Annotated in this window: 422 protein-coding genes, 7 tRNA genes, 1 other RNA gene, 5 pseudogenes and 1 riboswitch (2 of these 436 only partly in view); of the genes and pseudogenes, 197 read left to right on the plus strand and 238 right to left on the minus strand. The window is 60.2% G+C overall.

All coding sequences use genetic code 11. From position 1 onward, the window contains the following. Nucleotides 1–494 carry the beginning of an amino acid permease gene (locus tag JFT85_RS10345; RefSeq protein WP_053254610.1) on the minus strand. The gene continues 919 nt to the left of window position 1, outside the view, so the window shows 494 of its 1,413 coding nt (coding positions 1–494); it begins with the start codon at nt 492–494; its stop codon lies off the left edge, out of view. Nucleotides 495–917: 423 nt separating this feature from the next. On the opposite strand from JFT85_RS10345, the gene JFT85_RS10350 reads away from it, so the two are divergent. Continuing rightward, entirely contained in the window at nt 918–4,007 is a 3,090-nt protein-coding gene (locus JFT85_RS10350; RefSeq protein WP_069552766.1) for a biosynthetic peptidoglycan transglycosylase, read from the plus strand. Nucleotides 4,008–4,034: 27 nt separating this feature from the next. Here JFT85_RS10350 and JFT85_RS10355 read toward each other — a convergent pair whose 3' ends face one another. The 11 genes from JFT85_RS10355 to JFT85_RS10405 form a co-directional block, all read right to left on the minus strand. Further along, nucleotides 4,035–5,006 (minus strand): fimbrial protein, encoded by a 972-nt coding sequence (locus JFT85_RS10355; RefSeq protein WP_069552765.1) that lies wholly within the window; start codon nt 5,004–5,006, stop codon nt 4,035–4,037. Continuing rightward, nucleotides 5,007–5,978, minus strand: a complete 972-nt coding sequence (locus JFT85_RS10360) for a fimbrial protein (RefSeq protein ID WP_053254607.1) — start codon at nt 5,976–5,978, stop codon at nt 5,007–5,009. Next, nucleotides 5,979–6,947 (minus strand): fimbrial protein, encoded by a 969-nt coding sequence (locus JFT85_RS10365; protein WP_078827801.1) that lies wholly within the window; start codon nt 6,945–6,947, stop codon nt 5,979–5,981. A 127-nt stretch (nt 6,948–7,074) separates the two neighbouring features. Beyond that, entirely contained in the window at nt 7,075–7,623 is a 549-nt protein-coding gene (locus JFT85_RS10370) for a fimbrial protein (RefSeq protein WP_053254605.1), read from the minus strand. An 11-nt stretch (nt 7,624–7,634) separates the two neighbouring features. After that, nucleotides 7,635–8,114, minus strand: coding sequence for a fimbrial protein (locus JFT85_RS10375; RefSeq protein WP_201229813.1), 480 nt, complete (start codon nt 8,112–8,114; stop codon nt 7,635–7,637). A 29-nt stretch (nt 8,115–8,143) separates the two neighbouring features. Next, nucleotides 8,144–8,638 (minus strand): fimbrial protein, encoded by a 495-nt coding sequence (locus tag JFT85_RS10380; RefSeq protein WP_053254603.1) that lies wholly within the window; start codon nt 8,636–8,638, stop codon nt 8,144–8,146. A 10-nt stretch (nt 8,639–8,648) separates the two neighbouring features. Then, the gene (locus JFT85_RS10385; RefSeq protein WP_053254602.1) at nt 8,649–9,233 is read right to left on the minus strand and encodes a fimbrial protein; all 585 of its coding nucleotides are present in this window, start codon (nt 9,231–9,233) and stop codon (nt 8,649–8,651) included. Nucleotides 9,234–9,254: 21 nt separating this feature from the next. Beyond that, a complete protein-coding gene (locus JFT85_RS10390) occupies nt 9,255–10,016 on the minus strand; it encodes a fimbria/pilus periplasmic chaperone (protein WP_201229815.1) in 762 nt (253 codons plus the stop codon). Then, the gene (locus JFT85_RS10395) at nt 10,013–12,628 is read right to left on the minus strand and encodes an outer membrane usher protein (RefSeq protein ID WP_155512277.1); all 2,616 of its coding nucleotides are present in this window, start codon (nt 12,626–12,628) and stop codon (nt 10,013–10,015) included. The genes JFT85_RS10390 and JFT85_RS10395 overlap by 4 nt, the downstream gene beginning before the upstream one ends. A gap of 15 nt (nt 12,629–12,643) precedes the next feature. Further along, on the minus strand, nt 12,644–13,204 hold the full coding sequence (locus JFT85_RS10400) for a fimbrial protein (protein WP_053254599.1): 561 nt from the start codon (nt 13,202–13,204) through the stop codon (nt 12,644–12,646). A 52-nt stretch (nt 13,205–13,256) separates the two neighbouring features. Next, nucleotides 13,257–13,766, minus strand: a complete 510-nt coding sequence (locus tag JFT85_RS10405; protein WP_053254598.1) for a fimbrial protein — start codon at nt 13,764–13,766, stop codon at nt 13,257–13,259. Between the two features lie 467 nt (nt 13,767–14,233). On the opposite strand from JFT85_RS10405, the gene JFT85_RS10410 reads away from it, so the two are divergent. After that, nucleotides 14,234–14,755 carry a PadR family transcriptional regulator gene (locus tag JFT85_RS10410; protein WP_053254597.1) on the plus strand — a complete coding sequence of 174 codons (522 nt, stop codon included), beginning with the start codon at nt 14,234–14,236 and terminating at the stop codon, nt 14,753–14,755. Continuing rightward, entirely contained in the window at nt 14,752–15,519 is a 768-nt protein-coding gene (locus JFT85_RS10415) for a siderophore-interacting protein (RefSeq protein WP_069552764.1), read from the plus strand. Before JFT85_RS10410 ends, JFT85_RS10415 begins: the two co-directional genes overlap by 4 nt. Nucleotides 15,520–15,626: 107 nt before the next feature. Here JFT85_RS10415 and JFT85_RS10420 read toward each other — a convergent pair whose 3' ends face one another. Then, on the minus strand, nt 15,627–16,253 hold the full coding sequence (locus JFT85_RS10420; protein ID WP_053254595.1) for a Pr6Pr family membrane protein: 627 nt from the start codon (nt 16,251–16,253) through the stop codon (nt 15,627–15,629). A 4-nt stretch (nt 16,254–16,257) separates the two neighbouring features. Then, a complete protein-coding gene (locus JFT85_RS10425; RefSeq protein ID WP_043048686.1) occupies nt 16,258–16,491 on the minus strand; it encodes a VF530 family protein in 234 nt (77 codons plus the stop codon). A gap of 213 nt (nt 16,492–16,704) precedes the next feature. Here JFT85_RS10425 and JFT85_RS10430 point away from each other — a divergent pair, with 213 nt between their 5' ends. Together JFT85_RS10430 and JFT85_RS10435 are read left to right on the plus strand one after the other, a co-directional pair. Continuing rightward, entirely contained in the window at nt 16,705–18,723 is a 2,019-nt protein-coding gene (locus JFT85_RS10430; RefSeq protein WP_201229817.1) for a TonB-dependent receptor, read from the plus strand. 439 nt (nt 18,724–19,162) lie between these two features. Further along, nucleotides 19,163–21,580 carry a glucose/quinate/shikimate family membrane-bound PQQ-dependent dehydrogenase gene (locus JFT85_RS10435; protein WP_069552763.1) on the plus strand — a complete coding sequence of 806 codons (2,418 nt, stop codon included), beginning with the start codon at nt 19,163–19,165 and terminating at the stop codon, nt 21,578–21,580. Nucleotides 21,581–21,771: 191 nt separating this feature from the next. Here JFT85_RS10435 and JFT85_RS10440 read toward each other — a convergent pair whose 3' ends face one another. The 9 genes from JFT85_RS10440 to JFT85_RS10480 form a co-directional block, all read right to left on the minus strand. Beyond that, a complete protein-coding gene (locus JFT85_RS10440; protein ID WP_201230889.1) occupies nt 21,772–24,108 on the minus strand; it encodes a putative bifunctional diguanylate cyclase/phosphodiesterase in 2,337 nt (778 codons plus the stop codon). A 207-nt stretch (nt 24,109–24,315) separates the two neighbouring features. Further along, the gene (locus tag JFT85_RS10445) at nt 24,316–25,491 is read right to left on the minus strand and encodes an ABC transporter substrate-binding protein (protein ID WP_201229819.1); all 1,176 of its coding nucleotides are present in this window, start codon (nt 25,489–25,491) and stop codon (nt 24,316–24,318) included. Then, a complete protein-coding gene (locus tag JFT85_RS10450; protein WP_053254590.1) occupies nt 25,488–26,462 on the minus strand; it encodes a CobW family GTP-binding protein in 975 nt (324 codons plus the stop codon). The genes JFT85_RS10445 and JFT85_RS10450 overlap by 4 nt, the downstream gene beginning before the upstream one ends. Next, the gene (locus JFT85_RS10455; RefSeq protein WP_053254589.1) at nt 26,459–26,755 is read right to left on the minus strand and encodes a hypothetical protein; all 297 of its coding nucleotides are present in this window, start codon (nt 26,753–26,755) and stop codon (nt 26,459–26,461) included. Before JFT85_RS10455 ends, JFT85_RS10450 begins: the two co-directional genes overlap by 4 nt. A 13-nt stretch (nt 26,756–26,768) precedes the next feature. Further along, entirely contained in the window at nt 26,769–27,518 is a 750-nt protein-coding gene (locus JFT85_RS10460) for an SDR family NAD(P)-dependent oxidoreductase (protein WP_201229821.1), read from the minus strand. A gap of 139 nt (nt 27,519–27,657) precedes the next feature. Then, entirely contained in the window at nt 27,658–28,419 is a 762-nt protein-coding gene (locus tag JFT85_RS10465; protein ID WP_053254587.1) for an SDR family NAD(P)-dependent oxidoreductase, read from the minus strand. A 10-nt stretch (nt 28,420–28,429) separates the two neighbouring features. After that, nucleotides 28,430–29,770, minus strand: a complete 1,341-nt coding sequence (locus JFT85_RS10470; protein WP_053254586.1) for an MFS transporter — start codon at nt 29,768–29,770, stop codon at nt 28,430–28,432. A 41-nt stretch (nt 29,771–29,811) separates the two neighbouring features. Continuing rightward, nucleotides 29,812–30,690, minus strand: coding sequence for a polysaccharide deacetylase family protein (locus JFT85_RS10475; RefSeq protein ID WP_053254585.1), 879 nt, complete (start codon nt 30,688–30,690; stop codon nt 29,812–29,814). 11 nt (nt 30,691–30,701) lie between these two features. Then, nucleotides 30,702–32,033 carry an amidase gene (locus JFT85_RS10480; RefSeq protein ID WP_053255345.1) on the minus strand — a complete coding sequence of 444 codons (1,332 nt, stop codon included), beginning with the start codon at nt 32,031–32,033 and terminating at the stop codon, nt 30,702–30,704. 336 nt (nt 32,034–32,369) lie between these two features. On the opposite strand from JFT85_RS10480, the gene JFT85_RS10485 reads away from it, so the two are divergent. From JFT85_RS10485 to cmoB, 6 genes are all read left to right on the plus strand, one after another. Further along, nucleotides 32,370–33,359, plus strand: a complete 990-nt coding sequence (locus tag JFT85_RS10485) for a GntR family transcriptional regulator (RefSeq protein ID WP_069552761.1) — start codon at nt 32,370–32,372, stop codon at nt 33,357–33,359. A 196-nt stretch (nt 33,360–33,555) separates the two neighbouring features. Further along, nucleotides 33,556–35,979: an endopeptidase La gene (gene lon, locus JFT85_RS10490; protein ID WP_053254583.1), complete on the plus strand. Its 2,424-nt coding sequence runs from the start codon at nt 33,556–33,558 to the stop codon at nt 35,977–35,979. 202 nt (nt 35,980–36,181) lie between these two features. Further along, nucleotides 36,182–36,571: a protease inhibitor I42 family protein gene (locus JFT85_RS10495; protein WP_053254582.1), complete on the plus strand. Its 390-nt coding sequence runs from the start codon at nt 36,182–36,184 to the stop codon at nt 36,569–36,571. A 1-nt stretch (nt 36,572) separates the two neighbouring features. After that, nucleotides 36,573–37,229, plus strand: a complete 657-nt coding sequence (locus JFT85_RS10500; RefSeq protein ID WP_053254581.1) for a lysoplasmalogenase — start codon at nt 36,573–36,575, stop codon at nt 37,227–37,229. Nucleotides 37,230–37,265: 36 nt separating this feature from the next. Then, the gene (cmoA, locus tag JFT85_RS10505; RefSeq protein WP_053254580.1) at nt 37,266–38,009 is read left to right on the plus strand and encodes a carboxy-S-adenosyl-L-methionine synthase CmoA; all 744 of its coding nucleotides are present in this window, start codon (nt 37,266–37,268) and stop codon (nt 38,007–38,009) included. Beyond that, complete coding sequence (cmoB, locus tag JFT85_RS10510) at nt 38,006–38,962, plus strand: tRNA 5-methoxyuridine(34)/uridine 5-oxyacetic acid(34) synthase CmoB (RefSeq protein ID WP_053254579.1); 957 nt, start codon at nt 38,006–38,008, stop codon at nt 38,960–38,962. Before cmoA ends, cmoB begins: the two co-directional genes overlap by 4 nt. Before the next feature lie 138 nt (nt 38,963–39,100). Here the strand turns inward: cmoB and tadA are convergent, their stop codons facing one another. The 10 genes from tadA to lptF form a co-directional block, all read right to left on the minus strand. After that, nucleotides 39,101–39,598, minus strand: a complete 498-nt coding sequence (tadA, locus tag JFT85_RS10515; protein ID WP_053254578.1) for a tRNA adenosine(34) deaminase TadA — start codon at nt 39,596–39,598, stop codon at nt 39,101–39,103. Beyond that, nucleotides 39,598–40,974 (minus strand): multicopper oxidase family protein, encoded by a 1,377-nt coding sequence (locus JFT85_RS10520; RefSeq protein ID WP_104814078.1) that lies wholly within the window; start codon nt 40,972–40,974, stop codon nt 39,598–39,600. Before JFT85_RS10520 ends, tadA begins: the two co-directional genes overlap by 1 nt. A gap of 259 nt (nt 40,975–41,233) precedes the next feature. Beyond that, on the minus strand, nt 41,234–41,977 hold the full coding sequence (gene pdxJ / locus JFT85_RS10525; protein WP_053254576.1) for a pyridoxine 5'-phosphate synthase: 744 nt from the start codon (nt 41,975–41,977) through the stop codon (nt 41,234–41,236). A gap of 51 nt (nt 41,978–42,028) precedes the next feature. Continuing rightward, on the minus strand, nt 42,029–42,718 hold the full coding sequence (recO, locus tag JFT85_RS10530; RefSeq protein ID WP_053254575.1) for a DNA repair protein RecO: 690 nt from the start codon (nt 42,716–42,718) through the stop codon (nt 42,029–42,031). 154 nt (nt 42,719–42,872) lie between these two features. Continuing rightward, complete coding sequence (gene era / locus JFT85_RS10535; protein WP_038851274.1) at nt 42,873–43,775, minus strand: GTPase Era; 903 nt, start codon at nt 43,773–43,775, stop codon at nt 42,873–42,875. Next, on the minus strand, nt 43,768–44,457 hold the full coding sequence (gene rnc, locus JFT85_RS10540) for a ribonuclease III (RefSeq protein WP_017136295.1): 690 nt from the start codon (nt 44,455–44,457) through the stop codon (nt 43,768–43,770). The genes era and rnc overlap by 8 nt, the downstream gene beginning before the upstream one ends. Before the next feature lie 152 nt (nt 44,458–44,609). Beyond that, the gene (lepB, locus tag JFT85_RS10545) at nt 44,610–45,464 is read right to left on the minus strand and encodes a signal peptidase I (RefSeq protein ID WP_053254574.1); all 855 of its coding nucleotides are present in this window, start codon (nt 45,462–45,464) and stop codon (nt 44,610–44,612) included. 5 nt (nt 45,465–45,469) lie between these two features. Continuing rightward, nucleotides 45,470–47,269 carry a translation elongation factor 4 gene (lepA, locus tag JFT85_RS10550; RefSeq protein WP_003210439.1) on the minus strand — a complete coding sequence of 600 codons (1,800 nt, stop codon included), beginning with the start codon at nt 47,267–47,269 and terminating at the stop codon, nt 45,470–45,472. Between the two features lie 151 nt (nt 47,270–47,420). Beyond that, a complete protein-coding gene (lptG, locus tag JFT85_RS10555) occupies nt 47,421–48,500 on the minus strand; it encodes an LPS export ABC transporter permease LptG (protein ID WP_069552757.1) in 1,080 nt (359 codons plus the stop codon). After that, nucleotides 48,493–49,611 carry an LPS export ABC transporter permease LptF gene (gene lptF / locus JFT85_RS10560; RefSeq protein WP_053254572.1) on the minus strand — a complete coding sequence of 373 codons (1,119 nt, stop codon included), beginning with the start codon at nt 49,609–49,611 and terminating at the stop codon, nt 48,493–48,495. The genes lptG and lptF overlap by 8 nt, the downstream gene beginning before the upstream one ends. Before the next feature lie 285 nt (nt 49,612–49,896). On the opposite strand from lptF, the gene JFT85_RS10565 reads away from it, so the two are divergent. From JFT85_RS10565 to JFT85_RS10590, 6 genes are all read left to right on the plus strand, one after another. Further along, entirely contained in the window at nt 49,897–51,387 is a 1,491-nt protein-coding gene (locus tag JFT85_RS10565) for a leucyl aminopeptidase (protein ID WP_053254571.1), read from the plus strand. Between the two features lie 51 nt (nt 51,388–51,438). Further along, nucleotides 51,439–51,867, plus strand: a complete 429-nt coding sequence (locus JFT85_RS10570) for a DNA polymerase III subunit chi (protein WP_053254570.1) — start codon at nt 51,439–51,441, stop codon at nt 51,865–51,867. Nucleotides 51,868–51,874: 7 nt separating this feature from the next. Beyond that, on the plus strand, nt 51,875–52,261 hold the full coding sequence (locus tag JFT85_RS10575) for a hypothetical protein (protein ID WP_053254569.1): 387 nt from the start codon (nt 51,875–51,877) through the stop codon (nt 52,259–52,261). A 775-nt stretch (nt 52,262–53,036) separates the two neighbouring features. Next, the gene (locus tag JFT85_RS10580) at nt 53,037–55,406 is read left to right on the plus strand and encodes a hypothetical protein (protein ID WP_201229823.1); all 2,370 of its coding nucleotides are present in this window, start codon (nt 53,037–53,039) and stop codon (nt 55,404–55,406) included. A gap of 302 nt (nt 55,407–55,708) precedes the next feature. Then, the gene (locus tag JFT85_RS10585) at nt 55,709–58,555 is read left to right on the plus strand and encodes a valine--tRNA ligase (protein WP_053254567.1); all 2,847 of its coding nucleotides are present in this window, start codon (nt 55,709–55,711) and stop codon (nt 58,553–58,555) included. 104 nt (nt 58,556–58,659) lie between these two features. Further along, a complete protein-coding gene (locus JFT85_RS10590; protein WP_201229825.1) occupies nt 58,660–63,927 on the plus strand; it encodes an RHS repeat-associated core domain-containing protein in 5,268 nt (1,755 codons plus the stop codon). A 261-nt stretch (nt 63,928–64,188) separates the two neighbouring features. Here JFT85_RS10590 and JFT85_RS10595 read toward each other — a convergent pair. Continuing rightward, a pseudogene (locus tag JFT85_RS10595) lies at nt 64,189–64,452 on the minus strand (transposase); the annotation flags it as partial. On the opposite strand from JFT85_RS10595, the pseudogene JFT85_RS10600 reads away from it, so the two are divergent. Continuing rightward, nucleotides 64,443–64,591, plus strand: a pseudogene (locus JFT85_RS10600) (hypothetical protein); the annotation flags it as partial. The pseudogenes JFT85_RS10595 and JFT85_RS10600 overlap by 10 nt on opposite strands. A 112-nt stretch (nt 64,592–64,703) precedes the next feature. Here the strand turns inward: JFT85_RS10600 and JFT85_RS10605 are convergent. Next, nucleotides 64,704–65,129, minus strand: a complete 426-nt coding sequence (locus JFT85_RS10605; protein WP_069551851.1) for a hypothetical protein — start codon at nt 65,127–65,129, stop codon at nt 64,704–64,706. 240 nt (nt 65,130–65,369) lie between these two features. Between JFT85_RS10605 and rlmF the strand changes: the two genes are divergently transcribed. Next, a complete protein-coding gene (rlmF, locus tag JFT85_RS10610; RefSeq protein ID WP_053254564.1) occupies nt 65,370–66,389 on the plus strand; it encodes a 23S rRNA (adenine(1618)-N(6))-methyltransferase RlmF in 1,020 nt (339 codons plus the stop codon). Between the two features lie 72 nt (nt 66,390–66,461). Here rlmF and JFT85_RS10615 read toward each other — a convergent pair whose 3' ends face one another. Then, nucleotides 66,462–66,743 carry an HU family DNA-binding protein gene (locus tag JFT85_RS10615; RefSeq protein ID WP_003188840.1) on the minus strand — a complete coding sequence of 94 codons (282 nt, stop codon included), beginning with the start codon at nt 66,741–66,743 and terminating at the stop codon, nt 66,462–66,464. A 396-nt stretch (nt 66,744–67,139) separates the two neighbouring features. Between JFT85_RS10615 and yejK the strand changes: the two genes are divergently transcribed. Together yejK and JFT85_RS10625 are read left to right on the plus strand one after the other, a co-directional pair. After that, a complete protein-coding gene (yejK, locus tag JFT85_RS10620) occupies nt 67,140–68,144 on the plus strand; it encodes a nucleoid-associated protein YejK (protein ID WP_003171997.1) in 1,005 nt (334 codons plus the stop codon). Further along, nucleotides 68,144–68,506: a glutaredoxin family protein gene (locus JFT85_RS10625; protein WP_073637254.1), complete on the plus strand. Its 363-nt coding sequence runs from the start codon at nt 68,144–68,146 to the stop codon at nt 68,504–68,506. Before yejK ends, JFT85_RS10625 begins: the two co-directional genes overlap by 1 nt. A 127-nt stretch (nt 68,507–68,633) precedes the next feature. Here JFT85_RS10625 and JFT85_RS10630 read toward each other — a convergent pair whose 3' ends face one another. The 6 genes from JFT85_RS10630 to JFT85_RS10655 all read right to left on the minus strand — a co-directional run bounded on the left by JFT85_RS10630 (nt 68,634) and on the right by JFT85_RS10655 (nt 74,911). Further along, the gene (locus JFT85_RS10630) at nt 68,634–70,874 is read right to left on the minus strand and encodes a TonB-dependent receptor (protein ID WP_053254562.1); all 2,241 of its coding nucleotides are present in this window, start codon (nt 70,872–70,874) and stop codon (nt 68,634–68,636) included. Between the two features lie 276 nt (nt 70,875–71,150). Next, a complete protein-coding gene (locus JFT85_RS10635) occupies nt 71,151–72,128 on the minus strand; it encodes a FecR domain-containing protein (protein WP_201229827.1) in 978 nt (325 codons plus the stop codon). Continuing rightward, nucleotides 72,125–72,703 carry an RNA polymerase sigma factor gene (locus JFT85_RS10640; RefSeq protein ID WP_053254560.1) on the minus strand — a complete coding sequence of 193 codons (579 nt, stop codon included), beginning with the start codon at nt 72,701–72,703 and terminating at the stop codon, nt 72,125–72,127. The genes JFT85_RS10635 and JFT85_RS10640 overlap by 4 nt, the downstream gene beginning before the upstream one ends. Before the next feature lie 7 nt (nt 72,704–72,710). Beyond that, on the minus strand, nt 72,711–73,037 hold the full coding sequence (locus JFT85_RS10645) for a DUF3325 domain-containing protein (RefSeq protein WP_187601989.1): 327 nt from the start codon (nt 73,035–73,037) through the stop codon (nt 72,711–72,713). After that, nucleotides 73,038–74,612, minus strand: coding sequence for a PepSY-associated TM helix domain-containing protein (locus tag JFT85_RS10650; RefSeq protein WP_201229829.1), 1,575 nt, complete (start codon nt 74,610–74,612; stop codon nt 73,038–73,040). After that, a complete protein-coding gene (locus JFT85_RS10655; protein WP_053254557.1) occupies nt 74,609–74,911 on the minus strand; it encodes a DUF3649 domain-containing protein in 303 nt (100 codons plus the stop codon). The genes JFT85_RS10650 and JFT85_RS10655 overlap by 4 nt, the downstream gene beginning before the upstream one ends. 170 nt (nt 74,912–75,081) lie before the next feature. Here JFT85_RS10655 and JFT85_RS10660 point away from each other — a divergent pair, with 170 nt between their 5' ends. From JFT85_RS10660 to fecA, 3 genes are all read left to right on the plus strand, one after another. Continuing rightward, complete coding sequence (locus JFT85_RS10660; RefSeq protein ID WP_053255344.1) at nt 75,082–75,570, plus strand: sigma-70 family RNA polymerase sigma factor; 489 nt, start codon at nt 75,082–75,084, stop codon at nt 75,568–75,570. Further along, nucleotides 75,567–76,508: a FecR domain-containing protein gene (locus JFT85_RS10665; RefSeq protein WP_053254556.1), complete on the plus strand. Its 942-nt coding sequence runs from the start codon at nt 75,567–75,569 to the stop codon at nt 76,506–76,508. Before JFT85_RS10660 ends, JFT85_RS10665 begins: the two co-directional genes overlap by 4 nt. Nucleotides 76,509–76,610: 102 nt before the next feature. Further along, nucleotides 76,611–78,947: a TonB-dependent Fe(3+) dicitrate receptor FecA gene (gene fecA, locus JFT85_RS10670; RefSeq protein ID WP_201229830.1), complete on the plus strand. Its 2,337-nt coding sequence runs from the start codon at nt 76,611–76,613 to the stop codon at nt 78,945–78,947. Here fecA and JFT85_RS10675 read toward each other — a convergent pair. Continuing rightward, the gene (locus JFT85_RS10675; RefSeq protein ID WP_078827784.1) at nt 78,944–79,816 is read right to left on the minus strand and encodes a LysR family transcriptional regulator; all 873 of its coding nucleotides are present in this window, start codon (nt 79,814–79,816) and stop codon (nt 78,944–78,946) included. The genes fecA and JFT85_RS10675 overlap by 4 nt on opposite strands. A gap of 106 nt (nt 79,817–79,922) precedes the next feature. On the opposite strand from JFT85_RS10675, the gene JFT85_RS10680 reads away from it, so the two are divergent. After that, complete coding sequence (locus JFT85_RS10680; RefSeq protein WP_201229831.1) at nt 79,923–81,434, plus strand: MFS transporter; 1,512 nt, start codon at nt 79,923–79,925, stop codon at nt 81,432–81,434. A gap of 59 nt (nt 81,435–81,493) precedes the next feature. Here the strand turns inward: JFT85_RS10680 and JFT85_RS10685 are convergent, their stop codons facing one another. Both JFT85_RS10685 and JFT85_RS10690 read right to left on the minus strand, forming a co-directional pair. Next, nucleotides 81,494–81,904: an HPF/RaiA family ribosome-associated protein gene (locus JFT85_RS10685; RefSeq protein ID WP_053254552.1), complete on the minus strand. Its 411-nt coding sequence runs from the start codon at nt 81,902–81,904 to the stop codon at nt 81,494–81,496. A 213-nt stretch (nt 81,905–82,117) separates the two neighbouring features. Next, on the minus strand, nt 82,118–83,065 hold the full coding sequence (locus JFT85_RS10690) for a LysR substrate-binding domain-containing protein (RefSeq protein ID WP_053254551.1): 948 nt from the start codon (nt 83,063–83,065) through the stop codon (nt 82,118–82,120). Between the two features lie 137 nt (nt 83,066–83,202). Here JFT85_RS10690 and JFT85_RS10695 point away from each other — a divergent pair, with 137 nt between their 5' ends. The 3 genes from JFT85_RS10695 (at nt 83,203) to JFT85_RS10705 (ending at nt 86,544) form a co-directional block, all read left to right on the plus strand. Next, the gene (locus tag JFT85_RS10695) at nt 83,203–84,579 is read left to right on the plus strand and encodes an L-serine ammonia-lyase (RefSeq protein WP_053254550.1); all 1,377 of its coding nucleotides are present in this window, start codon (nt 83,203–83,205) and stop codon (nt 84,577–84,579) included. 62 nt (nt 84,580–84,641) lie between these two features. Continuing rightward, nucleotides 84,642–85,928, plus strand: a complete 1,287-nt coding sequence (locus JFT85_RS10700) for a serine/threonine transporter (RefSeq protein WP_201229832.1) — start codon at nt 84,642–84,644, stop codon at nt 85,926–85,928. Between the two features lie 298 nt (nt 85,929–86,226). After that, complete coding sequence (locus JFT85_RS10705; RefSeq protein WP_053254548.1) at nt 86,227–86,544, plus strand: DUF3509 domain-containing protein; 318 nt, start codon at nt 86,227–86,229, stop codon at nt 86,542–86,544. On the opposite strand, the gene JFT85_RS10710 is transcribed toward JFT85_RS10705, so the two are convergent. Next, the gene (locus JFT85_RS10710) at nt 86,541–87,029 is read right to left on the minus strand and encodes a phosphate-starvation-inducible protein PsiE (protein ID WP_017135172.1); all 489 of its coding nucleotides are present in this window, start codon (nt 87,027–87,029) and stop codon (nt 86,541–86,543) included. The two genes, JFT85_RS10705 and JFT85_RS10710, sit on opposite strands and share 4 nt — an antisense overlap. 248 nt (nt 87,030–87,277) lie before the next feature. Between JFT85_RS10710 and JFT85_RS10715 the strand changes: the two genes are divergently transcribed. Next, nucleotides 87,278–87,538, plus strand: a complete 261-nt coding sequence (locus JFT85_RS10715; protein WP_016974596.1) for a YebG family protein — start codon at nt 87,278–87,280, stop codon at nt 87,536–87,538. Between the two features lie 55 nt (nt 87,539–87,593). Here the strand turns inward: JFT85_RS10715 and JFT85_RS10720 are convergent, their stop codons facing one another. Continuing rightward, nucleotides 87,594–88,613: a Glu/Leu/Phe/Val dehydrogenase family protein gene (locus JFT85_RS10720; protein WP_053254547.1), complete on the minus strand. Its 1,020-nt coding sequence runs from the start codon at nt 88,611–88,613 to the stop codon at nt 87,594–87,596. A gap of 186 nt (nt 88,614–88,799) precedes the next feature. On the opposite strand from JFT85_RS10720, the gene JFT85_RS10725 reads away from it, so the two are divergent. Then, the gene (locus JFT85_RS10725; RefSeq protein WP_069551845.1) at nt 88,800–89,603 is read left to right on the plus strand and encodes a SirB1 family protein; all 804 of its coding nucleotides are present in this window, start codon (nt 88,800–88,802) and stop codon (nt 89,601–89,603) included. 21 nt (nt 89,604–89,624) lie between these two features. Here the strand turns inward: JFT85_RS10725 and JFT85_RS10730 are convergent, their stop codons facing one another. The 4 genes from JFT85_RS10730 to hmgA all read right to left on the minus strand — a co-directional run bounded on the left by JFT85_RS10730 (nt 89,625) and on the right by hmgA (nt 94,359). Continuing rightward, the gene (locus JFT85_RS10730) at nt 89,625–90,995 is read right to left on the minus strand and encodes an MFS transporter (protein ID WP_053254545.1); all 1,371 of its coding nucleotides are present in this window, start codon (nt 90,993–90,995) and stop codon (nt 89,625–89,627) included. A gap of 133 nt (nt 90,996–91,128) precedes the next feature. Continuing rightward, nucleotides 91,129–91,773: a maleylacetoacetate isomerase gene (gene maiA, locus JFT85_RS10735; RefSeq protein WP_069551844.1), complete on the minus strand. Its 645-nt coding sequence runs from the start codon at nt 91,771–91,773 to the stop codon at nt 91,129–91,131. 12 nt (nt 91,774–91,785) lie between these two features. Further along, on the minus strand, nt 91,786–93,072 hold the full coding sequence (gene fahA, locus JFT85_RS10740) for a fumarylacetoacetase (RefSeq protein ID WP_078827780.1): 1,287 nt from the start codon (nt 93,070–93,072) through the stop codon (nt 91,786–91,788). Between the two features lie 3 nt (nt 93,073–93,075). Further along, complete coding sequence (hmgA, locus tag JFT85_RS10745; RefSeq protein ID WP_053254542.1) at nt 93,076–94,359, minus strand: homogentisate 1,2-dioxygenase; 1,284 nt, start codon at nt 94,357–94,359, stop codon at nt 93,076–93,078. A gap of 120 nt (nt 94,360–94,479) precedes the next feature. Here hmgA and JFT85_RS10750 point away from each other — a divergent pair, with 120 nt between their 5' ends. Beyond that, nucleotides 94,480–95,259 carry an IclR family transcriptional regulator gene (locus JFT85_RS10750; protein ID WP_053254541.1) on the plus strand — a complete coding sequence of 260 codons (780 nt, stop codon included), beginning with the start codon at nt 94,480–94,482 and terminating at the stop codon, nt 95,257–95,259. Nucleotide 95,260: 1 nt separating this feature from the next. Here the strand turns inward: JFT85_RS10750 and dacB are convergent, their stop codons facing one another. The 8 genes from dacB to JFT85_RS10790 all read right to left on the minus strand — a co-directional run bounded on the left by dacB (nt 95,261) and on the right by JFT85_RS10790 (nt 103,870). Then, entirely contained in the window at nt 95,261–96,718 is a 1,458-nt protein-coding gene (gene dacB, locus JFT85_RS10755; protein WP_053254540.1) for a D-alanyl-D-alanine carboxypeptidase/D-alanyl-D-alanine endopeptidase, read from the minus strand. Nucleotides 96,719–96,991: 273 nt separating this feature from the next. Continuing rightward, on the minus strand, nt 96,992–99,406 hold the full coding sequence (locus JFT85_RS10760) for a TonB-dependent siderophore receptor (protein ID WP_053254539.1): 2,415 nt from the start codon (nt 99,404–99,406) through the stop codon (nt 96,992–96,994). Between the two features lie 108 nt (nt 99,407–99,514). Further along, entirely contained in the window at nt 99,515–100,450 is a 936-nt protein-coding gene (locus tag JFT85_RS10765) for a glutathione S-transferase family protein (RefSeq protein WP_069551841.1), read from the minus strand. A gap of 75 nt (nt 100,451–100,525) precedes the next feature. Beyond that, nucleotides 100,526–100,801 carry a GIY-YIG nuclease family protein gene (locus tag JFT85_RS10770; RefSeq protein ID WP_053254537.1) on the minus strand — a complete coding sequence of 92 codons (276 nt, stop codon included), beginning with the start codon at nt 100,799–100,801 and terminating at the stop codon, nt 100,526–100,528. A 36-nt stretch (nt 100,802–100,837) separates the two neighbouring features. Next, nucleotides 100,838–101,308 (minus strand): nuclear transport factor 2 family protein, encoded by a 471-nt coding sequence (locus tag JFT85_RS10775; RefSeq protein ID WP_069551856.1) that lies wholly within the window; start codon nt 101,306–101,308, stop codon nt 100,838–100,840. 99 nt (nt 101,309–101,407) lie between these two features. After that, nucleotides 101,408–102,088 (minus strand): DUF1120 domain-containing protein, encoded by a 681-nt coding sequence (locus JFT85_RS10780; protein ID WP_232005374.1) that lies wholly within the window; start codon nt 102,086–102,088, stop codon nt 101,408–101,410. A 216-nt stretch (nt 102,089–102,304) separates the two neighbouring features. Beyond that, nucleotides 102,305–102,940, minus strand: coding sequence for a response regulator transcription factor (locus JFT85_RS10785; RefSeq protein ID WP_053254534.1), 636 nt, complete (start codon nt 102,938–102,940; stop codon nt 102,305–102,307). Nucleotides 102,941–103,147: 207 nt separating this feature from the next. Then, nucleotides 103,148–103,870 (minus strand): response regulator, encoded by a 723-nt coding sequence (locus tag JFT85_RS10790; RefSeq protein WP_232005372.1) that lies wholly within the window; start codon nt 103,868–103,870, stop codon nt 103,148–103,150. 481 nt (nt 103,871–104,351) lie between these two features. Here JFT85_RS10790 and JFT85_RS10795 point away from each other — a divergent pair, with 481 nt between their 5' ends. From JFT85_RS10795 to JFT85_RS10835, 9 genes are all read left to right on the plus strand, one after another. Next, nucleotides 104,352–105,023 (plus strand): DUF1120 domain-containing protein, encoded by a 672-nt coding sequence (locus tag JFT85_RS10795; protein WP_232005370.1) that lies wholly within the window; start codon nt 104,352–104,354, stop codon nt 105,021–105,023. Nucleotides 105,024–105,051: 28 nt separating this feature from the next. Further along, nucleotides 105,052–105,675, plus strand: a complete 624-nt coding sequence (locus tag JFT85_RS10800; RefSeq protein ID WP_053254531.1) for a DUF1120 domain-containing protein — start codon at nt 105,052–105,054, stop codon at nt 105,673–105,675. 33 nt (nt 105,676–105,708) lie between these two features. Continuing rightward, nucleotides 105,709–106,332: a DUF1120 domain-containing protein gene (locus JFT85_RS10805; RefSeq protein WP_053254530.1), complete on the plus strand. Its 624-nt coding sequence runs from the start codon at nt 105,709–105,711 to the stop codon at nt 106,330–106,332. A gap of 85 nt (nt 106,333–106,417) precedes the next feature. Continuing rightward, nucleotides 106,418–107,047, plus strand: coding sequence for a DUF1120 domain-containing protein (locus tag JFT85_RS10810; RefSeq protein WP_053254529.1), 630 nt, complete (start codon nt 106,418–106,420; stop codon nt 107,045–107,047). A gap of 2 nt (nt 107,048–107,049) precedes the next feature. Further along, a complete protein-coding gene (locus tag JFT85_RS10815; protein WP_078827776.1) occupies nt 107,050–107,787 on the plus strand; it encodes a fimbria/pilus chaperone family protein in 738 nt (245 codons plus the stop codon). Between the two features lie 57 nt (nt 107,788–107,844). Beyond that, nucleotides 107,845–110,298 (plus strand): fimbria/pilus outer membrane usher protein, encoded by a 2,454-nt coding sequence (locus JFT85_RS10820; protein ID WP_081006331.1) that lies wholly within the window; start codon nt 107,845–107,847, stop codon nt 110,296–110,298. 11 nt (nt 110,299–110,309) lie between these two features. Beyond that, entirely contained in the window at nt 110,310–111,440 is a 1,131-nt protein-coding gene (locus tag JFT85_RS10825) for a DUF1120 domain-containing protein (protein WP_201229833.1), read from the plus strand. A gap of 9 nt (nt 111,441–111,449) precedes the next feature. Then, nucleotides 111,450–112,100 (plus strand): DUF1120 domain-containing protein, encoded by a 651-nt coding sequence (locus JFT85_RS10830; RefSeq protein ID WP_053254526.1) that lies wholly within the window; start codon nt 111,450–111,452, stop codon nt 112,098–112,100. Between the two features lie 28 nt (nt 112,101–112,128). Beyond that, a complete protein-coding gene (locus JFT85_RS10835; protein WP_078827773.1) occupies nt 112,129–112,755 on the plus strand; it encodes a DUF1120 domain-containing protein in 627 nt (208 codons plus the stop codon). A 2-nt stretch (nt 112,756–112,757) separates the two neighbouring features. Here JFT85_RS10835 and JFT85_RS10840 read toward each other — a convergent pair whose 3' ends face one another. Both JFT85_RS10840 and JFT85_RS10845 read right to left on the minus strand, forming a co-directional pair. Next, entirely contained in the window at nt 112,758–114,023 is a 1,266-nt protein-coding gene (locus JFT85_RS10840) for a CynX/NimT family MFS transporter (protein ID WP_053254524.1), read from the minus strand. Beyond that, entirely contained in the window at nt 114,013–114,672 is a 660-nt protein-coding gene (locus JFT85_RS10845) for a FadR/GntR family transcriptional regulator (protein ID WP_053254523.1), read from the minus strand. Before JFT85_RS10845 ends, JFT85_RS10840 begins: the two co-directional genes overlap by 11 nt. Before the next feature lie 101 nt (nt 114,673–114,773). On the opposite strand from JFT85_RS10845, the pseudogene JFT85_RS28465 reads away from it, so the two are divergent. Next, nucleotides 114,774–115,081: pseudogene (locus tag JFT85_RS28465) on the plus strand (type II TA system antitoxin MqsA family protein); the annotation flags it as partial. Between the two features lie 55 nt (nt 115,082–115,136). Here the strand turns inward: JFT85_RS28465 and JFT85_RS10855 are convergent. The 4 genes from JFT85_RS10855 to JFT85_RS10870 all read right to left on the minus strand — a co-directional run bounded on the left by JFT85_RS10855 (nt 115,137) and on the right by JFT85_RS10870 (nt 119,306). Then, nucleotides 115,137–115,901 (minus strand): amino acid ABC transporter ATP-binding protein, encoded by a 765-nt coding sequence (locus JFT85_RS10855; RefSeq protein WP_003171943.1) that lies wholly within the window; start codon nt 115,899–115,901, stop codon nt 115,137–115,139. 11 nt (nt 115,902–115,912) lie between these two features. Next, the gene (locus JFT85_RS10860) at nt 115,913–117,010 is read right to left on the minus strand and encodes an amino acid ABC transporter permease (protein ID WP_053254522.1); all 1,098 of its coding nucleotides are present in this window, start codon (nt 117,008–117,010) and stop codon (nt 115,913–115,915) included. Nucleotides 117,011–117,020: 10 nt separating this feature from the next. Next, nucleotides 117,021–118,202 carry an amino acid ABC transporter permease gene (locus JFT85_RS10865; RefSeq protein WP_053254521.1) on the minus strand — a complete coding sequence of 394 codons (1,182 nt, stop codon included), beginning with the start codon at nt 118,200–118,202 and terminating at the stop codon, nt 117,021–117,023. A 72-nt stretch (nt 118,203–118,274) separates the two neighbouring features. Further along, complete coding sequence (locus JFT85_RS10870) at nt 118,275–119,306, minus strand: amino acid ABC transporter substrate-binding protein (RefSeq protein WP_053254520.1); 1,032 nt, start codon at nt 119,304–119,306, stop codon at nt 118,275–118,277. Between the two features lie 345 nt (nt 119,307–119,651). On the opposite strand from JFT85_RS10870, the gene JFT85_RS10875 reads away from it, so the two are divergent. After that, a complete protein-coding gene (locus JFT85_RS10875) occupies nt 119,652–120,308 on the plus strand; it encodes an alpha/beta hydrolase (RefSeq protein WP_053254519.1) in 657 nt (218 codons plus the stop codon). Nucleotides 120,309–120,404: 96 nt separating this feature from the next. Beyond that, nucleotides 120,405–121,880 (plus strand): ATP-dependent RNA helicase RhlB, encoded by a 1,476-nt coding sequence (rhlB, locus tag JFT85_RS10880; RefSeq protein WP_073637269.1) that lies wholly within the window; start codon nt 120,405–120,407, stop codon nt 121,878–121,880. Between the two features lie 139 nt (nt 121,881–122,019). Here the strand turns inward: rhlB and moaE are convergent, their stop codons facing one another. From moaE to JFT85_RS10910, 6 genes are all read right to left on the minus strand, one after another. Continuing rightward, nucleotides 122,020–122,469, minus strand: a complete 450-nt coding sequence (gene moaE, locus JFT85_RS10885) for a molybdopterin synthase catalytic subunit MoaE (RefSeq protein ID WP_053254517.1) — start codon at nt 122,467–122,469, stop codon at nt 122,020–122,022. Nucleotides 122,470–122,471: 2 nt separating this feature from the next. Further along, nucleotides 122,472–122,714, minus strand: a complete 243-nt coding sequence (gene moaD / locus JFT85_RS10890; RefSeq protein ID WP_201229834.1) for a molybdopterin converting factor subunit 1 — start codon at nt 122,712–122,714, stop codon at nt 122,472–122,474. Then, on the minus strand, nt 122,711–123,184 hold the full coding sequence (gene moaC, locus JFT85_RS10895; RefSeq protein WP_053254515.1) for a cyclic pyranopterin monophosphate synthase MoaC: 474 nt from the start codon (nt 123,182–123,184) through the stop codon (nt 122,711–122,713). The genes moaD and moaC overlap by 4 nt, the downstream gene beginning before the upstream one ends. A 126-nt stretch (nt 123,185–123,310) precedes the next feature. Then, on the minus strand, nt 123,311–127,042 hold the full coding sequence (locus JFT85_RS10900; RefSeq protein ID WP_201229835.1) for an autotransporter domain-containing protein: 3,732 nt from the start codon (nt 127,040–127,042) through the stop codon (nt 123,311–123,313). A gap of 313 nt (nt 127,043–127,355) precedes the next feature. Beyond that, nucleotides 127,356–128,750, minus strand: a complete 1,395-nt coding sequence (locus JFT85_RS10905) for a PhoH family protein (RefSeq protein ID WP_053254513.1) — start codon at nt 128,748–128,750, stop codon at nt 127,356–127,358. A 348-nt stretch (nt 128,751–129,098) separates the two neighbouring features. Next, complete coding sequence (locus tag JFT85_RS10910; protein WP_069551835.1) at nt 129,099–130,223, minus strand: polysaccharide deacetylase family protein; 1,125 nt, start codon at nt 130,221–130,223, stop codon at nt 129,099–129,101. Nucleotides 130,224–131,153: 930 nt separating this feature from the next. Here JFT85_RS10910 and yaaA point away from each other — a divergent pair. The 16 genes from yaaA to JFT85_RS10990 all read left to right on the plus strand — a co-directional run bounded on the left by yaaA (nt 131,154) and on the right by JFT85_RS10990 (nt 151,492). Further along, complete coding sequence (gene yaaA, locus JFT85_RS10915; RefSeq protein WP_069551834.1) at nt 131,154–131,933, plus strand: peroxide stress protein YaaA; 780 nt, start codon at nt 131,154–131,156, stop codon at nt 131,931–131,933. Nucleotides 131,934–132,818: 885 nt separating this feature from the next. Next, a complete protein-coding gene (locus JFT85_RS10920) occupies nt 132,819–134,135 on the plus strand; it encodes a nucleotide sugar dehydrogenase (protein WP_053254510.1) in 1,317 nt (438 codons plus the stop codon). 83 nt (nt 134,136–134,218) lie between these two features. Beyond that, nucleotides 134,219–135,700 carry a mannuronan synthase gene (alg8, locus tag JFT85_RS10925; RefSeq protein ID WP_162232016.1) on the plus strand — a complete coding sequence of 494 codons (1,482 nt, stop codon included), beginning with the start codon at nt 134,219–134,221 and terminating at the stop codon, nt 135,698–135,700. A gap of 36 nt (nt 135,701–135,736) precedes the next feature. Further along, on the plus strand, nt 135,737–136,903 hold the full coding sequence (locus JFT85_RS10930; protein WP_053254508.1) for a PilZ domain-containing protein: 1,167 nt from the start codon (nt 135,737–135,739) through the stop codon (nt 136,901–136,903). 9 nt (nt 136,904–136,912) lie between these two features. Continuing rightward, nucleotides 136,913–138,436, plus strand: a complete 1,524-nt coding sequence (gene algK / locus JFT85_RS10935) for an alginate biosynthesis TPR repeat lipoprotein AlgK (protein WP_242486528.1) — start codon at nt 136,913–136,915, stop codon at nt 138,434–138,436. Further along, nucleotides 138,433–139,920, plus strand: a complete 1,488-nt coding sequence (locus JFT85_RS10940) for an alginate export family protein (RefSeq protein ID WP_053254506.1) — start codon at nt 138,433–138,435, stop codon at nt 139,918–139,920. Before algK ends, JFT85_RS10940 begins: the two co-directional genes overlap by 4 nt. Beyond that, a complete protein-coding gene (gene algG / locus JFT85_RS10945; RefSeq protein ID WP_053254505.1) occupies nt 139,920–141,509 on the plus strand; it encodes a mannuronan 5-epimerase AlgG in 1,590 nt (529 codons plus the stop codon). The genes JFT85_RS10940 and algG overlap by 1 nt, the downstream gene beginning before the upstream one ends. 11 nt (nt 141,510–141,520) lie before the next feature. Then, nucleotides 141,521–142,969: an alginate O-acetyltransferase gene (locus tag JFT85_RS10950; protein WP_169876052.1), complete on the plus strand. Its 1,449-nt coding sequence runs from the start codon at nt 141,521–141,523 to the stop codon at nt 142,967–142,969. A gap of 8 nt (nt 142,970–142,977) precedes the next feature. Further along, on the plus strand, nt 142,978–144,087 hold the full coding sequence (locus tag JFT85_RS10955) for a mannuronate-specific alginate lyase (RefSeq protein WP_096236825.1): 1,110 nt from the start codon (nt 142,978–142,980) through the stop codon (nt 144,085–144,087). A gap of 228 nt (nt 144,088–144,315) precedes the next feature. Beyond that, nucleotides 144,316–145,848: an MBOAT family O-acyltransferase gene (locus JFT85_RS10960; protein WP_053254503.1), complete on the plus strand. Its 1,533-nt coding sequence runs from the start codon at nt 144,316–144,318 to the stop codon at nt 145,846–145,848. An 11-nt stretch (nt 145,849–145,859) separates the two neighbouring features. Then, on the plus strand, nt 145,860–147,044 hold the full coding sequence (locus tag JFT85_RS10965) for an alginate O-acetyltransferase (protein WP_201229837.1): 1,185 nt from the start codon (nt 145,860–145,862) through the stop codon (nt 147,042–147,044). Nucleotides 147,045–147,060: 16 nt separating this feature from the next. Continuing rightward, a complete protein-coding gene (locus JFT85_RS10970) occupies nt 147,061–147,717 on the plus strand; it encodes an alginate O-acetyltransferase AlgF (RefSeq protein WP_053254501.1) in 657 nt (218 codons plus the stop codon). Nucleotides 147,718–147,866: 149 nt separating this feature from the next. Further along, the gene (locus JFT85_RS10975; RefSeq protein ID WP_053254500.1) at nt 147,867–149,318 is read left to right on the plus strand and encodes a mannose-1-phosphate guanylyltransferase/mannose-6-phosphate isomerase; all 1,452 of its coding nucleotides are present in this window, start codon (nt 147,867–147,869) and stop codon (nt 149,316–149,318) included. Between the two features lie 424 nt (nt 149,319–149,742). Continuing rightward, nucleotides 149,743–150,018 (plus strand): DUF3077 domain-containing protein, encoded by a 276-nt coding sequence (locus JFT85_RS10980; protein WP_201229838.1) that lies wholly within the window; start codon nt 149,743–149,745, stop codon nt 150,016–150,018. Between the two features lie 182 nt (nt 150,019–150,200). Beyond that, nucleotides 150,201–150,665 (plus strand): hypothetical protein, encoded by a 465-nt coding sequence (locus JFT85_RS10985; RefSeq protein ID WP_053254498.1) that lies wholly within the window; start codon nt 150,201–150,203, stop codon nt 150,663–150,665. A 14-nt stretch (nt 150,666–150,679) separates the two neighbouring features. Further along, nucleotides 150,680–151,492, plus strand: a complete 813-nt coding sequence (locus JFT85_RS10990; RefSeq protein ID WP_053254497.1) for an SDR family oxidoreductase — start codon at nt 150,680–150,682, stop codon at nt 151,490–151,492. Here the strand turns inward: JFT85_RS10990 and JFT85_RS10995 are convergent. Further along, entirely contained in the window at nt 151,489–152,346 is an 858-nt protein-coding gene (locus tag JFT85_RS10995; protein WP_201229840.1) for a LysR family transcriptional regulator, read from the minus strand. The two genes, JFT85_RS10990 and JFT85_RS10995, sit on opposite strands and share 4 nt — an antisense overlap. Before the next feature lie 111 nt (nt 152,347–152,457). Between JFT85_RS10995 and JFT85_RS11000 the strand changes: the two genes are divergently transcribed. Both JFT85_RS11000 and JFT85_RS11005 read left to right on the plus strand, forming a co-directional pair. Beyond that, nucleotides 152,458–153,648, plus strand: coding sequence for an MFS transporter (locus JFT85_RS11000; RefSeq protein WP_201229842.1), 1,191 nt, complete (start codon nt 152,458–152,460; stop codon nt 153,646–153,648). After that, nucleotides 153,645–154,046, plus strand: coding sequence for a hypothetical protein (locus JFT85_RS11005; RefSeq protein ID WP_053254494.1), 402 nt, complete (start codon nt 153,645–153,647; stop codon nt 154,044–154,046). The genes JFT85_RS11000 and JFT85_RS11005 overlap by 4 nt, the downstream gene beginning before the upstream one ends. A 118-nt stretch (nt 154,047–154,164) precedes the next feature. Here the strand turns inward: JFT85_RS11005 and JFT85_RS11010 are convergent, their stop codons facing one another. Genes JFT85_RS11010 through JFT85_RS11025 form a run of 4 tightly spaced genes read right to left on the minus strand, consistent with a single transcriptional unit; the run spans nt 154,165 to nt 158,925 of the window. Further along, nucleotides 154,165–155,025 (minus strand): efflux RND transporter periplasmic adaptor subunit, encoded by an 861-nt coding sequence (locus JFT85_RS11010; RefSeq protein WP_053254493.1) that lies wholly within the window; start codon nt 155,023–155,025, stop codon nt 154,165–154,167. Nucleotides 155,026–155,035: 10 nt separating this feature from the next. Beyond that, nucleotides 155,036–155,236: a DUF1656 domain-containing protein gene (locus JFT85_RS11015; RefSeq protein WP_053254492.1), complete on the minus strand. Its 201-nt coding sequence runs from the start codon at nt 155,234–155,236 to the stop codon at nt 155,036–155,038. Continuing rightward, nucleotides 155,226–157,403 (minus strand): FUSC family protein, encoded by a 2,178-nt coding sequence (locus tag JFT85_RS11020; protein ID WP_053254491.1) that lies wholly within the window; start codon nt 157,401–157,403, stop codon nt 155,226–155,228. The genes JFT85_RS11015 and JFT85_RS11020 overlap by 11 nt, the downstream gene beginning before the upstream one ends. Nucleotides 157,404–157,413: 10 nt before the next feature. Continuing rightward, nucleotides 157,414–158,925 (minus strand): efflux transporter outer membrane subunit, encoded by a 1,512-nt coding sequence (locus JFT85_RS11025; RefSeq protein ID WP_053254490.1) that lies wholly within the window; start codon nt 158,923–158,925, stop codon nt 157,414–157,416. A 182-nt stretch (nt 158,926–159,107) separates the two neighbouring features. Here JFT85_RS11025 and JFT85_RS11030 point away from each other — a divergent pair, with 182 nt between their 5' ends. The 5 genes from JFT85_RS11030 (at nt 159,108) to JFT85_RS11050 (ending at nt 163,979) form a co-directional block, all read left to right on the plus strand. Beyond that, the gene (locus JFT85_RS11030) at nt 159,108–160,076 is read left to right on the plus strand and encodes a LysR family transcriptional regulator (RefSeq protein WP_053254489.1); all 969 of its coding nucleotides are present in this window, start codon (nt 159,108–159,110) and stop codon (nt 160,074–160,076) included. 471 nt (nt 160,077–160,547) lie between these two features. After that, a complete protein-coding gene (locus JFT85_RS11035) occupies nt 160,548–161,522 on the plus strand; it encodes a 2-hydroxyacid dehydrogenase (RefSeq protein ID WP_053254488.1) in 975 nt (324 codons plus the stop codon). 216 nt (nt 161,523–161,738) lie between these two features. After that, on the plus strand, nt 161,739–162,641 hold the full coding sequence (locus JFT85_RS11040; RefSeq protein ID WP_053254487.1) for a chemotaxis protein CheV: 903 nt from the start codon (nt 161,739–161,741) through the stop codon (nt 162,639–162,641). 3 nt (nt 162,642–162,644) lie between these two features. After that, the gene (locus tag JFT85_RS11045) at nt 162,645–163,127 is read left to right on the plus strand and encodes a GNAT family N-acetyltransferase (protein WP_187602006.1); all 483 of its coding nucleotides are present in this window, start codon (nt 162,645–162,647) and stop codon (nt 163,125–163,127) included. 108 nt (nt 163,128–163,235) lie between these two features. Further along, complete coding sequence (locus tag JFT85_RS11050; protein WP_169876057.1) at nt 163,236–163,979, plus strand: YkgJ family cysteine cluster protein; 744 nt, start codon at nt 163,236–163,238, stop codon at nt 163,977–163,979. A gap of 93 nt (nt 163,980–164,072) precedes the next feature. Here JFT85_RS11050 and JFT85_RS11055 read toward each other — a convergent pair whose 3' ends face one another. Together JFT85_RS11055 and JFT85_RS11060 are read right to left on the minus strand one after the other, a co-directional pair. Beyond that, nucleotides 164,073–164,837: a transporter substrate-binding domain-containing protein gene (locus JFT85_RS11055; protein WP_371850825.1), complete on the minus strand. Its 765-nt coding sequence runs from the start codon at nt 164,835–164,837 to the stop codon at nt 164,073–164,075. Between the two features lie 175 nt (nt 164,838–165,012). Then, nucleotides 165,013–165,246: a hypothetical protein gene (locus tag JFT85_RS11060; RefSeq protein WP_053254483.1), complete on the minus strand. Its 234-nt coding sequence runs from the start codon at nt 165,244–165,246 to the stop codon at nt 165,013–165,015. 214 nt (nt 165,247–165,460) lie between these two features. On the opposite strand from JFT85_RS11060, the gene JFT85_RS11065 reads away from it, so the two are divergent. From JFT85_RS11065 to JFT85_RS11095, 7 genes are all read left to right on the plus strand, one after another. Beyond that, entirely contained in the window at nt 165,461–166,627 is a 1,167-nt protein-coding gene (locus tag JFT85_RS11065) for an efflux RND transporter periplasmic adaptor subunit (protein ID WP_201229844.1), read from the plus strand. Further along, on the plus strand, nt 166,624–169,719 hold the full coding sequence (locus tag JFT85_RS11070; RefSeq protein ID WP_201229846.1) for a multidrug efflux RND transporter permease subunit: 3,096 nt from the start codon (nt 166,624–166,626) through the stop codon (nt 169,717–169,719). Before JFT85_RS11065 ends, JFT85_RS11070 begins: the two co-directional genes overlap by 4 nt. Nucleotides 169,720–169,750: 31 nt before the next feature. Next, nucleotides 169,751–170,428: a heavy metal response regulator transcription factor gene (locus JFT85_RS11075; RefSeq protein WP_053254480.1), complete on the plus strand. Its 678-nt coding sequence runs from the start codon at nt 169,751–169,753 to the stop codon at nt 170,426–170,428. Next, nucleotides 170,418–171,782: a heavy metal sensor histidine kinase gene (locus JFT85_RS11080; RefSeq protein ID WP_069551822.1), complete on the plus strand. Its 1,365-nt coding sequence runs from the start codon at nt 170,418–170,420 to the stop codon at nt 171,780–171,782. Before JFT85_RS11075 ends, JFT85_RS11080 begins: the two co-directional genes overlap by 11 nt. A gap of 403 nt (nt 171,783–172,185) precedes the next feature. Beyond that, the gene (locus tag JFT85_RS11085) at nt 172,186–173,508 is read left to right on the plus strand and encodes an OprD family porin (RefSeq protein WP_069551821.1); all 1,323 of its coding nucleotides are present in this window, start codon (nt 172,186–172,188) and stop codon (nt 173,506–173,508) included. Nucleotides 173,509–173,594: 86 nt separating this feature from the next. Further along, nucleotides 173,595–175,094 carry a sensor domain-containing diguanylate cyclase gene (locus JFT85_RS11090; RefSeq protein WP_201229857.1) on the plus strand — a complete coding sequence of 500 codons (1,500 nt, stop codon included), beginning with the start codon at nt 173,595–173,597 and terminating at the stop codon, nt 175,092–175,094. Between the two features lie 63 nt (nt 175,095–175,157). After that, nucleotides 175,158–176,657, plus strand: a complete 1,500-nt coding sequence (locus JFT85_RS11095) for a sensor domain-containing diguanylate cyclase (protein WP_201229859.1) — start codon at nt 175,158–175,160, stop codon at nt 176,655–176,657. Nucleotides 176,658–176,853: 196 nt separating this feature from the next. Here the strand turns inward: JFT85_RS11095 and lpxC are convergent, their stop codons facing one another. The 18 genes from lpxC to rsmI all read right to left on the minus strand — a co-directional run bounded on the left by lpxC (nt 176,854) and on the right by rsmI (nt 196,390). Continuing rightward, entirely contained in the window at nt 176,854–177,765 is a 912-nt protein-coding gene (gene lpxC, locus JFT85_RS11100; RefSeq protein WP_003216227.1) for a UDP-3-O-acyl-N-acetylglucosamine deacetylase, read from the minus strand. Between the two features lie 112 nt (nt 177,766–177,877). After that, nucleotides 177,878–179,083, minus strand: a complete 1,206-nt coding sequence (ftsZ, locus tag JFT85_RS11105; protein WP_053254475.1) for a cell division protein FtsZ — start codon at nt 179,081–179,083, stop codon at nt 177,878–177,880. 87 nt (nt 179,084–179,170) lie between these two features. After that, the gene (ftsA, locus tag JFT85_RS11110) at nt 179,171–180,433 is read right to left on the minus strand and encodes a cell division protein FtsA (protein WP_017738691.1); all 1,263 of its coding nucleotides are present in this window, start codon (nt 180,431–180,433) and stop codon (nt 179,171–179,173) included. Between the two features lie 15 nt (nt 180,434–180,448). Further along, complete coding sequence (locus tag JFT85_RS11115) at nt 180,449–181,318, minus strand: cell division protein FtsQ/DivIB (RefSeq protein WP_053254474.1); 870 nt, start codon at nt 181,316–181,318, stop codon at nt 180,449–180,451. A 4-nt stretch (nt 181,319–181,322) separates the two neighbouring features. Then, nucleotides 181,323–182,279: a D-alanine--D-alanine ligase gene (locus JFT85_RS11120; protein WP_069553328.1), complete on the minus strand. Its 957-nt coding sequence runs from the start codon at nt 182,277–182,279 to the stop codon at nt 181,323–181,325. Then, nucleotides 182,276–183,721, minus strand: coding sequence for a UDP-N-acetylmuramate--L-alanine ligase (murC, locus tag JFT85_RS11125; RefSeq protein ID WP_053254472.1), 1,446 nt, complete (start codon nt 183,719–183,721; stop codon nt 182,276–182,278). The genes JFT85_RS11120 and murC overlap by 4 nt, the downstream gene beginning before the upstream one ends. Further along, nucleotides 183,714–184,784, minus strand: coding sequence for an undecaprenyldiphospho-muramoylpentapeptide beta-N-acetylglucosaminyltransferase (gene murG, locus JFT85_RS11130; RefSeq protein WP_053254471.1), 1,071 nt, complete (start codon nt 184,782–184,784; stop codon nt 183,714–183,716). Before murG ends, murC begins: the two co-directional genes overlap by 8 nt. Further along, a complete protein-coding gene (gene ftsW / locus JFT85_RS11135) occupies nt 184,774–185,991 on the minus strand; it encodes a putative lipid II flippase FtsW (protein ID WP_053254470.1) in 1,218 nt (405 codons plus the stop codon). The genes murG and ftsW overlap by 11 nt, the downstream gene beginning before the upstream one ends. Next, complete coding sequence (gene murD / locus JFT85_RS11140) at nt 185,988–187,334, minus strand: UDP-N-acetylmuramoyl-L-alanine--D-glutamate ligase (RefSeq protein WP_053254469.1); 1,347 nt, start codon at nt 187,332–187,334, stop codon at nt 185,988–185,990. The genes ftsW and murD overlap by 4 nt, the downstream gene beginning before the upstream one ends. A 6-nt stretch (nt 187,335–187,340) precedes the next feature. Then, nucleotides 187,341–188,423 carry a phospho-N-acetylmuramoyl-pentapeptide-transferase gene (mraY, locus tag JFT85_RS11145; protein ID WP_053254468.1) on the minus strand — a complete coding sequence of 361 codons (1,083 nt, stop codon included), beginning with the start codon at nt 188,421–188,423 and terminating at the stop codon, nt 187,341–187,343. Next, on the minus strand, nt 188,423–189,793 hold the full coding sequence (locus tag JFT85_RS11150; RefSeq protein WP_201229860.1) for a UDP-N-acetylmuramoyl-tripeptide--D-alanyl-D-alanine ligase: 1,371 nt from the start codon (nt 189,791–189,793) through the stop codon (nt 188,423–188,425). Before JFT85_RS11150 ends, mraY begins: the two co-directional genes overlap by 1 nt. After that, nucleotides 189,786–191,249 (minus strand): UDP-N-acetylmuramoyl-L-alanyl-D-glutamate--2,6-diaminopimelate ligase, encoded by a 1,464-nt coding sequence (locus tag JFT85_RS11155; protein WP_201229861.1) that lies wholly within the window; start codon nt 191,247–191,249, stop codon nt 189,786–189,788. The genes JFT85_RS11150 and JFT85_RS11155 overlap by 8 nt, the downstream gene beginning before the upstream one ends. Beyond that, on the minus strand, nt 191,249–192,991 hold the full coding sequence (locus JFT85_RS11160) for a peptidoglycan D,D-transpeptidase FtsI family protein (RefSeq protein ID WP_169876072.1): 1,743 nt from the start codon (nt 192,989–192,991) through the stop codon (nt 191,249–191,251). Before JFT85_RS11160 ends, JFT85_RS11155 begins: the two co-directional genes overlap by 1 nt. Beyond that, on the minus strand, nt 192,991–193,284 hold the full coding sequence (ftsL, locus tag JFT85_RS11165; RefSeq protein ID WP_003216203.1) for a cell division protein FtsL: 294 nt from the start codon (nt 193,282–193,284) through the stop codon (nt 192,991–192,993). Before ftsL ends, JFT85_RS11160 begins: the two co-directional genes overlap by 1 nt. Beyond that, the gene (gene rsmH, locus JFT85_RS11170; protein ID WP_069553324.1) at nt 193,281–194,228 is read right to left on the minus strand and encodes a 16S rRNA (cytosine(1402)-N(4))-methyltransferase RsmH; all 948 of its coding nucleotides are present in this window, start codon (nt 194,226–194,228) and stop codon (nt 193,281–193,283) included. Before rsmH ends, ftsL begins: the two co-directional genes overlap by 4 nt. Further along, nucleotides 194,225–194,680 (minus strand): division/cell wall cluster transcriptional repressor MraZ, encoded by a 456-nt coding sequence (gene mraZ / locus JFT85_RS11175; protein WP_003171868.1) that lies wholly within the window; start codon nt 194,678–194,680, stop codon nt 194,225–194,227. The genes rsmH and mraZ overlap by 4 nt, the downstream gene beginning before the upstream one ends. Nucleotides 194,681–195,035: 355 nt before the next feature. Beyond that, an RNA gene (rnpB, locus tag JFT85_RS11180) (RNase P RNA component class A) lies at nt 195,036–195,389 on the minus strand. A gap of 95 nt (nt 195,390–195,484) precedes the next feature. Then, nucleotides 195,485–196,390 carry a 16S rRNA (cytidine(1402)-2'-O)-methyltransferase gene (gene rsmI / locus JFT85_RS11185; protein WP_139372189.1) on the minus strand — a complete coding sequence of 302 codons (906 nt, stop codon included), beginning with the start codon at nt 196,388–196,390 and terminating at the stop codon, nt 195,485–195,487. Between the two features lie 176 nt (nt 196,391–196,566). Between rsmI and JFT85_RS11190 the strand changes: the two genes are divergently transcribed. The 4 genes from JFT85_RS11190 (at nt 196,567) to JFT85_RS11205 (ending at nt 200,013) form a co-directional block, all read left to right on the plus strand. Beyond that, nucleotides 196,567–198,378, plus strand: coding sequence for a penicillin-binding protein activator (locus JFT85_RS11190; protein WP_078827758.1), 1,812 nt, complete (start codon nt 196,567–196,569; stop codon nt 198,376–198,378). Then, nucleotides 198,378–198,749 (plus strand): YraN family protein, encoded by a 372-nt coding sequence (locus JFT85_RS11195; RefSeq protein WP_053254462.1) that lies wholly within the window; start codon nt 198,378–198,380, stop codon nt 198,747–198,749. Before JFT85_RS11190 ends, JFT85_RS11195 begins: the two co-directional genes overlap by 1 nt. A gap of 92 nt (nt 198,750–198,841) precedes the next feature. Further along, nucleotides 198,842–199,435, plus strand: coding sequence for a phosphoheptose isomerase (locus JFT85_RS11200; RefSeq protein WP_007904374.1), 594 nt, complete (start codon nt 198,842–198,844; stop codon nt 199,433–199,435). Next, a complete protein-coding gene (locus tag JFT85_RS11205; protein ID WP_073637286.1) occupies nt 199,432–200,013 on the plus strand; it encodes a BON domain-containing protein in 582 nt (193 codons plus the stop codon). Before JFT85_RS11200 ends, JFT85_RS11205 begins: the two co-directional genes overlap by 4 nt. Before the next feature lie 69 nt (nt 200,014–200,082). On the opposite strand, the gene JFT85_RS11210 is transcribed toward JFT85_RS11205, so the two are convergent. Beyond that, entirely contained in the window at nt 200,083–200,859 is a 777-nt protein-coding gene (locus JFT85_RS11210; RefSeq protein ID WP_053254460.1) for an OmpA family protein, read from the minus strand. Between the two features lie 221 nt (nt 200,860–201,080). Further along, nucleotides 201,081–201,725, minus strand: a complete 645-nt coding sequence (locus tag JFT85_RS11215; protein WP_064450752.1) for an MBL fold metallo-hydrolase — start codon at nt 201,723–201,725, stop codon at nt 201,081–201,083. Nucleotides 201,726–201,889: 164 nt separating this feature from the next. Between JFT85_RS11215 and JFT85_RS11220 the strand changes: the two genes are divergently transcribed. Genes JFT85_RS11220 through JFT85_RS11235 form a run of 4 tightly spaced genes read left to right on the plus strand, consistent with a single transcriptional unit; the run spans nt 201,890 to nt 205,326 of the window. Next, on the plus strand, nt 201,890–202,480 hold the full coding sequence (locus JFT85_RS11220) for a paraquat-inducible protein A (RefSeq protein WP_053254458.1): 591 nt from the start codon (nt 201,890–201,892) through the stop codon (nt 202,478–202,480). Next, the gene (locus tag JFT85_RS11225; protein WP_053254457.1) at nt 202,477–203,121 is read left to right on the plus strand and encodes a paraquat-inducible protein A; all 645 of its coding nucleotides are present in this window, start codon (nt 202,477–202,479) and stop codon (nt 203,119–203,121) included. The genes JFT85_RS11220 and JFT85_RS11225 overlap by 4 nt, the downstream gene beginning before the upstream one ends. Continuing rightward, on the plus strand, nt 203,102–204,751 hold the full coding sequence (locus JFT85_RS11230; RefSeq protein WP_053254456.1) for a PqiB family protein: 1,650 nt from the start codon (nt 203,102–203,104) through the stop codon (nt 204,749–204,751). The genes JFT85_RS11225 and JFT85_RS11230 overlap by 20 nt, the downstream gene beginning before the upstream one ends. 14 nt (nt 204,752–204,765) lie before the next feature. Then, complete coding sequence (locus tag JFT85_RS11235; RefSeq protein WP_053254455.1) at nt 204,766–205,326, plus strand: PqiC family protein; 561 nt, start codon at nt 204,766–204,768, stop codon at nt 205,324–205,326. Nucleotides 205,327–205,328: 2 nt separating this feature from the next. On the opposite strand, the gene JFT85_RS11240 is transcribed toward JFT85_RS11235, so the two are convergent. The 5 genes from JFT85_RS11240 to JFT85_RS11260 all read right to left on the minus strand — a co-directional run bounded on the left by JFT85_RS11240 (nt 205,329) and on the right by JFT85_RS11260 (nt 215,502). Further along, nucleotides 205,329–208,058, minus strand: a complete 2,730-nt coding sequence (locus tag JFT85_RS11240) for a helix-turn-helix transcriptional regulator (RefSeq protein WP_201229862.1) — start codon at nt 208,056–208,058, stop codon at nt 205,329–205,331. A 252-nt stretch (nt 208,059–208,310) separates the two neighbouring features. Beyond that, the gene (locus tag JFT85_RS11245) at nt 208,311–209,675 is read right to left on the minus strand and encodes a DUF1329 domain-containing protein (protein WP_053254453.1); all 1,365 of its coding nucleotides are present in this window, start codon (nt 209,673–209,675) and stop codon (nt 208,311–208,313) included. Nucleotides 209,676–209,718: 43 nt separating this feature from the next. Beyond that, nucleotides 209,719–211,578: a DUF1302 domain-containing protein gene (locus tag JFT85_RS11250; protein WP_053254452.1), complete on the minus strand. Its 1,860-nt coding sequence runs from the start codon at nt 211,576–211,578 to the stop codon at nt 209,719–209,721. Between the two features lie 332 nt (nt 211,579–211,910). Further along, entirely contained in the window at nt 211,911–213,593 is a 1,683-nt protein-coding gene (locus tag JFT85_RS11255) for a fatty acid--CoA ligase (RefSeq protein ID WP_073637288.1), read from the minus strand. A 1,276-nt stretch (nt 213,594–214,869) separates the two neighbouring features. Continuing rightward, nucleotides 214,870–215,502, minus strand: coding sequence for a LysE family translocator (locus JFT85_RS11260; protein WP_053254450.1), 633 nt, complete (start codon nt 215,500–215,502; stop codon nt 214,870–214,872). 84 nt (nt 215,503–215,586) lie between these two features. On the opposite strand from JFT85_RS11260, the gene JFT85_RS11265 reads away from it, so the two are divergent. The 3 genes from JFT85_RS11265 (at nt 215,587) to JFT85_RS11275 (ending at nt 218,426) form a co-directional block, all read left to right on the plus strand. Continuing rightward, nucleotides 215,587–216,552 carry a 2-hydroxyacid dehydrogenase gene (locus JFT85_RS11265; protein ID WP_053254449.1) on the plus strand — a complete coding sequence of 322 codons (966 nt, stop codon included), beginning with the start codon at nt 215,587–215,589 and terminating at the stop codon, nt 216,550–216,552. 30 nt (nt 216,553–216,582) lie between these two features. Continuing rightward, nucleotides 216,583–217,581, plus strand: a complete 999-nt coding sequence (locus JFT85_RS11270; protein ID WP_053254448.1) for a class I SAM-dependent methyltransferase — start codon at nt 216,583–216,585, stop codon at nt 217,579–217,581. A gap of 50 nt (nt 217,582–217,631) precedes the next feature. Then, nucleotides 217,632–217,753, plus strand: a riboswitch (yybP-ykoY riboswitch). An 88-nt stretch (nt 217,754–217,841) separates the two neighbouring features. After that, nucleotides 217,842–218,426, plus strand: a complete 585-nt coding sequence (locus JFT85_RS11275) for a TMEM165/GDT1 family protein (protein ID WP_053254447.1) — start codon at nt 217,842–217,844, stop codon at nt 218,424–218,426. Between the two features lie 126 nt (nt 218,427–218,552). On the opposite strand, the gene JFT85_RS11280 is transcribed toward JFT85_RS11275, so the two are convergent. The 4 genes from JFT85_RS11280 to JFT85_RS11295 all read right to left on the minus strand — a co-directional run bounded on the left by JFT85_RS11280 (nt 218,553) and on the right by JFT85_RS11295 (nt 220,660). Then, complete coding sequence (locus tag JFT85_RS11280; RefSeq protein ID WP_053254446.1) at nt 218,553–219,371, minus strand: M48 family metallopeptidase; 819 nt, start codon at nt 219,369–219,371, stop codon at nt 218,553–218,555. Between the two features lie 180 nt (nt 219,372–219,551). Next, nucleotides 219,552–220,172: an SOS response-associated peptidase gene (locus JFT85_RS11285; protein WP_201229863.1), complete on the minus strand. Its 621-nt coding sequence runs from the start codon at nt 220,170–220,172 to the stop codon at nt 219,552–219,554. Nucleotides 220,173–220,208: 36 nt separating this feature from the next. Next, complete coding sequence (locus JFT85_RS11290; protein WP_032893538.1) at nt 220,209–220,469, minus strand: putative signal transducing protein; 261 nt, start codon at nt 220,467–220,469, stop codon at nt 220,209–220,211. A gap of 11 nt (nt 220,470–220,480) precedes the next feature. Continuing rightward, nucleotides 220,481–220,660 carry a CPXCG motif-containing cysteine-rich protein gene (locus JFT85_RS11295; protein ID WP_053254444.1) on the minus strand — a complete coding sequence of 60 codons (180 nt, stop codon included), beginning with the start codon at nt 220,658–220,660 and terminating at the stop codon, nt 220,481–220,483. A 131-nt stretch (nt 220,661–220,791) separates the two neighbouring features. On the opposite strand from JFT85_RS11295, the gene JFT85_RS11300 reads away from it, so the two are divergent. Then, nucleotides 220,792–221,955: a 1-acyl-sn-glycerol-3-phosphate acyltransferase gene (locus JFT85_RS11300; protein WP_169875865.1), complete on the plus strand. Its 1,164-nt coding sequence runs from the start codon at nt 220,792–220,794 to the stop codon at nt 221,953–221,955. A gap of 123 nt (nt 221,956–222,078) precedes the next feature. Here JFT85_RS11300 and JFT85_RS11305 read toward each other — a convergent pair whose 3' ends face one another. Next, a complete protein-coding gene (locus JFT85_RS11305) occupies nt 222,079–222,336 on the minus strand; it encodes a hypothetical protein (RefSeq protein WP_053254442.1) in 258 nt (85 codons plus the stop codon). 182 nt (nt 222,337–222,518) lie between these two features. On the opposite strand from JFT85_RS11305, the gene JFT85_RS11310 reads away from it, so the two are divergent. Next, nucleotides 222,519–222,728: a hypothetical protein gene (locus JFT85_RS11310; RefSeq protein WP_053254441.1), complete on the plus strand. Its 210-nt coding sequence runs from the start codon at nt 222,519–222,521 to the stop codon at nt 222,726–222,728. A gap of 67 nt (nt 222,729–222,795) precedes the next feature. Here JFT85_RS11310 and JFT85_RS11315 read toward each other — a convergent pair whose 3' ends face one another. After that, nucleotides 222,796–223,380 carry a YajG family lipoprotein gene (locus JFT85_RS11315; protein WP_053254440.1) on the minus strand — a complete coding sequence of 195 codons (585 nt, stop codon included), beginning with the start codon at nt 223,378–223,380 and terminating at the stop codon, nt 222,796–222,798. 182 nt (nt 223,381–223,562) lie between these two features. Between JFT85_RS11315 and JFT85_RS11320 the strand changes: the two genes are divergently transcribed. Then, on the plus strand, nt 223,563–223,796 hold the full coding sequence (locus JFT85_RS11320) for a hypothetical protein (protein WP_069552871.1): 234 nt from the start codon (nt 223,563–223,565) through the stop codon (nt 223,794–223,796). 731 nt (nt 223,797–224,527) lie between these two features. Further along, complete coding sequence (mqo, locus tag JFT85_RS11325) at nt 224,528–226,036, plus strand: malate dehydrogenase (quinone) (protein ID WP_069552870.1); 1,509 nt, start codon at nt 224,528–224,530, stop codon at nt 226,034–226,036. Between the two features lie 69 nt (nt 226,037–226,105). Here the strand turns inward: mqo and JFT85_RS11330 are convergent, their stop codons facing one another. The 4 genes from JFT85_RS11330 to JFT85_RS11345 form a co-directional block, all read right to left on the minus strand. Continuing rightward, nucleotides 226,106–226,393, minus strand: coding sequence for a PA4642 family protein (locus JFT85_RS11330; RefSeq protein WP_053254437.1), 288 nt, complete (start codon nt 226,391–226,393; stop codon nt 226,106–226,108). 208 nt (nt 226,394–226,601) lie between these two features. Next, nucleotides 226,602–227,087, minus strand: coding sequence for a hypothetical protein (locus JFT85_RS11335; protein ID WP_053254436.1), 486 nt, complete (start codon nt 227,085–227,087; stop codon nt 226,602–226,604). 35 nt (nt 227,088–227,122) lie between these two features. Further along, the gene (locus JFT85_RS11340; RefSeq protein WP_073637291.1) at nt 227,123–227,590 is read right to left on the minus strand and encodes a WbuC family cupin fold metalloprotein; all 468 of its coding nucleotides are present in this window, start codon (nt 227,588–227,590) and stop codon (nt 227,123–227,125) included. 3 nt (nt 227,591–227,593) lie between these two features. Beyond that, nucleotides 227,594–228,151 (minus strand): hypoxanthine-guanine phosphoribosyltransferase, encoded by a 558-nt coding sequence (locus tag JFT85_RS11345; protein ID WP_053254434.1) that lies wholly within the window; start codon nt 228,149–228,151, stop codon nt 227,594–227,596. A 164-nt stretch (nt 228,152–228,315) separates the two neighbouring features. On the opposite strand from JFT85_RS11345, the gene upp reads away from it, so the two are divergent. Then, a complete protein-coding gene (gene upp, locus JFT85_RS11350) occupies nt 228,316–228,954 on the plus strand; it encodes a uracil phosphoribosyltransferase (RefSeq protein WP_017138223.1) in 639 nt (212 codons plus the stop codon). A 2-nt stretch (nt 228,955–228,956) separates the two neighbouring features. Next, the gene (locus JFT85_RS11355) at nt 228,957–230,231 is read left to right on the plus strand and encodes a uracil-xanthine permease family protein (RefSeq protein WP_053254433.1); all 1,275 of its coding nucleotides are present in this window, start codon (nt 228,957–228,959) and stop codon (nt 230,229–230,231) included. 125 nt (nt 230,232–230,356) lie between these two features. Here JFT85_RS11355 and hisC read toward each other — a convergent pair whose 3' ends face one another. From hisC to JFT85_RS11405, 10 genes are all read right to left on the minus strand, one after another. Then, on the minus strand, nt 230,357–231,409 hold the full coding sequence (gene hisC / locus JFT85_RS11360) for a histidinol-phosphate transaminase (RefSeq protein ID WP_053254432.1): 1,053 nt from the start codon (nt 231,407–231,409) through the stop codon (nt 230,357–230,359). A gap of 3 nt (nt 231,410–231,412) precedes the next feature. Further along, entirely contained in the window at nt 231,413–232,732 is a 1,320-nt protein-coding gene (hisD, locus tag JFT85_RS11365) for a histidinol dehydrogenase (protein WP_069552868.1), read from the minus strand. A gap of 378 nt (nt 232,733–233,110) precedes the next feature. Further along, nucleotides 233,111–233,746 (minus strand): ATP phosphoribosyltransferase, encoded by a 636-nt coding sequence (gene hisG, locus JFT85_RS11370; protein ID WP_003188599.1) that lies wholly within the window; start codon nt 233,744–233,746, stop codon nt 233,111–233,113. Between the two features lie 168 nt (nt 233,747–233,914). Beyond that, on the minus strand, nt 233,915–235,180 hold the full coding sequence (murA, locus tag JFT85_RS11375; protein ID WP_069552867.1) for a UDP-N-acetylglucosamine 1-carboxyvinyltransferase: 1,266 nt from the start codon (nt 235,178–235,180) through the stop codon (nt 233,915–233,917). A gap of 23 nt (nt 235,181–235,203) precedes the next feature. Continuing rightward, the gene (locus JFT85_RS11380) at nt 235,204–235,443 is read right to left on the minus strand and encodes a BolA family protein (protein ID WP_008434291.1); all 240 of its coding nucleotides are present in this window, start codon (nt 235,441–235,443) and stop codon (nt 235,204–235,206) included. 114 nt (nt 235,444–235,557) lie between these two features. Beyond that, nucleotides 235,558–235,863 (minus strand): STAS domain-containing protein, encoded by a 306-nt coding sequence (locus tag JFT85_RS11385; RefSeq protein WP_053254429.1) that lies wholly within the window; start codon nt 235,861–235,863, stop codon nt 235,558–235,560. Further along, nucleotides 235,860–236,510, minus strand: a complete 651-nt coding sequence (locus tag JFT85_RS11390; RefSeq protein WP_053254428.1) for an MlaC/ttg2D family ABC transporter substrate-binding protein — start codon at nt 236,508–236,510, stop codon at nt 235,860–235,862. The genes JFT85_RS11385 and JFT85_RS11390 overlap by 4 nt, the downstream gene beginning before the upstream one ends. Before the next feature lie 11 nt (nt 236,511–236,521). Continuing rightward, entirely contained in the window at nt 236,522–236,989 is a 468-nt protein-coding gene (mlaD, locus tag JFT85_RS11395; protein ID WP_005784855.1) for an outer membrane lipid asymmetry maintenance protein MlaD, read from the minus strand. Next, nucleotides 236,989–237,786: a lipid asymmetry maintenance ABC transporter permease subunit MlaE gene (mlaE, locus tag JFT85_RS11400; RefSeq protein ID WP_053254427.1), complete on the minus strand. Its 798-nt coding sequence runs from the start codon at nt 237,784–237,786 to the stop codon at nt 236,989–236,991. Before mlaE ends, mlaD begins: the two co-directional genes overlap by 1 nt. Continuing rightward, nucleotides 237,786–238,595, minus strand: coding sequence for an ATP-binding cassette domain-containing protein (locus JFT85_RS11405; protein ID WP_053254426.1), 810 nt, complete (start codon nt 238,593–238,595; stop codon nt 237,786–237,788). The genes mlaE and JFT85_RS11405 overlap by 1 nt, the downstream gene beginning before the upstream one ends. 299 nt (nt 238,596–238,894) lie before the next feature. On the opposite strand from JFT85_RS11405, the gene JFT85_RS11410 reads away from it, so the two are divergent. The 10 genes from JFT85_RS11410 (at nt 238,895) to JFT85_RS11455 (ending at nt 245,947) form a co-directional block, all read left to right on the plus strand. Beyond that, nucleotides 238,895–239,869 (plus strand): KpsF/GutQ family sugar-phosphate isomerase, encoded by a 975-nt coding sequence (locus tag JFT85_RS11410; protein WP_053254425.1) that lies wholly within the window; start codon nt 238,895–238,897, stop codon nt 239,867–239,869. Continuing rightward, nucleotides 239,870–240,394, plus strand: coding sequence for a KdsC family phosphatase (locus tag JFT85_RS11415; protein ID WP_069552865.1), 525 nt, complete (start codon nt 239,870–239,872; stop codon nt 240,392–240,394). It begins immediately after the preceding gene. 8 nt (nt 240,395–240,402) lie between these two features. Next, nucleotides 240,403–240,975, plus strand: a complete 573-nt coding sequence (lptC, locus tag JFT85_RS11420) for an LPS export ABC transporter periplasmic protein LptC (RefSeq protein WP_069552864.1) — start codon at nt 240,403–240,405, stop codon at nt 240,973–240,975. Then, the gene (gene lptA / locus JFT85_RS11425; RefSeq protein ID WP_053254422.1) at nt 240,962–241,537 is read left to right on the plus strand and encodes a lipopolysaccharide transport periplasmic protein LptA; all 576 of its coding nucleotides are present in this window, start codon (nt 240,962–240,964) and stop codon (nt 241,535–241,537) included. Before lptC ends, lptA begins: the two co-directional genes overlap by 14 nt. Beyond that, the gene (lptB, locus tag JFT85_RS11430; RefSeq protein ID WP_053254421.1) at nt 241,537–242,262 is read left to right on the plus strand and encodes an LPS export ABC transporter ATP-binding protein; all 726 of its coding nucleotides are present in this window, start codon (nt 241,537–241,539) and stop codon (nt 242,260–242,262) included. The genes lptA and lptB overlap by 1 nt, the downstream gene beginning before the upstream one ends. 184 nt (nt 242,263–242,446) lie before the next feature. Continuing rightward, entirely contained in the window at nt 242,447–243,940 is a 1,494-nt protein-coding gene (locus JFT85_RS11435; protein ID WP_053254420.1) for an RNA polymerase factor sigma-54, read from the plus strand. Nucleotides 243,941–244,015: 75 nt separating this feature from the next. Beyond that, complete coding sequence (gene hpf / locus JFT85_RS11440; protein WP_017138237.1) at nt 244,016–244,321, plus strand: ribosome hibernation-promoting factor, HPF/YfiA family; 306 nt, start codon at nt 244,016–244,018, stop codon at nt 244,319–244,321. 12 nt (nt 244,322–244,333) lie between these two features. Then, nucleotides 244,334–244,798, plus strand: coding sequence for a PTS IIA-like nitrogen regulatory protein PtsN (ptsN, locus tag JFT85_RS11445; protein ID WP_201229864.1), 465 nt, complete (start codon nt 244,334–244,336; stop codon nt 244,796–244,798). A gap of 2 nt (nt 244,799–244,800) precedes the next feature. Further along, nucleotides 244,801–245,658 carry an RNase adapter RapZ gene (gene rapZ / locus JFT85_RS11450; protein ID WP_201229866.1) on the plus strand — a complete coding sequence of 286 codons (858 nt, stop codon included), beginning with the start codon at nt 244,801–244,803 and terminating at the stop codon, nt 245,656–245,658. A 16-nt stretch (nt 245,659–245,674) separates the two neighbouring features. Further along, entirely contained in the window at nt 245,675–245,947 is a 273-nt protein-coding gene (locus tag JFT85_RS11455) for an HPr family phosphocarrier protein (protein ID WP_049709983.1), read from the plus strand. A 37-nt stretch (nt 245,948–245,984) separates the two neighbouring features. On the opposite strand, the gene JFT85_RS11460 is transcribed toward JFT85_RS11455, so the two are convergent. From JFT85_RS11460 to pmbA, 6 genes are all read right to left on the minus strand, one after another. Then, nucleotides 245,985–246,878: a ZIP family metal transporter gene (locus JFT85_RS11460; RefSeq protein WP_053254417.1), complete on the minus strand. Its 894-nt coding sequence runs from the start codon at nt 246,876–246,878 to the stop codon at nt 245,985–245,987. A 31-nt stretch (nt 246,879–246,909) separates the two neighbouring features. Continuing rightward, entirely contained in the window at nt 246,910–247,521 is a 612-nt protein-coding gene (locus JFT85_RS11465) for a superoxide dismutase (protein WP_053254416.1), read from the minus strand. A gap of 1 nt (nt 247,522) precedes the next feature. Then, nucleotides 247,523–247,951, minus strand: coding sequence for a hypothetical protein (locus JFT85_RS11470; protein ID WP_053254415.1), 429 nt, complete (start codon nt 247,949–247,951; stop codon nt 247,523–247,525). 27 nt (nt 247,952–247,978) lie between these two features. Then, entirely contained in the window at nt 247,979–249,355 is a 1,377-nt protein-coding gene (locus tag JFT85_RS11475) for a class II fumarate hydratase (RefSeq protein WP_053254414.1), read from the minus strand. Beyond that, the gene (locus JFT85_RS11480) at nt 249,348–249,743 is read right to left on the minus strand and encodes a hypothetical protein (protein WP_053254413.1); all 396 of its coding nucleotides are present in this window, start codon (nt 249,741–249,743) and stop codon (nt 249,348–249,350) included. Before JFT85_RS11480 ends, JFT85_RS11475 begins: the two co-directional genes overlap by 8 nt. 148 nt (nt 249,744–249,891) lie before the next feature. After that, nucleotides 249,892–251,238 (minus strand): metalloprotease PmbA, encoded by a 1,347-nt coding sequence (gene pmbA, locus JFT85_RS11485; RefSeq protein WP_078827749.1) that lies wholly within the window; start codon nt 251,236–251,238, stop codon nt 249,892–249,894. 108 nt (nt 251,239–251,346) lie between these two features. Here pmbA and yjgA point away from each other — a divergent pair, with 108 nt between their 5' ends. Next, nucleotides 251,347–251,868 (plus strand): ribosome biogenesis factor YjgA, encoded by a 522-nt coding sequence (gene yjgA, locus JFT85_RS11490; protein ID WP_053254411.1) that lies wholly within the window; start codon nt 251,347–251,349, stop codon nt 251,866–251,868. A gap of 45 nt (nt 251,869–251,913) precedes the next feature. Here yjgA and tldD read toward each other — a convergent pair whose 3' ends face one another. From tldD to mreB, 8 genes are all read right to left on the minus strand, one after another. Then, nucleotides 251,914–253,356, minus strand: coding sequence for a metalloprotease TldD (tldD, locus tag JFT85_RS11495; protein ID WP_064450712.1), 1,443 nt, complete (start codon nt 253,354–253,356; stop codon nt 251,914–251,916). Between the two features lie 16 nt (nt 253,357–253,372). Next, entirely contained in the window at nt 253,373–254,221 is an 849-nt protein-coding gene (locus tag JFT85_RS11500) for a carbon-nitrogen hydrolase family protein (protein ID WP_069552861.1), read from the minus strand. Nucleotides 254,222–254,269: 48 nt separating this feature from the next. Further along, nucleotides 254,270–258,085 carry a YhdP family protein gene (locus JFT85_RS11505; protein ID WP_201229868.1) on the minus strand — a complete coding sequence of 1,272 codons (3,816 nt, stop codon included), beginning with the start codon at nt 258,083–258,085 and terminating at the stop codon, nt 254,270–254,272. Nucleotides 258,086–258,161: 76 nt separating this feature from the next. Continuing rightward, nucleotides 258,162–259,619, minus strand: coding sequence for a ribonuclease G (rng, locus tag JFT85_RS11510; RefSeq protein ID WP_053254407.1), 1,458 nt, complete (start codon nt 259,617–259,619; stop codon nt 258,162–258,164). A 70-nt stretch (nt 259,620–259,689) separates the two neighbouring features. Beyond that, on the minus strand, nt 259,690–260,286 hold the full coding sequence (locus tag JFT85_RS11515) for a Maf family protein (RefSeq protein WP_078827747.1): 597 nt from the start codon (nt 260,284–260,286) through the stop codon (nt 259,690–259,692). A gap of 51 nt (nt 260,287–260,337) precedes the next feature. Further along, nucleotides 260,338–260,826, minus strand: a complete 489-nt coding sequence (mreD, locus tag JFT85_RS11520; protein WP_017138250.1) for a rod shape-determining protein MreD — start codon at nt 260,824–260,826, stop codon at nt 260,338–260,340. Then, complete coding sequence (mreC, locus tag JFT85_RS11525; RefSeq protein ID WP_078827746.1) at nt 260,826–261,971, minus strand: rod shape-determining protein MreC; 1,146 nt, start codon at nt 261,969–261,971, stop codon at nt 260,826–260,828. Before mreC ends, mreD begins: the two co-directional genes overlap by 1 nt. Nucleotides 261,972–262,110: 139 nt before the next feature. Further along, on the minus strand, nt 262,111–263,148 hold the full coding sequence (mreB, locus tag JFT85_RS11530) for a rod shape-determining protein MreB (protein ID WP_002555108.1): 1,038 nt from the start codon (nt 263,146–263,148) through the stop codon (nt 262,111–262,113). Between the two features lie 210 nt (nt 263,149–263,358). Here mreB and gatC point away from each other — a divergent pair, with 210 nt between their 5' ends. From gatC to JFT85_RS11560, 6 genes are all read left to right on the plus strand, one after another. Further along, nucleotides 263,359–263,646: an Asp-tRNA(Asn)/Glu-tRNA(Gln) amidotransferase subunit GatC gene (gene gatC, locus JFT85_RS11535; protein WP_053254404.1), complete on the plus strand. Its 288-nt coding sequence runs from the start codon at nt 263,359–263,361 to the stop codon at nt 263,644–263,646. A gap of 16 nt (nt 263,647–263,662) precedes the next feature. Continuing rightward, nucleotides 263,663–265,114, plus strand: a complete 1,452-nt coding sequence (gene gatA, locus JFT85_RS11540) for an Asp-tRNA(Asn)/Glu-tRNA(Gln) amidotransferase subunit GatA (RefSeq protein ID WP_053254403.1) — start codon at nt 263,663–263,665, stop codon at nt 265,112–265,114. Between the two features lie 10 nt (nt 265,115–265,124). Then, on the plus strand, nt 265,125–266,570 hold the full coding sequence (gene gatB, locus JFT85_RS11545) for an Asp-tRNA(Asn)/Glu-tRNA(Gln) amidotransferase subunit GatB (RefSeq protein ID WP_053254402.1): 1,446 nt from the start codon (nt 265,125–265,127) through the stop codon (nt 266,568–266,570). A gap of 97 nt (nt 266,571–266,667) precedes the next feature. Further along, nucleotides 266,668–267,039, plus strand: coding sequence for a septal ring lytic transglycosylase RlpA family protein (locus JFT85_RS11550; protein ID WP_053255340.1), 372 nt, complete (start codon nt 266,668–266,670; stop codon nt 267,037–267,039). Between the two features lie 56 nt (nt 267,040–267,095). After that, entirely contained in the window at nt 267,096–268,142 is a 1,047-nt protein-coding gene (locus JFT85_RS11555; protein WP_081006330.1) for a calcium/sodium antiporter, read from the plus strand. Continuing rightward, nucleotides 268,139–268,522, plus strand: coding sequence for a carboxymuconolactone decarboxylase family protein (locus tag JFT85_RS11560; RefSeq protein WP_053254400.1), 384 nt, complete (start codon nt 268,139–268,141; stop codon nt 268,520–268,522). Before JFT85_RS11555 ends, JFT85_RS11560 begins: the two co-directional genes overlap by 4 nt. A gap of 119 nt (nt 268,523–268,641) precedes the next feature. Here the strand turns inward: JFT85_RS11560 and JFT85_RS11565 are convergent, their stop codons facing one another. The 5 genes from JFT85_RS11565 to kdgD form a co-directional block, all read right to left on the minus strand. Then, nucleotides 268,642–269,583, minus strand: coding sequence for an AEC family transporter (locus JFT85_RS11565; protein ID WP_053254399.1), 942 nt, complete (start codon nt 269,581–269,583; stop codon nt 268,642–268,644). A 175-nt stretch (nt 269,584–269,758) separates the two neighbouring features. Next, nucleotides 269,759–271,312: a galactarate dehydratase gene (garD, locus tag JFT85_RS11570; protein ID WP_201229870.1), complete on the minus strand. Its 1,554-nt coding sequence runs from the start codon at nt 271,310–271,312 to the stop codon at nt 269,759–269,761. 11 nt (nt 271,313–271,323) lie between these two features. Continuing rightward, a complete protein-coding gene (locus JFT85_RS11575; RefSeq protein WP_053254397.1) occupies nt 271,324–272,688 on the minus strand; it encodes an MFS transporter in 1,365 nt (454 codons plus the stop codon). Nucleotides 272,689–272,786: 98 nt separating this feature from the next. After that, nucleotides 272,787–274,232 carry an aldehyde dehydrogenase family protein gene (locus JFT85_RS11580; protein ID WP_053254396.1) on the minus strand — a complete coding sequence of 482 codons (1,446 nt, stop codon included), beginning with the start codon at nt 274,230–274,232 and terminating at the stop codon, nt 272,787–272,789. 54 nt (nt 274,233–274,286) lie between these two features. Further along, nucleotides 274,287–275,198 (minus strand): 5-dehydro-4-deoxyglucarate dehydratase, encoded by a 912-nt coding sequence (kdgD, locus tag JFT85_RS11585; RefSeq protein WP_053254395.1) that lies wholly within the window; start codon nt 275,196–275,198, stop codon nt 274,287–274,289. Nucleotides 275,199–275,433: 235 nt separating this feature from the next. On the opposite strand from kdgD, the gene JFT85_RS11590 reads away from it, so the two are divergent. Next, entirely contained in the window at nt 275,434–276,591 is a 1,158-nt protein-coding gene (locus JFT85_RS11590; protein ID WP_201229872.1) for a phospholipase, read from the plus strand. A 163-nt stretch (nt 276,592–276,754) separates the two neighbouring features. On the opposite strand, the gene JFT85_RS11595 is transcribed toward JFT85_RS11590, so the two are convergent. The 8 genes from JFT85_RS11595 to rplM all read right to left on the minus strand — a co-directional run bounded on the left by JFT85_RS11595 (nt 276,755) and on the right by rplM (nt 282,554). Beyond that, nucleotides 276,755–277,504 carry a FadR/GntR family transcriptional regulator gene (locus JFT85_RS11595; RefSeq protein ID WP_053254393.1) on the minus strand — a complete coding sequence of 250 codons (750 nt, stop codon included), beginning with the start codon at nt 277,502–277,504 and terminating at the stop codon, nt 276,755–276,757. Nucleotides 277,505–277,662: 158 nt separating this feature from the next. Beyond that, nucleotides 277,663–278,082, minus strand: coding sequence for a ClpXP protease specificity-enhancing factor (locus JFT85_RS11600; RefSeq protein ID WP_053254392.1), 420 nt, complete (start codon nt 278,080–278,082; stop codon nt 277,663–277,665). A 17-nt stretch (nt 278,083–278,099) separates the two neighbouring features. Beyond that, a complete protein-coding gene (locus JFT85_RS11605) occupies nt 278,100–278,717 on the minus strand; it encodes a glutathione S-transferase N-terminal domain-containing protein (protein ID WP_017138266.1) in 618 nt (205 codons plus the stop codon). A 149-nt stretch (nt 278,718–278,866) separates the two neighbouring features. Continuing rightward, complete coding sequence (locus JFT85_RS11610) at nt 278,867–279,646, minus strand: cytochrome c1 (protein ID WP_069553196.1); 780 nt, start codon at nt 279,644–279,646, stop codon at nt 278,867–278,869. Next, a complete protein-coding gene (locus tag JFT85_RS11615; RefSeq protein ID WP_053254390.1) occupies nt 279,646–280,857 on the minus strand; it encodes a cytochrome b in 1,212 nt (403 codons plus the stop codon). Before JFT85_RS11615 ends, JFT85_RS11610 begins: the two co-directional genes overlap by 1 nt. Beyond that, nucleotides 280,857–281,453, minus strand: coding sequence for a ubiquinol-cytochrome c reductase iron-sulfur subunit (petA, locus tag JFT85_RS11620; RefSeq protein WP_053254389.1), 597 nt, complete (start codon nt 281,451–281,453; stop codon nt 280,857–280,859). The genes JFT85_RS11615 and petA overlap by 1 nt, the downstream gene beginning before the upstream one ends. A 265-nt stretch (nt 281,454–281,718) precedes the next feature. After that, nucleotides 281,719–282,111 carry a 30S ribosomal protein S9 gene (gene rpsI / locus JFT85_RS11625; protein ID WP_003171743.1) on the minus strand — a complete coding sequence of 131 codons (393 nt, stop codon included), beginning with the start codon at nt 282,109–282,111 and terminating at the stop codon, nt 281,719–281,721. 14 nt (nt 282,112–282,125) lie between these two features. Next, the gene (gene rplM, locus JFT85_RS11630; RefSeq protein WP_003171742.1) at nt 282,126–282,554 is read right to left on the minus strand and encodes a 50S ribosomal protein L13; all 429 of its coding nucleotides are present in this window, start codon (nt 282,552–282,554) and stop codon (nt 282,126–282,128) included. A 248-nt stretch (nt 282,555–282,802) separates the two neighbouring features. Between rplM and JFT85_RS11635 the strand changes: the two genes are divergently transcribed. Continuing rightward, a complete protein-coding gene (locus tag JFT85_RS11635) occupies nt 282,803–283,843 on the plus strand; it encodes an NADP(H)-dependent aldo-keto reductase (RefSeq protein ID WP_053254388.1) in 1,041 nt (346 codons plus the stop codon). 127 nt (nt 283,844–283,970) lie between these two features. On the opposite strand, the gene JFT85_RS11640 is transcribed toward JFT85_RS11635, so the two are convergent. Further along, complete coding sequence (locus JFT85_RS11640) at nt 283,971–285,107, minus strand: acyl-CoA dehydrogenase family protein (RefSeq protein ID WP_053254387.1); 1,137 nt, start codon at nt 285,105–285,107, stop codon at nt 283,971–283,973. A 220-nt stretch (nt 285,108–285,327) separates the two neighbouring features. On the opposite strand from JFT85_RS11640, the gene JFT85_RS11645 reads away from it, so the two are divergent. Together JFT85_RS11645 and JFT85_RS11650 are read left to right on the plus strand one after the other, a co-directional pair. Continuing rightward, the gene (locus JFT85_RS11645; protein WP_169875909.1) at nt 285,328–286,248 is read left to right on the plus strand and encodes a GlxA family transcriptional regulator; all 921 of its coding nucleotides are present in this window, start codon (nt 285,328–285,330) and stop codon (nt 286,246–286,248) included. A 272-nt stretch (nt 286,249–286,520) separates the two neighbouring features. Beyond that, the gene (locus JFT85_RS11650) at nt 286,521–286,775 is read left to right on the plus strand and encodes a hypothetical protein (RefSeq protein WP_201229874.1); all 255 of its coding nucleotides are present in this window, start codon (nt 286,521–286,523) and stop codon (nt 286,773–286,775) included. Between the two features lie 61 nt (nt 286,776–286,836). Here JFT85_RS11650 and zapE read toward each other — a convergent pair whose 3' ends face one another. The 3 genes from zapE to JFT85_RS11665 form a co-directional block, all read right to left on the minus strand. Further along, nucleotides 286,837–287,931, minus strand: coding sequence for a cell division protein ZapE (zapE, locus tag JFT85_RS11655; protein WP_053254384.1), 1,095 nt, complete (start codon nt 287,929–287,931; stop codon nt 286,837–286,839). A 79-nt stretch (nt 287,932–288,010) separates the two neighbouring features. Next, the gene (locus JFT85_RS11660) at nt 288,011–289,366 is read right to left on the minus strand and encodes a tryptophan--tRNA ligase (RefSeq protein WP_069553194.1); all 1,356 of its coding nucleotides are present in this window, start codon (nt 289,364–289,366) and stop codon (nt 288,011–288,013) included. A gap of 24 nt (nt 289,367–289,390) precedes the next feature. Beyond that, on the minus strand, nt 289,391–290,020 hold the full coding sequence (locus tag JFT85_RS11665) for an alpha/beta hydrolase (RefSeq protein ID WP_201229876.1): 630 nt from the start codon (nt 290,018–290,020) through the stop codon (nt 289,391–289,393). Nucleotides 290,021–290,167: 147 nt separating this feature from the next. Here JFT85_RS11665 and JFT85_RS11670 point away from each other — a divergent pair, with 147 nt between their 5' ends. Further along, nucleotides 290,168–290,605, plus strand: a complete 438-nt coding sequence (locus JFT85_RS11670; protein WP_003171734.1) for a YhcB family protein — start codon at nt 290,168–290,170, stop codon at nt 290,603–290,605. Between the two features lie 196 nt (nt 290,606–290,801). Here the strand turns inward: JFT85_RS11670 and JFT85_RS11675 are convergent, their stop codons facing one another. The 3 genes from JFT85_RS11675 to JFT85_RS11685 all read right to left on the minus strand — a co-directional run bounded on the left by JFT85_RS11675 (nt 290,802) and on the right by JFT85_RS11685 (nt 294,441). After that, nucleotides 290,802–292,526, minus strand: a complete 1,725-nt coding sequence (locus JFT85_RS11675) for an ABC transporter ATP-binding protein/permease (protein WP_078827738.1) — start codon at nt 292,524–292,526, stop codon at nt 290,802–290,804. A 99-nt stretch (nt 292,527–292,625) separates the two neighbouring features. After that, a complete protein-coding gene (locus JFT85_RS11680) occupies nt 292,626–293,186 on the minus strand; it encodes a response regulator transcription factor (protein ID WP_004372278.1) in 561 nt (186 codons plus the stop codon). After that, nucleotides 293,179–294,441, minus strand: a complete 1,263-nt coding sequence (locus JFT85_RS11685; RefSeq protein WP_053254380.1) for an ATP-binding protein — start codon at nt 294,439–294,441, stop codon at nt 293,179–293,181. Before JFT85_RS11685 ends, JFT85_RS11680 begins: the two co-directional genes overlap by 8 nt. Before the next feature lie 204 nt (nt 294,442–294,645). Here JFT85_RS11685 and JFT85_RS11690 point away from each other — a divergent pair, with 204 nt between their 5' ends. The 11 genes from JFT85_RS11690 (at nt 294,646) to JFT85_RS11740 (ending at nt 311,232) form a co-directional block, all read left to right on the plus strand. After that, nucleotides 294,646–295,359, plus strand: coding sequence for an SIMPL domain-containing protein (locus tag JFT85_RS11690; protein ID WP_069553192.1), 714 nt, complete (start codon nt 294,646–294,648; stop codon nt 295,357–295,359). A 441-nt stretch (nt 295,360–295,800) separates the two neighbouring features. After that, nucleotides 295,801–298,530, plus strand: a complete 2,730-nt coding sequence (locus tag JFT85_RS11695) for a hypothetical protein (protein WP_242486530.1) — start codon at nt 295,801–295,803, stop codon at nt 298,528–298,530. A 101-nt stretch (nt 298,531–298,631) separates the two neighbouring features. Continuing rightward, nucleotides 298,632–300,233 carry an ABC transporter substrate-binding protein gene (locus tag JFT85_RS11700; RefSeq protein WP_201229878.1) on the plus strand — a complete coding sequence of 534 codons (1,602 nt, stop codon included), beginning with the start codon at nt 298,632–298,634 and terminating at the stop codon, nt 300,231–300,233. Nucleotides 300,234–300,491: 258 nt separating this feature from the next. Next, nucleotides 300,492–302,120, plus strand: coding sequence for an ABC transporter substrate-binding protein (locus JFT85_RS11705; protein ID WP_053254376.1), 1,629 nt, complete (start codon nt 300,492–300,494; stop codon nt 302,118–302,120). Between the two features lie 364 nt (nt 302,121–302,484). Further along, a complete protein-coding gene (locus tag JFT85_RS11710) occupies nt 302,485–304,029 on the plus strand; it encodes an ABC transporter substrate-binding protein (RefSeq protein WP_392397283.1) in 1,545 nt (514 codons plus the stop codon). A gap of 170 nt (nt 304,030–304,199) precedes the next feature. Beyond that, complete coding sequence (locus JFT85_RS11715; RefSeq protein ID WP_053254374.1) at nt 304,200–305,594, plus strand: OprD family porin; 1,395 nt, start codon at nt 304,200–304,202, stop codon at nt 305,592–305,594. A gap of 80 nt (nt 305,595–305,674) precedes the next feature. Further along, a complete protein-coding gene (locus tag JFT85_RS11720) occupies nt 305,675–307,273 on the plus strand; it encodes an ABC transporter substrate-binding protein (protein ID WP_053254373.1) in 1,599 nt (532 codons plus the stop codon). A gap of 76 nt (nt 307,274–307,349) precedes the next feature. Further along, complete coding sequence (locus JFT85_RS11725) at nt 307,350–308,360, plus strand: ABC transporter permease subunit (protein ID WP_010565541.1); 1,011 nt, start codon at nt 307,350–307,352, stop codon at nt 308,358–308,360. Nucleotides 308,361–308,370: 10 nt separating this feature from the next. Further along, entirely contained in the window at nt 308,371–309,282 is a 912-nt protein-coding gene (locus JFT85_RS11730; protein ID WP_053254372.1) for an ABC transporter permease subunit, read from the plus strand. 10 nt (nt 309,283–309,292) lie between these two features. After that, nucleotides 309,293–310,261, plus strand: coding sequence for an ABC transporter ATP-binding protein (locus tag JFT85_RS11735; protein ID WP_053254371.1), 969 nt, complete (start codon nt 309,293–309,295; stop codon nt 310,259–310,261). Then, nucleotides 310,261–311,232: a peptide ABC transporter ATP-binding protein gene (locus JFT85_RS11740; protein WP_053254370.1), complete on the plus strand. Its 972-nt coding sequence runs from the start codon at nt 310,261–310,263 to the stop codon at nt 311,230–311,232. Before JFT85_RS11735 ends, JFT85_RS11740 begins: the two co-directional genes overlap by 1 nt. Nucleotides 311,233–311,342: 110 nt before the next feature. Here JFT85_RS11740 and JFT85_RS11745 read toward each other — a convergent pair whose 3' ends face one another. From JFT85_RS11745 to JFT85_RS11755, 3 genes are all read right to left on the minus strand, one after another. Continuing rightward, entirely contained in the window at nt 311,343–311,600 is a 258-nt protein-coding gene (locus JFT85_RS11745; RefSeq protein ID WP_169875877.1) for a hypothetical protein, read from the minus strand. A gap of 97 nt (nt 311,601–311,697) precedes the next feature. Next, nucleotides 311,698–311,943 (minus strand): hypothetical protein, encoded by a 246-nt coding sequence (locus tag JFT85_RS11750; RefSeq protein WP_201229881.1) that lies wholly within the window; start codon nt 311,941–311,943, stop codon nt 311,698–311,700. Nucleotides 311,944–312,114: 171 nt separating this feature from the next. Continuing rightward, complete coding sequence (locus JFT85_RS11755) at nt 312,115–313,698, minus strand: peptide chain release factor 3 (protein WP_017138290.1); 1,584 nt, start codon at nt 313,696–313,698, stop codon at nt 312,115–312,117. 332 nt (nt 313,699–314,030) lie between these two features. Here JFT85_RS11755 and JFT85_RS11760 point away from each other — a divergent pair, with 332 nt between their 5' ends. The 5 genes from JFT85_RS11760 (at nt 314,031) to JFT85_RS11780 (ending at nt 319,118) form a co-directional block, all read left to right on the plus strand. Next, a complete protein-coding gene (locus JFT85_RS11760; protein ID WP_027604862.1) occupies nt 314,031–314,747 on the plus strand; it encodes an ABC transporter permease in 717 nt (238 codons plus the stop codon). Between the two features lie 20 nt (nt 314,748–314,767). Next, on the plus strand, nt 314,768–315,664 hold the full coding sequence (locus JFT85_RS11765) for a glycine betaine ABC transporter substrate-binding protein (protein ID WP_069553187.1): 897 nt from the start codon (nt 314,768–314,770) through the stop codon (nt 315,662–315,664). 11 nt (nt 315,665–315,675) lie between these two features. Then, the gene (locus tag JFT85_RS11770; RefSeq protein WP_027604864.1) at nt 315,676–316,329 is read left to right on the plus strand and encodes an ABC transporter permease; all 654 of its coding nucleotides are present in this window, start codon (nt 315,676–315,678) and stop codon (nt 316,327–316,329) included. Beyond that, nucleotides 316,326–317,483 carry an osmoprotectant ABC transporter ATP-binding protein OsmV gene (locus JFT85_RS11775; protein WP_017138294.1) on the plus strand — a complete coding sequence of 386 codons (1,158 nt, stop codon included), beginning with the start codon at nt 316,326–316,328 and terminating at the stop codon, nt 317,481–317,483. Before JFT85_RS11770 ends, JFT85_RS11775 begins: the two co-directional genes overlap by 4 nt. Before the next feature lie 471 nt (nt 317,484–317,954). Then, on the plus strand, nt 317,955–319,118 hold the full coding sequence (locus tag JFT85_RS11780) for a type III PLP-dependent enzyme (RefSeq protein ID WP_053254366.1): 1,164 nt from the start codon (nt 317,955–317,957) through the stop codon (nt 319,116–319,118). Between the two features lie 49 nt (nt 319,119–319,167). On the opposite strand, the gene JFT85_RS11785 is transcribed toward JFT85_RS11780, so the two are convergent. Continuing rightward, nucleotides 319,168–319,917 carry a tetratricopeptide repeat protein gene (locus tag JFT85_RS11785; protein ID WP_053254365.1) on the minus strand — a complete coding sequence of 250 codons (750 nt, stop codon included), beginning with the start codon at nt 319,915–319,917 and terminating at the stop codon, nt 319,168–319,170. A gap of 1 nt (nt 319,918) precedes the next feature. Beyond that, on the minus strand, nt 319,919–320,599 hold the full coding sequence (locus tag JFT85_RS11790) for a Fe2+-dependent dioxygenase (protein ID WP_053254364.1): 681 nt from the start codon (nt 320,597–320,599) through the stop codon (nt 319,919–319,921). A gap of 204 nt (nt 320,600–320,803) precedes the next feature. Between JFT85_RS11790 and JFT85_RS11795 the strand changes: the two genes are divergently transcribed. Continuing rightward, nucleotides 320,804–323,089: a TonB-dependent receptor gene (locus JFT85_RS11795; protein WP_053254363.1), complete on the plus strand. Its 2,286-nt coding sequence runs from the start codon at nt 320,804–320,806 to the stop codon at nt 323,087–323,089. Nucleotides 323,090–323,224: 135 nt separating this feature from the next. Beyond that, nucleotides 323,225–325,750: a PepSY domain-containing protein gene (locus JFT85_RS11800; protein ID WP_201229883.1), complete on the plus strand. Its 2,526-nt coding sequence runs from the start codon at nt 323,225–323,227 to the stop codon at nt 325,748–325,750. 131 nt (nt 325,751–325,881) lie between these two features. Here JFT85_RS11800 and JFT85_RS11805 read toward each other — a convergent pair whose 3' ends face one another. The 7 genes from JFT85_RS11805 to JFT85_RS11835 all read right to left on the minus strand — a co-directional run bounded on the left by JFT85_RS11805 (nt 325,882) and on the right by JFT85_RS11835 (nt 334,415). After that, nucleotides 325,882–327,423 carry an alkaline phosphatase D family protein gene (locus JFT85_RS11805; protein WP_053254361.1) on the minus strand — a complete coding sequence of 514 codons (1,542 nt, stop codon included), beginning with the start codon at nt 327,421–327,423 and terminating at the stop codon, nt 325,882–325,884. A 93-nt stretch (nt 327,424–327,516) separates the two neighbouring features. Then, entirely contained in the window at nt 327,517–328,503 is a 987-nt protein-coding gene (gntB, locus tag JFT85_RS11810) for a guanitoxin biosynthesis L-arginine gamma (S) hydroxylase (protein WP_073637308.1), read from the minus strand. A gap of 247 nt (nt 328,504–328,750) precedes the next feature. Continuing rightward, nucleotides 328,751–329,866: an aminotransferase class V-fold PLP-dependent enzyme gene (locus JFT85_RS11815; protein ID WP_053254359.1), complete on the minus strand. Its 1,116-nt coding sequence runs from the start codon at nt 329,864–329,866 to the stop codon at nt 328,751–328,753. After that, complete coding sequence (locus tag JFT85_RS11820) at nt 329,863–331,056, minus strand: MFS transporter (RefSeq protein ID WP_446739710.1); 1,194 nt, start codon at nt 331,054–331,056, stop codon at nt 329,863–329,865. The genes JFT85_RS11815 and JFT85_RS11820 overlap by 4 nt, the downstream gene beginning before the upstream one ends. Before the next feature lie 23 nt (nt 331,057–331,079). Next, nucleotides 331,080–332,384: a hypothetical protein gene (locus tag JFT85_RS11825; RefSeq protein ID WP_053254357.1), complete on the minus strand. Its 1,305-nt coding sequence runs from the start codon at nt 332,382–332,384 to the stop codon at nt 331,080–331,082. After that, complete coding sequence (locus JFT85_RS11830; protein ID WP_201229887.1) at nt 332,381–333,442, minus strand: threonine aldolase family protein; 1,062 nt, start codon at nt 333,440–333,442, stop codon at nt 332,381–332,383. Before JFT85_RS11830 ends, JFT85_RS11825 begins: the two co-directional genes overlap by 4 nt. 10 nt (nt 333,443–333,452) lie before the next feature. Next, entirely contained in the window at nt 333,453–334,415 is a 963-nt protein-coding gene (locus JFT85_RS11835) for a proline dehydrogenase family protein (RefSeq protein ID WP_201229889.1), read from the minus strand. A 560-nt stretch (nt 334,416–334,975) separates the two neighbouring features. Here JFT85_RS11835 and JFT85_RS11840 point away from each other — a divergent pair. Next, a complete protein-coding gene (locus JFT85_RS11840) occupies nt 334,976–335,917 on the plus strand; it encodes a LysR family transcriptional regulator (RefSeq protein WP_053254354.1) in 942 nt (313 codons plus the stop codon). A 108-nt stretch (nt 335,918–336,025) separates the two neighbouring features. Here the strand turns inward: JFT85_RS11840 and JFT85_RS11845 are convergent, their stop codons facing one another. Genes JFT85_RS11845 through ptsP form a run of 3 tightly spaced genes read right to left on the minus strand, consistent with a single transcriptional unit; the run spans nt 336,026 to nt 341,547 of the window. After that, nucleotides 336,026–337,735 carry a PTS fructose-like transporter subunit IIB gene (locus JFT85_RS11845; RefSeq protein WP_053254353.1) on the minus strand — a complete coding sequence of 570 codons (1,710 nt, stop codon included), beginning with the start codon at nt 337,733–337,735 and terminating at the stop codon, nt 336,026–336,028. A gap of 11 nt (nt 337,736–337,746) precedes the next feature. Next, nucleotides 337,747–338,688: a 1-phosphofructokinase gene (gene pfkB / locus JFT85_RS11850; protein ID WP_053254352.1), complete on the minus strand. Its 942-nt coding sequence runs from the start codon at nt 338,686–338,688 to the stop codon at nt 337,747–337,749. Beyond that, entirely contained in the window at nt 338,689–341,547 is a 2,859-nt protein-coding gene (ptsP, locus tag JFT85_RS11855) for a phosphoenolpyruvate--protein phosphotransferase (protein ID WP_169875882.1), read from the minus strand. Nucleotides 341,548–341,841: 294 nt separating this feature from the next. On the opposite strand from ptsP, the gene cra reads away from it, so the two are divergent. Next, nucleotides 341,842–342,837 carry a catabolite repressor/activator gene (gene cra, locus JFT85_RS11860; RefSeq protein WP_053254350.1) on the plus strand — a complete coding sequence of 332 codons (996 nt, stop codon included), beginning with the start codon at nt 341,842–341,844 and terminating at the stop codon, nt 342,835–342,837. A gap of 2 nt (nt 342,838–342,839) precedes the next feature. After that, entirely contained in the window at nt 342,840–343,616 is a 777-nt protein-coding gene (locus JFT85_RS11865) for a TatD family hydrolase (RefSeq protein WP_078827728.1), read from the plus strand. Here the strand turns inward: JFT85_RS11865 and JFT85_RS11870 are convergent. The 6 genes and pseudogenes from JFT85_RS11870 to JFT85_RS11890 all read right to left on the minus strand — a co-directional run bounded on the left by JFT85_RS11870 (nt 343,563) and on the right by JFT85_RS11890 (nt 349,930). Beyond that, nucleotides 343,563–343,991, minus strand: coding sequence for a hypothetical protein (locus JFT85_RS11870; protein WP_053254348.1), 429 nt, complete (start codon nt 343,989–343,991; stop codon nt 343,563–343,565). The two genes, JFT85_RS11865 and JFT85_RS11870, sit on opposite strands and share 54 nt — an antisense overlap. A 127-nt stretch (nt 343,992–344,118) precedes the next feature. Next, nucleotides 344,119–345,048 (minus strand): methyl-accepting chemotaxis protein, encoded by a 930-nt coding sequence (locus JFT85_RS28695; protein WP_372435878.1) that lies wholly within the window; start codon nt 345,046–345,048, stop codon nt 344,119–344,121. Further along, nucleotides 345,025–346,116: pseudogene (locus JFT85_RS28700) on the minus strand (methyl-accepting chemotaxis protein); the annotation flags it as partial. The pseudogene JFT85_RS28700 and the gene JFT85_RS28695, both read right to left, overlap by 24 nt. A 199-nt stretch (nt 346,117–346,315) precedes the next feature. After that, nucleotides 346,316–347,152, minus strand: coding sequence for a regulatory signaling modulator protein AmpE (gene ampE / locus JFT85_RS11880; protein ID WP_053254346.1), 837 nt, complete (start codon nt 347,150–347,152; stop codon nt 346,316–346,318). Continuing rightward, complete coding sequence (gene ampD / locus JFT85_RS11885) at nt 347,149–347,712, minus strand: 1,6-anhydro-N-acetylmuramyl-L-alanine amidase AmpD (RefSeq protein WP_201229894.1); 564 nt, start codon at nt 347,710–347,712, stop codon at nt 347,149–347,151. Before ampD ends, ampE begins: the two co-directional genes overlap by 4 nt. 43 nt (nt 347,713–347,755) lie before the next feature. Beyond that, nucleotides 347,756–349,930, minus strand: coding sequence for a DUF1631 domain-containing protein (locus JFT85_RS11890; protein ID WP_201229895.1), 2,175 nt, complete (start codon nt 349,928–349,930; stop codon nt 347,756–347,758). Between the two features lie 243 nt (nt 349,931–350,173). Between JFT85_RS11890 and nadC the strand changes: the two genes are divergently transcribed. After that, entirely contained in the window at nt 350,174–351,022 is an 849-nt protein-coding gene (gene nadC, locus JFT85_RS11895; protein WP_201229896.1) for a carboxylating nicotinate-nucleotide diphosphorylase, read from the plus strand. A gap of 46 nt (nt 351,023–351,068) precedes the next feature. Here the strand turns inward: nadC and JFT85_RS11900 are convergent, their stop codons facing one another. The 3 genes from JFT85_RS11900 to JFT85_RS11910 all read right to left on the minus strand — a co-directional run bounded on the left by JFT85_RS11900 (nt 351,069) and on the right by JFT85_RS11910 (nt 352,095). Beyond that, nucleotides 351,069–351,374, minus strand: a complete 306-nt coding sequence (locus JFT85_RS11900; RefSeq protein ID WP_053254342.1) for a DUF6388 family protein — start codon at nt 351,372–351,374, stop codon at nt 351,069–351,071. Between the two features lie 170 nt (nt 351,375–351,544). Then, nucleotides 351,545–351,617, minus strand: a tRNA-Thr gene (locus JFT85_RS11905). 64 nt (nt 351,618–351,681) lie between these two features. Further along, nucleotides 351,682–352,095 carry a pilin gene (locus tag JFT85_RS11910; protein ID WP_069553305.1) on the minus strand — a complete coding sequence of 138 codons (414 nt, stop codon included), beginning with the start codon at nt 352,093–352,095 and terminating at the stop codon, nt 351,682–351,684. Between the two features lie 202 nt (nt 352,096–352,297). Here JFT85_RS11910 and JFT85_RS11915 point away from each other — a divergent pair, with 202 nt between their 5' ends. The 4 genes from JFT85_RS11915 to yacG are packed head-to-tail and all read left to right on the plus strand — an operon-like array spanning nt 352,298 to nt 355,186. After that, nucleotides 352,298–353,506, plus strand: coding sequence for a type II secretion system F family protein (locus JFT85_RS11915; RefSeq protein ID WP_201229897.1), 1,209 nt, complete (start codon nt 352,298–352,300; stop codon nt 353,504–353,506). Further along, nucleotides 353,503–354,369: a prepilin peptidase gene (locus tag JFT85_RS11920; RefSeq protein ID WP_069553303.1), complete on the plus strand. Its 867-nt coding sequence runs from the start codon at nt 353,503–353,505 to the stop codon at nt 354,367–354,369. Before JFT85_RS11915 ends, JFT85_RS11920 begins: the two co-directional genes overlap by 4 nt. After that, nucleotides 354,366–354,989: a dephospho-CoA kinase gene (gene coaE / locus JFT85_RS11925; RefSeq protein ID WP_053254338.1), complete on the plus strand. Its 624-nt coding sequence runs from the start codon at nt 354,366–354,368 to the stop codon at nt 354,987–354,989. The genes JFT85_RS11920 and coaE overlap by 4 nt, the downstream gene beginning before the upstream one ends. Beyond that, nucleotides 354,986–355,186: a DNA gyrase inhibitor YacG gene (yacG, locus tag JFT85_RS11930; RefSeq protein ID WP_053254337.1), complete on the plus strand. Its 201-nt coding sequence runs from the start codon at nt 354,986–354,988 to the stop codon at nt 355,184–355,186. Before coaE ends, yacG begins: the two co-directional genes overlap by 4 nt. Here the strand turns inward: yacG and JFT85_RS11935 are convergent. The 3 genes from JFT85_RS11935 to JFT85_RS11945 form a co-directional block, all read right to left on the minus strand. Beyond that, a complete protein-coding gene (locus JFT85_RS11935; protein WP_003171680.1) occupies nt 355,183–355,398 on the minus strand; it encodes a hypothetical protein in 216 nt (71 codons plus the stop codon). The genes yacG and JFT85_RS11935 overlap by 4 nt on opposite strands. Nucleotides 355,399–355,462: 64 nt before the next feature. Then, nucleotides 355,463–356,152 carry an energy-coupling factor ABC transporter permease gene (locus tag JFT85_RS11940; RefSeq protein WP_169875886.1) on the minus strand — a complete coding sequence of 230 codons (690 nt, stop codon included), beginning with the start codon at nt 356,150–356,152 and terminating at the stop codon, nt 355,463–355,465. Beyond that, on the minus strand, nt 356,149–356,616 hold the full coding sequence (locus JFT85_RS11945; protein WP_069553301.1) for an FAD/FMN-containing dehydrogenase: 468 nt from the start codon (nt 356,614–356,616) through the stop codon (nt 356,149–356,151). The genes JFT85_RS11940 and JFT85_RS11945 overlap by 4 nt, the downstream gene beginning before the upstream one ends. A gap of 102 nt (nt 356,617–356,718) precedes the next feature. Between JFT85_RS11945 and JFT85_RS11950 the strand changes: the two genes are divergently transcribed. The 3 genes from JFT85_RS11950 to JFT85_RS11960 all read left to right on the plus strand — a co-directional run bounded on the left by JFT85_RS11950 (nt 356,719) and on the right by JFT85_RS11960 (nt 358,970). Next, nucleotides 356,719–357,348, plus strand: coding sequence for a DUF1780 domain-containing protein (locus JFT85_RS11950; RefSeq protein ID WP_053254334.1), 630 nt, complete (start codon nt 356,719–356,721; stop codon nt 357,346–357,348). An 89-nt stretch (nt 357,349–357,437) separates the two neighbouring features. Continuing rightward, a complete protein-coding gene (locus JFT85_RS11955) occupies nt 357,438–357,611 on the plus strand; it encodes a DUF3094 family protein (protein ID WP_016976295.1) in 174 nt (57 codons plus the stop codon). Between the two features lie 60 nt (nt 357,612–357,671). Further along, a complete protein-coding gene (locus JFT85_RS11960; protein ID WP_053254333.1) occupies nt 357,672–358,970 on the plus strand; it encodes an NAD(P)/FAD-dependent oxidoreductase in 1,299 nt (432 codons plus the stop codon). Between the two features lie 177 nt (nt 358,971–359,147). Here JFT85_RS11960 and JFT85_RS11965 read toward each other — a convergent pair. The 7 genes from JFT85_RS11965 to rluD all read right to left on the minus strand — a co-directional run bounded on the left by JFT85_RS11965 (nt 359,148) and on the right by rluD (nt 364,261). Continuing rightward, nucleotides 359,148–359,224: transfer RNA gene (locus JFT85_RS11965), tRNA-Pro, on the minus strand. 93 nt (nt 359,225–359,317) lie between these two features. Beyond that, nucleotides 359,318–359,393, minus strand: a tRNA-Lys gene (locus tag JFT85_RS11970). 5 nt (nt 359,394–359,398) lie between these two features. Continuing rightward, a tRNA-Pro gene (locus JFT85_RS11975) sits at nt 359,399–359,475 on the minus strand. Nucleotides 359,476–359,485: 10 nt separating this feature from the next. Further along, nucleotides 359,486–359,561: transfer RNA gene (locus JFT85_RS11980), tRNA-Asn, on the minus strand. Nucleotides 359,562–359,864: 303 nt separating this feature from the next. Then, a complete protein-coding gene (gene clpB / locus JFT85_RS11985; RefSeq protein ID WP_053254304.1) occupies nt 359,865–362,429 on the minus strand; it encodes an ATP-dependent chaperone ClpB in 2,565 nt (854 codons plus the stop codon). Between the two features lie 147 nt (nt 362,430–362,576). Then, entirely contained in the window at nt 362,577–363,302 is a 726-nt protein-coding gene (pgeF, locus tag JFT85_RS11990) for a peptidoglycan editing factor PgeF (RefSeq protein WP_053254303.1), read from the minus strand. Beyond that, nucleotides 363,299–364,261, minus strand: coding sequence for a 23S rRNA pseudouridine(1911/1915/1917) synthase RluD (rluD, locus tag JFT85_RS11995; protein ID WP_053254302.1), 963 nt, complete (start codon nt 364,259–364,261; stop codon nt 363,299–363,301). Before rluD ends, pgeF (JFT85_RS11990) begins: the two co-directional genes overlap by 4 nt. 149 nt (nt 364,262–364,410) lie before the next feature. Between rluD and JFT85_RS12000 the strand changes: the two genes are divergently transcribed. Both JFT85_RS12000 and JFT85_RS12005 read left to right on the plus strand, forming a co-directional pair. Then, nucleotides 364,411–365,436, plus strand: a complete 1,026-nt coding sequence (locus JFT85_RS12000; RefSeq protein WP_053254301.1) for an outer membrane protein assembly factor BamD — start codon at nt 364,411–364,413, stop codon at nt 365,434–365,436. A 125-nt stretch (nt 365,437–365,561) separates the two neighbouring features. Continuing rightward, entirely contained in the window at nt 365,562–365,795 is a 234-nt protein-coding gene (locus JFT85_RS12005; RefSeq protein ID WP_053254300.1) for a PP0621 family protein, read from the plus strand. Here JFT85_RS12005 and thiO read toward each other — a convergent pair. The 5 genes from thiO to pilV form a co-directional block, all read right to left on the minus strand. Continuing rightward, nucleotides 365,782–366,891, minus strand: a complete 1,110-nt coding sequence (thiO, locus tag JFT85_RS12010; protein WP_053255337.1) for a glycine oxidase ThiO — start codon at nt 366,889–366,891, stop codon at nt 365,782–365,784. The two genes, JFT85_RS12005 and thiO, sit on opposite strands and share 14 nt — an antisense overlap. 62 nt (nt 366,892–366,953) lie before the next feature. Beyond that, nucleotides 366,954–367,355 carry a type IV pilin protein gene (locus JFT85_RS12015; RefSeq protein WP_053254299.1) on the minus strand — a complete coding sequence of 134 codons (402 nt, stop codon included), beginning with the start codon at nt 367,353–367,355 and terminating at the stop codon, nt 366,954–366,956. 11 nt (nt 367,356–367,366) lie between these two features. After that, nucleotides 367,367–367,897 carry a pilus assembly PilX family protein gene (locus tag JFT85_RS12020; RefSeq protein WP_053254298.1) on the minus strand — a complete coding sequence of 177 codons (531 nt, stop codon included), beginning with the start codon at nt 367,895–367,897 and terminating at the stop codon, nt 367,367–367,369. A gap of 7 nt (nt 367,898–367,904) precedes the next feature. After that, entirely contained in the window at nt 367,905–368,612 is a 708-nt protein-coding gene (locus JFT85_RS12025; protein WP_053254297.1) for a PilW family protein, read from the minus strand. After that, on the minus strand, nt 368,609–369,094 hold the full coding sequence (gene pilV / locus JFT85_RS12030) for a type IV pilus modification protein PilV (protein ID WP_053254296.1): 486 nt from the start codon (nt 369,092–369,094) through the stop codon (nt 368,609–368,611). The genes JFT85_RS12025 and pilV overlap by 4 nt, the downstream gene beginning before the upstream one ends. Nucleotides 369,095–369,299: 205 nt before the next feature. Here pilV and JFT85_RS12035 point away from each other — a divergent pair, with 205 nt between their 5' ends. Further along, nucleotides 369,300–369,881, plus strand: a complete 582-nt coding sequence (locus tag JFT85_RS12035) for a GspH/FimT family pseudopilin (protein ID WP_053254295.1) — start codon at nt 369,300–369,302, stop codon at nt 369,879–369,881. On the opposite strand, the gene ispH is transcribed toward JFT85_RS12035, so the two are convergent. The 6 genes from ispH to murJ form a co-directional block, all read right to left on the minus strand. After that, entirely contained in the window at nt 369,835–370,782 is a 948-nt protein-coding gene (gene ispH / locus JFT85_RS12040) for a 4-hydroxy-3-methylbut-2-enyl diphosphate reductase (RefSeq protein WP_201229898.1), read from the minus strand. The genes JFT85_RS12035 and ispH overlap by 47 nt on opposite strands. A gap of 168 nt (nt 370,783–370,950) precedes the next feature. Continuing rightward, nucleotides 370,951–371,388, minus strand: a complete 438-nt coding sequence (gene fkpB / locus JFT85_RS12045) for an FKBP-type peptidyl-prolyl cis-trans isomerase (protein ID WP_169875912.1) — start codon at nt 371,386–371,388, stop codon at nt 370,951–370,953. Nucleotides 371,389–371,395: 7 nt separating this feature from the next. Beyond that, nucleotides 371,396–371,908 (minus strand): signal peptidase II, encoded by a 513-nt coding sequence (lspA, locus tag JFT85_RS12050; RefSeq protein ID WP_053254292.1) that lies wholly within the window; start codon nt 371,906–371,908, stop codon nt 371,396–371,398. After that, complete coding sequence (ileS, locus tag JFT85_RS12055) at nt 371,901–374,732, minus strand: isoleucine--tRNA ligase (RefSeq protein ID WP_069551956.1); 2,832 nt, start codon at nt 374,730–374,732, stop codon at nt 371,901–371,903. Before ileS ends, lspA begins: the two co-directional genes overlap by 8 nt. A 14-nt stretch (nt 374,733–374,746) precedes the next feature. Next, the gene (gene ribF / locus JFT85_RS12060; RefSeq protein WP_053254290.1) at nt 374,747–375,685 is read right to left on the minus strand and encodes a bifunctional riboflavin kinase/FAD synthetase; all 939 of its coding nucleotides are present in this window, start codon (nt 375,683–375,685) and stop codon (nt 374,747–374,749) included. Between the two features lie 119 nt (nt 375,686–375,804). After that, nucleotides 375,805–377,343: a murein biosynthesis integral membrane protein MurJ gene (gene murJ / locus JFT85_RS12065; RefSeq protein WP_069551955.1), complete on the minus strand. Its 1,539-nt coding sequence runs from the start codon at nt 377,341–377,343 to the stop codon at nt 375,805–375,807. Between the two features lie 253 nt (nt 377,344–377,596). Here murJ and rpsT point away from each other — a divergent pair, with 253 nt between their 5' ends. Beyond that, nucleotides 377,597–377,875: a 30S ribosomal protein S20 gene (rpsT, locus tag JFT85_RS12070; RefSeq protein ID WP_003171647.1), complete on the plus strand. Its 279-nt coding sequence runs from the start codon at nt 377,597–377,599 to the stop codon at nt 377,873–377,875. Nucleotides 377,876–378,047: 172 nt separating this feature from the next. On the opposite strand, the gene JFT85_RS12075 is transcribed toward rpsT, so the two are convergent. Beyond that, a complete protein-coding gene (locus JFT85_RS12075) occupies nt 378,048–378,533 on the minus strand; it encodes an FKBP-type peptidyl-prolyl cis-trans isomerase (RefSeq protein WP_003188398.1) in 486 nt (161 codons plus the stop codon). Between JFT85_RS12075 and JFT85_RS12080 the strand changes: the two genes are divergently transcribed. The 3 genes from JFT85_RS12080 (at nt 378,532) to JFT85_RS12090 (ending at nt 381,901) form a co-directional block, all read left to right on the plus strand. Further along, nucleotides 378,532–378,822: a DUF3565 domain-containing protein gene (locus JFT85_RS12080; RefSeq protein ID WP_053254288.1), complete on the plus strand. Its 291-nt coding sequence runs from the start codon at nt 378,532–378,534 to the stop codon at nt 378,820–378,822. The two genes, JFT85_RS12075 and JFT85_RS12080, sit on opposite strands and share 2 nt — an antisense overlap. Before the next feature lie 79 nt (nt 378,823–378,901). Continuing rightward, on the plus strand, nt 378,902–381,001 hold the full coding sequence (gene pta / locus JFT85_RS12085) for a phosphate acetyltransferase (protein WP_053254287.1): 2,100 nt from the start codon (nt 378,902–378,904) through the stop codon (nt 380,999–381,001). After that, on the plus strand, nt 381,002–381,901 hold the full coding sequence (locus tag JFT85_RS12090; protein WP_053254286.1) for an acyltransferase: 900 nt from the start codon (nt 381,002–381,004) through the stop codon (nt 381,899–381,901). It abuts the gene before it with no gap. A gap of 176 nt (nt 381,902–382,077) precedes the next feature. Here the strand turns inward: JFT85_RS12090 and cysN are convergent, their stop codons facing one another. From cysN to JFT85_RS12105, 3 genes are all read right to left on the minus strand, one after another. Beyond that, on the minus strand, nt 382,078–383,976 hold the full coding sequence (gene cysN / locus JFT85_RS12095; RefSeq protein WP_053254285.1) for a sulfate adenylyltransferase subunit CysN: 1,899 nt from the start codon (nt 383,974–383,976) through the stop codon (nt 382,078–382,080). A 13-nt stretch (nt 383,977–383,989) separates the two neighbouring features. Further along, the gene (gene cysD, locus JFT85_RS12100; RefSeq protein WP_012722132.1) at nt 383,990–384,907 is read right to left on the minus strand and encodes a sulfate adenylyltransferase subunit CysD; all 918 of its coding nucleotides are present in this window, start codon (nt 384,905–384,907) and stop codon (nt 383,990–383,992) included. Nucleotides 384,908–385,116: 209 nt separating this feature from the next. Beyond that, nucleotides 385,117–385,875, minus strand: a complete 759-nt coding sequence (locus JFT85_RS12105; RefSeq protein ID WP_053254284.1) for a Nif3-like dinuclear metal center hexameric protein — start codon at nt 385,873–385,875, stop codon at nt 385,117–385,119. Between the two features lie 102 nt (nt 385,876–385,977). Between JFT85_RS12105 and algW the strand changes: the two genes are divergently transcribed. The 3 genes from algW to JFT85_RS12120 all read left to right on the plus strand — a co-directional run bounded on the left by algW (nt 385,978) and on the right by JFT85_RS12120 (nt 390,069). Next, on the plus strand, nt 385,978–387,132 hold the full coding sequence (algW, locus tag JFT85_RS12110) for a Do family serine endopeptidase AlgW (protein WP_053254283.1): 1,155 nt from the start codon (nt 385,978–385,980) through the stop codon (nt 387,130–387,132). A 108-nt stretch (nt 387,133–387,240) separates the two neighbouring features. Next, the gene (locus JFT85_RS12115) at nt 387,241–389,337 is read left to right on the plus strand and encodes a TonB-dependent siderophore receptor (RefSeq protein ID WP_078827720.1); all 2,097 of its coding nucleotides are present in this window, start codon (nt 387,241–387,243) and stop codon (nt 389,335–389,337) included. Nucleotides 389,338–389,349: 12 nt separating this feature from the next. Beyond that, the gene (locus tag JFT85_RS12120) at nt 389,350–390,069 is read left to right on the plus strand and encodes a DUF4198 domain-containing protein (protein WP_053254281.1); all 720 of its coding nucleotides are present in this window, start codon (nt 389,350–389,352) and stop codon (nt 390,067–390,069) included. A 72-nt stretch (nt 390,070–390,141) separates the two neighbouring features. Here JFT85_RS12120 and hemH read toward each other — a convergent pair whose 3' ends face one another. After that, nucleotides 390,142–391,167: a ferrochelatase gene (gene hemH, locus JFT85_RS12125; RefSeq protein ID WP_053254280.1), complete on the minus strand. Its 1,026-nt coding sequence runs from the start codon at nt 391,165–391,167 to the stop codon at nt 390,142–390,144. A gap of 14 nt (nt 391,168–391,181) precedes the next feature. Then, complete coding sequence (locus JFT85_RS12130; protein ID WP_201229899.1) at nt 391,182–392,081, minus strand: TIGR01777 family oxidoreductase; 900 nt, start codon at nt 392,079–392,081, stop codon at nt 391,182–391,184. A gap of 210 nt (nt 392,082–392,291) precedes the next feature. Here JFT85_RS12130 and JFT85_RS12135 point away from each other — a divergent pair, with 210 nt between their 5' ends. The 12 genes from JFT85_RS12135 (at nt 392,292) to JFT85_RS12190 (ending at nt 402,301) form a co-directional block, all read left to right on the plus strand. Beyond that, a complete protein-coding gene (locus JFT85_RS12135; protein ID WP_201229900.1) occupies nt 392,292–393,278 on the plus strand; it encodes an NAD(P)/FAD-dependent oxidoreductase in 987 nt (328 codons plus the stop codon). Further along, nucleotides 393,275–393,490, plus strand: coding sequence for a TIGR02450 family Trp-rich protein (locus JFT85_RS12140; RefSeq protein WP_053254277.1), 216 nt, complete (start codon nt 393,275–393,277; stop codon nt 393,488–393,490). The genes JFT85_RS12135 and JFT85_RS12140 overlap by 4 nt, the downstream gene beginning before the upstream one ends. A gap of 112 nt (nt 393,491–393,602) precedes the next feature. Continuing rightward, complete coding sequence (locus JFT85_RS12145; protein WP_053254276.1) at nt 393,603–394,562, plus strand: YbgA family protein; 960 nt, start codon at nt 393,603–393,605, stop codon at nt 394,560–394,562. Between the two features lie 17 nt (nt 394,563–394,579). Next, nucleotides 394,580–395,509 carry a MerR family transcriptional regulator gene (locus JFT85_RS12150; protein WP_053254275.1) on the plus strand — a complete coding sequence of 310 codons (930 nt, stop codon included), beginning with the start codon at nt 394,580–394,582 and terminating at the stop codon, nt 395,507–395,509. Then, nucleotides 395,510–396,955, plus strand: coding sequence for a deoxyribodipyrimidine photo-lyase (gene phrB / locus JFT85_RS12155; protein ID WP_201229902.1), 1,446 nt, complete (start codon nt 395,510–395,512; stop codon nt 396,953–396,955). Then, nucleotides 396,948–397,370 (plus strand): nuclear transport factor 2 family protein, encoded by a 423-nt coding sequence (locus JFT85_RS12160; RefSeq protein ID WP_201229904.1) that lies wholly within the window; start codon nt 396,948–396,950, stop codon nt 397,368–397,370. The genes phrB and JFT85_RS12160 overlap by 8 nt, the downstream gene beginning before the upstream one ends. Next, a complete protein-coding gene (locus JFT85_RS12165; protein ID WP_053254272.1) occupies nt 397,367–398,149 on the plus strand; it encodes an SDR family NAD(P)-dependent oxidoreductase in 783 nt (260 codons plus the stop codon). The genes JFT85_RS12160 and JFT85_RS12165 overlap by 4 nt, the downstream gene beginning before the upstream one ends. Beyond that, complete coding sequence (locus JFT85_RS12170; protein ID WP_069551949.1) at nt 398,146–399,393, plus strand: NAD(P)/FAD-dependent oxidoreductase; 1,248 nt, start codon at nt 398,146–398,148, stop codon at nt 399,391–399,393. The genes JFT85_RS12165 and JFT85_RS12170 overlap by 4 nt, the downstream gene beginning before the upstream one ends. Continuing rightward, a complete protein-coding gene (locus JFT85_RS12175; RefSeq protein ID WP_053254270.1) occupies nt 399,390–400,199 on the plus strand; it encodes a DUF1365 domain-containing protein in 810 nt (269 codons plus the stop codon). The genes JFT85_RS12170 and JFT85_RS12175 overlap by 4 nt, the downstream gene beginning before the upstream one ends. Next, complete coding sequence (locus tag JFT85_RS12180; protein ID WP_053254269.1) at nt 400,186–401,457, plus strand: SAM-dependent methyltransferase; 1,272 nt, start codon at nt 400,186–400,188, stop codon at nt 401,455–401,457. Before JFT85_RS12175 ends, JFT85_RS12180 begins: the two co-directional genes overlap by 14 nt. Beyond that, on the plus strand, nt 401,450–401,941 hold the full coding sequence (locus JFT85_RS12185) for a DUF2878 domain-containing protein (protein ID WP_187601878.1): 492 nt from the start codon (nt 401,450–401,452) through the stop codon (nt 401,939–401,941). Before JFT85_RS12180 ends, JFT85_RS12185 begins: the two co-directional genes overlap by 8 nt. 54 nt (nt 401,942–401,995) lie before the next feature. Continuing rightward, the gene (locus tag JFT85_RS12190) at nt 401,996–402,301 is read left to right on the plus strand and encodes a YkgJ family cysteine cluster protein (protein ID WP_016977069.1); all 306 of its coding nucleotides are present in this window, start codon (nt 401,996–401,998) and stop codon (nt 402,299–402,301) included. Between the two features lie 136 nt (nt 402,302–402,437). Here the strand turns inward: JFT85_RS12190 and JFT85_RS12195 are convergent, their stop codons facing one another. The 6 genes from JFT85_RS12195 to hemA all read right to left on the minus strand — a co-directional run bounded on the left by JFT85_RS12195 (nt 402,438) and on the right by hemA (nt 407,803). Continuing rightward, on the minus strand, nt 402,438–402,956 hold the full coding sequence (locus JFT85_RS12195; RefSeq protein WP_053254267.1) for an acyloxyacyl hydrolase: 519 nt from the start codon (nt 402,954–402,956) through the stop codon (nt 402,438–402,440). Nucleotides 402,957–403,067: 111 nt separating this feature from the next. Further along, nucleotides 403,068–403,862 carry a glutamate racemase gene (murI, locus tag JFT85_RS12200; RefSeq protein WP_053254266.1) on the minus strand — a complete coding sequence of 265 codons (795 nt, stop codon included), beginning with the start codon at nt 403,860–403,862 and terminating at the stop codon, nt 403,068–403,070. Next, entirely contained in the window at nt 403,855–404,610 is a 756-nt protein-coding gene (locus JFT85_RS12205; protein WP_073637325.1) for a molybdopterin-synthase adenylyltransferase MoeB, read from the minus strand. Before JFT85_RS12205 ends, murI begins: the two co-directional genes overlap by 8 nt. Then, entirely contained in the window at nt 404,604–405,434 is an 831-nt protein-coding gene (gene prmC / locus JFT85_RS12210) for a peptide chain release factor N(5)-glutamine methyltransferase (RefSeq protein ID WP_073637326.1), read from the minus strand. Before prmC ends, JFT85_RS12205 begins: the two co-directional genes overlap by 7 nt. Next, a complete protein-coding gene (gene prfA, locus JFT85_RS12215; RefSeq protein WP_053254263.1) occupies nt 405,435–406,517 on the minus strand; it encodes a peptide chain release factor 1 in 1,083 nt (360 codons plus the stop codon). It lies immediately after the preceding gene. Then, complete coding sequence (hemA, locus tag JFT85_RS12220; RefSeq protein WP_053254262.1) at nt 406,514–407,803, minus strand: glutamyl-tRNA reductase; 1,290 nt, start codon at nt 407,801–407,803, stop codon at nt 406,514–406,516. The genes prfA and hemA overlap by 4 nt, the downstream gene beginning before the upstream one ends. Nucleotides 407,804–407,985: 182 nt before the next feature. Between hemA and JFT85_RS12225 the strand changes: the two genes are divergently transcribed. The 19 genes from JFT85_RS12225 (at nt 407,986) to JFT85_RS12315 (ending at nt 422,326) form a co-directional block, all read left to right on the plus strand. Continuing rightward, complete coding sequence (locus JFT85_RS12225) at nt 407,986–409,710, plus strand: tetratricopeptide repeat protein (RefSeq protein WP_053254261.1); 1,725 nt, start codon at nt 407,986–407,988, stop codon at nt 409,708–409,710. A 4-nt stretch (nt 409,711–409,714) separates the two neighbouring features. Then, nucleotides 409,715–410,332: a lipoprotein insertase outer membrane protein LolB gene (gene lolB / locus JFT85_RS12230; RefSeq protein WP_053254260.1), complete on the plus strand. Its 618-nt coding sequence runs from the start codon at nt 409,715–409,717 to the stop codon at nt 410,330–410,332. 49 nt (nt 410,333–410,381) lie between these two features. After that, nucleotides 410,382–411,185 (plus strand): 4-(cytidine 5'-diphospho)-2-C-methyl-D-erythritol kinase, encoded by an 804-nt coding sequence (ispE, locus tag JFT85_RS12235; RefSeq protein ID WP_207201168.1) that lies wholly within the window; start codon nt 410,382–410,384, stop codon nt 411,183–411,185. Nucleotides 411,186–411,222: 37 nt separating this feature from the next. After that, nucleotides 411,223–411,297, plus strand: a tRNA-Gln gene (locus JFT85_RS12240). A gap of 46 nt (nt 411,298–411,343) precedes the next feature. Then, nucleotides 411,344–412,285, plus strand: coding sequence for a ribose-phosphate pyrophosphokinase (locus JFT85_RS12245; protein WP_003208392.1), 942 nt, complete (start codon nt 411,344–411,346; stop codon nt 412,283–412,285). Between the two features lie 138 nt (nt 412,286–412,423). Further along, entirely contained in the window at nt 412,424–413,023 is a 600-nt protein-coding gene (locus tag JFT85_RS12250; RefSeq protein WP_053254258.1) for a 50S ribosomal protein L25/general stress protein Ctc, read from the plus strand. A 167-nt stretch (nt 413,024–413,190) separates the two neighbouring features. Further along, nucleotides 413,191–413,775 (plus strand): aminoacyl-tRNA hydrolase, encoded by a 585-nt coding sequence (gene pth, locus JFT85_RS12255; protein WP_053254257.1) that lies wholly within the window; start codon nt 413,191–413,193, stop codon nt 413,773–413,775. A 21-nt stretch (nt 413,776–413,796) separates the two neighbouring features. Further along, on the plus strand, nt 413,797–414,897 hold the full coding sequence (gene ychF / locus JFT85_RS12260) for a redox-regulated ATPase YchF (protein WP_053254256.1): 1,101 nt from the start codon (nt 413,797–413,799) through the stop codon (nt 414,895–414,897). A 337-nt stretch (nt 414,898–415,234) separates the two neighbouring features. Next, nucleotides 415,235–416,158: a sigma 54-interacting transcriptional regulator gene (locus JFT85_RS12265; protein WP_053254255.1), complete on the plus strand. Its 924-nt coding sequence runs from the start codon at nt 415,235–415,237 to the stop codon at nt 416,156–416,158. A 178-nt stretch (nt 416,159–416,336) separates the two neighbouring features. Beyond that, a complete protein-coding gene (locus JFT85_RS12270; RefSeq protein WP_053254254.1) occupies nt 416,337–416,522 on the plus strand; it encodes a hypothetical protein in 186 nt (61 codons plus the stop codon). 62 nt (nt 416,523–416,584) lie between these two features. Further along, nucleotides 416,585–416,953 carry a hypothetical protein gene (locus tag JFT85_RS28470; RefSeq protein ID WP_232005447.1) on the plus strand — a complete coding sequence of 123 codons (369 nt, stop codon included), beginning with the start codon at nt 416,585–416,587 and terminating at the stop codon, nt 416,951–416,953. 6 nt (nt 416,954–416,959) lie between these two features. After that, nucleotides 416,960–417,742, plus strand: a complete 783-nt coding sequence (gene sctJ / locus JFT85_RS12280) for a type III secretion system inner membrane ring lipoprotein SctJ (protein ID WP_053254253.1) — start codon at nt 416,960–416,962, stop codon at nt 417,740–417,742. Further along, nucleotides 417,717–418,274 (plus strand): type III secretion protein, encoded by a 558-nt coding sequence (locus JFT85_RS12285; protein WP_242486533.1) that lies wholly within the window; start codon nt 417,717–417,719, stop codon nt 418,272–418,274. The genes sctJ and JFT85_RS12285 overlap by 26 nt, the downstream gene beginning before the upstream one ends. A 16-nt stretch (nt 418,275–418,290) precedes the next feature. Beyond that, entirely contained in the window at nt 418,291–418,890 is a 600-nt protein-coding gene (gene sctL, locus JFT85_RS12290) for a type III secretion system stator protein SctL (RefSeq protein WP_169875894.1), read from the plus strand. 96 nt (nt 418,891–418,986) lie between these two features. Beyond that, nucleotides 418,987–419,202, plus strand: a complete 216-nt coding sequence (locus tag JFT85_RS12295) for a hypothetical protein (protein WP_053254251.1) — start codon at nt 418,987–418,989, stop codon at nt 419,200–419,202. A 1-nt stretch (nt 419,203) separates the two neighbouring features. Beyond that, a complete protein-coding gene (locus tag JFT85_RS12300; RefSeq protein ID WP_053254250.1) occupies nt 419,204–419,602 on the plus strand; it encodes a hypothetical protein in 399 nt (132 codons plus the stop codon). A 14-nt stretch (nt 419,603–419,616) separates the two neighbouring features. Beyond that, nucleotides 419,617–421,758 (plus strand): type III secretion system outer membrane ring subunit SctC, encoded by a 2,142-nt coding sequence (gene sctC / locus JFT85_RS12305; RefSeq protein ID WP_069551943.1) that lies wholly within the window; start codon nt 419,617–419,619, stop codon nt 421,756–421,758. Beyond that, nucleotides 421,755–421,958, plus strand: a complete 204-nt coding sequence (hrpT, locus tag JFT85_RS12310; protein WP_053254248.1) for an HrpT family type III secretion system protein — start codon at nt 421,755–421,757, stop codon at nt 421,956–421,958. Before sctC ends, hrpT begins: the two co-directional genes overlap by 4 nt. Continuing rightward, entirely contained in the window at nt 421,955–422,326 is a 372-nt protein-coding gene (locus JFT85_RS12315; protein WP_169875895.1) for a transcriptional regulator, read from the plus strand. Before hrpT ends, JFT85_RS12315 begins: the two co-directional genes overlap by 4 nt. Here the strand turns inward: JFT85_RS12315 and sctU are convergent, their stop codons facing one another. Genes sctU through sctW form a run of 11 tightly spaced genes read right to left on the minus strand, consistent with a single transcriptional unit; the run spans nt 422,327 to nt 432,491 of the window. Then, nucleotides 422,327–423,424, minus strand: coding sequence for a type III secretion system export apparatus subunit SctU (gene sctU / locus JFT85_RS12320; protein WP_201229906.1), 1,098 nt, complete (start codon nt 423,422–423,424; stop codon nt 422,327–422,329). Then, nucleotides 423,421–424,209 (minus strand): type III secretion system export apparatus subunit SctT, encoded by a 789-nt coding sequence (gene sctT, locus JFT85_RS12325; protein ID WP_053254245.1) that lies wholly within the window; start codon nt 424,207–424,209, stop codon nt 423,421–423,423. The genes sctU and sctT overlap by 4 nt, the downstream gene beginning before the upstream one ends. Before the next feature lie 10 nt (nt 424,210–424,219). Next, complete coding sequence (sctS, locus tag JFT85_RS12330) at nt 424,220–424,483, minus strand: type III secretion system export apparatus subunit SctS (RefSeq protein WP_201229912.1); 264 nt, start codon at nt 424,481–424,483, stop codon at nt 424,220–424,222. Between the two features lie 7 nt (nt 424,484–424,490). Next, entirely contained in the window at nt 424,491–425,144 is a 654-nt protein-coding gene (sctR, locus tag JFT85_RS12335; protein WP_053254243.1) for a type III secretion system export apparatus subunit SctR, read from the minus strand. After that, nucleotides 425,141–426,154 carry a FliM/FliN family flagellar motor switch protein gene (locus JFT85_RS12340; RefSeq protein ID WP_069551941.1) on the minus strand — a complete coding sequence of 338 codons (1,014 nt, stop codon included), beginning with the start codon at nt 426,152–426,154 and terminating at the stop codon, nt 425,141–425,143. The genes sctR and JFT85_RS12340 overlap by 4 nt, the downstream gene beginning before the upstream one ends. Then, the gene (locus JFT85_RS12345) at nt 426,151–426,609 is read right to left on the minus strand and encodes a type III secretion system HrpP C-terminal domain-containing protein (RefSeq protein ID WP_053254241.1); all 459 of its coding nucleotides are present in this window, start codon (nt 426,607–426,609) and stop codon (nt 426,151–426,153) included. The genes JFT85_RS12340 and JFT85_RS12345 overlap by 4 nt, the downstream gene beginning before the upstream one ends. Beyond that, nucleotides 426,606–427,049 carry a type III secretion system stalk subunit SctO gene (gene sctO / locus JFT85_RS12350; RefSeq protein WP_053254240.1) on the minus strand — a complete coding sequence of 148 codons (444 nt, stop codon included), beginning with the start codon at nt 427,047–427,049 and terminating at the stop codon, nt 426,606–426,608. The genes JFT85_RS12345 and sctO overlap by 4 nt, the downstream gene beginning before the upstream one ends. Then, complete coding sequence (locus tag JFT85_RS12355) at nt 427,036–428,394, minus strand: FliI/YscN family ATPase (protein ID WP_053254239.1); 1,359 nt, start codon at nt 428,392–428,394, stop codon at nt 427,036–427,038. The genes sctO and JFT85_RS12355 overlap by 14 nt, the downstream gene beginning before the upstream one ends. Next, nucleotides 428,391–429,290: an FHA domain-containing protein gene (locus tag JFT85_RS12360; protein WP_169875913.1), complete on the minus strand. Its 900-nt coding sequence runs from the start codon at nt 429,288–429,290 to the stop codon at nt 428,391–428,393. The genes JFT85_RS12355 and JFT85_RS12360 overlap by 4 nt, the downstream gene beginning before the upstream one ends. 37 nt (nt 429,291–429,327) lie before the next feature. Beyond that, nucleotides 429,328–431,421 carry a type III secretion system export apparatus subunit SctV gene (sctV, locus tag JFT85_RS12365; protein ID WP_201229919.1) on the minus strand — a complete coding sequence of 698 codons (2,094 nt, stop codon included), beginning with the start codon at nt 431,419–431,421 and terminating at the stop codon, nt 429,328–429,330. After that, nucleotides 431,418–432,491, minus strand: a complete 1,074-nt coding sequence (gene sctW, locus JFT85_RS12370; protein WP_053254237.1) for a type III secretion system gatekeeper subunit SctW — start codon at nt 432,489–432,491, stop codon at nt 431,418–431,420. Before sctW ends, sctV begins: the two co-directional genes overlap by 4 nt. A 262-nt stretch (nt 432,492–432,753) precedes the next feature. On the opposite strand from sctW, the gene JFT85_RS12375 reads away from it, so the two are divergent. The 8 genes from JFT85_RS12375 (at nt 432,754) to pgeF (JFT85_RS12410) (ending at nt 439,274) form a co-directional block, all read left to right on the plus strand. Then, a complete protein-coding gene (locus JFT85_RS12375; RefSeq protein WP_053254236.1) occupies nt 432,754–433,305 on the plus strand; it encodes an RNA polymerase sigma factor in 552 nt (183 codons plus the stop codon). Nucleotides 433,306–433,819: 514 nt separating this feature from the next. Next, the gene (locus JFT85_RS12380) at nt 433,820–434,077 is read left to right on the plus strand and encodes a hypothetical protein (protein ID WP_201229921.1); all 258 of its coding nucleotides are present in this window, start codon (nt 433,820–433,822) and stop codon (nt 434,075–434,077) included. Between the two features lie 114 nt (nt 434,078–434,191). Continuing rightward, nucleotides 434,192–434,268: transfer RNA gene (locus tag JFT85_RS12385), tRNA-Met, on the plus strand. A gap of 94 nt (nt 434,269–434,362) precedes the next feature. Then, entirely contained in the window at nt 434,363–434,929 is a 567-nt protein-coding gene (locus JFT85_RS12390) for a GNAT family N-acetyltransferase (RefSeq protein WP_053254235.1), read from the plus strand. Next, a complete protein-coding gene (locus tag JFT85_RS12395; protein WP_201229923.1) occupies nt 434,926–435,759 on the plus strand; it encodes an EamA family transporter in 834 nt (277 codons plus the stop codon). Before JFT85_RS12390 ends, JFT85_RS12395 begins: the two co-directional genes overlap by 4 nt. Before the next feature lie 120 nt (nt 435,760–435,879). Further along, entirely contained in the window at nt 435,880–436,659 is a 780-nt protein-coding gene (locus JFT85_RS12400; protein ID WP_073637338.1) for a PhzF family phenazine biosynthesis protein, read from the plus strand. Nucleotides 436,660–436,696: 37 nt separating this feature from the next. Beyond that, nucleotides 436,697–438,526 carry a gamma-glutamyltransferase gene (gene ggt / locus JFT85_RS12405; protein WP_201229925.1) on the plus strand — a complete coding sequence of 610 codons (1,830 nt, stop codon included), beginning with the start codon at nt 436,697–436,699 and terminating at the stop codon, nt 438,524–438,526. Nucleotides 438,527–438,551: 25 nt separating this feature from the next. Continuing rightward, complete coding sequence (gene pgeF, locus JFT85_RS12410; RefSeq protein ID WP_187601886.1) at nt 438,552–439,274, plus strand: peptidoglycan editing factor PgeF; 723 nt, start codon at nt 438,552–438,554, stop codon at nt 439,272–439,274. A gap of 22 nt (nt 439,275–439,296) precedes the next feature. On the opposite strand, the gene ddlA is transcribed toward pgeF (JFT85_RS12410), so the two are convergent. The 4 genes from ddlA to JFT85_RS12430 are packed head-to-tail and all read right to left on the minus strand — an operon-like array spanning nt 439,297 to nt 441,894. Further along, nucleotides 439,297–440,391, minus strand: a complete 1,095-nt coding sequence (gene ddlA, locus JFT85_RS12415) for a D-alanine--D-alanine ligase (protein WP_073637340.1) — start codon at nt 440,389–440,391, stop codon at nt 439,297–439,299. Between the two features lie 44 nt (nt 440,392–440,435). Further along, the gene (locus tag JFT85_RS12420; RefSeq protein ID WP_053254229.1) at nt 440,436–441,074 is read right to left on the minus strand and encodes a LysE family transporter; all 639 of its coding nucleotides are present in this window, start codon (nt 441,072–441,074) and stop codon (nt 440,436–440,438) included. Between the two features lie 24 nt (nt 441,075–441,098). Continuing rightward, nucleotides 441,099–441,323 carry a helix-turn-helix domain-containing protein gene (locus JFT85_RS12425; protein WP_053254228.1) on the minus strand — a complete coding sequence of 75 codons (225 nt, stop codon included), beginning with the start codon at nt 441,321–441,323 and terminating at the stop codon, nt 441,099–441,101. Nucleotides 441,324–441,330: 7 nt separating this feature from the next. Further along, the gene (locus tag JFT85_RS12430) at nt 441,331–441,894 is read right to left on the minus strand and encodes a DUF2975 domain-containing protein (RefSeq protein ID WP_053254227.1); all 564 of its coding nucleotides are present in this window, start codon (nt 441,892–441,894) and stop codon (nt 441,331–441,333) included. A 205-nt stretch (nt 441,895–442,099) separates the two neighbouring features. On the opposite strand from JFT85_RS12430, the gene JFT85_RS12435 reads away from it, so the two are divergent. Next, entirely contained in the window at nt 442,100–442,909 is an 810-nt protein-coding gene (locus JFT85_RS12435) for an AraC family transcriptional regulator (protein WP_053254226.1), read from the plus strand. A gap of 50 nt (nt 442,910–442,959) precedes the next feature. Here the strand turns inward: JFT85_RS12435 and JFT85_RS12440 are convergent, their stop codons facing one another. The 4 genes and pseudogenes from JFT85_RS12440 to JFT85_RS12450 all read right to left on the minus strand — a co-directional run bounded on the left by JFT85_RS12440 (nt 442,960) and on the right by JFT85_RS12450 (nt 445,349). Further along, nucleotides 442,960–443,535, minus strand: a complete 576-nt coding sequence (locus tag JFT85_RS12440) for a flavin reductase family protein (protein ID WP_053254225.1) — start codon at nt 443,533–443,535, stop codon at nt 442,960–442,962. A 59-nt stretch (nt 443,536–443,594) separates the two neighbouring features. Then, the gene (locus tag JFT85_RS28705; protein ID WP_375232754.1) at nt 443,595–444,026 is read right to left on the minus strand and encodes a methyl-accepting chemotaxis protein; all 432 of its coding nucleotides are present in this window, start codon (nt 444,024–444,026) and stop codon (nt 443,595–443,597) included. A gap of 108 nt (nt 444,027–444,134) precedes the next feature. Then, nucleotides 444,135–444,953: pseudogene (locus JFT85_RS28710) on the minus strand (PAS domain-containing protein); the annotation flags it as partial. Between the two features lie 63 nt (nt 444,954–445,016). Next, nucleotides 445,017–445,349: a DUF2790 domain-containing protein gene (locus JFT85_RS12450; RefSeq protein WP_053254223.1), complete on the minus strand. Its 333-nt coding sequence runs from the start codon at nt 445,347–445,349 to the stop codon at nt 445,017–445,019. 227 nt (nt 445,350–445,576) lie between these two features. Between JFT85_RS12450 and JFT85_RS12455 the strand changes: the two genes are divergently transcribed. The 3 genes from JFT85_RS12455 to JFT85_RS12465 all read left to right on the plus strand — a co-directional run bounded on the left by JFT85_RS12455 (nt 445,577) and on the right by JFT85_RS12465 (nt 449,348). Further along, on the plus strand, nt 445,577–446,896 hold the full coding sequence (locus JFT85_RS12455; protein ID WP_187601888.1) for an OprD family porin: 1,320 nt from the start codon (nt 445,577–445,579) through the stop codon (nt 446,894–446,896). A gap of 344 nt (nt 446,897–447,240) precedes the next feature. Then, nucleotides 447,241–447,915, plus strand: a complete 675-nt coding sequence (locus JFT85_RS12460) for a response regulator transcription factor PcoR (RefSeq protein WP_053254221.1) — start codon at nt 447,241–447,243, stop codon at nt 447,913–447,915. After that, the gene (locus JFT85_RS12465) at nt 447,912–449,348 is read left to right on the plus strand and encodes a heavy metal sensor histidine kinase (protein WP_201229927.1); all 1,437 of its coding nucleotides are present in this window, start codon (nt 447,912–447,914) and stop codon (nt 449,346–449,348) included. Before JFT85_RS12460 ends, JFT85_RS12465 begins: the two co-directional genes overlap by 4 nt. On the opposite strand, the gene JFT85_RS12470 is transcribed toward JFT85_RS12465, so the two are convergent. The 4 genes from JFT85_RS12470 to JFT85_RS12485 form a co-directional block, all read right to left on the minus strand. Then, a complete protein-coding gene (locus JFT85_RS12470; protein ID WP_201229929.1) occupies nt 449,263–452,418 on the minus strand; it encodes a CusA/CzcA family heavy metal efflux RND transporter in 3,156 nt (1,051 codons plus the stop codon). The two genes, JFT85_RS12465 and JFT85_RS12470, sit on opposite strands and share 86 nt — an antisense overlap. A gap of 18 nt (nt 452,419–452,436) precedes the next feature. After that, a complete protein-coding gene (locus tag JFT85_RS12475) occupies nt 452,437–453,543 on the minus strand; it encodes an efflux RND transporter periplasmic adaptor subunit (RefSeq protein WP_053254217.1) in 1,107 nt (368 codons plus the stop codon). An 18-nt stretch (nt 453,544–453,561) separates the two neighbouring features. Continuing rightward, nucleotides 453,562–454,782 carry a TolC family protein gene (locus JFT85_RS12480; protein ID WP_053254216.1) on the minus strand — a complete coding sequence of 407 codons (1,221 nt, stop codon included), beginning with the start codon at nt 454,780–454,782 and terminating at the stop codon, nt 453,562–453,564. A gap of 109 nt (nt 454,783–454,891) precedes the next feature. Beyond that, complete coding sequence (locus JFT85_RS12485) at nt 454,892–455,797, minus strand: cation diffusion facilitator family transporter (RefSeq protein ID WP_201229931.1); 906 nt, start codon at nt 455,795–455,797, stop codon at nt 454,892–454,894. Nucleotides 455,798–456,013: 216 nt separating this feature from the next. On the opposite strand from JFT85_RS12485, the gene JFT85_RS12490 reads away from it, so the two are divergent. Then, the gene (locus JFT85_RS12490) at nt 456,014–457,384 is read left to right on the plus strand and encodes a GntT/GntP/DsdX family permease (protein ID WP_069551925.1); all 1,371 of its coding nucleotides are present in this window, start codon (nt 456,014–456,016) and stop codon (nt 457,382–457,384) included. A 3-nt stretch (nt 457,385–457,387) separates the two neighbouring features. Here the strand turns inward: JFT85_RS12490 and JFT85_RS12495 are convergent, their stop codons facing one another. After that, nucleotides 457,388–458,677, minus strand: a complete 1,290-nt coding sequence (locus tag JFT85_RS12495; RefSeq protein WP_187601891.1) for an MFS transporter — start codon at nt 458,675–458,677, stop codon at nt 457,388–457,390. A 186-nt stretch (nt 458,678–458,863) separates the two neighbouring features. On the opposite strand from JFT85_RS12495, the gene JFT85_RS12500 reads away from it, so the two are divergent. Further along, nucleotides 458,864–460,282 carry a short-chain fatty acid transporter gene (locus JFT85_RS12500; RefSeq protein ID WP_053254212.1) on the plus strand — a complete coding sequence of 473 codons (1,419 nt, stop codon included), beginning with the start codon at nt 458,864–458,866 and terminating at the stop codon, nt 460,280–460,282. 262 nt (nt 460,283–460,544) lie between these two features. Then, on the plus strand, nt 460,545–461,373 hold the beginning of the coding sequence (gene acpA, locus JFT85_RS12505) for an acid phosphatase (RefSeq protein ID WP_053254211.1). Its footprint extends 872 nt past the window's final position; the window shows 829 of its 1,701 coding nt (coding positions 1–829); it begins with the start codon at nt 460,545–460,547; the stop codon falls past the right edge of the window.

Genomic DNA, 461,373 nt, shown 5'->3' on the forward strand with positions numbered 1-461,373 from the left:
AGCGCGAACCAGAATTCGAACTCACCGAAGGCCTTGACCGCAATCAGGTTGATGGTGCCCATGCTGATCAGCGCCGCCAGGGCCCAGATCCAGCGCGGGGTGTCGGGGAACCACACGCCCATGTAGACGGCGACGGCGGTAATTTCCGCGACGCAGGTGACCAACCACAGGAACCAGTAATTCCAGCCGGTGAGGAAGCCTGCCAACGGGCCGAGGTAATCCTGGGCATAGCGGCTGAACGAACCGGCGACGGGGTTGTGCACCGCCATTTCGCCGAGCGCACGCATGATCACCAGAATGGCCAGGCCGCCGATGATGTAGGACAGCATGATCGCTGGCCCGGCCATTTCAATGGCCTTGGCCGAACCCAGGAACAGGCCGACACCGATACAGGCACCAAGGGCCATCAGGCGAATATGCCGTTCACCGAGTTCGCGTTTGAGCGGGCCGCCTTGAGCGGTCTCGCCATGGGGCAGTGGGTTGCCGACTGGCATAAGGGTACAACCTCATTTTGTTATTGGTTTGTCCGTCGAGTTTCCAGGGGCTGGCCGGTAAGCCTGCGCCCTGGTCGAAACCGGGCCGTCTCATGGACGGGCCCTTCTTGCCAGGCAAGATCAGCGGGGCATGCAGTATAAAAAGCTCGGACCAGGGTCTTTCACTATAAAAACCATCTAATTTAGGGGATGCGCCGGTCAACAGGGCATTTTACAGGAGCATATGACCTGCAACGGGCGACAAAACGTCGCGGCGCGCCTCCCTGGAAAATGCCTTTGTGCGGCGAGCGGGCCCGCCCTTCACACCAACGCGGCTGACCACAACGCGCGCGCGTGCCACCGACACACAAATCCCTCACACCCCGCCCCCAGCGACTAAGCTTCAGGCAAGTCCGATCAATCTGCGTTAAGGATCAATCGACTATGGGCGCACTGTGGCAAACCGAATCGAGCAAGGCTGCGAAACTACACGGCAGTTCGGACCCAGCGCCTTTACCCAAAAATAAACCCAGGCCGCGCTATGTACGGCGCCTGTTCGGGTTGATCGGGTTGATGGCGCTGATTGCCCTGGGGTTTGCCGCCGCCAAAGAGATGCGCACCTCGCGCCTGCAGGCCCAGCAACTCAGCCGCCTGGCCCACGACCTCACCTATCAACTGCAGCCCGGCCCCAGCACGGCCATGGTTTATCCGGGCGCGGGCCCATTCGACCGGCGCCTGGGTTACAGCGACCTCAACACCTTCCTGCCGCGCCTGCTCAAGCGCGGGTATGTGATCCAGTCCCAGGTGCAGTTTTCCCCCGCGCTGATGAATTACGCCGAGCACGGCCTGTTCGTGCCTTACCCGGAAAAAATCCAGGCCGGCCTGACCCTCACCGACTGCCGCGCCTTGCCCCTGTACCAGTTCGAGTACCCACAGCAGTTGTACTCAAGTTTTGCCGCGATCCCGCCGTTGGTGGTCAACAGCCTGTTGTTCATCGAGAACCGCGACCTGCTCGACCCGGCACAGCCGCAGGCCAACCCGGCGGTGGACTGGCCGCGCTTTGCCAAGGCGGCCTGGTCACAAGCCGCGCGGGTACTGCACCTGCCCGGCCAGAGTGCCGGCGGCAGTACGTTGGCGACCCAGCTGGAAAAATACCGGCACTCGCCCGACGGCCTGACCTTGTCCGGCAGCGAGAAGCTGCGCCAGATGTTTTCCGCCGGCGTGCGGGCTTATCAGGCCGGGCCGGACACGTTGGTCGCGCGCCAGAACATCGTGCGCGACTACCTCAACAGCGTGCCGCTGTCCGCCGTGCCCGGGCATGGTGAAGTGCATGGCCTGGCTGAGGGGTTGCGCGTGTGGTACGGCGCCGACTTCAAGCAGGTCAATCAGGCCCTGAGCGGCAGCGAAACGGATGCGCCCCACCTGGCGCAACGTGGCCTGGCCCTGCGTCAGGTGTTGTCGCTGATGATCGCCCAGCGCCGCCCTTCGCATTACCTGGCCAATGGTCGCGCGGAGCTTGCCCAACTCACCGACAGCCATTTGCGCTTGTTGGGGCAGAGCGCGGTAATCGACTCGGCACTGCTCAACGCGGCCCTCGCCTCGCACGTCACGTATCGTGACTGGCAGCAACAGCCGACGCTCCAACCCATCGATACCAACAAAGGCATCAGCGTGGCCCGCAGCCGCGTCGCCGCCCTGCTTAACCGGCCGCTGTACGACCTCGACCGCCTGGACCTTTCGGCCACCAGCACCTTGCAAGCCAAGTTGCAAACTCAAGCCACCGACTACCTCAAGCAGCTGGCCGACCCTGTCTTCGCGGGCAGCATGGGCCTGCTCGGCGAGCGCCTGCTCACGCCCGCCAGCACGCCGCAAGTGCGCTACAGCTTCACCCTGTTCGAATTGACGCCGGATGGCTCGCGGGTGCGCGTGCAAACCGACAATACCGACCAGCCCTTCGACATCAATGAAGGCAGCAAACTGGAACTGGGCTCCACCGCCAAATTGCGCGTGCTCACCACTTACCTGCAGATCATCAGCGAACTGCATGACCGCTATGGCACGCAAACGCCGGCCGCACTGAAAAAAGTCGACATCGCCGACCAGGACCGCATCAGCCGTTGGGCCGTCGACTACCTGATTCAGACGCCGGATAAATCCCTTGCCCACATGCTCGATGCCGCCCTCGACCGCACGTATTCGGCCAGCCCCAACGAAGGTTTTTTTACCGGCGGCGGCCTGCATCACTTCCACAACTTTCGCAATGAAGACAACGGCCGCAGCCCGTCGCTGCGTGACGCGCTGCGCGAGTCGATCAACCTGCCGTTCATTCGCCTGATGCGTGACCTTGAGCGTTACGTCACCTATGCCGGCGCCAATAACAGCGCGCAGTTGCTCAAGGATGACGACGACCCACGTCGCCAGGAGTACCTGGCCAAATTTGCTGACCGCGAAGGCACCACCTTCCTGCTCAAGTTCTGGAAGAAGTACCAGAAAAAAGACACCCAGGCGCGCCTGGAAACCTTTCTCGACGGCCTGCACCCCACGGCTATCCGCCTGGCCGCCGTCCACCGCTACCTGTTTCCCGAAGCCAACCAGGACACCTTCAACCGCTTTGTGCGCTCACACCTGGTGAGCGCCAAAACCAGCGAAAAACTCACCGACGAGCGTTTGCAGCGCCTCTACAAAGACTACGGCCCCGGCACCTATGATTTGCCCGACCAGGGCTACATCGCCAAGGTGCACCCGCTGGACCTGTGGTTACTCGGCTACCTGCTCAACCACGCCGACGCGTCCTTGGCCGAGGTGGTCAAGGCCAGCCAGTTCGAGCGCCAGGAGGTGTACAGCTGGCTGTTCAAGAGCCGCCATCAACGTGCGCGCGACAGCCGCATCCGCACCATGCTGGAGATCGAAGCCTTTCTGGATATTCATCAGCGTTGGCAGGCGGTGGGCTACCCCTTCGACCATCTGGTGCCCTCGCTCGCCACCGCGATTGGCAGCTCTGGCGATCGCCCCGCCGCGCTCGCTGAACTGATGGGCATCATCCTTAACGACGGCGTGCGCGGCAAAGTGCTGCGCATCGACAGCCTGCATTTTGCCGCCGACACCCCCTATGAAACCCGCGTGGTCAACAACCCTGAGCCAGGCAAACGGGTGATGCCGTCCGAGGTTGCCACCGCGTTGCGCGGGGCGTTGTCGCAAGTCGTGGATGCAGGCACGGCCAAGCGTGTGTCGGGCAGTTTCAAATTGGCCGACGGCACGCCGCTGGCCATGGGCGGCAAAACCGGCACCGGGGACAACCGCATCGAAGCAATCGGCGCCGGTGGGCGGGTGATCAGTTCCAAAGCGATCAACCGCACCGCGACCTTTGTGTTCTATATCGGTGATCGGCACTTCGGCACGCTGACGGCGTTTGTACCGGGCAGCTCAGCGCAAAACTTCAAATTCACCTCCGCGCTGCCGGTGCAGGTACTCAAGGGCATGGCGCCGATTTTGCTGCCGTACCTGCAGCCGGGCAGCCAAACCCTGTGTCGATAGGCCGCTTTCGCGCACAGGCTGTCGGTGTCATGGCACGCCCATCACCAGCACGCCAGTGCCGGTGACGGCACCTGGGGTTGGCAGCGATCCCGCTCGCCGCACCAGAGTAAACGTCACATCGTCGCCGCCCGTGCTGTTGGTGATGTTGGTTCGGAACGCGCCACCGACTTGAACCGCTGCGCCGTTGCGCAGCATTGCGGTGCCCACGTCCGGGTTGGTCATCACGAGCAGGCGCGGGTCGAACGACGACGGGGTGCCTTTGTAGGTGATGGTGATCGGGGTGGTAATCCCACCGTCCGGGCAGGAGTACGTGAGCCTGCGGTCGCTGCGGACGGTGGTGGTCAACGGATCGGTGCCGATTGCCCTTTGGTTCACCGTACCGAAGTTGATCTCGATTGGGTTGTTATTGTTGATCGTGCACGTTGACGGGGTGAGGCCGAAGTTATTCGCGGCAGAGTACGTCAGTATGAGCCGCGTATTCGTCAGGTTGTAATTATTGGTCTGGCGCAGATTTAACGTACCCAATACGTCCCCTACTCGAATGTCGATCGGGTTGCTCGGATCGTTGCGTAACAAAATATAGGGGGTTGCTTCGATGGGGTATCCAACCCCGTTGTTGGGCATGCTCGCCAGCCGGATATCAAACGGAACCGGGGTGTTATAGAAGCTCCCGTTAATGCGTAGGCCGGTACCCTGATGGGTGAATTTCGGGCCGGGTGCCCAAGGGGTTCCGGCTTGCACCGCGGTTCCCCAATAGTCGGTAAAGTGAGGGGAGCCTGGCTGTCCGAGAGAGAATCGACAGTGCAGCGACGCCCCCTCCAGGATCAGCCGGGTTCTGTCCGAACCCACGCGGACCGTAACGGGCACATGCAGGTTTATCGTTTGGCCGTGACCGACGTATTGCCACCCTCCGCCATTCACACGGCAATCAGCGGCGTGCGCGTTCGTCGTCATACCTACCAGGCCAAGAAGCATCACGGCTACATAGCATCGTTTCATTTATGGCACTCCCATCACGAGCACACCGCTGCCAGTGACGGCCCCCGTGGTCGGCAGCGACCCCGCTCGCCGCACCAGAGTAAACGTCACATCGTCGCCGCCCGTGCTGTTGGTGATGTTGGTTCGGAACGCGCCACCGACTTGAACCGCTGCGCCGTTGCGCAGCATTGCGGTGCCCACGTCCGGGTTGGTCATCACCAAAAGGCGCGTGTCGAACGCCGACGGGCTGCCTTTGTAGGTGATGGTGATCGGCGTAGTAATCCCGCCGTCCGGGCACGAGTACGCGAGCCTGCGGTCGCTGCGGATGGTGGTGGTCAACGGATCGGTGCCGATTGCCCTTTGGTGCACGGTGCCGAAGTTGATCTCGAGCGGGTTGTTATTGTTGATCGTGCACGTTGACGGGGTGAGGCCGAAGTTATTCGCGGCGGAGTACGTCAGTATTAGCCGCGTATTCGTCAGGTTGTAATTATTGGTTTGGTGGAGATTTAACGTACCCAATACGTCCCCTATTCGAATGTCGATCGGGTTGCTCGGATCGTTGCGTAACAAAATATAGGGGGTTGCTTCGATGGGGTATCCGACACCGTTGTTGGGCATGCTCGCTAGCCGGATACCAAACGGAACCGGGGTGTTATAGAAGCTCCCGTTAATGCGTAAGCCGGTGCCTTGATTGTTGAATTTTGGGCCGGGTACCCAAGGGTTTCCGGCTTGCACCGCGGTTCCCCAATAGTCGGTATATTGAGGAGCGCCTGGCTGACCGAGAGAGAATCGACATTGCAGCGACGCCCCCTCCAGGAGCAGCCGGGTTCTGTCCGAACCCACGCGGACCGTAACGGGCACATGCAGATTTATCGTTTGGCCGTGACCGACGGATTGCCACCCTCCGCCATTCACACGGCAATCAGCGGCGTGCGCGTTCGTCGTCATACCTATCAGGCCAAGAAGCACCACGGCTACATAGCATCGTTTCATTTATGGCACTCCCATCACGAGCACACCGCTGCCAGTGACGGCCCCCGTGGTCGGCAGCGACCCCGCTCGCCGAACCAGAGCAAACGTCACATCGTCGCCGCCGGTGCTGTTGTTAATATTGGTGCGGAACGAGCCACCGACTTGAACCGCCGCGCCCCCACGCACCAGTGCTGTGCCCACGTCCGGGTTGGTCATCACCAAAAGGCGTGTGTCGAACGCCGACGGGCTGCCTTTGTAGGTGATGGTGATCGGCGTAGTAATCCCGCCGTCCGGGCATGAGTACGCGAGCCTGCGATCGCTGCGGATGGTGGTGGTCAACGGATCGGTGCCGATCGCCCTTTGGTGCACGGTGCCGAAGTTGATCTCGAGCGGGTTGTTATTGTTGATGGTGCAGGTGGACGGGGACACAGTGAAATTGTTGTTGGCGATGTAAGTGACCAAGAGCTGTGTGGAGCCCGTCCCGCCATTATTCGTCTGGGTCATACGCAATAGCCCGAGATTGTCCCCAATTCGAACGTCGATCGGATTCCCTGGGCTGTTACGCATCAAAATATAAGGGGTTACATCAATCGGATACCCTATTGCGTTATCGGGCATGGTGGCTACCCGGATCCCAGTGGGAACCGGGGTGTTCATGTTCGTCCCATTGACTCGCAAGCCCGTGCCTTCCGAGACGAACTTGGGGCCCGGTGTCCAAGGCGTGCCCGCTAAATTGCCCGTTGCCCAGTAGTCCTCACTCACCGATGGAGTCCAAGGGCCTGGCGTGTAGCGACATTCAAGCCTCGCCCCTTCGAGGAAAACCCGGTTTTGGCTGGTATCCAATCGGACATTGACGGGAACTTGCAGGTTTAAATTTCCGCCCCCGACCGTTGTCCACCCTGCACCATTCACACGGCAATCAACTGCCCTTACGGCCGGTGTAATACCCATAAAAACGAGAAGCACAATGGCTGTATATAGTCGTTTCATTTTGATCTCTCGTTACTCTTCTGCGCAGGCGCCGCCCCCGGGACGTTCCCGTACATAAGGTGGCTGCGCAGAAGAGAGTTGAGGTTTGAAGGAGGCGTTTTTTCAGCCTCCGAATAACCGCTCATCTTCACGGGTAGTCGAGCGTAAACGTCGAGGTCACGGTGTACGCTCCAGGCCCGATGGTCTGGTCCCGGATGGCTTGAGGCTCGCCCTTCACGTAGGCCTTGAGCTCAATCACATTGTTGCCATCCACCAAGCGCTGCTCGTCACTCACGGCGTTGATGGGCAACGGCTTGTCGCTCAGGGTCTCGATGCCAACGCCGATGCCCGTGGCGCCACTGCCACCGTCCAGTGCGAACAACCCGGGCAGCGCCGCGCTTTCCGTGCCGCCAAACGAGATGGTCACCGTGTTGCCGATCGTGGTGTCACAGTCTTCCAGGTGCAGTTCGAACCTGCGCCCCTGTGAGCGCGTGTTGATGTAGAGGTGCTTGCTGGTCACGTCCCAGAGTTCCATTTTGATCGCCTCGTCCCCCGGACGAATCGTGCAGGCTTCTTCCACCAGGTTGCCCTTGAAACTCAGGTTGTCAGCGGCATACGCCTCGGGGAGCAGGCCGAACACCAGCAGTACGGCCAGCCCTGCACCGGGCCAGGCCCTGTGAACCATTTGATCTCGCATAGACTCGACTCCTACTCGTATTCGGCCAACAGCGTGGCCACCGCCGTAAACCGCGCGGGCGTCAGCACGGCACCCAGCCGTTGGACGGGCACGGCTTCCAATACGGGCGGTGACGACAGGTTGATATCCAGTGGCGTGTTAAGCGCAAACGGCAGGTTGTTCTGGAACAGCCGGATGCCCAGCTCCGGCACGCTGGTCTGCAACGCCGAGCCGTCAAACGCCGTGGCGGTGCCGTTGACACTCAACTTCAACTCCCACGGCAGCGTGTCGGCGCCACAGGTGATGGTGTAGCCGACGCCCTTGCGGTACTTCACGCCATCGACGCGCTTGACCCCGACGTCGCCAAAGTCGACCTCAATGGTGTTGCCCGCATCAATCGTGCAGGGCGGCGGCTCGTTCAGCGTGCCGCTGAACGTGAGGTTGGCCGACGCACCGCTGCACAGGCCGATGGAACACAAGGCGAGCAATGCTCGCTGCTGCCAAAAGGTCATGGGGCGTTTCTCTTTATGGGTAAACGTCTTCATTGGTAATCGACCACAAGGGTGGCGGCCGCATCAAAGACGCCTCCTGTCAGGCGGCTGCCCGCACGTTTGACTGGCACCGCCTGCACGACCGGGAAGTTCGGGTGGGTAAAATTCACCGCCGTATTCAGCGGCCAGTCGGCCCCATTGATGAACAGCTTGACCCCAAGGTCCGCCTTGCGGGTCAAGAGCACGTCAGGATCAAACGCCGCCGCTGTGCCCTTGAGTTCCAGTTTCATCGCGTTGCTGAACGGCGAATCACAGACGACGGTGTAAGGCACCTCTCGACGGTAATTCACCCCATCCACCCGCGACGTCAGCAGGTCATTGCCGAACGGCACATCCAGCGTGCTGCCGCCGTTGATCACACACGGTGGCGGCGCGATGATCGTCGCGCGGATGGTCAGGTTGGTATCGGCCTGCACCACCTGGCCGGCGGCCCACAGCAGGCCGCCACCGATAAGCATGGCCCACGGGCCGGTTGGCTTAGCCATAGTTCTGCCCTCACTCATAGTTGAGCCTGAAATCCACCACGGCCTTGAATGCCCCGCTGCTCAACGGCGCAGACGTACGCGTGGGCTGGACATTCCAGGTCTGGGTGTCTTTGCCCAACGTCAAAAATAACGGTTGGCCCCTTGAGCCCAGCTGTACATCGCGCCCCAGGTCGTCGGTCAAGCGCAGGCCCATGCCGGTGATGCCTTGTACTTTGACCAGGCGTGGATCATCAGCATCGGCCGGCGCCATGAACGCGACCGACAGCACAGGCTGAAAAGCACTCCAGGTCAGGTTGCCCGTGCGTTCGTTGCGAATGCTGCCGGCGGTGCGGTTGCAATCGCTGAAACGCAGCTGAAACGCCACGGACGTCGCCTGGTCACCCGGCCGTTGCAACTGGCTGGTGGTGACGGCGCCCAACTCAACGGTTTGATGCAGTGATGTCATCTCCAGGCTGCAAGGGGTTTCATGCAGGGTCCCGAGTACGTTGAGCATGCCGTTCATGCCCTCCACATCCTCGCCGTCCTCGGCGGCGTATGCGCTTCCCATAAAGGCCAGTAGCAGGCCGCCCAAGACCTTCACGTTGTGCGAATTCATGGTTTTCTCCGGCAGCCAGCATTACTGGGTAGATGCTGACGCTTGCACATTCACCTGGCACGTTGTGCCTGTGCAGGTGAAGGGCATCAGCGGGCGTCCGCCGTAATCATTCACGTAGGCCAGGTAAGGCGTGTTGCCAAGTTCCCGGGCGGTTGGCCCCAGGGCCAGCGTGCCTTTGGGCGGAACCATCACCGGTACAAACCCGGCCACGGTTTTGCCGTCCTTGCTGCTGCGCGCATCCACCAGGGTCACGTAGTAAGGCGTCGGGTTGTTGACCTGGTAACGATCGCCGTCGCGGGTCAGCGTCAGCTTTTCCTGCCAGGGGGTGGACAGGTCTTGCTGGCTTGGCGTAATCGCCTGCGGGCGGTAGAACAATTTGATTCGGGTTTGCAGGGCAATCTGCAGGGTGTTGGACTTGTCACTGCGCGGCGGAATCTCCCGCAGGTTGAAGTAGTAGACCGTCTCTCGATCCTGCGGCAACGACTTGGCTGCCGGCAGCGCCTGGACTTTGACCTGGCTTTGCTTGCCCGGCTCCAGGCGTTGCACCGGCGGCAGTACGATCAGGGGCGAATTGATTTTTTTACCGTCTTCATCTTCGATCCAACCCTGGGCCAGGTACGGCAACTGGGTGTTGTTATTGGTGATGTTGACGCTGGTTGCATCCTTGCCACCATCAAAAATCACTCGGGTGCGGTCCAGGCCGACAGCGGCGTTGGCACTCTGGCTCAAGCCGAGCGCCAGCAACGCGAAGGTCGGTAAGGTAAGGCGTGTCGTGAGCATCATGAGGATGGGTTCTCCATAGGGGTGCGCTGGCCGGTCAGTGCTTCAGGCTCGGGCAGGGCTTGATCAGTGGCGGCTACCATTTGGCAGCGCAGTTTCAGGGCATGGGTCAGGCTATCTGGCGGTAACACCGTGGGCAGCGTGAAGATGCACCGCGCATCGCCGCCCCAACTGACACTCATCTGCCCGCCCGGCTGAATGCCGCTCAGGTAGACGCTGCCGCCGTCATTCACAATGCCGGTGTCTTGTTGTTTGAGGTTCTGCACCGTCGCGCCAAACGGCGGTGACGTGCCATCGGGCAGCCGCAGTTCAGCCATGGCTTTCTCGCCGGCAACCACGTCCAGCGCGCGATAACCGATGGCGCCTTCGGTGAGCGTCAGCTGCGTCATCGATTGCGTGGCTTCGACATTGCTCGGCAATTTCTCCAGATCAACGCTGGCTGCCGTGCGCTGGTAGCTGCTGATATCGGAGATCACCGCTTTGCCGAAGGCGTTGCTGCGCGTAGGGGTGCCATAACCGCGTACCGGCACATCGGCCACACCTGCGGTGTCGACCATCAGGCGGGTGCCGCCGGTGCTGCTGGTTCGATGCAGTGCGCCACCGTAAGGCGTGAGCGTGCCACCGCCGCGAACCGTCGCACCGAGGGTCCGGCCATTCCCCTGTTGCGTACTGACGCTGACGTCGATGTCGGCCTGGTCACCGATATGGCTGAGGTAACCACTGGCGGATTTGTCACTTGCACTGAGCTGGTAGCTATTACGCTCATCAAAGCGATCGGCGTAGCGCGTTGAAAAGGTGTTTTCGCCTGCGGCCCTGTTAGCATCCATCGACAATGTGCCGGTGCGCCCCAACGGTAAACTCACCGTCAGCGCCAAGCCGTTATCTTTGTAGCTGTATTCCTGAGTGCGGTAGGCATTCAGTGACAAGCTCATGTTCTTGACGCTGCCCACATTGAAGTAGCGGGACACTGTCAGGTTCCAACGCTGGGTGTCCGGCCGGTCCCAATACGTCTGTTTGTTGTAGCTTGCGTAGACGGTGGTGCCCATATCACGAAACTGTTTGTTCACCGTCACCGTGTACAGGGCTTTATTGCCGCCGATCGGCCGCCAGTCCTCGCTGTACTCACCGTTCTCGTTGAAGCGCCCACGCCCGCCGAGTTCGCCGCTCAAACCGTAATGCCGGGCATCCAGGTACTCAGCCATACTCAAGTAGTTCTTGTCGGAAAACCGGTAACCGGCAAAGGTCACCTGGCTGTCGTACTGTTCAAAGTTCTTGGAGTATTGAAGGCGATAGGATTTACCCGACAGTGACTCGTTCCACACATTGGCATGGGATTGGGTAACGTCCAGCGAGACAGCCCCGAACGCCAACAGGTCACGCCCCGCACCGACCGTGAGCGCGCGGTAGTTGTTGTCGGTCATGCCGCCGCCAAACAGCGACCAGCCGTTGCTGATGCCCCAGGAGAACTCGCCGGTGCCGAACGCGTTGCCTTCGGCGCCGTACTGCAGATTGGTCGGGCGCCCTGTCGCGACCTTGTAGCGAACCTGCCCGGGGCGCGTCAGGTAGGGAACGCCTGCCGTGTCCATCTGGAAGGTGTGCACCGAACCGTCTTGTTCTTCAACGCGCACATCGATCTTGCCGGTCACGGCGTCGTTGAGGTCCTGGATGCGAAACGGGCCTGCCGCCACCAGGGTTTCATGCAGTACACGCCCCTGCTGGCTGATAACGACTTTTGCATTAGTCTTGGCCACCCCGACCACTTCCGGGGCATAACCACGCAAGTTGGGCGGCAGTTGGCTTTCATCCGAATTGAGCGCCACGCCGGTAAAGCGAAAGCTATCAAACAGGTCGGAGTACAGGTAGTTTTCGCCCACCAGCAAGCGCGCTCTCAGCGCTGGAATGGCGCGATATGCGTAGTAGCGGCTCCACTCTATCTGGCGATCACCCGCCGGCCCTTCACGGCCTTTTTCCACACGCCCCTGCCAATCCGCACGCAGGCGCCAGGCCCCGGCATTGGCCCCGACGGTGCCATTGCCACTGAGGTTATTGCGGGTGCGCTCGTTCTTTTGGTAATTCGATTGCGCCGTCAGGTTGTAGTCCAGCAACAACCCCGGCACGCCTTCATCCCAACGCGAGGGCGGGTCCCAATTGATCGCGTTGTACTCAAGGTAGGCTTGGGGCAGGTTGATGTTCAGGGTGGACGTCGCCAGGTCACCACTGACTTCCATGCCCGGCAAACTTTGAATGTCCAGGCACTGCCCGCCCTTCCACCATTTAAGTGTGGCGGCACCGGACTCTTTCAGGCCCAACTGTTCCACCAGTTCCGCTGACAAACAGGCTTGACTGCCTTTCGGGTCGTCATCAGGGTGATAGAACGCTATTGAATGTTCAGCCATAGACTGGCTATTGATCTGTACCACCATCGAGTAAGTGCCGGGCAGGATAAAACCGCTGCGCGCAAACCGAGACAAATCAATATTAGAGCGATCGACAAGATCAAGAACATCGGTATTAAACTCGATATCAGCGGCGCCCATTGCTGTGCCTGCCAGTGACATCAACCCGCCAACGATACTCGGACGAAGTGTATTTTTGACCTTCAACGTATTTAACATTAAAGCAACCCGTGTTCAAAAGTATTCCAACTTGAACCGCACTGCGGCACCGTGGGCACCCGTCACCAATGGCAGTCCATTACCGACCAGGCGAAGCGTGTAATGAAGTGTCATGTCGCCATTGGCCAGGGGCATTAACGCCATCGGTACACCGGGAACGCTCTCCTGACCGGCCGCATCCTGAATGTGCAGGGCCACCCCCTGCGAACCGCCAAAGACCGCAAAGGACATCCCGCCTCGGTCGCGAGGCCCGTCAAACGTGACGCGCAGGTGTTCCCAATCAGGCAGGTTTACACCGGGGCGATTCGGGTCGGGGCGAGTCAGGGAGCAATTGACCAGGCGTAACTGGAACGGCTGCACAGCGCCGACGGCGTTGCGCAAAAGTCGGCCTATCGGTTCAGGAGGCATTTCGATGGTTTGATTGACGCTGGCCAGCTCCAACCCACAGGCGGAGTCAACTATCTCTCCACCCAGCGTGACGACCCCTTCGCCCTGCGACGCCGTGCGTGCAGCCACATCAGGGCTGAGGAGCATCATCAATGAAGAGGCAATAGCGACAGTTATGAGTGTCTTCACCTATTTATCTCCGGTCAGCGTCCCCCGCCACCCTTGGGTGGCGGGGGGAAACTTACTGATAAGCCAAGGTGAAGTTGGTGACCGCGCTGAAATCGCCAGGGATGATGTCGGCGGTAGCGGCGCCTTGCACATAGGCACCAAACTCCAGCGTGTTGTTGCCCGTGGTAATCGCTTGCGGCGTGGTAGGTGTGCCCAGCTCAATGACTTTGCCGCCATGGGTCATCATGATGCCGATGCCGCCAGCCCCACCGACGGTGCCGATCGCACCCGGCACAGCGTCGGATGGCGACGCGGTGAAGGAGGTGGTCACGGTTTTGTCGGTGAGGCCGGTCAGGTCGCAGCCTTCCAGCTCAATCTTCACACTGCGGGCTTCAGACTTGCCGCCAGCTTGCAGTTGATGCTTGGCGATCGCGCCAAGGCGGACGGTCTGGTCTACGGATTCAGGCTTGATAGAGCACGCACCCGAGTGGACCGACCCCAAGAAGGTAATGGTGCCATCCGACGCGTTAGCCACAGACATCGAACCCATCAACAGACCGACAGACAACAGCGCAGTTTTCATCTTAGTTTTCATTTGCAAACATCCAAATAAGAGTAATGACTCATCAAATAAATCCTGCCGCAGTCCTGCGTAGGAATTGCACAGCTTTCCAATAACTTGTATTGCAAATCAGTGTTCGCTCAAAGCCAGGCCAGTGTGCATTTCAAGTTTGAAAGAGTAAGCCGTCTGTTTCCCTGAATCGCGTAGCCTTGCAATACCAAGACACATCAGAAAATTATGGCCATTTGCCAAAACTTTAAAAACAGCTGTAAGACGCGGACTACGTCAGGACTAATGAGAATGCTTTACAACTTAACAAGTCTGTAAGAAGTGGATTACATCAACTAACATAAGCGCGCTGTGACGCGGGCATGGCAACTAACAGGTTTCACAATGAGGGCGCGACGAACAACCGTCTGTCGGGCGGCTTTGCGCAGGCCGTAAGATATATCTTAAGTTATATCTAGAAACACACAGAGGTTCCTGCCATGCGAGACCATTCCCACCAGCGTGACGGCTTTGACCCACGCGCCAGCCGCGGTCGCGGCCCCCGGGTGTTTGCACCCGGCGATTTGAAACTGCTGCTGCCAGCGTTGATCGCCGAGCAGCCCTGCCACGGCTACGACCTGATCCGCCAAATCGAAAGCCTGTTCGACGGCGCCTATACCCCAAGCCCCGGTGTGATTTACCCGACCCTGACTTTTCTGGAAGAAAGCGATCTGATCCAGGGCGACGCCGATGGCGGAAAAAAACGCTACACAATTACCGACGCCGGTCGTCTCTTCCTTAGCGAACAAGCCGTTGCGCTGGACGGTGTGCGCATGCGCATCGACGTCAGCAAACGCGCGTTACGCGGCCACGACCGCCCACCGGAAATTCACGAGGCGGTACACAACCTGCGTCACGCCTTGCATTCGCACCACGGGCGCTGGAGCCCGGAAGAAATCGTGCGTGTCGCGGCGCTGCTCAACCGCACCGCTCAAGCCATTGCCGACGGGAAAGACCAATGAATACGCAAGCTATCCACCGCGTCACCCACGAAATCAAACGTCGTCGCCTGCACGTGCTGCGGGTAGTCGATATCACCCCACGCATGCGCCGCATCACCTTGGGCGGGCCGGAACTGGCGGGCTTTGTCAGCCTGGGCAGCGACGACCACATCAAACTGCTGTTCCCGCAGAACGCCGCCGAACAGGCCGCGCTGGAAAGCCCGACCTTCACTATCAAGGGCGACGGCCCGCAACCGGCCATGCGCGACTACACACCGCGTCGCTTCGACCTGAGTATCGGCGAGCTGGATATCGACTTCGTGCTGCACGGCGACGGCCCTGCCTCCACGTGGGCCGAGCAGGCGCAGGTCGGCCAACACCTGTACATCGGCGGGCCACGCGGTTCGATGATCGTGCCGGATATCTTCGACAGCTACCTGCTGATCGGCGATGAAACCGCCCTGCCCGCCATCGCGCGCCGCCTGGAGGAATTACCGGCGGGCCGTAAAGTGCTGGCGGTGATTGAAATCGCCGATGCGGCGGAACAGCAAACACTGAACAGTGCTGCCGATGTGGACGTGATGTGGGTGGTGCGCGGCCAGGATGACCTGCTCGACACCGTGCGCTCACTGACGCTGCCGAGCGGCTCGCTTTACAGCTTCGTGGCGACTGAAACCAAGCTGTCGCGCCAGGTGCGGCGAGTGCTGCTGGACACGCACAAGGTCAATGAAGAGTATCTCAAAGCTGTGGGTTACTGGCGCGCCGAAGGCAGCACAGAAGACTGAGCCGGACGCAACTCAATTGTGGGAGCGGGCTGGCTGGCGAAAACGGTGGCTCAGTGTCAGATGCATTGACTGACCGTCCGCTTTCGCGAGCAAGCCCGCTCCCACCTTTATTCTCGGGGTGGCTTTAAGCATTTATCCAGCCCCACCACGGCCACCGCAATCAGCACAAACCCCGCCAGGAGCCCCCCGGCATTCACAAACACCTGTGGATAACCGAGGGTGGCCACATCAATGAACGGGTACTGATATTGCCCGAGCAAATGCCCGCGCAGCAGCACATAAGCGAAGTACACCAGCGGGTAGATCACCCAGGCGCCGATGTGTTTGAAACGCAAGCGGCCCTTCGGTACACAGCGCCACCAGTAGATTAAAAACAGCACCGGCATCACGTCGTGCAGCAATTCGTCGGCGATAAATTGAAAGCCCGTCGGGCTCCATAAATGCCGCAACAGCAGGTTGTAGGCCAGGCTGACCACGACGATGCTCGCGGCAACCCCACTGGTAACCGCCGGCGTCAGGAACCACCGTTTGGCCGTGGAATCGCGACTGACCAGCGCATAGCTCAACACCACCACGACCAAGGTGTTGGTGAGCACGGTGAAGAAACTGAAAAAGTTGATCAGCCCGCCCAACAGGCTGGCGTCGGTCGACCAGCGCGAATAGAAAATCAGGTATTGCTGAATCGCCAGCCCCACCCAGCCGGCCAGTGCCGCGACCGCGACAAAGCGTTTCATCGGCTCAGTCCAGCGGGCGTTTGGTACGCATCAGCTTGACGTACAAGCTTTCGACTTTCTCCCGCGCCCACGGGGTTTTGCGCAGGAACGTCAGGCTCGACTTGATGCTCGGGTCGCTCTTGAAGCAGCGGATATCGATGCGTTCGGCCAGACCACTCCATTCGTAATGTTCCACCAGGGTGGTGAGGACGTGCTGCAGGGTCACACCGTGGAGCGGGTCGTTGCTTGTCGCGGTCATGCCGGGCCTTTTGCAAAAAGAGGAAACACAGCCGCGCACCTTAGCCGACGGGGCGTACGGGTGGAAGCACCGCATTGAATATAGCCCCTGAAGAAAAGTTCCCCTTTTCAGCAAAAAAAGAGATGTTATATTGTAACGATACTTATCAAAAGTAACGCTTCCGATACCGTTTAAGCCTTCTCTTTTTTGTGCCGTTTTGCCAAGGAATGTCCGATGTCCCTCTCCTCTCTGTGGCGCTTGACCCCGCTTGCCGCCGCCCTGCTGATCTGCTCTGAAGCCCACGCCCTTGAGCTGCAACCCCAAGTGATTACCGGCAACCCGCTGGGCAGTGAACAACTCGCCTCGCCCACCACCGTGCTGGAAGGCGATGACCTCACGCTGCAACAAAAAGGCAGCCTCGGCGAGACCCTGAACAAGCAGCCAGGTGTGTCGTCTTCGTACTTTGGCCCAGGCGCCAGCCGGCCGATCATTCGAGGCCAGGATGGCGACCGCATTCGCATTCTGCGCAACGGCGTGGGCGCACTGGACGCGTCGTCACTGTCCTATGACCATGCGGTGCCGTTGGACCCGGTCAACGTCGAGCGCATTGAAATCGTGCGAGGCCCGGCCGCGCTGTTGTATGGCGGCAGCGCGATTGGCGGCGTGGTCAACACGTTCGATAACCGCATCCCCACCGAAGCCATCGAAGGCATCCACGGTGCAGGTGAATTGCGCTATGGCGGCGCCGACACCACCCGCAGCAGCGCCGGCAAACTGGAAGCCGGCAACGGCACCTTCGCGCTGCATCTGGACGCCAATGCGCGGCAATTCAACGACCTCAAAATCCCCGGTCAGGCCCGCAGCCGCCATGCCCCGCAAACCGAAGACGGGCCTGGCAAGAATGGCCGCCTGGGCAACAGCGACGGGCGCCAGGACGGCGGCGCGCTGGGCGGTTCCTACACCTGGGACGACGGTTATGCCGGGCTGTCCTACAGCAACTACGACGCCAACTACGGCTCAACCGCCGAACAGGACGTGCGCATCCGCATGAAGCAGGATCACTACGCCTTTGCGTCCGAGATCCGCAACCTGCAAGGCCCGTTTACCTCGGTAAAACTCGACGCGGGCTACACCGATTACGAGCACCGCGAAATCGAAGGCGGCGAAACCGGCACGATCTTCAAGAACAAGGGTTATGAGGCGCGCGTTGAAGCCCGCCACCAACCGCTGGGCCCGTTCGATGGCGTGGTGGGCGCACAAGTGACCCGTAACGAGTTCTCGGCACTGGGCGAAGAAGCCTTCGTGCCACAGACCGACACCAACGCCGGCGCGCTGTTCATCCTCGAAGAAATGCAGGCCACCGAGCGCCTGAAGCTCAGCCTCGGCGGGCGCCTGGAACACACCAACATCGACCCGAACGCCAAGGGCAATGCGCGCTTTGCCGGCGCCGACCACGCGAATGACTTCACCGCCGGCAGCCTGTCGTCCGGCGCGGTCTACACCCTTACGCCGATCTGGTCCCTGGCCGCAACCCTGGGCTACACCGAACGCGCGCCGACCTTTTACGAGCTGTATGCCAACGGCGCCCACGTCGCGACCGGCACTTACGAGCTGGGCGACGCCAAGCTGAAGAAAGAAAAAGCCGTGTCCAGCGACCTGGCGTTGCGCTTTGACAACGGCACCCACAAGGGCAGCTTTGGCGTGTTTTACAGCCGCTTCTCCAATTACATCGGCTTGCTGGGCACAGGTCGTACGCTTAACGATGAAGGTGAAGAAGACGCGGCGGGCATTCCTGAGTACACATACTCCGGCGTACGCGCACGTTTCGCCGGCTTCGAGGCCCAGGATCACTGGAAACTCGGCGAAGGCGCCTACGGCAAATTCGCCCTGGAACTGTCGGGGGACTACACCCGCGCCACCAACCTCGACACGGGCGAAGCCTTGCCACGCATTGCGCCCCTGCGCTTGAACAGCGGGTTGCTGTGGGAATTCGACCGCTGGCAGGCGCGCATCGATGTGGAACACGCGGCCGGTCAAGGGCGAGTGCCGGATAACGAGCGTGGCACCGATGGCTACACCACGCTGGGCGCAAGCGCGGGTTATCGCTTCAATGTGGGTGGCAGCCAATGGCTGGCGTTCGTTAATGGCGAAAACCTGACCAACCAGACCGTGCGCTACGCCAGCTCGATTCTGCGCGATATCGCGCCGGCACCGGGCAGAAGCGTGCAGTTCGGGGTGCGTACCACCTTCTAAAAAACACCGAAAATCCCCAGTGGGAGGGGGCTTGCTCCCGATGACAGTGTGTCAGTCGACCTGTTCATGGCTGACCCACTGCTATCGGGAGCAAGCCCCCTCCCACATTTGTTTTGCAGCGACACTTAGTCACTGTTACCAAAACTGAAATGATGCATCTTGCGATTTGCGCTTTCTCTTGGCGCATCAGCGCTTTATCCTTGTCGGCAACAAACTGAAACGTTTCACGCCCGCGGTCGATCCCATCTTGCCGAATTTACCCTTCATTGAAGACAGCGCTGTCTTACACCGACCTGCGCCTGGGAATAAATCGCCCGCCTGTGGATAACCCTCTTATCCCCAGAAAAACTCGAATTAACGCTGAACCTAGCCCGCGCCGAATCGTCATCTACAGTGAAGCACGGGGTTACATAATTCCAACGTCACGGAGAAACACACTATGAGCACTGATGGTGCTTCAAGCCCAAGCCGCCTGCTGCCCAGGTTGCTAGGCGTCTTGCTGCTGATCATGGGGCTGGCCTTGCTGGCCGGCGGCGTCAAGCTGAGCATGCTCGGCGGGTCGCTGTACTACCTGCTGGCCGGTATCGGCATCGCCCTCACCGGCGTTTTGCTGCTGGCTACCCGCCGCGCTGCGCTGGGCCTGTACGCACTGGTGCTGTTCGCCAGTACCGTGTGGGCACTGTGGGAAGTCGGCCTGGATTGGTGGCAGCTGGTGCCACGTCTGGCCCTGCTGTTCGCGCTGGGCATCGTCTTGCTGCTGCCGTGGTTTCGCCGTCCGTTGCTGCGTGGTCAAGCCGCGCCACTGGGCACGGGTGCGCTGAGTGTAGCCGTGGTGCTGGCCGGTGCTGCCGCCCTGGCCAGCCAATTCACCAACCCGGGTGAAATGGTCAAGACCGGCCAACTGGACCGTGACGCGGTGCCTGGCATGGCCAGCGCCGCACCGACCCAGGCCGATGGCGACTGGAACTCCTATGGCCGTTCGGCGTTCGGTGATCGTTACTCGCCCCTAGCGCAGATCACCCCGGAAAACGCCCACAAGCTGGTGCCGGCGTGGACCTTCCGTACCGGTGACATCCCTGGCCCAGGCGATCCCGGTGAAACCACCGCAGAAAACACCCCGCTGAAAGTCAACGGCATGCTCTATGTGTGCACGCCGCACAGCCAGGTGATTGCCCTGGACCCGGACACCGGCAAGGAAATCTGGCGTTTCGACCCGAAGATCAGCACCGAAGGTGCCGCGAACTTCAAAGGTTGGGCGCACATGACCTGCCGTGGCGTGTCGTATCACGATGACGCGGTATACGCTTCCGAGCAGAGCCCGACCGGCAGTGCCAGCGCTGCGCCGGTGAGTGCCGTCTGCCCGAAACGTATTTTCGTACCGACCGCCGATACCCGTCTGATCGCGCTGAACGCCGACACCGGCAAGATGTGCGAAGACTTCGGTGACAAAGGCCAGGTCGACCTGCGTGCCAATATCGGCAGCTTCGCCCCAGGCGGTTACTACTCCACGTCGCCACCGGCCGTAACCAAGAACCTGGTTGTGATCGGCGGTCACGTGACCGACAACGTCTCCACCGACGAGCCTAGCGGCGTCATCCGCGCGTTCGACGTGCACACCGGCAAGCTGGTGTGGAACTGGGACAGCGGCAACCCGGACGACACCACCCCGTTGGCCGAGGGCAAGACCTACACGCGCAACTCGCCGAACATGTGGTCCATGTTCAGCGTCGATGAAAAACTCGGCATGCTCTACCTGCCGATGGGCAACCAGATGCCTGACCAATACGGCGGCGACCGTACCGAAGATTCGGAAAAATACAGCGCCGGCCTGACGGCCCTGGACATCGACAGCGGCCATGTGAAGTGGACCTTCCAGTTCACTCACCACGACCTGTGGGACATGGACGTGGGCGGCCAGCCTAGCCTGATCGACATCAAGACCGCTGACGGCGTCAAGCAAGCGGTGATGGCGTCGACCAAGCAAGGCAGCATCTACGTGCTGGACCGCAGCAACGGCAAGCCGGTGGTGCCGATCAACGAAATCCCTGTACCGCAAGGCGCAGTGGCCGGCGATCACACCTCCCCGACCCAACCGAAGTCCGACCTGAACTTCATGCCGCCGCCGTTGAAAGAACGCGACATGTGGGGCGTGACGCCGTTCGACCAGATGCTGTGCCGGATCGATTTCAAATCGATGCGCTATGACGGTCCGTTCACTCCGCCATCGCTGCAAGGTTCGATCGTTTACCCGGGTAACTTCGGCGTGTTCGACTGGGGCGGCATTTCGGTTGACCCGGTGCGTCAGATTGCGTTCGTGAACCCGAGCTACATGGCGTTCAAATCGAAACTGATCCCGGCGGCCGATATCGCCAAGCAAGGTCCACGCGTCAGCGAGACCGAAGGCGTACAGCCAAACAAAGGCGCGCCATACGGCGTGATCCTCGAAGCCCTGCTGTCGCCTCTGGGCCTGCCGTGCCAGGCGCCGGCGTGGGGTTATGTGGCAGCGGTCGACCTGACCACCCACAAAACCATCTGGATGCACAAGAACGGCACCGTGCGCGACAGCTCGCCGGTTCCAATCCCACTGACCATGGGCGTGCCTAGCCTGGGTGGTACTTTCACCACCGCCGGTGGCGTGTCCTTCCTCAGCGGCACCCTCGACCAGTACCTGCGTGCTTATGACGTGAAAAACGGCAAGCAACTGTGGGAAGGCCGCCTGCCTGCAGGCGCGCAAACCACACCGATGACTTACACCGGCAAGGACGGCAAGCAGTACGTGCTGGTCATGGCCGGCGGTCACGGCTCGCTGGGCACCAAGCAGGGTGACTACGTGATGGCGTTCAAACTGCCGGATTAAGCATTACCGGTGGTAAACACAAGGCGGCTACCTGATGGGTAGCCGCCTTTTTTTGTGCCTGCTGCAAGCGATATTTGGGAGGGGGCTTGTTCCCGATGGCGGTGTACCCGTTGTCGATTCTTCCACTGACCCACCGCTTTCGGGAGCAAGCCCCCTCCCACCGGGTTCAGGTGGTGTGCTGGAGATCGGGTTTACAAGGCAACATGCTCACGCCGCATCCACCGTTCAAACGCCATGGCATTCAATGGCCGGCTGATCAGGTAACCCTGTGCGGTGTCGCACTTCCACTGTTTGAGCAGCATCAGGCTGGGCTCGAACTCCACCCCTTCCGCCACCACCTTGAGCCCCAGGTTGTGGCTCATTTCGATGGTTGACCGCACGATCACGCCATCGCCGCTGGTGCTGTCGAGGTTGCGGATGAAGGATTGGTCGATCTTCAATTCCTGCACCGGCAAGCGCTGCAATTGCGCGAGCGATGAATAGCCCGTGCCAAAGTCATCCACCGACAGGCTGATACCGCAGCCGCGCAGTTGCTCCAGCACGCTGAGGGCCTGCTGCGGGTTGTGCATGATCGCGCTTTCAGTGATTTCGAAAATCAAGTGCTCGGCCGATACGTTGTAGTGCATCAACAAGGCGGTGACACGAATAGCCAGGTCGTCATCCGCCAAGTCGTCCACCGAGATATTCACCGACAGCTGCAGGTGCAAACCGCGTTGTGCCCACTCGGCCATTTGGCGAATAGCCTCCTCGATCGCCCACAGGGTCAAGGCGCCCATGCTGCCGGTGCGCTCGGCGAGGGGAATGAATTCGGTCGGTGACACTTGGCCAAGGGTCGGATGCTGCCAGCGCAACAGGGCTTCGGCCTGACGCACACGGCCGTCAACCAGATCGAGTTTAGGCTGGTAACAGAGGAACAATTCGCCCTCCACCACCGCGCGACGCAAGTCGCGAATCAGCGTGATCTGGCGCTGATGCGCCAGGTCGCGGTCCTGCTGGTAGATCTGCAAATACCCGGACAAGCTCGCCGCATCATGCCGGGCAATCGCGGCGCGGCTGATCAGTTCATCCACCTGCTGGCCGTCGGCCGGGTAAGCCGCGATGCCGATACTCACTTCATGGCGCACTTCATCATGGCCGATACGCTGGGGTTCGGTGAGCAGCCCATACAGGCGGTCGACACGCGCCACGGCGCAGTCGATATCAGTATTTTCCAACAACAGTAAAAATTCACTGCCGGCGATGCGCGCGGCGGTGTCGCTGGCCTGCAGGCTCATCGACAGGCATCGGCTGGCTTCGCGGAGCATTTCTTCGACGCCCTGAGGGCCGAAGCCTTCGTTGATCACCCGGTAGTTTTCAATCCCCAGGTACACCAACACCACCGGCCGCCGGGCACTGATCGCGCTGCCCAGGCGCTCCATGGCCAGGGCGCGATTGGGCAACCCGGTGAGCGGGTCATGCAGGGCGTTATGGGCCAATTGACGCTCGCGCACGGCAATTCCGCTTTGCATGGCGTTGAATGCCCGGGCCAACACGCCGAACTCATCGTGGCTGCGCACCTGCACCGGCGTGTGGTAGTCACCGGCACCAATCCGTTCCGCCGCTTGCACCAGGGCGTTGAGCGGGCGTGACACGCGTCGCGCCAGGAACAACGCGCCCGCCAGCGACACGAGCAGCACCGCCAGGGCAATCCCCATAAACTGCTGGTCCAGCGGCGCAAAGGACTCCAGCGCATGGTCCAGCGGGCTTTGCAGCAACACGCGCACCTCGTCGCCCTCGCCGGTATTGGCCAGCGGCAGCACCTGGCTGAGCACCCGTTGCCCGTAAAACACAGTGATCCGCGCTGCAGGGTCCAGCGGCGCCTCGTGCATCATATGGATGATCGCAGCCTGGTAGGCCTCAGGCTGGGTACTGAACAACTGGCCGACGCGGCCGTCCTGCACGCCGAGGAACGACAGCTCAAGGTTGCTCATGGAGCGCAGTTCGTTGGCGAACAGCTTGTCCATCGCAAAGCCCATGACTACGCGGGCAATAGGCAGCGGGTCGAGCACTTCATCCTGCACCAGCAAATACGGCTGGCCGTCCATGGCAACGATGAGCATCTGCAAGCCACTGCGCCGCGCATGACGCAACGCCTCGGCATAGGGAAACGGCTGACCGCCGGTCAGTTCCGGCAAGGTGCTGACCATCACCTTGCCATCCAGGCTCAACACGAATACTTCCGTTGAGTGGATGCCGGGGCCATGCCGACGCAGCGCAGCCCGAATCGATTCGGCCTGGCCTTCAATCACTGCGTGTTTGAACGGAGCATCGACGGTGAGCCAGTCCAGCCCGTATTGCAGACGGCGCCCGCGCAGCTCCAGCAAGCGCTCGAACACCTGGATACCGGTAGTGAGCTGGACTTGGGCCTGGTTTTCCACGGCGCGGGTGGTGGCGACCTTGACCGCGAAGTAAGTCGCCGCCACGACCACCAGTAGCAATAGCGCCAACACCGCGGCGATGCGGGTCTGGAAGGTGTGGCGCCACGTCATTGCCGTGCCCTCCGGCAGGATTCGCCTCTCGGTGCCACTGCGTTGCTTGTTCATACGCATCCCTGGCGGCGGCTGGTCTGGCGTCAAAAAAATATCCAATTTTATTGGATATTTGGTTTAAGCAGATTAGCTGGGACTTGGGATAAGTACACTCAACAAACACTGGAACTTTTGCGTCACATTATTGACAGGTGCGCAACCACTGACCTAAGCGCTGCGCGCGCGCATGAAGTCCCCCCATCGGCGCACCAGGTAGTTGTGTTCATCCATCACTGAGTTCCACACCGCGATGTGCCCCATGCGTTGCTCATACGAGCCGCCATCCCGCACTTCACCGATGTCGATCAACGGCAAGCCATCGCTGCCCAGCAATTCTTCGCGTGCTGGCTTGCCGGCATACCAGTAATCCCACTCGGCGCGGCTCAAATGATCGCGCGTGCGCGCCGGGTTGCCGATGTAGTAACCCTGGCGCGCCATGACCGCCCCCGGCCAACCGGACAACCACCAATTCAGGTAAGCATACGCCGCATCCAGCACCGGCCCTTGGGCATGGCGCGACAACGACAACCCGCCAAACCAGGCGCGGTAGCCTTCGCGAGGCACCGCCAGCCGGTACTTGACCCCTGCCCGGTGCAGGCGCATCAAGGTCGGCGACCACAGGCTCTGGATATCAATGCTCGGGCTCAGCATCAGCTGCGCCGCCTCTTCATCATCCGACCAGAACGCCGCAAAGTGCCCCTCCTTCTGCTTGCGCACCAGGATGTCGGCCAGCACATCGATCTCCTCGATGCTCATATTGCCGACGTCCTTGAACTGCGCCAGCCCAACGCCCTGCACCGCCAAAGCGGCATCCAGCGCGCCGATGGCCGCGTCACTTTGCAGCGCGGTACGCGCGCGCCAGGCCGGGTCGAGCAGCCAGCCCCAACTTTCATTGCCGTGGCTGAATCCTTCGGGCAAACGCTCGGGGCGATAGGCAAAACTGTCAGCATTGTGGGTCAGCGGCAGCATGCTGATGCGCTCGGTCACGGTGCTGCCGAGGCTGCCGTCATGCTGCACGAACAGGCGCTCACTGGGCACGCTGCCGCTGCCCAGGCGATCATTGGCCGACAGCCGGCCGCGCTTGGGCAAGTCGTTGATCTCGTGCCACAACGCGATACGCCGCGTGTCGATCGGCTGGATCGCGCGCGCCGGCCACACAAAATCAACGTTGTGGAACCATTGGTCGTACAGGTCGTAACTCTCGGGCTGCATCACCGCGATGCGTTGCGCCTGTGCGACATCGTGCACCTGGTAGACCAGGCGAATGCCCAGTTCCTGTTCGGCGCGCACGCGCAGGCATTCGAGCAAGGTCACCGACGTACCGAGGACACGCAAGGTGATCATGCGGCGAACCGCCGCGAGAACACTTCAAAAGAGCGGCGCAGCAGTGCCGGGTCGAGGCCGCGCAGGATAAATACCAGCCGTGATTGGCGGTCGGTGCCTGGCCAGGCAGGCAAGTGCACCGGGGCATGCAGGCAGTGCTGCACGCCATGAATGACGATGGGGGCCGAGCTTGCGTTCACGTTAAGCAGTCCTTTGACGCGAAGGATTCGTTCGCCGTGGCATCTTAGCAGCATCGACAACCAGACCCCGAAGCCGACCCAGTCCAACGGCTGTTCGAAGGTCAGGCAGCACACTTGCGCGGCGCCGTGGGTGGCCGTGGTGGTTTGGTGCAATTGCCAGCGGCTGACTTCAACGGCGGGCTCGGCGCTGCGCAACCCCTCGCCGAGCAACAATTGGTCGCCGCTGAGAATGTCATGGGTATTGAGGATCGGTGTGCCGGCATTCAGCGCCTGCAAATGCGTGCGCAGCGAATCACAGTCGCCGGCGAGGTCGGTCTTGCTCAGCAACAGCCGATCGGCCGCAGCAACCTGGGCCAGCCATTCCGGGTGCAGGCGCTCCTGAAGCTCGGCGTGGCTGGCGTCGACCAGGGTAATCACCAGGCCAATGTGAAAGCGGCCGCGCAGTTGCACGTCGTTGTTCAAGGTGGCGAGGATCGGCGCCGGGTCGGCAAGGCCGGTGGTTTCCAGGATCACGCGTTTGAACGCCGGGATTTCACCGCGCTCACGGCGTTGCAACAGGCCGAGCAGCGCCTCTTTCAACTCGCCACGAATCGAGCAGCACACGCAACCGCTGGGCAGCAACACCGTGTCCGGGGCGACCTCTTCCACCAACAGATGGTCGATGCCGACATCGCCGAACTCGTTGATCAACAGTGCCGTGTCGCCGAGGCTTTCGCCGTGTAAGAGGCGCGTAAGCAAGGTGGTTTTGCCACTGCCGAGGAAGCCGGTGATGACGTTGAGGGCGATGCTCATGACGACTCCAGGTGATCAAGCACGCGTGGATCAAGCGGGTCCAGCGGGCGGCCGAGCATGCTTTCTGCCGCCTGCCAGAGAGGGTCCAGGCCACTCGCCAACGCTTGCTTGCCAGTGGCGCCCATCAGCAGGTACGAAGCGCCCTGAAAGTCTTCGACCTTGAGCCGGAACACCGCCAGCACCTGGTTGATCGCCGCGATGCGGCGCAGGCGTTCACGGCGTCGCGGCAGCTCATCGCCCAGAGGGTCGCTCCAGTGCAGGTCTTCACCGAGCAAACCGCAGAGTCCGCACATGGCTACACCTCACTCATGGCATGACATCGCCGGAGTTCGGGCCCAGGGTCTGGCCCACGAACAGATTGCCGCCCGGCTCACTGGCCAGCAGCACGGCGGTGGGCGCGACTTCGTCCGCCAGGCCGAAGCGGCCCAGGGGCAATTCGGCGGCCTTGGCGCGCTTCCAGTCGTCGCTGATGCCACCCACCAGCGGCGTTTCAATCGGGCCGGGCGCGATAGCGTTGACCAGCACATTGTCCTTGGCCACTTCCAGCGCCAGAGACTTGGTGAAACCGATTACCCCGGCCTTGGCCGCCGCATAGTGCGTCAATTCGGCACCGCCCTTGATCCCCAGTTGCGAGGCGACATTGATGATGCGGCCCCAGCGCTGCGCAAGCATGTGCGGCAACGCGCGCTGGCTGGCGACGAACACACTGGTGAGGTCGACGCGCAGCATGTCGTTCCACATTTCGATGGACAGGTCGACGCAGCGTGCCTGGGTCAGCATGCCGGCGTTATTGACCAGAATATCGATGCCGCCGAAGTGTTCGATGCAGCGGTCGACACTGGCCTGGGCACCGTCGACGGTGCCGACGTCAGCCAGGCATTCGAAGACCTCGGCGCCGAGGTTGCGGCAGGTGATGGCGGTTTCGGCGAGGCTGGCGGCGTTGCGGTCGGCCAGCAACAGGCGTGCGCCTTCGGCGGCGTAGGCACGCGCGATAGCGGCGCCGATGCCACTGCCGGCGCCGGTAATCACGGCGCGTCGGTGGGTGAGTTGGGACATACACACATCTCCTTAGGTCAATATAGATCCAATGTGGGAGCGGGCTTGCTCGCGAATGCGTCGTCTCAGTCGATGCACCTGTTACTGACCCACCGTCTTCGCGCGCAAGCCCGCTCCCACATTTTCAGACCCAGTCCAGTCAGTCGGGCCAGCGCACGGTCAGGCCGCCATCGATCACGATGCTCTGCCCGGTCAAATAACTCGATGCCTCGCTGGTCAAAAATTGCACCAGTGACGCCACTTCATCCGCGCGCCCTACCCGGCCCAGCGGGATTGCCCGCGCGGCCTTGGCCAACCCCTCAGGCCCCAACGAATGCTTCGCGTCCAACGACTGCGGCGTCTCGATCAACCCGGGTATCACCGCATTGCAACGAATCCCCAACGGCGCCAACTCCACCGCCAGCGAACGGCACAACCCCGGCACGCCCGCCTTCGCCGCCGCGTAATGGCTGTGCTCCTGCCAGCCATAAACGCCACCGGCAATCGATGAAATCGCCACCAGCGCGCCGCCTTCGGTCATGTGCCGGGTCGCCGCACGGAAGGTGCGCATCACCCCCGTCAGGTCGACATTGAGCATCTCGTTCCACCCTTCATCGGTCATCTCCAGCAAGGGCGCGCGGCGCAGCAGGCCGGCATTGGCCACCGCGTAATCCAGACGCCCAAAATGCTGCACGGCCTGCTCGGCCAGGGCGTCCACCGAAGCGGTATCGCCCACGTCCAGCGCCAGCATCAGGCATTCGCCGCCCGCCTTCTGCACCAGGGCGACGGTGGTGTGCGGGTCATGCGGGTCGGCCGGGTAATACCCGCCCACCACCGCCACGCCGTTACGTGCATACGCCACGGCCAGGGCTTGGCCGATGCCGCTGGCGGCACCGGTAATCAGGGCAACTTTACGGCTCATCTAAAACTCCTTACTGAACGGTTTCCGGACGCACATGGCGAGCGGCAAACATCAGCGCGCCGGACAAGAAGCACGGCAGCGCACCGAACCACAGCGCGGCGGTCTGCCAATCGCTGCCGGCGGACAACACCTGGGTGGCGCCAAAGCCGGCGACGACCGCGCCAATCGGGCCCATGGCATGGATGATCGCGCCACCGGTGGCGCGGATGCTGGTCGGGAAACTCTCGCTGATGAAGAACAGCGCCGCCGAGTACGGCCCGATCAGAAAGAACAGGCCCAGGCTGTACAGCCCGACCACCATCGGCATATTGCTTGGACCAAACAGCATCCCGGCAAAGGCCAGGCCGCCGAGCATCCAGCCCAGGCCGATCACGTTGCGGCGGCCGATCTTGTCGCCCATCCAGCCGTGAGTCAGGTAACCGCAGTAACCCACCAGGTTTGAGAGCACGAGGATGATCAGCGAGTTCTCGAACGAGATGTGGTGCACGCTGACAATCACCGAGGTGCCAAGCACGCTGAACACCTGGATCGCCGCCCAGTTGAGCAACAGCGCAGCGCCGATTACCAGGGTGGCGCGGCGAGCCGGGCCACGGAAGGCGGCTTTGAGCCCTGCCTTGCTGTGCTCGTCATAGTCCACACCGTAGGTCACGGCGACGTTTTGCGCTTCGGTCACCGCGCCGCTTTTACGCAGCTCACTGATGCGCTGGTGAATCTGGAACTGTGGGCTCTCCTTGAGCTTGCGCGCCATGATCGCAATCACGATGGCCGGGATTGCGGCAAAGATGAAGCAACCCTGCCAGCCGATGATCGGCAGCAGCAGCGCGGTCAACCCGGCGGCGATCAACGCACCGACCGGCCAGCCGCCCTGCACCAGGCTGTAGATAAAGCCACGGCGCTTGGTCAGGCGCGGATCTTCCGAGGCGCCATACAACTCGCTCAGGTACGTGGCGTTGACGGTTTCCTCGGCATACCCCAGGCCACCCAGCGAACGGATCAGAATCAGCGGCGACTTGCCCCACGCCCCGCCAATCGCGGTCAGTGCCGAGCACAGCGCGGAACCGGCCACGGTGAAAATAATGCCTTTGCGCCGCCCCAACTTATCGACGACGGGGCCAATCGCAAAGGCGACCACCGCCGTGCCCACCGCCACCCAGGTCGCGATTTCAGCTTGCTCCACTTCACCCCAGCCAAAGTGCCGGCCGATCTCCGGCAGCAAGGTGCCGAACAGGATGAAGTCATACACCGCAAACACCCAGGCGAAAAACGCGATCCAGGTGGCAAAGCGCACTTCCCGGGACGTCAGTTGCCGGGGTTTCCAGCCAGTCAGGTCAAGCTTGTTGTAGATGGACATAAATCGCGCCTCGAGGGTGGGTTGGGCCGCTTCAGTGGGGGTCAGGAACGGGGTTGACGGCGGATAAAGTCGTCGGCGATTTCGTCGAACGTCACGAAGCGCACGCCGGCATGGCTCTGGATGTGTTCGATCAAGCGCTCGAGCATCAACAGCACTTGCGGGCGACCGGACACGTCAGGGTGGATGGTCATGGTGAACACGGCATGTTCGTGTTCGCGGTAGACCCAGTCGAACTGGTCGCGCCACATTTCTTCGAGGTGGCGCGGGTTGACGAAGCCGTGGCTGTTGGGGGCTTTTTTGATGAACATCATCGGCGGCAGGTCGTCGAGGTACCAGTTGGCCGGAATCTCCACCAGGTCGGTTTCTTCGCCGCGCACCAGGGGTTTCATCCAGGTGTCGGGGTGCTGGCTGTAGTCGATCTTGGTCCAGCTGTCGCCCTTGCGTACGTAGTAAGGGTGGAAGTCGTTGTGCATCAGGCTGTGGTCGTACTTGATGCCTTTTTTCAGCAGCAGTTCGTTGGTGACCTTGCTGAATTCCCACCACGGGGCGACGTAGCCGGTGGGGCGTTTGCCGGTGACCTGGGTGATCAGTTCGATGGACTTATCGAGGACGATTTCTTCCTGCTCGGCGGTCATCGCAATCGGGTTTTCGTGGCTGTAGCCATGCACGCCGATTTCGTGACCGGCATCGGCCACCGCCTTCATCTGCTCCGGGAAGGTTTCCATCGAGTGGCCGGGGATAAACCAGGTGGTGCGCAACCCGTAACGTTCGAACAATTTCAGTAAACGCGGCGCACCGATCTCACCGGCGAACAGGCCGCGGGAAATATCGTCCGGCGAGTCTTCACCGCCGTAGGAACCGAGCCAGCCGGCGACGGCGTCAACGTCGACGCCAAATGCACAGAGAATGTCTTTAGCCATGGTATGTCTCCTTAAATAGTCATTACGGATTCGACGGACAACGCAGCGCGCAGCAGGCGTGCGTCTTCCCCCATCGGGGCGCTGAGCAGCAGCCCGGTGGGCAGGCCCAGGGCATCACGGCCGCTGGGCAAGGTAACGCCGGGCATGTCCAGCAAACTGCCGGGCATGGTCAGGCGCAGGGTGGCGAGGTTGGTGCGCACGAACAGCTCGTCGTCAGCTTCCAGCGGAGCCAACGCCGGCGCGACATGGGCAACGGTCGGGGTTATCAGGACAGCGCCGTCGAGGTCGTCGATCAGCTGTTGTTGCAGGCGTCGGCGTGCGTCGGTCAGGTGGATCAATTGGCTGGCCGGCAATGAACGCGCGGCTTCAAGGCGGCGGCGCACACGCGGGTCGAGTTGTTCGGCGTCGCGGCTGTCGAGCAGGGTTTGATGGAGGGCAAAGGCTTCAAAGGAGCCGAGCCAGCCGTGGTGCTTGATCAGCTCCAGCGTGGCCTGAAAAGTCGCTGACGGGCGCACCTCGATCAGCGCACCGGCGGCCCGCAGTTGGTCCACCGCGCGCAGCAGGTTATTGCGTACCGCAGGCTCAATGTCTTCCAGTGCGCCTTGCTCAAGCACAAAGCGCTGGCCCTTGAGGCTGCGGGCGACATGGGTTTGCGTGCGGCCATTTTGCAGGTCGTCGATTGCCAGCGCATCGCGCACGCTGCGGGTCAGTGGGCCGAGGCTGTCGAGGGTGTGCGCCAATGGGAATACGCCGTCGCGGCTGTAGCGTCGGCTGCTGCTGCGGTAACCCACCACACCATTGAGCGCCGCGGGAATGCGGATTGAGCCTGCGGTGTCGGTGCCCATGGCGATCGGCACGATCCCGGCGGCCACGGCGACCGCTGAACCCGATGATGAGCCGCCTGGGATGCGCGGTTGATCGCTGCCGCTCGGGTTGTAGGGCGTGCCGAAATGCGGGTTCAACCCCAGGCCCGAATACGCCAGTTCGCTGAGGTTGGTCTTGCCCACGCTGACCATCCCGGCGCGGCACAACAGCCCCACGCTCGGCGCATCGAGCAAGGCGGCCGGCGCCTCACGACGATAAGCGGCGCCAGCCGTGGTGATGCTGCCGGCGACGTCGAACAGGTCTTTCCAGGCCAGCGGCACACCGTCGAACACACTCAAGGGCTGGCCAGCTCGCCAGCGCGCAGCGGAGGCTTCGGCCTCACGCCGGGCACGCTCGGCAGTCAGAGAGATAAACACCGTGGGGGCCATGCTCGCGTGCAGGAGGACCTGTTCGAGCACCTGCACCGGGTCGCTGCGACCGCTGGCGAAAGCCTCGGCCATGGAAGTGGCGTCTGACATCAGCATGAACCTCATAAAACGTACATATTAATAAAATGTACGTTTTACATAGGCAGCTTTCGTGCCAGTCTGCTATCACTGCCTTGAGTGGAACTCAGCTTAATCGACAAGAGCTACGCGCTAGAGAGTCTCAAGCGCCGCCAAAATAGTGAGCGAACGCCTGTGAGCAGGTGCCGATTGAAATAATGTATCTTTTATTAATAAGTACATTTTGGTGCAGAAAAGTAACATGTCTATCCACAAGGCCCCAAAAAAGTGCCACCGACGTGGCGCGGAGTGACAGGCGCAACTATGAGAGAATCCCCGGCCACCGTCCTACACGCCAAAGAGAACGCGATGAAAGCAGTGTCCGCCTCGGCCTCCCGTTACGCGATGATTCACCAGCTATTGCGTGATGCGATCGTCAACGGCACCGCCCGCCACGGGCTGGTTTTGCTCGAAGCGCCGCTGGCCGAACTGTTCGGCACCAGCCGCGTCCCGGTGCGCAAGGCGCTCGACCTGCTGCATGCCGAAGGCTTGATCTGCCGCTTCAACGGTCGCGGTTACCTGATCAACCCCGACGGCCTGGCCATGGAGCCGCTGCGCCTGCCCTTGAGCCCTGCGCACCTGGGCCTCAATGGCGACGACGAGTTGGTGGATACGCGGCCCCTGGGCGAGCGGATCGTTGAGGAAATTGGTGCGGCGCTGTCCACCTGTATCGCGTTCGGTCACTACCGCCTGGATGAACAAGCCGCCGCCGACCACTATGGCGTCAGCCGCGCGGTGGTGCGTGAAGCGCTGATGCGCCTGCGCGATCGTGGCCTGGTGGAAAAAGAACCTTACTCACAGTGGCTCGCCGGGCCGCTGACCGCGCGGGAAGTCACCGAAGACTACGAACTGCGCGCCTGCCTGGAACCCGAAGCCCTGCGCCAGAGCGCACCGAACCTCGACCGCGAGATGCTCGAAGCCATGTTGCAGCGCGTAGTGGACGCCCAGCAAAGCCCGCAATGCAGCCTGCAGGCTATCGAACAGATCGAAGAAGACTTGCACCAGCGCTGCCTGGCCGGCCTGCAAAACCGCAAAATCGCCGCGCTGATCCGCCAGGGCCAGAGCCCGATGATCATCAGTCGGATTTTCTACCGTTTGCTGGGGATCGGTGCCGATCCGGCCATGCTCGCCGAACATCGCTTGATTCTGGAGTTGTTGCTGCACGGTGCATTTGATGCGGCTGCGCTGAATTTGCGCGAGCATTTGCAGCGGGCACGGCAGCGCATGTTGCAGCGCCTTAAGGTTCTGTCGGTATTGCCGGAGCAGCCCCTGCCCGCCTATCTCCACAAAATCAGCTGAGCGCGCGCGGTCAAGCAGGTGGGTCTGCCAGCCCACTGATCAGTGGCTGATGCACCGCCGTGCAGGCGAGCCCGCTGCCACCGGGTCAAGCGGCGTTTCGAAAATATTATGCAATATGTTGCTATCTCACCCCCGCCATTGAAACCACCGCTGCCGCGCCCCATCTAACCTGCATACTTCCTTATGCAGGTGCCCCATGAGCGACCAGCAAGAATTCCCTGATATCGACCTCAACGATTACGCCGACCCCGAAAACGCCGAACACGAAACCTCCTCCAGCACCGGCCTGGCCCTGCCGGGGCAAAACCTGCCGGACAAGGTTTACATCATCCCGATCCACAACCGCCCGTTCTTCCCGGCGCAAGTGCTGCCGGTGATCGTCAATGAAGAACCGTGGGCCGAAACCCTGGAACTGGTGAGCAAATCCGACCACCACTCCCTTGCGCTGTTTTTCATGGAAACGCCGCCGGAAGACCCGCGCCACTTCGACACCTCGGCCCTGCCGCTGTACGGCACCCTGGTGAAGGTGCACCACGCCAGCCGCGAGAACGGCAAGCTGCAATTCGTCGCCCAGGGCCTGACCCGCGTGCGAATCAAGACCTGGCTCAAGCACCACCGCCCACCGTACCTGGTGGAAGTCGAATACCCGCACCAGCCCACCCAGCCGACCGACGAGGTCAAGGCCTACGGCATGGCGCTGATCAATGCGATCAAGGAACTGCTGCCCCTCAACCCGCTGTACAGCGAAGAGTTGAAGAACTACCTCAACCGCTTCAGCCCCAACGACCCGTCGCCGCTCACCGACTTCGCCGCCGCGTTGACCTCGGCGACCGGTAACGAATTGCAGGAAGTGCTCGACTGCGTGCCCATGCTCAAGCGCATGGAAAAAGTGCTGCCGATGCTGCGCAAGGAAGTCGAAGTTGCGCGCCTGCAGAAGGAAATCTCCGCCGAGGTGAACCGCAAGATCGGTGAGCACCAGCGCGAATTCTTCCTCAAGGAACAACTCAAGGTCATCCAGCAAGAGCTGGGCCTGACCAAGGATGACCGCAGCGCGGACGTCGAGCAGTTCGAACAACGCCTGGTGGACAAAGTGCTGCCGGCCCAGGCGCAAAAGCGCATCAGCGAAGAGATGAACAAACTGTCGATCCTGGAAACGGGCTCGCCGGAATACGCCGTCACGCGCAACTACCTGGACTGGGCGACCTCCGTGCCATGGGGCGTGTATGGCGAGGACAAGCTCGACCTCAAACACGCGCGCAAAGTGCTGGATAAGCACCACGCCGGCCTGGATGACATCAAAAGTCGCATCCTCGAATTCCTTGCGGTCGGCGCTTATAAAGGCGAAGTCGCCGGTTCCATCGTGCTGCTGGTCGGCCCGCCGGGCGTGGGCAAGACCAGCGTGGGTAAATCTATCGCCGAATCCCTGGGCAGACCGTTCTATCGGTTCAGTGTCGGCGGCATGCGCGACGAGGCCGAGATCAAGGGCCATCGCCGCACCTACATCGGCGCCATGCCAGGCAAGCTGGTGCAGGCGCTCAAGGATGTCGAGGTGATGAACCCGGTGATCATGCTCGACGAGATCGACAAGATGGGCCAGAGCTACCAGGGCGACCCGGCGTCGGCGCTCCTGGAAACCCTCGACCCGGAGCAGAACGTCGAATTCCTCGACCATTACCTGGACCTGCGCCTGGACCTGTCCAAAGTGCTGTTCGTGTGCACCGCCAACACCCTGGACTCGATCCCGGGTCCGTTGCTGGACCGTATGGAAGTGATTCGCCTGTCGGGCTACATCACCGAAGAAAAAGTCGCCATCGCCAAGCGCCACCTGTGGCCAAAACAGCTGGAAAAAGCCGGCGTGTCGAAAACCAGCCTGACCATCAGCGACGGCGCCTTGCGCGCGTTGATCGACGGGTATGCGCGGGAAGCCGGGGTGCGCCAGTTGGAGAAACAACTGGGCAAACTGGTGCGCAAGGCGGTGGTCAAGCTGCTGGATGAGCCGAACACGGTCATCAAGATCGGCAACAAGGACCTGGAAAGCTCACTGGGCATGCCAGTGTTCCGCAACGAGCAAGTGCTGTCCGGCACCGGCGTAATTACCGGCCTGGCCTGGACCAGCATGGGCGGCGCAACCTTGCCAATCGAGGCAACGCGTATCCACACGCTCAATCGCGGCTTCAAACTCACCGGGCAGTTGGGTGAAGTGATGAAGGAATCCGCCGAGATTGCCTACAGCTACATCAGCTCGAACCTGAAGTCGTTTGGCGGCGATCCGAAGTTCTTCGACGAAGCCTTCGTGCACTTGCACGTGCCGGAAGGCGCCACGCCCAAAGACGGCCCGAGCGCTGGCGTGACCATGGCCAGTGCGCTGCTTTCCCTGGCGCGCAACCAGCCACCGAAAAAAGGCGTGGCCATGACCGGCGAGCTGACGTTGACCGGGCATGTGCTGCCGATTGGCGGCGTGCGTGAAAAGGTGATTGCGGCGCGCCGCCAGAAGATTCACGAGCTGATCTTGCCGGAGCCGAATCGCGGGAGCTTTGAGGAGTTGCCGGAGTATTTGAAGGAAGGCATGACCGTGCACTTTGCCAAGCGCTTTGCGGATGTGGCGAAGGTGTTGTTCTGATAGATCCCCAGCGCCTGAGCCGGCCTCTTCGCGAGTGAGCCGCGCCCACACTTGACCGAGTAGATCGTTTGGAACACGGTCAAGATGTGGAAGCGGGCTTGCTCGCGAAAGGGCCAGCCCATTCGCCACAAAATCCCCGCTTGTCACACCCTGCCTCATCTTCGGTTATGCTCGCCCTTCGTCGCCACACAACGGAGCCTCCATGACCGCTGCCCGCCTGCTTCTCCCCTTGAGCCTTGCCCTGCTGGGCGCCTGCGCCAGTGCCCCCAAGCAAAACGTCACAGTGGACAACCAGAGCGCCTGCCCGCTGCAGCTTAAAACCGGGCAAAACCTGATCCTCACCTTGCCGAGCAACCCCACCACCGGCTATCGCTGGGCCATCCAGGATTCCGCCGGCGGTGTGCTGCGCGCCTTGAGCCCGGAGGTCTACAGCAGCGCGGAATCCGGGGTGATCGGCGGCGGTGGCCACTCCACCTGGCGTTTCCAGGCCTTCGCGGCCGGCCAGGGCCGTTTGCGCCTGACCTCCCAACAACCTTGGGAGCCGGAAGCCGAGCCTGCCGAAACCTTCGACTGCGCCATCACGGTGAACTGATATGCCATGGCTGATTCTTGCGTTGATGGGCGCCGGGACCTTTATCTACGGGCTGACCACCCATGCGGCGTTGCTGTGCCTGCTGGTCAAGCCGCTGCCGGTACTCGCGCTGCTGGGCTGGCTGCATGATGCGCCGCCCACTGACTATCGTCGCTGGATCAGCCTCGGGCTGATTTTCTCTCTGCTCGGCGATGTCTTGCTCGCCTGGCCGGGCGACCTGTTTATCTTCGGTCTCGGCGCCTTCCTGGTCGCGCACCTGGCGTATTTAAAAGCCTATTTCAGCGATTGCCGCCGCCTGGCGGTGTTGCCCTTGGTATTGGCGCTGGGTGTGGGCGCGATCCTGCTGAGTATTCTGATCGCCCATGGCCTGGGCGACTTGCTGATTCCGGTGGTGGTGTATGCCCTGGTGATCAGCGCCATGCTCTGGCGGGCATTGGCCCGGCTGGGCAGCGACGTGCCAAAACGTTCGGCGCTGCTGGCGGCGGCGGGGGCGGTGTCGTTTGTATTTTCCGACACGCTGATCGGCATCAATCGGTTTGTGCTGGCGTTCGAAGCAGCACCGTATTGGCTGATCATCACGTATTGGCTGGGCCAGTGGGGCATCACCGCGTCTGCTTTCCATCAGACAACCCGCGCACACGAGGGCCAACTTGGCTAAAATGCCGGCCTTTCCCCCCTCGTCGCCGGACCAACCGTGAGCAAAGAACCCGATCGCCTATTCGCCCAGCCCCTGCCCCAGGTGCCGGACTTCGCCTTTAACGAGGACGTGGTACGGGTGTTCCCGGACATGATCAAGCGTTCGGTGCCGGGTTACCCGACCATCGTCGAGAACCTCGGCGTGCTCGCGGCGCAATTTGCCCAACGCCACAGCGTGCTCTACGACCTCGGCTCGTCGCTTGGCGCCGTCACCCAGGCCTTGCGCCGCCATGTGCGCACCGACGGTTGCCGGGTCATCGCAGTGGACAACTCGGCGGCGATGGTCGAGCGCTGCCGCGAATACCTCAATGGCCAGGACTCGATGTTCCAGGAGTTGCTGCCGGTCGAGGTGGTCGAGGGTGATATCCTCGCGCTGCAGTTCCAGCCGGCCTCGGTGGTGGCGCTGAACTTCACGCTGCAATTCATCGCCCCCGATGAGCGCCTGGCATTGCTCGGCCGTATCCGCCAGTCGCTGCTGCCAGGCGGGGCGTTGATCCTCTCGGAAAAGCTGCGCTTCAATGACCCTGAAGAACACACGCTGCTCACCGACCTGCATATCGCGTTCAAACGCGCCAACGGCTACAGCGAACTGGAAATTGCCCAGAAGCGCAGCGCCATCGAAAACGTCATGAAGCCCGACAGCCTCGAAGAACATCGCGCACGCCTGCTGGCGGCCGGGTTCTCGAAAGTCGTGCCGTGGTTCCAGTGTCTTAACTTTGCCTCGTTGATTGCCTTGCCATGATTGATCTGTCCCCTCTCGCCCGCCATTTGGTCGGCACTCCCCTGGCCGTATGGGCCCAGGGCCTGCAAGCGCAGCTCGATAGCAAAATGGAAAAGGGTCATGGCGACCTCGAACGCTGGCAGAGTGCGTTGGATGCGCTGCCGCAGATCCAGCCCAGCGAAGTCGATTTGCTCAATGGCCTGACCCTTGATACCGACTGCGACGACGCCACGCGCGCGCAAATGCACACCGCGCTGATGGGCCTGAGCCCATGGCGCAAAGGCCCGTTCAACCTGTTTGGCGTGCATGTGGACACCGAGTGGCGTTCGGACTGGAAGTGGTCGCGGGTTGCACCGCACCTGGACTTGAAGGGCAAGCGCATCCTCGATGTGGGTTGCGGCAACGGCTATTACATGTGGCGCATGCTCGGCGCGGGGGCCGACAGCGTCATTGGCGTGGACCCGAACTGGCTGTTCTTCTGCCAGTTCCAGGCCGTGCAGCGCTACCTGAACGAGCCAAAGGCCTGGCACTTGCCGTTCCCGTTTGAAGACCTGCCGTCGAACCTGGAAGGCTTCGACACGGTGTTTTCCATGGGCGTGTTCTACCATCGTCGTTCGCCCATTGAGCACTTGCTGGCGCTCAAGGACACCTTGGTCAAAGGCGGCGAGTTGGTCCTGGAAACCCTGGTCGTCGAAGGCGATCAGCAGCAGGTGCTGGTGCCGGAAGACCGTTATGCGCAAATGCGCAACGTGTGGTTCCTGCCGTCGGTGCCGGCGCTGATGCTGTGGCTGCGACGGGCCGGTTTCAGTGATGTGCGCTGTGTGGACGTGAGCGTGACCACGGTCGAAGAACAGCGTGGCACGGAGTGGATGAAGTATCAGTCGCTGAGTGACTTCCTGGACCCGGATGATCACAGCAAGACCATTGAGGGGCTGCCGGCGCCGATGCGCGCGGTGATTATCGCCAGGAAGTAACCCCAATCTCCCTGGAAAAATGGAGATTCAAAGGTGGGAGCTGGCTTGCCTGCGATAGCGGTGTACCAGTCACTGATGAATTGACTGAAAGATAGCTATCGCAGGCAAGCCAGCTCCCACATTGGTGTTCAGTGTTGGTCAGAGTGTGGGTTTGGCTCGACGAGCCTTGAAGAACTCACTCAACACCGTCCCACACTCCTCAGCCAACACCCCGCCTTCAAACAACACCCGGTGGTTGAGAAACCCCTGGGTAAAAAACTGGCCCTGGCTTTGTACGATGCCGGCCTTCGGCTCCAGTGCGCCATACACCACGCGCGCGATGCGTGAATGCACGATCAGGCCCGCGCACATGCTGCACGGCTCCAGGGTCACATACAGCGTGCTGCCCACCAGCCGATAGTTGCTGATCGCTTGCGCAGCGGCGCGGATGGCGACCATTTCGGCGTGGGCGCTGGGGTCGTTGCCACTGATCGGGCAGTTGAAGCCTCGGCCGATGATTTCACCGTCCTGCACCAGCACGGCGCCCACCGGCACTTCGCCGAGTGCCGCGCCTTGGGCCGCGAGGGCCAGCGCTTCGCGCATAAACGCCTGGTCACGGCTGCGGTCGATAATCGCGGCGGGGCGAATCTGGCGCATCACGCCACCTCGATGGCGGCCATCAGGCCGGTTTCCATGTGGTCGATCACGTGGCAATGGAACATCCACACCCCCGGATTATCAGCCACCAACGCCACGCGGGCACGTTCGTTCTTGCCCAGCAGGTAGGTGTCGGTGAAGTACGGAATCACCTTATGGCGGTTCGACGCGATCACTTTGAAGCTCATGCCGTGCAGGTGGATCGGGTGTTGGTATTGAGTCATGTTCTTCAATTCGAAAATGTAGCTCTTGCCCTTCTCCAGTTTGGCGATTGGGCGGTCGGCACAGGTCTTGTCAGTGATGTCCCAGGCCTTGCCGTTGATCTGCCACAGGCTCGGCGGCTTGCCGTCATCCACCGACACCGTGCCGACCCACTCGAAATTGAAGTTGAGTTTCTCGGCGTTGGCCAGGTCTGGCTCGGCAATCGGGTTGGCGGGCAACGCCGGTGGCCATTCGCTGGGCGCGTCGGCATTGGCCACCGAGCGAAAGGTGCCCAGGCGCACAGGGCCATTGCGAATCGACAATTCCTCACCCGCTGGCGGTGCCTTGATCGCCAGGCAGATACGCATGCCCGGGCCCAGCCAGTACTCCTTGCCCAGTGGCCGCGGCTCGATGGGGTTGCCGTCCAGCGCGTAGATCTGGGCTTCGACGTCGGGAATGTTCAGGCGGTAGGTCAGGGTGTTGTCGAGGTTGAGCAACCGCACGCGGGTGATCTGCCCAGCCGGCAAATCAATCACCGCCTGGGACACGCCGTTGATCGTCGACAGCCGCCCGGCCGTGCCGCCGCGGGCCGCCTCGCGGGGCACGCTGAAGGCGACAAAAGCGCCCTCTTCGTCGACGTGCCAGCTTTTCAGGCTCAGGGTGCGTTCGTGCTTGAAACCGGTGGGCTCGCGCTCTTCGATGATCAGCGGGCCAACCAGGCCACGGCCGAGTTCTTCGCTGCTGTTCACATGGGGGTGATACCAGTAGCTGCCGGCGTCCGGCACGCGGAATTTGTAGTCGAAATATTCACCGGGCAACACCGGCAACTGCGAGACGTAAGGCACGCCGTCCATTTCCAGGGGCAGGCGAATGCCATGCCAGTGGATGGTAGTGGCCACCGGCAGGTGGTTGATAAAGCGCACCCGCAGCCATTCGCCCTGGCGCACGCGCAACTCGGTGCCTGGCGCGGAGGGGCCGAACGCCCAGGCTTGGGTCGTGTGCCCAGGCACCAGCTCCACGTCCAAGGGCGCCGCGATCAGCTCATAATCGTGCCCGGCTTCGGCCTCGGCGACTTTCCCCAGCCAGTAGCGATAGGCGCCACCGGCACCGACGCCCACGACGGCCAGGCCTGCAAGGCCACCCAGGATTTGTCGACGGGAAAAGGATCGGGACACAACAACCTCACGTATCTGCCGCGCGCCAGAGGCCCGCAAAGGGCAGATACGATACACCTGACCCGGCTAAACAGTAAGGCTTCGCATTGCCGCATGGCGAAAACACAGGGGGTATAAAGATGAGAATGGGCCAATGTGGGAGCGGGCTTGCTCGCGAATGCGGTGTGCCAGTCAGCACATGTATTGGCTGACCCACCGTATTCGCGAGCAAGCCCGCTCCCACACAAGCCCGCACACACAGGAAATATCCTGTGTCTGATCAGTGCTTGGCGGCGGCGAGGATCAGGGCTTTCATCTCGGCGACCGCGCCTTTGAAACCGACGAACAGCGCATGCGCCACCAACGCGTGGCCGATGTTCAGTTCGTTGATGCCCTTGATCGCGGCGACCGCTTCCACGTTGTGGTAGTGCAGGCCATGGCCGGCGTTGACGATCAGACCTTCATTCAGGCCGCAGTTGACGCCCTCGACGATGCGCTGCAACTCGTCAGCGACTTCGGTCGGCGTGGTGGCGTCGGCGTAACGGCCGGTGTGCAGTTCGATGGCCGGCGCGCCGACACGACGCGAGGCTTCGATCTGGCGCGGGTCGGCGTCGATGAACAGCGACACTTCGCTGCCGATCTTCGACAGGCGTTCCACCGCGGCTTTGATCCGCGCTTCCTGGCCGGCCACATCGAGGCCGCCTTCGGTGGTCAGCTCCTGGCGGGTTTCCGGCACCAGGCAGATATGCGCCGGGCGGATGCGCTCGGCGAACGCCATCATTTCTTCGGTCACGCCCATCTCGAAGTTCATGCGGGTTTGCAGCACGTCCTTGAGCAGCAACACATCACGTTCCTGGATGTGCCGGCGGTCTTCGCGCAGGTGCACGGTGATGCCGTCGGCGCCCGCTTCTTCGGCGTCCAGCGCAGCCTTGACCGGGTCAGGGTAACGGGTGCCCCGGGCCTGGCGCAGGGTAGCGACGTGGTCGATGTTGACGCCAAGAAGAATGCGATTGCTGGTGGTCACGGAAGCGCTCCTGAAAAGGGAAAGAAACGGTGCACAGCATACACGGGGATGTCAGGGCTTTCGAAACAACTCGCGACTGACCAGCGGCCGTCCGCCCAAATGCACCGCCAGCGCCTGGCGCATCAAACGCTTGGCGGCGGACAAGGCACCTGGCGCGCTCCAGTCAGCTTCGCTCATGGCCAACAACTCGGTGCCCTGGAACAGGCCCGGTTGCAGCAGGTAGACGCGTTCAAGCCCGGCATCGACTTGCAGACGGTACATGCCGTCGGCGGCGATGGGGTCGCCGTGCAGGTCGTTGCTCAGTTCAAAGCCGTAGCCGAGGTCGTCAAGCAGGCGCCATTCAAAGGCGCGCAGCAGCGGCTCCAGAGGGCGCCCTTCGGCCAGGGCTATCAGGGTGGCGGCGTAGTGATCGAAGACTGCCGGGTGCGGGTCTTCGGCGGGCAGCAGGCGGATCAGCAGCTCGTTGAGGTAGAGGCCACTGAACAGCGCCTCGCCATTGAGCCAGGCGGAGTTGCCGACGCTTTCCAGCCGGCCGACGTTTTTCAACTCGCCCTTGCCACGAAACTCCACGTCCAGGGCCACGAACGGCCGCGCCAGCGTCCCCGCCTTGCCCCGCGCGCTGCGCAAAACCGCGCGCAGGCGACCTTGGGGCGTGATGAAGTCCACCAGCGCGCTGGTCTCGCGGTAGGCGCGGCTGTGCAGGACGTAGGCGAGTTGGCTGGGAGGTGGGGATTGGGACATGGGTTCTCACTGCTGGCATGCATTTTTGAAAACTACACAAACCTAATGTGGGAGGGGGCTTGCGCCCGATGGCAGTGTGTCAGTCACGTACTTGCTAACTGACCCACCGCTATCGGGGGCAAGCCCCCTCCCACATTTTTGCCCTGCGGTGTCCTTACAGGTCGCCGTAGCCCAGAGAGCGCAACGCGCGCTCATCATCGGACCAGCCACCCTTAACCTTCACCCACAGGTTAAGCATGATCTTGGAATCGAACAGCAATTCCATGTCCTTGCGCGCTTCGGTGCCGATGCGCTTGATGCGCTCGCCCTTGTCGCCAATGATGATTTTTTTCTGGCCGTCGCGTTCGACGAGGATCAGCGCGTGGATATGCAGGGTTTTGCCCTGCTGCTTGAACTCTTCGATTTCAACGGTGATCTGGTACGGCAGCTCGGCACCCATCTGGCGCATGATTTTCTCGCGTACCAGTTCGGCGGCGAGGAAACGGCTGCTGCGGTCGGTGATCTGGTCTTCCGGGAAGAAGTGCTCGTTCTCCGGCAGGTGCTCGGCGATCACGCGTTCCAGGGCCTCAAGGTTGTGGCCGTGCTGGGCCGAGATCGGGATGATCTGGGCGTTCGGCAGTTGTTCCTGCAGCCAGCTCAGGTGCGGCATCAGTTCGGCTTTGTCTTCGATACGGTCGGTCTTGTTCAGCGCGACGATCAAGGGGCCGGTGACGTACTGCACACGTTCCAGAACCATCTGGTCTTCGTCGGTCCACTTGGTGCGGTCGACCACGAATATCACCACGTCGACGTCTTTCAACGCCGCCGAAGCGGTCTTGTTCATGTAACGGTTGAGGGCCTTTTCGCCGCCTTTGTGCATGCCCGGGGTGTCGACATACACCGCTTGCACAGTGCCTTCGGTCTTGATACCCAGCATGTTGTGGCGAGTGGTCTGCGGCTTGCGCGAGGTGATCGCCAGCTTCTGGCCCAGGATGTGGTTCAGCAGCGTGGACTTGCCCACGTTCGGGCGGCCGACGATGGCAACATAGCCACAGCGTGTTGCGGTTGAATCAGTCATGGCCATTCTCCACGCCCAGGGCAATCAGTGCTGCAGCGGCCGCTACCTGTTCGGCAATACGACGGCTCACACCCTGACCTCGGCTTTTTTCATTCAATAAGGTGATCTCACATTCCACGAAAAATACGCGGCAATGCGGCTCACCCTGGATATCCACCACTTCGTAGCGTGGCAGTTCGCAACCACGCGACTGCAGGTATTCCTGCAGGCGGGTCTTGGGATCTTTGTTGGTGTCGACCAGCGTCAGGCTTTCGATCTCCGAAGCCAGCCAGGCGACTACGCGCTCCTTGGCGGTCTCCATGCCTGCATCGAGGTAGATCGCACCGATCAACGCTTCAAGGGCATCGGCCAGGATCGACTCGCGACGGAAGCCACCGCTTTTCAGCTCACCCGACCCCAGGCGCAGGTACTCGCCCAGGCCGAAACCACGGGCCAGCACGGCCAGGGTCTCACCTTTGACCAGGCGCGCACGCAGGCGTGACAGCTGACCTTCACGCGCTTGAGGGAAACGCTCGAACAGCGCCTCACCGGCGGCAAAGTTAAGGATGGCATCACCGAGGAATTCCAGGCGTTCGTTATTACGCCCGGCAAAACTGCGGTGTGTGAGGGCAAGGACCATCAATTCCTGATCCTTGAAGGTGTAGCCGAGCTGACGCTCGAGACGGCTTAAAGAAACGCTCACGGTTTACCCATATCTGTTTGGTGGCACCGGCGGCCATCGACGATTGACGCAGTGTTCAAATTCAAATCCTGATTGGTGTCGCATGGGGCCGGGCCATGAATTGTCCCCACCCCAGAAAAGCATTCGGCGCTGTGTTCACAGCGCCGCCTGTATTACTTGATCAGCCCGACCCGCGAGAAGTTCGGCAGGTGGCTGAGTTTGGGTTCCGGCCAGCTCATCCAGACAGCAAAGGCCTTGCCGACAATGTTCTCGTCGGGAACCATGCCCAGCAGGTCCTTGGGAATGTTGGGGTCATCCCAGTAACGGCTGTCGTTGGAGTTGTCGCGGTTGTCGCCCATCATGAAGTAGTGCCCGGCCGGCACTTTCCATTCGGTGTCAGGCGGCGAACGGTAGCGGGTCATTTCCTTGCGGATCTGGTGCTCTACCGCCCCGAGTTTTTCCTGGTACAACTCGGCACTGCCCAGGGTGTTCGGCTCGGCACCGATCAATTTCTCGGCCACCGACTCCCCGTTGACGAACAGACGCTTGTCGCTGGTGTAGCGAATCACATCGCCCGGCAGGCCGACCACGCGCTTGATGTAATTGACGTTCGGGTCGCTAGGGTAGCGGAACACCATCACATCGCCGCGCTGCGGATCACCGACCGGAATGACTTTCTTGTCGATGACCGGCAGGCGGATCCCGTAGGAAAACTTGTTCACCAGGATGAAGTCGCCGACGTCCAGGGTAGGTTTCATCGACCCCGAAGGGATCTGAAACGGCTCCACCAGAAATGACCGCAGCACCAGTACGATGAACAGCACGGGAAAGAACGACTTGCCGTATTCAACCAGCAAAGGCTCTTTGTTCAGCTTCTCGATCACCACGACATCGGGCTGGCTGACGCTGCCCTGATAGGACGCGATAGCCGCCCGCCGACGCGGGGCGAAGAACACCAGATCGAGCAACGCCAGGAGACCGCAAACGGCAACGGCGATGACCAGCAACAGCGGGAAATTTAGTGACATAGGACCTAACTATCCAACCTGAGCACCGCAAGGAAGGCTTCTTGTGGAATTTCCACGTTGCCCACTTGCTTCATGCGTTTTTTACCGGCCTTTTGCTTCTCAAGCAGTTTGCGCTTACGGCTTACGTCACCGCCGTAGCATTTGGCCAGTACGTTCTTTCTGAGTGCCTTGACGGAGGTTCGCGCAATGATCTGCCCGCCAATGGCGGCCTGGATCGCGACGTCGAACATCTGGCGCGGAATCAGTTCTTTCATCTTCTCGGTCAGCTGACGACCTTTGTAGTGCGCGTTGTCCTTGTGCACGATCAGCGCAAGCGCATCCACCTTGTCGCCGTTGATCAGCACATCCAGCTTCACCAGATTAGCCGATTGGTAACGGTCGAAATGGTAATCCAGCGAAGCATAGCCGCGACTGGTGGATTTGAGACGGTCGAAGAAGTCCAGGACCACTTCGTTCATCGGCAAATCGTAGGTCACTTGCACTTGGGTACCGAGGAACAACATGTCGTGCTGTACGCCACGTTTTTCGATACACAGGGTAATGACGTTGCCCAGGTGTTCCTGCGGGACCAGGATATTGGCCCGCACGATCGGCTCGCGCATGTCTTCAATGGAGGACAGATCTGGAAGCTTGGACGGGTTATCGACGTAAATCGTTTCACCGGTTTTCAGCGCCAGCTCAAAAATAACCGTTGGTGCGGTGGTGATCAGGTCCAGGTCGTATTCGCGCTCAAGGCGCTCCTGGATGATTTCCATGTGCAGCATGCCGAGGAAGCCACAACGGAAGCCGAAGCCGAGAGCGTCGGAGCTTTCCGGGGTGTACTGCAACGACGAATCGTTGAGCGTCAGCTTTTGCAGGGCTTCACGGAAGTCTTCGAAGTCGTCGGAGCTCACTGGGAACAGGCCGGCGTAAACCTGCGGCTGGATGCGTTTGAAACCCGGCAGCACGTCAACATCAGGGGTGGAGCTCAAGGTCAGGGTGTCACCGACCGGCGCACCGTGAATGTCCTTGATACCGGCGATGATGAAGCCAACTTCACCGGCCTTCAGGTCAGTGGTAGCGGTGTGCTTGGGGTTGAACACGCCGACGCTGTCCACCAGGTGGATCTTGCCGGTGGATTTAACCAGGATCTTGTCGCCCTTCTTCACCCGGCCGTGGCGCACACGTACCAGGGAAACAACCCCCAGGTAGTTGTCGAACCAGGAGTCGATGATCAACGCTTGCAGCGGATCTTCGTAGTTGCCGGTAGGCGCAGGAATGGTCTTGACCAGGCGTTCGAGCACTTCATCGACGCCCAGGCCGGTCTTGGCGCTGCACTCGACGGCGTCGGTGGCATCAATGCCGATGATCTTTTCGATTTCTTCTTTAACACGGTCCGGATCGGCCTGGGGCAGGTCGATCTTGTTCAGTACCGGCATGACCTCAAGGCCCTGCTCGATCGCCGTGTAGCAGTTGGCAACGGACTGGGCTTCAACGCCCTGGCCGGCGTCAACCACCAGCAAGGCGCCTTCACATGCCGCCAGCGAGCGGCTGACTTCGTAAGTGAAGTCAACGTGGCCGGGGGTGTCAATGAAGTTCAGCTGGTACTTGATACCGTCTTTGGCGGTGTAGTACAGGGTAACGCTGTGGGCCTTGATGGTGATCCCGCGTTCACGCTCAAGGTCCATGGAGTCCAGGACCTGGGCTTCCATTTCACGCTCGGCAAGGCCGCCGCACATCTGGATGAATCGATCGGCCAGCGTCGACTTGCCATGGTCAATGTGGGCGATGATGGAGAAATTGCGGATATGACTCAAATCACTCACGGATCAACACTCAAAAAGGCTGCAGGCAGATTGCCCGCTGAAAAATAGCCGGGAATTGTACCTGATGCTCAGGCCGGGCGTCATCTTTGCTGACCAGAACAAAAATGCCCCGTTCCTGGGAACGGGGCATTTTTTGTTCATAAGCGCCGAATCAACCGGCCCGACGCAACAGCCAGAACCCGGCCAGGGCGCAGATGGCGGTCGGCACCAGCACCGCAAACAGCGGCGAAAAACCGAACACCAGGCTCGACGGGCCCAGCAGGTCCTGGGCGATACGGAAGGTAAAGCCCACCAGCACGCCGGTGAACACCCGCTGGCCAAGGGTCACGGAACGCAACGGGCCGAAGATGAACGAAATAGCCATCAATACCAGCGCGGCGGTGACCACCGGCTGCAACACCTTGACCCAAAATGCCAACCAGTAGCGGCCGTTGTTCAGCCCCTGGTCCTTGAGGTAGTGGATATAGCTCCACAACCCGGAGATCGGCAGCGCTTCCGGGATCATCACCACGGTGTTGAGCAGCTCCGGCTTCAGGGCGATGTCCCATTGCTCGGACGGCACATTGATGACTTCGGTGCTGGCCTTGTTGCCCTGCCCTACATTATGGAAATAAGTCGTGGTGACGTCGTACAGCTCCCACTTCCCTTCATCGTACTGCGCGCGCCTGGAGAAGCTGGAGGTCAGCATGTGCCGCTCTTTATCGAACGTATAACGCGTCACACCCACCAACAGACCGCCCGGCTGCACGGCGTTGATGTGGATAAATTCATCACCCTGGCGGTGCCACAGGCCGTGCTTGGCGCTCTGCGCATCCCCCGACCCCTGGGCCAGGGCGCGATTGGCCTGGGCCGTGGCTTCGGTGGGTGGCGCCACGTATTCGCCGATCAGCACACTGCAGGCCATCAGCAACAGCATGGGTTTCATCACCGCCCAGACGATACGGCCGATGGAAACACCGGCGGCGCGCATGATGGTCAATTCGCTGCTGCTGGCCAGGCTGCCCAGGCCGATCAGGCAACCGATCAGTGCCGCCATCGGCATCATGTCGTAGAGACGGCGCGGCGCGGTCAGCGCCACGTAGCTCAGCACGGCCGTGACCGTATAGGTGTCGGTGACATTGCCGACTTCATCAATGAAGGCGAACAAGCAGGCCAGGCCAAGGATGATGCCCAATACCGCCAGGATGGCGATCAGTACGCTGCTACCAATGTAGCGATCGAGCTTAGCCACGAGCCAACTCCTTCAGGCCACGACGGCTCTTCATGTTCAAACGGATAGGTTCCCAGTAGAGCAGCCCCAGGCCGATCGCCAGGAAGACGCCGTGCACCCACCACAGGCCGAGCGCCGGCGACAGGTTGCCCTTCTCCAGGGAGCCACGGGCGGAAATCAGCAGGGTCAGGTAGGCCATGTACAGCAGGATCGCTGGCAGCAGCTTGAGGAAACGGCCCTGACGCGGGTTGACGCGCGAAAGCGGCACCGCCATCAAGGTCACGATAAACACCAGCAGCGGCAGGGAAATTCGCCATTGCAGTTCCGCGACGGAGCGCAGTTCCGTATTGCCGAACAGCGACGACGTCGGGAGTGCGTCGCGGTCGGTGACCTCTTCGCTGATCTCCGGCTTGGCCAGCATTACGCCATACGTGTCGTACTTGATCGCCCGGTAATCCGCCAGCCCTGGGCTGCCGTCGTAACGAAAGCCATTTTCCAGGATCAGGTAACGGCTGCCGTCAGGGCGTACTTCCTGGCGCCCGCTGTTGGCCACCAGAATCGAGATCCCACGGTCTTTCTGATTCTGCCCGAGGTTTTTCTGGGAAATAAACACGCCGCCCAGGTTGGAACGGTCATCGGTCATGGTTTCGGTATAGGTCACCCGCGTACCGTCGTTGAGCGCTTGAAAGCGCCCGGGCTCGAGGGTGTCGAACTCGGTCATGGCATCCTGCTTGTTCAGCAGCAGCTGGAACTGCATGGCGCCCTGGGGCGCCAGGCTCATGCTCAACCACGCCACCAGCAGGGCAACGCCGGTCGCGGGCACCATGGTCATGGCCAGCAGACGCTGCTGGCTCATGCCGGTGGCCGAAAGCACGGTCATTTCACTTTCCAGGTACAACCGGCCATAGGCCAGCAGAATGCCCAGGAACAGGCCGAGCGGCAGGATCAGTTGCAAAAACCCCGGCAGGCGAAAGCCCATGATCAGGAACAACGAGCCCGGGTCCAGGGCGCCCGAGGCGGCCTGGGCGAGGAATTTGACGAAACGACCACTCATGGTGATGACCAGCAATACCGCACTCACGGCACTCAGGGTCAACAGGACTTCGCGGGACAGATAACGGAAGACGATCAAACCAGACACTCCAGGGTTGTCAGGCTAAGGCGGCCAAACAAGCAAGCATACCGAGTCGACCCGTTTACACGGGCCGGCTAAAAAGATGGCGCATTATCCTGTGATTGACCGCGCCTGTCACGGTGCTTGCTCATGCACGTGCACAAAGCGTGCGGCAAGGGTTGTCAGGCTCCGCCGGCGAGGTTCAAACTGCGGCCTTTGTCGCGGGCGGTTTACACAGCTGCCTCGCTTTAAGCCTGGCTACACAGACTCCAGGCTCACCGACCTTATATAAGGGACCCGAAAATGGAATTGGTTGTAAAAAGCGTTAGCCCCGAAACGTTGAAAACCGCCACCCTCGTGGTCGCCGTCGGCGAAGGGCGCAAGCTCGGCGTCGCCGCCAAGCAACTCGACGAACTGAGCGGCGGCGCCATCAGCGCGGTCCTCAAGCGCGGCGACCTGGCCGGCAAAGTCGGCCAGAGCCTGCTGCTGCAAAGCCTGCCTAACCTTAAAGCCGACCGCGTATTGCTGGTGGGCGTGGGCAAGGACGCCGAACTGGGCGACCGCCCGTTCCGCAAGATCATCAGCACCCTTCTCACCACCCTTAAAGGCCTGGGCGGCGCCGATGCGGCACTGGCCCTCGATGAAATCGTAGTAAAAGGCCGCGACAGCTACGGCAAGACCCGCCTGCTGGCCGAAAGCCTGGTGGACGGCGGTTACGTCTTCGACCAGTTCAAGAGCCAGAAGGCCGAACCGCGCGCCATCAAGAAAATCACCCTGCTGACCATCAAGGCCGCCCAGGCTGAAGTCGAGCGCGCCGTCACCCACGCCACTGCCATCGCCAACGGCATGTCGTTCACCCGCGACCTGGGTAACCTGCCGCCGAACATCTGCCACCCAACCTACCTGGGCGAACAAGCCAAGGCGCTGGGCAAAGAGTTCAAGGGCTTGAAGGTTGAAGTGCTGGACGAGAAAAAGATCAAGGAACTGGGCATGGGCTCGTTCTACGCCGTGGGCCAGGGCAGCGACCAGCCGCCACGCCTGATCGTAATGCAATACAACGGCGGCAAGAAATCCGAGAAGCCTTACGCGCTGGTGGGTAAAGGCATCACCTTCGACACCGGCGGCATCAGCCTCAAGCCGGGCGCCGGCATGGATGAGATGAAGTACGACATGGGCGGTGCCGCCAGCGTGTTCGGCACCCTGCGCGCCGTGCTGGAGCTCAAGCTGCCGATCAACCTGGTGTGCATCCTGGCGTGTGCCGAGAACATGCCGAGCGGCGGCGCCACCCGTCCGGGCGATATCGTCACCACCCTGAGCGGCCAGACCGTCGAGATCCTCAACACCGACGCCGAAGGCCGCCTGGTGCTGTGCGATGCGCTGACCTACGCCGAACGCTTCAAGCCACAAGCGGTCATCGACATCGCCACCCTGACCGGTGCCTGCATCGTCGCCCTGGGCTCCCACACCTCGGGCCTGCTGGGTAACAACGACGAGTTGATCGAGCAACTGCTCAGCGCCGGCAAGGCTGCCGACGACCGCGCCTGGCAGCTGCCACTGTTCGACGAATACCAGGAACAGCTCGACAGCCCGTTCGCCGACATCGCCAACATCGGCGGGCCGAAAGCCGGCACCATCACTGCGGCCTGCTTCCTGTCGCGCTTTGCCAAGAACTTCAACTGGGCCCACCTGGACATCGCCGGCACGGCCTGGACCAGCGGCGGCAAGGACAAGGGCGCCACTGGCCGTCCGGTGCCACTGCTGACCCAATACCTGCTGGATCGCGCCAAAGCCTGAAACTGAAGATTCCGGGGCGGCCCTCGCGCCGCTCCGGTCTCAGGAACCGCAATGACCCAAGTCGACTTCTATATATTGCCCAGCGCCGATCCCTCTGCGCGCCTGGACTTTGCCTGCAAACTCACCGAAAAAGCCTGGCGCATGGGCCACCGCATCTACCTGCACTGCAGCGATGCCGCTCAGCGTGAAGACCTCGACGCCCGCCTGTGGCGCTTCAAGGGCGAAAGCTTCGTGCCCCACGGCCCCGCCGAGTCCGAACCCGAAGGCCTGATTGTGTTGGGCCTGGGCGACAACTGCGGCAGTCACCATGACCTGCTGGTCAACCTGGATCTGAAAGTACCGGCCTTTGCCAAGGCTTTTGCCCGTGTGGCGGAAGTGGTGGTGGAAGACCCGGCTATTCGTCAGGCTGCGCGGGAGAGTTTCCGTTTCTACCGCGAACAGGGCTATCCTCTGCAAGATCACCGGCTACAACGACTTTGAGCACATGATGGACACTCCCAACCCGATTAAAAAAGACGACCACTTGCTGGACGACCTGGAGTCGATCCGTCAATTGCTCGGTGATGACGACTTGCAACCGCCGCTGCTGACCGAAACGGTCGAGGGTGAGGTACAGATTCCGCTGTTGTTCGACATGGTCGGTGGCAAACCTGCCGCACCTGAACCTGTCACACCAGCCCCCGCTGCCGAACCGGCACCCGCCGCAGAAAAAGCGCCCGACGCGTTGCTGCTGCACCTGGACAATGAACTGCGTGCCGCCGCGCAACTGATCATGCAGGATGTGATCGACGACTTTGCCCCGCATATTGAAGCCGAGATCAAACGGCGGATGGATGCGCGGATGGAGCGGTTGCTCAATCAATATCAGTCTTGATCCAGGAGTATGTCCAGAATGCCTGTGTCGCGACGCGGCCGGTGCCAAAAAGTGGGCACGTATCGACTCACATCATGACCTGGCCGCCTGTCGTAACTGGTATTTCTAACAGTAGATGTCCCAGCGATTAAGGACAAAGCTCATCTGAAATTATCCCTCGTCGGAGATTTACATGATGGGCGTTCCCACTCTGTTCTATCCAATTACCGAATGGACACCTGTGCGCTTCCCGATTTTCTTCGGCGAAGGAACTCCAGGCCAACCTGTCTCCATATGTCAATCAGGTACCGGTCTAGTCGTTGCACAAACAACCGTCGATGAAAACGGTAACTGGCTGACTCAATCCGATATAGCGCTACCTTTGGGCCCCTATTCTGTCTCCGCCTATTACGACCTGAGCCAAGGGTATGCACCCAATCTTGCCTTTCACGTTGGCGACCCTTCTCCAATGGCAGGAAACGGCCCCTCCGAGTCAGATAATTCCCCCGTTCTCACCAGCCTGACTATCGTTGACTCCCTTCGCCCGTGGCTTACAGGGACGGCACCACCGAATGCGACTGTGGTGATTGCCCATTCGGGTGGCAGCGTTTACTACGCTTCAGTGGGTGCGGACAGTAATGGCTATTGGGAAGCCACGCCGACTACTGACCTTGTCGTTGATGCCAATAACTGGGTAGACCTTGCGTTGATCGCGAATGATGCCGGGGGCAACGCTTTATCGCCTTGGGTGGGTGTTCAGTTGACGGTTTTATTGACGAGCACTGGGGACGGCGCCATGGCCGATGGCACCCCACCTGTCATCAACAGCCCGGCCAACAACAGCTCCGTCCAGACAGTCCGACCAACATTCACCGGCAAAGCCGCTCCCAACGCCAGGATTGGTGTGCACAATGATGCCGTCAACGTCTACTACGGCGATTGTTATGCCGACGCCAACGGCAACTGGACCTACCCATTTCCTCAAGATCTTGCTCCTGGCCAGGTCACGTTGAAGTTCGGCCAGTTCAGTCAATCCGCTAGGCTATCGGCCGATACGGCCCATACGCTTAACATCGCACTATCTGGTTCTGGCAACGCCTTGCCTTCCGGCAGCGCGCCTCAACTCACCAGCCCCACCACCGTCAACTCACTGCGTCCCTTACTGACCGGCAAAGCCGCGCCCAATGCCATCGTCTATGTTTATCTTGAAGGCGGCAGCGTGTTGTTTGGCAAACCTCAAGCTGACAGCAACGGTGATTGGAACCTGCAACTGAGTCAGGACATCTACTCCACCTCGACGCCACTGGTCCTGGCGGAATTCAATGCCAACGGTGCTCTGATGTCTGGCTGGACAGCAGTTACCCTGACCATGAGCACTGCACCCACCAGTAACACCTTGCCTTCCGGCAGCGCGCCTCAACTCACCAGCCCCACCACCGTCAACTCACTGCGCCCCTTGCTGACCGGCAAAGCCGCGCCCAATGCCATCGTCTACGTTTATCTTGAAGGCGGCAGCGTGTTGTTTGGCAAACCTCAAGCTGACAGCAACGGTGATTGGAACCTGCAACTGAGTCAGGACATCTACTCCACCTCGACGCCACTGGTCCTGGCGGAATTCAATGCCAACGGTGCTCTGATGTCTGGCTGGACAGCCGTTATTCTGACCATGAGCACTGCACCCACCAGTAACGCCTTGCCTTCCGGCAGCGCGCCTCAACTCACCAGCCCCACCACCGTCAACTCACTGCGCCCCTTGCTGACCGGCAAAGCCGCGCCCAATGCCATCGTCTATGTTTATCTTGAAGGCGGCAGCGTGTTGTTTGGCAAACCTCAAGCTGACAGCAACGGTGATTGGAACCTGCAACTGAGTCAGGACATCTACTCCACCTCGACGCCACTGGTCCTGGCGGAATTCAATGCCAACGGTGCTCTGATGTCTGGCTGGACAGCCGTTATTCTGACCATGAGCACTGCACCCACCAGTAACGCCTTGCCTTCCGGCAGCGCGCCTCAACTCACCAGCCCCACCACCGTCAACTCACTGCGCCCCTTGCTGACCGGCAAAGCCGCGCCCAATGCCATCGTCTATGTTTATCTTGAAGGCGGCAGCGTGTTGTTTGGCAAACCTCAAGCTGACAGCAACGGTGATTGGAACCTGCAACTGAGTCAGGACATCTACTCCACCTCGACGCCACTGGTCCTGGCGGAATTCAATGCCAACGGTGCTCTGATGTCTGGCTGGACAGCAGTTACCCTGACCATGAGCACTGCACCCACCAGTAACACCTTGCCTTCCGGCAGCGCGCCTCAACTCACCAGCCCCACCACCGTCAACTCACTGCGCCCCTTGCTGACCGGCAAAGCCGCGCCCAATGCCATCGTCTATGTTTATCTTGAAGGCGGCAGCGTGTTGTTTGGCAAACCTCAAGCTGACAGCAACGGTGATTGGAACCTGCAACTGAGTCAGGACATCTACTCCACCTCGACGCCACTGTCTCTGGGGGAATTCAATGCCAACGGTGCTCTGATGTCTGGCTGGACAGCAGTTACCATGACCATGAGCACTGCACCCACCAGTAACACCTTGCCTTCCGGCAGCGCGCCTCAACTCACCAGCCCCACCACCGTCAACTCACTGCGCCCCTTGCTGACCGGCAAAGCCGCGCCCAATGCCATCGTCTATGTTTATCTTGAAGGCGGCAGCGTGTTGTTTGGCAAACCTCAAGCTGACAGCAACGGTGATTGGAACCTGCAACTGAGTCAGGACATCTACTCCACCTCGACGCCACTGTCTCTGGGGGAATTCAATGCCAACGGTGCTCTGATGTCTGGCTGGACAGCAGTTACCCTGACCATGAGCACTGCACCCACCAGTAACGCCTTGCCTTCCGGCAGCGCGCCTCAACTCACCAGCCCCACCACCGTCAACTCACTGCGCCCCTTGCTGACCGGCAAAGCCGCGCCCAATGCCATCGTCTACGTTTATCTTGAAGGCGGCAGCGTGTTGTTTGGCAAACCTCAAGCTGACAGCAACGGTGATTGGCAACTGCAACTGATTCAGGACATCTACTCCACCTCGACGCCACTGGCCCTGGCGGAATTCAATGCCAACGGTGGTCAGGTGTCTGGCTGGACAGCAGTTATCCTGACCATGAGCAAGACATAAACCAGTCTGGTCGCACGGTAGCTGGTGACGCGCGAAGCACAATGACTCAGCGTGCGATACCAGCGACCAAGCGCCCATTTCACGGGGCTAAATCGGTCTGAACAGCAGCGTATTGCCAGAATGGGCTTACGTAACAATTACCCTCGCTCAAAAAGAGAGTGCCAGCCTGTGTAAACCACATCGAGTTCAACCGGGTGATGCAGTTTTTTACATCGCCCATCACCTCGCCCTACGCGCGCTGGCTCATCCCCGCTATACTTCCCGGCTTTTCCTGAATAAATGCCAATAGGGTCCCGCCGCGCATGGATAAGACCTACCAGCCGCACGCCATTGAAACTTCCTGGTACAACACCTGGGAGTCCGAGAACTATTTCGCCCCGCAAGGCGCGGGCGAGTCCTACACCATCATGATTCCGCCACCGAACGTCACTGGCAGCCTGCACATGGGCCATGGCTTCAACAATGCGATCATGGATGCGTTGATCCGTTTCCGCCGCATGCAGGGCCGCAACACCCTGTGGCAACCGGGCACCGACCACGCCGGTATCGCCACGCAGATGCTGGTGGAACGCCAACTCGAGGCCACCGGCCAGAACCGTCACGACCTGGGTCGCGAGAAATTCCTGGAAAAGATCTGGGAATGGAAAGACCAGTCCGGCGGCAATATCAGCCGTCAGATCCGTCGCCTGGGTTCGTCCGTCGACTGGAGCCGCGAGCGCTTCACCATGGACGACGGCCTGTCGGAATCCGTGAAAGAAGCCTTCGTACGCCTGCACGAAGACGGCCTGATCTACCGTGGCAAGCGCCTGGTCAACTGGGACACCAAGTTGCACACGGCGATTTCCGACCTCGAAGTGGAAAACCACGACGAGAAAGGTTTCCTGTGGAACCTCAAGTACCCGCTGGCCGATGGCGCCAAGACCGCTGAAGGCAACGACTACCTGATCGTCGCCACCACCCGTCCGGAAACCATGCTCGGCGACGCCGCCGTCGCAGTTAACCCGAACGACGAGCGCTACCAGGCGCTGATCGGCAAGTTCGTCGAGCTGCCGTTGGTGGGTCGCCGTATCCCGATCATCGCAGACGACTACTGTGACCCTGAATTCGGCACCGGCTGCGTGAAAATCACCCCGGCCCACGATTTCAACGACTACGAAGTCGGCAAGCGCCACAACCTGCCGCTGTTGAACATCTTCGACAAAAACGCCGCCGTATTGCCGGCCTGTCAGGTGTTCAATCTGGACGGCACGCTGAACGACAGCATCGACGGCAAGATCCCGGCCGAATACGCCGGCCTCGACCGTTTCGAAGCGCGCAAGCAGATCGTGGCCGCCTTTGACGCTGCCGGCTTGCTGGTGAGCGTTGACGACCACGGCCTCAAAGTGCCGAAGGGCGACCGTTCCGGCACCATCATCGAGCCGTGGCTGACCGACCAGTGGTACGTGTCCACCAAACCATTGGCCGAGCCTGCGATTGCTGCCGTGGAAGACGGCCGCATTCAGTTCGTGCCCAAACAGTACGAAAACATGTACTTCTCGTGGATGCGCGACATCCAGGACTGGTGCATCAGCCGTCAGCTGTGGTGGGGCCACCGCATTCCGGCCTGGTACGACGAGTCGGGCAAAGTCTATGTAGGCCGCGACGAAGCCGAAGTGCGCGCCAAGCACAACCTCGGCCCGGACGTTGCGCTGCAACAGGACAACGACGTACTGGACACCTGGTTCAGCTCCGGCCTGTGGACCTTCTCCACCCTGGGCTGGCCGCAGCAGACCGAGTTCCTGAAGAAATTCCACTCCACCGATGTACTGGTGACCGGCTTCGACATCATTTTCTTCTGGGTTGCCCGGATGATCATGCTGACCATGCACCTGGTGAAGAACGAGGACGGCACCCCGCAGGTACCGTTCAAGACCGTGTACGTACACGGCCTGGTGCGGGATGGCCAGGGCCAGAAGATGTCCAAGTCCAAGGGTAACGTCCTGGACCCTCTGGACATCATCGACGGCATCGACCTGGAAACCCTGGTGCAGAAGCGCACCTCGGGCCTGATGCAGCCAAAACTGGCGAAGAAGATCGAGAAGCAGACCCGCGACGAGTTCGCCGACGGCATTGCCAGCTACGGCACCGACGCCCTGCGTTTCACCTTCTGCTCGTTGGCGTCCACCGGTCGCGACATCAAGTTCGACATGGGCCGCGTCGAAGGCTATCGCAACTTCTGCAACAAGATCTGGAACGCCGCGCGTTACGTGCTGGATAAAGGCGAAGACTGCGGCCAGAACGGCGAAGCAGTTGAGCTGAGCCTGGCGGATCGCTGGATCATCTCGCAGTTGCAGCGCACCGAAGCCGAAGTAACCCGCCAACTTGACCAGTTCCGTTTCGACCTGGCCGCACAGGCCTTGTACGAGTTCATTTGGAACCAGTATTGCGACTGGTACCTGGAACTGTCCAAGCCCGTGCTGTGGGACGAAAACTCGCCGATCGAGCGCCAACGGGGCACCCGTCGCACCTTGGTACGCGTACTGGAAGTGGCACTGCGCCTGGCGCACCCGTTCATGCCGTTCATCACCGAAGAGATCTGGCAGCGCATCGCGCCGCTGGCCGGTATCGAAGGCAAAACCATCATGCTGCAACCTTGGCCGGTGGCCAATGAAGCGCGCATCGATGAGGCGGCCGAAAGCGATATCGAATGGCTCAAGACCCTGATGATGGGCACGCGTAACATCCGTGCCGAGATGAACATCGGGCCGGGCAAGCCGTTGGCAGTGTTTGTGAAGAACGCCAGCAGCGAAGATCAGCGTCGCCTCAGCGAGAACGACGCACTGCTCAAGAAGCTGGCGAAGCTGGAGTCGATCACGGTATTGGCTGACGGCGCCGAAGCACCGCTGTCCGCGACCGCGCTGGTCGGCGAGATGGAAGTGCTGGTGCCGATGGCCGGCCTGATCGACAAAGGCGCGGAATTGGCCCGTCTCGATAAGGAAATCCTGCGCCTGCAAGGCGAAGTGCAGCGAGTGGGCGGCAAGCTGTCCAACGCGGCGTTCGTCGACAAGGCGCCGGCGGAGGTGATCGATAAGGAGCGCGCCAAGTTGGCTGAAGCTGAACAGGCTCAGGGCAAGTTGGCGGAGCAACGCAGTCGGATTGCCAGCTTGTAAGTCAATGCTGGAATAAAAAGAGAGACCTTCGGGTCTCTTTTTTTTGCGCAAAATTAACTGATCTAACTATGGAGACACTTAAGCGCGAAAAGTTATAAAAAACTGTGAACATTGACAGTATCAACCCACTGGAAAGCGGCATTACTCTGAAACAAAGCTCTCTGCCGTGCATCATTTTGAGCACGGAGGCAGCCTACTTTTTAAGGAGTTTCCAGATGGCTAATTCGACAGCTGTTGAACAACGTGTCGTTGACGAAGGTAGCCCGAATATTCATGGGGTCGACCCCTTTTCGGGCGCATTTTGCACATTTATCCCGATAGCTGAATTAGTTGGAAATAATGGGTTGGGCCCGACTTTGGATCTGAAGGTTTACCACACGTCGGGCCGCGGCACCCACTACCTCGAAAATTGTAGTATCCGATTTAACCATGCTTATTTTTACGAAGACCTTCTACCAACACTTCCGAGCAACAATTTCGGCGAAACTTACTTAGAGAACGGAGCCAGTTGGACATGGGACGGAAAAAGCGATATTGCCTTACCCCACGTCGTTATCAGCCGGGATAGCAAGCAACTTAAATTCACACATAAAAGTGGAAAACAAGAACGTCTTACCAAATTCCGAGCCCCCTCATCCAACCCGCAAATAGATGAAGGCTATTATCTTCCAACTACAATAAGTTCACCCTCTGGGCATAAAATTTACCTCCAATGGGATTTGATTAAAGAAACCAACTCACTCATAGACCTGTGGCTCCCACGCCTACAGTCAGTAGCCGACGAGTCAGGAACCCTATTGACCGTTGGTTACACCATGCTCGGCAGCAAAATGAAGGTCACTTTCGATGTATGGCCAGGAACCAACGACAATTACACGATGGATTTTCAATTTACCGAGGGCTTGTTGAGTACAGTACGGCAGAGCAACCAGATAGACACGACAGCGTTCGAGTACACCGGCTCTATCAGCAAAATAAAACACAGCAGCGGACTCACGGAGGCAATTAGTTATCAGAACGGCAAAGTTTCCAACCACCTTATTACCGACAACAACGCGACCATCATACAAAACAATCAATATATTTACACCACCTCAAAAGGCAACCAAATCACCTCAGTAACGGAGATAGGCAATAAAAAAACTGAATATCAGTTTTCGACCAACCGCCTACCGACAAAAGAAACAACTTGGGTAGATGGCTTATTATTGAAAACCGTTGAGTTAAGTAGAACCGTGAAAAACGGAGGGACTGTCCTCACGGGTGCCGCTAATGACCCCCTCCCAGACCGTATTGAAAGCACCACTAGCACGACCTACACCAACCCCGACCTGACCGCTCGCAAGGAAGTCGTCGTTATCACAATGGACACCTTAGGCAACATCATTTCAAAGACAGAAAACGGCGTAACAACGGAGTGGACTTATTATCGGGGAATGTTGGAAGAAGACATACTCGTCAAAACAGAAAGAGTTAACACTCCCACAACGCCTTTGAGTGTTATTGCGGCCATAGGTGATTACGCAAACCCTATCGGCTGGGGATTCCAGCTGTTCGGTAAAGCCGGGTTGACCTGGGGTACACGTGAGCTGCGCCAAAAGGTTATTTCGCCTTACGTCACCAGTAACGGTCAACAGACCTTCAACCTCCCGGTGGCCATTCGTTGCCCTGGCGACCCAAATTACTTCAAGGTTCACGTCGAATCCGAAAAGGTCTATACCCTGAACAACGGCCAACGGACTGACTTGCAGTGGACCTTCTACAGTTACGATGGGCTGCCGGTCAAAGACGCCCTGGTAAAAGGTCCAACCCTCAAACCTTCGAAAAAATTGACAATCTATAACCCGGTTGGGGATGCCAATGGCAGGCTCTCATCATGGGCGAACGGCAACATGGTGCTTGAAGAGAATACTTATGATACTGACATTAATTCACCTCACCATGGGCGGTTATTGAACAGCACGCAATCTATCCTTGACGCCGCCGGCAAGGTCGTTCCGGGCTCTGTAGTCAGTACTGCGATCGGCTACGGGCTTTCCAACAATCAACTCACTACAACCACTAATGTGACCGCGGGCACTGCACCTGCAGTCACCGGAACTCAAGTCATTCAAACGCTCACCGGCTTGCTTAAGTCCCACATTGATGCCCAAGACAATACGACCCTTTATGAATACGACGCGCAGCGCCGTATAATCCAACAAACCGTATATGACGGCGAGCCCGAGCTCAAAGGCACGACCACTTTCACCTACGTAGACGCTGGCACCGAAACTCAAGTAACGCGTACCAGCCCGTTCGGAGAACAAAGCAGAGACGTATTTGATACGTTGGGCCGCCCCATCCGAAACGAGTGGCTACACACTGATGGTTCATGGCTGAAGTTATACGAAATAACTTACGACGCCCAAGGTCGAGAGGCGTCCACGACACAATTCGACTACACCGCCAATAAAACGCAATTGCCCACGCAAACACGTAACTTCAGCTATGACCGCTGGGGGCAGCTCTCAGAAATCAAGTGGGCCGCGAGTGGTGAGACCGAGAATTTTTCGTACGACCCGGTCAACCGCAAGACCTCAACCTGGGTAGCACAAGGCAGTGAAACGGGCGGGCGCACCATACAGGTATTCGACGAACCCGGTGGAGAACAACGCCACGAGTCGTATCTTCATGCCAATGGTAAGTTCGTGAGCTCACAGACGTATCGCTACAACGCCCTGGGTCGTCTGACCACCGAGACTTCAAGCGAGGCATATGCGATTCACCGTAATTACGACGCTTTTGGTCGCGTAAGCCGTGTGGAAACCGCCGGTATCACAACGATTAATGACTTTCCTGCCCATATCCAAGCACCCGTAGCGACAGCTGCCAAGCTGGAATCCAGCGGCCAAACAGTTTCACTGGGCACCCAGACAGTAGATGGCCTGAGCCGCGTGACGGCTACCGTACTCGGCGGCACTAAAGTGAACTATGCCTATATCGGCAGCGGGAATTGGGGCAAAGCAGATACTCAACCCAGCGCAACGAACACCTCATCTACTCGCATTAAGCTGAGCAATGCTTGGGACGCGCAAACCCGTACCCTTACTGAAACCATTACCGGAGGCATTTACCGAGGTAGTGATTCAACTACCTCTCAAGCAAGATACGAATACTCCATTCAAGGCCTCTTACTGCAATCAACTGATGCGTTCGGTAACAGCACTCAATACACTTACGACACCCAAGGCCGTCTACTGAACAGCTCCAGCGCAACGCTGACCGTAGACTTTATATATGGCCCGCTAGGTAGACTGGAATCCGAAACATTGAATGATCTAACCCATGGTAAGACCATGACGACTGCGTACACTTACAACGCATCCGGTCAAGAAATTCAACGTCAATTCAATGCCACAGGTTTTCCACTCCTTACATTAAAAACAACGTATACCACCTCTTTAATCGCTGAAATGGAAATACTGCAAGATGCATCACTGTTGCGCAAGGAAGAGTACCGTTACGATTTCAGAGGGCAACTCGAAACCTATCTGTGCAGCGGCCCCCATAAACCCTCCACGCCTGACCGCTATGTGATTGACCGACAGGATTTTATATACGACATGGCCGGCAACCTGACTCAATGTACCGTGACAAGCAATGGCAGTACGTTTATCGATAAATACACATTTGGGGCTGCAGACCCCTGCCAACCTCAATCCACTACACTTCAGAGAGGTAAGACTCAACAAACTCATTCTTATAAATATGACAGCCTTGGTTATCTTATAAACAAAGACGGCTTCCCACTCACTTACAATATCCAGGGTCAATTAACCGTTCACAGTGACGCACAACAACGTTTCGACTACCATTACGACAACATTGGCCGACTCGCTGGGTGCTCAGGTACGAACCACTACGACCAGTACTATTATAAAGATGACTTCCAATACGCTCGGAAAGGTGTATTTAGCAGCAATGGAGTTTTTAGCTACCGCACTTCTATTTTGATGAACCAGAGCACTTCCTGCTTATTGCTGCAGCAGAGTATCAACCAAGACAGCAACATGCCAACAACAAGCCGCAGTTTCGAGGTAAAAGACATCAAAGGCTCGGTGATTGCCAGTTACGACCTGTCTACCAATTCAATTTCATACTTTGTTTACACGCCATACGGCTATCGCCCTCATACCATCGATCAGCGCTCGTGGGTTGGGTTTAACGGCCACCCCATGGACAGCGTTACCGGTAATTATCCTCTGGGGAACGGAGCGAGAGTCTACAATCCCGCGAAACAAAGCTTTGACGCTCCTGACCCTATCAGTCCGTTTGGTGCAGGTGGATCAAATCGATATCGGTATTGCAGCAACGACCCGGTCAATAAAAGTGACCCCTCTGGGTTCGCGGAGGTCTTGAACCAATACTCTGTCATTACCCACGCGCCAGCGATCGAAAACCCGGTTGTAGCCGCTGTGGGGATCGGCGTAATCGGTATCGCACTGGCACCCTTTACCGGCGGTGCTTCAATAGGGTGGACGGTAGCAGCGGTAGGTTTAGCTACTGTGTCCGCGGGCTTTGGTATCGCCTCTGCGGCACTACGAGAAAGTGACCCTGACCTCTCAGAAGCATTAGGTTGGGCTGCACTCGGGACCGGTCTGCTCGAAGCAGGCGCAGGCGCCGGGCTAGCTTTGCGCGCTGCAAGAGCAGGGGCAAAGGGGGCAGCCAGGGAAACCAGTCTCGCGTATCAACACAGCAGCATAGCCAAAGGCCAGATGGGCGTTGAAACGCTGACCGTTAAGACACGGAGTCTTGGTTTTCACAATGGACCCGCTTCATATGAGCTTTACAGCGGAGGTCCGAACGCTACTAAAGCGTATATTTACAGCCACGGAGCGTCGCGTGCCGAGAAGTTCCGATTCGCTCTTCCATCAGGAGTGGACCTTCATTTTTTAGCACCTAAAGGCGCGTCAATTGCGACAGATGATAGCCGATTGCTACAGCATCTTTCGGGAAGGCTGAATGGAAACTATATAAGCAAAGCACACAATTCACTTAACCCCAAATTAGCACCCGACTATATCTTGACCGAGTTCAAGCCTAAAGACATGGTAACCAACAATATTCTCAAAACGCCGCAAGACCTGGACAAAGTAATGAAACAATTAGCAGCGGCCCATAATATCGATATTATTCGCCCAAAGGGTCAGATACCGCTCAGCGAATTGATCACGTCACTTCAAGCGCAGAACTACAAAAAAATATACGGCTCGTTTTGCCGGGGTCCTATTCGGGATTTCGTTGGCGTCGCAGAAATCAAAAGAATAAGACATTCAAAATGGCGCATGTTCGTACTGGACATGGACGCCTCATTGGCTAATCGAGTTTAACCAAGCAACATCTCCTACTCACGATGGAGATCTCGCTAACACCGCGCTCCCGATGCACTCGGGAGCCGGCATCGGCCTGATACACGCCGCCACCAAGTTGAAAGTGCACCCCCTAAGGAAGGTCTGAAGTACCCACCGTTTTTTGATCCCCTCTTTGCGTGAGGTTCAAAAAGCGCTGATTCGGTCGAATCATTAGACCTTTCCACTTCTTAATTCATGATTTTCCTCTAAGTCGCGCTGTTTCAGGGCGATTAGCCCGCATTACAGGCGCACCTCTCCAGTATTCAACAATCGTTTTCGCACCATCCACAAGTTCGACAAGGCGAACAACGTCGTCTGCTGAGCACTGCTTTTCGTCAGACCACGAAAGCGCACTTTCGTATAGCCAAACTGGCGCTTGATCACCCGAAACGGATGCTCAACCTTGGCTCTGACTTGCGCTTTCGCATACTCAAACCCGCGTAGCACACTGCCGATCACTATGTCTTTGCCATGCTCTTTGTACGAGCTTGGCCGTGCAGCAAGTGGACGGCAAGCTGTCCAACTCGGCGTTTTTGGACAATGCGCCGGCTGAAGTGATCGAGAAGGAACCCGCCAAGTTGGCCGAGGCTGAGCGGGCGTTGGGTAAGCTGGCCGAGCACATGTGTGGATCTCCAGTCTGTAAGCTGGAAACCATGTAAAAAAGAGACCTTCTCAGGTCTCTTTTTTATGGGCGCTTTTTGATCAATATGGCAACTATCAACTTGCCACGAGCGAGCAGCAGGTTGAGGGCGGGCTTATTGCGATACAGGCGGAACATTTACCTGGCCCGTACCCGGATCACCCACTTTCCCATTCGTCCTGACCCCCTTAGAAACCCATTTGCCCGAAGTAACAGTAAACTGGACATTTGATCCCGCTGGAAGATTCAGCGGAGAAGAAAGGGTCGTATTCTGGACGCTAATATTAGTCGCCTTTGAACCATTATTTTCAATAAAGAGGTTTTTACCTTCTCTGAGTGAAGCCCCAGCCACTCCAATAGTGAGCGGATCGGCAAAGTCGCCATCACTGACCCGAAACGCAGACGCGCCTGCTGACTCTACAATAATAGTCCCGGCGGCTTTACCATTCATCGTATTCTCCGAAGGAGACTCCTCAGCCGCCCACGCATTCATCGCCAGCAAGATCGACCCAACTAAAATGACAGAAAAGTGCTTATTCATTGTGTATTACCTTAAGTAGATTGAGACACAACCTGTGTTTTTCAATAAAAAATTAACACACTGAAAAATCAATAATCTACTGTCAGAAATAACAGGTCAGCTAACCATTAAAGAATAACTCTTCACGTTATAATTCCGTTTTTACGCGCATTCTGGTTACTCTCCCAAAGCTAGATATTCCTGTTTTCAGTCAGGAATGTGTGACAATACCCACCACTTTGAGCCCACACCAGAATCAACATGACCGCCCCCAGCACACCCAAACCACCGCGCAAGCAGCCTAAAACCGCAGCCCCGGCCAAGCCCGTCGCGCCGCGCAAAGAGGCTACCTTGCACCCGCGCAACCGCCACACAGGCCGTTACGACTTCCCGGCGCTGATCAAGACCACGCCGGAACTGGCGAAATTCGTAATCATCAACCCTTATGGCAAAGAGAGCATCGACTTCGCCAGCCCGGACGCGGTGCGGGTGTTTAACCGGGCACTGCTTAAATCATTCTATGGCATCCAGCATTGGGATATCCCGCAGGATTACCTCTGCCCGCCAGTGCCGGGGCGTGCCGACTATGTGCACTTCCTCGCCGACCTGCTGGCCAGCGTTAACGACGGCAAGATTCCACGCGGCTCTATCGTCAAGGTGCTGGACATCGGCATGGGCGCCAACTGCGTCTACCCGCTGATTGGCTATATGGAATATCGCTGGAATTTCCTCGGTTCCGAGGTCGATCCTATCGCTGTGGCCGCCGCCAAGGCTATCGTGCAGTCCAATGACCTGAGCAAGGTCATCCAACTGCGCCAGCAACCCAACCCCAAGCAGATCCTGCTGGGCTTGCTGGAGCCGGGTGAGCGCTTTGACCTGACCATGTGCAACCCGCCCTTCCACGCGTCCATGGACGAAGCCACCAAGGGCAGCGAGCGTAAATGGCGCGCCCTGGGTAAAGCTGATCCCAAGCGCAAGCTGCCGGTGCTGAACTTCGGCGGGCAATCGGCGGAGTTGTGGTGTGAAGGCGGCGAAGCGCGTTTTGTCACGCAACTGATCGCTGAGAGCGCGCATTTTGCCCACAAGGTGTTGTGGTTCAGCACACTGGTGTCAAAAGCGTCGAATTTGCCCGCGATTGAGACAGCGCTCAAAAAAGCCGGCGTGCTGGAAAGCCAGGTGGTGGAAATGTCCCAGGGCCAAAAGCAAAGCCGTTTCGTGGCCTGGACTTTCCAGACCAAGAACGAGCAGCAGATCTGGCGCCAACGCTGGGTTCGCGACTGACCCACGGTTAAACCGCAGGCAACAAAAAACCGTGCCCGGATCGCTCCGAAGCACGGTTTTTTTTGCTGCGTCTTACTTGTTAACAGCGTCGGTCAGGCCTTTGGCCACAACCAGCTTGATAACTTTCTTGGCAGCGATTTCGATGGCGGCGCCAGTCGAAGGGTTACGGCCAGTACGGGCTGGACGCTCGGTCACTTTCAGTTTGCCAACGCCTGGCAGAGTGATTTCGCCGCCGTTTTCCAGCTGATCAGCAACAACTTGGCTCAGTTGGTCCAGCAGAGCGCGCACGGTAGTTTTCGGTGCGTCTACTGCTTCAGCCAGGTCAGCGATCAGTTGGTCTTTAGTAATAGCCATTGTGGTGTTCCTTCCCTATCAAATTCATATGGATTGCAGAGTGCAGTGTCAGCCGTCGAGCCCGACCGTCATGGTCTGGCACCCCCGGCTATAACCACGGAGATCGGGGTTATAGATGCTTGAAACGGGGATTGGTTCGACCTGACAGATGCTGAATGCACGCTTAACGCCGAGACTTGGCGTAAGACGGGGCAAAACTAGCACAGAGGCGGGGAAATATCCGCCTCAACATACCCATTTGGTCAGCTTTATCGCTCTAAACCGTGAAAAAAAGGCATATAGCCCGTCGGAGAGCGACCAAAGCACCCTTGGACACGTGTCTTGGCCAATGGGTGCGGTACACTGGGCGACTTTTCGGGGAGGCCAACCGCTCCCCTTCAACCAGCCGAGAAGCCTATGCCGATCCGTCATTGCATTGTTCACCTGATCGACAAAAAACCCGACGGCACACCCGCAGTTCTGCATGCCCGCGATTCGGAATTGTCCGAATCCGCCGCCATCGAGAACATGCTTGCCGACCTCAACGAGAGCTACAACGCCAAACAAGGCAAGGCCTGGGGCTTCTTCCATGCCGAGTCCGGCGCGCACCCGTTCAGCGGCTGGTTGAAGGAGTATTTCGACGGCGGCCAGGACTTCACCACCTTCAGCCGCACGGCGGTCGAGCACCTGCAAAAGCTGATGGAGGAGTCCAACCTCTCCACCGGCGGCCACGTGCTGTTTGCCCACTATCAACAAGGCATGACCGACTACCTGGCCATCGCCCTGCTGCACCACAGCGAAGGCGTGGCGGTGACTGACGAGCTGGACGTGACCCCGTCGCGCCACCTGGACCTGGGCCAATTGCACCTGGCAGCGCGGATCAACGTGTCCGAGTGGCAAAACAACAAGCAGTCCAAGCAATACATCTCCTTTATCAAGGGCAAGAACGGCAAGAAGGTCTCGGAGTATTTCCGCGACTTTATCGGTTGCCAGGAAGGCGTCGACGGCCCGGGCGAAACCCGCACCCTGCTCAAGGCGTTCAGCGACTTCGTCGAAAGCGAAGACCTGCCGGATGAATCGGCCCGTGAGAAAACCAAGACCCTGGTGGACTACGCCAGCAGCCAGGCCAAGCTTGGCGAACCGATGGGCCTGGAAGAGCTGTCGGGTTTGATCGATGAAGATCGGCCCAAGGCGTTCTACGACCATATCCGCAACAAGGACTACGGCCTGTCGCCGGAGATCCCGGCCGACAAACGCACCCTCAACCAGTTCCGTCGTTTCACTGGGCGTGCCGAGGGGCTGTCGATCAGCTTTGAAGCGCACCTGCTGGGCGACAAGATCGAATACGACGAGGCCGCCGGCACCTTGATCATCAAGGGGCTGCCGACCCAATTGACCGACCAGCTCAAGCGCCGTAACTGATGCTTGGCGGGGTTTTCAAGAAAGTCCTGCTGGTATTGCTGGTCGTGGTGGTCTTCCAGAACTGGGGCAAGGTCGAGCGGCTGTTCAACCCCTCGCAGGTGGTGTCCGAGCAGGTGCGCGCCTCCGCGCGCGTGGTGCTCTACGCCACCGAGTGGTGTGGCTACTGCAAGCAGACCCGGCGCTTTCTGGATCAGAAAGGCATTCCGTACCAGGCGCTGGATATCGAGAAGGACGCCCAGGCGCGCAAGGCCTATGAGGCCTTGGGCGGCGGCGGGATCCCATTTGTGGACGTGAATGGCACGCTGATTCGCGACTACAACCCGGATGCGATCATGGCGGCGCTGAAGTCACCCAATTTGTAAAACACTGCAGATCAAATGTGGGCGCGAGCTGCTCGCGAAGGCGGTGGATCAGTCAATAGATGTGGCGACTGACACTCCGCTTTCGCGAGCAAGCCCGCTCCCACATTCAGCTCAACGCCAGCTTGAATTAGAAGTTGGCTTCCAGCGACACCATCGCCGTGCGCTCCTCACCCACGTTGTAATACGCCGTGCTCGGCGCCAGGCCGTTTACCGGTGCCGAGTTGAACGACACGGTGCGCGCCGAGCTCAAGTATTCCTTGTCGAACACGTTAAGCATCGAGAAGCGCAGGGCCGCGGACTTGATGACTTTCTTGTCGACCGGCAAGTAGATACCGGCGTTGAGGTCAAACACGGTACGGCCGGAGATTTTTTCGTCGTTGGTCAAATCGCCGTAGAAACTGCCGACGTATTTGCCCGCAACGTTGCCGTAAAAACGCGAGTCGTCATAGCCGAACACCAGGTTGAACATGTTTTCCGGCACGTTGGCCAGTTGCTTGCCCGCTGTCGGCAGCAACACATTCTTGCTGAGCAGATTGTCTTTCTGCTCAGACTGGGTGTAGGTGTAGGAGGCGTAGTAGTTGAAGTTGTGCGGCAACAGGCCGCTCCATTCCAACTCCAGGCCTTTGTTGTCGACCTTGCCGACGTTGATCACCGCGTAGTCACCGTTCAAGTCGGTGGTCGACAACTGGCGATCCTTGAAGCTGATGTAGAACAAGGTCGCGCTCAGCGCCAGGGTGTCTTCGGTGTAGCGCCAGCCCAGTTCCTGGTTCCAGCTCAACTCAGGCTTCAGGCTGACCGAGTCGCCCTTGTTGTACAGCACATAGTTTGGCGGCGTGCGCATGTTGCGGGTGACGTTGTAGAACGCCTGGTTGCTTTCGTCGACCTGGTACTTGGCGCTGAAGTTCGGCAGGAACTGGTGGTAGCGGGTGTTACGTTTTTCCGGCGTGTCGTACAGGCTGCCCAGATTGTTGCCGTCGCGCTCGACGTACTGGTAGGCGACGCCACCGACAAAACTCAGGTCCGGCGTGGCTTGCCAGCTGTCCTGAACCCAGAGCTTCTGAGCCGGGGTGATGGTGTAGTAATGACGCCCTTGTACGGTTGCGCCGTTCTTGTCGACCACCTGGCCGCCGCTGTTGTAGTCACCCCACACATCATCGGGTGCGCCTTCGCCATTGATCCCGATAAAGGGCTGGGTCTGGCGCTGACGAGCACGTTCATACCAATAGCCGTAGTCCAGGCTGTGTGCTTCGTTGATGTCCCATTTCATTTTGGCGGTGACGCCAGGGCGCCAGGTTTCGGTCCACGAAGGGCGATAGTAGTTGAGCGATTTCAGGTTGCTCAGGTCGTAGTTGCCGGCCTTGTCGGACTTGGGCCCCAGGTTCGACGCGGTCTGGCCGCTGAAACTGCCGCCGTTGGCCCAGTAATAATAAGGCGTGACCGTCAACGACAGGTTGTCCTGCAGCTGCCAGCGCTGAGTGAGCGTGGCGTTGACGCTTTCGAACGGGTTGCGGTTGAGCTTGTAGGACGACGACAGCAGACCCGACTTGTAAACCGGGGTTTCCGAGTAGTCCTTGCGGCGCCCTTCTGTCTCGAATTGCGACTTGCTCAGGGTGTTGTAGTTGTAGTTTTCCTGGTTGTTGTACTTGATCGTGGCCAGTGTGGAGTTGCCGCTGCCGTCTTCAAACAGGCTGCTCCACTCGACCTTGTCGCTGCGCAGCGTGCCTTTGCCGCGCCACTTGTCACCTTCCAGGTGAGACGCCGAGACCCAGGTCTTGAGGCCACCAAAATCGCCGGTATTGACCCGCACGAATGTCTTGCGCAAATCGTTGGCGCCGACGATCTGTTTGGCGAACACCCCGGACTCCTTGGTCGGCCGCAGAGTGATCATGCCGATGTTGCCGCCGCTGGAGCCAATGTGCGGGCCGTCCGCTTCCGAAGAGCCTTGGGTGGCGAATACTTCGGCGAGGTTTTCCGGGTCGCCCAACTGGTTTGAATAGACGCTGTAGTTGCCCGAGTCGTTGATCGGCACGCCATCGACGGAAACCCCGATCTGGTCGGAGTTCATGCCCCGCATGGTGAAGTTGGTGCCGCTAGTGCCGCTGGCGTCATCACTGGAAACGTTGATGCCCGGCGTGTATTTGAGTTTGTCGATGGCATTGGCGGTCCCCGACATTTCGTCCATGGCTTCCTTGGTCACCGTCGACCGCGCCTTGGCACTTTCTTCGCGAATCATGTGGCCGTTGCCCAGGCTCTGTTTACCGGCGACGTCCACCGAACCGACATCCTGCGTGGTGTCTGCCAGAACCAGTGGCGCAAAACTTCCTAGGCCCGAAGCGAACAGCAGGGCAGAGAGTGTGTTGATCTTCACGAGTAGATCCCTTACGTGCATCTATCTGTTGTTATGGAGGGAGGTGCTGGCGGTCAAAACCGGGTGAACGGCGACGCCAATCTTCCTGACCACCTGCTCAGGAATCCGGGGATCATCCTTGCCGCGTGTAACGGTTTGGTGACAGGTTTGGGCCATTGCGATGAAGGTTAAATGAAAGGTCTGCAGGCAGCGTGGTACCTGGCCTATAGCTGCCTGGAAGAAATTTTAGCGGGGCGTTTTTTTTGTAAATGGCGGTGGTGAACCCACCGATCGTGTCTAGCGCAACACGATCATGCGCCCTAAAACAGTGTGTTGTTCAAAGCCCAGAACCGCCTGCAAGGCACTCAAAACCGCCACCGGGTCCTTGCTCGGAAAACTGCCGCTGATACGCTTGGCGGCCATCTCATCGTTGAGCAGAAGGATTCGCCCAGGGTAGTAACGGCGAAGGTCCTGAACCACGTCGGCCAACGGTGCTTTGTAGTAATTGAGCCAACCGTCACGCCAGGCCAGACGCGATTCGCTGTCGACCGCGTGCAGCACATCGGCCACACCCTCGACGTAGGCCACCTGCTGGCCGGCCGTCAGGATTTGCTGCTGAGCTTGCCTGGACGGCGTTACGCCGACCCGGCCGGACAGCACCGTCACCTCGGCCCCGGCCGGTTGCAGGCGCACTTCGAACTGCGTGCCCAAGACCCGCGCCTCGCCGCTGCCTGCCTCGACCACAAAAGGCTGACCCGTGTGAGTCACGCTGAAAAAACCCGCGCCACGGCGCAACCGGATGTGCCGCTCGCCATGGCTGAAATCCACGGCAATGGCGCTGTCGGCATCCAGGGTCACTCGGGTTTGATCGGCCAGAGTCACGGTCTTGACCTCGCCTGGCGCGGTCACGTAGTCGGCGCCGAAGTCATCAACCCAGCGCGATGGCTGCCAACCCGCGCCCAGGGACAGCATCACCAGCAAACACGCGGCCATGGCCAAGGCACCGGCGCCGCGCACAACACGCACGCGTTTTGAGCGGTTCATTGAATGGAGGTAGCCCTGCAACGCCACGGCATCTTCGTCCGCGAGTGCGCGCGCGGGCACCTCGCTCAACTCCCACAGCACCTGGGCCCGGGCATAGGCTTGGATATGGGCGGGATCGGCCCGCAACCAGCGGCTGAACGTGGCCTGGTCGCCACTGCTGGGCTCGTCGTGCAACAGGCTCAGCCAGTCGAGTGCGGCCTGCTCCTGGGCGGGCGTAGGGGTAACGTTCACGGTGCTTTCCCTGGCGTGCGTGGCTGCGGTGGTTCGCGAAGGCTGGCCTTGCAGGCTTCGAGGGCACGCATCATATGTTTTTCCACGGCGCTTTGGGACAGCCCCATGGCCTTGGCAATTTCCGAGTATTTGCGGCCGTGGATGCGGTTAAGCAGGAAAATCTGCCGGGTGCGCTCCGGCAAGCTGCGCAAGGCAGCTTCGACGTGGCGCAGGTCATTGCCCGCTTCGAGGGCTGCCTGGGGTTCGCAGCCCTGGTTGCCCTGTTGTTCCGGCAACCAGCCTTCGCTGCTGCGCACGCGCGCGCCCTCACTGCGCAAATGGTCGATGGCGATGTTGCCCGCGCAGCGCAACAGGTAGGTGCTGAGCTCTTCGACCTGCACCAGCGGTCGACGCCAAAAGCGCAGGAACAGGTCTTGCACCAGGTCGGCCGCCGTAGCACGGCAACCCACGCGTCGGCTGACCAGCGCCTCCATTTGCGAGCGCTGGGATAAAAACACCTGCAGGAAATGCGCCCGCCCACCGGCCGCATCGGTAGGCGGGCGGTCCTGGGATTCGGGTGGCGTGCTGATCATCATGGCAGGCTCAGCACAGGGCGAAGGCAGCAACCGGGCTGGCCAGCAGGCCGACACCCGCCAGGCTCAAGGCCAGCCTTGGCCGATACGGCAACAGCAACACCAGCAACAGTGCGCTGAGCATCAACACGGCGCACCACTCCACCAAACCTTGAGCCCAACCCGAGGTGGCCACCGCCGGCCACGTCGACAGCACCAGCAGCAACCCACCGCCCGTACGTAACGTCAGGCGTCGCGGTCGCGAAGGCTTGCTGTGCAGCAGTTCGCCATGATGCCGATCGGTGGACAGGCACAGCGCGGCAAACCCGGCGTAGCACATCAGCAATGCGAGCAGCATTCAGTTCGCCTCCTGCGTGAGCGTCAATCCGCGTGCCCGTTCGACCTTGAGCTGCGGCGCGCTGCGGTGGTGCATCTTCCAGGCGGCCCACGCGAGGAACACGCCGCTGCCCAGGCAGGTCAGGTCGAAGCCGGCCATGGCCCAGTCGCCGCTGGCCAGTGACACGCCCAAGTGCTGCGCGGTGGTCAGTGCGTTAAGCAGTGGAACCGCCGCCAACAGCAGCGCGCCGAGACTCAATTGCTCAACCCAAGCCTGGCGGCCTCGACGCAGCACGGCGTGCAACAGGCTCAGGCCCCAGGCAATAAAGAAGCTATTTATTTCCCAATCGGAGCGCTCGGCGAAGCTCACCGGCAACAAGCGGTTGGCCCAGAAAAACCCTGCGACAGCGAGCACCAGCCCGGACATGCTGGCGATATTCAGCACCTCCAACAGCCGCAGTTCAAACGGCATCACCGCGCTTTTAGCGTGCTTGAGCTGACGCTTGCCGAGCCATATGACCAAGCCGGTGCCGATCATCGCCGTGCCCGCCAGGCCGCAGATAAAGTACAGCCAGCGCAGCACCGGGCCAGCGAAATGGCCCATGTGCAGGCCATAGAAACTGCCGCTGATTGCCGCCGGCAGGGACTGCTCGCCACTCACCCGCAACAGCTGGCCAGTGGTGCCATTGAAAGACAGGGTGCTGCCGAAATCCTGCACCACACTGTCGGTGCCAGCGCGGACCACATTGACCGACGCATTCACATCACTCGGGTTATTCACCACCAAACGACCGACATGGCCGCCCGCCCATTGCGTGCGGGCCTGCTCATACATCGGCCACAACGGCAGCAATTTGCCCGGCTGGCCAAGCGCTGGCGCATTGTTGATCGCGGGGAACACTTCATTGAAAAACCCGCGACTGTCGCTGCCGTAGAAGGCAGTGATAGGCGCTGGCATCACCATGTTCATAAATATCACCAGGCTGCTGTAGGTGATCATCAAGTGAAACGGCAACACCAGCACGCCTACCGCGTTATGCCCGTCCAGCCAGGACCGCTGGCCTTTGCGTGGGCGGAAGGTGAAGAAGTCCTTGAAGATTTTCTTGTGGGTGATGATGCCGGTGATCAACGCGACGAACATCACCATCGCGGCAATGGTCGACAGCCAACGCCCCCACGGGTAAGGCATTTGCAGTTGGAAGTGGAATCGATAGAAGAAGTCGCCGCCCATGCTTTCGCGGGCCTGGACGGGTTGGCCGGTGACAGGGTCGAGGACCTTGCGGATAAAGTTGCCGCGCTTGCCGGGGTCGAGTGTGTCTTGCCACATCACCGACAGACCCGGATCGCGGCTGTCCGGCAAGGTGATAAACCAGCGTGCGGCAGTCGGCGCGTGTTGCTGCAAATAGGTGTGTGCGGCAGCGAGACTGCGCGCATCGTCCAGCGGGTGGGCGTGCACTTCGGGCTGCATCCAGTGGGTAATTTCGTCCTTGAAATAGGACAAGGTGCCGGTCAGGAAAATCGCAAACAGCAGCCAGCCAAAAATCAATCCCGCCCATGTGTGCAACCAGGCCATGGCCTGGCGAAAGCCCTCTTTCATGTGCGCGCCATCCACACACCCACGCCTGCCAAGGTGGCAAACAGTGCACTGGGAAGCATCACCCCACACCAGGCGCGCCACGCCGTACGGCAGGCGAAACACCAGAGCACCGCCAGCAGGTAAAACACAAACGAACTCATCATCCCGGTGATTACGGCGTCGGCACGCGACGTTGGCATCCACAGCGCCAGGCAGATGCTGGCCAGAGACGCCAGCAAATAGCCGCCCACCACCGCTGCCAGCACGCGCGAGGTGACAGCCAGTCGGTAGGTAACAGGAAGTGAGCGTTTGCTTTTCATGCCGGAGGCGCCAGGTTCATCAGTGCGCAATATTAATGATAAATATTCTCATAAGCAAAAGAGAACGGATGATTGATCTGCGCTGGCCGATTGCCGAACCTTGTCATGCGCCCTACAATGCGAACAATTCTTGTTCTCTAAAGCATGCCCATGCTTGTGGAGTGATTGCGTTGCAGCCGTCCAATACCGTCGAAGTTTTGTACAACGACCATCATCACTGGCTCACCGGCTGGTTGCGACGCAAGCTCGGCTGCCCGGAAAGCGCGGCCGACCTGGCGCAGGACACGTTCATCCGCGTGCTCAGCGCACGGGAAACCCCAACGCTGATCGAACCTCGTGCCTTCCTCACCACCGTTGCCAAGCGCGTGTTGTTCAACTTCTACCGCCGCCAGGACCTGGAACGCGCCTACCTTGAGGCATTAGCGCAGAGCCCTGAACACGTGGCGCCCTCGGAAGAAGAACGCGCCATCATCCTGCAAACCCTGCTGGAGCTGGACCAATTGCTCGACGGCCTGCCTACTCTGGTCAAACGTGCGTTCCTGCTGGCCCAGCTTGACGGCTTGAGCTACGCACAAATCGGCGCCGAGCTGGGCATTTCCATCGCCACGGTCAAACGCCACCTGAATAAAGCGGCGATGCGCTGCTACTTCGCCCTATGAACTTTTCGACTCAGGTCGCCGAGCAGGCGGTGCATTGGTTGCTGGAAATGCAGCAAGGCGCGCTCAACCCGCGCCAGCAAGCGGCCTGGCAACAATGGCTGAACGCCCACAGCGAACATCAACGCGCGTGGGAGCATATTCAGCGCGTCAACCAGCGCCTGCGCGGCATGCCCTCGCCGCTGGCGCATGCCGCGTTGAGCGCGCCCCAATCCCGCAGCCGGCGCCAGGCCCTCAAGCTGCTGCTGGTCCTCGGTGCCGGCTCGGCCACCGCTTGGGGCCTGCGCCAGCAGCATATTTTGCCGCCATTGACCGCTGACTACCGCAGCCCCGTCGGCCAGCGGCGCAACGTGCAATTGGCCGATGGCAGCCGGTTGCAGCTCAACACCGGCAGCGCGGTGGATGTGCATTTTGATCGCAGCCAACGCTTGATCCGCCTGCTTGAGGGCGAAATGCTGCTGACAGCCCGCGCCGGCAATACGCCGCTGCATGTACTCACCGGCCAGGGCTTGCTCAGCAGCCAGGCCGCACGGCTGAATGTGCGCCAGTTCAACGATCATACCCAACTGACGGTTTTTGACGGCACTGTCGACATAATGCCTAGCAGTTATCGCGGCCTGCCTTTAAGCGTCGAGACCGCGCGCCAGGTCAATTTCACTCGCAAAGGCTGGGACACCCCGCTTGCGGCCGATACCAACAGCGGCGCCTGGGCCGACGGCGTGCTGGTGGCCGCACACATGCGCCTGGAAGACTTTCTTGCCGAGCTGGGTCGCTATCGTCGCGGCCAGCTTAATTGCGACCCGCAAGTGGCCAACCTGCTGCTGTCCGGCAGTTACCCGCTGGACGACAGCGAGCGCATCCTCGACCTGCTGGAAGTCAGCCTGCCGGTCAAAGTGCGGCGCTTTACCCGCTACTGGGTGACCGTAGAAGCACGCGCCTGAGATTATTTCAGCACTTTTTTACCCGCAAGTGAGCCGATTTCCACACCTCGCGTGACAGAGAAGGAAAGCCACCTTGATCTTTCCTTCTCAGGACCGCTCTTCATGCCCCAGCAACCGACGCTTCTCGCCCGCACCTTGCGCCACCTCCTACTGGGCGCCAGCCTGAGCCTTACCGTGCTGCCGCAGGTGATGGCTGCCGATGCCAAGCCGTATCACATCGCCCCGGCGACCCTGGAAGCAGCGCTGAATCAATTTGGGCGTGAGGCTGGCGTGTTGATTTCTTTCGGTTCCGAGGTCACCGCCGGCATGCACAGCGGTGGGTTATCGGGCAATTACAGCGCTACCGAAGGCCTGCACAAACTGCTGGAGGGCACCGGCCTGCAAGCCCGTGCCGAAGGTGATAACGCCTACAGCCTGCAACCGGCCAACGGCCCCGCAACCCTCGAACTGCAAACCTCAAGCGTGGTCGGCGACTGGCTCGGCGACGCGGCGCAAACCAACGTGTTCGAACACCCCGGTGCGCGTGATGTGATCCGCCGTGAGGAATTCGAGCGCCAGGGCGCGACCCAGGCCCGTGACGTGCTCAACCGCATCCCCGGCGTCAACGCCCCGGAAAACAACGGCACCGGCAGCCACGACATGGCGCTGAACTTCGGCATTCGCGGCCTCAACCCGCGCCTGGCCTCGCGCTCCACCGTGCTGATGGACGGCATCCCGGTGCCCTTCGCACCGTATGGCCAACCGCAGCTGTCCTTCGCGCCGATCAGCATGGGCAACATGGACGCAGTCGACGTGGTACGCGGCGGCGGTGCGGTGCGCTACGGCCCGCAAAACGTCGGCGGCATCGTCAACTTCGTGACCCGCGCGATCCCGGATGCGCCGACGGTCAAAGGCGGCTTGCAGACCGAGACCAGCCCATCCTCCAGCCACGATGGTTTCAAAACCACCGGCAACCTGCTGGCCGGCGGCACCGCCGACAATGGCCTGGGCGGCGCGATCCTGTACTCCGGCACCCGTGGCGGTGACTGGCGCGAAAACAGCAACACGCGCATCGACGACCTGATCCTCAAGGGCAAATACCAACTGGACGACGCCAACAGCTTCAACGCCATGGCGCAGTACTACGAGGGCCAGGCCGATATGCCCGGTGGCTTGAACGTCAAGGACTACAAGGCTGATCCGTATCAGTCCACGCGCCCCTACGACAAATTCTGGGGCCGCCGTACGATGTTCAACGCCGGTTACCGCTACCAGCAAGACCGCCGCGAATTCACCGCCAACACCTTCTTTACCACCACGCTGCGTAACGGCTACCTGGACCAGGGCAACTTCCTCTCACTATCACCCCGCGAGTATTGGGTGCGCGGCCTGGAAACCCGCTTCGCCCAAGGCTTCGACATCGGCCCGAGCAGCCATGAAGTGGGCGTCGGTTACCGCTACATCAACGAAGCCGGCCACGAATTGCGCTACCGCACGCCGATCAGCGCCAACCAGCAGTTGCCGACCACCAACAGCCGCAATGACCGCGACACGCGAGGTGCCACCGAGGCCAATGCGTTTTTCGTCGACGACCGCATTGATATCGGCAAGTGGACCATCACCCCGGGCGTGCGCTACGAGATGATCGAGTCTCAGCAGACCAACAACCTGACGAACGTGAAGTACAAGGGCGATTACAACACCGCACTGCCGGCGCTGAACGTGCTTTACCACCTCACCGAAGACTGGAACCTCTACGCCAACACCGAAGGCTCATTCGGCAGCGTGCAGTACAGCCAAATGCCGAACCGGGTGACCAGCGGCGAAGTGAAACCGGAAAAAGCCCGTACCTGGGAGCTCGGCACGCGCTATGACAACGGCACCTTGCGTGCGGAAATCGGTGCGTTCCTGATTAACTTCGACAACCAGTACGACAGCAACCAGACCAACGATTCGGTGATCGCCCGCGGTGAAACGCGTCATCAGGGCATCGAGTCGAGCATCAACTACGCGCTCGACGGTTTGAGCCCGGTGCTCGCAGGGTTTGATGTGTACGCCACCTATGCCTATGTGGACGCGACCATCCGTGAAAACGGCCCGAACAAAGGCAACCGCGTCCCCTTTTCGTCCAAGCACAAAGGCACGCTCGGCGTGGGTTACACCGAAGGCCGCTGGAAACTCAACCTCGACAGCAGCTACCAGAGCAGCCAGTTCGCCGACAACGCCAATACCCAGGCTGAGACCGCCGACGGCGCCAACGGACGCATCCCCGGCTACATGCTGTTCAGCAGCCGCGCGGCGTATGACTTTGGCCCACAGCTGTCGGACTTGAACGTGGCCGTCGGGGTGAAAAACATCTTCAACAAGCAGTATTTCACCCGCTCGTTCGACGACAACAACAAGGGCAAATACGTGGGCGAGCCGCGCACCGTCTACGTGCAAACCTCCATCGCGTTCTAACTGCCCGCCAGGCAACTGGGGGTCGCCGCGACCAGGGCGTCGATGGCGCAGCGCGTCTTGGCCGGCATGTGCGTGGCCGTGGGCCAAATCACATGGATCGGCGCAGGCTGGTCGCGGTAGCTGTGCAGTACCGCTTCCAGTTGGCCACGCAGCACATAGTGCGCAATCAACCAACTCGGCAACCAGGCCAGGCCCACGCCAGCGATGGCGGCATCGGCCACGGCCTGGAGGTCGTCCAGCACCAAAGGCGAGGTCACACCGGTGCGATGCGAATGAGCGCAACGGTAGGCAATGCCTCGGTGACCGGCGAGGTCCTCGATACGCTCTATCGGCCCGACACGCTGCAGGTAGGCCGGCGAAGCGGCCAGGCCCACGGACTGTTCACCCAGGCGGCGTGCACTCAGGCGGTCGGTATCCGGGAGCGGGCCGATACGCACGGCAACGTCGAAACCTTCCTGGGCCAGATCTGTCAGCCGGTCAGAAAAAGAAATCTCGATCTCCAATTGCGGGTATCGGTCCATCAACCCCCACAAAGCAGGCGCCGCATAGTGGTGACCAAAGGCCAGCGGCAAGCTTGCCCTTAGCCGTCCACGCGGTTGCTGGCGGCCACTCTCGAGCACCGATTCGGCGGCCTCCAACTCTGCCAGTGCACGCAGGCAATGCTCATAGTAGGCCTGCCCGTCCTCGGTCAGACGCTGGCGGCGGGTGGAGCGCTGCAACAGGCAGGTGCCCAAACGGGCTTCCAACCGCGCCAAACCCTTGCCCACCGCAGAACGGGTGAGGTTCAGGCGTTCGGCAGCTTCAGTCAGGTTGCCGCTCTCGACAATTTGCAGGAAGAGTTCAACGCCATCAAAACGCGGGGTGGCCATGAGTCTATTGTCGCCCTTGATTCCCTTATTGACGGAAAAGTTATCACAAATAAAGAACCCTGTTCCCGCGAGAATAGCGCTCTCACCCAATCGAAAGGAACCACCCATGCCGCCCGCCACCGCTGTATCGGTCGTCAGCGCCCCGCGCACGGCCAGAGATGGCCTCGCCCTCACCGCCGTCTGCCTCGTAGCCCTGATGTTCGGTCTGGAAATCTCCAGCGTGCCGGTCATCCTGCCGACCCTGGAGCAGCAGCTGGGTACCGGCTTTCAGGACGCGCAATGGATCATGAATGCCTACACCCTGGCCTGCACCAGCGTGTTGATGGCGGCGGGGACATTGGCCGATCGCTTTGGGCGCCGACGCATGCTGGTGCTGTGCTTGTGGCTGTTTGGGTTGGCCTCGTTGGCGTGTGGGCTGGCGAACGACGCGTCCATGCTGATCACCGCACGTTTTGTCCAGGGCGTGGGTGCCGGGGCGATGATGATTTGTCAGTTCGCGATTCTTTCGCACCAGTTTCGTGAACCGGCGGCACGGGCGCGGGCCTTCGCAATATGGGGGGTGATCGCGGGCGTGGGCCTGGGCTTCGGCCCGATGGTGGGCGCGTTGATCTTGGCCGTAGCAGACTGGCGCTGGGTGTTCCTCGTGCATGGGCCGCTCACCGTGCTGACCTTGGTGTTATTGCGCATCAGCGTCGAGGAATCCCGCGACCCGGCCGGCCATCGTCTCGACATTGCTGGCATGCTGACCCTGACGCTGTCGGTGTTTGCGCTGGTGTACTTCATCACCCAAGGCAGCGAGAACGGCTTCGGCGCACCGGCCATGCTCGGTTGGGCAGGCTTGTCACTGGGCGGGCTGCTGCTATTTATCCTGATTGAACGGCGTAGTACTCACCCGATGTTCGACTTCTCGGTGTTCCGCATCCAGCGCTTCAACGGCGCGCTGATGGGCTCGATCGGCATGAATTTCAGCTTCTGGCCATTCATGATCTACCTGCCGCTCTACTTCCAGGCCGGCCTGGGCTACGACACGATGACCACTGGCGGCGCGCTGCTCGCCTACACCCTGCCCACGTTGCTGGTGCCACCGTTGGCCGAACGTCTGGCCTTGAGCTACGGCGCAGACCGCATCATTCCCTTGGGCCTGGGCTTGATGGGCGCAGGATTTATCAGCATGGCGGCGGCCAATGGTGCCGAGCCTCCGAGCATTGCCTGGGTGCTTGTCAGCTGCGCGATGGCCGGCGTCGGGTTGGCGCTGACCAACTCGCCCACCACCAACACCACCACCGGCTCAGTGTCAGCCGACCGCGCGGGCATGGCCTCAGGCATCGACCTCAGTGCCCGGTTGATAACCCTGGCACTCAATATCGCGCTGATGGGGTTGGTGCTGTTGCTGGGAATCAGCCATCACCTCGCAAGCCTGCTGCCCCACACCACGGCAATGGAGTGGCCAGAAATCAGCCAGCATCTTGCAGCGGGCAAGCTGGACGTGTTGGCGCTGGCCCGCCCCGATGCGCAGGCTGCGCTGCGCCACGGCGTCGGTTGGGCGATGCTCTTTGCGGGTTTGGGCGCTTGCGGGTTGGCGATGTTGAGCGGGTATTTTTTCCGGCGCGCCCAATAAACGAAAACGGGCCTGCAACTGCAGGCCCGTTTTCGTGGGGATGAAAGAACCGTCAGCTATCAGCTGTTAAAGACCGCACGTTCTTTTTCCAGAAACTCCTGTTCAAGCTCGTCTTCATTCACTTTGGTGGTCGGCTGGCTTTTCCCGGCAGCGCGTGGCTTGCCTTGCAGTTTGCCGAACAGATGTTCCAGCGCATGCTCCAGCTTGACGGCTGCGCCGTCGATTGCCTGTTCCAGAGTATCGGCCTTATGAGCGACCGACAGCGGTTGATGGCCCTTTGGCCGTGCTTCCAGACGGCAGCTTAAATCATGAGGACCGGGCTTATCGCCGTTCTCATCGCGCAGGTAGACTTCGACGCGGGTCAGGTGTTCTTCATAATGTTCGAGCGTGCTCTCAATGGTCGTACGTACCCACTCCTCCAGTCGGATGCTGCTTTCAATATGGTTATCGCTATTGACTTGGATTTGCATAGTTCTTCCCTTATTTCAGCTAGCTCGCGAGAGGTCACAAACTGCAACACCGGGGTGGTGAAACCATGACCTCTTGATTACACAATTGAGCAGTCAGGAGAACATTTCAACCCCTTTGCAAAGATAAATCCCACATTACAAATTAAGTCTGACTACGAGCAAAAACGCTGTTAGGGTGGGGAGTTAGTTACATCTTCTTACGCCCAGCGAACCTTACAATTGCCCCTCCCCCAATGGGTGCAATCCGCGAAAAATCCCCGCTTCCTCCACCAGCCAGTCATGCACCGCGCGCACGCCCGGATGGCTTAATGCGCCCGGCGCGTAAAGCAAAACGTAGCGTTTATGGTTGGGCACCGCCAGGCCAAACGGCACGATCAAGGTGCCGCGCTCCAGCTCATCGTTGAGCAACGTGCGTCGCGCGATGGCCACGCCCATGCCGGCGATGGCAGCCTCGATGGTCAGGTGGTTGCGGTTGAAGGTGTGCCCGCGCCGCACGTCGGCTTGGTGGTAGCCAATGGCGTTCAGGTAAAACTCCCACTCGGCGTATTCATAACTGCCACGCCAGGCGGTGATGTCGTGCAACAGCGGGAAATGCACCAGGTCAGCCGGGCCATGCAAGGGCGGACGGCCGCGCAACAGGCTGGGCGCGCACACCGGGAAAATCTGCTCATCGAGCAGGGCTGTGGATAACAGGCCAGGGTAGCTGCCGTCGTTCAAATCGATGGCCAGGTCGAAGTCGCCCTCGTGCAGCGCGATGCTGCTGTCTTCGGCGACCATGCGCAGCTGGATATCCGGAAACCGTTGCTGCAGGCGTGGCAAGCGTGGAGTCAGCCACTTGCCGAGAAACGAGGGGATAGAACGCAAGCGCAAGGTGCCGCTGATCATCCCTGCGTCCAAGCGCTGCAATTCAGCATCGATGCTGCCGTAGGCCTCCCCCACCGTCGCCGCCAACCGCTGCCCTTCGGCACTCAGTTCCACCCCCCGCGCGCGCCGATGGAACAACCGAAAGCCCAGACGCTCCTCCAACTGGCGAATTTGTTGGCTCACCGCCCCCGGCGTGATGTGCAGTTCTTCGGCGCAGCGGGTGAACGACAGATGCCGCGCAGCACAGGAAAACACGTGCAGCCAGACATACGTCTGACCATGAAGGGGCCGGGCCATAGGGTTTAGTCCTGCTAAAGGGTGTCTTAGGATAATTCGTTGGTCAGTGCCGATCCAGAGGCCCAGTATCGCGCCAATTCCGCTCGTCCTACAAAACATGGCAGCGATTTCTACTCCATTGCTTGTAAGGCTTTAGCATGGCTATCAGTGTTTTCGATCTATTCAAGGTGGGCATCGGCCCTTCCAGCTCGCATACCGTCGGCCCTATGCGCGCGGCGGCGACCTTCGCCCAAGCCCTTACCGACCAACATTTGCTGAACGACACACGCCGTGTCGAAGTGCGTCTGTACGGCTCGCTGTCCGCCACTGGCATCGGCCATGCCACCGACCGCGCCTGCGTGATGGGCCTGATGGGCGAATGGCCAGACAAGGTCGACCCGACCTCGATCAACACGCGTATCCAGCAAGTGCGCGAGTCCGGCCGTTTATTGCTCGCGGGCAAACAGGACATTGCCTTTAATTGGCACACAGATCTGCTACTGCTGGACGAAAGCCTGCCCTACCACCCCAATGCCATGTCCCTGCATGCCCACGGCGACAGCGGCCTGCTGAGCGAACAAACCTATTACTCGGTAGGTGGCGGTTTCATCATCGAAGCGGCTGAAGCGGCCTCGGGCATTGCGCCGACCAGCGATGTGGAATTGCCTTACGACTTTTCCAGTGCCGTCGAACTGCTGGCCCTGTGCAACAAGCACGGCCTGCGGGTGTCGGAATTGATGATGGCCAACGAGCGCGCATGGCGCAGCGATGCAGACATCCGCAGCGGGCTGCTGCACATCTGGTCAGTGATGCGCGAATGCGTGGAGCAAGGCCTGCGCGATGAAGGCATCTTGCCAGGCGGCCTGGATGTGCCGCGCCGTGCGGCGAAATTGCACCGCAGCCTGTTGGAAATCGGCAAACCCAATGTCATCACCTCGACCTTGTCGGCCATGGAATGGGTCAACCTGTTCGCCCTCGCCGTCAACGAAGAAAATGCGGCCGGCGGGCGGATGGTCACTGCGCCGACCAATGGCGCGGCGGGGATCATTCCGGCCGTGCTGCATTACTACATGAAGTTCAACGCGGACGCGTCTGACGATGATGTCGTCAATTTCTTCCTCGCTGCGGCCGCCGTCGGCATCCTGTGCAAGAAGAACGCCTCAATCTCCGGCGCCGAAGTCGGTTGCCAGGGCGAGGTGGGTTCCGCCTGCGCCATGGCCGCCGCCGGCCTGGCTGACATCCTCGGCGCCACCCCGGAACAACTGGAAAACGCCGCCGAAATCGGTCTGGAACACAACCTCGGCCTGACCTGCGACCCGGTCGGTGGGCTGGTGCAAGTGCCATGCATCGAGCGCAACGCCATCGCGGCCGTCAAAGCCATCAACGCCACACAAATGGCCCTGCGCGGTGACGGCAAACACTTCATTTCCCTCGACCGGGTGATCCGCACCATGCGCGATACCGGTGCCGACATGCATGACAAGTACAAAGAAACTTCACGGGGCGGCCTGGCGGTCAGCTGGGTGGAGTGCTGACCGGAGCACTTTGACCCGCCCCATACGTGAGCCCGCGCAAAAATAATAACGAGGCAATACCGATGACCGATGTACGTACACCTGCTGCTGAACAGCCTGTTTCACAGACCACCGCAACAACCGGCTGGACCAAACACGACACCACCTGGATGCTGGGCCTGTACGGCACCGCCATCGGCGCAGGCACCTTGTTCCTGCCAATCAATGCCGGCGTCGGCGGCTTCTGGCCGCTGATCGTGCTGGCGTTGCTGGCCTTTCCGATGACCTTCTTTGCTCATCGTGGGCTGACGCGTTTTGTATTGTCAGGCAAATCCGGCGACATCACCGACGTGGTCGAAGAACACTTCGGCGTCGGCGCCGGCAAGCTGATCACCCTGCTCTACTTCTTCGCCATCTTCCCGATCCTGCTGGTGTACAGCGTGGCGCTGACCAACACCCTGAGCAGTTTCATGGAACACCAGCTGCACATGGCCCCACCGCCCCGGGCGATCCTGTCGCTGGTGTTGATCCTCGGTCTGATGGCCATCGTGCGCTGCGGCCAGGGCGTGATCGTCAAGGCCATGAGCGTGCTGGTGTACCCGTTCGTCGCCGCCCTGTTATTGCTGGCCGTGAGCCTGATCCCCAACTGGAACGGTGCATTCTTCGCCTCGGCCAGCGAGGGCATGCCGTGGCCGCTGTTCTTCAAAACCCTGTGGCTGGCGATCCCGGTGATGGTATTTTCCTTCAACCACTCACCGATCATCTCCGCGTTCGCGGTGGACCAGAAGCGCGTGTATGGCGCCCAGGCCGAGCGCAAAAGCAGCGGCATCCTCGCCACTGCCCACGGCATGATGGTGTTGACCGTGATGTTCTTCTGCTTCAGTTGCGTGCTGGCCCTGTCGCCAGCTGACTTGGCTGCCGCCAAGGCGCAGAACATTTCGATCCTGTCGTACCTGGCCAACCACTTCCAGACGCCGGTAATCGCCTACGCCGCGCCGTTGATCGCGCTGGTGGCCATTACCAAATCCTTCCTTGGCCACTACATCGGCGCCAGCGAAGGCTTCCAGGGGTTGATCGTCAAATCCCTGCGCGGGCGTAATCGCTCGATGTCGTCCAAAGGGCTGGAACGCTGCACCGCACTGTTCATGGTGCTGACCTGCTGGGCCGTGGCGACCTTCAACCCAAGCATCCTGGGGATGATCGAGACGATGGGCGGGCCGATCATCGCGTGCCTGCTGTTCCTGATGCCGATGTACGCGATTCGCCGCGTGCCATCGCTGCGCCAGTACTCAGGCCACGTGTCGAATGTGTTTGTGGTGGTGATCGGGCTGATTGCGCTGTCTGCGATCGTTTTTTCGGTATTGCCCTGAAATAGCCCACCGACCTGAAGAACGACTCAATACAAATGTGGGAGGGGGCTTGCTCCCGATGGCGGTCCTTCAGCCGAGCATTTATTGGCTGATACCCCGCTATCGGGAGCAAGCCCCCTCCCACATTGGCAGGTCACTGGGGATCGATTGCTTTACGGCACGCGCCTTGCTGTAGAGCTCATGAGGCAAACGGACTTTGTGAAACCTCAGCGACGGAGTGGCCGATGGTCAGGCAACGCGAACTAATCCTGACACCGGTCGTCAATGACTGCATGTTCTTATCAGGCGGTAACGCACCATGGACAATCCTTTTCAGATCATCACCGACACCTTCACCCCCAACTACCGCGTCAACCTGAGCATCCAACGGCTGGATGGCAGCATCATGCTGACCCTCTCGAATGAGGACGGCGTGGTGGCCAAACGCATGATCAGCGCCGAACAACGCAACGACCCGCAGCGGCTCAAACGGCTGGTGCAAAGTATTCAGTTCGGCATCGCCATCGAGCAGGGCCACAGCGCCATGGAAATCCTCACGGTGATGACGGACGGCGACAGCCACAAACTCCTGCAGCGCCCGCCCGCCCGCACCTTGCCCTTCAGCGTCGGGCTTTAAAGCTCGCCCTTCTCGGTTTCCAGGCTCGCTTCGCCCTTGCGGCGCGGGCCTTCAACCTTCACCGACGGAAATGCCGACGACGCGTAGCGCACCACCAGAATCGAAAACGCCAACAGCAGAATGCCGCCACACAGGTAGATGATGCCGATGTCAGGCGGGTTGTGGTGCGACACATTGGAGATCAGCAGGCGCGTCAGCGCAGTGATCGCCACGTAGATCAGGAAGCGCACCGGCATGTGGTTGGTCTTGAAGTAAATCCCGACCATCGCGCCCAATTCCAGGTAGATGAACAGCAGCAAGATGTCATCGATCTTGATGTGCCCGGTCTCCAGCATCCCCAGAAACTCCATCACCGCTGCCCAGGCGGTCACCGCACCAATGGCGAACAGCGCCAGGTAATGGAACGTCTCGACGAACAGATTGCCCAGCGACTCGGCCAGCCCATGGACTTGCTGACGCAGCTTTTCGGCCCAGTTGATTTTCACGATGATACTTCCTTAGGTCGGCTCGACCGGATAGTGCGGGTTGGACGTGACGGTTGTTCTGCATGCAGAAAAAAGGCCAGAGGCACGTATAAGATGATGGCGGCGTGACATGAGGCACGCCAAACCTGTATTTACGGGCTACATTAAAAAACTGCTACCCAAACCTCAGGGTTTGGCTTACTCTTTTAGCTGTATATAAATACAGTAGTCGCAAAAGACAACTATCGTGAAGGCATGTGAGGTGGTGAATGGCCGTCGAAGTGGTATACCGCAGCAGCCGAGATCTGGAGCGTTTGTTCATGGATAAAGCCGAAGCTGACCGTCATGACAAGATGCTTGAACTCGCTGAGTTGCTGGCAGAAGTGTTGCAAAAAGCCGTGCCGTCCCTGAGCGAGCAGCAGGTGGAAGAAGCCGGGATCTACATGGCGAAGAACCGCGATGTATTTGCCAAGGCGTTCAAGAGCCAACCGGACGCTTTGTCCGAGTTGCTGAACCCGACGGCGGAATAAAGCCCGAATTGAACAGGCCCTGAATCAATGATTCAGGGCCTTTTTAATGCCTGGCCTATTTGTACAGCAGGCGCTCGGCCAACTCATCCGCCACCCGTGCGGGGGAGCGTTTTTCGGCCTGGGCGTGGGCGAAGATTTCGGTGAGGCGCGTACCGATGTTCGACAAGTGCGCGGTAATGTCCGCCAGCTCGGCACCGCCGTGTTTGAGGGCAACGTAGATCAGGCCGCCTGAGTTGATCACGTAGTCCGGGGCGTAGAGGATGCCGCGCCCTTCCAATTGGTCGGCAACGTCCAGGGTGGTCAGTTGCGCGCTGGCAGAACCGGCCACGGCGGCGCACCGCAATTGGCCGACGCTGTGCCGATTGAACACCGCACCCAGGCCACAAGGGGCGAGGATGTCGCAGGGCGTGCTGAGTAAGGCGTCGTTGGCAATCGGGTGCGCGCCGAGTTGCTCCATGGCGAGTTGCACTTTGCCGTGGTCAATGTCGCTCACCAGCAATTCGGCTCCCGCGGCATGCAGTTGTTCGGCCAGCGCGTAACCGACATTGCCCAGGCCTTGCACCGCGACGCGCAAGCCTTCGAGGTTGTCGCTGCCCAGGCGGGCCATGGCCGCGGCACGGATGCCGGTGAACACGCCCATGGCCGCATGGGGCGCGGGGTCGCCGGCGGCGGTGGTGCTGGTGACGAAGCGTGTGTGCTGGGCGATGCAGTCCATGTCGGCCACTGACGTGCCGCTGTCGATCGAAGTAATGAAACGGCCATCGAGTTTTTCAATGCAACGGCCAAATGCTTCAAACAAGGCGGCGCGGCTTTCCACGTGCACGGGACGGATGATCACCGCAGTCCCGCCGCCTACCTGCAGGCCGGCCAGGGCGGCTTTGTAGCTCATGCCTTGGGCCAGACGCGCGGCATCCGCCACGGCACTTTCATCGTCGGGGTACGCGAGATAACGGCAACCGCCCAAGGCCGGCCCCAAGCGGCTGTTGTGAATGGCGATGACCGCCTTCAGCCCGGTGACCGCGTCGACACTCAGGTGCAGCGACTCAAGGCGGGTGCTGTGCATAAGCGCAAACATCGTCGAGCTCCCGAATCACTTCTGGTAGAGGCCCAAGTATAGGCTTGCGGTAGAAAACTGCCGAAGTGCGCTGGAATAAGCCGCCGGATTTCGTGGGATCTGCGACATAAGCAGGTGGGTTATTGCTTAAGTCACTGGACGAAAATTCACAGCAAGGCTAAAACGGGGCATCCGCCGGAGAACGCAATGAATCCCCGCACAGCCTTTTTCGCCTGCCTGGACCGTTCACCCCCTGCGCTGTTTGAAGCGGCGCTGTGGATTGCTGCCGAACACGACTGCGCCGTGCAGCCCGTGCTGATCCTGCAAGACCTCATCGTGTTGCAGCAGCAGGTCAGCGTTGGCATGCCCATGTTGCCGGCGGATGAACTCGGCCAGCCGCTGCTACGGCGCATGAATGACTTGGGCTTCGCTCAGGATGACTTTACTCCGCTGCGCCCGGCGGCCGCCCTGCTCGACAAGGTATTGCAACGCAAACGCGGACAACCCCTGGCCATGGGCCTGATCGCACTTGAGTTGGCGCGGCGCCTGAATATCCCCATGGTGGGCGTGAACTTCCCAGGCCACTTTCTGCTGCGGGTGCCCGGCGCCGATCACCTGCTGGACCCCTGCGGCGGGCGGCGCCTGTACCCTAATGACTGCCGTGAATTGCTGCATCGCCAGTACGGGCCGAACCTCAAGTTGCAGGCCGACCACCTGCACACCGCCGAGCCGCGTTCGATCCTGCAACGGTTGTCACGCAACCTGCGCCAACTGCACCTTTCCAATGACAACCCGCTGGCCGCGCTGGTCGACGCCGAACGCGTGCTGGAACTGGGCAATGCCAGCGCCGCCGACTACCTGGCGCGGGCCAGTTTGTACCAGCGCCTGGACTGCCCGAGTGCCGAACGTTTTGACCTGGAACACGCCCTGCTGCTCAGCGAGGACCCGATCCAGCGCCTGCGCCTGACGGAGCGGCTGGGGCACCTGCCGCCCAACTCAGTGGTGCATTGACTCACCGCGTCAATCGGCCGATCAGTGATTGGCCGGGGCTTTGAGAATGTCACTGTGCAGGGGGCTTTTTGGCTTCGCAGCGCCCGGCGAGCGCACTTGAATGATCAACAGCGCCGCAATCACCGCTGGAATCGCACAGAAGAAGAAAATCTGCTGCACCGGAATATGCATCGCCAGCAACATGCTGCCAAACAGCGGCCCCAGAATTGACCCGAATCGCCCCACGCCCAACGCCCAGCCAGTGCCGGTGGCGCGCACGTGCGCCGGGTAGAAGTTACTGGCGAAGGCATTGAGGGTCAGTTGCCCACCGATGATGCAAAACCCGGCGGCGAACACACAGGCCACCAGATAGCGCGGATTATCGTGGTTCAGGCCCAGCAACAGGGTGCATACCGCCGCCGCTGCCAACACGCCGGACAGCAGCCGTACCTTGCTTTTCAGGCGGTCGGCGAACCAGGCCATGCCGATGGCGCCCAAGGTGCCGGCGAACAGGAACATCGAGGTCACCAGGTTGGCTTCGTTCAGCGCCAGGCCACTTTCCAGTAACAACGACGGCAGCCAGCTGATCATGAAATACAGCAGGATCAGGCTGACGAAAAAGGTCGCCCAGAGCAACACCGTCGGGCGCGCGTAACCCTTGCGGAACAACTCGACCACCGTGAGTTTGCTGCCCTGCTCCTGAAGGTTTTCGGCGTCGCTCGCCAACGGCGGTTGCCAGTCGGGCAGCATGCGTGCCGTGACTTTGCGCAAGCGCACATACGGCGGCGCATCCCGCAGCAGGCGCGGCAGGGACTCCGGCAACCGCCACATCAGAAAAGGAAACAGCAGCAATGGCGTCACACCGCCCGCCAGGAATACCGCCTGCCAACCGAAGCCATCGATAAACCCTGCGGCCACGAAACCACCCGCCGCGCCGCCGAACGAGAAACCGCACGCGGCCAGGGTCACCATCAAGGTGCGCATCCGCGGCGGCGAATATTCCGACATCAACGCCATGGCACTCGGCATTGCGCCGCCCATGCCAATACCGCAGATAAACCGTGCGGCCATCAGCGTGGTCAGGGAGTTGGCAAACACCATCAACACCGTGAGGCTGGCGTAGATCAGTACACAGCCGAGCAGGATGCGCCGCACGCCAAAGCGGTCAGCCAGTGGCGTGACCAGCAACGAGCCCAGGGTCAGGCCCAGCAGGTTGGCACTGAATACCGGGCCGAATGCCGCTTTTTCCAGGCCCCAATCCTTGGCCAATGCGGGTACCACATAGCCCAGCACCTGCGCGTCGTAGCCATCGGTTACCAGCAGCAACGCCAGCAACAGGAGAATCAACCACTGATAGCGCGACACCGGACGGGCGTCGAGTGCCGCGCGAAAGCTGGCAATCTGATTGTGCATCGCAAGGTACCTGTTATTTTTATGAGGATGTCGCCGATCAAAATGTGGCAGCGGGCTTGCTCGCGAAAGCGATGTGTCAGCGACAAATGTTTCGACTGATCCGACGCATTCGCGAGCTAGCGCCTACATTGATTCAGGATGCTTCTGGGGTATCCGGTTGATTAGCCGGATGCGCCTGCACAAACGCCGGATGCTGCGCCGCCAACGCCGCCACACGCCCAATGCGCGGGTACGCCGCCAACGGCACCTTGAAGCGTTCGGCCGCATACAGCTGCGGAATCAGAAACGCATCCGCCATCCCCGGCTGCTCGCCAAAGCAAAAGCCGCTATCACCGATCAACTGCTCGACTGCACCCAGGCCCTGGCTGATCCAGTGGCCGATCCACGCCAGCAATTGCGCCTCGTCATGCCCCCACTGGCGCAGCAGGTTCTGGGTGCTGGAGTTGTGCAACGGGTGAATATCGCAGCCGATGATCGACGCCACCGCGCGCTCATGGGCACGGGTCGCGAGGTCTTTTGATAGCAGTGGCACCTGTGGATAACGTTCGTCCAGGTACTCGATGATCGCGGGCGACTGAATCAACAGCTCGCCCTCGTCGGTACGCAACGCCGGCACTCGGCCTTGCGGGTTGATCGCCAGGTACGCCGGTTGGCGATTGGCGCCGCCGGCCGGCACCAGCAGGTTGACCGGCACGGCGCTGTAGTCCAACCCCTTGAGTGCCAAGGCAATACGCACCCGGTACGACGACGTAGAGCGGTAGTAGGTATAGAGTTCCATCGCCCTGCCCTCTTAGCGCGCCGCGACCACCGTGCCACGGCACTCGCCGAAGCCGATGGAGGCAAACCCTTCACGGCTGCAACGGGCGCGCAGGATGATTTCGTCACCGTCCTCGAGGAATTTACGCACCTCGCCCGACGCCAGTTCAATCGGCTTTTTGCCGCCTTCGGTGATTTCCAGCAGGCTGCCGAACTGCCCCGGCTGCGGGCCGGACAAGGTGCCCGAGCCGAACAGGTCACCGGCCTGCAACTGGCAGCCGTTGACGCTGTGGTGTGCAACCATTTGCGCCACGGTCCAGTACATGTGCTGGGTGTTACTCAGCGTCAGGCGATGGGCCGGCAGGTGTTGCTCGCGCATTGAGGCGGTGGTCAGCAGCACCTCCAGCTCGATGTCAAAGCCGCCTGCCGCCTGGTCACGCGTGTCCAGCAGGTACGGCAGCGGTTGCGGGTCGCCGTGGGGGCGTGCCGGTTGGGCTTTGCGGAACGGCGCCAGCGCTTCGGCCGTCACCACCCACGGCGAGATGCTGGTGATAAAGCTCTTGGACAGGAACGGGCCCAGTGGCTGGTATTCCCAGGCCTGGATATCGCGCGCCGACCAGTCGTTGAGCAGGCAGAAACCGGCGATATGTTCGGCGGCGTCACCAATTGCAATCGAGTCGCCCATGGCATTGCCCTGGCCGATCCAGATGCCCAGCTCCAATTCGTAATCCAGGCGTGCGCAGGGGCCGAAGGTTGGCTCGGTCTGGCCGGCGGGCAGCGTCTGGCCTTTAGGCCGGCGTACCTCCGTGCCTGAGGGGCGAATGGTCGAGGCACGGCCGTGATAACCGATTGGCACGTACTTGTAGTTCGGCAGCAATGGGTTGTCGGGACGGAACAATTTGCCGACGTTTTGCGCGTGTTCGATACCCACGTAGAAGTCGGTGTAATCGTTGATTTTCGCCGGCAGGTGCATCTGGCAGTCTGCTGCGCGGTGCAGCACCTGCGCTTCACGGGTTTGCAGCTTGCTGCCTTCGGCGAGCAGCGCCAGCAGTTGCTCGCGCAAGGCCACGCGCGGGCCACGGCCCAGCTCGAAAAAGGCGTTCAACTGGCCGCCGGCGGTGGCTTCAACGGCACGGCGGGCTTCGCCGTCGAACGCGTCCAAAGCAGCGTGCAGGTCAAGAATCGAATCGCCAATCGCCACACCGCTACGCGGTGCCGAACCGTTGATGCTGAACACGCCCAACGGCAGGTTTTGCAACGGGAAATCACGGTGACCGTTGGCGGAGTCCACCCAGCTGCGGGTTAGCGTTGGTTGCGTCATGGGTTATCTCCGGTTCGGGTTGAAGGTGGCGGGCAGCGAGGCCCAGCACGCGTCGTAAGTGTTTTGCAGTTGCGGGCATTCCAGGGCGAACTGCGTGGGGCGCAGCACTTGGCTGGTCTCGAACATAAACGCCATGGTGTTATCAATCTTGTGCGGCGCCAGTTCCACGTTGATGGCCTTGGTGCACGTCTCGCCGTCCGGACCATGGGCGCTCATGCAACTGTGCAACGACGCACCCCCGGGCAGGAAGCCTTCGGCCTTGGCGTCGTAGGCGCCCTGGATCAGGCCCATGTATTCGTTCATCAGGTTGCGGTGGAACCACGGCGGCCGGAAGGTGTTCTCGGCGACCATCCAGCGCGGCGGGAATATCACGAAGTCGAGGTTGGCCAGGCCATGCACGCTGGTGGGCGAGGTCAACACGGTGAAGATCGACGGGTCCGGGTGATCGAAACTGACGGTGCCAAGGGTATTGAAGCGGCGCAGGTCGTATTTGTACGGCACGTTATTGCCGTGCCAGGCGACCACGTTCAGCGGCGAATGGTCCAGCTCACAGGCCCACAACTCGCCGAGGAACTTCTGTACCAGCGTGGTCGGCTTTTTGAGGTCTTCGTAGTGCGCGACCGGCGTCAGGAAGTCACGCGGGTTGGCCAGGCCGTTGCTGCCGATAGGCCCCAGGTCCGGCAGGCGCAGCGGCGCGCCGTGGTTTTCGGCAACGTAGCCGCGCGCTTGGGCGTCCAGCAGTTCGACACGGAATTTAAGGCCGCGCGGCAGCACGACGATGTCCAGTGGCTCGACGTCCAGCACGCCCAGTTCGGTGGCGATGCGCAGCCGGCCCTGCTCGGGGACGATCAACAGTTCGCCGTCGGCGTTGAAGAACACCCGCTCCATGGAACGGTTGGCGCAGTAGTTGTAGATGCTGATGCCTGAGGGGCTTTCAGCCCCTGAGTTGGCCACCATGCCGACGAGGCCGTCGATAAAGTCCGTCGGCTCGTCGGGCCTGTCCAACGGGTTCCAACGCAGACGATTCGGCGTCACGGCGCCCAACGGCCCACCGGCCAGTTGCCGTTCAAGCTTCACGAAGGCCGGGTGATTGGCCGATGGCTGAATGCGGTACAACCACGTGCGTCGGGCTTCGCTGCGCACCATGGTGAAGGCGGTCCCGGAAAACAGTTCGGTGTACAGGCCGTAGGGGGCTTTTTGCGGGGAATTCTGGCCGACGGGCAGCGCGCCAGGCAGGGCTTCGCTGGCGAATTCATTGCCGAAGCCCGACAGGTATTCGAGGTTCATGGAGCATCCTCAGTACGGAAGTTGTTTTTATCGTAATCCAGTTACGCATAACGTAATTTGATCACTATCGACCGTCAAGCTATAAAGACGCCCATTCATCTCTCGGATTCTCGTTGCCCCATGGAAAAGCCCCGCGACACCGGTAAACAGAAAGTCCGCTCGGCCGAAGTGGGCACCGATATTCTCAAGGCCCTCGCTGAACTGTCCCCGGCCACCTCGCTGTCGCGCCTGGCCGAGCACGTGCAGATGCCGGCGAGCAAGGTCCACCGCTATTTGCAGGCACTGATCGCCTCGGGGTTTGCCGAACAAAACACCGCCACCAACCACTATGGGCTGGGCCGCGAAGCATTGCGCGTGGGCCTGGCGGCGCTGGGCAGCATGGATGTGTTGAAAGTCGGCGCCCTGCCCCTGGCGGAGCTGCGGGATGAACTGAATGAAACCTGCTTTCTGGCCGTGTGGGGCAACCAGGGCGCGACCGTGGTGCACATCGAGCCGGCGGTGCGCGCGATCACGGTGGTGACGCAGTTGGGTTCGGTGTTGCCGTTGCTCAGCTCGTCCACCGGGTTGGTGTTCAGCGCTTATTTACCTTCGCGGGAGACCGTCGAATTGCGCGAACGTGAGATTCAGGCCGGTAGCGCCCACGCCCTGGCGGATGACCAGGCCTACGCCACCGCGTGTGAACAGATCCGCAACCGTGGCCTGCACTTTGTGCACGGTTTGCTGATGCCCGGGGTCGATGCATTGTCGGCGCCGGTGTTCAACGCGGTCGGCCACGTGGCAGCGGTGATGACCGTGGTCGGCCCCACCTCGCTGTTCCACGCCGATGAAGACGGCCCGGCGGCGCAGCACTTGCTGGCGGCGACCCGGGCGGTGAGTTGGCGGATGGGTTATCAGCCCTGAATCAATCGTCCCAACGTGACAGGGCCAGCGCCACGCGGTTCTCCAGGCCCTTCACCTGCGCGCCGGCCACCACGTAGTTATTGGTCAGCATCGAGAACACCAACTGGCGCCCGTGGGCATCGGTGATGTAACCGCTCAATGACGACACGCCGCCCATGGAGCCGGTCTTGGCGTGCAGATTGTTTTCAGCGCTTGTGCCGCGCAGGCGATAACTCAGGCTGCCACCGGTCATGCGCTCGGTATTGCCGGCAATCGGCAGCGCGTTGTACCAGGCGTTGAACCACGGCTGTTTGCTCGCAGCCAGCAGCAGGTCGGTGAGGGTTTGCGACGACACCAGGTTACGCCGTGACAGGCCGGAGCCGTCGACCTGGCTCAGCGTCGCCGTGTCCAGCCCCTGGCGCTTGAGAAACCCGGCCACCGCCACCACACCCGCCGCCGCCGTGCCGCTATTGGCGGTCTTGCGGCCCATGGCCTTGAGCAGGGCTTCGGACATGTTGTTGTTCGAGAGTTTGAGCAGCGGCGTGATCAGTGCCTGCAACGGCGCCGATTGGTGCTCGGCCAACACTGTCGCCGTGGCCGGGCTGGCAGCGCCCATCACACGACGCCCCAGCACCGTAATGCCCTGCTGCGCCAACGCCTGTTCAAACAGATTGGCCACCAGTTGCGTCGGCTCCCACACACTGACCAATTGTTCGCTCTGCCGCCCCGCCGCTACGGCGCCACTGAGCTGCAACAGGTTGGTGCCATGGCGACGGTTGATGCCATAGGTGTTGCCGGGCCCGCTGACCGCGCGGTTACTCAGTTGCAGGTAGTCGGTCGGCGGGAAGATCTCGACATTCACCGGCTGCCCTACGCGCACCGGCGCTTTGGCCGTGACCAGTACGCTGCCGGCATCAAAATCCGCGTTGGGTGACACGGTCAGCGCGGAAATCTGCGCGCCGTAGTAGGTGGTTTCATCATCGTGGGACCAGTCGACACCCAGCCGCTCGGCGTCAAACCAGGTGTCGTCGAACACCAGGTCACCCTGCACCTGGCGTACGCCCTGGCTGGCCAGTTGCGCCGCGAGGGCCTGGTAATCGGCGAATTGAATGGTGGGGTCACCCAGACCGCGCAGGTACAGGTTGCCGGTCAGGCGATCGCCCTGGCGGATGCCATTGCTCAACAATTGCGTAGAAAACCGGTACTGCGGCCCCAACACATCCATCGCCGCCGCGGTGGTCAGCAGCTTGAGGTTGGAGGCGGGCACCAGCCGTGTGCGCGGGTTGTGCTGATACAGCGTGGCGCCACTGCGGGCATCACGCACCAGCAGCGACACCGAGGCGCCGTGCAGCGCCGGGTCGGCCAGCAACTGGTCGAGGCTGTGCCCGGTGGCCGTCTTTGACGGTGTGGCGCAACCACTGAGTAACAGGCCAAAGACCAGCGCCGTTGCGCTGGTGTGTATCCATCGTGCCAACCGCATAAACCTGGCTTTCCTGAATCGGCGAAAGTGCGCAGCTTGGTTAATTCAGCGCGTTCAATCAAGTGCCAGGGTGGTGATCGAGAACGTTCCGACCTGAAATAGCGGGCCAGGCGTGGCCTCGGCTTTACTCGGCGCGGGTTGCAAAACGATCAACATCGGCGCCTCACCGCGACAGGTCACCCACTGCCGCAGGCGCCCAACCTCCTCGGCAAGCGCGCTGGGCGTGGAGCACTTGGCAAATCAGCTGGGATGATAACCCGGCGTATTTTCTCATCAGAAGGTCAAGGTACTGGAGACCGATACCTGCCGCGCATCGCCGATGGACACAAACTGCGTGTTCACCGACGAGGTGTAGTAGGTGCGATCGAACAGGTTCTTCACATTGAGCTGGAACTTGACCTTCTGCCCGTCGATCTTGGTGTCATAGCTGGCGAACGCATCGGCCACGGTGTAGCTCGGCAGTTCGAAGCTGTTAGCCGCGTCCCCTGCCCGCTCGCCCACATAGCGAGCCCCGGCGCCGACGCGTAGCTGGTCACCGCCCAGAATGCTGCCGAAGTCATACACGGCCGACAACGACGCGGTGTTCTTCGCCACGTTTTGCAGGTCGTTACCCTTGTATTTGCTGTCCTCAACCACCACCGCATCGGTGTAGGCATAGCTGCCGATCAGGCTCCAGTTGTCGGTCAATTGCCCACTGGCGTCCAGCTCCAGGCCACGCGAGCGCACCTTGCCGGCCACGCTGTACACCGAAGTCAGCCCATCCCCCACTTGCACCAGCACATTGCGCTTTTCGATGTTGAACAAGGCCGCGCTCGCGGTGATACGCCCAGGCATGTCGAACTTGGTGCCCAGCTCCCACGCTTTGGACTGCTCCGGCTCCAGGCTGCCATCCAGCACCGTTTTGTTGGCCAGCGGCGCAATGGTGGAGTTGGGTTTGAACGACTCGGTGTAGCTGCCATAGAACGACAACGCGTCGGTGTAGCGGTACACCAGGCCCGCACGCGGCACCCACTTCTGGCCGTTGCCATCGGTGTTGGCGGTGAACGGTACGCCTTTGCCAGCGTACTGGTCGTACATCTGATAGCGCGCACCGCCGACCAGAATCCACTGGTCATTCAGGTGGATCGCGTCCTGGAAGAACAACGAATCACTGCGCAACAGGTCGGTCTGGTTGCTGTCCGCGGCGCTGACGGTGCTCCCTGCGACTTCGTTGCCGTACACCGGGTTGTTGTAGTTGAAGACACCGCGCGGCGCTTGGCGAATCAGGTCGGCCCGGTAGATCTTGCGGTACTCATCGTCGAGGCCGAACACCAGGTCGTGCTGCATCCCGGCGACATCGACCTTGCCTTCCAGGCTGGCAGTCGCGAAGCGGTCGGTGGTCAGCGCGCCTTGGGTGCCGTCCATGCTGCGGGTCAGGGTGCCGTTGGGGTTGACCTTGACCACGCGCACTTGGCTGGCGTCGTAGGTTTCGCGGTTCCAGCTGTAGCCGAAGTGGGCTTTCCAGTCGTCGTTGAGGTCGTGGTCGACTTGCAGGCGATACAAGTCGGAGCGGCCTTCCATATTGTTGAACGGCTCATCCAGGCGACGGGTCGCGGGGATGTTCAACGGGTGGTTGGTCTTGGGGTCGATGGCCGTGCCGCGGTCGAACGGCGAGAGGAATTCGCGGTGCTCATACGCGAAGACCACCTGGGTGGTGTCGCCGTACCAGGCCAGGGACGGTGCCACCAGCGTCTCGCGGTGGGTGCCGTAGTTGCGCCAGTAATCTTCGTCTTCATGGTCGACGATCAGCCGATAAGCCAGGCCGCTGTCACCAATCGGCCCGGTGGTATCGAGGCTGCCGCCGCTGCCGTTCTTGCCGTCACCGAAAGTCGAGCCGCGTGCGGTCAATGAGGTGGACTGCACCAGCTCGGGCTTTTTGCTGACGATATTGACCACACCACCCGGGTCCTGGATGCCGTACAACAACGACGATGGCCCCTTGAGCACCTCAACGCGTTCAGCCGTGGCGCTCAAGGCGCGGCCCTGCACGACGGGCATGCCGTCTTGCATGATCGAGCCATTACGGTTGTCGCCAAAGCCACGCAGCATCACCGCGTCCTGGGTGCTGCCGAGGGTATTGGCCTGGGTGATGCCGCTGATGTTGCCCAGGGCGTCATCCAGGTTGCGCGGTTGTTGGTCGCGCAGCACTTGGGCGGGCACCACATTGACGGTTTGCGGCGTTTCCAGCAGCAGGCCACGGGATCGCATCACCGAACTGGTGGGCGGCGGCTGGTAGCTGGTGCTGTCCTGTACGGGGTTGGCACCGCTGATGGTGGTGGCGCCAAGCGTCAACGCGCCGCCGGTGGGCAGCGGCTCCAGGGCCAAGGTGCGCGCATCGATCTGGCGGAAGGTGAACCCGGTGTTGGTCAGCAGGCGCTGCAGTGCCTGGGTTGCGCTCATCTGCCCATTGATCGCCGGGGCGTTGAGGCCGTAGGGCGCTTCATCGGTGTAGATCACGCTGAGACCCGTGACCCGGCTGAAGTCGTTCAGGGCCTGGGGCAACGGCTTGGCTGCCAGCGCAAAGTTGAACTGGGCGCTTTGCTGCTCTTGCGCCTGGGCGACGCAAAGCGGCAGCAATGCCAACCCCGACACCGTCAATACCGAGGCTCCCAGCCACTGTTTTACCCAACCGCCCGCCGTCGACTTCATGCTGTGAGAACCCGTGTAGAAAAGCTGTTAATGCGAATACATCGCAGTTTCAAGCACTACACGGATGGGCGGTGGATTTACCTCACCTTATTTTGAAAAAAATTTTGCTTAGTGCGCCTGAATGCAGAAGCCCATGCGTGGGAAGTGCACATGCACAACGCCGGCGCGTTCGTCGGTACGGCGCAGGATCAGCTGTTCGCGCCCGGCAAACAGCAGTTCTCCAGCGACGGGGTCGGTGCCGTAGTCAGTAGCGGCAATCGTCACTGGCTGGCCGGGCTTGAAACCGTTCAAGTCTTCGAACGGCTCATCTGGCAAGGCGGCAGGCGCCGCGTTACGCGCCACGTCCAGGGCTTGCTCGGCACTCATCTCACTGGCGGTGCCATGGCCAAAGCTCAGCACCCGGTCCAGCCAGGCGGCGATCGCCGGGTAAGCGTCAACCAGCGGCGCCGTCACCGACGAGCCTTTAAGGAACCACAACGGATGGGCCAGCGAGAAGTCGGCAATCGACGGTTCGCCGAACAGGAAGTCGCCCGGCTGATGCTGCAATTGCTGGTCGATGCGGCTGACAATCGCCGGCCATTGGTGCCTGGCCTGCTCCAGTTGCACGCGAGCGGCTGTTCCGCCGCTGAACAGCTTGGCGCGGTCAGCCACCAGCACCTGGATCATTTCCGGCGGCACCTTGGCGAACTTGACGGCCAGGGATTCCGGCTGGAACACCAGCGCCACCGCTTGGGCAAACACCACCGAATCCGCCCACGCCGCGAAGCTTTGAGTGACCAGCTCCAGGCCCAGCGGAAACAGCGCCGGCGTGGTTTTTTCCTGCTCCAGGCGGCGAGCGATCAACGCGGTATCGCAGTAAATATCAGCGCCGACCTGCAACACCGGCGTCTTGCGATAGCCGCCGGTCAGGGCCGTCAAATCCGGTTTGGGCATCACCGGCGCAATGCGCACCGAACGCCAGGACAACCCCTTGAAGCCCAATAACAGGCGGGCTTTTTCAGCGAAGGGTGATTGCGGGTAGTGGTGAAGGATCAACTCAGACATGCCAGGCTCCGCCCAATAAGTGAACCGCTAGCTTAGCCTGCCAAATCGCGCAGGGGGATGATGGGGCCTTATCAGTCAGATTGATGGGCCATGCGCTGCCAGGCATTCCTTGGCGCTCTTCTTTAATTTCTTGATCAGCCGTTCCTGGCGCAGCGCTTCGCCTTTGGAAGCACACTGTTCGGTGTACACCAGCGCGACCGCTGGACTTGAGAGAAAGAACCGCGCGCCCTTGCCGCTTTGGTGGGCGGCAAACCGACGCACCGGGTCATTGCTGATGCCGCAATACAGCGAGCCATTGGCGGCGCGCACCAGGTAGACAAACCAGGGTTTGGGTTCAGGAAGATCAGTCACAGGTCGTGTCGGCAAACCAGAGGAGCGCCAATCTTATCAACGACCCGCCTGAAATGCCTTCAAGCCTTTGAGCGCCTGGGCGCGCACCGCATTTTTCAGCGCCGGCGACCAGCCCAGCAGCAGCCCCTTGAGACCCAACGCCTGGCGCGACCAGCGCCACAGGTCGAAATGGTCGTGGTGCCCACAAATCTTGCCGTCGCGAAATATGAACCGCGCGCCGATGTCGTTGACCACCGTGTTGCCGGTGGCGCTGAACAGGTACGTCGCCACCCAATGTGCACTGCCCGTCGTTTCATCGCTGCGCACCGTGTCGAACGTCAGCGAAAAGGCCTTGGCGCGCGTGGTGAGCATGCGCCACATATCGCCGGCATCGCGCCCGCGCAGCTCACCAAACGCAGGGTCGCTGAACACCACATCATCGGTGTAGCACGCCACCATGGCTTCGGCATCCAGGCGTTGAAAGGCGCTGTAGAACTCGGTAATCAGGGCGTTGTGGGCATCACTCATGGGCAGGCTTCGCACGATGGTCAGGAGTGCTGAAAGATAGTCTGCACAGCAGAGGAAAGCCATGCCATTCGCCACGGGAATGAGTGATGCACGGTAGGGTTAGAGGTAATTGACTTCCACAGTGGCGCTACCATCCATTGGGGTTTCTTCGGTCACTGGCAGATTTCTTCTTTCCGTGAGGGTGGTAAGCACCACCACGTCTGCGGTGAAGGCCATCACCGGTAAAGGCGTCATCTCGGCGCTACTGGAGTCTCTGACGGTGCGCATCCAGCCTGGCTGCCAAATCGTATTTGCATTGGCATCGAACCAGGGGCCCGTCACATTCACGGCCTCGATCAAAGCACCCGGCGCACCATCAGCAGTAGCATTGACCAGCTTCAGCTCATACCAACCGATCATTTTATCGTCACTGGTCAAGCCCAAGCCAAAGCGGCTCAGTGAGGATGACGGATCGGTCGGATAAGCTGGAATCGCAGTCCCTACGCGGTTATCGATGGCCTTGACCGCCATCAGCATCGGCGCATTACAGGTCACCTCCAACTGAACCGTTGCCTGTGGAAGGGCTTTATAGCCATAGGCGGGGAAATCCTGCAGCGCGATTTTCCCATGGTCCACTATCCCGCCATTGGACAAAGTGGGCGTACAGGCCGACGGGATGATTTTACCGACCACACTGAGGTCCACGTTTGATGCGGCCATTACAGTCGAAACAGCAGAAACACCGGCCAACAAAAATGCGCCGGCGATCATGACACGAGAAGGGTGCATATCAATGCTCACGTTCGGTCGATTAGTAACAGATTGAACAGCGCACAGAGCGATGTAAACAACCTGAAAGTTCGACTCAATTAATAAAGTTTAAAGGTAACGCCGCCACTGCACTAAGTGCAGAAGAACCCAGCCAAGTTATCGAAAACATTGCTCACACTAAATACAAGTAATACGAATCCCTGCCCTGGCGTTACTTATTAAACCACCGGCATAAACAGGGGTTTTCTACGGCACCATTCCGGCTGAGCGCGCATACGCGAACAAGTCCACATCCGTAGAAATACACAGCCGGCTCATGGCTGTACTTTTCTGTTTGCTGATCGTGGAAATACTGCGATTGACCCGTGCCGCAATCTGGCTGACGGTCATGCCGCTGGCGAGCATGCGCACCACTTCCCGTTCCTTGCCGGACAACTGCGGCGTTTGCGACAAGTCGCCTGTGCCGGCCTCGCTCAACTGCGCACGCAAACATTCGCTGGCGAACGTCTGGCCTTTGGTCACCGCCTGGATGGCCGAGGGCAACTCCTTGGCCGAGGCGTTCTTGGCGACAATGGCGCGCGCGCCTTGGGCAAAGGAAGCGCGCAGGGTGGCGATATTCGCGAACATGGTCACCAGAATCACCGGCATCAAGGGGTATTGGCGCTGTAACAGGCTCAGCAACGCATAGCCGTCAGCCTGACGCCCGCCCGGCATGGCGAAATCGGTCACCAGCACGTCACAGGGCGTGGTGCTCAACAGCACCAGCAAATCATCGGGGCCGCTGGCTTCGCCGACGACTTTGCACTTACCGCTCGCCTCAATCACCACCTTTTGCCCAATGCGCACAATGGGATGATCGTCGGCAATTATTACTCGAAGCATAAATACTCACGGATGATGGCAATATGATCGCGGCAAAATACCCCCGTCAGCGATCTTCAACAACCGCCCGGCAAACGCACTTTTCTGCCGCGCCCAATGCCCGGTAGAGGGTGAACTTAAACCTACAAAACAAAAGGAAAACACCCACATACAAAAGCTACATATCAGAAGAATAAATTCCTACAAATCCACTCGCCCGCTGAATGTTCACAGCGCGCTCAGGTACGCGAAGTAGCGTTCGATGTCTGCCTCAAACGCTTCCAGCCTATCCCGGTTCACCCCTGCTCCGTGGGCGCGGACCTGCTGGATCAATAAACCGCCCTGCGCCTCCAGGTCATCACAGCCTAAAAACGCCAGGCTTCCCAACAGACGGTGCAGCAGTTCCAGCGTGACCTGGGTGTGGCCGGTGATCCGCGCGTGGGCCAGCCCTGCGCAATCCTTGCGGGCTTCAAGCAAAAGCCTGCCCAACATCTGCTCCACCACCTCTGCGCTGCCGAAGGTGCGGATCATGTCCGCTCGAGTCGGCAAGGCCGTTGAAGCGCCAGGCGTGGCAGGTGAAACTTCATCCGGTGGCCCCGCGAGCCAGTACACAAGCACATCACGTAGCTGCTCAAACGTCAGCGGCTTGAGCAACCAGGCATCCATCCCGGCATCGCGACAGCGCTGGGCATCGTAGGGCAACAGGGTGGCCGTGAGCGCGATGATCGGCACCCGCCGGTGGCCGTTCTGCTGCTCGTGCAGACGGATGGCACGGGCCAGCGCATAGCCATCCATAAAGGGCATATGACAATCGCTGATCACCAGGTCGAAGCGCCGACGCGCAATGGCCGCCAAGCCTTCGCCACCGTGACCGACCAACTCGTGGCCGACCCCGAGCTTTTCCAGGAACCAACCCAGCAGCGCCCGATAGGCCGAATGGTCTTCCGCCACCAAAACCGCTCTGTGCCGCCAGTGATCCGGGGGGGAGAAATGCGAAGAGACATCGCTCGAAAGCACTCTCGCTCACCTTGTCGTTGTCGATGGTGCAGCGGCCCTGGCTCAGGAGCAAAGCCTGGGACTGAGTGAGGAGCGCTGACGCGACAGTCAAACAAAGGCAAGGCACCCTTGCAGTGCCAGAAAGAGCCCAAAGTGACCGCCATCGCAAAGCCAACCTAGCTTCTTTGCCACCCGCCTGGCGATACAACAACTACGAAACTGATAACTTGCCTACATTTTCCAGTTAACTATTCCGACACAAACGATAGCTTTTTCTCTGCTCGGCACCATTGTCGTAATTGTTGTATTTCCCCGCCGCCGCCCCCTCGCTAAATTGCTGCCCACTCTTATCAGGGTCAGCCTGCACCCCTCTCGGGCCGCCCTGAAAACATGAAAAACCGCCTTGCACTCGTCGACAACGTCAGCGAGTGCCGCCATGGCATCACTCGACAATCTGGCCCGTACTGGAACTATTGAAATGAACAAGTCTTCCGCTCTGATAAGCACCGCCCTGTTGCTGATGAGTGTCTCAACCGTTTTTGCCGCGAGCAGCGTGGACCTCACCGTCAAGGGCCTGATTACGCCCAGCGCCTGCACCCCCAGCCTTTCAAGCGGCGGGGTCGTCGATCACGGAAAACTCGCCGCCAGGGATTTGAGCCCGACCGGCTGGACGATCATTGGCAATCACTTCCTGCAACTGGCGATCACCTGCGATGCACCCACCCTGCTGGCCCTGAAGGGCACGGACAACCAAGGCAACGCCCATGACCCGGCGAACACCTACGGCCTGGGTTTGGTGGGCGACAAAAAACTCGGGGATTTCTCCTTGACGCTCGCCAACGCGATGGCCGACGGCGCGACGATTTCCGCCATTCAATCCAGTGATCAGGGCCTCACCTGGGGGCGACTTGATTCGGACGAGGTTTGGCCCGTCGCTAACTTCGCCTCGTTTGGCGATCGCTCGACGGGCAGTTGGGCACCCATCGCCATCCAGCAAGTGACGGCAGACCTTCACGTGCAAAGCATGATCGCCCCCACGGCGGGGATGGACCTGACTGAAGAAGTCCCCCTCAACGGCTCCGCCACGGTTGAAGTGAAGTACTTGTAAACACCCCCCACTCACAGGATGTGACCCAATGTCTCGACCCCTCATCACCCTCGCCGCGACACTGTTGATTACCGGCGCCAGCCCCGTCCTGGCCGCCAGTAGTACGGACTTGAGCGTCAGCGGGATCATCACCCCGGCCTCTTGCACGCCGAGCTTGTCCGGTGGCGGCGTCGTCGACCATGGCAAATTGACGGCCAAGGACCTGAACCCGCAGAAACCCACCAGCCTGCAAGCCGCCGAGATGCTCCTGGAGGTGCAGTGTGAAGGGCCGACGTTTTTCACCCTGACCACCGTGGACAACCGCGCCGGCAGCTCGGCGATCAACCCCGCGCTGCATGGGCTGGGCATGGTCAACGATGACCAGCGGCTCGGCAGCGTGGCGTTCGGCCTGTTCGACCCGATCGCCGACAACACGCCGGTAGACGCCATCCTCTCCAATGACGGCGGCGCCACCTGGCGCCCCTCTGCGTACCTCGGCCACACCGGCATGACCTCGTTCGCTGCGCCCGGCGATGCCTATACGCCGATTGCCGTGCAAACCCTGAGCGCGCGGTTGCGGGCGTTCACCATGATCGCGCCCGCCAGCGACTTGACCTTACTTGACGAGGTGCCAATCGACGGCCTGGCCACCCTTCAACTCAAGTACTGGTAAGCCTTTTCTCTTACTCCACTCAGGAACAACATCATGAACATCGCCTTCAAATCACTTGCCACCACCGCGCTGCTGATTGCCAGTGCCCACACGTTCGCCGCCTCCAGCGTCGACCTGACCGTCAAAGGCCTGATTACCCCAAGCGCCTGTACCCCGGCGCTGTCCGGCGGTGGGACCGTGGACTATGGCAAGATTTCGGCCAAGGATCTGAAAGCCGACCAACAGACCTTTCTACCCACTCAAATAGTGCAATTCTCCGTCACCTGTGACGCTGCCACCCTGATGGCGATGGAGGCCAAGGACAACCGTGAAGGCTCCGACGCCAATAACGACTTCATGGAATTTGGTCTGGGCCTGATCAACGGCACGCAAAAACTTGGCGGCATGAGCTTACGGCTGTTGAGCTCAGTCGCCGATGGGGTGCCAGTCAGGACCGTTGGTTCCTACGACAACGGCGTCACTTGGGATTCCGAGAGCTACCTGATGCGCGGCAACCTCATCGCGCCGGCACCCACCGGTATCGATTTGCCGACCCCAGTCCAACAGTGGGCTGCAGACCTGAGGGTCATGCCTTTTATCGCCAAAACCAGCGGCCTTGACCTTACCAACGAAGCCCCCATCGACGGCTCGGTAACCCTCACCGTGCGCTACTTGTAACGGCAACCGACTCAAGCAACGGCAGGCCTTCGCGCCTGCCCTTGTCACGTCCACACACGATGAACAAGGCAGCCGGTCTCTCCCCATGAAGCACACCTTTTCACGCTTGCTTGGCCTGCTTTACCTGCTCGGCACCAGCGCGCTGGTAATGGCGGCGCCCAGCACCGAGTTGAACGTCACCGGCCTGATCACCCCCAATGCCTGTACGCCGACGTTGTCCGCCAATGGCATCGTCGACCACGGCAGGGTGCCAGCACGCAGTCTCAACCAGTACGAATTCACCACGCTGCCCACCCAGGCACTGGACCTGAATGTGAGCTGTAACCAGCCGGTGCTGTTCGTGCTGGTGGGCGTGGACAATCGCGCCGATTCCTCTGTGGGCCCGGGATTTTATTACGGGCTGGGCCACAACATGCATGTCCCCAGCGAACGGCTGGGCAGTGTTTCCCTGGCCCTTCGTGACGCGACGGGGGACGGCGAACGCGTACTGGTGCTGGCGTCCAGCAACCAGGGTGAAACCTGGTTCCCAGAATCCAATGCCTTCCCGAACAACTACATGGGCTTTGCCCGGCCAGGCACGCTGGTGCCCGAACCCCATCGCCTGCTGAACGCTACGTTGCACGTCAATACGTCCATCAACGCTGCCGCCTATTTGACCCTCGACCAGGAAGTGCCGATGGACGGCTCCATCGTGCTAGACCTGAGGTATTTGTAGCCATGACTGCCCTGCCCTTTTTCACCCGCGCGTTCATCCTTGCTCGCCTCACAGGTCTGTACCTCGGTGCGCTGACCTTGGCGGGCGGTGGCCCTGGCGTCGCACTGGCCGACGGCATGGTGCCTGACACCTCGGTGGTGATCGTCAACGAAGCCGAGGGTGAAGCCTCGGTCACCGTGACCAACACCGATGACAAGTTGGCCCTGCTGCATGTCACCCTTGAAGACATTCCCGAAGACACCGCGACGCTGCTGTTTGTCACCCCGCCGCTGGCCAGGGTCGAGCCCGGCAAAAGCCAACTCATCCGCTTCATCCTGCAATCACCCGAGCCGCTGACCACCCAACGCCTGAAGCGGGTGATCTTCGAAGGCATGCCCCAGGGCCGCTCGACAGCCCAGGCCGGGCACGCGCAGGTGGGGGTGACGGTGCGCCAGAATCTGCCGGTAATTGTGCACCCCAAAGGCCTGGCCCCCAATCGCACGCCCTGGACCGGGCTGGAGTGGCGCATCACGCGCGACCAATTGAGCGTGCACAACCCGAGCCCTTACGTGGTGCGCCTGTCCCAGGAGCTGCGGCTGCTGCCCGGCAGTGGTTCGGCGTTGCTGCCACGCACCTATGTACTACCGGGGGAAACCCTCACCGTGACGGCCTCCGGCTCCGGCGCCACCCGCGTACAGCTGCAACCGGCCACCGTGTACGGCTTTGCCGTAGCGCCTTACGAAGCACCGATCACCCTATAAAAAAGAGTGGCTTGCCAAGGCCACCCAATACTTGAGTACGACCTTGTGAGCACAGCAATGACTGAACGCGACGGCAACGCCATGCCTGGCGTTTTGCCCCCCCGCGCACGCCGGATCCTGACGAGTATGGCGCTGACCCTGAGCGGCGTACTACCGGCCGAGGCCGTGCTGGCGAATGACCTGATCGCCGGCGCGTTCGACCCCCAGACCCTGTCCCGGCGTGGCATCGACCCAGAGCTCGCCAACCTGCTGTTGCAGGCTCCGCGTTTCGCCGCGGGCCGGCATGCCGTCAACGTGACGGTCAACGGCCAGCGCCGAGGCCGAGTGGACGTGGAATTCGACCACCAGGGCGGCTTGTGTTTCAGCCGTGCCTTACTCGATACCGGCAACCTGATGGTGCCCGATGACGATGGGACGACCACCTGCCATCGTTTTATCGAACGCTACCCGCAAACGGTGATCGAGCAAGACCCGGCCACCCTGAACCTGGCCCTGGTGGTGCCCACCGATGCCCTGCGCCCGGCCCAGCAAGATATCTCCGGCTACCAGACCGGCGGCCAGGCCCTGCTGCTCAACTACGATTTGACCGGCCTGTACAACGAGTTCGGCGACAACAACAGCCGCTTCGGCTCGGCCAACACCGAGGTCGGCTTTAACGCCGGTGACTGGATCGTGCGCAGCCGGCAGGTCAAGACCTGGCAGGACAGCCGGTCGCGCACCACCCACCTGGACGCCTACGCCCAACGCACCTTTGCCGAACAGCAGGCGGTGCTGCAGGCCGGGCAAATCAGCCTCTACAACCCGGTGCTGGCCGGTACGCAGATTACCGGCGCCCAGGTACTGACCGAAACCGCGCTGCAAGACCAGAACCAGGGCGCAACCATCACCGGTATCGCCAACAGCCCGGCCCAGGTCGAGATCCGCCAAAACGGCGCGTTGATTCACTCCACCGTGGTGCCGGCCGGGCCGTTTTCCCTGAGCGATGTACGCCGCTTGAACAGCCGCTCCGATGTGGAAGTCACGGTCAAGGAAACCACGGGCGAAGAACGTCGTTTCAGCGTGCCCGCCGCGATGCTCGGCCTGGGCCTGCCGGCACCCGGCTATTCAGTGGCGGCCGGGCGCGTGCGGCAGATCGGCGACAGCGACGCCCGCGAGCCCTGGGTGGTCAGCGCGGGCTGGAGCGGCCCGCTGCACCCGCAACTCAGCCTCAGCGCCGGCGGGCTGATGGCAGACGCCTATCACTCGGCGGGTGCAAGCCTGGGCTGGTTGCCCTGGCCGGACAGCCAATTGCAGTTTTCCGCACAGGCAGCACAGGCCAGTCCCAAACAACAGGGGACCGAACGCGGCGTGCAGAGCGACCTGTCCTGGTCCCAGCGCTTGAGCGACAGCTGGGCGGTGAGCAGCGCAGGCTCCTGGCGCTCCCAGGGTTACCGCGACCTCGAAGATTCAACCTATGTCGGCAACAACAAGGACCAACAGCGTTCACGCTACCGCGACCAGCAGAGCCTAACCGCCTCCTGGGCGCATCCGGCGCTGGGTACGTTCAGCGCCGGCGTCTCGCGCACGGCGTCATACAACGGTGAAAGCAGCAGCCGGGCATTGGCCTCCTGGGGCACCAGCGTTGGCCGCGTGTCGCTATCGGCCAGTGCCGAATGGCAAGTCGGCGGGCGCCAGCAGAACGACAACAGCATTTACCTGAATATCAGTGTGCCGCTGGGTGAAACCCGCCGTGGGCGTGCCTGGGTGCGTAACACCGGAGGCGAACACCGCCTCGGCATGGGGGTGAATGAACAACTCAACGATCAATTGAGCTATCGGGTGGGCGTGGAACGCGACAGCCGTGACCGTGAAGTGGAGTCATCCATCGGCGTATCGGCGCTGCCGTGGTACAGCCAGTTGGACTTCAACTACACCCGCAGTAACGACGAACGCGCCAGCTATCAAGGTGGCGCCCGCGGCGGCGTGGTGTTGCATGAGGACGGTCTGACCTTCTCGCCCTACCCGGTGCGCGACACGTTTGCGGTGGTGTCGGTGGGCGAGATGGCCGGGATCAAGGTCACAACCCCAAGCGGCCCGGTGTGGACCGACTGGCAAGGCCAGGCCGTGGCCTCGCAGCTCAGCCCCTACAGCCGCAGCCCGGTCGAGGTACAAACGCGTTCGCTACCGCGCAATGCCGAGATCCACAACGGCCTTGCCGTGCTTGCCGCCGGACGCGGTGCGGTCGACAAGGTGCAATTCGGCGTGGCGCTGACCCGTCGAGCGCTGCTCAACGTGACCACCGATACCGGCCAGCCATTGCCACGCGGTGCAACGGTGAGCAACGCCGAGGGCGAGTTCATCACCTTGGTGCAGGAAGGCAGCCGGGTGTTCCTGCCTGACGCGCTGCAACAGCGCACGTTATGGGTCAAACCCGCCGGGCAACCGCGTTGCCGACTGGACTTTGAGCTGCCGAAAAACGCCGACCCCGAGGTGTATTTCGAAACCGCCTCGGCCCAGTGCCGCCAGCCATGAGGACGTTCACCATGAGCGCTAAACACCTGTTGTACGCCCTGAGCCTGGTGCTGCTGAGCAGCGCTGCCTGGGGCGCCGAAGAATGCCAGCTCAACCTGAGCCAGGCGCAGTTGGACTTCGGCCTGATGAACCGCTCCGTGCCCTTCACCCTCGCACCCGAACGGTTGCTGGGCGAGCGGCGTTTAAGCCTCACGCTGAACTGCCCCCAGCCTACTGATATGAGCGTGTTTTATCGCGGGTTGGGCGCGGGGCCGGAGCGCTTTCGCTTTACCGAGCATGGCAGCTACCGGCTGCGCGTCAGCGACGCAGTGCTGGACGGTCAGGCGGTAGAGCTGGGCTTGATTGCAGGCCAGGGTCAGCCCCCTTCCACGATCAGCACTCAGTTGGCCTGGCAAGCAAGCCACGGGATTGTGCCGATGCGCGCAGGCATCGTTGTGACCGGGCGCAACCTGTCGCTGCAAATCGACGCCACCGCCTGGGCCAACGAGGACGCCGCGCGCGTGCGCGATGCGGTGACCTGGGACACCGCCGGGCTGTTCGATGCGCTCGCCGCCGGACGCTCACGGGAGTTGCGCCTGCAAGCGCACTTTGCGCCAGCGGCGTGTACACCCACGCTGTCCAACGGCGGCCATGTGGAGTTGGGCAAGCTGTCGGTGGGCGACCTGAATCTTGACCAGGAAACCGCCCTGGCCGCGCGGCCCTTGTCGCTCAGCGTGACCTGTGATGGGCCGACGGCCTTTGCCGTGCGCATGCAGGACAACCGCGAGGGCTCGGCCACCGGCACAGTTAGCGACAGCACTTACGGGCTGGGCCTGGACGCCCGCCAGCAGAAAATCGGCCGCTATCGGTTGCTGTTCGACCCCGCGCACATCACCGCCGACAGCTTCGCGCAAGTGTTCACAACCGACTCCGCCACCGGCGGGCTGCCCTGGAGCAGCGCCAGCACGGCCATCGCTGCCGTCGGCGCCAACCACTACCTGGGGTTCAGCACGGCATCCGGCAATACCAGCGGCCCCAGTGCCATTCAGAACCTCAACGCCACACTGAGCCTGGAAGCGGTCATCGCGCCACTCGGTTCGCTGGATTTGAGCAATGAGGTGCGGCTGGATGGCTCGGGCACCCTCGAAATCCACTACCTCTAGGAGCACACCATGAACGCCCTGCTGTTGCCTGCCCTCACGCTGACCTGGCTGGCCAGCCTGCCCGCCGCCCACGCCGCCTCCACCGTCGAGCTGACGGTCGGCGGGCTGATCACGCCCATGGCCTGCACCCCGGTGCTGTCTGGCGGCGGCTTGATCGACTTCGGCAAAATCGCCCAGAAGGACCTCAACCAAGCCACGGGCACGCGCTTACCGCTCAAGTCGCTGACCTTGACCGTCAGTTGCAACGCCCCCGGCCGTTTCGCCCTGCGCATGCGCGATAACCGTGACGGCACTGCCCACGTCAACAGCGAGATCTATTACGGGCTGGGGCTGGATAGCGCAGGCAACAAACTCGGCGTGTATTCGGTGAGCTTTGACCCCAAACAGACGGTGGCCGATGCCTTGCCGGTGACCTATGGCACCGAATCCACCACCGGCGGCCTGGCCTGGCGGACCTCCAACAACAACCCTATCGATATCGGCTCCAGGAGTTTGCTCGGGTTCACCGAGGTACAGGGCAGCACCGCCGGGCCCTCGGCGATTCAGCACCTGACCAGCACCTTGACCCTTGAAGCGGTGATCAACGCCAAGCAGAACCTGGACTTGAGTGTGGAGACGCCGATGGACGGCTCGGCCACGCTTGAAGTGATTTACCTGTAACCCTGCCCCTTGAAAACACGAGTACTCGATGAACACGTTTATCAACATGTCGATCGCCACGGTGATACTGACCGGCGCCAACCTCGCGGTGGCCGCGTCCAGCGTCGACCTGGCCGTCACCGGCCTGATTACCCCCAGTGCCTGCGCGCCCAGCCTGTCCAACGGTGGCCTGTCTGACCTGGGCAAGATTGCCGCCAAGGACCTCAACATTGACCAGCCGACCCAGCTGCCGGTACACAACCTGCAACTGGCGATCAGCTGCGAAGCGCCAACGCTGGTGGCACTGGAGCCCAAGGACAACCGCCTCGGTTCCGCTTACGGTGACAGCCTGGGAACGCGATTCGGCCTGGGGTTGGTCAACGACAAAAAGCTCGGTTATACGAGTCTGAACCTGGCGTCGATCCTGGCCGATGGTGTGCCAATGTTTCCCATCGGTTCGACCGAGGCTTCGACCTGGGCCCCCACGAGCCTGTTGTCGTACGCGTTCCTCACTTCGTTCACCGCCACGCGTGCGCTGCCGACCGTCCCGACACCGATCCAACAACTGAGCGCAGACCTGTTGATCACCCCGACCATCGCCCCGAGCAACACGCTGCCGTTGACTGAAGAAATCCCCATTGATGGCGCTGTGACCCTGACCCTGAAGTACCTGTGACGCTAGACCTTCTCACTGTTGACGCCCACATACAGCGCACGGCCGGCGCCTAATCCGGCGAGGATGGCGCCCACCCCGATCACCGCGAAGATCCAGCCCAGCGCCGTCCAGCCGCCGGTCCAGTCATGCACCAGGCCAACCGCCAACGGCCCGAGGGACGCCAACGTGTAGCCAACGCCCTGGGCCATGCTCGACAGGTTGGCGGCCACATGGGCATCGCGCGAGCGCAGCACGATCAAGGTCAGTGCCAGGCTGAAGGTGCCGCCCTGGCCAAGGCCGAGCAGGATCGCCCAGCCCCACAGGCCATCGAGTGGCGCATACAGGCAACCGAACAGGCCGCCCAGGGTCAGCAGCATCACCACCACGATCGCCAGGCGCTGGTCTTTGCCGCGGGTGGCCAGCCACGGCGCGGCAAGTGAGCTGGCCAGTTGCACGATGACCGAGCCGGACAGCACCAGCCCCGCCTGGGTCGCCGTAAGGCCACGGCCTATCAGTATCGACGGCAACCACCCGAACACGATGTACGCCAGGGATGATTGCAGGCCCATGTACACCGTCACCTGCCAGGCCAGTGGGTCACGCAGTAACCCCTTCACCCGATAAGCCACGTGATGGGCGCCATGCTTGTGCCTGACTTGCGGCAACCAGAACAGTGCCGCCACCAATGCCGGCAAAATCCAGAAGCCCAGGCCGATGTTCCAGCTGTCACCAAAGTAGCGACTCAACGGCACCGTGGCACCCGCCGCCAACGCCGCCCCCAGGCACAGCGCCATGGTGTACACGCCGGTCATGGCGCCCGCCTGTTTGGCGAAGTCGCGCTTGACGATACCCGGCAGCAACACGCCGATGATGCCAATGCTCGCACCGGCAATCAGGCTGCCGGCGAACAGGCCGACTTCACCCAAAGCGCTGCGCAGAATGATCCCGGCGGCCAACGTCAGCAGAATCCCCAACACCACTCGCTCGGCACCGAAGCGCCGCGCCAGGATCGGCGCCATCGGTGCGAACAGGCCCAGGCACAGCACCGGCAAGGTGGTCAGCAAACCGGCTTTGGCGGCGGACAGCCCCAGGCTTTGTGAGACTTCAGCCAGCAACGGCGACAGGCTCGACAGCGCCGGGCGCAGGTTCAGCGCTACCAGGATCAGGCCCAGCAACAACAGCCACGGCCGCGCAACAACCGGCGCGGTGTGCTGTACCACATCGTCGTCGGCTTCTGCGTCGATCAGCAGTTCTTCGAGTTCGGTCGGGCGCTTGGCTTCAAGGTTCATTGATCAACTGCCGGCAAAGGGATTTGGCGCGTTCCGGGTCTTGTTGTTCCACGGCATCGAGCAAGGCGATATGCAGGTCGAACACGGCCTGGCGACGCGGCGAGATGTTCAGGGTCTGGCGCAACTGGGCGCCGACCACGGCGGAAAAATACTGGTACAGCTCACTCAATGAAGGGTTGTGGGCGGCATCGACCAGGTGTTTGTGGAACACCAGGTCGGCGCTGATATACGCCTCCAGATCACCGTGGTACAGCTCGGCGCTGGCCTTGAGTGCTGCGCGCAAAACGCGAAGGTCGGCCTCGGTACGCCGCAGCGCCGCCAGCCCAATGGCCTCCACTTCCAGAATCTGCCGAGTCTCCTGCGCCTGTTCCAGGGTGCAGTGGGACAGCGCGCGCATCGCCCCCAACGGGTCGGTCATCGAGCGCACGTAACTGCCGTCGCCCTGGCGGATGTCGATCAAGCCGGAAAACGCCAATACACGCATGGCTTCGCGCACGGTGTTGCGGCTGATACCCAACTCGGCGGACAACTCGGGCTCGGTGGGCAGGCGCTCGCCGATGGCCCATCGGCCTTCGGTGATGCGCCGGCGCAACTGTTCCAGGGCTTGGTCAACCAGCGAGCGTTTGATCAACGGAGCGATGTCTGTCATGGGATTTACGCTTTCGTCCAATCATAGGATGAATTTTCCTACAGCCTATTCGCAGTTGCCTACGAAGGCAACGCACTAGGACGCTCGGCAGGCAACCTGCTAACGCCGGTGATGAGTTGCTCCACGCCGCTCGACAGAGGGTCGGCGCCGAATTGATCCGTATACGGCGCCCGCTGCACATGACGCAAAAAGAAACCGTGGCACTGCTGCCCGGTGGCGGGCACAACGCGTTTTCACGCTACGAGCGCGGCGAGATAGCGCCACCCAAGTCGCTGATGGTGCTGATGCGCCTGCTGGATCGCGATCCCATCTACTCGCGGACGCCAAGGCCTTGTCCGAAGGCGCAGACCTGCGCAACGCCTTCACCTGCACCATCAATAACCAAACACAAGAAGCGCTCAAAGCCTCCTGGACAGGCAAAAATAAACCCGGCACCAGGCCGGGTTTATCGTTTCAAACATCGATCAATGCAAAATCTGGCTCAAGAACAACTTGGTCCGATCATTCTGCGGGTTGTCGAAGAAGTCATTCGGCGCCGCCTGTTCGACGATTTCGCCTTTGTCCATGAAGATCACGCGGTTGGCCACGGTGCGGGCGAAGCCCATTTCGTGGGTCACGCACAACATGGTCATGCCGTCCTCGGCAAGGCCGATCATGGTGTCGAGTACCTCTTTCACCATTTCCGGGTCCAGCGCTGAAGTCGGTTCGTCGAACAGCATGATTTTCGGCTTCATGCACAGGGCGCGGGCAATCGCCACACGCTGTTGCTGGCCACCGGACAGTTGCCCCGGAAACTTGTGGGCCTGCTCCGGAATGCGCACACGCTCCAGGTAGTGCATGGCAATTTCTTCGGCCTTGCGCTTGGGCATTTTGCGCACCCACATCGGCGCCAGCGTGCAGTTCTGCAGGATGGTCAGGTGCGGGAACAGGTTGAAGTGCTGGAACACCATGCCAACTTCGCGGCGGATCGCTTCGATCTGCTTGAGGTCGTTGGTCAGTTCCACGCCGTCGACCACGATGCGCCCCTGCTGGTGCTCTTCCAGACGGTTGAGGCAGCGGATGGTGGTGGACTTGCCCGAACCCGACGGGCCGCACAGCACGATACGCTCGCCCTGTTTGACGTTGAGGTTGATGTCTTTCAACACGTGGAACTGGCCGTACCACTTGTTGACGCCCTGCATCTGGATAATGCCTTCAGGGCTCACAGGCTGTTTGATCGCTTCGCTCATAACAACAACTCCTAACGCTTGTGGCCAGTGTCGAGCTTGTGTTCCAAATGAATGGAATAGCGCGACATACCAAAACAGAAAATCCAGAACACCAGGGCGGCAAACACATAGCCTTCAGTGGCCATGCCCAACCATTTAGGGTCGGCGGCGGCTTGCTTGACGCTGTTGAGCAGGTCGAACAGGCCGATGATGATCACAAGGCTGGTGTCTTTGAACAACGCAATGAACGTGTTGACGATGCCCGGAATCACCAGTTTCAGGGCTTGCGGCAGAATCACCAGGCCCATGCTGCGCCAGTAACCCAGGCCCATCGCCGCGGCCGCTTCGTACTGACCTTTGGGTATCGCCTGCAAGCCACCGCGCACCACTTCTGCCACGTAGGCCGACTGGAACAGGATCACGCCGATCAGCGCCCGCAACAACTTGTCGATGCCCATGCCTTCAGGCAGGAACAACGGCAGCATCACCGAAGACATGAACAGCACCGTGATCAACGGTACGCCGCGCCAGAATTCGATGAAGGTCACGCAGACCACACGAATCGCCGGCATGTTCGAACGTCGCCCCAGCGCCAGCATAATGCCCAGCGGCAAGGCGCCGGCGATGCCGACCGTGGCAATCACCAGGGTCAGCATCAGGCCGCCCCATTGGCTGGTCGCCACGTTGGTCAGGCCGAAGATCCCGCCGTGCAACAGGAAGTAGGCAATGATCGGGTACAGCACCAGAAAGCTCAGCCCGTAGACCGCCTTGCGCGCAAAGCGCGAGATGAACAACGGCGCCACGCCAATGATCGCCAGCCACACGGTCAGGTCCACGCGCCAGCGCAGGTCGCCGGGGTAGTAGCCGTACATGAACTGCCCGAAGCGCTGTTGGATAAACACCCAGCAGGCGCCCTCTTTAGTGCAATCGGCGCGCGTGGTGCCGACCCAGTTGGCATCGAGGATGGCCCAATGCAGGATCGGCGGCACCACCAGGTAGATCAGGTAAAACGCCAACAGCGTCAGCAGGGTGTTGAGCCAACTGGAAAACAGGTTGGCGCGCATCCAGGCCATCGGTCCGAAGACTTTGTTCGGCGGCGGCATATCAGGTTTGAAAGTATGCGAACTCATGTGCGTTTCCTCACCGCTCGATCAGCGCAATGCGCTTGTTGTACCAGTTCATCAGCAAGGAAATGCTGATGCTGATCGCCAGGTACACGCTCATGGTGATGGCAATAACTTCGATGGCCTGGCCGGTCTGGTTGAGCACCGTGCCGGCAAACAGCGAAACCATTTCCGGGTAACCGATACCGGCAGCCAGTGACGAGTTCTTCGCCAGGTTCAGGTATTGGCTGGTCAGCGGCGGAATGATCACCCGCAGGGCTTGCGGGATGATGACCTTGCGCAGCGTCGGCCCGGGGCGCAGGCCCAGGGAGCGCGCGGCTTCGGTCTGGCCGTGGCTGACGGACTTGATGCCCGAACGCACGATCTCGGCAATAAACGCGGCCGTGTAGACGGTAAGCGCCAGGGTCAACGCGAGCAGTTCGGGGATCAATACCCAGCCGCCAACGAAGTTGAAGCCCTGCAACTTGGGCATTTCCCAGTGCAATGGCGCGCCGAAGATCAAGGCACACAACGCCGGGATCACGATGAACAGCGCCAGGCCCGCCCAGAATTTATGGAAGGGTACGCCGGTCGCTTCAAAGCGCTTGTTGGCCCAGCGGGCCATCAGCACGATTGCCACGATTGCCACGACAACACTGACCACAAACGGCCAGAACCCATCGGCGGCAATCGCCGCCGGCATGTTCAGGCCACGGCTGCTGACAAAGAAGGTGTCGCCGAAGTTATGGCTGTTGCGCGGCCCCGGCATGGTCAGGAACACCGCGAAGTACCAGAACAGGATCTGCAGCAGCGGCGGGATGTTGCGGAACACTTCCACATACACGGTGGCCAGCTTGTTGATCATCCAGTTCGGCGACAGGCGCGCCACGCCGATGATGAAACCGAGCAGCGTCGCCAGGACCACACCAATCACGGTCACCAGCAAGGTGTTGAGCAAGCCGATGACAAAGACGCGGGCATAGCTGTCCGATTCGGTGTAATCGATCAAATGCTGCGCGATGCCGAAGCCGGCACTGCGCTCAAGAAAGTCGAAACCCGAGGTAATGCCCCGGTGTTGAAGGTTGGTCTGGGTATTGTTGAAGAGGTACCAGCCCAGCGAGACCACCGCCACAATCGTGATGATCTGGAAGAGCCACGCACGCACTTTGGGATCGCTGAAGCTGAGCTTCTGCTTTGGTGCGCCGATTTGATTTTGCATGAAGTGCCCCGGAAAGAATGGAACAGAACATCACCCGGCAGTTGGCCCACCGGGTGACAGAACCATCAGCTATCAGCGCACAGGGGGTGCGTATTGAATGCCGCCGTTGTTCCACAGCGCGTTCAGGCCACGGTCGATTTCCAGCGGGGTGCTCTTGCCCAGGTTGCGCTCGAACACTTCACCGTAGTTACCGACTTGCTTGACGATCTGTACGACCCAGTCTTTCTTCACTTTCAGGTCTTTGCCGTATTCGCCGTCAGCACCGAGCAGACGAGCAACGTCCGGGTTCTTGGTGGACTTGGCTTCAGCTTCAACGTTTTTGGAGGTGATACCGGCTTCTTCAGCGTTGAGCATGGCGTAGCCCACCCAGCGCACGATGGCCAGCCACTCGTCATCGCCGTTACGCACGACCGGGCCCAGCGGTTCCTTGGAAATGGTTTCCGGCAGAACCACGTAGTCCTTCGGCGAGGCCAGCTTGCTGCGCTGGGCGAACAGTTGGGACTTGTCGGAGGTCAGCACGTCGCAACGACCGGATTCCAGCGACTTGGCGCTTTCATCGGAGGTGTCGAAGGTGATCGGGGTGTACTTGAGGTTGTTGCCACGGAAGTAGTCGGAAACGTTCAGCTCGGTGGTGGTACCGGCCTGGATGCAGATGGTTGCACCGTCGAGTTCCTTGGCACTTTTGACGCCCAGCTTGTTGTTAACCAGGAAGCCGATGCCGTCGTAATAAGTGATGAAGCCCGGGAATTTCAGACCCATGCCCGCATCGCGGGAGCTGGTCATGGTGGTGTTACGCGACAGGATGTCGACTTCGCCGGACTGAAGCGCGGTGAAACGCTCCTTGGCGTTCAACTGGCTGAATTTGACCTTGGTTGCGTCACCGAAAACAGCGGCGGCCACAGCACGGCAAACGTCAGCATCGATCCCGAGGATCTTGCCGCTGGCATCCGGTACCGAGAAACCCGGCAGGCCGTCACTCACGCCACATTGCACAAAGCCTTTCTTCTGCACGGCGTCCAGGGTGGCGCCGGCTTGGGCGAAACCACTGACACCCAGTACAGCGGCCGCGGTTACGATGGCCAGGGTGGATTTCAATACCTTCATTCAAACCTCCAGTTGCTCTTGTTGTGTCGGAGCTCCAACCTCAGCGCACCCTTATGAGGCGATATCGACCCGTGTTGGCTTTTTTTGGGGTCAAGCGGCATGAAGTTGTCGCGGTAATTCCAGTTGCTATCCCACAAGCGGCAGTCACTGATAGTGTTACCGTCCTGGGATAGTCCTGACATCGACCTACACATAGCAAGGCGCGTACCAGAGTGAGAGCAGAGTCGTTTCTGCCCATGGTCAATAGAAAAAGATTCAACCTTGCGACATTCTCTTAACAGATCAACCCGTCGCGCACCGTTCCGACGCACTCAATCGGAGCGCACGCACATATATGGAGCAGACATGACCGAACCCTTGATTCTTCAGCCCGCCAAGCTCGCAGACGCCTGCGTAATCTGGTTGCATGGCCTGGGTGCCGATCGCTACGACTTCCTGCCGGTGGCCGAGGCGCTGCAGGAAAACTTGCTGTCCACCCGCTTTGTATTGCCCCAGGCGCCGACCCGCCCGGTGACCATCAATGGCGGCTACGAGATGCCCAGCTGGTACGACATCAAGGCCATGAGCCCAGCCCGTTCCATCAGCCTGGAAGAGCTGGAAGCGTCGACCAAAATGGTTACGGACCTGATCGAAGAGCAGAAGAGAACCGGAATAGACGCCTCGCGGATTTTCCTCGCCGGTTTTTCCCAAGGTGGCGCCGTGGTCTTCCACACCGCCTTCCTTAAATGGCAGGGCCCTTTGGGTGGCGTGATTGCCCTCTCTACTTATGCACCGACCTTCGGTGACGAGCTGGAATTGTCCGCGAGCCAACAGCGTATTCCTGCACTCTGCCTGCACGGTCAGTACGACGACGTGGTGCAAAACGCCATGGGCCGAAGCGCCTACGAGCATTTAAAGAGCCGTGGTGTCACCGTGACATGGCAGGAATACCCAATGGGTCACGAAGTGTTACCTCAAGAGATCGCCGATATCGGTGCCTGGTTGGCTGCACGCCTGGGCTGAAACCCAGCGTTTATGTAGCCGTATGACAGACGCACTACGCCGCGCCCGTTTCTTGCATTACACTGGCCGGCGTACATTCCTTAACCAATTAATGAGATCACCGTGCTCAAAGCACTTAAGAAGATGTTCGGCAAAAGCGAGGCTGAGCCGTTCGCGCCTGTTCCCAGTGCTCCTGTCCCCTCCTCCGACAGCCGCAATGACGGTCAACAGCCAGGCCGGACCGCACCTGTCGCCTCGCCGAAGACACCGCCGGTGACGCCACCTGAACAGGCACTGCCTGCTGCTGCCGCACCAGCGCCAGCGCCAGCGCCGAAAGCACCACGCCGCGAGCGCGCACCCAAACCGCCCGTGATCCCGTGGAAACTCGAAGACTTCGTCGTCGAGCCCCAGGAAGGCAAAACCCGCTTCCACGATTTCAAACTGGCCCCGGAGCTGATGCACGCCATCCAGGACCTGGGTTTCCCGTACTGCACGCCGATCCAGGCGCAGGTGCTGGGTTTCACCCTTGCCGGCAAAGACGCCATCGGCCGTGCGCAGACCGGCACCGGCAAGACCGCCGCGTTCCTGATTTCGATCATCACCCAACTGCTGCAAACGCCGCCGCCCAAAGAACGCTACATGGGTGAGCCGCGCGCACTGATCATCGCCCCCACCCGGGAGCTGGTGGTGCAGATCGCCAAGGACGCCGCCGACCTGACCAAGTACACCGGCCTGAACGTCATGACGTTCGTCGGTGGCATGGACTTCGACAAGCAACTCAAGCACCTCGAAGCCCGTCATTGCGACATCCTCGTCGCCACCCCGGGCCGCCTGCTCGACTTCAACCAGCGCGGCGACGTGCATTTGGACATGGTCGAAGTGATGGTGCTGGACGAAGCCGACCGCATGCTCGACATGGGTTTTATCCCGCAAGTACGCCAGATCATTCGCCAGACCCCGCCGAAAAACGAGCGCCAGACCCTGCTGTTCTCCGCGACCTTCACCGAAGACGTGATGAACCTCGCCAAGCAGTGGACCACCGACCCGTCCATCGTCGAGATCGAAGCGCTGAACGTTGCCAGCGAAAACGTCGAACAGCACATCTACGCCGTCGCCGGCGCCGACAAGTACAAGCTGCTCTACAACCTGGTCAACGACAACGGTTGGGAGCGCGTGATGGTGTTCGCCAACCGCAAGGACGAAGTGCGCCGCATCGAGGAACGCCTGGTGCGCGACGGCGTCAACGCCGCGCAACTGTCCGGCGATGTGCCGCAACACAAGCGCATCAAGACCTTGGAAGGCTTTCGCGAAGGCAAGATTCGTGTGCTGGTGGCCACCGACGTGGCCGGGCGCGGAATTCACATTGATGGCATCAGCCATGTGATCAACTTCACCCTGCCGGAAGTCCCGGACGATTACGTGCACCGCATTGGCCGTACCGGCCGTGCAGGCGCTGCGGGTGTATCGATCAGCTTTGCCGGTGAAGATGACTCGTATCAGTTGCCGTCGATCGAAACGTTGCTGGGTCGCAAGATCAGTTGCGAGACGCCGCCGACGCATTTGCTGCGGGCTGTGGAACGCAAACGCCCGTAAGCTGGAATGCGCTTAAACAGGTGGGAGCGGGCTTGCTCGCGAATGCGGTCTGTCAGGTAAAGGTGTACTGACTGAGACACCGCCTTCGCGAGCAAGCCCGCTGCCACATCTGGATCTCCACACACAGTTAGTCGGCGGTTTATTTCCAGCGATCCGCCGCCGCGTGATCGCTGCCCCGCCCTTCCACCCAGCGTGGCCCTTCTGGTGTGTGTTCTTTCTTCCAGAACGGCGCGCGGGTCTTCAGGTAGTCCATCACAAACGCACAGGCATCAAACGCGGCCTGGCGGTGTGCACTGGCTGCCGCCACAAACACGATGGGCTCGCCCGGTTCCAGCGCGCCGATGCGGTGCAGCACTTCCAGCTTGAGCAACGGCCAACGTTGTTCGGCTTCCACCGCGATCTTGGCCAGGGCTTTTTCGGTCATGCCAGGATAGTGCTCAAGGAACATGCCCGACACATCGCGGCCATCATTGAAGTCGCGCACATAGCCGACAAAACTCACCACCGCGCCCACGCCGACATTGGCGGCGTGCATGGCGTTAACCTCTGCGCCGGGGTCAAATGCCTCGGCCTGTACGCGAATGGCCATGCTCAGCCTCCCGTCACGGGCGGGAAAAACGCCACTTCATCACCGGCCTGCACCGGCTCATCGAGGCTGCACAGCTCCTCGTTTCGCGCACACATCAGGTTGCTCTCGTTGAGCACCGCAAACTCAGGGTCTGCCGCCAACGCCTGTCGCACGGCATCGACGCTAGCGAACTCGCCTTCCATCTCCAGCGAATCAAAGCCTGTCGTCTCGGCGTAACGCGCAAAAAACAATACGTTGATGCTCATGCCTGGTCCGCCTTGAAATGCCCGCTTTTGCCGCCAAGCTTTTCCAGCAGGCGAATACTTTCGATGGTCATGCCACGGTCCACGGCCTTGCACATGTCGTAAATCGTCAGTGCAGCGACGCTGGCGGCCGTCAGCGCTTCCATCTCCACACCGGTCTGGCCGCTGAGTTTGCAACGCGCCAGGATATGCACGGCGTCGATGCCATCAGCGCTCAACTCGACCTTGACGCCCGTGAGCATCAGCGGGTGGCACAGCGGGATCAGATCACTGGTTTTTTTAGCCGCCTGGATCCCGGCAATACGGGCCACGGCAAATACGTCGCCCTTGGGGTGGGCGCCGTCGACAATCATTTTCAGGGTGTCGGGCAGCATGCGCACCCGCGCTTCGGCCACGGCCTCGCGGAACGTCACGGCTTTGTCGGTGACGTCGACCATATGGGCGCGACCTTGGGAATCGAGATGAGTCAGCACAGGGATACTCCTGATCAGGAGCGGCAATTGTAAACCTGTGAGTCAATTTTGCGCAGGGCTGTTTATCCCATCAAAAAGGGGCGCACTGATTGCTCAGTGCGCCCCCTCATAACCAACAACGCAGGATTAGAAGCGGAATGTAAACCCGGCATTGATCCCGTTGTTGTTACCGCGGTTGGACAGCAAACCGCTGTAGTTCAAGGACACCAGCGTGTCTTTGGTCAAGGCCATTTCCGCACTGGCCTTGATCACCGCGCCATCACGGGCCACGGGCACACTGTTGACGGCGAAGGCGCTGTCACTGCCGCTAAACTTCAGCGAGGCATCGCGATCGGTATCGCCGAACTGATGCTCCCAACCGAGCTCGCCGCGCAATGTCACTGCCGACGTCGAGCTGACCGCCAACTGGGTATGCGCGCGCAGGCCGAGGGTCGACAGCGTGGCGTCCTGGCTTTGCTTGCTGGCGTGCAAGGCGGCAGCGCCGCCCTTCTCCTTGAACGAATCGCTCTGGTAATTCAGGTACGTCAGGTTGGCGAAGGGTTCGAACAGGTTCCACTGGGTGTAACCGATCTCGGCAAACACTTGATCCGTGCGGGCGTTGTAGTCGGCTTTGTCATAGTCCGACTGGTTCGCGTAAGCCACACGCCGCGAGGTGTCCAGGCGATGCCAGGTGGTGGCGCCACCCAAGCGCAGGGCGATGGCGTCGAAGCGTTTACCGCCGTAGACCGACAGGTGATAGTTGTCGCTGTCCGCCGACGCCGATTCACCATTGAGATGGCTCTGGGTGTAGCCGGTCGCCGCGCCGACACGCCAGCCGTCGCCGACGTCCGTGTCCAGCCCCAGCAGCACACCGCTGGTGGACGAGGAGTAGCCGCTGGCATTGTTGTCACCGCTGGCGTTATTGCGCCCGCCCAGCAATTGCACCCAGCCACCGTTATCGCTGGCCTGGATTTGCGCGCTGGAATCCAGCGCCTGGGCCTGTTGCAGGCGACCGTTGACCGCTTCGCGAAGGTAACGGCTGTCGGCCATTTGCGCCGCCGCCACATCCGCGTGCAATTGCCCCGAGAGTTGCTTGAACGCAGCCTGCGCCTGGGCGGCAGAGTCCGAGGCCAGGAGGCTTTCATACACCGGGCTGCCGCTGCCCAATGCATCGGCCACGCTTGCCACGGCGCGTTCGTTGCGGGTTTGCGCGACGCTGGCAAAACTCGTCTGGTTACGCGCCACCGCCAGGCTCAGTTGGTTCGGCTGGTAGTTCAGTTGAGTGCCGATAAACAGGTAGTTGGGGGTAATCGCCGCAAACTGACCGTTGATGCCCTGGCTGGCGCTGAGGATGTTGAACTGCTGGCCCAGCAGGCTACGGGCTTCGGTGGCGGACAGCAGGTTGGGGCTGTTTTCCAGCGACACGGTGACAACACCGCCGTTGAGCGTGGCGACGCCGCTGCTCTGGATCTGGTCGCTCTGCCCGTTCGGGCCGACCTCCACGGCATACACCGAACCCGGGTTGAAGGTGACGTTACCGGTGTGCAGCGTACCGATCGAGTGACCCGGCGCCACGCGGCCGCCAGCGTTCACGCTCAAGGCGCCCACGCTGCCGTTACCGGCCAGTGTGCCGCCCTGGGTGGTCAGCACAGCGTTATCCGCGTTCACCGTCCCCACGGCGCTGCCGTCCACCGTCACGGCCGAGGTCAACGAGCCGTCGACCGACAGCTTGCCGCCACGTACCCACGTGCTGCCCGAATAGGTGTTTTGGCCTTCCAGCACCAATTCGCCGTCCCCGGACTTGGCCAGGCTGCCGACATAGGTCGTGCCGGTGAGCAAATCCTTACCGCGTGCCAGCGTCGCCTGTTCCCGGGCGTGGCCGATTTCGTAGTCAAACTGGTCATCCGCCGAGGCATTGGCGGGCAGCCCGTTCAGCCAGCCTTTTTGCTGCTTGGTGGCAGCCCAGGTCGCCTGCTCGGTGGCGTCTTCGACACGACGGGCGCGAATCGCCTCATCGGAAATCGGGTTAGCCCAGATATCGCGAGTACCGGTGGGCAATGCCACCGCCACCGAACCGAGGAACTGCCCCGGCCCCTGCATGGCTTTTTGCAGGTTGGGCAAGCCCCAGCCGCTGACCACACCCGGCACTTGCGGCGTGCCTGGCGCGGCATCGTGCACCGGTTGCAGGTTGTCGTAGGTGCGGCCACCCGTCAGGTTACCGACAGGCGTGTCCGGCCCATCCGGCGCTTGCAGGCTGGAGGTGGTCAGCAACACATCCCGCGCCTGGCTGGCGGTCATGTAAGGGAAGCGCTGAATCACCAGGGCCAACGCCCCGGAAACGCTCGGTGCAGCGGCAGACGTGCCGTTGGCATTGGGGATGATTTCGCCTTCCGGCCCGGTGGACGGAATGCCCGAAACCCCCATCACACACCACCACTTCGAAGTGCCGCAGCGGTTGTACACCTGGGCGCTGGTTTCGTCGTAACCGGTGATCGAGAGGAATTTTGCTTCGATATCCGGCTTGAAAAACGGCAGGTTGGCGTTGGTGTCCGGGTTGGCGCCGTGGCTGTCGTTGCCCGCCGAGATGATCTGGATAAAGGTGTTTTGCCGTGCGGCGTCCGCCATGGCATCCATCCAGGTTTTCTGCCCGGCGTGGGCCTTGTCCCAGAACGGGCGATAAGCGGCGGTCATGTCGCGCAAGTTGTCGGCCGCACTGTCACCGACATTACCGAAGTGGTTCTCCACGTCGTTGCGCGAGTTTTGCCCCCAGCTCTGGTTGACGATCGACACGTTCTTCGCCGCCAAGGCGTTGTAGCTGGCCATGAATGCGTTGTAGTCGAGGTCGTTGGAGCCCTGGAAGCGGTTGTCGTCGGTGCCGCCGGTATTGGCGACAAAAATATTCGCATCAAAGGCAATGCCGTGCATGCCGGTGCCATTGCGGCTGGCGCCCAGTACGCCGGACATTTCCGTGCCGTGTCCGTCATTGATGACCGGGTCGTACTCACCGGAAATACTGAAGTGCTCGCCCTTTTGAAACTCGCCGTCCGGGGTGTCGTGAAGGTAGCGCGGGTGGGTCGCGTAATACTCGCCGCTGGACGTCACCGCCTGCACCCGGTCCTGGCCCTGGGCATTTTTGCCCTGGAACTCAACGTGCCGGGTAAGGATGCCCGAGTCGAGCACCCCCACATTCACGCCCTTGCCGGTCATGCCCAAGGCATAGGCGTAATACGCGTTGGTGCGGTCCAGGCCAGAGTTGACCTGGGCTTCCGGGGTCTTCCAGGTTTGGGCGTTGGCGCTCCAGTCACGTGTGGCGTCCGCCCAGGACTGGCCTGCATTCAATTGCCCATTGAGGTGACTGCTGACGCCCGGCTCAACGTAGGTATAGGGCTTGGCAGCCGGCAGGTTCGCGAGGATGGCCTTGGAAAAATCGAGAATATTGGTGGTGTAGCGGCCACTGTTGCTGAACAGTCGGCTGCGGTAGTAATCCAGTCGCGAGGCATAGTCCAGCGGGCGCTTGGTATCGCCAAGCATGGCGCCGATGGTCAGGTTTTCCGGCTGCAGTTCGTAATATTGCTTGAGGGGCGAATCGAACTTGCCCGACTGGGCGGCAAAGTCTTTGGCCGCGAGGTCGACAATGTCTGCATAAGCAAACCGCAGGTTCTTGTAGACCTCCGTGTTGGGGCCGAACGATGCAACGGCTTTCCTGAAGGCCGACTCCAGCACCTGCGCCGTGTAAGGGTTGCTGTCATCCGCCCAGGCCATCGAGCCCTGGCCCAGCCAGAGGGCAAGCCCCACTGCGATGGGCGTGAGGGGGATTGATTTGGAACCGGTGCTGCGCTTGCGATGAAACAAAGTGAAGCCATTACCTGCTACGTCCATTATTCCTTTCCCTTTGGATATGTGCGTCGTCAATGAGCGATGTATCGGGCTTTTTGTAATAGGCAGGGTCACGCGGAAAACCCGCTGGGGGTTCTCAAAACGTCGTCGAATCAATGAGGTTACGTTTCGACTGGAGTCACACAGCGTTCTTATTATTTTGCGGCGGAAAAAATGTAACAAAATAATTACAAAGACTACAAGCACCCTGGGCGCATTAACGAAGACAAATGTCGCCCACAACAAAAACCCCGGATTTCGTGAGAAATCCGGGGTGGTTCGTGGCATTTAGCCACCAACTACGCCATGGGTGTGTTTACAGATGGGACTCGGCGTATTCAGCCAGAATCGAGCGAGGCACCCCTTGCAGCGCAATGTGCACGCCGTTCGGGAAGTCTTTGAAGCGTTCCGTCAGGTAGGTCAGCCCGGAGCTGGTCGCGGACAGGTAAGGGGTGTCGATCTGCGCCAGGTTGCCCAGGCACACCACTTTGGAACCGGCACCGGCACGGGTGATGATGGTTTTCATCTGGTGCGGTGTCAGGTTCTGGCATTCATCGATCAAAATCAGGCTTTGCTGGAAGCTGCGACCTCGGATGTAGTTGAGGGATTTGAACTGCAACGGCACTTTGCTGAGGATGTAATCGACGCTGCCATGGGTGTTTTCGTCATCCATGTGCAAGGCTTCGAGGTTGTCGGTGATCGCCCCCAGCCACGGCTCCATTTTTTCCGCTTCGGTGCCGGGCAGGAAACCGATTTCCTGGTCCAGCCCCTGCACGCTGCGGGTGGCAATGATGCGGCGATAGCGCTTGGTCACCATGGTCTGCTCGATGGCGGCCGCCAGGGCGAGGATGGTTTTGCCCGAGCCTGCGGCCCCGGTCAGGTTGACCAGGTGGATATCCGGGTCGAGCAGCGCATACAGCGCCAGGCTCTGGTAGATGTCACGCGGTTTCAGGCCCCAGGCTTCCTGGTGCAACAGGGGTTCCTGATGCAGGTCGAGGATCAGCAGCTTGTCGACCTGAATCTCTTTGATCCAGCCCACAAACCCCTGTTCGTCGATGATGAACTCATTGATATGCACGGCCGGCAGGTTGTCGGTCAGCTGTACCTGGTGCCAGGTGCGGCCATGGTCCTGACGGGTTTCGACTTTGCTGACGCGGTCCCAGAACGAGCCGGTCATGGTGTGATAACCACGCGACAGCATCGACACGTCGTCGACCAGTTGGTCGGTACTGTAGTCCTCGGCAGCGATCCCACACGCTCGTGCCTTGAGGCGCATATTGATGTCTTTGGTCACCAGCACCAGGCGCAGGTCCTTGTCACGCGCGTGCAGGTCGATCAATTGGTTGATGATTTTGTTGTCGTTCAGATTCTCCGGCAGCAGGCTGTTGGGCTCGCTGCGCTTGTTCATCAAAATCGACAGCAAGCCCTTGGGCCCGCTTTTTCCGCGCTGGATCGGCACGCCGACTTCAACGTCCTCGGGTGAGGCTTCACCCAGGGTCTTGTCGATCAGGCGGATGGCCTGGCGGCACTCGGCGGCAACGCTGTGGTGCCCGCTTTTGAGTTTGTCGAGCTCCTCAAGCACGATCATCGGGATAGCGACGTGGTGTTCTTCGAAGTTAAGCAGTGCGTTTGGATCGTGAATCAGTACGTTGGTATCAAGCACATAAAGGATTGGCTGGTCGGAAGAAGGGTTACGTCCATGATCATCCATACTCGGTCACCTTTGTGGGAGCCAGTCGACGCAATACCACAACAGTGCTGCGCCTCGATTCGACCACCGACTGCACCTGAGTGACGTCAAGCGCAGTGCCCACATGAGGAGTCTTGGAAGACGCCACCTGTGTTGCAGGTTTCGGCGATCTGACTTCGTAATACCGCAAAAACGATGACAGAAAAAAGCACTTTGACACTTTTCTGAAGTTTATTTTTCAGGATGACGAATAGCACTAGCCGAGTGCCATGGACCCCGTTAAAGTCGGAAGTCCGCCTGCTTCGAAATGTCGCACAAAATCGCCCCAAAAAAGCCTCATCCCCAACAGGGCCGGGCACTTCAGCTTTTTCAGCGAAACGCCTCCCGACAGTCCTGCCAACCCAGCCCACTTTGCGCCGTCGCCTGTAGCAACATCGGTAATGCGACCCGCGCCTTGTCCTGGGTGTCGTGAAACACAATCACCCCTTTGCGCCATAGCAACATCAACGTCAGCAGCCGTTGCGCCGCCTCATCAGCCTTGAGTTTGCCCGGCTCATCCTGCGAGTCGATATCCCACAGCGCCACCTGCAAACCCTGGGACTGGAAGAAGCCCTGGCTGTCGGCGCGACGCTGGCCGTACGGCGGGCGAAACAGCGGCACGTAGTTTTCCGGCATCAGGTTCTGCGCCAGCGATGCACTGCGCGTGATCGAGCCTTGCCACTCGACCCAATGACTGTGGGAGCGATACTGCCAGCCCTGGGTGCCCACGCACTGGCCCTGGTACAACGCTTGTACGTCAGCCGCCGAACTGCGCTCAACGCGGGTTTGCAGACTGCTGCCGAGGACGAAGAAGGTGGCGTTGAGCTTCTGCTTGCGCAGGTAGTCAGTGAGCCAGTCAGTATTGCCGCTGACGGGTGCCGGGCCGCCGTCGAAGGTCAGCAGGAACATGCGGTCGTTGAATTCGTCGCCATTGCGTTCGTGGTCGCCAAAACGCGCGATCTCACTGCTGATCTGCGGGAACAACGCGGCTTTGCGCAGCAGTTCGTCCAGGTAGCGCTCATGGAAACTGTGGCTGGGGTTGGCCCAGCCTATATAGAAGGAGTTGTCACTGACCTGGAACTTGCCGGCCTGTTCGCGCAGGTCGTCCATGCTTTCCACCAGGTAGCAGAACGAGGCATCTTCTTCGCAGCTTTGCTGGGCAAACGTGTAGTTCTCCAACAGGCGCTGCCAGAGTTGCCGGCGCAGGTCGTCAATGGAAGCCAGGTTGATGATCTTCAGGCCCAGGCGCTGCTTGAGCACGGCTTCGTCCTGGGCTTCGCTGGCGATCAAGCTATGGGCGAACATCAGGATTTCGGCGCGTGAGGCGACGTCGAACAGCGCGGGGCTGCTTAGCTTCTCCGGCCAGACACCACGGTCCAGGCTTGCCACGTCCACCGGCGCCGCCTGGGCGCCCAAGCACAGCAAACAAGCCGACAGTAAAAACGCAATTCGCACACAGGGTCTCCCTTTCCAGAGTTGTCGGGCACTATAGCCGATCACCTGGGGGAGCTACTGGGTTGGTGTGTATATCCGTTGTTTGGGTAACAGCCACTCAGGGTTCCGGGCTTACAGCGGGTCACGTTTGATAGAGCCTGTACGGAGCGGGCCGCCTAAGATCAAAAGCGGTGCACGGCGCCCCGGTTGCCGACCTGAGTGGTGTAGATCAAAAGCAACGCCGAGGATGCCTGACAGCCGACCTGATCCTGGAAGCTGAACTCGGTTGAATGTGGGAAGGGGCTCGCTCCCGATAGCAGCGTGTCAGTTGATGCATCGGGTGACTGACCCAGCGCATTCGCGAGCAAGTCGAATCGTCGCCCCGCCGCTCCCATATTTGGAACTCAGTACATCAGGCAGAGAGTGTGCTGCTCTTCAGGCTGTACTCGGTCAATGTGGGAGCTGGCTTGTCGGACCGCCGAACCGCTGCGATAGCATCAACTGGGTAGGCCTGATGTACCGAGGTGTCTGTATCGCAGGCAAGCCAGCTCCCACAGAAAAGCAGTTCTGCTTCTGATCTGCCCCTGCTGTGCTTTTGCCCTGCTTTTGCTTCTACCACTCAGGTCGGCTACCAGGCCGCCGTGCTCTGCTTTTGATTTGCTGTTGATCTTGATCTGACAGGCCCCGTTAACCACGATGGCCGGAGTGCGGGCATGCCGAGCCTGGGCGAGGCACCGAGTGGTGGGGCAAAGCGTTTTTTGGTTACTTTTTTAGGCGTTTGTAAAAAAGTGACCCGCCGTAAGGGCGGAACCCTAAGCCGCCGTTACCGCAGCAACGGATATGTACACCAACGACAAAGCAGCGCCCTATCACCATCATAGGTGGAGTCTAACCCCCCAACCCCCTAGAATCCCGCCCACGCGACACGCCACGAATTCAGGAGCCAACTTCATGCTGATGGTGATTTCCCCCGCCAAAACCCTCGACTTCGAGTCACAGCCGGTCACCCCGCGCTTCACCCAGCCGCAATACCTCGACCACTCCCAAGAGCTGATCGAACAATTGCGTGAACTGAGCCCGGCGCAAATCAGCGAGTTGATGCACGTCTCCGATAAAATCGGTGGCCTCAACGCCGCCCGCTTCGGCAGCTGGACGCCGGCCTTCACGCCGGCCAATGCCAAGCAGGCCTTGCTGGCGTTCAAGGGCGATGTCTACACCGGCCTGAACGCCGAAACGTTCAGCGATGCCGACTTCAGCTACGCCCAGGACCACCTGCGCATGCTCTCGGGCCTCTACGGCCTGCTGCGCCCGCTGGACCTGATGATGCCGTACCGCCTGGAGATGGGCACCAAACTGGCCAACGCCCGTGGCAAGGACCTCTACGCGTTCTGGGGCACGCGCATCAGCGAGTGGTTGAATGAAGCGCTGGCCGACCAAGGCGATGACCTGCTGCTCAACCTGGCCTCCAACGAATACTTCTCGGCGGTCAAGCGCACGGCCCTGAACGCGCGGATCATCAACACCGAATTCAAGGACCTGAAGAACGGCCAGTACAAGATCATCAGCTTCTACGCCAAAAAAGCGCGGGGCATGATGAGCCGCTTTGTGATCGAAGAGCGCATCAACGACCCGGCCAAGCTCAAGCAATTTGATGTACAGGGTTATCGCTTCAATGCCGAGCAGTCCAAGCCGGACAATTTGGTGTTTTTGCGCGATCACGCACCGGAATAGCGCCCTGATACTTCCTCACCAACGCTAAAGATCCAATGTGGGAGCGGGCTTGCTCGCGAATGCGGTCTGTCAGTAACAGATATTCTGACTGATACACCGCATTCGCGAGCAAGCCCGCTCCCACATTTTGTTCGCATTCCAAACCCAATATCGTCATTTATTTGGCGCCAAAAAATCAGCAAGTAAATTCCTAACAAATCTTTCACTCGACATTCGTCATTTTTTTTCGTAGTGGCACCACTTTTTTAAAACACTAGTGGCACAAAACTATCCTCTCTCTTCAACTCCCCATAACCACTCGCCCAAATAGCAAGTGCTATCAATATAGTACCAGTGCCATCTTTTCTAATATTTCAAGAAATTTCTGGAAACAGGATGAGCGGCCAGGAACTTCATCCTGATGCACCGCTCATACCACCGGTAACGAAATTCTCTGTAGCTGTAAGAGATGACTTACATGGCGACCAACGGAAGTAGCAAAGTTGTCATATTCAACTTTGACTCAGGGGTCATATTACCAACCGATTAATTAATAACGGCGACAAGGATGAATTGCCACGCACTATAAGGCCAAGGCTCAGCCTCCCCTAATGGGTCAGTGAGACAACCCAAGGCGTTGATAAGTAAAGGCTTAATGCCTCTATCAAAGCCCTGCGGCACTGGCGCCAGGCGCTTCTGCCAAGAAGGCCGGCTGCATTTCAGGGCAGGCCCCAATAACAAGGCCACGTTTCGCACAACTTGAGTGCAATGATTAGTCACTCGTTATTTAACATGCCTGTACACGATAAGTCGGCGTCTATTCGCCCAACTTTCGTGGCATCAGTGACGCTTGCAAACATGAACTCCGGCCATCTAATTGGCATGATTAATATTGAGGTAAATGCGATGCGCATTAGCATATTTGGTTTGGGTTACGTTGGCGCAGTCTGCGCCGGTTGCCTGTCTGCCCGTGGCCATGAAGTGGTCGGTGTAGACATCTCCAAGGATAAGATCGACCTGATCAATGCCGGCAAATCGCCCATCGTTGAACCGGGTCTGGGCGAACTGTTGAGCCAAGGCATCGCAAACGGTCGACTGCGCGGCACGACCAACTTCGCCGACGCCATCCGCGATACCGACCTGTCGATGATCTGTGTCGGCACGCCGAGCAAGAAAAATGGCGACCTGGAACTCAACTACATCGAATCGGTATGCCGCGAGATCGGGTTTGTCCTGCGTGACAAGACCACCCGCCACACCATCGTGGTGCGCAGCACCGTATTGCCAGGCACGGTGGCCAACGTGGTGATCCCGATCCTCGAAGACTGCTCCGGCAAAAAAGCCGGCGTCGACTTCGGTGTCGCGGTCAACCCGGAATTCCTGCGCGAATCCACCGCCATCGCCGACTACGACCTGCCGCCAATGACCGTCATCGGTGAGTTCGACAAAGCCTCCGGCGATGTCCTGCAGTCGCTGTACGAAGAACTCGACGCGCCGATCATCCGCAAGGACATCGCCGTCGCCGAAATGATCAAGTACACCTGCAACGTGTGGCACGCCACCAAAGTCACCTTCGCCAACGAGATCGGCAACATCGCCAAGGCCGTCGGCGTCGATGGCCGTGAAGTGATGGAAGTGGTGTGCCAGGACAAGACCCTCAACCTGTCCCAGTACTACATGCGCCCAGGTTTCGCGTTTGGCGGCTCGTGCCTGCCCAAAGACGTGCGTGCCCTGACCTACCGCGCCGGTTCCCTGGACGTGGAAGCGCCGCTGCTGAACTCGCTGATGCGCAGCAACGAGTCCCAGGTACAGAACGCCTTCGACATCGTCGCCGGCCATGACAAACGCAAAGTCGCCCTGCTGGGCCTGAGTTTCAAGGCCGGCACTGACGACCTGCGCGAAAGCCCACTGGTCGAGCTCGCGGAAATGCTGATCGGCAAAGGCTTCGACCTGAGCATCTACGACAGCAACGTCGAATACGCCCGTGTGCACGGCGCGAACAAGGACTACATCGAAGGCAAGATCCCGCACGTGTCGTCCCTGCTCAACTCGGACTTCGATGAGGTGATCAACAACTCCGACGTGATCATCCTCGGCAACCGTGATGAGAAATTCCGTGCCCTGGCGCATAACGCGCCGCACGGCAAGCAAGTGGTCGACCTGGTGGGCTTCATGTCCAAGGCCACCAGCGTAAGTGGCCGCACCGAAGGTATTTGCTGGTAACAGCGACGGCAAGTTTCGGGCTGCAGGTGTCTTCATCCCCAGCGCTTGCAGCCTGAAGCCTCCTTCCCTTCCGGATGACGCTTATGTCCAAGTTAAAACATGTACTGCTGCAATCGGCCGGCTGGCTGTTCTTTCTCAGCCTGCTGATGGGACTCGCCCTGCTGTTGCCGGCGAGTACGTTCGACTCAGAGTCGAAGAATTTTATTTTCCTGATTGGCGCCGTCGGTATCTGGCGCTACTCGATGGGTGCTACGCATTTCTTTCGCGGCATGCTGTTCCTGTACGTGGTCTACCCCCACCTGCGGCGCAAGGTGCGCAAGCTGGGCAAGGCGGCAGACCCGTCCCATGTGTTCCTCATGGTCACCAGCTTCCGTATCGATGCGCTGACCACCGCCCAGGTCTACAGCTCGGTCATTCGCGAGGCCATCGAATGCGGCTTCCCCACCACCGTGGTCTGCTCGCTGGTGGAAATGTCCGATGAACTGCTGGTGAAAAGCCTGTGGGAACGCATGAACCCGCCGGACCACGTAAAGCTCGACTTCGTGCGCATCGCGGGCACCGGCAAGCGTGACGGCCTGGCCTTTGGTTTCCGCGCCATCTCCCGCCACCTGCCGGATGACCGCGCAGTGGTCGCCGTGATCGATGGCGACACCGTGCTCGCCGAAGGCGTGGTGCGCAAGACCGTGCCGTGGTTCCAACTGTTCGGCAACGTCGGCGGCCTGACCACCAACGAGTTCTGCGAAGTGCGCGGCGGCTACATCATGAGCGAGTGGCACAAACTGCGCTTCGCCCAGCGCCACATCAACATGTGCTCCATGGCCCTGTCCAAGCGCGTGCTGACCATGACCGGGCGCATGTCGGTGTTCCGTGCCAGCGTGGTCACCGACCCGGGCTTTATCGCCGATGTGGAAAGCGACTCGCTGCAACACTGGCGCCTGGGCCGCTTCAAGTTTTTGACCGGCGATGACAAGTCCAGCTGGTTCAGCCTGATGCGCCTCGGTTACGACACTTTCTACGTGCCGGACGCCGCGATCAACACCGTGGAGCACCCGCCGGAAAAGAGCTTTATCAAGGCCAGCCGCAAGCTGATGTTCCGCTGGTACGGCAACAACCTGCGCCAGAACTCCCGCGCCCTCGGCCTCGGCGTACGCCGCCTGGGCCTGTTCACCAGCGTGGTGCTGTTCGACCAGCGCGTGTCGATGTGGACCTCCCTGCTCGGCCTGACCGTGGCCATCATCGCCACCTTCAAGTACGGCGGCGCGTTCATCCTTGCGTACCTGCTGTGGATCGGCATCACGCGCCTGATCCTGACCCTGTTGCTGTCGTGCTCCGGCCACACCATCGGCCCGGCGTACCCGGTGATTCTCTATTACAACCAGATCATGGGCGCGCTGGTGAAGATCTACGTGTTCTTCCGCCTTGATCAACAGTCCTGGACCCGCCAGGACACCAAACTGACCCGCGATTTGGCCAGCTTTCAACGTTGGTTCAACACCTGGTCGTCTCGGACCATGACCTTCTCCGCCGGCAGCATTTTCGTCGCCGTGTTGCTGATGATGGTCTGACCCAGCCAAGCCTGAATTAACTAGGAAATCGAACATATGAACAGCCCAGTAAACGCCAACGTTGTCCACGAATCCGAAGCCCAGCGCCAACATGCCCGGGTGAAAATCCCGGCCAAGCTGCGCTTCTTCAACACCGACCGTACCCAGACCGAAGCACGGGTAATCGACCTGTCCGCCGGTGGCCTGGCGTTCACCGCCACCCAGCCACTGACCGTCGGTGAAGTGCACAAGGGCCGCCTGCAGTTCGTGATCGATAACCTCGGTTTGGCGATGGATGTAGAGCTGCAGATTCGCTCCTACGACCGCCAGAGCGGCCGCACCGGTTGCCAGTTCCAGAACCTCGACGCCCAGGATATTTCCACCCTGCGCCACCTGATCACGTCGCACTTGTCCGGCGACATTGTGACCATGGGCGACGTACTGGCCACCCTGCAACGCGACAACTTCACCAAGGCGCGCAAGGTCAAGGACGGCGGCAGCGGCATGACCGCGTTCGGCCGCCTGCGCGCCGTGGTGTTCAGCGCCGGGATCTTCATTGTCGGCCTCGCCGCGTTCGGTTTTGTGTTCAAGTCGGTCTACGGCATGTACTTCGTCAGCCACGCCCAGGCTGGCCTGGTCAGCGTGCCCGGCATGAACGTGACCATGCCGCGTGACGGCACCGTACAAAGCCTGCTCAAAGGTGACGCGGTCGCGGCCAAAGGCGCGCCACTGGCGACGTTCAGCACCAGCATGCTCGATGTGCTCAAGGGCCATCTGGACGAAGAGCAGTTGCAACCGGCCAAGGTCGAAGAACTGTTCGGCAAGCAAATGACCGGCACCCTGACCTCGCCGTGCGATTGCGTCGTCGCCCAGCAACTGGTCGCCGACGGTCAGTACGCCAACAAGGGCGACGTGATCTTCCGACTGGTGCCACGCGGCAGCCTGGCCAACGTAGAAGCGCGCTTCACCTATCGCCAGTTCGCCGACGTGCGCCCAGGCACGCCGGTGAGCTTCCAGGTCGCCGACGAAGAACAGGTCCGCACGGGCACCATCGTCAGCAGCGCCAGCCTGAACAGCGACGACCTGTCTTCCGACATCCGCGTACAGATCAAGCCGGACGCACCGCTGGACAGCACCTACGCCGGCCGCCCAGTGGAAGTCACCAGCGACCGTGGCCCTTCGCTGAACTGGCTGATCGATAAAGCCATGGCTCACGGTCTGTAAGCGGAGGACATGCCTGTGAACCCTATTTCAAGCACAACACAGAGCACTGTGGGAGTCGGGCTTGCCCGCGATGGGATCGACTCGGTGCACCTGAAAGACCGAGTTGCCCGCGTCGCAGGCAAGCCAGCTCCCACACAGAGCGGGTCGCACTTCGCCTCTGCATTCTGCACATTGGCACTGGCGGTCAGCCTCGCCGGTTGCGCCGGCCTGCCCGACCAGCGCCTGGCCAACGAAGCCCTCAAACGTGGCGACACGGTCACCGCCCAGCAGAACTATCAGCAGCTGGCAGACCTGGGTTACAGCGAGGCTCAAGTCGGCCTGGCGGATATCCAGGTGACCACCCGCGACCCCGAGCAGATCCGCCAGGCCGAGGCCACCTACCGCGCGGCCGCCGATACCTCGCCGCGCGCCCAGGCCCGCCTGGGTCGCCTGCTGGTGGCCAAGCCGGGCGCCACCGAGGCCGAGCAGCACGAAGCCGAGGGCCTGCTGAAAAAAGCCTTTGCCAATGGCGAAGGCAATACCCTGATTCCGCTGGCGATGCTGTACCTGCAATACCCGCACAGCTTTCCTAACGTGAACGCCCAGCAACAGATCAGCAAATGGCAGGCGGCGGGTTACCCGGAAGCGGGCCTGGCCCAGGTGCTGCTGTATCGCACCCAGGACACCTACGACCAGCATCTGGATGATGTGGAACGCATCTGCAAGGCCGCCCTGAACACCACCGACATCTGCTACGTCGAGTTGGCCACGGTCTACCAGAAACAAGCCGCGCCGGAAAAACAGGCCGAGCTGCTCAAGCAGCTGGAAGCCGGCTACAGCCGTGGCACGGTCACGGCCCAGCGCGTCGACAGCGTGGCCCGTGTGTTGGGCGACGCGACGCTCGGCAAGCCGGACGAAAAAACCGCCCAGGCCCTGCTGGAAAAAATCGCCCCCGGCTACCCCGCCTCCTGGGTCAGCCTGGCGCAACTGCTCTACGACTTCCCCGAACTCGGCGATGTCGACCAGATGATGCTGTACCTGGATAACGGCCGCGCCGCCGACCAGCCGCGTGCCGAGCTGTTGCTGGGCAAGCTCTACTACGAAGGCAAGTGGGTGCCAGCAGATGCGAAAGCCGCCGAAGCGCACTTCGAAAAAGCCGTCGGCAAGGAAGTCGCCGCCGATTACTACCTCGGCCAGATCTACCGCCGTGGCTACCTGGGCAAGGTCTACTCGCAAAAAGCCCTCGACCACTTGCTGACCGCTGCGCGCAACGGCCAGAACAGCGCCGACTTCGCCATCGCCCAATTGTTTTCCCAAGGCAAGGGCACCAAGCCCGACCCATTGAACGCCTATGTCTTCAGCCAGTTGGCTAAAGCCCAGGACACGCCAGAGGCCAATGACTTGGCCACGCAGCTCGAAGCCCCGCTGACGCCCGAGCAACGCGCCGAAGGCCAACGCCTGGTGCAGCAGGAGCTGGCCACGCGCGGCACCCTGGCCCAGAGCACGCTGCAACTGCACGCCCTGCAAGAAGAAGACGGCGAGGAATCCCTATGAAGCTCAACCCATTCGTCAAGGCCGGCATCGGCCTGACCTGTGCCCTGCTGTGGTCATGCCCGACCCTGGCCGCACTGACCGAAGCCAAGAACTTCGGCCTCGAAGTGAAAATCACCGGCCAGTCCGAAGACGACCGCGACCTGGGCACCAAGCCCGGCGGCGACGTCAACGGCATCGGCCTCGACCTGCGCCCATGGGTCTATGGCGAAAGCGGCGCGTGGAGCGCCTATGCCATGGGCCAGGCCGTGACGTCGAGTGACATCATCGAGACCGACACCCTGCAACAGTCCTCCGATGACAGCGCCGCCCAATCGAGCAACGACGACCGCAAGACCAAGAAAAACTATTTGGCCCTGCGCGAGTTCTGGGTCGGCTACAGCGGCTTCACGCCCTACCCTGGCGAGCTCCTCAAGGTCGGGCGCCAGCGCCTGAACAATGACGATGGCCAATGGCGCGATACCAATATCGAAGCGCTGAACTGGACCTTCGACACCACCTTGCTCAAAGCCAATATCGGCGCCGCCGAACGCTTCAGCGAATACCGCACCGACTTGAAGGAACTGTCGCCTGACGACAAGGACCGCAAGCACTTCTACGCCGACGCCGCCTACCAATGGACGCCGGGGCAGTGGATCGGCCTGCGTGGCCATCACACCCATGACGACGGCAAGCTCGACTACGCCGAACCGGGCGTGGCCACCGATCCGTTGGACAAGCGCGAAAACGGCGACCTGACCTGGCTCGGCATCGAAGCCAACAGCGACGCCTATAACTGGCGCAACACCAACACCGTCAACTACTGGGCCAGCGTCACCGGCATGAAAGGCAACCGCGACACGGTCAACGCCTTGAACGCCGACGGCACCCGCCCGGCACAAGCCAAGCGCAGCGACGACGTGAGTGGCTGGGCCACCGACCTGGGTATCCGCCTGCGCCTCGACCCGCAGTGGCAAGTCGGCGCGGCTTACTCGCGCGCCAGTGCCAACTACGAGCAGAACGGCCTGCAAAGTAACCGCTCGAACTGGACCGGCACGCAATCGCGCGTGCACCGCTTCGGCGAGGCGTTTCGCGGCGAGATGAACAACATGCAGTCCATGAGCCTGTTCGGTTCCTGGCAGCTGCGCGAGGACTATGACGCCAGCCTGGTGTACCACAAGTTCTGGCGTGTCGACGGCAACAAGCCGGTGGGCAGTAACGGCATCGATGCGGTGCAGAACAACACCGATGACGTGACCGGCGCAATCCTCTCCAGCACCTCGTTGCCGCTTGAAGACGGCAAGAAGGACCTCGGCCAGGAGATGGACGTCGTGGTCACCAAATACTTCAAGAAAGGCCTGCTACCGGCCGCGCTGAGCCAGTCGATCAACGAACCATCGGCCCTGGTGCGCTTGCGTGCAGGCGTGTTCAAACCGGGCGACGCCTATGGCAGCGGCGTCGACACGTACATGCACCGCGCCTTTGTCGACGTGATCTGGAAATTCTGATGGGAGCCTGCGCGATGAACCCTCAAGCCCTCAAAGGCTCGGTCAGCCTGCTGGTCGCAGCCATGCTGCTGGCCAGCACTTCGGCCTTTGCCGACGGTGCGGCGGTGAAGGCGCCGACCATCGCCAAAGAGCTGCAACAGGCCAAGACCTACACCATCTCCAGCCCGCCAACCGCGCCGCTGGAAATGCCCAAGCCGGCCCTGCCGGACCTGTCGGGCTACACCGCCGCGGCGATGGAAAAGAAGGTCGTGCGTACCAAGCCCGGCAAAGTCAGCGTCCGCCGCATGATGCAGGAAGACGCCCTCAAGGACTTTATCGGCGGCGACAACAAGATGGCCGAATGGGTGGTGCGCCAGCACGGCATTCCCCAGGCGATCTTTGTCGACGACGGCTACATGAACCTCAAGGACCTGCTCGGCAAAGTGCCCAAGCAGTACCTCAGCGAAACGTCGCCGGGTGTGTTCCTGGCCAAGCTGCCAATCGTCGTCGGGCGCAAGGGCATCCTCGAAATCGACAAGAAGACCCAGGAGCTGCGCCTGTCCCAGCAGGCCGGTTCGTTCCTGATCAACGACGGCCAGCTGTTTGTGCGTGATACCCGGATTACCGGCTGGAACGAAAAGGCCAACGGCCCGGCGACCTTTCAGTCGCCCAAGGAATTCCGCCCGTTCCTGCTGGCCTGGGGCGGCACCCAGACCTATATCGCCAACAGCAAGATGGCCAGTTTCGGCTACGCCAACAGTAAGTCGTACGGGGTGAGTATTTCCCAGTACACGCCGAACATGGCCAAGGTCCTCAAGCGCGCTGAGCCGACCGGCTGGATCATCGATTCCGAATTCTCGGACATGTGGTACGGCTTCTACTGCTACGAGACCACCGGCTTTGTGATCAAGGGCAACACCTACAAAGACAACATCGTCTACGGCATTGACCCGCACGACCGTTCCCACGGCCTGATCATTGCGGACAACACCGTCTACGGCACCAAGAAGAAGCACGGCATCATCATTTCCCGGGAAGTGAACGACAGCTTCATCTTCAACAACCGCAGCTATGACAACAAGCTTTCAGGCCTGGTGATCGACCGGAACAGCGTGAACAACCTGATCGCCGACAACGAGATCTACCGCAACCACACCGACGGCATCACCCTCTATGAGAGCGGCGACAACCTGCTGTGGGGCAACAAGGTGATTGCCAATCGTCGCCACGGTATCCGCATCCGTAACAGCGTGAACATTCGCCTGTACGAGAACAGCGCCATGGCCAACGGCCTGACCGGCGTGTACGGCCACATCAAGGATTTGACCGACACCGACCGCGACATCGCCCTCGACCCGTTCGACGCCAAGGTCTCGCTGATTGTGGTCGGCGGTGAACTGGCGGGTAACGGCAGCGGGCCGCTGTCCATCGACTCGCCGTTGAGCGTCGAGCTGTACCGCGTAGCGATGCTGGCGCCGACCAAATCCAGCGGCATCAGCTTCAACGGCGTGCTGGGTGACCGGCAGGAAGAAATTCTCGACCTGCTGGTGCGCCAGCAGAAAGCCGTGCTGATCGACCCTGTCGAACGCCAGACCCAAATGCAGGACTGAGGATGACCCTTATGCACCCACACATAATCAAACTGCTGAGCCTCTCGGGTCTGACCCTCGGCCTGCTGGCGGCCAGCCAGGGCGTGCGCGCCGATGAAGTGAAAGCGCCTACGTTTACCGCCGAGCCGTGCTGCAGCCTGTGCCCGGCCGCCCATGACGCGAAGAACTACACCACGCGCTACCAGCAGAACTTCACCACCCTGGTGCAAGCCCAGGGCGACTGGCTGTTCCGTACCCAGGAAGATTTGCGTACCGAATTCGACACCAGCCCCGCCGGCTACAAGCGCATGCAACAACTGCACGATGCGTTCAAGGCCAAAGGCGTGGAACTGGTGGTGGTCTACCAGCCGACCCGTGGCCTGGTGAACCGCAACAAGCTCAACCCGGAAGAGAAAGCCAAGTTCGATTTTGACAAGGCGTTGGGCAACTACAAAACCATGCTCGGCCGTTTCGCCAAGATGGGTTATGTGGTGCCGGACTTGTCGCCGCTCACCAACGAGCAACTGCCGGATGAGTTGCCGGCCCACGACTTCTACTTCCGCGGCGACCAGCACTGGACCCCGTACGGCGCTCAGCGCACGGCAAAAATCGTCGGCGCCAAAGTGCGTGCCATGCCGGAGTTTGCCGATATTCCCAAGCGCGAATTCGAAACCAAGCGCTCCGGGCGCATGGGCAAGACCGGCACGCTGCACAACATGGCCGGGCAGCTCTGCGGCACCAGCTACGCGATCCAGTACATGGACCAATTCACCACCGAGCCCAAAGGCGAAGCCGGCGACGGCGACCTGTTCAGCGATGCCGGCAACCCGCAGATCACCCTGGTGGGCACCAGCCACAGCGGCAAGAACTACAACTTCGCCGGCTTCCTTGAACAGGAAATCGGTGCCGACATCCTCAACGTCGCCTTCCCCGGCGGTGGCCTGGAAGGGTCGATGATCCAGTACTTGGGCAGCGATGAATTCCAGAAAACCCCGCCGAAAATTCTCATCTGGGAATTCTCGCCGCTCTATCGCCTCGACCAGGAGACCATCTACCGCCAGATGATGGCGCTGCTCGACAACGGCTGCGAAGGCAAGACCGCGCAGATGAGCGCGAGCACCACGTTGAAACCCGGCAAGAACGAATTAATGGTCAACCGTTCGAACAAAGACCTGCGCAACAGCAGCCATCAGGTCGACATCCGCTTCGCCGACCCGTCGGTGAAAACCCTGCAAGCCACCCTCTGGTACATGAACGGGCGCCACGAGGACATCAAGATCGACAAACCCGAAACATCCGATACAGACGGGCGTTTCGCCTTTGAACTGCGCACCGACGAAGACTGGGCCTCGCAAAACTTGCTGGCCGTGGAAGTGCAGGGCCCAGAAAAGGGTGCTGCCGCGCAGAAAGTCGAAGCGAAAATTTGCACACGCAACGTATTCCCCGCCGGTGGTCAACAGACCGCTTCGGCCGGGCAATGAGGTTACCTATGCAGAAGTTACTGATCCCAACCTTACTGGGCCTGGCAATGTTCGCCGGCGCCGTGAATGCCGCCGCGCCACTGCGTCCACCCCAGGGCTATTTCGCCCCGGTGGAAGCCTTCAAGACCGGCGATTTCAAGAATGACTGCGACGCCATGCCGGCGCCGTACACCGGCTCGCTGCAATTTCGCAGCAAGTACGAAGGTTCGGACAAAGCCCGTTCCACACTGAATGTGCAATCCGAAAAAGCCTTTCGCGACAGCACCGCCGACATCACCAAGCTGGAAAAAGACACCAGCAAGCGCGTGATGCAGTTCATGCGCGACGGTCGCCCGCAGCAGTTGGAATGCACCTTGAACTGGCTCACGAGCTGGGCCAAGGCGGATGCGTTGATGTCCAAGGACTTCAACCACACCGGCAAGTCCATGCGCAAATGGGCGCTGGGCAGCATGGCGTCGGCCTATGTGCGCCTGAAGTTTTCCGACTCGCACCCGCTGGCCAACCACCAGCAGGAGTCGCAATTGATCGAGGCCTGGTTCAGCAAAATGGCGGATCAGGTAGTGAGCGATTGGGACAACCTACCGCTGGAAAAAACCAACAACCACTCCTACTGGGCGGCCTGGTCGGTCATGGCGACGTCTGTCGCCGTGAACCGCCGTGACCTGTTTGATTGGGCGGTGAAGGAATACAAGGTCGGCGCCAATCAGGTCGATGCCCAGGGCTTTTTGCCGAACGAATTGAAGCGCCAGCAACGTGCCTTGTCGTACCACAACTACGCGCTGCCGCCGCTGGCGATGATCGCCAGTTTTGCCTTGGTCAACGGTGTGGACCTGCGCCAGGAAAACAACGGCGCCCTCAAACGCCTGGGTGACAAGGTGCTCGCCGGGGTCAAAGACCCACAGATCTTCGAGCAGAAGAACGGCAAAGAGCAGGACATGAAGGACCTCAAGGAGGACATGAAATTTGCCTGGCTTGAACCCTTCTGCACCCTCTACACCTGCGCCCCGGATGTGCTCGAGCGCAAGCACGGGATGCAGCCGTTCAAGACCTTCCGACTGGGCGGTGACCTGACCAAGGTCTTCGACCCGACGCATGAAAAAGGCAACAAAGGTTCCTGAAAAAACAGCTGACGAAACTGGGTCCCAGTGTGGGAGCGGGCTTGCTCGCGAAGGCGGAGTGTCAGTCAACACATCCGTTACAGAACCACCGCTTTCGCGAGCAAGCCCGCTCCCACAGTTTGAGCCGGTTTCGTCAGTAGGAATGTAGTACCGCCCGCCCGTGAAATCGCGGGGGGGTTTGGGGGGGCCGTTGGCCCTTGACTGTTGGTTAAACATGGAGAGATCGGGATGGTTTTCTCGTCCAATGTGTTCCTGTTTCTGTTCTTGCCGATTTTCCTCGGCTTGTACTATTTGAGCGGGCAACGCTATCGCAACCTGCTGCTGCTGATTGCCAGCTACGTGTTCTACGCCTGGTGGCGAGTGGACTTCCTGGCGCTGTTCGCCGCCGTCACGCTGTGGAATTACTGGATCGGCCTCAAGGTCGGTGCGGCCGGCGTGCGCACCAAGCCGGCTCAACGCTGGCTGCTGTTGGGCGTGGCGGTCGACCTGTGCATTCTCGGCTACTTCAAATACGCCAACTTCGGTGTCGACAGCATCAACGTGATGATGAAGTCGGCGGGCCTGGAGCCGTTCATTCTCACCCACGTGCTGTTGCCGATCGGGATCTCGTTCTACATCTTCGAGTCCATCAGCTACATCATCGACGTGTACCGTGGTGACACCCCGGCCACCCGCAACCTCATCGACTTTGCGGCGTTCGTGGCGATCTTCCCGCACTTGATTGCCGGCCCGGTGCTGCGCTTTCGCGACCTGGCCGACCAGTTCAACAACCGCACCCACACCCTCGACAAGTTTTCCGAGGGCTGCACACGCTTCATGCAGGGTTTCATCAAGAAAGTCTTCATCGCCGACACCCTGGCGGTGGTGGCCGACCATTGCTTCGCCCTGCAAAACCCGACCACCGGCGATGCCTGGCTCGGCGCGCTGGCCTACACCGCGCAGCTGTACTTCGACTTCTCCGGCTACAGCGACATGGCCATCGGCCTGGGCTTGATGATGGGTTTTCGCTTCATGGAAAACTTCAAACAGCCGTACATCAGCCAATCGATCACCGAGTTCTGGCGCCGCTGGCACATCAGCCTGTCCACCTGGCTGCGCGATTACCTGTACATCACCCTGGGCGGCAACCGGAAAGGCACGCTGACCACCTACCGCAACCTGTTCCTGACCATGCTGCTCGGTGGCCTGTGGCACGGCGCGAACATCACCTACATCGTGTGGGGCGCCTGGCATGGCATGTGGCTGGCAATTGAAAAAGCCATCGGCCTCAACACCGCGCCGCGCAGTTTCAACGTGGTGCGCTGGGCCTTCACCTTCCTGCTGGTGGTGATGGGCTGGGTCATCTTCCGCTCGGAGAACCTGCACGTCGCCGGCCGTATGTACGGTGCGATGTTCAGCTTTGGCGAGTGGTCGCTGTCGGAACTCAACCGCGCCAACCTCACCGGCCTGCAAGTGGCAACCCTGGTGGTGGCCTACGCAACGCTGGCGTTCTTCGGTCTGCGCGATTTCTACACCCACCGCCCTGCGGAGAAAGCCAAGCCCGCTGACCCGAGCCTGATCAAGGCCGTGCCGGGCGACAACCCGGGCAGCATCCACCAGCCAGGTTTCACCGTCGGCCAGGATGCCGCCGTGCAACCGGCCTACTGGACCGCTGACTGGCCACGCTACGCCATGCGCGCCGCAGTGCTGCTGCTGTTCGTGGCGTCGATCCTGAAATTGTCGGCGCAGAGTTTCTCGCCGTTCCTTTACTTCCAATTCTGAGGGAGCCGACCATGACCCGTTCATTCCGCGTCCTCTATATCGCGCTGTTCCTGCTGGTGCTGCTGGCCCTGGGCGCCTGGTCGATGCGCAGTTTCTTCGGCTTCAGCACCAATGCCGACGCGACGGTGCTCAATGGTCGCTGGACCAAGGCCGTCGAAACGCATTACGACGACCAGTTCCCGATCAAGCGTATCGGCACCAACCTGTGGGCTGCGCTGGACTACAAGCTGTTCAACGAAGGCCGCCCTGGCGTGGTGCTGGGCCGCGATCACTGGTTGTACAGCGACGAGGAGTTCAACCCCACCGTCAATGAAGACCAGAACCTGCAAGGCAACTACGCGCTGGTCGAAGGCGTACGCCAGAAGCTCAAGGCCCAAGGCATTCAATTGGTCATGGCGATTGTGCCGGCCAAGGTGCGCCTGTACCCGGAACACCTGGGTGACGTGAAACCGGCAAGCATCCACGCCAACCTGTACCAGGACTTCCACGCCCGTGTGGCTGCCGACACGATCATCGCCCCGGACCTGCTCGGCCCGCTGCAACAGGCCAAGCTGGGCGGCAAGCAAGTGTTCCTGCGCACCGACACCCACTGGACCCCGGACGGCGCCGAAATCGCCGCCAAACAACTGGCCAAGGTGATCAGCGAAAAGACCCCGCTCAGCGGCGAACCGCAGCGTTTTGTCACCGAAGCTGAAAAGACCGAACCGCACAAAGGTGACTTGCGCCTGTTCCTGCCGCTGGACCCGCTGTTCGAAAACCTGATGCCGCCCAAAGAGCCGCTGCAAAAACGCGTCACGCACCTGGCTGAAAACACAGGCGACGACGCCCTGTTCAGCGACAGCGAAACCCCAGTGGCACTGGTCGGCACCAGCTACAGCGCCAACCCCAACTGGAACTTCGTCGGTGCGCTCAAGCAAGCCTTGCACAGCGACGTCATCAACTACTCGGAAGACGGCCACGGCCCGATCCTGCCGATGCTCAGCTACTTGAAAAGCGACGACTTCAAGAACAACCCGCCACAGGTGCTGATCTGGGAGTTTCCTGAACGTTATCTGCCCGTCAACAACGAAATCGGTGACGCCGACCCGCAGTGGGTTGCGCAGCTTAAACAAGCCGGTTCGCGCCAACAAAACATGGCACTGAACACCCCAGTTAAACACCAAAAATCCGAGACGCCCGACCGGGCGCAAAACTGAAAGAGAGGTAACTCACATGACTTTCACTACTACTCCGCGTCGTCTCGCCAAGACCCTGGCCATTGCTGCCGGCTTGAGCTTCGTATCGATGTCCGCCTTCGCCGGGGGCGACGCCGCCCTCTACGGCCCAACCGCGCCGAAAGGCTCCAGCTTCGTGCGGGTCTACAACGCCAGCAACCAGGAAGTCAGCGCCACCGTCGGCGCCACCAACCTGAGCGACGTTGCACCGCTGGCCAGCAGCGACTTCAGCTTTATGCCGGGCGGCGACTACAGCGCCAAGGTCGGCAGCCAGACCGTGCCGGTCAAACTTGCCGCTGACCACTACTACACCCTGGTTAACAGCGGCAGCGGCCAGCCGCAATTGATCGAAGAACCGCCGTTCAAGAACAAGCAGAAATCCCTGGTGCGCGTGCAGAACCTCAGCGACAAGGCGCTGACCCTGAAGACCGCCGACGGCAAAACCGACGTGGTCAAGTCGGTGGCCGCCAAGGGCCGTGGCGAGCGTGAGATCAACCCGGTGAAAGTCAGCCTGGCGTTGTATGACGGTGACAAGAAAGTCGGCGATGTGAAGCCGGTGGCGTTGGAACGTGGTGAAGCGGCCGTGCTGTACGTGACCGGCTCGGGTTCGAGCATTTCGCCAGTGTGGGTAAAACGCCCGGTGTCGACCCGCTGATTAGATTTTCAATTTGACGCTCCCCCTGTGGGAGCGGGCTTGCTCGCGAATGCGCTGGTTCAGCAACAGATGTGCTGACTGAAACACCGCTTTCGGGAGCAAGCCCCCTCCCACAGGCTCTGACCCAATCGATTCAAGGAGAAACATCCATGATCCCAGTAATCCTTTCCGGTGGTAGCGGCTCACGTCTTTGGCCGCTTTCCCGTAAGCAGTTTCCCAAGCAATTCCTGGCCCTGACCGGCGAGCACACGCTGTTCCAGCAAACCCTGGAGCGCCTGGTGTTCGAAGGCATGGACGCCCCGATCGTGGTCTGCAACAAGGACCACCGCTTTATCGTCAACGAGCAACTGAGCACACGTAAGCTCGAATGCCAGCGCATCCTGATGGAACCGTTCGGGCGCAACACCGCACCGGCCGTGGCCCTGACCGCGATGATGCTGGTCAACGAAGGCCGCGACGAACTGATGCTGGTGCTGCCGGCCGACCACGTGATCGACGACCAGAAAGCCCTGCAACGTGCGCTGGCCCTGGCTACCGTGGCGGCCGAGCGTGGCGAGATGGTGCTGTTCGGCGTGCCGGCAACCCGTCCGGAAACCGGTTATGGCTACATCAAGTCCACCAACGATTCGCTGCTGCCCGAAGGCGTGAGCCGCGTGCAACAGTTCGTGGAAAAACCCGATGAAAAACGTGCTGTCGAGTTCGTCAAAAGCGGTGGTTACTTCTGGAACAGCGGCATGTTCCTGTTCCGCGCCAGCCGCTTCCTTGAGGAGCTGAAAAAACACGACCCGGACATCTACGACACCTGCGTGCTGACCCTGGAACGCAGCGAGCAGGATGCCGACACCGTGACCTTCGACGAAGCCACTTTCGCCTGCTGCCCGGACAACTCCATCGACTACGCCGTGATGGAAAAAACCCAGCGCGCCTGCGTGGTGCCGCTGAGTGCCGGCTGGAGCGACGTGGGCTGCTGGGCCTCGCTGTGGGCGGTCAATGATAAAGACGTCAACGGCAACGTCAGCAAAGGCGACGTGGTCATCCAGGACAGCCGCAACTGCATGATCCACGGCAACGGCAAACTGGTGTCGGTGATCGGCCTGGACAATATCGTCGTGGTGGAAACCAAGGACGCGATGATGATTGCCCACAAGGACAAGGTCCAGGGCGTCAAGCAGATGGTCTCGACCCTCAACGACCAGGGCCGCAGCGAAACCCAGAACCACTGCGAAGTCTATCGCCCGTGGGGCTCCTACGACTCGGTGGACATGGGCGGGCGTTTCCAGGTCAAGCACATCTCGGTCAAGCCGGGTGCGTGCCTGTCGCTGCAAATGCACCACCACCGCGCCGAACACTGGATCGTGGTCAGCGGCACGGCCGAAGTCACCTGTGACGAAAACGTGTTCCTGCTCTGCGAAAACCAGTCCACCTACATCCCCATCGCCTCGGTGCACCGCCTGCGCAACCCGGGCAAGATCCCGTTGGAGATCATCGAAGTGCAATCGGGCAGCTATTTGGGCGAAGACGATATCGAGCGGTTTGAAGATATCTACGGGCGCTCCACGCCGATTGAACGTGGCGTGTCGGTGAAAACTATCGCGCAGTAACACGGTCGTACAAGAAGCCCTCACCCAGCCCATTGCGTCCCCTATCCGCAGTGGGCTGGGTGGGGGCTGATCGTTCCCACGCTCCGCGTGGGAATGCCGCCTGGGCCGCTCCGCGTCCCGATTCACACCCGGTGCATGGGTGACACAGAGCGTCACGGGATGCATTCCCACGCAGAGCGTGGGAACGATCGACAATTGACCCTTGCCCCCTTCCTGCCTATCCTCGCGCCTGTCACGACTCATTCGTGATGAGGTTTGACGGCCTCCGATACTCATAGGACCAAGCACAGCGTTATGGCGACTGTGCGTGGGGCGCTTTCGAGCGCGCCGGGTTCCTATGACCGGTCCGTCAACCTGCGCACAGTTGCCACCCATTCGTTTGACGGCGAAGCGTGGCAACTCCGATTTTCATAGGAGTTTTACCATGTCCAAACAAACCACCCGCCCCACCACCTTCGGCCCCAGCGACCGCAGTGAAGCCCCCCTGTTCAGCGTACAACCCGGCATTCCCATCGAACATGCACTGGAACATGCCAGTTATGTTTTGGGCACCGCGCGCGTGCTCACCCTGGCGGCTCAAGACTTATGCACCGAACACCAGAGCTACCTGAATTGGGCCAGCCTGCAATTGGCTGAAACCGGTTTGGCATTGGTTGAGGCTTCCATCGAAGGCTTGCAGGCGGACTCTTCTGCTCAGTAAGCAAGTCATCGGGAGCAAGCCCCCTCCCACATTATTTGGACCGTATTCCAAGGGTGTACCCGCTCCAAATGTGGGAGCGGGCTTGCTCGCGAAGGCGTCCGCCGGGCCAACACACCTCTCACGCTAGCCAATCCCACCTACGCTTAAGTTAGGATGCTCGTTCCCTATTCGAGGTGGTCTCCATGTTCTTCGGCGTTCTCCTGATCATCACCTGGCTGATCCTGCTGCTGCGCTACCCCGCCAAAGCCTTGCCGGTGTCGCTGGCCGCCGCCGTCGGCCTGGGCTTCGTGGCCATTTGGGTTGTGTGGCTGGACAACCGCGAAGCTTCGCAACTGTCGCGCCTGGAATTGCGCATCAGCTACGCGCCACAGGAATGCCCGGCCGACCGACCGTTGAAACTGGTGCTGATCAACGGCAACGACGTGCCTCTGACCGAGCTGCGCTGGCGGCTCGCCGCGTATGCGCCGGGCGACACCGTGAACCTGGCCGACAACGTCTATGCGGCCCCACGTTATCGCGGCCCCGGCGAACTGCAGGCCGGCGCTACCTGGGAAGATTGCCTGCCCACCCCGCCCCTGCGCCCCGGCTACCGCCCGCAAACCCTGGAATTTCGCGCCGAGCACCTGCAAGGCAGCTTCTCGGACTGACAAAGGATTGATCCATGCCCAACGTACTCATCACCGGTTGCTCCAGTGGCATTGGCCGCGCCCTGGCCGACGCGTTTAAATCTGCCGGCTTCGACGTCTGGGCCAGTGCCCGCCGCGAGTCAGATGTCGCCGCCCTTGCGGCAGCCGGCTTCAACACGGTGCAACTGGACGTCAACGACAGTGCGGCGCTGCAGCGCCTGGCCGAACAGCTCGGCGAACTGGACGTGTTGATCAACAATGCCGGCTACGGCGCCATGGGGCCGCTGCTCGACGGCGGCACCGAAGCCATGCAGCGCCAATTCGAGACCAATGTATTTTCCATCGTCGGCGTTACCCAGGCGCTATTTCCCGCGCTGCGGCGCAGTAAAGGTTTGGTGGTGAATATCGGCAGCGTTTCGGGTGTACTGGTCACGCCGTTTGCAGGTGCGTACTGCGCATCGAAAGCCGCGGTGCATGCCTTGAGCGATGCCTTGCGCATGGAACTGGCACCCTTTGCTATTCGGGTGCTGGAAGTGCAGCCGGGAGCCATCGACACAAGTTTCGCGAAAAACGCCGGCGCCCAGGCCGAACTGCTGATCAACGAACAATCGCCCTGGTGGCCCTTGCGCGACGGCATTCGTGCGCGCACCCAGGCTTCGCAGAACAACCCGACTTCGGCCAAGCAATTTGCAGCGCAAGTGCTCAAGGCTGTGCAACACCCAAAACCGCCACGAATGTTACGTGCGGGCAATGGCAGCCGAGCGCTGCCGTTGATGGCGGCGCTGTTGCCAAAAGGGTTGCTGGAGAAAGTCCTGAAGAAGCGGTTCGGACTCTCTGGCTCACTCTAGCCCTTCATAAAATCAATAAACGCGCGCACCTTCAGCGGCAAATGCCGTGTATCCGGGTACATGGCGTAAATCCCTTGCGGCGCGAAGCGATGGTCCGCCAGTAAGCGCACCAACCGCCCCGCCTCCAGATCACCCTGCACCAGCCATTGCGGCAGCACTGCGACGCCGTGACCACGCACGGCGAACGCCTGGAGGACGGCTGCACTGTCGGCCACCAGTGCAGCAGGGCCGGAACGGTATTGATGCTCGCCGCCGGCCGGGTCGGTCAGGCTCAGCTCCGTCAAACGGCCATGGCCTAACTTGGGCATGCGCTCCAACGCATCCAGGGTTTGCACCAGGGCAAACTCAGGCGCGGCGACAGCAAACACCTCAAAGGTCGACAGCTGCACCGCCCGGTGATTGGAGTCGAGCAGTCGCCCCAACCGAATCGCCACGTCAAAGCGTTCGGAGATCAAATCGGCATGGGTGGAGGATGTGGATAAGTGAATGTTCAAGTCCGGGTGCAGGCGCCGAAAAGCCTCCACCGCAGGAGCAACGACTGCCAGTGCGTATTCCACCGTGGTGGTGATGCGTAAGGTGCCTTTGAGCTGGGCATGTTCGGAGCGGGCTTCTTCCACTGCCAGCCGGGCCTCTTCCAACATGCGTGTGCAACGCAGGTAAAAGCGCTCACCGGCATCTGTCAGCGCCAACTGGCGCGTGTTGCGAGTCAGCAAGGTAACGCCCAGTTCTGCCTCAAGGCGCTTGAGGTTGAAGCTGACCACGGCGCGGGTCTGGCCCAGCAGGTCCGCCGCGGCGGTCAGCGAGCCGGCCTCGACCACGGCCTTGAAGGTGTCGAAACGGTCCAGGCTGACCATCGGCCGAGCCCTCCTTTGTCAAAATATTTTTGACAAACTAACAGTCAAATCACCGTATCCCAAACGCTGCTTGCGACCTACCCTGCCCGCTTCACTCGCAGGATCGCGTTCATGACCTACCGCTCGAAAGTCGCCTGGATCTTTTTACTCGGCTTTGCCCTGGACCTGGTGAACATGTTTGTCGCCACCGTTGCCTACCCGGACATCGCCCGCGAACTGCACGCCTCGGTCACGCAATTGGCGTGGATCAGCAACGCCTACGTACTCGGGCTGACCGTGATCATTCCGTTGAGTGTGTGGCTGGCGGCGATCATGGGCGAACGAACGCTGATCGCGGCGAGCCTGCTGTTGTTCGCGGGCGCCTCGGTGATGGTTGGCCAGGCGGGTTCCATCGAAACGCTGATTGGCTGGCGGGCGCTGCAAGGTTTGGGCGGTGGCTTGCTGATCCCCGTGGGCCAGGCCATGGCTTACCGGCACTATCCAGCGGCAGAACGCAGCCAATTGACAGCCAGTGTGATGTCGGTGGCGCTGCTGGTTCCAGCATTGTCGCCGGCTTTGGGCGGGCTGATCGTCGACAGTGTGTCATGGCGCTGGATCTTCTACGCCAACCTGCCGCTGGCGTTGCTCACGTTGCTGCTGGCACTGCTGTGGATAAAACCTGATGCACCTGTAACAGTGCGCCCGGCCCTGGATGTGGGCAGTATTTTCAAACAGATCCGCAGCCCGATGCTGCGCGTGGCGATGTTGGTCTATCTGTTCATCCCCGGCATATTTATCGGCACCAGCCTGATCGCTATTCTCTACCTGCGAGGCCTGGGCTACGACGCGACACACACCGGCGCGCTGATGTTGCCGTGGGCGCTGGCGTCCGCACTGGCGATTTTCCTGAGCAAAAAACGCTTCAACCGCTACGGCCCAAAACCCTTGCTGCTGGCGGGCATGGCCCTGCAATGCATCGGCATCCTGCTGCTGACAAAACCCGAACCGGCCGTAATTATTCTGGCCTACGCGTTGATGGGCCTGGGCGGCAGCCTGTGCAGCAGCACGGCGCAGACCTTGGCGTTTCTCGACATACCCGCCGAGCGCATGGGCCACGCCAGTGCGCTGTGGAACATCAACCGACAAGTCAGCTTCTGCCTCGGCGCTGCCGCCCTCAGTGCGTTGTTGTCGGCCTTGGATTCCTTCGTCATAACCTTCACGATAGCCGCAGCCCTGACACTGCTGCCCCTTTTTGCCGTGTTGCGCCTGGATGCGTCCAGAGTCCGCACACTGCTTCACCCTGCCAGCGAGCCACAGCCATGATTGATTACAGCGATTTTTTTGAGGAAGTGACCCAGACCCACGTCGAGATCGAACAGTGGTTTGCCGGGGTTGCGCCAGAAGGCACGTTGCAGCGTTTGCTCGCGCGCTTTTCACCTGAATTCAGCATGGTTGCCCCCGCCACGGGCGCGCGGGTGAATGCAGCCGGACTGAATGCGTTGTTCACACGCCTGGGCGGCATGCGCCCGGGGTTGAAAATCACCTTGAGTGAAATGGTCGGGATTGACCGGCATGCGCGTGGTGCCACGGTGACTTATCGCGAACATCAGGTTGACGACAGCGGCACCCAGACCGATCGCCGCGCCACCGTGGTGTTCGAAAAACAGGCCAGTGGCGCGCTGCTGTGGCGCCACCTGCATGAAACCTTGATCAAGGCATAACACGATCAACTGTGGGAGCGAGCTTGCTCGCGAATGCGGTGGATCAGTCAATACTTGCGTTAACTGACACACCGCATTCGCGAGCACGCCCGCTCCCACACAAGCCAGCTCCCACCGTTCAGTTGTGTGTTGGGTTGACGATAACGGTGCAGGTGATGCCCGCCGCCAGCAACACGCCGTCCGGCACTTCATCAATGTGAATCCGTACCGGCACCCGCTGGGCCAGGCGCACCCAGTTGAAGGTCGGGTTCACATCCGCCACCAGCTCACGGCTCTGCGGGTTGTCGCGGTCGTAGATACCGCGCGAGATGCTTTCCACGTGGCCCTTGAGCGTCTCGCCGCTCATCAGTTGCATATCCGCCTCGTCACCGACTTTAACGTGGGGCAGCTTGGTTTCTTCAAAGAAGCCATACACCCAGAACGAGTTCATATCGACCACGGCCATCTTCGCTTCGCCAATGCGCGCGTAGTCGCCACGGTGCACGTTGAGGTTGGTGACGTAGCCGTCCACCGCCGCCACGACTTGCGTTCGCTTCAAGTTAAGTTCTGCGGCTTCCAGCTGCGCCAGCGCGTGTTGGTAATCCGCCAGTGCCGAGTCAGCTATGTTGCTGGCGTCATCGCGGTTTTCCCGGGAGATCACCAACGCGTCGAGGTCGGCGCGGCGGTGGGCGTTGACCTTGCGCATTTCCCAGGTGGCTTTACGGGACGCTACCAGGGATTGGGCTTGCTTGACGGCGATGCGGTAGTGCTCGGGGTCGATCTGCATCAGCAGGTCGCCCTTTTTCACCAACTGGTTGTCCCGCACCGGCACGTCGACCACTTCCCCGGTAACGTCGGCGGCGACGTTGATGATATCGGCGCGCACGCGGCCGTCGCGGGTCCACGGCGTCTCCATGTAGTGCACCCACAATGTGCGGCCAATCCAGATCGCCAAAGCCAATACCAGCAAGGTCGCGAGCAGGCTGAAAAACTTTTTCATCGGGGCATTCTCAACGGTAGACGGTCAGCGCCAACGCGCCGAACAGGCAAACAAACAGGCTTAGGCGCAGCAGCGCCGGGTGCCAGAAAAAACGGTACAGGTCGAACCCGGCCAGGAAGCGATCCAGGGCCCAGGCAAGCGCGGCCGCGATCAAGAACATCAGGGTCATGGTCGGCATGTAGAGGCCGTGAAAGGCTATTTCACGCGGCATGTGGAGATCCTTTGAGAGCAGCCAGCGGCGATTGCGGGTCGAGCAACGAAGTGCGAATAAAGTGCAGGTAGCTTTTCACCCGACGCAGGGCCGAGGTGTCGAAGTGCGGGGCGAAGGGTTCGTCGGTGGCCTGCACGCGGCTGATCGCATGGTCGACGGCAATCAGGCCGCGCTCCAGGTTGCTCGCACTGGGCTGCAGGAACAGCCGCACCAGCGAGCGGCCCATCACGCGGATTGCCTGGCGCCATGGCTGGGATTCGGCATAGGCCGGGTGCACCGGCAAAATCGCCTGTTCCTTGCGCAGCTCAATGATCGCGTGGCCGACTTCCAGCACCACGAACATCCAGCGCAGCAGGTCGCGCTGCACGCGCGGCTGGCCGACGGCCAGGCCGTAAGCCTGGTGCAGCAGGTCGCGGGTACGGCTTTCGAAACTCGACGCCAGGCCCTTGAGCTTGCCACTGATCGCATACACCACCTGTTCGCGCAGGTCCTGTTCGAGGCGGCGCCACAGCCAACGGCTGTTGGGCGGCAGAATGATCGCCCCCGCCGCCGCGCACACCAGCATGCCGATGACCATGGCGATGTAGTCGTTGATAAAGGTGTAGGGGTTGTAGACCGTGAGGTTGTCCGGCACCGAGCCGGTGCTGAAGAAAATCAGCAGGCCGACGCCGACGCCCGCGTATTTTGGGCGTGACGCGAGGAAGGCGCCGAAGATGATCACCGGCGCAAGCATTACGCACAGCAGCGGGAAGCCGTCGATCCAGGGGAACACGAAGAACATTTCGACGAAGCCCACCAACGCGCCGATCAAGGTGCCGCAGGCCATCTGGAATGCCATGCGTTTGGGGTTGGGCGTGGCGGCGGACAGGCCGACGGTGGCGGCGGCGATCAGGGTCATGGTCGCGCCACTCGGCCAGGCGGTGGCCACCCAGTAGCTGCCGAGCACGATCAGGATGAACGACGCACGAATCCCCGAGGCGGCGCAGGCCAGCCAGTTGGTTTTGGGGATAAAGGTTTCATCCCACTGCTCGCGTGCATGGCTGTGATCAGCCAGGGAGGCGTGGGTCTGCGCGTAGTTATGCAGGTCGTCGACGAAGCGGTACAGCAGCTCGTAGGCCGTATGAAAATCCAGTTGCTCGGCTTCGCTCGGGTTGCCTTCCTGGAAGGTGGCACGCAGGCTGCGCACCTTGGCGGGCAGACCGTCCTTGTAGGCGCTCAGTTGGTTGACCAGGCGCGCGGCGTCCGGGCTGGTGAGGGCGCGCCCGGAGAAGCTGTCGAGCACTTCGGCGAGGTCCTGCAGGCCGGGCTTGATCGCCGCGACCACATGATCGGCGTCAACCGTGCGCAGGCGTTCCAACAGCTGGTGCAGGGCGTTGAAACGCGTAGTAATGCTCATGAATTCGCTGTTGAGGCGACTGAGCCGACCGTTGCGCCGACGCATATGCGGGTCTTCAAACACGGTGACGCTGCGCAACCCTTCCAGGCCCACGGCTTCGGCGATAAAACGCACGTTGCTGGCCTCGAAACCTTCGCGCTGGCTGCGCCCTCGCAGGCCGTCGGTGACGAACAGCGCGAACACGCCGAAGCGCTGATACAGGGCGTTGCGCATCGCCGCGCTGCTGGTCTGCGGCAGGATCGCGGCGCTGACCAGCGTGGAACAGAGAATCCCCAGGGAGATTTCCAGCACCCGCCACACCGCCGCCATAAACGCGCCGTCCGGGTGCGCCAGGGCGGGCAAGCCCACCATCGCCGCCGTGTAGCCGGCCAGCACAAAACCATAGGCGCGGAAGTTGCGGTTACGCGTTGCGCCAGCGGTGCAAATGCCGACCCAGATCGCCAGCGCGCCGAGGAACAATTCGGTGTTCTGCGCAAACAGGGCAATCAAGAAAACCATCACCGCCGAACCCGCCAGGGTGCCGAGGAAGCGGTAAAAGCTCTTGGCGAACACCTGGCCGCTCTGCGGTTGCATCACAATAAACACGGTAATCATCGCGGTACGCGGTTGCGGCAGTTCCAGGCGCATGGCTAGCCACAGCGTGAGGAATGCAGCGATCAGCACCTTGAAGATATAAACCCAGGTCACGCCATCACTGCGTGCCCAGTCGAAAAAACCACGGCGCCACTCAAGGGCGTACAACCCGCGCAGCGGTGCAGACAAGAACGTCATGAATGCCTACTCAGTGATCAAACACGGCAAGCGCCGCCGGGGTTTTGCCGGGAAGGGTCTTGGCCGCTTGCGGCACATCGTTACCCGCGCCGAGCCCGCCACCCAGGGCGGTCACCAGCTCGGCATGCGCGCTCAGACGCGCGGCCTGCACCTGTTGCTCGACCTGTTGCTGGCGGAACAGCAGGGTCTGGGCGTTCAGCACATTGAGGTAGTCGGTGAGGCCGCGCTGATAGGCGATCATCGCGATGTCGTAGGTTTTCTGTGCCGAGGCCACCGACTGCGCGGCGAAGGCCGACTGCTTGTCCATGGATTCGCGGCGGATCAACTGGTCGCTGATGCCCTTGAGCGCATTGACCAGGGTCTGGTTGTACTTGGCCACAGCGATGTCATAACCGGCGCTGGCCTCGCCCAGTTGCGCGCGCAAACGGCCACCGTCGAAGATCGGCAAGGTCATCGCCGGGCCGACGTTGTAGTTGAATTTCTGGCCGCTGAGAAAGCCCAGCAGAGTGCCGCCGGTAGCGACGAAACCCAGGCTGCCGACCAGGTCGACGTTGGGGTAGAAACCGGCATGGGCCACATCGATGCCGCGGGCCTGGGCGGCGACTTGCCAACGGCTGGCGACCACGTCAGGGCGCTGGCCGAGCAATTGCGCGGGCACGCTCGATGGCAATTTCAGCGGCGCGGCGAGGGCCAGACTCGGCCGTTGCAGTTGCGCGCCGTCACCCGGGCCTTTGCCCGCCAGCGCCGCCAGTTGGTTGCGGCTCAGGGCGATGGCTTCGTCCAAGGCGTCGAGTTGCCGATGGGTTTCCGGCAGCGGCGTTTCCGCCTGGCTGACATCAAAGTGAGTACCGATTCCCGCATTCAGGCGTTTGTTGGCCAGGTCGAGAATCTGTTGTTGCTGGGCCAACGTGGCGGCGACGATATCGCGGTTGGCGTAGTGCAACGACAGCTGGATATAGGCGCGTACCACGTTGTTTTGCAATTCAAGCTGGGCCTGACGCGCCTCGGCAACGCTCATATGGGCGAGGTCGACGGCACGCTCGGTGCTGTTACTTTCGCGGCCCCACAGGTCGAGGGCGTAACTGAGGCCCAGTGACGAACTATTGTCCCAGGTGTTGGCGCCGCTCAATTCGCCCGGACCGTAGAACTGATCCTTCGGCCAATTGTGGCGCTTGAGGGCAGTGTCACTGTTGATCTGCAAAGACTCGGCCGACGCTGCAATCCCGGCCATGGCCCGCGCCTCACGCACCCGCGCGGCGGCCATGGCCATGCTTGGGCTGTTTTGCGTGGCAAGTTCCACCCAGCGATTCAATTGCGGATCACCGTAGGCTTGCCACCAGCGTGTGGTGGGCCAGTGGGCGTCCCGGGCGGCGCTCTGGATCGCTTCGTCAGTGACCAGGTTATTGGCGTTGAGGGCCTGGCCTTGGGGGGCGATTCCTCCGGTTCCGATGCAGCCGCTGATTGCTAACGATAAGGCCAAAACACTGAGAGCCTTCAGCTCTCTGTTGATGCGACGCGGCACGGCAAGCGTATTCCTGAGGTGGTGTTGCGGGGAAGGTGGCGCAATTCTAGGCGGCGCGATGGAGGACGATAAGCTGGCATTCCTGTGAATCTTTGTTACCGTTCAGGCGATAATCCGTTGGTAGGGATCACTGGACGGCGTAACTTTCTGTCACAATTTGTTATCTCCCCTGAGAACACTCCATGGACACTTTGCAAAACATGCGCGCGTTCAGTTGCGTGGCCGAAGCCGGCAGCTTCACCGCCGCCGCCGTGCAACTGGACACCACCACCGCCAACGTCTCGCGCGCGGTCTCCAACCTTGAGGCCCATCTGCAAACCCGCTTGCTCAACCGCACCACCCGACGCATTGCACTGACCGAAGCCGGCAAACGTTATTTGCTGCGCTGCGAACAGATCCTCGCCTATGTCGAGGAGGCCGAGGCCGAAGCCAGCGACGCCCACGCGCGCCCGGCCGGGCAGTTGAAAGTGCACACCATGACCGGCATCGGCCAGCATTTCGTGATTGACGCGATTGCCCGCTACCGCCGCACTCACCCCGACGTGACCTTCGACCTGACCCTGGCCAACCGTGTGCCGGACCTGCTCGACGAGGGCTACGACGTGTCCATTGTGCTGGCCAGTGAACTGCCGGATTCGGGCTTCGTGTCCCAGCGCCTGGGCATCACCTACAGCATCGCGTGCGCCTCGCCGGATTACGTCAAGGCCAAAGGCTGCGCGCAACGGCCACAGGATTTGCTCAACCACGCCTGCCTGCGCCTGGTGAGCCCGGTTATCCAGCTGGATAAATGGACCTTCAATGGCCCCGAAGGCCAGGAAAGCGTGGCGATCAACACCTCGCCGTTTCTGGTCAACTCGGCCGATGCGATGAAAACCGCGATCACCAGCGGCATGGGCGTTGGCCTGTTGCCGGTGTATGCGGCCATCGAAGGCCTGCGCAACGGCACACTGGTGCGCGTAATGCCCACCTATCGCTCGCAAGAGCTGAACCTGTACGCCATCTACCCGTCACGCCAATACCTGGATGCGAAGATCAAGACGTGGGTGGAATACCTGCGCGGCTCGTTGCCGGAGATTCTGGCGGCGCATCAGGCGGAGTTGGTGGCGTATGAACTGAGCGGCAGCCTCAGCGGCGCACGGCTGGCGAACTGATTTCCGGCCTTCGATATAACTCAAATGCGCGAGCTGGCTTGTCGGACCGCCGACCCGCTGAGAGGGCATCAACGGTTATGCCCGATATCCCGAGGTGTCTCCAGCGCCCACAGAAAGCAGAGCACAGCGGTGCTGGCAGTTGAACTCGGTAAAAGGGTGGGCGCGGGCTTGCTCGCGAAGGCGGCGTATCAGTTACAGATAAGCGGGCTGACCCATCGCATTCGCGAGCAAGCCCGCTCCCACATTTGGATCTAGGTACATCAGACAGAGCGTGTGCCGCCGTGCGCTTGCGTTTGATCTGACCGGCCCGTTAACCACGGATTCAAGCCGCACAGAGGGCATGCCGAGCCTAAGCGAGGCAACGAGTGGTGGGGTAAAGCCAGCGCCCACTGTTAAACGGTCGTCCTGACAATCGTCGACAGGAATGTTAGCGTGCTTGGTATTCTTCCGTAGTCGATGAGCCCGCCTGCAATGAAAAAGACTGTCCTCGCCTTCAGCCGTGTCACCCCGGAAATGATCGAACGCCTGCAACAGGACTTCGAGGTCATCGCGCCAAACCCCAAGCTGGGTGACATCAATGCTCAATTCAACGAAGCCCTGCCCCACGCCCATGGCCTGATCGGCGTGGGCCGCAAGCTGGGCCGTGCACAGCTGGAAGGCGCGAGCAAACTCGAAGTGGTCTCCAGCGTCTCGGTGGGCTACGACAACTACGACGTGGCGTACTTCAACGAGCGCGGGATCATGCTCACCAACACCCCCGACGTACTCACCGAAAGCACCGCCGACCTGGCCTTCGCTTTGCTGATGAGCAGCGCACGCCGTGTGGCCGAACTGGACGCCTGGACCAAGGCCGGCCAGTGGAAAGCCAGCGTCGGCGCGCCGTTGTTCGGCTGCGACGTGCATGGCAAGACCCTCGGCATCGTCGGCATGGGCAATATCGGCGCGGCTGTCGCCCGGCGTGGTCGCCTGGGTTTCAATATGCCGATTCTGTACAGCGGTAACAGCCGCAAGACCGAGCTGGAACAGGAACTGGGCGCGCAATTTCGCAGCCTGGACCAACTGCTGGCCGAGTCGGACTTCGTCTGCCTGGTGGTGCCATTGAGCGAAAAGACCCGCCACCTGATCAGCACCCGCGAGTTGGGGCTGATGAAGCGCAGCGCGATCCTGATCAATATCTCCCGTGGGCCGGTGGTGGATGAGCCGGCGCTGATTGAAGCCCTGCAAACCCAGCAAATCCGTGGCGCCGGGCTGGATGTGTATGAACAGGAGCCGCTGGCTGAATCGCCGCTGTTCCAGCTGAGCAATGCCGTGACCCTGCCGCACATCGGCTCGGCCACCCATGAAACCCGTGAGGCGATGGCCAACCGCGCTCTGGATAACCTGCGCAGCGCCCTGCTGGGGCAGCGTCCGCAGGATCTGGTGAACCCGCAGGTGTGGAAGGGCTGACACCTGAGCCGCGTGGCAGCGGCCCCCCTGTGGGAGCCGGGCTTGCCGGCGATGCAGGCGCCTCGGTGTCTCAGTCACACCGAGGTTGATGCTATCGCAGGCCAGCCCGCGCCCACACACGCCAACACGCTTCACCTGACAAATACGGTTAAAGCCTGGCGCGCCCAAGTCGATAACCCTCTATAGATCGTCATCCCTGATCCACAGAAGGTTTTTATGTCCACCACCAAAGCCCGCGCAGATTCACTTTCGCTTCTGCTCTTTACCTTGCGCAGCGGCAAGTTGATGGCGATTAACCTGCTTAAAGTCAGTGAAATCATCCCGTGCCCGCCGCTGACCAAGCTGCCGGAGTCCCACCCCCACGTCAAAGGCATCGCCACACTGCGCGGCGCCTCACTCTCAGTGATCGACCTGAGCCGCGCCCTCGGCGAAATGCCCCTGCAAGACCCGAACGGCGGCTGCCTGATTGTGACCGACGTGAGCCGCTCCAAGCAGGGCCTGCACGTGCAGGCGGTGAGCAAGATCGTGCACTGCCTGACCACCGACATCCGGCCGCCACCCTATGGTTCCGGCGGGAATCGCTCGTTTATCACTGGGGTAACCCAGGTTGAGGGCGGGCTGGTGCAGGTGTTGGATATCGAAAAGGTCATCCACGGCATCGCCCCGGCACCGATTGAAGTGGCGCCGACCGACTTGACCATGGAAGAGGCCGAAGTGCTCGGCAACGCGCGGATTCTGGTGGTGGACGACAGCCAGGTCGCCCTGCAGCAATCGGTGCACACCCTGCGCAACCTCGGCCTGACGTGCCATACCGCACGCAGCGCCAAGGAAGCCATCGATGTACTGCTGGAGCTGCAAGGCACGGTCGAGCAGATCAACGTGGTGGTGTCGGACATCGAAATGTCCGAAATGGATGGCTACGCCCTCACCCGCACCCTGCGCGAAACCCCGGATTTCCAAGAGTTGTACGTGTTGCTGCACACCTCACTGGACAGCGCGATGAACAGCGAAAAAGCCCGCCTGGCCGGCGCCGACGCGGTGCTGACCAAGTTTTCGTCGCCCGAACTGACCAAGTGCCTGGTGGTCGCTGCCAAGGCTGTGGCGCAAAAGGGCCTGTAACCGGTGGCGGAATACTTCCAACTGCTGCGCCGCGACCTCACCGCCAGCCTGCCGGCGCCGCAGTGGCCAGCAGATACCCGGCTGGATCATTACCGCGACGAGCTGGCCCCGGCGATTCATGCGGTGTTGCGCATGACTCAGGATCAAGGCGGTGGCCGTGTCGCGAGCCTGGCGCAATGGCAGCAGCAGTTCGTCACCGATGCCGAATTCGACCCGACGCTGTGCCTGGTGGCCAGTAACCGCGACGGTATTCTCGGCGTGGCTCAATGCTGGACCAGCGCGTTTATCAAGAACCTCTCGATACACCCCTGCGCCCAAGGCCAGGGGCTGGGTCGCGCGTTGTTGCTGCACACCTTTCATGTGTTCAAGCAGCGCGGCGAGCCTTACGTAGACCTCAAAGTACGCGAGAGCAACCTGCGCGCCCGGCAACTGTATGAAAGTGCAGGCATGGTCTTTGTGCTGCGCGACCTGGTCCCCGAAGACTGACAGGCACTGGCGCATAACTTGCTTCCAGAGAGCCAGAACCGTGAATAGAGGCAAAATCCCGTCACTGTTCAAGAGTGCCCTCTGACCTTGCCTGGTGACAGATCCTCCATGAACACTCATTTTTCCTGTGTAGGTTGCGGCAAATGCTGCACCGACCATCATGTGCCCCTGACCCTTGAAGAGGCCCGCAGTTGGGCGGCTGACGGCGGTAACGTGATTGTTCTGGTGGAGGGTTTTCTCGGCAATGGCCTGGGCTTGCCCGTGCAACAACGCGAACACGCCGAGCGCCGTTCGGTGGTGGTGCCCAGCGGCAATACCGAGGCGTTTGTGGCCATCACGTTTGCCGCCTACAACGCCGGGCGCTGCCGGAATCTTGACGAAGACAACCGTTGCGGCATTTATGCGCGCCGCCCGTTGGTGTGCCGTATCTACCCGATGGAAATCAACCCGCACATCCCGCTGAACCCCGCCGCCAAGGACTGCCCGCCGGAATCCTGGGAACAGGGCCCGGCGCTGATCGTGGGCGGTGAGTTGGTGGACCAAGAACTGGCGGAACTGATCCGCCGCTCCCGCCAGGCCGACCGTGACGATGTACACACCAAGGAGACGGTGTGTGCGCTGCTGGGTATTCGCACCACCGCGCTAAAAGGCGACGGGTTTACCGCGTACCTGCCGGATATGCACGCCTTTGCCCAGGCCATCGAGCTGGCGCTTGACCAGCCCTCGGTGGCCAGTGAGTGGGTGTTTCATGCGTCCGGCCTGGACATCGCCGAGCAGTTGCTGGATGCCGGCGCACAGATTGCTACCGAGGTGCCGGCCAACTACGCGTTTATTTCCTTGCGCGCGGCTTGAGCCCCGGGTGGCAAGGCGTCAGAGGCTGGCCATGAACCTGCCCGGCGCCCACGGCGCGTGGCGTTTGCGCCAGCACGCGCAGTGAATGAACCGTCACGGTGTTTCCAAGTGGTAGGGCGCGAGGATCCGTTGGTATTCGCCATTTTGCATCAGCTCTTCAAGGGCACGGTTGAGTTGACTGCGTAACGCCGTATCAGGCTTGCGCACCGCGATTGCCACGCCATTGCCCAACAGTTCGGCCGAAATCTCAGGGCCCATGAAGTTGAAATCCTGGCCGGCGTCGGTGTCGAGCAGCGCGCCCCGAATTTCCACGGTGCCCTGCAAGGTTGCATCGATATCACCGGCCACCAGGCTGCGGACCAACTCGTCATTGAGCCAGAAACTCTCGATGATCACGCCCTCGGGCGCCCACTGCGACAGAGTAAAGGCTTCGCGGTTGCTGCCCAGCAATACCCCCACTCGCTTGCCCTTGAGCGAACTGATGGTCGGCATCAGGCCCGAGGATCGGCGGGCGACCAGACGTGTAGTGAAAGGATAAAGATTGTCGGTGAAGCCCACCCAACGCCGCCGTTCAGACGTGGGGGCCATCCCCATGATCGCATCGAATTGCCGGGCATCAAGCGCCGGGACGTTTTCGACAATCACCTGGTCGACCCAGGTGCAGCGCACATTCAACTGCTGGCACAGGGCGTTACCCAGGTCGATATTCAGGCCGACCAACTGGCCTTGCGGGTTGCGGCTTTGGAAGGGCGGGAATTGCGCGGCGACAGCGAAGCGGATTTCGCGCCGAGGCGGTTCAACCACCGCAACCGCATCAATCGAGAACAACAGGGCAAGCAGTGCAAAGCGCTGTATCAGTGCCACGAGAAACGTCCTTTTCCTGAAAGACCAGCCTCTCTGCACCCCGCCCCGTTCAACTAAGGGGGGCGGTGCGGAGGCTGTGCAAACTTTCAAGAAACGGTCGCGGACCTACAATCAGAAATATAAGCAGAACCTGTAGGCAAACACCGCTACAGCGTTCGCTGACTTAGTCTCAGCGTTTACCCATCGAGCGACGAGTACCCGGCGGGGCCATGCCTGGCGATTTGGTGTGGCCGTTTTTAGCGCCATTTTTATACCAAGGCTGGGCGGCATTCTTGGCCCCGGCCAGTTCACCCGGCTTGAACGGAAACTTGAACGCCGGGATCTCGGCTTTTTCAACGCTTTCAGCGCTGGCCGGATCGACGAGGTCGGCCGCTTCAACAGGGGGTTGTGTCGGGGAAGTCATGAAAGCTCCGGGGCGTGCAAAAAATGAGGCAGGGCCAACTTGCGGGCCACGCTGGCGCGCAGTATACCTGCGCGCCTGGCATCTTTAACCACCGCTGGTACGAATGGTCAGAGTTTACTGACAGCCCTGTCAGTTAGCAGTCACCGTGCTGACCGGGTCGGCAGGCTATAAATCACCTTCATTCTCCCAACCCTTTGCCTCGGCGCCCCACCCCATGCACATTCAACGAAAAACCGCCCTGATCGTGGGTGCCCTCGTAGTCGTGGCAATTACCGCCTGGGTAGTCAACCGACCGGCCAAGACCAAACTGGCGGCGGCGACCGCCATTCCGGTGCGGGTGGTGAGTGTCACGCAACAGGACATCCCTCGGTTCGTCAGCGGTATCGGCTCGGTGCTGTCGTTGCACAGCGTGGTGATTCGCCCGCAAATCGACGGCATCCTCACCAAGCTGCTGGTTAAAGAGGGCCAGTTAGTCAAGGCCGGTGACTTGCTGGCGACCATCGATGACCGCTCGATCCGCGCCAGCCTCGACCAGGCCAAGGCGCAATTGGGGGAAAGCCAGGCGCAGCTGCAAGTGGCGCTGGTCAACCTCAAACGCTACAAAGAACTGAGCATCGACGACGGCGTCTCGAAGCAGACTTATGACCAGCAACAGGCCCTGGTCAACCAGCTCAAGGCCACGGCGCAAGGCAATCAGGCGGCGATTGATTCAGCCCAAGTACAACTTTCCTACACCCAAATTCGCTCGCCGGTGACTGGTCGCGTCGGTATCCGCACGGTGGACGAAGGCAATTTCCTGCGCATGAGTGACGCCCAGGGCCTGTTCTCCGTGACGCAAATCGACCCGATTGCCGTCGAGTTTTCCTTGCCGCAACAAATGCTGCCGACCCTGCAAGGCTTGATCGCAGCGCCGACCCAAGCCAGCGTCGACCCCTACCTGGGGGCCGACACTGACGGCCAGACCGGCGACCTGCTCGGCGAAGGCCACTTGAGCCTGATCGACAATCAGATCAGCTCCACCACCGGCACCTTGCGCGCCAAGGCTGAATTCCAGAACGCCTCGCAGCGCCTGTGGCCTGGGCAACTGGTGACCATCAAGATCCAGACCGCCCTCGACAAAAACGCCCTGGTGGTGCCACCGACCGTAGTGCAACGCGGCCTGGACTCGCACTTTGTGTACCGCGTCAACGGTGACAGGGTGGAGATTGTGCCGGTGCAGATCACCTATCAGGACAGCGATGTGAACATCATCAAGGGCGTGCAGGCCGGCGATGTGCTGGTCAGCGACGGCCAGTCGCGGCTCAAGGCCGGCGCCCAGGTGGAGGTGCTCAAAGAGCCGCCTCAAGTCATCCATACCGTCGACGCCAAGGTGCAGCCATGAGTGGCAGCCGTTCGCCGTCCGCCTGGTGCGTTGACCACCCGGTTGCCACCCTGCTGTTGACCTTTGCCTTAGTGCTGTTGGGGGTGATTGCCTTTCCCCGGCTGGCCGTCGCCCCATTGCCGGAAGCGGAATTTCCGACCATCCAGGTCACCGCGACCCTGCCCGGCGCCAGCCCCGACACCATGGCGTCGTCGGTTGCAACGCCGCTGGAGGTGCAATTCAGCGCCATCCCCGGCATGACCCAAATGACCTCCAGCAGCGCCTTGGGCTCAAGCCTCTTGACCCTGCAATTCACCCTGAACAAGAGCATCGACACTGCCGCCCAGGAAGTGCAGGCGGCGATCAACACCGCGTCCGGCAAACTGCCCAGCGATATGCCGAGCCTGCCGACCTGGAAGAAGGTCAACCCGGCGGACAGCCCGGTGCTGATCCTCAGCGTCAGCTCCGCCAACATGCCCAGCACCGAGCTGAGCGACTATGTCGAAACCCTGTTGGCCCGTCAGATCAGCCAGATCGACGGCGTCGGCCAGATCAACATCACCGGCCAACAGCGCCCGGCGATTCGCGTACAAGCCTCGCCGGACAAACTTGCGGCGATCGGCCTGACCCTCGCCGACGTGCGCCTGGCCATTCAACAATCCAGTTTGAACCTGGCCAAAGGTGCGATTTACGGCGAGAACAGTGTGTCGACCCTGTCGACCAACGACCAATTGTTTCACCCGGAGGAATACGGCCAGTTAATCGTTTCCTACAAAAATGGCGCGCCGGTTCAACTGCGTGATGTCGCCAAAGTCATCAACGGTTCGGAGAACGCCTACGTGCAGGCCTGGTCCGGCGATACACCGGGGGTCAACCTGGTCATATCGCGCCAGCCCGGCGCCAACATTGTCGAGACCGTCGACCGCATTCAAGCCGAGCTGCCGCGCCTGGAAGGCATGTTGCCGGCGTCGGTGCAGGTCAGCGTGCTGACCGACCGCACCAAGACCATCCGCGCCTCCCTGCATGAAGTGGAAGTCACCTTGCTGATCGCCATCTTGCTGGTGGTGGCGGTGATGGCGCTGTTCCTGCGCCAGCTATCCGCGACGATGATTGTGTCCAGCGTGTTGGGTGTGTCGCTGATCGCCAGTTTCGCCTTGATGTACCTGATGGGCTTCAGCCTGAACAACCTGACCCTGGTGGCGATCGTAATCGCCGTGGGCTTTGTGGTGGACGATGCCATCGTGGTGGTGGAGAACATTCACCGCCACCTGGAAGCTGGACTCGACAAGCGCGAAGCCGCGATCAAGGGGGCTGGCGAGATTGGCTTTACCGTGGTGTCCATCAGCTTCTCGCTGGTGGCGGCCTTTATTCCGCTGCTGTTCATGGGCGGCGTGGTCGGGCGGCTGTTCAAGGAGTTTGCGCTGACAGCCACCTCGACCATTCTGATTTCGGTGGTGGTCTCGCTGACACTGGCGCCTACCCTGGCCGCGTTGTTCATGCGCGCGCCGACGCATCACGCCCACGACAAACCCGGTTTCAGTGAACGCCTGCTCGCCGGCTACGCACGTAACCTGCGCCGTGCATTGGCCCATCAACGCACGATGGCGGCCATTTTCATTGTGACCCTGGCCTTGGCCGTGGTCGGCTACGTGTTTATCCCCAAGGGGTTCTTCCCGGTGCAGGACACCGGTTTTGTACTAGGCACCAGCGAGGCGGCGGCCGACGTGTCGTACCCGGACATGGTCGCCAAGCACAAAGCCCTGGCCGAAATCATCAAGGCTGACCCGGCGGTGGAAGCCTTTTCCCACTCGGTGGGCGTCACCGGCAGCAACCAGACCATCGCCAACGGCCGCTTCTGGATCGCCTTGAAAGACCGTGGTGATCGCGACGTGTCCGCCAGCCAGTTCATCGACCGCATCCGCCCGAAACTGGCGAAGGTGCCGGGTATCGTGCTGTACCTGCGCGCCGGCCAGGACATCAACCTCAGCTCCGGCCCCAGCCGCGCCCAGTACCAGTATGTGCTCAAGAGCAACGACGGCCCGACGCTGAACACCTGGACCCAACGCCTGACCGAAAAACTGCGCGCCAACCCGGCCTTCCGCGACCTGTCCAACGACCTGCAACTGGGCGGCAGCATCACCCACATCAGCATCGACCGCCAGGCCGCTGCGCGCTTTGGCCTGACCGCTACCGATGTCGACCAGGCGTTGTATGACGCATTCGGCCAGCGGCAGATCAACGAGTACCAGACCGAGATCAACCAGTATCAGGTGGTGTTGGAACTGGACAGCCAGCAACGCGGCAAGGCCGAAAGCCTGAACTACTTCTACCTGCGCTCGCCGCTGACCAACGAGATGGTGCCGCTGTCGGCGCTGGCCAAGGTCGACCCACCGACCGTGGGGCCGTTGTCCATCAGCCATGACGGCATGTTCCCCGCCGCCAACCTGTCCTTCAACCTCGCGCCTGGCGTGGCGTTGGGCGATGCGGTGATCATGCTCAACCAGGCCAAGAATGAAATCGGCATGCCGGCCACCCTGATCGGCACGTTCCAGGGCGCCGCCCAGGCGTTCCAGAGTTCGTTGGCCAGCCAGCCGTGGCTGATCCTCGCCGCGCTGGTGGCGGTCTACATTATCCTCGGCGTGCTGTATGAGAGCTTTGTGCACCCGTTGACGATCATCTCCACCTTGCCCTCGGCGGGCCTGGGGGCGCTGATCATGCTGTGGCTGCTGGGCCAGGACTTTTCGATCATGGCCTTGATCGGCCTGGTGTTGCTGATCGGCATTGTGAAGAAAAACGGCATCCTGATGATCGACTTTGCCCTGGAGGCCCAGCGCGTACGCGGGCTGGCGCCTGAGGAGGCGATTTACGAAGCGTGCGTCACTCGGTTCCGACCGATCATCATGACCACCCTCGCCGCCTTGCTCGGCGCAGTGCCGTTGATGCTGGGTTCCGGGCCCGGTGCGGAACTGCGTCAACCGCTGGGTATCGCAGTGGTCGGCGGCTTGCTGGTGAGCCAGGCACTGACTCTGTTCACCACACCGGTCATATACTTGTACCTTGAACGGTTTTTCCACCGGCCCAAACCAGCCCCTGCGCTGGCGACCACACACTGAGGCTGAGGCCCCGTCCTGGAGCAAAAGGCTCATGCGCGTCCTGATTATTGAAGATGAAGAAAAAACCGCGGACTACCTGCACCGCGGCCTGACAGAACAAGGCTACACCGTCGACGTGGCGCGCGAAGGCGTCGAGGGTTTGCACCTGGCGCTGGAGAACGATTACGCGGTGATCGTGCTCGACGTGATGCTGCCCGGCCTCGACGGCTTTGGCGTATTGCGTGCACTGCGGGCGCGCAAGCAGACGCCGGTGATCATGCTCACCGCCCGCGAGCGCGTCGAAGACCGCATTCGTGGCCTGCGCGAAGGTGCCGATGACTACCTGGGCAAACCGTTTTCGTTTCTCGAACTGGTGGCGCGTCTACAAGCCCTGACCCGTCGCAGCGGCGGCCATGAGCCGGTGCAGGTCACCGTCGCCGACCTGTGGATCGATTTGATCAGCCGCAAGGCCAGTCGCAACGGCTTGCGCCTGGACCTGACCGCCAAGGAGTTCTCGCTGCTCAGCGTATTGGCGCGACGCCAGGGTGAGATCCTGTCCAAGACCGCCATTGCGGAGATGGTCTGGGACATCAATTTCGACAGCGACGCCAACGTCGTCGAAGTGGCAATCAAGCGCCTGCGTGCCAAGCTCGACGGGCCGTTCGAACACAAGCTGCTGCACACCATTCGCGGCATGGGCTACGTGCTGGAGAACCGCAGTGTCGGCTAACTCCATTGCCCTGCGCCTGAGCGGCATGTTCACGCTGGTGGCGCTGCTGATCTTCGTGTTGATCGGCGGTGCGCTGTACCAGCAAGTGGACCGCGGCCTGGGGTTGTTGCCAGAGGCCGAACTGGAGGCGCGCTATAGCGTGCTGGAATCGTCGGTGAACCGCTTCGGCACGCCGGACCACTGGGCAAAAATCACCGCCAAACTGAAATTGCTCGGCGAGGAAGACAAGCGCATCCGCTTCTGGGTAGTGAGCAGCGACCCGAACTACGAGTACGGCCACCCCGACGCACAGATCCGCGCGTTCGCCCAAGGGCCGACCGGCAAGCGCGACCTGCGCCTGCCTGGGCATGAATACCCGTTCAAAGTATTGCTGACCCAGTTCTCGGCCAAAGAACAACGCCCGCCGCTGCGCTTTATGATCGCCATCGACACCGAGAACTTTCGCATCACCCAGCACCATCTGTTGATGGCCTTGATCGGCCTGTCGTTTGTCGGCGTGGCCCTGGCCGCGCTGCTGGGGTTCTGGGTCTCGCGTATCGGCCTCAAGCCGCTGGGCAAACTCTCGGATGAAGCGCAAAAACTCGCACCGCCCAAACTCTCCGGGCGCCTGCACCTGTCGCCGTTGCCGCCGGAGCTGAGCCAGTTCGTCAACTCGTTCAACTCAACGCTGGATCGGGTTGAACAGGCCTACTCGCGCCTGGAGTCATTCAACGCCGACGTGGCCCACGAACTGCGCTCGCCGCTGACCAACCTGATCGGCCAGACCCAGGTGGCGCTGACGCGCGGCCGTTCTGCAGAGCATTACTTCGAGGTGTTGCAATCGAACCTCGAAGAGCTGGAGCGCCTGCGCTCGATCATCAATGACATGCTGTTTCTCGCCAGCGCCGACCAGGGCAGCAAGGCCACCAAGCTGATTGAAAGCTCACTGGCCGATGAAGTCGCCACCACCCTCGATTATCTGGACTTCATCCTCGAAGACGCCCAAGTCAAGGTTCAGGTGCGCGGCGATGCCGTGGTGCAGATCGAAAAAGCCCACCTGCGCCGCGCGCTGATCAACCTGCTGAGTAATGCGGTACAGCACACCGCGCCAGGGCAGATCATCGAGGTGAACATCGACGTGCAGGCGCATCAGGTGGCCATCGGGGTGACCAACCCTGGCGATGAAATTGCCAGCGAACATTTGCCAAGGCTGTTCGAACGCTTCTATCGGGTGGACGCGTCGCGCAGCAACAGCGGGGCAAATCACGGCTTGGGGCTGGCCATCGTCAAGGCAATTGCGTTGATGCATGGCGGTGATGTGTTTGTGCGCAGTGACGGTGGCGGCAATACGTTTGGCATTACGTTGCCCGTCTAAATCTTTAGAACACCTCAGTCAGTGTGGGAGCGGGCTTGCTCGCGAATGCGCAGTGTCAGTCGCCACATGTGCTGGCTGACCCACTGCTTTCGCGAGCAAGCCCGCTCCCACATTTAGATCTCGGCGCATCGACCCAGACATTGACTGTTGCGGTTTGGGCAACAGTCATTATCTTGTTACACTCTGTATCGCACCGCTCGCCTGCGTTACTTTGACGCACCGATGAGCGCGACGGCAAACACAGCTTCCCGCTCACCCGAATTTCCCTCGACTTATTTCCAGGGCTCTACACTGGGAATCTGTTTAAAGCCGCTGACTTCAGCGGCTTTTTTTTGCCGTAAAAAAAGGCCAGGCATACCCCCACGACATTGGCCGTTTTCGATTGACCAAAGGAGCTTTACCGGTGAAGAACTCGCTGACGTTCACCCCGTTATTCCTCGCGATTGCAGCAACGATCATCCCCCTTGCCCACGCGGCAGACACGCCTCAAGCTGACGGCTTCGTTGAAGGCTCAAGCCTCAACATCAATACCCGCAACTACTACATGAACCGCGACCGTCGCGACATTCACACCGATGACAGCAAGGAATGGGGCCAGGGTTTTATCGGCACCTTCGAGTCCGGCTTCACCCAGGGCACCGTCGGCTTTGGCCTGGACCTCAACGCCATGCTGGGGCTCAAGCTTGACGGCGGTGGTGGTACGGATGGCTCCAGCATCCTGCCCGTAGGCTCCGGCAACGGCAAAGCCCCAGGTTCGTTCTCCACCGCAGGCGCCACCTTGAAAATGCGCGCGTTCGACACCGAACTGAAGGCCGGTGACCTGTTCCTCAACAACCCGGTCATCGCCGGCGGCATGACCCGCATGTTGCCGCAGGACTTCCGTGGCGTCAGCCTGACCAATCACAGCTTCGACGGCTGGATGATCGAAGGCGGCCAGGCCAGTTTCACCAAGCTCTACAACCAGAGCGGCCACCGTCGCATCGGCACCAGCTACGGCACGCTGCCGGACCACGCCGACAGTCAGCACCTGAACTGGGCCGGCGTGTCGTTCAGCGGTGTTGCGGGCCTGACCAGCAACCTGTATGCCTCTGAACTCAAGGATGTATGGCATCAGTATTACTACGACCTGGACTACACCTACGCGCTGAATGATCTGGTCAGCCTCAACCCCGGCCTGCACTACTACCACACACAGGACACCGGCCAGTCGCTGCTGGGCACTCTCGACAACAACACCTACAGCCTGCATTTCACCGTCGGCGTGGGCAACCACAGCGTCACCGCTGCCTACCAGCGGGTCAACGGCAACACGCCGTTCGATTACATCGGCCAGGGCGACAGCATTTATCTGGACAACTCCCAGCAATACTCGGACTTCAACGGCCCCAACGAGCGCTCGTGGAAACTCAAGTATGCCTACGACTTCGCCGGCCTCGGCATGCCCGGGCTGACGTCCGCCGTGTCCTATATCAGCGGTAAGACCGATCTCACCAAAGTCGACCCGAACAGCCGTGGCTACAGCACCTGGTACAGCGCCGACGGCAAGGACGCAAAACACTGGGAGCGGGATATCGACCTGAAGTACGTGGTGCAAGGCGGCAAAGCCAAGGATTTGTCCGTGCGCCTGCAGTGGGCGACCAATCGCGGCGGCAACGGCTACTCGGCAGTGGACCGGGATGTGGATGAATACCGGGTTATCGTGGACTACCCGATCAACGTGTTCTAAGGCACTGATCTTTCTTTTTAACCCATGATTTAATTTTCATCGCGTAGAACTAAACTGCCAGTATCTTCCCTGCTGAAGCCTGCGCGATGAGTCAACCCCGCACTCCTGCCCTGCCTGCACGCCCAGAGCTTTTGCTGATTCTGGGCAGTAGCCTCACCGTCACCCTGATCGTGGTTATCGTCGCCGCGTTGCTGACCCGCGAACACGCCAGCACCGTACTGGCGGCCCAGCGCGCCACCACCAACATTACGCAACTGATCAACGCCGATGTGCTGCGTAACGTCGAACTCTATGATCTGGCGCTACAGGGCCTGATCACGGCTACCGAGCGCAAGGATCTGTCGCAGACGTCCCCGGACATCCGCCACACCGTGCAGTTTGATCAATCCACTGCGGCGCCCTTCAAAGGTGAAGTGCTGTTGCTGGATGCCAATGGCAAGGTGATCGCCGACTCCTCGACCCTCCGGCCGACGCCGCGCAATTTCGCCAACCGTGACTATTTCCAGATCCATAAACAAAACGCGCAGGCGGGGCTGTTTATCAGCCGCCCGTTCAAGATCCGCTGCGCCTGTGATCAGGTGTGGCGCATCGCGTTCAGTCGCAGGGTGACCGGCCCGGACGGCGAATTCATTGGCGTGGCCGTGGCGACGATGCGCCTGGCGTATTTCGATCAGTTGTTCAACCGCCTGACCATCGGCAACGGCAACGGCAGCTCGGTCAACTTGCTGAACAATCAGGGCATTCTCCTCGCCCAGCAGCCGTTGCTGGAGCGCGACATGATTGATAAGGACCTGAGCGATCGGCCCAATTTCAAACGCATATTGCGCGAAGGCGAAGGCAGCTTCCGGGCGATCTCGACCCTCAGCGGTACTGAGCGGTTGTACACCTTTACCAATGTCGGCGACTTGCCGCTGATTGTGGTGGTGGCGCTGTCCAGCGAGGACGTGTTCGCACCCTGGAAGCGCGCCGCACTGCTGACCGGTGGCGCCACCGGCGTGCTGTGTATTGGCCTGCTATGGCTGACCTGGATGCTGCGCCACGAACTGCGCCGCCGCTATCGGGCCGAACAGGAACTGTCTGAACTGGCCGCCACCGATGCCCTGACCGGGCTGGCCAACCGACGCATCCTGGACCAGCGCCTGCGGCAGGAATGGGACCGTGCGCAGCGCTCGACCGAGCCGCTGACCCTGCTGATGATCGACGTTGACCACTTCAAAGCCTTCAACGATCGCCATGGCCACCGCGGTGGCGACGAGGCATTGCGCACGGTCGCCCAAGTCATCGGCAGTAACATCCGGCGCCCCGCCGACTTGGCCGCACGGTATGGCGGGGAAGAATTTGCAGTGGTGCTGCCCAACACAGATGCCAAGGGCGCCTGGGTGATCGCCGAACATATCCGCAGCAGTGTCGAACACTTGCCACGGGTGGCCGGCGCCGAGCAGCCGATTACCGTGAGTATCGGCATGAGCACCTGGGACAAGCACACCCGCTTGCCTTTGGAAGCGTTGCTGCTGCGGGCGGATCAGGCGTTGTATGAGGCCAAGCACACTGGCCGAAACCGGATTGTGGAGGCTGCTGCGCGCTGAACCGGCCCTGCAAGGCCATACAAGGACTACGCTATTGGCATCCTCGAAGCAGAAGTAAGCCCGATGAGCCCACGCCCGTCCCGCCCCACACGTCGCCCGGAACGCTTGTTGATCCTGGGCAGCGCGCTCACGGCCCTGCTGATCGTCGGGATGGTTGCAGCGCTGTTGATTCACGAACACGCCACGGCCCTGCAGACCGCCAAACGCACCGCGAACAACATCACCCAACTGATCGACGCCGATGTGCAGCGCAACATCGAGCTCTACGACATGGCCCTCAAGGGGCTGATCGCCGCGACCGAACGCAGTGACCTGCAAGACGTTTCCGCCAGTATTCGCCACCTCATATTGTTCGACCGCGCCACTGCCGCGCCCTACAAGGGCGATATTCTGCTGCTGGACGCCAATGGCGAGGTCATTGCCGACGCTTCATTACTCGCGCCAAAGAAGGAAAACTTTGCTGATCGTGACTACTTCAAGGCTCAACGGAAAAATCCGGACCTCGGGCTGTATATCAGCCGCCCGTTCATGGCGCGCTGCGTGTGTGACGATAAGTGGCGTATTGCATTCAGCCGCCGCCTATCCGGGCCGGACGGGCGCTTCCAGGGCGTCGCGGTGGCCTCCATGCGCCTGTCGTACTTCAATCAGTTGTTCAGCAGCCTGAATATCGGCAGTAACAGCACCATCAACCTGATCAACCACGAAGGCATTGTGCTGGCACAGCACCCGCTGCTGGTTCAGGACCTGATCAATCAGGACTTCAGCCGGCGTCCCAACGTGGCGCGGATGCTCAAGGAGCGTGAGGGCAACTTTCGCGGCATTTCCAGCGTTGACCAGCAGGAGCGGCTTTACACTTTCTCCAGCGTCGGCAACTTGCCGCTGATCGTGGCGGTGGCCCTGTCCAGCGACGAAGTTTTCGCCCAATGGCGGCGAGCAGCCCTGCTGGTCGCCGTCGCCACCGGTGTGCTGTGCATGGGTCTACTGTGGTTGACCTGGATGCTCGGCAAAGAACTGCGCCGTCGCCATAGCGCCGAACAGGTGCTGTCAGAACTGGCAGCCACTGACGCGCTGACCGGCCTGGCCAATCGCCGCACCCTGGACGAGCGCCTGCGCCTGGAATGGGACCGTGCGCAACGCTCGGCCGAGCCGCTGACGCTGCTGATGATCGACGTTGATCACTTCAAGGCCTTCAACGACCGCCACGGACACCACGGTGGCGACGAGGCATTGCGTACGGTGGCTCACGTCATCGACGACAACATCCGCCGTCCGGCTGATCTGGCGGCTCGATTTGGCGGGGAGGAGTTTGCGGTGGTGCTGCCGCACACCGACGCCAAGGGCGCAGGGGTGATTGCCGAGCATATCCGCAGCAGTGTCGAGCACTTGCCACGGGTGGCCGGCGCCGAGCGGCCGGTTACCGTGAGTATCGGCATGAGTACCTGGGATAAACGCAGCCGCACTTCATTGGAGGCAGTGTTACTGAGTGCGGATCAGGCGCTGTATGAAGCCAAGCACAGGGGGCGCAATCGCATTGTGGATGCTGCAACGCTTCGAGATTCGTGAGTCGCAGCCTATCGATGTGGAAGCTGTCGAGCTTCAGTGCGGCTGTCAGGCAGGCGCCTCGGTATTACGTAGACACCGCGGTGATGCTATCGCAGGCAAGCCAGCGCCTGCATTGGAACGGCGGCCTCAAAAAAGACCGGCATAAAAAAAGGCCACCCGAAGGCAGCCTTTCAAAACTAAAGAAGAGAGTTGTTACTTACACCGCCGCAACGGGACGCATGTAAGAGATCGGTGCGGTGCTGGCATCTTCGAAGGTCACGACTTCCCAAGCATCTGTCTGTGCAATCAACTTGCGCAGCAGCTGGTTGTTCAGGGCGTGGCCCGACTTGAAGCCTTTGAACTCGCCTATCAGGCTATTGCCCAGCAGGTAGAGGTCACCGATTGCATCGAGGATCTTGTGCTTCACGAATTCGTCTTCATAGCGAAGGCCGTCTTCGTTCAGTACACCATCCGCGTCGACCACAATGGCGTTTTCAACGCTGCCGCCGAGTGCGAGGTTGTGCTTGCGCAGGTACTCGATGTCACTCATGAAACCAAAAGTACGGGCGCGGCTGACTTCTTTTACGAACGAAGTGCTGGAAAAATCCACGCTTGCACTTTGGGTGCGGTCACGGAATACCGGGTGATCGAAATCGATCTCAAAGCTCACTTTAAAGCCTTCGAACGGGACGAAGGTGGCGCGCTTGTCGCCGTCTTCTACTGTCACTTCCCGCAGAATGCGTATGAACTTCTTGGCTGCGTCCTGTTCTTCCAGGCCGGCAGATTGAATCAAGAATACGAAGGGACCAGCGCTGCCATCCATGATGGGGACTTCGGACGCGGAGAGCTCGACGTAGGCGTTATCGATGCCCAGGCCAGCCATGGCCGAGAGCAAGTGCTCCACCGTGTCCACTTTGACGTCACCGTTGACCAATGTGGTCGACATAGTGGTTTCGCCAACGTTTTCCGCGCGAGCAGGAATCTGCACCACAGGGTCCAGGTCGGCACGCACAAACACGATGCCGGTGTCGACAGGTGCAGGCTTGAGGGTCAGGTATACCTTCTCCCCGGAGTGCAGACCTACACCTGTGGCACGAATAATATTCTTCAGGGTGCGTTGTTTAATCATGGCTTGGACCGCTTCAGCGCAAATTGCGAACTGGTATCAACAAAGGCTGGCGATAATAGCAGACCAGACCTTTGCTGAACACCAATCACCTTCATAGCCCTGATACATTCCATTAATCGGCCTGACGACGCAAGAATGCCGGGATGTCCAGGTAATCCAGATCATCCTGCGGATTCAGGCTACGGGACGCCGCAGCACCGGCCTGAGCCTGGTTGCGCATCACGGTCGGACGGTCCAGATCACGGTAGTTCACCGACGGCAGTTCCTGGCGCGCAGGCGCTGGAGCGGCAGCCGCTTGGCTGGCGTGACTGTTGTGGCCGGTGTGAACGGTATTGTCGATGACCTTAACAGGCTTCTCGATTTTTGCGCCCAGGCCGGTAGCAACCACGGTTACATGCAGTTCATCACGCATGTCCGGATCGATAACGGTACCGACTTTGACCATCGCGTGCTCGGAAGCGAAGGCTTCGATGATGCTACCCACGTCGGAGTACTCACCCAGGGACAGGTCAGGACCGGCGGTGATGTTCACCAGGATGCCGCGTGCGCCTTGCAGGTTCACGTCTTCCAGCAACGGGTTGCGGATCGCCGCTTCAGTGGCTTCACGTGCACGGTTCGGACCGCTGGCGCAGCCAGTGCCCATCATCGCCATGCCCATTTCGCTCATGACCGTACGTACGTCGGCAAAGTCGACGTTGATCATGCCTGGACGCTTGATGATGTCGGAGATACCGCGAACGGCACCGGCCAGCACATCGTCAGCCTTGGCAAATGCGGACAGCAGGCTTGCGTCCTTGCCCAGGATGGTCAGCAGCTTCTCGTTGGGAATGGTGATCAACGAGTCGACGCTTTCAGAGAGCAGACGGATGCCTTCGTCGGCGATCTGCATGCGCTTGCGACCTTCGAACGGGAACGGACGGGTCACCACAGCGACCGTCAGGATGCCCATTTCCTTGGCCACTTCGGCAATGATTGGCGCTGCACCGGTACCGGTACCGCCGCCCATGCCGGTGGTGATGAACACCATGTTGGTGCCTTGCAGCACTTCAGCAATACGCTCGCGGTCTTCCAGGGCGGCTTGACGGCCGACTTCCGGGTTGGCGCCAGCGCCAAGGCCTTTGGTCACGGCTGTGCCCAATTGCAGGATGGTCCGCGCGCCGATGCTTTTCAGCGCCTGGGCATCAGTGTTGGCGCAGATGAATTCAACGCCTTCAATGTTGCTCTTGACCATATGGTTGACAGCGTTGCCGCCGCCACCGCCGACACCGATTACTTTGATAACCGGGCTAGCGGGGATGTTGTCTACGAGTTCGAACATGTTCCCTCTCCTTTCGTTTTCTCTAGTTTTTTCGCCTACTGCTTATTGCGTGCTTCTACAACGGTGTGACGGTGTCGCGGTAAATCTTTAGAAATTGCCTTTTACCCAAGCCTGCAACCGCTCGAACAACGGCGCTTTGGCCTCGTCGTCGCTACGGTAGCTGTCACGGATGCTCGGGCCCGACAGGGAAATGCCGTCGGTCTGCTTTTGCAGCCCGTACAACAGCAAGCCCACACCGGTGGAATAAATCGGGTTGCGCACCACGTCGCCCAGGCCTTTGACGCCATGGGGCACGCCCAGGCGCACAGGCATGTGGAAGATTTCCTCGGCCAGTTCGACCGCGCCTTCCATCTTCGAGGTGCCACCGGTCAGCACGATGCCGGCCGGGATCAAATCTTCGTAGCCGCTGCGGCGCAGTTCAGCCTGGATCAGGGTGAACAGCTCGTCGTAACGTGGCTCGACCACTTCGGCCAGGGCCTGACGCGACAGCTCGCGCGGTGGACGGTCGCCGACGCTTGGCACCTTGATGGTTTCACCGGCACCGGCCAGCTTGGCCAGGGCGCAGGCGTAACGGATCTTGATTTCTTCGGCGTACTGGGTCGGCGTGCGCAACGCCATCGCGATGTCGTTGGTGACCTGGTCACCGGCAATCGGGATCACGGCGGTATGACGGATCGCACCCTCGGTGAAAATCGCGATGTCGGTGGTGCCGCCGCCGATGTCCACCAGGCACACGCCCAGTTCTTTTTCGTCGTCGGTCAGTACCGAGTAGGCCGAAGCCAGTTGCTCGAGAATGATGTCGTCGATTTCCAGGCCGCAGCGGCGCACGCATTTTTCAATGTTCTGTGCGGCATTGACGGCACAGGTCACCACGTGAACCTTGGCTTCCAGGCGCACGCCCGACATGCCCAGAGGCTCACGAACGCCTTCCTGGTTGTCGATCACGTAGTCCTGCGGCAGTGTGTGCAGCACACGCTGGTCGGCCGGAATCGCCACGGCCTGGGCGGCGTCGAGTACGCGCTCAAGGTCGGCCGCGCTGACTTCGCGGTCGCGAATCGCCACGATGCCGTGGGAGTTCAGGCTGCGAATGTGGTTGCCGGCTACGCCGACGAACGCCGAGTGGATCCGGCAACCGGCCATCAGCTGCGCTTCTTCGATGGCGCGCTGGATCGATTGCACGGTGGACTCGATGTTCACCACCACGCCCTTCTTCAGGCCCCGGGACGGATGCGTGCCAATACCGACGATTTCGATAACGCCGTCTTCCCCGACCTCGCCCACCAGCGCCACCACTTTGGAGGTGCCGATATCGAGACCGACGATCATTTTGCCGCTTTGCACGTTTGCCATGGGTCCTGCCTCTTCTTAATTCTTCGCGACAGCGGGTTTGGCTGTCGTCGGCGCAGCCGGTTCACGCCAGCCGACGGCCAGGCCGTTGGCGTAACGCAGGTCGACGCTCGCAATGTTCGTAATCTGTTCTTTCAAGGTCTTGTCATAGATGGCAATAAAGCGGCGCATCTTTTCCACCAAGCGGTCGCGTCCCAGCAACAACTCGATACCGGGGCCGGAACTGCCTGCACCGGTGGTCAAAAACCAGCTGCCCCGCTCACGCAATTCCAGGCGTGCGATGGAGAAGCCCAGTGGCCGCAGCATCTGGCTCAAGGCCTGGTACTGCTGCATCACTTGCTGTTGCGCCCGCTGCGGCCCGAACAACTGCGGCAGGTGCTCGTAGTTGGCCAGTTCACGCGGGGTAAACGCCTGACCCTGGTTGTTCAACAGTGCGCCATCGCCCCAACGGGCAACAGGCAATTGCTCTTCCAGGCGGATCGTCACCTGGTCCGGCCATACGCGGCGGACTTCGGCATGCGCGATCCATGGCATCTGCTCCAACTCCGAGCGCATACCGGCCAGGTCGATGGTGAAGAAGCTCGCCGCCAGGTACGGGCCGATGCGCTGCTGTACCGCCTGCTGGCTGATGTAGCTCAAGTCGCCCTGCACGCTGATCTTGGTGATCGGCCGGTCGGCATACGGCAACAGACGCTGAGCGCCCTCGTAAGTGCCGAAGCCCAACGCCACCAGCAGCACCGGCCAGAACAGCGCTTTGATAAAACCAAAGTTGGCTTTCGGCAGGCGCGCCGACATCGGTTCCTTAGCCACCATCCGGCTGGCACCCCGCGGCACCGGCTTGCGGCCGGGGACTTGTGGGGGCTGATGACGAAGCGATGCGCCGTTCATGTGCTTAGCCTCTTGGCTCAATGCTGTCGGCCAGGATCGCCAGCACCAACTGCTGGAAATCCAAACCGGCTGCACGGGCGGCCATAGGTACCAGGCTGTGATCGGTCATACCGGGAGCAGTGTTGACTTCAAGGAACCAGAAATTCCCTTGGTCATCCTGCATCACGTCTGCCCGCGCCCAACCGGCGATACCCAGCGCCTCACAGGCTTTCGCCGTGAGGTCCATCAATTCCTGTTCCTTGATTGCGTCGAGGCCACACGGGATCCGGTACTGAGTATCGGAGGCCAGGTATTTGGCGTCGTAATCATAAAAGGTGTGGGGCGTGCCCAATGCGATAGGCGGCAATACCTGGCCACGCAGGGTGGCGATGGTGTACTCGGGACCCTGGATCCACTGTTCCACCAACACTTGCGAATCGTAGGTACTTGCCGCTTTCCATGCGTCGATCAATTCGGCGGCCGAGTTCACTTTGGCCATGCCGATACTGGAGCCTTCATGGGCAGGTTTGACGATCAAAGGCAGGCCCAGTTCCTTGGCCGCAGAAATACAATCGTCTTCGCTGCACAACACGCTGTGACGCGGGGTTGGAATACCCAGGCTGTGCCACACCTGCTTGGTGCGCAGCTTGTCCATGGCCAGCGCCGACGCGAGGATGCCGCTGCCGGTGTAAGGGATGCCGGCGCACTCGAGCAAGCCTTGCATGCTGCCGTCTTCACCGCCACGGCCGTGCAAAATAATGAAGGCGCGGTCGATCTTCTCGGCTTGCAGGCGGGCGAGGAAATCATCGCCCACGTCGATACCGAACGCGTTCACGCCGGCGCTTTGCAGCGCCTCAAGCACGGCGTTGCCGGACTTGAGCGACACGTCGCGCTCAGCGCTCTTGCCGCCAAACAGCACGGCCACGCGGCCGAAGTCAGCAGGCGCGACGGTGGAAAACAGCGCGTCGTAGTGGCTGGTCATTTCGACTTCCCCTGTGCGGCTGCAAACAGCGGACTCGCGAGCAATTTAGGCGCAAGCCCGCCGATATCGCCGGCGCCCTGGCACAGCAGGATGTCGCCGGCGCGCAGCAGCGGCTTGACGATCGGCGCCAGGTCCACACCGCGCTCGATGTAGATCGGGTCCAACTGGCCACGCTGGCGGATGCTGTTGCACAGCTTGCGGCTGTCGGCACCCGGGATCGGCTCTTCACCGGCCGGGTAGACTTCCATCAACAGCAGCACGTTGGCATCGGCCAATACATTGACGAAGTCGTCGTACAGGTCGCGGGTACGGCTGTAGCGGTGCGGCTGGTACACCATCACCAGGCGACGCTCCGGCCAGCCACCGCGCACGGCTTTGATGACGGCTGCGACTTCGGTCGGGTGATGACCGTAGTCGTCCACCAGCATCACATCACCGCCGTCCACCGGCAGTTGGCCGTAGACCTGGAAGCGACGGCCGACACCGGCAAAGCGCGACAGGCCTTCGACAATAGCTTCATCGCTGACGCCCTCATCGGAGGCGATGCAAATCGTCGCCAGGGAGTTGAGCACGTTGTGGTTGCCCGGCATGTTCACCGACACGTCCAGCGGCTCGCGCTCGGGGCGCAGTACGGTAAAGAAGGTTTGCATGCCTTCCTGACGCACATTGATCGCACGCACGTCAGCGTCTTCGCTGAAGCCATAGGTCACGGTTGGACGCTTGACCTGCGGCAGGATTTCGCGAACCACCGGATCGTCCAGGCACACCACAGCCAACCCGTAGAACGGCAGGTTGTGCAGGAACTCGACGAAGGTTTTCTTCAACTTGTTGAAGTCACCGTCGTAGGTCGCCATGTGGTCTTCGTCGATGTTGGTGACGACAGCGACCAGCGGCTGCAAATGCAGGAAGCTCGCATCGCTTTCATCGGCTTCGGCGATCAGGTAACGGCTGGTGCCGAGCTGGGCATTGGTGCCCGCGGCATTCAGACGACCACCGATCACGAACGTCGGGTCCAGGCCACCGGCCGCGAACACCGAAGCGATCAGGCTGGTGGTGGTGGTTTTGCCGTGGGTGCCGGCGACGGCGATGCCGTGGCGATAGCGCATCAGCTCGGCGAGCATCTCGGCACGCGGCACCACCGGAATACGCCGCTCAAGGGCAGTGGCCACTTCCGGGTTGGAGGTGTTCACGGCGCTGGAGACCACCAGCACGTCGGCCTCGGCGGCGTTCTCGGCACGGTGGCCGATAAAGATCTGCGCACCAAAACTCTTCAGGCGCTCAGTCACCGGCGACTCTTTCAAGTCGGAGCCGGACACCTGATAGCCGAGGTTCAACAGCACTTCGGCAATCCCGCACATGCCCACGCCGCCGATGCCGACGAAGTGAATGCGACGGATGCGGCGCATCTCGGGTTGTGGCATGGCTTTCTGATTCTCAACCATGGGCCACCTCCAGGCAGATATCGACCACGGTGCGGGTTGCGTCAGGTTTAGCCAGGCGGCTTGCGGTGCTCGCCATGCTGTTGAGTCGTTCCGGTTGCATCAAAACCTCGGTCAGGCGTGCGGCCAAATCGGCGGCGCCAGTCGTTCTTTGCGGCAGCAGGAAGGCAGCGCCCTCCCCGGCCAAATATTCGGCGTTGCGGGTCTGGTGATCGTCGATGGCATGGGGCAAAGGCACCAGCAAGGACGGCAGACCGGCCGCAGCCAGTTCACTGACGGTCAGCGCGCCTGCGCGACAGACCACCAGGTCGGCCCAGCCATAGGCGTGGGCCATGTCTTTGATGAAGGGCTGTACATTCGCCTCGACACCGGCCTCGCGATAGCGGGTGGCGGTGATTTCATCGTGGTGCTTGCCAGCCTGGTGGAAGATCTCCGGGCGCGATTGCACGGGGAGTTGCGCCAGCGCTTCAGGCAACAGTTTGTTCAGCGGCTCGGCGCCCAGGCTTCCGCCAAGGATCAGTAAGTTCGCCTTGCGCCCGGCCAATGGCTGGCGGGCAATGTCCATGAACAGCTCGGTACGCACCGGGTTGCCGGTGGTGCGAAGCTTGTCCGAGGCCGCAAAGGTTTTCGGGAAGGCCTCACACACTCGCGCGGCCAACGGCACCAGCAAACGGTTCGCGGTCCCGGCGACGGCGTTTTGTTCGTGCACAATCACCGGCACACCGGCGAGCTTGGCGGCGACACCGCCAGGGCCAGTCACATAACCGCCAAAACCCAGCACACAGACCGGTTTCAATTCACGAATAATTTTGCGCGCCTGCCAGACAGCCTTGAGCAACACGAACGGCGCCTTGAGCAGGGACAGCTTGCCCTTGCCGCGCAGGCCGGTGACGTTGATCAAATGCAGCGCCAAGCCGGCATTCGGCACCAATTCATTTTCAATGCCGCGCGGCGTACCGAGCCAATGCACGGTGTAGCCACGGTTCTGGAATTCCCGCGCGCAAGCCAGGGCCGGGAACACATGGCCCCCGGTGCCGCCCGCCATGATCAGCACATTAGCGCCCATGGGTCGGCTCCTCGGCAAAATCGCTCTCGCTGAATTCCATCTCTTCGCTGCCCAAGTGGGTTCGACTCTCCCACTCGATGCGCAGCAATAACCCGAGACACGCGCAGCAAATCACCAACGAACTGCCGCCATAACTGAGGAACGGCAAGGTCAGGCCCTTGGTCGGCAGCAGGCCGACGTTCACACCGATGTTGATCAGGAACTGGCCGATCCACAGGAACGACAAGCCGTAGGCCACATACGCGGCGAAATACTGTTTGGCCTTCTCGGCCCACAAGCCGATGTACATGCCGCGTACACACACGAACACGAACAGCGCGACAGTGCACAGCGAACCGACCACCCCGAGCTCTTCGGCGAGTACCGAGAACACGAAGTCGGTGTGCGCTTCCGGCAGGTAGAACTGCTTCTGCACGCTGTTGCCCAGGCCCACGCCCAGCCACTCGCCGCGACCGAAGGCGATCAACGCCTGGGTCAACTGGTAACCGGAGCCGAACTGGTCGGACCAGGGGTCGGTAAAGGTAATCAGACGGGCCATCCGGTAGGGTTGCGCCTGCACCAGAACGGTCACTGCGGCCACGGCCAGCACCACCATCAAGGTGAAACGGAACAGGCCAACGCCCCCAAGGAACAGCATCGCTGCGGCGGCGCCCATCATCACCACGGTGGCACCGAAGTCAGGCTCCATCAGCAACAGGCCGGCCATGGGCAGCAGCACGATGAACGGCTTGAAGAAGCCCATCCAGCTTTCGCGCACTTCTTTCTGACGGCGGACCAAATAACCCGCGAGGTAGATCACCACGAAAACCTTGGCGATTTCCGACGGCTGCACGTTGAACGCACCGAAACCGATCCAGCGCATCGAACCGTTCACCTCGCGGCCGATGCCGGGGAGGATCACCATGACCAGCAAACCAAACGCACCGATCAGCATCAGCCAACCCAGGCGCTGCCAGGTGGCAATCGGAATCATCATGGTGACGATGCACGCGCCCAGACCAATCACCAGGTACACCAGGTGGCGGATCATCATGTACAGGGTGTTGCCCGACTGCACGGCGGCCACTTCGGAGGACGCTGACGTAATCATCACCAGGCCCAGACCCAGCAGCGCGAGGCAACCGGCAAGCATCGGGAAGTCGAGGTCGATACCACGCCCGGTGATGATCGGCGACGGGTACGGCTTGATGATATTTCTGAAATTCATGCCAAGGCCTCCACGCCGCGGGCGAACAGCTGGCCGCGCTCTTCGTAGTTCTTGAACATGTCGAAGCTGGCGCACGCCGGCGACAGCAGCACGGCATCACCCGGCTGGGCCAGGGCTTGGCACTGGGTAATGGCGTCGTCCAGGGACGTGGCGCGCACTTGCGGCACAGCGTCACCCAAGGCGGCGGCGATCAGGTCGGCATCACGGCCCATCAGCACCACGGCGCGACAATGCGCAGCCACCGGCCCTTTAAGGTCCTTGAAGTCGGCACCCTTGCCATCGCCACCGGCGATCAGCACGAGCTTGCCTTCGATGTCGGCACCGAGGCCTTCGATGGCAGCCAGGGCCGCACCGACATTGGTTGCCTTGGAATCGTTGTAATAGCTGACGCCATTGAGGTCGCGCACCCACTGGCAGCGGTGCTCAAGGCCGGCGAACGTACGCAGGCTGGACAACATGGCATCAAACGGCAGGCCCACAGCATGGCCCAGCGCCAGGGCGGCGAGGGCATTGGCCTGGTTATGCGCACCACGGATTTTCAGTTCGCGCACCGGCATCAGGTTCTGGAATTCGAAGGCCAGGTACTTCTCGCCGTTCTCTTCACGAATGCCGAATGCCTTGAAGTCGGGTTTGCCGAGACCGAAGGTCCAGCATGGCAGGCCCTCGCCCATCAGCGGACGGCTCAGGGCATCCTGGCGGTTGACCACCACTTGCCGGGCACCCCGGAAGATCCGGTGCTTGGCCAGGTGGTACGCCGGCAGGCCGCTGTAACGGTCCATGTGGTCTTCGCTGACGTTCAGCACGGTGGCCACTTCGGCACCCAGGTCGTGCGTGGTTTCCAGCTGGAAGCTCGACAGCTCCATCACGTACAGCTCGACGTCGTCGCTGAGCAGGTCCAGCGCCGGCGTGCCGAGGTTGCCGCCCACGGCCACGCGCTTGCCGGCCGCAACCGCCATCTCGCCGACCAGGGTGGTCACCGTGCTTTTTGCGTTGGAACCGCTGATGGCCACAATCGGCGCCTTGGCGTTACGTGCGAACAGGTCGATGTCGCCGGACAGCTTCACGCCACGCGCCGCTGCCGCTTGCAGGGCCGGTGTCGCCAGGGCCAGGCCGGGGCTCACGTAGAGCTCATCGGCGCGGCACAGAAACTCGACATCCAGCTCGCCACAACGCACTTCCACGTGCGGGTAGTCACGGCGCAGCGTGACCAGCTCCGGTGGATTTTCCCGCGTGTCGGCCACGGCAAACGACGTGCCCCGGTTCGCGAGGAAGCGAACCAGGGACATGCCGCTCTTGCCGAGGCCGACAACGATGCGGAAGTGGTCTGAAGCGATCAGGGACACTCGTTTCTACCTCAGTTTCAGGGTGGCAAGGCCGACCAGTACCAGAATCACGGTGATGATCCAGAAACGGACAATCACACGCGGCTCGGGCCAGCCCTTGAGTTCAAAGTGGTGGTGAATCGGCGCCATGCGGAACACGCGGCGCCCGGTCAATTTGAAGGAGGCCACCTGGATGACCACCGACAGGGTTTCCATCACGAACACACCGCCCATGATGAACAGCACGATTTCCTGGCGTACGATCACGGCGATGGTGCCCAAGGCTGCGCCCAGCGCGAGCGCGCCGACGTCACCCATGAAGACTTGTGCGGGATAGGTGTTGAACCACAGGAAGCCCAGGCCGGCACCGATCAGCGCGCCGCAGAACACGATCAACTCACCTGCGCCCGGCACATAAGGGATCAGCAGGTATTCAGCGAACTTCACGTTACCCGACAGGTAGCAGAAGATGCCGAGCGCGCCGCCCACCATCACCGTCGGCATGATCGCCAGGCCGTCGAGGCCATCAGTCAGGTTCACGGCGTTACTGGAGCCGACGATGACGAAGTAGGTCAGCACCACGAAGCCAATGCCCAGTGGAATGCTCGCATCCTTGAGCATCGGGATGATCAAGGTGGTTTCCACGGCGCTCGGCGCAGTGGTGTAAAGGAAGATCGCCGCCGCAAGGCCGAACACCGACTGCCAGAAATATTTCCAGCGGCTCGGCAGGCCCTTGGAGTTCTTTTCGATCACTTTGCGGTAGTCATCGACCCAGCCGATGGCGCCGAACAGCAGGGTCACCAGCAGCACGACCCACACGTAGCGATTATGCAGGTCGGCCCACAGCAAGGTGCTGATGCCGATGGACGACAGGATCAGCGCGCCGCCCATGGTCGGGGTGCCGGACTTGGACAGGTGCGACTGCGGGCCGTCATTGCGAACCGATTGACCAATTTGCAGGCTCTGCAGGGTGCGGATCATCCACGGCCCCAGGAACAGCGACAGAGACAGCGCGGTCAGCACACCCAGAATCCCGCGCAGGGTCAGGTACTGAAAGACCGCGAAGCCTTTGTGGAACTGTTGCAGATACTCAGCCAGCAGCAGCAGCATTAATGTTTCTCCGTACTTGAGCCACACAAGGCCGCGACGACGTTTTCCATCACCGCGCTGCGCGATCCCTTGATCAAAATGGTTGTGTGTTTGTCTTGTTCAGCCCCGCCCAGCGCCTGGATCAGCTCGGCCTGGGTTGCAAAATGCCGCGCGCCGAGACCGAAGGCGTTTACTGCGTGAGCCATGTTCGGGCCGACGGCGTAGAGCGCATCGACTTTGCCTGTGGCATAGGCGCCGACTTCGCGATGGGACTGTTCGGCCCAATCGCCCAGCTCGGCGATATCGCCCAGCACCAAGACCTTGCGACCCTCGAAGCCTTTGAGCAGGTCAATGGCGGCACAGACCGAGGACTGGTTGGCGTTGTAAGTGTCATCAATCACGCGCATGCCATTGGTAGCCAACTGCGCAACGGTGCGGCCTTTAACCGGCTGCACCGCGCCCAGGCCGGTGGCGATGCCGAACAGCGACACACCCAGGGCATGGGCGGCAGCAGCGGCGGCCAGGGCATTGGCGACGTTATGGTTGCCCAGCAGATTCAGCTGCACGTGCTCGCTGCCTTGCGGGGTGTGCAAGGTGAAGGACGGGCAACCACGGGCGTCGACGGTGATACGGGAGGCGTGGAAATCAGCCGCTGCGTTCAGCACGGCAAACGTCAGGACCTTGCGACCGGCGGCGCGTACACGCCAGGTCTCGAAAGCCTTGTCGTCGAGGTTCAGCACGGCGGTGCCCGACGCATCGAGGCCCTCCAGGATTTCGCCCTTGGCCTCGACGATTTTTTCCGGGCCGCCGAACTCGCCAACGTGAGCGGTACCGGCGTTATTGATGATCGCAACGTGGGGCTTGGTCAGCGCCACGGTGTAGGCAATTTCGCCGATACGCGAAGCGCCCAGTTCGATCACCGCCGCCGTGTGTTCCGGGGCCAGTTCGAGCAGGGTCAGCGGAGCGCCGAAATCATTGTTCAGGTTGCCACGGGTAGCGAGGACCGGCCCGCGCGTGCGCAGCACGCCTGCAAGCAATTCCTTGACCGTGGTTTTGCCGCTGGAGCCGGTGATGGCGGCAACCGGCTTATTAAAGGCGGCGCGGTTCAGCGCCCCGAGTTGGCCCAACGCCAGGCGAGTGTCAGCGACCAACAACTGCGGCACGCTGGAATCCGCTACTTCGCGCTGTACCAAGGCGCCTACGGCGCCTTTGGCGGCCACTTCGTTCAGGTAGTCGTGACCATCGAAACGCGGGCCGGCCAATGCGACAAACAGTTGCCCCGGCGTGATGTTGCGACTGTCGATACTGACGCCGTCGAAGCTGCAATCGCTCGACAGTACGCGGGCCGACAAGGCCTGGGTCAGTTCGCTGAACTTCATCGCCTTAAGCATGGGCAACCTCCCAGGCCGTCAGGGCGTGATCGGCTTCGACCAGGTCGGAGAAGGCATGGCGTTCGCCGTTGATTTCCTGGTAGTCCTCGTGACCTTTACCAGCCAGCACCACGACATCGTCAGCGCTGGCGCTGGCGATCAGTTGCGCAATGGCTGCGCCGCGACCGGCAACGAAGCTCACCTTGGAGGCGTCTTTAAAGCCGACACGGATGTCATCGAAAATCTGGCTCGGGGCTTCGCTGCGTGGGTTGTCATCAGTGACGAGCACGCCATCGGCCAAACGCTCGACGATCTCGGCCATCAACGGACGTTTGCCGCGATCGCGATCACCGCCGCAGCCGAACAGGCAGAGCAATTTGCCCTTGGCGTGTGGGCGCAAGGCTTCGAGCACTTTCTCCAAGGCGTCCGGTGTATGGGCGTAATCGACCACCACCAGCGGCTGGTTGCCGCCACCCAAACGTTGCATGCGACCGGCCGGGCCTTCCAGTTTTGGCAGCACGCGCAGGATTTCATCCAGCGCATAGTCCAGACCGAGCAGTGCGCCGATGGCGGCAAGCACGTTGCTCAGGTTGAAACGGCCGAGAAGTGCGCTGCGCAAGTGGTGCTCGCCCTGCGGCGTAACCAACGTGGCAAGCACGCCTTCGTCGTTGAATTGCGCGTCACGGCAATACAGGTACGCACTGGAATCCTCCAGGCTGTAGCTGATCAGGCGTGCTTCGCTGTCTTCAGCCGCCAGCTGGCGACCGAACGCATCATCCAGGTTCACCACCCGGCACTTCAGGTCATTCCAGGCAAACAGCTTGGCCTTGGCGGCGGCGTACGCCTCCATGGTGCCGTGGTAATCGAGATGATCGCGGGACAGGTTGGTCATCACCGCCACGTCAAACGCCAGGGCAGACACGCGCCCCTGGTCCAGGCCATGCGAGGAGACTTCCATGGCCACCGCCTTGGCACCGGCCTTTTTCAGGTCGGCCAGCGTGGCTTGCACGGCAATCGGGTTCGGCGTGGTGTGCAGGCCGCTTTGCAGCGTGCCATAAAAACCCGTGCCCAGGGTGCCGACGATGCCGCAATGCTGACCCAGCTGGTCAAGGGCTTGCGCGACTAATTGGGTCACACTGGTCTTGCCGTTGGTGCCGGTCACGCCCACCAGGTTCAATTGGCGGCTCGGGTCGCCATAGAAACGCCCGGCAATATCCGACAGCTGCGCTGCCAGCCCTTTGACCGGAATCAGCGGCACATCGGTGATCGGCAACACAGTGGCGCCGTCCACTTCATAAGCAACCGCAGCCGCACCGCGCGCCAGGGCATCAGCGATGTGCGCACGGCCATCGAGCTTGCCGCCCGGCACCGCCAGGAACAGGTCACCGGCGCGTACATTACGGCTGTCCAGGCTCAACTCGCGAATCAGCAGATCGCGTCCGGCGTGGGCAAAAATCTTGTTCAAACTAAGAGACATCAGCCGCGCCCTCCATTGGCTTTGGCAGCAGCGGCCGGTGGTCCGGCGTTCGCTTGTTGAGTCGGCGGCAAGTTGTCCGGCGTGATGTTCATCAGGCGCAGGGTGCCGGACATCACTTTGCTGAACACGGGTGCCGATACCAGACCACCGAAGTAGCCGGCCTTACTCGGCTCATCAATCACCACCACAATGGCGTAGCGCGGGTCGCTCATCGGCCCGAAACCGGCGAACAGCGAACGGTAGGAGTTTTCGGCGTAACCCTTGGTGCCCACCGACGTTTTACGGGCGGTACCCGACTTGCCGGCCACGTGATACGCCGGCACCTGGGCACGGAATACACCGCGCGGCGCTTCGATCACTTGTTGCAGCATGCCTTGCATGGTCTTGGCGACGTTTTCCGGGATGACCTGGGTGGCTTTCGGCGCTTCGTCGACGTGGATCAAGCTCAACGGAACCATACGGCCATTATTGGCCAATACAGAGAAGGCATGGGCCAACTGGATCGCCGTGACCGACAGCCCGTAGCCGTAGGACAGCGTAGCGGTCTCGGCTTTTTTCCAGTCGCGGTAGTTCGGCAGGTTGCCCACGCGCTCACCCGGGAAATCCAGGCCGGTGGGTTGCCCCAAGCCGATTTTTTGCGCCAGGTGGTAGATGGTTTCGCCGCCGATATCGAAGGCGACCTTACTCATGCCCACGTTACTGGAGTTGATCAGAATACCGGTCAAATCCAGCACCGGGCCCTCGGTACGGGATACGTCACGAATGGTGTATTTGCCCAACTGCAGGGTGCCCGGGTAAACCTCGACTTTGTCGCTTGGCTTCCAGCGCCCGGTTTCCAGGGCGGCACTCATGGAGATGGCTTTCATGGTCGAACCGGGCTCGAACACGTCGATCATTGCGCGGTTGCGCATCATCGCCGGCTGCAGGTTGCGACGGTTGTTCGGGTTGTAGGTCGGCTGGTTGACCATGGCGAGGATCTCGCCGGTCTTCACGTCCATGATCACCAGGCTGCCAGCCTTGGCGCCGTTTTCGATGATTGCGTTACGCAGTTCACGGTTGGCCAGGTACTGCAGGCGCAGGTCAATCGACAACGCCAAGGGCTTACCGGCCTTGGCGTTTTTGGTGACCTGGACATCCTTGATCAGTCTGCCGCGCCGATCCTTGATGACCTGGCGCTTGCCAGGAACGCCCGCCAGCCATTCATCGTAGGCCAGCTCCACGCCCTCACGGCCATGGTCATCGATGTCGGTAAAGCCAACCATATGCGCGGTGGTTTCACCGGCTGGGTAGAAACGACGAAACTCCTCGATGCCGTAGACACCGGGGACTTTAAGGTCGAGCACTTGCTGGCCTTGCTCGGGGGTGAGCCCGCGCACCAGGTAGATGAATTCTTTATTGGCCTGGGCTTCCAGGCGTTCGGCCAAGGCTTTCGGGTCCTGACCCAGGGCAGCTGCAAGCTCTGGCCACTTTTCCTTGGCGGTTTGCAGTTCCTTGGCGTTGGCCCACAGGGTGGTCACCGGGGTACTGACGGCCAGGGGCTCACCGTTACGGTCAGTGATCAGGCCGCGGTGCGCAGGAATCGGGATGTGCCGCAGGCTACGGGCATCGCCCTGACCAATCAGGAAGTCACGGTCGACCACTTGCAGATCGATGATCCGCCAGGCAATCGCGGCCACCATGAGTGCCAGCAAGCCCAGCATCAGGCGGAAGCGCCATGGGTAGAGTGCGCCTTCAAGTTTCATCATGGCGCCACCATACGAACTTCGGCCGCGCCCGGAATATGCATTTTCAGCTGTTCGGTGGCCAATACTTCGATGCGGCTATGGGCCGTCCAGGTACTTTGCTCAAGGATCAACCGGCCCCACTCCGCCTGCGCTTTATCGCGCACGCTCAATTCCCCATAAAGGGTATTGAGCAATTGGCGGTTGTAGTGGGCGCTGTAGGACACCGCAATCGCGGACACCAGCACGCCGACAAACAACAGCAACATAAAGAAGCTGCCGCCCGGGAGGGGCTTGGCGAAAAGCTTGCTCACCGCAACTTCTCCGCGACGCGCATGACGGCGCTACGGGCACGTGGGTTGGCCTTGAGTTCGGCTTCGGAAGCGAACTGCGCTTTGCCATGAATTTTGATTTTCGGCACAAAGGCTTCAAACCGCACCGGCAGGTTGCGCGGCAGGTTATCGGACTCGCCCTTGACCAGACGGCGCATGAACAGCTTGACGATGCGGTCTTCCAGGGAGTGGAAGCTGATCACCACCAGGCGACCACCCACTTCGAGGGCCTCCAGTGCGGCTTCGAGGCCGGCTTCCAGATCGCCCAATTCGTTATTGACGTGAATGCGCAGGCCCTGAAATGCGCGGGTCGCAGGGTTCTTGCCCTTTTCCCACGCCGGGTTGGCGACTTTCAGCACTTCGGCCAGGTCGGCGGTGCGTTCAAACGGCTGGATCTCGCGGCGCTCGACAACGGCGCGCGCCATACGGCCAGCGAAACGCTCTTCACCGTATTCCTTGAACACACGGGTGATTTCTTCATGGGGCGCAGTGGCGATGAACTGCGCGGCACTGATGCCGCGAGTAGGGTCCATGCGCATATCGAGCGGGCCGTCGTTCATGAAGCTGAAGCCGCGCTCCGGGTCGTCAAGCTGTGGCGAAGACACGCCCAGGTCGAGCAGAACCCCGGCCACCTTGCCTGCCATGCCGCGCTCGGCCACTTCGGCACCCAGCTCGGCAAAGCTACGCTGCACAACGACAAAGCGGCCGTCTTCGGCCGCTAGCGCTTGCCCGGTGGCAATCGCTTGAGGGTCTTTGTCAAACCCGAGGAGTTTGCCGCCAGGCCCGAGCTGGCTGAGTATCAACCGGCTGTGCCCGCCCCTGCCGAAGGTGCCATCCAAATAGCAGCCATCCGCGCGTACGGCGAGAGCCTCAACGGCTTCGTCAAGCAGTACGGTGATGTGGTTAAAGCCGCTATCAATAGTCACAGGATCAAATCACGCAGTTCATCAGGCATAGCGCCCGGTTGTTGAATAGCAGCCAGGTCAGCTGCAGACACAGCATCCCAGGCATCTTCGTCCCACAATTGGAACTTGTTCAGTTGGCCGACCAGCATTGCGCGCTTATCCAGCTTGGCGTATTCGCGCAAACGCGGAGGCACCAGGAAACGACCGCTGCCATCGAGTTCTAGGTCGACGGCATTACCGATCAGCAGACGCTGCAGGCGGCGGTTTTCTTCACGCAATGAAGGCAGGGCGCGCAACTTGGTTTCGATCAACTCCCACTCATCGAGCGGGTAAACACACAAACAAGGGTCAACGGCGTCAATCGTGATGATTAACTGGCCTGAACTTCGCGAAATGAGCTCGTCACGATACCGGCTCGGCATGGCGAGACGGCCTTTTGCATCGAGACTGATAGCGTTAGCTCCGCGAAACACAGATGCGTTTCTCCAAATTTTAGCGTTTTACGTTCAAAAAACCCACTTTGTGCCACTTTCCGCCACTTGCGCACACTATAGGAATGCGCCCACCACACCGTCAAGGCGCGGATTCAAGGAAAAGCCTTACAGAACGGAGATTTAGGAACGTAAAAGGAGGAGAAACGAGAGTTTGGCGATGTTTTTGACTCAACAACCGCAGATAGCTCAAAGCGCTAGGGCTTAAAGTTAAAGTAATTTATTAAGAGTAAGATTTTTTTGGTATTACGAAGATGCATCTGCCAATGATTTGGCAGGGAGGGATTCTTGCGTTACTACCGGTTTTCTGCACGAGACTCGAACAGAAGGAAAAAAGGTGGAGAGTCGATCTGTAAGCCGGGTTCTGTCTTGAACAGTCATTCGTCTACGATGGCCATCACTGGACATCTTTAGCAACCTACCCGGTCCCAGCGCGGGCCACGCCTTGGGACCCTATTTGGTCTTGCTCCAAGTGGGGTTTACCTAGCCACGAACTGTTGCCAGTCGTGCGGTGCGCTCTTACCGCACCTTTTCACCCTTACCGGCACCGAAGTGCTTAGGCGGTTATTTTCTGTGGCACTTTCCGTAGGCTCACGCCTCCCAGGCATTACCTGGCACTTCGCCCTATGGAGCCCGGACTTTCCTCCCCCCCCTAATTTTCATAGAGGGCAGCGACTGTCCAATCGACTCTCCGCCGCGCAGGTTAACGGCACGGCGGGCTCAGGACAAGTATTAAAGTACAGCAATGCCATCACGTTCAGACGGAATACCGGTTTAACCCCGGAACTATTCGGCTTTCTGTTTATCCAGCGCGACCTGATAAAGCACATTCTTACGCACACCGGTAATTTCAGCCGCCAAGGCTGCTGCACGCTTGAGTGGCATCTCCTTGAGCAACAGATCCAGCACTCGCATGGCTTCGCTGCCCACGGCATCTTCATCTTCCGGCGCCGTCCAACCGGCCACCAGCACCACACATTCGCCGCGCTGTTGATTGCTGTCGCCCTCGACAAAGGCTCGCAACTCTTCAAGCGGCAAGCCCTTGAGGGTTTCGAAGGTCTTGGTCAGCTCCCGCGCCAACAGTGCCAGGCGCTCGCCGCCAAACACCAGTTCCATATCCTGCAAACATTCCAGGATGCGGTGCGGGGCTTCGTAGAAGATCAAGGTGCGCGGTTCTTCCTTTAACGCTTGCAGACGCGCGCGACGACCAACCGCCTTGGCCGGCAGGAAACCTTCAAAGATAAACCGGTCCGAGGGCAACCCGGCCGCCGATAATGCAGCAATCAGCGCGCACGCCCCCGGAACAGGCACTACATTGATACCAGCGGCACGGGCCTGGCGGACCAGGTGGTAGCCGGGATCGGAAATCAACGGCGTGCCGGCATCCGAGATCAACGCCACGTCATCACCGGCCAGCAAGCGCGTGATAAAACGGCTGCCTTCTTCGCGCTCGTTGTGTTCATGGCAGGCAGCTAATGGTGTGCTGATACCAAAATGCTGCATCAAACGCTGGGAGTGCCGCGTGTCTTCTGCCGCGATCAGTTTTACCTCGCGCAGCACTTTCAGCGCCCGGGCACTGATGTCGTCCAGGTTGCCAATGGGCGTCGCCACGACAAAAAGCGAGCCTGCAGTGGAATTCAAAGGACCTGGAGCAGTCAAAACGCACACCTCGATGGTTGGCAAAAGCCGCATTGTAACGCGTAGGCGCCTTGAAAATATGCCATCAGCGCAGATGCCTTTTCAGCCGCCGATGACGAATAGCAACATTTACATGACCTAAATCGATGGTTTAACGCCAGTAACATCGCGCCTGGGCCAGTGCTTGGGTACAATTCCACGCTAATTTGATCGGTATCAGGAACACTTACATGATCGCTTGCCTGCGGCTGCTCTCCGCCCTCTGCCTCGCTGCCTTATTGGCCGCTTGCGCCAGCTCGCCCTCGTCCAGCCTTGGCGACCTCCCCCGGACCCCGGACGCCAGTATCGAGCAACTGCTCGAACAGGCCACTTCCGCCAAGACGCCAGAAAAGGCCGCGTTGTTGCGCCTGAGTGCGGCAGACCTGGCCTACCACCAGAACAATCCTGGCCGTTCGTCGCAGATTCTTGCGCAGGTGCCCCTGGATGTCCTGAAGCCGGCCGCGCAAGTATTTGCCAGCACGCTGGCTGCCGAATTGGCCATGGCGCGTAATCAGCCGAAGGCTGCACTGGCCGCCCTGAACCATCCCAGCCTGCAAAGCCTGAAGGAGCTGCCGACAGACCAGCAGGTCCGTACCGGCACCGTGCATGCGCGCGCTTATGAAGCAGATGGCCAGACCCTCGCAGCCGCTCGCGAGCGTGTCGCCATGGCCCCGCTGCTGACCGGTGACCCCGCCAAGAGCAACCACGAAGCCATCTGGACGTTGATTGCCGCGCTACCGGCCGAACAACTGCAAGCCAGCGGCAACCCGACACTCGACGGCTGGATCAGCCTGGCCAAGGCCGTCAAGGGCGCTGGAACCCTGGAGCAGCAACAAGCCGCTATCGATACCTGGCGCGCTCAGAACCCGGGCCATCCAGCGGCGGTGGATCTGCCAACCCCGCTGACCAAACTCAAGGAGCTGGCCAGCCAGCCCCTGAGCAAAATCGCCCTTCTGCTGCCACAGGAAGGTCCGCTGGCCTCGGTCGGCAAGGCACTGCGCGAAGGCTTCATGGCCGCGCACTACCAGGCGGAACAAGCCGGACAGAAGCCGCCAGTCATCGAGTTTTATGACAGTTCGCGCCTGACCTCCATCGACGACTTCTACGCCAAGGCCCAGGCTGCCGGCGTACAACTGGTGGTCGGCCCGCTGGAGAAACCGCTGGTCAAACAACTGGCTGCTCGCCCGCAGCTGCCGATTACCACCCTGGCGTTGAACTACAGCGAAGTCGATCAAAACCCGCCGCAACTGTTCCAGTTCGGCCTGGCTGCTGAAGACGAAGCCCGCGAAGTCTCGCGCCGCGCCCGCGCCGACGGCTTGCATCGCGCCGCCGCCATGGTGCCCCGTGGCGAATGGGGCGAGCGTGTCTACAAGGCCTTCCGTCAGGACTGGGAAGCCAATGGCGGCACCGTCGTCGGCGTCGAATATGTCGATCAGCCGGTCGCCCTGGCCCAACAGATTGCCGACCTGTTCCAACTGCGTAAAAGCGAAGGTCGCGCCAAGAGCCTGCAAAACACCGTCGGCACCGACGTAGCGGCGCAACCTTCGCGCCGCCAGGACATCGAGTTCATCTTCCTGGCCGTGACACCGCAACTGGCCCAACAGATCAAACCGACCCTGAACTTCCAGTACGCCGGTGATGTGCCTGTGTATGCGACGTCCCACGTATTCAGCGCCAGTGGCGACAAAAACCAGTACCTGGACATGACTAACGTGATGTTCTGCGAAACCCCTTGGCTGCTCAACACCACCGACCCGCTGCGCAACCAGGTTGCCGCGCAATGGCCACAGGCCAATGGCAGCCTCGGCCGCCTGTATGCGATGGGCGTGGACGCCTACCGCCTGGCACCGCGCCTGGGCCAACTCAAGGCGCTGCCGGACACCCGCGTTGACGGTCTCTCGGGCAACCTGGGCATCAGCGCCAACCAGCGCGTTGACCGCCAGATGCCGTGGGCGAAGTTCGTCGGCGGTGCTATCCAGCGTCTGCCGGACACCCCGCGCTGATGCCCGAGCGGTCCAGCGCACAAAGCGGCAAGGATGCCGAACTGCAAGCTCTCGAGTACCTTCAACAACAGGGTCTGCGCCTTCTGGCGCAGAACTGGTTGTGTAAACGCGGTGAGCTTGATCTGGTCATGCTTGACGGCGATACAGTAGTATTCGTCGAAGTCCGCTACAGAAAACACGCACAATGGGGTGGCGCGCTCGCCAGTATCGACGGGCGCAAGCGTCAGAAGCTGATACTCGCTGCGCAGTTTTTCCTGCAAAAAGAGCATCGCTGGGCTGACTACCCCTGCCGTTTCGATGTGGTTGCCATAGAAAGCACACCGTCTGGTCCTGCTGATCCGAACTGGCTCAAAGATGCCTTCGACAGCTGATTCGCCGGACATCTTCACCACACACTTTTGCTCTTTGCTTTGCGGGCTGCACATTCCTGTGCCAAACAGCCGCGCTACTTAAGGTCACACAGATGGACATGCAATCCCGAATTCGCCAGCTTTTCCAGGCCAGCATCGACACCAAGCAACAGGCGATGGACGTACTTGCACCGCACATCGAGCAAGCCAGTCAGGTCATGGTCAATGCCTTGCTCAACGAGGGCAAAATGCTTTCGTGCGGCAACGGCGGTTCGGCCGGTGATGCCCAGCACTTTTCCTCCGAGCTGCTCAACCGCTTCGAGCGCGAGCGCCCGAGCCTGCCGGCCATCGCCTTGACCACCGACTCGTCGACGATCACCTCGATCGCCAACGACTACAGCTACAACGAAATCTTCTCCAAGCAGATCCGTGCCCTTGGCCAACCGGGTGATGTGTTGCTGGCGATTTCCACCAGCGGCAACTCGGCAAACATTATTCAAGCGATCCAGGCCGCACATGATCGCGAAATGATTGTCGTAGCATTGACCGGTCGCGATGGCGGCGGCATGGCCTCGCTGCTGTTGCCTGAAGACGTGGAGATCCGCGTCCCGGCCAATGTCACCGCACGTATTCAAGAAGTCCACCTGCTGGCGATCCATTGCCTGTGCGATTTGATCGACAGCCAACTGTTCGGGAGTGAAGAATGACCGTTAACCGCATCAGCCTTTTGGCCATTACGCTGTGCCTCGCCATCAGCGGCTGCAGCACGGCAATCACTGCGACACGTGACACACCCATTCAGGATGACCGGGGCACACGCACTTTTGGCAGCACCATCGACGATTCGCTGATCGAAACCAAGGTCAAGGTCAACGTCGCCAAGGCCGCTACCGACCTGGGCAACGGCGCCTCGCGCATTGTGGTCACCAGCTTCAACGGCGTGGTACTGCTGGCCGGGCAGACGCCGCGTGCCGACCTCAAGGCCCAGGCCGAACAAGCCGCCTCGACGGTCCAGCGGGTCAAGAAGGTCCACAACGAGCTGCAGGTCATGGACCCGATCACCCTGCTGGCCATCAGCAACGATGCGCTGCTGACCACCAAGATCAAGGCGCAGATGCTCACCGACAGCGGTGTACCCGGCTCGCGCATCAAGATCGTCACCGATAATGGCATCGTCTACATGATGGGCCTGCTGACCCAGGCAGAAGCCACCCGCGCGGCCAACCTGGTACAGGGTGTGTCCGGCGTGCAGAAAATCGTCAAAGTGTTCGAATACATCGACTGATGTAAACGACAGCCACCAAAAAGGGCGCCATGCATTGACTGCATAGCGCCCTTTTTTTGTGGCGGATGTTTACTGGTACTGCTGGTACGGGTTGCCCTGGAACTGATTGTTCTGTTGAGGCGCCTGTTGCTGTTGCTGCTGTTGCCCAGGCTGACCGTATTGCTGACCAGGAATCGGGCCGAGGTTAACCTCCACGCGACGGTTCTGGGCACGACCATTCACATCGGCGTTGCTGGCAATCGGGTTATCCGGGCCAGCGCCGCGTGCACTCAGGTTGGTCGGGCTGACACCTTGGGAGGTCAGGTAGTTGGCCACGCTTTGCGCACGACGCTGGGACAGGTCCATGTTCAACTGGCGGCTACCGGTGCTGTCGGTGTAGCCGACAATCTGGATAGTGTTCTGGTTGAACTGCTTGAGCGAGTTGGCCAGGTTGTTCAGCGGCGTGTAGAAACTGCCGGCAATGTCCGCCGAGTTGGTAGCAAAGGTGATGTTACCCGGCATGATCAGCTTGATCTGGTCGCCCTGGCGCTGAACTTCCACCCCGGTATTGGCCATGCTGGCCCGCAGTTTCTTTTCCTGCTGGTCGGCGTAGTAGCCATAGCCCGCACCACCCAGGCCCGCGACGGCAGCACCAATCAGGGCGCCCTTGCCACGGTTATTGTGGTCGATCGCGGCACCGGCCAGACCACCGGCCAATGCAGCCAGGCCACCGTATTTGGCGGTGTTGCTAATGCCCGATGAGCCGTTTGCCTGTCCTTGGCTACCATCATAAGGGTTAGGAGACGCACAGCCGGACAACAAGGCAACAGCCGTGGCAACGACAAGCAGACGACGCGAAGTGAACATGAAGGAAGCTCCTACTTTTGCATTCTGTGATGCAGAGGACATTGGCAATAGACCTGTGCCGAGTTTGGAACACGACAAACGGTAAAAATTCCATGCCCGGCAGGCCTGCGCGCTACAACCGATGCGCGCTCTAAAACCCTAGCAGAGACTTCCTGAACGGGAATTGTCATTTTCTTCATCGGGATCGTCGAACGGTTGCCAGTGGGTATCCGCACAGATACCTACGCCCTTACGAACGGATTTTCACGCATTTCATCGCCAAGACGCGTGTCCGGCCCATGCCCGGTCACCACGGTTGCGCCCTCATCCAGGGTATACAAACGCTGCTTGATCGAACGCACGATGGTCGCCTGGTCGCCGCCCCACAGGTCCGTACGGCCCACGCCGCGCTTGAACAAGGTGTCTCCGGCAATCAATAACCTGGCATCGGCAAACCAGAAGCTCATCGAGCCCGGTGTGTGCCCCGGCGTATGCAGCGCCACCCCGCAACCGCAGGCCAACTCCTCGTCATCTTCCAGCCAGCGATCCGGCGGCGGCACCGGCGTGTAGGGCACACGGAACATCTGGCACTGCATTTCCAGGTTGTCCCAGAGGAATTGATCCTCCTTGTGCAAATGCAGGGTGGCACCGGTTTTCTCTTTCAGCTGGCCGGACGCCAGGAAGTGATCGAGGTGCGCATGGGTATGGATGATGCTCACCACCTTCAAACCCAGCGCGTCGAGGCGTGCCAGGATCAGCTCGTGATTGCCGCCTGGGTCGACCACGATGGCCTTTTTGGTGATCGGGTCACCGATAATGGTGCAGTTGCACTGCAACGGGCCGACTGGGAAGGTTTCGCGGATCAGCGCGGCTTTTTCGATATTCATGGGCGTTCCTGCACACTCTATGGCACATTTCAGACGCAGTATGGTTGACCTTGCCCCTGATCCGGAAGGGATCAAGCCTGTGATGCCTCAACTGCTAATCTACTCAAGCGCCAGCAACCCGTAGCACTGTCCAACACCGCAGCGTCGCGTTTGGAGCAAGACTTATGGCGAATCAACGGGTCATCTGCGAACACTGCGATTGCGTGTACGAAAAGGTCACGCTCGCCAGACATCAAAAAGCCCTGTGCACCCGCTGTGCAGGCGTGCTGCAACGCTACAACGGATTGTCAGTGCAACAGCGACTCGCGCTGACGATCACGGCGGCCGTATTGTGGACCTTCGCCAACTTTTACCCGGTGATGAGCATCAGCCTGCAAGGCTTGAAAAGCAGCGCGACCCTGTGGGATTCGGTGGTTGCGTTGAGCCTCGGGCCGATCACCTTCATTGCGTTGGTGGCGGCGATTTCCATCATCATCGCGCCCGTGTTTCAGTTGCTGTTGCTGATCTGGGTGTTGAGTTTCGCCTTGTCCGGCAGGCGCTCACCGGCGTTCAAACTGTGCATGCGCTGGCTGGAAGCGCTCAGGCCGTGGAGCATGCTCGAAGTCTGCCTGCTGGGCTCGATGGTGGCCGTGTTCAAACTGGCCGGCATGCTCGACGTGATACCCGGCACCGGCCTGTTTGCCCTCGCCGCCCTGGCCCTGTTGCTGATCCGCATCGCCGGGCGCGATGTGCGCGACTTGTGGGACACCGTATGAATTCGCCTCCGACCGCCCGCGAGCTGAACCTGTGCCTATGCCACACCTGCGGCCTGTCGTGCGACATGCGCGACGAGCCCAGCGAGTGCGAGCGCTGCGGCGCGCCGCTGCACCGGCGCAAGATTCATTCACTGACGCGCACCTGGGCCTATATGCTCACGGCGCTCGCGTTTTATATCCCGGCGAATCTGTTGCCGGTGATGAACACAACGATGTTCGGTTCGGGGGCGGACAGCACCATCATGAGCGGCGTACTGGAGTTCTGGCAGCACGGCGCCTGGGATATCGCCCTGATCATTTTCATTGCCAGTATTGCGGTGCCCGGGATCAAGTTCGTGTCGTTGACGCTGCTGCTGGTCAGCGTGCAGCGCAACAGCCTGTGGGCGCGCAAGGAGCGCTCGAAGCTGTTTCGGTTTGTCGAGCTGATCGGCTACTGGTCGATGCTCGATGTGATTGTGGTCGCGCTGGTGGCCGCACTGGTGAAATTCCAGGCACTGGGCACCATTGAGCCGCGTTTGGGCATTCTGTTTTTTGGCCTGGTGGTGGTCTTCACGATGCTGGCAGCCATGAGTTTTGATCCACGGCTGATCTGGGAAAACCCAGCCAATGAGGAGACCTCGGATGAGCTCACCCAACACTGATACCCCGGTCGGCTCACCCGCGATCAAGACCCGACGTTTCAGCGTTTCGCTGGTGTGGATCGTGCCGATTGTGGCGGTGCTGGTGGGCATTTCGCTGGTGGTTCACAGCGTGCTGCAACAGGGGCCGACCATCGTCCTCAATTTCAAGACCGGCAGTGGCTTGGTCGCCAACAAAACCGAGGTCAAATATCGCAACGTGGTAATCGGCCAGGTCTCTGACGTGGCTTTGAGTGACGACCAGAAGAGCGTCAACGCCACGATCAAGCTGGCCAAGCAAGCGGAAAGCTTCACCCGCGAAGACTCAAAATTCTGGGTCGTCCGCCCGCGCATCGGCGCCGGTGGCGTGTCCGGCATCGACACCTTGCTGTCCGGCGACTACATCGGTGCCGACATCGGCCAGTCCGACACCCGCGCCAAACACTTCAAAGGCTTGGAAAACCCGCCGCCCATCACCTATGGCGAACCGGGCAAACGCTTTACCCTGCATACCCAGAGCCTGGGTTCACTGGGCATCGGCTCGCCGGTTTATTACCGCAAAATTTCAGTCGGCCAGGTGGTGGCCTATGAGCTGGATGACGACGGCAAAGGCGTGAATATCGAAGTCTTCGTGCATGCGCCCAATGATGTGTATGTCACCGAAAACACGCGCTTCTGGAACGCCAGTGGTATCGACCTGAGCGTCGGCGCCAATGGCTTCGCGCTGAAAACCGAGTCGCTGTCGTCGATGCTGGCGGGAGGCATCGCTTTCCAGGCGCCGCCCTACAGCCCCAACGACAAACCGGCCGCTGAAGATCACGTCTATGAGCTGTTCGACGACCAGCAAAGCGCCCTCGCCCCGCCCAATGGCAAAGGGCAATATATGGCCTTGCGGTTTGATCAGGCCCTGCGCGGCCTGAAAGTCGGAGCACCGGTGGAATTCCTCGGCGTCGAGTTCGGCAAAGTGGTGTCAATCAACCTCGATTACGATGCGAAGAAACGCAGCTTTCCGATCAACGTCGGCATCGTGATTTATCCGCAATTGCTTGGGGAAGCCAACACCAAGCTGCTCAAGGCCACCAATCATGACCCCAACGACGAAGCGGGCGGCGTTCGCTTGATGGGCACGTTTATCGAAAACGGCCTGCGTGCCCAGGCGCGCAGCGGCAGCCTGCTGACCGGCCAACTGTATATCGCCCTGGATTTCTTCCCGAAAGCCGACAAAGTTGCGTTTGACCCGAGCCTGCGCCCAGTCAACATTCCGACCATTCCCGGCAACCTGGAACAACTGCAGGAAAAACTCGAAGGCATCGTCAACAAGCTCAACCAACTGCCGATCGAGCGCATTGCGGGCAACCTCGACAGCAGCCTGGTCGAGCTGCGCAAAGGGCTCGCCCAGTTCAACGCGAAAACCCTGCCCGGCGTGCAGACCACGCTGGGTGACGTGAGCAAGACGCTGCAATCGGCCAACTCGACCCTGGCCGAAGACTCGCCGCAACGTGAACAACTGACTCAAACCCTGGATGAACTGGCACGCATGTCGCGCTCCTTGCGCGAACTGTCGGACTACCTCGGTCGCCATCCGGAATCACTGATTCGCGGTCGCCCCGACAACGCCGCGCCACTGGACCTGCAAGGGCCACCTCGCAAATGAGCACTGGAGCCGCCATGACCCGTCCCTTGAACATCACGCTGATTGCCGCACTGGTGCTACTCGCGGCGTGTCGCAGTGAGCCGATTGCATTCCACACCCTGACGCCGGCGCACTGGAATAACGCGACCCAAGCGCAGGCGAGCGATATTCGCATTGAAAGCATCAGCGTGCCGCCACAGGTTGACCGGGCGCAGATCGTGATTCGTCAGGGCGACAGTGGCGTGGCGATTCTGGACACCCAGTGGTGGGCCGCCAGCCTGGCCGATGAGCTGAAAACTGCGCTGGTGGATCAACTGGCGAACCGTCATGCGCGGCAAGCCGTGTCGTTGCGCGTTGAGGTTCAACGTTTTGACTCGGTGCCCGGGCAATATGCGCTGCTCGACGTGCGCTGGCGCCTGAGGCCAACCAGCGGCGGTGACCGCCCGCCGTTGACCTGCCGCTCCACCTTGCAGACGCCCGCAGGCCCGAGCATCGACGACCTGGTGGTGGCGCACCAGCACAACCTCAAACGCTTCGCCGCCCTGATCGGCCAGGCGGCGGACACGTCCCTCAAAGCGTGTCCGACCGCGCGGTAGTTTCAGGCCAGCAAGCCCATCGACTTGGCCCGCGCTACCGCCTGGGTGCGACGCTCCACGCCCAACTTGCTGTTGATATGGCTGGCGTGGGTCTTCACCGTGTGCAGGGAAATGAACAACTGATTGCTGATTTCCTGGTTCGAACAGCCTTGGGCGATCAGTTGCAGCACCGCCAATTCGCGGGTGCTCAGCGTTTCGTGGCTGGGCGCCGCCGGCGCGTCAGCGACTGCCGGCAACAGCGCCAACAGACTCTGGTTCAGCAAACCATGGGGGTCTTTGCCCAGTTGCTCACGCATCCAGTCCGGGTAACGTTCCAGCAGGCGCTGGAACGGCTGTAACGCACCACCGGCGGCGGCTTCAAGGGCCTTAACGACTATCGGCCGCGCCTTGGCTTCCTGGCCACTCTCCAGCAGTAAACACGCCTGCTGGGTCAGCGCCATCAGGGCAATCATCTGGCGCCCACTGTTATGCGCCTGTTGCGCCAGGTCTTCGAGGCGCTCCAATGCGGCGGCGGGCTGATGCCGAGTCGCATCCAGCGCGGCCTGTTGCAGCCCGATGTGTTGCGGCAGGTGTGGGTGAAACTCCGGGGCGGCCGCGGCGTGCTCGCCGTTGTAGGTTTGGCCCAACCGCGCCAACCAGGCGTCGGCCAGGTCAGTGCGCCCCTGGGCCAGCCACAGCTCGCATTTGATCAGGGTGATCATCGCCAAGTAGTAAATCGGCGGCACATCCCAGATATGCATCAAGCGCTCGGCTTCGGCGAGTTCGGCGAAGGCTTTTGGAAAATCGCCACGCCGTCCTTCAAAGCTGGCGATGACGCAATGCCCGATCAACACACTGATATCCCGGCAGGCGCGGGCCTCGCTCAAGCCGGCGCGTAAGCGCGCAAGGCCGGCCTCGGGCTGGTAACGCACCAGCAGCAAATAACCTTCGTAGAGCGATAACCGCGCACGCACGGCGTACAGGCGTTGGGGCGCCAGGCCCTGCAAGCGCTGCAAGCCTTGGCGCACTTCATCCAGAGAACGCAGGATTTCGCCGCGCGCTTGTAGGACACGCGCCCGATCATAGTGGGCCAACGCTTCGAAAAGCGGGTTGCCGACGCGCTGGGCCAACTCCAGGGATTCGCGGTTCAGGCCACGGGCGCGCCACAGATCAGCGTCGACGATGGCCAGGTTGGACAGGGTCGACAAACACATCAGGCGCTGGCCGTAACGCTTGTGCGGCAAGCTTTCCAACGCCTCGCTGCAATAGCGCTGGGTCAACTCGCGATCGCCTCGGCCGCGAGCGATGATCCCGCTCAGCGCCAGCCATTGCGCCAGCATCGATTTTTGCGCAGTGGCCGACGGCGCCGGCAGGAAGCGACTGAGATAGCCGGACAACTCTTCTGCCGCATCCAACTGGCAGGCCAGCCCCAACGCCCAGCTGTAGAGCACGATCAACCGCGGCGTGCTGATCAGCAGGCTATCGGGCAAGTCCATCTTCCAACGCAACAGCATGCCGACATTCTGTTCGGCGAGCAGTTGCTCCTCCGACAGGTTTTGCACCAGGTTCGCCGCCACATCCAGGTGGCCGGCGCGCAACGCCTGCTCCACCGCCTCGTCAATCAAACCCTGGGCGTTGAACCAGCGGCAGGCCCGCAGGTGCAGGCTGGCAATCGTCAACGTGGCATTGCTGGCACGGCGGGTGCGCAGCAAGTCGGAAAACAGATGGTGGTAGCGATACCAGTGGCCCTGCTCGTCCAGCGGCACCAGAAACACTTGGTGGGCCTGCAAATACCCAAGGATTTCCGCGCTGTCGTGGGCCTCGCGCACGGCGTCGCACAGCTCACTGCAGAAACGATCCTGAGGCGCGGTGTCGTACAAAAACGCTTGCACTTCAACCGGCAGACAGTCGATGACCTCTTCCAGCAAATAATCACGAATCAGCCCTTCGCCGCCGTGCAAGTGTTGCGGCAACACGGCCTCATCGCCGGCTTCGGAGATGGCCAGCAACCAGAAACGCAGGCCGGCCACCCAGCCCTCACTACGACGAATCAAGTTATCCAGGGCCTCGCCGCGCAGCGAGTTGCTGTGCCGGTCCAACACCGCCAGCGACTCGTCATGGGTCAGGCGCAGGTCGTGTTCGTGCAGCTCCAGCAGGTGCCGCGACAACCGCAGCCGCGCCAGATGCCAGTCCGGGCGTTGGCGGCTGGTGACCATGACCAGCAGCCCATCGGGCAAATGGTTGAGGAAAAATTGCAGGCAGCGATCCAGCACCGGGCCCTGGGCCAGGTGGTAGTCATCCAGCACCAGCAATATTGGCGCGCGCGTGGACAAGTGCAGCGTCAGCTCATCGAGCAAGCCATCAAGCCACTCTTCAAAGGCAAAGGGTTGGTGACGCTGGCGCATTTTCAGCAGGCCCAGGGACTGGGCGCCGAGCTGTGGGAAGTATTGCTGTAAACCGTCGAGCAGGCGCTCGAGGAAGCGGCCGGGGTCGTTATCCCGAGGGCTCAAACCCAACCACAGGCTTTGCCAATGGGCGGGCAGGCTCTGGCAGAACTCCACCGCCAACGAACTCTTGCCGAACCCGGCCGGGGCGCTGACCAGTAACAGCCGGCCTTCCAGCCCGGCACTCAGCCGCTCGCACAGGCGTGGGCGCAGCACATAGCCGTCAGGCAACGGAGGCCTGTAGAAGCGCGCTTCCAGCGTCGGAATCATAGCGCTTGCAGGCCCTTGGATTCGGGACAGATCAGTCATCGCCGGGCTCTTGTAGAAGGCTGTTGTCGGCATTGCAGATGTCCGCAGACTAGCGGTAAAAGCGGCAGGTTTGTAGATCTTTGCAACATTTGCCTGAAAAAGAACTGCGACAAAAAATATCCCAGCCGGAGCACCACGAACAAAAGTGGGAGGGGGCTTGCTCCCGATAGCGGTGGATCAGTCGATGTATTGAGTGACTGATACAGCATTATCGGGAGCAAGCCCCCTCCCACATTGTCGAGCGAGTGCTGCTTAGCGAACACCGTCCTGGCGCAAGGCGGCCGGGGTGAAGTCACTGGTGGTGGCGGTGAAGCCGAAGTCATACGCCTGCTTCTCTTCGTTCTTCATGCCCAGTGCGAGGTAGCGGCCGGACTGCAGGTCGTAGAGGGTTTCCAGGGCGTACCACGGCACTTGTTTGTCGTAGTAGTTCTCGGCATGGGCTTCGGCGACGCGCCACAGCTGGCCACGACCGTCGTAGTGATCGATGACGGCTGCTTGCCAGGTGTCTTCGTCGATGAAGAAGTCACGTTTGGCGTAGATGTGGCGCTGGCCTTCCTTCAAGGTCGCGACCACGTGCCAGACGCGGCGCAGCTCATAGCGTGCCAGGTCCTGGTTGATGTGGCCGGCCTTGATGATGTCGACATACTTGAGTTTCGGATCGTCGATCTTGTAGCTGTTGGAGGCGATGTAGATTTCTTTTTTGCCTTCCAGCTTCCAGTCGTAGCGGTCGGGCGCGCCGTTGTACATGTCGAGGTTGTCAGAGGTACGCAGGCCATCGGCAGCGGTGCCCGGCCCGTCATAGGACACTTGCGGTGCCCGGCGTACACGGCGCTGGCCGGCGTTGTAGACCCACGCCGAACGCGGCTCTTTGACCTGGTCGAGGGTTTCGTGCACCAGCAGTACACCACCGGCCAGACGCGCCGGCGCGGTCACTTGCTGCTTGAAGTAAAACAGCACGTTGCCCGGGTTTTTCGGGTCAAAGTCCTTCATCTTGTCGCGGAACACGAACTGGTCGCGGAAGTACACCAGGCTGAACGAACCATTGGTTTGCGGGGTGGCCTGGGTAACCAGACGGGTCACACTGCCGCCGCGATAACGGGTGATGTGGTTCCAGATAACCTCAACACCGCTCTTGGGAATCGGGAACGGCACAGCGGTTTCGAAGTTTTCCAGGCCGTTGCCGCCCGACACCAGGTTGGTGGTAGTGGCGTTCTTCTTGATAGCGGCAAACACATCGGCCGGCACCGTGGCGCCGCGATGCGTCGGGTAGACCGGCATCTTGAAGGTGTCCGGGTAACGCTTGAACATCGCGTACTGCCCCGGCGCCAGCTTGTCTTTGTACTGCTCGACGTTCTGCGCGGTGATGGTGAACTGCGGTTGTTCGCTGGCATACGGATTGGCCAGGAAACCACGGGCATCCACAGCGCCGGCATTGGTCGGCAGTGGCGACCATTTCGGAATGGTGCCGGCCGCGTTACCGGCCATTTCAGCGCCCATCGGTGTCAGGGTCGTGCCCAGTTTGGCCGCCTCATCCGCCGAGACTGCCGCCATGACGCTCCCCGCCATGATCGACAGCCCAAGCACACCCACATGCAACAGACTTTTAGTTATTTTCATGTTCTGGTTCTTCCTGAATTACATGCATCTGAAAAGAGTCTGCTTAGAAGTTCACGCCGGCGCTCAGAGCGATGAAATCGCGATCATCCACCGTGGTGAATTTGCCACCAAAGAAGTTGGTGTAGTTCAGGCCGACGGTGTAGGTGTTCTGGTACTCGGCATCGACACCCAGGCTGACGGCCTTGCGACCCTCTTCAAAGTTGCCGCCAGGGCCTGGCGAGTAACCTTTGACGTCATGGGACCAGGCCACGTTGGGCTTGAGGTTCACACCGGCAAACACATCCGGGTATTCCCAGATCGCCCGGGCGCGGTAACCCCAGGACGTCGCCGTGGTGTAGCCGTCATTGTTGCAGTTGGTGTTCAGGCCGGACGCATTGGGCAGGCCTGCGCCGTTGGCTGTCGAATTGTTGAGTGCGTTGCAGAAACCGCCAGGCAGGGTGCCGGGACCAAAGACCGGATCACGGCCATAACGTGCCTGGTTTTTGCTCTCCAGGCCGCCCACGTGGGTCACGCCGATTTCGCCCACGGTTGTCAGGCGGGTGGCGCCCATCACCTGGTCGAAGAAGTGCGTGAAGGTGGTCTGGAACTGGGTCACTTCCTTGCGGTTGTAGCCATGCAGGTCCTGACCCGGCGTGCCCTTGAGCACCGACGCATTGCCGAAGCCCGGAATCGGTGTGACGCCCGCATACAGAATATCGGTGGTGCTCAGCTGTACCGGCGCGTTTGGCCGATAGCTCAACTCGCCACTCCAGGCGGTGCCGGTAGGCAACGTGGTGGAGAAGCTCAAACCATAGAGGCGGATATCTTCCGGGTACTCAACGAAGTAATTCGAACTGCCCGCCACGATCAACGGACGCAATGCCGCCAATGGCCCCAGCGGACGGGTGTAGGCCGAGTTTGGCGCACCGGTTGCGCTGAAGATCGGCGCACGGCTGTGGTAGTTCATGAAGTACGCGCCGAACTCAGTGTCCAGCGGCTCGAAGTTGTAGTGCATGGCCACGCCGAACTGGCCGCTGTCGCGTGCATCACGATCACCGCCACGACGCACCAGCACGCCTTCGTTGTTCACATCGACGCCAAGCGCGTTAAGGGTTGGCAACGCCGCGCCAGGAATGGTGGAACGCTTGTTCAAGACGCGCAGGTTGTTACTGCAACCATCGGCAATCACGTCCGGCTGCGAGAAGAACGTACCGCAGTTATCCACCACGGTCTGGTCCCACTCCAACTGGTAGAACGCCTCTGCGGAGAGGTTGTCGGTGAGGGTCTGGGACACGTAGAACATGTTGACCGGAATCAGGCCTTCCTTGATCTCGGCGCCCGGACGGCGGAATGCAGACACATCGATCGGGTTGATCGAGTTGATACCGCCGCCAATGAACGTACTTTCGCCCCAGCTCACGACCTGCTTGCCAAGACGCACGTTACCCGGCTGATCGGCGATGGTGTAGTTGTGGTAGACGAAGGCATCGAGAATCTGCCCGCCAGAGGACTTGGCGCCCTCTTTACGGTTGTCGTTGCTGACGTTCTTGAAGTCCAGGTCTTCGTTTTGCAGCGCGAAGTCATACCAGTACTTGCCACGCACAAAGATGCCGGTGTCGCCATATTTCAACTCAAGGTCATGGATACCCTTGAAGATCTTCGAGAAGGAGTCGCCCTTGTTGAAGTTCAGGTGACCGTCATCGGAGGTTTGCGATAACCCCCTGCCACCGTTGTTGGCACCGATCAGGTCTTTATTGCGACCGGCAGTCGACCAGCTCGCCCCTACCGACAGGGATGAGTCAAAGCTACCTTCGATTTCACCGATGTTGAAACTGACGCCGAATGCGGGCCCGGCGAGCGTAGAAGCGAGACTGACGGCCAGGGGCAGTCTTGCCCGGCGCCAGAACTGGTTTACTGAGGTCATCGACGCTACTCCATGTGCATTATTGTTATGGCAGTGAGTCTGTCTTCTGGATGCTTGTAACGGCCGGAATACAACGATTCCAATGCCAAATTGCAACCGCGCCCCAATGGCCCGATGCACAACATCCTTGAAAAACTCAGGAAGGGACTATAGCCAGCGGGGGGTATCGCTTGATCCCTCTAAAGTGTGATTTGCATCACCAACCCGTCTGCCACAACCCTTTCGCCACGCCGACGAAGGCCGGCGAGGCAAGGATGGCTGAAAATTGGCAAATCACAAGTGGAGGCGCGAGATAGAGCATTGCCGCGCCCGACCGGGCGCGGCGAGAGGCGTCAGAGGGTGGACAGGAACGTGCTGTTGTTGGCCTGCCATTCAATGATGTCGATGCGGATACGTTTTTTGTCGAGTTTTCCGACACTGGTCTTGGGAATTTCAGTAACAACGGCGATCTGGCTAGGAATGGCCCACTTGCTCAAGTGGCCCAGTTCAACGAAAGGCTTGAGGTGTTCCTTGAGCTCGCGGGCACCTATCACATGGCCATCACGCACCACCAGCAAGGCAAACGGGCGCTCGCCCCACTGCGGGTCGGCGATGCCCACCACCGCTACTTCGCGTACCGCCGGGTGACGGCTGACCAGGTCCTCGAGGGCCAGGGACGAGATCCACTCGCCGCCGGTCTTGATCACGTCCTTGATGCGGTCGCGAATATCGATCACGCCAAACGCGTCCAGGGTGGCCACATCGCCGGTGTGCATCCAGCCGCCTTCCCACAGCTCGGCACCCTTTTGCGGCTCGTTGTAATAGCCTTCGGTCAGCCAGGGCGCACGCAACACCAATTCGCCCTGGGACTCGCCGTCGGCGGGCAGGAAGTTGCCGTCGCCGTCGATGATTGCCGCCTCCACCAACGGCCCGGGCACGCCGGCCTTGATGCGGTAGGTGGTGCGTTCGTCTTCGCTGCCGGCCATCAATTCTTCGTTGAGATGGGCGCAGGACACCAATGGCCCGGTTTCGGACATGCCGTACGCGGCGGTCAATTGAATGCCACGCGCTTTGGACGCTTCATACAACGTGCGATTGAGCGCGCTGCCGCCGATGACGATTTTCCAGCCGCCAAAGTCCACGTCCTGGGCAGCCTTGGCGTTGAGCACCATTTGCAGGATGGTCGGCACGCAGTGGGAAAAGGTGACCTTTTCCTTGCGCCACAACTCCACCAGGTATTCCGGGTCGTAGCGGCCGGGGTACACCTGCTTCAAGCCGAGCATGGTTGCCACATACGGCAAGCCCCAGGCGTGGACGTGGAACATCGGTGTGATCGGCATGTACACGTCGTTGGTGCCCAGCAGGCGCACGCTGTCGACACTGCCCATGATGGTCGCCACGCCCATGGTGTGCAGCACCAACTGGCGGTGGGTGAAGTACACACCCTTGGGGTTGCCGGTGGTGCCGGTGGTGTAGAAGGTGGTGGCGACCGAATTTTCGTCGAAGTCCTGGAAGTCGTACTGGGGGCTCGCGGCCGCCAGCAGGGTTTCGTACTCGCCGACCAGATTGGGCAGCTCGGCGGTTTTGGATTCGCCGTCGGTGAGCAGCAGCGTCTTGTCGACCGTGGTCAACTGCCCGGCAATGGCCTGGTAGAGGCCCACAAACTCACTGTTGACCAGCACAAAGCGGTCTTCGGCGTGGTTCATGGTGTAGAGGATCTGTTCCGGCGACAGCCGCACATTGATCGTGTGGATCACCGCACCGATCATCGGGATGGCGAACATGCACTCCAGGTAACGGTGGCTGTCCCAGTCCATCACCGCAACGGTGTCACCGGCTTTGACCCCAGCTTCGGTCAACACATTGGCCAAGCGGGCCACGCGTTCAATCAAGGTTGGGTAGGTGTAGCGCAGTTTGTCGCGGTAGATGATTTCCCGGGTCTTCTCATAGCGCGCCCCGGACATCAACAGGCGCTTGATCAACAGCGGGTATTGGTAAGCGCCTTCGGCGGGCGGGATAACACGGGTCTGCAACATACGAATCCCTTATCTGACTGCACGGTCTTGGCTTGAAGACCTGCACTTTAGAGCGCTTGTGTTTCAGCTAAATCAGCCAAAGGAATGATTTGCAGCGCTCAATGAATGCTAGCTTTGCGCCATTAGTGGAGCATTGCTGAGATGAAATGTGGGCACTATCGGGGGATAACTATCTGCAAGCCTTATGGTTGTCACCGGGCTACGGAGTACATATCCGTTATAAGCGTCATGGCAGCTATGGGTTTCGCCCTTACGGCGACTCACTTTGGAAAAGCCCCAAAGTAAGCAAAGGACTCTTGCCCCACCACTCGGCACCTCGCCTAGGCTCGGTGTGCCCTCACGCAGGCTTTGGACCGTGGGCCGCCGCCATGGGCCATCCTTGGCCCAACGCGGCTAACCCGGCGTCCTGCCGGGTTACCCACGCTCCAAAGCCTGCGTTCGGCCAGCGTGGTTAACGGGGCGCCTAAGATCAACAGCAGATCAAGATCAAAAGCAGAGCACGACGGCCTAGTAGCCGACCTGAGTGGTTAGATCAAAAGCAAAGCTTAGGCAGCCTTACAGCCGAGCTGATCTTGGAAACTGAACTCGGATAAATGTGGGAAGGGGCTCGCTCCCGATAGCAGTGTGTCAGTTGATGCATCTGGTGACTGACCCGCCGCATTCGCGAGCAAGCCCGCTCCCACATTTTGACCTCGGTGCATCAGGTAGAGGGTGTGCTGCTCTTCAGGCTGTACACCGTCAATGTGGGAGCTGGCTTGTCGGACCGCCGAACCGCTGCGATAGCATCAACTGGATATGCCTGATGTACCGATGTGTCTGCATCGCAGCAGTTCGGCGGTCCGACAAGCCAGCTCCCACAGAAAAGCAGTTCTGCTTCTGATCTGCCTCTGCTGTGTTTTGCCCTACTTTCGCTTCTACCACTCAGGTCGGCTACCAGGCCGCCGTGCTCTGCTGTTGATCTGCTGTTGATCTTGATCTGACAGGCCCCGTTAACCACGCTGGCCGAACGCAGGCTTGAATCCGTGGGTAACCCGGCAGGACGCCGGGTTAGCCGCACTGGGCCAGGGATGGCCCATTGCGGCGGCCCACGGTCCAAAGCCTGCGTGAGGGCATGCCGAGCCTGGGCGAGGCACCGAGTGGTGGGGCAAAGCGTTTTTTGGTTACTTTTTTAGGCGCTTGTAAAAAAGTGACCCGCCGTAAGGGCGGAACCCTAAGCAGCCGTTACCGCAGCAACGGATATGCCCCCCATCTACCCCACCCGAAAAAAAACCATGCCTCATTTCATGCTGGTAAACGCAAGCTTCACACCAATAGCAATCAACACCGCCCCCATGGTCCGATCAAACCAGTGCCCCATGCGCGCAAACCCAGCCCGCACGCGCTGCTGGCTGAACAACATGGCCACCAGACAAAACCACACCGCCGTCGCCACGGCCAGGTACACCCCATAACCGGCCTGAATCGCCAGCGGCGTATGCGGATTAATCACCACCGTAAACAGCGACAGAAAGAACAACGTGGCCTTAGGGTTCAAGCCATTGGTCACAAACCCTGCAGTAAACGCCCCACGCGCGGTGCGTTCACCCACTTCACGGTGCAACTCGCCCTCGGCCACGGGCTTGGCCGGTTGCGCGCGCAACGCCTTGAAGCCGATGTACAGCAGGTAAGCCGCCGCCGCCCATTTCAACGCGTTGAACAGCACGATCGACTGCGACACGATCAAGCCAATCCCGAGCAGTGAGTAACCCACGTGAAGGAAAATCGCAGAACCAACACCCAGCGCGGTCCAGGTTCCGGCGCGACGGCCATGGGTCACACTCTCGCGCACCACCACGGCGAAATCCGGACCGGGACTCGCCACCGCTAACAAGTGAATCAAGGCTACGGTCAAAAACTCGGCGGCGTACATACTCACTCCAGTAAGAAACTGATTATTTCATCTGATAGGCTCGGGAGATTACGCCTTCGAACCCTGTCGCAAAAGGTACAGTTGATGACGAACAATCGCCGCGCCGTCTTCCTTGATCACCCGTCCCTGGACCTTGGGGACCTGGACCTCAGCGAATTGCGCAACAGCTTCAGCGACCTGCAGTTGTACGCACATACCACGCCACAAAACGTGGTCGAGCGCCTGCAAGGTGCACAAGTGGCGATCAGTAACAAGATCGCCCTCAACACCGAAACCCTGGAGGCCTGCCCCGAGCTCAAGTTGATCCTTGTATCGGCTACCGGCACCAACAATGTCGACCTCGCCGCCGCCCGCGCCCACGGCATTACCGTGAGCAACTGCCAGGGCTACGGCACACCGTCGGTGGCACAGCACACGATCATGCTGTTGCTTAACCTGGCGACACGCTTGAACGACTACCAACGGGACGTTGCCGCAGGCAAGTGGCAAGAGGCCAAGCAGTTCTGCCTGTTGGACTACCCGATTGTCGAGCTGGAGGGCAAAACCCTTGGCCTGCTCGGCCATGGCGAATTGGGCAGTGCCGTGGCGCGCCTGGCCGAGGCCTTTGGCATGCGCGTGGTGCTGGGCGCAATTCCCGGGCGCCCTGCCCGCGCCGACCGCATGCCATTGGATGAATTGCTCACGCAGGTCGACGCGCTCACGCTGCACTGCCCGCTCAATGAACACACCCGCGACTTTATCGGTGCCCGCGAACTGGCGCTGCTCAAGCCCGGCGCGTTTATCGTCAATACGGCGCGCGGCGGCTTGATCAACGAACAGGCGCTGGCGGACGCTTTGCGCAGTGGCCATCTGGGCGGCGCGGCGACCGACGTCCTCAGCGTGGAGCCACCGGTGCAGGGCAACCCGCTGCTGGCTGGCGACATTCCTCGGCTGATCGTCACCCCCCACAACGCCTGGGGCAGTCGCGAAGCGCGGCAACGAATCGTCGGCCAATTGGCCGAAAACGCCCGAGGCTTTTTCAGCGGTGCCCCGCTGCGTGTCGTCAGTTGATAAACTGCGCCCCTTTTCAAGGAGCAGACCATGGATCCGCGCAGTGAAGTACTGCTTCGTCAGGCCGAACTTTTTCAAGGCAACCTGTTGCTGGTCGGGTTGCCCGCCGACGATTTGCTCGGCCGCCTACCCAATGCCCACGGCTGGTGCTGGCATGCCGGTGACCAGGCCGCGCTCGACGCACGCTTCCCCGAGCGCAGCCAGTTCGGCGTGAACGTGCCGGAGCGCGCGTTTGATGCGGCGGTGATTTTCCTGCCCAAGTCCAAGGACCTCACCGACTACCTGCTCAACGCCGTGGCCGCGCGCCTGCCCGGTGCCGAGCTGTTTCTGGTCGGGGAGAAAAAAGGCGGCATCGAAAGCGCCGCCAAACAGATGAGCCCTTTCGGCAAACCCCGCAAGCTCGATAACGCGCGGCATTGCCAGCTGTGGCAAGTCACCGTGGCCAACGCCCCGCAAGCGGTCGAGCTGGAAAGCCTGGCACAGGTCTTCGATGTGCCGCTGGCCGAAGGGCCGCTCAAGGTGGTGAGCCTGCCGGGCGTGTTCAGCCACGGGCGCCTGGATCGCGGCACCGAGCTGTTGCTTGAGCATCTGGACAAACTGCCCAGCGGGCATTTGCTGGACTTCGGTTGCGGCGCGGGCGTGCTGGGGGCGGCGGTCAAACGTCGCTACCCGCATAACACCGTGACGCTGCTGGACGTGGATGCGTTCGCCGCTGCCAGCAGTCGCCTGACCCTGGCAGCCAATGGTCTGGAAGCCGAAGTGTTGACCGGTGACGGCATCGACGCCGCACCGATGGGTTTGAACGCGATTTTGAGCAACCCGCCGTTCCATGTCGGGGTGCACACGGATTATTTCGCCACGGAAAACTTGCTGCGAAAAGCCGCGAAACACCTGGCAAAAGGCGGCGAACTTCGCTTGGTTGCCAACAGCTTCCTCAAGTACCAACCGCTGATCGAAGAGCACTTGGGCATCTGCGCGATCAAGGCCGAAGGCAATGGTTTCCGCATTTACCGTGCCAAACGCGGCTGATGGTTTTTTGAAAAAGAAGGCTTGCCGAATGGGTTTTGCCTAGGCAGAATCCGCTCCGTCCTAGGGGAGTAGTCTCCCACGAGCGCCACGCTCGTCCGGCATACGTCAACATACTTGGTCAACAGACCATGGCGTATGCGACCCAGGAGTCCGCACAGACGGACCGGGGTTTGACAAGACCTATGACACGCACACCTTACCCGGGGCGGGAAGGCTGTACGTGTCATAGCCGTGTCGACCCGCCCCTGGAAACCTACCTGATGCTGGATTCATTACTCGTTCCTACCGCAATCGTTGCCTTGGCCGAAATCGGCGACAAGACGCAGCTGCTCGCCCTCATCCTGGCCGCACGCTTTCGCAAACCCTGGCCGATCATTGCCGGCATCGTCGCCGCAACCCTGGCCAACCATGCCGCCGCCGGTGCCGTGGGGGCCTGGTTCGGCAGTTTCTTCTCGGATGCGGTGTTGCACTGGATCCTCGCGGCGAGTTTCTGCGCCACGGCGCTGTGGACCCTGGTGCCGGACAAACTCGACGATGACGAAGCCAGTACCACACGCAAGTTCGGGCCGTTCCTGACCACGCTGATTGCGTTCTTCCTTGCGGAAATCGGTGACAAGACGCAGATCGCCACGGTGATGCTGGCGGCGCAGTATCCGGAGTTGTGGCTGGTGATTATCGGCACCACCCTGGGCATGCTGATTGCGAACGTGCCGGTGGTCTTGGCGGGGAATTTCGCGGCGGAGAAGCTGCCGCTGACCTTGATTCGTAGACTCGCGGCGACGGCGTTTTTCGTCCTGGCGGTGGTGGCGGTTTACAAGGCCATGCAAAGCAGCGGCTGGTTGTAAACCCAATCAAATGTGGGAGCGGGCTTGCTCGCGAAGGCGGCGGTCCAGTCAAAGATTTACCGACTGATACTGCGCATTCGCGAGCAAGCCCGCTCCCACATTTAGATCTTCACAAGCCTTGAAATATCAGGACTTTTTAGCCTGTTGATAGAGCGGCATCACTTTCGGAATCGCCGCCTGCAACGAGGCGATCCGACTGTCGGAAGCCGGGTGCGTGCTCATGAACTCCGGCGGCGCGCCTTCCGAAGCCTTGGCCATCTTGTTCCACAACGTGATGGCTGCGTTCGGGTTGTAGCCCGCCCGGGCCGATAGCTCCAGCCCGATCAGGTCGGCTTCGTTTTCGTTGGCGCGGCTGTTCGGCAAAGTCATGCCGTAGTTGGCAACCGTGTCGGCTAAAGCCAGGCTGTCCTGACCCAACCCGAACAAGGCACCGGCGCCCTGCTTGGCCATCTGGATGCCATAGGCCTTGGACATGGCTTCACGCCCGTGTTCGCGCAACGCGTGGGCGATTTCATGGCCCATCACCGCAGCCAACTCGTCATCAGTAAGCTTGAGGTTGTCGATCAACGCGCTGTACACAAATATCTTGCCGCCAGGCCCGCAGTTGGCGTTCATCTCATCGCTTTTGATCAGGTTCACTTCCCACTTCCACTGCGCCGCATCCGGGCGGAAGGTCGGTGCCTGGGCGATCAGACGATTGGCAATCGCCTGCACGCGCTTGGCGTTGGCACTGGTCTTGTCCAGCATGCCTTTGCCACTCGCCTCTCCCAGCGTCTGCTGATAGGACTGGGCATACATCTGGTCGACTTCCTGGCTCGACAGCATGCTGAACATGTACTGCTTGCGCTCTACCCCGACGGCACCGCCGTTAGTGGTGTTAACCGACTGGCAACCAGCCAGCAGCATCGCTGCACTGAGTACGCTTACCGCCAATGACTTCTTCATGAACACTCTCCCTGGAAACCTGGCGCGTATCGTAGGCGGTCGTATGTATCTGCGCCAGATACACACGACGTGTAACCACCAACTTTCAGATACATCCCACACGCCCACCACGGCAGCAAGCCAAGTCGTTCAAGGTTATGAGGTTCACGGTAGTGTTGCACCCGCCTTTGCGACCAAGGCTTAAGCCGGCGTCAGGCACTCGGGCCCATTCAACTTCGGATCATTCACCATGTTGGCCAGGACCCGCTCGCGCAATGCGACCGGCTCACTGGCCAGCAGGCCTTGCAACACATGCAACGGGGTCTCTGGATTCAACCAGGCGTCCTGCCCCGCCGCGTCGAGAATCAACGGCCGCCGCTGACTCTGTGCGGCCTGGGTCACCACTGCCGTGCTCAACCACACCTGCTCCTGCACCGGATACGCCTCCCAGATCGCCGCAAAAAACAGCGTCGAGCCTTCACCCGGCGTCAGCCAGTAAGGGCGTTTGCGCTGGGTACCACGCCATTCGTAAAAACCATTCGCCGGCAGCAGGCAACGGCGCTGGCGAAAGGCTTCGCGAAACATCGGTTGCTCCGCCAGGGTTTCGGCGCGGGCATGGGCCGGGGTGCGCGAAAGGTCGGTCAGCCACGGCGGCGTCAGCCCCCAGCGGGCACGCGCCAGGGTGCGCTGGCCTTCGCTCAGGCGCTGGATCAGCACCGAATCATTCGGGGAGATATTCCACTGGGCCTTTTGATCGGCGGGGAATCCCGATAAGGCAGCGAAGGCAGGGTTCCAGCGAAACAGGGCATAACGTCCACACATGGGGTAACACGACTCTTGGGTAAACCGACCGACAGCCTAACAGACCAATACGTCGGGGAAGCTGTCGGGTTCATCGCCGGGCAAGGGTTGCGCACCGATGTAAGCGGTAATCAGCTCGCGGGCGCAGGCGGCCTGGTCGTTATCCACTTCCAGACCCAGCAGGCCAAAAATCGGCAGTTCGCCGGTACCGCCGAGCAAATGGCGGCCCACCAGGTGCGCCTCGATGCCCTCGCTGGCGAGCATTTGTTGCAGCAGCTCGCCTTCCATCAGGTTTTCCGGCTCATAAATTCGCTGCATGGGCGTACCTGTTATTCGTTTTCGCTGCGCACGTTCAGCATCCACTCGTCACCGTGCACCTGGAGCTCGAACGTAATCGGCCGGCAGCACACAGGGCAGTCTTCTATATATTCCTGATCGCCCGCCGACAGGTCCAGCAACGCTGTGACCACCTCTCCACAATAAGGACATTCGTACGACTCCTCTTCCATCGCGGTCTCCCAGGTGACTTGTGCGTATAATCGCCGGTCTATTTACAGGGCTATTCACGGCAGAGCCAATATTGCGGCCGCACCCTGATATTTCCTTTACTAACACTAGCCGTTTCTAACAAGAGAGCATGATGGGCGAATTCGATACCATCCGACCTTACAACGACAGCGAAGTCCCGGCAGTGCTGGCACGCCTGTTCAGTGACAAGGCCTTTCTGGACATCCTGACCCACTTCCGCTTCCCGCGCTTTGCCGGCGCCCTGGGCTGGCTGCTAAAGCCGATGATCGCCCGCAAACTGCGCCGTGAGTTCGCCGGCGTCACCACCGTGGCCACCCTGCAGGACAAAGTCGAATATTACGTCGATCACACCATTGATCGCGCGACCGACGGCGTAACCTACACCGGCGTCGAGCAACTCAAGTCCGGCACTGCTTACCTGTTTTTGGCCAACCACCGCGATATCGTGATGGACCCGGCCTTCGTCAACTATGCCGTATACCACGCCGGCCTGCCGACGCCACGCATCGCCATCGGCGACAACCTGCTGCAAAAGCCGTTTGTCAGCGACCTGATGCGCCTGAACAAGAGTTTTATCGTGCACCGCTCGATCACCGGGCGAAAGGAAAAGATGGCGGCCTACCAACTGCTGTCGGCTTACATCAACCATTCGATCCGCAACGACTGCCAGTCGATCTGGATCGCCCAGGCCGAAGGCCGTGCCAAGGATGGGGATGATCGTACCGAGTCGGCGATCCTCAAGATGTTCCACGTGAGCCGCAAAGACGAGCCGTTTGCCGAGGTGATCCAGTCGTTGAACCTGACGCCGGTATCCATCAGCTATGAATACGACCCGTGTGACAGCGCCAAGGCGCGCGAGCTGTATATCCGCGCCACCACCGGCACCTACTGCAAGGCGCCGGGCGAAGATGACGTGAGCATTGCCCTCGGCATCACCGGCTACAAGGGCCGTGTGCACGTAAACTTTGCACCGCCAATCACCGAACGCTTTGAAGACACCAAACTGTTGGCCGTGGAAATGGACCGGCAGATTCTCGGCGGTTATCGCTTGTTCCCGGTGCATTACCTGGCGTACGCACAGTGGAGCGAGGCCGACCCGCAATTGCAGGTGCCAACCGCGGCCGAGGTATTCCCGGCCGATGAATTGGCGAAGGCGAAAGCGGAATGGGAGCGACGCTTGAATGAATGCCCGGCTGAACACCGGCCGTTTCTGGTGGTGCAATATGCAACGCCGGTGCGCAATCAGTACCGGGTAAAGGCCGGGATTCCACTGTAAACACCGAATAAAAAAGGTGGGAGCGGGCTTGCTCGCGAATGCGCGGGTTCAGTCAACGATGTATCGACTGACACGCCGCTTTCGCGGTTCAAGCCCACTCCCACCTTTGCTTGTACGGTGTTCTTAGAGGTGGGTGCTGAGCCAGGATACGGCCAGCGCCAGGCCCAGGCAGGCGAACCCGACACGGTAAGCCAGACGATGCGCCCGTTCGGTGCGCACATCCAGAAACAACATTGGCTGGTCGATCGCGCGACCTTCGCTTTTTGCGGTCAGGTCGGCCAGTGCGCGCTGCTCACGCAAGCGGGTAATGAACAGCAGCGCTGCACCCGGGCAGGCCACCAATAAAGCCACAGCATTGATCAGTAGTGCGGGCAGCGCCATCACAAACCTCGGTCGACCAGTGTCTTGGTATCTATTCAGATACAAACCTGAACGATAGTGGCCTCCTGCCCAAGAAACGCTCCGTCCCCCATGTAGCCTTAATGTATCCAGTAATTTACAGCGTCACCTGAACGTCACCTTAACAAGCCACTCTGTTGCCCTTCGACGCTTAGGAGCTTGTCATGCTGCACGCGCAAAACCAGGATCGGCTGTACCTGATCGCCCCAAACGAAGAGCAAGAAGCCCTGGTCGGCGGGTTGGCATTCAATGTCCAGGATCGCCACTGGCTGGTGTATTGCGCCCTCGGCGGGCACCAGCACGCCGACCTGCCGGAACTGGATCTGCTGACTGGCGTCAGTGTGTTGGACTTTTATGTCGAAACGGCTGCATGAAAGCGACAGGCGTAAAAAAACCGGGCTCATCGCTGAACCCGGTTTTTTGTGAGGCGCTTGTCGGCGGTTACTGCGAGCTGAGCAATTGGCCGATGCTTGGGTCTTTAAACAAACGCGTCAACGCGTCGCTCAACACGTCGCTGACCAGCTTGGTGTTGGTTTCCTGGTTCGGCGACATCCCGAAGCGCTGATTCAGGGAAGCACCGTAGCGGCCACTGTAGCGACGTGTACCGGCACTGACGTCAGATTTGAACGTCGCGCCGATGGAGGCTTCAGTGACATACAGGCCTTCTTTAGGCGACTGGTATTTCAGCTCCGCCAAGGTGATGGTCAACTGAGGCGCACCCGGCGAGTTGGCCGGGGTAAAGCCCAGCAGGCGCACAGCGGCTTCCGCCTGGGCTTGCAGCTTGGGCAGCACGTCCTGGCCGGTGACCGAAATAAGCGCAGTCTCCGGGTACAGGCCGCCACGGGAGCCCAGGGTAGGCGACGGACGACCATCCACGACACGCACCGATACCGGCTGGCCATGGCCTACAGGAGCCAGCTGCGCAGTGACTTTAGGTTGCGGGCTGAGTTGTTGCGGGCTGTTGGCGCAGCCAACCAGGGTCAAACTGGTCACAGTGATCAAACCGAACAACAGGCGTTGCAACATACTCATTTCTCCAGGACTAGGTGCAAACAGGCGGCCAGTATAACGGTGCACGTAGGTCACTCACCAGCCATCCTGAACGGCAGCTGAAGGCTTGCCGAAATTACAATTTCACATAATTTCGTCACTCCACTGTCATGGCACACTGGCAACCTTCAAGCATGTAACGTAACAGGTACAAAGCCATGCGCCTTCTCAAATCATTGTTCATGACACACCGCCGTCATCGCCACTATGCCTTGCTCGATGCCCACGGGCATTGCCTGGCGTTCAAGCAGTGCAGCCTGCCGCCTGTCGGCGAAGGCTGGGTGGAAGTTTCGGAGACGCATCTGGGCTGGATGCACCGCCCACTGCCGACGAACGCGCGGGTCAGCCCGCCAGTTGTGCACGCACAATCCCATCACGCGTTGGCCTCCTGACCGAGACACTAATATAATAAAAGTCATAAAACACGCCCATTTCCTTGGCGTTCTTCGCTACAATCTCCCCCCGATTATAAGGACGTCTCCTGATCGGGCCTCGCAGCATCGTTAATGCCTCGGTATTAACCCCCAAATTGCCCACAGAGAGCCGCCCACACAGATCGAGTGAAGCTGGCGCGCTTGCTGTTTTCTTTGCAAACCACCCCTCTTTGCCGAATCTGCCAGAGCTGCCATTGCGCTCGGCCACTTGAGTTGTTTGCCCGTTTTGCCGCGTATCGGCAGAGGTTTGCGGGCCAGGTGCCAGGCTGGGGCAGCCCTTTTTTGAGGTTCACGTCTTCAAAAGAGCGTGAAAAAAACGGGTTTTCACAACTTCACAAGAGTGTGGCGAGCAAATGAATAGTTTGGCGTTTGTACAAGCACCATCAGCGTCTGGAACAGCCCAACCACACAGGACCGAGTACTCCTCAAACACCGGAGCTTGAGCCTGTCCGCTACGGATTGGTTGCACAAATCGCACGCTTTGACCATAAGTCGAATTGCCACAGGCGCCCATGAATGCGTTCATAGGCAGATTAGCCCGGCAGGAAGCGTGCGCTGAAGATGCAAAGAATTGCGAATCGGACATGGCGATCCTGGCCATGGGTAACCTGGGGCAACACGTGAACCGCCCCGTCACTCCTGGCAGCCATGCCGTCAATTTGGTGCTGCAGATTTTGGAGACGCGTTAAATGGCGCATAACGAAGCAGTCGACGTAGTACTGGTAGGGGCCGGCATCATGAGTGCCACCCTGGCCGTATTGCTCAAAGAGCTCGACCCCGGCCTCAAGCTGGAAGTCGTTGAGCTGATGGATTCGGGTGCCGCGGAGAGTTCCAACCCGTGGAACAACGCCGGTACCGGCCACGCCGGGCTGTGTGAGCTGAACTACACGCCGCAGGCAACCGACGGCTCTATCGATATCAAGAAAGCCGTGCACATCAACACCCAGTTCGAGGTGTCGAAGCAGTTCTGGGCGTACCTGACCAAAAAGGGCACCTTTGGCTCGTCCAAATCCTTTATCAGCCCAGTGCCGCACCTGAGCTTCGTGCAGGGTGAAAAAGGCGTGTCCTTCCTCAAGAAGCGCTTTGAAACCCTCAGCCAGCACCATGCGTTCTCGGACATGCACTACACCGAAGACCGCAATGAGATGGCCGAGTGGATGCCTTTGATGATGCCGGGCCGCCCGCTCGACGAAAAAATCGCTGCCACCCGCGTCATGAATGGCACCGACGTCAACTTCGGCGCCCTGACCAACCAGTTGCTCAGCCACCTGACCAGCTCGGCCGACGCCCAGGTCAAGTACTGCAAGCGCGTTACCGGCCTCAAGCGCAATGGCGCGGGCTGGACCGTCAGCATCAAGGACGTCAACAGCGGCAACAGCCGTGAAGTGGACGCCAAGTTTGTCTTCCTCGGCGCCGGCGGCGCAGCCCTGCCGCTGCTGCAAGCCTCGGGCATCGAAGAAAGCAAAGGCTTCGGGGGTTTCCCGGTCAGCGGTCAGTGGCTGCGTTGCGACAACCCGGACGTGGTCAAGCACCACCAGGCCAAGGTCTACAGCCAGGCCGCCGTGGGTTCGCCACCGATGTCCGTGCCGCACCTGGACACCCGCGTGGTCGATGGCAAGAAATCCCTGCTGTTCGGACCCTACGCCGGTTTCACCACCAAGTTCCTCAAGCACGGCTCGTTCCTTGACCTGCCAATGTCGGTTCGCGCCGGCAACATCGGCCCAATGCTGGCCGTGGCCCGGGATAACATGGACCTGACCAAGTACCTGGTCAGCGAAGTCATGCAGTCCATGGAGCAACGCCTGGAGTCCTTGCGCCGTTTCTACCCTGAGGCGAAAGCCGAAGACTGGCGCCTGGAAGTGGCCGGCCAACGGGTGCAGATCATCAAGAAAGACCCGAAAAAAGGCGGCGTGCTGCAATTCGGCACCGAGCTGGTCGCCGCGAAAGACGGTTCGCTGGCAGCCCTGCTGGGCGCGTCCCCAGGTGCTTCGGTGACGGTCTCGATCATGCTCGACCTGATCGAGCGCTGCTTCCCGACCAAGGCTGCCGGTGAGTGGGCGGCCAAGCTGCACGAGATTTTCCCGGCGCGGGAAAAAGTGCTGGAGACGGACGCCGAGCTGTATCGCAAGATCAACACGCAGAACAACATCAGCCTGGAACTGGTTGAGCAAAGCAATGAGGCTGAAAGCTACGCTTGAGGCTTTAACGCCATAAAAAACGCCCCGCTCTCTGCATGAGAACGGGGCGTTTTTTTATGTCTCGGATAATCAGCCGCGAGCGTTGTCAATCAGCTCGATGTACTCGGCGCCGTGACGCTGATCCTTGATCAGGTCAACGAAGGTCTGGCCGTGTTCATCCTTGCCGTCGAGGTCCAGGCCTGCTTCCTTGAAAAAGCCCAGGAACCGCTCGAAGTCGTCGATACGCAGGCCACGGTAGGCCTTGATCAGTTTATGCAGGGACGGTGAAGTCGCATCGACCGGCTCGAAGTCCAGGAACAACTTGATCTGATCGTCGCCGATCTCGTCACCAATCACCTGTTTTTTATCTTTACGCATTACCGACTCCAGCCTGCAGACATTACACGGGAGAGGAAGTCTACCTTCCAGACACCCCCTTCGAAAACAACCAAGCACACCTGTGGGAGCTGGCTTGCCTGCGATAGTGTTGCATCAGTGACAGTTGGGCCAACTGGCTCACCGCTATCGCAGGCAAGCCAGCTCCCACATTGATTGCATTCACATGACTGAACGCGTGTCGGCTGAATCATTTAGCGCGAACAGCGCCGGTGTGCAGGTCCGCCCAGATATGCCCGTTGGCATAACTGAGGAACTGCACGTACACCGTGTCATTGCGCAGCAAGTCGACAATCACCCGGTACTGCGCCATCGGGTATGACAACGTCAGGGTTTTGCTGGTGTTATCGAACACTGGCTTTTTCAGGCTTTTGCTTTCGGCGTCAAAATTGAGCACCACCTGGCTGATGGTCGCGCCTTTGTTCAAGGACTTACCCTTGAGGCGGATCATCAACGGCGAGGTCACCGGGATGGGTTGCTGGGTGGATTGCCGCTGGTTACCCACCACCACTGCGTACTCGGTGACTTGCAGCAGTTGCTGCTGGTCGGGGGTGTCGGCGCGCAGGGTGAGGTCATCCGGCGGCAGGAACTGGCTGTGCAGCGGCGCGGGCGCCGCCGCCAGTGGCAGGCTGAGGGTCAACGCCAGGGCGGCGCAGGTGCGTATCAACAGGCTCATGGGCCGCTCCGTGGGAGATGGCCGAGCACTGTAGCTCAATCGAACTGGGCAAGCATCCAGCGTTGATACGCGGCGACACCGGCATCGCCTTCGCGGGGCGCCCAGTCAGCCGCCTCGCCCTCACCCAGCGCTCGATACGGCCCAGCCTTGCATTCGAACATCACCGTATCGGGCGCCAGCACCACCAAGCCATGGAAGACGCCCGGTGGCAGGTCAACACCCGCACATTCGCCGCCCGCCTGTAGCAAGCGCTTGGCGATCACCTCGCCGGTATCACTGAACACCAACAGGCCCAGGCTGCCCTTGAGCACCAGCAGGGTTTCCGCCTTGTCTGCGCTCAGGTGCCGATGAGGCGGCACATAAGTGTCAGGTTGCAAGCCGACGGCCAGGCGATGGCACGGCTCTTCCATCTGATGGAAGTTGTGGTGGTGCCGAGCACGGGGGCTGGCGGCCGCTTTCTCGGCCAATTCGGTGAATAGCGTTTGATCAAGAAAGCGGACCACGGATTACATCCCTTTAACGGCGAAGATCCCATTGGCGTTACGCCAGTAGCCTTTGTAGTCCATGCCGTAACCGAAAATGTAGCGGTCAATGCACGGCAGGCCGACGTAATCGGCTTTCAGGTCCGGGCGGGCCTTACGGTCGTGGTCTTTGTCGATCAGCACGGCCGTGTGCACTTTGCGTGCGCCGGCGTGTTTGCAGAAGTCGATGATTGCACCCAGGGTATGACCTTCATCGAGGATGTCGTCGATGATCAGCACGTCGCGATCAATGAACGAGACTTCCGGCTTGGCTTTCCAGAACAGGTCGCCGCCGGTGGTTTCGTTGCGATAACGGGTAGCGTGCAGGTAGGAAGCTTCCAGCGGGAATTGCAGGTGGGTGAGCAATTTACCGGCGAAGATCAGGCCGCCGTTCATCACACAGAACACCACCGGGTTGGTCTCGGCCATTTCGCGGGTGATGTGTGCGCCAACCTTGGCGATCGCTTCTTCGACTTGCGCTTCGGTGTACAGGCAGTCAGCCTCGCGCATGATTTGACGGATATGCTCGAGATCAGCGGACATGGCGCTCTCCAAGGGGGTGCTGTGGCAAGAAAAGCGGGCAAAGGTACGCATGTGAGGCGCAACGTTCAAGCCTTAATGGACTAACGTACTAGATGTCTATAGGACAACACCCTCGGATAGATTAATCTAGGCCGGTTTTTTTGCCCGCCGCCGGAGCCTTTCCCATGCCCACTCGCGAGATCCGCCACCCGCTGATCCGACACAAACTCGGCCTTATGCGCCGCGCCGACATTAGCACGAAGAACTTCCGTGAGCTTGCTCAGGAAGTCGGAGCGCTGCTCACTTACGAAGCAACCAAAGATTTGCCTCTAGAAACCTACGAGATCCCCGGTTGGGCCGGTCCCGTCCAGGTCGAGAAAATCGCCGGTAAGAAAATCACCGTAGTGCCGATCCTGCGCGCCGGTATCGGCATGCTCGAAGGCGTACTCAGCCTGATCCCGGGCGCCAAAGTCAGCGCCGTTGGCGTGGCTCGCAACGAAGAAACGTTGCAGGCCCACACCTACCTGGAAAAACTCGTTCCGGAAATCAACGAGCGCCTGGCGATGATCATCGACCCGATGCTCGCCACCGGCAGCTCCATGGTTGCCACCATCGACTTGCTGAAAAAAGCCGGTTGCAAGGACATCCGCGCCATGGTGCTGGTCGCCGCTCCCGAAGGCATTGCCGCTGTCGAGAAGGCCCACCCGGACGTGCAGATTTATACCGCGTCCATTGACGAGCGTCTGAACGAACACGGCTACATCATCCCAGGCCTGGGCGATGCCGGTGACAAGATCTTCGGCACCAAGCAGAAGGACGCTTGAGCATGCAGGATGAATTCAACGACCCGCTTTGGCGCCAGATCCTGTCTGGCGCACAAATGCTCTTCGTAGCATTTGGCGCGCTGGTGTTGATGCCGCTGATCACAGGTCTTGATCCAAACGTCGCACTGTTTACCGCCGGCCTTGGCACCTTGCTGTTTCAGGTAGTCACAGGGCGGCAGGTGCCCGTCTTCCTGGCGTCGAGCTTTGCGTTCATCACCCCGATCATTCTCGCCAAAGGCCAGTTCGGCCTCGCGGCGACCATGGGCGGCGTGATGGCGGCCGGTTTCGTCTATACGTTCCTGGGGCTGGCCGTGAAGGTCAAAGGCACCGGTTTTATCGACCGCCTGCTACCGCCCGTGGTGATCGGCCCGGTGATTATTTCCATCGGCCTGGCCATGGCGCCGATTGCCGCCAACATGGCGATGGGTAAAGCCGGTGACGGCAGTGAGCTGATTCACTACCAGACGGCGATGCTGATTTCGATGCCGGCGCTGCTCACCACCCTGATCGTGGCGGTATTCGGCAAAGGCATTTTCCGCCTGGTGCCGATTATTTCCGGCGTGCTGGTCGGCTTTGCCATGTCGTTCTACTTTGGCGTGGTCGACACGGCGAAAATCGCTGCAGCGCCGTGGTTTGCCCTGCCCCACTTCACCGCGCCGGAGTTCAACTGGCAGGCGATCCTGTTTATCGTCCCGGTGGCCCTGGCCCCGGCGATCGAACATATCGGTGGTGTGATTGCCGTGGGCAGCGTGACCGGTCGCGACTACCTGAAGAAGCCTGGCCTGCATCGCACCCTGCTCGGTGATGGCATTGCCACCACGGCTGCCGGGCTGTTTGGCGGCCCGCCGAACACCACGTACGCCGAAGTGACCGGCGCAGTGATGCTGACCAAGAACTACAACCCGAAGATCATGACCTGGGCAGCGGTGTTTGCCATCAGCCTGGCCTTTATCGGCAAGTTCGGCGCATTGCTGCAGAGCATCCCCGTGCCAGTGATGGGCGGCATTTTGTGCCTGCTGTTCGGCTCGATTGCCGCGGTAGGCATGAACACGCTGATCCGCCACAAGATCGACCTTGGGGAAGCGCGCAATCTGGTGATTGTGTCGGTGACCCTGGTGTTCGGGATTGGCGGTGTGCTGGTCGGCACCGGCACCGGCCCGGATGACTTCGGCCTCAAGGGCATTGCCCTGTGTGCGGTGGTGGCCATTGCACTCAACCTGCTGCTGCCAGGCAATGATGGCTGGAAGAACAAGAAGCCGGATGAGCCGTTGCTGTAACTAATACTGCAAAAACAATGTGGGAGGGGGCTTGCTCCCGATGACGGTAAATCAGTCAATTAGCTGTCGACTGACACTCCGCCATCGGGAACAAGCCCCCTCCCACATTTGCTTTTCAGCGGACGTTAAAGCTCGCCAAGCCCATCAATCAGCGCCTGGTTCTGCTCTGGCGTACCAATACTGATCCGCAGGAACTGGGCAATCCGCTCCTGCTTGAAGTGCCGCACAATCACCCCTTGCTCACGCAACTTGGCTGCCAGGCCGGCGGCGTCGTGCCGTGGGTGACGGGCAAAGATGAAATTGGCCGCCGACGGCAATACTTCAAAGCCTTTCGCTTCCAGTTGCGCGACCAACTGGTGGCGGCTGTCGATCACCTGCCGACAGGTCTTCTCGAAGTAATCACGGTCCTCGAATGCCGCCGCCGCCCCGACAATCGCCAGCCGATCCAACGGGTAGGAGTTGAAGCTGTTCTTGACCCGCTCCAGCGCCTCGATCAGGTCCGGATGGCCCACCGCCAGGCCCACGCGCAAACCGGCCAGTGAGCGCGATTTGGACAGGGTCTGGGTCACGAGCAGGTTCGGATAGCGATCCACCAGGCTGATGGCCGTCTCGCCGCCGAAGTCGATATAGGCTTCATCGACCACCACCACCGAATCCGGGCTGGCCTTGAGGATCTGCTCCACCGCGTCGAGTGCCAGCACGCAGCCCGTCGGCGCATTCGGGTTGGGGAAGATGATCCCGCCATTGGGTTTGGCGTAGTCGGTCACGCGAATCTGGAACTGCTCATCCAACGCGACCGGGTCAGACTGGATGCCGTAGAGGCCGCAGTAAACCGGATAAAAGCTGTAGCTGATATCCGGAAACAGCAGCGGCAAGTCGTGCTGGAACAAACCGTGAAAAATGTGCGCCAGGACTTCGTCGGAACCGTTACCGAGGAACACCTTGCCGGCGTCGATCCCGTAATACTTGGCCACTGCCTGCTTGAGCAGGTCGCTGTTGGGGTCCGGGTACAGGCGCAAGTTGTCGTTCAACTCCGCCTGCATGGCCGCCAACGCCTTGGGGGACGGGCCGTACGGGTTTTCATTGGTATTGAGCTTGACCAGCTTGGTCAGCTTCGGTTGCTCACCAGGAACGTAAGGCACGAGGTCCTTGACGAAAGGGCTCCAGAATTTGCTCATGTCTTAGTTCCCTTCTTCAAGGATGCGGTATTCGGCGCTGCGGGCGTGAGCGCTGAGGGATTCACCACGGGCCAGCACTGAGGCGGTCTTGCCCAGCTCGGATGCGCCGTGTGGCGAGCAGAAGATGATCGACGAACGCTTCTGGAAGTCATACACCCCCAGCGGCGACGAGAAGCGCGCAGTGCCGGAAGTCGGCAACACGTGGTTCGGGCCTGCACAGTAGTCGCCCAGGGCTTCGCTGGTGTGACGCCCCATGAAGATCGCACCGGCGTGGCGAATCGACGGCAGCCAGGCCTGTGGGTCGGCCACCGACAACTCCAGGTGCTCCGGCGCAATGCGGTTGGCCACTTCGATGGCCTGCTCCATGTCACGCACCAGGATCAGCGCGCCACGCCCATTGATCGACTTCTCGATGATCTCGGCGCGTTCCATGGTCGGCAGCAGCTTGTTAATGCTGGCGGCGACCTTGTCGAGGAACTCGGCGTCGGGGCTGACCAGGATCGCCTGCGCATCTTCATCGTGCTCGGCCTGGGAGAACAGGTCCATGGCGATCCAGTCCGGGTCGGTCTGGCCGTCACACACCACCAGGATTTCCGAAGGGCCTGCGATCATGTCGATACCGACCTGGCCAAATACGTGGCGCTTGGCGGTGGCCACATAGATGTTGCCGGGACCGACCACTTTGTCGACCTTCGGCACGCTTTCGGTGCCGTAGGCCAGCGCCGCAACGGCTTGAGCACCACCGATGGTGAACACGCGGTCAACCCCGGCGATGCAGGCTGCTGCCAGTACCAGCTCGTTGATCTCACCGCGCGGGGTCGGCACGACCATGACCACTTCGGTCACGCCCGCCACTTTGGCCGGGATTGCATTCATCAGTACCGACGACGGGTACGAGGCTTTACCGCCCGGTACGTACAGGCCGGCGCGATCCAGAGGCGTGACCTTTTGGCCCAGCACGGTGCCATCGGCCTCGGTGTAGCTCCAGGAATCCTGCTTCTGTTTTTCGTGGTAGCTGCGCACCCGCGCCGCCGCGACTTCCAATGCTTCGCGCTGGGGCAGCGTGATACGCGTCAGGGCCAGTTCAAGCCGCTCGCGGGGCAGGATCAGGTCCGACATCGACGCGACGTCGAGGCCGTCGAACTGGCGAGTGAAATCCACCAGCGCCGCATCACCGCGCTCGCGCACGGCCTTGATGATGTCGAGCACCCGCTGGTTGACCGAGTCGTCGGACACGCTTTCCCAGCTCAGCAGATGATCCAGATGATGGGCGAAATCCGGGTCGGCAGCGTTGAGTCGGGCAATTGCAGTGGACGTGGTCATAGCGAGGGCCTCAATAGAATTGGCAAAAACTCAGGCGCCCGAAGGTGCGCTGACGTTCAATAACGAAGCGCGTTGATACTGTGGTTAAGCCAGGCAAGGCGCGGGACGCTGGGAAGAGTTATTTCCTTACCAAGTCTCGCAACGCAGCATGGCGCAACCACAGTGCCAACTCGCAGGGCCTTACCTCAAACGGCAGACTGCTGCGCGTCGCTAATTATTGAAAAAGAATCTTCTACTAACATAAGTTGCCTTTTGGGGTAAGGCGCGATTCGTTATTGAACGTCAGCGCACCTTCCCAGCAGTCGTTTCCGCTTGGGCACCTGAGAACTCTGGCTATGAGGCGGATAGACGGGCGCGACCTGAGGCCGCGCAGGCGGGTCAACCGCGGTGTCGAGACTCCACTGCCTTGCGCAGGGTGTCGATCAACGCCTGGATACGGGCGTGTTGCATTTTCATTGAAGCTTTGTTGACGATCAGGCGAGAGCTGATGTCGGCAATGAAATCCTGAGGCTCTAGACCGTTGGCACGCAGCGTGTTGCCAGTGTCGACCACGTCGATAATCTTGTCGGCCAGGCCGATCAGCGGCGCCAGCTCCATCGAGCCGTAAAGCTTGATGATGTCGACCTGACGGCCTTGTTCCGCGTAGTAGCGCTTGGCGACGTTGACGAACTTGGTCGCCACGCGCAGGCGGCCTTTGGGCTCGACGTCACCGACACGGCCGGCGGTCATCAGCTTGCACAGGGCAATACGCAGGTCCAGCGGCTCGTAAAGGCCCTGGCCACCGTACTCCATCAGCACGTCTTTGCCGGCGACACCGAGGTCGGCTGCGCCATGTTCAACGTAGGTCGGCACGTCGGTAGCCCGCACGATCAGCAGGCGAACGTCGTCCTGGGTCGTGGGGATGATCAGCTTGCGGCTCTTGTCCGGATTCTCGGTCGGCACGATGCCCGCTTCAGCCAGAAGCGGCAAAGTGTCGTCAAGGATGCGGCCCTTGGACAATGCGATGGTCAACATGGGAAACGTCAGTCCTTCATCAGGCTATTGCTGTCCGGTCGCAAACGGCGCCAGACACAGATCGAGGCCATTACAGCCTCGATTTGAAACAAATTCGGCCGGGGTGCGCAAGCGTTAATACGCGTGCACACCCCGTGCGGGCGCATCCCTGCGCCCGTGCAGCGGGAACTAGCCCGGTACGCGGCGGATCTTGGCGCCGAGCATCTGCAGTTTTTCTTCGATGCACTCGTAACCACGGTCTATGTGGTAGATGCGGTCGATGAGGGTGTCGCCGTCAGCGCACAACGCCGAGATCACCAGGCTGGCGGAAGCACGCAGGTCGGTTGCCATGACTGGCGCGCCCTTGAGCTTCTCGATGCCCGTGACGATGGCGGTGTTGCCTTCGACCTGGATCTTGGCGCCCATGCGATGCAGTTCATACACGTGCATGAAGCGGTTTTCGAAGATGGTCTCGATCACAGCACCGGTGCCTTCGGCAATTGCGTTCAAGGAAATGAACTGCGCCTGCATGTCGGTCGGGAACGCCGGGTACGGAGCGGTACGCACGTTGACCGCTTTGGGCCGCTTGCCGTGCATGTTCAGCTCGATCCAGTCTTCGCCGGTGGTGATTTCTGCACCGGCCTCACGCAGCTTTTCCAGGACCGCTTCAAGGATGGTCGGATCAGTGTCCTTGACCTTGACGCGACCACCGGTAACGGCAGCGGCCACCAGGTAAGTGCCGGTCTCGATGCGATCAGGCATCACTTTGTAGGTGGCCGGATGCAGGCGTTTAACACCGTCGATGGTGATGGTGTCGGTGCCGGCGCCAGAGATGTTGGCACCCATGGCGATCAGGAAGTTGGCCAGGTCGACCACTTCCGGCTCGCGCGCGGCGTTTTGCAGCACGCTGCGGCCGTTCGCCAGGGCGGCAGCCATCATAATGTTCTCGGTACCGGTCACGCTGACGGTATCAAAGAAGAAGTTGGCACCACGCAGGCCGCCTTCCGGCGCCTTGGCCTTGATGTAGCCGCCCTCAACGTCGATGGTTGCACCCATGGCTTCAAGGCCACGAATGTGCAGGTCGACCGGACGCGAGCCGATGGCGCAACCGCCAGGCAGTGCCACTTCAGCTTCACCGAAACGGGCAACCATCGGGCCCAGTACCAGGATCGACGCACGCATGGTTTTCACCAACTCGTACGGAGCGATCAGGGTCTTGATGGTGCGCGGGTCGATTTCGACGCTGAGTTTCTCGTCAATCACCGGCTCGATGCCCATGCGACCGAACAGCTCGATCATGGTGGTGATGTCGTGCAGGTGCGGCAGGTTGGCCACAGTCACCGGGCCGTCGCACAGCAGGGTCGCTGCCAAAATCGGCAAGGCGGAGTTTTTCGCACCGGAAATGCGGATCTCGCCATCAAGGCGGGCACCGCCGGTAATAATCAATTTATCCATAAGAATCTCGACGCCTTGGGGGCTCAGGTGCGCTCGGCCCAGGCCGCGCGGCTGAAAAATTTCATAGTGACCGCGTGGATGCTGCCATCGGTGATCCACGGGTTTAAATGGGCATAGATCTGCTGTTGACGCTTGACCGGGCTCAATGCCGCCAGTTCATCGCTAATCACGTTCAGCTGGAAATTGCAGCCTTCGCCTTCAACTTCTACGTTCGTTTCCGGCAGCTTTCCTTCAAGGAAGCTTTTAACTTCTAGGGCCTGCATGCTCAACCTCTATCGGCGCCCAGTGCGCACGGGTCGCACATCATACAAAAAAGCCCCGCGCCTGCGAACCCCGCATAGCAGGACTCTGACGGGGGGCTTCTTTGATAATGTGTATTAAGGATGCGCCAACAGCTCGGTCAGACCGGAAACCTGCGCAATTTCACGCATGTCGTCGGGCAAGGCACGGATACTGACCGGCTTACTGGCCGCTTCGGCATCACGAATGAAGCACAGCAGCAACGACAGGCCGACGCTGCTGGACTTGGTCACCGCCGAGCAATCAAGCACCAGCGCAGGTGCCGCGCTGGACTTGATCAGCGCCTGACCCTGCTTGCGCAGGTCAGGCCCGGAGCGGTAATCCAGCACGCCACTGAGGAACAACTCGCCGGCGTCGCCAAGACGAACAGCCGACTCGGTCATTGCGCAGGCTTCCCGGCAGCTTGTTTGTCGGTTTCTTCTTTGGCTTTGGCGACTTCACCGGCCCAACCATTAATGGTCTTGTCCAGGTTGTTGCCATTGCGCTGCATGGCGTCGGCGAACTGATCGCGGAACAGCTTGCCGATGTTGATACCGTTGATGATCACGTTACGCAGCTTCCACTCGCCGTTGACCTTCTCCAGCGTGTACTGCACAGGGTAGATGGCGCCGTTGTTGCCTTTGACGCTCATGTTAACGCTGGTGCGATCACCCGACTCATCCCCGGCTGGGGCGACGGTAATGCCTTGATTGTTGTACTCCAGCAGGGCGTTGCCGTAGAACTGGAACAGGCCCTTCTTGAAGTTTTCCTGGAATGTCTGCATTTGCGCAGGGGTAGCCTTGCGCGAATACTTGACCGTCATGATGCTGCGGGAAATGCCTTCGGCATCGACCACCGGGCCCACAATGGTATTCAGTGCTTCGTAAAACCTGGTCGGGTCTTGTTTGTACTGCTCTTTGTTGGCAGTCAGGTCAGCCAACATCTTGTTGGTCGTGTCCTGCACCAGATCGTGCGCAGAACCCGCCGCGTTGGCCATCAGCGGCAGCGCTGCAAGCAGCACCAGCAGGCCACGTCGCAAGGTAGAGATCATGAACAGGTTCCTCATTTGGCGTCTTTATTGACCGTATTGAGCAGGAATTTACCGATCAGGTCTTCAAGCACCAACGACGACTGTGTGTCGTGGATTGTCGAACCATCCTTGAGCAGGGCTGTTTCCCCGCCCACGCTGACACCGATGTACTTCTCGCCCAGCAGACCCGCAGTGAGAATAGATGCAGTCGAGTCAGTCGGCAGATTATCTACCTTCTTGTCGACTTGCATGGTCACTCGGCCGGTGAAGCTGTCGCGATCCAGATCGATTGCCGTGACCTTGCCGATGGTTACACCGGCCATGGTCACTTTAGCTCTGACAGTCAAACCGGCAATATTATCGAAGTACGCGTAAAGTTTATAAGTGTCGGCGGTGGGGCTGGCCGAAAGGCCGCTGACTCGCAGGGCCAGTAACAGTAAAGCCAGGATGCCAGCCAGCAAGAAAAGGCCGACACCGATTTCCACAGTGCGGTTTTGCATCAGAAATCTCCAAACATCAAGGCGGTCAAAATGAAGTCAAGGCCCAGTACTGCCAGCGAGGCGTACACAACGGTCTTGGTGGTGGCGCGACTGATCCCTTCTGAAGTGGGCTCACAGTCATAGCCTTGGAATACGGCGATCCAGGTCACTACAAAGGCGAAGACGATGCTCTTTATGATGCCGTTGAGCACGTCGCCACTGAAGGTCACGCTGTTTTGCATGTTGCCCCAGTAAGAGCCGTCATAGACGCCCAACCAGTCAACCGCCACCCACGAACCGCCCCAGATGCCCACCACGCTGAAAATCATCGCCAGCAGTGGCAGGGAAATGAAGCCGGCCCACAGGCGCGGCGCAACAATATACTTGAGCGGGTCCACGCCGATCATTTCCAGGCTGGACAACTGCTCGGTGGACTTCATGTTGCCGATTTCGGCAGTCAATGCGGAACCCGCGCGCCCGGCAAACAGCAAGGCGGTGACCACCGGGCCGAGTTCGCGCAACAGCGTCAGGGCGACCATCTGCCCCACAGCCTGCTCCGAACCGTAGCTGGAGAGGATGTTGAACCCCTGCAAAGCCAGCACCATGCCGATGAAAATCCCGGAAACCACGATGATGACCAGGGACATCACGCCCACCGAGTGCAGCTGCTTGAGCAGCAGGCCGAAGCCACCGCCAATCCCGCCGCGACCAAGCAATGCATGAAACAGGAAAATCGTCGAACGCCCCAGCACTTCGACCAAGTCGATACCGGAGCGACCGAAAAGGCGAACCTTCTCGATTAAAGATGTCTTGCGCATCAGCGCTTCCCCAGAAGATCTGAGCGGTAGTCCGCTGCCGGAAAATGAAAAGGCACCGGGCCATCGGGATCGCCGGTCATGAATTGGCGAATGCGCGGGTTGTCAGCGTTCATCAGCTCTTCAGGCGTGCCCTGCCCCAGCACCTGACCATCGCCGACTACATAAAGGTAGTCGGCAATGCTCGCGGTTTCGGCCAGGTCGTGCGACACCACGATACTGGTGATCCCCAACGCATCGTTGAGCAGGCGAATCAGGCGCACCAGCACGCCCATGGCGATCGGGTCCTGGCCCACGAACGGCTCGTCATACATGAGGATCTGCGGATCGAGGGCGATGGCTCGCGCCAGGGCGACACGACGCTTCATGCCGCCCGACAACTCGTCAGGCATCAGGTCGACGGCACCACGAAGGCCCACGGCCTGCAGTTTCAACAAGACAATGTCACGAATCATTTCATCTGACAGCTGGGTGTGCACCCGCAGCGGAAACGCCACGTTTTCGAACACGTCGAGGTCGGTGAACAGTGCGCCACTCTGGAACAGCACTCCCATGTGCTTGCGCGCATCGAACAGATCGCTGCGCGACAATGTCGGCAGGTTCTGACCGTTGACCCACACTTCGCCGGCGCTGGGACGCAATTGCATGCCCATCAGACGCAACAGTGTGGTCTTGCCGCAACCGGAAGGCCCCATGATGCCCGTGACCTTGCCGCGGGGAATGCGAATATCGACGTTATTGAAGATGCTGCGCGTCCCGCGCTTGAAGGTAAGGCCCTTCAGCTCGACCGCGTAGGCGTTATCGGCACTCATCTAATCTCCTTGGGATGCAGCCTTTCACTCAGACACCATGTATGCGACTTTCGTTTGCAACGTATGTGCAATAGTTAGCGCCATGGGTTGGGCGGACCGAACTGGCGGCGAACTATATCACTGCTGGTGCAGAGCCCCCAAGGCCGGAACAGCCCTCGTTCAGATTCGGGACAGGGAAAAAAACGCTGCCGAGCATGAAACTCAGGCACCTGCCGAATAAAGCCTGACGAACTAGCGTGAGGGAATTGATCATTACCGCTATAATCGCCGCCTTTTCGTCAGGCTATACGATTTAAGACATGAGCCAATCCAGCGAGCTTATTCAATCCGCACAACGCACCATCCGCCTCGAGCTTGAAGCCGTAGAAGGTTTGCTGGCCCATATCGACGCAGATTTCGTACGTGCATGCGAGATGATTCTGGCCAGCAAGGGCCGCGTTGTCGTGGTCGGCATGGGCAAATCCGGCCACGTCGGCAACAAGATCGCCGCCACCCTGGCAAGTACCGGGACCACGGCTTTTTTCGTGCACCCGGCCGAAGCCAGCCACGGCGACATGGGCATGATCACCAAGGATGACATCATCCTGGCACTGTCTAACTCCGGCACCACCAACGAAATCGTGACCCTGCTGCCGCTGATCAAGCGTCTGGGCATTAAAATGATCAGCCTCACCGGCAATCCGGAGTCGACGCTGGCCAAGGCTGCCGAAGTGAACCTGAATGTTCACGTTGCCCACGAGGCCTGCCCGTTGAACCTGGCACCGACCTCCTCAACCACCGCCGCGCTGGTCATGGGCGATGCCCTGGCCGTGGCCCTGCTGGAAGCGCGCGGCTTTACCGCTGAGGACTTCGCGTTTTCGCACCCGGGCGGCGCCCTGGGTCGTCGACTGCTGCTCAAAGTGGAAAACGTCATGCATTCGGGCGACGAGCTGCCTCACGTGCAGCGCGGCACCTTGCTGAAGGACGCGCTGATGGAAATGACCCGCAAAGGCCTGGGCATGACCGTGATCCTGGAGGCTGATGGGCGTTTGGCCGGGGTGTTCACCGACGGCGACCTGCGCCGCACCCTGGACCGCACGATCGATATCCACACCGCCACTATTGATGCGGTCATGACGCCACACGGCAAGACTGCACGCCCAGAGATGCTTGCCGCCGAAGCGCTGAAGATCATGGAAGACCACAAGATTGGCGCGCTGGTGGTGGTCAATAGCGACGACCGCCCGATTGGCGCCCTGAACATGCACGACTTGCTGCGTGCGGGAGTGATGTAAATGACCAGCGACCTGTTGCAACGCGGTAAAAACATCAAATTGGCGATTTTCGACGTTGATGGCGTGCTGACCGATGGCCGCCTGTACTTTCTCGAAGATGGCAGCGAATTCAAGACCTTCAACACACTCGACGGCCAGGGCATCAAAATGTTGATGGCCGCCGGTGTGCAAACAGCCATTATCAGTGGTCGAAAGACACCGGTTGTGGAACGCCGCGCACAAAACTTGGGGATTCCTTACCTGTATCAGGGCCGCGAGGATAAACTGGTGGTTCTGGACGAGCTTCTTGGCCAACTCAACCTAAGCTATGAGCAGGTTGCCTATCTGGGTGACGATCTGCCTGACCTGCCGGTTATTCGCCGGGTGGGCCTGGGCATGGCCGTCGCCAATGCGGCGGCTTTTGTTCGCGAACACGCCCATGGCATCACGACCGCACGTGGCGGTGAGGGTGCCGCCCGCGAGTTCTGCGAATTGATCCTGCGTGCCCAGGGCAGTCTTGAAGCGGCCCACGCCGCCTACCTATAGAGCGTTTTATGCTGAGCAAAAAGATTCGCAACTTCCTGCTATTCGGGGTCATCGCCGCGCTGTTCCTGGCGGTGGGCTACTGGAATATCAGCCCGGAGCGCTTTCTCGACAAGCCTGTAGTGGCCGTCGACGACAGCGCTATCGCCTATTACGCTCTCAACGCCCATACCATACAGTTCCTGCCTGATGGCAAGGTTCAGTACGAAATGACCGCCGATAAAGTTGAGAACCTCAAGGCTACGGACGTCAGCCTGCTGACCAATCCCGATCTGAATCTCTACAAGGGCACCGACTACCCGTGGCACGTCACCAGCAAGCGTGGCGAAGTCAACTCGGACGGTACCCAGGTAGAACTGATCGACTCGGTACGTGTTGCACGTACTGACGAGAAGAAGCGCGACACCATTATTACCAGTAGTCGCATGACCGTTTTCCCACAACAGCAATATGCGCAGACCGAGCAAGACGTTAGAATCGACGGCGCTGGCGGTGTATCGACTGGCAAGGGAATGAAAGCGTATTTGAAAGAAAGCAGGATACACCTGCTATCGAACGTAAGAGGACAGTATGAGGCTCGTTAAAACCCTCCCTATTTTGCTCGGTCTGGGCGCAGCACTGGGAAGCGTGAGCGCCTGGGCTCTGCCGAACGATAGCCAGCAACCGATCCACATTCAGGCTGACGACGCTCAGCTGGATGACAAGCAAGGTGTTGCGACCTATACGGGCGCCGTGATCATCACCCAAGGCTCGATGAAAATCACCGGCAACACGGTGACGCTCACGCGTACGCCGGGTGGCGACATTGACGTGGTGACCTCGGTGGGCAACCTGGCTTACTTCGAACAGAAGCAGGCGGCTACGGACCCAGCCCCGATCAAGGGCTATGGCAGGACCATCCAGTACCACGCCCAGCAGAATCGCATCATCCTGATCGACCAGGCCAGGGTTGTCAGCAGCGATGGCAACACCACAGACGGTGAAAAAATCACCTATGACACGGTGAAGCAGATCGCCCAGGCCGGTCGTGCCACTGGCGCGAAGATCGGCACTCCGAAGCCGCGCATCGACATGGTTATCCAGCCGAAGCAGAAAGAAGGCGCCGCCCAGCCTGCGCCCAACCCCGCTGCGAAGAAGGCGAACTAATGGCAACCCTGAAAGCCCAGCATCTGGCCAAAGCTTATAAAAGCCGTCAGGTCGTACGCGACGTCAGTTTATCGATCGACAGCGGCCAGATCGTTGGCTTGCTTGGCCCCAACGGCGCCGGCAAGACCACGTGCTTCTATATGATTGTCGGCCTGGTCCAGGCGGATCAGGGCCGTGTCTTGATCGACGACCTGGACGTCAGCAACCAGCCGATGCACGGTCGTGCACGCGCAGGTATCGGCTATCTTCCCCAGGAAGCGTCGATCTTCCGCAAATTGTCGGTAGCAGACAACATCATGGCGATCCTCGAGACCCGCAAGGAACTCGACCGTGACGGCCGCCGCAAAGAGCTGGAAAGCCTGCTGCAGGAATTCCATATCAACCACATCCGCGACAACCTCGGCATGAGCTTGTCCGGTGGTGAACGTCGTCGTGTGGAAATCGCCCGCGCCCTGGCCACCGCGCCGAAATTCATCCTGCTGGATGAACCCTTCGCCGGTGTCGACCCGATCTCGGTCGGCGATATCAAGCAGATCATCCATCACCTCAAGGCCAAGGGTATCGGTGTATTGATCACCGACCACAACGTCCGTGAGACCCTGGATATCTGTGAAACGGCTTATATCGTCAACGATGGCCAGCTGATCGCCGAAGGCGACTCCGCCACCATCCTGGCCAACGAACTGGTCAAGGAAGTGTACCTGGGCCACGAGTTCCGCCTGTAAGCACTGTGGTGTCTGGCCGTTCGCCAAAGCGCGCGGGAGTCAATAAAAACCTCTGGTTTTTTATTGTTACCGCGCTCTAGGCAAAGCCCCCGACATCAGGCATATAATTTGCTTATGTTTGGCGCTCACGCGCCCTGTCGTGGATGGCGCATTGCGCCGGCGAATAAGGTGTTAAGCCCCTGCCATGAAACCATCGCTAGTCCTGAGAATGGGCCAGCAGCTGACGATGACACCGCAGCTGCAACAGGCCATCCGCCTGCTCCAATTGTCGACCCTGGACCTGCAACAGGAAATCCAGGAGGCCCTGGAGTCCAATCCGATGCTCGAACGCCAGGAAGAAGGCGACGACTTCGATAATGCAGACCCGCTGGCCGACAACATCGAGCAAAAACCCAACTCCGACGTGCAGGAACCTTCCTATCAGGAAACCGCCCCTACGGTGGACAACCTTGAGGAAGGCGAATGGAACGAACGCATTCCCAACGAGCTTCCGGTGGACACCGCCTGGGAAGACGTTTACCAGACCAGCGCCAGCAGCCTGCCCAGCAATGATGATGACGAGTGGGACTTCACCACCCGCACCTCCGTCGGCGAAAGCCTGCAGAGCCATTTGCTGTGGCAATTGAACCTGGCGCCGATGTCCGACACCGATCGCCTGATCGCCGTGACCCTGATCGACTGCATCAATAACCAGGGTTACCTCGACGAGACGCTCGAAGAGATCCTTGAGGCTTTCGATCCGGAACTGGACATCGAACTGGACGAAATCGAAGCCGTCCTGCACCGCATCCAGCAGTTCGAGCCCGCCGGCATCGGCGCCCGCACACTGAGCGAGTGCCTGTTGCTGCAACTGCGCCAACTGCCCGCCAAGACCCTGTGGCTCGCCGAAGCCCAGCGCCTGGTCACCGACTACATCGACCTGCTGGGCAGCCGCGATTACAGCCAGCTGATGCGCCGCATGAAGCTCAAGGAAGACGACCTGCGCCAGGTCATCGAGCTGGTACAGAGCCTTAACCCCCGCCCGGGCTCGCAGATCGAGTCCAGCGAAGCCGAATACGTCGTTCCCGATGTAATCGTGCGCAAAGACAACGAGCGTTGGCTGGTGGAACTGAACCAGGAGTCGGTGCCTCGCCTGCGCGTCAACCCGCAATACGCAGGTTTTGTGCGCCGTGCCGACACCAGTGCCGATAACACCTTCATGCGCAATCAGTTGCAGGAAGCGCGCTGGTTCATCAAGAGCCTGCAAAGCCGCAACGAAACCCTGATGAAAGTGGCCACTCAGATCGTCGAGCACCAGCGCGGCTTCCTCGAATATGGTGACGAGGCCATGAAACCCTTGGTCCTGCACGATATCGCTGAGGCGGTTGGCATGCATGAATCGACGATTTCCCGGGTAACCACGCAGAAATTCATGCATACCCCACGGGGTATTTATGAGCTGAAATACTTTTTCTCCAGCCACGTAAGTACCTCCGAAGGCGGCGAATGCTCGTCCACGGCGATCCGCGCGATCATTAAAAAACTGGTTGCCGCGGAAAATCAGAAAAAGCCGTTGAGTGACAGCAAGATCGCTGGTTTACTGGAGGCACAAGGCATTCAGGTCGCCCGTCGAACCGTCGCCAAGTACCGCGAGTCCCTCGGGATCGCGCCTTCCAGCGAGCGTAAGCGTTTGATGTGACGGGCGGGCCATAGCGTTCCAGTGGCAGGCGCTTTTGCCTGTCGCTTTATGCACTGGCAACGAAGGAGAAGCTGTATGCAAGTCAACATCAGTGGACACCATGTAGAAGTCACCCCTCCATTGCGCGAATATGTCGAGCAGAAGCTGAAACGACTCGAGGGTCATTTCGACAAGATCACCAATGTGCAGGTCATCATGAAGGTCGATAAGCTTCAGCAGAAAATTGAAGCGACCTTGCAGATACCCGGTGGCGAAGTGGTCGCCAATGCCGAGCATGAAGACATGTATGCATCGATCGATGCCTTGACTGACAAGCTTGACCGCCAACTTAAAAAGCATAAGGAAAAGCAGCAGAGCCTTCTTCAAGGCACTGGCCGCTAACACTCCCCACCCATGATTCGACTTGAAACCATCCTGACCCCCGGCCGTTCCCAGGTGAACGTGCCGGGCGGCAGCAAAAAGAAAACCCTCGAAAAAATTGCCAATCTGATCGGCCGTGAAGTGCCCGACCTGGATACGCAAGCTGTCTTTGAGGCTCTGATCGCCCGTGAAAAGCTTGGTTCTACTGGCTTTGGCAACGGCATCGCGATTCCTCACTGCCGCCTGCAAGGCTGTGAGTCTCCAATCAGCGCCCTGCTGCACCTAGACGCCCCCATCGATTTCGACGCCATCGACGGCGCCCCGGTTGACCTGCTCTTCGTCCTGCTGGTCCCGCAAGCCGCCACCGATGCGCACCTGGAACTGCTCCGGCAGATCGCCAGCATGCTCGACCGCAAGGAAGTACGCGACAAACTGCGCAGCGCCGACAGCAACGAGGCGCTCTATCAGGTTGTCCTGGATGAACAAAACGGGCAGTAATCATGCGTTTGATCATCGTCAGCGGCCGCTCCGGCTCGGGTAAAAGCACCGCCCTCAACGTCCTTGAGGACAACGGTTTTTATTGCATCGACAACCTGCCCGCCGGTTTGCTGCCGGAGTTGGCGGAGCGTGCATTGATCCACACCGAGCTGGCGCAGCCCCTGGTTGCCGTCTCGATTGACGCCCGCAACCTGCCCAGCCATCTTCAGCGCTTTCCGCAATTGCTTGAGGAAGTACGCGCCAAGCATATCAATTGCGATGTGCTGTACCTGGACGCCGATGAAGAGACGCTGCTCAAGCGTTTTTCCGAAACCCGTCGCCGCCACCCCCTCAGCAGCCCTCACCGCTCGCTGGCCGAAGCCATCGAGGACGAGACCACGCTGCTGGGACCGATCATTGATCTGGCCGACCTCAAGATCAACACCACCGGCCTGAACCTGTATCAATTGCGGGATGCCATCAAGCTGCGCTTGCTGAACCAGCCAGAGCCTGGCACCGCATTTCTGGTCGAGTCGTTTGGCTTCAAGCGCGGGATGCCGGTGGATGCCGATCTGGTGTTTGATGTGCGCTGCCTGCCCAATCCTTACTGGAAGCCCGAGCTGCGTGATCAGTCCGGCCTTGATCAGCAGGTGGCCGAGTACTTGGCTGCGCAACCGGATGTCGAGGAGATGTTCCAGGACATCTCCAGCTACCTGCTCAAATGGTTACCGCGCTTTGCGGCAAGCAACCGGGCTTATGTCACCATTGCCATCGGCTGCACCGGCGGCCACCATCGCTCGGTGTACCTGACCGAGCGCCTGGGCCAGGTGCTGCAACAAACCCTCAAGAACGTCCAGGTTCGCCACCGCGACCTTAGCTGAAAGGAACACCCCCGCGATGCCCGCTCTGGAAATTGAAATCATCAACAAGCTGGGTTTGCATGCCCGAGCCTCCGCCAAATTCGTCGGCGTCGCCGGGCAGTTCCCCTGCCAGATCCGCGCAGGGCGAACGCCGGAATCCATGGTAGACGGTAAAAGCATCATGGCCATGATGATGCTGGCCGCCGGCAAGGGCACCAAGATTCATTTGAAGACGGAAGGCGAACAAGAGCAGGAAGCGATGGACGCGCTGGTAAAGCTGATCAATAACTTCTTTGATGAGGGCGAGTAAACTCACCCTTTACGGCGGGTGTGAGGCTGCAATGGCCTCACCCTAAAGCAGTATCCATCACCATCATCAAACAGAACCCGATGCACAAGCCCAGGCTGGCAAGCTTTTCGTGACCATGACGGCGCGACTCGGGGATAACTTCGTGAGTCACCACCAGCAACATCGCCCCCGCCGCCAACGCGAGCCCTAACGGCAACAAAACCTCCGCCAGGCTCACCAGCCATGCACACAGCACGGCAAACACCGGCTCGACCAAGCCCGACGCGGCACCGATCAAGAACGCCTTGACTCGCGACATGCCCGCCCCGGCCAAGACCAGCGCGATCACCAAACCTTCCGGCACGTCCTGCAGGGCAATCCCCATGGCCAAGCTGTCGGCATCCGGCATTCCGCCACCGGCCGAAACACCTACCGCCATGCCTTCCGGAATGTTGTGGGCAATGATGGCAAACACAAATAGCCAGATACGCGGGGGAATCACCGGTTGACCCGGCGTGCCCACCCGCATCTCCGGGCTGGCGCCCGATACCTTGCGGTCGACCAGGTAAAGACCGAATGCCCCGAGCATAATCCCGAAGCTGATCAAACCACTGGCGCCCCAACGCGAAAGCCCAAGGCCTTGCGCGGCAGCAATGCCCGGCACGATCAGCGAAAAAGCCGTCGCCGCCAGCATTACCCCGGCCCCAAAGCCCAGCAAGGTATCACTCAGTGCCACCGGCATCCGGCGAATCACCAACACCGGCACCGCACCCAGCGCCGTGCCGAGCGCGCAGATCGCGCCGCCCTGCAAGGCACGCAATATACGCGGCTCAAGGTCCAGCCAGCTCAGCCCTTGCGCCACCAGCAATGCAGTGCCTGCCAACAGCAGCAGCGAGCCAAACGCATAACGAAACATTCGCCCGCTGCTGATCGCCAGCGTTTCAGTGCCCATAGTCGGCCTTAGATCTTGTTATAGATAAATGTCAGGCCACAGCGGCCTGGTAGCGTGCGGCGACTTCCGGCCAATGGATGACGCTGTAGAAGGCGTTGATGTATTCCGGGCGACGGTTCTGGTAGCGCAGGTAGTAAGCGTGTTCCCACACGTCCAGGCCGAGGATCGGCGTGTTGCCGCTCATCAGCGGGCTGTCCTGGTTGCCACTGCTTTCCACCACCAGGGTCTTTTGCGGGGTAACGCTCAACCAGGCCCAGCCGCTGCCGAAACGCGTCAATGCGGCCTTGGTAAAGGCCTCCTTGAAACTGTCGAAGCCGCCCAACTGTTCATCGATGGCTTTGCCCAGCACGCCTTCGGGTTTGCCTCCGCCTTTTGGCGACATCACCGCCCAGAATAGCGAGTGGTTAGCATGCCCCCCGCCTTGGTTGATCACGGCGGCGCGCAGTTTTTCCGGTAGTTGCTGCACGCTTGAAACCAGCTTCTCAACCGGCCAGCCCGAGAATTCAGTGCCCTCGACTGCAGCATTCAAGTTATTGATATAGGTCTGATGGTGTTTGGTGTAGTGGATTTCCATGGTCTGCGCATCGATGTGCGGTTCCAGGGCGTCATAGGCGTAGGGCAAAGCAGGCAAGGTGTAAGTCATATCAATGTGCGCCGTAGTGTGGAGTGATCGGTTGCACCGCAGTGCCGCCAAGCAGGCGATGGGTACGCGGGTATTCGCCGTGATCGCTGATGAAGTTCAACAGTTCGACATAGGTCTTGCTGCTCTGGCGCAGCGCCGCCTCGCGCAATTGCGGGCTCAGGCGCGGGTCCTGCAGGGTCTGCAACAGCCGCTGGTGAATGGCACAAAGGTATTCCGCGCTTTCCTCCGGCTGGTTCAGACGCAGGTGCAGGTCCGCCAGGTTGTGATGGGAAATGACGCAAGCCGCCACTGCTTCGTCGGCATCCGCCCAGCGCTCGAACAGCACTTGAGCCAAGGCCAGGGCTTGCAAATAGGCCTCACGAGCATCGACCAGCTCGCCCGCCATAAAGCAACGATTGGCCCGTTCGATCGTGCGTTTCCAATGCTCCATGGTGAACCTCCAAAGCAGAGTCGGTGATTACACGCCGCCGGCCGTGAGTTTTTCCGGATCCAACAGGATTTCCAGTTGGCTACGTGGCAAGTCGGTGTGCTCGAGGGCGACATCAATCACCGGGCGGCCTTGCTGATAAGCCTTCTTGGCAATTTCAGCGGCTTTTTGGTAACCAATGATCGGGTTAAGTGCAGTGACCAGAATCGGGTTACGCGACAGCGCTTCCTTGAGCTTGGCTTCGTTGACCTTGAAGCTGGCGATCGCCTTATCAGCCAACAGCCGGCTGGCGTTGGCCAGCAACTCAAGGCTGCTGAGCAGGTTCTGGGCGATGATCGGCAACATCACGTTCAGTTCGAAGTTGCCGGACTGGCCGGCGACGGTAATGACCGTGTCATTGCCGATAACTTGGGCGGCGACCATGGCGGTCGCTTCCGGGATCACCGGGTTGACCTTGCCCGGCATGATCGAAGAGCCTGGCTGCAGGCCTTCCAGTTCGATTTCACCGAGCCCGGCCAATGGGCCGGAGTTCATCCACCGCAAGTCGTTGGCGATTTTCATCAGCGACACGGCGGTGGCTTTCAGTTGGCCGGAGACGGCGACGGCGGTGTCCTGGGAACCGATCAACGCGAACAGGTTTTTGCCTGGCGTGAATTTCACGCCGGTGAGGCTGCTCAGGTGCTGGCTGAAGCGGGCCGCAAATTCCGGGTGTGCGTTGATCCCGGTGCCGACCGCCGTGCCGCCCTGGGCCAACGCCTGCAAGCTCGGCAGCAGGTCCTGCAAGTGAGCGATATTGGCCTTGAGCTGTTGCGCCCAGCCATTGAGCACCTGGCTCATGCGCACGGGCATCGCGTCCATCAAGTGCGTACGGCCGGTCTTGATGAACGGGTGGACTTGTTCGGCCTTGTGTTCGATCACCTGAACCAGGTGCAGAAGGGCCGGCAGGGTGTGTTCGTGCAAGACCAGCGCTGCGCTGACGTGAATGGTGGTCGGAATGATGTCATTGCTGCTTTGGCCGCAATTCACGTGGTCGTTGGGGTTGATCGGCTCGCCCAGCAAGCGACTGGCCAGGGTCGCAAGCACTTCGTTGGCATTCATGTTGGAGCTGGTGCCGGAGCCGGTCTGGAAGATATCCACCGGGAAGTGCGGCATGAAATCGCCTTCGAGTAAGCCTTGGGCAGCGTCGACAATGGCCTTGCCCTGCCCTTCGCTGATTTGCTTGAGGTCGACGTTAGCCTTGGCTGCGGCGGCTTTGGCCAGGATCAGTGCGCGAATGAATTGCGCCGGCATGCGTTGGCTGCTGATCGGGAAATTATTCACCGCGCGCTGGGTTTGCGCACCATACAAGGCCTCGGCAGGCACTTGCAGTTCGCCCATGCTGTCGCGTTCGATACGGGTATTACTCATCGGAAGATCCTTGCACCAGGTCGGAGTGAGAAATAGACGGCAGCAATTCGCAGGTTGCCAATTGCCAGGCAAAGGTCTGCCAGCGCTTGAGTCGGCAGGCGCAGTGGGAAAGATTTTCCAGGTCGCGCAACGGACGCCACGCCTGGTCCAGGCACAGGGATCGCCAGTGCCAGGGCAAGGCGATGTCGCTGGCGGTGTCGATCAGCAGGCGGAATGACGTTTCAGCAATCGTCCACGGGTGGGTCGCGGTGCAGCACGCCAGGTATCGGCCCTCACTGAGGTAATGTTCAATCAGGCGAGGTTCATTGGGATCGAGGCCGCAGCGAATCTGACGACTCATCCAGCGCCAGCTCTCAAGGTACGGATCCTCATGCAGGACAGAACTCATGATCCACACTCATTCGATAATGAGATTTATTATTAATTGATATTAAGAATCAAAACAAGAGCAGCAGGTTAATCCGCTCATGGCTCAGCCATAAAAAAAGGCGCGCCATCGAGAAGATGGTGCGCCTTTTCGTTAAGCGTCGGAGGGGTTAGCTGCCGGCGACGGTCATCCGTTCGATCAGTACAGAACCCGTGCGAATGTTGCTGCGCAGTTCCAGGTCATTACCCACCGCGACGATCTGCTTGAACATATCGCGCATATTGCCGGCAATGGTGACTTCCTGAACGGCGAATTGAATTTCACCGTTTTCCACCCAGAAACCTGCCGCGCCGCGTGAATAATCACCGGTAACCATATTCAGGCCACTGCCCATCAATTCGGTGACCAGCAAGCCGCGGCCCATACGACGCAACAGCGCCGCCTGATCTTCGTCGCCATGGGTGACGAACAGGTTGTGCACGCCACCGGAGTTGGCAGTGCTTGGCAGGCCAAGCTTGCGGCCGGCGTACGTGCCCAGTACGTAGGACACCAGCTCGCCCTTCTCGACAAATGGCTTGGCATAAGTGGCCAGGCCATCACCGTCGAACGCTGAACTGCCCATGGCACGCATCAGGTGCGGACGTTCATCGATGGTCAACCACTCAGGAAACAGTTTCTGGCCAATAGCGCCTTCAAGAAACGAAGACTTGCGGTACAGATTACCGCCGGAAATCGCGCCCAGGAAACTGCCGAACAAACCACCGGCCAGTTCCGCCGAAAACAGCACAGGGACTTCGCAAGTCGGTACCGGACGGGCGCCCAGGCGGCTTGCTGCACGTTGCGCGGCGCGCTGGCCGATGCTGACCGGGTCGGCCAACAATTCGCCCTGACGGCTGACGTCATACCAATAGTCGCGCTGCATCTGGCCATTGGCTTCAGCGATCATCACACAGCTCAAGCTATGGCGAGTCGAGGCATAGCCGCCGATGAAACCATGGCTATTGCCATAGACGCGACAGCCTTGATGTGTGCTCAGCGTGGTGCCGTCGGCGTTTTTGATGCGGGCATCGGCATCAAAGGCCGCCGCTTCGCAAGTCAGCGCCAGTTCGATTGCCCGTTCGGGTGTGATATCCCAAGCGTGAAAAAGATCGAAGTCCTTTAAATCCTTGGCCATCAGCGCTTTATCTGCCAGGCCCGAGCTCTCATCTTCGGAGGTATGCTTGGCAATGGCCAACGCCGCCGCGACGGTTTCGCGAATCGCTTCCGGCCCACTGGCCGAGGTACTGGCCGACCCTTTGCGCTGCCCCACATACAATGTGATGCCAAACCCCTGGTCGCGGTTGAACTCCACGGTTTCCACTTCCCGCTGGCGTACCGACGTCGACAGCCCCTGCTCCAGCGACACCGCCACTTCACAGGCACTGGCCCCCTGGCGCTTGGCCTCGGCAAGGATCTGCTCGACTTGTTCCTGCAGTGCCGGTAACGCTTGCGGACCGACGCTTTGGGCTGCACTCATGGTTTTCTCCACTCAAATTCTGCTTTCGGTTAAGGCCATCGAGCGACCGGGCCGGACAAGCGGCCCCCGACTGGTTATCATGGCGGCGTTTCTTTGCGGACTGCCACCATGGTTGATTCTTACGACGACTCCCTCGATGGGGAGAAAAGCAAAACCCAGGTCAAACGCGAGCTGCATGCTCTGGTTGACCTCGGCGAGCGCCTTACAACGCTCAAGCCGGACTTGATTGCAAAACTGCCACTGACCGACGAAATGCGCCGGGCTCTGGCGGATGCACCTAAGCACACCGCGAATATCGCGCGTAAACGGCACATCATGTTTATCGGCAAACTGATGCGCGATCAGGACACTGACGCCATTCTGACCTTGCTCGATCAACTGGATGCCTCTACTCGCCAGTACAACGAACGCTTCCATAACCTGGAACGTTGGCGTGACCGCCTGATCTCGGGCGATGACGCGGTGCTGGAGAAATTCGTAGTGGACTATCCGGACGCGGACCGCCAGCAACTGCGCTCCCTGATCCGTCAGGCCCAGCACGAAGTGGCGCAAAACAAGGCTCCGGCCACCAGCCGTAAAATTTTCAAGTACATCCGTGAGCTGGACGAGACTCAACGCGGCCTGCGTTGATCCTCTTCCCCGGGTGGCGGTCCTCGCCACCCGAAGCTCCGGCACTTACGAGCCCGTGCCACCCACGGTGATCGCATCAATCTTCAAGGTAGGCTGACCAACGCCGACCGGCACTGACTGCCCATCCTTGCCGCACGTGCCCACGCCGCTGTCCAGCGAAAGGTCGTTACCGACCATCGACACCTTGCTCATGGCTTCCGGCCCGTTACCAATCAACGTCGCCCCTTTGACCGGCGCGGTAATCTTGCCGTCTTCGATCAGGTACGCCTCGCTGGTGGAGAACACAAACTTACCGCTGGTGATATCCACCTGGCCGCCGCCGAGGTTGGCGCAGTAGATCCCGCGTTTTACCGAGGCAATGATTTCTGCCGGGTCGCTTTCGCCACCGAGCATGTAGGTGTTGGTCATGCGTGGCATCGGCAAGTGCGCGTAAGACTCGCGACGGCCGTTACCGGTGCGGGCCACTCCCATCAGGCGGGCGTTGAGTTTGTCTTGCATGTAGCCCTTGAGCACGCCGTTTTCAATCAGCGTGGTGCACTCGGTCGGCGTACCTTCGTCGTCGACGCTCAGCGAGCCACGGCGACCGGCCAGGGTGCCGTCATCGACAATGGTGCACAGCTTGGAGGCGACCATCTCGCCCATGCGCCCACTGTAGGCCGAACTGCCCTTGCGGTTGAAGTCGCCTTCCAGGCCGTGCCCTACGGCTTCATGGAGCAACACACCGGACCAGCCCGAGCCCAACACCACCGGCAATGTACCGGCTGGCGCGGGAATGGCTTCCAGGTTGACCAATGCCTGACGCAGCGCTTCACGGGCATAGCCCATGGCACGGTCTTCAGCGAGGAAATAGCGGTAGTCGGTACGCCCACCACCACCATGACCGCCACGCTCGCGGCGACCGTTCTGCTCGACGATCACGCTGACATTGAAACGCACCAGCGGCCGTACATCTGCCGCCAGGCCGCCGTCGGTGGACGCCACAAGGATGCGCTCCCACACACCGGCCATGCTCACGGTCACTTGCTGGATACGCGGGTCGAGGGCACGGGTGGCCGCGTCGATACGCTTGAGCAAGTCGACCTTCTCCGCACGGCTGATCACTTCCAGGGGGTTATCCGGCGCGTACAACTGGGCCACGTCCTGGGTGCTGAACGCCTGCACCGTGCCGTTCTGGCCGGCACGGGAAATCGAGCGCGCCGCACGGGCAGCGAGGCCAAGGGCTTCAAGGGTAATAGCGTTGCTGTAGGCAAAGCCGGTCTTTTCACCGGATTGCGCGCGCACACCGACGCCTTGGTCAAGGTTGAAACTGCCTTCCTTGACGATGCCGTCTTCGAGAGCCCACGACTCGGAAATCTGGCCCTGGAAATACAGATCGGCCGCGTCGATGCCCGGCCCGGCCAGATCACCGAGCACGGTTTGCAAACTTTCGATGGTCACGCCACCGGGTGCCAGGAGGTGTTCACTGACGGAGGACAACAACTCGCTCATAGGTTTGGCCTTAAATTCATCGTTCCGAAGCAGGCCGCTGCGCGCCCTGCGAGAAAAAGCGCCGATGGTTGACCACCGGCATGCGCGCCCGTATCGACGCCTGTTCACTGCTGTCGCGTTCGGCCAGCAACACCGCCTCGCCTTGATCCTGCTGCGCCAGCACTCGCCCCCAAGGGTCGACAATTGCCGCGTGGCCAAAGGTTTCCCGTGGGCCTGGGTGCACACCGCCTTGAGCGGCCGCCAGCAGGTAGCACTGGGTTTCAATGGCGCGCGCACGGATCAGCACATCCCAATGCGCGGCACCGGTCACCGCCGTAAAGGCCGAAGGCGCGGTAATCAATTCAGCTCCCGCCGCGCGCAATTCGCTGTACAGCTCCGGGAACCGCAAGTCATAACACACCGTCAGGCCCAAGCGGCCCACCGGTGTATCCGCCACCACCACATTGCTCCCGAAAGCATAGTCGTCGGATTCACGATAACGCCCTCGCGCATCTGCTACGTCCACATCGAACAGGTGCAGCTTGTCGTAACGGGCGACGATTTCACCCCGATCATCGATCAGCAACGAACAGGCGTTGGACTTGGCGTCAGGTTGGTCCTTGGGCGGCAGCGGCAACGTGCCGGCCACTATCCATAAGGTGAGGTCGCGGGCAGTCTGTTTCAACCATGGCAGGATCGGGCCGTCGCCCAACGCTTCAGCGCGGCCGATATCGGCCACATCACGACGCCCCATGGCCGCGAAGTTCTCAGGCAGAACTGCCAGCTTCGCACCACCTGCCGCCGCTTGCTCCAGCAGGCGTCGGGCCTGTGCCAGGTTGACCAGCACATCACTCTGGCTGACCATTTGAATTACCGCAAAGGACATAGGCCGACACTCCGTAAAAGGCATGCGGCCATGCTACTCCACAGCCTCTCAGTTTGGCTTTTCAAATGGCTTGTCGAAGGTGATTTTTGGATCCTTCCAAGGACCTTCCACTTTGTATTGCACACTGGCGAAGCGCGAAACACGATCACCGATCAGCTTGTCGATCAGGAACAATGCGCCACCAATGGCCGGCGCCCCCACAATCAGCGCGGCAATCGGCAGGTTATTGGTGACCGGCAATGTGACCAGCAATTTGGCGTCGACACGGTCAGCCACCAAATCCAGGGTGCCATTGAGCTCCAGGTTGGTAGAAGGCCCCGTCATGGTGATCGGCTCACGGGTCACAAACACACCATCACTGGCGGCCAGCAAACCTTTGACCCGGTCATAACTCAAGCCTTTGCCGAGCAAGTCGGAAAAGTCCAGGCGCAAACGGCGGCCAATGGAGTTGAAGTTCAGCAACCCAAACACCCGCAGGGCCTGGGCGCCACCTTCCACTTCAACGAACTGACCCTTGCGGAACGCGGCATCCAGGCTACCGGAGAAACGCTTGGGCCCGACCCACGCCGGCGAACCCGGCCAACGACCATCCACGTCCAGGTGGAAGTCATCGCTGGTTACCGTCGGCGCAAAGCCCCAGCCCTTGAGCACATCAGCGATGTTCTTGCCATCCAGGCGGCCCCTGTACCAACTGCTGCTCGCACCGGGCGCACCCTCCCAGCCACCGGCGCCTTTGAGCTGCATTCCCTTGAGGCCCAAGTCCAGGTTGTTGAAGGCCAGGCCTTTGGCGGTCGGTCGAATCTTCAGCGACCAGGCGCCCACCAGGTCAGGCCCCTGGAACAGTTGGTTGATATCGATATCGAGTGCCGGAATCTCTTTGGGATCAATATCCGCCAATGGATCCGGCGCATTTTCGTCCGCCTGAACGGTGGGGTCTACGGCCGGTAATTTCACATACTGCAGATTGATCGCAATGGGCGCGCCTTTGGCGTCCGGCAAATTTACCGTGCCTTTGGCCTGCTGACTGTCAAGCTGCAAACCCCAGGCTGTCGGCTTGCGGTCAAGCTGCAAGGTGACTTGGTCAAACTGAGTACCAAAGCCGGTCAGCTTGCCCACCTTAAAGTCCGCACCACTGAGCAGTTGCTTGGCGCTCCCGCCGGGGTCATTACCCGCGTAGCGGTCGACCAGTTTTTTCCACGGGTCGATATCCAGCTCAGAAAGCACACCGCGAATCCGCAAGCCTTTGGCAGCAGGCAGCACGGCATCACCATTGCCGAGGAACAGCTCCCCGCGGCCGTCATTGAATTTGTCCGCCGGCGCTGCAAAGGTAAAACTCGCCAGCTCGCCGTAACTGAACCAGTAACGCCGCTCGGCGCCCTGCAAGGTCATGCGGAACACGCTGTCGCGGCCTTGGCTGGCGGGCATGCCAAAAGGCGCCGGCAGGTCCACCGCCACGCCTTTCATAGTGGAGCTGACCATCAGTTGGCTGTCCGCGCCGTCCAGGGTCACTTGTAATTGGTAAGGGATATCACCGGACACCGGCAACGGCTGGCTGATTTTCAACCAGTCCGTCAGCCGCTTGACCGTGACCTGGCCCTTGGCAATGACCCGCGTACTGAGACTACCTGGCTTGCCGTCGGCGAGGATCTGCGCAGTGATGGGGCGATCGAACGCCTTGGCCGAGATGTTCTGGCCACTCAGGCCCTTGGCGCTGTCGAAGCGGAAATCGCCCTTGAGCTGGGTCAGATCCAGAGTCGGCTCCGCCAATTGCAAGCGAGCCTTGTCAGTCTGAAAGTCCACGACAATAGTGGGCTCGGTGCCCTTGGCCAAAGGAATGTCCAGATCCAGCTTGCCTTGCAGGTCACCCTCGCCTTTCCAACCGGCGAAGGTCGAGCCAGTGCCTATCGGCGCGTCCTGAAGGATTTTCAGGCCATCGCCCAAACCACCCGCAAACCCTCCGGTGATCAGCAGATGGCTGTCCTTGCCGGCCGGCGCGTGTGGGATGTTGACATAGACGTCCTTGACCTTGGTGTCGAGCAACTGGCCCTTGCTGGCCAGGATACGCACACCGCTCTCCTCGACAAACACTTCGCCATTCACTTTGCTCACATGCGGCCAACCCGGCTGGAATGCCAGTTCGGCGTCATGCACCTTGAAGAACAGGCTGATATTGCGCGCAGCGGGCAGCGCGTCGTGGTTCAACGACCCCTGGTACTGGAAGAAACCTTGATCCACCGCACCTTTGAGAATCGCCGTGCGCAACCATTCATCCAGCGAAGGGCTCAATACCGCCGGCAGATATTTGGAGGTGAAGCGCCCATCGCCATCGACCATGCCGACCCGCAGGTCCATATAGTCTTCTTGGGCATGGTCGAAATGCAGGCGAATCAAGAAGTCTGCGGCGACCTTGCCCTCTTCGCCCAGCACCTTGATATACGGGGCGATCAGGGTGAAGCCTTCTTTATCCAGCGTCCATGTCAGGCGCGCGTTGGCCTGCATGTACTGCCAGGGCTTGGCGAAGATCGGGTACAAGTGCAGGGAAAAGTCCTTGCTGTCCATGCGCAACTCGCCATGGCCAAGGTCACCGCTGATGCTGCCGGACACGTTACGTGCGGCCGGCGCGCCGAAGTACGCATCAAAGCCGATGCGCTCAAGGTTGGCGGCGAAGCTGACTTTCTGATCGGTCGTGTCCTGCGGGCGGAAGTCCACCAGCACATTGCGCAACAGGCCTGTGGCTTTCAGGTGCTCGATGGTGGTGGCAAACCCTTCCGGCAACGGCGCGAGGGCATTCAGTAACGGCGTAATCGGGGTCAGGTCCAACCGATCGGCCTGAAGCTTCCAGGTTTCCTGTGCTTTTTCGGTGGCCAGGCTTTGCTGCAATTGCAGTTGCGACTCCCAACGGGTCTCGCCGATGTTCATCGCCAGCGAATCGAACAGCACCTTCAGGCCACTATCACTGCGCTGCAGGTAAGCGTTGAGGGCGAGGTTTTCGATATGTACCGGCTTACGGTCCGCGTAGCTGCCCTTCACCTGAGGTGAATTGAGGCGCACCACAACGCTTTGCACGGTGCCCTTGGCCCACGTCAGCCAGAACTCCCCGCCCGCCTTCAATTGCGTGAGTTTCCATTGCTGGGTCAGCTTGGCCGGAATCCATTTGGCCCAGTCGCTTTGAGGCAGGCTGAGGTAGGCCTCGACTTCGCCCTCTTTCCATTGGCTTGCACGAATTCGGCTACGCAGGCTCAAGGCAAGCGGCTGGCCGTCGGGCAGGGTCAAGCGTGCGTCCAGACGTTGGCGCGCCTCACCGCTGTGCAGGCTCAGGCCCACGTAGGTCAGGGTCAGCGGCGCCTCGCCGAACGGTTGCAGGGTGACCTGGCTGTCCAGCAACGACACACGCTTGACGATCTGCATGCGTGTCAACAACTGCTCCGGGTCCAACGGCTGGTCGTCCTGCACCGGCAGGCCTTGAAGTGCCCAGTGGCCGTCCTTGTCTTCCTTGACGCTCAACTGCAACCCGCTGACTTCCAGATGAGCAATACGCACTTCACGGGCCATGAGGCTGGCCCAGATATCCGGCACCACTTCGACCTGATCCAGGCGCAAGGCGCTGTTGCCTTCACCGACCATCACGTCATGGGCCAGCAATACTGGCGCAAAGCCGCTCCAGCGCCCTTCCAGGCTGCCGATTTGCAGGGGCACATCCACCGCAGCCTGGGCCTTGGCTTCGATTTCGGCGCGATATTCGGCCACCAGCGGGACCAACTCACGACCCAGGCTCACGTACACCGCCGCCAATACCAGCAGTAAGGCGCACACGCCCAGGCTCCAACGGGTCAAAGCGGCAAAAAAGCGTTTCAGACGCTCCATGTCAGGCGACCCTCAAGGCAATTAGCGGACGGAAGATCAAGGTCTGCCGGTCTCGAAGAAAGAAAGCGATTGCGGATCAGAGCAGCACCACGTCGTATTGTTCCTGGGAATACATGGTTTCGACCTGAAAGCGAATCGTGCGTCCGATAAACCCCTCCAGTTCAGCAACGTTGCCCGACTCCTCATCCAGCAAGCGATCGACCACTTTCTGGTTGGCAAGCACTCTGTAACCCTCGGCCTGGTAAGCACGCGCCTCCCGTAAGATTTCCCGGAAGATCTCGTAGCAAACCGTTTCCGGGGTCTTCAACTTGCCGCGCCCCTGGCAACTGCTGCAAGGTTCGCACAGCACTTGCTCAAGGCTTTCGCGGGTGCGTTTGCGGGTCATCTGCACCAGGCCCAGTTCGGTAATACCGATGATATTGGTCTTGGCGTGATCGCGCTCAAGCTGCTTCTCGAGCGTGCGCAGCACTTGGCGCTGGTGTTCTTCGTCTTCCATGTCGATGAAGTCGATGATGATGATGCCGCCCAGGTTGCGCAGGCGCATCTGACGCGCGATAGCGGTGGCTGCTTCGAGGTTGGTCTTGAAAATGGTTTCTTCAAGGTTGCGATGGCCGACAAATGCGCCGGTGTTGACGTCGATGGTGGTCATGGCTTCCGCCGGGTCCACCACCAGATAGCCGCCGGACTTGAGCGGTACTTTGCGCTCCAGGGCTTTCTGGATTTCGTCTTCAACGCCATACAGGTCGAAGATCGGCCGCTCACCAGGATAGTGCTCCAGGCGGTCGGCAATTTCCGGCATCAGCTCGGCAACAAACTGCGTGGTGCGCTGGAAGGTTTCCCGCGAGTCGATGCGAATTTTCTCAATCTTCGGGCTGACCAGGTCACGCAGCGTGCGCAGGGCCAGGCCCAGGTCTTCATAGATGACGCTCGGCGCACCGATGGTTTTGATCTGTGCTCCGATCTGGTCCCACAAACGCCGCAGGTAGCGGATGTCCATCAGGATTTCATCGGCGCCGGCGCCTTCTGCGGCGGTGCGCAAGATAAAACCACCGGCTTCCTTGATGCCTTCGGCGGCCACGCAGTCGCTGACCACCTTTTTCAGGCGTTCGCGCTCGGCTTCATCTTCGATTTTCAAGGAAATGCCGACGTGGGCAGTCCGCGGCATGTACACCAGATAACGCGACGGAATTGACAGTTGTGTCGTCAAGCGAGCGCCTTTGGAGCCGATCGGGTCCTTGGTGACTTGCACCACCAGGCTCTGTCCTTCATGCACCAACGCGCTGATGCTCTCGACCGCAGGGCCTTCGCGCAGGGAAATTTCCGAAGCGTGAATAAAAGCGGCACGGTCCAGGCCGATGTCAACGAACGCCGCCTGCATCCCCGGCAACACGCGCACAACCTTGCCTTTATAAATGTTGCCAACGATCCCGCGCTTCTGTGTGCGCTCGACGTGCACTTCTTGCAGAACACCGTTTTCTACCACCGCCACGCGCGATTCCATCGGCGTGATATTGATCAGAATCTCTTCACTCATGGCTGGGTCTCGTTCAGGCGTTTTCACAATAGTGACCGATCGCTTAAGGCTTGGCGCGCAAGTAAGGCGTTCAGCGCGCGGTAAGGTTTTGCCAACAGGGTATGCCGAATTGGCCAAGCAGTTGCGCGGTTTCGCACACCGGCAGGCCTACCACAGCGGAATAGCTGCCATTGAGTCCGGCGACGAACACCGACCCCAGCCCTTGGATAGCATAGCCGCCGGCTTTGTCCTGTGGCTCACCACTGTGCCAGTAGGTTGTAGCCTCCTCGACACAAATCCCACGAAACCGTACGCGACTGCTTACACACCGAGTTTCGCAGCGCTGGCCGTCAGTGACGGCAATGGCGGTGAGCACTTCATGTTCTCGATCGGACAGAGCCAGCAACATCGCCAGGGCATCCGCTTGATCCACGGGCTTGCCCAAGATCTGACCATCAACGATGACGGCAGTGTCGGCCCCCAGCACACAGACGCCGGAGGGTTGTTCAAGCGCAGAAAAACCCGCCGTCGCCTTACCCCGAGCAAGGCGCTCGACGTAGGCAACGGCGGATTCGTTTTTAAGAGGAGTTTCATCAATAGCGGCGCTGACCACGGTGAATGGCACACCGATCTGGGTCAGCAGTTCACGCCGCCTTGGGGAGCCCGAGGCCAGATAAAGCGAATTCATTCCAGACTCTCCCTGTAGGGTTCGATAACCAGGCAGAGCCTCGCAATCCATTCAATTGATTTTATAGCGACGACGTAATCCACGCAGACCGAAACTGACCCAAGGCCACAGCAGCGCACTGACCAGGGCTGGCAACACCAGCGCGAGGGTTGGCTGACGGTTACCGGTCAAGGCGCTGAGCCACAGTTGCACCAACTGCGCCAGGCCGAAGATCACCAGGATCACCAGGCACTGCTGCCACATCGGGAACATCCGCAGTCGCTGTTGCAGTGACAGTACCAGGAACGTAATCAGGGTCAGGATCAATGCGTTCTGGCCCAGCAAGGTGCCATAGAGCACGTCTTCCGCCAAGCCCAGGCACATCGCCGTGACCATCCCGACTTTATGCGGCAGGGTCAGCGACCAGAAGGCAAGCAACAACGCGAGCCAGAGCGGTCGCAGGATTTCCATGAATTGCGGCAGCGGCGAAACGCTTAACAGCAAGCCGATGGCGAAGGTCAGCCAGACGATCCAGCCATTGCGCGAATGAGTACCGGCCATTATTCCTCCCTCTGCCGCGTGGTTGCCGGGGCCGCGGCCGGTGAACGGGTTGCCGGGGCCACAGCGGCAGGCGGTTTAGCCGCCGGGGTTGTGGCAGCGGGCGCCGACACAGGCGGTTTGGTTGCAACCGGCTTGGCCGCACGCGCGCTGTGAACTGCTGGCTTGGCCGGCGTTGCCACAGGTGCTGCCGGGGTGGCTGCGGGCGCAGGCGGCCCCACGAACGCTGGTTTTGGCACCGTGGCAGGAATGACCGGCGCAGTGCCGTTCTGCTTGTCTTCCGCTTCCTGGGCCTGGGCGGCGTCGTTGACGCGCTCTTCCGGGGTACGGTTGTCGCTGAAGACCAACAGCAGGTAGCGGCTGCGGTTCAGGGCGGCAGTCGGTACGGCGCGGACGATCGCAAATGGCTGGCCGGAATCGTGGATCACTTCCTTGACCGTCGCGACCGGGTAACCCGCCGGGAAACGCTGACCCAGGCCGGAGCTGACCAGCAGGTCGCCTTCCTTGATGTCGGCAGTGTCTGCCACATGCCGCAATTCAAGGCGCTCCGGGTTGCCTGTGCCGCTGGCAATCGCACGCAAGCCATTACGGTTGACCTGTACGGGAATGCTGTGGGTTGTGTCCGTGAGCAGCAATACCCGTGAGGTGTAAGGCATCAGTTCAACCACCTGGCCCATCAGGCCACGGGCGTCGAGCACCGGCTGACCGAGGACCACACCGTCGCGCTCACCCTTATTGATGATGATGCGATGGGTAAACGGGTTGGGGTCCATGCCGATCAACTCGGCGACCTCGACCTTTTCGTTCACCAGTGCGGACGAATTGAGCAACTCGCGCAGCCGAACGTTCTGCTCGGTGAGGGCCGCCAGCTTTTGCATGCGCCCCTGCAGCAGCAGGTTTTCAGTCTTGAGTTTTTCGTTCTCGGCGACCAGCTCGGTGCGGCTGCCGAATTGGCTGGCCACGCCCTGGTAGAGACGTTGCGGCAGGTCGGTGATCCAGTAAGTCTGCATCAACACCAGCGACATCTGGCTACGCACGGGCTTGAGCAGTGCAAAGCGGGCATCGACCACCATCAGCGCGACCGAAAGCACGACCAGCACCAATAAGCGCACGCCCAATGAGGGGCCTTTGGCGAAAAGCGGTTTAATAAGCCGCTCCTCCCAGGCAAATGTTCTCTTTATTCATACGGCATCAAACCGGCCTGGATGCAGATTGAAGAAGATAAACGCCAACAGGCAGCACTGCAAAGTGCTGCCTGCGGGCGAAGCATGAACCACCCAAGCAATCTTATTCGCTGGAGAGCAGGTCCATGGTGTGTTTATCCATCATTTCCAGTGCACGGCCACCGCCACGAGCGACGCAGGTCAGCGGGTCTTCGGCAACAATCACCGGCAGACCGGTTTCCTGGGCCAGCAGCTTGTCGAGGTCACGCAGCAAAGCGCCACCACCGGTCAGCACCAGGCCACGCTCGGCGATGTCGGAAGCCAGTTCCGGCGGCGATTGCTCCAGGGCGCTCTTCACAGCCTGAACGATAGTGGCCAGGGACTCTTGCAGAGCTTCCAGCACTTCATTGGAGTTCAGGGTGAAGGCACGTGGAACGCCTTCGGCCAGGTTGCGACCGCGAACATCGACTTCGCGAACTTCGCCGCCCGGGTAAGCGGTGCCGATTTCCTGCTTGATGCGCTCAGCAGTGGATTCACCGATCAGGCTGCCGTAGTTACGGCGTACATAAGTGATGATCGCTTCGTCGAAGCGGTCGCCGCCTACGCGCACGGATTCGGCATACACCACACCGTTCAGGGAAATCAGGGCGATTTCAGTGGTACCACCACCGATATCGACCACCATCGAACCGCGCGCTTCCTCAACCGGCAAACCGGCGCCGATAGCGGCAGCCATAGGTTCTTCGATCAGGAACACTTCGCGAGCACCGGCACCAAGGGCCGATTCACGGATGGCACGACGCTCCACCTGGGTGGACTTGCACGGAACGCAGATCAGCACACGAGGGCTGGGCTGCAGAAAACTGTTTTCGTGAACTTTGTTGATGAAGTACTGCAGCATCTTCTCGCAGACGCTGAAGTCGGCGATCACGCCGTCTTTCATCGGACGAATGGCAGCGATATTGCCTGGTGTTCGGCCGAGCATGCGCTTGGCCTCGGTGCCAACGGCAACGACACTTTTCTGATTACCATGGGTCCGAATGGCCACAACCGATGGCTCATTCAGAACGATACCGCGCTCGCGCACGTAAATAAGGGTGTTGGCAGTGCCCAGGTCAATGGAAAGATCGCTGGAAAACATGCCACGCAGTTTCTTGAACATGGGGAAAGGACCCTAGGCAACGCGTGGGTAAAAAAGTGCGGCAAACTCTAACAACGACAGGGATTTTGGGCAAGGCGCCAATGTGCTAAATTGGCCGACTTTCTGTGCACCAACCCCCACAATCGCGGCCTTATGACCGTAGAAATGCGGTAGTGTTCCGACAATCTAACACACGGACGCCCTCCGTTCTGTTTTCCACTGGAGAATCCCATGGCGCTTGAACGCTCCGACGTGGAAAAAATCGCTCATCTGGCCTCGCTTGGCCTGAATGAAGCCGATCTTCCACAGACCACCGCAGCCTTGAACAGCATTCTCGGGCTTGCTGACCAAATGCAGGCCGTCAATACCGACGGCATCGAGCCCCTGGCTCACCCACTGGAAGCCAGCCAGCGCCTGCGTGCAGACGTTGTGACCGAGCGAAATAATCGCGAGGCCTACCAGTCCATCGCGCCAGCGGTCGAAAACGGCCTGTATCTGGTTCCGAAAGTCATCGACTAAAGGGAAAGAGCCTGCAATGCATCACATGACTCTGGCCGAGATCGCCCGCGGTCTCGCCGATAAAAAGTTTTCTTCCGAAGAGCTGACCAAGACCCTGCTTGCGCGCATCGCCGAGCTCGACCCCAAGGTCAACAGCTTCATCAGCCTCACCGAAGAGCTGGCCTTGAGCCAGGCCAAGGCCGCCGACGTGCGTCGCGCCAACGGTGAAAATGGCGCGCTGCTGGGCGCACCGATCGCCCACAAAGACTTGTTCTGCACCCAGGGCATTCGCACCAGCTGCGGCTCGAAGATGCTCGACAACTTCAAGGCGCCCTACGACGCCACCGTGGTGTCCAAGCTGGCTACCGCCGGGGCCGTGACCCTGGGCAAGACCAACATGGACGAATTCGCCATGGGTTCGGCCAACGAGTCGAGCTACTACGGCGCGGTGAAAAACCCGTGGAACCTGGAACACGTGCCCGGCGGTTCGTCGGGTGGTTCAGCTGCCGCCGTTGCCGCGCGCTTTCTGCCGGCCGCCACGGCAACCGACACCGGCGGCTCGATCCGTCAGCCTGCCGCGTTTACCAACCTCACCGGCCTTAAACCGACCTACGGTCGTGTTTCCCGCTGGGGCATGATCGCCTACGCCTCCAGCCTGGATCAGGGCGGCCCGTTGGCACGCACTGCCGAAGACTGCGCAATATTGTTACAAGGTATGGCCGGGTTCGATAAACAGGACTCCACCAGCATCGATGAGCCAGTGCCGGACTACAGCGCCAGCCTGAATACGTCGATCAAAGGCCTGCGTATCGGCGTGCCGAAAGAGTATTTCAGCGCCGGCCTCGACCCGCGCATCGCCGAACTAGTGCACAACAGTGTCAAGGAGCTGGAAAAGCTCGGCGCGGTGATCAAGGAAGTCAGCCTGCCGAACAACCAGCACGCGATTCCTGCGTACTACGTGATCGCGCCTGCTGAAGCCTCCTCCAACCTGTCGCGTTTCGACGGCGTACGTTTCGGCTACCGCTGTGAAAACCCGAAAGACCTGACCGACCTGTACAAACGCTCCCGGGGCGAAGGCTTCGGTGCCGAAGTACAACGCCGCATCATGGTCGGTGCCTACGCACTGTCGGCCGGCTACTACGACGCGTACTACCTCAAGGCGCAAAAAATCCGTCGCCTGATCAAGAACGACTTCATGGCCGCTTTTGAAGAAGTTGATGTGATCCTCGGCCCAACCACGCCGAACCCGGCCTGGAAGATTGGCGCCAAGACCGGCGACCCAATCGCCGAGTACCTGGAAGACCTGTACACCATCACCGCTAACCTCGCGGGCTTGCCGGGCTTGTCCATGCCTGCCGGTTTCGTCGATGGCCTGCCGGTCGGCGTGCAATTGCTCGCCCCGTATTTCCAGGAAGGCCGCTTGCTCAATGTGGCGCACCAGTACCAGTTGAACACTGACTGGCACACTCGCACCCCTACCGGCTTCTGAGGAGCACACTATGCAATGGGAAGTTGTGATCGGGCTGGAGATTCATACCCAGCTCGCCACCCAATCGAAGATTTTCTCCGGTAGCGCCACCACGTTCGGCGCAGAGCCCAACACCCAGGCCAGCCTGGTCGACCTGGGCATGCCCGGCGTACTGCCGGTGCTGAACCAGGAAGCGGTGCGCATGGCGGTGATGTTCGGCCTGGCGATTGACGCCGAGATCGGCCAGCACAACGTGTTCGCGCGCAAGAACTACTTCTACCCGGACCTGCCCAAGGGCTACCAGATCAGCCAGATGGAGCTGCCGATCGTCGGCAAGGGCCACCTGGACATCCCGCTGGAAGACGGCACCATCAAGCGCGTTGGCGTGACCCGCGCGCACCTGGAAGAAGATGCCGGCAAGAGCCTGCACGAAGAATTCCCAGGGGCCACCGGCATCGACCTGAACCGTGCCGGCACGCCGTTGCTGGAAATCGTCTCCGAGCCGGACATGCGCAGCGCCAAGGAAGCCGTGGCCTACGTCAAGACCATCCACGCGCTGGTGCGTTATCTGGGCATCTGCGACGGCAACATGGCCGAAGGCTCGCTGCGTTGCGACTGTAACGTGTCGATCCGTCCAAAAGGCCAGGTCGAGTTCGGCACCCGCTGCGAGATCAAGAACGTCAACTCGTTCCGCTTCATCGAGAAGGCGATCAACAGTGAAGTGCGTCGCCAGATCGAGCTGATCGAAGACGGCGGCAAGGTAATCCAGCAAACCCGCCTGTACGATCCGAACAAAGATGAAACCCGCGCCATGCGCAGCAAAGAGGAAGCCAACGACTACCGTTACTTCCCCGACCCGGACCTGTTGCCGGTGGTCCTTGAGGATTCGTTCCTCAATGACATCCGTGCCACCCTGCCGGAATTGCCGCAGCAAAAACGCGAGCGCTTCCAGGAGCAGTTCGGCCTGTCGGTCTACGATGCCAGCGTGCTGGCGTCCAGCCGAGAGCAAGCCAACTACTTCGAAAAAGTCGTGAGCATTGCTGGCGACGCCAAACTGGCGGCCAACTGGGTCATGGTTGAGCTGGGCAGCCTGTTGAACAAGCAGGGCCTGGAAATCGACGAAGCACCGGTTACCGCCGAGCAACTGGGCGGCATGCTGCTGCGCATCAAGGACAACACCATCTCCGGCAAAATCGCCAAGACCGTGTTCGAAGCGATGGCGAGCGGCGAAGGCAGCGCCGACGACATCATCGACAAGCGCGGCCTCAAGCAAGTCACCGACAGCGGCGCGATCTCGGCCGTACTCGATGAGATGCTCGCCGCCAATGCTGAGCAAGTTGAACAATACCGTGCGGCAGACGAAGCCAAGCGCGGCAAGATGTTCGGCTTCTTTGTCGGCCAGGCGATGAAAGCCTCCAAAGGCAAAGCCAACCCGCAACAGGTGAACGAACTGCTCAAAAGCAAGCTCGAAGGCTGATAACGGTGAAGGGTCCGAATGGGATTTCATGCCCAACTCGGACCCGTGTGGGAGCGGGCTTGCCCGCTCCCACATTTGATACGGGGCAGCATTGATGATGAAGCGTCTACTCGGCCTACTGGCCCTGTTCTCCCTGCTGGCCGGTTGCGCCAGCGGCCTCATCGACCCCAACGGCTACGACGAAACCGGCACCGCTTCGTATTACGGCGCCAAGCACCATGGCAACCGAACCGCCAGCGGTGAACCTTTCAACCAGAACGCCCTGACCGCCGCTCATCGGCGCCTGCCTTTCGGCACCCGGGTCAAGGTGACCAATCTCGACAACAACAAATCCGTGGTACTGCGCATCAATGATCGCGGCCCGCATACTCGTGGCCGCCTGATTGATGTTTCACGCAAGGCTGCCGGACAGCTCGGTATGCTGGGCAGCGGAACCGCACGGGTTCGCGTGCAAGCGCTGAGCAACTGACAGGAGCCCTGGCCATTTTCGGACTAACCGCCCTTTCGCCCTTCAGCCTGCTCGAATTGATCAGCGGCTTGGTGTTGCTGATTATCGGCGCCGAAATCCTGGTGCGCGCCGCCGTGCGCCTGGCGGCCAGCCTCAAGGTGCGGCCGCTGATCATCGGTTTGAGCATCGTCGCCTTCGGCAGCAGTGCGCCGCAGATGACCGTCAGTTTGCAAGCCACCCTGGCCGGCAATACCGACATCGCGGTGGGCAGCGTGATCGGCAGCAGCATCTTCAATATCCTCGTCACCCTGGGCCTGTCCGCGCTGATCATCCCCCTGCGGGTATCACGGCAACTGGTGCGCCTGGACATTCCGGTGATGATTTTCGCCGCCCTGCTGGTGTTTACCCTCTCGGCCAATGAAGAGCTGACGCCCGTTGACGGCCTGTTACTGCTCGCGGCCCTGCTGGCCTACCTCGGCGTGCTGCACTACCAAACCCGCCATTCCCGCCGCCCGCGCACATTGGACACCGTCGCCAGGGCGCCATGGCTGAGCAGCGTATTGCTGATACTGGGCGGGCTGTTGATTCTGGTGCTGGCCGGGCATCTGCTGCTGGGCGCGGCCGTGGATGTGGCGAGCGACCTGGGCCTCTCGGAGCGCATCATCGGCCTGACGCTCATCGGTGTCAGCACCTCGCTGCCATGCCTGGCCACCTCGCTGATTGCCGCCCTGCGCGGCCAGCGCGAGATCGCCGTGGGCAATGTGATCGGCAGCAGCCTGTTCAATCTGTTGGGCGTGCTGGGGTTTACCGCCCTGGTGGCGCCCTCTCCACTGTCGGTGTCGCCCAACGCCCTGGACTTCGACCTGCCGGTGATGCTCGGCGTGGTGGTGCTGTGCCTGCCGGTGTTCTACACCGGCTATCGCGTCACGCGCGCCGAAGGCCTGGTGTTTCTGGGTCTGTACCTGGTGTACGGGCTGCACGTGGTGTCGTTCACGTTCGGCACGCCCCTGGCCACCAAGCTTGAACACTTGATGCTGTATTACATCCTGCCGGCGCTGGTGGTTTTTCTGATACTCAGCACGCTGCGAGCCTGGCGCCGCCAACACAAGAGGGAATCGCAATGACCGATCAGAAAAAGCCCGGGGTTGAAATGCGTCGTCAGGTAATGGGCGATGTGTTCGTCGATCGCGCCCTGGGCAATGCCACCGAGTTCACCCAGCCGCTGCAGGATTTCGTCAACGAACATGCCTGGGGCAGCGTGTGGAACCGCGAAGGTCTGCCATTGAAGACGCGCAGCCTGATCACCCTCGCCGCCCTTACGGCGCTCAAATGCCCGCAAGAGCTCAAGGGCCACGTACGTGGTGCGCTGAACAATGGCTGCACGGTGGAAGAGATTCGCGAAGCACTGCTGCATTGCGCGGTGTATGCGGGTGTGCCAGCGGCGATTGACGCGTTTCGCGCGGCGCAGGAAGTAATTGAGGCGTATCAAGCAGATCAGCAGTGACGGTCAGATAGCTTTCGCGAGCAAGCCTACTGCCACATTTGACTGCATTCTCAGGTTGGAACACGGCCAAATGTGGCAGCGGGCTTGCTCGCGAATGGCCCTCAGACACACCGCAACGTTTAGATCCAGCCCCCCGCCTGCAACACGAAAATTCCGATATTGGTGGTCACCGCCGCCATCAGCGTGGTGATCACAATAATCGCCGCCGCCAGTTCATGATTACCCTCGGCCGCCCTGGCCATGACGAAACTCGCCGCCGCAGTCGGCGCGCCGAAATACAAAAACAGAATCCCCAGTTCCGGCCCGCGAAAGCCCAGCAACCAGGCGCCAAGCGTCGCCGCCAGCGGCAGGCCGATCATCTTCACCAGGCTGGCACTCAAGGCCATGCTCCCGCTTTTCCGCAGGGCTGCCAGCGACAGGGTGCCGCCGATGCAGATCAGTGCCAGCGGCAGGGTCATGTCCGCCAGGTACTGGCCGGACGACTCCAGCCAGCCAGGCAAGCCGATCTTGAAAATAGCGAACGGCGCAGCCGCAATCACGCTGATGATCAGCGGGTTGGCCACCACACTTTTGAAGATGCTCCAGGGGTCGGACTTGATCACCGGGCTGTACACCGCCAGCACGATGGTCGACAGCGTGTTGTAGAACAGAATCACCAGTGCCGCGAGGATCGCGCCAAGGGAAATGCCGTAGTCACCGTACATGCTGGCCGCCAGCGCCAGGCCGATCACGCCGTTATTGCCGCGAAACGCGCCCTGGGTGTAGATGCCACGGTCTTCACGCGGGCAACGCAAGATCGCCCAGCCCCAGGCCAAGGCAAAGCTCAGCAGTGTGGCGACGGCAAAGTAGATCAGCAAACCTGGCTTGAGCGCCGAGTGCAGGTCGGCATGCAGGATGCCCAGGAACAACAGCGCCGGCATGGTGACGTTGAATACCAGGGACGAGGCGGTGTGGATAAAGTTGTCGTTGATCCAGTTGATGCGCTTGAGCAGCACACCGAGGAACAGCATGGCAAACACCGGCGCGGTGATGGTGAGGGTGGTGAGGAAGATTGCCAGCATGCCGGGGAGAACCTTGGTGAGCGTCATCAGAGGGCCAATGATAAGCCATGCGGCCGTGCGGCGTCTGGTAGGCCACCTTCGCGCGCGAGCCCACTTCCACCCTTGGCTGCATTCTCATGCTGGAATTCGGCCAAAGGTGGGAGCGGACTTGCTCGCGAGTTCAGGCGACTCGGTCTCAGGTAATGGGCGCCGGGTTGAACAACGTAATGTCGTTATGCAGCTTGTGCTGCTCGGCCCACGTCTGCTTCTTGCCGCTGGCCACGTCCAGGTAGAAGTGGAACAACTCCCATCCCAACTCCTCGATCGTCGCACGCCCGGTGGCAATGCGCCCGGCGTCAATATCGATCAGGTCCGGCCAGCGCTGCGCCAATTCCGTACGCGTCGAAACCTTCACCACGGGTGCCATCGCCAGCCCGTAAGGCGTACCACGCCCGGTGGTGAACACATGCAGGTTCATCCCGGCCGCCAGTTGCAAGGTGCCGCACACAAAGTCACTGGCCGGCGTCGCGCAAAAAATCAGGCCCTTGCCGTTGAACCGCTCGCCCGGGCCGAGCACGCCATTGATCGCGCTGCTGCCGGATTTGACGATGGAGCCCAAGGACTTCTCGACGATATTCGACAAGCCACCCTTTTTGTTGCCCGGCGTGGTGTTGGCACTGCGGTCCGCCTCGCCCTTGGCCAGGTAACGGTCGTACCAGTCCATTTCTCTTACAAGCGCCTGGGCAACTTCTTTGCTTTCAGCACGGGACGTCAGCAGATATATCGCATCACGCACTTCAGTCACTTCGGAAAACATCACGGTCGCCCCGGCCCGCAGCAGCAGATCCGAGGCATACCCCAACGCCGGGTTGGCAGTGATGCCGGAAAACGCATCGCTGCCACCACATTGCATGCCCAGGATCAGTTCCGACGCCGGCACGGTTTCACGGCGGCGCTGGTCGAGTTTTTTCAAACGGACCTCGGCCAGCGCCATGATCTGCTCGATCATCTCGGTAAAGCCGTGGCTGGAATCCTGCAGCCGATACAGCCAGGGCTCGCTGAGGTCGACCGAGCTGTCGTTGTCGTGCATCACCTGCCCGGCCTGCAATTTCTCGCAGCCCAGGCTGATGACCAAAGCCTCGCCCCCCAGGTTCGGATTACGCGCCAGGTTGCGCACAGTGCGGATCGGGATATACGCATCCGTTGCGGTGATCGCCACGCCGCAGCCGTAACTGTGGGTCAGCGCCAGCACGTCATCGACGTTCGGGTACTTGGGCAGCAATTCGTCCTTGATACGCTTGACCGCATGGTCCAGCACGCCGGTAACGCACTGCACGGTGGTGGTGATACCGAGAATATTGCGTGTGCCCACGGTGCCGTCGGCGTTGCGATAGCCCTCGAAGGTAAAGCCTTCCAATGGCGCCTGGGTGTCAGGCACTTCAGTCGACAGCGGCAAGCTGTCCAGCGGTGGCGCGGTGGGCATGCGCAGTTGGTCTTCCTGCACCCAACTGCCCCGCGGAATCGGCGCCAGGGCGTAACCGATGGTCTGGCCATAGCGAATAATCTGACCGCCCTCAGGGATATCTTCCAGCGTCACCTTGTGGCTCTGCGGGATGAAATCCACGGTCACCAGGCCGTCCGGAAACTCGGTCCCGGCCGGTACGCCCTGGTCGTTGACCACGATCACCACGTTGTCACGCTCGTGCAAACGGATCGAGCGCGGCGAGTCGGCATGTTCAATCAACTGCATTACATCGCCCCTCAAGAGTGCGCTTCGGTGAATTTAGTCAGTTCAGGCCCTTTGCTGGGTGGCTCTTTGAGCACCACACGCTTGATCGGGCCGACAATCACCAGGTAACTGAACACCGCCACCAAGGCGTTGGCGCCGACGAACACCAGCGCCCACTTGAACGAGCCGGTGGTGCTGATGATGTAGCCGATCACGATAGGCGTACTGATCGACGCCAGGTTGCCAAACATGTTGAACAAGCCGCCACTGAGGCCGGCGATTTGTTTCGGCGAGGTGTCGGACACCACCGCCCAACCCAGTGCGCCAACGCCCTTGCCGAAGAAGGCCAACGCCATAAAACCCACGACCATCCACTCGATGTCGACATAGTTGCAGGCCACGATGCTGCTGGAAATCAGCAACCCACCGATGATCGGCGCCTTGCGCGCAAACGTCAGCGAATGGCCCTTGCGCAGCAGGTAGTCGGAGATCACGCCGCCCAGCACCCCACCGATAAAACCACAAATCGCTGGCAGCGAAGCAATGAAACCGGCCTTCAGAATGGTCATACCGCGGTCCTGCACCAGGTACACCGGAAACCAGGTCAGGAAGAAGTACGTGATGCCATTGATGCAGTATTGGCCGAGGTACACGCCAAGCATCATGCGGTTGGTCAGCAACTGGCGGATGTAATCCCACTTTGGGCCGTCAGTTTTCTTACCCTTGCCCTTGTCCTGGTCCATATCGACCATCGCACCGTTCTCAGCAATATGCTTGAGCTCAGCCTCGTTGATCATCGGATGCTGGCGCGGGCTGTGGATAATTTTCAGCCAGACCAACGAGAACAGGATGCCGATACCGCCCATCACGATAAACACATGCTGCCAGCCGAAGGTGTAGACGATCCAACCCATCAACGGTGCAAACAGCACCGTGGCGAAGTATTGCGCCGAGTTGAAGATCGCCGATGCAGTGCCGCGCTCAGCCGTAGGAAACCACGCCGCAACAATACGGGCATTTCCGGGAAACGAGGGTGCTTCAGCCAGGCCCACCAGAAAGCGCAACATGAACAGCGCGACGATGGCAGTCGAGACACCGAACTCACCGACATAACCTTGCAGCACGGTGAACAGCGACCAGGTGAAGATGCTCAGGGCATAGATTTTTTTCGAACCGAACCGGTCCAGCAACCAGCCACCGGGGATTTGCCCGGCGACGTAGGCCCAACCGAATGCGGAGAAGATGTAACCGAGGGTGACCGCGTCGATACCGAGGTCTTTTTGCAGGCTGGAGCCGGCGATGGCGATAGTAGCCCGGTCGGCGTAGTTGATCGTGGTCACCAGGAACAGCATGAGCAGGATCAAATAGCGGACGTGGGTCGGCTTGGTCGCTTGCATGAAGAGGTACTCCCACTAATTATTTTTTTTGCGGGTCATTGTCTTGTTGTGTGTGAGCACCGCTTCATGAAGAAGCCGGTGCCCACGGGCGTTGCGTGTTACGAACCGATGTAGCTGGTTTTCACCACGGTGTAGAACTCTTGCGCATAGCGACCTTGCTCACGCGAACCATAGGATGAACCCTTACGCCCACCGAACGGCACGTGGTAGTCCACACCGGCGGTCGGCAAGTTGACCATCACCATCCCGGCCTGGGAGTGGCGCTTGAAGTGGTTGGCGTACTTCAGCGAGGTGGTGGCAATCCCCGCCGACAAACCGAACTCGGTGTCATTGGCCATGGCCAGCGCCGCTTCGTAATCCGCCACGCGCACCACGTTGGCCACGGGGCCAAAGATCTCTTCGCGGCTGATCCGCATGGCGGCTTCGCTGTCGGCAAACAGCGTCGGCGCCAGGTAGTAGCCCTCGGTGTCGCAGGTGACCAGGCCGCCACCGCTGACCAGCCGCGCACCTTCGCTTTGGCCGATGTCGATGTATTTCATGTCCTGATCCAGCTGAGCCTGGGAGACCACCGGGCCAATATCGGTACCGCTTTTCAGCGCGTGGCCGACCTTGATCGACTGCATACGCTCGGCCATGGCCGCGACGAACTGGTCGTGGATACCCGCAGTGACAATCAAGCGGCTTGAGGCGGTGCAACGCTGGCCGGTTGAGTAGAACGCGCTCTGTACCGACAGCTCGACGGCCTGCTTGAGGTCGGCGTCATCGAGGATGATCTGCGGGTTTTTACCGCCCATTTCCAACTGCACTTTGGCCTGGCGCGATACGCAGCTGACGGCGATCTGACGCCCCACGCCGACCGAACCGGTAAAGCTGATGCCGTCGACTTTCGGGCTGTTGACCAATACGTCGCCGACCACACGGCCACTGCCCATCACCAGGTTGAACACACCGGCGGGGAAGCCGGCGCGGGAGATGATTTCGGCCAGGGCCCAGGCGCAACCCGGAACCAATTCAGCCGGCTTGATCACCACGCAGTTGCCATAGGCCAGGGCTGGGGCGATTTTCCAGGCGGGAATCGCAATCGGGAAGTTCCACGGGGTAATCAAGCCGACCACACCGAGGGCTTCGCGGGTCACTTCAACGTTGACGCCCGGGCGCACCGACGGCACGTAGTCACCGGACAGGCGCAGGCATTCACCGGCGAAAAACTTGAAGATGTTACCGGCGCGCGTCACTTCGCCAATGGCTTCGGGCAGGGTCTTGCCCTCTTCCCGAGCCAGCAGGGTGCCGAGTTCTTCACGGCGGGCGAGGATTTCGCTGCCGACTTTGTCGAGGGCGTCGTGGCGCGCCTGGATGCCGGAAGTCGACCAGGCCGGAAAGGCGGCACGGGCGGCGTCGATGGCGGCGTTGACTTGAGCGACGTCAGCCTTGGCGTATTCGCCGATGACATCGGACAACTCCGACGGGTTGATGTTGGTGCAGTAGTCGGAACCGGCCACCCACTCGCCGTTGATGTAGTTTTCAAAACGTTTGGCTTGGGACACAAATCTTCTCCTGACGCAAAAGGCCGCTGATTGCTCAGCGGCCTTGTAGATAAGTTACTGCGGACCTTGCTTGTCGATCAGCGCGGCCAGGGCTTCGTACTCTTCCGGCAGCAGGTCGGTAAGCGGCGTGCGCACCGGGCCTGCGTCGTAGCCGGCGATTTTCGCACCCGCCTTGACGATGCTCACGGCATAGCCGGCTTTACGGTTACGGATATCGAGGTAAGGCAGGAAGAAGTTGTCGATGATCTTGGCGACGGTGGCGTGATCGTCCTTGGCAATCGCGTGGTAGAAGTCCATCGCGGTTTTCGGGATGAAGTTGAACACCGCCGAGGAGTACACCGGCACGCCCAGGGCCTTGTAGGCAGCAGCGTAAACCTCTGCAGTTGGCAGGCCGCCGAGGTAGCTGAAACGGTCGCCAAGGCGACGACGAATCGACACCATCAACTCGATATCACCCAGGCCGTCCTTGTAGCCGATCAGGTTCGGGCAGCGTTCAGCCAGGCGTTCCAGCAATGGCGCGGTCAGGCGGCAGACGTTGCGGTTGTAAACCACCACGCCAATTTTGACCGACTTGCACACTGCTTCCACGTGGGCGGCAACGCCGTCCTGGCTGGCTTCGGTCAAATAGTGTGGCAACAGCAACAAGCCCTTGGCGCCAAGGCGTTCGGCTTCTTGGGCGTACTCGATAGCCTGGCGAGTCGCACCGCCAACACCGGCGAGGATTGGCACGCTGGTGGCACAGGTATCAACGGCGGTCTTCACCACTTGGGAATATTCACTCGCGGCGAGGGAGAAAAACTCACCGGTGCCGCCGGCGGCGAATAAGGCAGTAGCGCCGTAAGGGGCCAGCCACTCCAGACGCTTGATGTAGCCCGCCGGGTGAAAATCACCCTGCGCATTGAAATCGGTCACGGGGAAAGACAGCAGACCGTGGGAGAGGATGGACTTCAGTTCTTGTGGATTCATTATTCGAACACCCTGGGCAAAGACTTTCTGTCGAAAGGTTGTTGTTGGTTTTGATGATGTCGTACGTCATCGTACAACTATAAAAGGATTCGTCAACTGCAATTCATCGGCGATGGCTGCAGCGTCGCGTTTAAACCTGTGTTCTTGACGTAGGAAATTATTCCTCTATGCTTCAAACAACTGTATATACATACAGTTATTAAGGAAGATTCCTACGACATAGCAAGGAGCTAACATGTCAGGTCTTGAACTAGCAGCACCGGAAAAGAAACCACCTACCCTGCGCTTCGAAGGGGGTGAACACACCGCTATCGGCGATGACACCCTGTTGCGATTCGCCAAGAACGCGCCCGCGATTCCCGCGCGGCAAGTCGAACTGCACCTGCCCAATGGCCTGGCCCTGACCTACGGCCAAGTGATCGCGCTGGGCGGAGACTTCTATGGCATTCCTGGCCAGCCGATCAGCGACGGCGCGTCCGCAGCGGATCGCGTGCAACGCTTCACCGCGGCTTTTAACTCATTGGCGGTGCTGCCGGCCTCGCGAGAGGAAGCACAGAAGATCCTCGCGGTGATGCAAAAGGAGATCAACGCAGTCAATCAGGCGATCAAGGACGGCAAACAACCCCACGAAGCCTATGACGCATTGGGCGATACGCTGTCTGAGGAGTGGAACCGAATCACCGGCGGCGGCAGTGCGGTTTCGGCCCTCCTCCCGCTGGGTCGCTACCTGAAACTGGCAGCCGACAACGCTGACCATTTTGGCGAGTGGGCATTGTCTGCGTACCTGGCCGGCCACACAGCGGCACTGCAACAGGCGGTCGTGGCCCATCAGACCGGTACCGACCAGGCCCTGGAATTGGCCTATGCGATGAACAGCTTTGCTGATCACTTTTTGACTGACCTGTTTTCCGCCGGCCACCTGCGGGTGCCGCGCAAACAATTGGCGGCGGTGGTCACGCCAGGAGAACTGGGTTCGCTGATCAGCCGCTTCATGCACGATGAAGACAGCAAGTTCGGGCTCAAGGTGCGCAATGCCCTGGGCGATCAATGGCATGCCTATGGTGACAAGCGTTATTTCGATGCCATCGACGCGGACAATCGGACGATGGTCAAACGCGCGGTGCAGGCGTCCGCCGATGAGATCTTCGAGACCTTCATCAGCGGCATCGCGCCCTCTCCGGCCGTCTTCAAGGCACCGCTGCATGTGCCGGACTTGAATGCCGCGCAGAACCCGGCGAACAACTTCTCGCCGCTGTTCAAGATGGAAGGAGACAAGGTGTTGCGCCGCAAGGACGTGAATGACCTGAACGACAAGCACTGGACCAATGACTGGTGGGGTTGGAGCACTTACCTGCTGCTCAAGGACTACAAGCCCAACCAGCCGGCTAATTAAGTCGACGCAAAACTCCAGGCCAAGGAGATCTAAATGTGGGGGCGGGCTTGCTTGCGAAGGCGTTCTTTCAGTTGATGCATGTGCAGACTGGCACACCGCATTCGCGAGCAAGCCCGCTCCCACACGTGGATCGATTTATTTCCGACACCACTCGGTTGCCCGGTTAACCGCGCTGCGCCTCCGCCTCTTCATGGGCATGGCGCAGCCGCTCGCGGCTGTTGGTCAGGTGCAAGCGCATGGCCGCCCGTGCCGCGTCCGAATCCTGGCGGGCAATCGCCTCATAAATTTCTTCGTGTTCGCGGCTCAGGCGGCCCATGTAGTGCTGCTGGTCATCATGGGCCAGACGCGCCGAATTCAGGCGCGTACGCGGAATGATGCTCGTGCCCAGGTGGGTCATGATGTCGGTGAAGTAGCGGTTGCCGGTGGACAGTGCAATTTCCAGGTGGAACGCAAAATCCGATGCCACCGCATCGCCTGCGTGGGCCGCGCTTTCATTCAGGGCGTCGAGTGCCGCACGCATGGCCGCCAGTTGTGCATCGCTGCGACGCAATGCAGCAAGGCCGGCAGACTCCACCTCCAGGCTGATACGCAACTCCAGAATCGCCAGCACATCACGCAAGGTCACCACCGTGGCCGGATCAATCCGGAAGCCGCTGGGGCTTGGCGTGTCCAACACAAAGGTGCCGATACCGTGACGGGTTTCCACCTGCCCCGCCGCCTGCAAACGTGAGATGGCTTCACGCACGACCGTGCGGCTGACGCCATGGGCCTCCATGATTGCCGACTCAGTGGGCAACTTATCGCCGCGTTTGAGTTGGCCGTCGCGGATTTGCTCGGACAACACCGTGACCAATTCCTGGGCAAGGCTGCGGCGCTTGCGGGGAAGACGAGGAGCGGTGTTGGCGTTTTCCATGATGAACCATCTTTCTCGGCGAACTAGAGCCCGCATCATAGCCCATGGCGGTTGTACGATCACCGTTCTGTCACGACTTTCATCCACATCCTGCGCGCAAAAAAATGCCCCGGCACAGGCCGAGGCATTTTTAAGGCTCAACCGAGAGTGAACGCCGCTTACTTCACCACTTTCAAGCTCGGCCGGCCGCTTGGACGCGGAGGCTCGGAGTCCGGCGGTGGCAGATCGTCACCGTCGTCACCTTCGATCGCTTCATCGTCCTCGAAAGGCGACTCCAGATCGAACACCATGCCTTGGCCATTCTCACGGGCATAGATCCCGAGGATAGCGCCAATCGGCACGAACAGCGTATGCGGCACGCCGCCAAAACGCCCTTCGAAGCTTACCGCTTCGTTGTCCATGTGCAGGTGGCGCACAGCACTGGGTGATACGTTCAGCACGATCTGCCCATCACTGGCAAAACCCTGCGGCACGTCAACCTTGGGAAATTCAGAGTTGACCAGCATGTGCGGGGTGCAATCGTTGTCCACAATCCACTCATAGAGCGCGCGGACCAAATAGGGTCGACTGGAGTTCATCAGCGGCTCCTTAAGCCTTAGCGCATGTCGCGTTCGACACCAGACAGACTTGCCTGGAAAGCCTCACGCGCAAACTGGCGCTCCATGTAATCAAGCAACGGCTTGGCCGGCCGTGGCAGTTCAATGCCCAGGATCGGCAAGCGCCAGAGTATGGGTAATAGGCAGCAATCCACCAAGCTTTGTTCCTCGCTGAGGAAAAAAGGTTTGTCGGCGAACAGCGGCGAAACACCCGTCAGGCTCTCGCGCAATTCCTTACGCGCCTGCACCCGAACGGCTTCTTTACTGCGTGTATCCAGAATCACATCCACCAGCCCACACCAGTCACGCTGGATCCGATGGATCAGCAGGCGACTGTTGGCACGCGCCACCGGATACACCGGCAACAAAGGTGGATGCGGGTAACGCTCATCCAGGTATTCCATCACCACGGTTGACTCCCACAACGCCAGGTCACGATCGACCAGGGTGGGCAAGCTGCCGTAAGGGTTCACTTCGATCAGTTTCGGCGGATGACGTCCTGCCTCCACACTGATGATCTCGGCGCTGACACCCTTCTCTGCGAGCACGATGCGTACTCGGTGGGAATAGTGGTCGGCGGGGTCGGAGTAACAGGCCAACCGATTGGTCACGCCCATGGCGGTCCTCCTCGCTTGTTGAAATTATCGAAAGCTCAAAAACGAGCGCGCCCAGAGAGCATCTCTGCAGTGCCTGGTTGAACCAGAGCGCTACGTATTCAGAGATGCCGCTGGGCGCGCAAGATTAACAGCAATTGCTTACGGTTGGATCAATGCACATCCTTCCAGTATTCGCGTTTGAGCAGATAGGCGAATACGAAGAAGAAGGCCAGGTACAGCAACACATAAGTACCAATGCGCTGATGTTGCAGTTTGACCGGGTTGGCCGAGTAGGCCAGGAAGGTCACCAGATTCTTGACCTTCTCGTCGAACTGCTCTTCGTTCAGCGTACCGGTCTTGGGCACGATGGTCAGTTGGTCGCACGCTTCATGTGTCAGAGGCGTGCCAGTCAACGGATCATATTGCTTCTTGCCGTCTTCAACGACCTGAACCTGCTTGCATCCTACCACTTGGCGACCCTGCAGGCCGACCAGAACGTTGGGCATGCCGACGTTCGGGAAGACTTTGTTGTTCACGCCATAAGGACGCGCCGGGTCTTCGTAGAAGGATTTCAGGTAACCGTAGAGCCAATCGGTGCCGCGCACGCGCGCCACCAGGGTCAGGTCAGGCGGTGCTGCACCGAACCAGACCTTGGCGTCGGCTGGCTGCATACCGATGCTCATGTGGTCGCCGATTTTCGCGCCGGTGAACACCGAGTGGCTGAGCATCACGTCATGCGGGATCCCCAGGTCATCGGCGACACGCTCGTAACGCTGGAACTTGGCGCTGTGGCAGCCCATGCAGTAGTTGGTGAAGGTACGCAGCCCATCCTGCATGGCGGCCTTGTCGGACACGTCGATGTCGACTTTTTCCAGCTCCGGGCCGTGCTCGGCCGCGAAGGACAGTAGCGGCAGCGCCGCAAGCATCAAAGCAACAAATAACTTTTTCATCAGCCAGTCACCCTTTCCGGAACCGGTTTGGTCTTCTCGAGCCGGGTGTAGAACGGCATCAGAATGAAGTAGGCGAAGTACAGGAAGGTGCAAACCTGCGACAGCAACGTGCGCTCAGGCGTCGGCGCCAATACGCCCAATACACCCAGGATCACGAACGCAATGCAGAACACCCACAGCCAGATCTTGCTCAGCCAGCCCTTGTAGCGCATGGACTTGACCGGGCTTCGGTCGAGCCACGGCAAGACGAATAGCATGGCGATCGATGCCCCCATTGCCATCACGCCCATGAGCTTGTCGGGAATCGCACGCAAGATCGCGTAGAACGGCGTGAAGTACCAGACCGGCGCAATGTGCTCAGGTGTCTTGAAGGCGTTGGCTTGTTCAAAGTTCGGCTTCTCCAGGAAATAACCACCCATTTCCGGGAAAAAGAACACGATCGAGCAGAAGATGAACAGGAAGACGACGACGCCGACAATGTCTTTCACGGTGTAGTACGGGTGGAACGGAATGCCGTCCAACGGGATGCCGTTTTCGTCTTTATGCTTCTTGATGTCCACGCCGTCCGGGTTGTTCGAACCCACTTCGTGCAGCGCCAGGATGTGCAACACAACCAGGCCCAGAATCACAATCGGCAGGGCCACGACGTGCAAGGCAAAGAAGCGGTTCAGGGTGATACCGGAGATCAGGTAGTCACCCCGGATCCATTGGGTCAGGTCATTGCCGATCACCGGAATCGCACCAAACAGCGAGATGATCACCTGGGCGCCCCAGTACGACATCTGCCCCCACGGCAGCAGGTAGCCCATGAAAGCCTCGGCCATCAGCGCCAGGTAGATCAACATGCCGAACACCCACACCAGCTCGCGAGGCTTCTGGTAAGAGCCGTACAGCAGGCCACGGAACATGTGCATGTAGACGACGATGAAGAACGCCGAAGCGCCGGTGGAGTGCAGCAGGCGCAGGATCGAGCCGTACTCGACATCACGCATGATGTACTCGACGGAGGCGAACGCCTCTTCCGCCGACGGGGTGTAGCTCATCGTCAGCCAGACGCCAGTGACGATCTGGTTAACCAGCACCAACAGCGCCAGCGAGCCGAAGAAGTAGAAGAAGTTGAAGTTTTTTGGTGCGTAATATTTGCTGAGATGGTCTTCCCACATTTTAGTCGCGGGGAAGCGCGCATCCACCCAATCCATGAACTTGCTCATCAGGCTTTCTCCCCCTCGTCGACGCCAATGACAATGACACTGTCAGTCTCGTAGTGATGTGGCGGAACTGGCAGGTTCAGTGGTGCGGGTTGTGACTTGTAGACGCGGCCGGCCAGGTCGTAGTGGGAACCGTGGCAAGGGCAGAAGTAGCCACCCACCCAGTCTTTGCCCAGGTCGGCAGGGGCAACTTCAGGGCGGAAGGTAGGCGAGCAACCCAGGTGGGTGCAGATACCGATCAGCAGCAGAATCTCTGGCTTGATCGAACGGATTTCCTTATCAACGTAGGCGGGTTGCTCGGAATTCTTGGAGTCGGGATCAGACAGCTGACCTTCGATTTTCTTCAGATTCCCCAGGATTTCCTCAGTACGACGAACGATGAAGACCGGCTGACCGCGCCACTCAGCAATCATCTGCTGGCCTGGGTCGATCTTGCTGACATTCACCTTCACCGGTGCACCTGCGGCTTTCGCCTTGGCACTGGGAAACCATGACCCCACGAACGGGACCGCAGCCCCCACCGCTCCTGCAGCACCCACCACGGATGTGGCTGCTACCAAGAAGCGACGCCGGCCTGCATTCACGCCGTCATTGCTCATTCAGTCCTCTCCCATCAGCTTTTTGGCCTGTTAAATCAGGCGTCTACTAAGTGTTGAATCTTTACTTATAAAAATTTTGCCGAATGGTAATGAAAAGCCCCACGTATGACAAGGGAATTGCCCGAGGCTCCCTCTCCAGGCCTTGTAGTATAGGGGGTCTACGGATGTGGCAAGTTGTCACGGCGAAAAATGTGCATAAATCGCAGGCAATAAAAAACGCCCAGCTCCGTGAGGAGTTGGGCGTTCTTGTGGAACGTAAAGCGAATTAACGCTTCGAGTACTGCGGACGCTTACGCGCTTTACGCAGACCGACTTTCTTACGTTCAACTTCACGAGCATCGCGAGTTACGAAGCCAGCTTTGCGCAGAGCGCCACGCAGGGTTTCGTCGTACTGCATCAGAGCGCGAGTGATACCGTGGCGGATTGCGCCAGCTTGACCACTTACACCGCCACCGATAACGGTGACGTAGATGTCGAACTTTTCAACGGTCTCGGTCAATTCCAGCGGCTGACGAACTACCATGCGGGCAGTTTCGCGACCGAAGAAGTTGTCCAGAGTGCGGTTGTTGATCGAGATGTTACCAGTGCCCGGACGCAGGAAAACGCGTGCGGTTGCGGTTTTGCGACGGCCAGTGCCGTAATTTTGAGTCGCCGACATAATGAACTATTCCGTTAAAACTTCAGTTCTTGGGGCTGCTGAGCAGCATGAGGGTGTACAGCGCCCGCATAGACTTTCAGCTTGCGAAACATATCGCGACCCAGTGGGCCCTTCGGCAGCATGCCTTTGACCGCGATTTCGATCGGGGCTTCAGGCTTCTTGGAAATCAGGCCTTCAAAGTTGGAAGACTTGATACCGCCTGGGAAACCGGAGTGACGGTAGTACATTTTGTCTTGCGCTTTGTTGCCGGTAACACGTACCTGCTCAGCGTTGATGATTACGATGTAGTCACCGGTATCAACGTGAGGGGTGTATTCAGGCTTGTGCTTGCCACGCAGACGGCTGGCGACTTCAGTGGCCAGACGACCCAGGGTCTGACCAGCGGCGTCGACGACAAACCAGTCGCGCTGAACTGTTTCCGGTTTTGCAGTAAAAGTTGTCATTCTTTAATAGCCTCAGGGGCCGCCCTGTAAATTAGACGGCGGATCTTACTGAATAGTGCGTACTTTGACAAGTCAAAGGCAGCCGGATACAGACGCTATCGGGGGCTCGGGTCGGCGCGTCCGTTCAACGGCAAGATTCTTCGGCAGGCGGCGCATCACTTCCACTGCAGAAAGAGGTGGGCAATTATGCAGATTGCGAAAAAAAATTCAACCTGCTTTTATGATTGTTTTCCCCGAAGGAGTACCCGATGGATTATCGACAGCTGGGCCGCACCGATCTGAATGTAAGCGCGATAGCCTTGGGCACCATGACCTGGGGCGAGCAGAACAGCGAGGCAGAGGCCTTCGCGCAGATCGAACGGGCCAAGGCCGCGGGGATCAACTTCCTCGACACCGCAGAAATGTACCCGGTGCCGCCGAAGGCCGACACCTATGCCACCACCGAACGCTATATCGGTAATTACTTCAAAAGCCGTGGCGACCGGGCCGACTGGATCCTCGCCAGCAAGATCGCGGGCCCCGGCAATACCATCGACTACATCCGTGACGGCCACTTGCGCCACAACCGCAAGCACATCGTCGACGCCCTGGATGCCAGCCTCAAGCGCCTGCAAACCGACTGGATCGACCTCTACCAGTTGCACTGGCCGGAGCGCAGCACCAACTTCTTCGGCCAACTGAGCTACAAGCACAAGGACGAAGACGACCTGACGCCGCTGGAGGAAACCCTCGAAGCGCTCGACGCACAGGTCAAGGCCGGCAAGATCCGCCATATCGGCCTGTCCAACGAAACCCCATGGGGCACCATGAAGTTCCTGGCCCTGGCCGAAGCCCGTGGCTGGACCCGAGCGGTGTCGATCCAGAACCCCTACAACCTGCTCAACCGCAGCTTTGAAGTGGGCCTGGCGGAAGTCGCCATTCGTGAGCAATGCGGCCTGCTGGCCTACTCGCCGCTGGCCTTCGGCATGCTCAGCGGCAAGTACGAAGGCGGTGCCCGCCCGGCAAAAGCCCGCCTGACCGAATACAGCCGCTTCAGTCGCTACTTCAACCCGCAGTCAGAAGCAGCCTGCAGCCGCTATGTGGCACTGGCGCGCGCGCATGGCCTGGACCCGGCGCAGATGGCACTGGCGTTTGTGACGCAACAGCCGTTTGTGACCAGCAACATTATTGGCGCCACGAGCCTGGAGCAACTGGACAGCAACATTGCCAGTGCCGACCTGAGGCTATCCAAAGAAGTGCTGGAAGGGATTGAGGCGATTCAGAAGGACCATCCGAACCCAGCCCCTTGATTGATCCTTAAGCCGCTTTCGCGAGCACGCCCGCTGCCACATTTGACCGAGTCAATCCATTTGGAATGCGCTCAAGTGCAGGCGCCGGGCTTGCCCGCGAGGGGCCCTGAGCCGCCCTGCAAAAGCATCAAAGCGCCCGCGCGATAATCTCCTTCATGATCTCGTTGGTCCCCGCATAAATCCGCTGCACCCGCGCATCAGCCCAGGCCCGGGCAATCGGGTATTCCCACATAAAGCCGTAACCACCGTGCAGTTGCACGCACTCGTCGAGCACCTTGCATTGCAGGTCCGTGGCCCAATACTTGGCCATCGCCGCCGTGGGCACATCGAGCTTGCCGTCCAGATGCAACGCCATGCATTTATCCACAAACACGCGGCCGATCTGAATCTCGGTGGCCATCTCCGCCAGTTTGAACCGGGTGTTCTGGAAGTCGGCAATAGCCTTGCCGAACGCCTTGCGCTCACGGGTGTATTCCAATGTCCATTGCAGCGCCGCCTCGGCTGACGACAGCGCGCCAATCGCCACGGTCAGGCGCTCCTGGGGCAACTCCTGCATCAAATAAGCGAAGCCCATGCCGGCCTGGCCCAACAGGTTTTCCTTGGGCACACGCACGTCCTGAAAAAACAGCTCCGAGGTGTCCTGGGCCTTCATGCCCACCTTCTCCAGGCGCTTGCCCTTGTCGAAGCCCGGCGTATCAGCCTCCACCAGAAACAGGCTGATGCCCTTGGCACCGGCCTTGGGGTCGGTCTTGGCCACGACGATCACCAGCTCAGCGAGAAAGCCGTTGGTGATAAAGGTCTTGGAACCGTTGATCACATACTCATCGCCGTCCAATACCGCCGTGGTCTTCACGCCTTGCAGATCGGAACCCGCCCCAGGCTCAGTCATGGCGATGGCCGTGACCCTCTCGCCGGAGATCAATTGTGGCAGGTACTTGTGCTTCAGCGCTTCACTGCCGTAATGCAGGATGTAGGGCGCCACGATGTCCGAATGCAGGGAAAAACCAATGCCGGTCAGCCCCAGCCGGCTGATTTCCTCAATCACCACGGCGCTGTAGAGAAAGTCCGCACCCAGGCCGCCATATGCCTCCGGCAGATGAGAACACAGCATCCCCGCCTCCCCCGCCTTGCTCCACAGGCTACGGTCGATGTAGCCCTGTTTCTCCCACTGCGCATGGAACGGCGCGGCGTGTTTTTCGAGGAAGGTGCGCACGCTCTCGCGGAAGAGTTCGTGCTCCGAGCTGAACAAGGTTCTGGGGATCATGGGTCACCTGCGTGGATTGTCGGACAAGGACGAGCCCACAGAGACTATGCCGCGAAGGCGTCACGGGACACTGGACACATGCGACAAAAAATAAGACGATCCAGCCGTCTGGTGACCACTTTCCCCTATAAGAATAAATGAAATTATGTCTAACCAAATCTCCACGCCCCTGCGGCGCGTCAGCATTTTGGCCATTGATCGGGTATTCGCTTCCACCCTCATGCAAGCCAAGGATTTCTTCCATCTCGCCAGCCTGCGGTATGGCAAACAACAAGGCCTGGGCCTGACCCCAGCGTTTGAAACGCGCCTGGTCAGCCCCGACGGGCAATCGGTACGCAGCTTCAGCGATGTGATCATGCCGGTGGACGGCGGCCTGGAAAACGCCGACATCATCGTGTTGCCGGCCTTCTGGGACGACTTCGACGCGCTGTGCAGCCGTTACCCCCAAGTGCTGCCCTGGCTGCGCGAGCAACACGCCCGCGGCGCGGTGCTGTGCGGCGAAGCCACCGGCGTGTTCTGGCTGGCCGAAGCCGGCCTGCTCGATGGCAAGGAAGCGACCACCTACTGGCGTTTCTTCAATGCCTTCAGCGAGCGCTTCCCCCAGGTGCAGCTCAACCAGGACAAGCACCTCACCGACGCCGACAACCTGTATTGCGCCGGCGGCACCACCTCGGCGTGCGACCTCTACATCTACCTGATCGAACGTTTCTGCGGCGCCAACATCGCCCAGGCCGTGGCCCGCGATATCCTCTACGAAGTGCAACGCAGCTACGCACCTGGGCGTATCGGCTTTGGTGGGCAGAAGCTGCACCAGGACGTGATCATCCTGCAGATCCAGCACTGGCTCGAAGAGCATTTCGCCGACAAGTTCCGCTTCGAAGACGTCGCCCGGGAACACGGCATGAGCATCCGCAACTTCATGCGCCGTTTCCAGACCGCCACCGGCGATAAGCCGCTGCATTACCTGCAACGGCTGCGTATCGAGACGGCCAAAGGCCTGCTCTCGGCAAGCCGCAAGAGCATCAAGACCATCAGCTATGAGGTGGGTTACGACGATGCGAGCTTCTTTGCGCGGCTGTTTCGTCAACACACGGAGTTGTCGCCAAACCAATACCGGCAGCAATTTCAGCAAGCCGCGTAGGTACGGCACCTGACGATGCAAGCGACCCTGTCATACCGCAATGGTGCAGGGTCGAACTGAAAGCCTTATGCAGCCTTACCAAGGCCTTAAGCAATACCTGCCCGCAAGACCTCCAATTCCTACAGCTAGACAGGACGAAGCCGACCCGCTGCGCCCTGGGTATCTGGCATTTTAAGCAAGGTAAAAATCGCTTATATCTGCCGGACCGCGTTCCGGATCACAGGGAGCGTTTTCAACATCCATGTCGCTCAAACCAGGACGGAGACTCAATCATGTCATCCATAGGAAGCAGCTCTTTCAGCCCGGCTATACAGCTGGACGTGACAGGCGCAAGTCCATCAAACGAAAATCAGATTAAATCGTTGACTGAAATTCTGGAGGAGAAAAAGAAGAAGAAGGATGATGAGGAAGAGGGGGGGAAGGGACCATTAATTAGGGGTTCGGACGGCGCGATCTACCAGATGGAGGGCAAATCCAAGTTCCTCGTGCTACCACCGCCGCCCGAAGCAGACCAGATCACTTTTTAACCCGCACCAAAAATGTAAAAGGCCCGCAATCGCAGCGGGCCTTTTATCTGGATCACATCACTTACGGCTTATGCCCACGCGACAGGAACTCGTGGGATTGCATTTCCAGCAAGCGGCTCAGCGTGCGCTGGAATTCGAAGTTCAAGCGACCGCCGGTGTAGAGGTCCTTGAGTTCGACTTCGGCCGAGATGATCAGCTTGACGTTACGGTCGTAGAATTCGTCGACCATGTTGATAAACCGGCGCGCGATGTCGTCAGTGGTGACACTCATCTGCTCCACGCCGCTGAGGATCACCGCGTGGAAGATCTTGCCCAGCTCGATGTAATCGTTCTGGCTGCGCGGGCCGTCGCACAGTTGGCGGAATTCGAACCAGGCCACGTCGTCGCAGGTGCGCAACGCAATGATTTCGCGGTTCTCGATCATCAGCTTGTCGTTTTCCACCGCCTGGGTGCATTCCGGCGTGAGCGCGCGGAAGCTTTTTTTCAGGCTGTCGTGCGCCGCTTCGTTCAGCGGGAAGTGGAACAGCTCCGCTTGCTCAAGGTGACGCAGGCGGTAGTCCACGCCGCTGTCGACGTTGACGATCTCGGTGTTCTGCTTGATCAGCGCGATGGCCGGCAGGAAGCGCGCACGTTGCAGGCCGTCCTTGTACAAGCCGTCAGGCACGATGTTCGAGGTGGCGACCAGGGTCACGCCGTTCTTGAACAATTCTTCCATCAGCGTGCCGAGGATCATGGCGTCGGTGATGTCGGAAACGAAGAATTCATCGAAGCAGATCACCCGCGCTTCGTCGGAGAAACGCTTGGCGATGATAGTCAGCGGGTTTTTCTCACCCGGCAGGGTCTTCATTTCCTCGTGCACACGCTTCATGAAGCGGTGAAAGTGCGTACGCACCTTTTCCTTGAACGGCAGCGCTTCGAAGAAGGTATCGACCAGGTACGTCTTGCCCCGGCCCACGCCACCCCAGAAATACAGGCCTTTGACCGGCGTGTGGTCTTTCTTGCCAAACAGCTTGCTGAACATCCCTGGCTTGCTTTGCGAGGCCGCGACCAGGTCGTCGTACAGGCGCTGCAAATGACGCACCGCCGTTTCCTGGGCCGCGTCATGGAAGAATTCAGGGCGTTTCAGATCAGCTTGATATCGTTCTAGGGGCGTCATAATTTCGTTAGCAAGGCAACAAAAACGGGCCGTCACTGTAACGACGGCCCTGGATAATGGCAATCAACCCTTGGTCGGGTTAATCCTCGATGGGGGTCAACGCAACGCGCAGAGCGGCGATGGCAGCATCGCGCGACGGTTCGTCGGCGAACTCGGCGCTGTCGGCCACCGCAGCGCCGTCCAGCCATACGCTGAAGCTCAGGGCTTCAGTACGCACGTCCACTGCGTCGCCGCTTTGCAATTGCTTGGTCACCGCGCCAGCCGCTTTGCCGTCGGCAAAATTGCGCGACAGCAGCAGTTGCTCGCCGTCGGCGGCCAACAGGCGGAAGCGGAAACTGCCATCGTCTTCGCGAAAGCTTACGAAGCGTGCAGCTTTGGAGGCTTTCTTCTTGGCCGCAACCGGCGCGGCAACCTGATTGACGAATGAACGCAGGCCCACCGCCTCACGCAGCTCGGCCAGGAACGGCGCCGCCACGGCACGGGCCTTCTTGGCGCCGATCAGCAGCAGGTCTTCCATATCCGAAGGGCGCGACATCAACTGGTGATAACGCTCGCGCGCCTCGCCCAATTGATTGTCCAGCAGTTGGAACAGACGGTTCTTCGCCTCGCCCCAGCCCAGGCCTTCGAGCAGCGCGTTGCGCAATTCCGCTTCCTCGGCCTTGGTGGCAAACGCCTGGAACAAGGTGAACAGGTGCGAATTGTCCGGGTCCTTGGCTTCGCCGGGCGCGCGGGAGTCGGTGACGATCCGCGAGATCGCGTCTTTCATGTCCTTGGCGCTGGTGAACAACGGGATGGTGTTGTCGTAGCTCTTGGACATCTTGCGGCCGTCGAGGCCCGGCAAGGTGGCGACGCTTTCTTCGATCAAGGCCTCGGGCATGGTGAAGAATTCTTTACCGTTGCCGAACAGGTGGTTGAAACGCTGGCCGATGTCGCGGGCCATTTCCACGTGCTGGATCTGGTCACGGCCGACCGGCACCTTGTGCGCGTTGAACATCAGGATGTCCGCCGCCATCAGCACCGGGTAGCTGTACAAGCCCATGGTAATACCCGCATCCGGGTCTTCGCCGCTTTCGACGTTCTTGTCCACCGACGCCTTGTAGGCGTGGGCACGGTTGAGCAGGCCCTTGGCGGCAACACAGGTCAGCAGCCAGGTCAGTTCGGGGATTTCCGGGATGTCGGACTGGCGGTAGAAGGTCACCCGGTTCACATCCAGGCCACCGGCCAGCCAGGTCGCGGCAATTTCCATACGCGAGCGCTGGATGCGCTGCGGGTCATCGCATTTGATCAGGGCATGGTAGTCGGCCAGGAAGTAGAAGGAATCGGCATTGGCGTCCTGGCTGGCGAGGATCGCCGGACGGATCGCACCGGCGTAGTTGCCCAGGTGCGGCGTGCCGGTGGTGGTGATGCCGGTGAGGATACGGGTACGAGTCGTCATGGGTAATCGCTTATCAGACTGCTATCAATTCGAGAGGCGCGGCAGCACCAGATCCTTGAGATCGGTGAGCTTGCCATGAAAAAAGTGCCCGCATTCTGCCACTTTCAGCAGCTCATGGGGGCGTTTCAAGGCAGCCGACCAGTCGTAGACCAGCTGCGGGTCGACCACTTCGTCGGTTTCCGGCTGGATCAGGGTCAATGGGCAGCCTTGGGGCAGCACGTCGGTATCGCGCAGGCGCATCACGGCAGCGGCGACCATGAACAGGTGCGCGAGCTTTTCGCCCCTGGCTTCCAGACGCCCGCCGAGGCTGGCCGCCACATAACCGCCGAACGAGAAGCCCAGCAGTGTCAGCGGCAGGTCGGGGTGTTTTTCACGCAGCCAGTTGGCGCAGGCTTCGGCATCGTCGACTTCACCGGTGGCCATATCGTGGGTCCCGGCGCTGGCACCGACACCCCGGTAATTAAAACGTAAAGTAATCAAACCGGCATCGCGCGCAGTGCGTTGCAGGGTCGATACGACTTTATTGAGCATGGTCCCACCCTGCACCGGGTTAGGGTGGCAGATCAGCGCCAGGCCACGTGGCTCGGGGTGATCAAGGTACAGGGCTTCCAATTGGCCAACCGGGCCATCGATCAAAACGGGGGGTTCACGCATGAGCAAGGAATGAACTCCGTGACCTCTCAAAGGGTCGACTCGTCTAGCTAAAAGTCTGTGCATGGCATGATTGCGAGCTTAATCGCGGTATACAGCGCAGGTCCGAGCCGTTAACGTAAAGCAAAGCCGTTTATAGAGGAAGGACTCGTGGAACACTCGCTCTTAGTTTGGTTGTTGCCGACTCTCGCCTTGGTCGCCGGTGTCGCCATTGGATTCCTGGTTGCCCGCCTGCTGCCGAATGCCGCGCCTAACCGCACGCAGCGTCAGTTGGATGACATTCAGGAACGTTTTGACAGTTATCAGAACGAGGTTGTTACCCACTTCAACAGCACCGCGACCCTGGTCAAGAAGCTCACCCAGAGCTACCAGGAAGTACAGGATCACCTCGCCGATGGCGCTAACCGCCTGGCCCTCGACGACATCACCCGCCAGCGTCTGCTGGCTGCGTTGCATTCCGATGCACCGCAAACCCCACGGGAACGCCTGACCCCTCCGCGGGAAAACCAGGAGCCACCACGGGACTACGCGCCAAAAACGCCAAACGCCCCAGGCATGCTGGATGAGCACTACGGCTTGAAGAAGTAAGTCATTTTCAAGCCTTAAAAAAGCCCGGCTGATCGATGATCAACCGGGCTTTTTTGTGGGCTTCACTCTCCAGCACAATGACGATCCAGTGTGGGAGCGGGCTTGCTCGCGAAAGCGGTGGATCAGTCAACACAACTGCAACTGACAGACCGCATTCGCGAGCAAGCCCGCTCCCACATTTTGATCGAGTGTGACCTCAGGACACGGGTTGCTCCTGCAACAGCCCAGCCTCGATCCGCACATGCCGCCCATGAAAACGCTTGAGGCTGCTGCGATGGCCGACGCTGACGATGCTCAGCCCCGGCAGTTCATCGATCAACGCCTGGTACAAGTTCGCCTCATCCTCTTCGTCCATGGCCGAGGTGGCTTCGTCCATGTACAGCCATTGCGGCGCGAACAACAAGGCGCGGGCAAAGGCCAGGCGCTGCTGCTCACCGGGTGAGAGCATACGTTGCCAGTGGTTAGCTTCATCCAGACGGCTGACAAGGTGCGGCAAGCGGCAGGTTTCCAGGACCTGTGCATAACGTTGCGCCGGATACACGCCGTCGTCCTGTGGATAACTCAATGCAGCTTTCAAGGTCCCAATCGGCAGGTAGGGTTTCTGCGGCAGGAACAGGTAACGCGCCGCCGGCAGGCGAATACTGCCGTGCCCTGCAGGCCACAAGTCGCCCATTGCACGCAGCAGCGTACTTTTACCACTGCCGGAACGCCCACTGAGCATCACCCGCTGGCCCGGCTCTACGGTCATGTCGGCGTCGGTGAGCAAATGGCGACCGTCGGCCAGGTCCATGCCCAGCTCCTGCACGACCAGACTCTGCCCCTCGGAGCGCACATCAATGGCCGGAGCACGTTGCTCGTTGTCGCTCATGGCCTGGCGGAAGCTGAGCAGACGATCACTGGTCGCGCGCCATGAAGCCAGCTCCGCATACGCGTTGATAAACCAGCTGAAGTTCTCTTGCACGTTGCCGAACGCCGAGTTGATCTGCATCAGCTCGCCCAGCTCGATCTTGCCGGTGAAGTAGCGTGGTGCGGCGACGATAAACGGAAAGATGATCGCAATCTGGCCGTAGCCGGCAGTAAAGAAGGTCAGGCGCTTGGACACTTTCATGATGTCCCAGAAGTTGTGCCAAACCTTGCCGAAGCGAGCACTCAAGCGCTGGTTTTCATTCGGCTCGCCGTTGTACAGGGCAATGCTCTCGGCATTCTCACGCACCCGCACCATGGAAAAACGCAGGTCCGCTTCGAAGCGTTGTTGTTGGTTGCTCAAGCCGATCAATCGACGGCCGATCAGGTGGGTCAACCAGCTACCGACACCCGCATAGACCAAGGCGCACCAGAACATGTAGCCGGGAATGGTGAAGCCAAACACCTCAATGCTGCCCGATACCCCCCACAGAATGATCGAAAACGACACCAGGCTCACCACGTTGCGCAGCAGGCCTAACCCCAGGCTCAAGGTGCTGGAGGTGAAGTTGTTAAGGTCTTCGGAAATCCGCTGGTCCGGGTTATCGGTGTAACCGCCCTGCTCCAGCTGGTAGTAGTTCTTGTCGGCAAGCCAGCGCGCGAAATGCTTTTCGGTGAGCCAGGCACGCCAGCGAATCGTCAGCATTTGGGTCAGGTACAGACGATAAACCGCGCCGAGAATCGCGACGGCGGCGATCCCGCCGAAATAGCCGATCAACTGCCAGAAAGCGGCAGTGTCCTTCTTCTCCAGCGCGTTGTAGAAATCCTTGTACCAGTGGTTGATCCATACGGAGATCGCCACGCTGAACAGCGACAAGCCAATCACCGCACCCAGCAACAACCAGGCCTTGCCCTTCTCTTCACTGCGCCAATACGGCGTGATCATCGCCCAGGTTCGGCGGAAGAATTGCCCACGCACCGCGTCGTTGACCGCGGAATACTCAGCGTTCTGATTCATCGTTCAGGCTCTGTAAGAAAATGTGACAGGCGTTTGAACCGATCATAGACGATCGGTTCAGCGCGCCGTGCTGCCTGAAGCGGATTGTTCAGACTTTGTTCAGCGCCGTACCGGGCGTTTCTGCAGCTTGCGTTGCAGGGTGCGACGGTGCATGCCCAGGGCACGGGCAGTGGCGGAGATATTGCCTTCATGCTCGGTCAGCACGCGCTGGATGTGTTCCCACTGCAGACGGTCCACCGACATCGGGTTTTCCGGCACCAGGGTGTCGAGGTCGGCGTGTTCGGAGAGCAAGGCAGCCAGTACGTCGTCGGCGTCCGCCGGCTTGCACAGGTAGTTGCAGGCACCGCGTTTGATGGCCTCGACGGCGGTGGCGATGCTGGAATAACCGGTGAGGATCACCACGCGCATTTCCGGGTCGAGTTCCAGCAGCTTGGGCAGCAACACCAGGCCGGAGTCGCCGTCCATTTTCAGGTCGAGCGCGGCGTAGTCCGGCAAGTCAGCCTGGGCGATGCTCAGGCCTTCTTCGGCGGAACCGGCGGTGCTGACACGGAAACCACGACGGCTCATCGCGCGCGCCATGACACGGGTAAAGGTGGCGTCGTCATCTACCAGCAACAGGTGCGGCAGTTCTTCGCCTTCGACTTGGATCTCGTCACTCATCGATATCTCCTCGTGCGACACGGGGCAGGCGCAGCTCGGTGAGCGTGCCACCTTCCTCATGACTATAGAGCTTCACTGAGCCGCCCGCGCGGGTCACGCTGGCCTTGCTCAAAAACAGGCCGAGGCCGAAGCCTTTGCCCTTGGTGGTAAAGAACGGTTTGCCGATCTGCTCGGCAATGGCCAGCGGCACGCCCGCGCCGTGGTCACGAATGCTGATGGTCACGTGTTCCGCGTCCCAGTCCAGCTGCACGCCCAGGCCTTCGGGGCAGGCGTCAGCGGCATTGTTCAGCAGGTTGAGCAGCGCCTGGGTCAGGTCCGGGGGTGGCGCCATGCGTGGCACGCTGCCCTGGCCCAGCAGGTTAAAACGGTAACTGGCTTCGGGACGCATCAGGTGCCAGCGGTTCAGGGCTTCATCGAGCCACTGGGTCACGTCCTGCATCTCGACGGCCAGGCGCCGGTTGGCTTCGGCGGCACGCACCAGTTGCTGCAGCGTCTGCTTGCACTGTTTGACCTGTTCCTGCAGCACGCTCAGGTCATCCTGCAGGGCTGGGTCGTGATGGTCCTGGACCATCTCATTAAGCAGCACGCTCATGGTTGCCAGCGGCGTGCCCAATTCATGGGCGGCGCCAGCCGCCTGAGTGGCGACGGCCAGCAATTGCTGGTCGCGCAGGCCTTCTTCGCGACGAATCGCGCGCAATTCTTCCTGGCGGCGCAGTTCTTCGGCCATGCGCGCGGCGAAGAAGGTGATAACGGCGGCGGACAGCGCAAAACTCAACCACATCCCGTAGATCTGCAGGTTTTCCCGCGCAATGGGGAAGGTCTGCAATGGATAAAACTGAGCCAACAACAAGGTGTACAGGGTCAGGGCAATACCCGACAGCACCACCGAGTAGCGCCACGGCAAGGTCACGGCGGCGATGGTCAGTGGCACCAGGTAATAAGAAACAAACGGGTTGGTGGAACCACCGGAGAAATACAGCAACACACTGTGGATAAACAGGTCGCAGGCCAATTGCAGGGCGTATTCCAGCTCAGTCACCGGCCACGTGGTGCGCAGGCGGATAGCCGTAAACACACACAGCACGATCGAGAAGCCGAGGGTCACGGCCAGTTGCAGCCACGGCAACGGCAGCAGGTCGAACCAATACGCGAGCCCGACGGAGCCGGCCTGTGCGGCCAGTACCAGGGTGCGAATGAACGTCAGGCGCCAGAGGTTCTGGCGTGTGGCGGAAGTCAGTTTTACGGCGGCGAGCATGAGCTCTCCCGGTGAGCGCTGCAGGCGGATCGGCAGGAGTATAAACGAAGCAGGCCGCCTGGCATGGCGTGTGTGGCTCTTTGACGCAGGCCGAGCAAATGACCGTTCGTCGGCACCCGACAACTTGTAGCGAATGTGTAAACCCGAAGAACCCGACATCACCGTCTACAGTCATACCGAACACGACTATCTCAAGGAGCTTCCATGTCTCGTTTCACTCGCAGTGCAGCCGTTCTGACCCTCAGCGCCAGCGCCCTGGCCAGCCTTCCCGCCATGGCCGCCGATGCGCTGAATTACAACCAGATTTCCCTGCGCGCCGAGGTCAGCCAGGAAGTTGCCCGCGACAAGATGATCGTCACCCTCTACACCGAATCGCAAAACGCCGACCCGGCCAAGCTTGCCGCTGAAATCACCACAACGATGAACAAGGCGCTGGGCGAGGCTCGTGAAGTCAAAGGCGTGACCCTGCGTCAGGGCAGCCGCAACAGCTACCCGATCTACGACAACAAGAACCAGAAGATCACCGGCTGGCGTGAACGCGCTGAACTGCGCCTGGAAAGCGCTGACTTCCCGGCGCTGTCCAAGCTCACCGGCGAGCTGCTGAGCACGCTGAAAATGGAAAACATGGACTTCGCCATCGCCGACACCACGCGCAAGGCCAGCGAAGATGCGTTGCTCAAGGATGCGGTTGCCGCGTTCAAGGCCCGTGCCCAGCTCGCAACTGATGCGTTAGGTGGCAAGGGTTACAAGATCGTCAATCTGAACTTCAACACCAATGGCTACCCGATGCCTTACGCCCGAAACGGCGGGATGATGATGAAAGCGGCCATGGCGGATTCGGCACCGACGCCGGAAGTTGAAGCCGGCACCAGCCAGGTGAACATGAGTGCTGATGGCGTGATTGAAGTCCTGCAGTAAGCTTATCGACTCCAAACAAACGGCGCAGCCCTGAGGGCTTGCGCCGTTTTTTTATACCTTGGTTTCCAATACCACGAGCGTTAAGTTTTTCCCCGTGGCTGTAGGCCGCTCCTTATGAGCGCTTTTTTTGTACAGAGCACACGCATAACGTGGAACCTTGCGCGCGCTTTTAGCCACGCAGTGATAAGTAACGCCATGCGGACACTTCAAAAGTTTAGCAAGTAAGTTCTGTACAAAAGATAGACCAACAAAATTAATTTTATCCTTTGGCTTATGTAAATCACACACTCGCAAACGTGACTTAATCAGTGTCAAGAGAACACTGATCAGCCCCTCGTAAAAATCATGACATGGCGTACTGGCGCGGTGCACGCACTGCCAGCCGTACTGTTTCGCGCCCAGAAAACATCGTTAATTAATGATCAATAAAGCGACCCGATAATGAATACACTCTCGCCTCTGCTACCGCCGCCTATTACAACGCCCGCTCAACACAGCCGCCCGACTCGAGCCATTGACACTGCGCCGACAGTAGAAAATACACCGTCGGGCATGCCGCCCCTTTCAGAAGATAAAGCCTCAGGCCTGGGACAAAAACCGAGCTCGGCTCCAACCCCCAACCATGAACTGGATTTCGCCAAGGGCGTCATTTATGGGGCGGTCGGCGTTTCCCCGCCCACAGCAAGTTACACGCTACAGGAGCGCCTACAGCGGATCGACGCTTATGCCGGTCGGGTCGTAACGCAAATCAAGCACATAGAAAGCGGCGAGGAATGCGAAAGCAATATCAGGTTCCAGAAGACTCGCCAGTTTCTGGAGCCTGCCGGCTACTTCAGCGGTGGGTTATTGGCCGCTGGGTTAGACCCACATGAAAAAATCACCGTGACATTCAACGCTTACGTGGGGAAATGGAAACCGGAAGTCAAGACCAACACCGAGACACGCACCTATTTTGCCTGGGAAATTGCCGCGGGTGCCCTGAAGCACGATAGACCAGCGGAAGGCGGCCTGCTCAACTTCCAAACCATGGAAATCCAGCCCCAGGACCGCAGCAAGATCAACGATCTGGAAGCGCTGGGTGCGAAGCTTCAAGATCACTGGAAAGATGACATAGCCAAGCCCTTGCGCGACGAGTCAGGCGCATTGGCAAAGCGCTCGGGGAAAGCCGATGCCTATGTTGTGAAGGGCATCTTGCAAGGCCTGCGCAATGATAAAGATATCTATAAAACGCTAACGCCTGAAGGTCAAATAGCCGTTGACCGCACGCTGGACAAGAAAGGGAACGTGCTCATCCCAAACATATACGGCTATCCAATGGCCGGGTACGCGTTCATCCCTTACGTCAATTATCACGGCAACTATGACACCCGACCCAATCAAGGCCTGATGATTGACTTGAAGAACGGTACGGTCAATGAAATAGGCGGGGATGATGATTTTGCCCGCTGGGCCGGTAATAATCGTGAGGCATTGCGGGCCAGCTTTAACGCCCGGGACAAGCAAGGCGGAAAAGATGCTCATTGGCCAGCCGCAGGCAATGTACTCGAAAACATTATTGAGGGTAATCATGCTCATTACCCAGGACGTCATAACTTCCTCAGTGATAAACAGGTCCCCGTAAAGGAGACATTTAATTACACTCAATCTCGAACACAAAGTTACCATTTAAAGTTCGGAGATCTGAAATCCGGCATTGCTGCAGATTATCAAGAGCTCAACGCCAACAACGCAAAGTGGGCCGATCAAACCGAGGTATTTGGCGCCTCGCAGCAAACGTGGAAGGAAGCCAAAGAATTGTGGGGGCGCACGTTCGGCTACGTGCCCATCCTTGGCAACGCGGGCAATATTTACTTCGGTGTCCATGACTCCATTTATGGCATGACCGCCGACGATCGTGTGGGCGGCACGGCCGCTGCAGTCATATCGGGCCTGCAACTGGCGCACGAACTTGCACCCTCTGTGGCAGAGGCGGGGCTGGGTGAGCCTGCAATCGCTACCCGCGCCTCGACGCCGCGGCCGTACAGCTGGAAATACAATGAGCAGACGCGCGATTTTGAGTTCGTGCGAGCGCCAGAAACTTCGAACAAGGCTGACACAAACGCCACCAAACCTGCGAGCACAGCTGTAACCCCTCCGACGAAGACCGCCGCATCCTTCCCGGGGATGCAGGAAATAGAGTTCAGGGGCAAAACGTATTTCGTCGCGGATAAACCCGATGCCTGGAACGGCACGGCTTACTTGTTGCGAGTGAAAGATCCGAGCGACCCAACAAAATTGGTGAGCAGTGGCATTATTGCCAACCCTGATGAGGCAGGCGTGTGGAAGAAAGACGTGTTAACGGGTGGCGGAAGGTGGCCATGGCAACGCCCCGAATCACCCACCCCAAGTATCGAACCCAAGACCCCGTTGATGTCGGATCAGTTTCTGGAATTAGACGGGACAAAAATGCGAGGCTCTACGACGCTGGATCAATACCTCAATGGTGAGGAGCACGCCTATACCTATGGTGTTGCTATTAACGATAACGGTGAGACCGTACCGCAGGTTTCCTGGACAGCTGACGAGAACCCAGCCCACGCCACACCACACCCGACAGCTGGAAAATCAACGTTCGGGACGAGTGAATACAGTGAGCAATTTATTAGAGATATAAACCGCAGCCGGTTCACAGTGAACACGCCAGAGGGCATCACACTGGAAATCAACATCCCCGAACAGGTCCGGTTGCTTCAACAGCAAAAAGGCGCCACGTTGTCAACTGCCGAACTCAACAGCGTCATACAAGAAAACATTGAAAAGTTTGAGATCGCTATACCAGATGCCGCGTTAAGAGCCCGAATTTCTGAAGTTGCCAATCAATGGTTGCTCGGTGCTGCCCCCGATGAGTTTCGAACATCTCGTTTCAACGGCACAGTATTTGGTAGCGGTCGAGACCCCCACTACATTATCGAGTATGCGGGAGAAGGAAAAACGGCCACCGTCACAGGGAAATCTGACTTTATACTTACCCGACTAGACGAAAGTAATGGGGAACTTGAAACACTGACTGATGTAAATGTAAAAGCGTCAAGAACAATCACTATAGACACCAGCAATGAAATTGACGGCGACGGTTATGTCATCAACCCCTCAGCGCCTACCCGTATAGAGATCACGGCTGTACTGGACTGATCAGTACTCACCTCTATCTGCCCTTACTGAACGGCGGTAACCTCGGTGACCGCCGTTTTCGTTTGGGCAATTTTTGGCTGCCAGCCACTTCAGGGGACTCCATGGAAAGAATCGCGTTTAAACCACTGCTACTCGCCGCCAGCCTCCTGGCCTGTATGCCCATGGCTCACGCCGCCAGCACCCTGGTCTACTGCTCCGAAGCCAGCCCCGCCGGCTTCGACCCCAGCCAGTACACCAGCGGCACCGACTTTGATGCCTCCGCCGAAACCGTATTCAATCGCCTGACCCAGTTCAAGCGTGGCGGCACCGAGGTTGAACCTGGCCTGGCAACACGCTGGGATGTCTCCAAAGACGGCCTGACCTACACTTTCCATCTGCGCGATGGCGTCAAGTTCCACACCACCGAGTACTTCACCCCTACCCGTGACTTCAACGCGGATGATGTGCTGTTCACCTTCAACCGGCTTTTGGACGCCGAGAGCCCATTCCGCAAGGCTTACCCGTCCGAGTCGCCGTACTTCACCGACATGGGTTTGAACACCACGATCAAAAGCGTCGACAAACTCGACGAGCACACCGTGCGTTTCAGCCTGAACAATGTCGATGCCGCGTTTGTGCAGAACCTGGCCATGAGCTTTGCCTCGGTGCAATCGGCCGAATATGCGGCTCAGTTGCTCAAAGAAGGCAAGGCGGAGGACATCAACCAAAAACCGGTGGGCACCGGGCCGTTTGTGTTCAAGCGCTACCAGAAGGACTCGCAGATTCGCTACGTCGCCAATAAACAGTATTGGAAGCCCGAGGATGTGAAGCTCGACAACCTGGTGTTCGCGATCACCCCGGACGCGGCCTCGCGTATGCAAAAACTCAAGGCCGGCGAATGCCAGGTCAGCGGTTACCCACGGCCGGCCGACATTGACGTGATGAAGCAGGACCCGAACCTGCGGGTGCTGCAACAAGCCGGTTTCAACCTGGGCTTCCTGGCTTACAACGTGACCCACCCACCGCTGGACCAACTCAAGGTGCGCCAGGCCCTCGACATGGCCATCGACAAGCCCGCAATCATCAAGGCCGTTTACCAAAGCGCCGGTCAATTGGCGCAGAACGCGCTGCCTCCCGCGCAGTGGTCTTATGACCCGAATATCAAGGACGCGCCCTACGACCCGACCAAGGCTCGGGCGCTACTAAAAGAAGCAGGGGTTGCACCCGGTACCACCATCAACTTGTGGGCGATGACCGTGCAGCGCGCCTCCAACCCCAATGCGCGAATGTCGGCTCAGATGATCCAGCAGGATTGGGAGAAGGTGGGTATCAAGGCCAATATAGTCAGCTACGAATGGGGCGAATATATCAAACGCGCCAAAAATGGCGAGCACGACGCGATGATTTATGGCTGGACCGGCGACAACGGCGACCCGGATAACTGGCTCGGCGTGCTCTACAGTTGTGCTGCGGTCAAGGGCAGCAATTATGCAAAATGGTGTAACCCGGCCTACGACAAACTTGTGCAGCAGGCCAAGCTCAGCAGCGACCGCGAGCAGCGCATCAAGTGGTATCAACAGGCGCAGAAAATCCTTAAGGAACAAGTACCTATAACGCCTATTGCAAACTCGACGGTTTTCCAGCCGATTCGAAAAGAAGTGCAGGACTTCAAGATCAGTCCGTTTGGCCTAACGCCGTTCTACGGTGTCAGTCTAGATAAGTAACAGCAACGCCCCAACCGAGTGCGCCAGACGCCTCGATTGGGCTTTTTTGGTGCGCCGAATGCACCGAAAAAACCCTCTATATATATGCATTTATGTACAAACTTTCATAAATGCGACATTCCTGTACGTTCGTACCACACTTTGCTGCTTGCAACGGTTCAGCATCTTGCAATGGGTATGGCCCCTGCATAAGTATCCGCAGGCCGACTCACGAGGTCGCCCTCACCACCAAAAATGACAACAAATCATGAGGCCAACATGCTTAAACACGCAGTCCTTCCGCTTTTAGTGAGTGCTGGCCTTATGGCCGCAGCTCCGTTCGCCCATGCGGCGACTAACCTGGTGTTTTGCTCCGAAGGGAGCCCGGCCGGTTTCGACGCAGCCCAGTACACCACCGGAACAGACTTCGATGCCTCGGCCGAAACCATGTTCAACCGTCTGACCCAGTTTGAACGCGGCGGCACCGCTGTAGTTCCTGGGCTGGCCACTAGCTGGGACGTGTCCCCCGATGGCCTGACGTACACCTTCCATCTGCGCGACGGCGTGAAGTTCCACACCACTTCGTACTTCAAACCGACCCGTACCTTCAATGCTGATGACGTGCTGTTCACGTTCAACCGCATGATCAACAAGGACGATCCGTTCCGCAAAGCCGCCCCTACCGAGTTCCCGTACTTCACGGACATGGGGATGGACACCAACATCAAGAACATCGAGAAAGTCGATGACCACACCGTCAAGTTCACCCTTGGCACCGTGGACGCGGCGTTCATCCAGAACATGGCGATGAGCTTTGCTTCGATCCAGTCGGCCGAATACGCCGCCCAGCTGTTGAAAGAAGGTAAAGCGACCGACATCAACCAGAAGCCAATCGGCACTGGCCCGTTCGTGTTCAAGAGCTACCAGAAAGACTCGAACATCCGTTACACCGGCAACAAAGACTACTGGAAACCTGAAGACGTCAAGATCGACAACCTGATCTTCGCGATCACGACTGACCCATCGGTACGTATCCAGAAACTCAAGAAAAACGAATGCCAAATCACCTTGTTCCCACGCCCGGCCGACCTGAAGGCGCTGAGCGAAGACAAGGACCTGAAAATGCCGCACCAGGCCGGTTTCAACCTGGGCTATATCGCTTACAACGTCATGCCAGTTATCAAAGGCCAGACCGCGCCTAACCCGCTGTCCGACCTGCGCGTACGTGAAGCCTTGGACATTTCGGTGAACAAGCAGCAGATCATCGACTCCGTCTACCAGGGCGCGGGCCAACTGGCCGTCAACGCCATGCCGCCAACACAGTGGTCCTACGACACCACCATCAAAGATGCACCGCACGACGTGGCCAAGGCCAAGGAGTTGCTCAAGGAAGCTGGCGTTAAAGAAGGCACCGAGATCACCCTGTGGGCCATGCCGGTTCAACGTCCATACAACCCGAACGCCAAGCTGATGGCCGAGATGCTGCAGAACGACTGGAAACAGATCGGCCTGAAGGTCAACATCGTCAGCTACGAGTGGGGCGAGTACATCAAGCGTTCCAAAGGCGGCGAAAACCAGGCCATGATCATTGGCTGGAGCGGCGACAATGGTGACCCGGACAACTGGCTGAACGTGCTGTTCGGCTGCGACTCGCTGGGCGGTAACAACTTCTCCAAATGGTGTGACAAGAAATTCGACGGCATCGTGAAAGAAGCCAAGGCTACATCGGATGTCGCCAAACGCACCGAGCTGTACAAGCAGGCGCAACATATCCTCAAAGATGCAGTCCCGATGACACCTATCGCGCACTCGACGGTGTATCAACCCATGCGCAACACCGTGCAGGACTTCAAGATCAGCCCGTTTGGCTTGAACTCCTTCTACGGCGTGGGCGTAAGCGGCAAGTAAGGATTAGTAACGGCGACGTTTCATAACGTCGCCGTTATTGCATCCGCCTAGACCGTAGGAAACGGACCACGACAGAACTCGTTGCGTCTTACAGCAATGAGCCGCGACGTAGAACCCCGTTACCTACAAGGTCAATCCATTTTGGCGCATTTACTGCGAAGTCCGCGGCCCATACCGTCGTAGGACAGCAGAAGCACCAATAACGGAAAGGCACTTGCTGTGTGTGGGATCAGTGATGTCTCCCTGGCTGAACGCCAGGGTGATTGCTCGCTGATGACAACAACAAACAAGGATCGGGATCGTCATGCGCCATACCACTGTTCTATCCGCAATTTTTGGCACCAGCCTGCTGGCTGTGGCCACGATGGGCCAAGCCGCCGACAAGAAGAGCCTGGTGTTCTGCTCAGAAGGCAGCCCGGCCGGGTTTGACACCGCGCAGTACACCACCGCCACGGACAACGATGCGGCCGAGCCGCTGTACAACCGCCTGGTTGAGTTCGAAAAAGGCGCGACCAATGTGGTGCCTGGGCTGGCAACCAAGTGGGATATTTCCGAAGACGGCCTGACCTATACCTTTCACCTGCGTGAAGGGGTGAAATTCCACAGCAACAAGGAATTCAAGCCGACGCGGGACTTCAATGCCGACGACGTGCTGTTCACCTTCAACCGCATGCTTGACCCCGACCACCCGTTTCGCAAGGCCTACCCTACCGAGTTTCCGTACTTCAACGGGATGAGCCTGAACAAGAACATTGCCAAGGTCGAGAAAACCGACCCGCACACCGTGGTGATGACGTTGAACACGGTCGACGCCGCGTTCGTACAAAACATCGCCATGAGCTTTGCCTCGATTCTGTCGGCCGAGTACGCCGAACAGTTACTGAAAGACGGCAAACCCAGCGATATCAACCAGAAGCCCATCGGCACGGGCCCGTACGTGTTCCAGCGCTATCAAAAAGACTCGCAGATCCGTTATGTGGGTAACAAACAGTACTGGGACCCGAGCCGGGTCAAACTGGATCAACTGATCTTCGCCATCAACACCGACGCGTCGGTGCGGGTGCAGAAGCTCAAGGCCGGCGAGTGCCAGGTGACCCTGCATCCGCGCCCGGCCGACGTCGACGCCCTCAAGGCTGACCCGAACCTGCAACTGCTGACCAAGCCGGGTTTCAACCTTGGCTATATCGCCTACAACGTGCGCCACAAACCCTTCGACCAGCTCGAAGTGCGTCAAGCGCTGGACATGGCGGTGAACAAGCAAAGCATCCTCAATGCGGTGTACCAGGGCGCCGGGCAACTGGCCGTCAACGCCATGCCACCGACGCAGTGGTCCTACGACGAGACCATCAAGGACGCCGCCTACAACCCGGAAAAAGCCAAAGAGTTGCTCAAGGCTGCCGGCGTCAAGGAAGGGACCGAGATCACCCTGTGGGCGATGCCGGTGCAACGGCCGTACAACCCCAACGCCAAGCTGATGGCCGAGATGCTGCAAAGCGACTGGGCCAAGATCGGCCTCAAGGTCAAGATCGTCAGCTACGAGTGGGGCGAGTACATCAAGCGCACCAAGAACGGTGAGCACGATATCAGCCTGATCGGCTGGACCGGTGACAACGGTGACCCGGACAACTGGCTGGGCACTCTGTATAGCTGCGACGCCATCGGCGGGAACAACTACTCCATGTGGTGTGACCCGGCGTACGACAAGCTGATCAAGCAAGCCAAGGTCGTGACCGACCGCGAACAAAGGACTGTTCTGTACAAACAGGCGCAGCAACTGCTCAAGCAGCAGGTGCCGATCACGCCAGTCGCCCACTCGACGGTCAACCAGCCGTTAAGCGCCAAAGTCGAAGGGTTCAAAGTCAGCCCCTTCGGCCGCAACGTGTTCTCGGGCGTCAGCATTAACCCATAAGAAAATAACCGGATGGCGGGGGGCCAAATTGGCTCTCCGGCAAACGTGCAGCCTTTTGTTGGGAATTTTCCTACGGCAAACGTTTGCAATAGCTTGAACGAGTTACACACCCAATAGCCGGTTCACCTAAAAAGACCGGCATTAAAAAGAGAACCAAAGGAGCTTCACCCATGAAACTGAGCAGCAAAGCGCTTCTGGCCCTGGCCATCAGCAGCATCACGGCAACCGCCTTCGCTGAAACCCAGAGCCAGGACTTCGTTCCAACCACATTGGCCGGCACCAGTGCCCAAAGCGAGGCCAAAGGCTTTGTCGATGGATTCAGCCTGGGCGGTACCACCCGTAACTGGTTCGCCAACGAACAACGCTTCCGCGGCAGCAAATTCAGCTACCAGAAGCACGGCGAAACCCGCACTGACGCGTACCGTACCAACTGGGTACAAGGCACCATCCTCAACGCCACCTCGGGCTTCACCCAAGGCACCGTTGGCGTGAGCACCGAAGTGGCGGTCTACAACGCTCTGGTTCTGGACCGTAGCAAGCGCGACATCAAGGGTGGTTCCAACCGTACCCTGGCCGACTCCAACGGTGACGCCGTCGACCAATGGAGCAAACTGGGCCTGGCCAACGTCAAGTTCCGTGTCTCGAACACCACCTTGACCGCCGGTCGCCAGAACTTCAGCAGCGGTATCGTCGACACCATCGGCAACCGTGCCCTGCCTTCGAGCTTTGAAGGTGTGAGCTTCAACAGCGAAGAATTCAGCAACCTGTCGTTCCAGGGCGGCGTGTTTGACCGCGTTTCGCCACGTACCGAACAGAGCCTGTCGAAATTCCGCACCGAATACGGCAATGGCCAGGAAACCGACAAGGTCAACACCTTGGGCGTTAACTACCAGCCATTCAAAAGCCTGAAAACCAGCCTGTTCGCCGCCAACGTCGAAGACTTCTGGAACCAGTACTACTTCGGCGCCACCCACGAACTGGGTGATGCACAGACCCTGGCTCTGACCACCGGCCTGAACTACTACAAAACCGTCGATACCGGCAAAAAGCTGATGGGCAAGATCGACAACGATACCTACTCGCTGTCGCTGGGCCTGACTCACCAAGCCCACAGCCTGACCTTCTCGTACCAGGAAGTGAACGGTAACGAGTACTTCGACTACCTGCACGAAACCAACGGCATCTACCTGGCCAACTCCCTGACGTCCGACTTTAACGGCCCGAACGAGAAATCCTTCCAGGTTGCCTACGGTCTGAACATGGCCGAATACGGCGTGCCAGGCCTGAAGTTCAATATCTACTCGGCTCGCGGCTGGGGCATCGACGGCACCCACTACACCGGCAACGGTGGCATCGCCGGCCGTGGTTACGACGGCATCCAGTCCCAGGACGGCGAGAAACACCAGGAATACGGCATCGGTACTTCCTACGCCCTGCAGAGCGGCCCACTCAAGGCCACCACCATTCGTGGTACCTACGTGACTCACCGCGCCAGCGCCAACCAGGCTGACGGCAACCTCCGTGAGTTCCGCCTGGTCACCACCATCCCGTTCAACATTCTTTAATTAGCGCCAGGTAGACGGCGGGCTCATGACGAGCCCGCCGTCTACGCTTGTCTGGTTTAATCGATTGCAGAGGGCTCTGAATGAAAATGCTCCCGCTACAAGCTGCCATTGCCGCTGCGCTGTTGAGCGTTGCGATCGGCGTATCAGCCAAACCGCTGGTGGTCTGCACCGAAGCCAGCCCGGAAGGTTTTGACCCGGTCCTGTACACCACCGCCGTGACGGCTGACGCCGCTGCCGAAACCATGTTCAACCGCCTGGTGGACTTCAAGCCCGGCACCACCGAAGTAGTCCCCGCGCTGGCCAAGGCCTTGCCGGAAATCAGCGCCGATGGCCTGACCTACACGTTCCACCTGCGTGACGACATCAAGTTCCACACCACCGACTACTTCAAACCCACGCGCAACATGAATGCCGACGACGTGCTTTGGAGCTTCCAGCGCCAGCTGGACCCGAACCACCCTTGGCACAACAAGTCCAACGTGGGCTACCCGTACTTTGAAAGCATGGGCTTCAAGGAACTGCTCAAGAGCGTAACGAAGACCGACGACCACACCGTCGTATTTACCCTGACCCGCCCTGAAGCCCCATTCCTGGCCGACCTGGCCATGGCGTTTTCCTCGATTCACTCCGCCGAATACGCCGACCAGTTGCTCAAGTCCGGCAAGACCGATGACCTGAACGCCAAGCCGATCGGCACCGGGCCGTTCATCTTTACCCGCTACGCCAAAGACGCCCAAGTGCGCTTCAAGGCCAACCCGGACTACTTCCGTGGCAAGCCGCCGGCTGACCCGCTGATCCTGGCGATCACCACCGACAACAATGTGCGCCTGCAGAAACTCAAGGCCAACGAATGCCAGATCGCGCTGTATCCGAAACCGGATGACGTGCCGAGCATGAAAGCCGACCCGAACCTGAAAGTGGCAGAGCTGGCGGCGATGACCACCAGCTACACCGCGTTGAACACCACGCACAAGTACATGAGCGACGCACGGGTGCGTCACGCGATCAACATCGCGTTCGACAAAAAAGGCTATAACGAATCCCTGTACGGCAAAGGCAACGCTGTGGATGCCACCGGCCCGTACCCGCCCACCCTGCTGGGTTTCAACGACAAACTGAAAAACCCGCCACGGGACCTGGATAAAGCCCGCGCCTTGCTCAAGGAAGCCGGCGTACCGGAAGGCACCGAGATCACCCTGTTCACCCGTAACGGTGGCGGCCCGACCAACCCTAACCCGATGCTCGGCGCCCAGCGCATGCAGGCGGACTTGGCGCAAATCGGTCTGAAAGTGAACATCAAGGTGATGGAATGGGGCGAAATGCTCAAACGCGCCAAAGCGGGCGAGCACGATATGGTTTCGGCTGGCTGGGCAGGGGATAACGGCGATCCGGATAACTTCCTCACGCCTAACCTGAGTTGCGATGCAGCCAAAAACGGCGAAAACTACGCCCGTTGGTGTAACAAAGAGTTTCAAGACTTGATCGACAAGGCCCGCGCTGACGCTGAACCCACACAGCGCGCTGCACTCTATGAACAAGCCCTGGACGTTTTCGCCAAGGACCAACCGTGGATTCCCATGGCTTACCCGAAAATGTTCACCGCCATGCGTAAAAACGTCGAAGGTTTTACCCAAAGCCCTCTGACGACAAATAACTTCGCCACCACCCAGGTGAAGTAATAAGAGAAGACGCTCGGCACCGTCGCCATTGACGGTGCCGAACCTGCCTAACCGGCTGATTGAGGTACACAACAAGATGTTTAGTTTTATTGCCCGCCGATTGGGGTTATTGATCCCCACGTTTTTCGGCATCACGTTGCTGACGTTTGCGTTGATTCGCATGATCCCCGGCGACCCCGTCGAAGTCATGATGGGCGAACGACGAGTCGACCCCGAGATGCACGCACAGGCAATGGAACGCCTTGGCCTTAACAAGCCTTTGTACGCGCAATACCTGGATTATGTTGGCAAGCTCGCCCACGGCGACCTTGGCGAATCGCTGCGCACGCGCACCAGCGTGTGGACCGAATTCACCGCCCTCTTCCCGGCAACCCTGGAACTGTCCATGGCCGCCCTGTTGTTCGCCGGTATCCTGGGCCTGTTGGCCGGGGTAATCGCGGCCTTGAAACGAGGATCCCTGTTCGACCATGGGGTGATGGGCATCTCCCTCGCGGGATATTCGATGCCGATCTTCTGGTGGGGCCTGATCCTGATCATGTTCTTCTCGGTAAGCCTGGGCTGGACCCCGGTTTCCGGACGTATCGACCTGCTTTACGACATCGAGCCGCGCACCGGCTTCATGCTGATAGACACCCTGCTGGCTGACGAGCCGGACGCATTCTTTGACGCCCTGCACCACCTGATCCTGCCGGCCATCGTGCTCGGTACCATCCCGCTGGCGGTGATTGCGCGGATGACCCGTTCGTCGATGCTCGAAGTCTTGCGTGAAGACTACATCCGTACCGCCAAGGCCAAAGGCCTGTCGCCGGCGCGCGTGGTATTCGTACACGGCCTGCGTAACGCGCTGATCCCGGTCCTCACCGTGGTCGGCCTGCAAGTCGGCACGCTGCTGGCCGGTGCGGTCCTGACCGAAACCATCTTCTCGTGGCCTGGCATCGGCAAATGGCTGATCGAAGCCATTGGCGCGCGGGACTACCCGGTGGTGCAAAACGGCATCCTGCTGATCGCCTGCCTGGTGATCCTGGTGAACTTCGTGGTGGATATCCTCTACGGCTTCGCCAACCCACGCATCCGTCACCAGCGCTGAGATCATGACCATGACCACACCTACTCAAGTGTCAGCAGTCGATCAAAGCCTGCTGTATCCGTCCCCGTACAAAGAATTCTGGCAAGCCTTCTCCAAAAACAAAGGCGCGGTTGCCGGCCTGCTGTTCATGTTGCTGATCGTGTTCTGCGCGCTCTTCGCCCCTTGGGTTGCGCCGCATAACCCGAGCGAGCAATACCGCGACTTCCTGCTCACCCCACCGGCGTGGCTGGAAGGCGGGCAGATGCAATTCCTGCTGGGTACCGACGAACTGGGCCGTGACCTGCTCTCGCGTCTGATTCAGGGCTCACGCCTGTCCTTGCTGATCGGCTTGTCGTCGGTGGTGATGTCGCTGATCCCGGGCATCCTGCTGGGTCTGTTCGCCGGGTTCTTCCCGCGCCTGCTTGGCCCAACCATCATGCGTTTGATGGACATCATGCTGGCCCTGCCATCGCTGCTGCTGGCCGTTGCCATTGTCGCGATCCTCGGCCCTGGCCTGATCAACACCGTGATTGCGATTGCCATCGTGTCCTTGCCGTCCTATGTCCGTCTGACCCGCGCTGCGGTGATGGGCGAACTGAACCGCGACTACGTGACGGCCGCCCGCCTCGCCGGCGCCGGCCTGCCACGCCTGATGTTCATCACCGTGCTGCCTAACTGCATGGCGCCGCTGATCGTTCAGGCGACCTTGAGCTTCTCTTCGGCGATTCTCGATGCCGCGGCCCTGGGCTTCCTCGGCCTTGGCGTACAACCGCCAACCCCTGAGTGGGGCACCATGCTGGCTTCGGCCCGTGACTACATCGAACGCGCCTGGTGGGTGGTGAGCCTGCCGGGTCTGACCATTTTGCTCAGCGTGCTGGCAATCAACTTGATGGGTGACGGCCTGCGCGATGCGCTGGACCCGAAACTCAAGAACGCCGCCTGAGGAGATTCCCATGTCACTGTTAGAAATCAAGAATCTCAACGTCCGCTTCGGCGACAAGACCGCCGTGCCGGTGGTCGATGGCCTCGACATTTCCGTCGACAAAGGCGAAGTGCTGGCAATCGTTGGCGAGTCGGGTTCGGGTAAATCCGTGACCATGATGGCGCTGATGGGCCTGATCGAGCACCCCGGTATCGTCACTGCTGACGCGCTGAACTTCGACGGCAAGGACATGCTCAAGCTGAGCAACCGCCAGCGTCGGCAGATCGTCGGCAAAGACCTGGCGATGGTGTTCCAGGACCCGATGACCGCGCTGAACCCCAGCTACACCGTGGGTTTCCAGATTGAAGAAGTGCTGCGCCTGCACCTGAAAATGTCCGGCAAGCAAGCGCGCAAGCGTGCGATCGAACTGTTGGAAAAGGTCGAGATCCCCGGCGCTGCCAGCCGTATGGACGCCTACCCGCACCAACTGTCCGGCGGTATGAGCCAGCGTGTCGCAATCGCCATGGCAATTGCCGGCGAGCCGAAACTGCTGATTGCTGACGAACCGACCACCGCGTTGGACGTGACCATCCAGGCGCAGATCATGGAATTGCTGCTGGCCCTGCAGAAAGAGCAGAACATGGGCCTGGTGCTGATCACTCACGACCTTGCGGTCGTGGCTGAAACCGCCCAGCGCGTGTGCGTGATGTACGCCGGCCAGGCCGTGGAAGTCGGCCAAGTACCGCAACTGTTCGACATTCCGGCGCATCCGTACAGCGAAGCGCTGCTCAAGGCGATCCCCGAGCACAGCCTTGGCGCCACGCGCCTGGCCACGTTGCCGGGTATCGTGCCCGGCCGCTATGACCGCCCGCAGGGTTGCCTGCTGTCGCCGCGCTGCCCGTATGTGCAGGAAGCCTGCCGTGCCCAGCGGCCCGGCCTTGACCCGAAAAGCAACAGCCTTGCGCGCTGCTTCTACCCCTTGAACCAGGAGGTGGCGTAATGGCCGTCGTTCTTACCGCCCGCGACCTCACCCGCCACTACGAAGTGTCCCGTGGCCTGTTCAAGGGCCATGCCCTGGTGCGTGCGCTTAATGGTGTGTCGTTCGAGCTGGAAGCTGGCAAGACCCTCGCCGTAGTAGGCGAGTCGGGTTGCGGCAAATCCACCCTGGCCCGTGCGCTGACACTGATTGAAGAGCCGTCATCGGGCTCCTTGAAGATCGCCGGCCAGGAAGTGGCCGGCGCCGACAAGGCCCAGCGCAAGCAATTGCGCAAAGACGTGCAGATGGTGTTCCAGAGCCCGTATGCGTCGCTGAACCCGCGTCAGAAAGTGGGTGATCAACTCGGCGAGCCGCTGTTGATCAACACCCACCTGTCGGCCGCCGAGCGCCGCGAGAAAGTGCAGGCGATGATGAAGCAAGTGGGCCTGCGCCCTGAGCATTATCAACGCTACCCGCACATGTTCTCCGGTGGCCAGCGCCAGCGGATCGCATTGGCCCGCGCCATGATGCTGCAACCTAAAGTGCTGGTGGCGGATGAGCCGACCTCGGCACTCGACGTGTCGATCCAGGCCCAGGTACTCAACCTGTTCATGGACTTGCAGCAGGAATTCAACACCGCCTACGTGTTCATCTCCCACAACCTGGCGGTGGTGCAACACGTCGCCGACGACGTGATGGTGATGTACCTCGGCCGCCCGGTAGAAGTCGGCCCCAAGGAAGACATCTACGCCCGCCCGCTGCACCCGTACACCCAGGCGCTGCTGTCAGCCACCCCGACCATCCACCCGGACCCGAGCAAGCCGAAGATCAAGATCGTCGGCGAACTGCCCAACCCGCTGAACCCGCCGCCAGGTTGCGCTTTCCATAAGCGCTGCCCGTATGCGACCGCGCGGTGCAGCAGCGAGGAACCGCAGCTGCGCGCCCTGGATAACCGCCAGGTGGCATGCCACTACGCGGAGCAGTTTGTGGCCTGAGCGCAACAAAAATGCCCTGGGTGATTAAGCCCAGGGCATTACAGGAGTTCTACCGCCCCACCCGTCGGATTGCGCATCAGTCCGGCAGGTGGGGCTTTTTTTTGTTCGACTCAGGTATCGCTATCGCCTTCGGTGTCATCGTCATCTGGCGCTTGCTGATCATCATCATCCTTGGAGCCGCCTTGGTCCTCATCACCAGGCTCGGCCTCGCTCTTGGCCAACTGCAAACCACCCACCTGCGGCGTCTTTGCCGCCACATAGCCCGGCGCCTGGCTGTGCACGGCCGTACTGGCCCATGCAGAGGAAGCACCCAGCGATAGCATCACCAGTACTTTTAGCAACAACACCAAACGTTGAAAGATAGTCATGGTCGATTTCCGTCCAGTCAGTGAATCACGTGCACCAGCATGCGGCCGGCACTGGGATTTAAGCTAGTTTCGTTCTCGGTTTTACGCCAATCAGGCTTCAGGTATCGCCGTCATCGTAGGTTTCGCTGTCCTCACCTTCGTTGTAGGGGTTCTCTTGGTCTTCCTTGGGCGCGGGCTGAGCCCGGGGCTGCCAACTGCCGGAATTGACCTCCTTCTGCTTTTTCTTGGTAACCGGGCCGGTGTCTTTCCACTGTGGCGTGCCGGTCTCCGCCAGCGCCGAGGTGCCTGCCAGCCCCAAAGCCGCCAGCAACATCAGCTGGACGGCACATTGAGTTGTACGCAAGGTCGTCTCCTGATCCGTCGGTGAGTGCGTGAAGTATTTGAATACGCTAGACCGGATGCGGGCTTCTCGCCAATGCCACAGACAGATGAAGACCAACTGTGGGAGCAGCGTCGCGCCCACAAAAAAGGGCGAAGCCATGACAGCTTCGCCCTTTGGTGTACCGCGCAGACCTTAGTGGTGCTCACGCGTCGCCCGGAATTTCACATCCGGCCAGCGCTCTTCCATCAGCGCCAGGTTGACCCGCGTCGGTGCCAGGTAGGTCAGGTGACCACCGCCGTCGATCGCCAGGTTTTCTACGGCCTTGTTGGAGAACTCTTCCAGCTTCTTCTTATCACTGCAATCGATCCAGCGCGCGGAGTACACGGTGATTGGCTCGTAGGAGCATTCAACCTTGTATTCCTCCTTCAAGCGGCTGGCGACCACATCGAACTGCAGCACACCGACGGCGCCGAGGATGATGTCGTTGCTGCGCTCGGGGAAGAACACCTGGGTGGCGCCCTCTTCGGCCAATTGCTGCAAGCCTTGGCGCAGTTGCTTGGACTTGAGCGGATCACGCAGGCGTACGCGGCGGAACAGTTCCGGGGCGAAGTGCGGGATGCCGGTGAAGCCCAGGGCTTCGCCTTCGGTGAAGGTGTCGCCGATCTGGATGGTGCCGTGGTTGTGCAAACCGATGATGTCGCCGGCGAACGCTTCTTCCAGCTGCTCACGCTCGGAGGAGAAGAACGTCAGGGCGTCGCCGATGCGCACGTCCTTGCCGGTGCGCACGTGGCGCATCTTCATGCCTTTTTCGTATTTGCCGGAGCAGATGCGCATGAAGGCGATACGGTCGCGGTGTTTGGGGTCCATGTTCGCCTGGATCTTGAACACGAAGCCGGTGAATTTCTCTTCGACCGGTTCCACGGTGCGCTCGTTGGCAACGCGGGCCAGGGGTTTCGGTGCCCAGTCCACCACGGCATCAAGCACGTGATCGACACCGAAGTTGCCCAGAGCCGTACCGAAGAACACCGGCGTCAGCTGGCCGTCGAGGAATTCCTGCTGATTGAATTCGTGGCAGGCGCCCTGTACCAGTTCCAGCTGGTCGACAAAACGGTCGTACTCGTCACCCAGGTGGGCGCGGGCTTCGTCCGAGTCGAGTTTCTCGATGATCTTGGTTTCGGTGCGTTCGTGACCGTGGCCGGCGGTGTAGACAATGATGTAGTCGTCGGCCAGGTGATAAACGCCCTTGAAGTCGCGGTAGCAACCAATCGGCCAGGTGATCGGCGCGGCCTTGATTTTCAGGACGGCTTCGATTTCATCCAGCAACTCGATCGGGTCGCGGATATCGCGGTCGAGTTTGTTGATGAAGCTGACAATTGGCGTGTCACGCAGACGGCAGACGTCCATCAGCGCGATGGTCCGTGGCTCAACGCCCTTACCGCCATCGAGGACCATCAAGGCCGAGTCCACCGCGGTCAGGGTGCGGTAGGTGTCTTCGGAGAAGTCTTCGTGGCCCGGGGTGTCGAGCAGGTTGACCATGTGGTCGCGATACGGGAACTGCATGACCGACGTGGTAATGGAAATACCCCGTTGTTTTTCCATCTCCATCCAGTCGGATGTCGCATGGCGGTCGGATTTGCGGGATTTCACCGTGCCGGCCACAGCGATTGCCTTGCCCATCAGCAACAGCTTCTCGGTGATGGTGGTTTTACCGGCATCGGGGTGGGAAATAATGGCGAAAGTGCGGCGTTTCGCGACTTCGGCGGCCTGGTGGGTCATGGGAAATCGCCTGGCAGGTGAGTCAAAAAAGGGCGGCGAGTATAGCGCAAACCCCAGGCGCCGGACCACCGTTCAGCCCATTGGGGGTGGCTAAATGCTGCCAAGTGTGGAACCTTTTAAAAGGTAGAGACGTCCACTCCCCTGCTACCGCACTCGTAACAGGGGCTGAAAAATCAGCAAGTTAGCCTGACGAGGCTGCGCTCATGGCTCGATCGCATACCGCGTTGCCGGTATCGGCGAGCTGCTTTTCGCGAACACATTCGAAGGCAGCCAGGAATGGCATTGCCGCCGGAGAATGTGTTCGCCGACAAAAGAAAAAAAGGAGTCCGCCTGTGGCTATTCGCTATGGCAAAGGGCTGATAGGAGGTGTGGTTGTCGTCGCACTCCTGGCCCTGCTGGTCCACTGGATCGGCATCAACACGATCGAACTGTACCGCGACGATTTGTTGTTTTACCTGCAAGCACACCTGATCCTCGTTCTAGTCTCCATGCTGGCCGCCCTCGTTGTGGGCATCCCCGCCGGCATCCTGCTCAGCCGACCGAACATGGTCGGGCGCGCAGAACGCTTCATGCAGATCTTCAACATCGGCAACACCGTCCCTCCCCTGGCCGTACTGGCCATCGCCCTCGGCGTCCTTGGCATCGGCAGTGGCCCGGCCATCTTCGCGCTGTTCCTCGCCTCTCTGTTGCCCATCGTGCGCAACACCTACGAAGGCCTTAAAAACGTTCAAGGCTCACTCAAAGAAGCCGCCACCGGCATCGGCATGACGCCGCGCCAGGTGCTGTTTCGCGTGGAACTGCCTAACGCCGTGCCGATCATCATCGGCGGCGTGCGTGTGGCCCTGGCGATCAACGTCGGTACCGCACCGCTGGCCTTCCTGATTGGCGCCAACAGCCTGGGCAGCCTGATTTTCCCCGGCATCGCCCTGAACAATCAGCCGCAATTGCTGCTCGGCGCCGCGTGCACCGCGCTGCTGGCATTGCTGCTCGACGGTCTGGTGACCATGGCCAGCCGCCTCTGGCTGGAACGCGGGTTGCGTCCGTCTTAAGGCTTGGCAAAGGAATTCACATGAAAAAACTGACATTGATACTGAGCTGCGTCCTGCTGCTGGCAGGTTTTGCGCAAGCCGCCGAAAAACCAGTGATCCGTATCGGCGCCCGGGTGTTCACCGAACAGACCCTGCTCGCCGAGATCACCTCCCAATACCTGCGCACCAAGGGCTACGACACCCGCGTGACCGGCGGCCTGGGCAGTAACCTGGCACGCAGTGCCCAGGAAAGCGGGCAACTGGACCTGATCTGGGAATACACCGGCGTGTCGCTGGTGGCCTACAACCACGTGGACGAAAAGCTCGACAGCGAACAGTCCTACGCCCGAGTGAAAGAACTCGATGCGAAAAAAGGCCTGGTCTGGCTCTCGCCGTCGAAATTCAGCAACACCTACGCGCTGGCACTGCCGGAAAACGTCGCCCAGGAATTCCCGCAGATCAACACCATCAGCGACCTGACCCAAGCACTCGCAGAGAAAACCAAAGGCACGCGCCTGGTGGCCCTGGATACCGAGTTCGCCAACCGTTCCGACGGCATGGCCGGCATGGTCAAGCTGTATGACATGAACCTGACCCGCAAAAACACCCGGCAGATGGACGCTGGCCTGGTCTACACCGCGCTGCGTAATGGCCAGGTGTTTGCCGGGTTGGTCTACACCACCGACGGTCGCCTGAACGCCTTCAAATTGAAGCTGCTGGAAGACGACAAGCATTACTTCCCGGACTACACCGCAGCGCCTGTGGTGCGTCAGGTTTATCTGGACGCCCACCCTGAATTGGCCGCAGACCTCAAGCCGCTGGCCGCGCTGTTCGACGATGCAACCATGCGCCAACTGAATGCGCGGGTCGACGTCGACCATGAAAGCCCGTCCGCCGTGGCTGCAGATTTCCTGCGCCAACATCCGATCAACCCATAAGAGGAGAAGACATGGAATTCCTGAACGCCTTTTCCCATCTTGATTGGGCCCAAGTCCTGCACCTGACCTGGCAGCACATCACCCTGGTCGGCATTGCGGTAATCCTGGCGATTGTCGTCGGCGTGCCCCTCGGCGTGCTGATGACCCGCTTCCCGACCCTGGCCGGTCCGCTGCAAGCCAGCGCCACGGTGCTGTTGACCGTGCCGTCCATCGCCTTGTTTGGCCTGCTGTTGCCGTTCTACTCCAAGTTCGGCCAGGGCCTGGGGCCGATGCCGGCGATTACCGCCGTGTTCCTCTACTCCCTGCTGCCGATCATGCGTAACACCTACCTCGCCCTCACGGGCGTGGAGCCTGGCATTCGCGAAGCCGCCAAAGGCATCGGCATGACCTTCGGCCAGCGCCTACGCATGGTCGAGCTGCCCATCGCCGTGCCGGTGATCCTCGCCGGTGTGCGCACCGCCGTGGTGATGAACATCGGTGTGATGACCATTGCCGCCACCATCGGCGCCGGTGGCCTGGGTGTACTTATTCTGGCTTCCATCAGCCGCAGCGACATGTCGATGCTGATCGTTGGCGCCGTGCTGGTCAGTCTCCTGGCCATCTTCGCCGACCTGCTTCTGCAATGGCTGCAACGCTCGCTGACTCCAAAAGGACTGCTCAAATGATCGAACTTCAAAACCTGACCAAGACTTTTCAAAGCAACGGCAAAACCGTGTCCGCCGTGAACGACGTTAGCCTGACCGTCAACGAAGGCGAGATTTGCGTATTCCTCGGCCCGTCGGGCTGCGGCAAGAGCACCACGCTGAAAATGATCAACCGCCTGATCAAGCCCACCTCGGGCAAGATCCTGATCAATGGCGAAGACACCACCGACCTCGACGAAGTGACCCTGCGTCGCAACATCGGCTATGTGATCCAGCAGATCGGCCTGTTCCCGAACATGACCATCGAGGAAAACATCGTGGTGGTGCCCAAGCTGCTCGGCTGGGACAAGCAGAAATGCCACGACCGCGCCCGCGAATTGATGAGCATGATCAAGCTGGAACCCAAGCAGTACCTGCACCGTTACCCGCGTGAACTGTCGGGTGGCCAGCAACAGCGGATCGGTGTGATCCGCGCGTTGGCGGCCGATGCACCGTTGCTGCTGATGGACGAACCGTTCGGTGCGGTCGACCCGATCAACCGCGAGATGATCCAGAACGAATTCTTCGAGATGCAACGCGCGCTGAACAAGACCGTGATCATGGTCAGCCACGACATCGACGAGGCCATCAAACTGGGCGACAAGATTGCGATCTTCCGCGCCGGCAAGCTGCTGCAGATCGACCATCCGGACACCTTGCTGGCGCATCCGGCTGACGAGTTCGTCAGCAACTTCGTCGGCCAGGACAGCACCCTCAAGCGCCTGCTGCTGGTCAAAGCCGAAGATGCAGCCGACAACGCCCCGTCGGTGAGCCCGGAAACTCCGGTGGCGGATGCGCTGGAGCTGATGGATGAAACTGACCGCCGTTATGTGGTGGTCACCTGCGCCGAGAACAAGGCGCTGGGTTATGTACGACGTCGCGACCTGCACCGTCAGACCGGTACCTGCGGGCAGTACCTGCGCGAGTTCAACGCCACGGCGGCGTACGACGAGCATTTGCGCATCCTGTTGTCGCGTATGTATGAGTTCAACCGTTCGTGGTTGCCGGTGATGGATGCCGAGCGGGTGTTCCTCGGTGAGGTGACTCAGGAGTCGATTGCCGAGTACCTGAGTTCCGGTAAGTCGCGTGGCGGCAAGACCAGTATTGTGTCGCCTGCCGAGACCGCCCTGGCCTGACACAACGAGGTAAAAAATGTGGGAGAGGGCTTGCTCCCGATCGCGGTGTGTCAGTTACTTCATCTGTCACTGATCCACCGCTATCGGGAGCAAGCCCCCTCCCACATTTCCCCTTCGGTGAGTCAGGGAAATCGCCTCGATTACCACTCGACGGGGAACATCAATCCGTCACACCTGTCGGTTACATAAGTAGCTGCACCGGGTCCCGCGACGAACGCGTGCAAAAACGCGACATTTTTAGTTGATCTATGGCCCCTCACGTCCTAAAGTTCGCGCCGAACGTCCATGCTGGAAACGATCCATCCGGCTCAAGTACTGACGACGAGACAGCAAGGCCAAGGGACGCGGTTATCCCATGGCCTTTTTGCTTTCGGCGACATGCCTTGGGAAGTAGGCGAACCAAAGTGGGGATACGGAGGACGTTCAGTTGCACCCATTGATCAAAACAGTTTGCCCTTAGGAGTTCCCAGCATGTCGATCAACGTCGAAGATTATTTCGCGCGCGCCACTTTTGACAAAATGAAGGCGTTCGCGGACAAGCAAGAAACCCCGTTCGTGGTGATCGACACCGCGATGATCAGCCAGGCCTACGATGACCTGCGCGCCGGTTTCGAATTCGCCAAAGTCTATTACGCGGTCAAGGCCAACCCGGCTGTCGAGATCATCGACCTGTTGAAAGACAAAGGCTCGAGCTTCGACATCGCGTCGATCTACGAACTGGATAAAGTGATGGACCGTGGCGTCAGCCCCGACCGTATCAGCTACGGCAACACCATCAAGAAATCCAAGGACATCCGCTACTTCTACGAGAAAGGCGTGCGCCTGTTCTCCACCGACTCCGAAGCCGACCTGCGCAATATCGCCAAGGCCGCGCCGGGCTCGAAAGTGTATGTGCGTATCCTCACCGAAGGCTCGACCACGGCTGACTGGCCTCTGTCGCGCAAATTCGGCTGCCAGACCGACATGGCCATGGACCTGCTGATCCTCGCCCGCGACCTGGGCCTGGTGCCTTACGGCATCTCCTTCCACGTCGGCTCGCAACAGCGCGACATCAGCGTGTGGGACGCAGCGATCGCCAAGGTCAAAGTGATCTTCGAGCGCCTGAAGGAAGAGGACGGTATCCACCTCAAGCTGATCAACATGGGCGGCGGCTTCCCGGCCAACTACATCACCCGCACCAACAGCCTGGAAACCTACGCTGAAGAAATCATCCGCTTCCTCAAGGAAGATTTCGGCGACGACCTGCCGGAAATCATCCTCGAACCCGGCCGTTCGTTGATCGCCAACGCCGGTATCCTGGTCAGCGAAGTGGTGCTTGTGGCGCGTAAATCGCGTACCGCCGTCGAGCGCTGGGTGTACACGGATGTGGGCAAGTTCTCCGGCCTGATCGAAACCATGGACGAAGCCATCAAGTTCCCGATCTGGACCGAGAAGAAAGGCGAGATGGAAGAAGTGGTCATCGCCGGTCCTACCTGCGACAGCGCCGACATCATGTACGAAAACTACAAGTACGGCCTGCCACTGAACCTGGCGATTGGTGATCGTTTGTACTGGTTGTCGACCGGTGCCTACACCACCAGCTACAGCGCAGTTGAATTCAATGGCTTCCCGCCGCTGAAGTCGTACTACGTGTAAGCACGCCGCACACAAAAAACCCATGACATGTCATGGGTTTTTTTATGGGTCAGGACAGGGTCGTTGCGCGCTGTTCGTAGGCCTCGGCCATTGCCCGAACCTGCGGATTGGCGGCCGCCGCCAACGCCTTGCTGGCTGTGCGCAGGAATTTGAGATTTCCGCCGGCCAGTGCCTGGCGTAACCACGCCAACGCAGTGTCGACCTGACCGCTGTCGGCCAACACCGCCGCATAACTGAACTGCCCGCGAAAATCCCCGCCTTCGGCTGAGCGTCGATACCAGGCCACGGCCGACTCCAGGTCCTGTGGGCAACACCGGCCCTCTTCCAGATAACGCCCCAAAAGGTTCATCGACTTGGCATGGCCCTGCTCGGCCGCCTGGCGATAGAACCCCAGCGCTTGCGCTTGATCTACAGCCACGCCGCGACCGGTGGCCAGCAGGTTGGCGTAGTTGTACTGGCCCCAATCCAGCCCGGCCGTTGCCGCCAGGCGATATTCGCTGGCGGCCGCGACTTCGTCGACGGCGCAACCCCAGCCATGTTCCCGGCAACGCCCGACCATATTGCGGGCCATCAAATGCCCGCCCTGCGCCGCAATCTGGAACCAGCGCAACGCCAGCGCTTGATCACGTGCAATGCCGCGCCCTTCCAGCAGGATTTGCCCAAGCAGGGCCTGGGCGTCGACCACGCCCTCCTTCGCCGCCATCAAGATGGCCTGGGCGGCACGCACCGGAGAGTCATCGAGCATGCGTTGCAATTGCTCGACGGTGAGGACTTCTTCACGGCGCAATAAAAACCCCATGTCAGACCTCAACCCAGCGGCGCAACAGGTTGTGGTAAGTGCCGGTCAGCTGGATCAGCGCCGGGTGGTCGGGAACATCGCGGGTCAGTTGCTGGATCGCGCCGTCCATCTCGAACAGCAAGGTGCGCTGGCTGTCTTCGCGCACCAGGCTTTGGGTCCAGAAAAACGCGGCATACCGCGTGCCGCGCGTCACCGCGTTGACTTTGTGCAGACTCGAACCTGGGTAAAGCACCATATCGCCGGCCGGCAGTTTTACCCGCTGCAGGCCGAAGGTGTCCTGGATCTCCAACTCACCGCCGTCGTATTCATCCGGGTCGCTGAAAAACAGCGTGGACGACAGGTCGGTACGTACCCGCTCATGGCTGCCCCTGGGCTGACGCACGGCGTTGTCGATATGAAAGTCGAAACTGCCACCCGCCGTGTAGCAATTGAGCAGCGGTGGGAAGACTTTGTGCGGTAACGCCGCCGACATAAACAGCGGGTTTTTCCATAGGCGCTCAAGCATTGCCGCGCCGATTTCCTTGGCCAACGGGTGGCCTTCGGGCAATTGCAGGTTGTGTTTGGCTTTGGCGGATTGGTGCCCGGCAGTGATTTTACCGTCGGCCCACTCGGTGTTTTCCAGGGCTTGGCGAATGCGCAGCACCTCCTCGCGAGAGAACAGGCCGGGAATGTGCAGCAGCATGGGGCGATACCTGAAATCAGAGAGGCGCCAATGGTATTGATTCTTATCCTCCCTGTAAAACCCAGGGACGAACGAGCGGGTAAAAACCGTAGGCGGAAAGTGTAAAGAATGTAAATTCAGTGCGAATAGCAATGTATCGCAATTGATATCAAGTCTTGTTGACCCTATATTCCGCGGCCTCAACTCCTTGGGGAAGGACAACTCATGTCGCGCACTACGCTAAAAATATCTGCCGGTTCACCACGCGTACTGGCTTCGGCCATCGGCGTTGCACTCAGCGCCAGCTCTGCTGCCCACATGGCGCAAGCGGCCGAAAGCACTGAACAAAAAGGCCAGCGCAACAGCATCTCCCTGGGTGCCACCAGCATTACCGGCCAGGAACAGGACAACACGTCCTACCAGGTAGAAAAAGCGTCTTCGCAGAAGTACACCGCACCACTGGTCGACACACCGCGCTCGGTCACCGTCGTGCCGCAACAAGTCCTCAAGGACACCGCCGCGACCTCGTTGCAGGATGCCTTGCGCACCGTACCGGGAATTACCTTCGGCGCCGGTGAAGGCGGCAACCCTCAGGGCGATCGCCCGTTCATTCGGGGGTTTGACGCCCAGGGCGACACCTACCTTGATGGCGTGCGCGACACCGGCGGCCAGAGCCGCGAGATCTTCGACATCGAGTCGATCGAAGTCAGCAAGGGCCCGAACTCCTCGTTCGGCGGGCGCGGCTCGGCCGGCGGCAGCATCAACCTGGTCAGCAAAACACCACAAGCCCGCGACTTTACCAACGGCGGTTTCACCTACGGCTCCGACCAGACCCGCCGCTACGTGCTTGATGTAAACCGTCAGTTCCTCGACACCGCCGCGTTCCGCCTGAACCTGATGAGCCATGAGCAAAACGTGGCCGGGCGTGATGTGATCGACTACGACCGTTGGGGCGTCGCACCGTCGCTGACCTTCGGCCTGGGCACCCCGACCCGCGTCAACGTCAGCTACTACCACATGGAAAGCAACGACCTGCCGGACGCCGGGATTCCATACGGCTACAGCAACAGCGGCGCCAAAGCCGTTCATGTGCATGACAAACCGACCGACGGCGGCGACAGCAGTAACTTCTATGGTTTGAAGGACCGCGACTTCCGCAAGACCCGCGCCGACATCAGCACGTTCTCGATCGAGCACGACCTGAACGACACCATGACGCTGAAAAACACCCTGCGCCATGGCAGTACCGGTCAGGACTACATCCTCACCCAGCCGGACGACAGCCAGCACAACGTCAACCAGTTCGGCACTGTGTGGCGTCGCGCCAACAGTCGCGTGTCGACCACTGACACCACCACCAACCAGACCGATCTGTTTGGCAATTTCCAACTGGCGGGCATGAAGCACGCTTACTCGACCGGCCTGGAATTCACTGGGGAAGAAACCCGCATCAGCGGCTACACCGTCAGCCCGAATACCAACCCCACCTGCACCGTGGCCAAAGGCAGCCTGGGCGGCCAGTGCACATCCTTGAGCAACCCGACACCGGACGACGCCTGGACAGGCAGCGCCAAACGCAATTACCTGGGCACCAACACCAAGGCCACCAGCCGCGCGGCCTATGTGTTCGACACCATCGAACTGGACCCCAAATGGCTGCTGAACGTCGGCGTGCGCTACGACACCTTCGACACCGTGGCCAACACCAATGCCGCTGCCGGGCGCACTAAAATCAAGGACGACAGCCAGTTCTTCAACTGGCAGGCCGGCCTGGTCTGGAAGCCGCTGGACAACGGCAGCATCTACACCTCCTACGCCACCTCGGCCTCACCGCCCGGCGGCCTGGTCGGCGAAGGTGCCGATGGCAACCCACTGTCTGCCGGTGCCGCCACCAGCGACCTGAAACCGGAAGAAACCGTTAACTATGAGCTGGGCACCAAGTGGGACCTGTTCCACAGCCGCCTGTCCCTGACCGCTGCGGTCTTTCGCACCGAGAAGAAAAACACCCGAATCCTGGTGGACGCGATGACCTACCAGAACGGCGGCGAGTCTCGCGTCGACGGCCTCGAACTGTCCGCCAGCGGCAAACTCACCGATCAATGGCAAGTGTTCGCCGGCTACAGCTACCTGAAAAGCGAGCTGGTGGAGGCCGGTCTCAACGGCCGTAATGGTGTCATCAGCGCGGGCTCCAACAAAGGCAACGCAATGCCCAACACGCCGAAGAACACCTTCAGCCTGTGGACGACGTATGACATCACACCCAAGCTGACCATCGGCGGCGGCGCGTTCTATGTCGACCAGGTTTACGGCGACGCCGCCAACACGGTGTACGTACCGGCGTATACCCGCTACGACGCCATGGCCAGCTACAAGCTGACCAAGAATGTCGACCTGCAGTTGAACGTGCAGAACCTGACCGACAAGACCTACTACGACAAAGCCTACGCGGCACACTTTGCCAACCAGGCGGCCGGGCGTACGGCGCTGTTGACCACCAGCTTCCACTTCTAAGCACGCTCGGCCTTGAGCCAAAAGCCCCACGCATCGGATGCGTGGGGCTTTTGCGTGTAAAACAGAATGTTTCTCGACAACTCACGGCATAATGCGCGCCGTGACCTACTACCCAGATGAGCGAGGCCGTCAGACGTGTTGAAGAAAACCCTGTTCCAGTTGCACTGGTTCTTCGGCATTACGGCCGGCCTGGTGCTGGCGTTGATGGGGATCACCGGGGCTGCGGTCTCGTTTCAGGATGAAATGCTGCGGGCGCTCAACCCCTCGGTATTGCACGTCGAAAAACGCGAAGCCGGCGTGCTGCCACCGGCCGAACTGGTGCGCAAACTCGAAGCCACCGAAGGCAAGACCGTGTCGATGCTGTGGGTCGAAAGCGAAAGCGGCAACGCCGGCCGCGTGTCCTTTACCCCGCCGCCGGGCGAGCGTCGTGGCCAAATGCGCTACTTCGACCCCTACACGGGCGACTACATGGGCGACGCCGTCGGCCAGGACGTATTCGGCTTTATCCTGCAGTTGCACCGTTTTCTGGCCATGGGCGACACCGGCCGGCAAATCACCGGCGCCTGCACGCTGATCTTGCTGTTCTTCTGCCTCTCGGGCCTGTACCTGCGCTGGCCGCGCCAAGTCACGAACTGGCGTGCCTGGCTGACCGTGGACTGGCGCAAAAAAGGCCGCAGCTTCAACTGGGATTTGCACTCGGTGTTCGGCACCTGGTGCCTGCTGCTCTATCTGTTGGCCGCACTGACCGGCCTGTATTGGTCCTACGATTGGTACAACCAGGGCCTGAACAAACTGCTGTCCGACGCCCCGCACAACGAGCGCATGCGCAAGCACGGCCCACCGCCCGAGGGCCCGGCGCCAGTGGCCAACTACGCGGCAATCTGGAGCAGCATCTACGCCAACGCCGGCCCCGGCTTGAGTGCCTATAACATCCGCATGCCAGCCGTCGCCGGACAACCGGCCATCGTGTATTACCTGCTCAAATCATCGCCCCATGACCGGGCACTGAACCAGATTAACCTCGACCCGGCCACCGGCGAGGTCACCTCCCACGCTCAGTACGCGAGCAAAACCCTCAAGGCGCAATGGCTGACCAGCATTTACGCGCTGCACACCGGCAGCTACTTCGGCTTGGTCGGTCGCATCATCATGACCGTCAGCGCGTTGTGCATGCCGTTGTTCTTTATCACCGGCTGGCTGCTGTACCTCGACCGTCGCCGCAAAAAGCGCCAGGTTCGCGATGCCCGCAAAGGCCTCGGCGCCAACCACAGCGACGCCCCGGCCTGGCTGATCGGCTTTGCCAGCCAAAGTGGCTTTGCCGAGCAACTGGCCTGGCAAACTGCCGGGCAATTGCAGGCCGCCGGGATGCCGGTAAATGTGCAGCCCCTGGGCAACGTCAGCCAGGATGACCTGACCCGGTCAGAAAATGCGCTGTTCGTGGTCAGCACCTTCGGTGACGGTGAAGCCCCCGACAGCGCTCGCGGTTTTGAGCGCGGCGTGCTCGGCCAGGACCTGTCGCTCAAAGGCCTGAATTACTCAGTGCTGGCCCTGGGTGACCGCCAGTACGAACACTTCTGCGGCTTTGCCCGGCGCCTGCACTTTTGGCTGACCCACCAGGGCGGCAACCCGTTGTTTGCCCCGGTGGAAGTTGACAGCGGCGACACCGAGGCCTTGCTGACCTGGCAGCAGCAACTGGGCCAACTCACCGGTCACGCGCCGGCAACGGTCTGGCCAACCGCCCAGTACGACAACTGGGCCCTGACCTATCGCACCCTGCTCAACCGCGGCAGCGTCGGCTCGAACATCTACCTGCTGGGCCTCACGCCGCCGTCGCCGCAAAACTGGCTGGCCGGTGACCTGGTGGAAATCCTGCCGCGCAATGGCTCCCAGGCGATTGAACACTTCCTCGCCGGCCTGGGCCTGAACGGCAACGATAGCGTGCTGCTCGACGGCCTGGCGCACCCCCTCGACCAGGCACTCGCGACCCGCCAACTGCCGGACAACCGCACGCACCTGGTCGGCCTGCATGCCCAGGCACTGGTGGACGCGTTGGTGCCGTTGGGCCTGCGCGAATACTCCATCGCCTCGATTGCCAGCGACGGCGTGCTGGAACTGATCGTGCGTCAGGAGCGGCACCCCGACGGCAGCCTGGGCCTGGGCTCCGGCTGGCTGACGGAACACGCGACCCTCGGCTCCGGCATCAGCCTGCGCCTGCGCCGCAACAGTGGTTTTCACTTGCCACAGGCACCGGCGCCACTGATCCTGCTGGGCAACGGCACCGGCCTCGCTGGCCTGCGCAGCTTGCTCAAGGCGCGCATTGCCGATGGTCAGCAGCGCAACTGGCTGCTGTTTGGCGAACGCAATATCGCCCACGACTACCTGTGCCAGGACGAGCTGCAAGGCTGGCTGGCCAGCGGCGACCTGGCCCTGCTGGACCTGGCGTTTTCCCGCGACCAGAAGGAAAAAATCTACGTGCAGGACCGCCTGCGCGAGTCGGCGGACGTATTGCGTCGATGGCTGGCCGATGGCGCGGCGATTTATGTCTGCGGCAGCTTGCAGGGCATGGCGACAGGTGTGGATCAGGTGCTGCACGACGTGCTGGGCCGCGAGGCGGTTGAGCGCTTGATTGAACAAGGCCGCTATCGCCGGGATGTGTACTGATCGCTGAAAAGACACAGGTCAAAATGTGGGAGCGGGCTTGCTCGCGAATACGGTGGTTCAGTCGACAGATTCGGTGACCGACACTCCGTTTTCGCGAGCAAGCCCGCGCCCACATTTGATTGCATTTCAAATCAGACCGGCTGCAGTTTTTGCTCGAACACTGACACCCCATCCAAATCCCGCAAAATGACGGTCAACTCCGCCGTCTGCCCATCAATCTGCACCTCACCAAAAAATTGAAAACCGGCAAACGGCGAGGTGTTCTGCGCGGGCGGCGCCTTCTCGAACACCACCTGCGGGCCAAAGGTTTTATCCAAGGGGTTCGGTCCGAAACTCCCGGCATTCAACGGCCCCGCTACAAACTCCCAGAACGGCTCGAAATCCTGGAACGCCGCGCGATCAGGGTGATAGTGATGCGCCGCGCAGTAGTGCACATCCGCCGTCAGCCATACATGGTTACGCACCTGCTGAGCGCGCAGAAAGCCCAGCAGTTCGGCAATCTCCAGCTCGCGGCCTTGGGCCGGGCCAGGGTCGCCGTTGGCAATCGCCTCCCAGCGCGGCACACCGGGGCTGACCTCACCATCAGGCACACCCAGGCCGATGGGCATGTCGGCCGCGATGACTTTCCACTGCGCCTGGGACGCCTTGAGTTCGCGCTTGAGCCAGTCCAGTTGCTCGCGACCGATGAAGGGTTTTGCGCCGCCCAGGTTGTCATCGTTGGGGCCGCGATAGCTGCGCATGTCCAGCACGAACACATCCAGCAAAGGGCCGTAGCTGAGCTTGCGATAGATCCGCCCGCCACCGTCGGCGCTCTGCCGGCGCATCGGTGAATACTCCAGCCAGGCCTGGCGTGCGCGGCCGACCAGGGTGTTGATGTCCTTGGTCTGGTAACGCTCATCCAATTGCTTGCTCGGCGACCAGTTGTTGACCACTTCGTGATCGTCCCACTGCCAGATCTGCGGCACCTCGGCATTGAAGCGGCGCACGTTTTCGTCGAGCAGGTTGTAGCGGTAGTTGCCGCGATATTCATCGAGGGTTTGCGCGACTTTGCTCTTGGCTTCGGTGGTGATATTGCGCCAGATGCGGCCGTCTTCAACAGTCAGCTGCGCGGGCACCGGGCCGTCGGCGTAGATGGTGTCGCCGCTGTGAATAAAGAAGTCCGGCAGACGCAGGCGCATGGCTTCGTAGATGCGCATGCCGCCGATGTCCGGGTTGATGCCGAAGCCCTGGCCGACGGTATCGCCGCTCCACACAAAACGAATGTCGCGGCGCTGTTGCGGCACGCTGCGCAAGTGGCCGAACCACGGCTCGCTGGCGACGCCGGTCTGGGCGTCTTCAAAGTGCACGCGATAGAAAATCGCCTGATCGACCGGCAGCCCGGTGAGTTCGACGCGGGCGGTGAAGTCGGTGCGGCTGTCGGCCAGCGGCGAGATGAATTTACGCGGGTTGCTGAACACACTGCGGGTGTCCCACTCCACCACCATCTTCGCGGGGCGGTCGCTGCGGCTCCAGATCATCGCGCGGTCGCCCAGCAGGTCGCCGGACTGCACACCATCGGTGAGTTGCGGCCGGTCTTTCACCGAGGCGATCACCGCCGGGGCCAGGCCCGGCAGCAACAGACCGGCGCCGACGGCTTGCATCACGCGGCGACGGCCTAAGTCGAAGTGGCTCATGCAGGTGCCCTCTGAATAGTCAAAGGGGAAACTTAACCATGGCCGGATGAAGCGGTTATGACAGCCCCCACTAGGGCTTTAGCTGTCAACGTATTACTCGGTGACGAAGACCGCGCTGATTGTTCCGCTGCGATAAGCCTCGAATATCTGACCAATGCAGGATTTGGCATCGCCCTTGGCTGTGAATATCCCACCGCAACCTCGGTTGGCAGCCGCGTAACGCTCATCGTCCATCAACACGTCATGTGCTTTCTTCAAGTTCCAGAACGGAATACCGGCAAACAGGTGATGGGTGAGGTGGTAGTTATCGCCATGCATTCCGATGATCAAGCGCTCCAGCAACGCAGGAAAACGGTTACGGGTGAGCTCCACTTCTTCTTTGTAGACACCGAACCTGCCGAAGTGCTCGGAGACTTCGGATAACCAGCCAATCACCTGGAACACCGTGAAATACGGCACCAGCCAAAACAATACATAGGCCCATGGACTCATGAAGTAGCTGAACACCAACAGCAACACGGCGTGAGTTGCCAACAGTTTCACGCCCTGTGACGGATTGGCCACAACATCCCCGGCACGGTTTTTCACGAGGTAGAGGAAGTAGCGATAGGTATTGGCCAGTGTCAGGCTCTTGAGCAAATGCCCGATCAGGAAATCGAAGCGGTCGGTCGCGTTATACAAGCCCGACTCAATGTAATAGCGATGGTCCGGATCTTTATCGGGGTCACCGAGATTGTGGTGGTGAAGCTGGACATGCGAGCGGCGGTAAGCCTCATAATTTTGAAAGATCGGATAGCCCAGCAGATACTCGCCAATGATTTTGTTGAGCTGCTTGCTTTGGGTCAGCGTCATGTGCGCTGCCTCGTGCAACAGCGAAGCCAAGGCGCGTTGCCGAGACCCAATAAACAAGATCGCCAGCGGGTACAAGATGTTATAGCGATCGGCAAAATAGACCGCCAACACGATAACGGCCACGTCGGCCAATACGGCCAACAGCCAATGCCAGTTGTCCTTTTGGTACAGTGCACGCAGTCGCTGTTTCACTTCAACGCCAGGGTTAAATTTATTTACGTTACCCATCAGAATTCCTTTTCCTCAACTTGAGGCGCACAGCGCAACTAACGCTGATACGCGATATTATGGCAGCCCGTCACACGACTTGAGATGGATGGTCACCCATCAATACCCGTAGTCACTTTCGGACTTTATTAACGTTTCGGCTGATCGACTGAATGATATAAGAAGCGTACTTTTATTGCCCCTGGCCATCTCACATGACCGGCGACATAACCCGCGGCACCTCCCTCAACTTTATACCGTGCGCTTGTTACAACTCTGCCAACAACTTCATAAACACACTGACATCCTCTGGCGTGTTCTTGTTGTTAATTGACAAGCGTACGAAACGATCATGCCCTTGCCCCAACATATAGTACGGCGTGTGCGAGGCATAACCTGGCCAGCTGTTCACACCTTGCGCACGCATATAAGCGACCAGTTCGGTTGCCGAACAGCGATCATGGGTAAACGCAATAATTCCTGCCTGTTGCGTACCCGGCGCGATCACATTGATGTGCGCGGTCTGTGCCAATTGCTGATAAAGGTGTCGGTACAGCCCATGCTCAATACTGTAGGCCACCGACAGGCGCTCTTTGATCGCCTGATTCAACCCAACAACCGCCGCATTGTTGCGTTCGGCGTATTCATAACGCCGAGCATCATCGGCCCCCAGTGTTACGCCCCCCCGGGCATCCACACAGGCTCTGCTCAGGTCAGTGAAGCGCGGTTGTGCAACCGCCAGGAAACCATCGGACAGGTAGGCAAACCCCGTGCCTCGAGGCCCGCAAAGAAACTTTCTGCCCGCAGCCGTCAGCACATCAGCGCCAATTGCCAGCATGTCCAGAGGCAGCATACCCACAGATTGACAGGCATCGACAAAGTAGAAGCAGGGGAAATCGCGCAGGATACGACCCACCGCCTCGACATCATTCACGATGCCGCAGCAAGAAGGCACATGCACCACCGAGACCAGCATGACTTGCGCGCTCATGTGCTGCGCGAGCCATTGCAGATCCAGGTCGCCATTTGGCAAGAGTGGCATGACGTCAATCACGACACCGTGGCGGCGCTGTAACTCGGACAGCGCAATCAGGTTGCCGGCGTACTCGTAAGGCGTGACCACGACACGCGCACCGCAGGACCAGTTCAGCGCGTTCAGCGCCGTGACCCAGGCCTTGGTAGCCCCCTCGAACAGTGCAATGTTGCGGGGTTTGGCGCCGAGCAATCGAGCAATGCTTTCATACACTTCGCCGTCCAGCGTTGCCGCGTGAGACAGTTCGGTTTCATAGGCGCCGTTTGCATATTCCTCTTGCAAGTAAGTCTGCATCAAACGCAGTGTTTCAGAGGAAACGCGCCCCGCACCTGCCGTATTGAAATGGATCATCGCTCAGCCCCGTGCCGTGAACCCATAAAATAGAAAACGCTGGCCAACACGATGCACGTGGACAATACATAGAACATTGCCTGAGGCGCATACAACGACAACGCCATGCCACATAACACCGGCCCGAGCGCGGCGCCGAGGTTCGACAAGTTCTGCGCGCCGTAATAAACGCCGCGCATATCCTCGGGCGCAATGTAATCAATAAACAAGTATTCCGCCGGTATGATGATGATTTCGCCCACGGTAAAAACAATCATCGCGATCACCCAGACAACAGGGACGTGTGCATAAGCAAAGCCCATCAGCCCGACCACGAAGAACAGCATTCCCAGCATCAACATGCGAAACATATTGTGCTGATTGATCCGAGAGCCAATCAGGTACTGAAGGCTGATAACCACACACGCGTTGGTCGTCACCAGGTAGTTGATTATCTGATAGGCGTTTTGCGGGTCGCTCGTCACGATCAGGTATTGGGACAAGTAAGCAGTGAATTGCCCGAAGACGATCGCACTGAGAATACCGCCAATGGTGAAACACACCAGTCGGTAGTTCCTCACCAAATGCATCAACACACTGGCAAAACGTGGCCCCTGCGCGCCATTTTCCACGCCCGACGGCCGAGGAATTCGCGCCCCCACCAGCGCATACAGCACGACAAAAACCGCGCCGATCAGCGCGGCCACCGCAAACGGCAAGCCGGGACTGACGTTGGCAAACAGCACACCGAGAAAAGGGCCTACGGCATAGCCGACATTGGTCAAGGTGTACTTCAGCGAGAACACCCCGCCGCGCTTGTCCGGTGTCACCAGGAAACCTATGCCGGATTTCACCGCGATATCCACCACCGCATAGGCAAGGTTCACCACCACAATCGCGACGATGAACGGCACCAGGCTGGTGACCTGGAACGCCACGGCAAACGCGAGGGCAAACACTGTGGCGGCAGCGAGCATGATCCGGTAGTTGGAGAAACGGTCCACCAGAAACCCGCCATACACCCCTAGGACTGAACTGACGATCAACGCCCCGCCTACCGCAAGGCCGATATCCGCCACTCCCAGACCGAACGCCTCAGAGAAGTAAATAACCAGATAGGGCAGCGCGAGCGCCCGGGCAATGGTCAAGATGAAGGTCGCCGACAGCAGCAGGATCACTGGCCGGTCATAGACTTTGGCTTGACTCTGGATTACCAGCCCCTCCGAGACTTCTTTCATGCCAGCATTTCCCTGTAGACATTTGGCTCATGCTCACGCAGCAATTCGATACTGTTCTGAATGTTCGCGCGGTTGCTATCGAGGATGAATACGTGACCTGGGCAGTTTTCCAGGGAAATCGTTTGCTTAAGCACGCCTTCGTCCTGGATTTTTATGCTGTGCACGCCCGGGATCGCCTTCCACGACGTGATGTCCGGTTGACGTTTGATCGGCCCTTCCTGGCGAGCGATCAGGAACACACAGCTGGAATGAAAGTAGAGTTTTTTTCGCGGCTGCTGGCGGTAATCAAGAAACGCTTGAGGGTTAACCAGCGAGTCAATCCACAAGCTCAACTGGTTATGCCCCAAGGCACGCGTATAGGCCGACAGATCGATGCCGCCCGGCATGCGCGCAGCCGTCTCAAGCAACACGGGCTGATCATCGACAATCATCAATTCGCTATGCCCCACACCCTGCCGGATACCCAAGGCGTCGAGCACGGAAAAGATGTACCCCGACAGTCGGCTGTAGACGTCGGCATTGTCCACCGGGCACATCAGCTGGTTGTAGTCATGCACCGGCGAGGCACCGATACGGGTGCGGTAAACGCGGATAATTTCACTGACATAGTGCAGCCCATCGACACTCACGGTATTCACGCAGTATTCGATATCGACGTCCTTGGATTTGCTCAGCATTAACTCGGATTTGAAATCCGAGTTATCCAGATATTGCTGCACCAGAATCGTCTCATTACTTTCCAGGAAGATATTGCGGCTGGATTTAATGACCTCAAAGGCGTGTTCAATGTCGCTGACTTGCGTACAAATATGAATGTTGTCGGAGCCCGCGCTTTTAACCGGCTTCAACACCACCGGTAACATGTCGTGCTCCTTGACCCACTCCAGAATGCTCGGCAACGCGTCTGATTTGAAGTGTTTGATCGAACGCACACCCGCCCGCGACAAGGCCTCGTGCATTTGATACTTATCACGCCAGCGCACAGCGTGGGCCGGGTTGTTATGGCGCGCAACATTGAATTGCGCAGCCAGGTGAGCGGCCAACTCAACGCCGAACTCACAACCGGCCAGTACGAACTGCACGTTGTACTCGGACAGTGCCTGCTGCAGTTCGGCATCGGAACGGTAAAGTATGTCGTGGATGAAGTCCCCGGTGCGGAACCAAGCTTCGTAAAACCCATTCACTTCGGCGGTCGAGCGCACATGCACACATTCGTACCCGCGTGACATGAACGCGGGTGCGATCAAACTGCCAATCGAATACGCATCGACGATCAGAACAATATTTTTCTTATAGATCACTTGGCGAGCTCCCGCGCAGACGTCAGTTCCCGTACAGCGGCTTTAATAATGCCGGCGGCCTTCAGAACATCAGCACGACTGGTATTAATGTGCGGCATAAAGCGCATTTCCCGCGCGTTATAGGGCAAGCCGGCAACACCTTGCTGGCTCAGGAAAGTACTGAATTGCATCGGCGTCACCCCCAGCGAAGAAACGTCCAGGGTCACCATGTTCGTGCCCTTGTAATGCGCAGGCGTCTCATCGATATCGCTGAGTAAACGATGCAGCAGGGCCGCATGTTCATGGTCCTCGGCCAAGCGCTCAATATTGTTGTGCATGGCATAAAGCCCGGCAGCAGCCATCATGCCGGCCTGATGAAGATCGCCGCCAAACCACTTACGGTATTTCTTGGCACGCTGTATCAACGCCTTGGTGCCCACCATGATCGAGCCAACAGGTGCGCCCAGTGCTTTGGACAAACACATGGACATGAGGTCGGCGTTTTCCGTGTACGAGGTCACATCAATGCCGGACGCGATAGAGGCGTGGAGGATGCGTGCACCATCCAGGTAACGATAGGCTTCGATCGACTTGGCATAACTGAAGACTTCGTTCATCTGCGCCAAGGGGAAGATCGCGCCGCCTTTGCATCCCAGGGTATTTTCAATCACTACCACGCGAGGCAAGGCGTAGTTCTGATTCCATCGGCAACGGGACGCGTAAAGCTTTTCAAGGTCACTGACGTCAAACAACCCGTTTTCATGGGATGACAGCGAAAAGTTGACCCCCGAAAACGCTGACGTTGCCGCGGCCTCGTAATAGTTGATGTGGTAGGACGCATCCAGAAAAATCTCATCGCCCGGCTGAGTGAGGGACTTGATAGCCAACTGGTTGCTCAAGGTGCCGCCCGTGGTGAAGAGTGCCGCTTCCTTCTGGAAGTAATTGGCACAAAACTCTTCAAGCGCACGCACGCTCGGGTCTTCGCCAAAACATTCATCCCCGACTTCCGCATTGTAAATGGCCTTGCGCATGCCTTCCGTTGGCTTGGTGACCGTATCGCTTCTGAGATCGATAAACATAACTGCTCCGTTAGTAACCTGCGCCAAACGTGATACGGGAAGGGTCGTAGAAGTCGGCAAGCGCCTCGAGAACGTTGTCCGGCGACTCGGCCAGACGATGCAGGAAATGCAGGTACCAACTGTCGCCATAGACCGCAGCAATCCGACAGTTCAGGCCTGCCTCCCTGGCGCTGCGTAATACCTCAGGCTGGACGCCGTGGAGCATTTCCAGCTCCTCGATCTTCGAGTTATAACCGCCCGCGAACAGGCGCTTGATCAAGTTGGGGTCCTGCGTTGCACAACTCACTGGAACACTGGCGGCCAGTAAATTATCAAGCAACATCAAGTAACGATCATCCAGTTCTTCACCACGGGGCAAAGCAACATCGAGCGATTCGTTATAAACCCCTTTGACCAATCTGACTTTACGCCCATAACTGATGATGCGCGGTAAGTCATTGACGGTTCGGTGCAAGTGCGCCTGTACGGTAATACCCACATTGAGATGAGCCGGTGCAAGTTCGGCATACACTTCCAGAATTTTATCGACAGCCGAAGAGTGCTCCATACTGATCATTACAGGAATATCGTGTTGAGCCGCCGCCGCCAAAATAGCCGAAGCATTACGATAAGCTGTTTCCTGAGAAATGAGCATCCCCACAGCACTTAAATCAAAGCCCAACTGTGGTTTTAAACCCGCGTCGGCAAACCGTTGAACGGCACTCAGGTACTCGCCGACGAAGCGCTGCACCACCTGTGGGTCATGATTCTCTTCACCCACATACTCCACACCCAGTTGGTAGCCTTTAGCCGCCAATGTGTGCAGCTTACGGTTCAGTTCCTGCGCGTCAGAGGCAATAATATAACGATGGGCAGCCTGCTCGAACAATTTGAAAAATAAAGAGTTTTTATCGAATGCGTCGCGACATTCCTGGTTCAGCGCCAACTTCTTGAGCCCTGCACACGCCAGTGTATAAATTTCCTTGGACGGCACTTCTTTCTCCTTGCTAACGAGGGTTTGCTCACACATGAATTCTTATAAAAAACACAGTTAACGCACTACAACTTCACTACCAACAGCACCCAGGCCGCTGTGTTTTAGACAAAGCGGGGCCTGCCTGACAACTGCCTTTGTTTGGCATAAGAAGGGCATACCAATTCATTAGGTTAAGTGTGCTGTCGATGCCGAACGATACGTAATTGATCAGCTCCGCCGCAGCAGCGGGAAGCGTTCTGACCCCTGCCCTGATACAAAAGAACGCCGGGGGAGCAAAACAAAGCCGCCCCTTGAACGGGCAACCAGAGCAAGCATGTTTATTGCTCGAAAAGAGATCGCTATAAAAGGGGCCGAGAACAGGACACTGACCGCCACCCAATATTTTTTTACCGTTACCAGCATCCTTGCCTCGCCGATCAAATAGGTCGTTTTTATGACAGTGTTTATAGCGAATCACTGACAGGTGTTCATGGACTAAGCTTACCGCCGCGCCACGTTCTGATTTATGATCTTTTTTACCAGATAGGTGGAACTGAATTCATGGATACAGGGTGTGTATGTTTTCCTCAGAACGCTTGAAAGGCATTGATGTGTTCGTCTGCGTCGCGGAAACCGGCAGCTTCAAGGCCGCTGCCGAGAAAATGAATTTGACAGGCTCCGCCATCAGTAAAAGTATCGCGCGGCTGGAGAGCCGATTGGGCACCCGACTTTTTCAACGCACCACCCGGCGCCTGGCGCTGACGGATGCGGGGACCGCGTTCTACAGCACCTGCATCGGCGTGCTTGCAGACCTTGAAGAGGCCGAATTGTCACTGCAAGTCGAAAATATCGAGCCGCGTGGCCGGATTCGAATTGACCTGCCTGGCGCGTTCGGCCGTGCCCAAGTGCTCCCCACCCTCCTGCGGTTCATGCAGGATCATCCGCTGCTGATACCCCACGTGACGTTCTCTGACGGTTTGATCGACCCGTTCCAGGAAGGTGTGGACGTGGTCGTACGCATTGGCGGCGCGGACGTCTGGCCCGAAAGAGTCGAGCACCGTTACCTGGCCAGTGAATGGCATACCTTCTGTGCATCCCCGGCCTATTTGGCCAAGCACGGCACGCCTCTCACGGATCAAGACCTGGAGCATCACCAGTGCATCGCCTATGGCTGGGTGGACGGCAACATCACGCCGTGGAGTTTCGCAGGCGCACACCCCGGCGCCATAAAGCGCCAGCCAGTACCCGCCCAGTTGGTGATTGGGAATGGAGAGGGGTTGTTGATGGCGGTAATGGCAGGCTGTGGTATCGCGCAATTACCCTCGTGGCTGATTAATCAGCAGTTGGAAGAGGGCACATTGGTGGAGGTGCTGCCCCATTTGGCGACCGAGGGCATGCCGATCCACCTTGCCTGGGTCAAAAGCCGTCAGGCGCTGCCAAAGGTCAGCACCTTGCTGGAGGTGCTGACGGACAGCCTGACGCCAGCAGGTGGCATATTAGGGGGGCTTAGACGAACGTAATACCGTTGAGATGCCAGGCGACCCCGAGGTCGCCTTTTCACTCCGATGGGCAACTGCGATCACCCAGGCGCAACCACAACGCCGTGATCCCATTACCGGCTCGTGCCGTCAGGTCGGTGCGACCGCCAGTTCGACTGCTTCCGGGCGCTTGATCAGCGCGTACACCAACCCGGTCAACAGGCTACCGGCAACAATCGCCAGCAAGTACAGCAGTGCATGGTTCATGGCGTTGGGGATCACCAGCACAAACAGGCCACCGTGAGGCGCGGCGAGTTTGCAACCGAAGTACATCGACAGCGCGCCGGTCAAGGCGCCACCGGCGATGCTGGCCGGAATCACGCGCAGCGGGTCTTTGGCCGCAAACGGGATCGCCCCTTCGGAGATAAAGCACAGGCCCAGAATCATCGCGGCCTTGCCTGCCTCGCGCTCGGTCTGGGCGAACTTGCGCCGCGCCAGGAACGTGGCGATGCCCATGCCAATCGGCGGCACCATACCGGCGGCCATGGTCGCCGCCATAGGCGCGCCGCTCGAGGCCGCCAGCAAGCCAACCGAAAAGGCGTATGCCGCCTTGTTGATCGGCCCACCCAAATCCACACACATCATGCCGCCCAACAGGATGCCCAGCAGCACCGCGTTGGTGGTGCCCATGGTGCTGAGGAAGTCAGTCAGGCCGGTGAGCAGTCGCGCGACCGGCGGGCCGACGAGATAGATCATCGCCAGGCCCGTAAACAGACTCGCCAGCAACGGGATGATCAAAATCGGCTTGAGCGCCTCTAGGCTCTGCGGCAATTTCACCGCGCGGGTGATCAGTTTGACGCAATAACCGGCGAGAAAGCCGGCGAGGATGCCACCGATAAATCCGGCCCCCAATGTGCCCGCCAACAACCCGCCGATCATGCCGGGCGCGATGCCGGGACGGTCGGCAATCGAGTAGGCGATGTAGCCCGCCAGCAACGGCACCATCAGCATAAAGGCCTGGTCGCCGACGGTTTTGAGGGCCGCCGCCAAGGTGCCTTTTTCTTCAAAGGCCTGGATGCCGAACACGAATGACAAGGCGATCAACAAGCCGCCCGCCACCACCATCGGTAACATGAACGACACGCCGGTGAGCAGGTGTTTGTACACGCCGGTTTTTTCTTTTTTGGCCACCGCACCGCTGGCGGCACTTTCCACCGCGCCTTCGGCCAATGCCTTATTGAGCGTGGCTTCGGATTGCTTGAGGGCGATACCGGTGCCGCAACGGTAAATCTTCTTACCGGCGAAGCGCTCGGTGGCGACTTCGATATCCGCCGCCAGCAGCACCACGTCGGCGTCGGCGATCGCTTGCGGGCTCAACGGCGTGCGCGCGCCCACCGAGCCCTGGGTTTCGACCTGCAAGTCATACCCCAGGCGCTTGGCCGTTTGCTGCAACGCCTCGGCGGCCATAAAGGTGTGGGCCACGCCGGTCGGGCAAGCCGTAATGGCGACGATACGGGGAGCACTCTTCGCCGCCGGTGCTGCGCTGGCGACATAGACCTGGGCCTCTTCGGCACCACGGCGCAATACCGCCTCGACATCCGCCAAGGCCTGGGCCGGTGTGCTCTGGAACACACGCTTGCCGACAAACCGCTGCATATCCACCGGCGTGCTGCTGACCAGCAATACCCATTCGGCTTCATCGAGTGTGGCCTGGGACAACTGGCGCTCCGGGTGCTGCACATCCACCACTTCAACGCTGGTGTGCAAGCCCATGCGCTGCGCGGCGGCGTCCAACAAGCGGGCGCACAGCACACTGGTGACCATGCCGTTCGGGCAGGCAGTAACAATGGCTAACTTCATCACAAACCCTCTTATTGTTCTGTCAGCGCGCGCACGTGGACGCCGCTTTCGAGACGCGCCAACTGCGCGTCATCGCTGATGCCAAAACCGATCTGCGTGACGGCCATGGCGGCAATCGCCGTGGCCCGGCGCAGGGTACTTTCCGGCAGATCAGCACTGAGTAAACCGTGCAGCATCCCGGCCAGCAGCGAATCCCCCGCGCCCACCGTGCTGGCGACGCTGACCTTGGGCGGCGTGGCATGCAGCGCCATGCCCGGGCTGAACCAGTTCACGCCGTCGGCACCGTGGGACACCACCACATGCTCGACGCCTTGGGCATGCAAGCGCTCGGCGGCCTGGGCCTGTTGCGTGATCGAGTCTGCAGGGCAATCGAGGGCGTCTGCCAATTCTTCAGTGTTAGGTTTGATCAACCACGGGCCTGCCTGCAAGCCGACGCGCAAGGCTTCGCCGCTGGTGTCGAGGGCGACTTTCAAACCGAGGCTTTTCAGATGTTCCAGCAACCCTTTGAACCACTGCGCAGTGACGCCACCCGGCAAGCTGCCGGCGACCACTACAGCGTCGTGCCCTGGCGCAATCAGCGTCAGTTGGTTGAGCAACGCCGCTTGCGCCTGCTCATTGACCTGCGGCCCTGGCGCGTTGATGTCGGTGACCCGGCCATCCTGTTCGGCGATCTTGATATTGCTGCGGGTTTCGCCCGGCACGCGGATAAACGCGTCGGCAAAGCCACGGCGGGCGATCAACGCCTCAAACGCCTGAGGGTTGTCTTCACCGAGAAAGCCGCCCACGGTGACGTGATGACCGAGGTCCGCCAGCACTTGGGCGACATTCACGCCTTTGCCGGCGGCATGGGTCAGCAGGGTTTCGCTGCGGTTGACTTCACCCGGTTCCAGGCGTGCCAAGCGTACCGTCAGGTCCAACGCCGGGTTCAGCGTCAGGGTCAGAATCTTCGCCATTTACACGGCCTCCACTAGGGCTCGCACTTCGGCGGGCGAACCCACCGCAAGGGCTTTTTGCGCCAGGCCCTGGGCCTCGCTCAGACTGAATTCACGCACCCGCGCCTTCACTTCGGGAATGCTGCGGGCCGACACGCTCAACTCGTCCACTCCCAGGCCAATCAGCACCGGCACCGCCAGCGGGTCCGCCGCCAATTCGCCGCACACGCCGACCCATTTGCCATGGGCATGGGCGGCGCGCACGGTGATGTCGATCAACTGCAACACCGCCGGGTGCAGGCCATCCGCCTGCGCGGACAGGGTCGGGTGGCCACGGTCGATGGCCAGGGTGTATTGGGTCAGGTCGTTGGTGCCGACACTGAAGAAGTCGACTTCCTTGGCGAGTACCGGCGCCAGCAAGGCAGCGGAAGGCACCTCGATCATGATCCCCAGTTGCAAGTCGGCCACCGGGATTTCCAGGCGCAGGCGCTCGGTCATATCGCGGGCGGCGCGCCACTCATCGACGCTGCCGACCATAGGAAACATGATGCGCAGCGGCCGGCTATCCGCCGAGCGCAACAACGCACGCAATTGCGCTTCCATGATCTGCGGGCGTTGCAGGGTCAGCCGAATACCGCGCACGCCCAGGAAGGGATTTTCCTCTTGGGCAATCGGCCAATACGGCAGCGGTTTGTCGCCGCCCACATCCAGGGTCCGCACAACCAGCGGGCGACCGCCGAGGCCGTCGAGTACGCGGCGGTATTCGGCTTCCTGGGTGGCTTCATCCGGCGCTTGCGGGTGGGCCATGAAAATCAGCTCGGTGCGCAGCAGGCCGATCCCTTCAGCACCCTGCTCCACCGCCGCGGCAACGCCGGCGCTTTCGCCGATATTGGCAAACACTTCCACGGCGTGGCCGTCGCGGGTCAGGGCCGGTTCATGGCGCTGGGCCGAGGCGGCTTGCAGACGTTGTTCGCGGGTGTCGCGCTCGACGGTGGCGCGTTGCAGGGTGGCGGCGTCGGGGTCGACATGCAGGCGACCGCGCTGGCCGTCCAACAACAAAGGCGTGCCCGAGGCCAACAGCAACACCGTCGGCCCGGCCCCCACCAGGGCGGGAATGCCCAAGGCTCGCGCGACGATGGCGCTGTGGGCGGTAGCGCCGCCACGGGCGGTGAGGATACCGGCGACGCGCGTCGGGTCCAGGCGCGCGACGTCGGAGGGCCCGACTTCTTCCATCACCAGAATGTAGGGTTCGCTCGGCTCCTGGGCGGTTTCAATGCCGCACAGTTGCGCCAGCACACGGCGGCCGATGTCGCGCAGGTCGGCGGCGCGCTCGGCGAGCAAGGCATCCTGCAACGACTCCTGCTGCTTGGCGGCGGCTTCGATCACACTCATCCACGCGGCTTCGGCGCTCTCGCCTTGCTTGAGGCGGGTGCCGACTTCGTCAGTCAGTTCCGGGTCGTCGAGCATTTCCTGGTGAGTGATGAAAATCTCGCGGATGGCTTTGGCCTGGCTGCGTTCGATCAGGCCCTGAATATCGCGGCGCACGTCGGTCAAGGCGTTCTGCAGGCGCTCGCGTTCAATCGCCGAGGATTCACCGCGCAGTGGGTAATCAACGACGTGCTGCGTCTGGATATGCGCAGGGCCGATGGCGACACCAGGCGCAGCGGCGATAGCCTGGATCTGGCTGCCGGACACGGGTGCGCTGAGCACCGGTTCGATATCCAGCGTTGCCGGTTGCGCACTGGCGGTCGGCAGTGGCTCAACGTCTTCGCCGAGGCCTTCCTCAACGGCCGCCAGCAACGCGGGTAATGCGTCACCGGCAATCGCTGGCTCGGCCACAAACTCCAACACCTGGCCGCGACGGGCGCCGAGGCTGAGCAACTTGCTCAGGCTTTTTACCGATACAGCGCCAACCGGGCCATCGACGATGCGCACGCGGATATCGCCGTCAAAACTTTTCGCCAGTTGCGCGAGGATCTTCGCCGGCCGCGCGTGCAGGCCATGGGCGTTGGCCAGGGCAATGCGCACACTCGGCCAATCGGGTGGCAGTTCGCCGCCGAGCACTTCAAGCACCGCACGGCTGCTGGTGGCACGCCCCAGTTCCTGGCCGCGACCTTCAATCAACAACGCGCACAGGCGTTCCAACAAGGTCTGATGGGCTTCGCCGAGACTGGCCAGGCAGAACAAACCGTTGAGTGGCTGGCCGAGGTAACGCATGGGTTTGTCCGGCGTGACGAAGGCCAGGCCCGGACGCTTGACCGTCTGCTCGCTGTGCAACCACCACAGGCCATCGCCCAAGGGCAGTGCGTCGACTTGCTGCAACACGGCGGCAAAGCCGTTGCTGACGCAATCAGCCTGGCGCAACAGGCGTGCGCCGCGCCACACCAGCTCTTCGAAGTCATCGGCGGACACGCCAAGGCTGATCATCTGCGCATCCAGCGCCAGTTCCTGCGGCGCGCCTTGCAGCAGTTTCAGCAACGCTTCGGCATTGCCGGCACGGCGCAGCGCCTCGCCCAGGTCGGTTTCACCAAGGGCGCGGGTCAGCAGTTGCAGCAGGCGCAGGTGTTCATCGGATTTGGCGGCAATGCCGATGGCCAGGTAGACGATCTGGCCGTCACCCCAGTCCACCCCGTCGGGGAATTGCAGCAGGCGCACGCCGGTAGAAAAGACCTGGTCGCGGGTTTCCGGGGTGCCGTGAGGGATGGCAATACCTTGGCCGAGAAAGGTCGAGCCTTGGGCCTCACGGGCTTGCAAGCCACTGAGATAACCCTCGGCGACCAGGCCATCGGCCACCAGTTTTTCAGCGAGCAGGTGCAAGGCAGCAGATTTATCCACAGCCACCTGGCCCATGGATATCTGCTCTACAGTGAGCTCAAGCATGCCGTTCTCCTAGTTAGTGCGGTGTGCGCACTAGGTATTGTTTTGAATAAATCAGCGAGGCTGTGTTCAAAAATAACTGACTGAGTGGTCAATTGGCAGTAGCCATTCAGTCGCGAACGTCGTAAAAATACGCTGGCTGAAACGTTTAATCTAGAATTTATGGCAGATTACGCGCTAATTATGCAAGCTTGAAGGACCACTCGGCGCTTGAGCTCAGACAATAGTCCTGTGCAGGAATCGGTTAGGATTGGACAAAATGTCGGGGCAAGCTCTAAAAAACAAGGAAATCCCGGTTTGAAACTCAGTGATATCGCACGTCTGGCCGGTGTGTCCGTGACCACCGCCAGCTATGTCATCAATGGCAAGGCCGAACAGCAACGCATCAGCAACGCGACCGTCGAGCGCGTGCGGGCGGTGGTCGAAGCCCATGGCTTTACGCCCAATCCTCAGGCGGCCGGTCTGCGCAGTCGGCATTCGCGCACCTTGGGCTTTATCCTGCCGGACCTGGAAAACCCCAGTTACGCACGGATTGCCAAGTTGCTGGAACAAGGTGCGCGGGCGCGAGGCTATCAGTTGCTGATCGCCAGCTCCGACGATGATGCGGACAGCGAGCGCCAGTTGCTGCAACTGTTTCGTGCGCGGCGCTGCGATGCGCTGTTCGTCGCCAGTTGCCTGCCGGCCAGTGATGACAGCTATCGCGAGTTGCAAGCCAAGGGCCTGCCGGTGATTGCCATCGACCGGGTGATGGAACCGGCGCACTTTTGCTCGGTGGTCAGCGACGACCGCCAGGCCTGCCAGCAACTGACCAGCAGCCTGCTGCAACCGCTGCCCAAGCAGATCGCACTCATCGGCGCACGGCCGGAGCTGAGTATCAGCCAGGAGCGGGCTGCCGGTTTCCGTGAAGCACTGCAAGGGTTCACCGGCGACGTCATCGTCGAACAGGGTGAAGCCTTCAGCCGTGACTGCGGCCGACAGTTGATGGAGCAACTTCTAGATCGGCTGGGGCATTTGCCTGACGCGTTGGTGACCACTTCCTACGTGTTGCTGCAAGGCGTGTTCGACGCGCTGCACGACTTCCCGCTCAAATCACGGCCGTTGCGCCTGGGCACGTTCGGTGACACCCAATTGCTGGACTTCCTGCCGCTGCCGGTCAACGCCATGGCCCAGCAACACCAATTGATCGCCGACACGGCCCTGCGCCTGGCCCTGGCCGTCATCGAAGAAGAGCAGTACCAGCCGGGCGTGCACGCCATCAGCCGGACCTTCAAGCAGCGTATTCACGAGGCTTGAGCGTGGAACTGATCGACACCCACACCCACCTGGACTTCCCGGACTTCGACCATGATCGCCGGGAAGTCCTCGCCCACAGCCGCCAACGAGGTGTGCAGCGTATGGTGGTGTTGGGCGTCTATCAGCAGAATTGGCAACGGCTGTGGGACCTGGTGCAGGAAGATGAAGGCTTGTTCGCCGCCTTCGGCCTGCACCCGGTGTACCTCGAGACGCATCGCCCCGCAGACCTGAACGAGTTGGGCGACTGGCTGACCCGCCTGCACGGCCATCGACAGTTATGCGCCGTCGGCGAAATCGGCCTGGACTACTTCCTTGAACAGCTGGATCGCGAACGTCAGCAAAGCCTGTTTGACGCCCAGTTGAAACTCGCGGTGGACTTCCAGCTCCCGGCCTTGCTGCATGTCCGCCGCAGCCATGCGGCGGTGATCGCCACGCTCAAGCGCATCCGCCTGCCACGGGGCGGCATTATCCATGCCTTCGCCGGCAGCGTTGAGGAGGCTCGCGAGTACATCAAGCTCGGCTTCAAGCTGGGCCTGGGCGGCGCGGCCACCTGGCCTCAAGCCCTGCGCATGCACAAGGTGCTGGCGCAACTGCCCCTTGAGGCCGTGGTACTGGAAACCGACTCACCGGATATGGCCCCCGCGATGTACCCCGGCCTGCGTAACAGCCCGCAACACTTGCCGGACATCTGCAGCGCGTTGGCTGAACGCATGGGCATCAGCCCCTCATTGCTGGCCGAAACGAGCACCCGCAATGCGCGCGAGTTGTTCCGTTGGTAGCACGCTGACCGCTTGCAAATCCAACGTCAGCCGCTGCCGGTAACGGCTATAGCGCAGCACCAGACAGTGGGCCAGCAGCAGCACCAGTGAAATATTGAGTTGCCCGATCACGCTGACTACCCCGACCCATTCGGCCAACAACGCCACGATCAACACCACACAGGTGAGTACCATCATGCTGGGGCGCACCATCGCCCAATGGTCCAGCGACTTGAACTGGCGCAATTGCCGGGGGCAGTTCAACTGCACAATCCGCTGGCAATACGAGCAATCAAAAGGCTCGTGAATGGCAATGGCGTTCAACTGCCAGGGCTTGAGCTCAAACGTAATGTCGCAATGGGCGCAGTGCCCTTTGATACCGGTAGCAGCAATCATCGCCGTACCTCCCTTGGACCGTGATGGGTTGAAACAAATTTTCACCCATCCAGGCCCGCAAAGAAGAAGCACAGACAAATCAGGACGAGAGCCACGCCATACAAGACCAAAACCCTACACGCACGCCCTACACACGAAACGCCCCGATCAATTGTTTCAACTCGATCACCTGCATCGACAGCTGCCGGCTCGCCGCCTCTGTCTGATGTGCGCCCTGAGCCGCATGCTCGCCCGCCCGATTGATCTCGACTATGTTCTGGTCGATATCGTGGGCGACGGCAGTTTGCTGCTCCACGGCCGCCGCGATCTGCTGGTTCTGGTCGACGATCATGCCCACGGCACCCAGGATATTTTCCAGGGCTTGCTGGACCTGTTCCGACTGCCCCACCGTGCCATTCGCCATGGCGTGGCTAGCGCCCATGGCCTTCACTGCCGCACCAACACCGCTGTGCAAACGGCTGATCATCTGTTCGATTTCTTCGGTGGAGTGTTGAGTACGCCGAGCGAGGGTCCGCACCTCATCGGCCACCACCGCAAAACCACGCCCCTGCTCACCGGCACGCGCCGCTTCAATCGCGGCATTGAGCGCTAACAAGTTGGTTTGTTCGGCAATACTTTTGATCACCTCCAGCACGCTGCTGATGGACTGGCTATCGACGGCCAATTGATTGATAACCCGCACCGACTCATCAATCTCCGAGGCCAGGCGCGCGATGCTGCCTTGCTGGGATTGCACCAGACCGCGGCCGCTGACAGTCTCATCGTTGACGCTATGGGCGCTGCTGACCGCCGCCGCCGCGCTGCGTGCCACCTCCTGGGCCGTGGAAGACATTTGGTTCATGGCTGTCGCCACCTGTTCAATCTGGCTGCGCTGGCCACTAACCGCCTGATTGCTTCGAGACGAGACCGCCTCCACCTGGCTGGCTTGCAGCTCGACCTGGCTGACGGTGCACCCGACGCGCTCGATCAGGTCGTGAATTTTGGCGACGGTGGCGTTGAACACAAGGCCCAGGTCCCCAAGTTCATCGCGGCTTTGCGCCACAAAGGTGACCGTCATGTCCCCGGCCGCCACCTTGTCCATCATCACCCCGAGGCGCCGCAACGTGGTGCGGGTCGAGGCGTAGAAACCGGCGTACAAATAAAAGATCAGCAAGAACACCCCCACCAGGGCCGCCACCAGCGCCACCATGTGCGTGCGTTTTTGCGCCAGGCGCTGCTCCAGTTGCTGCTCAATAAATGTCAGGGTGGCTTCATTGAGCCGGTAGGTCTGAGCCATCAGTTTGCTGACGTCCTCGTAGAAGCCCTGCCACGGGGCGTCGAGGGTTTCTGCCATGACCACCTGTTCTTCAAACAACTCGCTGGCCTGCTTGAGCGTGGCGCTGCTGGCCTTGGCCGCGCTGTCGAGCGCCGCATGCGCCGCGTTGCTGGCACCCAGTGCATCCTGCAACTTCAAGGCGTATTCGGCCTGGAGCTTCTCCAATTGCTGCAGCAGTTCATCAAAGCGCGTACTGGAGGATGAATTGAGAAAGCCCAGGCCCAGGGAATACGCGCCCATGGCCCGCCCCTCGCCCAAGGCTTGAGTGACTTGCGGGGTCACGCTGATGACCAGGTCACTGAGTTGGCGCAGATCGCTCTGGGAATCGCGGCTCAAGCCGGATTGACTGGCGATGATCTGGCTGAGCATCTGGGCCTTGTTGAGTAATTTACCGATCAGCGCGCTTTTGCTCAGCAGCGAAGTTTCCTGTTGCTGGGCCTTGAACGCGGCGACCAATTCATCGCGTTTGCCTGCAAATACGCTGGCGTGTTCTGGGTCGCCGGTCACTGCCTCGAGGCCTTGCAGGCGGCTCAGCACGCTTTGCTCCAACGCGTTGATCTTGCTCTCAAGGTCCTCGGCTTTGCCCGACTGACCGAGGGCGGCATTGATCTGGACCTGGTTATTCAGGTTTTCCAGGTCGCGGCGCAGGGCCAGGCTGCTGCCGAGCAGATCAAGACTTTGCAGTTCGATTCGGGTGCCCTGGAACTCAGCCCAGGAATCACGCACCAGGAAATAGTTGGTCGCCAGCATCGGCAGCAGGAACAACACGCTGATCAGGCTGAATTTCATGCCGAAACTCAGGCGGTTCATCAGCGCGACGGCGGGATAGAGCAAGCTCTTCACAAGTGAACTCCCTTACTATTATTTTTATTGAGGCGCAGGGCGGCGGCAGATAGCCAGTATTTGGCGCTCTGCTTGTATAGCTCAATTCGAAAGGGAGTTTTGTAACGTAAGGTTAACGACTTGTGGGAGCCCGCCGGCTCCCACATTTTTCACCGCGAGCACTCGATTAAGGCAACACCGTCCAGATGGCAAACCCGGCATACCACAGCACTGCCGCACGCAGCAGCAGTTCCCATAGGCGATCCAGACTGTTGATGCCGTCGGCCCCCACCACCGGCGGTGGAATTTCCGCCGCCACCAGGCCGACTTTTTCTACCAACTGCGCGGCACTGATATCCCAGCTCAGCAGTTCGTGCAGCATCACACGGCTGACCGCAACAAAGTTACCCACCAGGGCGAAACTCGCCGCCAGCAAACGCACCGGCAACCAATCAAAGGCGTGGCGCAATTGCCCGGCGCGTTCGGCGACCAGAGGGTTCTGGCTGTGCTCGCTGGCCAACGCCAGCAGGCGATAGGCCAGGGCCGCGACCGGGCCCAACAGGAAATACCAGAAAATCACCGCGAAAAAGCTTTGGTAAGCCTGCCACAACAGATGGCCTTGAACGCGCTCCAGCAGTTGTTCGCCATTGTCGGCGGCAACTTTCAGGTCCCGTTCGGCCACGTGTTCGGCGGCTTGCAAGTCACCGCGCCGCCACGCATCGCGAAACGGCCCGAGCCCAGCCAGTAGATCGCCACGCCCCAGGCTATAAATCACCACCAGCAAGTGCACCGGCAATGCCAACAAGCCATACGCCACGGGTTCCAGCACCACTAGCAACAGGGCCAGCAAGGCCACCGGCAACAACACCAGCAGTAGCAGAATCAGCCAGGGCCGCTTGCCCATGCGCGGGCTCGACTCCAGCTTGGCCAGCTCACGCAGCCATCCACCGTCGCGTTGCAACCGCTGACGCAAGGCCGAGAACTTCTCGATCCAGACCGCCAACACCAACACCAGGAAACTCATTGTGCGTGTCCTCCATCCTGCAGGGCGCTACGAAAGCGCGCCCAATCAAAAGCCGGGCCCGGGTCGGTCTTGCGGCCTGGCGCAATATCACTGTGACCCCGTATACGCTGACGGGTAATGCCAGGGTAGGCTGCCAGCAGTTGACGTGTCAGGTCGATCAGCGACGCGTATTGAGCATCGGTAAATGGAATATCGTCCGTCCCCTCCAGCTCGACCCCCAGGGAAAAGTCATTGCAGACTTCACGCCCCTCAAAGCTTGAGACCCCGGCATGCCAGGCCCGGTCCAGACACGATACAAATTGCGTCACGGAGCCGTCGCGCTCAATCAGAAAATGCGCAGACACACGTAGCTCGGCAATGCTTTCAAAGTAAGGATGCTCTGTGACATCCAGGCGGTTCTGGAAAAACGCCTGCACCTTGCCGGTGGCGAACTGCGCCGGTGGCAGGCTGATGTTATGCACCACCAACAGTGAGATTTCGCCTGCGGGGCGCTCGTTGAAGTTGGGTGAAGGGCAATGGCGAATCCCCTGGCACCAACCACTGGCGGGGTCCAACTGCATACAGGTTCCTTGAATGAGACTAGGTATTACCAGTATGCCGCGTTCAGCCCTGCGGTTGCGATGACTTGCCGCGATTGAGTTGACGCAGGTTACCCATCACTGACGTCAGCGCGCGGTCAAACAGCAGACCATCGTCCAAACTGCGTATTGCCCCCTGCTTGAATGCCAAGGCCAATTGGACCGCACTCTTCTCCAGGACCTTGAGCCCCGTGCGGCTGACAAAAATATAGGCATTGGCTGGCGCCATGATCGCTTTCAGCTTGCAGCGCAGACGGTTGGTTTCATCTTGCTGAAACTCAAACCAGGCTCCGATCCGCAGTTGCTGAGCCTTCAGCAAGTCCGGGTCATCGCTGGGCAGGCTTGCGCTTGGGGCGTGCAACCCGAGACTGAGTGAAAACGGCTCACGCACCTCAATCAGCGCGTCCAGCCCCCCACCCTCCAATGACTGCGCATGCATGGCTTGCAATCGCACAAAGAATTCGCGGGTACTGAAGGGATCGAACGCCGCGCCGGTCAAGCCGTTTCGCAAGGCCTTGAGCAGCCCGGGCAATTGCTCCAGCAGACGCCGACCGGCCTCGGTGTCTTTCTGCAGGCTCACGCTCCAGATCAACTCGTCCATGGTGCGCACCGCCGCCTGGTATTGCACCGATTGCTCACCATGCTTGAGGCTGGCCAACAACAGCACCTGGCTCCAGGCCTGCTGGAGAAACTGCACCACCGACTGCGGCAACACTCGGCCCAGCAGACGTCGATTGAGCACCTCTGCCACGCGCTGACGGGCGGCCTCAGTGCGCACACGGCCTTCTTCGACCTCATAGGTGTGCTGCTCAAGCAGTTCGCTGCGCTGCTGCTCATCCGCAGTAAAGGCGGTGAACTGCGCCAACAACCGCGGGAAAATCTCCGGGTCTTCAACGAACTCATTCAGCAAACATTGCACCACCTGCTCGGTTCGCCGGTACAGGCTGTCGCGCTGATAGTCATCGGTTGGGTTCCAACCCATGGCGGCGGCCGCGATTTCATTGAGCAAGCGCCGCGCCGGATGGCTGGTGCGACTGAAAAAGCTCTTGTCCAGGATCGCCACTTTCAATACCGGAATCTGCAAACGCGCGATCAAGGCCTTGAAAACATCCGGTACGGTGCTGTCATTAAGGATGAACTCGAACAACAGGGCGACCAGGTTGATCACATCCTCGTCGGCGTCTTCCACAACACGGGACTTGCCACTTTTGACGCTGACGCGGGTGAGCAACTGTTCAAGCTGGTTACGCAGGTCGAAGTCATCTTCGGCCTCGGGTTCCGGCACGTATTGCTGCAAATGAGAGAGCAGGCGCAGCAGGTCGCGGGTGGCAATGGGTTGGGGTTCGGCGCTGGCCTCCAGAGTCGGCGCCACGCTGCCGCGCACGGCTGCGAGCAATTTCTGCAAGGCAGCGAAGGCCTCCTGGCCGTTTTCATCCAATGGCGGGTCAACGGTCGGCACGCTGCCTTCGCGTGGCTGTTCAAGCGCCGCACGCCCACCGGGGCGACGTGACGGCACTGCCTTGAGCTCAGGCAAAACCCCGGTAGCGACGAGTATCTGGTTGGCTTCAGCGAACAGTTGGTCGGCGTCACTGAGCACGTATTTTTCAAACAGCTTGAGAATGATCAACTTGACGCGGATCTCTACCCCCAAGCTGCGCCCCGCGCGCAAAAAGAACTCGCAAAGCAGTGCCGGGCCCAACGGGTTATCGCGCTCATCCAGGGGGGTGCCGAGCAATGTACCCAGGCGTGCGGTCAGTTGCGCCAGTGCCAGGCCATCACGGTGCCGCACTCGACCGAGCATGGCCGCCAACGCTACCGCCTTTTCCAGCTCATCACTGGACGTGCCGGTCGCCGTGTCATAGGACACCACCGGCAACCAGTGCGACTCGCTGCGTCCAGCCTGGCCCAGATTGGCAAACGCGGCGAACAACTGCGCCATGAACACGCGCTCGAAATTCTTGCGCTTGAGGCGCAAGTCGCGCATGGCTTCAAAGAAGATGTGATGGTCTGCGTTACTACGGGCCTTGTCGGCCATTTCGAACAGGGTGTCGTCGGCGTTATCGAACAGGTCCTGCAAACCTTGCTGCAACTGTTGGGCTGCCTTGTCGCGAACCTGCAACAACACCACCGGCAGGCGCGCAAGCGGCGATGGCGTGGCGTGTGCCTTGTTGATAGGCACCACCTTTCCGTCATTGTGCATCCTGGCCTCCTGAAACGGCGGTATTGGTTGGGGAAAGATCGAGGACAGGCCCAGTGGGACGCTGCAAAAACCCGATACCACCCGTACGTCAAAGCTATGACGCCAATTGCAAGGCGCGAGATTATCTTGCAAATGAGGGTAGTTGCGCCAGCAAACTCTGCCTTTGCCCTGTAAATGAATAGGAGTGTGGGTTCAAACGCGCACTGCCCCTATAATCGAGGCACTTTGTTTGTGGAGCCTGTTATGCCGAATCTCCGTCTTGCCGACCTCACCGCCGAAATTGAAGCCAACGTGCGCCGTGCACTGCTGGAAGACATCGGCAGTGGCGACATCACTGCACAATTGATCCCGGCCGAACGGCTGGCCAAGGCCACAATCATTACGCGCGATGCGGCTGTTATCGCTGGCACGGCTTGGGTGGACGCGGTATTCCGCCAACTCGACCCTCGGGTCGCGGTGCATTGGCAGGTGGCCGATGGTGAGCGGGTCAGCCCCAATCAAGTGCTGTTCCACTTGGAAGGCCCGGCGCGCTCACTGCTCAGCGGCGAGCGCTGCGCACTGAATTTTCTGCAGATGCTGTCAGGCGTGGCCACACGTGCACAGTACTTGGCGGACGTTGTCGCCAGCACTCAGGTCAAGCTGCTGGACACCCGCAAAACCCTGCCCGGCCTGCGCCTGGCGCAGAAGTACGCGGTGACTTGTGGCGGTTGCCATAACCATCGCATCGGTCTGTATGACGCGTTCCTGATCAAGGAAAACCATATCGCTGCGTGTGGCGGTATCGCCCAGGCAATTACGGCCGCCCACAAGATCGCCCCGGGCAAGCCGGTGGAAGTCGAAGTGGAAAGCCTGGATGAACTGCGCGAAGCACTGGCGGCGGGTGCCGATATCATCATGCTCGACGAGTTGAGCCTGGGTGACATGCGTGAGGCCGTGCGCCTGAACGCAGGCAAGGCCAAGCTGGAAGCCAGCGGCGGGATCAATGAAACCACCCTGCTGCCCATCGCTGAGACCGGGGTGGATTACATCTCCATCGGTGCGATGACCAAGGATGTGAAGGCAGTGGATTTATCGATGCGGCTCAGTATCTGAGTAAACAGGCAGGAGCGAGGGTACTCGCTCCTGCCTCTGCAGCACCCTAGACCACCAGGTTATTCATCTCGCAATACTCGTCCCACTCGACACCCAGCACCTCGGCGGCCTCTTTGTGCAACGCCAGCCGTGCGGCTTCGAACTCTTCCGGTGTCGAGGTGTACTTGAGGGTCAGCTCCCAAGGCTGGTAGCCCTGGCTTTCTGCCTCATCCTCAAATGCCCACTGGATCTGGTCGCGCTGGTCATCAGCGCTCAGTTCCTTGATCTCTTCTTTAAGCTGCGGCGACTCATCAAGGTATTGCTTGAGGGCTACTTCGTGCCGCGCTTCCTGGGTCATCTCTTGTGTGGTCATGTTGTTCTCTTAGATCAAGGAATGGGGATGCATCTGGGTCATCAAGGTTGCGCAGATACAAAAGAGTAGGCATGAATGCCGGCTCGTCTGGCCTTCAGAACCATTCTGGGATCATCTGAAAACAGTGCTGCCTTTGAAACAATGTTGCCTTTAACACAGGGGTGCCTTTGTGCCCGAGACAGGAATCGAACCTGCGACCTTCGCGTTACGAGTGCGCTGCTCTACCGGCTGAGCTACACGGGCAGTGGGCTAAAGCTAGCACCGCATTGGGCATGCGGCAACTAACTCGCCCGCCGCCCAGCAACCGTTATGCTCCGTCGGCACCGCAGCCCTTGGCAACGTATTGAGCGTCAGCCGTGGTTGCACACTTCCAGCCCGTGGTGGCACTGCGCGTTAACGTGATGGTCTTGCCCAGCACAGGCGCGGGCGCATCGAGAATTTCACAACGGATGGAACCGGCGCCGGTGGCCACATCGCCTGCCACCTCGATCTTGCAGTTGGCGGTGGGGCTGGTGCCACCGATCAAGGCCAGGGTTGGCACGGTGCCCTGGTTAAGGGTGTCTTCGAAACCGGCCTTCAACGCGGCGACTTCAGCCAACCCCGCCGTAAACTTGGCCTTGGCCTGGTGCTTGGTATACATGGGCAAACCGATCGTGGCCAAAATGCCGATGATTGCCACGACGATCAACAACTCGATCAAGGTGAAGCCTTTCTGACGCATCACATTCACTCTCCAGAATAAAAACCATAACCAGGCGCGTCCTGCGCCCCGCAGTTTGCAGCGGCGCCAGTGTACTCATCCGCGAGCGGCCAAACGCGCACAAGACGCACATTCTGACATTTTATCCTTCATGGCCGACCTGCCGGAATCCATCACCTGACTAAGCTGTAGATCTACGACTACCTGGGTGCGGACACGTGACATGAATGAAGCTGCAACGATCTACGCCTGGGAAGGCATCAACCGCAAAGGGCGCAGGGTCTCAGGGCAAACCGCTGGCCAGAACCTTATGCTGGTCAAGGTGCAACTGCGCCAGCAAGGAATCTGCCCCGGCCGCGTACGCAAACAAACCTCGCACCTGCCAAGCTTTACACCCCCGATAAAACCCGCAGACATTGCCCTGTTCACCCGCCAGCTGGCGACATTGCTGAGGGCCGGCATACCGCTGCTGCAAGCCTTCGACATCATCAGCGAAGGCTTCGAACACCGACAGATGCGCGCGCTGATAAAGGGCTTGAAACAGGAGATCGCCGCCGGTAACAACCTGGCGGCAGCACTGCGCAAACAACCACGCTACTTCGATGAACTGTATTGCAACCTGATTGCCGCGGGCGAACAGGCCGGTGCCCTGGAAACCTTGCTGGAGCGGGTGGCGGTACACCTGGAAAAAAGCCAGCAGCTCAAGGCGCGGATCAAAAAGGCCATGACTTACCCCTGCGCCGTCATCGTGGTCGCCTGCCTTGTCAGTGCGATCCTGCTGATCCACGTGGTGCCGCAGTTTCAGAGCCTGTTCAGCGGGGTCGGCGGCGAGCTGCCCGGCTTTACCTTGACGGTCATTGCCCTGTCCGAATTCCTTCAACACGCCTGGTGGATGCTCGCGCTGGGGCTGGGCGCCAGCATTGCCGGGTTGCGCCAGGCCTATCGGACTTCCCCGGGTTTTCGTCACAGCCTGGATAGCGGTTTGTTGAAGGCGCCCCTGGCAGGCACACTGCTAAGGAAGTCTGCGATTGCCCGCTACGCCCGCACACTTGCAACGACTTTTGCAGCGGGCGTGCCCCTGGTGCAGGCTTTGGATTCCGTGGCGGGTGCAACGGGCAATGGGTTGTTCAAAAAGGCGATCGAACAGATGCGTCACGACGTAGCCACAGGCATGCAGTTGAATCACTCCATGGCTCATAGCCGCCTGTTCCCCGGCATGGCGATCCAGATGACCGCGATCGGTGAAGAATCGGGCACCCTGGATCAGATGCTGGAAAAAGTTGCCCAGCATTTTGAGGCCGACGTGGAGAATCTGGTCGACAACCTCACCAGCCTGATGGAGCCGCTCATCATGGTGATATTGGGGGGCATTGTCGGTGCATTGGTGGTCGCCATGTACCTGCCGGTCTTCCAATTGGGGGCGGCATTTTGAGCCTGCTGCCCAGCGCACAGCCATGGGGTTTTGTCGGGATGGCGTTCGTTCTGGGGCTGATCGTCGGCAGCTTCATCAACGTGCTGGTGTGGCGCCTGCCAAAGAGGCTCGAGCGCGAATGGCGTGCCCAAGCCCAGGAAGTGCTGGGCTTGCCTGCCGACCCCGCCAGCCCCACGTACAACCTGATGCGCCGCAACGCCTGCTGCATGTATTGCGCGCAGCCGACTCGCCCCTGGGAAAATATCCCGCTGCTCGGTTACCTGATACTCAGAGGCCGTTGCGCCCATTGCCATGAACCTATCGGTCGCCGCTACCCCGCCACCGAGCTGGCTTGCGCGCTGGGCTCGGCCATTGTTGCCTGGCATTTCGGTTTCGGCTGGCAAGCGGGCGCGGTGATGGTGTTGAGCTGGGGGTTGCTGGCCATGAGCCTGATCGACGTGGATCATCAATTATTGCCGGACGTTCTGGTGCTGCCGCTGCTATGGCTCGGGCTGATCCTCAATAGCTTCGACGTGTTGACGACACTGCCCAATGCGCTTTGGGGCGCAGTCATAGGCTATATGAGCCTGTGGACGGTGTTCTGGTTGTTCAAGCTGATCACCGGCAAGGACGGCATGGGCTACGGCGACTTCAAGTTATTGGCCCTGCTCGGTGCTTGGGGTGGCTGGCAGATTCTGCCGATGACGCTACTGATCGCCTCGCTGCTGGGCGTGCTCGCCGGCCTGATCCTGATGCGCTTGCGCAGGTCCCAGGCTTCGATTCCGATGCCGTTTGGTCCCTGTCTGGCAATTGCCGGCTGGATTGCCTTGCTCTGGGGTGGTCAAATAACCGACTTCTATTTGCAGTCTGTCGGTTTCAGATGACCACTTCCGTTGCAACACCCTGGATTCTAGGCCTCACCGGCGGTATCGGCAGCGGCAAAAGCGCTGCCGCCCAGCACTTTATCGACCTGGGGATTGATTCGGTCGACGCCGACCATGCCGCCCGCTGGGTGGTCGAGCCCGGCCGGCCGGCACTGGCGCGCATCGCCGAGCATTTCGGTGCAGGCGTGCTGCTGCCCGACGGCCAACTCGACCGCGCCGCGCTGCGCAAACTGATCTTTGAATTACCTGAAGAGCGCCGCTGGCTGGAAGCCTTGCTGCACCCGCTGATTGGTGAGGAGATTCGCAGCCATCTGGCGCGCGCGCGTTCGCCTTACGCGATTCTGGTGTCACCGCTGCTGATCGAGTCCGGCCAGTACAGCATGACCCAGCGCATCCTGGTGATAGACGTACCGCAATCACTGCAGATTCAGCGTACCCTGCAGCGCGACGGCATCAGCGAACATCAGGTGCAGGCGATCCTCAAGGCCCAATCCAGCCGCGAAGACCGCCTGAACCACGCCGATGACGTGCTGGTCAATGACAAGGACCTCGCCTGGCTGCACAGCGAGGTCGAGCGACTGCACCACTTTTACCTTACTTTGCGTGGAGGCCGATCATGAGCCAACCCCTGACTGTCGAATGCCCAACCTGCGGTGCCCCCGTGGAATGGAAAGCGACCAATCCCAACCGGCCGTTCTGCTCGGACCGCTGCAAACTTATCGACCTCGGTGCCTGGGCGTCGGAAGAACACAAGATTCCGGTCAGCCCGGATGCAGAGGACGAACTGTTCTCCGAAGACCTGCCGCTGCGCCACTAAGGCCGCATAAAGGCATATTCCTGCTGGTCGTCGAGATTCTCTGCAAGGTATTGCAGCTCGTCGGCCAAGTCTTCAAAACTGCGCACGCCCTTGCTCTGCTGCACCACCGCGCTGAGCATGGCGCGCAAGGTCAAACCGGGGTCAAAACCGATTTCCTGTGCTGCGTCCTGGCTTCTGCGCAACTCCTGCCGTGCCCACTCGTACACACTCATGACCTTTGCTCCCGGAAATTTCGCAAAGAATGAGCCTGCGCGCCCTCGTCGGATTTGATCTGGATCAACGCCGCGAATCGTCGTCCTTCCACGGCGCCGAGAGGTAGCGCGTGCGATTGAATGTCTCCAGCCACTCCGGGCAAAACACCACCAGGGCGCTAATGACCATGCCGTTGATAAACGCCTCGGGGAAAATGATCAGCCACAGGTAACCGACGAAATCTTCCAGCCATTCCGGCATTGCAAAACGGCCGTCGAACCACAGCAGACCCAACGCAGCCAACAGGCAAAGCAGTGCCGACAGCGCGGCGGCAAAAAAGCCGGAACAGAAGATATAGACGAAAGGGTTGCGCGGTTGCGCGCGCTCTACCAGCGCTGCACAGCCTTCCGTGACCAGCACCGGCAACACGATCAACAGCAGGCCGTTGATACCCACGGCGGCCAGGTCCTGGCGCCCCAGCAACACCAACCCCAGCTGTGCCGCCAAACCACCGACCATTGCCAAAGGCCAGTCGAGTAGCAGGGTCACCGCGGTCATACCGATAAAGTGGTAGGAAACGCCGGTATCGAAATCCCGGCGCACCAGCCATAACATGAACAACGCGAACACCGTTCCAAACAGCAGATGCTGGCGCCTGCGGTCTGCAAACAGCTCAACCCACGGCGAGCGCAACACCGCCCACACCACCAGCGGCGCGTACAAAAGCCAGCCGATGCCCAGGGTCTGCGGTGCCAGTACGGCGGCGCTGATCACGGCTTCACCTGCTCCAGGGCCTCATGCAGTTCGGCGGCAGAGCGGTATTCGCGTTGCCCTACCAATTTGCCATTATCCAGTTGCAGCCACAGCACGTTATCCACAGCCCCCGGATAACGCGGGGCAACACGTGCGTCACGGTCGAGCATGACGCGGTAGCTGTAAGCCTGCATTGCCGGCACCGCAAACAGCTTGGCGATCAAGCGGGGCATGCGCTGAATATCCGCGACAAACACTGCGTGCCGCGCCTCGAGATAGCCCTTGGGCTGGCCCTGCAGCGCCGCGTCTACCGACTTGGCTGCGTCCATGCTGCGGGCCACCAATAGAATGCGCACGTGGTCATCCAGGGTGTAGGCCTGATCGAACTGGTCGAGCAAGGTCCACGGCGCCAGGCGCTCACCCACTTCAACGGCCTGAGCCAAAACGGGCAGCAGACTTAATAACAACGCGGCACAGAACTTCACAGCACACTCTCCCTGCTCGGCATAACGGTCGAGTCGCCAGTCTACACCGCCGTTTTAAAGCAAGACTTCCTGCGGTCATCATTTGAACGCTAAGCTGCGAATATGGATGACTCAGATTACCTGCGCCTGCTCACCGTAGCGGCCGAACAAGCCAACGCGTTTCTGTCCAATGCCCGCAAATGGGAGCGTGAGCGTTGGGTCTGCCAGCGCCTGCTGCAAGGCTTGAATGTGCCCTACCGCGCCGAAGAGTTTCACCCCGCGGGGCAAGAGCCGCCTGACGTGTTGTTTCGCGACGCCAGTTTCGAGGTGTTTTTCGTCCTGGATGAGGGCCGCCGCCTCAACGACGAATGGCGCGATGAATTGCTGCGCCGACGCAGTGCGTTTTCCTTGAGCCAACTGGTGCGTCGCGAGGCCAAGCCGCGGCGCATCCCCGCCCATGAGTTCTTGCTGCGCCTGGCACCGACGCTGCGCAAAAAAGCCCATAACTATAAGGAACGCGGGATGGACCTGGGCGAGCTGGACCTCATCGCCTTCACCAGCCTCAAACGTGAAGTGTTGGACCTCAACAGTCATTTCCCGCCCCCCACCGAATACCTGCGCCAGGGTTGGCGCTCACTGTCATTGGTAGGCCCCACCTTTGCCCGCGTGCTGTTCGCCCACCCGGACGCGCCGGACTTCTTGCGCAACAATCTAGGGCGCAGCATAGTATTCGACGTGGGCATCAGCCTGTGACGCGGGCACGGGCTACGCTTGTGGCGAGACCGCCATTCCCCTGACTGTAACGTGGCGCCCTTTTGCAACGTCTACCTGACGAGGCCTTTATGACCAGCCGCCTGAACCCCGATGACCAGCAGCATGTCGAAGAGTACCTGCAACTCTCCCAAAACCGAGTCGAGCGCAAGCCTTTCCGGCCCTGGCTGCTCCTTGGTGTGGTGCTGGTGGTGGTGATCGGCCTGGGTCTGCTGAGCCGCCTGTTGAGTTACCTGACGCTATGAGCTGCCTGGCGCTCGCGAGGGTAACTGCTCCGATTTCTTTTAGCCTTGCGAGATATCCCCATGACCCATCGTATTATTATCGTCGGCGGCGGCGCCGGCGGCCTGGAGTTGGCTACCCGCCTGGGTAAGACTCTGGGTAAGCGTGGCACCGCCAACATCACGCTGGTGGACACCAACCTGACCCATATCTGGAAGCCCCTGCTGCACGAGGTGGCTGCCGGCTCACTGAATTCTTCGGAAGACGAACTCAATTACGTCGCCCAGGCCAAATGGAACCACTTCGAGTTCCAACTGGGGCGCATGAGCGGTCTTGACCGTGAACAGAAGAAAATCCAGCTGGCCGCCACCCTCGATGAAGAAGGCCGTGAGTTGGTGCCCGCGCGCGTGCTGGGCTACGACAGCCTGGTGATCGCGGTCGGTAGCACCACCAACGATTTCGGCACCGAGGGCGCAGCGCAGCACTGCCTGTTCCTCGATACCCGCAAACAGGCCGAACGGTTTCACCAGCAGTTGCTCAACCACTATCTGCGCGCCCACGCGGGCCAGACCGATGTGGAAGAGAAAATCAGCGTTGCTATCGTTGGCGCCGGGGCAACGGGCGTGGAGCTCGCCGCGGAACTGCACAATGCCGCGCATGAACTGGCGGCCTACGGCCTGGACCGGATCAAACCGGAAAACATGCACATCACCCTCATCGAAGCCGGCCCGCGGGTATTGCCTGCGCTGCCCGAGCGGATTGGCGGCCCTGTGCATAAAACCCTGGAAAAACTCGGGGTGACGGTCTTGACCAACTCGGCGGTCAGCGAAGTGACGGCCGACGCCTTGATCACCAGCAGCGGCCAGGTCATTCCTGCCAGCCTGAAGGTGTGGGCTGCCGGGATTCGCGCTCCGGCTTTCCTCAAGGACATTGATGGGCTGGAAACCAATCGCATCAACCAATTGCAGGTCTTGCCGACGCTGCAAACCACTCGCGACGAAAACATCTTCGCCTTCGGTGACTGCGCCGCCTGCCCGCAAACCGGGACCGACCGTAATGTGCCACCACGTGCTCAAGCGGCTCACCAGCAGGCGTCATTGCTGGCCAAATCGCTGAAATTGCGGATCGACGGCAAGGACCTGCCCGCCTACAAGTACACCGACTACGGCTCGCTGATCTCGCTGTCGAGATTTTCGGCTGTGGGTAACTTGATGGGCAACCTGACCGGCAGTGTGATGCTCGAAGGCTGGCTGGCGCGGATGTTCTATGTATCGCTGTACCGCATGCACCAGGTCGCGCTGTACGGGTTTTTCCGCACGGCAATGCTGATGCTGGGCAGCAAGATTGGGCGTGGAACTGAGCCTAGGCTCAAATTGCACTAATAACACGCGGCCGTGTGGGAGCGGGCTTGCCCGCGATGGCAGTAGATCAGCACACGCTATACACGCTGATAAGACGCCATCGCAGGCAAGCCCGCTCCCACATTTTTTTGCGTGGTGCCTTAGCTTTCCAGCAGACAAAAAAAATCCCCGTATCTTTCGATACGAGGATTTTTAATATGGTCGGGGTAAGGGGATTCGAACTCCTGACATCCTGCTCCCAAAGCAGGCGCGCTACCGGACTGCGCTATACCCCGGAAAAAAAAGGCGACCTCTCAGTCGCCTTCTTCGATCAGCGCTTTTGGCCTCTGATCTTAAGATTCGATTCCAGCGTTAACTGGTCTCAAAAATGGTGGGTCGTGTGGGATTCGAACCTACGACCAATTGGTTAAAAGCCAACTGCTCTACCAACTGAGCTAACGACCCAAAAATGGTCGGGGTAAGGGGATTCGAACTCCTGACATCCTGCTCCCAAAGCAGGCGCGCTACCGGACTGCGCTATACCCCGGTTTTGAAATTGGCTCCGTGACCAGGACTCGAACCTGGGACCCAATGATTAACAGTCATTTGCTCTACCGACTGAGCTATCACGGAACTGCATATTTCAAATTTACAACTTTTACTACTTTGTAACCTTCTCTTCGGCTTGTCCGTATCGCTACGTTCATGTCTCTGAGGCGCGCTATTCTACAATCTTAAAAACCCCTGTCAACCCTTTAAATTGCTTTTAAGACAATGATTTGCGCTTCTTTCTGATTTCTCCTTGGGGAGAAGAAACCCGTGGGCTGACGTTGCTGCGGGGCGCACTTTACAAGCCTTTGCCTTACAGTTCAACGCCCTATCGAAAAAAAAGGCCTCGCAATGCGAGGCCGTCTCTAATAACCCTACAGGCTGGGCTTAGTGGAAGACGATTTCGTCGTTTTCCACCGTGGCCGTCACGCGGGTGCCTGGCATGAAGCTGCCCGACAGGATCAACTGTGCCAGTGGGTTTTCGATCCAGCGCTGGATCGCACGTTTAAGTGGCCGTGCGCCATACACCGGGTCGTAACCGACCGCGATCAGCTTGTCCAACGCCTCGCTGCTCAGCTCCAGGTCAAGCTCACGCTCGGCCAGGCGACTACGCAGACGACCCAACTGGATCTCGGTGATACCCGCGATCTGATCCCGCGCCAGTGGCTCGAAGATCACCACTTCATCGACCCGGTTGATAAATTCCGGACGGAAGTGCGAGGTCAGCGCATCCATCACCGCCGCACGCTGGCCTTCACGATCACCCACCAGCTCCTGGATCTGCGCCGAGCCCAGGTTGGAGGTCATCACGATCACTGTGTTGCGAAAGTCCACGGTACGCCCGTGGCTGTCCGTCAGGCGGCCGTCTTCCAACACCTGCAGGAGGATGTTGAACACGTCCGGGTGGGCCTTCTCGACCTCGTCCAGCAGGATCACCGAGTAAGGCTTGCGCCGCACAGCCTCGGTCAGGTAACCGCCCTCCTCGTAGCCCACGTAGCCTGGTGGTGCACCAATCAGGCGAGCCACCGAATGTTTCTCCATGAACTCGGACATATCGATCCGCACCATGGCCTCTTCCGTATCGAAGAGAAACTCGGCCAAGGCTTTGCACAGCTCGGTCTTACCCACGCCGGTTGGGCCGAGGAACATGAACGAGCCGCTTGGACGGTTCGGGTCGGACAAGCCGGCACGGGAACGCCGCACCGCGTTGGACACCGCGACCACCGCCTCTTCCTGCCCGATGACGCGCTGGTGCAGCAGGCTTTCCATCTTCAGTAACTTGTCGCGCTCGCCTTCAAGCATTTTCGACACGGGGATGCCGGTCCACTTGGAGACCACTTCGGCGATTTCTTCCTCGGTCACCTTGCTGCGCAGCAACTGGTTCTCGCTCTTGCCATGCTGATCGACCATCTGCAGGCTGCGCTCCAGATCCGGGATCACCCCGTACTGCAACTCGGCCATGCGGTTCAGGTCGCCTTTACGGCGCGCGGCTTCCAACTCCTGACGGGACTGCTCGATCTTTTGCTGGATCTGTGCAGAACCCTGCACTTCGGCTTTTTCCGACGTCCAGATTTCCTCGAGATCCGAATACTCGCGTTCAAGACGGACGATTTCTTCCTGAAGTTTTTCCAGGCGTTTTTTCGCCGCCTCGTCCTCTTCCTTCTTAAGCGCCTGGGATTCGACTTTCAGTTGAATCAGGCGACGATCCAGGCGGTCGAGCACTTCCGGCTTGGAGTCAATTTCCATACGAATGCGGCTGGCCGCTTCGTCGATAAGGTCGATGGCCTTGTCCGGCAGCTGGCGATCGGTGATATAGCGATGGCTCAACTTGGCCGCCGCAATGATCGCGCCGTCAGTGATCGCCACCTTATGGTGGACCTCATAGCGTTCTTTGAGGCCACGCAGGATGGCGATGGTGTCTTCTTCGCTCGGCTCTTCCACCAGCACTTTCTGGAAGCGACGCTCAAGTGCCGCGTCCTTCTCAATGTATTGGCGGTACTCGTTGAGCGTGGTTGCGCCAACGCAGTGCAACTCGCCCCGCGCCAAGGCCGGCTTGAGCATGTTGCCGGCGTCCATCGAACCTTCGCCTTTACCGGCGCCGACCATGGTGTGCAGTTCGTCGATAAACAGAATGATCTGCCCTTCCTGCTTCGACAACTCGTTCAGCAAGGATTTCAGGCGTTCTTCGAACTCGCCACGGAACTTGGCACCGGCGATCAACGACCCCATGTCCAGGGACAGCAGGCGCTTGCCTTTCAGGCCGTCCGGCACCTCACCATTAATGATGCGCTGGGCCAGGCCCTCGGCAATCGCGGTTTTACCCACGCCGGGTTCGCCGATCAGCACCGGGTTGTTCTTGGTACGACGTTGCAGCACCTGGATGGTGCGACGAATTTCGTCGTCACGGCCGATCACCGGGTCAAGCTTGCCTTCTTCGGCGCGCTTGGTCAGGTCGACGGTGTACTTGTCCAGCGCCTGGCGCGACTCTTCGTGGTTGGGGTCATTCACGGCCTCGCCACCACGCAGGTTGTTGATGGCGTTTTCCAGGGCTTTCTTGCTCACGCCCTGCCCCAGCAACAATTTGCCAAGCTTGCTGTTGTCGTCCATTGCGGCGAGCAGCACCAGTTCGCTGGAGATGAACTGATCACCTTTCTGCTGAGCCAGGCGATCAGCCTGGTTGAGCAGGCGCGCCAAGTCCTGCGACATGTTCACGTCGCCGGTAGGGTTTTGGATTTTCGGCAGTTGGTCGAGCTCTTTGCTCAACTCCTTGCGCAGGCTGTTGATGTCAAAGCCCACCTGCATCAGCAAGGGCTTGATAGAACCACCTTGCTGTTCAAGGAGCGCCTGCATCAAGTGCGCAGGCTCGATGGCCGGGTGGTCAAGGCCCACCGCCAGGGATTGGGAATCCGATAAGGCCAACTGCAATTTGCTGGTTAAACGATCAATACGCATTAGTCACCTTCCTTTTGAGCAGGCCGGAGCTGTAAACACATCCTGAATGAAGAAACCTGCCAGATACCCTTATAGATGGGGTGGATTCTGGAGGATTCAAGCGAGCAATGGTTGATATGGATCAGCAATGACCCGGATCAGGAGAGTCTAGCGTTCAAGCCAGATCAGGGAGGCAAACCGACCGGTGCGAGGGCTGCGCCGGTAAGAAAAGAAGCGCGGATCGGTCACGGTGCAGAGACCGCCACCGTAAACAGCGGTGACACCGCGTGCGGCCAGCCGCAGCCGTGCCAGCTGGTAGATGTCAGCCATGTACTTGCCGGGATTGTGGCTTGGAACAAAGGCTTCGGCAGTGACCGGCAGTGGCTGCATAAAAGCGTCCCGCACTTCCGGGCCGACTTCAAAGGCCTGCGGCCCAATGGCAGGACCCAGCCAGACCAACACTTCGCCAGGTTCGGCCGCCAGGCTTTCGCAGGCGGCTTCAAGCACACCCGCCGCCAAGCCACGCCAACCGGCATGGGCGGCGGCCACACGCGTGCCGGCACGGTTGCAGAACAACGCGGGCAAGCAATCGGCGGTCATGGATGTGCAGGCAATACCCGGCGTGCTGGTCCAACTGCCATCGGCCTCTGCAATGCGCGATGGGTCCGCCTCAACCACAGCGGTCCCGTGGACTTGGCGCAGCCAGGCAGGCTGAATGTGGAATGCGTCGGTCAGGCGGCGACGGTTTTCAAGAACAGCCTCAAGGCTGTCCTCGACATGATCGCCCAGGTTAAGGCTGTCGAACGGCGCCAAGCTGACGCCGCCCGCACGGGTAGTGACGCAGGCTTTGACCTGAGCCGGCGCAGGCCAGTCAGGAATCAGCCAGTCACTCATCCGATAAACGCCTCACGATCCTGCTTGAGCAGCGACAGCAACCAGACCAGATCGTCCGGCAGAGGCGATTCCCAGCTCATCCGCTTACCGCTCGTCGGATGATCCAGTTCCAGGAAGCGTGCGTGCAAGGCCTGGCGCGGGAAGGATTTCAGCGATTCAACCATGGTCACACTGGCAGCCGGCGGAATACGGAAGCGACCACCGTAGGCAGGATCTCCGACCAACGGGAAATTAATGTGCGCCATGTGCACGCGAATCTGGTGCGTGCGACCGGTTTCGAGCTTGACCCGCACGTGAGTGTGGGACCGGAAACGCTCCAGCACACGGTAGTGGCTGACGGCCTGCTTGCCACCTTCCATTACCGCCATACGCTGGCGCTGCTGGCCGTGACGGCCAATAGGGGCGTTGATCTTGCCACCCGCCACCACCACGCCGATCACGATGCACTCGTAGATTCGGCTGACGCTGCGACTCTGCAATTGTGTGACCAGCTGCGTCTGGGCCTGGATCGTCTTGGCCACCACCATCAAGCCGGTGGTGTCCTTATCCAGGCGGTGCACGATGCCGCAGCGCGGGACATTGATGATGTCCGGCACGTGGTGCAACAAGGCATTGAGCAAGGTGCCATCAGCGTGCCCGGCTGCCGGGTGAACCACCAGGCCTGCGGGTTTGTTGATGACCAGGATGTCGTCATCTTCATAGACGATATCCAGCTCGATGTCCTGAGCGACCCATTCTCCCTGGGCTTCCTGCTCGGCAGTCAGCTCAAGAATCGCACCGCCATGGACTATGTCTCGCGGGCGGATAACCGCTCCATCCACAGTCAGGCGGCCGTCTTTGATCCAGGCGGAAAGGCGCGAGCGCGAGTGCTCAGCGAATAATTGTGCGGCGACTTGATCGAGGCGTTGGCCGCCCAATTCGGACGGCACCTCTGCGCGAAGTTCAATTTTATCGGACATGCTCAGACTAGGCGTGGCACAGCCTTTGGTTTCGGCTGCGCGCTTGTGGTTAAATACGGCGTCTTTTGCCCCGATGCTTTCAACGGGGCGCTCATCATAACAGGACGGCCCCGCCCAAGACAGCGGCCGTCATAGGGACGCAAGCCGCCATGCAAGTGAAACACCTGCTGCTGATCGCCATCCTCGCCATGACTGCTGCTTGCTCGTCAACAAAGGAAGTCGTCGACGAAAACCTGAGCGAAGTCGAGCTGTATCAATTAGCTCAAAAAGACTTGGACAATAATAGCTACACCAGCGCCACAGCCAAGCTGAAGGCACTGGAGTCGCGCTATCCGTTCGGGCGCTATGCCGACCAGGCCCAGCTTGAGCTGATCTACGCCAACTACAAGAACGCCGAGCCGGAGGCCGCCAAGTCTGCTGCCGAGCGTTTTATCCGTCTGCACCCGCAACACCCGAACGTGGACTACGCCTACTACATGAAGGGCCTGACCTCGTTCGACCAGGACGTTGGACTGCTGGCGCGCTTCCTGCCGCTGGACATGACCAAGCGTGACCCGGGTGCTGCACGCGACTCCTACAACGAGTTCGCCCAGCTGACCAGCCGCTTCCCCAACAGCCGCTACGCGCCGGACGCCAAGCAGCGCATGATCTACCTGCGCAACCTGCTGGCCTCCTACGAGATTCACGTTGCCCACTACTACCTGACCCGTCAGGCGTATGTCGCTGCCGCCAACCGTGGCCGCTATGTGGTGGAGAACTTCCAGGAAACCCCATCCGTGGGTGACGGCCTGGCAGTGATGACCGAGGCTTACCAGCGCCTGCACCTGGACGCCCTGGCGGCCACCAGCCTGGAAACCCTGAAGCTCAACTACCCCGACCACCCAAGCCTCAAGGACGGCCAGTTCGTGCCTCAGGTTGCCGAAGTGGACAACCGTTCGTGGCTGAGCAAGTACACCTTGGGCCTCATCGAGTCCCGTCCACCGTTGCCGCCGGGCGAAACCCGCGCCAACCAGGAAGTGATGAAGCAGTACCAGGATGCCAAGGACGCTATTCCTTCGGACCTCAAGCCGCATGACGCAAACGGTGATGTGATCGAAGAAGAAGCACCACAGGCCCTTGGCAACAACCAGGACCGTTCGTGGTTCAGCTACATGACCTTCGGTGTCTTCGACTGACAGGTCGACGCGATACAAAAAGGGAGCCCACTGGGCTCCCTTTTTTGTGGGCAAGCATTATTGCGCTGTGCGCTTTTCACGCGCTTGGCTAAACTGGCGCATTCCCTGTCGAGAAACTGCACACCATGGTTCGTCTACTGTTCTGGATTGCCGTCATTGCTGCCGCGGTATGGTTCTGGCGCAAATTCAAAAGCCCGGCGGCTAAACAGCAACGCCCCGCCGCGCCTGACGCCGCCTTGATGGTGCGCTGTGCCCACTGCGGCGTGCACCTGCCGCAGGATCGCGCACTCAGTTCACGCCAAGCGTGGTACTGCACCCAAGCGCATCTGGAACAAGGGCCAAAGTCTATCCAGCGTTGATCCGACCTGCCGGTGCGTAAGGCGCCGGGTCAATGATCGGTGCGGCCCCCAGCAGCAGGTCAGCGAATAGCTGGCAGGATGCAGGCGCGAGCACCAGCCCGTTGCGGTAATGCCCGCAATTGAGCCAAAGCCCTTTGAAACCCGGAACCTCGCCGATGTAAGGGATACCTTCCGGCGACCCGGGGCGCAAACCGGCCCAATGGCCCACAACCTCGGCGTCCGCCAACGCGGGAATCAATTCCACAGCCGAGGCCTTGAGGCTTTCCAGCGCAGGCTCGGTCGGGGTCTTGTCGAACCCTTCATGTTCCAGCGTACTGCCGATCAGAATGTGCCCGTCACGCCGCGGGATCGCGTAGCGGCCTTTGGCCAGAACCATGCTCGACAAGAAATCCGACGCACACTTGTACAAAATCATTTGGCCTTTGACCGGTTCCACAGGTAACGACAAGCTCAGCTTGCCCAGCAGCTCCCCGCTCCAGGCACCGGCAGCCAGCACCACCTGATCGCCAAGAATCTGCCCGGCGGCCGTGTCCACCCCCACTATGTCGCCACCCTCAAGAACAAACCCATGGACTTCGCACTGCTCATGCAGGGTCACGCCGGGTAGCGCCAATAACGCCGCTTTGAGGGATTTGACCAGCCGCGGATTGCGCACATTGGCCACATCCGCCATGTAGACCGCCTGGGAATAACCACCACCGAGCACCGGCACAGCATCATGGGCGGCAGACACATCCACTTTGCTCAGCGGCCGGCCTTCTCGGGCAGCCCAGGCCAGTGCTTCAGCTTCATCCTCCAGGTCCAGCCAGTACAAGCCCGTGGTATGAACTTCTGGATCAACGCCCGTGGCGGCGAACAAGCGCTGCGCCAGCTGTGGATAAAAATCCTGGGACCAGTGGGCCAGCGCGGTGACTGCCGGGCTGTAGCGCCACGGGTAAAGCGGTGAAACGATGCCGCCGCCCGCCCATGAAGATTCCTGGCCAAGCCCGGAGCGATCCAGCAGTACGACGGCCTGCCCTCGGGTGGCCAGGTTGAATGCCGTCAACAACCCGATGACTCCACCACCGACAATCACCACTTTCTGTTGCTTAGCCATCATTTGATCCAGCCGATAAAAAGGGAAAGGCGCGCCCGGCGCCCAATCATCCAGCACTCTCATCATTGCCCCCAGCACGCCTTGCGCGACATTTCAGGTGCCGCCCCCGGATTGCTGCGCACACCGGAGCTGCTCAGGCTGAATGCACCGCAAGGGTCTCCCGCCATCACTGAGCCGGCGACAGGCGTGGCTACCAGGCTGAATGCCTGAGGGTTTAATGCAGCGCTGATTCTATAGCGATCATTGCCCCCACTGACGTTGCCTGCATCAAGAAAAGTACCGTTACGCGTGTAGAAGCGCTCCAGGTAGTGGACTTGCTCGTACAACAACGCAACGATTTCTGCGCGATAGGCTTTTTTTACATGGCCGGTATACCCGGGGTAAGCGATCCCGGCCAGAAACGCGATGATCGCTACAGCGATCAGTAACTCGATCAGGGTGAAACCTTGGCAATCCTTGCCCATTGATACGCTCCTTATTGAAGTTGCCGCCATAAAACCCGACGAAATACTGGGCCTCCCTCCTTGTCTACTTGTGCATACACCGTCTCCAGCACCGTACGCGACTGGCCGCTGAGCCCGACCGCCGTCACACGGTACAACGCGGCGCCTGTTTCAGGCGGTAGACCCACAAGCCCTGCGCCAGGCCCCAACGCTTGAACCCCATACAGCCCACCCTTCAGGGCAACCCAGCTCACCGCTGAAACAGGATTCTCCCCGGCACCCACCACCGAAAACGACTCCTGCGGCGGTACACAGCGACTGATCGAGCGGCACAACGGCAGCACCGGACTTGAGCGTCGGATGTCCGACTCACCCAACCGCAAGCCGCTTTCAGCGCTTTGAAAGGATTGATTGCGATGCCAGATGCCGCTGGCAATTTTTTGCTGAGACATGGCGCCTTGCATTGAAGCCAGGCCGATCAGTGACAGGACCAATAGAAATACCAGGCTGATCAATAAAACCATGCCCGTCTGCTGCCGATAAAAGCCGCGATAACTCGACATGGTCGCCCTACCCCACCCGATTACGCAGCGCAGCCACCACGCTGTAGGCCTGATCCTTCACTCGCCCGGTCGGGTCGCGAAGCGTCATCTGAATGCGCACACTGCGTATCAGCGATTCATCAGCCGGGCTGGCGTCATAGCGCACGACTTGAGTGGAGCCGAGTTGGGCCGCTACACCGAAACTGATGTCGAACGCCTGTACATTATCCACCAACACAATCCTGGCCGGCGCTGCAGGCGTACTGACCTTCAACTGCCCCGCCTCAAAGGTGTAGGTGAGCTGGCGTATCGCAAACCGAATCTGACCGGGCGCGGGCAGTGGTGCGCTGCCCGCGTAGGCTTGGGCAGTGCCGGTGCAATCGGAAAGTACCGTCCAGTCAGGCTTGCCGCCCTCACCTGCCACTTCGGCGGTGACCAGCGTCAGTGACCTTGAGCTGCTCGCAGCACTCCAGCCAACGGGTCGATCGAACGCTGGCGGTGCATTATCGATATAGGCCGTCGCCAGGCAGCCAAACATGCCTGCCTGGCGAATATCCTGGACCATCTTGCCCAGCACAAACCGCGCATCATCCTGCAGCAACATGGCCGCCTGCTGGCTGGTGTGGGTGGATCGCGCGCTGATGACGACTTGACTGACCCCAAGTACCAGCACCAACCCGATAGCCAGCGCCAGCAACAGCTCAATCAAGCTGAAACCCCGCGCAAGGCGAATCATTGCGCCACCCCTGGCTCGCTGGCAGCGCGACTGGTGAGGATGAACGTTTCGCGTGCGCCGCCACTGTTCGCCGCCCTGGCGTCGTCCCAACTGATACTGACGGTCACCTTGCTGCCGCTGACCACAACAGACCCTTTTGCGCTCGCTCCAGCAAACCCGAGGATATTGGCTTCGAAATCATGCAGGTCCAGATCACGCACGCTGGAGGTCACTGTACTGGGCGGTGCACCTTCGCTCAGGCCCCATGAGTAATCAGCACCCGAATTGGCACGGACCCGGTCCAGCATGTCGTAGGCAATGAAACTGGCCTGGCTGATCATCCTGGAGCTGTCAGTGTGCTTGAGTGCATTGAGCTGGATCACTGCGGCGCCGAGCAGGCCAACCGCAAGAATCAGCACCGCCACCAGCACCTCGATCAGCGTGATACCGGATTGGTGCCTGGGCAAAACGGGGGCAGCGTGGGTGTTCGGGCGAACAAGCATTACCGTCGTCTTCCCTGTCGAAGGCTGAAAAAAGCAGTAAAAACCTGCTGTGCAGCCCAAGACTAGCGCCGGTTTTTGGCTGGCGCTGCTCTCGGAACAAAGGGAAATACTTTGGACATGAATGCCATCATTCAGCGCGAAGAGCCGGGGGCTATACCTATGCCTGCCGACTGAAAGACTGAACACGTCCACGGAGGGACGACCTATGAGACAACACGGCTTCACGCTGATCGAACTGCTGCTCGGCCTGGTGCTGAGCGGCATCCTGGCAAACCTCGCCGTACCCGGCTTCAGGGGGTTTCTTGCATCGCAGCAGCGACAAACGGCTGTCAACGCCCTGGCAGCCGGGTTGCGTTATGCACGCACCGAGGCCATTACCCGCAATCGTGCGGTGGTCATTCATGCCAAGGATGAGAACTGGAGCCTGGGATGGCGAGTGATTCTGGACGCAAGCGGGCGCGGCATCCTGGACGACACCAACCCGGTGCTGCTGGAACGGCAGGACAGCGGGACAATACCGATCGTCGGCAATGGGCCGGTCAAGAGCCAGGTACGCTTCAGCGGGCTGGGCGAACCGGTGTTTTCAGCAGGCGGCTTTCGCGCTGGCACGGTGCACGTATGCGACGCGGACCAGGGGCAAAGCCTGTTTCAGTTGGTACTTGCCCCCAGTGGGCGCATCAGCCTGCGCAGTGAACCCACTGAGCAGGCAGTGTGCCGAAATCATTCGGGCGACCTGGCATTCAAAGCAGCGAGCGGACTCGCAGCTCTTTGGGCATGGAGAACGTGATGTTCTCTTCACGACCGGCCAACTCATCGGCGCCGGTGGCACCCCAGGCCTGCAACTGCTGGATCACGCCACGCACCAGGACTTCAGGCGCCGAGGCGCCCGCCGTGATGCCGATACACTCAACACCGTCGAACCAGCTGCGCTGCATGTCTTCAGCACCGTCGATCAGGTATGCCGGTGTCGCCATGCGCTCAGCCAGTTCGCGCAAGCGGTTGGAGTTGGAGCTGTTAGGGCTGCCGACCACCAGCACTACATCGCACTCATCGGCCAGTTGCTTGACCGCGTCTTGACGGTTTTGCGTGGCGTAGCAGATGTCGTCCTTACGCGGGCCGCCGATGGCCGGGAATCGCGTGCGCAGGGCATCGATCACTCGGCTGGTGTCGTCCATCGACAAGGTGGTTTGCGTCACAAAGGCCAGCCGCTCGGGGTTTTGCACCTGCAAGTTGGCGACGTCCTTTTCATCTTCCACGAGGTAGATGGCACCGCCCGTGCTGGAGTCGTACTGGCCCATGGTGCCTTCGACTTCCGGGTGGCCAGCGTGGCCAATCAGGATGCATTCACGACCGTCACGGCTGTAACGCGCCACTTCGATATGCACCTTGGTCACCAGCGGGCAGGTAGCGTCGAATACTTTCAGGCCACGGCCGGCCGCTTCGGTACGTACCGCCTGGGACACACCATGGGCGCTGAAGATGACGATAACGTCGTCCGGCACTTGGTCGAGTTCTTCGACAAAGATAGCGCCGCGTGCTCGCAGGTCTTCGACCACGAATTTGTTGTGGACGACTTCATGGCGCACATAAATCGGCGGGCCGAAGACTTCCAGGGCGCGATTAACGATTTCGATCGCCCGGTCCACGCCCGCGCAGAAGCCACGGGGATTGGCGAGTTTGATTTGCATGCTGTGCCTCGTGTCTTGCAGGGCAAGAAATTGGATCAACGCAACTCTGTAAGAGTAAGCCTCTGTGGAAGCCGGGTTAGCCCGCGATAAAGACGACTCGGTGTATCAGGTACTCCGAGGTGGTGCTATCGCAGGCAAGCCAGCGCCCACAGGAACCGGTTTAGTCGATCAGAGCGCTTTAACGTCGATGATTTCGACGTCAAACGTCAAGGTTTTACCGGCCAACGGGTGGTTGAAGTCGATGGTCACTTGCGTGTCATCGAAGGTTTTCACCACGCCGGGCAGCTCGGTATTCGCCGCGTCGTTGAAGATCACCAGCAGACCTTCCGACAGGTCCATGTCCTGGAACTGCGAACGCGGGATGATCTGCACGTTTTGCGGGTTGGGCTGGCCAAAGGCGTTTTCCGGCAGGATCTGCAGGGTGCGCTTGTCGCCAGCCTTGAAACCGAACAGCGCGGCTTCAAAACCCGGCAGCAGGTTGCCATCACCGACCTTGAAGGTCGCCGGGGCTTTGTCGAACGTACTGTCGACCGTGTCGCCATTCTCCAGGCGCAATGCGAAATGCAAAGTGACTTCCGTGTTCTGGCCGATGCGTTGCTCAGCCAATACCTGATCAGTCATTGACGGTCTCTCCGGTTTTCTTACTTTTGAACATGTCCAACGCCAGCATGATTGCACCGACGGTGATGGCGCTGTCGGCAAAGTTGAACGCCGGGAAATACCAGCGGTTCTGCCAATGCACCAGGATAAAGTCGATTACATGGCCCAGGGCAATGCGGTCGTACAGGTTGCCCAGCGCGCCGCCCAGCACCAACGCCAGGGCAATCGCCAGCCAGGTGTCATCACGGCCCAGACGCTTGAGCCAGACCACCAGCACCGCACTGACCACCACGGCGATCAGCGCGAACAGCCAGCGCTGCCAGCCGGAGCTGTCAGCAAGAAAGCTGAAGGCAGCGCCGGTGTTGTAGGCCAGGGTCCAGCTGAAGTAGTCAGGAATGACCACAATCTGCTGGTACATCTGTAAGGCACCTTCGAAGTGAGCCTTGCTGAGCTGGTCAATGACCAGCACCAGCACGCTCAGTACGAGCCAGCCCAGACGTCCGAAACGGCTGGAAGCGTTAGGCATAGTGGCGAACCTCGCCATCACCCGAAATGTTATCGACACAGCGACCGCAGATTTCCGGATGCTCAGGGTTCACGCCCACGTCTTCACGGCAGTGCCAGCAACGGGCGCACTTCGGGAAGGCCGACTTGACGACTTTGAGCTTGAGGCCCGGTACTTCGGTGGCCACCGCGTCCGCAGGTGCCTGGGCAAACGGTGCCAGGCTGGCGGTGGAGGTGATCAGCACGAAGCGCAGTTCGTTGCTCAGCTTGGCCAGGTCGGCGGTCAGGCCGTCCTCGGCAAACAGGGTGACTTCGGCTTGCAGGTTGCCACCGACGGCCTTGGCCGCACGCTGAACTTCCAGCTCCTTGTTCACCGCAACTTTGACGGCCATCACGCCTTCCCAGTACTCGCGGCCCAGTTCGAAGTCGGCCGGCAGTTCGGTCAAACCTTCGTACCAGGTGTTGAGCATCACCGACTCGTTACGCTCGCCCGGCAGGTATTCCCACAGCTCGTCGGCGGTGAAGGCCAGGATCGGTGCGATCCAGCGCACCAGCGCTTCAGAGATGTGATACAGCGCGGTCTGCGCCGAACGGCGCGCCTTGCTGTTGGCGCCGGTGGTGTATTGGCGGTCCTTGATGATGTCGAGGTAGAAACCACCCAGCTCCTGCACGCAGAAGTTGTGGATCTTGGAGTACACGTTCCAGAAACGGTATTCACCGTAGTGCTCCTGCAACTCGCGTTGCAGCAACAGGGTACGGTCCACAGCCCAACGGTCCAGGGCAAGCATGTCCTCGGCCGGCAGGATGTCGGTGGCCGGGTTGAAACCGGTCAGGTTCGACAGCAGGAAGCGTGCGGTATTACGGATACGGCGGTAGGCATCGGCGCTACGGGCCAGGATCTGGTCCGACACGGCGATTTCGCCCGAGTAATCGGTCGAGGCCACCCACAGACGCATGATGTCGGCGCCCAGGGTGTCATTGATCTTCTTCGGCTCGATCACGTTCTTCAGCGACTTGGACATCTTGCGGCCCGTTTCGTCGACGGTGAAGCCGTGGGTCAGCAGTTCGCGGTACGGCGCGTGATTGTCGATGGCGCAACCGGTCAGCAGCGACGAGTGGAACCAGCCACGGTGTTGGTCCGAGCCTTCCAGGTAGAGGTCGGCGCGCGGGCCGGTCTCATGGCCCATCGGGTGCGAACCACGCAGCACGTGCCAGTGGGTGGTGCCCGAGTCGAACCACACGTCGAGGGTGTCGCTGATCTTGTCGTACAGCGGCGCTTCGTCGCCCAGCAGCTCGGCGGCGTCCAGCTTGAACCAGGCTTCGATGCCTTCCTGTTCAACGCGCAAGGCCACGGCTTCCATCAGCTCGACGGTGCGTGGGTGCAGCTCGCCGCTTTCCTTGTTCAGGAAGAACGGGATCGGTACGCCCCAGTTACGCTGGCGGGAGATGCACCAGTCCGGACGATTGGCGATCATCGAGTGCAGGCGCGCCTGGCCCCAGGCCGGGACGAACTTGGTGTCTTCGATGGCTTTGAGCGAGCGCACACGCAGGGTGTCGCCGCTGGTCGGCTCTTTGTCCATGCCGATAAACCACTGCGCGGTGGCGCGGTAGATCAGCGGGGTTTTGTGGCGCCAGCAGTGCATGTAGCTGTGCTTGATGGTTTCGGTGTGCAGCAGCGCACCGACTTCACGCAGTTTGTCGATGATCGGCTCGTTAGCCTTGAAGATGAACTGGCCGCCGAAGAACTCCAGCGATGGCGCGTACACACCATTGCTCTGCACCGGGTTGAGGATGTCATCGTTGACCATACCGTAGGCTTTGCAGGTCACGAAGTCGTCAACGCCGTAGGCCGGTGCGGAGTGAACCACACCCGTACCCGAACCCAGTTCGACGTAGTCAGCCAGGTAAACCGGCGACAGGCGGTCATAGAACGGGTGACGGAAGTTGATCAGTTCCAGCGCGGAGCCGGTGGTGGTGGCGATCACCGAACCTTGCAGTTCGTAGCGCGCCAGACAGGCCTCGACCATTTCCTCGGCCAGCACCAGCAGGCGATCACCGACGTCCACCAGGGCGTAGGTGAATTCCGGGTGCACGTTCAGCGCCTGGTTGGCCGGGATGGTCCACGGGGTGGTGGTCCAGATCACGATGGCCGCCGGCTTGCTCAGGCTTGCCAGGCCGAAAGCCTGGGCCAACTTGGCGTCGTCGGCGATCGGGAAGGCCACGTCGATGGTCGAGGACTTCTTGTCTTCGTATTCGACTTCCGCCTCAGCCAGGGCCGAACCGCAGTCGAAGCACCAGTTCACGGGCTTGAGGCCCTTGAACACAAAACCGCCTTTGACGATTTCAGCCAAGGCACGGATTTCACCGGCCTCGTTCTTGAAGTTCATGGTCTTGTACGGGTTGTCCCACTCGCCCAGCACGCCCAGGCGGATGAATTCGGACTTCTGCCCTTCGATCTGCTCAGTGGCGTAGGCACGGCACAGTTCGCGGGTTTTATCCGCGCCCAGGTTTTTGCCGTAGGTCACTTCGACTTTGTGTTCGATCGGCAGGCCATGGCAGTCCCAGCCCGGGACATACGGCGCGTCAAAACCCGACAGGGTTTTCGAGCGCAGGATCATGTCCTTGAGAATTTTGTTCAGCGCATGACCGATGTGAATCGTGCCGTTGGCATAAGGAGGGCCGTCGTGCAGGACGAACTTCGGACGATCCTTGCCAATTTCGCGCAACTTTCCGTACAGGCCAATACTGTCCCAGCGCTGCAGGATCTGCGGTTCGCGCTGTGGCAGGCCGGCCTTCATTGGGAAGGCGGTGTCCGGAAGGTTTAGCGTGGCTTTATAGTCGGTCATTTAAGGCTCTTCGGTTAGCGATGGGCGCTAGGTGCGGCTAGTGCACGGGCGGCGGCGACATCCGCATTGATCGCCGTTTTCAACGCCTCAAGGGAGGCGAAACGCTGCTCTTCACGCAGCTTCTGGTGGAAAACCACCGTCAAACGCCGGTCATACAAATCACCGGCAAAATCCAAAAGGTGAACTTCCAGGTGGGCCTTGCCATCACCTGCAACCGTGGGCCTGACGCCTATATTGGCGACTCCCGGCCACGATTGACCATCGATGTCGACGCTCACCAGGTAAACCCCGGTGAGTGGCACACGACGGCGCTTGAGTTGCACGTTGGCGGTTGGCGTGCCCAGTTGGCGCGCCAGCTTCTGGCCGTGCAGTACCCGCCCGGCAATGCGGAACGGGCGACCGAGCAAACGCTCGGCCAAGGCGAAGTCGGCAGCGGCCAAGGCGTTACGCACCTGGGTACTGCTCACGCGCAGGCCGTCCAGTTCGACGGTTTGCGCGGCTTCGACGGTAAAACCTTGATTAACGCCGGCGTGTTGCAGGAAGTCGAAATCCCCGACGCGGTCGCAACCGAAACGGAAGTCGTCGCCGACCTCCAGGTGCTGTACGCCCAGGCCATCCACCAGAATACGGTCAACGAACTCGGCAGCGCTGAGGCTTTGCAAGCGCTGGTTGAAGGCCAGGCAAAGGACCCGGTCCACGCCCTCTTCAGCCAGCAGTTGCAGCTTGTCGCGCAGACGGGCCAAACGTGCCGGCGCCGTTTCGGGGGTAAAGAATTCCCGCGGCTGTGGTTCAAAAATCACCACGCAGCTGGGCACGCCCAACTCGACCGCTCGCTCGCGCAGCCGGGCCAGGATAGCCTGGTGGCCACGGTGAACACCGTCAAAGTTGCCAATAGTGGCGACGCAGCCCCGATGCTGGGGGCGCAGGTTGTGGAGACCTCGAACCAGCTGCATAACGCGCTTCTTGCTCATAAAGTGGTCGATTATAACCACACCCGGCCCCGGACGACAGGCAACAGCACAGGCCAAATGGATCGAATCGATAAAACAACCGTTTTATCGCGGCAAACTCTCTATCCCAGCGACTTGCGATTGAAATCCCGCAGGCGGAAGCCTTGCAGCAGCAACATCCCGAAGTACACCACCACACCAGCGACCACCAACACGCCAAGGCGCATGAAGCGCTCCAGCATAGGGCCTTGATCCCAGGCCGGCATAAAGTGCATCAGGCCCAGCAACACCGCTGACATTGCCGCTACCGCGACCACCAGCTTGAGGGCAAACATTCCCCAGCCCGGCTGCGGCTGGAACATCTGCTGCTTGCGCAGCTGATAAAACAGCAGACCGGCATTGATGCAGGCACCGATGCTGATAGCCAGGGCCAGGCCGGCATGCGCCAACGGGCCGATAAATACCAGGTTGAGCAACTGGGTAACGATCAGGGTGAAGATCGCGATTTTGACCGGCGTGCGGATATTTTGCTGGGCGTAGAAGCCTGGGGCCAGCACCTTGATCACAATAATGCCGAGCAAACCGACGGAGTAAGCGACCAATGCACGTTGGGTCATCGACGCGTCAAATGCGCTGAACTGACCGTACTGGAACAACGATACGGTCAACGGCTCAGCCAGGATGCCCAACGCCAGGGAACAGGGCAGCACCAGCATGAAGCACAGGCGCAGGCCCCAGTCGAGGATGCGTGAATACTCGTGGCGGTCCTTACTGGCATAGGTGCGCGACAAGGTTGGCAGCAAAATCGTGCCCAAGGCCACGCCAAGCACACCGGACGGCAGTTCCATCAGGCGATCGGCGTAGTACATCCACGACACCGAACCGGAGACCAGCAGCGAGGCAAACGCAGTGTTGATGATCAGCGAGATCTGACTGACCGACACCCCCAGGATCGCCGGCAGCATATTGCGCATTACGCGCCATACGCCGGTGTCCTTGAGGTTAAGACGTGGCAGCACGAGCATGCCGATCTTTTTCAGGTGCGGCAGTTGGTAGAGCAACTGCGCCAGGCCACCCGCCAGTACCGCCCAGCCCAGAGCCATGACCGGCGGGTCGAAGTAAGGCGTGAGGAACAGCGCGAAAATAATCATGCTGACGTTCAGCAGGGTCGGCACGAAGGCTGGCACCGAGAAGCGGTTCCAGGTATTGAGGATCGCCCCGGCCAGGGACGACAGAGAAATCAGCAATATATAGGGGAAGGTCACCCGCAGCAGATCAGTGGTCAGCGCGAATTTTTCCGGCGTGTTGGCAAAACCCGGCGCCGTGGCCCAGATCACCCAGGGCGCAGCCAGCATACCGACGATGGTCACCAACATCAGTACCAGCGTCAGCAGGCCCGAGACGTAGGCAATAAACGTGCGGGTTGCCTCTTCACCCTGCTGGGTCTTGTACTCGGCCAGGATCGGCACGAAAGCTTGAGAAAAAGCGCCCTCCGCGAAGATCCGCCGCAGCAGATTGGGCAGTTTAAAGGCAATAAAGAATGCATCCGTGGCCATGCTGGCGCCAAAAATGCGTGCCAGCAGGGTGTCACGCACGAACCCCAAAACCCGGGAAATCATGGTGATAGAGCTGACGGCAGCCAACGATTTGAGCAGATTCATTGAAAGAGTTTGCGCCTATAGATAAAGAGCAGGCGAACAAAGCGCCCACTTATGCGATACTGCGCGCCTGCAACAGCACAGAGCCAAAGCTCGCGAGTTTACAGGTCAAGCGCCGGAAATAAATCACCCGCCTCTTCAGATCGACCACTCAGCAGTTCGCATCAGCCGCCCTTGACAACACATCAAGTCATCGGCATGATTCGCGGCCTATTTTGTTTGCTATTTCCTAAAAAGTCTTTCGAGGAGCTCGACGGTGGCCAACACACCTTCCGCCAAAAAACGTGCAAAACAGGCTGAGAAGCGTCGCAGCCACAACGCCAGCCTGCGTTCCATGGTTCGTACCTACATCAAGAATGTAGTTAAAGCCATCGACACCAAAGACGCTGAAAAAGCCCAAGCTGCTTACGTTCTGGCCGTGCCAGTTATCGACCGTATGGCCGATAAAGGCATCATCCACAAGAACAAGGCCGCTCGTCATAAGAGCCGCCTGAATGGCCACATCAAGGCTCTGAACGTCGCTGCAGCAGCCTAAGTGGTAAAAACTGCCACGTAGCCCTGGCTACGTAACAGTTAAAAAATGCCCCGTACCGAAAGGTCCGGGGCATTTTTGTTTGGGCCCGATAAAGCCAAGTCAGCTTTTCTGCGGACAAAAAAACGCCCCGAACCAGTCGGGGCGTTTTTGCTACCGATTGATCAAACCACAATCAATGGTGATGACCACCTTCACCGTGGACGTGGCCGTGAGCCACTTCTTCTTGGGAAGCGTCGCGGATGGCAACGATCTTCACTTGGAAGTTCAGGCGCTGACCGGCCAGAGGGTGGTTACCGTCGACAGTCACGTCGTCGCCGTCCAGATCGCGGATGGTGACGATCTGCATTTGGCCGTCCGGTGCGGAAGCGTGGAACTGCATGCCCACTTCCAGCTCATCAACACCTTCGAACATGCTGCGGCTCAGGGTGCTGACCAGTTCGGCGGAGTATTCGCCGTATGCATCTTCAGGTTCTACGGCGACAGTCAGTTCGTCACCGACGTTCTTGCCTTCAAGAGCCTTCTCCAGGCCCGGGATGATGTTACCTGCGCCTTGCAGGTAGACCAGCGGCGCGCCGCCGGCGGAGCTGTCGATGACCTCACCAGCGTCGTTGGTCAGGGTATAGTCGATGGAGACAGCCTTGTTAGCGGCGATCGTCATGGGGCGAGACCTTTTGCATAAGAATGAAGAACGGACAAGTCTAAACAAGGATTTGCCCGAAAGCGAACAGAACCCGGACAGACGGGACCGATCAACGGCATCCTTCATCATCGGGTTCCACCAGGACGACGACCGGCACTGGGTCGCCGACCTGTCCTGCGGCCACACACAGCACCTGCGCCACCAGCCGCCATGGCAGTCCCGCGCCTGGGTGCTCGACCCCGCGCAGCGCCTGGAAAAAATAGGCCGGCCCTTTGCGTGCGGCTGGTGTGCGCAAAAGCGTGAATAACGATAACCTTGGCACCTGATTCCCGGTAGGCGCTCAGCCATAGAGCGCCACCGAAGCCATGCACCTCCAGAGAATTCGCATGCAGACTTTTTTTATCGCGCCCACCGATTTTGGAGTGGGTCTGACCTCCATCAGCCTTGGGCTGGTGCGTACCCTTGAACGGGCCGGGCTGAAAGTCGGCTTTTTCAAACCGATTGCCCAGCCACACCCGGGCGACACTGGCCCTGAACGCTCCACCGAGCTGGTGGCGCGCACCCATGGCCTGAAACCGCCACAGCCTCTGGGCCTGGCCCATGTCGAGCGGATGCTCGGCGATGGCCAGCTCGACGAACTGCTCGAAGAAATCATCACCCTTTATCAGCAAGCCGCCGTGGGCAAGGACGTGCTGATCGTCGAGGGCATGGTGCCGACCCGCAGCGCCAGCTATGCGGCGCGGGTCAACCTGCACCTGGCCAAGAGCCTCGACGCCGAAGTGATCCTGGTGTCGGCGCCGGAAAACGAAGTGCTCACCGAACTCTCCGGCCGCGTGGAACTGCAGGCCCAACTGTTCGGCGGGCCGAAAGACCCGAAAATGCTCGGTGTGATCCTCAACAAAGTGCGCACCGACGAAAGCATGGAAGCATTCTCGGCGCGTCTCAAAGAGCATTCGCCGTTGTTGCGCAGCGGCGAGTTCCGCCTGTTGGGCTGCATCCCGTACCAGCCGGAACTCAACGCGCCGCGTACCCGCGACGTCGCCGACCTGATGGGCGCGCAGATTCTCAACGCCGGTGACTATGAAAGCCGGCGCATGACCAAGATCATCATCTGCGCGCGCACCATGCGTAACACCGTTGAACTGCTCAAACCCGGCGTCCTGGTGGTAACCCCCGGAGACCGCGACGACATCATCCTCGCCGTCAGCCTGGCCGCGATCAACGGCGTGCCTCTGGCCGGCTTGCTGCTGACCAGCGACACCCTGCCCGACCCACGCATCATGGATCTGTGCCGCGGTGCTTTCCAGGCCGGGCTGCCGGTGTTGTCGGTGAGCACCGGCTCTTACGACACGGCGAACCAGCTCAACAGCCTGAACAAGGAAATCCCGATTGATGACCGCGAACGTGCGGAGATCATCACCGATTTCGTCGCCAGCCACCTGGATGCGCGCTGGCTGCACCAACGCTGCGGTACGCCTCGGGAGATGCGCCTGTCGCCAGCGGTGTTCCGCTATCAGTTGATCCAGCGCGCCCAGGCGGCCAACAAACGTATCGTGCTGCCCGAAGGCAGCGAGCCCTTGACCGTGCAAGCCGCCGCCATCTGCCAGGCGCGGGGCATTGCCCGTTGCGTGCTGCTGGCCAAGCCAGCCGATGTGGAAGCGGTGGCCCGCGCCCACGGCATTGAGTTGCCCGAAGGCCTGGAGATTCTCGACCCGGACCTGATTCGCCAGCGGTATGTCGAACCCATGGTCGCACTGCGCAAGAGCAAGAGCCTCAATGCGCCGATGGCCGAGCAGCAACTCGAAGACACGGTGGTGATCGCCACGATGATGCTTGCACTGGATGAAGTGGACGGCCTGGTCTCCGGCGTTATCCACTCCACCGCCAACACCATCCGCCCTGCCCTGCAGCTGATTAAAACGGCGCCGGGCTGCACCTTGGTGTCGTCGGTGTTCTTCATGCTGTTCCCCGAGCAGGTGCTGGTGTATGGCGACTGTGTGATGAACCCACACCCGAGCGCCGCCGAATTGGCAGAAATCGCCCTGCAAAGCGCCGACTCGGCTGCGGCTTTCGGTATCACCCCGCGCGTGGCGATGATCAGCTATTCCAGCGGCGATTCGGCCAGTGGCGAGGAAGTGGAGAAAGTCCGCGAAGCCACCCTGCTCGCCCACGAGCAACAAAGCTCACTGCTGATCGATGGGCCGTTGCAATACGACGCCGCCGCCAATGAAACCGTCGCCCGGCAGTTGGCGCCCAACAGCCAGGTCGCCGGCAAAGCCACGGTGTTTGTGTTCCCCGACCTGAACACTGGCAATACCACGCACAAAGCCGTGCAACGCAGTGCCGACTGCGTGAGCCTGGGCCCCATGCTGCAAGGCCTGCGCAAGCCGGTCAACGACCTGCCGCGCGGTGCCCAGGTCGACGACATCGTGTACACCATCGCGCTGACTGCGATTCAAGCCGCCAACCGACCTATGGATATCTAAATGCTGGATTTTCTACCTGCCGCCGTGCGCGGGGTAATTGCTTCGCTGCTGTTGGCGCTGAACACCATCCTGCTGTGCTCGTTCCTGTTTGTTGTCGCGCTGTTCAAGGCTCTGCCGTTTGCCAAACGCTTCAGCGAATGGCTGATGAACCACACTCACGAAGCCTGGGTGACCAACAACAAGGGCTGGATGAACCTCGTGCGGCGCACCCGCTGGCACCTGACCGGCCTGGAGGGCCTCGACTACCAGCACTCATACCTGGTGACCAGCAACCACCAGAGCTGGGTCGACATCATGGTGCTGCAATACGTGCTCAATCGCCGGATTCGGCCGCTGAAGTTCTTCCTCAAGCAGGAACTGATCTGGGTGCCGGTCATTGGCCTGGCATGGTGGGCGCTGGGCTTTCCGTTCATGAAGCGCTACACCAAGGCCTATTTGGAAAAGCATCCGGAGAAGAAAGGCAAAGACCTCGAAACTACGCGCAAGACCTGTGCAAAGTTTCGCGACAACCCGGTGGGCATTTTCAACTTTGCCGAGGGCACGCGGTTTACGCCGGGCAAACATGCCCAGCAGAAATCGCCGTTCCGCTACCTGCTCAAACCCAAGGCGGGCGGGATTGCGTTTGTGCTGGATGCCATGGGCGAGCAACTCAAGTCATTGGTGAACGTGACCATCCACTACCCAGCCGGACGCCCAGGTTATTGGGATTTGTTGTGCGGGAATGTGAAGGACGTGGTGGTGCACTTCGAAGAGGTGCAGATTCCAGCCGGGTTTATCGGCAAGAACTATGAGCAGGATGGGGAGTATCGTTTGGCGTTTCAGGGCTGGATCAACCAGCTGTGGGAAGACAAGGATGCGCTTCTAGGCAAGCTTCACACAGATTATCCAAATAACAGGTGATCAAAATGTGGCAGCGGGCTTGCTCGCGAAAGCGGAGTGTCAGCTAATACATGTGTGGCTGATAAACCGCTTTCGCGAGCAAGCCCGCTCCCACACTTGCCCGGATAACTTTCAAGATCCCACAGAAAAGCCCGCCACCGAGTGCTCGGTGGCGGGCTTTTTTGTGGCGGCGAGGTTTAGATCGCGCCGCGCTGACGCAACAGCTCCAGCACTTGCTTGACGCTGTCTTCCAGCGACAGTGCCTGGGTGTCGATTACCAGGTCGGCATTCAACGGCACGTCATACGGGAAGGACTCGCCAGGGATGTTATCCCCACCGGCTGCGTACAAGCCTTGCGGATCACGCTCGGCACACACCAACGGCGAGGCCTGCACGTAAACCGTCAGCAGGCGGTCGGCACCAATCAGCGCCTTGGCCTGTTCGCGGCCTTCGGCATCCGGCGCAACGAATGCTGCCAGGGTCAGCAGGCCGGCTTCGTTGAACTGGCGCGCCACGTGGGCGGCACGCCGCCAATTTTCGGTGCGCCCGGTGCGGTCCTGCGGCAAGCCTTTGTTCAGGTCGTGGCGCAGGTTCTGGCCATCCAGCACGAACACGGCACGGCCCATGTCGAACAGCTTGCGCTCAACCGCATAGGCCAAGGTGCTCTTGCCCGCGCCCGACAGGCCGCTGAACAGCACGGTGGCCGGTTGCTGGCCGAAGCGCTGGGCGCGTTCTTCGGTCGCCACATGGGCCAACTTGCCGTGATGCGTGGCGGAGCCATGGTTGACCGGCGGCGCGATGATCATGCCCGCGGCCACCGTGCCATTGGTCAAGCGGTCGATAACAATAAACGCACCGGTGGTGCGGTTGCTGTCATAGCCGTCCAGCGCGATGGCGGCGTCGAGGCTGACCTTGACCCGACCAATCTCGTTCAACTGCAGCGAACTCGCCGGGCCTTCGGCCAGGGTGTTCACGTCCACACGATGCACGATGCTGGTGATGGAACCCGGCACGTAGCTGGTGGCGCGCTTGATGTCGTACTTCTTGCCCGGCAGCATCGGCTCTTCGGCCATCCACACCAGCATGGCGTCGAAGGCGTCGGCCACTTGCGGCACGTTGTCGGCATGCACCAACAGGTCGCCACGGGAGATGTCGATTTCATCTTCCATGGTCAGGGTTACAGCCTGGCCTGGGCCGGCGTGCTCCAACTCACCGTCGAAGGTGACGATGGATTTGACCCGGCTGCTCTTGCCCGACGGCAGCACCACGACTTCGTCGCCCTTGTGCACGACGCCGCTGGCCAGGGTGCCGGCGAAACCACGGAAGTTCAGGTTCGGACGGTTGACGTACTGCACCGGGAAACGCAGGTCGGTGTAGTTGCGGTCGTTGGCGATCTCGACGGTTTCGAGAATTTCCATCAGCGACTGGCCCGTGTACCAAGGCGAACGCTCGCTCTTGTTGACCACGTTGTCGCCTTTGAGCGCGGACATCGGCACGAAGGCCATGGTGCTCGGCTTGAACGCAATGCCTTCGGCGAACTTCAAGTAATCCGCCTTGATTTGCTCGAATACGCTTTGGTCAAAGCCATTGATGTCCATCTTGTTGACGGCCACCACGATGTGTTTGATACCCAGCAACGAGGCGATAAAGCTGTGGCGACGGGTCTGGGTCTGCACGCCGTAGCGGGCGTCGATCAGGATGATCGCCAGGTCACAGGTGGAGGCACCGGTGGCCATGTTGCGGGTGTACTGCTCATGGCCGGGGGTGTCGGCGATGATGAATTTGCGCTTGGCGGTGGAGAAGTAGCGGTAGGCAACATCGATGGTGATGCCCTGCTCACGCTCGGCCTGCAGGCCATCGACCAGCAACGCCAGGTCGATGTCATCACCGGTGGTGCCGGACTTCTTCGAGTCGCGGGTGATAGCTTCCAGGTGATCTTCGTAGATCATCTTGGAGTCGTGCAGCAGGCGCCCGATCAGGGTGCTCTTGCCGTCGTCGACGTTGCCGCAGGTCAGGAAGCGCAACATTTCCTTGCGCTCGTGCTGGCCCAGGTAGGCGAGGATGTCCTCGCTGATCAAATCAGATTGATGCGACATTGGTGACAGCCCCTTAGAAATAACCCTGACGTTTTTTATCTTCCATCGAGCCTGCGCCATCGTGGTCGATGACCCGGCCCTGGCGCTCGGAAGTTCGCGTCAGGAGCATTTCCTGAATGATGTCCGTGAGGGTTTCAGCCTCGGACTCCACCGCGCCCGTCAACGGGTAGCAGCCAAGGGTACGGAAACGTACTTTCTTTTTGACGATTCGGGCTTTGTCTTCGTCGGACAGGTGCTCGAGGATGCGGTCGTCGTCGATCATGATCAACGTGCCGTTCTTCTCGATCACGTCGCGCTCGGCGGCAAAGTACAGCGGCACAATCGGGATGCCTTCCAGGTAGATGTACTGCCAGATGTCCAGTTCGGTCCAGTTGGACAGCGGGAACACACGGATCGACTCACCCTTGTTGACGTTGCCGTTGTAAACGTTCCACAGCTCCGGGCGCTGGTTTTTCGGGTCCCAGCGGTGTTTGCTGTCGCGGAACGAGTACACGCGCTCTTTGGCGCGGGATTTCTCTTCATCGCGACGGGCACCGCCGAAAGCTGCGTCGAAACCATGCTTGTCCAAGGCCTGCTTGAGGCCTTCGGTCTTCATGATGTCGGTGTGCTTGGCGCTGCCGTGGGTGAATGGGTTGATGCCCTGCGCCACCCCATCCGGGTTGACGTGGGTGATCAGGTCCAGGCCAAGCTCTTCGACCATCTTGTCGCGGAACGTGTACATCTCCTGGAATTTCCAGCGGGTGTCGACGTGCATCACCGGGAACGGCAGTTTGCCCGGAAAGAAGGCTTTGCGTGCCAGATGCAACATCACGGCGGAGTCTTTACCGATCGAGTAGAGCATCACCGGGTTGTCGAACTCGGCGGCGACCTCGCGGATGATGTGGATGCTTTCCGCCTCCAGCTGTTTCAGATGCGTCAGTTTGTCGACCATGGCTACTCACGGAAAAACGATCTTATGGACGGCCAGCGGGCCGTGTTCGAGCGGGGCATGCTAGCACAGCACCTTCTTCTATTCAGGGCGCCGACTAGATCGAAACGGTATATGAATATGCCACTGAGTTAGGCCTGCCTCGGTCGAATGTGGGAGCCGGCTTGCTCGCTCCCACACAAGCCCGCACCACATTCCTTCTGTGGAGTTCCTTAGATCGGATTGGGGCAATCGATGAACAGGTGTTCCAGCGCAAACCGTCGCGCCAGGTAATCACCCAACGCCTGTACGCCATAGCGTTCGGTGGCGTGATGGCCAGCAGCAATAAAGCTGATGTCGTTTTCCCGCGCACTGTGGAACGTTTGCTCGGACGCTTCGCCGCTCAGGTACAGATCGACACCGGCGGCGATCGCCTGGTCGATATAGCCCTGGCCACCACCGGTGCACCAGCCGACACGGCGGATCATTTCGCTGCCTTCGATCAGCAGCGGCTCGCGCCCCATCACGTCTTGCACGCGACGGGCGAAGTCGCGGGGTGACAAGGGTTCGGCCAGCGAGCCGACCAGGCCGACGACTTTCGGGTTGCCAGGGTCCAGCGGGCCTTCGACGGTGATGTCCAGGTGGCGGGCCAGTTGCACGTTATTACCAACGTCCGCGTGCAGATCCAGCGGCAGGTGATAGGCCAACAGGCTGATGTCATGCTTGAGCAGGGTTTTCAGGCGGCGCTGCTTCATGCCGGTAATGCACGGGTTTTCGCCTTTCCAGAAATAACCGTGGTGCACCAGTACCAAGTCGGCCTTGGCTTCGACGGCGGCGTCCAACAGGGCTTGGCTTGCGGTCACGCCGCTGACGATGCGCATCACCTGCGGGCGACCCTCGACCTGCAGGCCATTGGGGCAATAATCGGCAATTTTTGCGCTGCCGAGATAGCGGTCCGCTTCCTCGACCAGGGTGCTAAGGGGCACGGCCATAAAAGACTCCTAAATATCCCGTTCCGAGGCGCTCACAGCCTCGTATAATGCGCGACATTATGGGCGCTCTCCCGCCCCCTGCAACCTGTCAGGACTTACTTGATGCTCAAGGCACTGCGTTTTTTTGGATGGCCATTGTTGGCTGGCGTGCTGATCGCAATGCTGATTATTCAGCGTTATCCCCAGTGGGTGGGCTTACCCAGCCTTGATGTGAACCTGCAACAGGCCCCGCAAAGCAATTCGGTGGTGCAAGGCCCGGTGACCTACGCAGACGCGGTCGTCATCGCCGCGCCCGCCGTGGTCAACCTGTACACCACCAAGGTCATCAACAAGCCCCCGCACCCGTTGTTTGAAGACCCGCAATTTCGTCGCTACTTCGGTGACAACGGGCCCAAGCAACGCCGTATGGAATCCAGCCTCGGCTCCGGCGTGATCATGAGCCCGGAAGGCTACATCCTCACCAACAACCACGTGACCACCGGCGCCGACCAGATTGTCGTGGCCCTGCGCGACGGCCGCGAAACCCTGGCCCGCGTGGTCGGCAGCGACCCGGAAACCGACCTTGCGGTGCTGAAGATCGACCTCAAAAGCCTGCCTTCGATCACTATCGGCCGCTCTGAAGGGCTGCGCGTGGGCGATGTGGCCCTGGCCATCGGCAACCCGTTTGGTGTCGGCCAGACCGTCACCATGGGCATCATCAGCGCCACCGGGCGTAACCAGTTGGGGCTTAACAGCTACGAAGACTTTATCCAGACCGACGCGGCCATCAATCCGGGCAACTCCGGCGGCGCGCTGGTGGATGCCAATGGCAACCTGACCGGCATCAATACGGCGATCTTCTCGAAATCGGGTGGCTCCCAAGGCATCGGTTTTGCGATCCCGGTGAAGCTGGCAATGGAAGTGATGAAGTCGATCATCGAGCACGGCCAGGTGATTCGCGGCTGGCTGGGGATCGAAGTGCAGCCGTTGACCAAGGAGTTGGCCGAGTCGTTTGGTTTGACCGGGCGTCCGGGCATCGTGGTTGCCGGGATCTTCCGCGACGGTCCGGCGCAGAAAGCCGGCCTGCAATTGGGCGATGTCATCCTGAGCATTGACGGCGAACCCGCCGGTGACGGCCGCAAGTCGATGAATCAGGTGGCGCGGATCAAGCCAACCGACAAGGTGGCGATCCAGGTGATGCGCAACGGCAAAGAGCTCAAGCTGCTGGCGGAAATCGGCTTGCGCCCACCGCCTGCGCCCGTGAAAGAAGAGGAATAACGGGGGTGGGAGCCCGCTCGCGGGCTCCTGTAACTTAATATTTCAAAAGAAATCCGCTCTCATTGGTCATGTTATATTGTTTCAATATAGACATTGGAACGCTCTATCATGCCGTCTCGAAGATTTGCCCCCATGGCGGGCCTGGCCGTGGGTTTGTTGCTCGACCCCGCTTATGCCGAAGACAACACCATTGAACTGGACACCATCAGCGTCACCAGTGACGACTATGAATCCGCCACCAGCCCCGTCACAGGCTATCGTGCAACTCGCTCCGCCAGCGCGACCAAAACTGACACGGCCCTTCGCGACATCCCACAATCGATCAGCGTGATTCCCGCGACGGTGCTCAAAGACCTGGGCAGCACCCATGTGGAACGTGCCCTGGAATTCGCCGGTGGCGTGTCCAAGCAAAATAACTTCGGCGGCCTGACGCTCTACGAATACAGCGTGCGCGGCTTCACCACGTCAGAGTTCTATCAGGACGGTTTCAGCGCCAACCGCGGCTACCCGAGCACGCCGGATGCGGCCAATATCGAACGCATTGAAGTACTCAAAGGCCCCGCCGCCAGCCTGTATGGCCGCGGCGATCCCGGCGGCACCGTGAATATCGTCACCAAGAAACCGCAGCCGCAAGCCTTCACCACGCTGCAAACCAGCGCCGGCAGTTGGGACCGTTATCGCACGGCAGTGGATGTAAACACCCCGCTGGACAGCGAAGGCCGTGTGCTGTCGCGCGTAAACCTGGCCGTGGAAGACAAGCACAGCTTCCGCGATCACGTCGACGCCAGACGCGTGTTCGTCGCGCCCTCTTTCAGTTGGCAGTTGGACCCGGATACCAGCCTGCTGGTGGAAAGCGAATTCGTGCGCCACAGCTCTACCTTCGACCGAGGTATTGTCGCCGACCACGGCATGTCCCGCTCGACCTTCCTCGGCGAACCCAACGACGGCAACATCCGCAACCACAACAACCGCCTGCAAGCCACCCTGGAACATCACCTCAACGACGCCTGGAAACTGCGCCTCGCCAGCCACTACAAACAAGGCAGCCTGTGGGGTGATGCCTCGGAAAGCCGCGCGCTGAACGCTGACGGGCACACCGTCAACCGCCGCTACCGCGAACGCTCCACCGGGTGGCACGACAGCATTACCCAGCTGGAACTGCGCGGTCTTTTCGACATCGGCAGTTGGCAGCATGAACTGCTGATCGGCACCGAATACGAGGACTACCGCAAGAAGGAACGCGTGACGGCTATCGGCGGCAGCCTCTACCCCATCGATATCTATAAGCCGATCTATGGCCAACCCAAACCCGACGGCGCACGCTCCGGCACCGACTTCTTCGAACAGGTGAAGAGCCAGGCGCTGAACCTGCAAGACCAGATCGTGTTCACCGACCGCCTGCGCGGCATGGTTGGCGTGCGCCTTGAGCACTTCGAACAAAGCACCGACGACTTCACCCGGCACGCTGCCAAGAGCCGGCAAACCCACAATGCCCTGACCCAGCGCGCCGGATTGCTGTACCAACTGACACCGCAAATCGGTGTATTCGCCAACGCCTCAACCTCGTTCAAACCGAACAATGGCCTGGATGCCGGCGGCCAATCCTTCAAGCCAGAAGAAGGTCTGGGTTATGAAGTCGGCATCAAGAGCGAGCTGTTCGATGACCGCCTGAGTGCTACCCTCGCCGCGTTCCATATCGAAAAGGAAAACGTCCTCGCACTCGACCCGACCACCGACGTTAACCGCGCTATGGGCAAGGCCCGCAGCCAGGGTTTCGACCTGCAACTGACCGGGCAAGTGACTGACGCCATCCGACTCATCGGCGCCTTTGCCTACATCGACGCCGAAGTGACCAAGGGCGACAAAGCCATCCCCACTGGCAGCCGAATTCTCGGCGTGGCCAAACGCAGCGGCAGTCTGTTGGGTGTGTATGAATTCCAGGAGGGTGCATTGCGCGGCTCAGACGTGGGCGCGGCATTCACCTATGTCGGCGACCGCTCCGGCGAGGCAGGGAGTCATTTCAAACTGCCCGCCTACCACACCGTCGACCTGCTCGCCCATTACAAGGCCAGTGACAACGTCACCGTGGGCCTGAACCTCAATAACCTATTCGACGAAAAGTACTACGAGCGCTCCTACAGCAATTACTGGGTCACCCCCGGCGAGCCGCGCAACGTCACCGTCAGCCTGACCCTCAACCTGTAAAAGGACGTCTCCATGCAAGCCTTCAAATCCCTGGCCGTACTCGGCCTGTTGTTTGCCAGCCAGGTCTCGGCCCACGGCCTGTGGACCGAACAACGACGCGGCAATATCGAAGTCATCTACGGCCATGGCGCCGAAGACAACGCCTTCAAGGCGCAGAAAATCAGCGGTGCCTGGGCCTACGACGTCAGCGGCAAGATGATCCCGGTGACCGTCGAACGCCTGGCCGACCATGCGCGCCTGCAGCCGCTCAAATCGCCCGCCGTTCTAGCCGTCGCATTGGATAACGGAATGTGGTCGCAGACGGCTGACAAGCGGTGGATCAACCAGGGCCGCAGCAAAGTGCCGGGGGCAATTGCATCGACCCAGACCTTCAAGTACAGCCTGGCGATTTACCAGCCGGGAGCGAAGTTGCCGAAGCTGGATCAGATAAAGCTGTTGATCCTGCCGGAAGTTGATCCATTGACGGTAGGGCCGGGCAAGTCATTGCCGGTGCGGGTGCTGCTGGATGGCAAGCCGGCGGCGGGGATCAAGCTGGTAGGCGACTATCGCAATGCGCCGAACACCCTGAGCACCGAGACCGACAAAGACGGTCGGGCTCAAGTGCTGGTGCGTAATGAGGGGTTGAATGTGATTGCCGCGCAGGTGGAGCTGCCGCTCAAAGACAATGCCGATGTGGCGACACGCGGGTTGTTCACCTCGCTGACCTTCCTCGGCGAACCCCACCACGAGTAAACGCTACACACCAATGTGGGAGCCGGGCTTGCCCGACTCCCACATTTGATTTCTAGCGTTTCTACAATCTGATTACAGTGCCAACGGCGCTCTTTCACACAGTGTATTGAGCGCCGAGGCCCATTGCGGGTCATCATTGAGGCATGGCACCAACACCAACTCCTCGCCTCCCGCTTCGCGGAACTGCTCCAGGCCGCGATCACCAATCTCTTCCAGCGTCTCAATGCAGTCCGCTACAAACGCCGGGCACATCACCAGCAACTTTTTCACGCCTTGCTGAGCCAGTGCTTCCAGGCGGGCTTCGGTGTAGGGTTCGATCCACTTCGCCCGGCCAAGGCGCGACTGGAAGGCCACCGACCACTTGCCTTCCGGCAGCCCCATGCGCGCGGCAAAGTCCCGCGCGACGCTGAAGCATTGCGCGCGGTAGCAGGTCGCAAGCACCTCGGGCGAGGCGTTCTTGCAGCAATCGGCATCTTTGAAGCAATGCCCGCCGGTCGGGTCGAGTTTTGTCAGGTGACGCTCGGGCAGGCCGTGAAAACTCAGCAGTAAATGATCGTAATCCTGCTCCACATACGGCCGGACACTCGCGACCAAGGCGTCGAGGTATTCCGGCTGATCGTAGAACGGTTGCAGGATCGAGAACTGCACCTTGAGCTTTTTGTCGCGCACGACCCGTTTGGCCTCTTCAATCACCGTGGTTACGGTGCTGTCGGCAAACTGCGGGTACAGCGGCGCCAGGGTGACTTTCTCGATGCCCTGAGCGGCCAGGCGCGTCAACGTTGTTTCAAGGGACGGCTCGCCGTAACGCATCGCCAGTTCCACCGGGCCGTGGGTCCACTGCGCCGTCATTTGCTGCTGCAGGCGACGGCTCAATACCACCAGCGGCGAGCCCTCGTCCCACCAGATCGAGGCATAAGCGTGCGCGGACTGCTCGGGACGCTTGATCAGGATCAGCGACACCAGCAAGCGCCGTACCGGCCACGGCAGGTCGATCACATAAGGGTCCATCAGGAATTGATTGAGGTAGCTGCGCACATCGGCCACCGAAGTGGACGCCGGTGAACCCAGGTTGACCAGTAACAACGCGTGATCCGTCATGCAACATCCTATCTCTAGAGGCGGCTGGACAAGTCTTCCAGGGCCGCGTGCAACTCAGTGAACTGAAAAGTGAAACCGGCAGCCAGCAGCCGCTCGGGAACGGCTTTCTGCCCGCCCAGCAATAACCCGGACAGCTCGCCCAGCCCGAGCTTCAATGCAAACGCCGGCATCGGCATGAACGCCGGGCGGTGCAACACCTGGCCCAGGGTCTTGGCGAACTCACGATTACGCACCGGGTGCGGCGCGCAGGCATTATAAGGACCGCTGGCATCACCCTTGTGCAGAAGAAAATCAATCAGGGCGATTTGATCTTTGATATGAACCCACGGCATCCACTGCCGACCATCGCCGATCGGCCCGCCCAGCGCCAGCTTGAACGGCAGCAGCAGCCGTGACAAAAAGCCGCCCTGCGCCGCCAACACCAGGCCGGTGCGCACCAGCACCACGCGCACGCCCAAGGATTCGGCGCGCAACGCGGTTTCTTCCCAGGCGATGCACAGCTGGCTGGGGAAGTCGTCCAGCACCGGGCCGCTGGCTTCGGTCAATTCGCGCTCGCCACCGTCGCCATACCACCCCACGGCAGAACCGGAAATCAGCACCGCCGGCTTTTGCGCCAGGCCTTCCATCCACGCCAGCAACGTTTCAGTGAGACTGATGCGACTGCTCCACAACAGGGCCTTGCGCTTTTTGGTCCACGGACGATCAGCAATGGGCGCGCCGGCCAGGTTGACCACCGCATCCACGGCACCTATCACGTCTTCCAGGCGGCCGACACCCAACACCTCATCACCGCACCACTTGGCGACGGTGTCCGGTTCACGGCTCCAAACAGTCAGGCGATGCCCTTGGGCAAGCCAGTGCTGGCAGAGTTGGCGACCAATCAAACCAGTACCGCCGGTCAGCAAAATATGCATGGGTTCCTCCTCATGTAACGTTTGCCGCCCATCGCTAGTCTATTTTATAAGCAGGGACTTTATGTAAATGGGCGTTACGCGGTTTAAGCCTCAGCTTTAACCATAGGTCACGCCACACAAACAGGTACGCCAAAACTTATACCAAAAAACAATATTGTACAGCTATTGGTGTCGGCGTAGTCTGTACCCAACGGTAAAACGAGGCCTCCCATGACTGTTCCCATCGCGATCATCGGCACCGGCATCGCCGGTCTCTCCGCCGCCCGAGCGTTAAGAGACGCGGGGCACGCTGTACAACTCTTCGATAAAAGCCGTGGCAGTGGCGGCCGCATGTCCAGTAAACGCAGCGATGCCGGCGCGTTGGACATGGGCGCACAATATTTCACCGCCCGCGACCGGCGCTTCGTCAACGAGGTGCAACGCTGGCAAAGCAACGGCTGGGCTGAGCAGTGGAAACCGCAGCTGTACAACTTCAAATCCGGCCAACTCACGCCCTCCCCCGATGAACAGATTCGCTGGGTCGGCACGCCGCGCATGAGCGCCATCACCCGTGCGCTGCTCGACGACTTGCCGGTGGAATTCGGTTGCCGCATCACCGAAGTGTTCCAAGGCAAACACCATTGGAACCTGCTGGGCGCCGACGGCGGCAATCACGGCCCGTTCAGCCATGTGGTCATCGCCACGCCGGCCCCCCAAGCCACAGCGCTGCTGGCCGCTGCACCCAAGCTGGCGAGCGCAGCCGCCGGGGTGAAGATGGACCCGACCTGGGCGATTGCCCTGGCCTTCGACAAACCGTTGGACACACCGATGGAAGGCTGCTTCGTGCAAGACAGCCCCCTCGACTGGCTGGCGCGCAACCGCAGTAAACCTGGGCGCGACACCACCCTCGACACGTGGGTACTGCACGCCACCAGCGCCTGGAGCAGGGCGCATCTGGACCTGCCCAAGGAAGCGGTGATCGAACACCTGCACGGCGCCTTCGCCGAATTACTGCACAGCGCCATGCCCGCACCGTCCTTCAGCCTCGCCCATCGCTGGCTCTACGCACGCCCATCCAGCAGCCACGAATTCGGGGTACTCGCCGATGCCGACCTGGGCTTGTATGTGTGCGGCGACTGGTGCCTGTCCGGCCGGGTCGAGGGGGCGTGGCTGAGCGGTCAGGAAGCTGCGCGACGTTTGATTGAGCATTCGCAATGAACCGCATCAACCCAGCCAAATTGCTGCTGTCGAAGTGGACAGCAGCGCATCCACGTAACAAAGAGAAACACTTCTTGGTCACCGAGCTGTTTCGTGATGAAGAAGGCACCGTGCTCGACATCGAACTGCAAGCGGTCATGACCCAACGTACGCAACGCCTGGCCTGGCAAACCCTGCAGAATGCTGAAGATTGGCGAATCGGCTGGAAATAGCCTGCTCGCAAATACTTGTACAAAATATTTGACTTGTACAGCATCAAACCTATGATGAGATTCAGTTGTACAGGCTTAACAGCCTGTATAGGAATCTCGGAGAGGTTTGAACATGTCCAGCACTGGAAAACCGAAGATCGCCATCAGCGCCTGCCTATTAGGCGAGAACGTGCGCTTCAACGGCGGACACAAACAATCCCTGCTGTGCAGCCAAACCCTGGCCGACTACTTCGAGTTTGTGCCGCTGTGCCCCGAAGTCGCGATCGGCCTGGGTATCCCCCGCGAACCGATCCGCCTGGTGGGCGACCCTGCCCACCCGCAAGCCGTCGGCACCGTGCACCGTGAGCTCAATGTAACGCAGCCACTGGACGATTACGGCCAGCAAATGGCGTCGGAACATACCGACCTGTGCGGCTACATCTTCATGCAGAAATCGCCCTCGTGCGGCCTGGAACGGGTCAAGGTCTACCGCGACAACGGCACGCCGGCAGAGGGCGGCGGGCGTGGCATTTACGCCCAGGCATTTTGTGCACGCCACCCCAACCTGCCAGTGGAAGAAGACGGTCGGCTGAATGACCCGGTGCTGCGGGAAAACTTCCTGACCCGCGTGTTCGTCTATGCCAGTTGGCAACAGTTGCTGGCCGAAGGCCTCACCCGTCACCGCCTGCTGGCTTTTCACTCGCGCTACAAATACCTGTTGATGGCCCACAGCCCGGCGCATTACAAAAGCCTCGGCCACCTGCTGGGCAGCATGGGCAAGGGCATCGACCTTGACGCGTTGGCCGCCGGTTACTTCAGCGAACTGATGACCGGCCTGAAAAAATGCGCCACCCGTGGCACTCACACCAACGTGTTGCAGCACATCAGCGGCTACCTCAAGCAGGCCATCAGCGCCGACGACAAGCAGGAAATGCAAACCGTCATCGGCCAATACCGCCACGGCATCGTGCCGCTGGTGGTGCCCCTTACCCTGCTCAAACACCACTTTCGCCAACACCCGGATCGCTACATCGCGCAGCAGGCCTACCTGCAACCGCACCCGGAAAACCTTAGCCTGCGTAATGCGATCTAACCCATGAAAGGCACCTCATGAAAGCTGCCCTGCAAGACGAACCTGGCGAAGACATCGCCCAGGCCCTCCAGAACGGCTGGCTGCCGATTCGTGAAGTGGCGCGCCAGACCGGCGTCAACGCCGTGACCCTGCGCGCCTGGGAACGCCGCTACGGGTTGATCGTGCCCCAGCGCACACCCAAAGGTCATCGGCTGTTCAGCGCCGAACACGTGCAACGCATCCACACCATCCTCACTTGGCTCAACCGCGGCGTACCGGTCAGCCAGGTTAAAAACCTTATCGACTCCGCCCAAGTCATCCCGGACACCGTCGAAAACGAATGGCAGGCGTTGCGCCAGAACCTGGTAGCCGCGATCAGCGATTTGGCCGAGCGCCGGGTCGATGACGCGGTCAACCAGGCCATGGCGCTCTACCCGCCACGCACCTTGTGTGAGCAATTGATGCTGCCGCTGCTGCAGGAACTCGAACAACGCTGGCAGGGCCAATTCGGCGCGCAGATGGAGCGGGTGTTTTTCCTGTCTTGGCTACGCAGCAAATTCGGTGCGCGGATCTACCACAACAACCGCCAACTGCAAGGCGCCCCACTGTTGTTGGTCAACCATTCCGACCTGCCCCTGGAGCCGCACCTGTGGCTCAGCGCGTGGCTCGCCAGCAGCGCCGATTGCCCAGTGGAAGTGTTCGACTGGCCTTTGCCGGTGGGTGAATTGGCACTGGCCGTGGAACACCTGCAACCGCGTGCCGTGCTGCTGTATTCGAGCAAGGCCCTGCACCTGCCTTCACTCGTGAAACTACTGGGCGGCGTCAGTTGCCCAACCTTGGTTGCCGGACCAACGGTATGCATCCACCAGGCCGAGTTAGCCGTATTAACCCGTGACACCCCTGAATTGTTCGTGGCCGAGGACCCGTTGTCGGCCCATCAGATACTGATCCAGCGTGGACTTCTTTAAATGCATTTGATCTGGCTGCGCACCGACCTGCGCCTGAACGACAACACTGCCCTGGCCGCCGCAAGCCAGCGAGGCCCGGTCGTTGCCGTGTACCTGATCAGCCCCGAACAATGGCTGGCCCACGATGATGCGCCGTGCAAAGTCGACTTCTGGCTGCGCAACCTGCAGCACCTGAGCCGGGCGCTCGGCGCATTGAACATTCCCTTGCTGATCCGCACTGCCGCGACCTGGGACCAGGCCCCCGCCGTGCTGAGCACGTTGTGCCGGGAACTGTCGATTGAGTCGGTGCACGTCAACGAGGAATACGGCATCCACGAGAGCCGCCGCGATGCCGCCGTCGCCCAAGCCCTGGAAACCGACGGCGTGACGTTCCACCGTTATCTGGACCAGTTGTTTTTCCAACCCGGCAGCGTGTTGACCAAAACCGGCACCTACTTCCAGGTTTTCAGCCAGTTCCGCAAAGTCTGCTACAGCCGCCTGCACAGCGCCCTGCCGCCCGTGGTCGCAACGCCTAAAGCCCAGGCAAAAACACACCTGACAAGCGACCCCGTGCCCACACAGGTGGAAGGGTTCCAGCCGCCGAGCGAAACCTTGCGCGCGCTCTGGCCCGCCGGTGAAGACGAAGCCAAGCGCCGCCTCGACGCTTTTGCCGATCAACAGATCAGCTACTACAAGGACGAACGCGACTTCCCGGCCAAACCCGGCACCAGCCAACTCTCAGCCTACCTCGCTGCCGGTGTGGTTTCGCCGCGACAGTGCCTGCATGCCGCCTTGCAGACCAACCAGGGCGAGTTCGAAAGTGGCGATGTTGGCACGATCACCTGGATCAACGAGCTGCTCTGGCGCGAGTTCTACAAACATATCCTGGTCGGCTACCCACGGGTCTCGCGCCACCGCGCCTTCCGCCCCGAAACCGAAGCGGTGGCCTGGCGCAACGCGCCCGAAGACCTCGCCGCCTGGCAGGAAGCGCGCACCGGCCTGCCAATCATCGACGCGGCCATGCGCCAATTGCTGGAAACCGGCTGGATGCACAACCGCCTGCGCATGGTCGTAGCGATGTTCCTGACCAAGAACCTGCTGATCGACTGGCGCGAGGGCGAGCGTTTTTTCATGCGCCACCTGATCGACGGCGACCTGGCGGCCAACAACGGCGGCTGGCAGTGGAGCTCATCCACCGGCACCGACTCGGCGCCCTATTTCCGAATTTTCAGCCCGCTGAGCCAGTCCGAAAAATTCGACAGTGAAGGCGTGTTCATCAAGCACTGGCTGCCCGAACTGGCCGCGCTGAATAAAAAGGACGTGCACAACCCTGAGGCCGTCGGCGGCCTGTTCGGTGTGGCGCACTACCCGCGCGCGATTGTCGACCTGAAGAAATCCCGTGAACGGGCCTTGGCCGCATTCCGCAGCCTGCCGTCGCGCGACGCCGTCGGAGGTTTACATGAGTGACTTCCTGCCGCGCTTCGCCCAGGCCTTTGCGACGCTGGACAAGCACAACCTGCACCTGCTCGACAGCCTGTACGCCAAAGACATCACCTTTACCGACCCGTTGCATGAAGTGCAGGGCTTGCCCGCGCTGCACCGCTACTTCGCCGAGCTGTACAGCAATGTCAGCCAGCTGCGTTTCGACTTTCACGGCTTCGACCAGGTGGCCGAAGGCGAAGGCTATTTGCGCTGGAAAATGAGTTTTAGCCACCCACGGCTGAAGCGCGCAGAGGTGATACGCGTGGAAGGCTGCTCGCACCTGATGTGGCGCGACAAGGTCTACCGCCATCGTGACTATTTCGATGCCGGTGCCTTGCTCTATGAACACCTGCCAATACTCGGCCCCGCAGTGCGTTGGCTGAAAAGGAGAATGGGATGAGCCTGACACCGCCCCGCCGATATTGGCTGACCGGCGCCAGCAGTGGCATCGGTGCCTCACTGGCCGTGGAGTTGCTCAACAGCGGCGCCCACGTAGCCCTCAGCTCGCGCACAAAAGGCCCGCTGGAAGCACTCGCCCAACGTTATCCGGGGCAAGTGCTGGTGGTGGCCGGCGACCTGACCAACAGCCAGACCGTGCGCGAGATCGGCGAGCACATCAGCGTGGTCTGGGGCTCAGTGGACACGGTGATCCTCAACGCCGGCACCTGTGAATACGTGGACGCCCGGCAGTTTGACGCCTCCATCGTCGAGCACGTGGTACGCACCAACCTGCTGGCGAGCGCTTATTGCATCGAAGCCGCGCTGCCACTGTTACGCGTCGGGCAATCACCGCACCTGGTGGGCGTGGCCAGCGCTGTGACGTACCTGCCGATGCCACGCGCCGAAGCCTATGGGGCGTCCAAAGCCGGGCTGCGCTACTTGTTCGAATCGCTGCGCATCAGCCTGTCGACCGAGAACATCGACGTCACGGTGATCAGCCCGGGCTTCGTCGACACGCCATTGACCGAACGCAACGATTTCCCGATGCCGTTGAGCTGGTCCGCCGACAAGGCCGCGAAACATATCGTTGCCAAGCTGGGCAAACGCCCGCTGGAAATCGCCTTTCCGGCCCTGTTTATCGCCACCCTGTGGCCGCTGTCGAAGCTGCCCAACCGCGTTCAGCTGATGATCGGCAAACGCATGCTGCGCAGCCCTCCGCCGCAGAAGGACAAACTGTGAAGATCGCCATTATCGGCAGCGGCATCGCCGGGCTGACCAGCGCCTACTTGCTCAGCCGTCGCCATGACATCACCCTGTTCGAAGCGGGCGAGCGCATCGGCGGGCATACCCACACGGTCGACGTCACCGTCGAGGGCCAACGCTATGCGGTGGACACCGGCTTTATCGTGTTCAACGACTGGACCTACCCCAACTTCATCCGCCTGCTTGGGCAGATCGGCGTGAAGTTCAAACCTACTGAGATGAGCTTTTCGGTGTGTGACCAGCATGCCGGATTCGAGTACAACGGCAACAACCTCAACAGCCTGTTTGCCCAGCGGCGCAATATTCTGTCGCCCGGGTTCTGGGGCATGTTGCGCGACATTTTGCGCTTCAACCGCCAGGCCCCGCTGGACCTGCAAGAGCAACGCATCAGCGCGCAGATGACCCTCGGCGACTACCTTGAAGCCGGCGGTTACGGCCCACGGTTTATCCGGCATTACATCGTGCCGATGGGCGCGGCGATCTGGTCGATGTCCCTGGCTGACATGCTGGGGTTTCCGCTGCAATTCTTTGTCCGGTTCTTTAAGAACCACGGCTTGCTGTCGATCAGCAACCGCCCACAGTGGTGCGTGATCGAAGGCGGCTCCAGCAGCTACATCGAGCCGCTGACCCGCAGTTTTCGCGAGCAGATCCGCCTCAATTGTCCTGTGCATAAAGTAGAACGCACCGATGACGGCGTGGTTATCCACAGCCCTGCCGGCAGCGAAACATTTGATCGTGTGGTGTTCGCCTGTCACAGCGATCAGGCCCTGGCCATGCTGGCCGACCCGAGCCAGGCCGAACAAGAGATCCTCGGCGCATTGCCCTATGCCGACAATGACGTGGTGCTGCACACCGACACACGCCTGCTGCCGGACCGCAAACTGGCCTGGGCCAGCTGGAATTATCGGCTGAGCGGCGATGCGCAGACACAGGCCGCCGTTACCTACGACATGAACATCCTGCAAGGTATCGACAGCGCCACCACCTTCTGCGTCAGCCTGAACCAGACGCCGATGATCAACCCGCTGAAAATCCTCGCGCGCTACACCTACGCCCACCCGCAATACAGCCTCGCCGCTGTGGACGCCCAAGGGCGCTGGGAAGAATTGCACGGCGCGCGCCATACGTTTTATTGCGGTGCCTACTGGGCCAATGGATTCCACGAGGACGGCGTGGTCAGCGCATTGCGTGTGGCCCAGGCCTTTGGAGAAACCCTGTGAACAGCGCCCTGTACAGCGGCTGGATCGCCCATCGCCGGTTTGCGCCCAAGGCCCACGCCTTCCGCTACCGCATCGGCCTGCTGTACCTGGACTTAAGCGAACAAGACGAAGTGCTCGGTTTGTCACCGCTGGCCGGCACCGGCTGGCTGGCGCCCTTCGGCTTTCGCCAGCAGGATTATCTGCGTGAGTTTACCCGCCACGGCATGAGCTTGAGCGATGCCGTGCGCCAGGAAGTCGGCAAGGCCCTGGGGCGTACACCTCAGGGCGTTATCTGCCTGCTGACCCAGGCCCGCAGTTGGGGCCTGGCTTTTAACCCGGTGAGTTTCTTCTACTGTTTCGAGGCCGATGGCCGACTGGCCGCGATCCTGTGTGAAGTGACCAACACCCCATGGCGCGAGCGCTATCACTACGTGCTGCCGGCCCAGGCGCTCGGCGCGGATGAGCATCAGCACTTCGCCGTGGCCAAGGCCTTCCATGTCTCGCCGTTTTTGCCGCGCGACCTGGAATACCGCATGAGCTTCAGCCCACCCGCCGCCAAACTCGGCGTGCACATGGCCGATTGGCAGGGCGATTTGAAGGTCTTCGACGCCACGTTGAGCCTGCACAAAGAAGCACTTAACCGCGCCAGCCTGCATCGCTACCTGCGGCGCTTCCCGTGGATGACCGCCAAAACCTGCCTCGCCATTTACTGGCAGGCCATGCGCTTGTTGCTCAAACGAACACCGATTTTTTCCCATCAGGCCGCCGATGGCGCCTCTCGCACCGCAGTCGGGTATACCAAGGATCGCCGCCATGAAATCCCCTAGCTTATCGGTCAAAACCAACCGCCTGAACGTCAACGGCATGACCAGCGCACTGCTGCGCAAGGCTGTGCTGCGCCAACTCAGCCAACTGCGCCACGGCCAGTTGGTGGTGATCGAGGACGGCGAACGCCAAGTGTTCGGCGCACGCGAAGCGCACCTGCTGGGGGAAATCCAGATCGTCGATTCAGCGGTATGGGGGCTGGTGGCGGCCAACGGTTCGATAGGCGCCGGCGAGGCGTTTATCCACGGTTACTGGACCACGCCGGACCTGACCTCGGTGGTGCGCGTGATGGTGAGCAACCTGGAGGTGCTCGACGCCATGGAAGGTGGGCTGGCGCGCCTGGCACGGCCGTTCACCCAAGGCCTGCACTGGCTCAACCGCAATACACGCAAGGGCTCACAGAAAAACATCGCCGCCCACTACGACCTGGGCAACGACCTGTTCGAAGAATTCCTCGACCCGACCATGATGTATTCGGCCGCGCAATTCCTAAGCCCCGACGACAGCCTGGAACAGGCGCAACTGAACAAGCTGGAACGCATCTGCCAGAAGCTTGCGCTCAAACCCACTGACCATTTGCTGGAAATCGGTACCGGTTGGGGCAGCATGGCGTTGTACGCGGCGCAGCACTATGGCTGCAAAGTCACCACCACAACCTTGTCCAAAGAACAGTTTGCCTACACCGAAAAACGCATCGCGGCCTTGGGGCTCAAGGACCAGGTGACCCTGTTATTGCAGGACTACCGCGACCTGACCGGCCAGTATGACAAGCTGGTCTCCATCGAGATGATCGAAGCAGTGGGCCATCGCTTCCTGCCGACCTACTTCAAACAGTGCGCGCACTTGCTCAAGCGCGACGGATTGATGCTGCTGCAAGCCATCACTATTCGTGAACAGCGCTTCGAGCAGGCCAAGAACAGCGTCGACTTCATCCAGCGCTATATTTTCCCCGGTGGCGCCCTGCCCTGTGTGCAGAACATGTTGCACATCGTCAGCCGCGACACCGACATGAACCTGCTGCACATGGAGGACTTCGGCCTGCACTACGCGAAAACCTTACGCCTGTGGCATGAGAACTTTCGTCGCGCCCATGGCCGCCTCACAGAGTTGGGCTACGATGAATACTTCCTGCGCTTGTGGGAATTCTATTTGTGCTACTGCGAAGGCGGATTCATGGAGCGAACAATCGGTACCGCGCAGTTGCTGCTGGCCAAGCCGGCGGCGATCAACCCGCCTTTGCTCGGGCGTTTCAATGCTTAAACGGCTGGCGAATGCCGTGCTGTTCCAGTGCGGCTGGTTTGCCTGCGTACTGGGCGGTGACAGCCGTTGGTTGCTGATCGCGGGCGCAGTGCTGGCCATCCACCTGCTGTGGATAAGCGCGTGGTCTGCGGAGGGGCAAATGATCCTCGCCGTGACCCTGCTGGGCACCGTCATCGACACGTCGCTGCGCACCTTTGGCGTCTTCCATTTCAGCTTTCCGGGGCCGCTGATACCTTTTTGGCTGGTATTGCTGTGGGCCTTACTGGCGACCACACTGCGCCATTGCCTGGCCTGGAGCGCGCAGCCCTGGTGGCGCGCCAGCTTATTAGGTGCGGTGGGCGGGCCGTTGTCTTATTACGCCGGCAGCCAATTGGCCGGGGTGAGTTTCGGCTACGGCACTGTGCCGACCATGCTCGGCCTGGGCCTGCTCTGGGCAATCCTGTTCCCCGTGATGCATTGGATCGCACGGCAACTTGGGCACTGACGTCCGTCTGAGCAATCACACGCCGTTGACGCGCTTGCCTTACACTGCGCGCCTATGACTAACATCCCGCACACTCAAATCACCGAACCCGCCGTCACCTGCTCGACGTGCGCGGCCTGTTGCTGCCAGCTGGAAGTCATGCTGATCACCGACACGGGCGTGCCGGAGCGTTATATCGATACCGACGATTGGGGCGGCGAAGTGATGCTGCGCCTGGACGACGGCTGGTGCGCGGCGCTGGATCGGGACACGATGATGTGCACGATTTACGAGCGACGGCCGCTGATCTGTCGGGAGTTCGAGATGGGCGCGCCGGAGTGTTTGACCGAGCGCGAAGGGATTGCGACGGCTTACCGCTGAACCTGGATGTGGCGCCAATCGACTCTGGGAGCTGGACCTGCCCGCGATCGCATCACCTCGGTGCAACGCATAGACCGAGGCGCCTGCATCGCAGGCAAGCCAGCTCCCACATTTGGTTTGAGCGGTGTTCTCAGGATTACAACGGCAACGTGTAGTGCAGCGAGTAGCTCTCTACCCCGTCGTTATTGCTGCTGATACCCGCGTTGGAATAGTGCGTGGCGCGGATGCCCACCTCATGCCCACCGGCAAAGCGCAAACCAAAGCCCAGGCGGTCTTCGAACTGAAAGGCCTGGCCGATGTTGTTGTCTTCGACCCGCGTACGTGAGAACACGGCTACGCCGATCCCCGCCTCGATATAGGGTTTGACCGACTGGCCGGCAAACTCGTACACAAACACCGGCGAGAAAGACAGGCTGCTGACACTCGCGCGCTTGTCGCCATCCCAATACGTGTAGGCGCCGCTCCAATAGCCAGTCAGGCGGCCAGTATCGCTCTGCCACCAGCTTTTATCCCACTCCGACGTCAGCCCAAGCCGATAGGTCATGGTCGAATCACTGGTGCTCCCCACACCCAATTCCAGGCCAGCCGCCTGGGCCGAAACCGAGTGTCCTACCACCACGGCCGCAATCGCAGCCAAACAGAACAAGCGCTTCATAAGAAACAGTCCTTGAGAACAAAGTTGTATGGTTTTGTACAGGCTAACTCGCTATAGAAGCTGGCGTGGTGTCAGAAGTTCAGCGTCTAACCCCGATTTTTCACGAATTTTTCACCAGCCAAAATTACGCACAACTCCAGGAGATTTCCATAGTGTCGGTAGGATATTTCTTAGGTGATCAACGTCGCCGCTGGTCCAGAACTGTGCAGGTTCAGGGTTTGCACACGCCAGGAGGTCACGCTCCCCCAGCAGCCGCTTGAGCTGCCGGGCCACGGCGGCACCGGTGTCGATCAGAATGATGCTCGGGGGAAGCATCTGCGCCAGGAGTGGCTTGAGGAAGGGGTAATGGGTGCAGCCGAGAATGATGGTGTCGCAACCGGCGCTGAGCAACGGCTCGACATAGCCCTGCAACATCTGGCGCAGGGCGGCACTCTTGAGGTCACCGGTTTCGATCAACTCCACCAGGCCCGGGCACGGTTGGGTGATGACCCGCACATCGGTGGCAAAGCGGTCGAGCAAGGCGGCGAATTTGGCGCTTTGCAGGGTGCCGGTGGTGGCGAGTACACCGACCACACCACTGCGAGTGGCGGCAGCCGCCGGCTTGACCGCAGGCTCCATACCCACCAGCGGCCAGTCGGGATAGTCCTGGCGCAAATCGGCCACGGCGGCGACAGTGGCGGTATTACAGGCAATCACAAAGGCTTTGGCGCCCTGCTCGCGGAAAAACTTCGCGACAATACGGGAGCGCTCAAGAATGAACGCCGGAGATTTTTCGCCATACGGGATATTCCCGCCGTCAGCCACGTACAGCAGCGACTCATGGGGCAGCAACTGCTGGATTTCATCCAGCACCGACAGGCCGCCGACGCCGGAATCGAACACACCGATTGGCGCGTCCTTAACCATGGTGTGCCCCACACACGCTGCAACCCGGGTCGCGCTTGACGCGCAACTCGCGAAAACGTGTGGTCAGGGCATCAATCAGCAACAGCCGCCCCACCAACGGCTCGCCGAAGCCGGCCAGCAACTTCAAGGCTTCCAGTGCTTGCAGGCTGCCGACCAGGCCCACCAATGGGCCGACGACGCCGGCCTCGCTGCAGGTCAGTTCAGTGTCGCTGCCGTGCCCGTATAAACAGTGGTAGCAGGGGCTTTCGGCGCGACGCGGGTCGAACACCGACAATTGCCCCTCCAGGCGAATCGCCGCGCCGCTGATCAATGGCTTGCCGGCAGCGACACAGGCGGCGTTGACGGCTTCGCGGGTCGAGAAGTTGTCGCTGCAGTCGAGCACCACATCAACGGCGCCCACCGCCGCCGCCAGCGAATCGGCATCCAGCGCGGTGCGATGCGCGAGCAGTTTGACGCCTGGGTTGATCGCCGTGAGACGACGCATGGCCGAATCGACCTTGGTCTGCCCAACGCTGTCCGTGTCGTGAATGATTTGGCGTTGCAGGTTGGTCAGGTCGACGGTGTCGAAGTCCGCCAGGTGCAACTCGCCCACGCCGGCGGCGGCCAGATACAGCGCGACTGGCGCGCCCAACCCACCAAGGCCGACGATCAGCGCGCGGGCATTTTTCAGGCGCAACTGGCCTTCGATGTCGACATGTTGCAACAGAATCTGTCGGCTATAGCGCAACAGCTCCTGATCGCTCAGCACAGGCGACGCCCCAGCGTGATGCGTTCGTGGCCGCCAAGGTCGATACGGCTGTGTACGTTTTCAAAGCCTTCACCCAGTAACAAGTCACGCACGGCAGGCGCTTGATCATAGCCATGCTCAAGCAACAACCAACCACCGGCGTTCAGGTGGGCCGGGGATTGAGCGATGATCAAGCGCAAATCGTCCAGGCCATCAGGGCCGGCCACCAGGGCACTGGCGGGCTCAAAACGCACGTCACCGGCCACCAGATGGGGATCGTTATCGGCAATGTACGGCGGGTTGCTGATGATCAGGTCGAAGGTTTGGCCTTGCAGAGCGCTGAACCAATGACTGTTCAACACCGTGGTGTTCTTCAGGTGCAGGCGCTGGCGATTGCGCTCGGCCAGGGCCACGGCTTCCAGCACGCGGTCTACCGCCGTGACCTGCCAGGCCGGGCGTTCGCTGGCCAGGGCCAGGGCGATGGCGCCGCTGCCGGTGCCCAGGTCGAGCACCCTGGAGGGGTTGGCAGGCAACAGTTCCAACGCGGCTTCCACCAGCAGCTCGGTGTCCGGACGCGGGATCAGCGTATGAGGCGCCACCTCCAGGTCCAGCTTCCAGAAGCCTTGCTGGCCGAGGATATACGCCACCGGCTCACCGCTACGGCGACGTTGCAGGTAGTCGGCAAAGGTCAGCGCATCTTCGCTGCTGACGATCTTTTCCGGCCAGGTGTGCAGGTAGCTGCGCGACTTGCCCAGGGCGGCGGCCAGCAACAATTCCACATCCAGGCGCGCGGTGGGCGAGTCTGGCAGGTCGGCGGCGCGCAGAAGGCTGGCAATGATGGTCATTTATTCACCTATCGCCGCCAATTGATCGGCCTGGTATTCGGCGAGCAAGGGCTCGATCACCGCATCAACGCCACCGGCGAGAATCTCGTCGAGGGAATAAAGGGTGAGGTTGACCCGGTGGTCGGTGACCCGGCCCTGGGCAAAGTTGTAGGTCCGAATACGCTCGGAGCGGTCGCCCGAACCCACCAGCAACTTACGCTCGCTGGCAATTGCGTTGGCAGCGGCGCTGGTCTGCTGGTCGTTGAGCTTGGCCGACAGCCAGGACATGGCCCGCGCACGGTTCTTGTGCTGGGAACGTTCTTCCTGGCACTCCACCACGATGCCCGACGGCAAGTGAGTAATTCGGATTGCCGAGTCGGTTTTGTTGACGTGCTGACCACCGGCGCCCGAAGAGCGGTACGTGTCGACGCGCAAGTCCGCCGGGTTAATCTCGATGGCTTCCTGCTCGTCCGGCTCAGGCAACACGGCCACGGTGCACGCCGAGGTGTGGATACGGCCCTGGGATTCGGTCGCCGGAACCCGCTGCACACGGTGCGCGCCGGATTCGAATTTTAATTTGCCGTAGACGTTGTCGCCTTCGACTCGGGCGATCACTTCTTTATAGCCGCCGTGCTCGCCTTCGTTCTCGGACAGAATCTCGACGCGCCAGCCACGGCGTTCGGCGTAGCGCGAGTACATACGGAACAGGTCGCCGGAGAAAATCGCCGCCTCGTCGCCACCGGTGCCGGCGCGGATTTCGAGGAACACGTTGCGCCCGTCGTTGGGGTCCTTGGGCAACAGCATGCGCTGCAGATCACCTTCCAGCTCGGCCAGTTTGTCCTTGGCTTCACGGACTTCTTCCACGGCCATTTCGCGCATGTCCGGGTCGCTGTCCTTGAGCAGCGCCTGGGCGCCTTCGAGGTCGCCTTGCACCTTCATGAGGTTTTTGTAGGTGGCCACAATCGGCTCAACTTCGGCGTATTCCTTGGAATAGGCGCGGAACTTGGTCTGATCGGAGATGACCTCGCCATCGCCGAGCAAGGCGGTCAGTTCTTCGAAACGGTCCTGGAGCACGTCCAGTTTATTGAGCAGTGACGCTTTCATTGCGGTTTTTTATCCGAAGAGCTATCTGACGCGCCCTCACCGAGGGCAAAGAGTTCCTGGGCCATGGCCAGCGCATCGAGGCGGCCTTCGGCAGTAAGCTTTTTCAACTGAACGCTGGGGGCGTGGAGCAACTTGTTGGTCAAGCCACGCGCCAATTGCATCAGCACCTCTTCGGCGCTGCTGCCGTTGGCCAGCAAACGCTGGGCCTTGACCAATTCCTCATCACGCAGGCGTTCACCTTGCTGACGATAAGCCTTGAGCACGTCCACTGCCGCCAGTTCACGCAGGCGCACCATGAAGTCTTCGGCGCCGGTGCTGACCATTTCCTCGGCGGCCTGGGCAGCGCCCTGGCGACTCTTGAGGTTTTCGGCGACCACTTCGTGCAAATCGTCGACGCTATAGAGGTAAACGTCGTCCAACTCGCCGACTTCTGGCTCGATATCGCGGGGAACGGCAATATCCACCATGAAAATCGGCTTGTGCTTGCGCAACTTCAACGCACTCTCGACCGCGCCTTTGCCAAGGATCGGCAACTGACTGGCGGTGGAGCTGATGACGATATCGCTGCGCACCAGTTCGGCCGGGATGTCCGAGAGCAGCACGGCATGCGCACCGAACTGTTCGGCGAGGATGCTGGCACGCTCCAGGGTGCGGTTGGCCACCACAATACGCTTCACACCGAGGTCATGCAGGTGGCGGGCGACCAAAGTAATGGTTTCACCGGCACCGATCAGCAGCGCTTGGCTGCGCTGCAAGTCGCTGAAAATCTGTTTGGCCAGGCTGACAGCGGCAAACGCCACGGACACCGGGTTTTCACCGATGGCGGTGTCGGTGCGCACTTGCTTGGCCGAATTGAACGTGGCCTGGAACAGACGGCCCAACAGCGGGCCCACGGTTCCGGCCTCGCGGGCCACGGCGTAGGCAGATTTCATCTGGCCAAGGATCTGCGGTTCGCCCAACACCAGCGAGTCGAGCCCTGAGGCAACGCGCATCATGTGACGAACTGCCGCATCCTCTTCGTGCACATACGCGCTGGCGCGCAGGTCGTCGAGGTCCAAATGGTGATAATCAGCCAGCCAGCGCAGCACCACATCCGCTGAAAGATGTTCCTGCTCTATATAAAGCTCACTGCGATTGCAGGTCGAAAGGATCGCAGCTTCGCGGCTGTCGGTGAGCCGGCAGAGCTGCTGCAAGGCCTCAACCAACTGCTCGGGCGTAAACGCCACGCGCTCGCGCACGTCTACAGAAGCAGTCTTGTGGTTAATACCGAGTGCAAGGAAGGCCATTCAATATCGCTGATGATGTCGGGAAGCCGACAATTGTCCTACTTCGAATGATTCAGAACAACCACCGTAGGCTATTGTCCTAATGCCTTGTGTCTATAAAGGCACCCACTGAGACTCGGTTATGTTTGGCCGAAGGCTTGTGTCATGATGATCCGACCGCAGGTTAGTCGTCCTCTTCCTATATGAATAGATCTTCCGCGTTGCTCCTTGCTTTTGTCTTCCTCAGCGGCTGCCAGGCCTTGGCCCCCGTGTCGCCGGACGGTACGCCGCCGGTGGAAGACAGCACCCCCGCCCCTGAAAAGCCCAAGGTTTATTCCTCGTTCAGTGAAGAAACGATCTACAGCTTGCTGACGGCGGAACTCGCCGGCCAGCGCAATCGTTTCGACATTGCCCTGGATAACTACGTGACCCAGGCCATCAATACCCAGGACCCCGGCATTTCGGAGCGTGCATTTCGCATCGCCGAATACCTGGGTGCTGACCAGGCCGCGCTGGACACGTCGCTGATCTGGGCGAAAAACGCACCGCAGGATCTGGAAGCGCAACGCGCAGCCGCTGTGCAACTGGCGCGCGCCGGGCGTTACGACGACTCCATGGTCTATATGGAGAAAGTCCTGCAGGGCAAGGGCGACACGCATTTCGACTTTCTCGCGCTGTCGGCGGCCGACACCGACCAGGACACCCGCAATGGCCTGATGAAGAGTTTTGACCGCCTGCTGCAAAAGCATCCGAAGAACAGCCAGCTGATTTTCGGCAAGGCGTTGCTGCTGCAACAGGATGACGAAGCCGACGCCGCGCTGAAGCTGCTGGAGCAGAACCCGCCGGAAGACGGCGAGATCGCCCCGATTTTGCTGCGCGCACGCCTGCTGCAGAACCTCAATCGCGGCAAGGAAGCGATTCCGCTGCTGGAAAAAAGCATCAAAAAGTACCCGGACGACAAGCGCCTGCGCCTGACGTATGCGCGCATGCTGGTTGAGCAGGACCGTATGGAGGACGCCAAAGTGCAGTTCGCCAACCTGGTCCAGCAATACCCGGACGACGATGAATTGCGCTACTCGCTGGCACTGGTATGCCTGGAAGCCAAGGCCTGGGACGAGGCCAAGGGTTACCTTGAGGAACTGATCCAGCGCGAAAGCCATGTCGACTCCGCGCATCTCAACCTCGGCCGTATCGCTGAAGAGCGCAACGACCCGCAGGCAGCCCTGCTCGAATACGCCCAGGTCGGCCCCGGCAATGACTATCTGCCGGCCCAACTGCGCCAGGCCGACATTCTGATGAGCAACGGCCGCACCGACGAGGCGGAAAAACGCCTGGCGGCAGCACGCGACGCCGAACCTGACTACGCCATTCAGTTGTACCTGATCCAGGCCGAAACCTTGTCAGCCAACAAACAGGGCGAACGCGCCTGGAAGTTGCTGCAACAAGCGTTGCTGCAATACCCGGACGACTTGAACCTGTTGTACACCCGCGCCATGCAGGCGGAAAAACGCAATGACCTGGCGCAAATGGAGAAAGACCTGCGCCTGATCATCAAGCGCGATCCGGACAACGCCATGGCGCTGAACGCCCTGGGTTACACCCTGTCTGACCGTACGACGCGGTACGCCGAAGCCAAGGTGCTGATCGAGCAAGCCCATAAGCTCAACCCGGAAGACCCTGCCGTGCTCGACAGCCTGGGCTGGGTCAATTACCGGCTGGGCAACCTGGACGAGGCCGAGCGCTTGTTGCGCCAGGCACTCGAGCGCTTCCCCGATCAGGAAGTCGCCGCCCATTTGGGCGAAGTGCTCTGGGCCAATGGCAAACAGCGCGAAGCACGACAAATCTGGGAAAAATTCCTCAAGGAACAACCCGAAAGCCCCATCCTGCGCGGCACCATCAAGCGCCTGACCGGATCCGAGACCCTTTAAACTTATGTTTTTGCGCCACGTTATTGTTTTCAGTTTTATCGCCCTGCTCGCCGGTTGCGCGGGCATAGGCAGCCGTGAATCCGTTGAAGGCCAGGGCAACCCGGCGCAATGGAAACAGCACAAAGAGCAGCTCAGCAGCATCGACGGCTGGCAGATCGATGGCAAGGTCGGGGTTCGCGCGCCGAAAGATTCCGGCAGCGGCACATTGTTCTGGCTGCAGCGCCAGGACTATTACGACATTCGCCTGTCAGGGCCGCTTGGCCGAGGCGCGGCGCGCCTGACCGGTCGACCCGGGCAAGTGAGCCTTGAAGTCGCGAACCAGGGGCGCTATGAAGCGACCACGCCGGAAGCCTTGCTGGAAGAACAGATGGGCTGGAAATTGCCGGTGTCCCATCTGGTCTGGTGGGTGCGCGGGTTGCCCGCACCGGACAGCAAGAGCCGGCTGAGCCTCAACGGCGACAGTCGCCTGGCCACGCTGGAGCAGGATGGCTGGCAGGTTGAATACCTCAGCTACGTGCAACAGGGCGCCTACTGGCTGCCCGAGCGCATCAAACTGCATGGCACCGACCTTGACGTCACGCTGGTGATCAAGGAATGGCAACCGCGCAAGCTGGGGCAATAACGTGACCGCCACCACCTTGACCCTGCCCTCCCCGGCCAAACTCAATTTGATGCTGCACATTCTGGGTCGCCGTGAAGACGGCTACCACGAGCTGCAGACGCTGTTTCAGTTTCTCGACTACGGCGATGAGTTGACCTTCGCCATACGCGACGATGGCGCGATCAAATTGCACACCGAATTCGACGGCGTGCCCCACGACAGCAATCTGATTGTGAGAGCCGCGAAAAAACTTCAGGAGCAATCCGGTTGCGCGCTCGGCATCGACATCTGGATCGATAAAATTTTGCCTATGGGCGGCGGTATCGGTGGCGGCAGTTCAAATGCCGCGACCACGCTGCTCGGCCTGAATCACTTATGGCAACTGGGTTGGGACCTCGATCGCCTGGCCACGCTGGGCCTGACACTGGGCGCCGACGTCCCGGTTTTCGTGCGTGGGCACGCGGCTTTTGCCGAGGGCGTGGGCGAAAAACTCACCCCGGAATACCCCGAAGAGCCGTGGTATGTCGTGCTTGTTCCGCAAGTATCTGTAAGTACAGCAGAAATTTTTTCAGATCCACTGTTGACACGTAACTCTCCTCCCATTAAAGTGCGCCCCGTTCCCAAGGGAAACAGTCGAAATGACTGCTTACCGGTTGTAGCAAGGCGTTATCCAGAGGTACGTAACGCTTTGAATTTGTTAGGTAAATTTACCGAAGCAAAATTAACCGGAACTGGAAGTTGTGTGTTTGGGGGCTTCCCAAGCAAAGCTGAAGCTGATAAAGTCTCGGCCCTTCTTACAGAGACCCTTACAGGGTTTGTAGCAAAGGGAAGCAACGTTTCGATGTTGCATCGCAAGCTGCAAAGTCTGCTCTAAAAGGAACCGAGTACTGGGTACTCGTTGCAACAGATACAGGGGCGTCGCCAAGCGGTAAGGCAGCAGGTTTTGATCCTGCCATGCGTTGGTTCGAATCCAGCCGCCCCTGCCATTTTCTAATACTCATCCAGGTTACCCTCAGCCTCTAGGTACTGCGCGTGTCCAAGATGATGGTCTTTACGGGGAACGCCAACCCCGATCTGGCTCGACGTGTCGTACGTCAGCTGCATATCCCTCTCGGTGACATCTCTGTCGGTAAATTCTCCGACGGCGAAATTACAGCCGAGATCAATGAAAACGTCCGCGGTAAAGACGTCTTCATTATTCAGCCGACTTGCGCTCCGACCAACGATAACCTGATGGAACTCGTCGTGATGGCTGATGCCTTCCGCCGCTCCTCAGCGACTCGAATCACAGCTGTAATCCCTTACTTTGGTTATGCCCGTCAGGATCGCCGTCCGCGTTCCGCACGTGTGGCTATCAGCGCGAAAGTCGTCGCTGACATGCTGACCGTGGTAGGCATCGACCGTGTTCTCACGGTTGACCTGCACGCTGACCAAATCCAGGGGTTCTTCGATATTCCGGTAGATAACATCTACGGCTCCCCGGTATTGGTGGATGACATCGAAGATCAGCGCTTTGAAAACCTGATGATCGTGTCCCCGGACATTGGTGGCGTCGTGCGTGCACGGGCGGTTGCCAAATCCCTGGGCGTGGATCTCGGGATCATCGACAAACGCCGTGAAAAAGCTAATCACTCCGAAGTGATGCATATCATCGGTGATGTCGAAGGGCGTACCTGTATTCTGGTTGATGACATGGTCGACACCGCCGGCACCCTGTGCCACGCGGCCAAAGCCTTGAAAGAGCACGGTGCAGCAAAAGTCTTCGCCTACTGCACACACCCTGTGCTGTCGGGCCGAGCGATCGAGAACATCGAGAACTCCATGCTGGACGAACTGGTGGTGACTAACACCATCCCGTTGTCCGCAGCAGCTCAAGCCTGTTCGCGTATCCGTCAATTGGATATCGCACCGGTAGTTGCCGAAGCGGTTCGCCGCATCAGCAACGAAGAATCGATCAGCGCGATGTTCCGTTAAGGGTCAGCCCTTACGAAACACACACTGACGAAAAGCGCCCCGCCCCAGCATTCTGTTGGGGCGGGGCTTTTTTGCCCATATCGCCTTTAGCGCTGGTCGCAAACGCTGGGGCGAATGTGGTTATTTTGGAGATACAACATGAACGATTTTACTTTGAATGCTGAACTGCGTTCCGACCTGGGGAAAGGTGCGAGCCGCCGCCTGCGTCGTCTCGCAAGCCTGGTTCCAGCTGTAGTTTACGGTGGCGAAAAAGCCCCTGAATCCATCAGCATGCTGGCCAAAGAAATTGCCAAACTGCTCGAAAACGATGCGGCCTACAGCCACATCATCGAGCTGAACGTTGGCGGCAAGAAGCAGAACGTCATCATCAAGGCCCTGCAACGTCACCCAGCCAAAGGCCACGTGCTGCACGCTGACTTCGTACGCGTAGTAGCCGGTCAGAAACTGACCGCTATCGTGCCTGTGCACTTTGTTGGTGAAGAAGCTCCGGTCAAGAAAGGCGGCGAAGTTTCGCACGTTGTTGCCGAGATCGAAGTGACCTGCCTGCCGAAAGACCTGCCTGAGTTCATCGAAGTCGACCTGTCGGCTCTGGAAATCGGCGACATCGTTCACCTGTCCGACCTCAAAGCCCCTAAAGGCGTTGAGTTTGTTGCACTGGCTCACGGTGATGACAAAGCTGTTGCAAACGTTCACGCTCCACGCGTTGCACCAGAAGCTGAAGAAGGCGCTGCAGAGTAATTCACTCTGTATTGCCGGAGCTTGAGGAAACATCGCGGACCAGAACGTAGCGAGAAAGCGGGCGACAACGCGAAGTTTATCTCTGGATAAGTTAGCTCCTGCCGTCCACTTTCGCCGCACTGAGGTCTGGCGATGTTACCCACAACTCCAAAGGAAGGGCCCCTGTCGTGACTGCCATTAAACTGATCGTTGGCCTGGGAAATCCAGGCGCCGAATACGAACAGACCCGGCATAACGCGGGGGCCCTTTTTGTTGAGCGTATCGCCCACGCCCAAGGTGTGAGCCTTACGGCTGATCGCAAATATTTTGGCCTGACCGGGCGCTTTTCGCACCAGGGTCAGGATGTTCGTCTGCTGATTCCCACCACCTACATGAACCGCAGCGGCCAGGCTGTCGCGGCGCTTGCGGGCTTCTTCCGGATCAAACCCGAAGAAATCCTGGTGGCCCATGACGAACTGGACCTGCCACCCGGCGTTGCCAAACTCAAGTTAGGCGGCGGGCATGGCGGCCACAATGGCCTGCGCGACATCATTGCGCAGTTGGGCAATCAGAATAATTTTTACCGCCTGCGGCTCGGCATTGGCCACCCAGGCGTCGCCAGTATGGTTTCAAATTTCGTCCTGGGTCGTGCGCCACGCGCCGAACAGGAAAAACTCGATGCCAGCATCGACTTTGCCCTCGGCGTGCTGCCGGATATCTTCGCCGGTGAATGGAACCGTGCGATGAAAAACCTGCACAGCCAGAAGGCCTGACTCTTACCGAGGGGAAACACCATGGGATTCAATTGCGGCATCGTCGGCCTGCCCAACGTCGGCAAATCCACCCTGTTCAACGCCTTGACCAAGTCCGGTATTGCGGCGGAGAACTTCCCCTTCTGCACCATCGAACCCAACAGCGGCATCGTGGCCATGCCGGACCCGCGCCTGCAGGAACTGGCGGCTATCGTCAATCCGAAGCGCATCCTGCCGACTACGATGGAATTCGTCGACATCGCGGGCCTGGTGGCCGGCGCGTCGAAAGGTGAAGGCCTGGGCAACAAATTCCTGGCCAACATCCGTGAAACCGATGCCATCGCCCACGTGGTCCGCTGCTTTGAAGACGAGAACGTGATTCACGTTTCCAACAGCGTCGACCCGAAACGCGACATTGAGATCATCGATCTGGAACTGATCTTCGCCGACCTCGACAGCTGCGAAAAGCAACTGCAGAAAGTCGCGCGTAACGCCAAGGGCGGCGACAAAGATGCCGTGGTCCAGAAAGGCCTGCTGGAGCAACTGATCGCTCACTTCACCTTGGGCAAACCTGCGCGCAGCCTGATGAAGAGCATGAATGCCGACGAAAAAGCGGTGATCAAAGGCTTCCATCTGCTGACCACCAAGCCGGTCATGTACATCGCCAACGTTGCTGAAGACGGCTTCGAGAACAACCCGCTGCTCGATGTGGTCAAGGCTATTGCCGACGAAGAAGGCGCCATCGTTGTTCCGGTGTGCAACAAGATCGAAGCAGAAATTGCCGAACTGGATGACGGCGAAGAAAAAGACATGTTCCTCGAGGCTCTGGGCCTGGAAGAACCTGGCTTGAACCGTGTAATCCGTGCGGGCTACGAAATGCTCCACCTGCAGACTTACTTCACTGCCGGTGTCGAAGAAGTACGCGCATGGACCGTCAAAGTCGGTGCCACTGCACCACAGGCCGCCGGCGTGATCCACACCGACTTCGAAAAAGGCTTTATCCGCGCCGAAGTCATCGCCTATAACGACTTCATCCAGTACAAGGGTGAAGCCGGTACCAAGGAAGCGGGTAAATGGCGCCTGGAAGGCAAGGAATACATCGTCAAGGATGGCGACGTGATGCACTTCCGCTTCAACGTTTAAGCGTTACCTGCGGCGTACGTCGCAAACAAAGAGCCGATGCACTGCATCGGCTTTTTTGTGTCTGCTGTTTGGCATGTCGCAACCTGATATAAGCCTTAAGCCCTTTAACCCAATAAAACAAGCCTCATTTAATCCACTGGACTTTAAGTTTAATCCTACACATAAAACCCGCACTTTCCGACAACAACGCTTGAACTAAACTCAGCGTAGCGCGCACTTAAAAATCCTGATATAGACCAAGACATTTTCCTACTTAAAGAACAGTGACACCCAGGATAAATTACGGTCTACTGCGCCCCATTGAATACCCCGCGACTAACAGTGAAGTGATAGCAAAATGTCGGCTGCCTACCAAAAGGAAGATGAATTGGACGTCCCGTTCATTGAGGACGTGGATATTGAAAACACACTCAATACGACAGCCGCACTCAATGTCGACATCCTGCTATTAGGGGAAACCGGTACTGGCAAAGATACCTTGGCACAACGGATACATCGCCTGTCCGGCCGGCGTGGCAACTTCGTTGCAGTTAACTGCGCCGCCATCCCGGAAAGCCTTGCGGAGAGCCAGCTCTTCGGTGTCAACAGTGGCGCCTACACCGGCGCAGTGCAGTCGAGGGCAGGCTTTATCGAGACCGCGCACCTGGGCACGTTGTACCTGGATGAGATCGACAGCATGCCGCTGTCGCTGCAAGCCAAACTACTGCGTGTGCTGGAAGCCCGCGGTGTCGAACGCCTGGGGTCCACCCGCTTCATCCCTGTGAACATGCGCGTCATCGCCTCCGCCCAGCAGTCACTGCATGAGATGGTCGAACAAGGCACATTCCGGCGTGACCTGTATTTCCGCCTGAATGTCGTCAACATCAAGCTCTCGCCCCTGCGAGAGCGGCACGAGCGGATTGTGCCCTTGTTCCTCGACATGGTTCGACAGGAGGCCGACAACTTCAACTACGCCCCTCCTCTTGCCTCCAACGAGTTGCTGCAACAACTGTTATGTCACGCCTGGCTGGGCAATGTGCGCGAACTGCGCTCTACGGCCAAACGCTTTGTACTGGGGCTGCCACCGCTGTCAGTGACGTCGGTGCCGGCCCAGCAAATACCGTTGAACTTGAAAGACCGCTTACAACAAATAGAGAAAATACTGATTGAAGAGTCGCTGCGCCGTCATTCGCATAACGTAGAGGACGTGGCGGTTGAACTGCGTATCGCCAAACGCACGCTTTACTACCGGATGAAGCAATTGGATATAGCACTGAGTTAACGTCAGTGACTGCAACCTAAACGTACAATTTGAAATACCCACGGTGAAATATTTGGAACGCTTTTGTGGGGAGCGACCACACACGTTACAAGCCAGGCGCTTTCTAAGACGTCGTAAACACCGACAGTCAACTTGGCTTACCCTTGATATTTCTTACACTAACTGTGGAGACTTCAACATGAGCGGCATCAATAGCATTTCATCCTTCCTCTCCGCCCTCGGCGCTAACTTCGGTTCTGGTTCCACCGGAAACAACGAGGACCTGGAGCGGGAGCGCGACCAAATGCAACGTAAATCCTTCGTACGAAGCAACAAGGTTTACGAAACAAACGAAGCAAAAAAGAACGCTGAAGCCGTGCGATAACTCGCCAACCTCTCCTGCCCAACGGCAGGAGAGGCTACTTCCATCACTCGTGAAGGCCCTCTATGCGTGTAGACCGTAACCTCATGTCGGGTAACAACAACGCCCTGCCCCCTTCCACCCATTCTCAAGAGTCGACGCTCCCACGGGAAGATGTGAGTTTTTTCAGCTCACAACTGGAAGGTTCGGCACGCCGCGTCACTGCTTCATCAGCGTCCCCATCCTCAAACCTACTGGTCGATGCGTCCAATCAGCTGATCAAGTCGACCACCGGCTTGACCAAGGGCCTGCGTGCCTACAGCACCGGGAACAAGGAAAAGGACAGCGCCAACTATGCCGGCAACCTTTCAGACACCATGCTGCTCACCCAGGTGCTGACCAAGAGCGTTGGTAAAACCGCACAATTCCTCGAAAAAATCAGCAACCTGCAGTAGGTAAAAATGATCCGTCTCCTGACCCCGGGCTTCATGTTATCGCTGTTACTCATGCTGAGCGGCTGCGGTGAGAGTGTTGAATTACACCGCCAATTGTCCGAACAGGAAGCCAATGAGGTCATCGCGGAACTGGCGGACAAACACATACGCGCACAAAAAGTCCCGGCCAAAGAGGGCGTGACTGTTCGTGTCAGCGCCTCGGACATCAGCCGGGCGGTTCGTACGCTGGAAGCCGCCGGGCTGCCCAAGGTTGCACGGGTGACGATGGGGCAAACCTTTCGCAAGGAGGGCGTCATTTCCACCCCGCTGGAGGAACGAGCTCGTTATATCTATGCCTTGTCCCAGGAGCTCGAAGCCACCCTGTCGAATATCGACGGCGTTATCGTCGCACGCGTCCACGTCGTGCTACCCGAACGTGTCGCGCCAGGGGAACCGGTGCAACCCGCCTCCGCGTCGGTGTTTATCAAACATGACCCCAGGCTTGAGCCCGATAATATTCGCGCCCGGGTTCGCCGTATGGTCGCCAGCAGTATCCCCGGCATGTCGACGGCAGTGGATAACTCACAAAAACTGACCGTGGTTTTTGTCCCGTCCACCGCCTATACGGAACAGCAGCGACTGGGCTATTTCGGGCCTTTCCTGCTCCCGGAAGGCGACGTTGCGTTCTGGCGCGCCTGCGTAGCGCTATTAGTGGTCGGTAGCGTGCTGGCAGTGGCCGGCGGACTGTTCTGGCGTAACCGAAAGCGCGCGCAGGCGACCCCCCATGGGGCAACGTTACCCGATGAGTGAACATCGCGCCTGGGCCCAATGGTGGGCCTTTCCCTGGGAAGCCTCACATGCAGATTGGCGTGTACTTGACCAGGACAGCGTGGACGCACTCCGTCGTGCCCAGCACGCGCGAATCAGCAAGCTGCTGGGTATCGCGCCCTGCCTGCCGCCGCCCCCTCACACCAGCGTACTTCGGCTGGCCCTCGCCTCAACCGAACAACTCAACCAGATGCTGGCTCTGCTGGGCAACACCTGTCATCGCCCTATCGACGGACCGGTAAGCGACATCCATCACCAATGGTGCCTGCGCCTCTCCAAAGCGCTAAGCCCTGAAGCCTTGTTGCAGCCCGACGACGATCCACTGCAGCTATTGCGTGCCTGGGTCTCCCCTGCCATCTGGCAACGGCTTCGCTTGCGTTTTTCACGCCCACGGGTGCAGCAAATGGAAGCCACATCTTACTCACTTGAAGACGCACACAGTCGGCTCGACACGCTCTGGCAAGCCATCGTCTGGCGAGTGACGACCACGAGCGACGAAGACTTCCTAAACTGAACAGAGCTGCCCCTCGATGCTATGCCGACGCAAAATTGACTTATACGACAGCTCCCCCGGCCAGGCACCTGTGTTGATTACCCAGGAAATGCTCAGGGAGAGTGCTCACGCCAGCCAAATGCTGGCGCGTGCCAAAGCCCAGGCCGATGAGGTACTGAGCCAGGCAGCAAAACAGCGCGACGCCCTGCTTGAGCAAGCCCAGCTGGCATTCTGGCAACGGGCGAACGCCCAGCTCGAACAGTGGGAACACCAACGCCAAACCCTGTGCAACCACCTGGAGCGATACGCCACGTCGATCGCCGACCAGGCACTGTGTTGCCTGCTGGACGACATTCCCCCCGCGCAACGCCTCACCGCCCTGATCAAACGATTGATGGCCACACAGCTTCCCAGCGTCACCGCAACACTCCTGTGTCACCCGCAGGAGGTGGAGAGTCTGAAGCAATCTCTCGCCATGCTGGACATCACCCACTGGGCACTTCGCGCGGATAACAGGGTTAGGCCGCAGACACTGGTACTGGAAACAGACGAGGGCGACTTTCGTATCGATTGGGCCTCGATGCGCAAAATTTTACTCGTCACCGAAGAAGCATTTTCAAGTGACCGCCCTGGGTGAAACGTGGCAATCCTGAGGGCTCAAAAACGTTCATCCGCATGGAACTGGTGGCGATCTGCACACCACATAGCTGATACACATCACGAGTAAACGTCTATGGAATTCTACGCAAACCTGAAGAGCCAATTGTTGAGACGAAGCGACATTGAAAAAAATCGCGCGGAAACGGCGATAGCGGATCCCGACATAGACGACGCCGATGTCGACCTTTTCGAACTGGGCCTGCAGCAACGTAATGCCAAGTGGGCCTTTCACGAACAGATCCGTGCCCGGCACATGCTGCTCAAAACAGCGCTCGACGGCGTGCAGTAAGTTGAGCGCCCTGATCATCCACTGGGCGCAGGGTCGTGAAGACTCACTCAGCCTGTTTGAAGACGGCTACGCAATGACCCTGCAACGCCTGTCGGACACACTGCGATTGAGTGTCCAACTGACGCTGCACAGGCCCGATAACGCGCAACTGGAAACCTGGATGCGGCCAGGTGAACCCAGCCTGAACCACTTCCAGGGTGCCCTGGCGCAAGCGCCCGACACTGGCACGCTGTGGCTGGTTCAGTGCCTGCCGCTGCCGGATGATCTGGATGCAAGACACGTCTTGAGCTGCGTCGAAAACCTGCTCAACCAACGTGACGCCTGGCGCGCGATGGTCGCGCGCCAGCTTCGGCCGGCACTGCCGCCCCCTTCTTTGTCGCTACGCTCGCTGGCGCATTAATCAGAGAACTCTCCATGTACAACAAGCCCCACAAACGCCTAAGTTTGTGCGCCGACTCGTCTGCGTGCGCGACCAAAAGTAGTCACTGGCGCAGCCTGCTGCTGCTGCCCTGGTTGCTGGCGCCTCTGGAAAGCGCCGTGGCCGCCATTCCGCCCGAATGGAAAAACACCGCCTACGCCTATGAGGCGCAGCACAAGCCCCTGCGGGAAGTGCTGGAAGATTTCGCGCAAACCTTTGGCATCCAGCTACAGGTCGAAGGCCTGCTGGAAGGCCTGGTCAATGGCAAGATACGCGCCAACACCCCTCAATCATTGCTCGACAGGCTCAGCGTTGAGCACCGCTTTCAGTGGTACCTGTACAACAACACGCTGTACATCAGCACGCTGGACCAGCAAGAGTCGGCGCGACTGGAAGTCTCCTCCGAGACCCTCTCCGATCTCAAGCAAGCACTGACCGATATCGGCCTGCTCGATGCTCGCTTCGGCTGGGGCGAGCTGCCCGAAGACGGCGTGGTGCTGGTCTCCGGCCCCAGGCGCTATATCGAACAGATCAAACAATTCAGCAGCCAGCGCCGCGTGCCGGATGAAAAACAGAGCGTACTGAGTTATCCACTGAAGTTTGCCAACGCCACCGACCGCGTTGTGGATTATCGCGGTGAAAAACTGACCATCCCGGGCATCGCCACGATGTTGCGCGGGTTGCTGGAACCGCGCACGCCCTCCGCACTCTCGAGCGCGAGCCAGCCTCCCGGCGCCCAGCCGCAAAACGCTCTGGTGACGCCGAACGTGCCCCGGCTGAATAACCCGCTACTGGAGCAAATGCTCGGCACTTCAGCCAACACCGGGGAGTTGGCGACCGGCGCATCGCTCACCCCACGCACCTCACGTGCAACCAGTCGTATCCGTGTCGAGGCCGACGTGCGTAACAACGCGGTACTGATTTACGACCTGCCGGAGCGCCAGGCGATGTACCGCGAGTTGATCACCCAACTCGACGTGGCGCGCAAACTGGTGGAGATCGACGCAATCATCCTCGATATCGAGCGCACGCAGCTGAACGAATTCGGGGTCACCTGGGGCTTCCAAAACAGCCGTTTCCGTGGCGGCGCCAGCGTAGCGCCCGGCACCACCTCACAGCTGGCCATTGCCAACCGCGACAGTTTTATCGCTGCCGTACGCGCCCTGGAGGCCCGAGGCCTGGCGACCCTGGTCTCCAACCCGTCGGTGCTCACCCTGGAAAACCAGCCGGCGGTCATCGACTTCAACCGCACGCGGTTCCTGGAGGCGGGCACAGAGAACGCAACCATTTTGCCGGTCACCGTCGGCACCAGTTTTCAGGTAGTGCCGCGGGTCATCACCAGCCGCGGCAGCCATCAGATCCATTTGGTGGTGGATATTGAAGACGGCAATTTCGATGAGTCCAACCCCTCGATCAAAGACCTCGATGTACGCCGAGGCAAGGTCAGCACACAAGCGGTGATGGCAGAGAAACGCTCGTTGGTGGTCGGTGGGTTCCACGTTACGAACAACACAGACAAGCGAAACAAGGTGCCACTGCTGGGAGATATCCCGTTGCTGGGCAAGGCGTTGTTCTCCTCGACTGAGCGACTGAATAACCGCCGCGAACGCCTGTTCATCCTGACCCCACGGGTCATCGGCGATCAGGACGACCCCTCACGCTACTTGCCCCAAGAAGACCAGGCCGAATTGCAGGCCGCCCTCAAACCTTTGGCCCGCCGCCTTTCTCCTCACCAGCCGGAGATCAAGCGCAGCGACATCACCGGCACCCTGGCGCGTCTGGTCAGCGGGCAAGTGCCGGATGGCTTCAAGGCTGGGCCGATGCCTTTGGGGTTGAACACGTTGTGCACCACTCGCGATGTGTTGGCACTCAACACCGAACGCAGCCAGTGGTACAGCGGCCCACAGTTCAACGTGGCGGTCGTGGTGCTGCGCAACCAGATCAAACGCAATGTGCGTATCGATGAAAATGAATGCAGCAACTCGCAGACCCTGGCGGTCAGTGTCTGGCCACGCGCCTGGCTCAAGCCGGGTGAGGAAGCCGAAGTGTTCATCGCCATGCGTCCCGTCGTGAAGGATGAACACATTGGCGTGACACGCCCTTCCCTCCTCACCCCAACCCAGAAGACCACACCATGAACCACGGACTCTTGTACGCCACCCTGATCGGTGCGGCACTGCTCGTCGCCGGCTGTACGCCCACCTGCAAAGGCGATTCCTGCACACGCCCGCAATCGAGTGCTGACACGCTGGTGGTCTGGTGGCCGCCGCAGATGCGCGTGGCCCCTGGCCCATCCGGCGAGCGCCCGGACTATCAGACAGTGTCTTTGGAACGATGAGTGCGATGGGCCTACCTGGCAATGACTTGGACCGCCAAACGTTCCTGGACCGCCTGGAGAGCGGCGATGCCGCTCTCCAGGCGCTCAGCCCGGGAATCAAGCTGTGCACAGTGCAGGTCGGCGCACGCCAGGGGCTGAGCCTGCAAATCGCCGGCGAGGCGTTGCAGGCCGGGCAGTTGCAACGCGTATTGCAACGCCGTTTCGAACAGGCCGTCGCGTTCGAGGGCTGCTTTGCCTACCTCGATGGCCAACGCGCCCTGGTGATCTGGCATGCGCTGCCTGCACAACGCACTGAACGTGAGGCAACGCTCAGCCGGATGCTCTCGCTGGCTAACCTTGAAGCGTTGGACGGCCGCATGACTCGCTGATCAGCGTTGCTCAAGCTCCGGCAACTCCAGGGTTTCACGCTTGGCGTCATCATCCAGCTCGCGCAAGGTCCGGTAGATAAGGGCCACCGCCTGCAACGTGTCGCGAGGAATGCTCGCCCCCAGCTTTTTCTCATACAGCGTACGCGCCAACCACACACATTGGATCACCGGCACATCAGCGGCCTTGGCGCGGGCGATCAATTGTCGCGCCTCGGCATCGGTGCCCTTGTCCACCAACAACGGCAGTGGGGTTGTACCGGGGCGGTAGTACAAGGCAACGGCAAAGTGCGTGGGGTTGATCACCAGCATGTCGGCTTCTTCGAGCTTGGGCAGCTTGACCTTCGGCTCCTCCTGAGCCAGTTGCTGCGCGAGCTGGCGCCGCTGGCCCTTGACGTGGGGGTCGCCCTCCATGTCCTTGTACTCCTTGACGACCTCAACCTGAGTCATGCGCATGCGCTGGGCAAAGAAATACTTTTGCAGTGTCAGGTCAATCAGCGCCAGCACCAGCAACAAGCCCAGGCACGCATGCAGCAAATGGCGAAACAGGGTGATAAGCGCCAGCAGGTAACTTTGCAGGTCACTGTTGGCGAGGTTGATCAATGCGCTCAATGACGGGCCGATCACCACGTACAGAATCAGGCCTAGCAGCACCGCCTTGACGATGCCCATCAACACATTCATCAGCGATTGTTTGGAGAACATTTGCTTGGCTTGTTTGAGCGGGTTGAGGCGATTGAAATCCAGCTTCAAGGTTTCCGGTGCAAACAGCAGCCCGAACTGCATCCAACTGCTGATCAACTTCACGGCAATCGCCACGCCGACCATCAACAGGGCGAAGGAGAAAAACACCCGCAAGGCGTCCAACAGCACTTCCTCAAGGGCGTGAACAAAAGGCTGGCCGATGCGCGACAGGGGCAACGCCATCAGTTGCTGAAAGCGCTGCAGACTGGTTTCGGCGGTGAATAACGCAATTTCACTGATGGCGGTCAGCACCAGCAATTTGCCGACATCCTGACTTTGGGCGACCTGGCCTTTCTTGCGCTGGTCGCGCAGTTTTTTGGCACTGGCGGGGTGCTTTTTCTCGCCTGAATCACTCATGGCGTCGCGACCTTGAACATCAAACCGAGGGAGTGCTTGAGGTCGCCCAGTAACACCATGCGCCCGACGATCAAGTCCTGCAGCAACGCAAAGTACAGGATCAAAACACCAATCCCCGCCAGGCATTTGACCGGTGGGGCCAGCGTACTCACCTGCAATTGGGGGCTGTAAAGCCCAAGCAAAGCGATGCCGAACTCAAGCAACAGCAACACCGCGATAAAGGGCGCCGCGTAGAGCATCATGTGCGTGAAGGTATCGCCCAGCAGCGCGATAAAAGTACCAAACCCATTAGGCCCTACCACCGGGAACCAGGCGGTCGGCGGCCAGATTTCGTAGCTGTCCCAAATCACTTGGGTCAGCGCCCCGAGGCCCAGGGTGGCCATCAATAGAAAAATTGCCAGTTCCTTGAACAGGTGGCCGACGGGCGTAGCGTCCGGGCCAAGCGAGGGGTTCAACTGGCCACCGGCCAAGGCACCCCGCTGGTTATCCAACAGCGCCCCTACGGCCTCAAACATCCAGAACGGCATCGACAGCAACACGCCCAGCAAAAAACCCAGCATCGCCTCCTTGAGCACCAGCCCGGCGAGCAGCAGTGCCGAGTAGTCACTACCCGTCAACGCGGCGTGGATACCGGGTGCGGGAAGCAGCGCCATGACCATCACGATCGTGTGCCGGGGCATACCGCGGATGTGCTGAAAACAAAACGCCGCCACCAGGAACGCGCAGGGGTAAATGCGCGCCATGCCAATCAGCAGGCTGGGCAGGAACTCAAGGTATAGCAACACAGGCAATGCCTCAGTTGAGCGCCGAGCGGGCGATCATGTCGAAGGTGAGGTTGATCAACTGGATCAATTCCACGCCAATCCAACGGCCCGTCAAAGCCAGCGTGATACCCACCGCCACCAGCTTGATGCCAAACGGCAACGTCTGGTCCTGGATCTGCATCAGGGCCTGCACCAGCGAAGTCAGTACACCAACGACCACCGCCACGATCAGCGGCGGGGCCGACAACACGACCACCAGCAGCATGCCCTGCTTGAACAGCACGATCGGTTCCATAGAGGGCTCAGAGGTAAGAAAGGAAAAGGCTGTCGAGCAACCGCGACCATCCGGAGACGAGCACAAACAACAGCAATTTGAGCGGCAGGGAAATGGTCATGGGCGAGACCATTTGCATGCCCAATGCCAGGAGCAGGTTGGAGACAATCAGGTCGATCACGATGAACGGGATATAGATTAAAAACCCGATCTCGAACCCCGCCTGCAACTGCGACAGCACAAATGCCGGCACCAGCAGGATCAAGTCCTCGCGCTGGACGTCCTGCGCCATCTGCGCCGGCCACATGCGCGCGGTGTTTTCCAGCAAGTGCGTGAGCACATCCGGGTCAACGTTGCGCAGCATGAATGCCCGCAACGGCTTAACCGCTTCAAGCCCGGTCTGCTGCAGCGTCTGCACGTTGCTCAGGTTCAACGGTGTGACCTTGACGGCCTCGGCGATCTCATACCCCACCGGCGCCATGATAAAAAGCGTTGCGGCCAACGCGATGCCGTTGATAGCCATGCTCGGCGGCACTTGCTGCACACCGATGGCGTTGCGCGTGATCATCAGCACGATCACGATCTTCAAAAACGCCGTGCACACGATCAACAACATCGGCATCAACGACAATGCCGCAAGAAACAGCGCGAGTACGAGAGGGTCTACCCCCTGAAAGCTCATCGGGACACCATCACTCGCGTTAGTTGCAGACCGAGCCGCCCGTCCACTTCGACCAACTGGCCCTGGCCGATAGGCCGGTCGCCGTAATAGAGCCCGGCCATGCCCGGTGCATACCCGCAGAGCCCCAACACCGCGCCGGGAGCCAGATTGCGCAACTCGCCGAGGGTCAGGTTCAGCGTCCCGCAGCGCACGTTCAGGGCCATGCTCAATTCATCGAACGGCTCGTTGCCGAAGACATCCTCCACCGGCGTGTCGTCCTCCTGCCCAAGGTAGTGCTGCGCTGCAAAATCCTCGTCCACAAACATGTCCTCAATAGAAGTTAGGGTCAGGCACAAGGGCCCGGACTCATCATCAATACGCCCATGCAGGCGTTGCCTGCCGACCTGCACGTAGCCGTCGCCCTGGGCTTGAAAAAAACCCTGCTCAAGCAACACCACATCGCCCGCGCGCAGGCTGCTGACTTGGGTAATGGGCAACTGCAGGCGCCCCAGTAGCACCGCAACAGCCACTTGAAACGACGCCGGTAGCGGCTGGGCGACAGGCTGCCAGGGCCCCGCTTCGCACACGGCGAGAAAACTCTCCGGGGCCAGCCACAGATAGCCCACAACCCTGGACGCGCCCAAGGTCACCGTGAGGCGGCAACCAAAGTCCGAAGGGGCCTCACTCACGCGCAAGCGCAGGTAACCCAACAACCCGCGTACCTGGGTGCTGAGGTGGTGCTGGAACAGCTCCCAAAACCATGAATCCGGATCGTTACCCGACTGCGCCAGCGTCACCGGGCACTCGCCCATCAGGCTGAACAACGGCCCGGGCTCACCGAACGCCAGCACCCCGCAGGCTGTCTCGAAGCACAACGGCTGGATGCCCGCCGGCGCCGGCCCGGGCTCAAGCAGCAGCTCACCGCTCTGCTCGGCAACCTGAAACGGCATACGCAAGCCATGCCCCATCCGACGCCGTGCAGCCACCGCGTCAGCCATGACCGTGGGCAGGTTCAGCAACGCGGCCATCATGCCGGGCCCACACTGGCCAGGCTCAAGCTCACCGGCACGCCCACGCTCTGCTCAAGGCCATCCTGAAAGCGTTGCCGTACGCCGCCCAGCCAGTGCGCGGTGGAGGCTTCCTCCGCCGCCAGTTCAATGCTCCACGCGCCCGGCTCACGGCGCACACTCGCGTTGATCCGCCCCAGGCGCGGCAAGTACAGGACCGCCACCAGCGGCCACTGCGAGGCGCCCACAACACGCGGCGCCAATTGTTCGGTCAACGCTTCGATCATCGCCACCTGGGTGCAAGCCTTGCGCCCCGCCAGCGAAGCGCCGCCACCGCTCCCGTCACCGCCATGGTCAAACAGCTGGGTAAACAGGCGGACCTGTTCCCACGGCACCACCAGGGCATTACCCGGCGCGAGGTCGTTGCGCGGGGCACGCGGGCGTGGGCGTTTGGGCGGGCTGGTAGACACCTTGGTCATGTCGGCTCCTGAGCCAGCAAAATGGACAATTCCTGAAGTTTTTCGACTTGGCGCAGGCTTAAGGTCACCTGCTTCTGGGCACTGCCGATTTCAATTTCCTGCCGCTCCCGCTGGCCTTGCAGCTCATGCAATTGGCCTTCTTCGCGCCGGGTGCTGGCGGACAATGTCTGCTCCTGGGCGCTCCAGGCTTTCAGTGCCTGAAAGGTCAGCACCTGCCCTTGGTGCTCGCTAAGCATTTGCGCACTTTGCGCAGCCTCATCCAGACGGGTTTGTTCAAGGGTGTCCTTTGCCTGGCGGATGTTTGCCAACAAGGCCTGCTGGGTTCTTTTCGCCTCACGCAACGCGCGTTCGGCACGGTCTGCGCGGTGCCTGCGCAAACGTCGCAGGGTCTCGATTTCGCCGAGCATCGGGTCAGCAGGGTGCGAATCAGAATGGGACATACGCGGTCAGCTCCGTCAGTTGCTCCAGGGTCATCGCCACAGGCGTGGGCTCACGCAAGTCCTGACGCAAAAAACCATCGACGGCCTGGCGGCTGTCCACCGCCATGTCGGTCAGTGCATCGCTGCCTGGCTGGTACTCACCCAACTTGAGCATCAGTTCGATCTGCTGATACGCCGACAGCAGGCGCCGCAACGCCGTACCGGCTTGAATGTGCCCAGGCTCAGCGACGTTGCTGAGTATTCGTGAAAGGCTGGCCAGCACATCGACTGCCGGATAATGGCCGCGCTCAGCCAGCTTGCGTGACAGCACAATATGGCCGTCCAGCAGCGAACGAACCTCGTCCGCCACCGGGTCGCTCATGGAGTCCTGCTCGATCAGCACCGTGTAGATCGCCGTGATCACGCCGTCGCGGGTCAGCCCGGCGCGCTCGACCAGACGTGGCAGCAGGCTGTAGACCGAAGGCGGCAAACCACCACGGCCCAGCGGCTCACCCGCGGCCAAACCGATTTCGCGCTGGGCCCGGGCAAAACGCGTCAAGGAGTCGATCAACAGCAGCACACGCTTGCCCTTGCGCCGAAACCCTTCGGCCAGCGCCGTCGCCGTAAAGGCGGCCCGGGCGCGCTCCATACTGGAACGGTCGGACGTGGCGCAGACCAGCACCGCCTTGGCCCGCAACGCGTCGTCCAACTCATGATCGAGAAACTCGCGCAGCTCGCGGCCCCGTTCGCCGATCAAACCGAACACAATCACATCGCAATCCACGTTGCGCGCGATTTCGGCCAACAAGGTCGTCTTGCCGCACCCCGCACCCGCAAACAAACCAACGCGCTGGCCCTCGCCCAAGGTCAGCAACCCATCGATCGAGCGCACGCCGGTGGCCAACGCCCGGTTGATGCGTGGGCGCTCCGTGGGCAACGGCGCCTCACACAACACCGGGCTCGCATCACCGCTGGCGGTTTCGACAAACGCACTGGGCCCCTCGCCCGCAATCGGCCGACCAAAACCATCCAACACCTGGCCCAGCAAGTCATCACCGACGCGTACCCGGTGCGGCACGCCCAGACGCTCCACGCCGGCGCCCACCCGTACACCTTCGAGATTACCGAGGGCACTGAGCACCGCGTCCTGCTGATCAAAACCGATGATTTCGGCGAGCATGTCGTCACCCAGTGACTTCTCGACCCGGCACAAATCACCGATGCGCGCCTCGGGCAACCGGCACTGCAACAGCATGCCGTTGACGCGTTGGATGCGACCGCGCTGGATGACGGGCGCAAAGCGCGTCAATGCCTGGGACTGACGCTGCTGCCAGGCGTCCAGACGCTCTTGCAGGCTATCGTTCACCAGCGCACCTCATAACGTTGTGCTCCATCGAAAACCACCTTGTTGTTATCAATCAGCACCAAGCGCAACCCGTCCACTTCGTCACCCACAAAGAGGCGCTCACCTTGCTCCAGGACCACATGGCCGTTGGGCCCGCCAACGATCTGCAAAATCTTGAAAGGCAGCGTGCCGTCGCTGACCCGCACACGGCTCAACACCGGCACGGCGGTATCAAACTGCTCGCCAAACCGGCTGAGCATGCGGGTCACCAATTCCACGTCGTCCTGGGCGACTTCGCCGTCCAGCACAATCTGGCCATTGATCACCAGCAAGTTGACCTTCGGGCCCAATTCACGCTCGCCGAGCATTTTCAGCAGTTGCTGACGCACCTCGAAAGGCGAGGCAAGCTCACGTTTTTGCTCCAGCGCCGGCATCAATGACGCCTGTGCATCGCGGTCTCCCGTGGAGGCGATACCGACCGCCACGAAGATCACGGCAAGCACCAGCACCAGGCTGATCAAGTGCTTCTGCCGCGACGGCGAGAGGGAAGACAACGTCAGCGTCAACGCGGCCTCGTGATCGGGCGCCACGGGTACAGGCTGGGGGGCAGCCGCCTGGGGCCAGGGATGGTCGGCCGGCGTGACACACAAACGAATGGTGCCCATTGAAAAAGCGCTGCCGAGTGCAAGGTTGGCGATCTGCGCCTGGACCAGGCCATCGGGCCCTTGAAGCAGCCCCGCTTCTGCCTGCACCGACCAACGTGAACCGACCAGCCGCAACCGTGCGTGATACTCGGCAATCCCGGCATCGTTGAGCAAAAGGTCGGCGTCGGCATGCGCACCGATACTCCATTGCTCACCGAACAAGGGCAGCGCGGCGCCCTGATGCAAACCATCCAACACACGCAGCTCGAACATCATCGAGCCCTTCCCGGTAATGACAGCAACCCCGTATTCATGCCAACGCCCCGTGCATCAACACGTCCTGGCCAAGATCGAAACGCCCCAGCACTTTTACCTTGGAGGTGCTGCCCAATTCGGCGAACGACAGCACCGGCACATGGTTGAATTCTTCGAGCAACAGCGTGCGCAAAGGGCTACGCAGATCCTGCGCCACCAGCATCACGCTTTTCGTTTTTGGCCGCAGGGTAAAGGCCTGGTTGAGCAAGCTGACCAGCGCCGCGCTGCTGTCATTGTCGAGCGCAAAAAACACCCCGGTCTGCGTCTGGCGCAACGCCTCACGCAAGATGTTCTCGGTCTGCGGCGCCAGCAGCCAGGCATGCAAACCGTCGGTCTCACTGTACTGGTGAAAAATCTGCGATTTGAGCGCAATGCGCGCGTAGTCAGCCAAGGCCTCCGGCTCACGCTCGTGCTGGCCATACTCGATCAACGATTCGACAATCAGCCGCACCGCGCGCAGCGGCACCCCTTCGCTGGCCAGGCGCTGCAGCACCGCCGAAAAACGCGACAACGGCATGATGCGCTGCAGCTCCTGAACCAGCTCGGGCTGATTGCTTTCAAGCCAGCCGAGGATCGACTTGCTCTCCTGGATCCCGAGAAACTGCGGCCCACTGAGCATCATCGATTGAGTCATGCGCTCAATGATCAAGCTCAAGGCGCTGAAGCGCTCAAGCTGCGGATCGTCAAGCAGCGGATGATCGGCGGCCAGCCACACCCAATCCTGCTCCTCACGCTCGAGCAGCCCCGGGATGCCGTTGCCCGGTTCGTCTTCGAATGTCGAGCGCGCGACCGCCACTCGCTGGCCTTGGGTGGCTTTGACCATTGGCACTTCATGCACGCAAAAACGCATTTCATCGTCGGCCAGGGAGGCGTCGAACTCGACCTCAAACGGCGGCAGGGTCAAGCCAATCCTGGCGACGATGCCGTTACGCGCTTTGCGAATCTCGTGCATGAGCTCTACCACCACGTCTGTGCCACGCAGCACGGGCGGAAACTGCAAGAGATAGGGCCGCGAGGGATCGAACCCCCGCAAGTCCACAAGCCCGTTCTCTTCCGGCGCCATCTCGACGGTGGCACCGGCCGCTTCCTGCTCCTGGTGTTGACGCAGGCGCATCAGGTAAAAACCCAGGCAGCCGGTGATCAGTGCAATCAGGATGAACACCAGCGTGGGCATGCCGGGCAACGCCGAAAAGGCGAGCATTCCGACCGAAGCGATCATCCAGCTCTTGGGTTCGCTGGTCATCTGGCGGGCAATTTCAGCGCCCATGTTGGTGATGCCCTTGCGTCCATCGGGGGCCACGCGGGTGATGATCATGCCGGCGGTCAGGGAGATCAGCAGCGCGGGAATCTGCGCGATCAGACCGTCGCCGATGGTCAGCACCGAATACAAGGCGATCGAGTCGGCGGCGCTCATGCCGTGCTGGAACATGCCGGTGGAGAAGCCGCCCAGCAGGTTGATCAACACGATCACCAAGCCGGCGATGGCATCGCCCTTGACGAACTTCATGGCCCCGTCCATGGCCCCGAACAGCTGGCTCTCGCGGGACAACTGGTCACGCTTGTCGCGCGCCTGCACGCCGTCGATCAACCCCGCACGCAAATCGCTGTCGATGGACATCTGTTTGCCGGGCATCGCGTCCAGACTGAACCGCGCCGCCACTTCGGCAACCCGCTCCGACCCCTTGGTAATCACCAGGAAGTTGACCAGGGTGAGGATCATGAAGATCACCAACCCCACCGCCAGATTGCCGCCCACCACAAAATTGCCGAATGCCTCGACGATATCGCCAGCGTCCTGTTCCAGCAGGATCAGGCGCGTGGTCGCAATCGACAGGGCCAGGCGAAACATGGTGGTCAACAGCAGGATCGACGGAAACGAAGAAAACGCCAACGGACCCGGCAGGTAGAGCGCCAGCACAATCAACAGGCAGGAAATGCAGATGTTCAGTGCAATGAGGATATCCACCAGCCAGGTGGGCAATGGCACGATAAAAATGAACACGATGGCCAACACCACCACCGCGCCAAGGACTTCGGCACGTTGTGCGGCCTTGAGCATCCAGCGGTTAAGCGTCGCCAGGACGGTCACGCCAATGCCCTCGGATCACTGCCAAGCCGAGCCTGGCTGTTCTCCAGGCGGGTGAACTCATCCATCACCAGCAAAAAGTTGTGCAGGCCCTCCTGGCGCCCCCGCGTATCGCGCCACAACGCCATGGGCAACGTTTTGAGCACCGGGTAGACCGCATTGAGCGAGGCCAGTTGGTGGGCCGATTCGCTGCCCGCCAACTCATCCGCCAGCCGCTGGACCTCGGACGGGGCGATGCCATTACCGGCGTACCCCAACAGGCGCTGCAACAGGATGACGGCGTCGTGTTCAACCTTCAGACGCTGGATCAACGTGCGACAACTGGACAGCACGCCCCCCAATTGACCGCAGCTTTGCAGGCCCAGCAGCAGCGTGCGCAACTTGGCCGTCGGAACCGACGAGGCGCAGGCCGCAATATCGTCAGCCAAGGCCCGGCGCATGATGTTGAGCCCACCAGAGAACTGCTCACCGCCGTACAGGCCCAACAACGCCTGCATCATGCTGGCCAGCGACTGGCGCACCACCACATTGGCGTAATACAGCGCACGTACCGCCTGACGCTCCTGCGGATCATCACTGTTGGCCTGCAACGCCATCGCAATATTGAGGGCCGCCTGGATTTCCCGCTTGTAGCGAATTTCCAGTTTGGCCAGGGCATCACGTGCCAGCGCGGCTTCCGTCTTGCGCACCTCGGCTTCTGCCTGGGCCGTAATCTGGCGCAGCACCACATACGTACGCGCCGGGTCGCCCCCCGTGAGGTCCAACAACTTTTCAACACTGGGCGACTGCTGCAAGTGCTGCCTGACTTGGCGAGTCAGGGCTGCCAGGCTCGTCTGAGCCGGGTGCCCCAACTGATCATAGAGTTGCGCAAGCTGTTCGGTAGGGGTGACACGCACGCCCATCGCGCGCTGGTTCAGTGCCTTACTGGTGAGCGCCACTTCCTGGCTGAAAATGCTGGCAAGCTCATCGACACCGGGCGCGGCGACGTGCGCTCGGGCTTGGGCGGCCTTCTCAGGTGCAGGCAGGTCCAGGCTCTGGACTTTGTGCAGATCATGGTTGAATTCGACTTTCATGGGCGTGCCAGGACAGGAAGTTTGTGTCCCTATGTGGCAAGCCCGTGCCATACGGTTCCATCGAAATCCCCCGTCGCGTTTTTTTGAAAAAACCCGCGCGACGTGAGCAGGTCTTTTGCAAATAGCTGCGCAAAACCGCTGCATTTCAAAATATTTATATAAATAAATCAGCAAGTTGCATGATTTTTACGCTTGGCACAGCCAGTGCTAAAGGGGTTCCCGTCGAAATTATTTCGATAGCGTCTACCCTGAGGAAAAAATCGTGAATATCCCTATTGAAGCTTTAGCGCAGCTCGTTGGCGGCTCGCCTCAATTCATGCTCCAACTGACGGACGACCAGCAGAAGAAACTCCGGCGTTTTATTCATAAACGCGTACTCAACCCCGAAGATGCAGATGACATCCTGCAACTGACGTACCTGGAAGCCTGGCGCAACCGCGAGCGCTTCAGTGGTCAGGCCACCCTCAGCACCTGGATGTGCGGCATTGCGCAGAACCTGATCCGCAACCATTTCCGGCGGATGTATGCCAAACCGGTGCATTGCGAATTCGATGAGTCGCTGTGGCATGGACAAGAGGAAAACAACAACCTGGATTGGGAATTCGAGGTCAACCGCCGACTGGAGAAAACCCTGAGCGCCATCGACCATCTGCCGGCAGAAATGCGCAGGACGTTGTACGCCTCGCTGGAAACCGACGGCAGCTATCAGGACACTGCCGACGTGTTGGACATCCCCATCGGTACCGTTCGCTCACGCCTGTCACGGGCGCGTGAACACCTCAAACGCGTCACGCACAACCCGCTGCACCCGTAAGCAGCCCTGGGGGCAAGCGTTGGGCAGCAGGGATATCTGCCCAACCGAATTCAGACCTTTTGCGTACGTAACAACCAGACCACCAGCGGCCCGCGCCGCACCGCAATGATCCCGCCAACATCAAGCCTCTGCCCGAAGCACACCCTGGTAATCATCCCCCTATTGCCCGGTGCCTGCTCCTGAGCATCTACCCTACGAGGGCGTTAACGACATCGCTTGTAAAGGGCCAGCAGGGTAAGTCTCTTTAAATTGCAGGACGTTTCCTAGACAATCCCGGGCGCCTTGTGCCTGTTGAAACCACTGGCTAGTCTTCAATCCGTCACTGAGTACAGTGATCGGGTTTAGCAGCCTGGTTCAATAGACGCACGGTTCACGTCTCCGTTTATGGTGGCTGTGCGTGGGGCATCTTCGGATGCGCTGGTTTTCCTATTGACCGGTCTGCTAACCCGCGCACGGCCGCCACCTATCGTTTAGCAGCGTTGGTGGCAGCCCCCAGTTCAATAGGAGTTACACCATGACCAAAGCACTCCCCGACCCACCCGCAGACTGCCTCGTCGTCAACGAAAACCTCAGCTTCGAAGACGCCCAGCTCTACCTTTCCCACCTGATCCACAGCGCCAGCGCCACCGTCCTCGACTGCGGTGACCACCTGCCACCCCACGACCGCGCCAGGATCAACGCCGTATGGCACTTGCTCGAAATGGCCAAGACCGTGATCGACCGCTCGATTGAAAGCCTGCACCCGCGCACGGCCTCGCAGGCGTACGAATGACAGGCCACTCGTCGCCAGAACCGGCAATTCTGGTTAAACGGTTGAAAGCGTAGAAAAAATTTCAACAAAAGTGCTTGACGCATTCCCGTTCTACGCGAATAATGCGCGCCACTTGGCTACATAGCTCAGTTGGTTAGAGCATAGCATTCATAATGCTGGGGTCCGGGGTTCAAGTCCCTGTGTAGCCACCAAGTACTAAAAACGGCTTACCGAAAGGTAGGCCGTTTTTTTATGCCTCCAGAAAAGCCCTGAGGCATACTCGCCCCAACCCCAAGGAGGCGATACGTGAACCCTCAGTTCCCCACCCACGGCATCACCACCGAGCGGCTATTGCTGCAAGCGGCTCACCCCTCTCACGCGAGCGCCCTGCACGCGCACCTCGTGGCCAACCGCGCGTTCCTCCAACCCTGGGAGCCCTCGCGCGACGATGAATATTTCGAACTGGGTGCGATCAGCCAACGCCTGGCAACCATGGCCGAGAAAACCGCCTGCGGCGAAGCGTTGCATCTGCTGATGCTGCGCGACGGGCAGATCATCGGCAGCTGTAACTTCACCACCATCGTGCGTGGCGCATTCCAAGCGTGCCATCTGGGTTATGCACTCGACGAGTCGGCTCAGGGCCAGGGGTTGATGCACGAAGCACTGAGCGCGGCGATTGCCTATGTGTTCGACGAGATGAAGCTTCATCGCATCATGGCCAACTACCGGCCCGAGAATGAACGCAGTGCGCTCGTGCTCAAACGGCTCGGGTTCGAGCGAGAGGGCGCAGCGCGGGCCTATCTCAAGATTAACGGCGAGTGGGCCGACCACGTGTTGACGTCGCTGATCAACAGCGCACACGGCGACGCATGAGCCTCACCGTCTTCGCGATTATCATGCTGGGTGCCGCACTGCATGCCAGCTGGAACGCTGTGGTCAAAGGCGGCGTCGACACGCTGTTGACCACCTGCATGATCGCCTCCGTCGCCTCGTTGATCGCGTTGGCGGCGGTTCCGTTTCTGGTGCTGCCGGCACCTGAGAGCTGGCCGTTTATCGGCGCATCGGTGCTGTTCCAGGTGCTGTATTTCGTGCTGGTCGCCTCAACGTACCGCATTGCCGATATGAGCCAGACTTATCCGATCATGCGCGGCACCGCGCCGCTGCTGGTGGCAACGGTGAGTATGTTTGTGCTGTCTGAACCGCTGTCGGCGTGCGCATGGTTGGGGATCGCCATAATCTCACTCGGCATTTTGAGCATGGCGGCCGCGCCTTCGGCAGGGCACAGAAAGGGCTTGGTTCTGGCGCTGATCAACGCCGGTGTGATTGCCGGTTACACCCTGATTGATGGTTTGGGCGTGCGCAAATCCGGCGCGCCGGCGGCTTACACCCTGTGGATTTTCCTGCTCACCGGCATCCCGCTTGCCGCGTGGGCGTTAGTGACACGGCGTGCCGTGTTTTGTGGCTACGTCGCGCGTTATTGGCGGCTGGGCGTCGTTGGCGGTATGGGCACCGTGGCGTCATACGGCCTGGCCCTGTGGGCAATGACCCAGGCACCGATCGCCACGGTTTCGGCACTGCGAGAAACGTCGATCCTGTTCGGCGTGGTGATTTCAGCCTGGGTGCTCAAAGAGCCTCTCACGCGCGTTCGCAGCGTTGCCGCGTGCATCATTGCCGCCGGGGCGATGCTGTTGCGCCTGGGTTGAGCGCGGTTGATCCCTGGACCGTGCAGGGTTCATGCGCTGAAAAAAAGGCGCCATCTGTACTTTGACGCTGCCGTAACCCCACTGCTAGTGTCCAGCCTCCCCTCACATGGAGCGCCTGCGATGAAATTGGACATCTACCAAGTCGATGCTTTCAGCCAACAGGCCTTTGGCGGCAACCCGGCGGCCGTCTGCCCACTCACCGAGTGGCTGCCCACCGAGCAATTGCACAACATCGCCGCCGAGAACAACCTCTCGGAAACCGCGTTTTTCGTGCCGCGTGGCGAGGTGTATGAGTTGCGCTGGTTTACGCCGGAAGTTGAAGTCGACCTGTGCGGCCATGCCACGCTGGCGGCCGCGTGGGTGTTGATTCACCAGTTGCCGGGCGCGCCTGAAGTGTTGCGCTTTGCCACCCGCAGCGGCGAGCTTCGCGTGACGCGCAATGGCGATGAGCTGGCAATGGATTTCCCGGCCAAACAGCCCCAACGCTGCGAACCGCCCGCCGGCCTGTTGAGCGCATTGGGGCTTGAGCACGCGCAAGTATTTGCCACCGATGACTACATAGTTCTAGTCGACGACGAAGCCCAGGTCGCCGCCCTGACGCCGGACTTCGCACGCCTCAAGGGCCTGCCCAAACGCGGGATTGCGGTGACGGCCAGCAGTACGCGCTTTGATTTCATTTCCCGCTGGTTTGGCCCCAACGTAGGCGTCAACGAAGACCCGGTCACCGGCTCTGCCCACACCTCGCTGGCACCGTTCTGGGCCGAACGTTTGGGCAAGTCGCTATTGACCGCCGAACAGGGCGGCAAGCGCCGTGGGCAGCTGCGTTGTGAGCTCAAAGGCGACCGGGTGATTATCTCCGGCCACGCAGCGCTCTACCTGCAAGGCACGATTTACCTGTAAAAAGCACTTCCCCCAAGGACAACAGATCATTCTCAAAATGAACGGAGTTCAACGCGTGTTTTCGATTTCCCGCCGTCAACTGTCGATGATTGCCGCAGCCCTCGCCCTGGCTGGCTGTCACACCCCGGTCAATGAACAGCCGCCGGCACCGGAGTTGGGTTCGGGTTATCGCACCGACCTCACCCCCCGCCACGCCGAGCGCCATATGGCCGCCGCCGCCAACCCACTGGCGGCCGAAGCCGGGCGCGAGATGCTGCGCCAGGGCGGGTCGGCGATTGATGCGGCGATTGCGATGCAGGCCGTGTTGACCCTGGTGGAACCGCAGTCATCCGGCATCGGCGGCGGCGCGTTCATCATGCTCTGGGACGGAAAAACCGTGCACGCGTATGACGGCCGCGAAACGGCACCGGCCGGTGCAACTGAGCGCTTGTTCCTGAAGCCCGACGGCACGCCGATGGCGTTTACCGACGCGCAGATTGGCGGGCGCTCGGTCGGTACACCCGGAGTCTTGCGCGCCCTGGAGATGGCGCACAAGAAGACCGGGCACTTGCAATGGGCCAAGCTGTTTGAGCCCGCTATTCGTCTGTCGGAGCAAGGCTTCGCGATTTCTCCACGCTTGCACGCGTTGATCGCCGCCGACCGTTTCATCCCGCAATCACCCGACATGGCGGCCTATTTTCTGAATGCCGATGGCACGCCTAAAGCCACCGGCACGCTGCTCAAGAACCCAGCGCTGGCCGCCGTGTTCAAACGTATCGCCAAGGAAGGACCGGACGCGCTGTACCACGGGCCGATTGCCGACGAGATCGCGCGCAAGGTTCAGGGCAACCGCAATGCGGGCAGCCTGTCGCAAGCGGACCTCAAGGCTTACACCGCCAAGGAACGCACGCCGCTGTGCACCGACTACAAGCAATATCAAGTGTGCGGCATGCCACCGCCGTCGTCAGGCGGGATTGCGGTGGCGCAGATCCTCGGCACGCTGCAGGCCGTGGAAGCCCGCGACCCACGCCTGGCCATCGCCCCCATGAAACCGGTCAAGAGTGCCTCGCCTGCCGGCCTTGAGCCCACGCCCGAAGCCGTGCATCTGATCGCCGAAGCGGGCCGCCTGGCCTTCGCCGACCGCGGGCTGTACGTGGCCGACAGCGACTTCGTAGCGGTGCCGGTCGCCGGCCTCGTCGCTCCCGACTACCTGGCCAAACGCGCCGCGCTGATCGGCGCACGCAGCATGGGCATCGCTAAACCGGGCCAGCCTGCGGGCATCCAGGTGGCCTACGCGCCGGACCGCTCGCCGCTGCGCATCTCCACTTCGCAAGTGGTCGCGGTGGATGACCAGGGCGGCGCCGTGTCGATGACCACCACGGTGGAAGCGGCGTTCGGCGCCCACGTGATGGTCCAGGGCTTCTTGCTGAACAACCAGATGACCGACTTCTCGTTCATCCCCGAAGAAAACGGCCAACCGGTGGCCAACCGCGTCGAGCCCGGCAAGCGCCCACGCTCGGCCATGGCGCCCACTTTGGTGTTCGACCGCAAGAGCGGCGAGTTGCTGGCCACGGTGGGTTCACCGGGTGGCTCGCAGATCATCGAGTACGTGAGCAAATCCCTGGTGGCAATGCTCGATTGGAACCTCGACCCGCAAGCCGCCATCAGCCTGCCTAACTTCGGTAGCCGCAACGGTGCGACAGAACTGGAGCAAGGTCTGTTCAGCCCGGCATTGAAACAGGCACTCAAGGACAAGGGCCATGCGTTGAGCGAGATCGATATGACCAGCGGTATCCAGGCCATCGTTCGTACGCGGGATGCCCACGGCAAGCTGTCGCTCAGCGGCGGCGCAGACCCGCGGCGTGAAGGCGAAGCGGTCGGCGACTGAGTCTTTATTCAAGGGAGCGCACGCGGTGCACCAGGCAGATAATCTCGACGCCATCCCCGGCGTCGAACACGGTTTTTGTTCGATCAATGAGCCCCTGCGCCCGGATGACGTGTTCATCTGCAAGCAGGTGCACAGTGCGTCGGTGATTGAATGGCAGGCGGGTCAGGTGGCCAATACCGTCGAGGCGGATGGCGTGTTCACGCGCGAGCAGCCGCCGATCGCCGTGATTACCGCTGATTGCCTGCCCATTCTGATGACGACCACAGACGGCGCGATGGTGGCGGCCGTGCATGGTGGCTGGAAGGGGTTGCAAGGCGGGATTATCGCCAATGCCGTGCAGCAGTTTGCCGCGCAAGGTTTTGCTGTGGAGCAGTTGCAGGTGGCTATCGGGCCATCGATCAAGCCCTGCTGTTATGAAGTGAGCGCGGGGTTTATTGCGCAGTTTCAGGCGGACCAGGCTCACGTGTGGCATGCCGCTCAGGCACCGTGGCACGTCGAGCAACCGGCGCCGTTGCTGGCCCCGCAGATTGCGCCGCCCTACGCGAGGCAGGCGGGCAGTGCCTGGTTTGACTTGAGCGGCTATGGGGTGATGCTGTTGCAGGCGGCAGGGGTTAAGCGTGAGCAGATCGACGTCAGTGAGGTGTGCACTTATTGCAGCTCCCCCACCTTCGCCAGCTACCGCCGCCGAACTCATCACCCGCAAGAGGCAAAGACGTTGATCTATTCGTGGATCGCTCGTAGCCCCTGAAGCACACGCGGCCCTTGAACACTCACCGGCTGATCTTCAACCCCTTACGCCCCGCGTGCCGTTCCAGCGCCAACTCGATCAACCGGCTCACCAAGTCGCTGTAACTCATCCCCGCCGCCTGCCACAGCTTGGGGTACATGCTGATGCGGGTGAAGCCGGGCAGTGAGTTGATTTCGTTGATCAGCACTTCACCTTCACCGGTGAGAAACACGTCGACCCGCGCCAACCCGGCGCAGCCCAATACCTCAAACGCTTCGATGGCCAGGTGGCGAATGCGCTCGCTGGCTTCAGGGCTGATATCGGCCGGCACCACCACTTGGGCGGCCTGGCCGTCGATGTATTTGCTGTCGTAGGAATAAAACCCGTTGCTCACCACGATCTCGCCGCAGCCGCTGGCGATCGGGTTGTCATTGCCCAGCACGGCGCATTCGATTTCGCGGCCCTGGACGGCGGACTCCACCAGCACTTTTTCATCAAAACCCAAGGCCAGTTCGACGGCGGCGTGGTACTGCGCTTCGTTGCCGACTTTACTCACACCGACCGAAGACCCCTGGTTGGCGGGTTTGACGAACATCGGCAAACCGAGCGTGCTCACGGCCGTATCAAAGGACGTGCGCGCCGCGTTGCGACGGGTCAGGGTAATGAACGGGGTGACGGCAATGCCGGCATCGCGCAGCAGGCGTTTGCTGATGTCCTTGTCCATGCACACCGCCGAGCCGAGTACGTCGGAGCCCACAAACGGCAGGTCGGCCATGCGCAACAGGCCTTGCAGGCAGCCGTCTTCGCCAAGGGTGCCGTGGACGATCGGGAAGATCACGTCGATGTGTTCCAGCAACCCCTGACCGGACGTTTCCACCACTTGCTGACTGGCCTTGCCGGGCACCACCGCCAGTTCACGATTGGATTGGTTCAGGGCGATCAAGGCCGGGTTTTCCTGGTTGATCAGGAAGTTTGAGGTGTCGTTGAGGTGCCAGTGGCCGGCCTTGTCGATGCCGATCAGGATGGGCTCGAAACGCGAGCGGTCCAGCGCATCGACGATATTGCGCGCCGATTGCAGCGAGACCTCGTGCTCGGCCGAACGGCCACCAAAAATAATACCTACCCGCACCTTGCTCATGACTCGGCCTCACTGTTGAAAGTAAGGCTTCTTACCATGAGCCGTCAGCGATTCGCTACCAGATGTGCGCCAAACAGCACATAGCAACCACCGGCAAACCGGTCGAGCCACTTGCGCGAACGGCCATAGGCGTTGGCCATTCGCTCACTGGAAAACACCAGGGCCACGCTGGTGTACCAGCTGAATGACAACGTGGCCATGGTGATTACCGCCAGGGCCAACAACGTGGGCGATGGTGAGGGAGGCATGGTCGAGGCGAAGGCCGTGGTGACAAACAACGCGGCCTTGGGGTTGGACAAGTTGCCCAGCAAGCCGAAGCGCCAGGCGGAAAACAGCGAGCGCCGGGGTTCGGCAGGCAATAGCGTCTGGCTCATCGAGGGCGCCGAACGCTTGAACAGTTTCAGCCCCAGATAGATCAGGTAACAGCCGCCGATAAGCTTGAACGCCAGATAGAGCATGGGCGCGGCGGTGAACAGCGACTTGATGCCCAAGCCGCCCGCCAGCCCCCATATCACCGTGCCCGTCGCCACCCCGGCCGAGGCCACCACGCCATGCCGACGCGAGCAACTTGCCGCCAGTTGGGCGGTGTTGAAAAAGTTCGGCCCCGGCGTCACCACCGCGACCGTCCACAGCAGCCCCAGCGCCAGTAACGGCGTGGCATACGGTAAGTCGAGCAGTTGCATTGGACGATCCCTCTTCCCATGGAGTTAAGCCGGCTCGGCCGCCGGCTCCGGTGTGTGCACCAACAGGTCGCCGGGCTGACAGTCCAGGTAGGTGCAGATCGCATCCAGCGTACCCAGCCGTATCCCCTTGACCTTGCCTTGTTTGAGCAACGACAGGTTCTGTTCGGTAATCCCGATAGCGGCGGCCAGGTCTTTGGATTTGACCTTGCGCCGGGCAAGCATAACGTCCAGTTCAATCACAATGGGCATGTCGATCTCAAACAAAAGTGCGGTTTTCAGAATCCACTTCACTGGCTTGCCACAGGATACGCGCGATTACCGCGATACAGGCAGCCAGAAACAAGGCGACGAAGCTCGGCGCGGTGACACTCAGCGTGATAAACCGCTGACCGACCGGCTCATTCATCGTGACCCAGACACTGAGCAACGGCTCGCATAAAAAGTCCAGCAGCACCCACACCGCTACCGCCCGCCCCACCTTGCCCAAGTGCTGCGCCGCCGCACGGGAGAAATACTCGCCACGGGCGTAGTTCTGGAACAATAGACGAAGATGGTTCAAGCCCCCACCAAGGGCCAGCAGCGGGATGCTGGAAAGCACAATAGCGCCCAGAATTTGCCACCAGGGCAGCAGCGCGACTTGCACGGCGCGCGCCTGGATCAGACGGTCACTCAAGGCAAAGCCAAACCCCAGGCCATCGGCAGAAGAACTCAGTACCGGGAACAGCCATACACAGGTATTGAGCACCAGCATGACGACAATCAGCAGAAGGGTAAGCAGCGACATGCGCTGACTGAGCTGGGCCAGACGTTGGGTATTCATAAGCAACCTCAATGGGTGAAAGAGGACGCAAAAATAATAGATAAATTATCGTAAAACAATCATTTTTTAATGAATTGCAGTGTGTTGGCTAAAAAACACACTGCCCCAGCGCTACCGCCAGCACGCACAATCGTTCAAGACCCCGCCAGACAACCCACGCCAGACTGGGTTACCGTGTTTCCACCTCAATTTGTGACAAGCCACCATGGGCCACCCCACCTCCGCACTCGACTGGTTGCACCGCGCCCCGCACGCCAGCGGCCTGGACCGTATCGAGGCGTACTTTGCCGGCTTCGCGTTCGACCCGCATCGCCATGACACCTACGCCATCGGGCGCACGTTGTTTGGCGTGCAAAGTTTTCATTATCGCGGCTGCATGACCCACAGCCTGCCCGGTACGACCATGGTGATTCACCCCGACGAAACCCATGACGGCCGCGCCAGCAGTGTAGAAGGCTTCAAGTACCGCATGATTTATGTGGAGCCGGCGCTGATCCAGCAGATCCTTGGCGGCCGGCCGTTACCGTTTATCCACAACGGACTGTCAACTGACCCAAGGCTGTTCCGCGCCAGCGAAGTGTTGCTGCAAAGCCTGGACTGCCCGATTGACCCGATGCAGGAACAGGACGCGCTGTACGACCTGGCCCAGGCGCTGAGCGCTGCGTCGGGCGTGATCGTCAGTCGTAAATCCTTCGATTACGTGGCCGCCGAGCGTGCCCGGGAATTTATCCACGGCGCCTTGGGCCGCAGCATCACCTTGGATGAAATGGCCGACCACTGCGGCCGTGACCGCTGGGCATTGTCGCGCGATTTTCGCGTGCTGTTCGGCACCAGCCCCTACCGCTACCTGACCATGCGACGGTTGGACTTGGTGCGCAGCCTGCTGGCTCAGGGCCAATCGTTGGTGGATGCAGCACTGACCGCCGGTTTCACCGACCAGAGCCACATGACGCGGCAATTTCGCAGCACCTACGGCATGCCACCGTCGCGATGGGTAAAGATGCTCGGGCGCTGATTAACGGCGCGCAAGTGCGCAGTTAATCAGCGGGCGCAGGAAGGCAAGGCTTACAGCTGGCGCCCGACAACCGGCTCGCCGATGCTCAGGAAATTGCCGCCCGCGATATGGTGCAAGGTGCGCAATGCGTCATGCCCTTCGAAGTGCCAGTGCCCTTCGCTGAACACGCGTTCGTCGGCATACGCCGCGACCACTTCGCCGAGGAATAAATCGTAGGTCTGCTGGGTGTGAGGCTCGGGCAACAGGCGACATTCCAACCACGCTACGCAGCCCTCCAGCAGCGGCGCATCGGTGTGTTCACCGTGGAAGGTTTGCAGGCCGTAGGCGGCGAATTTGTCCGTGTCGGCGCCCGTGGTGTTGCCGACCGTCTGCACCAGATCGGCCTGCGCCACGCAGGGCACCTGAAGTACAAAGGTGCCGGCGCCTTCCAGCAATGACCGGGTCCAGGTGGCTTTGTCGAGCACCACCGCGACTTTCGGCGGTTCAAAGTCCAGGGGCATGGCCCAGGCAGCGGCCATGATATTGCGTCGGCCGTCGTGGGCCGCGCTCACCAACACGGTCGGCCCGTGGTTGAGCAAGCGATAGGCCTTGGACAGCGGAACAGGACGACGGTGAGTAGGGCTCATGGAGGGTCGGCTCTTCAAGCAAGAAAAAACCTACGATACCTCAAGCACAAGCCCGACGGTCAGCTCGACAGCTGATTGGCGAACTGCCCGACCGCGCTCACCACCTTTTGCGCGCCATCCTGGATTTCCACAATCACGGTGCCGGCCTCAGACGCCAGCGCCAGACCTTGCTCGGCCTGCAGACGCCCCTCGGTCATCAGCGACACCGCATCGCGAGCCATGTCCTGGTTCTGACGCACCACACCGACAATTTCCTCGGTGGCCTTGCTGGTGCGCGACGCCAATTGGCGAACCTCATCGGCAACCACCGCAAAACCACGGCCCTGCTCACCCGCGCGTGCCGCTTCGATGGCCGCATTCAGCGCCAGCAGGTTGGTCTGTTCGGCAATGCCGCTGATGGTCTTGACGATGGTACCGATCACTTGCGACTGGGCGTTGAGCGCCTCAATGCCATCACCGGCCTGCTGCATGTGCCTGGCCAAATCTCGCATCACATCCACCGCCTGCGTCACCACCGTGGTGCCACGCTGGGCACTGTTGTCGGTTTGCAGCGAGGTGCTGTAGGCAATATTGGCGGCCTCGGCCACGGCCTGTTCCTGGTTGACCTGGTCGGTAATCACCGTGGCGAACTTGACCACTTTGTACAGGCGATCATTGGCATCCAACACCGGGTTATAGGTAGCTTCCAGCCAGACCACACGCCCATGGCTGTCGACGCGCTTGAAACGCGCCGCGACAAACTCACCGGCATTCAAACGTTTCCAGAAGTTCTGGTACTCGGCGCTGTTGTATTCCTCCGGTTCGCAGAACATCCGGTGATGCTTGCCCTGAATCTGCGCCAGGCTGTAACCCATGCCGCCGAGGAACCGGTCATTGGCCGTCAGCACATGCCCACCGAGGTCGAACTCGATGACCGCGGTGGAACGCACCAGCGCGGTGATCAGGTTTTCATGCTCGCGCGAGGCCTCGATGGTGCGGGTGAGGTCGCTTGAGTAAATCGAATAATGCTTGATACGCCCATCCGAGCTGCGCACGGGTTGCAGGATCGAGCGCAACCACGCCTCCTTGCCATTGCCGCGCATCAGCCGCACGGTGCCAGCGAAGTGTTCGCCACGCAGCAGGGCATGCTTGAAACGCAGCTGGAATTCGTCCTGGCGCACGTGTGCCGGCACCAGATCATCAATGTGGCGCCCCAGGATGTTGGTGGCCTGGTACGCCAGTTCCTGCAGGAAGTTGGCATTTGCCCACTCCACCCGGCCTTCGGCATCCAGCGTCAGGCACAGCATTTCACTTTCCAGGCTCTCCTTGACCTGTTGCAAGCTCGACAACTCTTCGCGAAGAGCTGACAGCTCCTGCTTCAAACGGGTGTTGAACATGGGGCACCGATGATCATTTGAGGAGATGAATCTGACCTGCATCGGCGCTGCCGGGATTTTCTGAAGTGCTTTTTAGCCCTTCGCCCACCTGTTTTTCTGGCGCGATTAACCACCATTATTCCGGCAGATGCCCATCACTTGGTATTCAAGGGTATTGAGCTTGCCGCTGGAGTCTTCATAGGTCATGCGCGACGGCACCGGATTGCACGAACGGATCGGTGGGGTGACGTTGACCACGTTGGCGATGTCCAGCGTCATACCATAGCGGTAGGCCTGTACCTCGGGTGCCGGCAGCCCCTTTTTTGCGGCGTAAGCCGCCATGGCTTTCTCATTGCGTTCCATCATCAGGGCAAAGGTGCGATCACCACCGCCTTCGGCCACTGCACTGAACGACAGGATTGCAGTGAATACACCCAGGCCAATTTTATAAAAGTTCATTACGGGTTCCTCGTCTAAGAAGTTCAGTGACAAGCGTAATGAAGCAACCCTGACGCGAGGTTCACCAAACCATTACTTATTTGTTAGGTAGCCGTGACTTTCCAGGATTGTAATGTTCACGCAATGAAGTCGTTATCCGCTGTTTGCAACTATCAGCCCGGGCCAGATCAATAAGAACGCCCACTGCCTATAAGAAGCTGAACACTGCCAACACCGAGGAGCGAAACATGACTATTGCTTACTACACCCTTCCCTTTTCATTGCTGGCCGCACTGCCCCTGGCAGCCGTGGCGGTGGAGGACAAGCCTGAAGGTTTTATCGAAGGCAGCAGCGTGAACGTGCTGGCGCGCAATTTTTACTTCAACCGCGACGACCGCAAGGGCCAGTCCAGCCCCACCGGCAACGGTTATTCCGAAGCCTGGGCGCAGGGCTTGATCGGCAAGTTCGAATCCGGCTTTACCCAAGGCACCGTGGGGTTTGGCCTGGATGCGTTTGCCATGTACGGCCTGAAACTCGACTCCGGCACCGGCCGCAGCGGCGGCAAGGGTTCGTTCGGCATGCTGCCGGTGGACAGCAATAACCACCCCGAAAGCGGCTACAGCAAATTCGGCGGCGCCGCGAAAGTGCGCGTGCTCGACACGGTCTTCAAGGCCGGTGACGTGTTCCCCGCCACGCCGGTGGTGGCCGCCGGCGACTCACGCCTGTTGCCGCAAAGCTTTAGCGGTGTCACCGCGCAAAACACCAGCCTTGAAGGCCTGAACCTGCAGGGCGGGCGCCTGAGCGGCATGAGCCAGCCAAGTGAAAGTGGCATGAACAAAGGCTTTGCGACGTTCTACGCGGGCAAGGTCGATGCCCCCTGGATCGGTTACGTCGGCGGCGACTACACCGTCAATAAACACCTCAGTGTCAGCCTCTACAGCAGCCGCCTGAAAGACGCCTGGGATCAGTATTACGTGGGCAGTGCCGCCACTTACCCGCTGACCGACACCGTCTCTTTGTTCGGCGACGTCAACTATTACAAAGCCGTCGACGAGGGTAAAAAGCTGCTGGGCGAATTCGATAACAACATCTGGAGCGCCAGGCTCGGGGTGAGGGCCGGCGCCCACAGCGTGGCCGTGTCGCACCAGCGCAACAACGGCGACGACGACTTCGATTACCTGCGCCAATCGGACTCGATCTTCCTCAACAACTCGATCCAGTACAGCGACTTCAACTCGCCCAAGGAGCGCTCGTGGATGCTGCGCTACGACCTCGACATGCAGGCGTTCGGCATTCCCGGCCTGTCGTTCATGACCCGCTACGGCAAAGGCACCGGCGCCGATTACAGCCATGCCAACGCGGTGTACATGCGCCGCGATGCGGCGGGCAATCCGCTGACGGATCAGCGTCGCTGGGAGCGGGACGTCGAGGCCAGGTACGTGGTGCAAAGTGGCAGCCTGAAGGATTTGTCATTGCGGTTACGCCAGGCCACCGTGCGCTCCAGCGCTTTCGAATCAGACCTGGAGGAAGTGCGCTTGATTGCCGAATACCCGCTAGTAGCACTTTGACCTGCGCTTACATTCGTTCGCCATTAACTAACATCTGCTCACAAATAGATAACTATCAAAACTGTAACATTGCGTTCAGCTTCTCGTTAAGTTGAACTTCCTATACTCGCTTCAACTTCGTTGCACCGAGCACATTCATCTCTGAAGCTTTTGTGTAGCTCCTTTGGAAAGAGATGAATTTTTAACGCCCCGCTGGGGCGTTTTTTTTGCCCGCTGGCTGAGTCGCGACCAATGGTCGCAGTTGACCCTGAAGCTACTTCAGACTTCAGAATTTCCCTACTCTCAAGACACCTGCCTCCATAGGGAAATGGACCTCTTCTCCTTCAGTAAAAGGTAAATTTTCTATGCGTATCCTTGTGGTTGAGGACGAGCAAAAAACCGCTGACTATTTGCAGCAAGGCCTGAGTGAAAGTGGCTATGTGGTCGATTGCGCGTCCAATGGTATCGACGGCCTGCACCTGGCCGGGCAGCACGCCTATGAGTTGGTCATTCTTGACGTCAACCTGCCGGGCAAGGATGGCTGGGAAGTGCTCGAACAATTGCGCCGCAACGGCACGCAACGGGTGATGATGCTGACCGCGCGTGGCCGGCTGGCCGACAAGATCAAAGGCCTGGACATGGGCGCCGATGATTACCTGGTCAAGCCTTTCGAGTTTCCCGAATTGCTCGCGCGGGTCCGCACCCTGCTGCGCCGCAGTGAGCATATCCCGCAACCGGAAGTCTTCAGCGTGCAGGACCTGGAGCTGGACCCGCGCCGCCATCGCGCGTATCGCGGCTCCCGACGGATCGACCTGACCACCAAAGAGTTCGCCCTGCTGCAGGTGTTGATGCGCCAAACCGGCGAAGTGCTGACCCGCACGCAAATCATTTCGCTGGTGTGGGACATGAATTTCGACTGCGACACCAATGTGGTGGAAGTCTCCATCAGCCGCCTGCGGGCCAAGGTCGATGACCAGAGCGAGGTCAAGCTGATCCACACCATTCGCGGCGTGGGTTATGTGCTGGAGGCGCGCGGATGAAAACCGGCAGTTTGTCGATGCGCCTGGGGCTGACGGTCAGTGTAATGGGCGCGGGCCTGGTGCTGTTGCTGGCAACCCTGGCGTACCTGGCCCTGACCCACGAACTGGAAAAGCTGGCGCGCAAGGGCCTGGAAAGCAAGATGGAACAGATCCAGCACAGCGTGGCCCAGGGCATGGACCTGAACACCATTCGCGCCCGCCCGCATTCACTGATGGACCTGGTGATCGGCCATGACAACTTCTACCTGACCATCGTCGGCACCGCCCCCGACGAAAGCGTGCTGCTGAGCACCGGGGCCAAGCCTCAGACGCCTTTGCTCACGGACTTCACCCCTCGGGAAACCCTCGGTTACCTCAACTGGACCGACAGTTATGGCAACCAGGTGCTCAGTGCCTCCAGCCTGATGCGCCTGGCCAGCGGCGAACGTGTACGCGTGCTGCTGTCCCTGGACCGCACCGACGATCAAGCGCTGCTCAGTGCCTATCTGCGCGCCACGGTGATCGCCTTGCCCATGCTGCTGCTGCTGATCGGCATGGGTGCCTGGTGGCTGGTGCAGCGCGGCCTGGCGCCGTTGAAACAGTTCAGCCATGTGGCGGCCAAAGTCACCACTCAGGACCTCACCCATCGCCTTTCCGTCGATAACCTGCCCCAAGAGCTGGGCGAGTTGGCGCAAGGCTTTAATGTGATGCTCAATCGCCTGGACGCTGGGGTGCAGCAACTGTCGCAATTCTCCGATGACCTTGCCCACGAATTGCGCGCGCCCCTGACCAACCTGATGGGCAAAGCCCAGTTGACGCTGTCGCGCCAGCGCCCGCCTGACGAATACAAAGCCGTGCTCGAATCCAGCACCGAAGAGCTGGAGCGCCTGGCGCGTATCATCTCCGACATGCTGTTTCTGGCCCAGGTCAGCCACCCGGCGGCACGCGCTTCGTTCGCGGCGGTGTCGCTGGCGGCTGAAACGGCGCGGGTGATGGACTTGTTCGCCCTCAGTGCCGAAGACAAACAACTGACCCTGACCCTCAGCGGCGATGCTCAGGTGCACGGCGATCGCCTGATGATCCAGCGCGCCCTGTCGAACCTGCTGTCCAATGCCATCCGCCACAGCCCGGCGGGCTCGCATATTTCGCTGCTGGTGGAAGCCTACGGGAGCACGGCGTCGGTGTCGGTCAGCAACCCTGGCCCCGGCATCGAAGCGCGCCACCTGCCGCACCTGTTCGAACGCTTCTACCGTGTCGACAGCAGCCGCGCTCGCACCGAGGGTGGCACCGGCCTGGGCCTGGCCATCGTGCGCTCGATCATGACCCTGCACCAGGGGCAGGCTGAAGTGCGCAGCCTGCCCGGTGGTTTCACCGTGTTTCGCCTGGTGTTTCCTCTTCCTTGCGATGCGCCCACTGATAAAGCGCCGGCAGCACCAGCAAGGTCAGCAACGTAGAAGAAATAATCCCGCCAATCACCACCGTCGCCAACGGGCGCTGCACTTCGGCGCCGGTGCCGGTGGCCAGGGCCATCGGGATAAACCCCAGGGACGCCACCAGCGCGGTCATTAATACCGGGCGCAATCGGGTCAGCGCGCCCTCGTTGACCGCCACCGATAACGCGCGCCCTTCCTCACGCAGGTTGCGGATGAAGGCAATCATCACCAGCCCGTTGAGCACCGCGACACCGGACAAGGCGATAAAGCCCACCCCCGCCGAAATCGACAATGGAATATCGCGCAGCCACAGCGCCATGATCCCACCCGTCAATGCGAAAGGAATCCCGGTAAACACCAACAGGCCGTCCTTGAGGTTGTTGAACATCATGAACAACAGCCCGAACACCAACAGCAACGCCACTGGCACCACGATGCGCAAACGCTCGGACGCTTCCTTCAACTGTTCGAACTGGCCGCCCCAGGTGGTCCAGTAACCGGCGGGGACTTTCACCTGTGTGTTGATGGCTGCCTCGGCCTCTTCGACAAACGAACCGATATCCCGCCCGCGCACGTTGGCGCTGACGATCACCAGGCGCTTGCCGTTCTCGCGGCTGACCTGGTTGGGGCCGAGCACCAGGTCCAGGCTGGCGACCTGGGACAAGGCAATAAAGCCCAACTGCCCAGCCGCACTGCCGGCCAGCGCCGGCACCGGAATCAGCAGCCGTGACAGCCCATCGATATCGGTGCGTAGCGCGTCGGACAAACGCACGACCATGTCAAAGCGGCGATCACCTTCGTACAACGTACCGGCCTGACGCCCGCCCACGGCGACCGCAATGGTGTCCTGCACATCGCCCACATTCAGGCCGAAACGCGCGGCCTTCTCGCGGTCGATATTGATGGTCAGCACCGGCAAACCGGAGGTCTGTTCGACCTTGACTTCCGAGGCGCCTTCGAGCTTTTGCAGGGTCTCGGCGATTTCCGCGGCGGTCTTGTTGAGCACCGCCATGTCGTCACCAAACACCTTCACTGCCACATCACTGCGCACCCCGGAAATCAGCTCGTTGAAGCGCAGCTGGATCGGTTGCGACAGTTCATACGCACTGCCCGGCACAATCGCACTGGCGCGCTGGATGTCGGCAATCAGCGTCTCGCGGGATTTGTTTGGATCGGGCCACTGCGCCTTCGGTTTAAGCATTACGTAGCTGTCGGAAATATTCGGCGGCATCGGGTCTGAGGCGATTTCTGCGGTGCCGGTGCGCGCAAAAACCCGTTCGATTTCCGGCACCTGGGCCAGCAATGTTTTCTCAAGCTGCTGCTGCATCTGCACCGATTGCGTCAGGCTGGTGCCCGGCACGCGCAGGGCCTGTTGGGCGAAGTCACCTTCACTGAGGCTGGGGATGAATTCACTGCCCATGCGGCTGGCCAGCGCCCCAGAGGCGACGATGGTCAACACTGCCAAGCCAAACACCCATGGACGGCGCGCCATTACCCAGTGCAGCACCGGCGCATAGACCCGCCGCGCCGTGCGCATCACCAGGTTTTCTTCTTCCTTGACCTTGCCGGTGACGAACAGCGCAATCGCGGCCGGCACGAACGTCACCGACAGAATCATCGCACCCAGCAGCGCGATCACCACGGTGAAGGCCATCGGGTGGAACATCTTCCCGGCCACACCCGTGAGGGCGAAGATCGGCAGGTAAACCACCATGATGATCAGTTGCCCGAAGATCAGCGCCCGCCGCGCCTCTTTGGCCGCCGCGAACACTTCGTGCAACCGCTCGCTGCGGGTCAACAAACGGCCGTGGCGCTGTTGCGCATGTGCCAGGCGGCGGATGGCGTTCTCGACGATCACCACCGCGCCGTCGACGATAATGCCGAAGTCCAGTGCGCCAAGACTCATCAGGTTGGCGCTGACTTTGTTGGTAAACATCCCGGTAAAGGTGAACAACATCGCCAGGGGAATCACCATTGCGGTGATCAACGCCGCGCGGATGTTGCCCAGGAACAGGAACAACACCGCAACCACCAGCAGCGCACCTTCGAAGAGGTTTTTCTTCACGGTGGCGATGGCTTTTTCCACCAGGTTGGTGCGGTCGTACACGGTCACGGCAACCACGCCTGCCGGTAGCGAACGGTTGATCTCTGCGAGTTTTTTCGCCACCGCCTGGGACACGGTACGGCTGTTTTCACCGATCAACATGAATACCGTGCCCAGCACCACTTCACGGCCGTTTTCGGTGGCCGCGCCGGTGCGCAGCTCACGGCCGATGTCGACCTGCGCCACATTGCGCACGCGGATCGGCGTGCCATCGGAAGTGGTGATCACGATATTGGCGATGTCATCAATCGACGCCACTTGCCCCGGTGCGCGGATCAGCAGTTGCTCGCCGCTGCGCTCGATGTAACCCGCACCGACGTTGGCGTTATTGCGTTCAAGGGCCGTGACCAAATCGCTCAACGTCAGGTTGTAGGCCGCGAGGCGCTTGGGGTCCGGGGCAATCTGATATTCCTTGGCAAAGCCGCCGATGGTGTTGATCTCGGCCACACCCGGCACGTTGCGCAGTTGCGGCTTGATGATCCAGTCCTGGATCACGCGCAGGTCGGTCGGCGTGTAGGGCGTGCCGTCCTCTTTGAGTGCGCCGTCCTCGGCCTCGACGGTCCACAGGAAAATTTCCCCGAGGCCGGTGGAAATCGGCCCCATGGCGGTTTCGATGCCGGTAGGCAATTGTCCACGGGCGACCTGCAGGCGCTCATTGACCAATTGGCGGGCGAAGAACAGGTCGGTACCGTCTTTGAAAATCACCGTCACCTGGGACAAACCGGAGCGCGACAGCGACCGCGTCTGCTGCAGACCCGGCAACCCGGCCATCGCGGTTTCGATCGGAAAGGTAATGCGCTGTTCGGTTTCCAGCGGCGAAAACCCGGCCGCCGCCGAGTTGATCTGCACCTGCACATTGGTGATGTCGGGTACCGCGTCGATGGGCAATTTCTGATAGCTGGCGATGCCGACACCGGCCATCAACAGCACGGCCAGCAGCACGATGATGCGCTGCTCGATGGCAAATTGGATAAGGCGCTCAAACATGGGGAATCACTCGCAGGATCAATGGGCGTGCTCGGCCGAGCCTTTACCCAGTTCGGACTTGAGGATGAAGCTGCCGGCCGTCGCCACCTGTGCCCCGGCGTCGAGGCCCTGGCGCACCTCGACGTAGCCGTTTTCACTCACGCCCAGCTCAAGGTGGCGGGTGATGAAACCGTCCGGCGTGCGCACGAACACCGAGGGTTTGTCCTCGATGGTCTGAATCGCGGTTTGAGGCACGGTGACCTTGGCCTGGTAGGTGTCAGTGGCCAATTGCACGGTGACAAACAGCCCGGGGCGCCAGGCGGCGTCGGGGTTGGGCACGTTCACGCGCACGGTGGCGGTACGCGTCTGCTCGCCGAGCAAGTTGCCGACGTAGGCCACGGTGCCGAGCACGTCGGTGCCCATTTCCGTAGAGCTGACCTTCACCGGTTTACCCACGCGCACCTTGTTCAAGTCTTTGGGAAAGACACCGAAGGTGACCCATACCTGCGACAGGTCCGAGAGGGTAAATGCGTTGCTGGTTTCGCTGACGACCTCGCCGACGCCCAGGTGCTTTTCCACCACCATGCCGGCGAAGGGAGCACGCAGTTCATAGCGATTACCGCCGACCAGGACGGCGCTGCCACTGAGGGCAGTCATTTTCTGGCGGGCGTTGTTCAGGGCGATCTCAGCTTCCTGCAAGGCCTGGCGCGCCAGCAGGTAATCCTGCTCGGCGGAGATTTGGTCCTGCCACAATTGGCGCTCGCGCTGGAAGGTGGTGCGCGCCAGTTCGACCCGCCGCTCACTGGCTGCCAGCTCACTGCGCTGGTCGGAAATTTGCTGGCTGGCGATCACCGCCAACAGCTCGCCCTTCTTAACCGACTGGCCGAGGTTGACCTGCACCGCCTCCACCACACCGGCCGCGCGCGGGACGATGTGCGAGGTGCGATCCTCATCAAAACGCACTTCTCCCGGCAGTGTCAGCAGGCTGCTGATGGCGCGTGGCTGGGCCTGGGCGAGTTGAATACCGGCGGCCTGGATCTGCTGCTCAGTGAGTTCGAGTGCGCCCTCCTCTTCTTCGGCGTTTGCAAACCCAGACAGCATCAGGCCCAGGGCGACGGCCAGCGCCACACCGTGTTTATGCTTCATAAAAAACTCCAGAAAAAATCAGAACTGGGCGAGGTCGCCGTAAATCCGTTCGATGCGTACCCAGGCGTCGGTGGCCTGGGCAGTCGCCGTGAGGTACTGGGTGCGGGCGGCGATCAAGGTGCGCTGAGCGTCGAGCACGTCGAGGAAGTTGAACTTGCCCATCTCGAAACCCCGGGTGGCGCTGTCCACCGCGCTTTGGGCGGCGGGCAGGATCTGTTGGTTGAAGGCGCGCACTTCGGTATTCGCGGTTTGCCACAGGTCCAGGGCCTGGCGGGTTTCGGTGCGCAGGCGCAACTCAGTGGCGTTGCGCAAGTCACGGGCCTGGTCGGCGCGGCGGCTGGCGGCGAGCACGTTGCCCTGGTTGCGGTTGAACAGCGGGATCGGCATCGACACGCCCACCAGGTTGACCCGCTCGCGCACGCCGGCGTCGTACTGGCTGCCGATCGACACGTCGAGGTCGGGAATCCGCTGGGCTTTTTCCAGGCCTACGCTGGCTTCGTTTTGCTGAATGTGCAGTTCAGCCAGGCGCAGCTGCGTGGTTTGCTCAAGGCGCGCCAGCAGCGGTGTGAAGGCCGGTAATGGCGGCGCAGATTGGCTTTGCGTCGCAACCGCCTGGAAGTCCGGCGCGGCGCTGCCGGTAATGGCTGCGAGGCGGCGATAGGCGTCGCTCAGGCCGATCTGCGCACGGTCCATTTCCAGGCGAATCTGCGAGACCTGCACCTGCGCGCGGGTCGCTTCGACCGGTGACGACTTGCCGGCCCTGACACGGCCGTTGGCGACCACCAGGCCGCGCTCGGCCAGGGCCACAGAGCGTTGCGCCAGGTCGAGGCGCTCCTGGGCCCGTAGGGCGCCGTAATAGCTGTCGATCACATCGGCGCGCAGGTCGTTGCGACGCTGCTCCAGGGTCAGTGCGGCAGCGTCCTGGGCGCGGGTTGCCAGGTCAATCCGCGCACCGCGCTTGCCGCCCAGCTCCAGGGTCTGGCTGAGTTTGATCGTGGTGGTGCGCGTGTTGCGGCGGGTGTCTTCAGCATCCCAGGAGGCCACCGGGTTGGGCATCAAGCCCGCCTGTTGGCGACCGCCCTGGGCGATGTCGATTTCCCATTGCGCGGCGGCCAGGTCAGGGTTGTTGGCAAACGCGGTTTGCAGGGCTCTATCAAGCGTGAGGGTTTGCGCCTGGACCGCACTGGCGGCCAGCCACAACGCAGTCGCCCCCAACAGTGTTTTAACCGAAATTGCCATAACGAAAGTTCCACGCCCATGAAGTCGCTGAGGTTTCCCAGCGGGGGCAATGTAGCCTTCGGTACTTATCAGGGCGGTGGGCAGAACATTACAAATCCGTTAGCGAGAATCAGGCGTGCAGGTCGTCATGGTCATCGTGATGAAACCCTTCGCCTTCAACCTGCAAGGTGACGTGGGAAATATCGAATTGTTCGTGCAGCACTTCCGTCACCAGTGTGAGGATCTGCTGCTCGGTGCCGAGCGTCGAGTCCGCCACCAAGTGAGTGCTCAGCACATTCTTGCCGCTGGTCAGGGCCCAGATATGCAGGTCGTGTATGTCCTTGACCCCGGGCACCTTGCGAATGGCCTGCTCGACCTGATCGATATCAACCCCGTCCGGCACACCTTGCAGCAGCACGTTCATGCTTTCCTTGAGCAGCGTCCAGGTGCGCGGCAACACCCAGAAACCAATCGCCGCCGCCACCACCGAGTCGATCCAACCCCAACCGGTGAACAGGATCACCACGGCCGCGATGATCACGCCGATAGAGCCGAGCATGTCGCTCCAGACTTCGAGGTAAGCGCCCTTCACATTGAGGCTTTCGCCGCTGGCGGCACTGAGCAGGCGCATGGAAATCAGGTTGACGATCAGCCCCAGCACCGCAATGACCAGCATGCCGGCGGACTGGATTTCAGCCGGCGCCTGTAGCCGTTGATAGGCCTCATACAGGATGTAAAACGCCACGCCGAACAGCAGCAGCGCATTGAAAGCCGCCGCCAGAATCTCGAAACGCGCATAACCAAAGGTGCGCTTGCGGTCGGCAGGGCGTTTGGCAACCTGGATGGCCACCAGGGAAATCGCCAGGGCCAGGGCGTCGGTCATCATGTGCGCGGCGTCGGACAACAGCGCCAGGCTGCCGGTGATAAACGCGCCGATCACCTCGGCAATCATGAAGCTGCCGGTCAGCCCGAGGGCGATCCATAGAAGACGCTCGTGGCCGGCGCGTACCTGGCCGTGGTTATGTCCTGCGCTCATGAAATGTCCTCAAAGGGTGGGGTCCGTTGATCATAGAGCTATAGGCCAAATCTTCGCGCATGGGTTGCAAATATGTCATCTGCGCGACAGCCCGCCGTTAGATGACGCGCACCAAAATCGCACATGAACGCTCTGGCACAGTTCTATCGGGTATGCTTTTCGAGCAGGAAACAAAAAGAAACATATTAGCCAACCTGTTCGATAAGGAGTCCCGTTTTGGAGTTATCGACTGCCGCGTGGATGGTCCACGACACCCGCCTCATGTTCTGTGTCCTGCTGGCCATCGCCAGCATTATTGTGTTGATCAGCGCGACCAAGCTGCCGCCGTTCCTGTCAATTTTGATCGGCACATTCATCGCCGGCGTCGGCGCCGGATTGCCGCCTGAGGAAGTCGCCAAAGCGTTCAGCAAAGGCGCCGGGGCGATTCTTGGTGAAGCCGGGATCATCATCGCGCTGGGCTCGATGCTCGGTGCGCTGATGGCGGAATCCGGCGCGGCCGACCGTATCGCCACCACCCTGCTCGGGCTGGGCAAAGGCAAATCATTGCCCTGGGTAATGGCGCTGGTGGCCATGGTGATCGGCTTGCCGCTGTTCTTCGAAGTCGGCCTGGTGATGATGGTGCCGATCATCTTTGTGATGGCCAAACGTTCGAACCAGCCCTTGTTGAAAATCGCCATCCCTGCACTGGCCGGCATGACCACCCTGCACGCCCTGATGCCGCCGCATCCGGGACCGCTGATTGCGGTGAGCGCGTTGCACGCCGACCTCGGCCTGACCATGTTGCTGGGCTTCTGCCTGGCAGTACCGGCGGTGATCCTGGCCGGCCCGCTCTATGGCAACTGGCTGTCCAAGCGCATGCACGTGGATGAACCGGCGGACATCGGCGCGCTGTTCAGCGCACCGCCCAAGGCGCCGCGCCAGCCGAGTTTCGGGGTGTCGCTGCTGATCATTTTGCTGCCGGTGATTTTGATGCTAGGCAGCACCTTGGCCAAGGTCGCCATGTCGCCGGAAAACCCGCTGGCACTGACCTTGAAGTTTCTCGGTGAACCGCTGATCGCGCTCGGCCTGGCGGTGATCGCCGCGGTGGTCTGCCTCGGCTGGGCCGCCGGTATGCCGCGTGCCGACGTTGGCAACACCCTGCGCAAAGCCCTCGCGCCGATCGCCGTGTTGCTGCTGACCATCGGCGCTGGCGGCGGCCTCAAGCAAACCCTGCTGGATGCCGGCGTCAGCCAGACCATCAGCAAGGTCGCCGAAGGCGCGCACATGCCGTATCTGCTGCTGGCCTGGTTGATTGCCGTGGCCCTGCGCCAGGCCACCGGTTCGGCAACGGTCGCCACCACCACAACCGCGGGCATCCTCGCGCCGATGATGGCCGGGCTGGCGGCGACGCAGAGTTCATTGGTGGCATTGGCGATTGGCGCCGGCTCGGTGTTCTTCTGCCACGTCAACGACGCCGGGTTCTGGATGGTGCGTGAGTACTTCGGCTTGCAACTCAAACAGACGATCTGGGTGTGGTCGGTGTTGCAGACGATTGTTTCGGTGGTCGGGCTGGTCGGTACGCTATTGCTCTGGCACTTCCTGACCTGACCCTCAGGTCGCCAAGGTGTGGCGCTTGCCGAACAGCGCCACACTCACCACCCCGACCGCGCCCATCACTACGCAATAGCCCACGCAAATCCACGAGCTCGTCGGCATCAATGCAATCAACAACAGCGGTGTGGTACTCGCCCACAGCGCGTAGGCAATGTTGTAGGTAAAGGAAATCCCGGACACCCGCACCGGCGCCGGAAACAGGCCGACCATCACCGACGGCACTGCGCCCACTACCCCGCAACTCAAGCCCGCCACAGCGTACGCCGCCCCCAGCCACACGCCGCCGCTGATCAGGCTGGCATACAGAACCGCAATGCCCACCGGCAGCAACAGGCTATAGACCAGCACCGTGCGCCAGGCGCCGATGCGGTCCACCAGCAGGCCGGCCAGTACACAACCGATATTCAGAAAAACAATGCCCAGCGCGCTCAAGGCGAAGGTGTGGCTGGGGCTCATGCCGAAGGTTTTTTGCATCATGGTCGGGGTGATGACCACCAGCACCACCACGGCCGAGGTGAGCACGCAGGTGAGGAGCATTGCCGGCAGCAACACCGCGCGATGGTCGCGCAGCACGGTGCGCAGAGGCAGTTCGGCGGCGGCCTGGCGGCGGGCCTGCATTTCGAGGAACACCGGGGTTTCGTTGAGCCAGCGGCGCAACCACACACCAATCACACCGAACACGCCGCCGAGCAGGAACGGGAAGCGCCAGGCGTAATCGAGGATTTCGGCGGCGGTGAAGAGTTGCGCCAGCACGGTCGCGGTGAGTGCGCCGAGCAAGTAACCGAAAGTCAGGCCGGCTTGCAGGAAGCCCAAGGCATATCCACGGTGCTGGCGCGGCGCGTGCTCGGCGACGAAGGTCCAGGCGCTGGGCACTTCGCCGCCCACCGCAGCGCCTTGCAGCACGCGCAGCGCCAGCAGGATCAGCGGCGCGAAATAACCGATTTGTGCGTAAGTCGGCATGATCCCGATCAGCAGGCAGGGCAGCGCCATCATCAGGATGCTCAGGCTGAACACGCGTTTGCGCCCCAGGTGGTCGGCAAAGTGCGCCATCAGGATGCCGCCCAGCGGGCGCGCCAGGTAGCCGGTGACAAAGATGCCGAAGCTTTGCAGCAGGCGCAGCCACTCGGGCATTTCGGGTGGGAAAAACAGCTGGCTGAGGGTCAGCGCAAAGAACACGAAAATAATGAAGTCGTAGATTTCCAGGGCGCCACCGAGGGCGGCCAGGCCCAGGGTTTTGTAGTCGGAGCGGGAAAAACGCTGCGCCTGTGGGGAAAAGGTGGCAGTCATGTGGAGGCTCGGCAGACAAACAAAATGGCGTGCAGGTTATGAGCTGAGCCCAATGATGGCAATCGCGACAGATATATTTGTTTTACTCATGGATCAATGAAGATAACTACATTCCCAAATCAATGGGCGTAGAGGAACATGCCGTAAAACTGCCAAAACCCATAATAAATACAAGAGGAAAGACTCGTGGCCGATGCTATCGAAGAAAGCCGCTATGCCCGATTTGCCCTGCGTTGCTCCAACTTCGCCGAACGCTGGTTTCCTGACTCCTGGGTGTTTGCCGCCCTCGCCGTGATTATCGTCGCCGTGGCGACCCTGGGCATGGGCGCCGCGCCGACCGAGGCCGCCAAAGCCTTCGGTGATGGGTTCTGGAGCCTGATCCCGTTCACCATGCAGATGGCGTTTGTGGTGATCGGCGGTTATGTGGTGGCCAGCTCGCCACCGGCGGTGAAGCTGATTGACCGCCTGGCGCGCATCCCGAAAAACGGCCGCTCGGCTGTGGCGTGGGTGGCGTTGATCTCGATGGTCGCCTCCCTGCTCAACTGGGGCTTGTCCCTGGTGTTCGGCGGCTTGCTGGTGCGCGCGCTCGCCCGCCGCACGGATTTGCGCATGGATTACCGCGCAGCCGGGGCCGCCGCCTACCTGGGCCTGGGCGCGGTGTGGGCGTTGGGGCTGTCGTCGTCGGCCGCGCAACTACAGGCCAACCCCGCCAGCTTGCCGCCGTCGATTCTGTCGATTACCGGGGTGATTCCGTTCACTGAGACGATCTTTCTGTGGCAATCCGGGGTGATGTTGCTGGCGTTGATCGTGGTTTCGCTGATCATCGCCTACGCCACCGCGCCTGGGCCGAACAGCGCCCGTGATGCCAAAGCCTGCGGCGTTGACCCGGCCTTCAACCTGCCCAAGATTCAAGCGCCAAGCCGTCCGGGCGAATGGTTGGAGCACAGCCCGCTGCTGACCATTCTGCTGGCATTGCTGGCGGCCGGTTGGTTATTCCATGAGTTTTCGACCAAGCCGGCGATCAGCGCCATTTCAGGGCTGAACACCTATAACTTCCTGTTCATCATGGTTGGCGCACTGCTGCACTGGCGCCCGCGCAGTTTCCTCGATGCAGTGGCGCGTGCCGTGCCGACCACCACCGGCGTGCTGATCCAGTTTCCGCTGTATGGCTCGATCGCTGCATTGATGACCGTGGTCAAGGGCGGCGACGGCCAGACCCTGGCGCACCATATCTCGACCTTCTTTACCTCCATCGCCTCTCACGACACCTATGCGTTGTTGATGGGCGTGTACTCGGCGGTGCTGGGTTTCTTTATTCCATCGGGGGGCGGCAAGTGGATCATCGAAGCGCCTTACGTGATGCAAGTGGCCAATGAGCTGCAATACCACTTGGGCTGGGCGGTACAGATCTACAACGCTGCCGAGGCGCTGCCGAACTTGATCAACCCGTTCTACATGCTGCCGTTGCTCGGCGTGTTGGGGCTGAAGGCACGAGACCTGATTGGTTTCTCGTTTGTGCAACTGCTGGTGCACACGCCGTTGGTGTTGTTCCTGCTTTGGGCGCTGGGCACCACGCTCAAATACCTGCCTCCCGTGATGCCGTAAACGCTTCTGTCACATTGCCTGCTTAAGCTTCGCCCTCAGGCCCGGCACCGCCTCTGGCCCCTTGATCGACCGTCAATCGATCACGGGGCACAGGGTGCATTGCAGCGCGGCCACGTTACGAAACCCGATAGTCATCATCAGAACCCTTATGCCCTAAGGCCTCGCCTTATAGACTGAAGCGTTTAAGCTTTGCCATATTTGATGCCTTTTCAACGAAACATCCAGCAACAAATAAACCAAAAACAGCCGTGAGATGCCTCGGATGACCGAAGAAACCGAAGACCCGAAAGCCACCCAAAATGCCGCCGATACGCTCCCCGATTCAAGCCGTCGACGCTTTTTAGGAGGGGTTGCCGTACTGGGCGCCGGGGCGACCCTGAGCGCCTGCGGTGGGCCCGCTGAACCGCCTGGGCCGGTAGTCACCCGCGAACTGTCGCCAGCTGAGCTGGACAAGGCCCTGCACGATAACGTGAAGAATGTGGTGGTCATCTACGGCGAAAACCGCAGTTTCAACAATCTGTTTGCCGACTTCCCCGGTGTGCAAAGCCCACTGTCCGCTCTCAAGCCCGCCGACTATCAGCAGCGCGACCGCGACGGCAGCCTGCTGGAGACGCTGCCGCAGGTATGGGGCGGCGTCACTCAGTTGGGGCCGCAGACGATTGACGGCGTGCTTTACCCCAACGCCACCCAATATCAGGAACACTTGCCCAACGCGCCCTACGCATTGAAGGGGCCGAACGGCGAAGACCTGCCGTTGGGCTTGGTCACCCGCGACCTGTGGCATGTGTTCTATCAGAACCAGATGCAGATCAATGGCGGCAAGAACGACCTGTTTGTCGCCTGGGCCGACTCCGGTGCGCTGACGTTTGGCTATTACCCGCAAACGCGTTACTCGCTGCGCTTGTGGGACGTCGCCAGGGAGTTCGTGTTGTGCGACAACTTCTTCCAGGGTGCCTTTGGTGGTTCGTACCTCAACCACCAATACTTGATCAGTGCTCAAGTGCCGTTTTACCCGGATGCCGCCAACTCGGTGGCTAAATCGCAGATCGCCACGCTGCAGAGCGACGACCCAACCGACACGCGCCTCAAGC

It is taken from the genome of Pseudomonas sp. TH04 (assembly GCF_016651355.1).
GTDB classification, from domain to species: domain Bacteria; phylum Pseudomonadota; class Gammaproteobacteria; order Pseudomonadales; family Pseudomonadaceae; genus Aquipseudomonas; species Aquipseudomonas fluorescens.

Excerpts from the sequence above, each read along its gene's own strand:
- JFT85_RS10350 (WP_069552766.1), top strand. The coding sequence starts at position 918 with ATGGGCGCACTGTGGCAAACCGAATCGAGCAAGGCTGCGAAACTACAC.
- JFT85_RS10355 (WP_069552765.1), bottom strand. The coding sequence starts at position 5,006 with ATGAAACGATGCTATGTAGCCGTGATGCTTCTTGGCCTGGTAGGTATG.
- JFT85_RS10360 (WP_053254607.1), bottom strand. The coding sequence starts at position 5,978 with ATGAAACGATGCTATGTAGCCGTGGTGCTTCTTGGCCTGATAGGTATG.
- JFT85_RS10365 (WP_078827801.1), bottom strand. The coding sequence starts at position 6,947 with ATGAAACGACTATATACAGCCATTGTGCTTCTCGTTTTTATGGGTATT.
- JFT85_RS10370 (WP_053254605.1), bottom strand. The coding sequence starts at position 7,623 with ATGCGAGATCAAATGGTTCACAGGGCCTGGCCCGGTGCAGGGCTGGCC.
- JFT85_RS10375 (WP_201229813.1), bottom strand. The coding sequence starts at position 8,114 with ATGACCTTTTGGCAGCAGCGAGCATTGCTCGCCTTGTGTTCCATCGGC.
- JFT85_RS10380 (WP_053254603.1), bottom strand. The coding sequence starts at position 8,638 with ATGGCTAAGCCAACCGGCCCGTGGGCCATGCTTATCGGTGGCGGCCTG.
- JFT85_RS10385 (WP_053254602.1), bottom strand. The coding sequence starts at position 9,233 with ATGAATTCGCACAACGTGAAGGTCTTGGGCGGCCTGCTACTGGCCTTT.
- JFT85_RS10390 (WP_201229815.1), bottom strand. The coding sequence starts at position 10,016 with ATGATGCTCACGACACGCCTTACCTTACCGACCTTCGCGTTGCTGGCG.
- JFT85_RS10395 (WP_155512277.1), bottom strand. The coding sequence starts at position 12,628 with ATGTTAAATACGTTGAAGGTCAAAAATACACTTCGTCCGAGTATCGTT.
- JFT85_RS10405 (WP_053254598.1), bottom strand. The coding sequence starts at position 13,766 with ATGAAAACTGCGCTGTTGTCTGTCGGTCTGTTGATGGGTTCGATGTCT.
- JFT85_RS10410 (WP_053254597.1), top strand. The coding sequence starts at position 14,234 with ATGCGAGACCATTCCCACCAGCGTGACGGCTTTGACCCACGCGCCAGC.
- JFT85_RS10415 (WP_069552764.1), top strand. The coding sequence starts at position 14,752 with ATGAATACGCAAGCTATCCACCGCGTCACCCACGAAATCAAACGTCGT.
- JFT85_RS10420 (WP_053254595.1), bottom strand. The coding sequence starts at position 16,253 with ATGAAACGCTTTGTCGCGGTCGCGGCACTGGCCGGCTGGGTGGGGCTG.
- JFT85_RS10425 (WP_043048686.1), bottom strand. The coding sequence starts at position 16,491 with ATGACCGCGACAAGCAACGACCCGCTCCACGGTGTGACCCTGCAGCAC.
- JFT85_RS10430 (WP_201229817.1), top strand. The coding sequence starts at position 16,705 with ATGTCCCTCTCCTCTCTGTGGCGCTTGACCCCGCTTGCCGCCGCCCTG.
- JFT85_RS10435 (WP_069552763.1), top strand. The coding sequence starts at position 19,163 with ATGAGCACTGATGGTGCTTCAAGCCCAAGCCGCCTGCTGCCCAGGTTG.
- JFT85_RS10440 (WP_201230889.1), bottom strand. The coding sequence starts at position 24,108 with ATGACGTGGCGCCACACCTTCCAGACCCGCATCGCCGCGGTGTTGGCG.
- JFT85_RS10445 (WP_201229819.1), bottom strand. The coding sequence starts at position 25,491 with ATGATCACCTTGCGTGTCCTCGGTACGTCGGTGACCTTGCTCGAATGC.
- JFT85_RS10450 (WP_053254590.1), bottom strand. The coding sequence starts at position 26,462 with ATGAGCATCGCCCTCAACGTCATCACCGGCTTCCTCGGCAGTGGCAAA.
- JFT85_RS10455 (WP_053254589.1), bottom strand. The coding sequence starts at position 26,755 with ATGTGCGGACTCTGCGGTTTGCTCGGTGAAGACCTGCACTGGAGCGAC.
- JFT85_RS10460 (WP_201229821.1), bottom strand. The coding sequence starts at position 27,518 with ATGTCCCAACTCACCCACCGACGCGCCGTGATTACCGGCGCCGGCAGT.
- JFT85_RS10465 (WP_053254587.1), bottom strand. The coding sequence starts at position 28,419 with ATGAGCCGTAAAGTTGCCCTGATTACCGGTGCCGCCAGCGGCATCGGC.
- JFT85_RS10470 (WP_053254586.1), bottom strand. The coding sequence starts at position 29,770 with ATGTCCATCTACAACAAGCTTGACCTGACTGGCTGGAAACCCCGGCAA.
- JFT85_RS10475 (WP_053254585.1), bottom strand. The coding sequence starts at position 30,690 with ATGGCTAAAGACATTCTCTGTGCATTTGGCGTCGACGTTGACGCCGTC.
- JFT85_RS10480 (WP_053255345.1), bottom strand. The coding sequence starts at position 32,033 with ATGTCAGACGCCACTTCCATGGCCGAGGCTTTCGCCAGCGGTCGCAGC.
- JFT85_RS10485 (WP_069552761.1), top strand. The coding sequence starts at position 32,370 with ATGAAAGCAGTGTCCGCCTCGGCCTCCCGTTACGCGATGATTCACCAG.
- lon (WP_053254583.1), top strand. The coding sequence starts at position 33,556 with ATGAGCGACCAGCAAGAATTCCCTGATATCGACCTCAACGATTACGCC.
- JFT85_RS10495 (WP_053254582.1), top strand. The coding sequence starts at position 36,182 with ATGACCGCTGCCCGCCTGCTTCTCCCCTTGAGCCTTGCCCTGCTGGGC.
- JFT85_RS10500 (WP_053254581.1), top strand. The coding sequence starts at position 36,573 with ATGCCATGGCTGATTCTTGCGTTGATGGGCGCCGGGACCTTTATCTAC.
- cmoB (WP_053254579.1), top strand. The coding sequence starts at position 38,006 with ATGATTGATCTGTCCCCTCTCGCCCGCCATTTGGTCGGCACTCCCCTG.
- tadA (WP_053254578.1), bottom strand. The coding sequence starts at position 39,598 with ATGCGCCAGATTCGCCCCGCCGCGATTATCGACCGCAGCCGTGACCAG.
- recO (WP_053254575.1), bottom strand. The coding sequence starts at position 42,718 with ATGTCCCAATCCCCACCTCCCAGCCAACTCGCCTACGTCCTGCACAGC.
- era (WP_038851274.1), bottom strand. The coding sequence starts at position 43,775 with ATGACTGATTCAACCGCAACACGCTGTGGCTATGTTGCCATCGTCGGC.
- lepB (WP_053254574.1), bottom strand. The coding sequence starts at position 45,464 with ATGTCACTAAATTTCCCGCTGTTGCTGGTCATCGCCGTTGCCGTTTGC.
- JFT85_RS10565 (WP_053254571.1), top strand. The coding sequence starts at position 49,897 with ATGGAATTGGTTGTAAAAAGCGTTAGCCCCGAAACGTTGAAAACCGCC.
- JFT85_RS10570 (WP_053254570.1), top strand. The coding sequence starts at position 51,439 with ATGACCCAAGTCGACTTCTATATATTGCCCAGCGCCGATCCCTCTGCG.
- JFT85_RS10575 (WP_053254569.1), top strand. The coding sequence starts at position 51,875 with ATGGACACTCCCAACCCGATTAAAAAAGACGACCACTTGCTGGACGAC.
- JFT85_RS10580 (WP_201229823.1), top strand. The coding sequence starts at position 53,037 with ATGGCCGATGGCACCCCACCTGTCATCAACAGCCCGGCCAACAACAGC.
- JFT85_RS10585 (WP_053254567.1), top strand. The coding sequence starts at position 55,709 with ATGGATAAGACCTACCAGCCGCACGCCATTGAAACTTCCTGGTACAAC.
- JFT85_RS10605 (WP_069551851.1), bottom strand. The coding sequence starts at position 65,129 with ATGAATAAGCACTTTTCTGTCATTTTAGTTGGGTCGATCTTGCTGGCG.
- rlmF (WP_053254564.1), top strand. The coding sequence starts at position 65,370 with ATGACCGCCCCCAGCACACCCAAACCACCGCGCAAGCAGCCTAAAACC.
- JFT85_RS10615 (WP_003188840.1), bottom strand. The coding sequence starts at position 66,743 with ATGGCTATTACTAAAGACCAACTGATCGCTGACCTGGCTGAAGCAGTA.
- yejK (WP_003171997.1), top strand. The coding sequence starts at position 67,140 with ATGCCGATCCGTCATTGCATTGTTCACCTGATCGACAAAAAACCCGAC.
- JFT85_RS10625 (WP_073637254.1), top strand. The coding sequence starts at position 68,144 with ATGCTTGGCGGGGTTTTCAAGAAAGTCCTGCTGGTATTGCTGGTCGTG.
- JFT85_RS10640 (WP_053254560.1), bottom strand. The coding sequence starts at position 72,703 with ATGATGATCAGCACGCCACCCGAATCCCAGGACCGCCCGCCTACCGAT.
- JFT85_RS10645 (WP_187601989.1), bottom strand. The coding sequence starts at position 73,037 with ATGCTGCTCGCATTGCTGATGTGCTACGCCGGGTTTGCCGCGCTGTGC.
- JFT85_RS10650 (WP_201229829.1), bottom strand. The coding sequence starts at position 74,612 with ATGAAAGAGGGCTTTCGCCAGGCCATGGCCTGGTTGCACACATGGGCG.
- JFT85_RS10655 (WP_053254557.1), bottom strand. The coding sequence starts at position 74,911 with ATGAAAAGCAAACGCTCACTTCCTGTTACCTACCGACTGGCTGTCACC.
- JFT85_RS10665 (WP_053254556.1), top strand. The coding sequence starts at position 75,567 with ATGAACTTTTCGACTCAGGTCGCCGAGCAGGCGGTGCATTGGTTGCTG.
- fecA (WP_201229830.1), top strand. The coding sequence starts at position 76,611 with ATGCCCCAGCAACCGACGCTTCTCGCCCGCACCTTGCGCCACCTCCTA.
- JFT85_RS10675 (WP_078827784.1), bottom strand. The coding sequence starts at position 79,816 with ATGGCCACCCCGCGTTTTGATGGCGTTGAACTCTTCCTGCAAATTGTC.
- JFT85_RS10680 (WP_201229831.1), top strand. The coding sequence starts at position 79,923 with ATGCCGCCCGCCACCGCTGTATCGGTCGTCAGCGCCCCGCGCACGGCC.
- JFT85_RS10685 (WP_053254552.1), bottom strand. The coding sequence starts at position 81,904 with ATGCAAATCCAAGTCAATAGCGATAACCATATTGAAAGCAGCATCCGA.
- JFT85_RS10690 (WP_053254551.1), bottom strand. The coding sequence starts at position 83,065 with ATGGCCCGGCCCCTTCATGGTCAGACGTATGTCTGGCTGCACGTGTTT.
- JFT85_RS10695 (WP_053254550.1), top strand. The coding sequence starts at position 83,203 with ATGGCTATCAGTGTTTTCGATCTATTCAAGGTGGGCATCGGCCCTTCC.
- JFT85_RS10700 (WP_201229832.1), top strand. The coding sequence starts at position 84,642 with ATGACCGATGTACGTACACCTGCTGCTGAACAGCCTGTTTCACAGACC.
- JFT85_RS10705 (WP_053254548.1), top strand. The coding sequence starts at position 86,227 with ATGGACAATCCTTTTCAGATCATCACCGACACCTTCACCCCCAACTAC.
- JFT85_RS10715 (WP_016974596.1), top strand. The coding sequence starts at position 87,278 with ATGGCCGTCGAAGTGGTATACCGCAGCAGCCGAGATCTGGAGCGTTTG.
- JFT85_RS10720 (WP_053254547.1), bottom strand. The coding sequence starts at position 88,613 with ATGTTTGCGCTTATGCACAGCACCCGCCTTGAGTCGCTGCACCTGAGT.
- JFT85_RS10725 (WP_069551845.1), top strand. The coding sequence starts at position 88,800 with ATGAATCCCCGCACAGCCTTTTTCGCCTGCCTGGACCGTTCACCCCCT.
- JFT85_RS10730 (WP_053254545.1), bottom strand. The coding sequence starts at position 90,995 with ATGCACAATCAGATTGCCAGCTTTCGCGCGGCACTCGACGCCCGTCCG.
- maiA (WP_069551844.1), bottom strand. The coding sequence starts at position 91,773 with ATGGAACTCTATACCTACTACCGCTCTACGTCGTCGTACCGGGTGCGT.
- fahA (WP_078827780.1), bottom strand. The coding sequence starts at position 93,072 with ATGACGCAACCAACGCTAACCCGCAGCTGGGTGGACTCCGCCAACGGT.
- hmgA (WP_053254542.1), bottom strand. The coding sequence starts at position 94,359 with ATGAACCTCGAATACCTGTCGGGCTTCGGCAATGAATTCGCCAGCGAA.
- JFT85_RS10750 (WP_053254541.1), top strand. The coding sequence starts at position 94,480 with ATGGAAAAGCCCCGCGACACCGGTAAACAGAAAGTCCGCTCGGCCGAA.
- dacB (WP_053254540.1), bottom strand. The coding sequence starts at position 96,718 with ATGCGGTTGGCACGATGGATACACACCAGCGCAACGGCGCTGGTCTTT.
- JFT85_RS10760 (WP_053254539.1), bottom strand. The coding sequence starts at position 99,406 with ATGAAGTCGACGGCGGGCGGTTGGGTAAAACAGTGGCTGGGAGCCTCG.
- JFT85_RS10765 (WP_069551841.1), bottom strand. The coding sequence starts at position 100,450 with ATGTCTGAGTTGATCCTTCACCACTACCCGCAATCACCCTTCGCTGAA.
- JFT85_RS10775 (WP_069551856.1), bottom strand. The coding sequence starts at position 101,308 with ATGAGTGATGCCCACAACGCCCTGATTACCGAGTTCTACAGCGCCTTT.
- JFT85_RS10785 (WP_053254534.1), bottom strand. The coding sequence starts at position 102,940 with ATGCTTCGAGTAATAATTGCCGACGATCATCCCATTGTGCGCATTGGG.
- JFT85_RS10795 (WP_232005370.1), top strand. The coding sequence starts at position 104,352 with ATGGCATCACTCGACAATCTGGCCCGTACTGGAACTATTGAAATGAAC.
- JFT85_RS10800 (WP_053254531.1), top strand. The coding sequence starts at position 105,052 with ATGTCTCGACCCCTCATCACCCTCGCCGCGACACTGTTGATTACCGGC.
- JFT85_RS10805 (WP_053254530.1), top strand. The coding sequence starts at position 105,709 with ATGAACATCGCCTTCAAATCACTTGCCACCACCGCGCTGCTGATTGCC.
- JFT85_RS10810 (WP_053254529.1), top strand. The coding sequence starts at position 106,418 with ATGAAGCACACCTTTTCACGCTTGCTTGGCCTGCTTTACCTGCTCGGC.
- JFT85_RS10815 (WP_078827776.1), top strand. The coding sequence starts at position 107,050 with ATGACTGCCCTGCCCTTTTTCACCCGCGCGTTCATCCTTGCTCGCCTC.
- JFT85_RS10820 (WP_081006331.1), top strand. The coding sequence starts at position 107,845 with ATGACTGAACGCGACGGCAACGCCATGCCTGGCGTTTTGCCCCCCCGC.
- JFT85_RS10825 (WP_201229833.1), top strand. The coding sequence starts at position 110,310 with ATGAGCGCTAAACACCTGTTGTACGCCCTGAGCCTGGTGCTGCTGAGC.
- JFT85_RS10830 (WP_053254526.1), top strand. The coding sequence starts at position 111,450 with ATGAACGCCCTGCTGTTGCCTGCCCTCACGCTGACCTGGCTGGCCAGC.
- JFT85_RS10835 (WP_078827773.1), top strand. The coding sequence starts at position 112,129 with ATGAACACGTTTATCAACATGTCGATCGCCACGGTGATACTGACCGGC.
- JFT85_RS10840 (WP_053254524.1), bottom strand. The coding sequence starts at position 114,023 with ATGAACCTTGAAGCCAAGCGCCCGACCGAACTCGAAGAACTGCTGATC.
- JFT85_RS10845 (WP_053254523.1), bottom strand. The coding sequence starts at position 114,672 with ATGACAGACATCGCTCCGTTGATCAAACGCTCGCTGGTTGACCAAGCC.
- JFT85_RS10855 (WP_003171943.1), bottom strand. The coding sequence starts at position 115,901 with ATGAGCGAAGCGATCAAACAGCCTGTGAGCCCTGAAGGCATTATCCAG.
- JFT85_RS10860 (WP_053254522.1), bottom strand. The coding sequence starts at position 117,010 with ATGAGTTCGCATACTTTCAAACCTGATATGCCGCCGCCGAACAAAGTC.
- JFT85_RS10865 (WP_053254521.1), bottom strand. The coding sequence starts at position 118,202 with ATGCAAAATCAAATCGGCGCACCAAAGCAGAAGCTCAGCTTCAGCGAT.
- JFT85_RS10870 (WP_053254520.1), bottom strand. The coding sequence starts at position 119,306 with ATGAAGGTATTGAAATCCACCCTGGCCATCGTAACCGCGGCCGCTGTA.
- JFT85_RS10875 (WP_053254519.1), top strand. The coding sequence starts at position 119,652 with ATGACCGAACCCTTGATTCTTCAGCCCGCCAAGCTCGCAGACGCCTGC.
- moaE (WP_053254517.1), bottom strand. The coding sequence starts at position 122,469 with ATGGCCATTCGCGTACAGGCCGAGGCATTTGACCCCGGCGCAGAGGTT.
- moaD (WP_201229834.1), bottom strand. The coding sequence starts at position 122,714 with ATGAGCATCAACGTATTGTTTTTTGCGCGTTACGCCGAGACGACAGGC.
- JFT85_RS10900 (WP_201229835.1), bottom strand. The coding sequence starts at position 127,042 with ATGGACGTAGCAGGTAATGGCTTCACTTTGTTTCATCGCAAGCGCAGC.
- JFT85_RS10905 (WP_053254513.1), bottom strand. The coding sequence starts at position 128,750 with ATGGATGATCATGGACGTAACCCTTCTTCCGACCAGCCAATCCTTTAT.
- yaaA (WP_069551834.1), top strand. The coding sequence starts at position 131,154 with ATGCTGATGGTGATTTCCCCCGCCAAAACCCTCGACTTCGAGTCACAG.
- JFT85_RS10920 (WP_053254510.1), top strand. The coding sequence starts at position 132,819 with ATGCGCATTAGCATATTTGGTTTGGGTTACGTTGGCGCAGTCTGCGCC.
- alg8 (WP_162232016.1), top strand. The coding sequence starts at position 134,219 with ATGTCCAAGTTAAAACATGTACTGCTGCAATCGGCCGGCTGGCTGTTC.
- JFT85_RS10930 (WP_053254508.1), top strand. The coding sequence starts at position 135,737 with ATGAACAGCCCAGTAAACGCCAACGTTGTCCACGAATCCGAAGCCCAG.
- algK (WP_242486528.1), top strand. The coding sequence starts at position 136,913 with ATGCCTGTGAACCCTATTTCAAGCACAACACAGAGCACTGTGGGAGTC.
- JFT85_RS10940 (WP_053254506.1), top strand. The coding sequence starts at position 138,433 with ATGAAGCTCAACCCATTCGTCAAGGCCGGCATCGGCCTGACCTGTGCC.
- algG (WP_053254505.1), top strand. The coding sequence starts at position 139,920 with ATGGGAGCCTGCGCGATGAACCCTCAAGCCCTCAAAGGCTCGGTCAGC.
- JFT85_RS10950 (WP_169876052.1), top strand. The coding sequence starts at position 141,521 with ATGCACCCACACATAATCAAACTGCTGAGCCTCTCGGGTCTGACCCTC.
- JFT85_RS10955 (WP_096236825.1), top strand. The coding sequence starts at position 142,978 with ATGCAGAAGTTACTGATCCCAACCTTACTGGGCCTGGCAATGTTCGCC.
- JFT85_RS10960 (WP_053254503.1), top strand. The coding sequence starts at position 144,316 with ATGGTTTTCTCGTCCAATGTGTTCCTGTTTCTGTTCTTGCCGATTTTC.
- JFT85_RS10965 (WP_201229837.1), top strand. The coding sequence starts at position 145,860 with ATGACCCGTTCATTCCGCGTCCTCTATATCGCGCTGTTCCTGCTGGTG.
- JFT85_RS10970 (WP_053254501.1), top strand. The coding sequence starts at position 147,061 with ATGACTTTCACTACTACTCCGCGTCGTCTCGCCAAGACCCTGGCCATT.
- JFT85_RS10975 (WP_053254500.1), top strand. The coding sequence starts at position 147,867 with ATGATCCCAGTAATCCTTTCCGGTGGTAGCGGCTCACGTCTTTGGCCG.
- JFT85_RS10980 (WP_201229838.1), top strand. The coding sequence starts at position 149,743 with ATGTCCAAACAAACCACCCGCCCCACCACCTTCGGCCCCAGCGACCGC.
- JFT85_RS10985 (WP_053254498.1), top strand. The coding sequence starts at position 150,201 with ATGTTCTTCGGCGTTCTCCTGATCATCACCTGGCTGATCCTGCTGCTG.
- JFT85_RS10990 (WP_053254497.1), top strand. The coding sequence starts at position 150,680 with ATGCCCAACGTACTCATCACCGGTTGCTCCAGTGGCATTGGCCGCGCC.
- JFT85_RS10995 (WP_201229840.1), bottom strand. The coding sequence starts at position 152,346 with ATGGTCAGCCTGGACCGTTTCGACACCTTCAAGGCCGTGGTCGAGGCC.
- JFT85_RS11000 (WP_201229842.1), top strand. The coding sequence starts at position 152,458 with ATGACCTACCGCTCGAAAGTCGCCTGGATCTTTTTACTCGGCTTTGCC.
- JFT85_RS11005 (WP_053254494.1), top strand. The coding sequence starts at position 153,645 with ATGATTGATTACAGCGATTTTTTTGAGGAAGTGACCCAGACCCACGTC.
- JFT85_RS11010 (WP_053254493.1), bottom strand. The coding sequence starts at position 155,025 with ATGAAAAAGTTTTTCAGCCTGCTCGCGACCTTGCTGGTATTGGCTTTG.
- JFT85_RS11015 (WP_053254492.1), bottom strand. The coding sequence starts at position 155,236 with ATGCCGCGTGAAATAGCCTTTCACGGCCTCTACATGCCGACCATGACC.
- JFT85_RS11020 (WP_053254491.1), bottom strand. The coding sequence starts at position 157,403 with ATGACGTTCTTGTCTGCACCGCTGCGCGGGTTGTACGCCCTTGAGTGG.
- JFT85_RS11030 (WP_053254489.1), top strand. The coding sequence starts at position 159,108 with ATGGACACTTTGCAAAACATGCGCGCGTTCAGTTGCGTGGCCGAAGCC.
- JFT85_RS11035 (WP_053254488.1), top strand. The coding sequence starts at position 160,548 with ATGAAAAAGACTGTCCTCGCCTTCAGCCGTGTCACCCCGGAAATGATC.
- JFT85_RS11040 (WP_053254487.1), top strand. The coding sequence starts at position 161,739 with ATGTCCACCACCAAAGCCCGCGCAGATTCACTTTCGCTTCTGCTCTTT.
- JFT85_RS11050 (WP_169876057.1), top strand. The coding sequence starts at position 163,236 with ATGAACACTCATTTTTCCTGTGTAGGTTGCGGCAAATGCTGCACCGAC.
- JFT85_RS11060 (WP_053254483.1), bottom strand. The coding sequence starts at position 165,246 with ATGACTTCCCCGACACAACCCCCTGTTGAAGCGGCCGACCTCGTCGAT.
- JFT85_RS11065 (WP_201229844.1), top strand. The coding sequence starts at position 165,461 with ATGCACATTCAACGAAAAACCGCCCTGATCGTGGGTGCCCTCGTAGTC.
- JFT85_RS11070 (WP_201229846.1), top strand. The coding sequence starts at position 166,624 with ATGAGTGGCAGCCGTTCGCCGTCCGCCTGGTGCGTTGACCACCCGGTT.
- JFT85_RS11075 (WP_053254480.1), top strand. The coding sequence starts at position 169,751 with ATGCGCGTCCTGATTATTGAAGATGAAGAAAAAACCGCGGACTACCTG.
- JFT85_RS11090 (WP_201229857.1), top strand. The coding sequence starts at position 173,595 with ATGAGTCAACCCCGCACTCCTGCCCTGCCTGCACGCCCAGAGCTTTTG.
- JFT85_RS11095 (WP_201229859.1), top strand. The coding sequence starts at position 175,158 with ATGAGCCCACGCCCGTCCCGCCCCACACGTCGCCCGGAACGCTTGTTG.
- lpxC (WP_003216227.1), bottom strand. The coding sequence starts at position 177,765 with ATGATTAAACAACGCACCCTGAAGAATATTATTCGTGCCACAGGTGTA.
- ftsZ (WP_053254475.1), bottom strand. The coding sequence starts at position 179,083 with ATGTTCGAACTCGTAGACAACATCCCCGCTAGCCCGGTTATCAAAGTA.
- ftsA (WP_017738691.1), bottom strand. The coding sequence starts at position 180,433 with ATGGCAAACGTGCAAAGCGGCAAAATGATCGTCGGTCTCGATATCGGC.
- JFT85_RS11115 (WP_053254474.1), bottom strand. The coding sequence starts at position 181,318 with ATGAACGGCGCATCGCTTCGTCATCAGCCCCCACAAGTCCCCGGCCGC.
- JFT85_RS11120 (WP_069553328.1), bottom strand. The coding sequence starts at position 182,279 with ATGACCAGCCACTACGACGCGCTGTTTTCCACCGTCGCGCCTGCTGAC.
- murC (WP_053254472.1), bottom strand. The coding sequence starts at position 183,721 with ATGGTTGAGAATCAGAAAGCCATGCCACAACCCGAGATGCGCCGCATC.
- murG (WP_053254471.1), bottom strand. The coding sequence starts at position 184,784 with ATGGGCGCTAATGTGCTGATCATGGCGGGCGGCACCGGGGGCCATGTG.
- ftsW (WP_053254470.1), bottom strand. The coding sequence starts at position 185,991 with ATGAATTTCAGAAATATCATCAAGCCGTACCCGTCGCCGATCATCACC.
- mraY (WP_053254468.1), bottom strand. The coding sequence starts at position 188,423 with ATGCTGCTGCTGCTGGCTGAGTATCTGCAACAGTTCCACAAAGGCTTC.
- JFT85_RS11150 (WP_201229860.1), bottom strand. The coding sequence starts at position 189,793 with ATGCTTAAGGCGATGAAGTTCAGCGAACTGACCCAGGCCTTGTCGGCC.
- JFT85_RS11155 (WP_201229861.1), bottom strand. The coding sequence starts at position 191,249 with ATGTCTCTTAGTTTGAACAAGATTTTTGCCCACGCCGGACGCGATCTG.
- JFT85_RS11160 (WP_169876072.1), bottom strand. The coding sequence starts at position 192,991 with ATGAAACTTGAAGGCGCACTCTACCCATGGCGCTTCCGCCTGATGCTG.
- rsmI (WP_139372189.1), bottom strand. The coding sequence starts at position 196,390 with ATGCGGCTTTTGCCAACCATCGAGGTGTGCGTTTTGACTGCTCCAGGT.
- JFT85_RS11190 (WP_078827758.1), top strand. The coding sequence starts at position 196,567 with ATGATCGCTTGCCTGCGGCTGCTCTCCGCCCTCTGCCTCGCTGCCTTA.
- JFT85_RS11195 (WP_053254462.1), top strand. The coding sequence starts at position 198,378 with ATGCCCGAGCGGTCCAGCGCACAAAGCGGCAAGGATGCCGAACTGCAA.
- JFT85_RS11200 (WP_007904374.1), top strand. The coding sequence starts at position 198,842 with ATGGACATGCAATCCCGAATTCGCCAGCTTTTCCAGGCCAGCATCGAC.
- JFT85_RS11205 (WP_073637286.1), top strand. The coding sequence starts at position 199,432 with ATGACCGTTAACCGCATCAGCCTTTTGGCCATTACGCTGTGCCTCGCC.
- JFT85_RS11210 (WP_053254460.1), bottom strand. The coding sequence starts at position 200,859 with ATGTTCACTTCGCGTCGTCTGCTTGTCGTTGCCACGGCTGTTGCCTTG.
- JFT85_RS11215 (WP_064450752.1), bottom strand. The coding sequence starts at position 201,725 with ATGAATATCGAAAAAGCCGCGCTGATCCGCGAAACCTTCCCAGTCGGC.
- JFT85_RS11220 (WP_053254458.1), top strand. The coding sequence starts at position 201,890 with ATGGCGAATCAACGGGTCATCTGCGAACACTGCGATTGCGTGTACGAA.
- JFT85_RS11225 (WP_053254457.1), top strand. The coding sequence starts at position 202,477 with ATGAATTCGCCTCCGACCGCCCGCGAGCTGAACCTGTGCCTATGCCAC.
- JFT85_RS11230 (WP_053254456.1), top strand. The coding sequence starts at position 203,102 with ATGAGCTCACCCAACACTGATACCCCGGTCGGCTCACCCGCGATCAAG.
- JFT85_RS11235 (WP_053254455.1), top strand. The coding sequence starts at position 204,766 with ATGACCCGTCCCTTGAACATCACGCTGATTGCCGCACTGGTGCTACTC.
- JFT85_RS11240 (WP_201229862.1), bottom strand. The coding sequence starts at position 208,058 with ATGACTGATCTGTCCCGAATCCAAGGGCCTGCAAGCGCTATGATTCCG.
- JFT85_RS11245 (WP_053254453.1), bottom strand. The coding sequence starts at position 209,675 with ATGAAAATAACTAAAAGTCTGTTGCATGTGGGTGTGCTTGGGCTGTCG.
- JFT85_RS11250 (WP_053254452.1), bottom strand. The coding sequence starts at position 211,578 with ATGACCTCAGTAAACCAGTTCTGGCGCCGGGCAAGACTGCCCCTGGCC.
- JFT85_RS11255 (WP_073637288.1), bottom strand. The coding sequence starts at position 213,593 with ATGTTGCAGACCCGTGTTATCCCGCCCGCCGAAGGCGCTTACCAATAC.
- JFT85_RS11260 (WP_053254450.1), bottom strand. The coding sequence starts at position 215,502 with ATGTACGCCGCCGAGTTTTTGACCGTAGCCTTGATTCACTTGTTAGCG.
- JFT85_RS11265 (WP_053254449.1), top strand. The coding sequence starts at position 215,587 with ATGACGAACAATCGCCGCGCCGTCTTCCTTGATCACCCGTCCCTGGAC.
- JFT85_RS11270 (WP_053254448.1), top strand. The coding sequence starts at position 216,583 with ATGGATCCGCGCAGTGAAGTACTGCTTCGTCAGGCCGAACTTTTTCAA.
- JFT85_RS11275 (WP_053254447.1), top strand. The coding sequence starts at position 217,842 with ATGCTGGATTCATTACTCGTTCCTACCGCAATCGTTGCCTTGGCCGAA.
- JFT85_RS11280 (WP_053254446.1), bottom strand. The coding sequence starts at position 219,371 with ATGAAGAAGTCATTGGCGGTAAGCGTACTCAGTGCAGCGATGCTGCTG.
- JFT85_RS11285 (WP_201229863.1), bottom strand. The coding sequence starts at position 220,172 with ATGTGTGGACGTTATGCCCTGTTTCGCTGGAACCCTGCCTTCGCTGCC.
- JFT85_RS11290 (WP_032893538.1), bottom strand. The coding sequence starts at position 220,469 with ATGCAGCGAATTTATGAGCCGGAAAACCTGATGGAAGGCGAGCTGCTG.
- JFT85_RS11295 (WP_053254444.1), bottom strand. The coding sequence starts at position 220,660 with ATGGAAGAGGAGTCGTACGAATGTCCTTATTGTGGAGAGGTGGTCACA.
- JFT85_RS11300 (WP_169875865.1), top strand. The coding sequence starts at position 220,792 with ATGGGCGAATTCGATACCATCCGACCTTACAACGACAGCGAAGTCCCG.
- JFT85_RS11305 (WP_053254442.1), bottom strand. The coding sequence starts at position 222,336 with ATGGCGCTGCCCGCACTACTGATCAATGCTGTGGCTTTATTGGTGGCC.
- JFT85_RS11310 (WP_053254441.1), top strand. The coding sequence starts at position 222,519 with ATGCTGCACGCGCAAAACCAGGATCGGCTGTACCTGATCGCCCCAAAC.
- JFT85_RS11315 (WP_053254440.1), bottom strand. The coding sequence starts at position 223,380 with ATGTTGCAACGCCTGTTGTTCGGTTTGATCACTGTGACCAGTTTGACC.
- JFT85_RS11320 (WP_069552871.1), top strand. The coding sequence starts at position 223,563 with ATGCGCCTTCTCAAATCATTGTTCATGACACACCGCCGTCATCGCCAC.
- mqo (WP_069552870.1), top strand. The coding sequence starts at position 224,528 with ATGGCGCATAACGAAGCAGTCGACGTAGTACTGGTAGGGGCCGGCATC.
- JFT85_RS11330 (WP_053254437.1), bottom strand. The coding sequence starts at position 226,393 with ATGCGTAAAGATAAAAAACAGGTGATTGGTGACGAGATCGGCGACGAT.
- JFT85_RS11335 (WP_053254436.1), bottom strand. The coding sequence starts at position 227,087 with ATGAGCCTGTTGATACGCACCTGCGCCGCCCTGGCGTTGACCCTCAGC.
- JFT85_RS11345 (WP_053254434.1), bottom strand. The coding sequence starts at position 228,151 with ATGTCCGCTGATCTCGAGCATATCCGTCAAATCATGCGCGAGGCTGAC.
- upp (WP_017138223.1), top strand. The coding sequence starts at position 228,316 with ATGCCCACTCGCGAGATCCGCCACCCGCTGATCCGACACAAACTCGGC.
- JFT85_RS11355 (WP_053254433.1), top strand. The coding sequence starts at position 228,957 with ATGCAGGATGAATTCAACGACCCGCTTTGGCGCCAGATCCTGTCTGGC.
- hisC (WP_053254432.1), bottom strand. The coding sequence starts at position 231,409 with ATGAGCAAATTCTGGAGCCCTTTCGTCAAGGACCTCGTGCCTTACGTT.
- hisD (WP_069552868.1), bottom strand. The coding sequence starts at position 232,732 with ATGACCACGTCCACTGCAATTGCCCGACTCAACGCTGCCGACCCGGAT.
- hisG (WP_003188599.1), bottom strand. The coding sequence starts at position 233,746 with ATGTTGACCATCGCATTGTCCAAGGGCCGCATCCTTGACGACACTTTG.
- murA (WP_069552867.1), bottom strand. The coding sequence starts at position 235,180 with ATGGATAAATTGATTATTACCGGCGGTGCCCGCCTTGATGGCGAGATC.
- JFT85_RS11380 (WP_008434291.1), bottom strand. The coding sequence starts at position 235,443 with ATGCAGGCCCTAGAAGTTAAAAGCTTCCTTGAAGGAAAGCTGCCGGAA.
- JFT85_RS11385 (WP_053254429.1), bottom strand. The coding sequence starts at position 235,863 with ATGACCGAGTCGGCTGTTCGTCTTGGCGACGCCGGCGAGTTGTTCCTC.
- JFT85_RS11390 (WP_053254428.1), bottom strand. The coding sequence starts at position 236,510 with ATGATCTCTACCTTGCGACGTGGCCTGCTGGTGCTGCTTGCAGCGCTG.
- mlaD (WP_005784855.1), bottom strand. The coding sequence starts at position 236,989 with ATGCAAAACCGCACTGTGGAAATCGGTGTCGGCCTTTTCTTGCTGGCT.
- mlaE (WP_053254427.1), bottom strand. The coding sequence starts at position 237,786 with ATGCGCAAGACATCTTTAATCGAGAAGGTTCGCCTTTTCGGTCGCTCC.
- JFT85_RS11405 (WP_053254426.1), bottom strand. The coding sequence starts at position 238,595 with ATGAGTGCCGATAACGCCTACGCGGTCGAGCTGAAGGGCCTTACCTTC.
- JFT85_RS11410 (WP_053254425.1), top strand. The coding sequence starts at position 238,895 with ATGAGCCAATCCAGCGAGCTTATTCAATCCGCACAACGCACCATCCGC.
- JFT85_RS11415 (WP_069552865.1), top strand. The coding sequence starts at position 239,870 with ATGACCAGCGACCTGTTGCAACGCGGTAAAAACATCAAATTGGCGATT.
- lptC (WP_069552864.1), top strand. The coding sequence starts at position 240,403 with ATGCTGAGCAAAAAGATTCGCAACTTCCTGCTATTCGGGGTCATCGCC.
- lptA (WP_053254422.1), top strand. The coding sequence starts at position 240,962 with ATGAGGCTCGTTAAAACCCTCCCTATTTTGCTCGGTCTGGGCGCAGCA.
- lptB (WP_053254421.1), top strand. The coding sequence starts at position 241,537 with ATGGCAACCCTGAAAGCCCAGCATCTGGCCAAAGCTTATAAAAGCCGT.
- JFT85_RS11435 (WP_053254420.1), top strand. The coding sequence starts at position 242,447 with ATGAAACCATCGCTAGTCCTGAGAATGGGCCAGCAGCTGACGATGACA.
- hpf (WP_017138237.1), top strand. The coding sequence starts at position 244,016 with ATGCAAGTCAACATCAGTGGACACCATGTAGAAGTCACCCCTCCATTG.
- ptsN (WP_201229864.1), top strand. The coding sequence starts at position 244,334 with ATGATTCGACTTGAAACCATCCTGACCCCCGGCCGTTCCCAGGTGAAC.
- rapZ (WP_201229866.1), top strand. The coding sequence starts at position 244,801 with ATGCGTTTGATCATCGTCAGCGGCCGCTCCGGCTCGGGTAAAAGCACC.
- JFT85_RS11455 (WP_049709983.1), top strand. The coding sequence starts at position 245,675 with ATGCCCGCTCTGGAAATTGAAATCATCAACAAGCTGGGTTTGCATGCC.
- JFT85_RS11460 (WP_053254417.1), bottom strand. The coding sequence starts at position 246,878 with ATGGGCACTGAAACGCTGGCGATCAGCAGCGGGCGAATGTTTCGTTAT.
- JFT85_RS11465 (WP_053254416.1), bottom strand. The coding sequence starts at position 247,521 with ATGACTTACACCTTGCCTGCTTTGCCCTACGCCTATGACGCCCTGGAA.
- JFT85_RS11470 (WP_053254415.1), bottom strand. The coding sequence starts at position 247,951 with ATGGAGCATTGGAAACGCACGATCGAACGGGCCAATCGTTGCTTTATG.
- JFT85_RS11475 (WP_053254414.1), bottom strand. The coding sequence starts at position 249,355 with ATGAGTAATACCCGTATCGAACGCGACAGCATGGGCGAACTGCAAGTG.
- JFT85_RS11480 (WP_053254413.1), bottom strand. The coding sequence starts at position 249,743 with ATGAGTTCTGTCCTGCATGAGGATCCGTACCTTGAGAGCTGGCGCTGG.
- pmbA (WP_078827749.1), bottom strand. The coding sequence starts at position 251,238 with ATGAGTGCAGCCCAAAGCGTCGGTCCGCAAGCGTTACCGGCACTGCAG.
- yjgA (WP_053254411.1), top strand. The coding sequence starts at position 251,347 with ATGGTTGATTCTTACGACGACTCCCTCGATGGGGAGAAAAGCAAAACC.
- tldD (WP_064450712.1), bottom strand. The coding sequence starts at position 253,356 with ATGAGCGAGTTGTTGTCCTCCGTCAGTGAACACCTCCTGGCACCCGGT.
- JFT85_RS11500 (WP_069552861.1), bottom strand. The coding sequence starts at position 254,221 with ATGTCCTTTGCGGTAATTCAAATGGTCAGCCAGAGTGATGTGCTGGTC.
- JFT85_RS11505 (WP_201229868.1), bottom strand. The coding sequence starts at position 258,085 with ATGGAGCGTCTGAAACGCTTTTTTGCCGCTTTGACCCGTTGGAGCCTG.
- rng (WP_053254407.1), bottom strand. The coding sequence starts at position 259,619 with ATGAGTGAAGAGATTCTGATCAATATCACGCCGATGGAATCGCGCGTG.
- JFT85_RS11515 (WP_078827747.1), bottom strand. The coding sequence starts at position 260,286 with ATGAATTCGCTTTATCTGGCCTCGGGCTCCCCAAGGCGGCGTGAACTG.
- mreD (WP_017138250.1), bottom strand. The coding sequence starts at position 260,826 with ATGGCCGGTACTCATTCGCGCAATGGCTGGATCGTCTGGCTGACCTTC.
- mreB (WP_002555108.1), bottom strand. The coding sequence starts at position 263,148 with ATGTTCAAGAAACTGCGTGGCATGTTTTCCAGCGATCTTTCCATTGAC.
- gatC (WP_053254404.1), top strand. The coding sequence starts at position 263,359 with ATGGCGCTTGAACGCTCCGACGTGGAAAAAATCGCTCATCTGGCCTCG.
- gatA (WP_053254403.1), top strand. The coding sequence starts at position 263,663 with ATGCATCACATGACTCTGGCCGAGATCGCCCGCGGTCTCGCCGATAAA.
- gatB (WP_053254402.1), top strand. The coding sequence starts at position 265,125 with ATGCAATGGGAAGTTGTGATCGGGCTGGAGATTCATACCCAGCTCGCC.
- JFT85_RS11550 (WP_053255340.1), top strand. The coding sequence starts at position 266,668 with ATGAAGCGTCTACTCGGCCTACTGGCCCTGTTCTCCCTGCTGGCCGGT.
- JFT85_RS11560 (WP_053254400.1), top strand. The coding sequence starts at position 268,139 with ATGACCGATCAGAAAAAGCCCGGGGTTGAAATGCGTCGTCAGGTAATG.
- JFT85_RS11565 (WP_053254399.1), bottom strand. The coding sequence starts at position 269,583 with ATGCTGGCAATCTTCCTCACCACCCTCACCATCACCGCGCCGGTGTTT.
- garD (WP_201229870.1), bottom strand. The coding sequence starts at position 271,312 with ATGCAGTTGATTGAACATGCCGACTCGCCGCGCTCGATCCGTTTGCAC.
- JFT85_RS11575 (WP_053254397.1), bottom strand. The coding sequence starts at position 272,688 with ATGCAAGCGACCAAGCCGACCCACGTCCGCTATTTGATCCTGCTCATG.
- kdgD (WP_053254395.1), bottom strand. The coding sequence starts at position 275,198 with ATGAATCCACAAGAACTGAAGTCCATCCTCTCCCACGGTCTGCTGTCT.
- JFT85_RS11590 (WP_201229872.1), top strand. The coding sequence starts at position 275,434 with ATGTCAGGTCTTGAACTAGCAGCACCGGAAAAGAAACCACCTACCCTG.
- JFT85_RS11595 (WP_053254393.1), bottom strand. The coding sequence starts at position 277,504 with ATGGAAAACGCCAACACCGCTCCTCGTCTTCCCCGCAAGCGCCGCAGC.
- JFT85_RS11600 (WP_053254392.1), bottom strand. The coding sequence starts at position 278,082 with ATGAACTCCAGTCGACCCTATTTGGTCCGCGCGCTCTATGAGTGGATT.
- JFT85_RS11605 (WP_017138266.1), bottom strand. The coding sequence starts at position 278,717 with ATGGGCGTGACCAATCGGTTGGCCTGTTACTCCGACCCCGCCGACCAC.
- JFT85_RS11610 (WP_069553196.1), bottom strand. The coding sequence starts at position 279,646 with ATGAAAAAGTTATTTGTTGCTTTGATGCTTGCGGCGCTGCCGCTACTG.
- JFT85_RS11615 (WP_053254390.1), bottom strand. The coding sequence starts at position 280,857 with ATGAGCAAGTTCATGGATTGGGTGGATGCGCGCTTCCCCGCGACTAAA.
- petA (WP_053254389.1), bottom strand. The coding sequence starts at position 281,453 with ATGAGCAATGACGGCGTGAATGCAGGCCGGCGTCGCTTCTTGGTAGCA.
- rpsI (WP_003171743.1), bottom strand. The coding sequence starts at position 282,111 with ATGTCGGCGACTCAAAATTACGGCACTGGCCGTCGCAAAACCGCAACC.
- rplM (WP_003171742.1), bottom strand. The coding sequence starts at position 282,554 with ATGACAACTTTTACTGCAAAACCGGAAACAGTTCAGCGCGACTGGTTT.
- JFT85_RS11635 (WP_053254388.1), top strand. The coding sequence starts at position 282,803 with ATGGATTATCGACAGCTGGGCCGCACCGATCTGAATGTAAGCGCGATA.
- JFT85_RS11640 (WP_053254387.1), bottom strand. The coding sequence starts at position 285,107 with ATGATCCCCAGAACCTTGTTCAGCTCGGAGCACGAACTCTTCCGCGAG.
- JFT85_RS11645 (WP_169875909.1), top strand. The coding sequence starts at position 285,328 with ATGCAAGCCAAGGATTTCTTCCATCTCGCCAGCCTGCGGTATGGCAAA.
- JFT85_RS11650 (WP_201229874.1), top strand. The coding sequence starts at position 286,521 with ATGTCATCCATAGGAAGCAGCTCTTTCAGCCCGGCTATACAGCTGGAC.
- zapE (WP_053254384.1), bottom strand. The coding sequence starts at position 287,931 with ATGACGCCCCTAGAACGATATCAAGCTGATCTGAAACGCCCTGAATTC.
- JFT85_RS11660 (WP_069553194.1), bottom strand. The coding sequence starts at position 289,366 with ATGACGACTCGTACCCGTATCCTCACCGGCATCACCACCACCGGCACG.
- JFT85_RS11665 (WP_201229876.1), bottom strand. The coding sequence starts at position 290,020 with ATGCGTGAACCCCCCGTTTTGATCGATGGCCCGGTTGGCCAATTGGAA.
- JFT85_RS11675 (WP_078827738.1), bottom strand. The coding sequence starts at position 292,526 with ATGAATCAGAACGCTGAGTATTCCGCGGTCAACGACGCGGTGCGTGGG.
- JFT85_RS11680 (WP_004372278.1), bottom strand. The coding sequence starts at position 293,186 with ATGAGTGACGAGATCCAAGTCGAAGGCGAAGAACTGCCGCACCTGTTG.
- JFT85_RS11685 (WP_053254380.1), bottom strand. The coding sequence starts at position 294,441 with ATGCTCGCCGCCGTAAAACTGACTTCCGCCACACGCCAGAACCTCTGG.
- JFT85_RS11690 (WP_069553192.1), top strand. The coding sequence starts at position 294,646 with ATGTCTCGTTTCACTCGCAGTGCAGCCGTTCTGACCCTCAGCGCCAGC.
- JFT85_RS11695 (WP_242486530.1), top strand. The coding sequence starts at position 295,801 with ATGAATACACTCTCGCCTCTGCTACCGCCGCCTATTACAACGCCCGCT.
- JFT85_RS11700 (WP_201229878.1), top strand. The coding sequence starts at position 298,632 with ATGGAAAGAATCGCGTTTAAACCACTGCTACTCGCCGCCAGCCTCCTG.
- JFT85_RS11705 (WP_053254376.1), top strand. The coding sequence starts at position 300,492 with ATGCTTAAACACGCAGTCCTTCCGCTTTTAGTGAGTGCTGGCCTTATG.
- JFT85_RS11710 (WP_392397283.1), top strand. The coding sequence starts at position 302,485 with ATGGGCCAAGCCGCCGACAAGAAGAGCCTGGTGTTCTGCTCAGAAGGC.
- JFT85_RS11715 (WP_053254374.1), top strand. The coding sequence starts at position 304,200 with ATGAAACTGAGCAGCAAAGCGCTTCTGGCCCTGGCCATCAGCAGCATC.
- JFT85_RS11720 (WP_053254373.1), top strand. The coding sequence starts at position 305,675 with ATGAAAATGCTCCCGCTACAAGCTGCCATTGCCGCTGCGCTGTTGAGC.
- JFT85_RS11725 (WP_010565541.1), top strand. The coding sequence starts at position 307,350 with ATGTTTAGTTTTATTGCCCGCCGATTGGGGTTATTGATCCCCACGTTT.
- JFT85_RS11730 (WP_053254372.1), top strand. The coding sequence starts at position 308,371 with ATGACCACACCTACTCAAGTGTCAGCAGTCGATCAAAGCCTGCTGTAT.
- JFT85_RS11735 (WP_053254371.1), top strand. The coding sequence starts at position 309,293 with ATGTCACTGTTAGAAATCAAGAATCTCAACGTCCGCTTCGGCGACAAG.
- JFT85_RS11740 (WP_053254370.1), top strand. The coding sequence starts at position 310,261 with ATGGCCGTCGTTCTTACCGCCCGCGACCTCACCCGCCACTACGAAGTG.
- JFT85_RS11745 (WP_169875877.1), bottom strand. The coding sequence starts at position 311,600 with ATGACTATCTTTCAACGTTTGGTGTTGTTGCTAAAAGTACTGGTGATG.
- JFT85_RS11755 (WP_017138290.1), bottom strand. The coding sequence starts at position 313,698 with ATGACCCACCAGGCCGCCGAAGTCGCGAAACGCCGCACTTTCGCCATT.
- JFT85_RS11765 (WP_069553187.1), top strand. The coding sequence starts at position 314,768 with ATGAAAAAACTGACATTGATACTGAGCTGCGTCCTGCTGCTGGCAGGT.
- JFT85_RS11770 (WP_027604864.1), top strand. The coding sequence starts at position 315,676 with ATGGAATTCCTGAACGCCTTTTCCCATCTTGATTGGGCCCAAGTCCTG.
- JFT85_RS11775 (WP_017138294.1), top strand. The coding sequence starts at position 316,326 with ATGATCGAACTTCAAAACCTGACCAAGACTTTTCAAAGCAACGGCAAA.
- JFT85_RS11780 (WP_053254366.1), top strand. The coding sequence starts at position 317,955 with ATGTCGATCAACGTCGAAGATTATTTCGCGCGCGCCACTTTTGACAAA.
- JFT85_RS11785 (WP_053254365.1), bottom strand. The coding sequence starts at position 319,917 with ATGGGGTTTTTATTGCGCCGTGAAGAAGTCCTCACCGTCGAGCAATTG.
- JFT85_RS11790 (WP_053254364.1), bottom strand. The coding sequence starts at position 320,599 with ATGCTGCTGCACATTCCCGGCCTGTTCTCTCGCGAGGAGGTGCTGCGC.
- JFT85_RS11795 (WP_053254363.1), top strand. The coding sequence starts at position 320,804 with ATGTCGCGCACTACGCTAAAAATATCTGCCGGTTCACCACGCGTACTG.
- JFT85_RS11805 (WP_053254361.1), bottom strand. The coding sequence starts at position 327,423 with ATGAGCCACTTCGACTTAGGCCGTCGCCGCGTGATGCAAGCCGTCGGC.
- gntB (WP_073637308.1), bottom strand. The coding sequence starts at position 328,503 with ATGGGTAACGTAAATAAATTTAACCCTGGCGTTGAAGTGAAACAGCGA.
- JFT85_RS11815 (WP_053254359.1), bottom strand. The coding sequence starts at position 329,866 with ATGATCCATTTCAATACGGCAGGTGCGGGGCGCGTTTCCTCTGAAACA.
- JFT85_RS11830 (WP_201229887.1), bottom strand. The coding sequence starts at position 333,442 with ATGTTTATCGATCTCAGAAGCGATACGGTCACCAAGCCAACGGAAGGC.
- JFT85_RS11840 (WP_053254354.1), top strand. The coding sequence starts at position 334,976 with ATGTTTTCCTCAGAACGCTTGAAAGGCATTGATGTGTTCGTCTGCGTC.
- JFT85_RS11845 (WP_053254353.1), bottom strand. The coding sequence starts at position 337,735 with ATGAAGTTAGCCATTGTTACTGCCTGCCCGAACGGCATGGTCACCAGT.
- pfkB (WP_053254352.1), bottom strand. The coding sequence starts at position 338,688 with ATGGCGAAGATTCTGACCCTGACGCTGAACCCGGCGTTGGACCTGACG.
- ptsP (WP_169875882.1), bottom strand. The coding sequence starts at position 341,547 with ATGCTTGAGCTCACTGTAGAGCAGATATCCATGGGCCAGGTGGCTGTG.
- JFT85_RS11870 (WP_053254348.1), bottom strand. The coding sequence starts at position 343,991 with ATGATTGCTGCTACCGGTATCAAAGGGCACTGCGCCCATTGCGACATT.
- JFT85_RS28695 (WP_372435878.1), bottom strand. The coding sequence starts at position 345,048 with ATGACGGTCACCTTTGTGGCGCAAAGCCGCGATGAACTTGGGGACCTG.
- ampE (WP_053254346.1), bottom strand. The coding sequence starts at position 347,152 with ATGAGTTTCCTGGTGTTGGTGTTGGCGGTCTGGATCGAGAAGTTCTCG.
- ampD (WP_201229894.1), bottom strand. The coding sequence starts at position 347,712 with ATGCAGTTGGACCCCGCCAGTGGTTGGTGCCAGGGGATTCGCCATTGC.
- JFT85_RS11890 (WP_201229895.1), bottom strand. The coding sequence starts at position 349,930 with ATGCACAATGACGGAAAGGTGGTGCCTATCAACAAGGCACACGCCACG.
- nadC (WP_201229896.1), top strand. The coding sequence starts at position 350,174 with ATGCCGAATCTCCGTCTTGCCGACCTCACCGCCGAAATTGAAGCCAAC.
- JFT85_RS11900 (WP_053254342.1), bottom strand. The coding sequence starts at position 351,374 with ATGACCACACAAGAGATGACCCAGGAAGCGCGGCACGAAGTAGCCCTC.
- JFT85_RS11910 (WP_069553305.1), bottom strand. The coding sequence starts at position 352,095 with ATGCGTCAGAAAGGCTTCACCTTGATCGAGTTGTTGATCGTCGTGGCA.
- JFT85_RS11915 (WP_201229897.1), top strand. The coding sequence starts at position 352,298 with ATGAATGAAGCTGCAACGATCTACGCCTGGGAAGGCATCAACCGCAAA.
- coaE (WP_053254338.1), top strand. The coding sequence starts at position 354,366 with ATGACCACTTCCGTTGCAACACCCTGGATTCTAGGCCTCACCGGCGGT.
- yacG (WP_053254337.1), top strand. The coding sequence starts at position 354,986 with ATGAGCCAACCCCTGACTGTCGAATGCCCAACCTGCGGTGCCCCCGTG.
- JFT85_RS11935 (WP_003171680.1), bottom strand. The coding sequence starts at position 355,398 with ATGAGTGTGTACGAGTGGGCACGGCAGGAGTTGCGCAGAAGCCAGGAC.
- JFT85_RS11950 (WP_053254334.1), top strand. The coding sequence starts at position 356,719 with ATGGATGACTCAGATTACCTGCGCCTGCTCACCGTAGCGGCCGAACAA.
- JFT85_RS11955 (WP_016976295.1), top strand. The coding sequence starts at position 357,438 with ATGACCAGCCGCCTGAACCCCGATGACCAGCAGCATGTCGAAGAGTAC.
- JFT85_RS11960 (WP_053254333.1), top strand. The coding sequence starts at position 357,672 with ATGACCCATCGTATTATTATCGTCGGCGGCGGCGCCGGCGGCCTGGAG.
- clpB (WP_053254304.1), bottom strand. The coding sequence starts at position 362,429 with ATGCGTATTGATCGTTTAACCAGCAAATTGCAGTTGGCCTTATCGGAT.
- pgeF (WP_053254303.1), bottom strand. The coding sequence starts at position 363,302 with ATGAGTGACTGGCTGATTCCTGACTGGCCTGCGCCGGCTCAGGTCAAA.
- rluD (WP_053254302.1), bottom strand. The coding sequence starts at position 364,261 with ATGTCCGATAAAATTGAACTTCGCGCAGAGGTGCCGTCCGAATTGGGC.
- JFT85_RS12000 (WP_053254301.1), top strand. The coding sequence starts at position 364,411 with ATGCAAGTGAAACACCTGCTGCTGATCGCCATCCTCGCCATGACTGCT.
- JFT85_RS12005 (WP_053254300.1), top strand. The coding sequence starts at position 365,562 with ATGGTTCGTCTACTGTTCTGGATTGCCGTCATTGCTGCCGCGGTATGG.
- thiO (WP_053255337.1), bottom strand. The coding sequence starts at position 366,891 with ATGGCTAAGCAACAGAAAGTGGTGATTGTCGGTGGTGGAGTCATCGGG.
- JFT85_RS12015 (WP_053254299.1), bottom strand. The coding sequence starts at position 367,355 with ATGGGCAAGGATTGCCAAGGTTTCACCCTGATCGAGTTACTGATCGCT.
- JFT85_RS12020 (WP_053254298.1), bottom strand. The coding sequence starts at position 367,897 with ATGTCGAGTTATCGCGGCTTTTATCGGCAGCAGACGGGCATGGTTTTA.
- JFT85_RS12025 (WP_053254297.1), bottom strand. The coding sequence starts at position 368,612 with ATGATTCGCCTTGCGCGGGGTTTCAGCTTGATTGAGCTGTTGCTGGCG.
- pilV (WP_053254296.1), bottom strand. The coding sequence starts at position 369,094 with ATGCTTGTTCGCCCGAACACCCACGCTGCCCCCGTTTTGCCCAGGCAC.
- JFT85_RS12035 (WP_053254295.1), top strand. The coding sequence starts at position 369,300 with ATGAGACAACACGGCTTCACGCTGATCGAACTGCTGCTCGGCCTGGTG.
- ispH (WP_201229898.1), bottom strand. The coding sequence starts at position 370,782 with ATGCAAATCAAACTCGCCAATCCCCGTGGCTTCTGCGCGGGCGTGGAC.
- lspA (WP_053254292.1), bottom strand. The coding sequence starts at position 371,908 with ATGCCTAACGCTTCCAGCCGTTTCGGACGTCTGGGCTGGCTCGTACTG.
- ileS (WP_069551956.1), bottom strand. The coding sequence starts at position 374,732 with ATGACCGACTATAAAGCCACGCTAAACCTTCCGGACACCGCCTTCCCA.
- ribF (WP_053254290.1), bottom strand. The coding sequence starts at position 375,685 with ATGCAGCTGGTTCGAGGTCTCCACAACCTGCGCCCCCAGCATCGGGGC.
- murJ (WP_069551955.1), bottom strand. The coding sequence starts at position 377,343 with ATGAATCTGCTCAAATCGTTGGCTGCCGTCAGCTCTATCACCATGATT.
- JFT85_RS12080 (WP_053254288.1), top strand. The coding sequence starts at position 378,532 with ATGGGGCGAGACCTTTTGCATAAGAATGAAGAACGGACAAGTCTAAAC.
- JFT85_RS12075 (WP_003188398.1), bottom strand. The coding sequence starts at position 378,533 with ATGACGATCGCCGCTAACAAGGCTGTCTCCATCGACTATACCCTGACC.
- pta (WP_053254287.1), top strand. The coding sequence starts at position 378,902 with ATGCAGACTTTTTTTATCGCGCCCACCGATTTTGGAGTGGGTCTGACC.
- JFT85_RS12090 (WP_053254286.1), top strand. The coding sequence starts at position 381,002 with ATGCTGGATTTTCTACCTGCCGCCGTGCGCGGGGTAATTGCTTCGCTG.
- cysN (WP_053254285.1), bottom strand. The coding sequence starts at position 383,976 with ATGTCGCATCAATCTGATTTGATCAGCGAGGACATCCTCGCCTACCTG.
- cysD (WP_012722132.1), bottom strand. The coding sequence starts at position 384,907 with ATGGTCGACAAACTGACGCATCTGAAACAGCTGGAGGCGGAAAGCATC.
- JFT85_RS12105 (WP_053254284.1), bottom strand. The coding sequence starts at position 385,875 with ATGGCCGTGCCCCTTAGCACCCTGGTCGAGGAAGCGGACCGCTATCTC.
- algW (WP_053254283.1), top strand. The coding sequence starts at position 385,978 with ATGCTCAAGGCACTGCGTTTTTTTGGATGGCCATTGTTGGCTGGCGTG.
- JFT85_RS12115 (WP_078827720.1), top strand. The coding sequence starts at position 387,241 with ATGCCGTCTCGAAGATTTGCCCCCATGGCGGGCCTGGCCGTGGGTTTG.
- JFT85_RS12120 (WP_053254281.1), top strand. The coding sequence starts at position 389,350 with ATGCAAGCCTTCAAATCCCTGGCCGTACTCGGCCTGTTGTTTGCCAGC.
- hemH (WP_053254280.1), bottom strand. The coding sequence starts at position 391,167 with ATGACGGATCACGCGTTGTTACTGGTCAACCTGGGTTCACCGGCGTCC.
- JFT85_RS12130 (WP_201229899.1), bottom strand. The coding sequence starts at position 392,081 with ATGCATATTTTGCTGACCGGCGGTACTGGTTTGATTGGTCGCCAACTC.
- JFT85_RS12135 (WP_201229900.1), top strand. The coding sequence starts at position 392,292 with ATGACTGTTCCCATCGCGATCATCGGCACCGGCATCGCCGGTCTCTCC.
- JFT85_RS12140 (WP_053254277.1), top strand. The coding sequence starts at position 393,275 with ATGAACCGCATCAACCCAGCCAAATTGCTGCTGTCGAAGTGGACAGCA.
- JFT85_RS12145 (WP_053254276.1), top strand. The coding sequence starts at position 393,603 with ATGTCCAGCACTGGAAAACCGAAGATCGCCATCAGCGCCTGCCTATTA.
- JFT85_RS12150 (WP_053254275.1), top strand. The coding sequence starts at position 394,580 with ATGAAAGCTGCCCTGCAAGACGAACCTGGCGAAGACATCGCCCAGGCC.
- phrB (WP_201229902.1), top strand. The coding sequence starts at position 395,510 with ATGCATTTGATCTGGCTGCGCACCGACCTGCGCCTGAACGACAACACT.
- JFT85_RS12160 (WP_201229904.1), top strand. The coding sequence starts at position 396,948 with ATGAGTGACTTCCTGCCGCGCTTCGCCCAGGCCTTTGCGACGCTGGAC.
- JFT85_RS12165 (WP_053254272.1), top strand. The coding sequence starts at position 397,367 with ATGAGCCTGACACCGCCCCGCCGATATTGGCTGACCGGCGCCAGCAGT.
- JFT85_RS12180 (WP_053254269.1), top strand. The coding sequence starts at position 400,186 with ATGAAATCCCCTAGCTTATCGGTCAAAACCAACCGCCTGAACGTCAAC.
- JFT85_RS12185 (WP_187601878.1), top strand. The coding sequence starts at position 401,450 with ATGCTTAAACGGCTGGCGAATGCCGTGCTGTTCCAGTGCGGCTGGTTT.
- JFT85_RS12190 (WP_016977069.1), top strand. The coding sequence starts at position 401,996 with ATGACTAACATCCCGCACACTCAAATCACCGAACCCGCCGTCACCTGC.
- JFT85_RS12195 (WP_053254267.1), bottom strand. The coding sequence starts at position 402,956 with ATGAAGCGCTTGTTCTGTTTGGCTGCGATTGCGGCCGTGGTGGTAGGA.
- murI (WP_053254266.1), bottom strand. The coding sequence starts at position 403,862 with ATGGTTAAGGACGCGCCAATCGGTGTGTTCGATTCCGGCGTCGGCGGC.
- prmC (WP_073637326.1), bottom strand. The coding sequence starts at position 405,434 with ATGACCATCATTGCCAGCCTTCTGCGCGCCGCCGACCTGCCAGACTCG.
- prfA (WP_053254263.1), bottom strand. The coding sequence starts at position 406,517 with ATGAAAGCGTCACTGCTCAATAAACTGGACGTGCTCCAGGACCGTTTC.
- hemA (WP_053254262.1), bottom strand. The coding sequence starts at position 407,803 with ATGGCCTTCCTTGCACTCGGTATTAACCACAAGACTGCTTCTGTAGAC.
- JFT85_RS12225 (WP_053254261.1), top strand. The coding sequence starts at position 407,986 with ATGAATAGATCTTCCGCGTTGCTCCTTGCTTTTGTCTTCCTCAGCGGC.
- lolB (WP_053254260.1), top strand. The coding sequence starts at position 409,715 with ATGTTTTTGCGCCACGTTATTGTTTTCAGTTTTATCGCCCTGCTCGCC.
- ispE (WP_207201168.1), top strand. The coding sequence starts at position 410,382 with ATGCTGCACATTCTGGGTCGCCGTGAAGACGGCTACCACGAGCTGCAG.
- JFT85_RS12250 (WP_053254258.1), top strand. The coding sequence starts at position 412,424 with ATGAACGATTTTACTTTGAATGCTGAACTGCGTTCCGACCTGGGGAAA.
- ychF (WP_053254256.1), top strand. The coding sequence starts at position 413,797 with ATGGGATTCAATTGCGGCATCGTCGGCCTGCCCAACGTCGGCAAATCC.
- JFT85_RS12265 (WP_053254255.1), top strand. The coding sequence starts at position 415,235 with ATGTCGGCTGCCTACCAAAAGGAAGATGAATTGGACGTCCCGTTCATT.
- JFT85_RS12270 (WP_053254254.1), top strand. The coding sequence starts at position 416,337 with ATGAGCGGCATCAATAGCATTTCATCCTTCCTCTCCGCCCTCGGCGCT.
- JFT85_RS28470 (WP_232005447.1), top strand. The coding sequence starts at position 416,585 with ATGCGTGTAGACCGTAACCTCATGTCGGGTAACAACAACGCCCTGCCC.
- sctJ (WP_053254253.1), top strand. The coding sequence starts at position 416,960 with ATGATCCGTCTCCTGACCCCGGGCTTCATGTTATCGCTGTTACTCATG.
- JFT85_RS12285 (WP_242486533.1), top strand. The coding sequence starts at position 417,717 with ATGGGGCAACGTTACCCGATGAGTGAACATCGCGCCTGGGCCCAATGG.
- sctL (WP_169875894.1), top strand. The coding sequence starts at position 418,291 with ATGCTATGCCGACGCAAAATTGACTTATACGACAGCTCCCCCGGCCAG.
- JFT85_RS12295 (WP_053254251.1), top strand. The coding sequence starts at position 418,987 with ATGGAATTCTACGCAAACCTGAAGAGCCAATTGTTGAGACGAAGCGAC.
- sctC (WP_069551943.1), top strand. The coding sequence starts at position 419,617 with ATGTACAACAAGCCCCACAAACGCCTAAGTTTGTGCGCCGACTCGTCT.
- hrpT (WP_053254248.1), top strand. The coding sequence starts at position 421,755 with ATGAACCACGGACTCTTGTACGCCACCCTGATCGGTGCGGCACTGCTC.
- JFT85_RS12315 (WP_169875895.1), top strand. The coding sequence starts at position 421,955 with ATGAGTGCGATGGGCCTACCTGGCAATGACTTGGACCGCCAAACGTTC.
- sctU (WP_201229906.1), bottom strand. The coding sequence starts at position 423,424 with ATGAGTGATTCAGGCGAGAAAAAGCACCCCGCCAGTGCCAAAAAACTG.
- sctS (WP_201229912.1), bottom strand. The coding sequence starts at position 424,483 with ATGGAACCGATCGTGCTGTTCAAGCAGGGCATGCTGCTGGTGGTCGTG.
- sctR (WP_053254243.1), bottom strand. The coding sequence starts at position 425,144 with ATGAGCTTTCAGGGGGTAGACCCTCTCGTACTCGCGCTGTTTCTTGCG.
- JFT85_RS12340 (WP_069551941.1), bottom strand. The coding sequence starts at position 426,154 with ATGATGGCCGCGTTGCTGAACCTGCCCACGGTCATGGCTGACGCGGTG.
- JFT85_RS12345 (WP_053254241.1), bottom strand. The coding sequence starts at position 426,609 with ATGACCAAGGTGTCTACCAGCCCGCCCAAACGCCCACGCCCGCGTGCC.
- sctO (WP_053254240.1), bottom strand. The coding sequence starts at position 427,049 with ATGTCCCATTCTGATTCGCACCCTGCTGACCCGATGCTCGGCGAAATC.
- JFT85_RS12360 (WP_169875913.1), bottom strand. The coding sequence starts at position 429,290 with ATGTTCGAGCTGCGTGTGTTGGATGGTTTGCATCAGGGCGCCGCGCTG.
- sctW (WP_053254237.1), bottom strand. The coding sequence starts at position 432,491 with ATGAAAGTCGAATTCAACCATGATCTGCACAAAGTCCAGAGCCTGGAC.
- JFT85_RS12380 (WP_201229921.1), top strand. The coding sequence starts at position 433,820 with ATGACCAAAGCACTCCCCGACCCACCCGCAGACTGCCTCGTCGTCAAC.
- JFT85_RS12395 (WP_201229923.1), top strand. The coding sequence starts at position 434,926 with ATGAGCCTCACCGTCTTCGCGATTATCATGCTGGGTGCCGCACTGCAT.
- JFT85_RS12400 (WP_073637338.1), top strand. The coding sequence starts at position 435,880 with ATGAAATTGGACATCTACCAAGTCGATGCTTTCAGCCAACAGGCCTTT.
- ggt (WP_201229925.1), top strand. The coding sequence starts at position 436,697 with ATGAACGGAGTTCAACGCGTGTTTTCGATTTCCCGCCGTCAACTGTCG.
- ddlA (WP_073637340.1), bottom strand. The coding sequence starts at position 440,391 with ATGAGCAAGGTGCGGGTAGGTATTATTTTTGGTGGCCGTTCGGCCGAG.
- JFT85_RS12420 (WP_053254229.1), bottom strand. The coding sequence starts at position 441,074 with ATGCAACTGCTCGACTTACCGTATGCCACGCCGTTACTGGCGCTGGGG.
- JFT85_RS12425 (WP_053254228.1), bottom strand. The coding sequence starts at position 441,323 with ATGCCCATTGTGATTGAACTGGACGTTATGCTTGCCCGGCGCAAGGTC.
- JFT85_RS12430 (WP_053254227.1), bottom strand. The coding sequence starts at position 441,894 with ATGAATACCCAACGTCTGGCCCAGCTCAGTCAGCGCATGTCGCTGCTT.
- JFT85_RS12435 (WP_053254226.1), top strand. The coding sequence starts at position 442,100 with ATGGGCCACCCCACCTCCGCACTCGACTGGTTGCACCGCGCCCCGCAC.
- JFT85_RS12440 (WP_053254225.1), bottom strand. The coding sequence starts at position 443,535 with ATGAGCCCTACTCACCGTCGTCCTGTTCCGCTGTCCAAGGCCTATCGC.
- JFT85_RS28705 (WP_375232754.1), bottom strand. The coding sequence starts at position 444,026 with ATGCGAGATTTGGCCAGGCACATGCAGCAGGCCGGTGATGGCATTGAG.
- JFT85_RS12450 (WP_053254223.1), bottom strand. The coding sequence starts at position 445,349 with ATGAACTTTTATAAAATTGGCCTGGGTGTATTCACTGCAATCCTGTCG.
- JFT85_RS12455 (WP_187601888.1), top strand. The coding sequence starts at position 445,577 with ATGACTATTGCTTACTACACCCTTCCCTTTTCATTGCTGGCCGCACTG.
- JFT85_RS12460 (WP_053254221.1), top strand. The coding sequence starts at position 447,241 with ATGCGTATCCTTGTGGTTGAGGACGAGCAAAAAACCGCTGACTATTTG.
- JFT85_RS12465 (WP_201229927.1), top strand. The coding sequence starts at position 447,912 with ATGAAAACCGGCAGTTTGTCGATGCGCCTGGGGCTGACGGTCAGTGTA.
- JFT85_RS12470 (WP_201229929.1), bottom strand. The coding sequence starts at position 452,418 with ATGTTTGAGCGCCTTATCCAATTTGCCATCGAGCAGCGCATCATCGTG.
- JFT85_RS12475 (WP_053254217.1), bottom strand. The coding sequence starts at position 453,543 with ATGAAGCATAAACACGGTGTGGCGCTGGCCGTCGCCCTGGGCCTGATG.
- JFT85_RS12480 (WP_053254216.1), bottom strand. The coding sequence starts at position 454,782 with ATGGCAATTTCGGTTAAAACACTGTTGGGGGCGACTGCGTTGTGGCTG.
- JFT85_RS12485 (WP_201229931.1), bottom strand. The coding sequence starts at position 455,797 with ATGAGCGCAGGACATAACCACGGCCAGGTACGCGCCGGCCACGAGCGT.
- JFT85_RS12495 (WP_187601891.1), bottom strand. The coding sequence starts at position 458,677 with ATGACTGCCACCTTTTCCCCACAGGCGCAGCGTTTTTCCCGCTCCGAC.